Origin of the sequence: Gorillibacterium terrae (assembly GCF_051594785.1) — a bacterium.
In the GTDB taxonomy this organism is placed as follows: domain Bacteria; phylum Bacillota; class Bacilli; order Paenibacillales; family NBRC-103111; genus Gorillibacterium.
This window is the reverse complement of the sequence record NZ_JBPPGI010000002.1, coordinates 114,917-559,802: the sequence shown is the minus strand read 5'-3', so window position 1 is coordinate 559,802 and position 444,886 is coordinate 114,917. Positions and strand designations below refer to the sequence as shown.

At 60.6% G+C, this 444,886-nt stretch carries 381 protein-coding genes, 3 tRNA genes, 1 rRNA gene, 1 other RNA gene, 3 pseudogenes and 1 other annotated feature (1 of these 390 only partly in view); of the genes and pseudogenes, 72 read left to right on the top strand and 317 right to left on the bottom strand.

Going from position 1 to position 444,886, the window contains the following annotated elements:
- Positions 1-303, bottom strand: a 16S ribosomal RNA gene (locus ACSEXS_RS12630); the annotation flags it as partial.
- Positions 304-732: 429 nt separating this feature from the next.
- Entirely contained in the window at positions 733-1,689 is a 957-nt protein-coding gene (locus ACSEXS_RS12625) for a DUF4349 domain-containing protein (RefSeq protein WP_438433578.1), read from the bottom strand.
- Positions 1,690-2,002: 313 nt separating this feature from the next.
- Here ACSEXS_RS12625 and proB point away from each other — a divergent pair, with 313 nt between their 5' ends.
- From proB to proC, 3 genes are all read left to right on the top strand, one after another.
- A complete protein-coding gene (gene proB / locus ACSEXS_RS12620; RefSeq protein WP_438433577.1) occupies positions 2,003-3,100 on the top strand; it encodes a glutamate 5-kinase in 1,098 nt (365 codons plus the stop codon).
- Positions 3,101-3,143: 43 nt separating this feature from the next.
- On the top strand, positions 3,144-4,400 hold the full coding sequence (locus ACSEXS_RS12615; protein ID WP_438433576.1) for a glutamate-5-semialdehyde dehydrogenase: 1,257 nt from the start codon (positions 3,144-3,146) through the stop codon (positions 4,398-4,400).
- Positions 4,401-4,479: 79 nt separating this feature from the next.
- On the top strand, positions 4,480-5,361 hold the full coding sequence (gene proC, locus ACSEXS_RS12610; protein ID WP_438433575.1) for a pyrroline-5-carboxylate reductase: 882 nt from the start codon (positions 4,480-4,482) through the stop codon (positions 5,359-5,361).
- A gap of 127 nt (positions 5,362-5,488) precedes the next feature.
- Here proC and ACSEXS_RS12605 read toward each other — a convergent pair whose 3' ends face one another.
- From ACSEXS_RS12605 to ACSEXS_RS12590, 4 genes are all read right to left on the bottom strand, one after another.
- Positions 5,489-6,163: a DnaD domain protein gene (locus ACSEXS_RS12605; protein ID WP_438433574.1), complete on the bottom strand. Its 675-nt coding sequence runs from the start codon at positions 6,161-6,163 to the stop codon at positions 5,489-5,491.
- 19 nt (positions 6,164-6,182) lie between these two features.
- The gene (gene asnS / locus ACSEXS_RS12600; protein WP_438433573.1) at positions 6,183-7,478 is read right to left on the bottom strand and encodes an asparagine--tRNA ligase; all 1,296 of its coding nucleotides are present in this window, start codon (positions 7,476-7,478) and stop codon (positions 6,183-6,185) included.
- 216 nt (positions 7,479-7,694) lie between these two features.
- Positions 7,695-8,900, bottom strand: coding sequence for an acetate/propionate family kinase (locus ACSEXS_RS12595; protein WP_438433572.1), 1,206 nt, complete (start codon positions 8,898-8,900; stop codon positions 7,695-7,697).
- Complete coding sequence (locus ACSEXS_RS12590) at positions 8,897-9,769, bottom strand: 3-hydroxyacyl-CoA dehydrogenase family protein (protein WP_438433571.1); 873 nt, start codon at positions 9,767-9,769, stop codon at positions 8,897-8,899. The genes ACSEXS_RS12595 and ACSEXS_RS12590 overlap by 4 nt, the downstream gene beginning before the upstream one ends.
- A 393-nt stretch (positions 9,770-10,162) precedes the next feature.
- Between ACSEXS_RS12590 and ACSEXS_RS12585 the strand changes: the two genes are divergently transcribed.
- Both ACSEXS_RS12585 and ACSEXS_RS12580 read left to right on the top strand, forming a co-directional pair.
- Positions 10,163-10,579 (top strand): MarR family winged helix-turn-helix transcriptional regulator, encoded by a 417-nt coding sequence (locus tag ACSEXS_RS12585; RefSeq protein WP_438433570.1) that lies wholly within the window; start codon positions 10,163-10,165, stop codon positions 10,577-10,579.
- Complete coding sequence (locus ACSEXS_RS12580) at positions 10,576-11,400, top strand: NAD(P)H-binding protein (protein ID WP_438433569.1); 825 nt, start codon at positions 10,576-10,578, stop codon at positions 11,398-11,400. The genes ACSEXS_RS12585 and ACSEXS_RS12580 overlap by 4 nt, the downstream gene beginning before the upstream one ends.
- Positions 11,401-11,428: 28 nt before the next feature.
- On the opposite strand, the gene ACSEXS_RS12575 is transcribed toward ACSEXS_RS12580, so the two are convergent.
- From ACSEXS_RS12575 to ACSEXS_RS12560, 4 genes are all read right to left on the bottom strand, one after another.
- Complete coding sequence (locus tag ACSEXS_RS12575; protein ID WP_438433568.1) at positions 11,429-12,931, bottom strand: AAA family ATPase; 1,503 nt, start codon at positions 12,929-12,931, stop codon at positions 11,429-11,431.
- Complete coding sequence (locus tag ACSEXS_RS12570; RefSeq protein WP_438433567.1) at positions 12,924-13,457, bottom strand: hypothetical protein; 534 nt, start codon at positions 13,455-13,457, stop codon at positions 12,924-12,926. Before ACSEXS_RS12570 ends, ACSEXS_RS12575 begins: the two co-directional genes overlap by 8 nt.
- A 141-nt stretch (positions 13,458-13,598) precedes the next feature.
- A complete protein-coding gene (locus tag ACSEXS_RS12565; protein ID WP_438433566.1) occupies positions 13,599-14,135 on the bottom strand; it encodes a cell wall elongation regulator TseB-like domain-containing protein in 537 nt (178 codons plus the stop codon).
- Entirely contained in the window at positions 14,135-15,439 is a 1,305-nt protein-coding gene (locus ACSEXS_RS12560; RefSeq protein ID WP_438433565.1) for an amidohydrolase, read from the bottom strand. The genes ACSEXS_RS12565 and ACSEXS_RS12560 overlap by 1 nt, the downstream gene beginning before the upstream one ends.
- A gap of 212 nt (positions 15,440-15,651) precedes the next feature.
- Between ACSEXS_RS12560 and ACSEXS_RS12555 the strand changes: the two genes are divergently transcribed.
- Positions 15,652-16,269 carry a DUF47 domain-containing protein gene (locus ACSEXS_RS12555; RefSeq protein WP_438433564.1) on the top strand — a complete coding sequence of 206 codons (618 nt, stop codon included), beginning with the start codon at positions 15,652-15,654 and terminating at the stop codon, positions 16,267-16,269.
- A gap of 125 nt (positions 16,270-16,394) precedes the next feature.
- Here ACSEXS_RS12555 and ACSEXS_RS12550 read toward each other — a convergent pair whose 3' ends face one another.
- From ACSEXS_RS12550 to ACSEXS_RS12485, 14 genes are all read right to left on the bottom strand, one after another.
- The gene (locus ACSEXS_RS12550) at positions 16,395-17,021 is read right to left on the bottom strand and encodes a redox-sensing transcriptional repressor Rex (protein ID WP_438433563.1); all 627 of its coding nucleotides are present in this window, start codon (positions 17,019-17,021) and stop codon (positions 16,395-16,397) included.
- Positions 17,018-19,879, bottom strand: coding sequence for an ATP-dependent DNA helicase DinG (gene dinG / locus ACSEXS_RS12545; protein WP_438433562.1), 2,862 nt, complete (start codon positions 19,877-19,879; stop codon positions 17,018-17,020). The genes ACSEXS_RS12550 and dinG overlap by 4 nt, the downstream gene beginning before the upstream one ends.
- Positions 19,880-19,961: 82 nt before the next feature.
- Entirely contained in the window at positions 19,962-20,570 is a 609-nt protein-coding gene (locus tag ACSEXS_RS12540; protein WP_438433561.1) for a tetratricopeptide repeat protein, read from the bottom strand.
- Positions 20,571-20,677: 107 nt separating this feature from the next.
- Complete coding sequence (gene panD, locus ACSEXS_RS12535; protein ID WP_438433560.1) at positions 20,678-21,064, bottom strand: aspartate 1-decarboxylase; 387 nt, start codon at positions 21,062-21,064, stop codon at positions 20,678-20,680.
- A gap of 4 nt (positions 21,065-21,068) precedes the next feature.
- A complete protein-coding gene (gene panC, locus ACSEXS_RS12530) occupies positions 21,069-21,974 on the bottom strand; it encodes a pantoate--beta-alanine ligase (protein WP_438433559.1) in 906 nt (301 codons plus the stop codon).
- A gap of 35 nt (positions 21,975-22,009) precedes the next feature.
- Positions 22,010-22,936 carry a 3-methyl-2-oxobutanoate hydroxymethyltransferase gene (gene panB, locus ACSEXS_RS12525; protein WP_438433558.1) on the bottom strand — a complete coding sequence of 309 codons (927 nt, stop codon included), beginning with the start codon at positions 22,934-22,936 and terminating at the stop codon, positions 22,010-22,012.
- A gap of 272 nt (positions 22,937-23,208) precedes the next feature.
- Positions 23,209-24,612, bottom strand: coding sequence for a YheC/YheD family endospore coat-associated protein (locus ACSEXS_RS12520; protein ID WP_438433557.1), 1,404 nt, complete (start codon positions 24,610-24,612; stop codon positions 23,209-23,211).
- Between the two features lie 31 nt (positions 24,613-24,643).
- Positions 24,644-25,729 (bottom strand): YheC/YheD family endospore coat-associated protein, encoded by a 1,086-nt coding sequence (locus ACSEXS_RS12515; protein ID WP_438433556.1) that lies wholly within the window; start codon positions 25,727-25,729, stop codon positions 24,644-24,646.
- Entirely contained in the window at positions 25,726-26,520 is a 795-nt protein-coding gene (locus ACSEXS_RS12510) for a YheC/YheD family protein (RefSeq protein ID WP_438433555.1), read from the bottom strand. The genes ACSEXS_RS12515 and ACSEXS_RS12510 overlap by 4 nt, the downstream gene beginning before the upstream one ends.
- A 133-nt stretch (positions 26,521-26,653) precedes the next feature.
- Positions 26,654-26,941 carry a stage VI sporulation protein F gene (locus tag ACSEXS_RS12505; RefSeq protein WP_438433554.1) on the bottom strand — a complete coding sequence of 96 codons (288 nt, stop codon included), beginning with the start codon at positions 26,939-26,941 and terminating at the stop codon, positions 26,654-26,656.
- A gap of 121 nt (positions 26,942-27,062) precedes the next feature.
- A complete protein-coding gene (gene recG, locus ACSEXS_RS12500) occupies positions 27,063-29,117 on the bottom strand; it encodes an ATP-dependent DNA helicase RecG (protein WP_438433553.1) in 2,055 nt (684 codons plus the stop codon).
- The gene (locus tag ACSEXS_RS12495) at positions 29,114-29,971 is read right to left on the bottom strand and encodes a DegV family protein (protein ID WP_438433552.1); all 858 of its coding nucleotides are present in this window, start codon (positions 29,969-29,971) and stop codon (positions 29,114-29,116) included. Before ACSEXS_RS12495 ends, recG begins: the two co-directional genes overlap by 4 nt.
- An 11-nt stretch (positions 29,972-29,982) precedes the next feature.
- Positions 29,983-31,782 carry a DAK2 domain-containing protein gene (locus tag ACSEXS_RS12490; RefSeq protein WP_438433551.1) on the bottom strand — a complete coding sequence of 600 codons (1,800 nt, stop codon included), beginning with the start codon at positions 31,780-31,782 and terminating at the stop codon, positions 29,983-29,985.
- Between the two features lie 24 nt (positions 31,783-31,806).
- Positions 31,807-32,163: an Asp23/Gls24 family envelope stress response protein gene (locus tag ACSEXS_RS12485; protein ID WP_438433550.1), complete on the bottom strand. Its 357-nt coding sequence runs from the start codon at positions 32,161-32,163 to the stop codon at positions 31,807-31,809.
- 228 nt (positions 32,164-32,391) lie between these two features.
- On the opposite strand from ACSEXS_RS12485, the gene rpmB reads away from it, so the two are divergent.
- The gene (gene rpmB, locus ACSEXS_RS12480) at positions 32,392-32,580 is read left to right on the top strand and encodes a 50S ribosomal protein L28 (protein ID WP_058301644.1); all 189 of its coding nucleotides are present in this window, start codon (positions 32,392-32,394) and stop codon (positions 32,578-32,580) included.
- A 93-nt stretch (positions 32,581-32,673) separates the two neighbouring features.
- Here the strand turns inward: rpmB and spoVM are convergent, their stop codons facing one another.
- The 19 genes from spoVM to ACSEXS_RS12385 form a co-directional block, all read right to left on the bottom strand.
- Positions 32,674-32,757: a stage V sporulation protein SpoVM gene (spoVM, locus tag ACSEXS_RS12475; protein WP_438433594.1), complete on the bottom strand. Its 84-nt coding sequence runs from the start codon at positions 32,755-32,757 to the stop codon at positions 32,674-32,676.
- Positions 32,758-32,994: 237 nt separating this feature from the next.
- Positions 32,995-33,276 (bottom strand): hypothetical protein, encoded by a 282-nt coding sequence (locus tag ACSEXS_RS12470; protein WP_438433549.1) that lies wholly within the window; start codon positions 33,274-33,276, stop codon positions 32,995-32,997.
- Positions 33,269-33,940: a ribulose-phosphate 3-epimerase gene (gene rpe, locus ACSEXS_RS12465; RefSeq protein WP_438433548.1), complete on the bottom strand. Its 672-nt coding sequence runs from the start codon at positions 33,938-33,940 to the stop codon at positions 33,269-33,271. The genes ACSEXS_RS12470 and rpe overlap by 8 nt, the downstream gene beginning before the upstream one ends.
- A gap of 4 nt (positions 33,941-33,944) precedes the next feature.
- Positions 33,945-34,838: a ribosome small subunit-dependent GTPase A gene (gene rsgA, locus ACSEXS_RS12460; protein ID WP_438433547.1), complete on the bottom strand. Its 894-nt coding sequence runs from the start codon at positions 34,836-34,838 to the stop codon at positions 33,945-33,947.
- Between the two features lies 1 nt (position 34,839).
- Positions 34,840-36,957, bottom strand: a complete 2,118-nt coding sequence (pknB, locus tag ACSEXS_RS12455; RefSeq protein ID WP_438433546.1) for a Stk1 family PASTA domain-containing Ser/Thr kinase — start codon at positions 36,955-36,957, stop codon at positions 34,840-34,842.
- Between the two features lie 2 nt (positions 36,958-36,959).
- Positions 36,960-37,718, bottom strand: a complete 759-nt coding sequence (locus tag ACSEXS_RS12450; protein WP_438433545.1) for a Stp1/IreP family PP2C-type Ser/Thr phosphatase — start codon at positions 37,716-37,718, stop codon at positions 36,960-36,962.
- A gap of 5 nt (positions 37,719-37,723) precedes the next feature.
- Positions 37,724-38,779 carry a dual-specificity RNA methyltransferase RlmN gene (rlmN, locus tag ACSEXS_RS12445; RefSeq protein ID WP_438433544.1) on the bottom strand — a complete coding sequence of 352 codons (1,056 nt, stop codon included), beginning with the start codon at positions 38,777-38,779 and terminating at the stop codon, positions 37,724-37,726.
- Between the two features lie 105 nt (positions 38,780-38,884).
- Complete coding sequence (gene rsmB, locus ACSEXS_RS12440) at positions 38,885-40,495, bottom strand: 16S rRNA (cytosine(967)-C(5))-methyltransferase RsmB (protein ID WP_438433543.1); 1,611 nt, start codon at positions 40,493-40,495, stop codon at positions 38,885-38,887.
- A complete protein-coding gene (fmt, locus tag ACSEXS_RS12435) occupies positions 40,492-41,484 on the bottom strand; it encodes a methionyl-tRNA formyltransferase (protein ID WP_438433542.1) in 993 nt (330 codons plus the stop codon). The genes rsmB and fmt overlap by 4 nt, the downstream gene beginning before the upstream one ends.
- A complete protein-coding gene (def, locus tag ACSEXS_RS12430) occupies positions 41,481-41,972 on the bottom strand; it encodes a peptide deformylase (RefSeq protein WP_438433541.1) in 492 nt (163 codons plus the stop codon). The genes fmt and def overlap by 4 nt, the downstream gene beginning before the upstream one ends.
- A 95-nt stretch (positions 41,973-42,067) precedes the next feature.
- The gene (gene priA / locus ACSEXS_RS12425; protein WP_438433540.1) at positions 42,068-44,716 is read right to left on the bottom strand and encodes a primosomal protein N'; all 2,649 of its coding nucleotides are present in this window, start codon (positions 44,714-44,716) and stop codon (positions 42,068-42,070) included.
- On the bottom strand, positions 44,716-45,954 hold the full coding sequence (coaBC, locus tag ACSEXS_RS12420) for a bifunctional phosphopantothenoylcysteine decarboxylase/phosphopantothenate--cysteine ligase CoaBC (RefSeq protein WP_438433539.1): 1,239 nt from the start codon (positions 45,952-45,954) through the stop codon (positions 44,716-44,718). The genes priA and coaBC overlap by 1 nt, the downstream gene beginning before the upstream one ends.
- 90 nt (positions 45,955-46,044) lie before the next feature.
- Positions 46,045-46,260: a DNA-directed RNA polymerase subunit omega gene (rpoZ, locus tag ACSEXS_RS12415; RefSeq protein ID WP_438433538.1), complete on the bottom strand. Its 216-nt coding sequence runs from the start codon at positions 46,258-46,260 to the stop codon at positions 46,045-46,047.
- A 1-nt stretch (position 46,261) separates the two neighbouring features.
- Positions 46,262-46,903 (bottom strand): guanylate kinase, encoded by a 642-nt coding sequence (gene gmk, locus ACSEXS_RS12410; protein WP_438433537.1) that lies wholly within the window; start codon positions 46,901-46,903, stop codon positions 46,262-46,264.
- Complete coding sequence (remA, locus tag ACSEXS_RS12405; protein WP_040948586.1) at positions 46,893-47,153, bottom strand: extracellular matrix/biofilm regulator RemA; 261 nt, start codon at positions 47,151-47,153, stop codon at positions 46,893-46,895. Before remA ends, gmk begins: the two co-directional genes overlap by 11 nt.
- A gap of 82 nt (positions 47,154-47,235) precedes the next feature.
- Positions 47,236-48,126, bottom strand: coding sequence for a YicC/YloC family endoribonuclease (locus tag ACSEXS_RS12400; RefSeq protein WP_438433593.1), 891 nt, complete (start codon positions 48,124-48,126; stop codon positions 47,236-47,238).
- 91 nt (positions 48,127-48,217) lie between these two features.
- Positions 48,218-50,143 carry a bifunctional homocysteine S-methyltransferase/methylenetetrahydrofolate reductase gene (locus ACSEXS_RS12395; RefSeq protein ID WP_438433536.1) on the bottom strand — a complete coding sequence of 642 codons (1,926 nt, stop codon included), beginning with the start codon at positions 50,141-50,143 and terminating at the stop codon, positions 48,218-48,220.
- A gap of 36 nt (positions 50,144-50,179) precedes the next feature.
- Positions 50,180-51,019 carry a diaminopimelate epimerase gene (dapF, locus tag ACSEXS_RS12390; protein WP_438433535.1) on the bottom strand — a complete coding sequence of 280 codons (840 nt, stop codon included), beginning with the start codon at positions 51,017-51,019 and terminating at the stop codon, positions 50,180-50,182.
- A 147-nt stretch (positions 51,020-51,166) separates the two neighbouring features.
- Positions 51,167-53,941 (bottom strand): calcium-translocating P-type ATPase, SERCA-type, encoded by a 2,775-nt coding sequence (locus ACSEXS_RS12385; protein WP_438433534.1) that lies wholly within the window; start codon positions 53,939-53,941, stop codon positions 51,167-51,169.
- 241 nt (positions 53,942-54,182) lie between these two features.
- Between ACSEXS_RS12385 and ACSEXS_RS12380 the strand changes: the two genes are divergently transcribed.
- Positions 54,183-56,012, top strand: a complete 1,830-nt coding sequence (locus tag ACSEXS_RS12380) for an Rqc2 family fibronectin-binding protein (protein WP_438433592.1) — start codon at positions 54,183-54,185, stop codon at positions 56,010-56,012.
- 19 nt (positions 56,013-56,031) lie between these two features.
- Here ACSEXS_RS12380 and mtnK read toward each other — a convergent pair whose 3' ends face one another.
- The 21 genes from mtnK to ACSEXS_RS12275 all read right to left on the bottom strand — a co-directional run bounded on the left by mtnK (position 56,032) and on the right by ACSEXS_RS12275 (position 75,522).
- Positions 56,032-57,267: an S-methyl-5-thioribose kinase gene (gene mtnK, locus ACSEXS_RS12375; protein WP_438433533.1), complete on the bottom strand. Its 1,236-nt coding sequence runs from the start codon at positions 57,265-57,267 to the stop codon at positions 56,032-56,034.
- Entirely contained in the window at positions 57,264-58,520 is a 1,257-nt protein-coding gene (locus ACSEXS_RS12370) for a polysaccharide pyruvyl transferase family protein (protein WP_438433532.1), read from the bottom strand. Before ACSEXS_RS12370 ends, mtnK begins: the two co-directional genes overlap by 4 nt.
- A 38-nt stretch (positions 58,521-58,558) precedes the next feature.
- Entirely contained in the window at positions 58,559-60,253 is a 1,695-nt protein-coding gene (locus tag ACSEXS_RS12365) for a B12-binding domain-containing radical SAM protein (protein ID WP_438433531.1), read from the bottom strand.
- Between the two features lie 24 nt (positions 60,254-60,277).
- Positions 60,278-61,309, bottom strand: coding sequence for a nucleoside hydrolase (locus ACSEXS_RS12360; protein ID WP_438433530.1), 1,032 nt, complete (start codon positions 61,307-61,309; stop codon positions 60,278-60,280).
- Positions 61,306-62,559 carry a DUF6365 family protein gene (locus ACSEXS_RS12355; protein WP_438433529.1) on the bottom strand — a complete coding sequence of 418 codons (1,254 nt, stop codon included), beginning with the start codon at positions 62,557-62,559 and terminating at the stop codon, positions 61,306-61,308. The genes ACSEXS_RS12360 and ACSEXS_RS12355 overlap by 4 nt, the downstream gene beginning before the upstream one ends.
- Positions 62,556-63,464: a radical SAM protein gene (locus ACSEXS_RS12350; protein WP_438433528.1), complete on the bottom strand. Its 909-nt coding sequence runs from the start codon at positions 63,462-63,464 to the stop codon at positions 62,556-62,558. Before ACSEXS_RS12350 ends, ACSEXS_RS12355 begins: the two co-directional genes overlap by 4 nt.
- A gap of 61 nt (positions 63,465-63,525) precedes the next feature.
- Positions 63,526-64,362, bottom strand: coding sequence for a sugar phosphate nucleotidyltransferase (locus ACSEXS_RS12345; RefSeq protein ID WP_438433527.1), 837 nt, complete (start codon positions 64,360-64,362; stop codon positions 63,526-63,528).
- 20 nt (positions 64,363-64,382) lie between these two features.
- Entirely contained in the window at positions 64,383-65,261 is an 879-nt protein-coding gene (locus ACSEXS_RS12340; RefSeq protein WP_438433526.1) for a hypothetical protein, read from the bottom strand.
- Between the two features lie 6 nt (positions 65,262-65,267).
- Positions 65,268-66,497, bottom strand: coding sequence for a DUF6365 family protein (locus ACSEXS_RS12335; RefSeq protein WP_438433525.1), 1,230 nt, complete (start codon positions 66,495-66,497; stop codon positions 65,268-65,270).
- 76 nt (positions 66,498-66,573) lie between these two features.
- Complete coding sequence (locus tag ACSEXS_RS12330; protein ID WP_438433524.1) at positions 66,574-67,209, bottom strand: hypothetical protein; 636 nt, start codon at positions 67,207-67,209, stop codon at positions 66,574-66,576.
- Positions 67,210-67,211: 2 nt separating this feature from the next.
- Positions 67,212-67,493, bottom strand: coding sequence for a hypothetical protein (locus tag ACSEXS_RS12325; RefSeq protein ID WP_438433523.1), 282 nt, complete (start codon positions 67,491-67,493; stop codon positions 67,212-67,214).
- Positions 67,494-67,558: 65 nt separating this feature from the next.
- Positions 67,559-68,305 (bottom strand): ABC transporter permease, encoded by a 747-nt coding sequence (locus ACSEXS_RS12320; protein ID WP_438433522.1) that lies wholly within the window; start codon positions 68,303-68,305, stop codon positions 67,559-67,561.
- A complete protein-coding gene (locus tag ACSEXS_RS12315; RefSeq protein ID WP_438433521.1) occupies positions 68,302-69,210 on the bottom strand; it encodes an ABC transporter ATP-binding protein in 909 nt (302 codons plus the stop codon). The genes ACSEXS_RS12320 and ACSEXS_RS12315 overlap by 4 nt, the downstream gene beginning before the upstream one ends.
- On the bottom strand, positions 69,207-70,007 hold the full coding sequence (locus tag ACSEXS_RS12310; protein ID WP_438433520.1) for a MerR family transcriptional regulator: 801 nt from the start codon (positions 70,005-70,007) through the stop codon (positions 69,207-69,209). Before ACSEXS_RS12310 ends, ACSEXS_RS12315 begins: the two co-directional genes overlap by 4 nt.
- A gap of 210 nt (positions 70,008-70,217) precedes the next feature.
- A complete protein-coding gene (locus tag ACSEXS_RS12305; RefSeq protein WP_438433519.1) occupies positions 70,218-70,520 on the bottom strand; it encodes a hypothetical protein in 303 nt (100 codons plus the stop codon).
- A 304-nt stretch (positions 70,521-70,824) separates the two neighbouring features.
- Entirely contained in the window at positions 70,825-71,652 is an 828-nt protein-coding gene (locus ACSEXS_RS12300) for a DUF2935 domain-containing protein (RefSeq protein ID WP_438433518.1), read from the bottom strand.
- Positions 71,653-71,925: 273 nt separating this feature from the next.
- Entirely contained in the window at positions 71,926-72,783 is an 858-nt protein-coding gene (gene galU, locus ACSEXS_RS12295; RefSeq protein WP_438433517.1) for a UTP--glucose-1-phosphate uridylyltransferase GalU, read from the bottom strand.
- Positions 72,783-73,652, bottom strand: coding sequence for a PHP domain-containing protein (locus tag ACSEXS_RS12290; RefSeq protein ID WP_438433516.1), 870 nt, complete (start codon positions 73,650-73,652; stop codon positions 72,783-72,785). Before ACSEXS_RS12290 ends, galU begins: the two co-directional genes overlap by 1 nt.
- Positions 73,653-73,680: 28 nt before the next feature.
- Positions 73,681-74,595, bottom strand: coding sequence for a LysR substrate-binding domain-containing protein (locus tag ACSEXS_RS12285; RefSeq protein ID WP_438433515.1), 915 nt, complete (start codon positions 74,593-74,595; stop codon positions 73,681-73,683).
- A 124-nt stretch (positions 74,596-74,719) separates the two neighbouring features.
- The gene (locus ACSEXS_RS12280) at positions 74,720-75,157 is read right to left on the bottom strand and encodes a hypothetical protein (protein WP_438433514.1); all 438 of its coding nucleotides are present in this window, start codon (positions 75,155-75,157) and stop codon (positions 74,720-74,722) included.
- A 101-nt stretch (positions 75,158-75,258) separates the two neighbouring features.
- A complete protein-coding gene (locus ACSEXS_RS12275) occupies positions 75,259-75,522 on the bottom strand; it encodes a YlbG family protein (RefSeq protein ID WP_438433513.1) in 264 nt (87 codons plus the stop codon).
- An 86-nt stretch (positions 75,523-75,608) separates the two neighbouring features.
- Between ACSEXS_RS12275 and ACSEXS_RS12270 the strand changes: the two genes are divergently transcribed.
- Positions 75,609-76,619 (top strand): asparaginase, encoded by a 1,011-nt coding sequence (locus tag ACSEXS_RS12270; RefSeq protein WP_438433512.1) that lies wholly within the window; start codon positions 75,609-75,611, stop codon positions 76,617-76,619.
- Positions 76,620-76,701: 82 nt separating this feature from the next.
- Here ACSEXS_RS12270 and ACSEXS_RS12265 read toward each other — a convergent pair whose 3' ends face one another.
- Genes ACSEXS_RS12265 through ACSEXS_RS12255 form a run of 3 tightly spaced genes read right to left on the bottom strand, consistent with a single transcriptional unit; the run spans position 76,702 to position 80,553 of the window.
- On the bottom strand, positions 76,702-77,148 hold the full coding sequence (locus ACSEXS_RS12265) for a YlbF/YmcA family competence regulator (protein ID WP_438433511.1): 447 nt from the start codon (positions 77,146-77,148) through the stop codon (positions 76,702-76,704).
- Positions 77,149-77,192: 44 nt separating this feature from the next.
- On the bottom strand, positions 77,193-78,890 hold the full coding sequence (locus ACSEXS_RS12260) for a hypothetical protein (RefSeq protein WP_438433510.1): 1,698 nt from the start codon (positions 78,888-78,890) through the stop codon (positions 77,193-77,195).
- Entirely contained in the window at positions 78,868-80,553 is a 1,686-nt protein-coding gene (locus ACSEXS_RS12255) for a DNA repair helicase XPB (protein ID WP_438433509.1), read from the bottom strand. The genes ACSEXS_RS12260 and ACSEXS_RS12255 overlap by 23 nt, the downstream gene beginning before the upstream one ends.
- A gap of 175 nt (positions 80,554-80,728) precedes the next feature.
- Between ACSEXS_RS12255 and ACSEXS_RS12250 the strand changes: the two genes are divergently transcribed.
- A complete protein-coding gene (locus tag ACSEXS_RS12250) occupies positions 80,729-82,183 on the top strand; it encodes an amidase family protein (protein ID WP_438433508.1) in 1,455 nt (484 codons plus the stop codon).
- A gap of 102 nt (positions 82,184-82,285) precedes the next feature.
- Here the strand turns inward: ACSEXS_RS12250 and ACSEXS_RS12245 are convergent, their stop codons facing one another.
- From ACSEXS_RS12245 to ACSEXS_RS12235, 3 genes are all read right to left on the bottom strand, one after another.
- Positions 82,286-83,890, bottom strand: coding sequence for a stalk domain-containing protein (locus ACSEXS_RS12245; RefSeq protein WP_438433507.1), 1,605 nt, complete (start codon positions 83,888-83,890; stop codon positions 82,286-82,288).
- Positions 83,891-84,145: 255 nt separating this feature from the next.
- Positions 84,146-85,210, bottom strand: a complete 1,065-nt coding sequence (locus tag ACSEXS_RS12240; RefSeq protein ID WP_438433506.1) for a suppressor of fused domain protein — start codon at positions 85,208-85,210, stop codon at positions 84,146-84,148.
- A gap of 69 nt (positions 85,211-85,279) precedes the next feature.
- Entirely contained in the window at positions 85,280-86,458 is a 1,179-nt protein-coding gene (locus ACSEXS_RS12235) for a M20 metallopeptidase family protein (RefSeq protein WP_438433505.1), read from the bottom strand.
- 111 nt (positions 86,459-86,569) lie between these two features.
- Between ACSEXS_RS12235 and ftsW the strand changes: the two genes are divergently transcribed.
- Positions 86,570-87,751 (top strand): putative lipid II flippase FtsW, encoded by a 1,182-nt coding sequence (gene ftsW / locus ACSEXS_RS12230; protein ID WP_438433504.1) that lies wholly within the window; start codon positions 86,570-86,572, stop codon positions 87,749-87,751.
- Between the two features lie 165 nt (positions 87,752-87,916).
- Here the strand turns inward: ftsW and ACSEXS_RS12225 are convergent, their stop codons facing one another.
- Positions 87,917-88,306, bottom strand: coding sequence for an Asp23/Gls24 family envelope stress response protein (locus ACSEXS_RS12225; protein WP_438433503.1), 390 nt, complete (start codon positions 88,304-88,306; stop codon positions 87,917-87,919).
- Between the two features lie 187 nt (positions 88,307-88,493).
- On the opposite strand from ACSEXS_RS12225, the gene cax reads away from it, so the two are divergent.
- On the top strand, positions 88,494-89,555 hold the full coding sequence (gene cax / locus ACSEXS_RS12220) for a calcium/proton exchanger (protein ID WP_438433591.1): 1,062 nt from the start codon (positions 88,494-88,496) through the stop codon (positions 89,553-89,555).
- An 80-nt stretch (positions 89,556-89,635) separates the two neighbouring features.
- On the opposite strand, the gene ACSEXS_RS12215 is transcribed toward cax, so the two are convergent.
- The 3 genes from ACSEXS_RS12215 to ACSEXS_RS12205 all read right to left on the bottom strand — a co-directional run bounded on the left by ACSEXS_RS12215 (position 89,636) and on the right by ACSEXS_RS12205 (position 92,398).
- The gene (locus ACSEXS_RS12215; protein ID WP_438433502.1) at positions 89,636-89,920 is read right to left on the bottom strand and encodes an Fpa/YlaN family protein; all 285 of its coding nucleotides are present in this window, start codon (positions 89,918-89,920) and stop codon (positions 89,636-89,638) included.
- A gap of 167 nt (positions 89,921-90,087) precedes the next feature.
- Positions 90,088-90,330 (bottom strand): HPr family phosphocarrier protein, encoded by a 243-nt coding sequence (locus tag ACSEXS_RS12210; protein ID WP_438433501.1) that lies wholly within the window; start codon positions 90,328-90,330, stop codon positions 90,088-90,090.
- Between the two features lie 127 nt (positions 90,331-90,457).
- On the bottom strand, positions 90,458-92,398 hold the full coding sequence (locus ACSEXS_RS12205; RefSeq protein WP_438433500.1) for a diguanylate cyclase: 1,941 nt from the start codon (positions 92,396-92,398) through the stop codon (positions 90,458-90,460).
- A 397-nt stretch (positions 92,399-92,795) separates the two neighbouring features.
- Between ACSEXS_RS12205 and rpsD the strand changes: the two genes are divergently transcribed.
- Positions 92,796-93,398, top strand: a complete 603-nt coding sequence (rpsD, locus tag ACSEXS_RS12200; protein WP_438433499.1) for a 30S ribosomal protein S4 — start codon at positions 92,796-92,798, stop codon at positions 93,396-93,398.
- A gap of 166 nt (positions 93,399-93,564) precedes the next feature.
- Here rpsD and tyrS read toward each other — a convergent pair whose 3' ends face one another.
- Entirely contained in the window at positions 93,565-94,827 is a 1,263-nt protein-coding gene (gene tyrS, locus ACSEXS_RS12195) for a tyrosine--tRNA ligase (RefSeq protein WP_438433498.1), read from the bottom strand.
- 193 nt (positions 94,828-95,020) lie between these two features.
- Positions 95,021-95,300, bottom strand: a binding site (T-box leader).
- A 108-nt stretch (positions 95,301-95,408) separates the two neighbouring features.
- Here tyrS and ACSEXS_RS12190 point away from each other — a divergent pair.
- On the top strand, positions 95,409-98,504 hold the full coding sequence (locus ACSEXS_RS12190; protein WP_438433497.1) for a transglycosylase domain-containing protein: 3,096 nt from the start codon (positions 95,409-95,411) through the stop codon (positions 98,502-98,504).
- A gap of 88 nt (positions 98,505-98,592) precedes the next feature.
- Here the strand turns inward: ACSEXS_RS12190 and acsA are convergent, their stop codons facing one another.
- Positions 98,593-100,326, bottom strand: coding sequence for an acetate--CoA ligase (acsA, locus tag ACSEXS_RS12185; protein WP_438433496.1), 1,734 nt, complete (start codon positions 100,324-100,326; stop codon positions 98,593-98,595).
- 158 nt (positions 100,327-100,484) lie between these two features.
- On the opposite strand from acsA, the gene ACSEXS_RS12180 reads away from it, so the two are divergent.
- Positions 100,485-101,117, top strand: coding sequence for a GNAT family N-acetyltransferase (locus ACSEXS_RS12180; RefSeq protein WP_438433495.1), 633 nt, complete (start codon positions 100,485-100,487; stop codon positions 101,115-101,117).
- A 33-nt stretch (positions 101,118-101,150) separates the two neighbouring features.
- The gene (locus tag ACSEXS_RS12175) at positions 101,151-102,362 is read left to right on the top strand and encodes an acetoin utilization protein AcuC (protein WP_438433494.1); all 1,212 of its coding nucleotides are present in this window, start codon (positions 101,151-101,153) and stop codon (positions 102,360-102,362) included.
- 72 nt (positions 102,363-102,434) lie between these two features.
- On the opposite strand, the gene ACSEXS_RS12170 is transcribed toward ACSEXS_RS12175, so the two are convergent.
- From ACSEXS_RS12170 to ACSEXS_RS12125, 10 genes are all read right to left on the bottom strand, one after another.
- The gene (locus tag ACSEXS_RS12170; protein WP_438433493.1) at positions 102,435-103,157 is read right to left on the bottom strand and encodes a 5'-methylthioadenosine/adenosylhomocysteine nucleosidase; all 723 of its coding nucleotides are present in this window, start codon (positions 103,155-103,157) and stop codon (positions 102,435-102,437) included.
- Positions 103,158-103,186: 29 nt separating this feature from the next.
- A complete protein-coding gene (ccpA, locus tag ACSEXS_RS12165) occupies positions 103,187-104,194 on the bottom strand; it encodes a catabolite control protein A (protein WP_438433492.1) in 1,008 nt (335 codons plus the stop codon).
- Positions 104,195-104,383: 189 nt separating this feature from the next.
- Positions 104,384-104,806 (bottom strand): hypothetical protein, encoded by a 423-nt coding sequence (locus ACSEXS_RS12160; RefSeq protein WP_438433491.1) that lies wholly within the window; start codon positions 104,804-104,806, stop codon positions 104,384-104,386.
- A 39-nt stretch (positions 104,807-104,845) separates the two neighbouring features.
- Complete coding sequence (locus tag ACSEXS_RS12155) at positions 104,846-105,328, bottom strand: VanZ family protein (protein WP_438433490.1); 483 nt, start codon at positions 105,326-105,328, stop codon at positions 104,846-104,848.
- 12 nt (positions 105,329-105,340) lie between these two features.
- Complete coding sequence (gene ptsP, locus ACSEXS_RS12150) at positions 105,341-107,071, bottom strand: phosphoenolpyruvate--protein phosphotransferase (protein ID WP_438433489.1); 1,731 nt, start codon at positions 107,069-107,071, stop codon at positions 105,341-105,343.
- Entirely contained in the window at positions 107,068-108,954 is a 1,887-nt protein-coding gene (locus ACSEXS_RS12145; protein ID WP_438433488.1) for a glucose PTS transporter subunit IIA, read from the bottom strand. Before ACSEXS_RS12145 ends, ptsP begins: the two co-directional genes overlap by 4 nt.
- Positions 108,955-109,110: 156 nt before the next feature.
- Positions 109,111-109,812, bottom strand: coding sequence for a hypothetical protein (locus tag ACSEXS_RS12140; RefSeq protein WP_438433487.1), 702 nt, complete (start codon positions 109,810-109,812; stop codon positions 109,111-109,113).
- Positions 109,813-109,926: 114 nt separating this feature from the next.
- Positions 109,927-110,355 carry a CoA-binding protein gene (locus ACSEXS_RS12135; RefSeq protein ID WP_438433486.1) on the bottom strand — a complete coding sequence of 143 codons (429 nt, stop codon included), beginning with the start codon at positions 110,353-110,355 and terminating at the stop codon, positions 109,927-109,929.
- 2 nt (positions 110,356-110,357) lie between these two features.
- Positions 110,358-111,653 (bottom strand): 3-phosphoshikimate 1-carboxyvinyltransferase, encoded by a 1,296-nt coding sequence (gene aroA, locus ACSEXS_RS12130; protein ID WP_438433485.1) that lies wholly within the window; start codon positions 111,651-111,653, stop codon positions 110,358-110,360.
- Positions 111,654-111,672: 19 nt separating this feature from the next.
- On the bottom strand, positions 111,673-112,200 hold the full coding sequence (locus tag ACSEXS_RS12125; RefSeq protein WP_438433484.1) for a shikimate kinase: 528 nt from the start codon (positions 112,198-112,200) through the stop codon (positions 111,673-111,675).
- A 181-nt stretch (positions 112,201-112,381) separates the two neighbouring features.
- Here ACSEXS_RS12125 and ACSEXS_RS12120 point away from each other — a divergent pair, with 181 nt between their 5' ends.
- On the top strand, positions 112,382-112,675 hold the full coding sequence (locus ACSEXS_RS12120) for a hypothetical protein (RefSeq protein WP_438433483.1): 294 nt from the start codon (positions 112,382-112,384) through the stop codon (positions 112,673-112,675).
- A 6-nt stretch (positions 112,676-112,681) separates the two neighbouring features.
- Here the strand turns inward: ACSEXS_RS12120 and gnd are convergent, their stop codons facing one another.
- From gnd to ACSEXS_RS12105, 3 genes are all read right to left on the bottom strand, one after another.
- Complete coding sequence (gene gnd / locus ACSEXS_RS12115; protein ID WP_438433482.1) at positions 112,682-114,106, bottom strand: NADP-dependent phosphogluconate dehydrogenase; 1,425 nt, start codon at positions 114,104-114,106, stop codon at positions 112,682-112,684.
- Positions 114,107-114,126: 20 nt separating this feature from the next.
- Entirely contained in the window at positions 114,127-115,677 is a 1,551-nt protein-coding gene (locus ACSEXS_RS12110; RefSeq protein ID WP_438433481.1) for a gluconokinase, read from the bottom strand.
- A gap of 165 nt (positions 115,678-115,842) precedes the next feature.
- The gene (locus tag ACSEXS_RS12105) at positions 115,843-116,439 is read right to left on the bottom strand and encodes a YkzI domain-containing protein (protein ID WP_438433480.1); all 597 of its coding nucleotides are present in this window, start codon (positions 116,437-116,439) and stop codon (positions 115,843-115,845) included.
- A 329-nt stretch (positions 116,440-116,768) separates the two neighbouring features.
- Between ACSEXS_RS12105 and ACSEXS_RS12100 the strand changes: the two genes are divergently transcribed.
- From ACSEXS_RS12100 to ACSEXS_RS12080, 5 genes are all read left to right on the top strand, one after another.
- Entirely contained in the window at positions 116,769-117,536 is a 768-nt protein-coding gene (locus tag ACSEXS_RS12100) for an ABC transporter ATP-binding protein (protein WP_438433479.1), read from the top strand.
- Complete coding sequence (locus ACSEXS_RS12095) at positions 117,533-118,558, top strand: ABC transporter permease (RefSeq protein ID WP_438433478.1); 1,026 nt, start codon at positions 117,533-117,535, stop codon at positions 118,556-118,558. Before ACSEXS_RS12100 ends, ACSEXS_RS12095 begins: the two co-directional genes overlap by 4 nt.
- 13 nt (positions 118,559-118,571) lie before the next feature.
- Positions 118,572-119,246, top strand: coding sequence for a TetR/AcrR family transcriptional regulator (locus ACSEXS_RS12090; protein ID WP_438433477.1), 675 nt, complete (start codon positions 118,572-118,574; stop codon positions 119,244-119,246).
- Between the two features lie 219 nt (positions 119,247-119,465).
- Positions 119,466-120,935 (top strand): aminotransferase class I/II-fold pyridoxal phosphate-dependent enzyme, encoded by a 1,470-nt coding sequence (locus tag ACSEXS_RS12085; RefSeq protein WP_438433476.1) that lies wholly within the window; start codon positions 119,466-119,468, stop codon positions 120,933-120,935.
- A 141-nt stretch (positions 120,936-121,076) separates the two neighbouring features.
- The gene (locus ACSEXS_RS12080; RefSeq protein WP_438433475.1) at positions 121,077-121,490 is read left to right on the top strand and encodes a DUF1885 family protein; all 414 of its coding nucleotides are present in this window, start codon (positions 121,077-121,079) and stop codon (positions 121,488-121,490) included.
- 121 nt (positions 121,491-121,611) lie between these two features.
- Here ACSEXS_RS12080 and ACSEXS_RS12075 read toward each other — a convergent pair whose 3' ends face one another.
- The 7 genes from ACSEXS_RS12075 to ACSEXS_RS12045 form a co-directional block, all read right to left on the bottom strand.
- Positions 121,612-122,328: an ABC transporter permease gene (locus ACSEXS_RS12075; protein WP_438433474.1), complete on the bottom strand. Its 717-nt coding sequence runs from the start codon at positions 122,326-122,328 to the stop codon at positions 121,612-121,614.
- Positions 122,328-123,173, bottom strand: a complete 846-nt coding sequence (locus ACSEXS_RS12070; RefSeq protein ID WP_438433473.1) for an ABC transporter ATP-binding protein — start codon at positions 123,171-123,173, stop codon at positions 122,328-122,330. Before ACSEXS_RS12070 ends, ACSEXS_RS12075 begins: the two co-directional genes overlap by 1 nt.
- A gap of 192 nt (positions 123,174-123,365) precedes the next feature.
- Entirely contained in the window at positions 123,366-124,400 is a 1,035-nt protein-coding gene (locus ACSEXS_RS12065) for a LytTR family transcriptional regulator DNA-binding domain-containing protein (RefSeq protein ID WP_438433472.1), read from the bottom strand.
- A 172-nt stretch (positions 124,401-124,572) separates the two neighbouring features.
- On the bottom strand, positions 124,573-124,926 hold the full coding sequence (locus ACSEXS_RS12060) for a DUF1292 domain-containing protein (protein ID WP_438433471.1): 354 nt from the start codon (positions 124,924-124,926) through the stop codon (positions 124,573-124,575).
- Between the two features lie 110 nt (positions 124,927-125,036).
- Positions 125,037-125,654, bottom strand: coding sequence for a stalk domain-containing protein (locus tag ACSEXS_RS12055; protein ID WP_438433470.1), 618 nt, complete (start codon positions 125,652-125,654; stop codon positions 125,037-125,039).
- Between the two features lie 171 nt (positions 125,655-125,825).
- Positions 125,826-126,329: a CcdC family protein gene (locus ACSEXS_RS12050; protein ID WP_438433469.1), complete on the bottom strand. Its 504-nt coding sequence runs from the start codon at positions 126,327-126,329 to the stop codon at positions 125,826-125,828.
- Between the two features lie 111 nt (positions 126,330-126,440).
- Positions 126,441-126,647 carry a hypothetical protein gene (locus ACSEXS_RS12045; protein WP_438433468.1) on the bottom strand — a complete coding sequence of 69 codons (207 nt, stop codon included), beginning with the start codon at positions 126,645-126,647 and terminating at the stop codon, positions 126,441-126,443.
- 176 nt (positions 126,648-126,823) lie between these two features.
- Between ACSEXS_RS12045 and ACSEXS_RS12040 the strand changes: the two genes are divergently transcribed.
- Positions 126,824-127,570, top strand: coding sequence for an MBL fold metallo-hydrolase (locus ACSEXS_RS12040; protein ID WP_438433467.1), 747 nt, complete (start codon positions 126,824-126,826; stop codon positions 127,568-127,570).
- On the opposite strand, the gene ACSEXS_RS12035 is transcribed toward ACSEXS_RS12040, so the two are convergent.
- A complete protein-coding gene (locus tag ACSEXS_RS12035) occupies positions 127,552-128,025 on the bottom strand; it encodes a GNAT family N-acetyltransferase (protein ID WP_438433466.1) in 474 nt (157 codons plus the stop codon). The two genes, ACSEXS_RS12040 and ACSEXS_RS12035, sit on opposite strands and share 19 nt — an antisense overlap.
- 127 nt (positions 128,026-128,152) lie before the next feature.
- On the opposite strand from ACSEXS_RS12035, the gene ACSEXS_RS12030 reads away from it, so the two are divergent.
- Entirely contained in the window at positions 128,153-128,575 is a 423-nt protein-coding gene (locus ACSEXS_RS12030; protein WP_438433590.1) for a CBS domain-containing protein, read from the top strand.
- 103 nt (positions 128,576-128,678) lie between these two features.
- Here ACSEXS_RS12030 and ACSEXS_RS12025 read toward each other — a convergent pair whose 3' ends face one another.
- The 10 genes from ACSEXS_RS12025 to ACSEXS_RS11980 form a co-directional block, all read right to left on the bottom strand.
- Positions 128,679-129,026 (bottom strand): EamA family transporter, encoded by a 348-nt coding sequence (locus ACSEXS_RS12025; protein ID WP_438433465.1) that lies wholly within the window; start codon positions 129,024-129,026, stop codon positions 128,679-128,681.
- Positions 128,998-129,366: a DUF2304 domain-containing protein gene (locus ACSEXS_RS12020; RefSeq protein WP_438433464.1), complete on the bottom strand. Its 369-nt coding sequence runs from the start codon at positions 129,364-129,366 to the stop codon at positions 128,998-129,000. The genes ACSEXS_RS12025 and ACSEXS_RS12020 overlap by 29 nt, the downstream gene beginning before the upstream one ends.
- A gap of 4 nt (positions 129,367-129,370) precedes the next feature.
- Positions 129,371-130,069, bottom strand: coding sequence for a glycosyltransferase family 2 protein (locus ACSEXS_RS12015; protein ID WP_438433463.1), 699 nt, complete (start codon positions 130,067-130,069; stop codon positions 129,371-129,373).
- A gap of 166 nt (positions 130,070-130,235) precedes the next feature.
- Positions 130,236-131,474, bottom strand: a complete 1,239-nt coding sequence (locus tag ACSEXS_RS12010; RefSeq protein WP_438433462.1) for an RICIN domain-containing protein — start codon at positions 131,472-131,474, stop codon at positions 130,236-130,238.
- A gap of 361 nt (positions 131,475-131,835) precedes the next feature.
- Positions 131,836-133,350: a glycoside hydrolase family 43 protein gene (locus ACSEXS_RS12005; RefSeq protein ID WP_438433461.1), complete on the bottom strand. Its 1,515-nt coding sequence runs from the start codon at positions 133,348-133,350 to the stop codon at positions 131,836-131,838.
- A gap of 50 nt (positions 133,351-133,400) precedes the next feature.
- The gene (locus tag ACSEXS_RS12000; RefSeq protein WP_438433460.1) at positions 133,401-135,692 is read right to left on the bottom strand and encodes a glycoside hydrolase family 95 protein; all 2,292 of its coding nucleotides are present in this window, start codon (positions 135,690-135,692) and stop codon (positions 133,401-133,403) included.
- 25 nt (positions 135,693-135,717) lie between these two features.
- Positions 135,718-137,799 (bottom strand): right-handed parallel beta-helix repeat-containing protein, encoded by a 2,082-nt coding sequence (locus ACSEXS_RS11995; protein ID WP_438433459.1) that lies wholly within the window; start codon positions 137,797-137,799, stop codon positions 135,718-135,720.
- Between the two features lie 625 nt (positions 137,800-138,424).
- Positions 138,425-138,757, bottom strand: coding sequence for a hypothetical protein (locus ACSEXS_RS11990; RefSeq protein WP_438433458.1), 333 nt, complete (start codon positions 138,755-138,757; stop codon positions 138,425-138,427).
- Positions 138,758-139,339: 582 nt separating this feature from the next.
- Positions 139,340-139,412: transfer RNA gene (locus ACSEXS_RS11985), tRNA-Val, on the bottom strand.
- Positions 139,413-139,527: 115 nt separating this feature from the next.
- Positions 139,528-139,746, bottom strand: coding sequence for a hypothetical protein (locus ACSEXS_RS11980; protein WP_438433457.1), 219 nt, complete (start codon positions 139,744-139,746; stop codon positions 139,528-139,530).
- Positions 139,747-139,890: 144 nt separating this feature from the next.
- Between ACSEXS_RS11980 and ACSEXS_RS11975 the strand changes: the two genes are divergently transcribed.
- On the top strand, positions 139,891-140,379 hold the full coding sequence (locus ACSEXS_RS11975) for a NucA/NucB deoxyribonuclease domain-containing protein (protein ID WP_438433456.1): 489 nt from the start codon (positions 139,891-139,893) through the stop codon (positions 140,377-140,379).
- On the opposite strand, the gene ACSEXS_RS11970 is transcribed toward ACSEXS_RS11975, so the two are convergent.
- Positions 140,376-140,702 carry a holin gene (locus tag ACSEXS_RS11970; RefSeq protein WP_438433455.1) on the bottom strand — a complete coding sequence of 109 codons (327 nt, stop codon included), beginning with the start codon at positions 140,700-140,702 and terminating at the stop codon, positions 140,376-140,378. The two genes, ACSEXS_RS11975 and ACSEXS_RS11970, sit on opposite strands and share 4 nt — an antisense overlap.
- 136 nt (positions 140,703-140,838) lie before the next feature.
- Positions 140,839-141,678 carry an alpha/beta fold hydrolase gene (locus tag ACSEXS_RS11965; RefSeq protein WP_438433454.1) on the bottom strand — a complete coding sequence of 280 codons (840 nt, stop codon included), beginning with the start codon at positions 141,676-141,678 and terminating at the stop codon, positions 140,839-140,841.
- Positions 141,679-141,841: 163 nt separating this feature from the next.
- Between ACSEXS_RS11965 and ACSEXS_RS11960 the strand changes: the two genes are divergently transcribed.
- Complete coding sequence (locus tag ACSEXS_RS11960) at positions 141,842-142,822, top strand: S-layer homology domain-containing protein (RefSeq protein ID WP_438433453.1); 981 nt, start codon at positions 141,842-141,844, stop codon at positions 142,820-142,822.
- A 239-nt stretch (positions 142,823-143,061) separates the two neighbouring features.
- Complete coding sequence (locus tag ACSEXS_RS11955) at positions 143,062-143,910, top strand: nucleotidyltransferase domain-containing protein (RefSeq protein WP_438433452.1); 849 nt, start codon at positions 143,062-143,064, stop codon at positions 143,908-143,910.
- Positions 143,911-144,116: 206 nt separating this feature from the next.
- Here the strand turns inward: ACSEXS_RS11955 and ACSEXS_RS11950 are convergent.
- From ACSEXS_RS11950 to pyrR, 10 genes are all read right to left on the bottom strand, one after another.
- Positions 144,117-144,193, bottom strand: a tRNA-Ile gene (locus ACSEXS_RS11950).
- Between the two features lie 20 nt (positions 144,194-144,213).
- Positions 144,214-144,287, bottom strand: a tRNA-Met gene (locus ACSEXS_RS11945).
- Between the two features lie 106 nt (positions 144,288-144,393).
- Complete coding sequence (locus ACSEXS_RS11940; RefSeq protein ID WP_438433596.1) at positions 144,394-144,567, bottom strand: hypothetical protein; 174 nt, start codon at positions 144,565-144,567, stop codon at positions 144,394-144,396.
- 177 nt (positions 144,568-144,744) lie between these two features.
- Entirely contained in the window at positions 144,745-145,350 is a 606-nt protein-coding gene (locus tag ACSEXS_RS11935; protein WP_438433451.1) for a phosphatidylglycerophosphatase A family protein, read from the bottom strand.
- Positions 145,351-145,586: 236 nt separating this feature from the next.
- Positions 145,587-146,231 carry an orotate phosphoribosyltransferase gene (pyrE, locus tag ACSEXS_RS11930; protein ID WP_438433450.1) on the bottom strand — a complete coding sequence of 215 codons (645 nt, stop codon included), beginning with the start codon at positions 146,229-146,231 and terminating at the stop codon, positions 145,587-145,589.
- Entirely contained in the window at positions 146,218-147,015 is a 798-nt protein-coding gene (gene pyrF / locus ACSEXS_RS11925; protein WP_438433449.1) for an orotidine-5'-phosphate decarboxylase, read from the bottom strand. The genes pyrE and pyrF overlap by 14 nt, the downstream gene beginning before the upstream one ends.
- Positions 147,016-147,148: 133 nt before the next feature.
- Entirely contained in the window at positions 147,149-150,391 is a 3,243-nt protein-coding gene (gene carB, locus ACSEXS_RS11920; protein WP_438433448.1) for a carbamoyl-phosphate synthase large subunit, read from the bottom strand.
- Positions 150,375-151,607 carry a glutamine-hydrolyzing carbamoyl-phosphate synthase small subunit gene (carA, locus tag ACSEXS_RS11915; protein WP_438433447.1) on the bottom strand — a complete coding sequence of 411 codons (1,233 nt, stop codon included), beginning with the start codon at positions 151,605-151,607 and terminating at the stop codon, positions 150,375-150,377. The genes carB and carA overlap by 17 nt, the downstream gene beginning before the upstream one ends.
- 303 nt (positions 151,608-151,910) lie before the next feature.
- Entirely contained in the window at positions 151,911-153,191 is a 1,281-nt protein-coding gene (gene pyrC / locus ACSEXS_RS11910) for a dihydroorotase (protein ID WP_438433446.1), read from the bottom strand.
- 48 nt (positions 153,192-153,239) lie between these two features.
- Entirely contained in the window at positions 153,240-153,791 is a 552-nt protein-coding gene (gene pyrR / locus ACSEXS_RS11905) for a bifunctional pyr operon transcriptional regulator/uracil phosphoribosyltransferase PyrR (protein WP_438433445.1), read from the bottom strand.
- A 479-nt stretch (positions 153,792-154,270) separates the two neighbouring features.
- On the opposite strand from pyrR, the gene dapD reads away from it, so the two are divergent.
- Both dapD and ACSEXS_RS11895 read left to right on the top strand, forming a co-directional pair.
- A complete protein-coding gene (dapD, locus tag ACSEXS_RS11900) occupies positions 154,271-154,990 on the top strand; it encodes a 2,3,4,5-tetrahydropyridine-2,6-dicarboxylate N-acetyltransferase (RefSeq protein ID WP_438433444.1) in 720 nt (239 codons plus the stop codon).
- Positions 154,991-155,011: 21 nt separating this feature from the next.
- A complete protein-coding gene (locus ACSEXS_RS11895) occupies positions 155,012-156,151 on the top strand; it encodes an N-acetyldiaminopimelate deacetylase (protein ID WP_438433443.1) in 1,140 nt (379 codons plus the stop codon).
- Positions 156,152-156,235: 84 nt separating this feature from the next.
- On the opposite strand, the gene ACSEXS_RS11890 is transcribed toward ACSEXS_RS11895, so the two are convergent.
- The 4 genes from ACSEXS_RS11890 to lspA form a co-directional block, all read right to left on the bottom strand.
- Positions 156,236-157,510: a DNA recombination protein RmuC gene (locus ACSEXS_RS11890; RefSeq protein ID WP_438433442.1), complete on the bottom strand. Its 1,275-nt coding sequence runs from the start codon at positions 157,508-157,510 to the stop codon at positions 156,236-156,238.
- Between the two features lie 259 nt (positions 157,511-157,769).
- Complete coding sequence (locus ACSEXS_RS11885) at positions 157,770-158,927, bottom strand: aminotransferase A (protein ID WP_438433589.1); 1,158 nt, start codon at positions 158,925-158,927, stop codon at positions 157,770-157,772.
- 40 nt (positions 158,928-158,967) lie between these two features.
- A complete protein-coding gene (locus ACSEXS_RS11880) occupies positions 158,968-159,915 on the bottom strand; it encodes an RluA family pseudouridine synthase (RefSeq protein ID WP_438433441.1) in 948 nt (315 codons plus the stop codon).
- Positions 159,878-160,408 carry a signal peptidase II gene (gene lspA, locus ACSEXS_RS11875; RefSeq protein ID WP_438433440.1) on the bottom strand — a complete coding sequence of 177 codons (531 nt, stop codon included), beginning with the start codon at positions 160,406-160,408 and terminating at the stop codon, positions 159,878-159,880. Before lspA ends, ACSEXS_RS11880 begins: the two co-directional genes overlap by 38 nt.
- A gap of 191 nt (positions 160,409-160,599) precedes the next feature.
- On the opposite strand from lspA, the gene ACSEXS_RS11870 reads away from it, so the two are divergent.
- Complete coding sequence (locus ACSEXS_RS11870) at positions 160,600-161,334, top strand: TraR/DksA C4-type zinc finger protein (protein WP_438433439.1); 735 nt, start codon at positions 160,600-160,602, stop codon at positions 161,332-161,334.
- A 112-nt stretch (positions 161,335-161,446) separates the two neighbouring features.
- On the opposite strand, the gene ACSEXS_RS11865 is transcribed toward ACSEXS_RS11870, so the two are convergent.
- Both ACSEXS_RS11865 and ACSEXS_RS11860 read right to left on the bottom strand, forming a co-directional pair.
- Positions 161,447-161,770: a DUF5665 domain-containing protein gene (locus ACSEXS_RS11865; protein WP_438433438.1), complete on the bottom strand. Its 324-nt coding sequence runs from the start codon at positions 161,768-161,770 to the stop codon at positions 161,447-161,449.
- An 83-nt stretch (positions 161,771-161,853) separates the two neighbouring features.
- Entirely contained in the window at positions 161,854-162,699 is an 846-nt protein-coding gene (locus ACSEXS_RS11860) for an AraC family transcriptional regulator (RefSeq protein WP_438433437.1), read from the bottom strand.
- A gap of 231 nt (positions 162,700-162,930) precedes the next feature.
- Here ACSEXS_RS11860 and ACSEXS_RS11855 point away from each other — a divergent pair, with 231 nt between their 5' ends.
- Positions 162,931-164,763, top strand: coding sequence for a glycoside hydrolase family 36 protein (locus ACSEXS_RS11855; protein WP_438433436.1), 1,833 nt, complete (start codon positions 162,931-162,933; stop codon positions 164,761-164,763).
- Between the two features lie 48 nt (positions 164,764-164,811).
- Here the strand turns inward: ACSEXS_RS11855 and ACSEXS_RS11850 are convergent, their stop codons facing one another.
- Complete coding sequence (locus ACSEXS_RS11850; RefSeq protein ID WP_438433435.1) at positions 164,812-165,123, bottom strand: hypothetical protein; 312 nt, start codon at positions 165,121-165,123, stop codon at positions 164,812-164,814.
- Between the two features lie 79 nt (positions 165,124-165,202).
- On the opposite strand from ACSEXS_RS11850, the gene ACSEXS_RS11845 reads away from it, so the two are divergent.
- Complete coding sequence (locus tag ACSEXS_RS11845) at positions 165,203-166,204, top strand: WD40/YVTN/BNR-like repeat-containing protein (RefSeq protein ID WP_438433434.1); 1,002 nt, start codon at positions 165,203-165,205, stop codon at positions 166,202-166,204.
- 94 nt (positions 166,205-166,298) lie between these two features.
- Here ACSEXS_RS11845 and ACSEXS_RS11840 read toward each other — a convergent pair whose 3' ends face one another.
- The 42 genes from ACSEXS_RS11840 to ACSEXS_RS11635 all read right to left on the bottom strand — a co-directional run bounded on the left by ACSEXS_RS11840 (position 166,299) and on the right by ACSEXS_RS11635 (position 217,732).
- Positions 166,299-166,778, bottom strand: a complete 480-nt coding sequence (locus ACSEXS_RS11840) for a DivIVA domain-containing protein (protein ID WP_438433433.1) — start codon at positions 166,776-166,778, stop codon at positions 166,299-166,301.
- Positions 166,779-166,889: 111 nt separating this feature from the next.
- The gene (locus tag ACSEXS_RS11835) at positions 166,890-167,672 is read right to left on the bottom strand and encodes a YlmH family RNA-binding protein (protein WP_438433432.1); all 783 of its coding nucleotides are present in this window, start codon (positions 167,670-167,672) and stop codon (positions 166,890-166,892) included.
- Between the two features lies 1 nt (position 167,673).
- Entirely contained in the window at positions 167,674-167,967 is a 294-nt protein-coding gene (locus tag ACSEXS_RS11830; protein ID WP_438433431.1) for a YggT family protein, read from the bottom strand.
- A 14-nt stretch (positions 167,968-167,981) separates the two neighbouring features.
- The gene (locus ACSEXS_RS11825; RefSeq protein ID WP_438433430.1) at positions 167,982-168,413 is read right to left on the bottom strand and encodes a cell division protein SepF; all 432 of its coding nucleotides are present in this window, start codon (positions 168,411-168,413) and stop codon (positions 167,982-167,984) included.
- Positions 168,414-168,425: 12 nt separating this feature from the next.
- Complete coding sequence (locus ACSEXS_RS11820; RefSeq protein WP_438433429.1) at positions 168,426-169,109, bottom strand: YggS family pyridoxal phosphate-dependent enzyme; 684 nt, start codon at positions 169,107-169,109, stop codon at positions 168,426-168,428.
- 7 nt (positions 169,110-169,116) lie between these two features.
- Positions 169,117-169,980, bottom strand: a complete 864-nt coding sequence (gene pgeF, locus ACSEXS_RS11815; RefSeq protein WP_438433428.1) for a peptidoglycan editing factor PgeF — start codon at positions 169,978-169,980, stop codon at positions 169,117-169,119.
- Positions 169,981-170,174: 194 nt separating this feature from the next.
- Positions 170,175-170,501 (bottom strand): YlmC/YmxH family sporulation protein, encoded by a 327-nt coding sequence (locus tag ACSEXS_RS11810; protein ID WP_438433427.1) that lies wholly within the window; start codon positions 170,499-170,501, stop codon positions 170,175-170,177.
- Positions 170,502-170,780: 279 nt separating this feature from the next.
- Entirely contained in the window at positions 170,781-171,563 is a 783-nt protein-coding gene (gene sigG / locus ACSEXS_RS11805; RefSeq protein ID WP_438433426.1) for an RNA polymerase sporulation sigma factor SigG, read from the bottom strand.
- Positions 171,564-171,661: 98 nt separating this feature from the next.
- Positions 171,662-172,384, bottom strand: a complete 723-nt coding sequence (gene sigE, locus ACSEXS_RS11800; protein WP_438433425.1) for an RNA polymerase sporulation sigma factor SigE — start codon at positions 172,382-172,384, stop codon at positions 171,662-171,664.
- A gap of 30 nt (positions 172,385-172,414) precedes the next feature.
- The gene (spoIIGA, locus tag ACSEXS_RS11795; RefSeq protein WP_438433424.1) at positions 172,415-173,320 is read right to left on the bottom strand and encodes a sigma-E processing peptidase SpoIIGA; all 906 of its coding nucleotides are present in this window, start codon (positions 173,318-173,320) and stop codon (positions 172,415-172,417) included.
- Positions 173,321-173,818: 498 nt separating this feature from the next.
- Positions 173,819-177,646 carry a fibronectin type III domain-containing protein gene (locus ACSEXS_RS11790; protein WP_438433423.1) on the bottom strand — a complete coding sequence of 1,276 codons (3,828 nt, stop codon included), beginning with the start codon at positions 177,644-177,646 and terminating at the stop codon, positions 173,819-173,821.
- An 11-nt stretch (positions 177,647-177,657) separates the two neighbouring features.
- The gene (locus ACSEXS_RS11785; RefSeq protein ID WP_438433422.1) at positions 177,658-179,226 is read right to left on the bottom strand and encodes a response regulator transcription factor; all 1,569 of its coding nucleotides are present in this window, start codon (positions 179,224-179,226) and stop codon (positions 177,658-177,660) included.
- Complete coding sequence (locus tag ACSEXS_RS11780) at positions 179,204-181,021, bottom strand: sensor histidine kinase (RefSeq protein ID WP_438433421.1); 1,818 nt, start codon at positions 181,019-181,021, stop codon at positions 179,204-179,206. Before ACSEXS_RS11780 ends, ACSEXS_RS11785 begins: the two co-directional genes overlap by 23 nt.
- A 190-nt stretch (positions 181,022-181,211) precedes the next feature.
- Positions 181,212-182,777, bottom strand: a complete 1,566-nt coding sequence (locus ACSEXS_RS11775) for an ABC transporter substrate-binding protein (RefSeq protein WP_438433420.1) — start codon at positions 182,775-182,777, stop codon at positions 181,212-181,214.
- Between the two features lie 107 nt (positions 182,778-182,884).
- Positions 182,885-183,772: a carbohydrate ABC transporter permease gene (locus ACSEXS_RS11770; RefSeq protein ID WP_438433419.1), complete on the bottom strand. Its 888-nt coding sequence runs from the start codon at positions 183,770-183,772 to the stop codon at positions 182,885-182,887.
- A gap of 13 nt (positions 183,773-183,785) precedes the next feature.
- Positions 183,786-184,664, bottom strand: coding sequence for an ABC transporter permease (locus tag ACSEXS_RS11765; protein WP_438433588.1), 879 nt, complete (start codon positions 184,662-184,664; stop codon positions 183,786-183,788).
- A 284-nt stretch (positions 184,665-184,948) separates the two neighbouring features.
- Positions 184,949-186,085: a cell division protein FtsZ gene (ftsZ, locus tag ACSEXS_RS11760; RefSeq protein ID WP_438433418.1), complete on the bottom strand. Its 1,137-nt coding sequence runs from the start codon at positions 186,083-186,085 to the stop codon at positions 184,949-184,951.
- Positions 186,086-186,128: 43 nt separating this feature from the next.
- On the bottom strand, positions 186,129-187,373 hold the full coding sequence (ftsA, locus tag ACSEXS_RS11755; protein ID WP_438433417.1) for a cell division protein FtsA: 1,245 nt from the start codon (positions 187,371-187,373) through the stop codon (positions 186,129-186,131).
- A gap of 229 nt (positions 187,374-187,602) precedes the next feature.
- On the bottom strand, positions 187,603-188,364 hold the full coding sequence (locus ACSEXS_RS11750; RefSeq protein WP_438433416.1) for a cell division protein FtsQ/DivIB: 762 nt from the start codon (positions 188,362-188,364) through the stop codon (positions 187,603-187,605).
- 158 nt (positions 188,365-188,522) lie between these two features.
- The gene (gene murA / locus ACSEXS_RS11745; protein WP_438433415.1) at positions 188,523-189,794 is read right to left on the bottom strand and encodes a UDP-N-acetylglucosamine 1-carboxyvinyltransferase; all 1,272 of its coding nucleotides are present in this window, start codon (positions 189,792-189,794) and stop codon (positions 188,523-188,525) included.
- A gap of 48 nt (positions 189,795-189,842) precedes the next feature.
- Positions 189,843-190,751, bottom strand: a complete 909-nt coding sequence (murB, locus tag ACSEXS_RS11740) for a UDP-N-acetylmuramate dehydrogenase (RefSeq protein ID WP_438433414.1) — start codon at positions 190,749-190,751, stop codon at positions 189,843-189,845.
- A gap of 234 nt (positions 190,752-190,985) precedes the next feature.
- On the bottom strand, positions 190,986-192,095 hold the full coding sequence (gene murG / locus ACSEXS_RS11735) for an undecaprenyldiphospho-muramoylpentapeptide beta-N-acetylglucosaminyltransferase (protein WP_438433413.1): 1,110 nt from the start codon (positions 192,093-192,095) through the stop codon (positions 190,986-190,988).
- A gap of 4 nt (positions 192,096-192,099) precedes the next feature.
- Entirely contained in the window at positions 192,100-193,194 is a 1,095-nt protein-coding gene (gene spoVE / locus ACSEXS_RS11730) for a stage V sporulation protein E (RefSeq protein WP_438433412.1), read from the bottom strand.
- Between the two features lie 81 nt (positions 193,195-193,275).
- Entirely contained in the window at positions 193,276-194,673 is a 1,398-nt protein-coding gene (gene murD, locus ACSEXS_RS11725; RefSeq protein ID WP_438433411.1) for a UDP-N-acetylmuramoyl-L-alanine--D-glutamate ligase, read from the bottom strand.
- Positions 194,674-194,677: 4 nt separating this feature from the next.
- The gene (mraY, locus tag ACSEXS_RS11720; protein WP_438433410.1) at positions 194,678-195,640 is read right to left on the bottom strand and encodes a phospho-N-acetylmuramoyl-pentapeptide-transferase; all 963 of its coding nucleotides are present in this window, start codon (positions 195,638-195,640) and stop codon (positions 194,678-194,680) included.
- Positions 195,641-195,869: 229 nt separating this feature from the next.
- Positions 195,870-197,273, bottom strand: a complete 1,404-nt coding sequence (locus tag ACSEXS_RS11715; protein ID WP_438433409.1) for a UDP-N-acetylmuramoyl-tripeptide--D-alanyl-D-alanine ligase — start codon at positions 197,271-197,273, stop codon at positions 195,870-195,872.
- A complete protein-coding gene (locus ACSEXS_RS11710) occupies positions 197,270-198,751 on the bottom strand; it encodes a UDP-N-acetylmuramoyl-L-alanyl-D-glutamate--2,6-diaminopimelate ligase (RefSeq protein WP_438433408.1) in 1,482 nt (493 codons plus the stop codon). Before ACSEXS_RS11710 ends, ACSEXS_RS11715 begins: the two co-directional genes overlap by 4 nt.
- Before the next feature lie 274 nt (positions 198,752-199,025).
- Positions 199,026-200,960 carry a stage V sporulation protein D gene (locus tag ACSEXS_RS11705; RefSeq protein WP_438433407.1) on the bottom strand — a complete coding sequence of 645 codons (1,935 nt, stop codon included), beginning with the start codon at positions 200,958-200,960 and terminating at the stop codon, positions 199,026-199,028.
- A 164-nt stretch (positions 200,961-201,124) separates the two neighbouring features.
- Entirely contained in the window at positions 201,125-203,422 is a 2,298-nt protein-coding gene (locus tag ACSEXS_RS11700) for a penicillin-binding transpeptidase domain-containing protein (RefSeq protein WP_438433406.1), read from the bottom strand.
- Between the two features lie 24 nt (positions 203,423-203,446).
- The gene (locus ACSEXS_RS11695) at positions 203,447-203,854 is read right to left on the bottom strand and encodes a hypothetical protein (protein ID WP_438433405.1); all 408 of its coding nucleotides are present in this window, start codon (positions 203,852-203,854) and stop codon (positions 203,447-203,449) included.
- Between the two features lie 6 nt (positions 203,855-203,860).
- A complete protein-coding gene (gene rsmH, locus ACSEXS_RS11690) occupies positions 203,861-204,829 on the bottom strand; it encodes a 16S rRNA (cytosine(1402)-N(4))-methyltransferase RsmH (RefSeq protein ID WP_438433404.1) in 969 nt (322 codons plus the stop codon).
- A gap of 26 nt (positions 204,830-204,855) precedes the next feature.
- Entirely contained in the window at positions 204,856-205,293 is a 438-nt protein-coding gene (gene mraZ, locus ACSEXS_RS11685) for a division/cell wall cluster transcriptional repressor MraZ (RefSeq protein ID WP_438433403.1), read from the bottom strand.
- Positions 205,294-205,456: 163 nt separating this feature from the next.
- Entirely contained in the window at positions 205,457-206,719 is a 1,263-nt protein-coding gene (locus ACSEXS_RS11680; protein ID WP_438433402.1) for an adenosylhomocysteinase, read from the bottom strand.
- A 30-nt stretch (positions 206,720-206,749) separates the two neighbouring features.
- Positions 206,750-208,381: a bacillithiol biosynthesis cysteine-adding enzyme BshC gene (gene bshC / locus ACSEXS_RS11675; protein WP_438433401.1), complete on the bottom strand. Its 1,632-nt coding sequence runs from the start codon at positions 208,379-208,381 to the stop codon at positions 206,750-206,752.
- A 206-nt stretch (positions 208,382-208,587) separates the two neighbouring features.
- Entirely contained in the window at positions 208,588-209,547 is a 960-nt protein-coding gene (locus ACSEXS_RS11670) for an ABC transporter ATP-binding protein (protein WP_438433400.1), read from the bottom strand.
- Positions 209,547-210,584 carry an ABC transporter ATP-binding protein gene (locus ACSEXS_RS11665; protein WP_438433399.1) on the bottom strand — a complete coding sequence of 346 codons (1,038 nt, stop codon included), beginning with the start codon at positions 210,582-210,584 and terminating at the stop codon, positions 209,547-209,549. The genes ACSEXS_RS11670 and ACSEXS_RS11665 overlap by 1 nt, the downstream gene beginning before the upstream one ends.
- 15 nt (positions 210,585-210,599) lie before the next feature.
- On the bottom strand, positions 210,600-211,517 hold the full coding sequence (locus tag ACSEXS_RS11660; RefSeq protein ID WP_438433398.1) for an ABC transporter permease: 918 nt from the start codon (positions 211,515-211,517) through the stop codon (positions 210,600-210,602).
- A gap of 3 nt (positions 211,518-211,520) precedes the next feature.
- A complete protein-coding gene (locus tag ACSEXS_RS11655) occupies positions 211,521-212,453 on the bottom strand; it encodes an ABC transporter permease (protein WP_438433397.1) in 933 nt (310 codons plus the stop codon).
- A 197-nt stretch (positions 212,454-212,650) separates the two neighbouring features.
- A complete protein-coding gene (locus ACSEXS_RS11650; protein WP_438433396.1) occupies positions 212,651-214,354 on the bottom strand; it encodes a peptide ABC transporter substrate-binding protein in 1,704 nt (567 codons plus the stop codon).
- Positions 214,355-214,583: 229 nt separating this feature from the next.
- Entirely contained in the window at positions 214,584-215,567 is a 984-nt protein-coding gene (locus ACSEXS_RS11645) for a ketopantoate reductase family protein (RefSeq protein WP_438433395.1), read from the bottom strand.
- Positions 215,568-215,686: 119 nt separating this feature from the next.
- Positions 215,687-216,343, bottom strand: coding sequence for an RsfA family transcriptional regulator (locus ACSEXS_RS11640; RefSeq protein WP_438433394.1), 657 nt, complete (start codon positions 216,341-216,343; stop codon positions 215,687-215,689).
- 285 nt (positions 216,344-216,628) lie between these two features.
- Positions 216,629-217,732: a class I SAM-dependent methyltransferase gene (locus tag ACSEXS_RS11635; RefSeq protein ID WP_438433393.1), complete on the bottom strand. Its 1,104-nt coding sequence runs from the start codon at positions 217,730-217,732 to the stop codon at positions 216,629-216,631.
- Positions 217,733-217,863: 131 nt separating this feature from the next.
- Here ACSEXS_RS11635 and ACSEXS_RS11630 point away from each other — a divergent pair, with 131 nt between their 5' ends.
- Both ACSEXS_RS11630 and ACSEXS_RS11625 read left to right on the top strand, forming a co-directional pair.
- On the top strand, positions 217,864-218,811 hold the full coding sequence (locus ACSEXS_RS11630) for a hypothetical protein (RefSeq protein WP_438433392.1): 948 nt from the start codon (positions 217,864-217,866) through the stop codon (positions 218,809-218,811).
- A gap of 165 nt (positions 218,812-218,976) precedes the next feature.
- Entirely contained in the window at positions 218,977-220,050 is a 1,074-nt protein-coding gene (locus ACSEXS_RS11625; RefSeq protein ID WP_438433391.1) for a hypothetical protein, read from the top strand.
- A gap of 3 nt (positions 220,051-220,053) precedes the next feature.
- Here the strand turns inward: ACSEXS_RS11625 and ACSEXS_RS11620 are convergent, their stop codons facing one another.
- Both ACSEXS_RS11620 and ACSEXS_RS11615 read right to left on the bottom strand, forming a co-directional pair.
- Positions 220,054-221,364, bottom strand: coding sequence for an ABC transporter substrate-binding protein (locus ACSEXS_RS11620; RefSeq protein WP_438433390.1), 1,311 nt, complete (start codon positions 221,362-221,364; stop codon positions 220,054-220,056).
- A gap of 207 nt (positions 221,365-221,571) precedes the next feature.
- Positions 221,572-222,906, bottom strand: coding sequence for a PhoH family protein (locus ACSEXS_RS11615; protein WP_438433389.1), 1,335 nt, complete (start codon positions 222,904-222,906; stop codon positions 221,572-221,574).
- A gap of 132 nt (positions 222,907-223,038) precedes the next feature.
- On the opposite strand from ACSEXS_RS11615, the gene ACSEXS_RS11610 reads away from it, so the two are divergent.
- Entirely contained in the window at positions 223,039-223,665 is a 627-nt protein-coding gene (locus ACSEXS_RS11610; RefSeq protein WP_438433388.1) for a YhcN/YlaJ family sporulation lipoprotein, read from the top strand.
- Positions 223,666-223,738: 73 nt separating this feature from the next.
- Here ACSEXS_RS11610 and ACSEXS_RS11605 read toward each other — a convergent pair whose 3' ends face one another.
- The 5 genes from ACSEXS_RS11605 to ACSEXS_RS11585 all read right to left on the bottom strand — a co-directional run bounded on the left by ACSEXS_RS11605 (position 223,739) and on the right by ACSEXS_RS11585 (position 228,045).
- Complete coding sequence (locus ACSEXS_RS11605) at positions 223,739-224,191, bottom strand: pyridoxamine 5'-phosphate oxidase family protein (protein WP_438433387.1); 453 nt, start codon at positions 224,189-224,191, stop codon at positions 223,739-223,741.
- Positions 224,192-224,272: 81 nt separating this feature from the next.
- The gene (locus ACSEXS_RS11600) at positions 224,273-224,548 is read right to left on the bottom strand and encodes a hypothetical protein (RefSeq protein WP_438433386.1); all 276 of its coding nucleotides are present in this window, start codon (positions 224,546-224,548) and stop codon (positions 224,273-224,275) included.
- 142 nt (positions 224,549-224,690) lie between these two features.
- Positions 224,691-226,526 (bottom strand): translational GTPase TypA, encoded by a 1,836-nt coding sequence (gene typA, locus ACSEXS_RS11595; protein ID WP_438433385.1) that lies wholly within the window; start codon positions 226,524-226,526, stop codon positions 224,691-224,693.
- A gap of 120 nt (positions 226,527-226,646) precedes the next feature.
- Positions 226,647-227,129: a hypothetical protein gene (locus ACSEXS_RS11590; RefSeq protein ID WP_438433384.1), complete on the bottom strand. Its 483-nt coding sequence runs from the start codon at positions 227,127-227,129 to the stop codon at positions 226,647-226,649.
- A 250-nt stretch (positions 227,130-227,379) separates the two neighbouring features.
- On the bottom strand, positions 227,380-228,045 hold the full coding sequence (locus ACSEXS_RS11585; protein WP_438433383.1) for a TerC family protein: 666 nt from the start codon (positions 228,043-228,045) through the stop codon (positions 227,380-227,382).
- An 84-nt stretch (positions 228,046-228,129) separates the two neighbouring features.
- Here ACSEXS_RS11585 and ACSEXS_RS11580 point away from each other — a divergent pair, with 84 nt between their 5' ends.
- Positions 228,130-228,408, top strand: coding sequence for a 4a-hydroxytetrahydrobiopterin dehydratase (locus tag ACSEXS_RS11580; RefSeq protein ID WP_438433382.1), 279 nt, complete (start codon positions 228,130-228,132; stop codon positions 228,406-228,408).
- Between the two features lie 51 nt (positions 228,409-228,459).
- Here ACSEXS_RS11580 and thiI read toward each other — a convergent pair whose 3' ends face one another.
- From thiI to ACSEXS_RS11550, 6 genes are all read right to left on the bottom strand, one after another.
- Positions 228,460-229,671 carry a tRNA uracil 4-sulfurtransferase ThiI gene (gene thiI / locus ACSEXS_RS11575; protein ID WP_438433381.1) on the bottom strand — a complete coding sequence of 404 codons (1,212 nt, stop codon included), beginning with the start codon at positions 229,669-229,671 and terminating at the stop codon, positions 228,460-228,462.
- Positions 229,671-230,837 carry a cysteine desulfurase family protein gene (locus ACSEXS_RS11570; RefSeq protein WP_438433380.1) on the bottom strand — a complete coding sequence of 389 codons (1,167 nt, stop codon included), beginning with the start codon at positions 230,835-230,837 and terminating at the stop codon, positions 229,671-229,673. Before ACSEXS_RS11570 ends, thiI begins: the two co-directional genes overlap by 1 nt.
- Positions 230,838-230,946: 109 nt before the next feature.
- Complete coding sequence (locus ACSEXS_RS11565; RefSeq protein WP_438433379.1) at positions 230,947-231,717, bottom strand: lytic transglycosylase domain-containing protein; 771 nt, start codon at positions 231,715-231,717, stop codon at positions 230,947-230,949.
- Positions 231,718-231,841: 124 nt separating this feature from the next.
- Positions 231,842-232,336 carry a hypothetical protein gene (locus ACSEXS_RS11560; protein ID WP_438433378.1) on the bottom strand — a complete coding sequence of 165 codons (495 nt, stop codon included), beginning with the start codon at positions 232,334-232,336 and terminating at the stop codon, positions 231,842-231,844.
- Between the two features lie 63 nt (positions 232,337-232,399).
- On the bottom strand, positions 232,400-232,612 hold the full coding sequence (locus ACSEXS_RS11555) for a DUF1540 domain-containing protein (protein ID WP_438433377.1): 213 nt from the start codon (positions 232,610-232,612) through the stop codon (positions 232,400-232,402).
- A gap of 163 nt (positions 232,613-232,775) precedes the next feature.
- Entirely contained in the window at positions 232,776-233,285 is a 510-nt protein-coding gene (locus tag ACSEXS_RS11550; RefSeq protein ID WP_438433376.1) for a DUF3907 family protein, read from the bottom strand.
- A gap of 178 nt (positions 233,286-233,463) precedes the next feature.
- Here ACSEXS_RS11550 and ACSEXS_RS11545 point away from each other — a divergent pair, with 178 nt between their 5' ends.
- The 3 genes from ACSEXS_RS11545 (at position 233,464) to ACSEXS_RS11535 (ending at position 236,791) form a co-directional block, all read left to right on the top strand.
- Entirely contained in the window at positions 233,464-235,413 is a 1,950-nt protein-coding gene (locus ACSEXS_RS11545) for a S8 family peptidase (protein ID WP_438433375.1), read from the top strand.
- 75 nt (positions 235,414-235,488) lie between these two features.
- Positions 235,489-236,328 carry a protein-glutamine gamma-glutamyltransferase gene (locus ACSEXS_RS11540; protein ID WP_438433374.1) on the top strand — a complete coding sequence of 280 codons (840 nt, stop codon included), beginning with the start codon at positions 235,489-235,491 and terminating at the stop codon, positions 236,326-236,328.
- Between the two features lie 148 nt (positions 236,329-236,476).
- Positions 236,477-236,791: a hypothetical protein gene (locus ACSEXS_RS11535; RefSeq protein ID WP_438433373.1), complete on the top strand. Its 315-nt coding sequence runs from the start codon at positions 236,477-236,479 to the stop codon at positions 236,789-236,791.
- 172 nt (positions 236,792-236,963) lie between these two features.
- On the opposite strand, the gene rnpB is transcribed toward ACSEXS_RS11535, so the two are convergent.
- Positions 236,964-237,375: RNase P RNA component class A (rnpB, locus tag ACSEXS_RS11530), an RNA gene on the bottom strand.
- 146 nt (positions 237,376-237,521) lie between these two features.
- On the opposite strand from rnpB, the gene ACSEXS_RS11525 reads away from it, so the two are divergent.
- Positions 237,522-238,721 carry a MalY/PatB family protein gene (locus ACSEXS_RS11525; protein ID WP_438433372.1) on the top strand — a complete coding sequence of 400 codons (1,200 nt, stop codon included), beginning with the start codon at positions 237,522-237,524 and terminating at the stop codon, positions 238,719-238,721.
- 47 nt (positions 238,722-238,768) lie between these two features.
- Here ACSEXS_RS11525 and ACSEXS_RS11520 read toward each other — a convergent pair whose 3' ends face one another.
- The 18 genes from ACSEXS_RS11520 to yqfC form a co-directional block, all read right to left on the bottom strand.
- Complete coding sequence (locus ACSEXS_RS11520; RefSeq protein WP_438433371.1) at positions 238,769-239,884, bottom strand: Nif3-like dinuclear metal center hexameric protein; 1,116 nt, start codon at positions 239,882-239,884, stop codon at positions 238,769-238,771.
- A complete protein-coding gene (locus tag ACSEXS_RS11515) occupies positions 239,875-240,684 on the bottom strand; it encodes a tRNA (adenine(22)-N(1))-methyltransferase (protein ID WP_438433370.1) in 810 nt (269 codons plus the stop codon). Before ACSEXS_RS11515 ends, ACSEXS_RS11520 begins: the two co-directional genes overlap by 10 nt.
- A 4-nt stretch (positions 240,685-240,688) precedes the next feature.
- The gene (locus ACSEXS_RS11510; RefSeq protein ID WP_438433369.1) at positions 240,689-241,513 is read right to left on the bottom strand and encodes a hypothetical protein; all 825 of its coding nucleotides are present in this window, start codon (positions 241,511-241,513) and stop codon (positions 240,689-240,691) included.
- Positions 241,514-241,608: 95 nt separating this feature from the next.
- A complete protein-coding gene (gene rpoD, locus ACSEXS_RS11505; RefSeq protein WP_438433368.1) occupies positions 241,609-242,733 on the bottom strand; it encodes an RNA polymerase sigma factor RpoD in 1,125 nt (374 codons plus the stop codon).
- Between the two features lie 28 nt (positions 242,734-242,761).
- The gene (gene dnaG, locus ACSEXS_RS11500) at positions 242,762-244,606 is read right to left on the bottom strand and encodes a DNA primase (protein ID WP_438433367.1); all 1,845 of its coding nucleotides are present in this window, start codon (positions 244,604-244,606) and stop codon (positions 242,762-242,764) included.
- 42 nt (positions 244,607-244,648) lie between these two features.
- Positions 244,649-245,119 (bottom strand): YaiI/YqxD family protein, encoded by a 471-nt coding sequence (locus tag ACSEXS_RS11495; RefSeq protein WP_438433366.1) that lies wholly within the window; start codon positions 245,117-245,119, stop codon positions 244,649-244,651.
- Positions 245,120-245,254: 135 nt separating this feature from the next.
- The gene (locus ACSEXS_RS11490) at positions 245,255-246,088 is read right to left on the bottom strand and encodes a pyruvate, water dikinase regulatory protein (protein ID WP_438433365.1); all 834 of its coding nucleotides are present in this window, start codon (positions 246,086-246,088) and stop codon (positions 245,255-245,257) included.
- Positions 246,089-246,371: 283 nt separating this feature from the next.
- The gene (locus tag ACSEXS_RS11485; protein WP_438433364.1) at positions 246,372-246,899 is read right to left on the bottom strand and encodes a GNAT family N-acetyltransferase; all 528 of its coding nucleotides are present in this window, start codon (positions 246,897-246,899) and stop codon (positions 246,372-246,374) included.
- Positions 246,900-246,916: 17 nt separating this feature from the next.
- The gene (gene recO, locus ACSEXS_RS11480; protein ID WP_438433363.1) at positions 246,917-247,666 is read right to left on the bottom strand and encodes a DNA repair protein RecO; all 750 of its coding nucleotides are present in this window, start codon (positions 247,664-247,666) and stop codon (positions 246,917-246,919) included.
- Between the two features lie 42 nt (positions 247,667-247,708).
- On the bottom strand, positions 247,709-247,864 hold the full coding sequence (locus ACSEXS_RS11475; RefSeq protein ID WP_438433362.1) for a YqzL family protein: 156 nt from the start codon (positions 247,862-247,864) through the stop codon (positions 247,709-247,711).
- Between the two features lie 203 nt (positions 247,865-248,067).
- Positions 248,068-249,000 carry a GTPase Era gene (gene era, locus ACSEXS_RS11470; protein ID WP_438433361.1) on the bottom strand — a complete coding sequence of 311 codons (933 nt, stop codon included), beginning with the start codon at positions 248,998-249,000 and terminating at the stop codon, positions 248,068-248,070.
- Between the two features lie 15 nt (positions 249,001-249,015).
- A complete protein-coding gene (locus ACSEXS_RS11465; protein ID WP_438433360.1) occupies positions 249,016-249,465 on the bottom strand; it encodes a cytidine deaminase in 450 nt (149 codons plus the stop codon).
- A gap of 18 nt (positions 249,466-249,483) precedes the next feature.
- Positions 249,484-250,191: a diacylglycerol kinase family protein gene (locus ACSEXS_RS11460; RefSeq protein WP_438433359.1), complete on the bottom strand. Its 708-nt coding sequence runs from the start codon at positions 250,189-250,191 to the stop codon at positions 249,484-249,486.
- Positions 250,188-250,712 (bottom strand): rRNA maturation RNase YbeY, encoded by a 525-nt coding sequence (gene ybeY, locus ACSEXS_RS11455; protein ID WP_438433358.1) that lies wholly within the window; start codon positions 250,710-250,712, stop codon positions 250,188-250,190. Before ybeY ends, ACSEXS_RS11460 begins: the two co-directional genes overlap by 4 nt.
- A gap of 3 nt (positions 250,713-250,715) precedes the next feature.
- Positions 250,716-252,995: an HD family phosphohydrolase gene (locus tag ACSEXS_RS11450; protein WP_438433357.1), complete on the bottom strand. Its 2,280-nt coding sequence runs from the start codon at positions 252,993-252,995 to the stop codon at positions 250,716-250,718.
- Between the two features lie 26 nt (positions 252,996-253,021).
- On the bottom strand, positions 253,022-253,951 hold the full coding sequence (locus ACSEXS_RS11445; protein WP_438433587.1) for a PhoH family protein: 930 nt from the start codon (positions 253,949-253,951) through the stop codon (positions 253,022-253,024).
- A 158-nt stretch (positions 253,952-254,109) separates the two neighbouring features.
- On the bottom strand, positions 254,110-255,297 hold the full coding sequence (gene yqfD / locus ACSEXS_RS11440) for a sporulation protein YqfD (RefSeq protein WP_438433356.1): 1,188 nt from the start codon (positions 255,295-255,297) through the stop codon (positions 254,110-254,112).
- 12 nt (positions 255,298-255,309) lie between these two features.
- Entirely contained in the window at positions 255,310-255,591 is a 282-nt protein-coding gene (yqfC, locus tag ACSEXS_RS11435) for a sporulation protein YqfC (RefSeq protein WP_438433355.1), read from the bottom strand.
- A gap of 193 nt (positions 255,592-255,784) precedes the next feature.
- Between yqfC and ACSEXS_RS11430 the strand changes: the two genes are divergently transcribed.
- Together ACSEXS_RS11430 and ACSEXS_RS11425 are read left to right on the top strand one after the other, a co-directional pair.
- Positions 255,785-256,204, top strand: coding sequence for a bacteriohemerythrin (locus ACSEXS_RS11430; RefSeq protein WP_438433354.1), 420 nt, complete (start codon positions 255,785-255,787; stop codon positions 256,202-256,204).
- A complete protein-coding gene (locus ACSEXS_RS11425) occupies positions 256,201-256,662 on the top strand; it encodes a chemotaxis protein CheX (RefSeq protein ID WP_438433353.1) in 462 nt (153 codons plus the stop codon). The genes ACSEXS_RS11430 and ACSEXS_RS11425 overlap by 4 nt, the downstream gene beginning before the upstream one ends.
- Before the next feature lie 142 nt (positions 256,663-256,804).
- Here ACSEXS_RS11425 and ACSEXS_RS11420 read toward each other — a convergent pair whose 3' ends face one another.
- From ACSEXS_RS11420 to ACSEXS_RS11410, 3 genes are all read right to left on the bottom strand, one after another.
- Positions 256,805-257,248 carry a GatB/YqeY domain-containing protein gene (locus ACSEXS_RS11420; protein ID WP_438433352.1) on the bottom strand — a complete coding sequence of 148 codons (444 nt, stop codon included), beginning with the start codon at positions 257,246-257,248 and terminating at the stop codon, positions 256,805-256,807.
- Between the two features lie 16 nt (positions 257,249-257,264).
- Positions 257,265-257,438 carry a 30S ribosomal protein S21 gene (rpsU, locus tag ACSEXS_RS11415; RefSeq protein ID WP_005547957.1) on the bottom strand — a complete coding sequence of 58 codons (174 nt, stop codon included), beginning with the start codon at positions 257,436-257,438 and terminating at the stop codon, positions 257,265-257,267.
- A gap of 120 nt (positions 257,439-257,558) precedes the next feature.
- Positions 257,559-257,900, bottom strand: coding sequence for a histidine triad nucleotide-binding protein (locus tag ACSEXS_RS11410; protein WP_438433351.1), 342 nt, complete (start codon positions 257,898-257,900; stop codon positions 257,559-257,561).
- A gap of 175 nt (positions 257,901-258,075) precedes the next feature.
- Between ACSEXS_RS11410 and ACSEXS_RS11405 the strand changes: the two are divergent.
- From ACSEXS_RS11405 to ACSEXS_RS11395, 3 genes and pseudogenes are all read left to right on the top strand, one after another.
- Positions 258,076-259,389: pseudogene (locus ACSEXS_RS11405) on the top strand (FAD-dependent oxidoreductase); the annotation flags it as partial.
- Positions 259,390-259,543: 154 nt separating this feature from the next.
- Entirely contained in the window at positions 259,544-261,337 is a 1,794-nt protein-coding gene (locus ACSEXS_RS11400; protein ID WP_438433350.1) for a putative bifunctional diguanylate cyclase/phosphodiesterase, read from the top strand.
- A 138-nt stretch (positions 261,338-261,475) separates the two neighbouring features.
- Positions 261,476-262,111, top strand: a complete 636-nt coding sequence (locus tag ACSEXS_RS11395; RefSeq protein ID WP_438433349.1) for a Vat family streptogramin A O-acetyltransferase — start codon at positions 261,476-261,478, stop codon at positions 262,109-262,111.
- Here the strand turns inward: ACSEXS_RS11395 and nifW are convergent.
- Genes nifW through nifB form a run of 8 tightly spaced genes read right to left on the bottom strand, consistent with a single transcriptional unit; the run spans position 262,108 to position 270,970 of the window.
- On the bottom strand, positions 262,108-262,416 hold the full coding sequence (gene nifW / locus ACSEXS_RS11390; protein ID WP_438433348.1) for a nitrogenase-stabilizing/protective NifW family protein: 309 nt from the start codon (positions 262,414-262,416) through the stop codon (positions 262,108-262,110). The genes ACSEXS_RS11395 and nifW overlap by 4 nt on opposite strands.
- Before the next feature lie 46 nt (positions 262,417-262,462).
- A complete protein-coding gene (locus ACSEXS_RS11385; protein ID WP_438433347.1) occupies positions 262,463-262,852 on the bottom strand; it encodes a NifB/NifX family molybdenum-iron cluster-binding protein in 390 nt (129 codons plus the stop codon).
- Complete coding sequence (gene nifN, locus ACSEXS_RS11380; RefSeq protein WP_438433346.1) at positions 262,849-264,273, bottom strand: nitrogenase iron-molybdenum cofactor biosynthesis protein NifN; 1,425 nt, start codon at positions 264,271-264,273, stop codon at positions 262,849-262,851. Before nifN ends, ACSEXS_RS11385 begins: the two co-directional genes overlap by 4 nt.
- Positions 264,257-265,639, bottom strand: a complete 1,383-nt coding sequence (gene nifE, locus ACSEXS_RS11375; protein ID WP_438433345.1) for a nitrogenase iron-molybdenum cofactor biosynthesis protein NifE — start codon at positions 265,637-265,639, stop codon at positions 264,257-264,259. Before nifE ends, nifN begins: the two co-directional genes overlap by 17 nt.
- A 50-nt stretch (positions 265,640-265,689) precedes the next feature.
- A complete protein-coding gene (nifK, locus tag ACSEXS_RS11370; protein WP_438433344.1) occupies positions 265,690-267,225 on the bottom strand; it encodes a nitrogenase molybdenum-iron protein subunit beta in 1,536 nt (511 codons plus the stop codon).
- Positions 267,226-267,238: 13 nt separating this feature from the next.
- Positions 267,239-268,684 (bottom strand): nitrogenase molybdenum-iron protein alpha chain, encoded by a 1,446-nt coding sequence (gene nifD, locus ACSEXS_RS11365; RefSeq protein ID WP_438433343.1) that lies wholly within the window; start codon positions 268,682-268,684, stop codon positions 267,239-267,241.
- A complete protein-coding gene (gene nifH / locus ACSEXS_RS11360; protein ID WP_438433342.1) occupies positions 268,681-269,562 on the bottom strand; it encodes a nitrogenase iron protein in 882 nt (293 codons plus the stop codon). Before nifH ends, nifD begins: the two co-directional genes overlap by 4 nt.
- A gap of 28 nt (positions 269,563-269,590) precedes the next feature.
- Positions 269,591-270,970: a nitrogenase cofactor biosynthesis protein NifB gene (gene nifB, locus ACSEXS_RS11355; RefSeq protein WP_438433341.1), complete on the bottom strand. Its 1,380-nt coding sequence runs from the start codon at positions 270,968-270,970 to the stop codon at positions 269,591-269,593.
- Positions 270,971-271,305: 335 nt separating this feature from the next.
- Here nifB and ACSEXS_RS11350 point away from each other — a divergent pair, with 335 nt between their 5' ends.
- On the top strand, positions 271,306-271,554 hold the full coding sequence (locus tag ACSEXS_RS11350) for a MoaD/ThiS family protein (RefSeq protein WP_438433340.1): 249 nt from the start codon (positions 271,306-271,308) through the stop codon (positions 271,552-271,554).
- A gap of 190 nt (positions 271,555-271,744) precedes the next feature.
- Here ACSEXS_RS11350 and ACSEXS_RS11345 read toward each other — a convergent pair whose 3' ends face one another.
- Positions 271,745-273,466: a family 10 glycosylhydrolase gene (locus ACSEXS_RS11345; protein WP_438433339.1), complete on the bottom strand. Its 1,722-nt coding sequence runs from the start codon at positions 273,464-273,466 to the stop codon at positions 271,745-271,747.
- 202 nt (positions 273,467-273,668) lie between these two features.
- Entirely contained in the window at positions 273,669-274,421 is a 753-nt protein-coding gene (locus ACSEXS_RS11340) for a HesA/MoeB/ThiF family protein (protein WP_438433338.1), read from the bottom strand.
- An 81-nt stretch (positions 274,422-274,502) separates the two neighbouring features.
- On the opposite strand from ACSEXS_RS11340, the gene ACSEXS_RS11335 reads away from it, so the two are divergent.
- Positions 274,503-275,525 carry a ThiF family adenylyltransferase gene (locus ACSEXS_RS11335; RefSeq protein ID WP_438433337.1) on the top strand — a complete coding sequence of 341 codons (1,023 nt, stop codon included), beginning with the start codon at positions 274,503-274,505 and terminating at the stop codon, positions 275,523-275,525.
- A gap of 137 nt (positions 275,526-275,662) precedes the next feature.
- On the opposite strand, the gene ACSEXS_RS11330 is transcribed toward ACSEXS_RS11335, so the two are convergent.
- From ACSEXS_RS11330 to ACSEXS_RS11320, 3 genes and pseudogenes are all read right to left on the bottom strand, one after another.
- Positions 275,663-275,989 carry a P-II family nitrogen regulator gene (locus tag ACSEXS_RS11330; protein ID WP_438433336.1) on the bottom strand — a complete coding sequence of 109 codons (327 nt, stop codon included), beginning with the start codon at positions 275,987-275,989 and terminating at the stop codon, positions 275,663-275,665.
- Positions 275,990-276,175: 186 nt separating this feature from the next.
- A pseudogene (locus tag ACSEXS_RS11325) lies at positions 276,176-277,165 on the bottom strand (substrate-binding domain-containing protein).
- A gap of 164 nt (positions 277,166-277,329) precedes the next feature.
- On the bottom strand, positions 277,330-277,965 hold the full coding sequence (locus ACSEXS_RS11320; RefSeq protein ID WP_438433595.1) for a hypothetical protein: 636 nt from the start codon (positions 277,963-277,965) through the stop codon (positions 277,330-277,332).
- Between ACSEXS_RS11320 and modA the strand changes: the two genes are divergently transcribed.
- The 3 genes from modA to ACSEXS_RS11305 all read left to right on the top strand — a co-directional run bounded on the left by modA (position 277,847) and on the right by ACSEXS_RS11305 (position 279,890).
- A complete protein-coding gene (gene modA, locus ACSEXS_RS11315) occupies positions 277,847-278,677 on the top strand; it encodes a molybdate ABC transporter substrate-binding protein (RefSeq protein ID WP_438433586.1) in 831 nt (276 codons plus the stop codon). The two genes, ACSEXS_RS11320 and modA, sit on opposite strands and share 119 nt — an antisense overlap.
- A complete protein-coding gene (modB, locus tag ACSEXS_RS11310; RefSeq protein ID WP_438433335.1) occupies positions 278,674-279,351 on the top strand; it encodes a molybdate ABC transporter permease subunit in 678 nt (225 codons plus the stop codon). Before modA ends, modB begins: the two co-directional genes overlap by 4 nt.
- A 299-nt stretch (positions 279,352-279,650) precedes the next feature.
- Positions 279,651-279,890 carry a hypothetical protein gene (locus tag ACSEXS_RS11305; protein ID WP_438433334.1) on the top strand — a complete coding sequence of 80 codons (240 nt, stop codon included), beginning with the start codon at positions 279,651-279,653 and terminating at the stop codon, positions 279,888-279,890.
- Between the two features lie 86 nt (positions 279,891-279,976).
- Here ACSEXS_RS11305 and ACSEXS_RS11300 read toward each other — a convergent pair whose 3' ends face one another.
- The gene (locus ACSEXS_RS11300) at positions 279,977-280,645 is read right to left on the bottom strand and encodes a TetR/AcrR family transcriptional regulator (protein WP_438433333.1); all 669 of its coding nucleotides are present in this window, start codon (positions 280,643-280,645) and stop codon (positions 279,977-279,979) included.
- A 113-nt stretch (positions 280,646-280,758) separates the two neighbouring features.
- Here ACSEXS_RS11300 and ACSEXS_RS11295 point away from each other — a divergent pair, with 113 nt between their 5' ends.
- The gene (locus ACSEXS_RS11295) at positions 280,759-281,586 is read left to right on the top strand and encodes an SDR family NAD(P)-dependent oxidoreductase (protein ID WP_438433332.1); all 828 of its coding nucleotides are present in this window, start codon (positions 280,759-280,761) and stop codon (positions 281,584-281,586) included.
- 581 nt (positions 281,587-282,167) lie between these two features.
- Here the strand turns inward: ACSEXS_RS11295 and ACSEXS_RS11290 are convergent.
- On the bottom strand, positions 282,168-284,732 hold the full coding sequence (locus ACSEXS_RS11290) for a helix-turn-helix domain-containing protein (RefSeq protein ID WP_438433331.1): 2,565 nt from the start codon (positions 284,730-284,732) through the stop codon (positions 282,168-282,170).
- Between the two features lie 225 nt (positions 284,733-284,957).
- Here ACSEXS_RS11290 and nadB point away from each other — a divergent pair, with 225 nt between their 5' ends.
- A complete protein-coding gene (gene nadB, locus ACSEXS_RS11285; RefSeq protein ID WP_438433585.1) occupies positions 284,958-286,610 on the top strand; it encodes an L-aspartate oxidase in 1,653 nt (550 codons plus the stop codon).
- A 213-nt stretch (positions 286,611-286,823) separates the two neighbouring features.
- Entirely contained in the window at positions 286,824-287,141 is a 318-nt protein-coding gene (locus ACSEXS_RS11280) for an NIPSNAP family protein (RefSeq protein WP_438433330.1), read from the top strand.
- Between the two features lie 503 nt (positions 287,142-287,644).
- Here ACSEXS_RS11280 and ACSEXS_RS11275 read toward each other — a convergent pair.
- Positions 287,645-289,036, bottom strand: a complete 1,392-nt coding sequence (locus tag ACSEXS_RS11275; RefSeq protein ID WP_438433329.1) for an FtsW/RodA/SpoVE family cell cycle protein — start codon at positions 289,034-289,036, stop codon at positions 287,645-287,647.
- On the bottom strand, positions 289,033-289,365 hold the full coding sequence (locus ACSEXS_RS11270) for a PadR family transcriptional regulator (RefSeq protein WP_438433328.1): 333 nt from the start codon (positions 289,363-289,365) through the stop codon (positions 289,033-289,035). The genes ACSEXS_RS11275 and ACSEXS_RS11270 overlap by 4 nt, the downstream gene beginning before the upstream one ends.
- A 159-nt stretch (positions 289,366-289,524) precedes the next feature.
- Here ACSEXS_RS11270 and ACSEXS_RS11265 point away from each other — a divergent pair, with 159 nt between their 5' ends.
- Positions 289,525-290,148 carry a GyrI-like domain-containing protein gene (locus ACSEXS_RS11265; RefSeq protein WP_438433327.1) on the top strand — a complete coding sequence of 208 codons (624 nt, stop codon included), beginning with the start codon at positions 289,525-289,527 and terminating at the stop codon, positions 290,146-290,148.
- A gap of 17 nt (positions 290,149-290,165) precedes the next feature.
- On the opposite strand, the gene serS is transcribed toward ACSEXS_RS11265, so the two are convergent.
- The 7 genes from serS to ACSEXS_RS11230 all read right to left on the bottom strand — a co-directional run bounded on the left by serS (position 290,166) and on the right by ACSEXS_RS11230 (position 308,145).
- Positions 290,166-291,467: a serine--tRNA ligase gene (serS, locus tag ACSEXS_RS11260; protein WP_438433326.1), complete on the bottom strand. Its 1,302-nt coding sequence runs from the start codon at positions 291,465-291,467 to the stop codon at positions 290,166-290,168.
- A gap of 456 nt (positions 291,468-291,923) precedes the next feature.
- Positions 291,924-295,400 (bottom strand): AAA family ATPase, encoded by a 3,477-nt coding sequence (locus tag ACSEXS_RS11255; protein ID WP_438433325.1) that lies wholly within the window; start codon positions 295,398-295,400, stop codon positions 291,924-291,926.
- A complete protein-coding gene (locus ACSEXS_RS11250; RefSeq protein ID WP_438433324.1) occupies positions 295,397-296,608 on the bottom strand; it encodes an exonuclease SbcCD subunit D in 1,212 nt (403 codons plus the stop codon). The genes ACSEXS_RS11255 and ACSEXS_RS11250 overlap by 4 nt, the downstream gene beginning before the upstream one ends.
- 142 nt (positions 296,609-296,750) lie before the next feature.
- Positions 296,751-300,959 (bottom strand): UvrD-helicase domain-containing protein, encoded by a 4,209-nt coding sequence (locus ACSEXS_RS11245; RefSeq protein WP_438433323.1) that lies wholly within the window; start codon positions 300,957-300,959, stop codon positions 296,751-296,753.
- Between the two features lie 3 nt (positions 300,960-300,962).
- A complete protein-coding gene (locus ACSEXS_RS11240; RefSeq protein WP_438433322.1) occupies positions 300,963-304,856 on the bottom strand; it encodes a helicase-exonuclease subunit AddB family protein in 3,894 nt (1,297 codons plus the stop codon).
- A gap of 88 nt (positions 304,857-304,944) precedes the next feature.
- Positions 304,945-306,570, bottom strand: coding sequence for a sigma-70 family RNA polymerase sigma factor (locus ACSEXS_RS11235; protein ID WP_438433321.1), 1,626 nt, complete (start codon positions 306,568-306,570; stop codon positions 304,945-304,947).
- Between the two features lie 210 nt (positions 306,571-306,780).
- Complete coding sequence (locus tag ACSEXS_RS11230) at positions 306,781-308,145, bottom strand: class I SAM-dependent rRNA methyltransferase (protein WP_438433320.1); 1,365 nt, start codon at positions 308,143-308,145, stop codon at positions 306,781-306,783.
- A 127-nt stretch (positions 308,146-308,272) separates the two neighbouring features.
- Between ACSEXS_RS11230 and ACSEXS_RS11225 the strand changes: the two genes are divergently transcribed.
- A complete protein-coding gene (locus tag ACSEXS_RS11225; protein ID WP_438433319.1) occupies positions 308,273-309,232 on the top strand; it encodes a Na/Pi cotransporter family protein in 960 nt (319 codons plus the stop codon).
- A gap of 58 nt (positions 309,233-309,290) precedes the next feature.
- On the opposite strand, the gene ACSEXS_RS11220 is transcribed toward ACSEXS_RS11225, so the two are convergent.
- The 7 genes from ACSEXS_RS11220 to ACSEXS_RS11190 form a co-directional block, all read right to left on the bottom strand.
- Positions 309,291-310,988, bottom strand: a complete 1,698-nt coding sequence (locus ACSEXS_RS11220) for a methyl-accepting chemotaxis protein (protein ID WP_438433318.1) — start codon at positions 310,986-310,988, stop codon at positions 309,291-309,293.
- Positions 310,989-311,404: 416 nt separating this feature from the next.
- Positions 311,405-314,827 carry a glycoside hydrolase family 2 TIM barrel-domain containing protein gene (locus ACSEXS_RS11215; RefSeq protein WP_438433317.1) on the bottom strand — a complete coding sequence of 1,141 codons (3,423 nt, stop codon included), beginning with the start codon at positions 314,825-314,827 and terminating at the stop codon, positions 311,405-311,407.
- A 42-nt stretch (positions 314,828-314,869) separates the two neighbouring features.
- The gene (locus ACSEXS_RS11210) at positions 314,870-315,664 is read right to left on the bottom strand and encodes a Nif3-like dinuclear metal center hexameric protein (protein ID WP_438433316.1); all 795 of its coding nucleotides are present in this window, start codon (positions 315,662-315,664) and stop codon (positions 314,870-314,872) included.
- A 100-nt stretch (positions 315,665-315,764) separates the two neighbouring features.
- Positions 315,765-317,444 (bottom strand): ABC transporter substrate-binding protein, encoded by a 1,680-nt coding sequence (locus tag ACSEXS_RS11205; RefSeq protein ID WP_438433315.1) that lies wholly within the window; start codon positions 317,442-317,444, stop codon positions 315,765-315,767.
- A gap of 129 nt (positions 317,445-317,573) precedes the next feature.
- Positions 317,574-318,395, bottom strand: a complete 822-nt coding sequence (locus ACSEXS_RS11200; RefSeq protein WP_438433584.1) for a carbohydrate ABC transporter permease — start codon at positions 318,393-318,395, stop codon at positions 317,574-317,576.
- Between the two features lie 66 nt (positions 318,396-318,461).
- A complete protein-coding gene (locus tag ACSEXS_RS11195; protein WP_438433314.1) occupies positions 318,462-319,403 on the bottom strand; it encodes an ABC transporter permease in 942 nt (313 codons plus the stop codon).
- 60 nt (positions 319,404-319,463) lie between these two features.
- Entirely contained in the window at positions 319,464-321,626 is a 2,163-nt protein-coding gene (locus ACSEXS_RS11190) for a glycoside hydrolase family 3 C-terminal domain-containing protein (protein ID WP_438433313.1), read from the bottom strand.
- Between the two features lie 323 nt (positions 321,627-321,949).
- On the opposite strand from ACSEXS_RS11190, the gene ACSEXS_RS11185 reads away from it, so the two are divergent.
- Positions 321,950-322,822 carry an AraC family transcriptional regulator gene (locus ACSEXS_RS11185; RefSeq protein WP_438433312.1) on the top strand — a complete coding sequence of 291 codons (873 nt, stop codon included), beginning with the start codon at positions 321,950-321,952 and terminating at the stop codon, positions 322,820-322,822.
- A 123-nt stretch (positions 322,823-322,945) separates the two neighbouring features.
- On the opposite strand, the gene deoC is transcribed toward ACSEXS_RS11185, so the two are convergent.
- The 25 genes from deoC to uxuA all read right to left on the bottom strand — a co-directional run bounded on the left by deoC (position 322,946) and on the right by uxuA (position 356,905).
- Entirely contained in the window at positions 322,946-323,632 is a 687-nt protein-coding gene (deoC, locus tag ACSEXS_RS11180) for a deoxyribose-phosphate aldolase (protein WP_438433311.1), read from the bottom strand.
- The gene (locus ACSEXS_RS11175; protein WP_438433310.1) at positions 323,613-324,053 is read right to left on the bottom strand and encodes an NUDIX hydrolase; all 441 of its coding nucleotides are present in this window, start codon (positions 324,051-324,053) and stop codon (positions 323,613-323,615) included. Before ACSEXS_RS11175 ends, deoC begins: the two co-directional genes overlap by 20 nt.
- Before the next feature lie 47 nt (positions 324,054-324,100).
- Complete coding sequence (gene mtaB, locus ACSEXS_RS11170; RefSeq protein ID WP_438433309.1) at positions 324,101-325,438, bottom strand: tRNA (N(6)-L-threonylcarbamoyladenosine(37)-C(2))-methylthiotransferase MtaB; 1,338 nt, start codon at positions 325,436-325,438, stop codon at positions 324,101-324,103.
- A 4-nt stretch (positions 325,439-325,442) separates the two neighbouring features.
- Positions 325,443-326,282 carry an RsmE family RNA methyltransferase gene (locus ACSEXS_RS11165; RefSeq protein ID WP_438433308.1) on the bottom strand — a complete coding sequence of 280 codons (840 nt, stop codon included), beginning with the start codon at positions 326,280-326,282 and terminating at the stop codon, positions 325,443-325,445.
- Between the two features lie 128 nt (positions 326,283-326,410).
- Positions 326,411-327,118, bottom strand: a complete 708-nt coding sequence (locus ACSEXS_RS11160) for a site-2 protease family protein (protein ID WP_438433307.1) — start codon at positions 327,116-327,118, stop codon at positions 326,411-326,413.
- Positions 327,119-327,122: 4 nt separating this feature from the next.
- Positions 327,123-328,169: a 50S ribosomal protein L11 methyltransferase gene (prmA, locus tag ACSEXS_RS11155; protein WP_438433306.1), complete on the bottom strand. Its 1,047-nt coding sequence runs from the start codon at positions 328,167-328,169 to the stop codon at positions 327,123-327,125.
- 74 nt (positions 328,170-328,243) lie between these two features.
- Positions 328,244-328,552, bottom strand: coding sequence for a hypothetical protein (locus tag ACSEXS_RS11150; RefSeq protein ID WP_438433305.1), 309 nt, complete (start codon positions 328,550-328,552; stop codon positions 328,244-328,246).
- A 17-nt stretch (positions 328,553-328,569) separates the two neighbouring features.
- On the bottom strand, positions 328,570-328,944 hold the full coding sequence (locus ACSEXS_RS11145; RefSeq protein ID WP_438433304.1) for a hypothetical protein: 375 nt from the start codon (positions 328,942-328,944) through the stop codon (positions 328,570-328,572).
- Positions 328,937-329,173, bottom strand: a complete 237-nt coding sequence (locus tag ACSEXS_RS11140) for a hypothetical protein (protein WP_438433303.1) — start codon at positions 329,171-329,173, stop codon at positions 328,937-328,939. The genes ACSEXS_RS11145 and ACSEXS_RS11140 overlap by 8 nt, the downstream gene beginning before the upstream one ends.
- A 92-nt stretch (positions 329,174-329,265) precedes the next feature.
- Positions 329,266-330,780 carry a beta-N-acetylhexosaminidase gene (locus tag ACSEXS_RS11135; RefSeq protein WP_438433302.1) on the bottom strand — a complete coding sequence of 505 codons (1,515 nt, stop codon included), beginning with the start codon at positions 330,778-330,780 and terminating at the stop codon, positions 329,266-329,268.
- Positions 330,781-330,812: 32 nt separating this feature from the next.
- Complete coding sequence (locus tag ACSEXS_RS11130) at positions 330,813-332,324, bottom strand: ABC transporter substrate-binding protein (protein ID WP_438433301.1); 1,512 nt, start codon at positions 332,322-332,324, stop codon at positions 330,813-330,815.
- Positions 332,325-332,451: 127 nt separating this feature from the next.
- The gene (locus tag ACSEXS_RS11125; RefSeq protein ID WP_438433300.1) at positions 332,452-333,969 is read right to left on the bottom strand and encodes a response regulator; all 1,518 of its coding nucleotides are present in this window, start codon (positions 333,967-333,969) and stop codon (positions 332,452-332,454) included.
- Positions 333,970-333,971: 2 nt separating this feature from the next.
- On the bottom strand, positions 333,972-335,777 hold the full coding sequence (locus tag ACSEXS_RS11120) for a sensor histidine kinase (RefSeq protein WP_438433299.1): 1,806 nt from the start codon (positions 335,775-335,777) through the stop codon (positions 333,972-333,974).
- A 232-nt stretch (positions 335,778-336,009) separates the two neighbouring features.
- Positions 336,010-338,772 carry an alpha-mannosidase gene (locus ACSEXS_RS11115; RefSeq protein WP_438433298.1) on the bottom strand — a complete coding sequence of 921 codons (2,763 nt, stop codon included), beginning with the start codon at positions 338,770-338,772 and terminating at the stop codon, positions 336,010-336,012.
- Between the two features lie 6 nt (positions 338,773-338,778).
- Positions 338,779-339,777 (bottom strand): glycoside hydrolase family 130 protein, encoded by a 999-nt coding sequence (locus tag ACSEXS_RS11110; RefSeq protein WP_438433297.1) that lies wholly within the window; start codon positions 339,775-339,777, stop codon positions 338,779-338,781.
- A gap of 168 nt (positions 339,778-339,945) precedes the next feature.
- Positions 339,946-341,265 (bottom strand): glycoside hydrolase family 125 protein, encoded by a 1,320-nt coding sequence (locus ACSEXS_RS11105; protein WP_438433296.1) that lies wholly within the window; start codon positions 341,263-341,265, stop codon positions 339,946-339,948.
- Positions 341,266-341,271: 6 nt separating this feature from the next.
- Positions 341,272-344,409 carry an alpha-mannosidase gene (locus ACSEXS_RS11100; protein ID WP_438433583.1) on the bottom strand — a complete coding sequence of 1,046 codons (3,138 nt, stop codon included), beginning with the start codon at positions 344,407-344,409 and terminating at the stop codon, positions 341,272-341,274.
- 11 nt (positions 344,410-344,420) lie between these two features.
- A complete protein-coding gene (locus ACSEXS_RS11095) occupies positions 344,421-346,715 on the bottom strand; it encodes a glycoside hydrolase family 3 N-terminal domain-containing protein (RefSeq protein WP_438433295.1) in 2,295 nt (764 codons plus the stop codon).
- Between the two features lie 92 nt (positions 346,716-346,807).
- Positions 346,808-348,316: an ABC transporter substrate-binding protein gene (locus ACSEXS_RS11090; protein WP_438433294.1), complete on the bottom strand. Its 1,509-nt coding sequence runs from the start codon at positions 348,314-348,316 to the stop codon at positions 346,808-346,810.
- A 79-nt stretch (positions 348,317-348,395) separates the two neighbouring features.
- On the bottom strand, positions 348,396-349,325 hold the full coding sequence (locus tag ACSEXS_RS11085; RefSeq protein WP_438433293.1) for a carbohydrate ABC transporter permease: 930 nt from the start codon (positions 349,323-349,325) through the stop codon (positions 348,396-348,398).
- Positions 349,326-349,355: 30 nt separating this feature from the next.
- The gene (locus tag ACSEXS_RS11080) at positions 349,356-350,309 is read right to left on the bottom strand and encodes an ABC transporter permease (RefSeq protein ID WP_438433292.1); all 954 of its coding nucleotides are present in this window, start codon (positions 350,307-350,309) and stop codon (positions 349,356-349,358) included.
- 344 nt (positions 350,310-350,653) lie between these two features.
- Positions 350,654-352,738: an alpha-glucuronidase family glycosyl hydrolase gene (locus ACSEXS_RS11075; RefSeq protein ID WP_438433291.1), complete on the bottom strand. Its 2,085-nt coding sequence runs from the start codon at positions 352,736-352,738 to the stop codon at positions 350,654-350,656.
- 34 nt (positions 352,739-352,772) lie between these two features.
- Positions 352,773-354,188, bottom strand: coding sequence for a glucuronate isomerase (gene uxaC / locus ACSEXS_RS11070; protein ID WP_438433290.1), 1,416 nt, complete (start codon positions 354,186-354,188; stop codon positions 352,773-352,775).
- Positions 354,185-355,828, bottom strand: coding sequence for a mannitol dehydrogenase family protein (locus ACSEXS_RS11065; RefSeq protein WP_438433289.1), 1,644 nt, complete (start codon positions 355,826-355,828; stop codon positions 354,185-354,187). Before ACSEXS_RS11065 ends, uxaC begins: the two co-directional genes overlap by 4 nt.
- Positions 355,829-356,905, bottom strand: a complete 1,077-nt coding sequence (gene uxuA, locus ACSEXS_RS11060; protein WP_438433288.1) for a mannonate dehydratase — start codon at positions 356,903-356,905, stop codon at positions 355,829-355,831.
- 215 nt (positions 356,906-357,120) lie between these two features.
- Between uxuA and ACSEXS_RS11055 the strand changes: the two genes are divergently transcribed.
- Positions 357,121-357,774 carry a GntR family transcriptional regulator gene (locus ACSEXS_RS11055; RefSeq protein ID WP_438433287.1) on the top strand — a complete coding sequence of 218 codons (654 nt, stop codon included), beginning with the start codon at positions 357,121-357,123 and terminating at the stop codon, positions 357,772-357,774.
- A gap of 252 nt (positions 357,775-358,026) precedes the next feature.
- Here ACSEXS_RS11055 and dnaJ read toward each other — a convergent pair whose 3' ends face one another.
- The 13 genes and pseudogenes from dnaJ to gpr form a co-directional block, all read right to left on the bottom strand.
- The gene (dnaJ, locus tag ACSEXS_RS11050; protein WP_438433286.1) at positions 358,027-359,148 is read right to left on the bottom strand and encodes a molecular chaperone DnaJ; all 1,122 of its coding nucleotides are present in this window, start codon (positions 359,146-359,148) and stop codon (positions 358,027-358,029) included.
- Positions 359,149-359,295: 147 nt separating this feature from the next.
- The gene (dnaK, locus tag ACSEXS_RS11045) at positions 359,296-361,143 is read right to left on the bottom strand and encodes a molecular chaperone DnaK (RefSeq protein ID WP_438433285.1); all 1,848 of its coding nucleotides are present in this window, start codon (positions 361,141-361,143) and stop codon (positions 359,296-359,298) included.
- 116 nt (positions 361,144-361,259) lie between these two features.
- Positions 361,260-361,820, bottom strand: coding sequence for a nucleotide exchange factor GrpE (grpE, locus tag ACSEXS_RS11040; RefSeq protein WP_438433582.1), 561 nt, complete (start codon positions 361,818-361,820; stop codon positions 361,260-361,262).
- Between the two features lie 208 nt (positions 361,821-362,028).
- Positions 362,029-363,591, bottom strand: coding sequence for a TCP-1/cpn60 chaperonin family protein (locus ACSEXS_RS11035; RefSeq protein ID WP_438433284.1), 1,563 nt, complete (start codon positions 363,589-363,591; stop codon positions 362,029-362,031).
- Between the two features lie 39 nt (positions 363,592-363,630).
- Positions 363,631-364,659, bottom strand: a complete 1,029-nt coding sequence (gene hrcA / locus ACSEXS_RS11030; RefSeq protein WP_438433283.1) for a heat-inducible transcriptional repressor HrcA — start codon at positions 364,657-364,659, stop codon at positions 363,631-363,633.
- 165 nt (positions 364,660-364,824) lie between these two features.
- The gene (locus ACSEXS_RS11025) at positions 364,825-365,295 is read right to left on the bottom strand and encodes an N-acetyltransferase (protein ID WP_438433282.1); all 471 of its coding nucleotides are present in this window, start codon (positions 365,293-365,295) and stop codon (positions 364,825-364,827) included.
- A gap of 291 nt (positions 365,296-365,586) precedes the next feature.
- A pseudogene (mraY, locus tag ACSEXS_RS11020) lies at positions 365,587-366,537 on the bottom strand (phospho-N-acetylmuramoyl-pentapeptide-transferase).
- Between the two features lie 151 nt (positions 366,538-366,688).
- On the bottom strand, positions 366,689-367,843 hold the full coding sequence (hemW, locus tag ACSEXS_RS11015) for a radical SAM family heme chaperone HemW (protein ID WP_438433281.1): 1,155 nt from the start codon (positions 367,841-367,843) through the stop codon (positions 366,689-366,691).
- Positions 367,844-368,027: 184 nt separating this feature from the next.
- Positions 368,028-369,842, bottom strand: coding sequence for a translation elongation factor 4 (gene lepA / locus ACSEXS_RS11010; protein ID WP_438433280.1), 1,815 nt, complete (start codon positions 369,840-369,842; stop codon positions 368,028-368,030).
- Between the two features lie 83 nt (positions 369,843-369,925).
- On the bottom strand, positions 369,926-370,450 hold the full coding sequence (locus ACSEXS_RS11005) for a hypothetical protein (protein WP_438433279.1): 525 nt from the start codon (positions 370,448-370,450) through the stop codon (positions 369,926-369,928).
- Positions 370,451-370,454: 4 nt separating this feature from the next.
- Positions 370,455-371,753, bottom strand: a complete 1,299-nt coding sequence (gene spoIIP, locus ACSEXS_RS11000) for a stage II sporulation protein P (protein ID WP_438433278.1) — start codon at positions 371,751-371,753, stop codon at positions 370,455-370,457.
- Positions 371,754-372,148: 395 nt separating this feature from the next.
- Entirely contained in the window at positions 372,149-372,919 is a 771-nt protein-coding gene (locus ACSEXS_RS10995; RefSeq protein WP_438433277.1) for an HAD family hydrolase, read from the bottom strand.
- A 146-nt stretch (positions 372,920-373,065) separates the two neighbouring features.
- A complete protein-coding gene (gene gpr, locus ACSEXS_RS10990; RefSeq protein ID WP_438433276.1) occupies positions 373,066-374,064 on the bottom strand; it encodes a GPR endopeptidase in 999 nt (332 codons plus the stop codon).
- A 367-nt stretch (positions 374,065-374,431) separates the two neighbouring features.
- Here gpr and rpsT point away from each other — a divergent pair, with 367 nt between their 5' ends.
- Positions 374,432-374,704, top strand: a complete 273-nt coding sequence (gene rpsT / locus ACSEXS_RS10985) for a 30S ribosomal protein S20 (RefSeq protein WP_438433275.1) — start codon at positions 374,432-374,434, stop codon at positions 374,702-374,704.
- 73 nt (positions 374,705-374,777) lie between these two features.
- Here the strand turns inward: rpsT and holA are convergent, their stop codons facing one another.
- The 6 genes from holA to ACSEXS_RS10955 all read right to left on the bottom strand — a co-directional run bounded on the left by holA (position 374,778) and on the right by ACSEXS_RS10955 (position 381,842).
- Positions 374,778-375,764, bottom strand: a complete 987-nt coding sequence (holA, locus tag ACSEXS_RS10980) for a DNA polymerase III subunit delta (protein WP_438433274.1) — start codon at positions 375,762-375,764, stop codon at positions 374,778-374,780.
- 222 nt (positions 375,765-375,986) lie between these two features.
- On the bottom strand, positions 375,987-377,132 hold the full coding sequence (locus ACSEXS_RS10975; RefSeq protein ID WP_438433273.1) for an anti-sigma factor family protein: 1,146 nt from the start codon (positions 377,130-377,132) through the stop codon (positions 375,987-375,989).
- Positions 377,129-377,677: an RNA polymerase sigma factor gene (locus tag ACSEXS_RS10970; RefSeq protein ID WP_438433272.1), complete on the bottom strand. Its 549-nt coding sequence runs from the start codon at positions 377,675-377,677 to the stop codon at positions 377,129-377,131. The genes ACSEXS_RS10975 and ACSEXS_RS10970 overlap by 4 nt, the downstream gene beginning before the upstream one ends.
- Before the next feature lie 158 nt (positions 377,678-377,835).
- Positions 377,836-380,394 (bottom strand): ComEC/Rec2 family competence protein, encoded by a 2,559-nt coding sequence (locus ACSEXS_RS10965; RefSeq protein ID WP_438433271.1) that lies wholly within the window; start codon positions 380,392-380,394, stop codon positions 377,836-377,838.
- 209 nt (positions 380,395-380,603) lie between these two features.
- Positions 380,604-381,116, bottom strand: coding sequence for a deoxycytidylate deaminase (locus ACSEXS_RS10960; protein ID WP_438433270.1), 513 nt, complete (start codon positions 381,114-381,116; stop codon positions 380,604-380,606).
- A 75-nt stretch (positions 381,117-381,191) separates the two neighbouring features.
- The gene (locus ACSEXS_RS10955; protein ID WP_438433269.1) at positions 381,192-381,842 is read right to left on the bottom strand and encodes a ComEA family DNA-binding protein; all 651 of its coding nucleotides are present in this window, start codon (positions 381,840-381,842) and stop codon (positions 381,192-381,194) included.
- A 273-nt stretch (positions 381,843-382,115) separates the two neighbouring features.
- Here ACSEXS_RS10955 and comER point away from each other — a divergent pair, with 273 nt between their 5' ends.
- Entirely contained in the window at positions 382,116-382,940 is an 825-nt protein-coding gene (gene comER, locus ACSEXS_RS10950; RefSeq protein ID WP_438433268.1) for a late competence protein ComER, read from the top strand.
- 186 nt (positions 382,941-383,126) lie between these two features.
- On the opposite strand, the gene ACSEXS_RS10945 is transcribed toward comER, so the two are convergent.
- From ACSEXS_RS10945 to ACSEXS_RS10930, 4 genes are all read right to left on the bottom strand, one after another.
- Positions 383,127-384,128: a phosphotransferase enzyme family protein gene (locus tag ACSEXS_RS10945; protein WP_438433267.1), complete on the bottom strand. Its 1,002-nt coding sequence runs from the start codon at positions 384,126-384,128 to the stop codon at positions 383,127-383,129.
- Positions 384,129-384,273: 145 nt separating this feature from the next.
- Entirely contained in the window at positions 384,274-386,763 is a 2,490-nt protein-coding gene (gene leuS, locus ACSEXS_RS10940) for a leucine--tRNA ligase (RefSeq protein ID WP_438433266.1), read from the bottom strand.
- 388 nt (positions 386,764-387,151) lie between these two features.
- Entirely contained in the window at positions 387,152-387,601 is a 450-nt protein-coding gene (locus ACSEXS_RS10935) for an NUDIX hydrolase (protein ID WP_438433265.1), read from the bottom strand.
- A gap of 37 nt (positions 387,602-387,638) precedes the next feature.
- Positions 387,639-388,229 carry an AAA family ATPase gene (locus ACSEXS_RS10930; protein WP_438433264.1) on the bottom strand — a complete coding sequence of 197 codons (591 nt, stop codon included), beginning with the start codon at positions 388,227-388,229 and terminating at the stop codon, positions 387,639-387,641.
- Between the two features lie 208 nt (positions 388,230-388,437).
- On the opposite strand from ACSEXS_RS10930, the gene ACSEXS_RS10925 reads away from it, so the two are divergent.
- A complete protein-coding gene (locus ACSEXS_RS10925) occupies positions 388,438-390,261 on the top strand; it encodes an ABC transporter substrate-binding protein (protein WP_438433263.1) in 1,824 nt (607 codons plus the stop codon).
- Between the two features lie 79 nt (positions 390,262-390,340).
- Here the strand turns inward: ACSEXS_RS10925 and ACSEXS_RS10920 are convergent, their stop codons facing one another.
- The 15 genes from ACSEXS_RS10920 to ACSEXS_RS10850 form a co-directional block, all read right to left on the bottom strand.
- Positions 390,341-391,603, bottom strand: a complete 1,263-nt coding sequence (locus tag ACSEXS_RS10920) for an MFS transporter (RefSeq protein WP_438433262.1) — start codon at positions 391,601-391,603, stop codon at positions 390,341-390,343.
- Positions 391,587-392,231: a TetR/AcrR family transcriptional regulator gene (locus tag ACSEXS_RS10915; protein WP_438433261.1), complete on the bottom strand. Its 645-nt coding sequence runs from the start codon at positions 392,229-392,231 to the stop codon at positions 391,587-391,589. Before ACSEXS_RS10915 ends, ACSEXS_RS10920 begins: the two co-directional genes overlap by 17 nt.
- Before the next feature lie 154 nt (positions 392,232-392,385).
- Positions 392,386-392,844, bottom strand: a complete 459-nt coding sequence (locus ACSEXS_RS10910) for an NUDIX hydrolase (RefSeq protein WP_438433260.1) — start codon at positions 392,842-392,844, stop codon at positions 392,386-392,388.
- Positions 392,845-392,981: 137 nt separating this feature from the next.
- A complete protein-coding gene (locus ACSEXS_RS10905) occupies positions 392,982-393,731 on the bottom strand; it encodes a class I SAM-dependent DNA methyltransferase (protein WP_438433259.1) in 750 nt (249 codons plus the stop codon).
- Between the two features lie 17 nt (positions 393,732-393,748).
- Positions 393,749-394,657: a CvfB family protein gene (locus ACSEXS_RS10900; protein ID WP_438433258.1), complete on the bottom strand. Its 909-nt coding sequence runs from the start codon at positions 394,655-394,657 to the stop codon at positions 393,749-393,751.
- Entirely contained in the window at positions 394,654-394,995 is a 342-nt protein-coding gene (gene rsfS / locus ACSEXS_RS10895; RefSeq protein ID WP_438433257.1) for a ribosome silencing factor, read from the bottom strand. Before rsfS ends, ACSEXS_RS10900 begins: the two co-directional genes overlap by 4 nt.
- Complete coding sequence (gene yqeK / locus ACSEXS_RS10890) at positions 394,992-395,579, bottom strand: bis(5'-nucleosyl)-tetraphosphatase (symmetrical) YqeK (protein ID WP_438433256.1); 588 nt, start codon at positions 395,577-395,579, stop codon at positions 394,992-394,994. The genes rsfS and yqeK overlap by 4 nt, the downstream gene beginning before the upstream one ends.
- Positions 395,569-396,156, bottom strand: coding sequence for a nicotinate-nucleotide adenylyltransferase (locus tag ACSEXS_RS10885; protein WP_438433255.1), 588 nt, complete (start codon positions 396,154-396,156; stop codon positions 395,569-395,571). Before ACSEXS_RS10885 ends, yqeK begins: the two co-directional genes overlap by 11 nt.
- A 16-nt stretch (positions 396,157-396,172) precedes the next feature.
- Positions 396,173-396,463, bottom strand: a complete 291-nt coding sequence (gene yhbY / locus ACSEXS_RS10880) for a ribosome assembly RNA-binding protein YhbY (protein ID WP_438433254.1) — start codon at positions 396,461-396,463, stop codon at positions 396,173-396,175.
- An 11-nt stretch (positions 396,464-396,474) separates the two neighbouring features.
- Positions 396,475-397,368 (bottom strand): shikimate dehydrogenase, encoded by an 894-nt coding sequence (locus ACSEXS_RS10875; protein WP_438433253.1) that lies wholly within the window; start codon positions 397,366-397,368, stop codon positions 396,475-396,477.
- A 26-nt stretch (positions 397,369-397,394) separates the two neighbouring features.
- A complete protein-coding gene (yqeH, locus tag ACSEXS_RS10870; protein ID WP_438433252.1) occupies positions 397,395-398,552 on the bottom strand; it encodes a ribosome biogenesis GTPase YqeH in 1,158 nt (385 codons plus the stop codon).
- Between the two features lie 40 nt (positions 398,553-398,592).
- Positions 398,593-399,090 (bottom strand): YqeG family HAD IIIA-type phosphatase, encoded by a 498-nt coding sequence (locus tag ACSEXS_RS10865; protein WP_438433251.1) that lies wholly within the window; start codon positions 399,088-399,090, stop codon positions 398,593-398,595.
- Between the two features lie 216 nt (positions 399,091-399,306).
- Positions 399,307-401,598, bottom strand: coding sequence for a DUF4129 domain-containing transglutaminase family protein (locus ACSEXS_RS10860; protein ID WP_438433250.1), 2,292 nt, complete (start codon positions 401,596-401,598; stop codon positions 399,307-399,309).
- Entirely contained in the window at positions 401,598-402,839 is a 1,242-nt protein-coding gene (locus ACSEXS_RS10855; protein WP_438433249.1) for a DUF58 domain-containing protein, read from the bottom strand. The genes ACSEXS_RS10860 and ACSEXS_RS10855 overlap by 1 nt, the downstream gene beginning before the upstream one ends.
- Positions 402,840-402,845: 6 nt before the next feature.
- The gene (locus ACSEXS_RS10850; protein ID WP_438433248.1) at positions 402,846-403,805 is read right to left on the bottom strand and encodes an AAA family ATPase; all 960 of its coding nucleotides are present in this window, start codon (positions 403,803-403,805) and stop codon (positions 402,846-402,848) included.
- Between the two features lie 283 nt (positions 403,806-404,088).
- Between ACSEXS_RS10850 and ACSEXS_RS10845 the strand changes: the two genes are divergently transcribed.
- Entirely contained in the window at positions 404,089-404,652 is a 564-nt protein-coding gene (locus ACSEXS_RS10845) for a hypothetical protein (RefSeq protein ID WP_438433247.1), read from the top strand.
- 289 nt (positions 404,653-404,941) lie between these two features.
- Positions 404,942-405,322: a hypothetical protein gene (locus ACSEXS_RS10840; RefSeq protein ID WP_438433246.1), complete on the top strand. Its 381-nt coding sequence runs from the start codon at positions 404,942-404,944 to the stop codon at positions 405,320-405,322.
- 193 nt (positions 405,323-405,515) lie between these two features.
- Here ACSEXS_RS10840 and spoVAE read toward each other — a convergent pair whose 3' ends face one another.
- The 7 genes from spoVAE to ACSEXS_RS10805 all read right to left on the bottom strand — a co-directional run bounded on the left by spoVAE (position 405,516) and on the right by ACSEXS_RS10805 (position 411,593).
- Positions 405,516-405,866, bottom strand: a complete 351-nt coding sequence (spoVAE, locus tag ACSEXS_RS10835) for a stage V sporulation protein AE (protein WP_438433245.1) — start codon at positions 405,864-405,866, stop codon at positions 405,516-405,518.
- A complete protein-coding gene (gene spoVAD, locus ACSEXS_RS10830; protein WP_438433244.1) occupies positions 405,866-406,885 on the bottom strand; it encodes a stage V sporulation protein AD in 1,020 nt (339 codons plus the stop codon). Before spoVAD ends, spoVAE begins: the two co-directional genes overlap by 1 nt.
- A 14-nt stretch (positions 406,886-406,899) precedes the next feature.
- The gene (spoVAC, locus tag ACSEXS_RS10825; RefSeq protein ID WP_438433243.1) at positions 406,900-407,355 is read right to left on the bottom strand and encodes a stage V sporulation protein AC; all 456 of its coding nucleotides are present in this window, start codon (positions 407,353-407,355) and stop codon (positions 406,900-406,902) included.
- A 6-nt stretch (positions 407,356-407,361) separates the two neighbouring features.
- Positions 407,362-408,252, bottom strand: a complete 891-nt coding sequence (locus tag ACSEXS_RS10820) for a DUF421 domain-containing protein (RefSeq protein ID WP_438433242.1) — start codon at positions 408,250-408,252, stop codon at positions 407,362-407,364.
- Positions 408,253-408,393: 141 nt separating this feature from the next.
- A complete protein-coding gene (locus ACSEXS_RS10815; protein WP_438433241.1) occupies positions 408,394-409,392 on the bottom strand; it encodes an aldose 1-epimerase in 999 nt (332 codons plus the stop codon).
- 344 nt (positions 409,393-409,736) lie between these two features.
- Positions 409,737-410,540 (bottom strand): alpha/beta hydrolase, encoded by an 804-nt coding sequence (locus tag ACSEXS_RS10810; RefSeq protein ID WP_438433240.1) that lies wholly within the window; start codon positions 410,538-410,540, stop codon positions 409,737-409,739.
- 192 nt (positions 410,541-410,732) lie between these two features.
- The gene (locus tag ACSEXS_RS10805) at positions 410,733-411,593 is read right to left on the bottom strand and encodes an AraC family transcriptional regulator (RefSeq protein ID WP_438433239.1); all 861 of its coding nucleotides are present in this window, start codon (positions 411,591-411,593) and stop codon (positions 410,733-410,735) included.
- Between the two features lie 118 nt (positions 411,594-411,711).
- On the opposite strand from ACSEXS_RS10805, the gene ACSEXS_RS10800 reads away from it, so the two are divergent.
- Entirely contained in the window at positions 411,712-413,817 is a 2,106-nt protein-coding gene (locus ACSEXS_RS10800) for an alpha-galactosidase (RefSeq protein ID WP_438433238.1), read from the top strand.
- 256 nt (positions 413,818-414,073) lie between these two features.
- Here ACSEXS_RS10800 and ACSEXS_RS10795 read toward each other — a convergent pair whose 3' ends face one another.
- The 3 genes from ACSEXS_RS10795 to ACSEXS_RS10785 form a co-directional block, all read right to left on the bottom strand.
- The gene (locus ACSEXS_RS10795; protein ID WP_438433237.1) at positions 414,074-415,333 is read right to left on the bottom strand and encodes a DUF4129 domain-containing protein; all 1,260 of its coding nucleotides are present in this window, start codon (positions 415,331-415,333) and stop codon (positions 414,074-414,076) included.
- Positions 415,330-416,466, bottom strand: coding sequence for a DUF58 domain-containing protein (locus tag ACSEXS_RS10790; protein ID WP_438433236.1), 1,137 nt, complete (start codon positions 416,464-416,466; stop codon positions 415,330-415,332). Before ACSEXS_RS10790 ends, ACSEXS_RS10795 begins: the two co-directional genes overlap by 4 nt.
- A 79-nt stretch (positions 416,467-416,545) precedes the next feature.
- Positions 416,546-417,502 carry an AAA family ATPase gene (locus ACSEXS_RS10785; RefSeq protein WP_438433235.1) on the bottom strand — a complete coding sequence of 319 codons (957 nt, stop codon included), beginning with the start codon at positions 417,500-417,502 and terminating at the stop codon, positions 416,546-416,548.
- A 178-nt stretch (positions 417,503-417,680) separates the two neighbouring features.
- Between ACSEXS_RS10785 and ACSEXS_RS10780 the strand changes: the two genes are divergently transcribed.
- Both ACSEXS_RS10780 and ACSEXS_RS10775 read left to right on the top strand, forming a co-directional pair.
- Positions 417,681-418,952, top strand: coding sequence for a helix-turn-helix domain-containing protein (locus ACSEXS_RS10780; RefSeq protein ID WP_438433234.1), 1,272 nt, complete (start codon positions 417,681-417,683; stop codon positions 418,950-418,952).
- Between the two features lie 69 nt (positions 418,953-419,021).
- On the top strand, positions 419,022-420,203 hold the full coding sequence (locus ACSEXS_RS10775) for a GyrI-like domain-containing protein (RefSeq protein WP_438433233.1): 1,182 nt from the start codon (positions 419,022-419,024) through the stop codon (positions 420,201-420,203).
- A 470-nt stretch (positions 420,204-420,673) separates the two neighbouring features.
- On the opposite strand, the gene ACSEXS_RS10770 is transcribed toward ACSEXS_RS10775, so the two are convergent.
- Complete coding sequence (locus ACSEXS_RS10770) at positions 420,674-421,786, bottom strand: NADH:flavin oxidoreductase (RefSeq protein ID WP_438433232.1); 1,113 nt, start codon at positions 421,784-421,786, stop codon at positions 420,674-420,676.
- A gap of 271 nt (positions 421,787-422,057) precedes the next feature.
- On the opposite strand from ACSEXS_RS10770, the gene ACSEXS_RS10765 reads away from it, so the two are divergent.
- Positions 422,058-422,387, top strand: coding sequence for a hypothetical protein (locus ACSEXS_RS10765; RefSeq protein ID WP_438433231.1), 330 nt, complete (start codon positions 422,058-422,060; stop codon positions 422,385-422,387).
- Between the two features lie 159 nt (positions 422,388-422,546).
- On the opposite strand, the gene ACSEXS_RS10760 is transcribed toward ACSEXS_RS10765, so the two are convergent.
- Positions 422,547-424,085 (bottom strand): glycoside hydrolase family 43 protein, encoded by a 1,539-nt coding sequence (locus tag ACSEXS_RS10760; protein WP_438433230.1) that lies wholly within the window; start codon positions 424,083-424,085, stop codon positions 422,547-422,549.
- A 213-nt stretch (positions 424,086-424,298) separates the two neighbouring features.
- Between ACSEXS_RS10760 and ACSEXS_RS10755 the strand changes: the two genes are divergently transcribed.
- Positions 424,299-425,081 (top strand): helix-turn-helix transcriptional regulator, encoded by a 783-nt coding sequence (locus tag ACSEXS_RS10755; RefSeq protein WP_438433229.1) that lies wholly within the window; start codon positions 424,299-424,301, stop codon positions 425,079-425,081.
- Positions 425,082-425,131: 50 nt separating this feature from the next.
- On the opposite strand, the gene ACSEXS_RS10750 is transcribed toward ACSEXS_RS10755, so the two are convergent.
- The gene (locus tag ACSEXS_RS10750; RefSeq protein ID WP_438433228.1) at positions 425,132-426,541 is read right to left on the bottom strand and encodes a family 43 glycosylhydrolase; all 1,410 of its coding nucleotides are present in this window, start codon (positions 426,539-426,541) and stop codon (positions 425,132-425,134) included.
- A 154-nt stretch (positions 426,542-426,695) separates the two neighbouring features.
- Entirely contained in the window at positions 426,696-427,577 is an 882-nt protein-coding gene (locus ACSEXS_RS10745; protein ID WP_438433227.1) for a helix-turn-helix domain-containing protein, read from the bottom strand.
- A 121-nt stretch (positions 427,578-427,698) separates the two neighbouring features.
- Here ACSEXS_RS10745 and ACSEXS_RS10740 point away from each other — a divergent pair, with 121 nt between their 5' ends.
- On the top strand, positions 427,699-428,832 hold the full coding sequence (locus ACSEXS_RS10740) for a glycoside hydrolase family 88 protein (protein ID WP_438433226.1): 1,134 nt from the start codon (positions 427,699-427,701) through the stop codon (positions 428,830-428,832).
- Positions 428,833-429,089: 257 nt separating this feature from the next.
- On the opposite strand, the gene ACSEXS_RS10735 is transcribed toward ACSEXS_RS10740, so the two are convergent.
- Together ACSEXS_RS10735 and ACSEXS_RS10730 are read right to left on the bottom strand one after the other, a co-directional pair.
- Positions 429,090-430,226, bottom strand: coding sequence for a serine hydrolase domain-containing protein (locus ACSEXS_RS10735; protein ID WP_438433225.1), 1,137 nt, complete (start codon positions 430,224-430,226; stop codon positions 429,090-429,092).
- Between the two features lie 25 nt (positions 430,227-430,251).
- On the bottom strand, positions 430,252-432,228 hold the full coding sequence (locus ACSEXS_RS10730; protein ID WP_438433224.1) for an alpha-amylase family protein: 1,977 nt from the start codon (positions 432,226-432,228) through the stop codon (positions 430,252-430,254).
- Positions 432,229-432,384: 156 nt separating this feature from the next.
- Here ACSEXS_RS10730 and ACSEXS_RS10725 point away from each other — a divergent pair, with 156 nt between their 5' ends.
- Positions 432,385-433,305: a helix-turn-helix domain-containing protein gene (locus tag ACSEXS_RS10725; RefSeq protein ID WP_438433223.1), complete on the top strand. Its 921-nt coding sequence runs from the start codon at positions 432,385-432,387 to the stop codon at positions 433,303-433,305.
- A 191-nt stretch (positions 433,306-433,496) separates the two neighbouring features.
- Here ACSEXS_RS10725 and ACSEXS_RS10720 read toward each other — a convergent pair whose 3' ends face one another.
- Positions 433,497-434,387 carry a helix-turn-helix domain-containing protein gene (locus tag ACSEXS_RS10720; RefSeq protein ID WP_438433222.1) on the bottom strand — a complete coding sequence of 297 codons (891 nt, stop codon included), beginning with the start codon at positions 434,385-434,387 and terminating at the stop codon, positions 433,497-433,499.
- Between the two features lie 100 nt (positions 434,388-434,487).
- Here ACSEXS_RS10720 and ACSEXS_RS10715 point away from each other — a divergent pair, with 100 nt between their 5' ends.
- Genes ACSEXS_RS10715 through ACSEXS_RS10705 form a run of 3 tightly spaced genes read left to right on the top strand, consistent with a single transcriptional unit; the run spans position 434,488 to position 441,683 of the window.
- On the top strand, positions 434,488-435,126 hold the full coding sequence (locus tag ACSEXS_RS10715) for a hypothetical protein (protein WP_438433221.1): 639 nt from the start codon (positions 434,488-434,490) through the stop codon (positions 435,124-435,126).
- Positions 435,127-435,172: 46 nt separating this feature from the next.
- Positions 435,173-439,159 carry a glycoside hydrolase family 2 TIM barrel-domain containing protein gene (locus ACSEXS_RS10710; RefSeq protein WP_438433220.1) on the top strand — a complete coding sequence of 1,329 codons (3,987 nt, stop codon included), beginning with the start codon at positions 435,173-435,175 and terminating at the stop codon, positions 439,157-439,159.
- 58 nt (positions 439,160-439,217) lie between these two features.
- Positions 439,218-441,683, top strand: a complete 2,466-nt coding sequence (locus ACSEXS_RS10705) for a GH36-type glycosyl hydrolase domain-containing protein (protein ID WP_438433219.1) — start codon at positions 439,218-439,220, stop codon at positions 441,681-441,683.
- 257 nt (positions 441,684-441,940) lie between these two features.
- On the opposite strand, the gene ACSEXS_RS10700 is transcribed toward ACSEXS_RS10705, so the two are convergent.
- The 3 genes from ACSEXS_RS10700 to ACSEXS_RS10690 form a co-directional block, all read right to left on the bottom strand.
- Entirely contained in the window at positions 441,941-442,810 is an 870-nt protein-coding gene (locus tag ACSEXS_RS10700; protein ID WP_438433218.1) for a carbohydrate ABC transporter permease, read from the bottom strand.
- A gap of 19 nt (positions 442,811-442,829) precedes the next feature.
- Entirely contained in the window at positions 442,830-443,729 is a 900-nt protein-coding gene (locus ACSEXS_RS10695) for an ABC transporter permease (protein ID WP_438433217.1), read from the bottom strand.
- A 91-nt stretch (positions 443,730-443,820) separates the two neighbouring features.
- Positions 443,821-444,886 carry the 3' portion of an extracellular solute-binding protein gene (locus ACSEXS_RS10690; RefSeq protein ID WP_438433216.1) on the bottom strand. Its footprint extends 494 nt past the window's final position, so the window shows 1,066 of its 1,560 coding nt (coding positions 495-1,560); the start codon falls outside the window, past its right edge — the gene reads right to left on this strand; the stop codon is at positions 443,821-443,823.

The window sequence follows — 444,886 nt, the reverse complement described above, 5'->3', positions numbered from 1 at the left end:
TCTCAGGTCGGCTACGCATCGTCGCCTAGGTGAGCCGTTACCTCACCTACTAGCTAATGCGCCGCAGGCCCATCCTCAAGCAGCAGATTGCTCCGCTTTTCTTCTCTTCGCCATGCGACAAAGAGGACGTATCCGGTCTTAGCTTTCGTTTCCGAAGGTTATCCCGGTCTTGAGGGCAGGTTGCCTACGTGTTACTCACCCGTCCGCCGCTAAGCCGTCCCCGAAGGAACAACCCCGCTCGACTTGCATGTATTAGGCACGCCGCCAGCGTTCGTCCTGAGCCAGGATCAAACTCTCCATAAAAGTAGTTCTATAGATCGTTCTCTTAATCTCATTCGTTAACACTTGCGTGTTGTTTGTGCTTCCTCCGAGCCGAAGCCCGAATTCTGCGTCCTATCCACTCGTTGTTCAGTTTTCAAAGGACCATTTCGGTTGACGATAATAAGTTTTCCCAACCGGGTAATTATTATACCATGTTGTTCGAACGCTTGTCAACCTCAGTTTGCTTTTTGTTCGATAGTGCTTATTGCTTCGTTCGAAGCAACTCTTATATCTTATCATGCATCCAAGCCGCTGTCAACAACTTTTTTGTCGAATCTTTTCGAAAGCTGTCGAACAATTGGCTGGATTAATAATATATCACGGACGTCAGCAACAAGCAAGACTTTTATTCGCGCCAATATGAGGTAAAAAGGCAGCCTTCGCTTTTGCTTCACGCAGGCTGCCTCTCCTTTAGTTAGAATCTTGTCGGTCGGTGCGCTGCTTCGCTTGCTTTCTGCGCTTCGAGATGATTACCACGGGAACCGCGATCACCGCCAGGATGATCAAGAAGGGAGTCGCCCCTACCGCCAACAGCAGCAAGCCGCGGAAAATAACGCCCAGAGCCGAAACGGAATCCGCAAAGGTTCCGCTTATTCTTGCCCCGAGCGCTTGTCGGTCTTCCTTAATGGCCACCGCGGCTTTTTTCTCCGCCAAATCGATCTCGACCGTAGACAAGGCTACATTCTGATTAATGAAGGTCATTCTCCCCTTCATCTGTTCGATCTCGGCCTGCACTTGATCAAGCTGATTGACGAACTTGACCAAGTCGTCGGTTTTGGTCGCTTTTTGCAAAAACTCCATCAACCGCGCTTCCGTGGCTTCCTTGACTTTCAGCCGAGCGTTCAAATCGACGAATTCTTCCGTGAAATCCGTCCCTTCCACGCTCCGATTCTTGCTGACGGAGGGAATCTTGTCCAGGCTGCCGAGAAGATCGTTAAGTCCCTTCGAAGGAACTTTGGCGGTAAAGTGACCGGACCACACCTCGTCATGGTTTTCCTCTTTAAAGGAAAGGACGTATCCTCCCGCACCGGTGATCGCTGATCGTATTTGATTCTGGGCTTCGGCGTAATTCTTCACGACCAAATTCAAGTTGGCCTTGTACACCAGTTTGCGTTCGATTCCGGCCGATGGGTCGGCGGCTGTTGTTAATCCGGCTTGCTTCGGTTGTACGGAAGCGGAGGGCGAAGCCGGCTCGCCAGCCTGATCCACGGCTGTTAAAGCCAGAGTCGCCGATTTCTCTGCAGCGATCATATCGACCTTTTCAGTTAATGCTGAGCTTTCCGAGTCCTTGTTCGAGGCGCTGCAACCGGCCGCAATGATAACGAACAGGAAGGCAACCACGACTGCAAACGCTTTTGATCCTTTCATACAAAGCTCCCCCTTTTCATTTAGCCAAAACGCTTTCTACTCAACAAACGCCCCCGGCTTTCCAAATGTTTCAAGAATGGGCAGAAAAGCCGGATAATCTTTACAAAGCCTTTTGCCGCGTGCTATTCTTAATGAAACTTCAACCTTCTTTCAAACCGGTTGGAGGCGCTCGACCTCATGCGCGGCAAGGCCGGGAGTTACGCTCCCAAGCGGCGCTTAAGCTCCGGACTTTCGTCACCCAGGCGGAAGTTTTTTTCATATCGGGGTCGGCAAGGCCCCCTGCTCGTCACTCGATTGATTAGGAAGGGATATCATGCACCGCTATGTCGTCAAAATCGGCAGCAGCTCGCTAACCTCCGATGAAGGCGGACTAAACCGCGACAAAATCGCCTTCTTCGCCGGCGAGCTCGCCGCCTTGCATCAGACCGGCGTTCAGCCGCTGCTCGTCACCTCCGGGGCGGTCGCCGCGGGCTTTACCGAAATCGGATACCGCAAGCGTCCCAAGCACCTCCACGAGAAGCAAGCCGCCGCCGCCGTGGGCCAGGCCCTCCTGATGCAGGCCTATCAGGAAGCGTTCTCCCGCTATGGGATTGGCGTAGCCCAAATCTTGCTCACCCGCTCCGATTTCTCCAACCGCTTGAGAATTCACAATGCGCTGATGACCATCGACGAGCTGCTCCGGCACCGGATCATTCCCATCATCAACGAGAACGATACCGTTTCGGTCAACGAGCTGAAATTCGGCGACAACGACATGCTGTCCGCCCTCGTCGCCAATCTGGTCAAGGCGCAGCAGCTCGCCATCTTGACCGATACCGACGGCCTTTATACCGCCGATCCGCGCAAGGACCCCGACGCCAAGCGAATTGAGCGTGTGGAGCAGATCACAGCGGAGCTGCTGCAGATGGCCGGCGGTTCCGGCTCTTCGGTTGGAACCGGGGGAATGCGCTCCAAGGTCGATGCCGCGCAGATTGCCTCCCGCGGCGGGGTTCCCGTCTTCGTGGGCAAAGTGAAGGAACCAGGCGACCTGCTGCGGGCGACGGAAGGCGGCGGAAAAGGCACTTATTTCGAAACAACCGTCCATCCCCTTTCCACCAAGAAACAGTGGGTCGGGTTTCATTCTCTCCCCCAAGGTTATATCGTGGTAGACGAAGGCGCCGAATCGGCCCTCCTGACCGGCGGGAAAAGTCTGCTGCCTGCAGGGGTCACCGAGGTCTCCGGGCAATTCGAGCCGGGGGACGTCGTCGAGGTTCAGAACCTGAGCCGCCGCGTCATCGGACGAGGAATCGTTAACTATGCCGCCTGGCAGCTGCATGTGACGGCCGGGCTGTCCACCGAGGAAGTCATCAAACGGGTAGAGGTGCCGCGTATGGAGGTCATTCACCGGGACGAATGGATTCCGTTCGGCTAACTTCGCGGCAAGCGATAGGAATGAACTTGAGGAGGAAGATGCCATGAGTGAGGTTCAGGAAAAGGCTCTTGCGGCGAAACGGACGACGAACGTGCTGAATCAGCTTACCCCCGATCAGAAGAACCAGGCACTGGAGCTTATGGCCCAGGAGCTGCTCTCCCGCAAGGAGGAGTTGTTTCAGGCTAACCGCTCGGATATCGAAAAGGGAGCCGCCGCCGGTCTCTCCACGGCCTTCATCGACCGTCTGACGCTGAATGATCAACGCGTGGAAGCCATGGCGGAAGGGCTTCGGCAAATCATCAATCTGGATGACCCGATCGGCGACCTGCTCGAGGAAACCGAACGACCGAACGGTCTGCTCATCCGCAAGATTCGCGTGCCGCTCGGACTGGTCGGAATCATCTACGAATCCCGGCCGAACGTGACGGTGGATGCAGCGGGCTTATGCCTTAAATCGGGGAACGCCGTCCTCCTGCGCGGCGGTTCCGATGCGCTTGCCTCAAACGGCAAGCTCGTCCAGATCCTGCAGGACGCGCTGCAAAAATCGGCCGTCCCCCCGGAAGCGATCCAACTCGTCGAAAGCGCGGACCGTTCGTCGGTGAACGAGATGCTCAAGATGAAGGGCGTTCTGGACGTTCTGATCCCCCGCGGCGGTCACTCTCTGATCCGCAATGTCGTCGAAAATGCTACGGTGCCGGTCATCGAAACCGGCGCGGGCATTTGCCATACGTATCTGGACGACGGAGCGGACTTCAAGAAGGCGTTGGAGATCGCCATGAACGCCAAGGTCCAACGTCCCTCCGTCTGCAACTCCATGGAAACCCTGCTCGTTCACCGCGAGTTTGCGGCGTCGCATTTGCACTCTCTCGCCGAGAAGTTCCTGGGAGCAGCAGTCGAGCTGCGCGGCTGTCCGGAAACGCTTGACCTCATCGGCGAACTGGCCAATACGAAGCTGGCGACCGAACAGGATTACGCTACGGAATACAACGACTATATCCTCAACGTGAAGATCGTCGGCAGCCTGGAGGAAGCAGTGGCCCACATTAACCGGTACGGCACCCAGCATTCCGAGTGCATCGTCACGGAGAACGCCGACCGGGCCCGCCGCTTTATGCTGGAGGTGGATGCCGCGGCGGTTTACCAAAATGCGTCGACCCGTTTTACGGACGGCTTTGAATTCGGCTACGGAGCGGAAATCGGCATCAGCACGCAAAAGCTGCATGCCCGCGGGCCGATGGGCCTGCCCGCGCTGACCACGACCAAATATTGCGTTTATGGAAACGGACAAATCCGGGAATAACAGCGAGGCCGGATGAACAAAAGAACCGAATCGGGGGCCCTCTTCACCGGAGGGCCCCGTCTTTTAGGAGGAGTTGTCCATGGAAGAAACCCGAACCTTACGCGAAACATCCATCCTATTCCTGGGAGCCGGCTCCATTGCGGAAGCGATCCTGCGCGGCCTCGTCCAGCGTCAAGCCGCTTCGCCCGGACTGATCACGGTTACCAACCGGTCCAATCGGGAGAAGCTGGAGAAGCTTGCGAGAACCTACGAGGTTCAAACCGAGCAGGATCCGGACCGCGTGCGCAGGCTCGCTTCGCAGGCCGAGGTCATCGTATTGGCTATGAAACCGGCCGACGCGCCGGCTGCTCTGATGGCTTACCGCGGCTTGTTCTCGGACAAGCAGCTGATCGTCTCCGTGATTGCAGGCTTGTCGATCGGAACGATCCGCGAGCTGCTGGACAACGAGCAGCTCCCCGTCTCCCGGACGATTCCCAACACATCTTCCTCCATCGGGCTGGGGATGACGGGGATCGCCTTCAGCGAGGACATGCCAGAGGAGATGCGGCAGCTCACGCTTGAGATGTTCCATGCCGTTGGAGAGACGGAGCTGATCCGCGAAGAGGAGATGCATATCCTGACCGGCATTTCCGGCAGCGGACCGGCCTATCTGTATTATTTTGCCGAAGCGCTTATCTCCGGCGGGGTGCTTGGCGGATTCCAGCCGGACCAAGCCCGCGCTCTGGCCGTGAATACTTTGCTTGGCGCGGCCGCGATGATCCGGGATACCGGCGAAGACCCGGCCAACTTGCGCCGCAAAGTTACCTCGCCCAACGGAACCACTCAAGCGGCTATCGAGACCTTGGAACGCTACGCGTTCAAGGAAGCGGTGGAACAAGCCGTCCTGCGCTGCACCGCGCGTTCGCGGGAGATCGCCGATATGATTGATACCAACGCGCAGGCGGTACTCCGCGACCGGTAACCTGTTCAATCCACGAGCAAACCAAAGAGCCTTCCGCTTTCTCCAAGAGGAGAGGTAGCGGAAGGCTCTTGTTTTCCTATATGCCTATCTTTGAGGTATGTGCCCGCTAGGGCCGCCGGGTTCAAGTTTAGGAGCGGCCGCGAAACTTCTGGCGGTGCTCCTTCGCCTGCTCGACCGTCACGATGCGGTTGTGCTGCCACTCGAGCAGGATGCGGTCGATATACCGGAAATGCACCTTTCCGGCAAAAACCGCTTCCTTGAGGGCGGCCCGAATCAAGTCTTCGGAATACCCGTCCTGGTCCAGCCAGCCGGAGATCATCTCCAGCTCCATCGGCGTCAAAGGCCGGGCAAATTCCTTTTCGAAGACAGTGAACAGGTTCTTCCCGGTCTGCGGCTTCGCGGTTTCATTCGCTCTGTCCGCACGGGTTTGCTCCGCCCACCAAGATACGAGCTTGCTGTACATCGCGTCCAGGCCGTAGCGTTCAAAGCGCACGCCGCTAACCGGGTGCACGCCTTCCTCAATGCTCAGGAAGCCAGCCTTGATCAGCCGGGACAAGGCTGCCATCACTTCGTCCGGTCCGGCGGACATGCGCCCGGCGATCTCGTCGGGCGTCGGAAATTCATTGCGTTCCCGTTCCGCAAACAGGATGAGGTGAATCAGCAGCATCGCTTCCGTATCGGTTAATCCGAGCTCCCGGTAGCCGGTCAACAGCAGCGTCGGAACCTCGGCTTTCCCGGTTCGCAGACCGGCAAGCAGACCGTCCTCGTAGGCTTTCACGGAAGCGGACTTTGCGGATTTCATCACAACGCTCCTCCCGAACTTAAGGGTAAAGCCGGTACAGCAGGCGGGGGAACGGAATGGTCTCGCGGACATGGTCCAATCCGCAGATCCAGGCGACGGTGCGTTCCAGGCCAAGACCGAAGCCGGAATGGGGCACAGTTCCGTACTTGCGGAGGTCCATGTACCAGGCGTAGGCTTCATCGGACAATTCGTGCTCCTTGAAGCGCTGCTCCATCAGCTCGGGATCGTCGATGCGCTGGCTTCCGCCGATGATTTCCCCATAGCCCTCCGGCGCGATCATGTCGGCGCAAAGCACCACTTCCGGCCGATACGGGTCCGGCTTCATGTAGAAGGCCTTGATTCCCGTGGGATAGTGCGTGATAAATACGGGTTTCTCGTATCGTTCGGCAATGGCGGTCTCGTGCGGAGCCCCAAAGTCCTCGCCCCAAGGAACTTCGAATCCGTTGGCATTCAAATATTCGATGGCTTCGTCGTACGTGATGCGCGGGAACGGAGCCTGAATCTTCTCCAGCTTGCTGATGTCCCGTTCGAGGGTTTCCAGCTCCCGGCGGCAGTTGGCGACAACGGATTGGACCACGAACGACACGAACTGCTCCTGAACCTCCAGGCTCTCGAAGAGATCGGTGAAGGCCATTTCCGGCTCGATCATCCAGAATTCGATCAGGTGACGGCGCGTCTTCGACTTCTCGGCGCGGAAGGTCGGCCCGAAGGAATAAACTTTACCGAGCGCCATAGCGGCCGCTTCCATGTAGAGCTGGCCGCTCTGGGTCAGATAAGCGTCTTCTTCGAAATACTTGGTATGAAACAGCTCCGTCGTCCCTTCGCAGGAGGAAGGCGTGAGAATGGGCGGATCAACCTTCTTGAACCCGCGCTCGTTGAAGAATTGCTGGATCGCGCGAATGATCTCGGCACGGATGATCAAAACGGCCCTCTGCCGCGTGCTGCGCAGCCAGAGATGGCGATGGTCCATCAGAAAATCGACGCCGTGCTCCTTGGGCGTGATCGGGTATTCGCTCGTGATCTGGATGATCTCGACGCCGGTAACGCTCAGCTCGAAGCCGCTCTGGCTCCGCTCGTCCTCACGCACCGTTCCGGTGACATACAGAGAGCTTTCCTGGGTGAGCGACTTGGCTAGATCCCAAACTTCTTCGGGAACCTCGCTCTTTACGACGACGGCCTGGATGTAACCCGTACCGTCCCGAAGCTGCAGGAATTGAATTTTACCGCTGGACCGCTTGTTGTTCAGCCAGCAGCCGATGCGGACTTCTTGTCCCACATGCTGGTTTACTTCGCTGATCGTGCTTTTTGCTGCCATAATGTCCTCCTTTAACCTGGACCGTTCCACTGAAGTTGGCATAGATGCCTTCATTGTACCTGTTCCCCTGCGGTTTTGCACGGCGGGCCGCTATTCGGTTACAGCGTCAACGTGTGTACGCGAGCAAGGAACCTGGGCGGAAAGAAAGACCGATTCCCCTTAAGGAATCGGTCGGAGCCCGCAACGCGGCTTTGTAGGTACGGCCGCCGCGGAAAATTACTGCTGTTCGGTGACCAGGCGATACGTATCGCGGGCGATAACCAATTCCTCGTTGGTCGGAACGACCAGCACTTCCACCTTGGAGTTCTCGGTCGAAATGCGGCGGGGATCGTCGGAACGGACGGCATTGAGCGTTTTGTCCAGCTCGACGCCGAGGTAGGTCAAGTTCTCGCACACCGCTTCCCGAACATAGAGGGAATTCTCGCCGATCCCGGCCGTGAAGACGATGACGTCCACTCCGTTCATGGCAGCGGCATACGAGCCGATGTATTTGCGCAGGCGATACTCGTACATGTCGAACGCCAGCGTAGCGTTGGGGTCGCCGTTCGCCCGACCGTCGGTGATCTCGCGCATGTCGCTGCTGATTCCCGAGATGGCAAGCAGGCCGCTGTGCTTGTTCAGCATGGAATTGACTTCGTTGATCGTGAGGTCTTCCTTGTTCATCACGTACGGAACGATGGCCGGGTCGAGGTCGCCGCTGCGGGTTCCCATCATGAGCCCTTCCAGCGGAGTCATCCCCATGGAGGTATCGACGGAAACGCCGCCTTCAACCGCCGTCAGACTGGCCCCGTTGCCGATGTGGCAGGTGATGATCTTCAGCGATTCGATCGGCTTGCCGAGGAACTCCGCCGCCTTCTGGCTGACGTAGTAGTGCGAGGTGCCGTGCGCGCCATAGCGGCGGACCTTGTACTTGTTGTACAGCACGCGGGGAATCGGGTAGAGATACGCCTTCTCCGGCATGGTCTGATGGAAGGCGGTATCGAACACGACGACTTGGGGTACGCCGGGCATGTTCGCTTCGGCGGCGTTGATGCCCATCATCGCGGCCGGGTTATGCAGCGGCGCCAGGTCGATCAGCTTGCGGATTTCTTCCTTCGCCTGCGCATCGACGAGCGAGGAAGCCTTGAAGTATTCGCCGCCGTGTACGACGCGGTGGCCAACGGCTTGGATCTCATCGATCGACTCCAGCACGCCGCTGACTTTGTCGGTGAGCTTGTCCAGTACTTTGCGGATCGCCGTGTTGTGCTCCAGGATTTCGCTGACTTCCGTCACGGTTTCCTTGCCGGTCGGCTTGTGCGTCAGGATCGACGAGTCCATCCCGATCCGCTCCACGAGGCCCTTGGCGAGCACCGATTCGTCGGTCATGTCGTACAGCTGGTATTTCAGCGAGGAGCTTCCCGAGTTAATGACCAGTACCTTCATACCCGAACACCATCCTTGTTATAGCGGAAGAAGCCTTCTCCGGTCTTCACGCCGAGTTGTCCGGCCCGGACCATCTTCTTCAGCAGATAGTTGGGACGGTATTTCAATTCGCCGTATTCCTTGAACATCCGGGCGAGCGCCGCATTCACGGAATCCAGACCGAAGCGGTCGCACATTTCCAGCGGACCGTATTTGAAATCGTAACCGTCGCGCATCGACGCGTCGATATCCTCGGCCGTTGCGACCCCTTCGGACAGAGCGGCGATCGCTTCGTTGATCAGGATGCAGATCAGCCGGGTCGTCACGAGACCCGGAGATTCGTACACCTGAATGCCCTTCTTGCGCAGCGTTTCTTCCAGGAAGCTGCGGGCCGTCTGGATGGTCTCGTCCGAGGTGCGGATGCCGCGGACCACTTCTACGACGTCGATCTCGGTCATGGGAATCAGGAAGTGCATGCCGATCACGCGCTCGGGATGGGCGCAGGCGCCGGCGAGCTCGGTCAGGCTGAGCGTGGAGGTGGTGCTCGCAATGATGACTTCAGGCGGGCAAACCTCATCCAGCTTGCGGATCAGCTGCTTCTTGTTGTCGAGGTCCTCCGTGATGCTCTCGATGACGAGTTGACAGGAAGCGAGGTCTTCCAAGCTTTCCGCGCGGCGCAGGCGGCCGAGGATCAGCTTCTTCTCGGAGCTGGTAATGCCCCATTTCTCAATCTGCTTGTCCAGCCCGTTGCTGATGGTGGCTACCGCGGCGTCCAGCTTTTCGCTGCTGCTCTCCAGCATGTAGACGTCGAGGCCGCTCTTCGCCAGCATCTCGGCGATGCCCTGGCCGACGGTCCCGACGCCGACTAAACCGATTTTGGTAAATTTCATATGAACTCCACCCGCTTTTCATGGTCTATACGAATCCGATCGGTCTTGCACGAAAAGACTCGCGCAAAACACACCATGTTAAATGATACATGGTTTTCGAAAAATTTTCATCTTTTTCTGTCGGGCTTCACAAAAAAGCCACCTATTTCCCGGCTGCTCGACGACTGTCCCCAGCCTGCAGCAGACGCCCTACCGCCTTCAGTTTGCCCATTGGAGCCGTACGCGCATTCCCGGCAGACAAACCGACGGAGTTCGACCTGGCGAAAGGGATTGACGGAGAGCCGCGCTGGAAAGTATGATTTAGTTAATGACTTAACTAGTTTGGAGTGGTGCTTCATGCTTTCCCGGCAATCACTTCCGCAACAGCCGTTGCCGTCTCAGGTTTTTTTCGCCTTGGTCGACGCTACGGCGGAGCTCGTCGACATTTCGGAGAAGCATTGGCAATCCCTCGGGACGAGCGGTGCGCGAACGCGGATCTTGGTCGAGCTGATGAAGGAAGGCGGCTCTCTGCTTCCCTCAGCCCTTGCCCGCAAAATCGGCGTGACCAAAGCGAACATCAGCCTGCTCCTCGTGCCTCTGGAACGCGAAGGTTTGGTAAGCCGGGGTCCGCATCCCGAGGACGGACGGAAAACTGTCATCTCGCTGACGGCAGACGGAGAGCGGACCCTGCTCCGCAACCTTCCCGAGAACCGCAGACGAATCGAAGACCGCATGCAAGTTCTAAGCCCGGCCGAGCAACAAAGCCTCCTCGGGCTGCTGACCAAGCTGAAGAACAATCCCCCGGCGGAAGCCGAAAGGAGCTTACCATGACCCTTATCCTAACGGGAGCGAGCGGCAAGCTGGGCCGGTTGATCATTCGGAACCTGCTTGCCGCCGATCCGTCCGCCGACATCGTCGCATGCGTTCGCTGCCCCGAAGCGGCAGCCGATTTGGCGGAACAGGGCGTAACCGTCCGCCGCTGCGACTACGACCAGCCGGAGACCCTGGTTCCCGCCTTCAAGGAGGCGGACAAGCTGCTGGCGATCTCCAGTCCCCATCCGGACGATACCGTACGCATGCGCCAGCATGCCCATCTCGTGGAGGCCGCTAAGCGGGCGGAGGCGAAGCATCTCCTCTATACCGGCTTTGCCTTTGCCGAAAAAGGAACCGTCCCGCTCTGCCATCTCCATCTGGCCACCGAACAGGCCATCCGCGCCTCCGGCATCCCGTTCACCTTCCTGCGCAGCGCCTTATATACCGACGTAGCCGAAAGCTTCGGCCTTCGCCAAGCCCTAACGAGCGGCGCGGTGGTGACAGCTTCGGGAGCATGGAGGTTCAACACGGTCACCCGCAGCGACTTGGCCGCCGCCATAGCCGCCGTCCTGCTCGGGACTGGCTTCGAGAACCGCAGCTTCAACCTGACCGCAGCCCGGAGCTGGACGTTCCCCGACTTGGCTGCCGCCTTGGAAGCCGTGTACGGCCGGCCGGTTCAGCATCGGGTCGACCCTCAGACCCAGCACTGGATCTACGGATTCCTTAGCCGGATCGACAGCTCCTCGACCTCAGCCGACCTGCAGTGTCTCCTGGGGAGACCGCCGATAACGCTAACGGAAAGCATCCGCTCCCTGCTGGAGCAAGACCTCTCCGCCTAACCGAACGAAAAAAAGACGACGGGCTGTTTCAAGCCGTCGTCTTTTGTTTAATCATAGAAAGCAGGTTACGGAACTGTGCGCCCGACATGACCTCTTCCTTCACCAGGATGGCGAGGGATTGATGGAACACGTTGCGGTTGCGCTCCAGAATCTCGCGGGTATGCTCCGTGAGCTGGTTGATGATCCGGTTATTCTCCTTCATCAGTTCCTCTTGCGTGACCATCTCGCGGTCGACGATGCCGAGCGCGGTGAGTCCCGAATCCATCATCGTCTTCACCAGGTTAAGCACCTGTTCAAAATCGTTGCGCGAGCCGGTGCTGCGGTTGCCGTAAAACATTTCTTCCGCTACGGCGCCGCCGAGAGCGACCATGATCCGGTCCTCGAGCTCCTGCTTCGTATAGAGGTATTGATCCGCCTGCGGATTATGACGGACATAACCCAAAGCCTGGCCGCGCGGGCTGAGCGCAACCTGGGACACCGACCCCGGTTTGACCGCTTCGGCCATAATGGCATGCCCAAGTTCGTGCATGGCCACCCGCTCCCGCTCCTGCTTCGTGCTTTCGCGATCGGAGCGTTCCCCCATCAGCACTTTGTCCACCGCCGAGGAAAGATGGCGGTGCTCAATGACATCGCTGCCTTCTCTCATGGCGTAGACCGCCGCTTCATTCATCAAGCTTTCCAACTGGGCTCCGGAAAAATTATAAGATTCTTCCGCCACCTTGGCCAGATCGACATTCATGGCGATCGGCTTGTTTTTGGCATGGATATTCAGAATGTGCAGCCGTCCCTTCTTGTCGGGAAGGTCGACCTGAATCTGCCGGTCGAACCGTCCGGGACGCAGCAGCGCACTGTCCAGCATTTCCTTGCGGTTGGTAGCGGCCATGATGAGCACCCGCGGAGTTTCCGTGGTATGAATCCCGTCCATTTCGGTCAGGAGCTGGTTCAGCGTCTGATCGTATTCCCGATGCTGGCCGCCGTCCCGCTTGCCGCCGATCACGTCGATTTCGTCGATGAAGACGATCGCGCTGTCCTTGTTCTCTTTCTGCGCACGGGTACGGGCATCCTTGAACAGGTCGCGGACACGGCTCGCGCCGACGCCGACGTACATCTCCACAAATTCGCTGCCCGAGGCCGAGACGAACACGGAATTGGTATAGTGCGCCGCGGCCTTCGCCATCAGGGTCTTGCCGGTTCCCGGAGGCCCCTCGAGCAGAATGCCTTTCAGCGGGCGGATACCGAATTTCTTGATCTCATCGTGACGAATGAGAAAGTCCAGCGCTTCCTTCAATTCATTCTTCGCGCGGTCCTGGCCGCCGATATCTTCAAAGGTCAGATAAGACGGCGTCCGCGGCTTCGACTTGCGTTCCACCGCCGTGGCGATGGCTCCGCCCTTCGGGCGCGTGAACAGGAAGAAGGCCGCGACAAAAACGACGAGCGTCAGAAAAGGCACAATATTAACGCCGATGAAGGCCAGGAAGATTAACCCGGAGATCACGGCGCCGATGGCGATTTCTTTCCAGTATTTATTCATTCGGCCACACTCCCATGGATGCCGGAACCCGCGGCAGGATGATATATTTGCTGTTTTGACCGTCCGTCAACCGGATATAGACATTGACCTCGTCCATTTCCGTCATCGCTTGAAGCGAAGGAACCGATTTGGCTTGCTTATTCAACAACTCGGGGATATCCCCGTATTTTTTCGTATCCATCGCCTGGGCCACGCCGAACAGGGCATTCGACCACCAGTCGTCAATGGCGGCGGAGGACTGGCTCTGCACGTTGATTTGAATCTCGCGGCCCCCGACCAGCGAGGCTCCATCGGTCTTGATCGACTGATAGATCTGGCGGAGATTGGCGTCTTGGGACAGCTTTAAGGAAACAACGACTTGCTTATTGGAAAAAGTGGCGTCAACCTGCTCCACACCGGCATTTTTTTTGACGAGATCAGCCAGCGGATTCTCCATCGCATAACTGCGATACATAAACCATCCGCCAAAAAGAAGAGTTCCGGAGGTCAGCAGGGCGATAAGAATCGGCAATACTTTGAGCTTCATTAACGTCCGCCTTTCATTACTAGATTTTGATGCAACAAGCTGATAGACAATAGTATATCACATTTCGCTGCTTCGTGCGGGCAAAAATGAAAAAACACTGAAAAAATCCCCGGGAAATGACCCAGGGATTCTCAACCATGCTTATTGCAGACTGAGGAGCCACTTGTCGAGCAGCGCTCCGTCTTTAAACCGGTAAAAGTTGTAGTAGAGCTTTTTCTTGCCGTCTTCGCCCTTCATTCGGTAAAACGACTGCCAGGCGTAATCGCCGTTGAACATCGCCGGTACAATGCGCAGCAGCTCTACTCCCGGGCTATCCATGAGGGTCTGCTTGCGCACCCATTCCTTGGTGACCCCTGCATCGGCAAACTCGCTGTGCGTCTCATTGCCCGCCACCCACACCAGCATGCTCCGGCCCTCGCCGTCCGCGCCTTCCACGATCATCATCGGCGCATCGCCGACATACGAATCCACCCGGTCTACGGATTTCAAAGAGGTCTGGGCCATGGCCGTCTGCACGGCTGCATCCTCATCGCTCCAAATCTGCGATTGAATGGACAGATAAAACCGGTAGCCGACAAATGTCAAGACACCGAGAACGACCACCGCAATCAGCAGGATCTTCGTTCCGAGCCGCATTCCCGAACGCGATCCCCGCCGGCTCGACATCCGAATGGCCATCAGGCCCCCATCAGCTTCGCATAGCGTAGGCGAAACTCCGCTTTAATCTTCTCTTCGTCGAGCGTCACGCACTCGCCGTTCCGAACCAGCGCCCGCCCATCGACCCACACGTCCGTAACATCCTTGGCCGATGCGGAATAGACGACATGGGACAAGTAATTGGAGGCCGGCTCGAAATGCGGCTGATCGATATCGAGGGCGATGAAATCCGCCTTCTTGCCGGCTTGGAGCCGTCCTGTCTCGGGCAGCCATACGGACTCGGCCCCGGCCGCCGTCGCCATGCGGAAGGCTTCGAAGGCGGGAATGGCTGTGGGGTCGCCGCTCACTCCTTTATGAAGCAACGCGGCGAGACGCATCTCTTCGAACAGGTCGAGGTTGTTGTTGCTGGCGGAGCCGTCCGTGCCGAGCGATACCTTGACTCCGGCGTGCAGAAGCTCCGGTACGGGAGCGATGCCGCTCGCCAGCTTCAGGTTGCTGCCGGGATTATGCGACACCCGCACGTCATGGCGGGCCAGAATCGCGATCTCTTCCGCGTTCAGGTGAACGCCGTGGGCAACCAGGCAGGGGCGGTCGAATACGCCGAGCTTCTCCAGATGCTCGACCGGTCTTACCCCGTAGTCGCGGACATTCTGCTCCACTTCGCGCGCCGTCTCCGACATGTGGGTGTGGATCGGCAGATTCAGCTCGGCGGAGGCCTCGACGAAGCGGAGGATGTACTCCGGCGGACAGGTATACGGGGCATGCGGCGAGATCATCGTGGTGATCCGCCCGTTCGCCGCGCCGTTCCATTCCCGGGCAAAGCGGATCGCTTCCGCCAGCTTGGTCTCTTGGACGTCCGGCGGGCACAGCCCGATGACGCCGCGGGCGAGCACGCCGCGCATGCCGGACGCCTCCACCGCTTGAGCCACTTCATCCATATGATCGTACATGTCCACGAAGGCGGTGGTTCCGAATTTAAGCATTTCGACGATCGACAGAAGCGTGCCTGCCCGGACGTCCTCCGCCGTGAAGCGGGCTTCGTTCGGCCACATCTTCTCCTCCAGCCAGACCTGCAGCGCGAGATCGTCGCCGACTCCGCGAAGCAGCGACATCGCCGCGTGCCCGTGGGTATTGACGAGTCCGGGCATGAACAGCCGGCGGGTGCCGTCGACGATCTCGTCGAAGCCCTTCGCTTCTTCCTCCGGCGGGAGTGCAGCTCCCAGATAGACGATCCGGTCCCCCTCCACGACCATCGAACCCCGCAAGACAGGTTCTTGTTCATTTGCCGTCAAAAAAATTCCGTTCTTGATCCAAATGCGCTTCATCGCACCGATTCCTTTCACAGTTGAGGCTTCCTTCCCAATGTACAACGGGTTTCCGGCAAAAGCAAGGCGCCCGTCCGCTTCGAGGGTAAGCCAATGTGGCGCCGCTCATTGCTTTGTGCCGAATGTTTATGTTACTTTAACTGATAGATATCTCTTTACGGCTTGCCCGTACAGACCCGGTTAATCTCTATCCAAAAGGAGCAAAGGACACCATGTTTCAGAAGAAAAGCGACACGGACTTTTACGGACTCTTGCAAGAAGCGGCCGAGAACACGCTGGTGGCGGCCAACCTGTTCCGCGAGGCGATGAGCGGGGCCAAACCGCCCGTCACATATATCGATCAGTTGAAGGACCTGGAGCATAAGGGCGACAACATCACCCACATGATTTACCGCGGGCTCAACAAGGTATTCATCACGCCCCTCGACCGCGAGGACATCATGGACCTGGCCAACCGGATGGACGACGTCATCGACTATATCGAAGAGACCTCCGCCCGATTCGACTACCTGATCATCGAGAAGTCGGACGATTACATGCTGAAATTCGCCGAAGTCATCGTCGGCGCCTGCGAACACATCCTGGATGCGTTCAAGCTCCTGGCCAAGAAAAAATACAACCAGATCAGCGAGCATACGGTCATCATCAACAGCTACGAGAACGAAGGCGACCGGCTGCTGCGCGAAGGCATCCGCAAAATCTTCACTTCGCCGACCGACCCTTACAGCGATTTCAAGATCAAGGAGCTGTACGAGCGTCTGGAAAAAGCGACGGATGCCTGCGAAGGCGTCGCCAATATTCTCGACAGCATCATTCTCCGTTACGCTTAAGACAAGCGTTCCTCCACTTGAAAAGCATACGAATAAACGGGCTGTCCCTCCGGTTGTTCTCCGGATCGGGCAGCCCGTTTGGTTTGGGTTCGCGTAAGTCTGGCCGTTCGTCGGCCTTGGCGAGCCTACTCCAGATAATAAGCCAGGCTCTGCAGCTCGGTGGTAAAGTCGGCGTAATGCACGCGGACGCCTTCCTTCACCTTCAGAATCGCCGGAGCGAAGGACAGGATCGCTTCGACGCCGGCGTCGACGAGATCGTCGGCCACCTTCTGCGCCTCGGAGCCGGGCACGGTTACGATGCCGACCCGGATGTGCTGCGCCTTGACCGTGGCCACCATCTCCTCCATCGGCTGGACGGTGAGGTTGTTGATCGTCGTGCCCACAATCGAGGGCTGGGAATCGAACAGGGCGACGATGCGCATGTTGTCGTTCAAGTACGCGTTGTAGTTGCTGAGCGCCTTGCCCAAGTTGCCCGCGCCGACCAGAGCGACGGCGATGTCGCGGTCGAGCTTCAGGATGTGGCGGATTTTCTCGATCAGGTACTCGACATCGTAGCCGATGCCCTTCTTGCCGAAATCGCCGAAATAGGCGAGGTCCTTGCGAATCTGGGCCGGATTGAGATCAAGCCGCCGCCCCAAGTCTTGGGAGGAAACCGTCTGAACCCCGTTTCCCATCAGTTCGGTCAAGTAGCGCAGGTAAACGGGCAGGCGGCGTACCACCGCCTCCGATATTTTCTCCGTCGTCGTCTTCATGCCTCTTCTTCCCCTTCCATCCATTCGTGAATGCGCGGAACCACTTGGCCGACCGTCATATGCTCGATCTTCGGGCCCGGCAGCGAATACAAGAAATGCTTCCCATAATACGTCTCCAGAATTCTCGTGTCGTACACCATCACGATGCCCTTGTCGTTCGCCGTGCGCACCAGGCGGCCGAAGCCCTGCTTGAACCGGATAACCGCCTGCGGGACCGACAGCTTCATGAATGGATTCTGTCCCGCCTCCTTGAGCTTCTCGCTCTTCGCTTCAACCAAAGGATGGTTGGGCGGCTGGAAGGGCAGCCGAACGATCGCCAGGCAGCTCAGCGCTTCGCCGGGAATGTCGACCCCTTCCCAGAAGCTGCTCGTCCCGAGGAGAATGCTGGTTCCTCCTCCCTGGAACAGCTTCACCAGCTTGCTGCGGCTCGTGCTGTCGATGCCTTGGCCGAGTACCTGAATCCCCTCTCCGCCGAGCCGGTCCTTCAGCTCGCCGTGCACCTGCCGGAGCATCCGGTAAGAGGTGAACAGCACCAGCATCCGGCCGTTCATCGCCTTGGCAACCTCGGCGAGGGAATCGGTAAGGGCCGCGATGAATTCCGCCTCGCCCTTCACGCCCCGGAGAACGGGGAAATTCCGCGGGATGATCATCAGGGCTTGCTCCCGGTAACGGAACGGAGACGGCAGCAGAACAGTCCGCAGCCGATTCTCCGAGGCCGCCTTCTGCAAGCCAAGCTGCTCGGTTATATAATTGAACGTCTTGCCGACCGACAAGGTGGCCGAAGTGAGAATCACGCTGTCTTTGACCGAAAAGAGCGCATCCCGCAGCATGGCGCTGACGTCGATCGGTACGGCGAGCAGCTGCAGCGATTTGATCCGCTGCTGGGTCGTCCCTTCCATCCAGTAGACGAAACCGCTGTCGGACTGCTTCAGGAAGAAGCGCAGCGCATCCCGGTGCCGGTACAGCTCCTTGATGCCGCCCGCGATGTTGGTAACAAGCCCTTGCAGCTCCAACAGCTCCTCCTGATCCTTCATCTCGACGATCAGCTTATCCAGCGACTTGAGCACCGCCGTCATCCGGGCGTACAGCTCTTCCTCCCGGTCGAGCAGGGTTCCCCAGCCCGCCGGCTGGCGTCCCTCGGGGATGCGCAGCGTCAGCGGGCCTTCGCCGCCGTCTCCGCCCGAGAAGGCCAGCATCTCATAGAGGAGAGAAGCCAGCTCCTCCCAGCGTTCGCGGATATCGAGGAGCGCGGGCTGGGCCTCGTCGATCGCTTCGATCCACACGCCCGCTTTGTCCCGGGAGATGTCCTCGGCGTGCAGCAGCCGATTGCGAACGAAGGGGAGCTGGCCTCCTCGTCCGTCGCGGAACAGTTGCGTGACCGCGTTCACAAAGGAATACCAGGAAATTTCGGAGCCCAGGTGCTTGACCGCCACATCCTCGAAGTTGTGGGCTTCGTCGACGATCAGGTGCTTGTAGCCCGGCAGAATGCGATGCTCCGCTTTCATGTCGGTGAAGAGCAGCGAATGATTGGTGATGATCAGGTCCGCCTCGTTCGCTTCGTTGCGGGCCCGGTGGTAAAAGCACTTCTTAAACCAAGGGCAGTTCCGGTTCAGGCAGGAATCGGCGTCGCTCGAAACCGAACGCCAGAACTCCATGCTGCCGCGGCCGAAGTGAAGCTCCTCGTCCTCTCCCCGCTCCGATTCGGTCAGCCACGCTACCATCTGGGCTGCCATCAGCCGGTCCTCCCGGCCGTGCTCGTATTCGGCGTACGTAAGCTTCTGCTCGTATTTGCGAAGGCAGAGGTAATGGCTTCTGCCCTTGAGCAGGGCCGCCCGGAACTCGACCGGGAAGATCTGCTGCAAGAGCGGCAGGTCCCGCTGTCTGAGCTGCTCCTGAAGGTTGATCGTATGCGTGCTGACGATGACTTTTTTTTGCTCGCGGATGCCATAATAGAGGGCGGGCAGCAGATAGCCGAGCGATTTGCCCGTTCCCGTCCCGGCTTCGACCAGCAGATGACTGCTGTCCCCGAACGCGGAAGCGACCGCTTCGGTCATCTGGTCCTGCGCCGGCCGTTCCTCGAAGACGTCGAAGGATTCCCGGAGCGCGGCCTTAACGCCCTCGTAAAACTCGGGAAACGGCATTCCCAGATGCCGGGAAGTCTCCGCCTCGTCCCGTTCAGGCGAATCCGTGCCCCAATCTTCCGCCGCGAGGAAAAATTGCCGGAAATAGCGGTCGCTGTCCGGATCGACGTCCGCCGAGCGCTCCTTGCGCGCCGCTTCCTGGTCGATGAACCAGGCAAAGTCCGACGGATCGTCGCGAAACACGGACGCGATCCTTTGAACCGTCAGCAGCGGGAAATCCTGAAACCGGCTCAAGCATTTGAGCCACAGCAGGGCTGTCGCCTCCGCGTCGGAATCGGCCCGGTGGGGACGCTCGTGCGGAATTTCCAGACTTGTGCAAATGTTACCGAGAGCCAGGCTCGGCAGCGTCGGAAAGCAGATGCGCGCCAGATCCATCGTGTCGAGCACCATGCCGTTGAACTTAAAGTACCCCGAATCCTCGAGAGCCCGCTGCAAAAAAGCAAAATCGAAGCCGGCGTTGTGCGCGACCAGCACGCTGTCCTGCAAAAAGGGCTGCATCTCCGCCACGACCTGTTCGATCGGCGGGGCCTCTCGGACCAGTTCGTCGTCGATTCCGGTAAGGGAGACGATGAAGGGCGGGATGGAGACCTCGGGATGGACAAAGGAAGAATAGCGGGCCACGATCTGTTCGTCTTCTATAACAACAAGGCCAACCTGAATAATGGAATCGGCAGGCTGGCCTCCGGTGGTTTCAAAATCCAAAACGGCGAATTTCATTCCGGCCGATCAATTCCCTTCTTCCATGCTCCTTTTAGCATACCAAACAATTGTTCTTTGTTCAAAAGAAAAAGCAGGACGCTTAGGTCCTGCGGTAAGGCCAGAATTCCTTGCTCCATAAAGCGGGCTCCATGAAGGAGGAGTCCGTCAGATCGGCCATTTTAAAATACCCGTAGGCTTGATCCATGTTGTGGTTGTGCACCTGAATGCAGCCCATGGCATTGTAGGAGATCGCCTTCAGCTTGCTGTTCTTGGTCAGCGGAACCAGCAGTTGGAAGTGCCGGTAGGCTTCGGTCAGCTCCCCTAACCGCAGGTAGCCCATCGCCAAGTAGACCCGTCCCAATAAAAAATCGGGGTACTCCCGGACCAGCTGTTCGAATTCGCCGACGGCCCGGGCGAACATGTGCAGCTTGTAATACCCCTGACCCTTGGCAAAATGCTCCGAGGCGGGCCGGTCCTCCGCGGCGGATTCCGGCAGGCATGCGGTTTCCGGCTCCTCCATCAGCAGGGAACCGCAGTCGGCCAGCTTTTCCTCGAACCGCAGCCACTCCTCCAAACAGCTGTCGCTCATCGCCTTCAGCATGCGGAATTGATCGGCCAGCTCTGCCCTGCGCTCGGCATCCGCGTCCCGGCAGTCCTCCAGAATCCCGTCCAAGACCTCGTTCATTGTCACGAACAACTCCTTGAACATGCCCCCGAGCCTCCCCCTCACGCGTTTGGTACGTTCATTTTGTGCCCGGGGGGAGGGTTTCATACCGGAGGAAAGCAGGGCGAATTCGGCTGATCTGGTACGTTTCGTTACCGGAGAACCGTCGAATGTTCTTCTTTGTAGGACGCGCTGACCGGCTGGTTGGCCTCGTCGAGCACGACCACCTTCGGGTTCAGCTTGCGGGCTTCTTCTTCGGTCATCATCGCATAGGAGATGATAATGACCTTATCTCCCGGCTGGACGAGCCGGGCGGCCGCGCCGTTCAGGCAGATGACGCCGGAGCCCCGAGGACCCGGTATGGTATAGGTTTCCAAGCGGGCGCCGTTGTTGTTGTTGACGATCTGAACCTTTTCGTTCGGGTACAGATCGGCCAGCTCCATCAGGTCTTCGTCGATCGTTATGCTGCCGACGTAATTCAGGTTGGCTTCGGTCACCGTGGCCCGGTGCAGCTTGGATTTCATCATGGTTCGAAACATGCGGTTATTCCCCCTTCGCTGCTTGCAGCGGCGACGCCAGCGCCTCCGCGATTTCTTGACGGGTCAAAAGCCGATTGTCGATCAGGCGCGTCTTGCCGAAGCGTACGGCGAGCGCGACGATCCAAGCGGATTCCGCCGCTTCCGCTCCGAATGCGGGAGCCAGTCCCGGATACGTGAGCACTTCCACGTAATCGATGTCCGCGAGCGGCATTTCCCCAATGCGGGCGCGAATCCGCGCCTTCAGCCCTTCCGCGTCTCCGCCGGCTTCGGCAAGCCATTCGGGCGCCCGGCGCAGGGTCTCCGACAGCACGAGTGCCTGGGCGCGTTCGTCGGCGGACAGGTACACGTTCCGCGACGACAGCGCCAGCCCGTCCTCGGCCCGCACGATCGGGCAGGGGACGATCTCGACGGGAAGGTTGAGGTCCTCGACCATCCGGGAGATGACCGCGACCTGCTGGGCGTCCTTCATCCCGAAGTAAGCCCGGTCCGGTCCCACCAGATGGAACAGCTTGCTGACCACCAGCGCCACTCCGTCAAAATGCCCCGGCCGCGAAGCGCCGCAGAGCTTATCGGTTATCCCGCCGACGGAAATCCGGGTAGCCGACGGCCGGGGATACATCTCGCTCGCTTCCGGCAGGAAGACGATGTCAACTCCGTTCGCTTCGGCGAGCTGGAGGTCCCCCTCCTTATTCCGGGGATATCGGTCCAGGTCTTCGTTCGGGCCGAACTGCGTCGGATTGACGAATACGCTCAGCACGACGGCATCGCTCTCCTTGCGGGCCTGCGCAAGCAAGCTGGCATGTCCCGCATGCAGATAGCCCATGGTCGGGACGAGGCCGACGCTATGTCCCTGGACTCGATGGGCAGCCACCGCTTTTTTCAGTTCCGCAATCTCCGTTACGACTTGCATGGTTCTTCCTCTCCTCTATGATTCTCTGTCGACTGTCAGTTTGAGGACGGGCGGCCCGCCCCATACAGCACTCCGGGCTCCTCGGATTGGGCGGCCGAATCGTCCTTCGCGGGGACCGTTTCCGTCCGGTTCTGTTCCTGCGGCTTCACCGCATGAAAGGCATGCTCGGGAGCCGGAAATTGCCGACTGCGGACTTCGTCGGCATAGGCGGTCAGCGCCTCCCGGATATCCCGGCCGATATTGGCATAAGCCTTTACGAAGCGTTTGGCGGCCGGCGCCGCTTCGTATTGCAGCACATCGTGGAAGACGAGAACCTGGCCGTCGCAGCCGTTGCCCGATCCGATTCCGATGGTCGGAATCGACAAGCCGCGGCTGATCTCGGCGGCGATCTCGGCGGTGACCAGCTCCAGTACAATGGCCGTCGCGCCTGCTTGTTCCAAGGCTTGAACGTCTTCCTTCAGCTTGAGGATCTGAGCGTCGCTCTTGCCTTGAACGCGGTAGCCGCCGAGGGCGTGAACCGATTGCGGCGTTAGCCCTACATGTCCGATCACCGGAACTCCGGCCTGGACAATCGCCTGCACCGTCGCCGCGATTTCACGGCCGCCCTCCAGCTTGACCCCCTTGCTGCCGCCTTCCTGCATGATCCGCGCCACATGGCCCAAAGCGCGGTCCACGCTGCCGTGGTAGGTCATAAAAGGCAGGTCCGTCACGACAAACGGCCGCTTGACCGCACGGTTGACCGCCCGGCTGTGGTAGATCATGTCGTCGAGGGTTACCGGGATCGTCGAATCGTAACCGAGCACGACGTTACCAAGCGAATCGCCGACGAGAATCATGTCCACGCCCGCTTCGTCCGCCAGCGCCGCCGATGGATAATCGTACGCGGTCACCATGACAATCGGGGTGCCTTCCTCTTTCATCTTTCGCAATTTCAACGTCGTGACCGGTTTCGGGTCAGCCATGGGTACCCCTCCTCGCAGAAATAAAAAACAAAAAGACCTTTCAGCCGAAACTGAAAGGCCATCCATACACAAAGAAGCTGTGTCGGCATGAACCTTCTGTCTCGGTCCTTACGGCTCTGAGCAGAATCCTCCATCTCCAACGTCAAGCACTCAAAAATCATTCCAATAGGCAAAACAAGGAGTACAGTTCCCTTGGGGATACCGCCTCCCTGTTAGTATACCAAATCCGGTCAGAAAGTCACTTGTTTTTTTCTGCCCTTTTTGTTGTACGGTTAAAATTTGCCGAGGTACCGGACGTATTGCACCACCCGCTTGACCGAGGGACGCACCTTAACCGGCGTCTCCTTCGCAGTGGGAGGGTTCTTCTCCTCCGCACCCAGAGGGGTATTGTCTTCCTTGGAGGGCTTGGAATTGATTTCGAGCAGCAGCACCCGGCCGCGGGTATCCACCGCGAGATCGATGCCGAGTTCGGCAAAGTGGGCGTCGATCTGCTTTTCCAGCGCTTCGGCGATGTCCAGCGACGCTTTACGCAATCGGGCCATGGCGGCCTCCTGCAGAGAAGGGGGCAGATTGGAATGGCCGATCGTTTCCCTGACGGTGGCCAGCCTGCCTCCGCGTGCCAAATTGGAGACAAAGGTATGACCCGCCGAGACGCGTCCGACAATCGAGGTCACTTCCCAGGCTCCGGTCTCGCCGCGCTGGACGAGGGACCGAAAGTCGGCGGAATTGCCGTCGATCTTGATGAGGTCGATTCCCTCCTGAATGAGGTACCTTCTTCCTGCCATCCGGGCGGACAAATGCTTGATCAGTGCGGGCTGGCCGGCGAAGGTTGCCTGGTTCACGGCTCCGTTCGCGCCGGCGATGTGACAGACATAACCCGAGGGGCTTCTGCCGACTCGGATAATGCCTTTGCCCAGGCTGCTGAGAATCGGTTTAAGAAAAATGACCGAATGCTTGCCGAGCATCTTCTTGAGCATGAGCGGATTCCGGTACAGGTACGATTCGGGCAAGTAAACGCCGACGGAGGTTTCTTTTTTCAGAGCCTGGAACACTTCCGCCTTATCGAGATATCGTTCGTTAAACAGCATTCCCCCCGTTCTCGCTTTGAAGGTGCGGAAGAACTGCTGAACCGGCGGCGAATTCTCGATCACCCGCGAGGTAATTCGATTGTAAACGGCGTCGGGATAAGGGAAGGAAGCGGCGTGCCAGCCGCCTTTCGAATAGGTCCAGCCGCTGATCGTCGCCGATGGGCCGACGGGCAGCCGATCCGCCGCAAAAAAGAATACCGCTGTGCCGAGCTTCTTCCCCGCTTCCGTCAGTTCGCGGCAAAACCCTGTCACGCTGCCGAACGGCCGCTCGGGATTGGAGCCGATCTTGCGAAGGAGAACGCCGAGCAGCGGGCCCAGCACGAGGGTATGTTCGGCGGCTTGGTGCCGCACGCACAGCGGCGTTCCGCCGGGAAGCGCCATCGCCGCTCCCACCGCCGGATGAAGCCGGAAGGCATTGCTCTTCGGCTCCACCCGCAGCCTCATTCTCCGCTCTGCGGAGCCGAATCGGAGCGTCACGGCCGTTCCCGTCACGAGCCCCAGCTTTTTAGCGGGAATTCCGCCGAGAATTAGGACATCCTCTTCCGCCCCCGCCGGGGAATGGGTAACCGTGATCTTGATTTTCGCCATGGTGAACCCCCGTTCGAATGGGAATGAATGCTCAGGTTCGGGCGCTTTGCGCATTGGCGAGATGCATGGCGTATCGGATGGGACGCTCCACCGCGGTTCGATAGAGCGAGCCGTTGCCGATGCTCTTGAATAAATCCCGACCGGGCTTCGGATTCACCTCGATCAGCCATACGCGCCCTTCGGTATCGATGCCGATGTCGAGGCCGAATTCCATCATCGAGCCGAATTGCGATTCGATCACCTTCACGACGGCAAAGGCCAGGTCATGGCATTCCTGCCGGATAGACGCCGCCTTCTCCGCCCCGAACCGGCGGGCTACCACCGATTCGAACGAAGCCGCCTTTCCGCCTCCGTGCAAATTGGACGTCGAGCTTCCCGGAGCTCCGACCCGCATGCCCATCCCCGTTACATCCCATTCCCCGGAATCGGTCTTTTGGATCAGCAGGCGGGCATCCGTCACCCGGCCTTCGACGAGGCTGAGGTCCAGGCCTTGCTGGATCATGAAGATTCCGTCGTGAATGCGCTCCTTCACCGTCCACACATCCAGCCAGCGCTTTAACTGGACCGGCGTCGCCAACCGGGTCCGGCTCTTGGTCAGCCGGCGGCTGCGGCCAAGCACCTCGTACCCCGAGGACAACCGGTTCACCCGGACGATACTGCTGCCTCCCGTACCGTTGCCCGGCTTGATGTACAGGAGCGAATGCTTTTCCAGCATACTGTTCAGGTTGGTTCCCGAGTATTCGACCGTCTCCGGCATCCAACGGGCCAGGGTCGGCTCCTTCAGGAACAGCCGGGTGATGCGCCACTTGTTGGTGAACCGGTTGTTGGCATAACGAAATAGGGAGGACGTCCGGAGCTTCATATAGTGGTCGCCGGGTCGGCGATGGCGGTCGATGACAACCTGGGGCCATGCGTATAGCTTCGATTTCCAGCTCCCGTCCGGCCCCGCCGTAAAGCCGCGAATCTGGCGGCGCTTCAGATCGACGTCGGCCGGGGAGAACAGGAAGGCGTCCGCTCCAAGCCGCGCTCCCGCTCGGGTTAACTCGCGGAAATACCCCGGTTCGCTGAACTTGAGCCCGTTGCGGTAGACCATGATACCGATGAGGGGCTTGCTCACGGAGCCTTCACCCCTTCCGGCTCGGCAGCGTCCGCAGTCTTCGGCAGACGGTTGTATCCGATATAGCGGATGATTTTTTGAAACACGCGTTTGTCCTTGAGGTTTTTGAAAATGTACGGATCGGGCCTCGTGTTGACTTCGATGATCCAAGGTTTGTGATCCTGATCGAGGCCGATGTCCACTCCGACTGCCGTCACAAAGGGGTAGCCTGTGTATAGGTGCTCCGCGATCCGGGTGCCAAGTTCATTTAAGTTCTGGACATAAGCCGGTATCTCCTTGGCCGGCATAAAACAGGCCAATAACGTCTCCAGCTCGATCGGCGTTCCTCCGCTATGGTAATTGGTGACGACCCGTTTTGGATGGGCGATGCGGGCGATCGTTCCGGTATGCTCCCACTTGCCCTCCGGGCTTTTTTGAATCATCACCCGAACGTCGAACGGCCTGCCCTTGATCTTGAGAAGGGGAATTCCCTTTTGCACCAGATGCGTTCTCTTCGAGGTAATCTTGCCAAGCGAGCGATACAGGCCGTCAAAGGTACGGAAAGCATGGCGCTTCAACCCAAGGTGATATTCGTAAGCACCGTCCTTGGCGATCCTCACCCGGATCACACCGCGCCCCCCGGTTCCGTTATTCGGCTTGACATAGACCGTCCGGTATCGCGTCAGATAGGCCGACAGGTTGCTTTTGGACTCCGCGACGGTATCCGGAATATAGGCCTTGAGCTCGGAGTTTTCGCTCAAGTGCTGGGTTTTCATCAGCTTGTTGTTGGGCAGAACGGATCGCTTTTCCATTTTAGCCTCCGATTTGGGTTTTAGTACTTCTATATGATGACAAGGGAGGCTTTGCTACGACGGAACGGCCGGGCGGCTGGCCGCAGACAAAAAAAGGCCATTTCCCCAAAACGGGAAAATGGCGGCTCCTCCTTCAACGGAACATCCCCCAAAGCCGGAGCAAATGAAACGTGTTGTTCGGATCGATCCTCTGATCGAGCACGAAGCGAATGATGCCGCTGCGCTGGCGCTCATTCAGGTTTTCGCCGAGGATGGCGGACATCCGCTGTACAAGCCTCCCGACGAAAGCCGGGTCCTGTAGATGAAGCTTGGTCACTCCGCTGATTTCCGCTTTGACTCGCTCCTTGACGAGCGGATTCTTCATCTTGGCCTTGATCCGGTCCACCAGCGCCTGATCGACGCCGTAGTTCAAGTAACTCATGGTGACACCTCCCGTACATTCCACTCTATGAACGCGGAACGCAAAAAAGAAGGCCGGTACCCGAAAACGGGCACTGGCCTTCTCCAATCATAACGGACAGACGGACGCGCAGCCGCCGAAGCTAATCCAGCAGTTCGCCGCTCAGCACGCCTTCCCGTTCCAGGAAGCGCCGGAGCTCGGCATATTCGGCGGCGGTCCAGAACTCGGAACGGCTCACGAGCTCGGCCGCATCGTCCCGCGCTTCCTCCAGCACGGCGAAGTCGGCCATCAGATCGGCCACTTTGAACTCCGGCAGCCCGCTCTGTTTGGTGCCGAAATAATCCCCCGGGCCGCGCAGCTCCAGGTCCTTGCGGGCGATCTCGAAGCCGTCGCCCGTCTCCGTCATGGCGCGCAGCCGCTCTTTGCCCGTCTCGCTCTTCGGCTCGGCGATGAGGATGCAGTATGACTGATGCGGGCCGCGTCCGACGCGGCCGCGGAGCTGGTGGAGCTGAGACAAGCCGAAACGGTCGGCGTCGTAGATGACCATGACCGTGGCGTTCGGTACGTCGACCCCGACCTCAATGACGGTGGTCGAGACCAGCACCTGGACGGCGCCTTCCGCGAACGCAGCCATGACGGCGTCTTTCTCTGCGGCCGGCAGGCGGCCGTGGAGCAGGCCGACACGCAGCCGCGGGAAGAGGTGCGTCAGCTCGGCGTGAAGATCGAGGGCATTCTGCACGTCGAGCTTCTCCGACTCCTCGATAAGCGGGCAGATGATGTACGCCTGCCTCCCCTGATCGACCTCCTTGGCGATGAAGGCCATGATCCGCTCCAGCATCCGGTGTCCGACCGCATAGGTATGAATCGGCAAACGCCCTTTGGGAAGCTCGTTCAGGGTGGACACGTCGAGGTCGCCGAAGGCGGTGATGGCGAGCGTTCGCGGAATGGGCGTCGCCGTCATGCTGAGAATATCCGGATTCATTCCCTTGCGGCGCAGGATCGCCCGCTGGTTGACGCCGAAGCGGTGTTGCTCGTCGGTTACCACGAGCCCCAGCTTACGGAAGAACACATCCTCCTGAATCAGCGCGTGCGTGCCGACGACGACATCGGTCATGCCCATCTGCAGGGAGGCCAGTGCCTCCCGGCGCTCGCGCGCGGTCAAGCTGCCGGTCAGGAGGCCAACCTGGATGCCGTACGGTTCCAACAGCTTGGCGAGCGACTTGCGGTGCTGCTCGGCGAGAATTTCCGTCGGCACCATCAGCGCGCCCTGGTACCCGGCTTTCACCACGGCGAACAGGGCGACTGCAGCGACCACGGTCTTGCCGGAGCCGACATCTCCTTGCAGCAGCCGGTTCATGCAGGCCGGCTGCTGCAGATCGTCGAGGATCTCGGCAATCACCTTAAGCTGCGAGGATGTCAACCGGAACGGCAAAGCCTTGACGAACGCCCGGACGGCGGGAAGGTCGACCGGATGCGCCACTCCGTCGGCGCGCCTGCGCGTGAGCGCCCGGAATGCCTGCATCTTAAGCTGGAAGAAGAAGAATTCCTCGTAGACGATCCGCTTGCGCGCCTTCGCTCCCTCCTCCAGGCTTCCCGGCTGGTGGATGAGCGAGATCGCCTGCTTGCGGGCAAGAAAATCGTATTTCGCGCAGAGCTCGGCCGGAAGGTTCTCGCCAATCATGGCGCCAAACTGGCGCAGGGCCTGCTGAATGGCCCGGCGCAGCCAGGACTGGCTGATCGGCCCGCCCACCGAGTACACCGGCTGCAGGGTGCCGCTTCGGCCATCCGAGCGGCCGGGAAATTCCGATTCGGAGACGGTGATCTGCTGGCGGTGGGAATCCCATTTACCCGTGAGCAGGATGTCCGTCCCCGGTCGGAGCTTGTCTTTCAGGAAATGCCGATTAAACCATACCGCCGATACAAAGAACCGGTCCACGACCACCCGGCAGGTCAAACGGGACTTGCTGCGGCCCATCATGTGCAAGGACGGCTCGCCGTATACCTTGCCTTCGACCGTCACCTTCTCGCCATCCTTGACTTGGCTCAAGTCGCGCAGCCGGTAGTCTTCGTAGCGGAATGGAAAATAATCAAGAAGCCCGCCGACGGAGGAGATCCCCAGTGCGCCGAGGTCCTCCGCCTTTTGCGGGCCTATTCCGTGTACTTCACGGACAGGAAGGTCGTATAAGTTCGGATTCATGCCTTGATGACGAACAGCGCGACGGTTCCCGGTCCCGAATGGCTGCCGATGGCAGGTCCGACCCAAGTGAACGTCGTTCGCTTGACATGGAATTCTTGATTGATCAGCGCACTGAGCGTTTCCGCTTCTTCCCGCGCATCTCCGTGGGAGATGCCTACTTCAATCGGCTCATCCGGCTTCCAGGTTTCCCTCAGCAGCTCGAGAATGCGGTCCATCGCCTTGCGCTGGCCGCGCACCTTGTCCACCGAGGTAATCTCGCCGTCCTCGTCGATCGACAAAATCGGTTTGATCTGCAGCATGGAGCCGAGGATGGCCGCCGCTTTGCCGATCCGGCCGCCCTTGTGCAGGTATTGAAGGGTATTGACCAGGAAGAAGAGCGAAGACTTCTCATCCAACTCCTCCAGGAGCTTCAGGATTTCATCCCGGCTCTTCCCGGCTTGGGCCGCTTCCGCTGCCCGAATGACGCGAATTCCCGTCCCGAAGGAAGCGGTCCGGGAATCGATCACCGTGATGTCCCGCTCCTCATCCAGCATGGACCTGGCCAAAACGGCCGATTGGTAGGTTCCGCTGAGAGCGGAGGACAGATGGATGGAAATCACCGGCGTTTCCGGGTCCGGCCCGGTGAGCGCCTTGTATTTGGCCAGAAAATCGATCGGCGAAGGCTGAGAGGACTTCCAAGGCTGAGAGGACTCCGAGAATCGCCGGTAAAATTCCTGGGGTTCTATCGAAAGTGAATCGATATAGGTCTGGCTGCCGAAGTGCACCTTCAGCGGGACGACCTCGATCTCAAGCCGCTTGCGAATCTCCTCGGGTATATCCGCCGTACTGTCGGTAACCACGCGAACCCTGCTCATACCGTCACCCCTTATTCGACTGCAAACAGATAAGGATACAGCGGCTGTCCGCCCGCATGAACTTCCACTTCCGCATCGGGGTAGCGGCTGGCCACGTAATCGGCCAATCGGGAGGTGTCCTCCGCCCGCGCTTCTTCGCCGGTCAGGAAGGTTACGATCTCGCCGCCGTTCTCCAGCATGCTGTCCAAGAGCTTGCAGGAGGCTTCGACCAGATCGGGCTCGGATACGACAATCTTGCCGTCACGGATGCCGAGATAATCGCCTTCCTTGATCTCGATCCCGTCGATGGAGGTGTCGCGGATGGCATGGGTCACTTGGCCGGATACCACCTGGGCGATCGCCCGGTTCATCGCTTCCGTATTGACTTCGGTATCGGCGGTTTCCTGAAAAGCGACCAGAGCGGCCATACATTGAGGCACCGTCTTCGTGGGAATCACGACGATATCCTTATCCTCCAGCAGTTCCTTGGCCTGCTTGGCGGCCATGATGATATTGGAATTGTTCGGGAACACATAGACCGTGTCCGCCGGCACCTGCTCAATCGCCTTGACGATGTCCTCGGTGCTCGGGTTCATCGTCTGGCCGCCGGAAATCACTACATCGACGCCGAGGCTTTCGAAGATTTCCGAGATTCCCTGGCCCATGGCCACCGCTACAAAACCGAACGGAACCGGAGGCAGCTCCTCCGGGGCGGAAACCGTGATCGGTTCCGGGATCTCGTCGGCGATGGGCACTTCTGCACGAATTTCCTGGGTGATGGCATCGGTTCCCGTCGCCTGTCCGGGCGGAGCATAGCGGTTGTCGTATTCGTTGCTCAGCAAAATATGGGTATGCTGCTCCCGCATGTTCTCGATCTTAATGCGCGTCAAATCGCCGAACGACATGGCATGGTTCATGACCTCGCCCGGGTATTCCGCGTGGACGTGAACCTTCACCAGATCGTCGTCGGCGACGACGAGGAGCGAATCGCCCATCTGGCTCAGCTTGCCGCGGAAGACTTGCTCGTCGAACGGGTGACCCTGAATCTTGGCCGGATTCAGCTTAATGATAAATTCGGTGCAATAGCCGAATTGGATGCTTTCCGTAGACAGCTTCGACTGAGCGGTTTCTCCGTGCGGGTTCGCTTCGGGAACCGCGACCGGAGCGGCGGCTTCCGCGGCCGGAACCGTCTCGGCCGCGCGTACGGCCTGTCCGGTCAGAGCGGCGAGAAAACCCTCATAGACGCAAACCAGCCCTTGTCCGCCCGCGTCGACTACGCCGACCTGCTTCAGAACGGGCAAGAGATCGGGCGTTTTGGCCAGCGCCGCCTTCGCTGCGTCGACCACTTCCTTCATTAGATCGGCAACGTCCGTCGTCCGGCGGGAAACGTAAAGCGCATGCTTGGCCGTTTCCTTCGCAACCGTCAGGATCGTTCCTTCCACCGGCTTGACCACCGCTTTGTACGCAGTCTCGACGCCTTGCTGGAGCGCCGCCGCGAATTGGGCCGGAGAGATCTCCGTATAAGGTTGAACGGATTTGGCGAAGCCGCGGAAGAGCTGGGACAGGATAACCCCGGAGTTCCCCCGCGCGCCCATCAGCAGGCCCTTCGAGAGGGCATCGGCGGCTTTGCCGATCTCGGCTGCGGGCTTCCGCTTCATCTCCTCCATTCCGGAGGTCATGGTGAGATTCATATTCGTACCGGTGTCGCCGTCCGGGACGGGGAACACGTTGAGCGCGTTCACGTTGTTCACGTTGTTCCGCAGGTTCCCGGCGCCGGCGATGACCATCTCGGCAAAGTCGTTACCATTTAAGGCAGTAAAGCGCTTACTCAAGTAAATATCTCCTTCCGGTAGGGGTCAAGCACCGCGTACGCCCTGCACAATAATATTGACGAAATCGACTTTCAGACCGAACACTTCGTTCAGCACATATTTTACCCGGTTCTGCACATTGTGCGCGACTTCGGATATCTTCGTTCCATAACTCACAATGATATACAGGTCAATGTGCAGGCCATCCGGCTCATAGCGGATTTCGACGCCGCGGCTTAAGTTTTCGCGTCCGAGAAGCTCGGAGATTCCGTCCTTGAACTGCTTCCGGGAGGACATGCCCACAAGTCCGTAGCAATCCAGAGCGGCGGAGCCGGCGAGAACCGCGACCACCTGATCCGATACGTGCACCTTTCCTTTTTCATAAGCAAGCTCGATCGGCATGGTTTCCATCACCTTTGTTTCATCAAGATTCGGGATAACTCCCATTGTACTATAATCAAAGGAAGAAGGAAATGCAAATTCATTTTCAAAACCCTGCCGAAAATCGCCCGGAGGGCGGTTGACTACCCGTTTTTGGCTATGCTATTATGTTCTAGTATGTTTTTCACGCATGTATGACGGATAACGAACGGATGTTCTTCCGGATGAGTCTTTAAGGAGGTGTATCGAATGTCTCGCAAATGCTTTGTTACCGGCAAATCGCCGAAATCGGGCAACAACGTTTCCCACGCGAACAACAAAACCAAGCGCTCCTGGGGCGTCAATGTGCAGAAAGTGCGCATTCTCGTCGACGGAAAGCCGAAGCGCGTCTATGTTAGCACCCGCGCCCTGAAGGCCGGCAAAGTTACCCGCGTGTAACGGCCGCTTCCTTTTCTTGAATTCGAACGATTAAAAGCACCTGGCCTCCAGGTGCTTTTTGCCGTCCTCGCGGCCCTTTTCCTCCGCCTGCCGTCAACTGTTCTTGCTGAAGGTGTTCAGCAGCGCCTTGACAACCCCTCCCAGGAATTTGGGAAGCTTGATCGTATAGAACTTCATATGCCAACCGCCTCCGATCGCCAGAATCATGATATCCTATTCCCGCTCGAACCCCCGCGTACCGCCCGCGGGCGAAGAAAAAAGGCCGCATAAGCGGTCTACGCTCCTGCAACCCATTGTATGACCGGACGAAGCCGGATATGCCAAGTAGGCGGTTCACTCCGGAACGGCGGAAAAGGTTCGATTCTTCTGTCTATACCCTCGTCCCTATTGAAATATACATCAGCCTGCAGCAGGTTACTTCTGATCCGTCCCGGTCAGGTAAATCGGATTGATGTACCAGCCGTTGACATAAGCCAGCGCCACATAGACCGTCGTAAAAAGCAGCGTGAGGATGACCGCTGCCGCGATCAGGCCGATGCGCGCGCCCCAGCCTTCATGGCGCTTGAAGAACTGAAAGCCGACGAATAGCGCGCCGACGGAAAAGAGATAGCGAATGAAGCCGGGAACGAGTACAAACAGGCTCATGAGCAGCGAGATGGCGAGGGTGAAGCCGATGAACTCCAGCGCTTTACGCATGATCCACCGCCGCGTTACGAATCGTCCGAATGGCCTCGGCACGGTCGGGCTGGCCGAATACGGCATTTCCCGCCACCAGGACATCGGCGCCGGCGGCCGTAACAATCGCCGCCGTATCCGCTTGAATCCCGCCGTCCACCTCAATGCGGACCCCGGCGAGTCCCCGATTGTCCAACTCCGCACGGAGCTCGCGGATCTTCGGAACGACGGATGAAATGAACTTCTGGCCGCCGAAGCCGGGATTCACGGTCATCAGCAGGACAACATGTACTTCTTCGAGGACATGCTTAATCCACTCCAGCGGGGTAGCGGGGTTCAGCACCACGCCGGGCTTGGCCCCCTGGTCGCGGATGAGCTGCAGCGTCCGGTTGAGATGCTTGCACGCCTCCGCGTGAACCGTGATGATGTCGGCCCCCGCCTTTGCAAATTCGGGGATGTACGCATCCGGATTCTCGATCATCAAGTGAACGTCGAACGGCAGCTTCGTCACCGGCCGGATCGCCCGAACGATCGGCGGCCCGAAGGTCAGGTTCGGCACAAAGTGCCCGTCCATGATATCAATGTGAATCCAGTCTGCTCCGCCTCTCTCGGCGTCGCGGATTTCTTCTCCGAGCCGGGAGAAATCGGCGGAAAGGATGGATGGGGCGATCGATACAGGTTGCAAGCGGTCAGTACCTCCGTTTCCGTTCCTTGATCTCCGTCAGGAACTGAATGTAATGCTCATACCGCCAATCGGCCAGTTCGCCCGCGTCGACCGCAGCCCGGACGGCGCAGTCCGGCTCCTTGTGATGCAGGCAGCCGCGGAAGCGGCAGGCCGAGGCGTACGTGCGGAAATCGCGGAACGCTTCGGCCAGCTGCTCGGCTTCGAGCTCGGCAAAATCCAGCTGGCTGAAGCCGGGCGTATCGGCGATCCAGCCGCTGCCGAGCGGGATCAGCTCGACATGCCGGGTCGTATGGCGTCCCCGTCCGAGTCGGGTGCTGATCTCGGCGGTGAGAAGCTCCAGCCCGGGAAGCAGCGCGTTCACGAGCGACGATTTGCCGACGCCGGATTGGCCGGCGAACACGCTCACCGAGCCTTCGAGACGCTCGCGGACGGCCTCCACTCCCTCCTGCCGCTTGGAGCTGGTCAGGAAGATTTCATAGCCCATCCGTCGGTACGCCTCGATTTCCGTCCTCCACCCCGCATCGGCCGTGGAAAGGTCAGTTTTGCTCAGCACCAGGACGGTCTCCAGGCCCGCATGCTCGATGTGAACGAGGAACTTGTCCAGCAGTTGCGCGTTAAACGCCGGCTCGTGAACCGAGAAGACGAGAACGGCCAACTCGGCGTTGGCAATCGGAGGGCGGACGAGCTCGCTCCGCCGTTCTCCGATCGCATCCACTGTGCCTTCCCCGTTCTCCGTCAGGCCGAATTCCACCCGGTCTCCGACAAGCGGGGTGATTTTTTGCTTTTTGAAAATGCCCCTGGCCCGACACTGGATGAGCTCTCCGGAACCCGGAGGCCGTCCGTCGGGAAGCACGTAGTAGTACCCGCTCAGGGCCTTGACGATCATGCCTTGCGCCATATCAGTTTCCCTTCTCGGTGGCCGATGGATTGACACTGCCCGTTGCCGGCGTCGCTTCTTCTCCGGAAGGAGAAGGCGAGCCTTGCCCCGGACTGGCCGAGTTGTCGGTGCCCGAGTCGGTCGGCGTCGGAGTCGGGGAGGGAGGTACCGTCTTGGCGTCCAGGTAATTCTGATAGGTGAAGATTTGGTGCTGCAAAAGCTTGTTGTCCCGGAACACCTTGATGTCCGCAGGGGTATCCTTGGTGACGGTAAACGGCACATTCAATACCGTATCTTCCTTGATCTGCTTCGTGGAGACAATCCGGTTCTCGCTTCGGGCGTCGCTCACTTCGACCCGGACGGTCGAAGACTTGCCCGGCTTGGCCGGAGCGATCGGCAGATCGATCGACCAGTCGGCGGCGTCCGCCGGCTGTCCGGTCGAGACGTAGACGGTGATGTTGGTCGCATCGGCGTCCACCTCGTCCCCTTCATTATAAGGATGCTGCTCAAAGACGATCCCCGCCGGCTGATCGAAGCTCGCCCGCTTGACGATGTTAGCGTCGTTCAGCTTAAGGCCTCTTGCCGCCAGCATTTCCTTGGCCAAGCTCAGTTTCTTGCCGACCAGATTCGGCATCGTAGCCACCGCCCGGCCTTGGCTGGTCTTGAAGACGATGCTGTCCTTCGTCGGGTTAAAGGGGTCTCCGGCCTTGACCGACTGCTCCAGGATCGTGCCTTCCTCCTGATCGGAGAATTCCGGCTCCTCCGTGATCCGGGCCGGGTCCATCCCCAGGGCGCTGAGAGCGGCCACCGCTTCCGCCAGCTTGCGCCCGACGTAATTGTCGATCGCGACCGATTCCGGACCGGTGCTGACATAGAGCTGCACCACATAGTCCGGCTTCACCTTCATGGAATTCGGACCGCCTTCGGGGTTCTGCTTGATGACGCGGTCCTTCTCCACCTCGGGATCGCTCTGGTCGTTGCGCTCCGCCTTCAGCTGCGACTTCTGCAGGATATCCACAGCTTCGGCATAAGTTTTGCCCGTGACATCCGGGATGGTGATGTCGTCCGGGGCCGCCATTTTCTTAACCTGCTGGGCGGCGATCAACAGGGCGACGACGACGATCACGAAGATCGCGCTCCATACGACCGGCTTCACCCACTTCTTTTTGCTCTTCGGTGCCGGACCGGACGGGGCCGCCCGGAACTCTTCCTTACGAGGAGCCTCATATCCGCTGTCCGTGCGAATCGCCGGAATCACCCGAGTCCGCTCCTCGTCCTCCTCGTCGATGTCGGCGAAGACCCGCTTGGGCTCGTTTCGCCGCTCGGGACGCAGGCAGGTCTCCAAGTCGTTCAGCATTTCCTTCGCGGACCGGTAGCGGTCGTCCGGATTCTTCCGCATCGCTTTGAGAATGATGTTCTCCACACTCTGCGGAATGAGCGGATTCACCCGGCGCGGCTCCTCCACGTTCTCCTGAAGGTGCTTAAGCGCCACGCTGACCGGACTTTCTCCGGAGAAGGGCAGCTTACCCGTCAGCATCTGATAGAGGACGATGCCGAGCGAGTACAGATCCGATTTGGCGCCGGCCGCGGTTCCCTTCGCATGCTCCGGAGAGAAGTAATGCACCGAGCCTACCACCGAGCCCGTCTGGGTGATGCTGGAGGAGGCGCCGGCCCGGGCGATGCCGAAATCGGTTACCTTGACCCGGCCGTTGCGGCCGATCAGGATATTGTGCGGCTTGATGTCGCGGTGGATGATTTGGTTGCTGTGGGCATGATCGAGAGCGTCGCAAATCTGGGAAGCGATGTTCACCGCTTCCTCAACCTGGAGGGGAGCCCTCTCCTTGATCAATTCGTTCAGGGTATTCCCTTCGACATACTCCATGACGATATAATGGATATCTTCCCGCTGACCGACATCGTAGATGCTGACAATGTTCGGATGCGACAGGGCCGCCGCCGACTGGGCTTCGCGGCGAAAGCGCTGGATGAATTCCTCGTCGTGCACGAATTGGGGGCGCAGCACCTTGACGGCGACGACCCGGTTCAGGAGGATGTCCCGCGCTTTATAGACGAGCGCCATTCCGCCCCCGCCAACCCGGTCCAAGATTTCGTAGCGTCCCGCTAATGTTTGGCCGATCATCGTCATCCTCCCATCCCGGCAGGCTCGGCCGGAGCGTTCTCCAGCAGAACAACCGTCACGTTATCGTCTCCGCCCTCGGCGAGCGCCAATTCCACGAGCGCGTCCGCCTTGCTTTCCAGATCGCCGTCCGCTTGAAGCGTCTCGGCGATCAGCCGCTCGGAGACCATCCCGCTGAGCCCGTCGCTGCACAGCAGCAGCAGGTCTCCCGACTTCCAGGAGTGATAGCGGATGACGGCGTCCACGCGCTCATCGGTGCCGAGCGCTCGGATCAAGACGTTGCGGCGGGGGTGCTTCTCGGCTTCTTCCTTGGTGAGCTGGCCCGAACGCACCAACTCGTAGACCAGGGAATGATCCTCGGTCAATTGCACCAGCTTGCCGCCCTGGTACAGGTAAGCCCGGCTGTCGCCGATGTGGGCGATCAGCAGGCCCACTTCGTCCGCCAAGGCCAGTACGACCGTGGTTCCCATACCGCTGAACTGCTCCTGGCTCTTCGAGGTCTCGTAAATCCGGGTGTTGGCGATGGCGATCGCCCGAGCCAGCTTTTCCTCGTACTCCGCGTAAGGCTCCCCCTCCGGGAGGGTGTGCAGCTCATCGCGGATCAACTCGACGGCAAGCTGGCTTGCCGTATCGCCCGCCTGATGGCCCCCCATGCCATCGGCCACCATGGCGAGCGTAAATCCCTGAAGCTCGGGCACCACCAAAGCCCGATCCTCATTCACGACACGGACGTTGCCGATGTCGGTTCTGCTGGCTGACTTCATCCCCATCACCTCTTGGCACTCGACTCCATATGTTTGGCACGCAGCTGTCCGCATGCCGCCGCGATGTCGCTCCCCTGCTCCCGGCGGATCGTCGCGTTGATCTTGCAGCGCTCCAGCACCCGCTGGAATTCGAAAATATCGTTGCGGGAGGTTCGCGTGTACTTCCGTTCGTGAACGTAATTGACCGGGATCAGGTTGACATGGCTGAGCGGCACATGCTCCTTGATCAAGGCGGCGAGCTCCTCCGCGTGCTCCGGCTGATCGTTGACGCCGCCCATCAGCGCGTATTCGAAGGTGATCCGCCGGCCGGTCTTCTCCACGTAATACTTGCAGGCTTCGATGACCTCCGCCAGCGGAAAGCGGCGGTTGACCGGCATCAGCTTGGAGCGCAGCGCATCGTTCGGCGCATGAATCGAGAGCGCCAGATTGATCTGGGTATCCTCGTCGGCAAACCGGTAGATGTTCGGAGCGATCCCGCTCGTCGATACCGTGATGTGGCGTTGCCCGATGGCCAACCCCTTCTCGTGGATCATCACCCGCAGGAATTTCATCAGCGCATCGTAATTCTCGAAGGGCTCGCCGATGCCCATGACGACGATGCTGCTCACCCGCTCGCCGGTCGCATCCAGCAGCTGCTGAGCTTTGACGATCTGGGCGATGATCTCGCCGGGAGCGAGGTCCCGCTTCAACCCGCCGAGGGTGGAGGCGCAGAAGGTGCAGCCGACGCGGCAGCCGACCTGAGTCGTCACGCAGACGCTGTTGCCGTAGTCGTGCTTCATGATGACGGTCTCGATGGCATTCTTGTCCTGGAGCTCGAACAAGAATTTCACGGTGCCGTCCTGCGAGGACTGCCGGGCGATCTCCGTGAGCGTCACGAATTGGAACTGGTCGTTCAGCTTGTCGCGCAGCGCCTTCGGCAGATTGGTCATCTGCTCGAAGTCGGTGACGCGCTTGACGTACAGCCAATCGAAGATCTGGTTCGCCCGGAAAGCGGGCTCGCGGTTTTCCTTGGCCCAAGCCTGCCAATCGTCATATGTCAAATCGTAGATGAACGGTTTCATGGATTCCCACCTATTGGTCAAGATATGGAACTTCCGCTTCGGCATAGCGCGCGGCTCAGAGGGTTGACTCGGGAGACGCCTTGCCTGCGGCGGCGGTTCATCCCTTTATTTTATCATAGGTGCGGTCCGTTTGCCGAATCGGGCGATAAAAAAGCCGTCCGTGCCAAAATCGCTGGGCAAGAGCTGCAAGCTTCCCCGCTCCGCCGCTTCGGCCAGCTCCCGGCGCCGCTCTTCGGAAGGCAACCGGAGGCTGCGGTCGTCCGACGGTACGGGCTCGTCCGGCTCCGGCGGCGAGGCGAGCCCGCGTACCAGGCTATCCGGGAACGGCTCGGGCCGAAACTCCGGATGGCGCCGGAGGAAGGCTTCGGCCTGCTGGGCGTTCTCTTCCGGCTCGGTGGTGCAGGTGCTGTAGACCAGCACGCCGCCCGGCTTCAAGAGACCGTGCACCGCTTCCAAGAGCTCCTCCTGCAGATGGGCGAGCTCGGCAATCTCCTCCTCGCGCTTCGTCCATTTCAGCTCCGGCTTGCGGCGGATGACGCCAAGCCCGGAGCAGGGAGCGTCAAGCAGAATCCGGTCGAAGCTTTCCGGCGGATAGAGCGAGCCCAGCTCGCGGGCGTCGGCGACCACGGTCTTGACGACGGACAGGCCGAGCCGCTGCGCTTGGGCTGCGATGAGCGCCTCCTTGTGCGGATGAATGTCGCAGGAGACGACCTCGCCTCGGCCCGCCAGCTTCTCGGCGATATGGGCCGTTTTGCCGCCGGGGGCGGCGCAGCAGTCGAGCACGCGCATTCCCGGCTCCGGGGCAAGCGCTTCGGCAACGAGCATCGAGCTCTCGTCCTGGATGCTGATGACGCCGCTTCGGAACCGCTCCGTCTCGGCAAGGTTGCCGCCGCCGGCCACCACCAGTCCCGGAACCGGCAGCGCGGAGAAGCGGACGGGCACGCCTTCCGCCCTCAGCTCACGGGCCAGCTCCGCCGGCTCGGCCTTCATCCGGTTGACGCGGAGGCTGCTGTGCGGCGGCTCGTTGTTCGCAGCGAGGACCCGTTCAGCCTCGGCTTCGCCATAGCGGTCGACATACCGCTTCACGAGCCATTCCGGATGGGATTCGCCGAGGGCGATCCGCCGGACGGCCGGAAGGGAATCGTCGGGGACGAGCTCCGCCTTCCGGCGGAGGACATTGCGCAGCACGGCATTGACCATGCCCGAGATGCCCGAGTGGCCGCGCCGCTTGGCGATGTTGACCGCTTCGCTCACCGCCGCGTGGGCGGGAACACGGTCCAGATAGAGCAGCTGATACAGGCTCATCCGGAGCAGGCTCAACACCCAGGGCTCCAGCTTGCCGAGCCCCTTGGCGACGAAGCGGGAAAGATAGTCGTCCAGCGTGTTCCGGCGCTGGATCGTGCCATAGACCAGCTCGGTGGCAAGCCCCGCGTCCGCCCGAGACAGCGAAAGCCGCTCCAGCGAGCGGCCGAGCAGCAGGTTGCTGTACGAGCGGTCCCGTTCCACCCGGGTGAGAATGTCGAGCGCCGCCTCGCGGGCGGTCGTCGGCTTCGGCCCGGGCTTGGCCGGGGTATCCGGCCTCTTCGCTTGCGCCGATGGCTTGGCGGCTTGGGTTTCCGGCCTCTTCGCTTGCGCCGACGGCTTGGCGGCTTGGGCCTGCGGCTTGTTCGCTTTGGGCGCCGGTCCGGAAGGCTTCCGGGAGTTCGGGCCGCTCATCGGCCGTCCTCCCCGGAAGCGGAATTCGGATTCACCGCGCCCAGCACGTCCCCCACGCGGATGCCTCCGCCCCGTCCGAAGGCGGCCGCGTCCATCGCCTTGCGGCCGGCGGGCTGCACCTCCGTCAGCCAAAGCGTGCCATCGCCAGCCGACACCTCGATGCCGGCGCCGTTGACCGTCAGGACCGCGCCCGGTTTCGAGCCGGAAGAGGGCGCTTGTCCGCTCGCTTGCGGCGGCTTGGCCGCCCAGACCTTCAGGACTTCCCCGTTATGCTCGGTGTAAGCCACCGGCCACGGGTTGAGCCCGCGGATGCGGTTAAACAGCTCGCGCGCCGGCTTCGACCAATCGAGCCGCTCGTCTTCGCGCTTCAGCGTCGGCGAATAAGTCGCCTCCGCGTCATTCTGAGGCACCGCCTGGATGGTTCCCGCGATCAGCTCCGGCAAGGTTCGCCGCAGCAGCTCCGCTCCCTCCCGGCTGAGCTTGTCAAACAGCGTGCCCGCCGTGTCCTCGTCGGTGATGGGCACGGCGACCCGGCTGATCATATCGCCGGTATCGAGGCCCTCGGCCATGTACATGATCGTCACGCCGGTATCCGCGTCTCCGTTTAAGAGGGCATATTGAATAGGCGCGCCGCCCCGGTACCGGGGAAGCAGCGAGCCGTGAACGTTGATGCAGCCGTATTTCGGCAGCTCGAGCACCGCTTTCGGCAGGATCTGGCCGTAGGCGGCCGTTACAATCAGGTCCGGCTTGAGCGCCGCCACCTCGGCCACCGCCTCCGGACGGCGCAGCCGCTCGGGCTGGAGTACCGGAATCCCCCGTTCCAAGGCAACCGTCTTGACCGGAGGCGGAGTCAGCACCCGCTTCCGGCCCTTGGGACGGTCGGGCTGGGTGACGACGCCGATCACGTCATAGCCCTCATCCAGCAGAACGTGCAAGGAGGGGACGGCGAAGTCCGGCGTCCCCATGAACAATACTCGTATTTGGCTCATTTCGGGCCCTCGTCCTCCTCGTCCTCATCCGGCTCGGCGTACACCTTCACCGCGATGTCGGTGAACAACACTCCGTTCAGGTGATCGACCTCATGCTGGATGCAGCGGGCGAGCAGGTCGGTCCCCTCGATTTCCACTTCGTTGCCTTCCCGGTCGAGTCCGCGCACGCGAACCTTCTGGGCGCGCTTGACGTCCCCCATCAGCCCCGGGATGCTCAAGCAGCCTTCCGGCCCCAGCTGTTCGCCTTCCTTGTGGACGATCTCCGGGTTGACCAATTGGATCAGCCCGTGTTCATCCCCCACATCCATGACGATCGCGCGCTTCAAAATGCCGATCTGCGGAGCGGCAAGGCCGACTCCCGGCGCATCGTACATGGTGTCGGCCATGTCGTCGAGCAGCTTCTGGATGTTCGGGGTGATCTTCGGAACCGGCTTTGCGGTTTGCCGCAAGACGGGATCGGGTTCTTTGACAATGATGCGGATGGCCATAGCAGCCACTTCCTCTCGCGTTATTATGAAAAGTGTATTGCCGTCGGCCCTGCCGCATTCCAGCAAGGACGGACGGCCGCAAAAGCTTTCGTCCTTTACATGAGCATGAGCGGGTCGACATCGACGCTGATCTGCAGGTTCTCCTTGGCGCAGACCTCGTCGAAGGCGGCCGTAGCCTTGGCCGTCAGCTCGGAAACGGGAGCGTTCCCCCGATATTTTATCATGCAGCGAAACCGATATCTATCTTTGATCCGGGCGATGGGCGACGCCACGGGCCCCAGCACCTCCACCTCGCCTGCGGTCTGCAGACCGCCGCCGTCTTCGAGCGCAGCGAACAGGTCTCCGGCTTCCAGCTGCGAGGAATCCCGGTAAACGCCGGCCGCTTTGGCAAAACTGCGCAGCTTCTCGGCGAACGCCTCCGCCGAACGGACCAGGAACGGAATCTCCGGATGCGACAGGGTGACCAGGATCAACCCGCAGTATGGCGGATAGCCGCACTGCCGGCGCACCTCCAGCTCCTCCTCCACGAAGCCCGCATAATCATGCTTGGCCGAACGGACGATGCTGTAATGATCGGGGTTATAGGTCTGAACGAACACCTCGCCGGGAAGATGATGGCGCCCCGCCCGACCGGCCACTTGGGTCAGAAGCTGGAAGGTGCGCTCCGCCGCCCGGAAATCGGGCAGCCCCAGCACTGTATCGGCGGCGATGACCCCCACCAGCGTAACGTCGGGAAAATCGAGCCCCTTGGCCACCATCTGGGTGCCAAGCAGCACATCCGCCTGCTTGTTGCGGAACAAGGTCAGCCATTTTTCATGCGAGCCCTTCTCGCTCGTGGTGTCCACGTCCATGCGGATGACGCGGATGCCGGGGAACAGCTTGGCCAGCTCCTCCTCGACTTTCTGGGTGCCGGTGCCGAAGTAGCGGATGTGCGTGCTGCCGCATTCGGGGCAGACGTCCGGCTGCCGCTCGGTATAGCCGCAATAATGGCAGCGCACGAGGTGCGAGCTCTGATGATAAGTGAGCGAGATGTCGCAATGGGGGCATTGCAGCGTGAAGCCGCAGGTGCGGCACATCACGAAGGTCGAATACCCCCGGCGGTTCAACAGCAGCACCGATTGCTCCCGCCGTTCGAGCCGCTCGGCCAGCGCCCGGTACAAGGGGCGGCTGAACATCGAGCGGTTGCCCTCGGCGAGCTCGCTGCGCATGTCCACGATCTGGACCGGCGGCAGCGGCCGGTTTTCCACGCGCTCCGACATGGTGAGCAGCCGAAAAGGCGGGGCTCCCGCCGCCGGCCCCGAAGCAACCGGCACCGGTTTCCGGAAGCGCGCCGTATCCGCGTCTCCCGCCCGGTTAAGGCCCGCGGCCGTCTCCCGCTGCGCATCCGCGGCTTCGCCGGGCAGCGCGCGATAATAGCTCTCGAGCGAGGGGGTGGCGGAGCCGAGCACGACCACCGCCTGGTGCGCCCGAGCCCGCTCGACCGCTACCTCGCGGGCATGGTATTTAGGGCTCTCCTCCTGCTTGTAGGAGGATTCGTGTTCCTCGTCGATGATGATCAGGCCGAGCCGGGTAAACGGCGCAAACACCGCGGATCGGGCGCCGATTACGACGCGGACCAGCTTCATGCTGATCTTGCGCCATTCGTCGTAGCGCTCACCCGTGGACAGACGGCTGTGCAGGACGGCCACTTCGTCGCCGAACCGTCCCTTGAAGCGTTCAACCATCTGCGGGGTCAGCGAGATTTCCGGGACGAGCACGATCGCTTCCTTGTCCAGATCCAGACACTGCTGGATCGCTTGCAGGTAGACCTCCGTCTTGCCGCTGCCGGTGACGCCGTGCAGGAGGAATACCTCCTGGCGGGAGCGGACCACGGCCTGCCGGATCGGCTCGAACACCCGGCGCTGCTCCAGCGTGAGGGCCAGCGGCGTGGTGCGGGCGAACCGGCGGCCCGCATAGGGATCGCGCAGCACCTCGACCTCCCGCAGCTCCAGCCAGCCTTTGTCAGCCAAGCTCTTGACCGTGCCTGCACCGACGTTGAGCTGAACCATCAGCTCGGTCAGCTTCACCGGCTCGGGATGCTCCGCCAGATGCAGGAGGACTTCCTTCTGCCGGGTGGCGGTGCGGGGAAGCTGGTCGGCGTAGCCGGTGAGAAGCGCCGCGTTTTCGGGCGGAAACACCGTGAGCGCCTTCTTCTTGGCAAGCCGGTTGCGGATAGACTGGGTCTCCTCCAGCATGCCGGTTCGAATCTGCTCCCGAATCCACAGGCTGTCTTCGGGAAACCGGGCCAAGAGGGCGTCCAGCGAGACGCTGCCCTTTTCCCGGATGAACGCGAGAATCTTCTCTTGGCCGGTCACCGTGAGCTGCCAGGGATTGCTCTCGCTCGCCCGGTCGCTGACGGTAATCTGCCGTTCATATTTCGCCTTGAGCGCCGCTGGAATCATCGCTTGCAGCGCAGTCAGCTCATGGCACAAGTACGCACGGCTCATCCAGCGGGCCAGATCGACCAGCTCGGGCGTGAGCGGCGGGTACATGTCCAGGACATGGTCGATCGCCTTCAGCCGCTTGCGGTCCACATCCGTCGTATCGGATAGGCTCACGACGAAGCCGAGCACGGTGCGCGGCCCGAACGGAACGCCCACCCGGCTGCCGATTTCGATCCAGGGCGCGAGCGCCGCCGGAACGAGATAATCGAAGGGGCGGTTCGTCTGCTTGGCGGCGACATCGACGACGACTTGGGCAAACATCACACACGCCCTCCGCAAGCGTCGGCGGCCCGTTCGCCTGCGCTCATCCGCTCCTCCGCCAGACGGAGGATGCGTTCGGCCGTTTCCCGCTTGCTCAGAACCGGCAGCTCCAGAACCGGGCCCTCCTTATCGAATACCGTCACGATATTCGTATCGGTGCCGAAGCCCGCCGCCTCGCGGGAGACGTCGTTGCCGACGACGAGATCGCAGTTCTTGCGGTGCAGCTTGTCCATGGCATGCTTCTCCAGCCCGTCGGTCTCGGCGGCGAAGCCGATAAGGAACTGGCGATCCTTGCGCCGGCCCAGCTCCTCCAGGATGTCGGGATTCTTCACCAGCGTCACCTGCAGTGTATCGCCGGTCTTCTTGATCTTCTGCGGAGCGGTCTCGGCCGGACGGTAATCGGCGACCGCCGCCGCTTTGATGACCAGGTCGGCGTCCGCATAGCGGGACAAGACCGCCTCTTCCATATCCAGCGCGGATGTGACGCGAACCACCTGGACGCCCGCCGGCAGCGGTTCGCTCACCCGCGCCGCGATCAGGGTAACCTCCGCCCCGTGGTCCCGCGCCGCTTCCGCCAGGGCAAAGCCCATTTTCCCGGAGGAATCGTTGGTGAAATAGCGGACCGGATCGAGCCGTTCCACCGTTCCGCCCGCCGTGACGAGCACCTTTTTGCCGGACAGCGGCCTCGGAGTCTCCATCGCCGCGAAGCGCTCCTTCAAGAACTCGACGATCTTCTCCGGCTCTTCCATCCGCCCTTTGCCGACGTACCCGCAGGCCAGTTGACCGACGCCGGGCTCGATGAATTCGACTCCGCGTTCCCGAAGGACCGCCAGATTCGCTTGCGTGGCCGGATGGCCGTACATGTGCACGTTCATCGCCGGAGCGGCAAATACCGGGGCCGTGGTCGCCAGCAGGATGGTGCTCAGCATGTCGTCGGCGATGCCGGTCGCCATTTTGGCCAGCATGTTGGCCGTCGCCGGAGCCACGACCACCGCGTCTGCCCGGTCGGCCAAATCGATGTGCGAGATGACGCCGGGGTCCAGCTCGTCGAAGGTATCTACCCTCACCGCTTCGTGCGACAAGGCCTGGAACGTCACCGGACCGACCAGCTTCGTCGCCGATTCCGTCATCACCACGTGAACCTTCGCTCCCGCCTGAGTCAGCTTGCTGCACAGCGCCGCCGCTTTGTAAGCGGCGATTCCCCCGCATACGCCGAGAACGATCGTCTTTCCCTTCATCCGTATCCCTCCCGTAACTACTATCCGTTCTGCTTCCCTCTGAAAAAAATAACAACCTTGTCGGTTGTTATTGGAAAATGGCTTAGCCGTTTATTTAAGGACTTCCTTGGTTTGGACCTTCTCGTACCGAATCTGATCCCCGTACAGTTCTTCCAGAGCCACGCCGACCATCTTGTGCGCTTTCGGATTGACGATTTCTTGTTGGGCCCCTTCCCTCAGCATGCGCGCGCGCTTGGCGGCGGCTACGACCAGGGAGTATTTGCTGTCCACTTTGTCCAGCAGCTTGTCGATCGACGGATATAACACGTTAATGCACCTCTTCTAACCATTTTTGGATAGCGGGCATGAAGCGTTCCCGCTTGCAATGCTCGGCGGTCAATATGGATTGAATGCGGTCGCAGGCCAGGTCGACCCGGTCGTTGACGATCGCATAATCGTAATGCTTCACGAGCTCCAGCTCGTCCCGGGCCGCCATCATGCGGCCGGCGATGACATCCTCGGTCTCCGTACCGCGGCCGACGATCCGCGATTCCAGCTCGTCGAGCGATGGCGGCAGGAGGAACAGGAACACGCCCTCGGGAAACTTCTCCTTGACCTTCAGTGCACCCTGGACGTCGATTTCGAGAATGATATCCTTGCCTTCCTCGATCGTCTTCTCGACAAAATCCTTGGGAGTGCCGTAGTAATTGCCGACGTACTCGGCCCATTCCAGCAGCTCGCCTTTCTCAATCATGGAGAGGAACTCTTCCTTGGTGCGGTAAAAATAATTAACGCCTTCCCGTTCTCCTTCCCGCGGCTTGCGGGTGGTGGCGGATACGGAATAAATGAGGTCGCTCGCACGTCCCCGCAATGCTGTACAGACCGTCCCCTTGCCGACTCCCGAAGGGCCGGAGAGCACGATCAGGATGCCCCGTTCTTTGGTTTGCGCAAGCTGGCTGCTATTCGTCATTGTCGTCGTCCTTATTGGAGAGTCGGTGTGCGACGGTCTCGGGTTGAACCGCAGACAGGATAACATGGTCGCTGTCCGTGATGATCACGGCCCGGGTCCGCCGCCCGTAGGTTGCGTCGATTAACATGTGCCGGTCCCGTGCTTCCTGAATGATCCGTTTGATCGGCGCCGATTCGGGGCTGACGATGGAGATAATGCGGTTCGCCGAGACGATGTTGCCAAATCCGATATTGATCAATTTGATGGCCATTTGGTTCCTCCCATGAAGGTGCCCCGGCATACGCATGGCTTGACTGGCACGGGTCTTCTCTTGAAAGCACGATTGAAAAAAATCATTCGATATTCTGAATCTGCTCGCGGATCTTCTCGAGCTCCGCCTTCGTCTCCACCACGATTGCGGCCATCTCGGCGTCGCCGGCTTTGGAGCCGATCGTGTTGACCTCGCGGTTCATCTCCTGAACGAGAAAATCCAGCTTTCGGCCCGCAGGCTCTTCCGAGCGGAGCAGGCTCTCGAACTGCGCATAATGGCTGGCAAGCCGGGTCAACTCTTCGTCCACGTTGCCCCGTTCGGCAAAAATGGCGGCCTCCATGGCCACCCGCTGCTCATCGACCGGCACATCCTCCAGCAATCCGCGGAGCCGTGCCGTCAGCTTCTCCCGGTATGCTCCGACCACGAGAGGAGCCCGATCCGCAAGCCGGTTGCGGTTATCCCGCAAGAGCTGCAGTCGCTCTTCCAGGTCCCCGAGGAGGTAGCTCCCTTCCGCCTCCCGCATGGCGACGAGCCGGTCGGCTGCGGTTCGGAAGACTTCCGTTACCAGGAGAGGAAGAATGCCGCCTTCCGTACCTTCCGCTTCCGGGCTTGTCAGCAGGACATCCGGCAGGGATAACAAATGGTGGACGGATACGTCCGAATGAAGTCCGTAGCGCTTGGCAATCTCTTCGGCGGCCGCCATATAGCGGTCCAGCGCGGTCCAGTTCACCCGCGCCTGTGGCTCAAGCCGCTCCGTCCGGTCGACGAATACCGACGCTTCCGTCCGGCCTCGCTTGACGAGCCCTTTCAACTCCTGCTTGAGCGCTTCCTCGAGCGGAAGCAGCTCGCGCGGCAGCCGCAGGGAGATCTCGTTGTACCGGTGGTTGACCGTACGTAGCTCGACGCGAACGGTATATCCCTCCGCCGTCTTTTCGGCGGAGCCGAATCCGGTCATACTGCGTGTCACAAGCATCACATCCGATATCCTATTTTAGAATATCGGCAAGATTCCCGCAACCTCTATCTTTTTACCCGATATTCGCAGGTTTATCTCGCCTTCCCGCCTATTCGTTCGCGTTTGCGCCCGTCTTTGCCGTCTTCTCCCGGATATGCGAGGTGAGCTCCGCCGTCATCCCGGCGAACATCATCGGCGTCATCAGGTAGATGCCGCGGAAATACCGCATCGCCGTATCGGCCAGCTCCTTGGCGATCTCGACACCGACGCGGCGGCCGTCCTCTCCGCCGAGTCCCCTCATCCGGGCGCGGATTTCCTCCGGAATGCGGATGCCGGGCACCTCGTGATGGAGAAACTCGGCGTTGCGTTCGCTCATCAGCGGCATGATGCCGATGAATACAGGGGCTTCCAAATGCCGGGTAGCTTCATACAGCTTTTCTATTTTCAGCGGGTCGTATACCGGTTGGGTCATAAAAAAGTGAGCGCCCGCTTCGATTTTCTTCTCCATGCGGAGGATGGCCTTGTCCAGGTATTTGACGTTCGGGTCGAGCGCCGCTCCGATGACGAAGTCCGCCTTCTCCTTGAGCGGCTTGCCCGAATAGGCGACGCCTTCGTTCAGTTGGCGCATCATGCGGATCAGATCGAGCGAGTTCATATCGAACACCGAGCTCGCACCCGGCAGATCGCCGACACGGGCCGGATCGCCGGTCACGGCGAGCACATGGCGGATGCCCATGGCGTGCATGCCCATCAAGTGGGACTGCGTGCCGATGGCGTTGCGGTCGCGGCAAGCCACGTGCAGAAGCGGGCGCATGCCGAGCCGCTCTTTGACCAAGTGTCCGATGGACAGGTTGCTGATCCGCGTCATCGCAAGGGAGTTGTCGGCCATGGTGATGGCGTCCACGCCGGCCCGCTGCAATTCGGCCGAAGCCTCCATGTAGCGGCCGATGGACAGATCACGGGGCGAATCCAGCTCGACGATCACCGTGTGGCGCCGCTTCACCTGCTCGACCAGGCTGGGCTCGATCGCAGCGGCCGGTTGCCCGTCCGTCCGGGACGGCGCGAAACCTGCCGCAGGCTTCGAAGCGGCGGTCGGCCGAGCCGGCGGCGCGGGCACCGAAGCGTCCGGCCGGCCGGCTCCCGCAGCCGGCGTCCGCCCTTGGGCCTGAGCCGCCTGGCGGCTCAGCGCTTCGGCGATGGCCGCGACATGCTCCGGCGTGGTGCCGCAGCAGCCGCCGATCAGACGGACGCCGCGCGCAAGCAGCGGCGGCACCTTGTCGGCGAAATAGTCCGGCTCCGCCCGGTAGGTCACCTTGCCTTCCTCGATGGCGGGAAGGCCGGCGTTGGGGTAGACCGATACCGGCAGCGGGCTGCCCCCCAGCTTATCGAGGGCGCGTTCAATGCCGTCCGGGCCGCTGTGGCAGTTGAAGCCGACGACGTCGGCTCCTTCCTCGCGCAGGCGCTCGAAGGCTTCGGCAAACGGAATGCCATCGAAGGTATTGCCGCTGCCGTCGGTGGCGAACTGGCAGACGAGCGTCGCAGTGCCCAGGTTGCGGACGATCCGGACAGCGATCAACATCTCCGACAGCTCATAGAAGGTTTCCAATAGAATACCGTCAGCGCCGGCCTCCAGGAGTACCCCGATCTGCTCGATGAACGCCCGCCGGACCGTCTCCTCGCCGACTCGCCGCCGTCCGGCTCCCCGGATGGAGCCGACAGCTCCGAGCACATAGGCGTCCGGGCCGACGGCTTCGCGGGCGAGGGCGACCCCTGCCCGGTTGATCGCCGCCGTCTCCTCCTCCAGTCCGAACCGGGCCAGCTTCTCGCGGTTGGCGGAGAAGGTATTCGTCTCGATCACCCGGGCTCCCGCTTCATAATACCGGCGGTGGATATCCCGGATGACATCGGGACGGACTACATTGAATTCTTCATAGGGGATGCCGACCGGAAATCCCATCTGGTACAAATAGGTCCCCATCGCTCCGTCCCCGACCAGGACGCCGCTCTCAAGGGCGGTGCGCAAATCCGGTTTCATCCCAAGCTCTCCTTTAGGCCATATCGATTATTTCGTTTACCCGACCGATGCACCGGTGAAGACTTCCACCGCCGGTCCCGTCATGTAGACCCGTCCGTCGGCCTCGCTCCATTCGACAGCCAGGTCGCCTCCGGCGAGCGACACGGTGGCCCGCCGCGAGGAATGCCCGTTCAAGACCGCTGCGACGAGGCTCGCGCAGGCTCCGGTTCCGCAGGCGAGCGTCGGTCCGGCTCCCCGCTCCCATACCCTCATCACGAGATGCTCCGGCGTTTCCACGGAGACGAATTCGACGTTGGTCTTCCGGGGGAACAGCGGATGGTTCTCCAGCTTGGGCCCCCAGTCCGCCAGATCGACCTGTGTTGCATCGTCCACGAAGATAACGCAGTGCGGGTTTCCCATTGAGACGGCGGTGAACCGGAACCCGCGGCCGCCCGCTTCGATTGGCCGGTCGACGATCGATTCTCCCTCAAGCGTCGTCGGGATGAGCGAAGCTGCCAATACCGGCGCGCCCATGTCCACCCGAACCGCAGCCGCCTTCCCGTCCGGTCCCGGCGTAATCGTGACCGGCTGAACGCCCGCGCCGATCGTCTCAATGGTCAGCTCGGTGCGGGAGACGATACCGCGGTCGAACAGGTATTTGGCGGCGCAGCGGATCGCGTTGCCGCACTGCTCCGGCTCCGAGCCGTCCGAGTTGATGATCCGCATCATCCGGTCGGCCTTCGCCGACGGCAGCAGATAGACGAGACCGTCGGCGCCGATGCCGAAGTGTCGGTCGCACCACTCGACGGCGCGCTGCGAAGCGTCCTCCGGCAGCTCCTTTTCTCCGTAGAGGATGATAAAATCGTTGCCGAGCCCCTGCATTTTGGTAAATTTCATGAACGTTCTTCCCTTCGTCCGAACCGGTGCTTTTTACGATATTCTAACGGAAAACGGACAGAATGCAAGCGAATCTGCACCCTGTCCGTCCAATTTGATCGTTTTCGGGCAGCCGCACCCATGCGGTGGGCATCCCCCTTACGCGGGTCAGCTCCGTTTGCCGCCGGTTACCCCGAAGGCGAGCGGCCGCCGCTTCGGTTTGGAGAAGACGCTGCCGAAGCCCATCAGGAAGGTGGGAATGGCGGCGGCGATCAGCACGAGCAGCCACTCGCCGACGGACAGGCTGACCGTCTTGAAGATCGGCTGCATGGCCGGCAGGTAGAGCACGCCCAGCATCAGCAGGACGGACGACAGGACCGCGCCGACCAGGTACTTGTTCTGCAAAGGGTTGCGGTGGAAGATCGAGCGCGAGCTGCGGCAGTCGAACACGTGGATCAGCTGCGCCATGACCAGCGTGGCGAAGGCCACGGATTGCGCCCGGACGAGCTGCGCCGGGTCGCCCGGGTTCGGCAAGAGCGACAGCCAGAAGGCGGCCAGCGTGCAGAGGCCGATCAGCGCGCCGCGGCTGATGATCTTCCAGCCGAGCCGGCGGGCGAAGATGTTCTCCCTCGCGGGACGCGGCTTGTGCTGCATGAGGTCCTTCTCCGCCTGATCGACGCCGAGCGCCATCGCCGGCAGGCCGTCCGTGACGAGATTGACCCACAGGATCTGAATCGGCAGCAACGGCAGCGGCAGCCCGAGCATCATGGCGAAGAACATGGTCAGAATTTCGCCGACGTTGGAAGCCAGCAGATAGCGGATGAACTTGCGGATGTTCTCGTAAATGCCCCGCCCTTCCTCGATGGCCGCCACGATGGTGGCGAAGTTGTCGTCGGCAAGGACCAGGGCGGACGCCTCCTTGGCCACGTCCGTTCCGTTCATGCCCATCGAGATGCCGATGTCGGCGGCCTTGATCGCGGGAGCGTCGTTGACGCCGTCTCCGGTCATCGCCACCGTATGGCCCTTGCGCTGAAGCGACTTGACGATGCGGAGCTTGTGCTCCGGCGAGACGCGGGCATAGACGTAGATGTTGTCCACCTTGCCGTCGAGCTGCTCGTCGGTCAGCGATTCGAGCTGAATGCCGTTCAGCGTGATACCGCCGGCCGGAATCATCCCGAGCTGGCGGGCGATCGCTTCCGCCGTTGCCTGGTGGTCGCCGGTGATCATCACCGTCTTGATGCCGGCTTTGCGGCAGGCGGCGATGGCGTCCCGCACCTCCTTGCGGGGCGGGTCGATCATGCCCGACAGGCCGATGAAGACGAGTCCGCTTTCCGCGTCCTCCTCGGAATCGCAGCGCTCCGCGGTCTTCACCTCGCGGTAAGCGAGCGCCAGCACGCGCAGGGCGGAATGGGCCATCCCCTCGTTCGCCGCCGCGATCTTCTGCCGCAGGGTCCCGGTCAGGGGGAGGATTTTGTTGTCCCATAGAATGTAGGAGCACTGATCCATCAGCACGTCGGGAGCGCCCTTGGCAAGCACCAGGCGCCCTCCCTGATGCTCGACCACCACGGACATCCGTTTGCGGGTGGAGTCGAACGGGAACTCGCTTAAGCGTCGATACAGGCCGTCCTGCGACGCGGCCGTCACCCCGACCTTCGCCCCCAGCACGGCGAGGGCGCCTTCCGTCGGATCGCCCTGGATCGTCCAGACGGGCTTCGCCGCCTCCTTGTCCTTCTTGCCCTTCGTCTCCGGCTCCTCCTGGCGCAGGCTGGCGTTGTTGCACAGCACCGCCGCCTGGATAAACCGGCGGAGCGTTTGGTCCTTGCGGATGTCGACAGGCTGGCCGTCCGCCAGGATTTCCCCGTAGGGCGAGTATCCCTCGCCCGTCACCTCCATCAAGCGTCCTCCCGCCCACAGGTGGGTGACGGTCATCTTGTTCTGGGTGAGGGTGCCGGTCTTATCCGAGCAGATCACCGACGCGCAGCCGAGCGTCTCCACGGACGGCAGCTTGCGGACGATGGCGTTGCGCTTGATCATCCGCTGCACGCCGAGCGCGAGCGCAATCGTGACGATGGCGGGCAGGCCTTCCGGTATGGCGGCCACGGCGAGGCTGACTCCGGCCAGGAACATCGTATAAGCGGGCTGGCCGTGCAGTATGCCCGCAAGAACCACCGCTACCGTAAGCCCGATGGAGAGCAGGATCAGAATCTTACCGAGCTGCTCCAGCCGATGCTGCAGCGGTGTCTCCATCTCGTCGGTGCCTTGGATGAGGCTGGCGATCTTGCCCATCTCCGTCTCCATGCCGGTGCGGACGACGAGACCCTTGCCTGTCCCGCGTGTGATCATCGTTCCCATAAACCCCAGGTTGCGCTGGTCGCCGGGGGGAAGCTCCAGGGAATCGAGCGGCAGTGCATGCTTGGACACCGGAACCGATTCGCCGGTGAGCGCCGATTCCTCGGCGTAAATTCCGTTCGTCTCCAGAAAGCGGATATCGGCCGGAACCCGGTCACCGCTATCCAAGAGGACAATGTCGCCGGGAACGAGCTCCCTCGCCGGCACCGACAGCGTCGCCCCGTCCCGAAGCACCCGGGCATGGGGAGCGGACAGCTCCTTCAGCGCCTTCAGCGACCGCTCCGCCCGGAACTCCTGGAAGAAGCCGAGCACCCCGTTGATGACGATAATCGCAATGATCGTGATCGCATCCAGGTATTCGCCGAGCAGCCCCGAGATCAGGGTCGCTCCCATGAGCACCAGCACCATGAAATCCTTGAATTGGTTGAGAAAGATCACCCAGGGCGAAATGCCTTTGCCTTCGGCGAGCGCATTCGCCCCGAAAACCCCGGTCCGCCGCTCCGCTTCCCCTGCCGCAAGCCCGCCTGCCGGATCGGTTCCCTGCTCCCGGAGCGCCTCCTCCGCCGTCAGGTTGTACCACTTTTTCTCACTCACTCGCATTCCCTCCCTCGCGTTTGCTCCTGCCCGGTTGCCCTCCCATGGACAGACTCTCTCTATTTGTATTCAGACAAGCGTGCGCTTAGCACCGCCTCGGGCTAGTGGACCGGTCAAAAGGCACGGGCAAAAAGCGTTTAAACCGTTCGCGCACTTAAAATTTCCGGCCACTTATGGCATGATAGAGAAAGCAACCCGGGTCGGCTCCCAGCAGGAGCCGGCAGAAATGGAGAGAACCCCCATGGCACTAGACGGACTTGTCGTACGAGCGATCGTCCATGAATTGCAGCAACTGGTAGGCGGCCGGGTGAGCAAAATTCACCAGCCGACCCCTCACGATATCATCCTGCAGCTGCGGGCCGCTTCCGGCAACGCGCGGCTGCTATTGTCCGCAAACCTGACCTATCCCCGCGTCCAGTTGACGGACCGGCAGCTTCCGAACCCGACCGAGCCGCCGATGTTCTGCATGCTGCTGCGCAAGCACTGCGAAGGCGGCGTGATCGAGGCGGTCGAGCAGACCGGCGCCGAGCGGGTCATCCGCATCCGCATCCGCCAGCGCGACGAGCTGGGAGACATCAGCTCCAAGCTGATATTGATCGAGATCATGGGCCGCCACAGCAACATCATCCTGCTCGATCCGCGGACGAACACGATCATGGACGGGATTCACCACGTCACCCCGGCACTCAGCAGCTACCGGGTGGTCATGCCGGGCGTCGCCTATACGCCGCCCCCCGAGCAGGACAAGCGCAACCCTTGGGAGACGGACAAGGAGGCGTTCCTAAGAGCGATGCAACAGGAAGCCGCAGCGGCGCAGGCCGGCAGCGACGGAGCGGAAAGCGTCGAACCGGCTTCCCTGAAGGCCGCCGATTGGGAGAGGGCGCTGGTCGCCCGCTTCAGCGGCATGAGCCCGCTTGCGGCGCGGGAAATCGTCTACCGTGCGCTCCAATCCGCGACGGAGCAAGCGACATCGGGCGACGCCGGTGCAGCTCTCGCCGCCCTCCGTCCCGAGACGCTTTGGCCGGCTTTCGACGGGGTGATGGAGGAGCTGCGCGCGAACCGCTACCGGCCTGCCATCGTGCGGGTGGAGCCCTCGGGCAAGCTCGCCTTCTCGGTGATCGCCCTCACCCATCTGCAGGGCGAGACAGAGCCTTTCTCCTCCGTGAGCGCTTGCCTCGACCGCTTCTACAGCGAGAAGGCCGAGCGGGATACGGTCAAGCAACGGACCTCCGATCTGTCCCGCCTGCTCACCAACGAGAAGCACAAGAACGAGAAGAAGCTGGATAAGCTGGAGGAAACCCTGGAGGAGGCCAAGGAGGCGGATCAGCTCCGGGTGACCGGCGAGCTGCTGACGAGCGCCCTGCATCTGATTCGCAAGGGGGATTCCCGTGTCGAGGTCGTCAACTATTACGACCCCGAGCAAAAGCCGCTCGTCATCGCCCTCGACCCGCTGCTCACGCCGTCCGAGAACAGCCAGCGCTATTTCAAAAAATACGCCAAGGCGAAGAACAGCCTGGCCGTCGTCGAGGAACAGCTGCGGCTGACCCGCGAGGAGATCGTCTACCTCGACAACCTGTTGGCCCAGCTCTCGGTCGCCAGCCTGGCCGATATCGAAGAGATCCGCGAGGAGCTGATCGAGCAGGGCTACCTGCGCGACCGGCGCAAGGCGGTCAAGAAGAAAAAGAAAGACCGGCCCGCCCTCAGCTGCTACACGTCCAGCGAAGGGGTTCCGATCTATGTGGGCAAGAACAACCTGCAAAACGAATACTTGACCAACCGGCTGGCCAAACCGGGCGACACCTGGCTTCACACGAAAGACATCCCCGGCTCGCATGTGGTTATCCGCAGCGACTCGTTCGGCGAAGATACCCTCCTGGAAGCGGCCCAGCTCGCGGCTTACTTCAGCCAGGCGCGGGGCTCCAGCTCCGTGCCGGTGGATTACACGCTGATCCGCCACGTTCGCAAGCCGAACGGCTCGAAGCCCGGCTTCGTCATCTACGACCGGCAGAAGACGCTGTTCGCCACTCCGGACGAAGCGCTTGTCTCCGGCCTGAAGAGCGTGCAGGCCTGACGCTTAGGTTCTCTCTCGTTCAGGAAGCGGCCAGCTGCACGGCAGCGCTCGCTTCCTGAACGATTTTTATTAGGTCCTCGAAGCTTTCCAGCGTCCGGCATTCCCGAATCAGCCTACGGCCGACGGACAATGCGAGCAGCTCGATGCGAGCCCGCTCCTCCCCGTTCGCGGCGGCTTCGAATTCGGGCACATGCGCCAGGCCGATAACCCGGCGCAAGATCTCGCACCCGGCAAAGCCTGCCGTCTCTTGAACGACCTCGCGCAGATACTGCCCGATAAACAGACCCGGTTCCAGAATCCGGGTTCGAACTCCGCAAGCGAACAATTCCCCTATCCTTTGTTCAAAGCTGGACCACAATTCCCGCAGAAACTCGATGGGATAATTCCTCGGCCTGTCCGCGAAACTCTCTCCGTTCCGAGCTTCCGCCGGGTCTTTTTGCTCCCAATAGCAAGCATGGATAAGCAAGTTGGCGGCCAGCACTCCCAGATCGAAGCCGATCGGCCCGTAAAAGGCAAATTCGCTGTCGAACACCTTGCAGCCATCCGCCGCGGCAAAGATGGAGCCCGTATGCAAATCGCCGTGCAGAAGCGCTTCCGGCTTGTTCATGAACCGAAACCGAAGCCAGTCGATCTCCGCGAGCAGCCCGGCATCCTTCCATATAGACTCCACGCTGGGGCGAATCGGTGCGTGGATATCGTTGGAAGCGGCATCGTAATAGGGGTCGGTGAAGACCAGCCTTTCGGTGAGATCGCAGAGCTCCGGGTTGAGAAATTCGGCGACGCGCGCTTTCTTGGCCTTCGCGTCCATCCCGAAGTCGGAGGTAAAGTAGAGCGCATTGGCCAAGTAGCTCCCCAGCTGTCCGGGCAGCCGCGGATAGATTCTTCCCTGCATCAAGCCATGCCGCACCACCTCCATGCTTCCGCAGTCCTCCATGATAAACAGAGCGCGTTCGCCGTCCCGGTGGTACAAAGCCGGGATATACGAGCCGTTATGCTTCGCTTGCAGCGCCATGGCCTCGTATTCCAGCCGGTTCCGGTCAAGGGTAAGAGGCCAGCTTTCTCCGGAGATTTTGAGGTAGGGCAAGGCCTGTTTGACAATCACCGATCGGTCTCCCCGGAGATTGGATACGCGGTACACCAGATTCACATTGCCGTCGCCGATTTCGGCCGCCGTCAAATTCTCGTCCGGATGAAACAGCGTCGTATTCGCCTTCACCCAGGCGCACAGCTCGTCTACAGCCCCGTTCCGCTTCAAGCTCCCTCACCCCTTGTCTGCAAAATAGACGGCCCGTCCTCCGCCTCCTGTCCGGAATTCTCCGAGAGTCCCAGCGCCTCCCACATGTCGTCGAAATGCCGGTCCACTTCATTCCGCGCCCTCGCTCCGATTCGCGCCCATTCGGCTTTGCGATCGCAAGCGCCTTCGATCCTTCTCCTGATCTCGTTAGCCAGCCTGCGCTCTCCGGGGATATCCAGGAAGCTGCGCGTTTCCGGCGGCTCGCAAACGCCGATTATCGGAGACAGGTAGAAATCGTCCAGCCCGTAGTGGACGGCGAGATCCCTCAGCTTGCTGCTCATGGTCCGATTGGACAGATAGCAATCCAGAATAAGCGTGGGGACGCCTTGGGCGATTCCGGCAATCAGGCCATGGTAACGAACCGTCAAGTAGACCTCCGCCATTCCGATCAGGCACCACAAGTCCTCCGGCGACAACGGCTCGTCGATCCAGACCCGGTTGGCCACAAGCTTGGCCAACTGGGCGCATGCGGTCCGGTCGCCATAGATCTGGCCGAACGGAACGATGACGACCGGGCATCCGGGATTCGCTTCCGTCCACGCATGGATCGCTTCCGACAGGGCGTCCAGGAAGGCGTCCAGCGGTGGCTTCAGCAGCTCCGGTCCGACCGAGACGGCGATAAACCGCTTGTTTGCCGGGAGACCGTACCGTTCCCGCAGCGAGTCTTGAATCCGCCCGGAATCGGGTACGGCATAGCCCAGGACGGCATCGGGAACCAACCGGACGCTTTCCGCCGGACAGCCGGCCGAGAGCAGCAATCGCCGGGTGGTGTCGGAGCGAACGCTGACGTAGCTCAGCCGTTCGGCGGCCGTCCTCACCTTGGCGTACCACGCGGAGAGGCCCGGATCGTGGGTCGGCGTATACTGACTGCCCATGGCGCTCCAGGCCGCCTTCGGCAAGCGTCCGGCATCCCCGTTCCGGAAGATCAGCAGGAACGGCTCAAAATCCCGGATCGGAATCAGCAGGCCGCCGCCTCCGATAATGAGGGCGTCATAGCCCTGAAGCGTCTCGAAAATGGCTTTATCCCGATAGGAAAAATAGCGCATGTCCGCTTCGTCCTCCACAGGTTGAGAAGACAGCAAATATGGGCGGACGGAATACAGATCGACGGCGCAATCCGGATTTCGCTTAAGTAGCAGCTGCTTCGTCGCTAAGGCGATGAGCCGGTCGCCGGTGTTTTGATAACCGAAAGCCCCCAAGACGGCCACCTTCACCGCAATTCCCCCTCTCCTTCGCTAGGGTCAGGTTTTCGTCAACGGGCCAGCAGAGCGGTATAGAACTGCGCCGCCTGGGCGAATTCCTTGTTCTGCAAGCGGTTGAGCGTATCCAGCTTCTTTCGGTCGCTTTTCAGGATGTCTTCGAACGTCCGCCCGTCGAGCTCGTTGAACCCGTACAGCCGGGAGTTCGAGGTCATGATGTTGCTCGCCGAATTTTTAAAGTATTTGAGGTTCTGCTCCAGCAGTTGCTCGTAGGTCGTGCGCTTCTTCAGCAGCTCGATCCGGTACTTTTCCGGATGACGGCCAATCAGGCTGTTGGGCACCACGAAAAATTCGTTGATCCAGAAATAGTTGATGTACGCCTTGTTCTCTACGATGAATCGGCAGGTTTCGGCGAAATCCTCGTCGTACTCGTGCGGCAAGCCCACGATGACTTCAATATCGGCCCAGATGCCAATCTCGTGGCACCACTTCAGCACGCGCCGCGCGTGGTCGAGATCGATCCTCTTGTTGATGAGCCGGATGATTTTGTCGCTCCCGCTCTCAAAGCCGAACGTCAGCTTGACGCAGCCGGCTTCTTTCATTAAGGCCAGTCGCTCATACGTCAAATGGTTGAACCGGGCGCAATCCGACCAATGGATGCGGATGTTGTTCTTGATGATCTTCCGGCAGAATTCATCCACGAATTTGGCCGAGAAATTAAAGGCGTTGTTCAAAAAGTAAAAATACTCGGTATGGTACTTCTCCTTCAGCTCACAGATGTCCTGAATGACCCGATCCGGGTCCCCGCCGATCACGCTTCCCCGGTCGTAATCGCTCTGGGTGCAAAACGCGCAGCTGAACGGACAATTGTAATTGAAGATATACGGAAGAATCAGCTTCGGCTCGACCTCGCTGCCCCGCTCCCGGTTGTATTGATTGATCATTTGTCCGGGGCTGCCCTCATAGGTATCCGGCCATTTGTAGAAGTAGATCAGGTTCTCGTCCGTTTGGTCCTTCTTCATGTACCGCTCGTAATGGCGCATCGTAAGGCCGGTCCAATCGGGCTTGACGACTTGGGGCTTGTACTCGGGATTGGCGGCGATGGCCCCGTCCTGCAACGACATCAAGCCAGGCGTCTTCCGAATTTCCTCAAGCTCGGCTCCTTCGTTCCACTGCCGAATCACCTGATAGATGGTCTCTTCCCCGGCGCCCTTGATCACATAGTCGAATTCGCTCAGCACGGTGAGCCACAGCTTCTCGAACACATCCCGAAAAATGTACATGAACGAAATGTTGTTGCCGCCGATAAAGACGGGCCGCTTGTAGGTTTTTTTGAGGTATTTGGCCAAGAGAAAACCGAACTGAATCTGCAAAAAGGAGAAGTCCGCCCCGATGGACACGCCAAAAAACCGGTACTGGTCCAGGTGCTGGCCGGAGATCAGGTCCAGAATGACCTCTTCGATCTCCCTGTCCATCCCGAATTGCAGGTAATGCTCGAACCGGGATTGGCTGTAGATACATTCCAGCCTGCTGCGGTCGGAGCCGGCGAAGACCTCGGAGAGATTGACATTCAAGTCCGACATTCCTACGGAAACCCCTCTGTCTTGAAGGTATCCGCTGATGACGCCAAGTCCCAGGCTGAGCTGGAGCCGGTTCACCTTGTCGGGGTACGATAAGCTGCTTTCGGAAGGCGACATGAACAGGCAGATCGAATCGGTCATCGCTTCGGGATCACGCTCCTCTTGCATAGTGTGGGCTTCGTGTACTTTGCTTCACGGCAGGCTGGTCAGCAGCGTTTTTAGCGCCGTGGTCATCGCAGCCCGGTAAGCGCCCAGATCCCGGACGGCGAAGAGATAGCGCTCTTTGCCCGGTTCAGACTCCCCGTCTCCGGCTTCGCGCCATTCCACGCGGCCCCGGGCGTCGCATTCCGCCTCGATGCGGCGGAATTCAAACACGCCTCGACCGGACTCGCGGGAAAGCTCCGCCAGGGTTCCGTCCGGCAGCACCGTCTTGCCCGCCGCATGCAGAATGGCGGCGGTCGACCACATCGGACGCTCCATACCGAGGAGCTTGTCCTGCGTTTCCCGGCTGATCGGCTTCTTTAGATAGCCCAGCCAGTCGCCGTTCTCCGTTCTCGTCAGGGCGAATGCCAAATAGCGCTGCACCCGTTCGGAGAGGGCAGGCAGAAGCTCGCTCTGGTCAAAGCGGTAATAGGAACCATAGGCTTCGGTTTGGCCGCTGGGAGGCACGCTCTCGTGCGAGGGAGCCCAAAAGATCGGGCACTCCGCCCGGAACAGCTCCTGGAACGCCGCGGGATCGAGCGCGGCATTGTACTCGATTCCGCTCGCCCGGTTGCTTGTTCCGCCGTTCACGTAGATCGCCCGGCATTTCTCCCGGAACAAGTCGGGGAACAACCGGGCGGCCATGGCCACGTCCCGGCTCGATCCGACCACCTGGATCGTAAGCTTGTCCCCGGCCTGCTCCAGCAGCCTCCGGATGAACTGCACGCCGGAGAAGCGGGATGTGTGGTCCCGATAATAGGAGTCGGTCACCCGGCTGAACCTCAGCTCGCTGCCGACGGTGACGGGGACGGATAATCCGCTGATCTCGTTCATCTGCGCGACGGCGAAGAGCGACGGCGCTCCGTGACTCAAGCTGATTTTCGGAGGGTGATCGATCAGCACCCCCGCGAGCTGGACGCCGCCTGCATAGGCAAGCGCATATTGACAGGCCAAGTCCCAGTGATCGTCGGGGTCCAGCGGAGGCTGATAGAGATCGGTCTGATGCAGCACCTCTAGGGTCATCGGCTCGTCCCTCCCGAGGCCGCGCACAGCTGGTCGAGAATCTCGCCCGGAGCGGGAAGGGCGGCGAGCAGCCGGCGGTAGTCCTCCGCTTTTCCCCGGATGCCGTCCCGCACCGCCTCCTGCTCCAGAATAGAAGCGATTCGCCGCCGGACGCCCTCTTCGTCGAAGATTTCCTCCTCTGCGAGAAGCTCCAGATAGGGATTGCCCTCGAGGGTCGGCTCCAGATACGAATGCCAGCCGACGGGAAACATCCGATAGGGGTAGCAGCGATCCATCCCGGTCAGAATGTCTTTCATTCCGTCCGTCAGCGAAAACCCGGGGGTTAGCGGAGGATCGCCGACGAAGCTCAGCGAATTCTTCAGCAGGAGGCAAGGCACCCCGGAAATCGCCAGCTTGGCGAGCGAGGTGGAGGTCGCGTTGCGTGTAATCAGCAAATCGCTGGCGAGTGCGTACTGCTCAAACCGGTCGGGCATGACCCGATCCAGATACAGGACATGGGGCAGGTCTTGGGCAAAGTCCGGCTGCCCGCCGCCGACGCAGATCAACAGACCGTTTTGGGCGGCAAACTGCAGGATACGGTGAAACGCGCGGTTCGTCTGCCGCACGAAGGTCTCCACATGCGGATAAGCCTTGTAGGTCTCCTGCCACATGGCCGAGGTCACCAGGGTGATCGGCTTGTCCAGGGGCAGCCCGAGCCTAGCGCGAAGCTCGTTCTTGGTTCGGTCGCTCGAATCGAGCGGCTTGCCGATCAGCGGATACGGGTACTGGTTCTTGCCTCTCGGCCGAATGGGATTCACGATCGGACAGGGGAGCAGCTGAAACCCGTAAGGCTCGATGTCCACATCGGATATCCGGGCAGCCCGGAAGCCGTAGGTGTCCATGGCCCGCTTGCGGCAGGTCCAATCAAAATTGTCGAAGGTGCCGAGCCGTCCGGAGAAAATCGCCAAATCCCCGTACGACAGCCCGTAATGCTCTTCGCAAAAATGAAAGTTGAGAAAATCCGAAAGCAGGACAAAATCGGGTTTATAGCGGCTTTCATAGTCCTGCAGCAGGATTCGATTGATTCCGCCCGCTCCGCGCAGGAGAGCCGTGAAGGCGAAGCCTTGCTCCGACACGGTCTTCCCGTGGGTCGACGGAACAAAGAAATACGGTTGAAATCCCTCCTCCCGAATGGCCCGGGCAAACTCCAGCGCGATCAGCAGCTCTCCGTAGGACCAGTAGCTTGTCACGATAAACGCCACATTCCTCATGGGGCGACCTGCGCCGCCATCGCTTTAAATTCCCGGTCCCCGTACATTTGGAGGTATTCCTTGTAGACGCCGCCGCACTTCTGAACCTGATCGCACGCCTGACAGCAAGCGGCGGTGCTCCGTTCCTGCGTACGCATAAATTGATCGTAGTTGTCCAGGATGGTGGTTCGGAACAACAGCTTGAACTGGTTATCCTCCCAATCGATCATGTACCGGCGGTAATCGTCTAAGACGCAATACGGGAAGCCTTCCAGGGTGCAGACCACACCGCGCCGGGTTACGGCATCGACCGCCTCTTTGACCTTATCCATCATCTCTTCGTACCGAGGGGTCACCGCATGAAAATTCTGGTAGGCTTTGCCCGTGGGATGCAAGGCGGAAATATTGATATGCCGCACGCCGAGGTCCATGGCAAGGGTCACGATTTCGGTCAAATCGCCCAGATTCTGCTTCGTGACGACCGTATTGGTTCGAACGGCCTTCCCCAATTCCAGCACATGGCGGATCCCCTCGACCGCTTCGCGGAAGCTGCCTTCGACGGCGGTAAAATAATCCTGTTGAGCCGCGTCTTTGCCATGGAGCGAGACCACAAACAAGTCGACGCCCAGCTCCGCGATCGTTTGCGCGTATTCCTTGTCCGCCAACAGCCGGGCGTTGGTTTGCAAGGAGACAAACGGATAGTCAAACTCCCGGATGTGCTCCAAGATCCCGTTCAGCTCGGGAAGAACGGTCGGCTCGCCCCCATGCAGGTTGACCGATTCGTAGCCTTTGCCGGCATTGTCCTTCAGAAAGTTGTAGATGACGCGCTGATTGACCTTTTCCTTCGAGGTGCGGCTGGAGTTGACCACGCAGAAGATACAGGAATTGTTGCAGCGGTCGGTTAGATGAATGCTTAAGCTTTTCATTCGGCTTGCTCCTCTCCCTTGCCAGGTTCGCCGTTCCCGCGCAGACCGTCGCTCTGCGTGTTCACCGGTCGGATATCCGCACTTTTCGTTCCTCATGCTCCTGTTCGAATTTCCGCTTCAAAAAAACGAACTTCTCAATGTCGCCGAGATCGCAGCAGAAGCCGGTTCGAAAGTATCGGCCATAAACCCGGAGCCCCTTGTCGATCGCCAAATTGAAGACATCGCTGAGAATGGCTTCGCCCTGTCCGATCCGGTTCGTTCGGTAGGTCTCGACATAGTCGTGCAGCAGCTCGGTAAAAGCCGGTCCCCAGATCACGATATTCCACGTGTTGAATAGACAAGGATTCTTCGGCTTATCAAAAATCCGGTAGACTTCCCCCGTCTTCTCGTCCATATCGACCGGGGCCAAGCTGGACGGGGTATCGGTCGGGTAGACGCCGAGAGTCAGGTCCGCTCCCTTCTCCCGATGCGTCTTCAAGAGCAGGGCGAAGCTCTCTTCCGGCTGAACGATGGTATCGGGCATGCCCAGCAGAACGGTGGACTGGCGAATCCAGGAATACGCGAGGTTCAGGGCGATCGGCATTCCGTATAAGTCGGAATCGGATTGCTGGCAGACATAAGCCAGGCTTGCTCCGTACTCGCTACCGTCCCCGTAGAATTTCAACAATTCGCTCTTGTGCTCATTCGTGATCAGAATCAGCTTGCGGGCGCCTGCATTCAGCATGTTGCCCATGACGTATTCCCCGAGAACCTTGGGAACGGTGATCTCTCGGCCATGCTTCATGCACGTCCGGTAGCCGACGACGGTCAGCTCCTTTTCGCCCCGAAACGGCCTCATCCGCATGCCTGCACCCGCCGACGGGATCAATCCGATCAAGCTATGGTCGTCCGCTTCCATCTGCTCCGCCTCCATTCCGCTTATGAATGCTTCTGCCCCTCCAATGCAATGCTCCGCTTGATGCGAATATTCCGCTGATCCTGAACGGCCAGATAGTCCTCCTCCATGGTTCCCGCCAGGATGGACCAGCTGTCCAGCTCGATGATCAACTCGCCCGAGTAATAGGAGCTTCCGTCCCTTGCAGCCTGAATCATCTCATCCAGCATCCGAACCTTCGAACCGTCGCAACGGTAGTGAAATAAAGCGCAAAATAAGCCGTTATACAGCGTGTATCCCCGGAATGTGACGTCAAATGGGCCGTTCTTAAAGAGCGACTGCTCCGAGTAAAGCCCCATTCCGAGGTTAAATTCCGCTCCGGAGAGCTTCTCCAAAGCGGTCGGTTTATGGAGCAGCTCCCTATCCAGCCTCAAGCTGGTCAGGGCGGATGTGAAAATCTCGAATGAAATGATGTCATAGACTTGCATGAGAAATAAATACACGCTGGGCAGCTTGGGCAGCTCGGCGAACAGGCGCTGAAAACCGGCCATCTGGTGTTTTACCTTAAGCCAAAGCTCCCGGTTGGCCCGGATTTCCGCATCCTGGTCGTTATAGCCGATCAGGTAGAACGGCAGCAAGATGTTCTCCGCGAAGGTCCAATGGATCGGCTCCGGCTTCTGGCTGGAGGAGAACTGCACGGCTTGGAAAGCAAACTGATTGAGCGCATAGGCTCCGGTCATCGCTTCCATGGTTTCCCTCGTGTATTCCGCCTCCAACTTCTGCCATTTAAAAATGGCTCCTTTGCTGTTCAAAAAGTTATTTTTCATGGTGATGCGGTAGGCTTGGGTTTCGCCCGGTTGCAGGTTAAGAACCGGCCTGTGCTCCCGGTCGTACCATTCCTTGATCCCGATTTCCAGAGCCACGAGACTTCACCCCGATTTCTCCCGAATTTTCTCCATGATTATCTGAGGTGTATCCAACGCGGCGGTTTGCCGGACATAGTTACGTTGGCGGAGCTTCAGTTCTTGAATGTTCTCCTCTTCGAACAAATAGGAACGCATGAGACGAACCGCTTCATCCGGCTTAAACAGCGGCACCTCGACATAGGTATCCGTATAGCTGTTATCGCGGAGCACGCTCTTCAAGAGCTGAAACCAGCCGAAAAAGCCCGCCCGGAAAGGGTAAGCCTCCTTCACCTCGGAAGCCATGGCGGCGTACCAGTCCGGCATTTGCGCGAGCCGGCCCTCCAGCTTCGCGAAATCGATGTGCTTGAGGTTCTGGAACAGCAGACAAGGCACCGATCCGAAGATCGCCTTTGACAGGGTCACCGAAACGGCGTTGATGGTAAGGAAGAGATCGGAGGACAACAGCAAAGCGTCAAATTCGGAAGGAGCCAATTGGTCGAAATGGCGGTATCTCAGCTGCGGGTTGTCGATCAGCTCCCACGGCTTGGGGCCGACATGTACCAGCGTCAGCCGTTCGTTCACCTCCCGCATGTAATGCTGGAGCAGGAGCGGGACCCACTTCATCAGCATCAGCAAAAAGGGAGAATTGTGAAAGTTGATGCTTTCCCAAGAAGACGAAGCGAAGAAGACCACCTTTTCGTTCGGATGGAGCTCCAAGCGGCCGCGAACCGCTTCCTTATCCGCATCGCTTAAGCCCAAGCCGTCCCGGTACAAGCTGAAATAGAAGGTCCGGGGGGACGCTTCGCCGTTCTTGGGAAGATTGATCGGGCAATTGCGAACGACATACTGGCAATCCTCCAGCAAGGGAGGGAGCTTCTCGAATACCCCGCCGTAATAGTCCGGCGTATAATTCGTAGACAAATACTCGTATTCGTCGATGCCGATGAGGGGAATGCCGTATTCCCGAAGCGTCTTCATGCTGATCCCGGACCACGAGCGGGAATACTCCGTCGTAAAGACGTCGGACAGCAAAAAATAATCCGGCTGAAAAGCTTCCATCGCCTCCTTGAACCGGAGGCTGTTCGTCAGGGGACCGTCTTGAACATTCAGCAGATAATAACTTTCCCCGCGATCCTGGAGATACTGTTCGTATCTGCCCGGCACGAGGAATTTCACTTGATAGTCATCCTTGGGCAACCGGCTCCCGAATTCGTAGCCGATCGTGAGCTCGCCGGTCGAGATTTCACTCAGCACAATAATGAGAAGATGTACCAGCCGGACCGCCTCCTTTTCGGCAGAATGCGAGCTATGGAGAACTTCGGCCGCCCGCTCAAGAAGCTTTTACAAAAGACTCCTGGAGTTGTCTCACCCGGCTTGACGCTTCCGAATCGCGAAGGGCTTCGAACTTCTCCCGCAGGCTGCCAAACAGGGGGCCGATGAGACTCGCGAGCCCTGTGAGGGCTTTGGGCTCAAGCTGCTTCGCCTGTTCGACCGCCGCCCGGGCCGACTCCAGATCGCCCTGGGAGAGGTAGACTTCCGCCACCAGCAGATAGGGGGCGATGAAATAAGGCTCATAGACGCCGTTCCGCTGGGTTTCGATCATGTCCTCCAGCTCTTGAAGGATGGCGGTCAGGTCGCGGTAATGGCTCGGCAGCATGAGCAGAATTCGGATGCGGTACAAGCCCGCCAGCCAGTGATCGGGCTGCTCTTCCAGGATTTCTTCGAGCGCCACCAAAGCGGCTTCCACCTTCATCTTGCTCTCCAGAACATCGTTCGAGGTGTTGGCGGTCAGATTATAGAAGGCATAGGCCAGCTTGGTCTGGATATCCGAGTCGTTGTGCTCGTAAGCCTCCAACAAAGAGTCCCGGACCGCCTCGTTGTTCATCTTGGCAAACAGCGAGACCGTCCGGATCAGCTCGATATCCTCATTTCTGACCCGCGAATACGTTTCAACCTTACCGTTCATGGTCAGATATCGTCCTCTCCGGCTTCTTCCATCTCCAACACTTCGTCCAGGTCGGGCGTATACACCGCCGAGTCCGCCGAGAAATACTCCTCCAGGTTTTGCGGGTTCAGCTTATCCAGATCCTCTTTGCGCAAGGATTTGATCATCAGCTTCTGCACTTCCGTAAAGGAATAATCCGCGATGGCTCTGTCCGGGTCCTCGATCAATAAGCTCTTGAATTCCTCGTCCTCGATGGCTCTCGTGATAATGTCCTTGATGTCCGATGATGGCTTCTTCTCTTCCATAGCCGCAGCCTCCTCATTTGGTTTGATCTATGAAATCCCAGAATGGGTTCACGACCCGACGATCGTTACGATAATTGTTCCCGGTTCAGAGCCTTGGCCCGGATGACGAGCAGCACGAGAACGGCGGCGCCGATCGCGGCGAGGACAAGAAGAGCCGTCCGGTCGCTGTAATCCGTTGCTTCCCGATAAGCGAAGCCCAGGAAGGATTCGTTGGCTTGCGTGGCGGGCAGGATGCGCCCCAGCCAAATCAGTGCCTTCGGCAGCATCGAGGCCGGGAACATGATCCCGCTGATCAACAGAGAGGGGAGAAAGATAACCTGCGACAGCATCGTGGCGAACGCCTGATTGCGCGAAATGGTGCCGATGAGCAGCCCCAGGACGGTGCTGGTAAACAAGAACAGGGCGACGATGCCCAAGAACCACCCCTGGTTTACGGGAACGGAGGAATCAAACAGGTGAGGCGAAGTGAAGTAGATGATCAGCGAGACGAGGCTGACATGGAGAAAGGCGCTGACCGCATGGACGAACAGAACCGTTCCGTTGCCGATGCCGTTCACGACGAAGGCGCGCAGCATGCCGGATTCCCTCATCTTGACGATCGACCCCGGAATGCCCAGCACCGCTCCCATGGTCACGGCAAACACGATCATGGTAGCCGCCAGCGTCTCCTTGGAGGCTTCGTTGATCCGGCCGAACACCGCTCCCAGCATCAGATAGAAGATCAAGGGGATCACATAGTAATTGAGCAGCGTGCCCTTCTCCCGGATGTCCATCTTGAGTTGGATATAGAGATACCTCCCGAACAATTTCATGACGCTTGCCCCCTTTCCACCAGTTCCAGAAAGCTCTCTTCCAGCGACGGGCGCTCGACCCGCAGATCGAGCACCGAATCCCCGGTCTGCTTCAGGCGCTCCAGCAATTGACCCAGGATCTCGGTAGAATTCTCTCCGATCCAGATACCGTAATCGTCGACGGCATTGAACGCGGCCCCCTCCACTTCATAGCCCAACAGCTGGTTGCGCGAGGTGCGGATGGCAATCTTCGAGGCTTTGGCGCTCGCCGCCGTCACCTCCGCGGGAGTTCCGGTTACGGCCACCCTCCCCCGGATGATGATGCTGATCCGGTCGCACAACTTCTCCGCCTCCGCCATGTCGTGCGTGGCCAGCAGAATGGTCTTGTTCCGCTTCTTAAGATTCAGCATCTCTTCGTGCAGCTGGGCGCGCCCTTCGGCGTCGAGCCCGGCCGTCGGCTCATCCAGAATCACCACGCTCGGGTCGCTGACGAGGGCCAGCGCCAGATGCAACCGCCTCTTTTGGCCGGTGGACAGCTGGTGGTACCGTTTGGCGAGCAGCTTGGTCATGCCGAACTCCGCCAACAGGTCGAAGCGTTCCTTGACCCCGTGTCCGGCGCAGACCAGCTTCATCGCTTCGTCCACGCGGATATGATCCGGCAGGGAGGAAGACTGCAGTTGGACGCCCAGGAGCGACCGCAGCCGCTTGCGGTCTTTCTGCGGGTTGCAGCCGGCCACGGTGATACTGCCGCCGTCCGCCCGGCGCAGGCCCTCCAGGCATTCCAGCGTCGTGGTTTTGCCGGCGCCGTTCGGTCCCAAAAGTCCGTAGATTTCTCCCCGCTCGACCTCAAATTCGACTCCGCTCACGGCGGCGACGCTGCCATACGCCTTCACCAAGCCCCTAACCGAGATTTGCTTTTCGCTCATTGAGGGTTCTCCTGCCTTCTTGTGAGTTTTATGCCTTTCTTGCCCAGATACAGGTTCAGCGCGCTCATCAGAAAATTCGTGACCGCTTCCTTGAAATCTTCGACCTCGTCCGGCCAATTCTCCACGTCGAGTCCGGCCGACAGCAAGTGAGTAAGCATTTCGGGATCTCCCTCTGTAAATTCGGTGACCATCGACCACCACTGCTCCGCCAGACGCTGCCCTTCCTCGCTTTCCGGCAGCACGTTTTGGCGGTGGAGCTCCTTCAGCTTCTTGACGATCTCCTCGTTGGCCCGGGAGAATCGGGCTGTCGTATCCGGGTCCCGAAACTTCATCATGATCTCGGAAATCTGATCGTTGCCGAGGTAGTTCAAGATGAAGGTGCAGGAGTTGCCCTGGTTGATCAAGCTCATCATGGCGATCAGCCGGTTGATGTTGACTTCATAGCCGTTATCCATTTCCTCGATGGTCTTATCCATCATGCGGAGCGCGTTCTGCAAGCTGTTCATCTTCCCGAGCATGGCGATCTTCTGCTGCTCCAGAATCGTCTTCAGCTCGGTCCCGTAGTTCACCTTCAGCAGACGGTCCCGGATCTCTTCGAGCGGAAAACCAAAGGATTTGAAGAAAAGAATCTGCTGCAAGCGCAGCACGTCTTCGCTCGATAGGACCCGCCTTCCGCTTGGAGAGATCGCCGCATTGAGCAGCCCTTCCTTGTCGTAATACTGAATCGTTCGAATGGTAATCCCGAACTTGCGCGCCAATTCCCCGACGGAATACGTCCTCGGTTGAGATTCTTCCAAAACAACCACCTCTTATTTGCTGTGTGTCCAGTATATACCATTACGCTACGTCACGAGCAAGCAGAAATTATAATCTCTGGGAGCCTCATACATTTCCATTCTTCTCCTAGCCAATCCCCCTTTCTGCAGGATTCGAACCGCATGAAAAAGCCTCCACCTTCCCCTTGCGGAGAAGATGGAGGCTCGAACCGAGAACAAAACGGGTTCTCTTTAGTGCCGGGAATAGGCGGCTCCCGCGTAAGGAGCTTGCATCTGAGTCGACTGGACCATGCCGGGCATCTGCGGCGCAGCTCCCGTCGGCATTTGCATTTGCGGCATTTGCATCGAAGCCATTGGCATGGGCGCCATTTGCGACAGCGGAGCGTTGTCCGGAGCCCCCTGCTCCATGAACATCTTGTGGCAGTACATCGTATCGAGGCGCGGGATCTGCACCACCGTTCCGGCAGCCAGCGCATGCGGATTCTGCAGGTGCGGGTTCATCGCCTCAAGAATCGGCTGCGGGCAGTTGTACATCTGCGCCAAATTCCTCAGCGTTTCTCCTTCCTGGCAAGAATGCTGCGCGTAATACTGGCCGTCCCGGTCCTCCTCTCCCCGGAAGAACGGAAACCGGAACGGAGAGAGGAAGAAGAAGGGGAAAAATCGCCGCGGAAAAAAGAACGGATTGAAAAACGGCCCTCCAAATCCTGCCCCCGGAAAAAACCCGCCGCCCGGAAAAAAGCCGGGGCCAAAACCGGGACCAAAGCCGCCTCCCGGAAAAAATGCCCGATTTTCCCCCTGCTCCACAGTATACGTCATTTTCATCGTCCCCTTTCGTTAACTATCGAGTCATGGCCCCGCTGAGCGGAGCTGCTCCCTGCTTTCCGGTCAAGCTGTTCTCAAACCGGTCGATGATGGTCAAGAACCGGTCGGCTTCGCGAAACACATGGTCCGCCAGCAGCGGGTGAATGATGCTTTTGATGCGACAGGCCTCAATCAATTCTTTCGCCGTCTTCTTAAAGTCGCGCAAGGATTTGACGGACACCCGGTTCTGGTCGAGGAATTGGCCCAATAACGGGGCCGTTTGCGATTGCGGGCGCATGGAATCGAGATCCCTGGCCTGGAACAACAGTTGGTCAAAATCGCGGCTGAAATCGTTGGCTTGCTCGACCAGCTTCCGTTCCGAGGGATCGAGCAGATGACCGATGAATTTGGCGTGATCCGCCATAATCCTCAGGAAGAACACATTTTCGTCGATAATGGCGTCCGGCAGCGGCTCCAGCTGATTGGTATTCAACTCGGTCAGCCGGTTGCGGAAATAATTGGCTTCTCGGCTGATATGATCGACCAGCAGCGGAAAATTCGTGCCCCCCGGAAGCTGACAGCGGAGAATCAAGCCCAGCACCTTTCGCTTGAACATCCAGATATGCGATACCGCGATATGGACTTCTTCGTTAAAACGGCGAATCGTCTCCGGGTCCGTTCCGGCCGGGAAGGCATTCGCTTTGTGTTCAATCGCTTCGAACACGGCATAATGCCCATTCGCTTCCCGAATGAGTTCGGTATCCTCGCAGCGGAATCCGAGCCGGAGAAAAAAGGAATGCTCCTTCATAATCCGCGACCAGAACCGCACTTCGTCCAGCGAACGGGTCACAAATTCATCGGTCATACGGTACCTCCCTTGTTCATTGATCCTCTCCCATACGCTATGTGCGAATGCCCATATCGGTTAGTTGTCCTCCTGCGCGAATATGGAGGATTTCATCGACCCCTCGGTACAGCCGCATGTCGGGCAGCCTGTTTCGGGGCTGCACGATCCGGGAGAGCCGCTTGCGGTCTGCCCATGGGCAGCATCCGATTTCAAACCAAAAAAAGCTCCCGTTCCTGCCGAAGCAGAGAGCGGGAGCTTGCTATGTATCCATTTAGGATTCCGGGCGAGCGATTACAGGCTTGCCGCCAACCGGCGGATGTACTCGCGCACATCCGGTCCGAGGTCGGGACGCGCCAGCGCCATCTCGATCGTGGCTTCGATGTAACCGAGCTTGTCGCCGACGTCGAAACGGCGGCCTTCCTGTTTGTAGGTGGTCATGCGCTTCTGGCGGTTCAGAACCCGCAGGGCGTCGGTCAGCTGAATCTCGCCGCCGCGGCCGGGTTCCTGGTTTTCCAGGATATCGAAAATCTCGGGGTCGATGATATAGCGGCCGATGACGGCCAGGTTGGACGGAGCCGAACCGACTTCCGGTTTTTCCACCAGGTCCTCGATGAGTCCGTCCGCGCCGAGCGAAACGATGCCGTACTTGTCTACATCGTTCCAGGGAACCTCCTGAACCGCGATCACGGAGGTTTCCCGTTCCTCGTAAATATCCATCATACGTTTCAGGCAGGGAGGATCGGATTGAATGATATCGTCGCCAAGCAGGAGCGCGAAGGGCTCGTTGCCGATGAACTTCCGGGCGGTAAAGACGGCGTGGCCGAGGCCGAGCGGTTCCTTTTGCCGGACGTAATAGACGTCCACGAGGTTCGAGACCTCCTGCACCACCTTCAGCAGCTCGTGCGAGGGCTTCGCCTCCAGCACCCGTTCCAGCTCGGTCGATTTGTCGAAATGGTCTTCGATGGCGCGCTTGTTGCGCCCCGTTACGATGATGACGTCTTCGATGCCGGAAGCGACCGCTTCCTCTACGATGTACTGAATCGCCGGTTTGTCTACGATGGGCAGCATTTCCTTCGGCTGAGCCTTGGTCGCCGGCAAAAAGCGGGTACCGAGACCGGCGGCCGGAATGATCGCCTTGCGGATCTTCATTAGCGGGCTCCTCTCCCCTGGTTCTGTAGTCGATTCACAACGTCCAGGCCCACCCGGCGGTTGCCGATGGGGCCGTGGAATGTCTCTCCTTGCCGCTTGCCGTGAAAATCCGAACCCGCCGTCACGAGAAGCCCCGCTTCGGTCGCCATGCGGCGATAGCGCTCTTCCTGTTCCGCAGAGTGATCGGAGTGCAGCGCCTCGATGCCGTCGAGTCCGGCCGAGATCAGCTCGGCCACCAGCGGATCGTCGCCGTACAGGCCCGGATGGGCCAGCACCGCGCAGCCGCCGGCCTCGTGAATCCAGCGGATGGCCTCCGCCGGATGAATCCGCGGCGGATTCACATAGGCTTGTCCGCCCTTGCCCAGGTACTTGTCGAACGCTTCGCGCATGGAAGAGACAACCCCGTGGCGAACCAGCCAGTCGGCGATATGCGGCCGGCCGATGCTCTCGGCGGGCTTGTCCGCCTGTCCCTGCCGTTCGGCCTTGATTGCCTCGACTTCCTCCAGGCGAATCGGGATGCCGAGCTCCCGCAGCCGGGCCAGCATCAAGTCGTTCCTCCGCTCCCTCACGCTCCTCAGCTCGGCGAGCCGCTCCAGGAACAGCGGGTCCTCCAGGTTCATATAATACCCGAGCACATGGATATCCTGGCCGTTCGCCACGGTGCTGATTTCAACGCCGGGAACGACCGTAATGCCGAGCCGTTCGCCTTCGCGGAAGGCGGCGGGCAAGCCGGCCACCGTGTCGTGGTCGGTGACGGCGACGGCGGCCAGTCCCGCTTCGTGCGCCATGCGGACGTTTTCTTCGGGAGCATGCAAGCCGTCGGAGGCGGTGGTGTGGGTATGCAGGTCTGCGTAAGCCGGTTCGGCCATGGAATTCTCCCCTTTTGCAAATTGGGTCTTACAAAAGCCATTGGGACAGCTCATGACCGCGGATGAACGTCATGAACGTCACTGCGGGAAGCGGCAGCAGCGAGGTCCGATGATACAGCGAAGAAAAACTGCGGATAAACCGAACCCCTTCCACCTCGCGCAGTGCGAGGACACCGAGCGCGACTTCGTGCTTCACGGTGGAAACCGAAAGAATCGAGAGGCCGAGCCCCGCTTCCACCGCCGACTTAATCGCTCCTGTGCTGCCGAGGTCCATGGCGATGCGAAGGCTGCCCGGCGAATGGCCCGCGCGGACGAGCGCCTCTTCCACGATCTTCCGCGTGCCCGAGCCGGACTCCCGCATGATGAATGGGTAGCGGCACAGGTCCTCGAAGGCGATGCGCTCCTGCCGCATCAGCTCGTGGCCGGCCGGCAGCACCAGCTTAAGCTCATCGCGCAGAAGCGGCTCCGCGATGAGGTCCGGATGCGGCGTCTCCGCTTCCACCAGCCCGAACGTCAAGGTATGGGCGAGCAGCTCTTCCACAATCTGCGCCGTGTTCATCACCTTCATGCTGACGGTGATGTGGGGAAACTCCCGGTTGAAGGGACCGATCAGGCGTGGCAGGATGTATTCTCCGATGGTCAGGCTGGTTCCCAGCTCCAGCCGGCCCTTCAGTTCGCGGGTGAAGCGGGACATCTCCCGGTCGGTCTCGCCCATCAGCTCGACCATTTTCCGGGCGAACGGCAGCAGGGCGAGACCCGCATCGGTCAATTCCACGGCCTTCGGCAAGCGGCGGAACACCTTGGCGCCGAAATGCTCCTCCAACGCTTGAATCTGCATGGTGACACCGGGTTGAGTCATATGTAAGGATTGGGCGGCGGCAGAAAATGTTCCTTTTTCGGCAACCGTGTAAAAAATATGCAGCATATGGAAGCTAATCGCCAAACGGGTCACCTGCTCCCTGATTATACCATGTAGGTTCCGGCGCGAACAAGAAACGCGCCCGGGAAGAGCGCGCAGCCGTACGTATGGAACCGAGGACCTCCAGCGGGCGGACCGGAAGAAACGGCTATTTGCGCTTGCGGCTGTTGCGGATGAGGGTCATACGCCGCGAATGGCGCAGCCAGGAATAATACGATTTGAGGTCCCTCAGCTCGATCATCTCGGACATCCGGCCGAGAAACGTCACCACGATCATCTTATGCAATGGATTTCCGGCGATGTCGGTTTCCTTTTCCAAAACACCGAATTCGACCACCATCACGAGGTCCTCGTCCACCAAAAAGACCTCTTCTTCTTTTTTGTAATACGGCTTAATCTGGGACGCCTTCAAGCGCTCCCACAGGAAGGAACAGATATCGGAAAATCCCGTCTTCTCCTGCTCCACTCGGTCTGTCCATCGCATCCGGGCATGATGTGTAATTACAATGTCGGCAATCTTCTTGTCCCCCAGTTCGACGTAGAACGGCTCATAGGTGTTCCAGCGGTTCATGCCTGAATCTTTCATGGTACCTCCTGGCCAAAGGCAGGACTTATTGACTACGCCTTTCGTCTATTCTACTTCAAATCGAGAAATATTTCCATTTGCGTTTGTCAAATAGTTGGGAATCAAAGCGAATAAAATCGGGTTTTGTCCGGAATGGACTTATCGTACTCCGTCTTGATTTCTTTTCGCATCGATTTTTCCACTTTTTTGACATATGGCAGCCGCTGAAGGAGACGAATGGACTCGTCCAGCTTCTCCGTGTGCACATACATCGCTACATAATTCATTCTTTTTGAGATATAATGGACCGTGCCGTATTTTTCGAGGTTTTTCGCGGGCTTGATATCACTCACCCACACGATAAGACCGCTGCGGTCGGTAAACATGGAAATCCCCCTGTCCTACGTGATATTGAAAATCTTATATTGAACGACCTGCCCTGAGGCTTCTCGTTACTTGGAGGAATGCTCGTATGAATCAAAATCCCGTTATAACGGTATATCGGGGCGCCATGCCCGAAAGTGAACATCGGGTCCATCTGGCTGCCGTTACTCTTGACGGAGCGCTGATCGCTTCGTGCGGCGAGCCGTACCGTCAGACCTTCGCCCGTTCGTCCGCAAAACCGCTGCAGGCGATTCCGCTGGTCGAATCCGGGGGCGCGGACGACTACGGCCTGACCGATGCGGAGCTTGCGCTCGTCTGCGCCTCCCACAACGGAGAAGCGCTGCATGTGGGAATTGCGGCCGGCCTCCTCGCCAAGCTTGGGCTCGACGCTTCCGCCCTGCAATGCGGGGCGCACGACCCTTACCATAAACCGTCGGCCGATGCGCTGAGAGCCGCCGGAACCCTCCCCACCGCGCTGCACAACAACTGCTCCGGCAAGCATGCCGGGATGCTGGCGCTGGCCAAGACGATCGGAGCGCCGACGGAAGGCTATCTCGCCGTGGACCATCCCGTCCAGCAGCGGATGCTCGCCGCGGTGAGCGACATGAGCGGCGTTCCCGCCGGAGAGATCCAGCTCGGCGTCGACGGCTGCGGCGTCCCCGTATTCGGCCTGCCGCTCGCAGCGCTCGCGCTCGCCTTCGCCCGGCTGGGAACGCCGGAGGAGCTTGTCCCCGCCCGCGCGGCCGCCTGCCGCCGGATCGTCGAAGCGATCCGCGCCCATCCGGAATGCCTCGCGGGCGACGACCGCTTCGATACCCGGCTGATCCGCGCCACCCGGGGCCGGCTCGTCGGCAAGCTCGGCGCGGAGGGCGTGTTCGCCGTGACCGTGCCGGATGCCGGACTCGGACTCGCGGTCAAGGTCGGAGACGGCAGCGTCCGCGCCCTCTACCCCGCCGTGACGGAAGCCCTGCTTCAGCTCGGCTGGCTGGATCAAGCGGAAGCGCAGGAGCTGGCCGAATTCCACCGCCCCGTCCTGCGCAACTGGCAGGGAACCGCCGTGGGACGGATCGAGCCGGAATTCCGGCTCGAACGCCCGTAACGGACAGTGCCCGCTTAGCCGGCGGAACGGATCAGCCGGCGGTCAACCGACCGCCGGCTTTGGGTTCGCTGTCGGCCGCCGATCAGCCGCAATTGCCGCTGCAGGAGCCGCCGGTGCTGCAGCCGCCGGAGCAGCCGCCGGCGTCCTCGCCGTCCCGGGGAACCTTGACCGAAGCCGAGACGGAGTGGCCGATGAGCTCGGCCACGGCGTGCAGCAGGTCGTCCAGTTCGGTTTCGGCCCGGCGGAAGCCCCGGATGCTATCCACCGCATCCAGCTCCCGGCGGGCCGCTTCCGCTTCTTCCAGCGCTTGGTGATAGGTCGGGTGAAAATGCCCGAACCGCATCGCTTCCTCGAACCGGTCCTTCTTCCGCTGAAAGCTCCGGATCGCCGTCTCTGCGGCGGAGTCCTGCTTCATGCGTTCCTTCCAGTATAGGTAATCCGCCATTTCGGCGGAGAGATTGATCAGATCGCCAAGCTCGTACGCCTTTTCCAGCAGCTCGGCCGAATCCAGTCCCGCTGCCACATTCATGATGATGGTAACCCTCTCCCTCTCCTTGGAATGAATGGAATCCTTTATCGTTGCGAGGCATCGGTAAAGTTCTTTCTATCATACCACGAATCGCCCGTGTCCGGTAACAGAATCTGCAGGGGGCATCCCGAAAGAACCTCCCTTTCCTCCTCTCCGTTCCGGCCCGCCGAACGGAGGAACAGGCGGCCCTCCGCCTCGGAAACCGCCGCCGGTTGAAGCACCGACGGTTCTTTCCCGTCCCCCAGATGAAGAAAGGTTTTCCAGCGCATGGCGCAGACAGCCAGCTTCATAGCCGTGGAAGGATGATAGGAGCGGGATTCCCGGTACCAGGCCGCGGGTACTTCCCGCCAACCGGGCAACAGCTCGTCCGGTCCGGGAACCGGACCCATCGCGCCATCCGCCCCGCTGCCGAAAGGCACAGACGCCGCCGGATTGGGAAAGCCGGGTACGTTTGCTCCGGGCCGCGGCAGCCTCGGATGCCTCGTTTCGCTTGAACGCCCGGCGGAAGCCTCGATACGCGGCGGCCAAGCCGCCGCCCACTCGCGGAGCTGGCGGCTGACTTCCGCCGGGACGCCGTTTAGACTGGCGGCTGTCAAGACCGCCAGTCCTCCCTCGGCTCCGTCCGGCCGGCGGGCGGCTTCCCGCCAGCTTTTCTCCGTGAGCTTCCAGGCTCCCTGGACGCCGCTCTCGGGCGGCTCGGCGAACAAGGCGAGCGGCCACAGCTTGTCGAAACCGGGAGTCCCGACCGGTATGACCTCGAAGTCGGGGAGAACATACCAATGGAGCCCCTCTTCCTCCTCGGGCAAATAGCCTATCGGCCGAGGCAGCCGGAGCTCGCAGTCCCCTTTCGGGAGAGGGTCGGCCCAGCCCAAGCGGACAAGCAGCGCCAAGACTTGATCGGCGAACCGCTCTCGTTCCGCTGCCTCCCCTTCACCGGAAGCCGAATCCGAATCGGACGCCGACTCCGGCGCAAGGAGCCTGGCGTTCGGGTATCGGTCGAGAGCCAGGACGGCCCGGCGGCAGCGCGGTTCTTCGGGAACCCCGATGGCCCGCCAAAGCCGGTAGAGCCGCTCTTCCATGGCGGCAGGCGGCAGGTTCAGCCAGCGGGCGAGCCGTTCCGGCTGCGAGCGCCAGTCCCGCCCCGTCCAGGCCAGGATGGCGAACTCCGCCGCCGCCTTCCAGAAGAAAGACAGCACGGCGTTCCTCGCAGCCGGCCAGGCTGCCGCGCCGATGGCATTGGGCGGCTCCCCCGGGCGTTCTTCTCCGAACACCGCCATGCTGAGCCGCTTCGCGAGCCCCGGCGTCCATTCCTCCGCTTCCGCCCTGCGGCGGATCGGAACCAGCTCGGCCGTGCGAAGAAACCGGAAGAACAGCTCCGCCGCCTGAACGGGCTCCTGTTCAGCGCTGGCGGCGCGGCTCGCCTCCCGGTCCGGCATGAGCTTCCACCCGGTGACGCCAAGGCTCCGAGCGGGTTCCATCTCGTCCTGCTCCATATCCCGCTGAACCGCTTCCGGCGACAGCCAGTACCGAACCCCTGCCTGCGCGGTTCGGACGGCAGCCAACTCGCCTCCGAGCCGCAGCTGCGACGCTCCGCAGGCCAGCTCCGCGCCGGAGAAGCCCGCCCGAACTCCGGCGCGCTCCAGCTCCTGCCACGAGAACGGAAGATCGGCAAACGAACGCGCCGTCAGGCGGCGGACCCGAGCGGCCAGTCCCGTTAGCTTACCCGTTTCCCGCTGGTCCACGGCCGTCTCCTCCTTGGACAGAATCGGAGCGGGCGACGCGGAAGGCGTAGCCCTGTCCGGTCAAGAACAACTGCCTTCTCCGGGCAAAGGCTTGCTCCACCGTGTCTTCGCTGACGAGGGTATAGAAGAAAGCCCGGTTGTCTCCCCGCTTGGGCCGGATCACCCGGCCGATCCGCTGCGTCTCCTCCTGCCGGGAGCCGTAGCTGCCGGACAGCTCGATGGCGACCCGGGCTTCGGGCAGATCGATGGCGAAATTCGCCACCTTCGAGACGATCAGTCTCGTCCGGCGTCCCTCGCGAAAATCCCGGTAAAGCCGCTCCCGTTCTTCATGCGGGGTATCGCCGGTGATGAGCGGGCTGTCGATTTCGCGGGCGACGGTTTTCAACTGGCTCAGGTAGTGGCCGATCACCAGCGTGGGTTCGCCGCGGTGCCGGTCGAGCAAAGACCGCACGGTGCGGAGCTTCTCCGGATTCTCCGCGGCGATCCGGAACTTGGCCTTCGGGGCGGCGTCTTCGTAGCGAAGCCGGAGCTCTTCCCCGAGCGGAATGCGAACCTCGCAGGCATCGAGACCGGCGAGGAAGCCATCCTGCTCCAGCTCTTTCCAAGGCAGCTCATAACATTTGGGTCCGATGAGCGAGAAGACATCCTCCTCACAGCCGTCCTCCCGAAGCAGCGTGGCCGTCAGCCCGAGCCGCCTGGCCGCTTGGAGGTCGGCCGTGGCCCGGAATACCGGAGCGGGGAGCAGATGAACCTCATCGTAGACGATGAGGCCCCAATCGCGCTCCCGGAACAGCTGCATATGCACCGCCGGAGCCTGCTTGCCCGCGCGGTGCGACAGGATTTGGTAGGTGGCCAGCGTAACCGGTCTCACCTCCTTGCGCTCGCCGCTGTATTCGCCGATCCATTCCTCCTTCAGATCGGTCCGGGCCAGCAGTTCCCGCTTCCATTGGCGGATGGAAGCGACGTTCGGAGTCAGGATCAGCGTGGCGCAGCCGAGCTCCGCCAAGATCGCGATTCCGACCAGCGTCTTTCCCGCTCCGCAGGGCAGCACGACCACTCCGCTGCCGCCGAGGAGGCTCCCCTCCCGGCAAAAGGCGCGCACCGCATCCCGTTGATAGCCGCGCAGAACCGTTCCGCCTTCGCCTGCCCGGAGTTCAAGCGGTACCCGCTCGCCGCCGCGAAAGCCGGCTTCGTCGATCACCGGAAGGCCGGCCCGGGCCAGCGCCCGCTTCAATTCCCCGCGTTTCTCCGGCGAGACCACGGCCCGAAGGCCGTCGATCGGTCGCAGAAGGCTGCCCGCCTCCGGCGCCCGGTTCCATCCCTCTTCCCGCCGGGCGGTTAGGACCAGGCCCTCTTGCCCCAATACCAGCCGCAGCTCCCCGTAGCTGCCCATTTCCCGCTCGATGAAGCTCCTTACGGGGGAAGGAACGCCGAACCTTGCTTCACCGTCCAGGTATGCCAACACCGCTTCCGCCGTCATGCCTGCCGCCGCGGCGCTCCACAACGAGCAGGCCGTGAGCCGGTAGAGATAGAGCTCGCCCGGATTCTTCAGCAGCTCGGCAAAGGCGGAGAGCCGCTTGCGGTGACTCCTGCCGGAATCATAGCGGGTATCCAACAGAATCGTCCGATCGGCTTTGACGATAAGGGCTGCTTCTTCGGACATGCCCCTTCCTCCTTTTTCGCTGACTTCCCTGATCTTTTTTGCTTAGTATTTCCAAAGCCATGCGGAACCTACACCCTACCCCTTCCATCGTTCTTGCCAATCCGCCCGGCTTATGGAATGATGAAGGCAGACCGGGTCTGGAAGGCCCTGGAATAAATCGAAAAGAGGGACAAGCATGAGCTTCAATGTGGAGGAAGCGACCATCCATCAGATGCAAGCGGCAATGGAAGCGGGCGAAGCCTCTTCCCGAACGCTGGTCCTGCACTATCTCGCCAGGATCGCTGCGAGCGACAAAGCGGGTCTTACCTTGAATTCTGTGCTCGAGCTGAATCCGGACGCCTTGTTCCTCGCCGATTCTCTCGATGCCGAACGCGGCCGGACCGGTCCCCGCGGGCCGCTGCACGGAATTCCGATTCTCCTAAAAGACAACATCGATACCGGGGACCAGATGCATACGAGTGCCGGGTCCCTTGCCCTCGCCCATTCCTTCGCCCCCCGGGACGCTCATCTGGTGAAAGGGCTGCGGGCGGCGGGAGCGGTCCTGCTCGGTAAGGCGAATATGACCGAATTCGCAAACTTCATGACCGCCGGAATGCCGACCGGCTACAGCTCCCGGGGTGGGCAAGTGCTGAATCCGTACAACCTGTCCGCCCCCACCGGCGGTTCGAGCGCGGGCTCGGCCGTCGCCGTGGCCTGCAGCTTCTGTGCGGCGGCCATCGGCACCGAGACCTCGGGTTCGATCCTCAATCCCGCCGGCCGTAACGCCGTGGTCGGCTTGAAGCCGACGGTCGGCCTCGTCAGCCGCAGCGGGATCATTCCCATTTCCCGCTCCCAGGATACCGCCGGTCCGATGGCGCGCACGGTGCGGGATGCCGCCCTGCTTCTGAACGCCATGATTGAACCGGACGAGGAAGACCCGGCAACCGGGACGGCAAAGCCGCTTCCTGCCGATTACACCGCTTTCCTGGATTCAAACGGTTTGGAGGGAGCGCGGATCGGCATTCCCCGCGACTACTATTTTGAAGAGGTCGAGGAGGACCGCCGCAATCTGTTCAACCGGGCGGTGGAACGGATGAAGGAACTCGGCGCCGTCATTGTCGATCCGGCGGATATCCCCACCTCCCGGCAAATCGTCTATTCGACTGTGCTGCTGAACGAATTCAAGAACGGGTTGGAACACTACTTGTCCCGTTTGGGCGCGGGAGCGCAAGTCCGCACCCTCGGCGACATCATTGCCTTCAATAACGCCCACCCGATGGAAGCGCTGCGATACGGGCAATCCCTCTTGCTCGATGCCGAATACCGCACTTCGGGATCGCTGACGGAGCCGGCTTATCTGCGAGACCGGCTGACCGACCTTAAGCTTTGCCGGACGGAAGGTATCGATGCCGTCATGGACCGGCACCGGCTTGACGCGTTGCTCTTTCCGGCCGACTTCGGCTCCCGTATCGCGGCCCGCGCTGGGTATCCCTCACTGATCGTCCCGGCCGGAAAGACGGCGGAGAACGTTCCCTTCGGCATCACCTTTACCGCCCGGGCATTTGAAGAACCGATGCTGTTCCGGCTTGGGTACGCTTATGAGCAGCATACCCGGGCGAGAGCGATTCCTTCGTTGAAAAGCTACCTCTGATCGGAGCCGCAGCTTTGGCGACAGCGGCATGGCGATACGAAAAACGGGCAATCCGGTTAAGATCGGATGCCCGTTTTCTATCGAATCCCTCTTCTTAATGCCTTACGGCGTAACGGTAATGCTCTGATCCTGCTGCCGGTAGTCGACGGCCAGTCCGAGGAGGCTCGCGACGAGCCGGACGGGAACGAGCGTCCGGCCGCCGACCAACCGGGCCGGAGTCGTCACCGTAACCGCTTTGCCGTTAACGCGGCAGGTCGAGCTTCCGATGGGGATGCTCACCGTTTGTCCCTTCCGGGAATAGCTCGCCGTCTGCGTCATCTCGTTCCAGGCCACATCGGCGGCCAGCGCCCGGCCGAGATCGCGGAGCGGGAGATACGCCGAGCTGCCGATCAGTATCGGCTTCGCCGACATGGCATACGCCGTGCCGCCGACCGAATAGGAGCTTTCGCCCAGCCGGAACCGGATCGGCGAGGAGCCGCCCGAGGTGAACGTCTGCCCGCCCGAACCGGCGGCCGTGCCCGAAGCCGACGCCGTCCGGAAGGTCCACTCCTTCGTGAAGGTGCGGGTTGAGCCGTTCTTCAGCACCGCCTTCATCACCACGCGGGCCCGGTACTCCGTGTTCGGCTTCAGGGGCTTGGCCGGAAGGTACAGCACCTCGCGCGCGAGATGGTCATCCTGGTCGGCGCCGTTGACGAGGAGCGAAACCGTCTGACCGGCCGCCGTTTTCAGGCTGCCCTCGACCGGCAGCACTTGCATGACATCCTTGCCGTAGACGCCGGCCATCAGCGGATAGCCGAGCGGATAGGCTGCCCCGCCGTGCAAGCGGAGCGGGTCGGGCGTCTCATGTCCGTCCCATTCGGCTTTCACGGCGCTTCCGACGGGAGAGGCGACCACAGCGGGCTCGGCCGGTCCCTCCGCCGCTCCGAACAAGAGAACCTGATAGGCTCCGGAGCGGCCGTAGCCGATCTCCTTAAGGGCCGGGTCCAGGAAGGGAATCCGGTGATAAGGTGCGTCATACAGATCCATGACGGCTTGAGCCGGCGTGGAGCCGGACTGCATGCGGATATCCTCGGAAGCCTGATAAGCGGAATATCCGTAATACGAAAGGCGATCGGACAGAGAGGCTCCGGTAAAGCCCTTCAGTCCCTTGGTTTCTTGATGCGTGAGGAGCCCGTTCGCGGCTTGATAACCGGCATGCGCCGCCGCCGCTTGATTCAGCTTCGCGTTCAACGCGACAGCGGACAGCCCGGCTTGTTTACGCAGCGCGTTAACGGCTTGCAAAGCCTCCGCCTGGCCGGTGCTGTCGCCGAGGGCCTTCGCCGCATCCTTGGCGACCGTGAAGCTCCACTGATACGTTTTCATGGCATAACCCTTGAAGGCAACCTGGAGGCTGACTTTGTGCGAACCGACGGTCAAGTCGGCCGACGGCGTATAGTGAAAGGTCTCGGTCTTCCGGTCATAGGTCGCCGCCACCTTGCTGCCGTTCAAAGTCATGGTATAGGAGCTTAAGGTCAACCCGGAAAAGCTCATTCTCATCTCGATATCGGGGCGGGCGACGCCGATGGTCCCGCTGGGAATGGACGGCCAGGTGTAGAAAACGGCTTGATCCGCCTTAACCGGCTGCGAACCCAGAAATAAGGGAACGAGCAGAATGGCGATCAGGACACACAAAATTCTCCGGGATCGGGGGGACGGGGACAAAGTCAAAAGCGATTTCCTCCTTCAGAACGGATAGCGAACCGCGAATATTGTCGAATGAAACTCGGAATATCGCATTTCTTCTAGTTTTTACTATAGAAAATCCGCAGGTCGGCCGTCTATAGGAAGACAGGGCCTACCTCGCCATCCCCGCCTAGGAAGTTCGTCTTATCTTCAGGCGAGCGCTTACCTCCCAAAAACGCTTGCCTCCCGTCCGTCCACAAAAAAATAGCCCCGCCGGTTAACCGGCGGGGCCTGGCAGCATTACCCGATCGTTTCCACGACTTGTCCATCCTGGTCTTTAATCCTGGTTTTCACAATCCGAACCTGCACATCCTTGGAAGCGGACAAGCGGATCGTCCCCTCCCGGGGCCGCAGCTTCTCCGTAAGTTCCTTCACAGCGGCATCGTTCAACTGCAACCGGATTCCGCTCTCCGAGGACACATACCCGGTTGTTTGATCCGGTTCCAAGAGTATGTTCAAGCCTTGGCCGGTCAGCATCAGCACCTTGCCCTTCGACAATCGGCCGCGCAGCAGCTTCGCCAGCGTATCGGCTTGCTTGGCCCCCACGGTTAGGATGGCAGGCTGGCGACCAAGCAGCCGGTTCCGCCCCGGCTCCCACTCCAGCTGATCCACATATAAGATACCGGTATTGGAGCCCTCCCGCTCGGTACCGAGCTCAATGGCTTCTGCGACCGACGGAATGCTGAGCAACGAGTCCCGCGCCAAATCCGTGATATACCCCGGCAGTGCCGCCTTGCCGGCTTCGAGCACTCCAAGGGGGTTCCACAGCTTCATGGCCTCCAGCTCATCGCCTGTAATCCCGACCATTTGGAGGAACTCCACCCGCCCGTTCGGGGTATCGGCCGCCGGGAGCTCGGGGTCCTCCATGAAGGCCAAGGCGGTCAGCTTCGTATCCGCTCCGAGGCAGATCGGGCCGTTGGCGTCCAAAAAATGGCCGGAAGCGAACCCGTTGCCGCTGCGGAACACATAACGGGCCATGTTCTGCAGCAGATTGAGCGCCCAAGCCGGAGGCTCCTCCTCTTCCGGCGTACGGACCACCCGGAAGGTCAGCTCGAAGCCGAAGCCGCTTAAGTCCGGATCTTTCCAGGTCTTATCATACAGCTCGGAGAAGCCGAAGGTCACCAGATGCCAATGCGGGATCGGCTCCTCCGCCCGATAAGCGCTGATGCCGTCCAACGGGTCATTTCCTCCGAGCAGGAAAGGCAGCGCCGTTCCGTAATGCTTGGGGTTCTGTGCGCCGTATCGTCCCGTCAACCGGGCTTCGATCGCATCCCAACCCGGAGCCTCATCCTCGTAATCGCTCATTTCGATCCCCCCGCTTCAACATTCCCTCTGCATTACCCCAAAATAAGGAAAATGACACACGAGCGGGCATTAATCCGGGAAGCCGTTTAGGCGGCCGATCGCAGCCGCGCACAGGACGAGCATGGCCTGTCCGATGGCTTCCTCGCGAATATCGAACAGCGGATGATGATGCGGATACTCCGCTCCGGCACCGCCGGCGCCGACAAACAAGAAGCAGCCGGGCACCTTCTCCAGGTAGTAGGAAAAATCCTCGGCCGGCATGGTCGGCTCCGCTTCCTTCACGGCCTCGGCTCCGAGCATCAACCGCGCCGCCTGAACGACCCGCTCGGTCTCGGCCGGATGATTGACCACCGGCGGATAGCCGACCTTGTAGGTTAAGCGGTACTCCGCTCCGAACATGGCGCAGGTGTGGCTCAGAATGTCCTCGATCCGCCGCCGGGCGAGAGCGCGGCTGTCGGGATCGAAGGTTCGCACAGTCCCTTTGAGCAGCGCGGTGTCCGGGATCACGTTGTAGCTGTTGCCCGACTGAAGCGCGGCCACTGTGACGACGCCCGGCTTGACCGGGTTCAGGCTGCGGCTTACGACCGTTTGCAGGTTCACCGCCAGATGGGCTCCTACGAGCAGGGTGTCCACCGTCTCGTGCGGCATGCCGCCGTGCCCGCCCTTGCCGCGGATCTCGATATCGAAATCGTCCACGGAGGCCATCATCGCTCCCGCCCGGGTCGCCACCGTTCCCGCCGCGAGCGGCGTCCAGAGATGCACGCCGTAGATGGCGTCCACCCCATCCAGCGCTCCATCCCGGATCATGGCGCTCGCTCCGCCCGGCGCCACCTCCTCCGCCGGCTGGAAGATCAGCTTGACGTTTCCGTTCAATTCGCTGCGCATTCCGTTCAACAGCTTCGCCGCGCCGAGCAGCCCCGCCGTGTGGCCGTCATGGCCGCAGGCGTGCATGACGCCCGGTACGCGCGAGGCGTAGTCGACGGCTTTGCCGTCTTGAATCGGCAGCGCGTCCATGTCCGCACGCAGCGCGACCGTCGGTCCCGGCCGCCCGCTTGCGATGGTCGCCGTCACCCCATAGCCGCCGACGCCTGTCTGCGCATGGATTCCCATGCTCTCAAGCTGTCGGACGATGAAGCTGGAGGTCTCCTTTTCCTGGTATGATAGCTCCGGATTCTGATGCATATGCCTCCGCCAAGCTACCATCTCGGGGTACAGATCGTCGGTTTTGGCCAGCAGCTCCTCCCACATGCGAATCTACCTCCTGTATCGCTTTGCTATTCAGTGTAGCACAATGCCGCAGCTTATGGCTTGCGGTCTGCGGGCAAAGCGTCTATCATTACTTCTGAAAGGAGGCCGCGAATGGCAAAACGACCCTTGCGCAACCCGCCCGATTACCTGTTCCTGTTTCTCACCGTTGCCTTGACCGCTTTCGGGCTGTTGATGGTGTACAGCGCAAGCTCCGCTATCTCGGCCTTTTTTAATAAGGGAGATTCGCTCTATTACATGAGGAAACAAGCGGTGGCGGTCGCCATCGGCTTTGTGCTGATGATCTTCTTCATGAATTTCCACTATTCCAAGCTGCGGAAGCTGGTCGCCCTGCTCTGGCTCGGCACGCTTGGGCTGCTCGTCCTGGTGCTGATCATCGGTAGCAAGATGTTCGGGGCAAAAAGCTGGATCAACCTCGGCTTGTTCAACCTGCAGCCCTCGGAGCTGGCCAAGCTCGCGATCGTGCTGTATCTGGCGGTAGTCATTACCAACAAAGAGGACAAGCTCCAGCAGTTCAAGCAGGGCCTTATGCCCTGTCTGGTCATCATCGGCATCACGAGCGGCTTCATCCTGCTGCAGCCCGACTTCGGTTCCGCCGCCATCCTCATCCTCGGTTCCATCGCCGTACTGTGGGCGGGAGGAATGCGAACGCGGCATCTTCTGACGCTCGGCGGGATCGCCGGAGGCGTCCTGACCCTGTATATGCTGCTGCCTTCTCTGCTCCATCCTAATTCATACAACTACCGGCTCCAGCGCTTCCAAACTTTGCGCGATCCATGGTTGGACCCGACTGCTAGCGGATACCAGATCATCAACTCGCTTTATGCCTTCGGCCACGGCGGTTTGACCGGCACGGGCATCGGCGGCAGCATCCAGAAGCTGCATTTCCTGACCCAGTCCTACAGCGACTTCATCTTCGCCATCATCGGCGAGGAGCTTGGCTTCCTGAAGACCGCGCTGTTCCTGCTCGTCTACGTCGCCTTTATCTGGAGGGGCATCCTTATCTCCCTCCGCAACCCGGACCGGTTCGCCTCCCTTGCGGGAGTGGGGATCATGATGATGATGGCGATCCAAGCGCTGGTCAATCTGCTCGGGGTCACCAACACGATCCCGATGACCGGCGTCACCCTGCCGCTCATCAGCTACGGCGGCTCGTCGATCATGTTTACGCTCATGTCGCTCGGCATCGTGCTCGGCATCTCCCGCGAGCAGACCGTCAGCTCCAAGAGCCCGGCGAAGTCAACGGGCGTTCGCCAGAGCCGTAGGACCGGCTGACGGCAAGGGACGGTTTATCGTGGAGACAATTGCATAACACTCAAACAAACAAGCAAGCACGGCCCGGGCGATGGACGCCTCGGGCCGTGCTTTGTTTGATCGGCTTCGCTTTTTCGACGGCTGCCGTTCGCCCCATGGGCTTCGCAAGCTTGACCGCTCCTGGGTCTACTTGATTCGGACCGCTTCCTCCGGTACCGCCTCTTCCTCGCGTTCCTTCATGGAAACGCCTTCCACTTTGACGTTCACTTCCACGACGCGCAGCCCCGTCATGTTCTCGACCGCTTCCCGTACGTTGAGCTGCAGGTTACGACATACATCCTGGAACCGCCATCCGTATTGGACGATCACCCTCAAGTCGACTGCCGCTTCCAATTGTCCCACTTCCACGGAGACGCCCTTCTGCACATTTCGTCCGCTGAGTCGCTTGGCCAGCCCTTCCGAGATGCCGCCCGACATGGCGGAAATTCCCGGCGTATCGATCGCGGCCATGCCGGCAATCGTGGATACGACATCATCCGATATCCGGATAAATCCTGTTTGCTCCATATCTTCCATACAGCTCACTCCCTTCCCTTATCCACATTATAATGAGTCAGACGACGGACAGTCAATGAAACCGCCAAGCGAAACGGTTTCGGACCTTCCGGGATGCGGTAATTGCTACCAGGGGTAATTTATATTAGAATGATCCTACGCGTTTTCGCTTCACTACCCAACGGACAAGGGGACTCAGTCGGCTATGATCAAAAAGTACGGTTTTGTGACAGGGCTCATCATCAGCTTTCTGGCGAGCGCTATCGCTCACTATGCCGGATGGAACTCCACTCTGCAATTCATTCTGGCCTGCGTCGCCATCGTCTTTGTGGCCGGTTTTCTCGGCAAAGCGACGGAAAGCGTCGCTCATTATGCGGGAGACCGGGCGGGCGGCTTCCTGAACGCTACGTTCGGGAATGCGGCCGAGCTGATCATCGCAATCATCCTGATCAAGGACGCGGTGAACGGCAAACCGGAACTGTTCGAGGTGGTCAAGGCCAGCATCACCGGCTCCATCATCGGCAACCTGCTGCTCGTCCTCGGGGCCAGCGTCCTGATCGGCGGCTTGAAGTTCAAGGAACAGCGCTTCAACGAGAACCTGGCCGCGCACAATTCTTCGCTCATGCTGCTTGCGGTGATCGCCCTGTTCCTGCCGGCGATTTTTCACAAGGACATCACCGGCATTCACTTAAACCAGTTCAGCCTGGTCGTGGCGGGCATCTTGATCATCTGTTACTTCCTCTGGTTGTACTTCTCGATGATCACGCACAAGAACATCCTCTCCGAGGAGCAGAGCGAGCACGGAGAGGCCGCTTGGTCGAAGGGCTTGTCCATCTTCTTCCTCGTGCTCGCCACCCTGATGGTCGCTTTGGTCAGCGAATGGCTGGTCGGCAATGTGGAGGCCGTGACCGAGCGGTTCAACCTCTCCGAGCTGTTCGTCGGCGCCTTCCTGATCGCCATTATCGGCAATGCCGCCGAGCACTCCGCCGCCATCATGCTCGCGCTGAAGAACAAGATCGGCGCCTCAGTCGAAATCGCCGTCGGCAGCAGCCTGCAGATCGCCCTGTTCGTTGCGCCGGTTCTGGTATTCGTCAGTTTCTTCATGGGTCAGGAAATGGACCTCGTCTTCAGTCTCTATGAGCTCGCGGCAATCGGCGTGGCGGCTCTTATCGCCATCTCGATCTCCCGCGACGGCAAGACGCATTGGTATGAAGGCGTCCTGCTGATCGCCGTCTACCTCATTCTCGGCATGGCGTTCTTCTTCCTATAAAACCGGGGGCACTCAGCCCCGGTCCCGTCTTCCCAATAAAGAAGCCGCACCCGGATACTTCCGGTGCGGCTTTATTCTTCTCAGCGCGACAGGCTCTGAGCTTCATACAGATTCGCCAAATTGCGCTCCAGCTTGTTCAGGAGGCTGCGGCCGGCGGGCTCCGAGATCAACCCGGCCCGGATGGCAAAGTCCACTTCGCGGGACAATCCGTACATCTGCGTGTCCAGGACTTCCTCATACAGGGGACACTTGCGCGTGGTCAGATTCTCCATTTGAATCTCGATCAGCTTCTCTATCTTATTCGCATCTTCCTGAAGAAGCGTCAAGGCTCTCTCATTCAGATTCACCAGCAGATCCGATGACATAGGTTCCCCCCCGTCCGTAAAGGCGTGCATAAGTCTATATTAGACGAAACTCCGGGATTATACAAGCGAATCGTGACGGACTTCACAGGCACGTCCCTTCCCTTTTCCCGCTCCTCCCCTATAAAAAAGCCGGAACCCCGAGGGTTCCGGCTTCCGGCTTTTTGGAATTACTCTTCCACGGTATTTACGCTCAGGCCGTGCTTGGCGAACACTTCCGCCATCGCCTTCTTGGCTTCTTCGGCGTCTTGTCCGTGAACGTGGAGCTCGTACTGTCCGCCGCCGACGAGCGTCGTGAACAGACCGAGAATGCTCTTCACGTCGATGTACTTGTTGTCGTATTGAAGCACGATCGAGGAACGGAACTGATTGGCCGTCTGAGAAATTTCAACAATAGCCGCATTGTTGGTCATAAGAATCCCTCCATTTTGGACTCGTTATTTAGAATGGTATGTAGTTGCTACCCCCATGATACCTTGGATGGGCATGTAAGCGCAACCTTGGATTTTCCCTGGCCCGCCGCCCTTTGGCCGGGTCTTTTTAACCCGTCTTGATCTGGTTCTTTCCCGCCCGCTTCGCCTGGTAGAGCGCCATGTCGGAGCGGTAAAACAGCAGTTCCACGCTGATCCGTTCGTCGGCGACGGACCAGTCCGACACGCCGCAGGATACGGTCACGCCCGGGTCCGTCTCGCTGTGGACCCGGCTGCGGATGCGCTCGGCCACATGCACCGCCTGCTCGGCGGAAACGTGGGGCAGGTAGATGGCCAGCTCCTCGCCTCCCCAACGCGCGGCGATATCCGATTCGCGGATGCAGGAACGGGCGATGGAGCTCACCTGAATCAGCACCTTGTCCCCGATCTGATGGCCGAGCGTATCGTTGATTCGCTTGAAGTCGTCGATATCGACGACGATGAGCGAACCGCAGCTGTCCGCCTCCTGGTGCTTGCCGACATGGTCGTCGAGGAATTTGCGGGTATACAACCCGGTCAGGTTGTCGGTGATCACCATCCGCCGCACCTCCGCATGCAGCGATGCGTTGGCGACGGCGAGCCCGATCGGCCCGGCCAGCACCGAGAGCAGCTTGTAGTTGTCATACGTGAAGAACTGAGGAGCCCGGTGCGTGATCAGGATCACGCCGGCCACCTCGCCGTTGACGAAGATCGGGGACGCGATCAGCGAACGGCTGCCGGTAAGCTCCATCAGCTCGGAGCGGATCGACTTGGGGTCCCGGTAATCGGAGACGATCACCGGCTCCTTCGTGCGAAACACCATCCCCGAATACCCTTCATTCCGGGGAATCAGCTCTCCCGTCATCTCCGGCAGGTTGCATACCCGGACGAGCAGGGTGTCCTTCCCGTGGGATTCCTGGAGAATGCAGCAGTAGTCGGCGCCGAAGATGTGAAGCAGTTCCGCCATCGCGTAGTCGAAAATTTCGCCGAGCCGAAGACTTTGGTTCAGGCGCTTGGTCAGCTCGTTAATCAGGCGGAGCTCATTGACCAGCATGTTGGATTGCTCGTAGAGCTTGCCGTTCTCGAAGGCGGTTCCCGCCGCCGTGGCGATCGCCCCCACCGCCTCGCCATCCTCCGCCGTGAATCCGGCAGCCTTCGCGCGGAGATGCAGAACCCCATAGGCGCCTTGCTTACCGATGAGCGGAGCCGCAATCTCGCCGAAAGGTCCGTTCGTGGGGTCGGCCCCCTTCGAGACGATTCGGCCTTCCATGAAGGCATGCATGCACAGCTCGTTGTTCACATCGAAAATATTGAGCGGTTTGACCGGCAGGCCGATGCCCGGCTCATCCTGGCAAAGCAGCAGGTCGATCTCCGCTTCGGGAAAGAACTCCTGCATCTGGAAGATCGCTTCCGATAAAATGCGCTCCACGTCGATGAGGGAGAACAGCTTTTCTACGGAACGGTAGACCATCTCCTTGCGCTGGAAGTCCGATTCGGTTCTCCGGAGCTTCTCCTCCAGCCGGCGGCTGCGGCAGCGTTCCGTCTCGGTCTGCAGGAATAACGTCAGCCACGGAGCCCAGCGATGGATGAACCGCCCGCCCGAATCGGCGGCTGAATGGGCTCCGATCACGGCTTGAAGCCTTCTCTCGCCGTCGAGGACGGGAAGCGCCGTCACGCTCGCGCCGGTGCAGGGCCGCTTGCTGCGCGCCGCTGTCCGGCACAGCTCGGCTGCTTCCCTCGCCGCTTCCAGCATCCAGACCTCGGAAGGGGAATAGGCAACCGGCAGGCCGTCCACCACACAGAGCGACCGAACCTCGCCACTCGGCGCCGTCAGCATAAGCCAGCCTCTGTACTCGGGATCGCCGGCGGCCGAATGCTCGGCCCAGCGGTGAAATCCATCCATCCAGATCCTCTCGACTTCCGCCCCCGTCAGACCGTCCGCATCGAATGCGACAGCGGGTAGCGGACCGTCCATCCCGTCTCCGCCCGGACCGAGCTTGTCCTTCACCGTCATACCGAGATCCTCTTCCATAGAAAGCTTCTCCTCTTTCCACTTCGCTCCTTCCATCATACTATGATTGCCTGGCAAACGCACGACTTGAGCCTGCCCTTTTTTCCAATTGGGCGTGAATTTAGTTCACCCCGCCCGCCCGATGCAAGAAAAGCGAAAACTTGCGGGGAGTCTGCCGCTTGGCCTTGACAAGTGCCTATGGAATCTACTAAAATTAGTTGTTGTTTGAACGTTTTCGAACGTTCCGGTTGAGTACGGAGTGTACACCCTCACTGATTTTGTCGCCGATGGGGCAGCGGCTGAACTCCCCTGTCGGGAAGGCGACTTCGATGGCAAAGTCGGGCACTCGGAATCAACGCCTCTTCCTTGTTTCGAACCCGAAGATGACAAAATTATGAGTTGAAGGAGCAATTGATACATGTCCCGTTACACTGGACCCAAATTCAAATTGAGCCGCCGCCTCGGCATTTCCCTGAGCGGTACCGGCAAAGAACTCGCAAAGCGCGCATTTCCTCCCGGCCAGCACGGCAACAACCAACGCCGCAAGATCAGCGGTTACGGCCAACAGCTGCAGGAGAAGCAGAAGCTCCGTCACATGTACGGCCTGAACGAGAAGCAGTTCCGCAACTTGTTTGACAAGGCTTCCAAGATGAAGGGGATCTCCGGCGAGAACTTCATGATCCTGCTGGAAAGCCGTCTGGACAACCTCGTGTACCGTCTGGGCCTGTCCAACTCCCGCGCAGGCGCTCGTCAGCTCGTCGCTCACGGCCACGTTACGGTCAACGGCAAGAAGGTCAACATCGCTTCCTACACCGTCAGCGTCGGCGACATCATCGGCCTGCGTGAAAGAAGCCGCAACCTGTCCGCCATCAAGGACGCGCTTGCCGGCCGCCATCACATCCCGCAGTACCTGGATTTCAACGACCAGGCCATGGAAGGCAAGTTCGTCCGTCTTCCGGAACGCGCTGAGCTGTCCCAGGAAATCGACGAAAAGCAAATCGTCGAATTCTACAGCCGTTAATCCTTTGCCACTTGCCGGCATCCGCCGGTTCGACCGGTCCAAGCCCTTTGGACCGGTTTTTTCATGTCTGCCGAGGCGAATCCGCGCTTCGTCTGCAAAAGCGAAAGAGGCCGCCGTCCGGTTTGATCAAGTCCGGACGGCGGCCTCTTTATGATAGTGTGCTTGACTAGTCGGCGAACCGCACGAGGAAGTAGTTTTTCTTGCCTCGGCGCAGGATCAGGTAGTCGCCGCCGATACGGCCGAGTCCAGCGGCGGTCGCGTCCACCTGCGTCACCTTCTCGCCGTTGACCGAGACAGCCCCGCTCTCGATATCCTGGCGGGCCTGCCGTTTGGAAGGAGCCGCCTTGGTCTCGACGAGCAGATCGACGAGCGACAGTTCGGCGTTCGCGACCTCCGTGGACGGCACGTCCTTGAACGCCTCCTCCACTTCTTCCCGGCTCAGCTCGCGGACGTTGCCGCTGAACAACGCCTGGGTGATCCGCAGGGCGCTCGTCAGCGCCTCTTCCCCGTGTACAAGCCGGGTCATCTCTGCGGCCAGAACCTTCTGCGCTTCCCGCTTCTCGGGCTCGCTCGCCACCGCCCCTTCCAGGCGGCTGATCTCCTCCGCCGGCAGGAACGTAAAGTATTTCAGGAACTTGATGACATCGAGGTCATCCGTGTTGACCCAGAACTGGTAGAACTGGTACGGCGACGTCTTCTCCGGATCGAGCCAGACCGCGTTGCCGGCCGACTTGCCGAACTTGGTGCCGTCGCTCTTCGTGATGAGCGGCATGGTGATGCCGAAGGCCTGCTTACCGGATTGCTTGCCGATCAGATCGAGACCTGCGGTGATGTTGCCCCATTGGTCGCTGCCGCCGAGCTGCAACGAGCAGTCCATCCGCTCGTTCAACTGGTAGAAGTCATACGCCTGCAGGATCATGTAGCTGAATTCGGTAAAGGAAATGCCGGCGGCCATGCGCGAATCAACCGAATCCTTGGCCAGCATGTAGTTGACCGTAAAGTTCTTGCCCACATCCCGCAGGAAATCGATCAAGGAGATCGAGCCGAGCCAATCGTAGTTATTTACGAGCCGGGCCGGGTTCTGCCGCGCCTCGGAGAAGTCCAGGTAGCGGGAGAGCTGTCCCCGAATCGTCTCGCTGAAGCCCTTGACGACATCGGCCGAATTGAGCACCCGTTCGGTTGAACGGCCGCTTGGATCGCCGATCATGCCGGTTCCGCCGCCGACCAGCGCGATCGGCAGATGCCCCGCCTGCTGGAAGCGGCGCAGGGTCAGAATCGGCAGCAGGTGGCCGATGTGCAGGCTGTCCGCCGTCGGATCGAAGCCGATGTACAGCGTAACCGGCCCTTCCGCCAGCTTCTTCTCCAATTCCTCCCGGTTGGCCGTCTGGTAGATCAACCCCCGGTATTCCAAGTCCTCCAGGATATTCATAGCCGTACCCCTTTCGCCATTCGCATGGTAATGTTCTTCGCATTTGCATTCTTTGCATTTGCCTTCTTCGCACTTGCCGTTCGAGCGCCGCCCGCAACCTTTTTTCGGCCATCCGCGTCTTGTTGGTTAGAGCGTTTCTTCCCATTCAGGAAACGAACCTGCTCCGAAGCCAACAAAAAAAGCCCTCCATCCCCAAAGGGACGAGAAGACTCTGCTCGCGGTACCACCCTCATTAAAGCGCAAAAAAAGACGCTTTCACTCGATCAAGGAATAACGGGATTGCCCCGGACGGATGCTACTGGAACGGAAATGCCCACTGCGAGACATGACATGCGGCTCCCGTTCGTTCCCATCGTCCGCTCCGGATCGTACTTCGGCTTGTCCGCTCGCGCCGGCTCGCACCTGCCGCCGGCTCTCTGCAGCGTTCTCGAACAGCCTCGTCGGGCACAGCCCGAATCCATCAACGCTTTTTCGATATGCGAATTTCCGTTAGTTATACCATACAAGCCGCGACAAGTCAATCCACCTGTTCACCTGCGGCAACTGTGTTATAATGTACGGTGGAGTCAAGGAGGTTATGCATGAGCAAGAACAAAGAAACCGGCGCGTCCCGGTTCAAGCGGGGTCTTCGGTTAACCGGGAAAGTCATCTGGGTTACCTTCAAATGGACATTTGTCGTATTGCTGCTCGCCGGTTTTTTGGGCGCGGGGGCCGTATACGGCTATGTCTCTTCCGTGCTGAAAGACGAGCCTGTCCGCAGCCATGCGGAGATCGTCCAGAAGATGGGCGAAGACGCGATCACCGGTTATGTGTACTTTAACGACGATGCCGTCGTCGGACAGCTCCGTACCGAGGAAGACCGGCAGATTGCCAGCTTCAGCGACATTCCGCTGAAGATGCAGGAAGCGGTCATCGCCATCGAAGACAAGGACTTTATGACGCATCACGGGATCGACTTCAGCGGCTCTCTGCGGGCCGTCAAGCAGCAGGTGCTTCACGAAACGGTACAGACCGGAGGAAGCACGATTACCCAGCAGCTCGCCCGGCGGGTATTCCTGAACCTGGACCGGGACATCACCCGCAAGATCAAGGAAATGGTGCTCGCCCTGCGCCTGGAGCGCCACTTGTCCAAGGACGAGATCCTCACCGCTTATCTGAACAAGGTGCCGTACGGCAACGGATCGAGCGGGTACAACCTCTACGGGATCAAGACCGCCGCGAAGGGCATCTTCAACGTGGACGACCTCCACAAGCTCAACACCGCCCAATATGCCTATCTGGCGGGCATCCCTCAGCAGCCCACGAACTTTTCCAACTACAACAGCAAAGGCAAACCGAACGAATCCAACATCAAGGAAGCGATCAAGCGGCAGCACCTGGTGCTGGAGATGATGCTCCAGAATTCGTTCATCACCGAGAACGAATATAAGGAAGCGCTCGCTTTCGATATTCGCAAATCGCTGGCCCCGACCAAGGAGAAGGCCTACAACACGTATCCCTTCCTGATGATCGAAGCCGAGAAAAAAGCGGTTGACATTCTCGTGTCGCTCCACCACCCGGAGATCGACAAAACGAAAAATGCCGAGCTGTACAACGAGGCCTTGAAGGAAGAAGAAATCAACCTCCAACGGGGCGGCTACAAGGTGTACACGACCATTGACAAGAAAATCTACGACTCCATGCAAGCCATCGGCAAGAACGACGATAATTTTTCTCCCTACGACAAGGAAAAAGGCTACGAACAAGTCGGCGCCGTCCTGCTTGACAACAAGTCGGGTGCTATCCTCGGGATGATCGAGGGGCGCGGCTACAACCGCGAGCAGTACAACCACGCGATTCAGGCGGAGCGCCAGCCGGGTTCGACCATGAAACCGATCGCGGCCTACCTGCCCGCTCTGGAGAAGGGTGCCATTCAGCCGGCGAGCGTCATCGATGACATTCCGGTGATCCTGAAGGATTACCAGAAGGGCTTCCACATCCCCGAGAACTGGGATCACAAGTATCACGGCCTCGTCACCGCCCGCGTCGCCCTGAACCAGTCGTACAACATCCCGGCGATCAAATTGTTCCTGAACGACGTCGGCATCCAGAACGCCTGGAGCTTCGCCAAGGAGCTCGGCATCACCACCCTGACCGATTCCGATTACACAGCCCAGACCGGCGTTATCGGCGGCCTGGCGCACGGCGTAACGGTCGAGGAATTGACCAACGCTTACGCCTCCATTCCGAACGGCGGCGAATTTGTCGATGCCTACATGATCCGCAAGATCGTGGACGCGAACGGTAAGACCATTTTCGAGCAGACGCCCGAGCCCAAACGGGTCTTTTCCGAGCAGACCGCCTACCTGATGACGGATATGCTCCGGACGGTCATCACCGACGGAACGGCCAAGTCGATCAAGACCAAGTTCAAGCATTACGGCGAGATCGCCACCTCCGGCAAAACTGGCTCGACACAGGACGACGGAGACGCCTGGTACATGGGCTACACGCCGGATCTGACCCTGGGCGTATGGGCCGGCTACGACGATCAGAAGTACAAGCTCAGCAAGGCGACGGGCGGCACAGAACGGGCGAAGCTGATCTGGGCCTTGGTCATGGACAAAGTGATCGACCTGAAGCCCTCGCTCGTCCCGAACAAGACCTTCGAGCAGCCCAAGGGGCTGACGAAGATGACGGTCTCCACGTTGTCCGGCAAGATTCCGAACGAAGAGGTCGTCAAGGCGGGCAAGCTCACCACCGATCTGTTCAACGTGAAATACCTGCCGACCGAGGAAGACGATGTGCTGGTGCCGATTAAGACCATTGTGTACAACGGCGTGAATTACATCGCGAACGACGCCACGCCCGAAGAATTCGTCACCGAAAAGCTCGGCGTCAAGCGCAAGGAATCGATCGGCTCGCTCATCAAGCAGATTACCGAGCTGATGGCGAAGGCGTCCGCCAAGGACCGCAAGCCGATCGGACGGTACATTCCGCTCGATGCCGATATGGATGCGCCGCAGGAGCCCGATCCGCGCAAGGACGACGGGCAGGCTCCCGCACCGCCGACCGGTTTGAAGATGACCGGCGGAATCGCTTCCGCCAAGATCTCCTTCCAGCCAAGCGCAAGCTCCGACGTCGTCGGCTACCGGATTTACCGCGCCGCCGATTTCACCAGCTTCCAGCAAGTGGGCGGCAACGTCGTACTGGCGGGCGCTCCCTCCGTCTTCACGGTAACCGCCCCGGGCGTCTTGTCCGCCTACTACATCACGGCGGTGGACGTGGCAGGACACGAATCGGCGCCGAGCGCGATCGCCCTGCCGGGCGGAGGCACGACGCCCGATCCGGGCGACGGAACATCGCCCACGCCGGGCACCGAAGGGCCGGGCAAGGACCCGAACGGCTCGGCCACGCCGACGCCGTCGCTCACGCCCTCCGCCCCGAGCGGCGTCACGGCGACAACGGAATCAGCCGGCGTCCATCTCACCTGGAGCGCGAATCCCGGCGACCAGAACGTTACCGAATACCGGCTGTACTATGCGACATCGCCGGAAGGGCCGTTCGAATGGAAAGCCAACACCCGCCAGACCGAGATCCTCTATATTACCGGTCTCGGCGGCGGCAGCTTCTATGTGACAGCCATCAACGGGAACGGCGAATCCGAGCCGTCCGCCATTGTCACCGTCAACCCTTGAATGCTTCCACAGCGGCAAAAAGCCGCCGGATTTCGTCTTCCCGACGAGTCCGGCGGCTTTTGCTATTCTCAACTAGTTGCTATTCCAACTAGTCCTCGATCGTGGACAGATCGCCGGCGGGCAGGTTCAGCTCCCAGGCCTTCAGCACCCGGCGCATGATCTTGCCGCTTCGCGTCTTCGGCAGCTTGTCGCGGAATTCGATCTCCCGCGGGGCGGCGTGGGCCGACAGCCCTTCCTTGACGAACCGGGCGATCTCCCGCTTTAGCTCGTCGCTCGGCGCATAGCCGTTCCGAAGCGCCACGAACGCCTTGATGATCTCGCCGCGCACCGGGTCCGGCTTGCCGATGACCCCCGCCTCCGCCACGGCGGGATGCTCCACCAGGCGGCTCTCCACCTCGAACGGTCCGACCCGCTCTCCGGCGGTGTTGATGACATCATCGATTCGTCCCTGGAACCAGAAATACCCCTCTTCGTCCCGATACGCCGAATCCCCCGACAGGTACCAGCCGGGAAAACGGAAATACTCCCCGTACTTGGCCGGGTTGTTCCAGACCTGGCGCATCATCGAAGGCCATGGAGTACGAATAGCCAAATTCCCCATCCAATTGGGCGGAACGGGGCGCCCGGAATCATCGAGAATCGCCGCTTCGATGCCGGGAAGCGGCTTACCCATCGAGCCCGGCTTAATTGCAAGCGAAGGATAATTGCAGATCATCTGAGCCCCCGTCTCCGTCATCCACCAAGTGTCATGAATGCGCAGGCCGTAGACCTTCAAGCCCCAGCGCACCACCTCGGGGTTAAGCGGCTCCCCCACGCTCAGGATGTGGCGCAAGGAGGAAAGATCGGCCGCCCTTGCGGCCGCTTCCCCCGCCCCCATCAGCATGCGGAAGGCGGTGGGCGCGCTGTACCATACGGTCACGCCCAGCTTCTCCAGGGTCGCGTACCAGTCGGCGGGACTGAAACGGCCGCCCCGAATGACGTTGGTTGCCCCGTTCAGCCACGGGGCGAAGACGCCGTAGCTCGTGCCCGTTACCCAACCTGGGTCCGCGGTACACCAATAGATGTCGTCCTCCCGCAAGTCAAGCACCGCTCGCCCGGTATAGGCGTGCTGAATCATCGCGTTGTGAACGTGATAAATTCCCTTCGGCTTTCCCGTCGAGCCTGACGTATAATGGAGGAGGAGACCGTCTTCGCGGTCGACCCATTCGATATCAAGCTCCGGGGAGGCGTATTCCATCTCCCGCTCGTAAGAGATCAGTCCCTCTCCCGGCTCGGCATCGCCGCCCACGACGATCACCTGCCGCAGCTCCGGCAGACGGTCTCGGGGAATGCGCGGCAGCAGAGCCGGGGTGGTGACGATCGCGGAAGCGCCGCTGTCCCGGAGCCGGTCTTCCACCGCCTGCTCCATGAAGGCTTCGAACAAAGGCCCGGCGACCGCGCCGATCTTGATGATGCCGAGCAACGCCACATACAGCTCCGGAGATCTCGGCATGAACACGAAGATCCGTTCGCCTTTGCTGAGGCCCAACGACCGCAGCACGTTGCCGAACCGGTTGGACAACCGTCGCAGCTCTTCGAAGGTGTACGATTCCTCGCGTCCGCCGTCCACATAGATCAGGGCCCGCTTCCCGTCCCTGCCCTCCAGCGCATGGCGGTCAATGGCTTCATAGGCAGCGTTCACCCGGCCGCTGGCATGCCAGGAAAAGCGTTCTTCTTCGCGCGCCCAGTCGAACGTTTCGCAGGCTTCCCCGTAATCGCCCAGATTGCCGCCGTCCCCGCTTGGCGGCAGCACCTTCATCTCCCCTGCGTCAGCCTTGCCCATGCCTCTCCCTCCTCAAAATAGCGCTTTCATTTTGTTCTTGCCTTTTTGTTCACGATTTCGTAACATATTATAGCACATGGAAAAGAAAGGAACAGTGGGTTCGCGGCGATTCTCTCACTTTTTTTGAATCCGTCCTCCCGAACACCCCGGTAAAGCCTATGGACTTCACGAAAGCCTATCGTTCGCTTCAACTGGAACGCGAGGGTCGTTCCCTCCTCGTCGAGGGTCCGGTCGAACCCGCCGTGTTGCGATCCTTGACCATGCACCCTCAGCTCGATGCGTTCCGCAGGCCGGAGGAACAGCTGGCAGCGCTGGCGGAGATCGCCGGGCTTCCCGAAGGCCGGATTCTTCTTGCCCGGGACGAAGCCGTTCTGGTCGGCTACGTGACCTTTCACTACCCCGACGAGCTGGAGCGCTGGTCGGAAGCCGGCATGGCCGATCTGATCGAGCTGGGCGCCATTGAGGTCGCAAACGACTACCGCGGCTGCGGGCTGGCCGGAGCTCTGCTGGAGTTGGCTTTTGCCGGAGGAGAGCTGGAGGAGACCATCGTCTTCACGACCGAATATTACTGGCATTGGGACCTGCGCCAAACCGGGCTCAGCGTCTGGGACTACCGGGCGATGATGGAGAAACTCATGAAGCGGGTCGGAATGGTCGCGTACGCCACCGACGATCCCGAGATTTGCTCGCACCCGGCCAACTGCCTGATGGTTCGCATCGGGTCGGGCGTCCCGGCCGAATCCGCCGAGCAGTTTGACCGCATCCGGTTTCGCCGCCGGTTTATGTACTGAAGCTTGATCTGCCCGCATAGAAGGAGGCCCGCTATGGGAAAAAGCGAACTGATCTATCATCCTTCGCAGCTGGCTTACCGGTTTCCGGCCGGCCATCCGTTCAATCAGCGGCGGTTGGAGCTCACCGTCTCGCTGCTGGAGGCGGCCGGCGCCCTCCGTGCGGAGGACTTGATTGCGCCGCAGGCCGCGAGCCTGGAGGAGCTGGAGCTCGCCCATGCCAAGGCCTATGTGGCCGCCGTACAGACGCTCAGCCGCAGAGACGACCCTGCCTTGGCGGAGGCCTACGGCTTCTCCGCCGACGAGACGCCGCGGTTTGCCGGTATGCACGAAGCGGCGGCGCTGGCCGCGGGCGGCTCCATCCTCGCCTGCGAGCGGGTGATGGACGGCCGGGCGGAGCATGCGTTTCATCCCGGCGGCGGGCTCCATCACGCCTTGGCCGCCCAGGCGGCAGGCTTCTGCATCTACAACGACGCCGCCGTCGCCATCGCCTGGCTCCGCCGCCGGTACGGCGCGCGCGTCCTCTATGTGGATACGGATGTGCATCACGGCGACGGCGTTCAGTGGGCGTTTTACTCCGACCCCGATGTGTGCGTCTTCTCCATCCACGAGACGGGCAAATACCTCTTCCCCGGCACCGGCGAAGTGGCGGAGCGGGGCGAAGGCGAAGGCTTCGGCTGGACGGTCAACCTGCCGCTGGAGCCGTATACCGAAGATGCCTCGTGGCTGGAATGCTTCGCCGAAGGGCTGGAACGGGTCGCCGCCGCCTTCCGGCCCGACCTCATCGTCTCGCAGCACGGCTGCGACGCCCATGCGTTCGACCCCTTGGCGCATCTGCAGTGCACGATGGGCCTGTACCGGTCGATCCCCCGCCTGCTGCACCGAACCGCCCACAGCTGCTGCCAAGGCCGTTGGGTGGCCCTGGGCGGCGGCGGGTACGACATCTGGCGCGTCGTGCCGCGCGCCTGGGGGCTGGTCTGGCTGGAAATGAGCGGTTCCCCGCTGCTCGCCGACATCGACGCCGCCCCGGCTCTGCCGCTTCCCGAAGCTTGGCGTTCCCGTTGGCAGAAGGCGACGCCAACCCCTCTGCCGTCCGCTTGGCTGGACGACCAAGCCGGCTTCGCCGCCATGCCGCGGCGCAAAGAGATCGAAGCCCGCAACCGCGTGATGAAGGAGCTGGCCCTCCTTTACCTTCCGGAGGCGTCCGTGCCGGGCACCGGGACCGAGGGAGGCCCGCTTTCCGGCTAACTAGCCGCAACGTCAAAAACCGCCGCATCCGGTCCCCTGCGGGATGGATGCGGCGGTTTATCGGTTCAGGCGTCAAACTTCTTTGGGTTCAGCCGTCCAAGCGTTCAGCAGCCCGCGTACCAGCCGGAAGGAATTCTCCGCGGCGCGGCCGACAAAGTCGGAGAAGTTCTCCGGAGCCGAGCCATCGGCCTTGTCCGACATCGAGCGGATGACGACATACGGAATGCGATTGGCCGCGCAAACCTGCGCCACCGCCGCTCCTTCCATTTCCGCGCAGCTGCCGCCAAGCTCCCGGTGCAGCTCCTCCACCTTCCCGCGGCTCGCGATGAACTGATCGCCGGACAGCACCCGGCCGCAGCTCATCCGACCGGGAAAGAGCGCTTCCCCCGCGCGAAGGGCCAAGTCCCGCAGAGTCGGGTCGGAGGGAAACACCGACAGCTCCTGATAAGGAATCACTCCCCGCGCATAGCCGAGCGCCGATACGTCCATGTCGTGCTGCATACACTCGGAGGACACGACGACATCTCCGATCGCCAGCTTCGGATCGAGAGCGCCGGCCACGCCGGTGAACACGATCGCCTCGACGGCGAATCGGTCGATCAGGACTTGCGTACAGACGGCGGCATTGACCTTACCGACTCCGCATTTGCACACGACGGCCTCCCGGCCGAACAGGATTCCCTCCCTGTACTCGATCCCGGCATGGCGGGAAGTCCGCACCTCGCTCAGGTACTCGTGAAAAAACGCAATTTCTTCATCCATGGCTCCAATTAGGCCAAGCTTCCCTGTCTGCAACCGGGTATCCTCCTCGAAAAAAAAGCGGCTCAGTTAACCTGAGCCACCGATTTGCGGTTGATGATCTCATGCGGGAGCACGAATTTCGTCTGGTCGACGTTCTCCTTGTTCATCAGTTTGGTCAAGAGCCGCATGGAAACCGCTCCGATGTCATACATCGGTTGGGCTGCCGTGGAGAGAGTCGGGCGAACCATCGAGGCGATCCGGGAATTGTCGACGGAAATCACGGAGAAATCCTCGGGCACCTTGAAGCCCTCGTCCTGAATGCGGTGAATGGCTCCGATGGCCATTTCGTCCGTCGCCGCGAAGACGGCGGTCGGCCGGTCCTCCATTCCGAGGAAGTAGCCCATCGCTTCGATGCCGGATTCATACCGGTAGTTGCCGGCCCGGACGTAGCGCTCCTCTACGGGGATGCCGGCCTGTTCCAAAGCGCGCTTGTACCCCTGGTAACGCGCGAACCCGAGAGCCGGGTCCTGAAGCGTGCCGCTGATCATGGCAATCTTGCGGTGGCCGTTCGCAATCAGCACGTTCACGGCGTCGAAAGCGGCGGCTTCGTGGTCGATGTCCACCTCCGGCAGAATGCCCTTGTCGTCGGAGGTTGCACAGAGCACGATTGGTACGCTCGCCGTATTGAAAGCCTCCCGGTGCTCTTCCGTCACCGTGCCGCCCATGAAGAGGAGCCCGTCCACCTGCTTTTCCAGCAGGGTGTTGATGACGCGGACTTCCTTCTCCTTCTTCTTGTCGGCGTTGCAGAGAATGATGTTGTAATGGTACATGTTGGCGATATCTTCGATCCCGCGGGCCACATCGGCAAACAGCGTATTCGAGATGTCGGGAATGACGACTCCGACCGTTGTCGTTTTTTTGCTGGCCAATCCGCGTGCAACGGCGTTGGGCCGGTAGCCGAGCCGTTCGATTGCTTCAAATACTTTTTTTCGGGTTTGCGGCTTCACATTGGGGTTGTTGTTGACGACCCGGGAAACCGTTGCCATCGATACCCCCGCCTCGCGGGCTACGTCATAGATCGTTACGGTCACGTTTCTTCGCTCCAAACCTCTATTTAATAAGTTTCTATTCGACCCATATTAACGTAATGATACGACAAAAAAAGGGATTTCGCAACGATTCGGCTTTCGCCGTCCGAAATCCCGCTGCGAAGTCCTTTTTTTGTCCTTTCCTGCGCAAGCGGCGCTTAAGGCCGTGCGTTGACGGTTGCGGCCCCAACCTTACGAAGAGATGGCCACCGGCAGGGTTTTATCCGTCAGCTCCGTCAGCTTGTCCTGAATTTCCGCGGTCCAGACTTCGTCCCCGAGAGAACCGGCGAGCAGCAGCGTATCCAGAAGCTCGTTGACCCTCTCCTCGATCAATCGGCGAACGCCCTCCATGCTGATCCTCTGCTTCTGCTGCAGCCGAATGAGGCGGGCGATTTCGTTGCATTCATCGAACCGCACCAGTATCCTGTCCGCCGGTTCGGCTTTAAGCCTGGCCAGGAGGTTGACCAGGCATGCCTTCACCGGCGGAAATACCTCGCTGTGGGTGCAGGAATCGCAGATCAGCACCGGCACGTTCTCAATCTCGGCGTTCCGTTGAAAAACGACGGTGCGCAACCGAAGCTCCATCCGTTCTCCGCAGATGCATCTTTTATCCATATCCGTACTCACTCCCGGATCATCCTACTCGCCTTGCCCCTACTCTCTTCGACCCGGAGCCTGCGAATTCCTTCCCCTCCGAAAACGGGATCTGCTGGAAGATTTAAGATGAACCGCCAGGCGGTGGACCCGCGGCAGGCTAACAACGAGCATGGCAAGCAGCGCGCCGATGCCGTCGTTGCGAAGATCGTGCCAATCGGGGGAACGGCCCGGAACGAACTGTTGGTGAAACTCATCCGTAAGCCCGTACAGCACACAGAGCAGGACCGCGAGCAGTTTTTCTTTTACGGTGTATGCCCCGGTTGTGAGGGCCCACAGAAAAGCCAGTCCCAGGATGAAATAGGCGACGAAATGGCCCCAATCAAATCCCGCCATTCCCGGAATCAGCTTGCGGAACAATGGCAGCCAGCCGTTCAGATCGTCTCCGGTCCGGGAAGAAAAATAGAAGATGGCGATCATGACCAGAATGACGGGACCCCAGCGGGAGAGCCAAGCGGCGGCGGATGATGCGGGTTTTCTCATTGCGGTTTGCTCCTATCTGCTTGTATCCTCCCAGGCTTTGGCCAATGTCTCCTTGACCTCTTCCGCCCGTTGACAGCGGAAGGCCTCCTCCAGCACCTCGCGGCAGCGGTCGGCGCGGCTTTCCAGCAGGGCTTTCTTGACCGGAAGGCAGGATTGGACCGACATGCTGATCTCCCGGATGCCGAGCCCCAGCCAGAGCGGAAGCGCCAGCGGATCGCCCGCCAACTCGCCGCACACCCCGACGGGAATTCCGGCGTCTGCGGCCGCTTGCGCCGTATGCCGGATGAGGCGCAGCACGGCGGGGTGAAACGGCTCGTACAGGGACGCCACCGCTTCGTTCATCCGGTCGACGGCCAGCACGTACTGCACGAGGTCGTTCGTGCCGATGCTGAAGAAGTCGACCTCCCGGGCGAGCAAGTCGGCCAGAACGGCGGCAGACGGAACCTCGATCATGATGCCCACCGGTATGTTGTCCAGGAAGACCGCTCCTTCGGCCCGCAGCTCCTCCTTGACCTGCCGGATAACCTCCTTGGCCTCCCTCAGCTCGTCGAGCGAGCCGACCATCGGCAGCAGCAGCCGGATGGGGCCGTACGCCCCCGCCCGAAGAATCGCCCGCAATTGAACACGGAACAAGTCCTTGCGGGCGAGCAGAATGCGGACGGCTCTGAGCCCCAGCGAGGGATTGTCCTCCTCCGGCAAAGCGATGTAGCTGATCGCCTTGTCCCCGCCGATATCCAGCGCCCGGAAGACCAGCGGATTGCCGCGATGCTTCTCTACCGCTTCCTTGTAAATCCGGTATTGCTCCTCCTCGCCGGGAACCGACGAGCGGTCCATGAACAAGAATTCCGTCCGGAACAACCCCACGCCCGGAATGCCTTCCTGAATGGAGCGGTCCAGCTCGTTCAGCGAGCTGATGTTGGCCAGGATCTCCAGGCGGCGTCCGTCCTGCGTCACCGGCGGGCAAGAAGCGATTCGCTGCAGCGAGTTCCGCTCCTCCTGCTGCCGCTCCTTGCGCCGCTGGTATTCTTCCACCGTGCTGCCGGTCGGGTTGACCAGCAGCCGTCCCTCACCACCGTCGACGATCAGCAGATCGCCCGTCTGAATCGTGCGCTGCAGCTTGCCGTCGATACCGGATACCATGGGAATCCCCATCGCTCGGGCCATGATCGCCGTGTGCGACGTCTTCCCGCCCATGACGGTGGCAATCCCGAGCAGATTGCCCGGTCCCAGGTTGACGAAGCGCGAGGGGGTTACCTCCTTGGCAACGAGGATATAAGGCGCCTCCATCGGCGGACTCTCCTCGCTTCCGCCGCCTAGCAGATGCTTGAGCAGGCGATTGCCGACATCGCGGATGTCGTCCGCCCGCTCCTTCATGTAATCGTCGTCGAGCAGCTCGAACATGCTGGCGAACTTGTCCGTCGCTTCCTGTACGGCGTGCTCGGCACGGGAGGCTCTCAGCCTCATAATCTCGCGAACTTCGTTCAGGAAGATCGGATCCTCCAGAATAGCCAGATGGGCATTGAAGATGCCCGCCTCCTCCTCGCCGATCAGCTCGCGGATGTCCGAACGGATCGATTCCAGCTCCGTCTTGCTCTGGCGGACGCCGCTCAAGAGCTTGTCGATCTCTTCGGTGAGGTCGGCCTCTTCCAGATCCCGCTCGGGAATATCCCATTCGGAGGAAGGCAGCACGTAGGCGCGTCCGATGGCGATGCCGGGCGATACGCCGATTTCCGAATGAATCATGCTCCTCTTCCTCCCTCCGGGGTTTCTTCCTTAAGCAGAACGGACAGCACGGAGGCTTGTCCCTTTTTGACCGCTTTGAACGGCGCAAAGCTCCAGGTTTTGACCAGCTCGGTATTGGTGATGACCATCGGGGTGGCCAGCGATTTGCTCAGCTTGCGCACCTTGTCGTAGCGGAAATGGGCGAGCAATTGGCCCGGCTTCACCTCTTCGCCCTGCTCCACGTAGACCGTGAAGCAATCCTGAAGCTGGGAAGTGTCGATCCCGATGTGAAGCAGCACCTGCAGCCCTTCCTTCGTCTCGATGCCGATGGCATGCTTGGTCGGATGAACATGGACGATCTTTCCGGTCACCGGAGACACGAGCTCGCCGCGGTCGGGAATGAACGCTACGCCGTTGCCGACCAGCCCGCCGGCAAAGATCGGATCGGGCACTTCGTCGAGGGGAATCATCCGGCCCGACATCGGCGCGTGAAAGGCAACCTGCTTCACTTCCTTGCGGGTGAGCTTCACGATCTGCTCCTTGATCATATCCGAATATGTGCCGAAAACGACTTGGACATTGCCTCCACCCAAACGAATGACTCCGGCCGCACCGAGGTTCTTCAGGGAAGCGATATCGAGCAGCTTGTCGTTGTCCAGCGTGAGGCGCAGGCGGGTCACGCAAGCCTCGATGGTCTTGATGTTGTTCTTGCCGCCGAGCGCTTCAAGAATGAGCGGAGACCGATAAGGGATGTCTCCCGCCCACTCCTCGAGCTGCGAGCCCTCCTCGCGGCCCGGCGTCGGGATGCGGAAGCGGCGGATCGCCCAACTGAACAGCCGGTAATAGACGAATCCGTACAGGAGGCCGATCGGGATCAGCCAGAAGCCTCTCGTGGAGAGAGGATAGTTGATCAGGTAGTCGATGAAGCCCGCCGAGTAGGAGAAGCCGTGGCGGATGCCGAGCGCATACGTAAGCCACATCGCCAGGCCGGACAGCAGCGCATGCAGGCCGAACAGGTACGGAGCCACGAAGAGAAAGGCGAATTCGATCGGCTCGGTCACCCCGGTCAGGAAGCAGGCCAGCGCCGCCATGAGAAAGGTTTTGCGGATTTTCGGCTTCAGGTCCTCGCGCGCCTCGTGAATGATGGCGAAGGCGATGGCGGGCAGCGCGAACATGATGATCGGATAGAGGCCGGCCATGTAGCCCCCGGCCGACGGGTCGCCGGCGAAGAACCGCGGCAGGTCGCCGAATACATAGGTGCCGTCGGGCCGCTCGTAGGAACCGAGCTGAAACCAAAAGACGTTGTTGAGAATGTGATGAAGACCGGACGGAATGAGCAGCCGGTGAGCGACGCCGTACAGGAAAGCGCCGAAGCCGCCCAGCCCGAGCAGCCACCGGGCCAGCGCGTCGAAGCCGTCCAGCAGGTACGGGCCGATCTTCACCGTGGCCAGCGAGACCAGCAGGGTGGCGAAGCCCATGACCAGCGGGACCAGACGCACCCCGCCGAAGAATTGAATATATTCCGGAAGCTGAACGTTCTTCAGCTTATGGTAGGAGACGGCGGTCAAGATGGCAATGAGCACCCCGCCCGTGATGCCGAACTGGAAATCCGGCCCCAGGTAACGCAGGGCGATCTCGGAGAACAGATAATAGCTGGTCAGCGAGGTCATGCCCGCGAGCGTAGAGTTCTCCGCCAGGCCCAAGGCAACTCCGGCGGCAAAGATGAACGGGAGATACGTAAAGACCGACTGCCCGGCAAAGGACAAGATGTCTCCGACCTGGCCCAGGTTCCAGGCATCCCAGGGCAAATAGCCCAGCCGTATCAGAATCGCCGCCACCGGCAGCACCATGATCGGCAGCATCAGCGAGCGTCCCAGCTGCTGCAGGTTTCCCATCCAATTCATCCGCTTTGCTCCTTTCCCCATCCTGTATGGTAAGGGTTGTCCCGGCTTTTGTAAAGCGCGGCTCCCGGCGGATGGCGGTTCGGCCGAAAGGCAGCAAAGCTCCGCCGTCCGAAGACGGCGGAGCTTGGTGTCCAACAGTTTGCGATGGCTCTGAGCTTACTGGACCGAGGAGGACGATTGATCGTCTTCCCGTAGGTAGCTGTCATGACCCGGCTGGTCGCCCTTATACCCGGCCGTGTGGTAGGAGTTCGTGCTGACCGAGCTCGAGAAGCTGGCTCCGCCCATCGAACCGCCGAAGGACGATTGAGCCGGATTCTTGGAGTCCGAACGCAGGTAAGCGTCATGTCCCGGCTGGTCGCCTTTGTAACCGGCCGTATGATAGGAATTGGCGCCGGTCGAACTGGAGAAGCTGGCTCCGCCCATCGAACCGCCGAAGGACGACTGAGCCGGATTCTTGGAGTCCGAACGCAGGTAAGCGTCGTGTCCCGGCTGGTCGCCTTTGTAACCGGCCGTATGATAGGAATTGGCGCTGGTCGAGCTGGAGAAGCTGGCTCCGCCCATCGAACCGCCGAAGGACGATTGAGCCGGATTCTTCGAATCCGAACGCAGGTAAGCATCATGCCCCGGTTGGTCGCCCTTGTAGCCCGCCGTGTGGAAGGACTGAACCGAGCTGGAGTAAGATGCTGCATTCTTTTGCGGTTTGTTATAGAAGGATTGCACAGCGCCGGTCGGTTCAAACGACTTGGAAGAGGTGAAGGAAGACGGATTTTTGGAATCAGACCTCAGGTAGGAGTCATGACCCGGCTGGTTCCCGCGGTAATTGCTCTTGTGGAAATTTTGGCTGTTGCTGTTCTGCATAACCCAACCTCCCTTAAGGTTTCGGGTCCTCCTGCGAGCCGAAATCCATCTGCAGGCGGCCTGTACTATTGTTAGCCTTAAGGGATGCATTTACGTTAGGATTTCGATGGAAGGTCAGACATGGCGTTCCGGTCGGGTCACCGCATCCTCGACTTTAATGCAGCGGTCCATAATGACCGTGATTCCCCGCTCGGCACAGATCCGTGCGGCTTCTTCATTGACGATGCCCTGCTGCAGCCAAAATACCTTGGCCCCAATCTGTACGGCCTGTTCCGCGATGGGGACGACCTGATCGCTGCGGCGAAACACGTTGACGATGCTTACCGGCTCCGGTATTTCCAGCAAGCTTGGGTAACAGGTCTCGCCGAGTATGCGTTCGGCCGCCGGATTGACCGGGATGATGCGGTAACCCCTCGCTTGCATGGCGGAGGCTACCATATAAGAGGTGCGGTCCGGCTTATCGGACAGCCCGACGACGGCGATCGCTCCCGCTTCTTCCAGCAGCTGCTTGATGGTTTCGCGTGACGGATTCTCGAAAGGCATGCTTATTCCTCCAAAAAAGTAATGTCGGCTCCGAGGGCGAGCAGATCGCGGAAATACCCGGGGTAGGATTTGGCCACATGCTGGGCGTCGCGAATGATCAACCCCCGGCTTGAGCGCAGGCCCACAATGGTCAGCGCCATGATGACCCGATGGTCATAATGCGCGTCGATCTCCACTCCGCCTTCCACGCCCTCCGGGCGGCCGTGAATAAGAATTTCGCTTTGGCGCTCCTCGGCGTCCACTCCCGCTTTCCGCAGCTCGCGGACGAAATCGCTGATCCGGTCGCATTCCTTGTACCGAAGGTTCTCCACGTTGTAGAACCGGGAGGTTCCTTCGGCAAAGGCAGCCGCCGCCACCATAGCCAGCACGCCGTCGGTGAAGCCGTCCCCGTCGAACTCCCCGGCGGTCAACCGGCCGGTGCCGCGGACATGCACCGCGCCGTTCTCGTGCGTGAGGGGCACCTGCATCGCCTTCAGCACGTCCACCACCGCCCGTTCTCCCTGGCGGCTCGTCTCCGACAAGCGAAGTACCCGGACATCGGAGGGCACGACCGCAGCCGCCGCCAGAATGGCCGCGGAGCCCGGATAGTCTCCCTGAACGGCGTATTCCTGCGCTTTGTACCGCTGGCCGCCCGGAATCCGGTAATGCATGAGGTCCTCCGACGCTTCCACCCGGATTCCCGCCTGCTCCAGCACCTCCAAGGTTTGGCCGACGACGATTTTGGACTTCAGCTCGTCCAGCACCTCGATCTCGCTGTCCTCGGCGAGAAGCGGAGCGGCGAACAAAAGCGCGCTCAGGAACTGGGAGCTGACCGCTCCCGAGACGGTTATCCTCCCGCCTTGCGGACGGCCGCCGCGGATCGTGATCGGCAGCTTGCCGCCGTTGTCGTCCACTTCCACGCCCATCTGCCGCAGGGAGGCGAGGAGGTCGTCATGCGGGCGTTTCCCGAGCGATTCGGGATACGTGTTGACGAACGTCACCTCGGGGCAGAAGGCCGCTACCGCCATGAGGAAGCGGAGCACCGCCCCGGCATTGCCCACGTTCAGCTCGCGCACATTCCGCGGCGAGCGGCCGAAGCCGCGGATCACCATCTTCTCTTCGTCCTCTTCGACCTGTGCGCCAAGATCCCGGATGCAGCGGCGCATCGCGTCGCTGTCTTCGCTGTGGGCCGGGTACCAGATGGTGCTCGTTCCTTCGGACAAGGCTCCCACCAGCAAATAGCGGGTGGTGTAATTCTTCGAAGATAAGGCCTGTATCTCGCCTTCCAGCCGGACAGCCGGCTTCACCCATGCCTTCATGCTCGCTTCTTCTCTCCCCTCATTGTTCCCGGCCGGCCAAATACCAATCGCCGATCCGCTCGGCCGCCTCTTGCGGGCTCAGCCCGTCCGTCTCCAAACGATAATGGGCGAAGGCGTAGAGCCCCTCCCGTTCCTTCCGGACGGCGGCAACCCGCTCGCGCACGTTGCCGGCGAGCAGCGGGCGGTGGCCGGTATGCCGAACCCGCTCCACGATCGTCTCTTCCGCTGCGGCCAACTCCACGACGCGGCCCCGCGAGAGCATCAACCGGCGATTCTCGGCCGACAAGGCGGCCCCGCCGCCGGTTGCCACCACCTGATGGCGGCCTGCCAGAATCCGGGCAAGCGCCGCCGACTCCAACTCGCGGAAATGCGCTTCGCCCCGCTCGGCAAACAGCTCGGCCACGGCTGTGCCGGCGGCCCGTTCCACCTCCAGGTCGGAATCGACGAAGGCATAGCCCAGCTTGTCCGCCACCATCCGGCCCACCGTCGTTTTGCCGGTTCCCATAAAGCCCACCAGCACGATATTGTCCCCGCCGCTTTCTGTCATTTGCCCCTCACCCCACTGCCGTCTCGCGTTTAAGCATTATCATACCACAGCGGCCCGGGGAGCGGGCAACGGTTTTTCGGTGCGACCGGCAGGATTCCTCGCATGAAATCGGTCCGGCGGCCGTATGGTTGTACTAAAGCGCCGAATAGCCTTCGGTGCTACCGAAACGGAGGTTTCGCCGATGGTCAACCCGCTCCGCCGCTCCCGCTCGCTCGAACGACTCCTGGACGACGCATACCCGCTCTGCCGCGATGACTTAATCTGGGCCTGCGCCGCCTTACAGCAAAAAGCGGCTGAGGGGCATTCCGGTTTCCTGGAACTCCCTCAGCCGCGCTTATTGCAAAACTACCGGGCTCTCGCCGAGCTCGCATCGCTGCTCTTGGTGCCGGGCGCGGGAAGCGCCGTCTCCGAGAGCGAATGGCGGGCGCTGCTCCGCGAAGCGGGCCACGGCCTGTTGAACGAGGGCCGGAGCTGACCGGCTTTACGCTTCTTCCTCCAGCCAGTGGTGGTGGAAGATGCCTTCCTTGTCCACCCGCTCGAAGGTATGGGCGCCGAAATAATCGCGCTGCGCTTGCAGCAGGTTGGCCGGCAGCCGTTCGGTGCGGTAGCTGTCAAAGTACGACAGCGCCGAGGAGAACGCCGGAACCGGAACGCCGCGGGTCACCGCCGTCGCCACCACCTGACGCCAGGAATCCTGATACTCCTGCACGACTCCGTTAAAGTAAGAATCGAGCAGCAGGTTCTTGAGGCCGGGATCGCGGTCATAGGCATCCTTGATGTTCTGCAGGAAGCGGGCGCGGATGATGCAGCCGCCGCGGAAGATCATGGCGATATCGCCGTAGCGCAGATCCCAGCCGTATTCCTCGGAAGCCTCGCGCATCTGGGCGAAGCCCTGGGCGTACGAGCAGATTTTGCTCGCGTACAGCGCCTTGCGGACCGCTTCGATGAAGGCCGTCCGGTCGCCCGTGAAGGGGGCCTTCGCCGGTCCGGTCAGCACCTTGCTCGCGGCCACGCGCTCGGCCTTCATCGCCGAGATGAAGCGGGCGAAGACCGACTCGGTGATGATCGACAGCGGCACGCCCAGGTCGAGCGAGCTCTGGCTGGTCCATTTGCCCGTCCCCTTCTGGCCGGCGGTGTCGAGAATGACGTCGACCATCGGCTTGCCCGTCTCCGGGTCCTTGCGCGAGAAGATATCCGCGGTGATCTCGATCAGGTAGCTGTCGAGCTCGCCCTTGTTCCATTCGGCGAAAATCTCGTGCAGTTCCTCCGCGTTCAGGTCCAGCACGTCGCGCAGCAGATGATAGGCTTCGGAGATGAGCTGCATGTCGCCGTATTCGATTCCGTTGTGTACCATTTTGACGTAGTGGCCGGCTCCGTCCGGTCCGATGTAGGTGCAGCAGGGATCGCCGTTCACCTTGGCGCTGATGGCCGTCAGGATCGGTTCAACCAGCTCATAGGCGTCCTTTTGTCCGCCGGGCATGATCGACGGGCCTTTCAGTGCGCCTTCCTCGCCGCCGGATACGCCGGTTCCGATAAAGCGGATGCCCCTCGCTTCCAGCTCGCGGTTGCGCCGCTGCGTGTCGGGGAAGAACGAGTTGCCGCCGTCGATCAGGATGTCGCCTTCTTCCAGATGCGGGACGAGCTGATCGATCGTCGCGTCCGTCGCGGTTCCGGCTTTGACCATCAAGAGAATCTTGCGGGGCCGCTCCAGCGAGTCCACAAACTCTTCTATGCTGTAGGTGCCGACGAGATTCTTTCCCTTGGCGTCCTCCAGCAGCTCCACGGTCTTGTCCTTGGAGCGGTTGTACACGGATACGGTGAAGCCTCTGCTCTCGATATTCAGCGCCAGGTTACGGCCCATGACGGCCAGCCCGACGACTCCGATCTGTTGCTTGGTGTCTGCCATATTGCCTCATCCTTTCCGGTTTAAATGGATCGCTGCTTCGCCTGAAATTCGGCGATGGCGTCGAATTCCGGCAGAAGCCGCTGGTATAGCCTTGCGTACAAGCCCGTCAGCTCGCGGTAGACCTCCCGGTTATTCGGGTCGGGCTCATGGGCCCCGGCGGTTCGGGTCCACTCGCGGATGCCGGCCAAATCGGGAAATTCGCCCAGTGCCCAAAAGCCCAGATAAGCCGCCCCCACCCCGGAGCTCTCCACGCTGTCCAGGACGGTCACCGGCTTCTCCAGCACGTCCGCCAGCATCTGCCTCCAGAGGGGCGAGCGGGCGAACCCGCCGGAAGCCCGGATTTCGCCGCCGCTTCCGGTCAACTCCTCCAGGACGGCCGCCACCGAATGCAGCCGGTACACCACGCCCTCCATGACCGCACGGATCATGTGCTTCTTGCCGTGATTCATCGACAAGCCGAAGAACACGCCGCGGGCGTTGGAATTCCAATAGGGTGCCCGTTCCCCGAGGAGAAACGGCAGGAAGACGAGTCCCTCGCAGCCGGGCGGCACGTCGTGCGCCAGCCCGGTCAAGTAATCGTAAGGGTCCATCCCCTTCCGGCGGCCTTCCTCGGCCTCCAAGGTGGCGAGCACATCCCGCGTCCAGCGGAACATGATGCCGCCGTTGTTGATGGCCCCGCCCACCGTCCAGAGGCCGTCGGCCAGCGCGTAGCAGAAGAGCCGGCCCTTGGGATCGGCGAGCGGGGCCGTCACCGTCGTGCGCACGGCGCCGCTCGTTCCCACCGTGAGGGCCCAGGAGCCGGGCACGACCGCGCCCGCACCCAGGTTCGCCAGCGGACCGTCGGCCGCCCCCGCCACAAACGGGGTGTCGGCGTACAGGCCCGTCCGAAGAGCGGCCCATTCGGGCAGGCCGATCTCCTTGTGGTCGGCGGGCACCGGCTCGGACAACCGCTCGGGGCCGAGCCCTGCCGTTGACAAGGCCAGGCTGTCCCAACAGAGAGTATGCATATGAAGCAAGCCGGTGGCGCTCGCCGTGGAATGATCCACGACATAGCGGCCGAACAGGCGGAAGAAGACATACTCCTTGATGCCGATGAACTTGGCGGCGCGCTGGAAAATCTCCGGCTGCCGCTCTCTCAGCCAGAGCAGCTTGACGAGCGGCGACATCGGGTGAATCGGCGTGCCGGTCCGCTCGAACAGCTCCGGCCCGAGCTCGGATCGCTTAAGCTGCGCCGCGTGCTCCGCCGCCCGGTTGTCCGCCCAAGTCAGGAGCGGCGTGAGCGGACGGCCTTCTTCATCCACCGCCATCAGGCTGTGCATGGCGGCGCTGAAGGAGACGCAGAGAATCTCCTCCGGTTCGGCCGTGGCTTCCTGCATTAACTTCCCGATTCCGGTGAGGACGGCGTCCAGCATCCGGTCCGGGTCCTGCTCGGCGATCTCCGGAGACGGCGTATGCATCGGATAGAATTCGGAATGGGCGTGAAGAACGGTCCCCTGCCGGTCCACAAGAAGCGTCTTGACGCTGGTTGTTCCCATATCCGCCGCGATCACATATCGTTTCGGATTGTCCATGCTTCTCCCTTTCCCTATGTACCCCGTAATCTCCCCATCATGATATCACAGCTCCGCCCGCGATACCAACTGGACGGGGCTGTGGCGATCCCGCCTGCCTGCAACCCAAAAAAACCCGCCGGGCCGCTGATTCGCTCGCGGCCGTACGGGTTTCGCCTGGTTCCTTTACAATTCAACGGTGACCATTTCCTGCCGGAGCTCCTCCAAGCGCCGCTTGCCGGTTTCGATCCGTTTCGCGTCCCCGTCGGCCAGCGCTTCCGCCAGCGTGGCAAGCTCATAGTCGATCTCCAGCTGCAAAACGGGAATCCGCTCCTCGATCCGCCGAGACTTGATGGCGGAGGATACCTCTTCGCCGGTGATGGCCGACTCCTTCTCATACAGCACCTTGCGTTCGACCCCGTTGATCTCGACCATGCGGATGACCTCGCCGAACATAATATTCTCAATGACGATCTGCCGGTCCTTGAAGCGTTTGACTACCGCATGCCCCCGCGTGTCGTTAATCAGCTTCTCCATCAGGCCGGCGAGCCGCTCGTCGCGCAGGATGTAATTGCCGACGATCTTGAAGCGCTCGCCGATCCGTTGAAATTGCAGCTTCACCAGCTTGCGCCCCGAACGAATCGAGATGGTAAATTCACGGTCGCTTTCGTTCCAATAGAGGGAGTAGCCTTCCTGGATCAGATCCTTGATGAAATTGCGGATTAGCCGGCGGTCAAAGCGCACATCCAAGTTGCAGTATTCCACTTCATGACTTTTGTTCACGGCAATCCCTCCCATGGATTCGCGAGATGTGATGCTTTTCTCACTTTTAATCTGAATGTTCTGACAATTATTCGATTTCTTTCAGTTTATTATGAACCCGTCAATTTAGCAACTTGGATTTTCGACCATTTCGCGGAAGCTTGCCCGTTCGGCGTTGCCATTACTCTCAGCTTTGACGATTTTTCGGAATCTATTCCTGTGAAAATGAGAGACCAAGAAAAAAAGATTAAAAGTGAGTGATTACTCACTTCTGTTACCGCGCTTCCGGTGTTAAACTGAATTCAAAGGGTCCTGCACAGCATCCTCCCCCCAATAAGGAGATGAAACTGATGGACGCATCACCCGCTCTTTCCGATTCGTTATCCGATTCGTTAACCGATCCGGCCATCCGGGTTCAAGGCGTATCCAAAAGCTACGGCAAAAAGGAAGTCCTGCACGGTATCGACCTCGATGTCCGGCGCGGAGAAATCTTCGGCCTGCTCGGCCCTTCCGGCTCGGGCAAAACCACGCTGGTCCGCTTGATGACCGGCATCGACCGGGCAGCGACGGGAGAAGTCCGCCTGCTCGGCGAACGGTTGCCCAAGCTGTCCCTGTTCCGGCAAATCGGGTACATGGCCCAATCCGACGCCCTCTATCTGGAGCTGACCGGCAAGGAGAACCTGGAGTTCTTCGCTTCCCTGTTCGGCATGAGCGGCTCCGTCCGCCGCAAGCGGATCGAAGAAGTCATGGAGCTCGTGGATCTCACGCCGCATCTCGACAAGCCCGCAGTCGCCTACTCCGGTGGAATGCGCCGCCGGCTCTCGCTGGCGGTTGCCCTGATTCATCGTCCGGCTGTGCTCCTCTTGGATGAGCCGACGGTGGGCATCGACCCGGTTCTGCGCCAATCCATCTGGCAGGAGCTGTATGCGCTGCGGAGGACGGGAACGACGATCGTCATCACCACCCATGTCATGGACGAAGCGGACAAATGCGACCGGCTCGGCATGATCCGGGACGGCTCCCTGATCGCCGTCGGGTCCCCGGCGGAACTGCTGGAACGGGCGAATGCCGCGACGATCGAAGAAGCGTTTCTTCATTACGGAGGTGTCCGCCCATGAGAGTCCGCGCCCTTGTCCTGCGCATTTCCCGGCAGCTCCTGCACGACAAGCGCACCCTCGCGCTGATGTTCGTTGCCCCGCTGGTGCTGCTTACGCTGGTCTCGTTCATTTTCAACGGAGCCACCTATGAGCCCAAGCTGGGAGCGGTTGAGCTTCCGGCCGCTTTCACGGAAAAGCTGACGGCGGCCGGCGGCGACGTTCAAAGCTATGATGCCGCCGGGGCGGAGGAAGCACTGAAGAGCGGCAAGCTGGACGCGACGATCCGCTTGGAGGGAGCGTCGCCCGTCATTCGGCTGGAGGGCAGCGATCCGTCGCGGAACAAGGCCGTGCTGCTGCTCGTGCAGAAGGCTTCGCAATCCCTTCAGCCGCAGAGCACCGCGGCAGCGCCGAAAATCAGCTATTTGCACGGCTCCGAAGCTATGGTGCCTTTCGACAGCTTCGGCCCCGTGCTGGTCGGCGTGTTCTCCTTCTTCTTCGTCTTCCTGATCGCCGGCATCTCCTTCCTGCGCGAGCGCACCGGAGGCACGCTGGAGCGGCTCATGGCCTCTCCCCTGCGCAAGTGGGAAATTGTCGCGGGCTACATCCTCGGCTTTGGCTTGTTCACGGCGGTGCAGTCCGTGATTGTCGTGATCTATTGCGTGAATGCGCTCGGCCTGATGATGGTCGGGTCGTACGGCTATCTGCTGCTCATCACCCTGCTGCTCACGCTCACCGCTTTGTCGCTCGGCATTCTGCTGTCCTCCTATGCGTCCAACGAATTTCAGATGATCCAATTCATTCCCATCGTCATCGTGCCCCAAGTCTTCTTCTCGGGCTTGTTCGATCTCGACACGATGGCGCCCTGGCTGCGCTGGCTGAGCACGATCATGCCGCTCAAATACGGAGCCGATGCGCTGCGGAACATCATGATCCGCGGCAAGGGCTGGGGCTCGATCGCCGTGGATGTTTATATTCTCGCCGGCTTGTCCCTTCTCTTCATGCTGCTGAACGTGCTTGCCCTGCGCAAGCACCGCCAGGTCTAAGGAGGCCGCCGAAATGGACCGACCCCAATCCGATCCGTCGTCCGTCGAGGAGCTTATCCGGCAATGGACGGCGGACGGAGAACCGAAGAAAATGACCGAGAAACAGCGGCGGATTCTGGACAGCGCCATCGAGCTGTTCCTGGAAAAAAGCTTTGCCGCAGCTTCCACCAGCGAGATCGCCCAACGCGCGGGCGTCGCCGAAGGCACTATCTTCCGCCACTTTAAGACCAAGAAGGATCTGCTCTATTCCATCACGGTTCCGATGCTGCTCCGCCTGCTCCAGCCGGTGGCGATCGACGATTTGACCGAGCTCCTGGATACCTCATTCGCGAGCTTCGAGGACTTCCTCCGGTCCGTGCTCCGCAACCGGTATGCTTTCGCCCGCAAGCATCTGCCAATCCTGCGCATTCTGCTGCAGGAAATCCCCTTTCAGCCGGAGCTGAGGGACCGGTTCTTCTCCACGGCCGTCGAGCAGGTCGGGGAGCGATTGACCCGCATCATCGTCCACTTTCAAGAGAAGGGCGAAATTGCCCGCCATTTTTCTCCGCCGACGGTAATCCGATTGTGGCTGTCCGTATTCGCAGGCTTTGTCGCGACCCGTCTCCTGCTTCGCCCGGAGGCCGAGTGGGACGACGAAGCCGAGATCGAGGCCTGCGTCCGGTTCGCTGCGAACGGCCTGAAGCCTTGACCCCTGGAATCCCAAAGCCGTACCTCCCGGTTTTTTCCGCGGGCGGACGGCTTTTTTGGGCGCGCCCAATTTGACATTTGCCCAAAATATGTTCTTGATTCCTGGCGCGTTTCTGCTATACTCTTTTTGTTTGGCCGCTAAGGCCGTTCGCCACTAAAAACCGGGCAGCCGCACTTGCAGACGGAACACTCTGCCCAGGGAAAGGATGAGATGACTGATATGGATCAACGCACGACTCCGCTGTTGACCGCGCTGCGCAATCACGCGGACAGCAACCCCGTTCCCTTTCACATTCCCGGACACAAAAAAGGGGTTGGGATGGATCCTGAATTCAGCGAATTCATCGGCAGGAATGCCTTGTCCATAGATCTCATCAACATCGCCCCCTTGGATGATCTTCATCAGCCGACGGCGGTGATCGCCGAAGCCCAACGGCTGGCTGCGGAGACCTTCAAGGCCGATCAGACCTTTTTCTTCGTGCAGGGCACGAGCGGCGCCATCATGACCATGATCATGTCCACCTGCTCCGAAGGCGACAAGATCATCGTGCCGCGCAACATTCACAAGTCCGTCATGTCCGCGATCATTTTCGCCGGCATCAAGCCGATCTTCCTGTCTCCGGTACGGGACACGAACCTCGGCATCGATCACGGCATCACCACCCGTTCGGTGAAGAAGGCCCTCGAGGCCCATCCCGACGCCAAGGCCGTGCTCGTCATCAATCCGACCTACTATGGCGTATGCGCCGATCTGAAGGAGATCGTCGATCTGGTCCACAGCCACGACCGGACTGTACTGGTCGACGAAGCCCACGGTGCGCTGCTGCCCTTTCACGACGACCTCCCCATTTCCGCCATGGAGGCGGGAGCGGATATGGCCGCGACGAGCATCCACAAGCTGGGCGGCAGCCTGACCCAGAGCTCCGTGCTCAACATCCAGGGCTCGCGGATCAACCCGAAGCGCGTCCAGACCATCATGAGCATGCTGACGACCACGTCGACGTCTTACATCCTGCTCGCTTCGCTCGATGCCGCCCGGCGCAATCTGGCCATCAACGGTCAAGCGATGGCGGACCGCGCCATCCGGCTTGCCCAGCATGCCCGCCGTTCGATCAACGAGATCCCCGGCCTCTACAGCTTCGGCGAGGAAATCCTCGGCACGGAGGCGACCTTTGACTTTGACCCGATGAAGGTCAATATTCTGGTACGGCATTTGGGGATCACCGGCTACGACGCCGAGAACTGGCTGCGCGAGCATTACAACATCGAAGTCGAGCTCAGCGATATGTACAACATTCTCTGCTTCATCACGCCCGGCGACACGGAAGAGAGCGTGAACCTGCTGGTGGAGGCGCTCCGCCACATGTCGGAGCTGAATTACAACATCAAGACCGCCAACGAGCTGATCGTCACCGTTCCCGGCATTCCGCAGCTGTCGCTCACGCCCCGCGACGCCTTCTACGGCGACACGGAAGTCGTGCCGTTCAAGGAATCGGCCGGACGGATCATCGCCGAATTCATCTATGTCTATCCTCCCGGCATTCCGATTCTCCTCCCCGGCGAAGTCATTTCGCAGGAGAACATCGATTACATCACCGAGCATGTCGAGGTCGGCCTGCCGGTCAAAGGACCGGAGGACCGCACGGTGCAGCAGGTGAAGGTGATCGTGGAGACGAAGGCCATCTTTTGACCGTTCTTCATAGCTTCAGCCCAGGCAAGCGGCCTGGGCTGTTTTTTTACTTCCGGAACACCCGTTGGCATACCGAATGTGGCCATTTTGTGATAGGATGAAGCCAGAACCGACCATTCCTCCAAAGGCAGGTGTCCGACCATGGCACAAAATGCTTATGTCGAATTGGTAGAAGGCTCCTCCGCTCCCGGACTTACCTTAGAAGAGCTCCGCGGTATTCTGGAGCATTACCGCGCCCAGCTCGCCGAGACGGGCAAGCAGCTCGGTTGGGGCTATGAGCAAGCCGCCTTTCCCTACACCATCGAGCCCGGTCCGCTCGACGGCTGGCTTACACTGGCCGGTACCGCGCCGCAATACCGGACGATTCATATCGGGCTCGGCAGCCGAAGCGTTGAGGACCGGGTTCGCTCCTTCGTCCGGATCTCTCTGCCCGCCGGCTCAACCCACGGCGACAAAGGCAAAGCCAACGAGCTCAGCAAATACCTGGGCAAGAAGCTGAAGGCCGAGGTTCATCTGCTGAACGGACGGACCATGTACTTTAATCCCCGCAAATAGAGCCGCCGAATCCCGTTCCATCGTCGGCTCCGTATGCGGCAAACAGGCGCTCCCTCCGCCCGGTCTGCGGACGTGAAGCGCCTGTTTTTTATAGCTCAATTCCGATTGCCATTCCCCGCAATCAGCGGTCCAGCCCGTTGCGCCGGAAGACCAGCACAAAAGCTCCCAAGCCGATGAAGATCCAGAGCACGAGGCCTCCGATTCGCAGCAGCCCGTCGCCGCCGATTCCGCCGCTCTCGACGAGCCGCTCCATCAGCACGTTCAGATGATAGTTCGGCAGCAGCCAGGCGATCTTGCCCATCGTCGCATTCAAGTCCGCGAACATGGGAATCAGGAAGAAGATGAGCAGGATCGGCATACCGACGACCCCGGTCGCCATTTGGTTCGGGGCAATGAGCCCAATGATCGCTCCGACCGCCACCATGGACAGGCTGACCAGGACGGTCGCCAGCAGAAACCACCCATACACCCGCGGCTCAACCCCGACGATGAAGAAGATCAGGGTGTTCAGGATCGTTGAGGTTAACAGGGTGAAGAGGCCTTTTCCGAGAAAAAACTCCAGCGGCGAAACCGCGGACAGCATCAGCGTGCGCAGTGTCTGCTTCTCCTTCTCCTCCGCGATCAGCATCGCGATGACGAAGCAGGTGACGAGGGTGAGGCTCATCCCGACGCACATGGCGAGAAGATCCGCCTTGGGAAAAGAATCGTCATAAATCATGGAGTACAGCCAAGCGAAGAACAGCGGCAAGACGCACATGAACAGGACATTGAGATTTTTGCCGAAATCCTTGAGTTCTTTCTTTAATAAAGCACGAACATGCCTCGCAGTAAATTCCATCACAGTTCCCTCCCCGTCAGATTCAGGAAGATGGTTTCCAAGCTCGGTTCCATCGAGTGAACCGCCTTGACCTGGCCGGAAGCCATCCACGCCTGCAGCTTGCTTCCGCCCTCCGCATCGTTGCGGATGAACACCGGTTCCGGCGTGTCCTTCAGAAGCACCTTCACCGAACGGTCCGAATATTTCAGCTTCAGCTCGCCGGGAACACCCAGCTCGACGACCTCGCCCGCATTCAAGAACGCGACGCGGCGGCAAAGCTTGTCCGCCTCCTCCATGTTGTGCGTGGTCAGGAAGATGGTGGTGCCTTCCTTGTTCAAGGCTCGCAGCAGCTTGTGAATCTCCAACGTATTGGCCGGATCGAGCGATGAGGTCGGCTCGTCGAGGAACAACAGCGATGGTTTATGCAGGATGCTCCGCGCGATCATCAAGCGCTGCTTCATGCCGCGGGACAGCTTCTTGGCCTCTTTCTTTGCGTACTCCGCCAAGCCGACTCTCTCCAAGAGCGGGCCGATCTCCTTGCGGTCCACGCCATGAATATCCGCGAACAAGGCCAGGTTGTCATAGACGCTCAACCGCTCATACAAGCCGCTGGTATCGGACAGCAGCCCGATTCGGTTCGAGATCCGGCGGATGGCCCCCTCTTCGCTCTGACCCATCACCCGAACCTCTCCCGAGCTCGCACGAAGCTGACCGGTCAACAGCTTGATCGTCGTGGTTTTGCCCGCGCCGCTTGGACCGAGAAAACCGAAGATCTCGCCTTCCTCGACTTGAAAAGTAATGTTCTGCAAGGCGACATGCGCTTTGAATTCCTTGCGAACGGCTTGCATGGATAAGATCGTGCTCATCCGTATGCCCCCATTTCTTTCGGTACCTGGCCGTTATCCGGCTCGCTGAACCCAGTATGGCAGGAACCGAAGCGGAGCGCCATAAAATCGCCGCAAACGGAGTCGGTTGACGGTTGAATGGAGGTGATATGGCCTTGAAAGGAGCAGCCCAAGCCCCAAATGGAGCCGATTTTCCGCCGAATGGAGCTTGTGTCAGAGCCTCAGGATTTCTTTCAGCTCGTCGAGCCGGCCCTTCGAGAGTGGAATCGAGCTCTTGCACCGGTCGTCGAGGCTCAGGCTGTAGCTGTTGCGGGTGAAGGTGACCACTTCCTTCAGCCGCTGGAGATTCACGAGGTAAGACCGATGGCAGCGGAAGAAGCCAAAATGCCGCAGGCGTTCCTCCAGCTCCGTCATCGAGAGGGCGCAGGGAAAGCGGTCTCCCCGAACGCTCAGTGTGCTGGCCCCCGTCTCGCTCTCGACGAAGTCGATTTCCATCGGGTCGAAGAGCAGAATCCGATCCTCGAGACGCGCCGGGATTTTTTCGATCCGGTACACCGGGGCAACCGGTTCGGCCGCAGCCGAGAGGGATAGCGCTGCTTCTGCCGGCGGGGTCTCCTCCAAACCGGTCTGCAGCTCGACGAGGCCGTCGTCATCCAGCCGATAGGACTGGCCGCCCATAAGCAGCGTGTCCCGAAAAAACGCCGACATGTTCACCACGCAGGTCCCCTCTTGGGACAGCTGCTCCAGGTTATCCAGCAGGATTGCCATGTTCTCCCGGTCCATATTCAGATTGGGCTCCTGAAAGAGCAGGAGCATTGGTCGCTTTATCCGCTCCCGGGCCAGCGCCAGCCGCTTGCGCTGGCCGCGGTTCAACTCGTGGATTTTGACTTTCGCGCTGTCGAGCAGTGCCAGCCGGGCCAGTACATCCCGGACGTCCACCGAATGACCCGCCAGTTCGGCGAAGAACCTCACATAGGCTTCCACCGTCATCTTCGGATAGAAGCTCTCCTGCCGAAAGATGACGCCTACCGTTCCAGCCCGGGTTTGCAGAAATTCCCGGTTATCCATTCCGGCGAGCAAGATGCTCCCGCGATTTTGCCATTCGGTTCCCAGGATGAGGCCAATTAACAGGTCGCTTATTGCATCATCGCATTCGAGGCTCACCCGCTGTCCCTCGGCCGCGTTCAGGTTTAAATCTCGCAATTCCACCCCATTGGTCTTCTTGTACACATTTCGGAACTCCAGCATCGTTGCGAATTGCTCCTCCCATTTCCCGATCCGTGTTGGCCTCTCGCCTACTCCTGATTCTAGCGGGCTCCTCCCGACTCATGCAAGACTTTTTTCCCAAATGACGGCATAACAAGAACCCCCCCATGACAGGGGGGGTTCACGTCACCGCGGCCGCAGTGCCGAGGTTGATTTATTCAGCTTCTTGGGCGGCAAGCTCGTTGTACACGGCGACGACGCGTTGCCATTCGGCATCGTCCTCAATGCTCACCAGGAAGGCTTCGTCGTTCTCTTCCTCAATGCGGAAGATGATGCCGTCGGCTTCCGGATCATTGCGGTCCAACAGGACGGCGTAAGCCTGGTCTTCGGATTCGAACTGGAAGACCATGACCATCTCATGCTCTTTGCCTTCTTCGTCCGTTACCAGGAAAATGGCTTCATGTTCGTCATCGTGATCATGATCGTGGCCGCAGCTGCATTCGTGCTCATGATCGTGCTCATGGGCGTGGTCGTGGCCGCAATCATGGTTATGGTTATGTTCGCTCACGATATCTCCTCGTTTCTGTCGATTGGGATTTGGTACTCGTGTATCGTATCACAAGTCCACAACAAAAGAAAAGCCGTTCTTTCGCAGCGGCTTTTCTCTCGGAAGCTTGTTTAATTCGAGGTAATGGTCTTCTCCGAGACGACCGTAAGCTCTCCTTTGTACTGGAAAGCAAACTTAACGACATAATCGCCCTTTTGGGCAAAGTTCACGTTAACCTTCCACAGGTACCAGAACGATTCGTCCGAATTGGGCGGCACTTCGTTGACCGTCTTGGAAGCAACCGCTTCTCCGCTCGGCGAGTAAACCGTAATCTTAAAGCCCTCTACCGGCAGCGTAACCCCGGCCGCGTCGACAAATACATAAAAATCGCCCGCCCGGCCTTGAGCCACCTTGGAGAACGGCTTACGGATCGTGGTGAGATCGTCGGCCACATCCTGGGCAAACATCATGTGCACATCGGGACGGTTCAAGTCGACCGTCTGGGTCGCCGGGTCCCACTTCACAAGCGTGTGCAGCGATTGGGCTACATAGCGCAGCGGAAGCATGGTCCGCTCTTTCATTAGAACCGCAGGGGTATCGTTGTCCCCAACTTTCACCTCTGCGCCATCCAGACGCAGCTTCACTTTAGAAAATCCTTCGTAGTCGCCCCACTGGGATTCTGCATAGACGCTGGCGCCGAACAGCAGCGAGAAGGTGGTTAACAGGACCAGTAACCGCTTGGCCTTCATCTTGTCCTTCCCCTCCATCAAATCTGTTTCATTCTGATAGTTTATACTCCGATGGAGGACGGGAGTTGCGAGCGGCCGCCAAAAAATGTTGCAGAAAATCCGGAGGTTTTCATAAGCCGCCTAGGGCGTTTTGTCAAAAAAGGGAGCGTCTCCCAAGGGTGGCGACGGGAGTCATATTCCGTTCATAGCCGGCTCGGCCGGGAGGGTGCGTTGGAGCTTTCGGTAGCCGATCAGCATGGCGACTCTCCAGGGCACCAGCATGCCGAAGGCAAGCAGGAAGAACAAGGCGCCGGTCTGCGGCAGACTGACAAACTGTTCGACGTAATCGTGCAGAATCAGCCGGATGACGAGCAGAACAAGCAGGATGACGATGAACGCCTTGGAGCGCTTCAAGTAAATCTGCCCGTCCCGCGCCTCGAACCGGGAGGTGCGGATGAGCGGATAGGAGAAGAAAACCGCGCCGGCGAGGAATGCGACGAGCCCCCACACCAGCGGAATCCGCATGAAGGGAAACAGAAACATGGCGAAGCCGGTGCTCATTCCGAGCGGCGGGATGATAATCTTGCGTTCCGAGGTGGGGCGGTTGGCCGCCTTCAGCCGGATGCCGATGACGGATAAGGCGAACACCGCCGACGCGACCAGCGGAACGGCGTGCGAATTCACGGCGATGGACATGAACAGGACCTCCAACTCTTGAGTTGCTTCCATTATAACGCGATCGCCGCCGTGAAAGAAAGCTGTCTGTGATTTAGATCACAGAATTGTCATGAATGATCCGTTTTCAAGCTATTTGTACGCCTTTCCTTTGGTCAGGATACAGGGAATGCCATGCCCCTCCGCTCCCGGCTGGGCCATTTTCTCCAGGTAACGGAGCCCCCGAGCGCATTGCTGCTTGCAAGCCTGACAGGTATCCGACGTCACCATCTTCATATTGAACCGATTCTTGTCGCCCGCAGCCGGGATGTCCTTCTTCTTTGCTGCCGCCTTCGCCATGGGTTAGCCTCCTTCCCCCTCCGGCTTCAGCCGTTCGCGGGGTTTTGCTATACCGTATGCGCGCGTCTGGGCGAATGTCCCTGTCGGACAAGCCCCTGCGGGCATTTCTTTGGTTACGGACGCCGATCATGGTACGATAAAGCGGACATCCCGATTTGGAAAAAGGAGGATTTCCCATGACGTTAAACCTGCGGATGCTGGGTACGGGCGGCGCATTCTCCAAAACCTACGGCAACAATAACGCCCTGTTCGAGGAAAACGGCTTCACCCTGCTGGTGGACTGCGGGATCACCGCTCCCCAGGCGCTTCACGACATGGGAGTGGAGCTGAACGCCATCGATGCGATTCTGATCACCCACCTGCACGGCGACCATGTCGGCGGCCTCGAGGAGCTGACCTTCCGCATGAAGTACCAGCTCGGCCGCAAGCCGCGCTTGATTCTGCCGAAGGCGCTGGCTGCCCCTCTCTGGGAGAACACCCTGCGGGGAGGCTTGGAATACCCGGAGGACGGCTTGACGCAGCTGTCGGATTTCTACGAGCTTACGCTGCTGGAAAACCGAAAACCGGCCGCTCTCGCGCCCGGTTTTCTCGTGGAGGCCCTCCCTACCCGGCACATTCCGGGGAAGCCGAGCTTTTCGCTGGTTCTCCAGGAAAAGCTGTTTTACAGCGCCGATATGATCTTCGACCGTCCGCTGCTCGACGAGATGGTCCATGGACGCGGCTGCCGCTATCTGCTGCACGAGTGCCAGTTCACCTCTCCCGGCGTTGTCCATACGACCCTGGACGAGCTGCTCCGCCTCCCCCGCGACTATCAAGAGAAGATGTATCTCATGCATTACGGCGACGAAATGGAGGACTATGCAGGCAAGACGGGGGCCATGCGGTTCCTGCAACGCCGGGTTGCTTACGAATTCGAGCTTTGAAGCTTCTTCCGCATGCGAACGTGAGGGATGCCGGCGTCGAGGAAGGGCTCGGACGAGACCGTCTCATAGCCCAGCTTCACGTAGAACGGCTCCGCCTGGCATTGGGCGTCCAGCACCGACAAGGCGGCCCCGCGGCTCGCCGCATCCTGCTCCATCGCCAGCACCAGCGAACGGCCGACCCCCGTTCCCCGGTATTCGGAGGAAACGGCGATCCGCTGCAGCTTGACGGTCGGCGGCGATTCTTGATAGCTGCGGTACCGGCCGGTTGCGGCCGGCTGCCCGTCCACCAAGGCGAGAAAATGGCGGCAGGCCGTCCAGTCGGCATCGAATTCGTCCAATTCCTCTTCGGCCGGGACCTGCTGTTCGTCTACAAAGACGCGGAGGCGAATCGCGAAGCAGGCCTCCAAAGCCTCCCGGTTGTCAACGGGACTGACAGAGATTGAAGCGTGGGTCATGATCCTTCATCCTTTCCGTGTTCTTTCTTTGGGCATCGGCGGGCGTTGGAGCTGTAAACCGCGCGCGATTTTTGGTACAATAAGGGGGCACTGATCCGCTTTAGCTAAAGGAGTTTTACCGTTCATGATGAATATCGCGTTTTTTCTGCTTCCCAAGCAGGATGTCGTCTGCCTCACGCCCGACACCACGCTTCGCCAGACGCTTGAGAAGATGGAGCATCACCGTTTCACCGCCGTCCCCGTGCTCAACCAGGACGGCACGTACGCCGGCACCGTAACCGAGGGCGACCTGCTCTGGTTCTTCAAGAACAACCGGGAGATCACCTTCGAGAACGCGCACCGGCACTCGCTGTCCGAGGTGCCGCTTCGCCTACAGCATCAGGCGGTCCGCATCGATGCGACCATGGAAGACCTCATCAAGCTGGTGCGCACTCAGAACTTCGTGGCGGTGGTCGACGACACCGACCGGTTCATCGGCATCGTCCGGCGCAGCGAGGTCATCGACTATTGCGGCAAGACGATCCTGAAAGACCCCGCCGCCCACGTTTAAGCCGAATCCCTTCTCCGTACAAAACAGCTCCCCTTCCGCCGATGACCGGCCGGAGGGGAGCTTTGTTATGCGAGGAGCGGGAACGCCCGGCAAGCCGCTTTCCTCAGGTCCGGGCCACGAGGAACGCGCCGCCCAGAATCAGCACGATGCCGATCCACTGCGCGCTGCTCATCGACTCGCGGAATAGCAGCACGCCGGACAAAGCGCCGAGGACGTAAGCCATCGACTGCAGCGGATAGATCCGGCTGAGGTCGTAGCGGCTGAGCGCATAAAACCAGACGATCGTCGCGATGCCGAACAAGGCGATGCCGCCCAGCATAACCGGATCGGTGAGCAGCGGGACGATGTCCGAACCGGAGCGCAGCGGATGCCGGTTCAGGGCGTATTTCCACATCGTCTGTCCGGTGACAAGCAGCACGACATTACAGAGAACGATCAACAGGGCGATCATCGCGCGCCTCCTCTCCCTGTGATTTGAGCAAGGCCAGCTCCTGGGTCAGCCGGGTCATTTTGCGGTCCAGCTTGGTGATCACGGTCGTGAGGTGAAGGATGAAGACCAGCGAGAACAGGAAGCCGATGAAGAACAGGAGCGAAGTTCCGTAAATGATGCCCATGGCGGAAGCAATTCCGTTCAGGAGCTTCGGGAAGACGCTGAACAGGAGCATGATGAGGCCGAGAATCAGCCACAGGAGCGAATAGCGCTCGGAGATTTTGCGGCGGCGGATCATCTCGATGACGAAGCCGAGAAAGAGCAGGCAGAAGACGACCGACAAGACAAAGATATATTTCATGGCTTCAGTTCACATTCCTTATCCGTGTCATGATGACGGCAAGCGACACTTTTAACATGTAATACATGGATTTGAACGGCGTAATCGACGACTTCCCTGCCGCCCGGCTGTGCATCTGCACGGAGGCTTCCTTGACGGAGAAGCCCATCCGCTCCAGCAGGACGACCGCTTCGACCTCCGGATAATCGTCCGGGTAGTAATGGGCGAACACCCGAATAACGTCGCGGTTGACGGCCCGAAAGCCCGAGGTGGGATCGGTGATCCGCTTGCCGACGGTCCATCGGATCATCCAGGAAAAGAAGTTGATGCCGAGTCCCCGGAACAAGCTCGGCGTGTAATCGGTCTGTTCCACGAAGCGGGAGCCGACGCAGCATGCCGCCTCGCCGCTCGCCACCACTTGAATGATCTTCTCCAGGTCCGCCGGGTCGTGCTGGCCGTCGGCGTCGATCTGAATCGCGATGTCATAGCCGTTGCGGTACGCGAAGAGGTATCCCGTCTGAACGGCGCCGCCGATGCCCAGATTGACCGGCAGGTCGACGACGTGCGCGAGTCCGGTCGCCCGGGCTACACGGCTGGTATCGTCTCTGGAGCCGTCGTTGACGACCACGATGTCGATGTCGGGATGCCAGCGCTTCACGGATTGGAGCACGGCTTCAATGCTGTTCTCTTCATTATAGGCCGGAATGATAACAAGCGATCTCATGCAGCAGTTCTCCTCTATTCGAATCGGAGCGCAAAGGCACTCAACTTTATAGTATACCGTTCCATGCCGAGAAAACAAGCTTCCTTCTCCAACAAAAAGCCCCGGCAACCGGAGTCCGCTTACGCGCGATCCCGCTTCCGGGGCAAGTCTGTCTTTTCCTGCCGGGTCAGTTGACCTTCGTGAACAGCCATTTCTGGGCGTCGGTTCCGTTGTCGGTGTACTGCTGGACCACCGCACCGTCCGCCGTCGATGAGCCGGAGACGTCCATGGCAAGGCCGCTCACCTTCGAGAGCAACTTGTAGTAGCCGCCGCCAACGTCGACGATCTGCCAGCGCTGTGCGTTGGTGCCGTTATCCGTCCACTGCTGCAATTGGACGCCCGACGCCGTATTGGAGCCGGGAACGTCCAGCGCCTTGCCGCTGTGGATCGCGGTCAACCGGTAAGCCCCGCCGCCCATGTCGTCTACCCGGAATTGCTGATTGGCGGCGGTGTAGTTGGTCCACTGCTGCATCTTGGCGCCGTCGGCCGTGGACACATCCTTCACGTCCAGCACCTTGCCGCTTGCCTTATTGGTCAGCGTGTAGACACCGCCGCTGACCAGAGACGGACCACCCGCCTTGTATACCCGGACATAATCGACGTACATCTTCGCCGGGAAAGCGGTCGAGGCGTCGGGGCTGCCGGGCCAGTTGCCCCCCACCGCCAGGTTCAGCAGCAGGAAGAACGGCTTCTGAAATTCCTCGGTGTTGCCGGTGTTATTCTCAATGTAGAACTCATTGTACTGGGTTCCGTCCACAAACCAGCGGATATACTTGGAGTCCCACTCGATGCTATATACATGATACTGGCTGAAGTCCAGACTGCCCGACGTTTTCCCGTAATCGGCCTGTCCGTTCGCGTCCCAGTGGACCGAACCGTTGACGAAGGCGTTGTTGTTGACGCGCTCCATGATGTCCGTCTCGCCGCATTTCGGCCAGATGGCGGTGTCGATGTTCGTACCGAGCATCCAGAAGGCCGGCCACAGTCCCTGCCCCGAAGGAAGCTTGATGCTGGCTTCGATTTTGCCGTAGGTGAAGCTCTTCAGCCCCTGGGTCTTGATCCGGGCGGAGGTGTAGTTCATGCCGCCGTACGATTCCTTCTGCGCGGTGATGACCAAGTTGCCGCCGGTCACCTGCAGATTTTGCGGGCGTTCCGTGTAATATTGCAGCTCGTTGTTGCCCCAGCCCCCGCTGCCAGTGCCGATCTCCGCCTTCCAGTTGGCCGCATTCAAGCTGCTCCCGTCGAATTCGTCGCTCCAGGCCAAGCTCCAGCCGGACGCCGCTGTCGAAGGGGCGGACGGAAGGAACGCCGCCATCAGAGCCACGACCAACAGGAGCGCACCAAACCAGCTTTTGAACTTTTTCATGATATCTCCTCCTTTTTTTCAAGCACCAAGGATTTAAACGCACCGACGAACATCCTCTGCCGAATACCGGATGACGATCGAAGCATCACCTCTTTTCAATTGGGTTAAGCGCTTTCAATCCTTTGCCGACCGAGATGTAATCGATTTAGTGTGCGGTTCTATCTGTATCATGCTTCTTCCTTCGCCATCTGCCCAGTGACCTTCGGACGAGCTTCCCATAGGTCAAAAGTGGGAATTATTGGTATTTTCCTATTTCCTCTCCAATACCAAAAGCCGCTGACCGAAGTCAGCGGCGCCGTTATCATTGTGTGGTGACCCTGCCTGCGGCTTCGGCAGCGGCGGAAGCCCTGTTGGGGGCGGACTACCGGGAGAACTGCCAGGAGCCAACCAAGAGGTCTTCCTCTACCTCGTTGCGGAAGACGAGGTAGAGATCGTGCACATCCTCCGCGGCGGCGACGTTGACGCTTCTCTCCGACCAGCCGGAAGCCGTAGACGGAATCGTCAGCGTTCCGATCAGCTTGCCGTCCGGTTGATCGAGGCGAAGCTCGATCGCGCTTTGCCGCCCGTCGCTCCAGATGGACGCCGTGAACGCGGTTGCTCCCGGCTGCCCGAAATCGACCCGGGCCAGCGCCAACCAGCTTCCGTCCGTTCCGGCGACGGCCGCCATTAGGTCGGCCCCGCCTGCGGGGACTTCCGGAGCTTCCGCTGCGGCCTTCGTTCGCACCCCGGCGCTCCAGCCGATCGTTCCCGCTGCAATCCGCTCATACGGATTCATCGGCTTAAGCTGAGGAACCCCCGCGTAATCGGCCTGAATTTCGTTGATCAAGCCGTCTGGGCGGAACTCCAGCTTGTTAAGATGGGTGGAACGATAGCCGTTCGACAGCCCAAGCGCTTTGGCCAGCGTCTGAGCATGGTAAGCGATATACCACTCTCCCTGAAACCTGAAGATGGCGTGATGGTTATTGCCGCTTACGCCGAAGAAGTGGCCGGGGTTCTTCAGGATCGTTCCCCGGTACGTCCAAGGTCCCATCGGATGCTCGCTCGTCATGTACGCGATCTCTCCTGCCGGCGGGCTTCCCTGCGGACGATCTCCCTCGTAGAAGTTGGAACAGTACGAGTAATAATAAACGCCCTCGTGCTTGTTGATTCCCGCGTCTTCGAACATGAACGGAGCCGGGACGACAACGGCTTCGCCCTGCACACTGATCATATCGGAGCCGAGCTCCATGACGCGTGCGGTGTTCGGCCACTCGTGCTGTCCCTCGGGTATGCCTCCTCCGAAATACAAGTAGGCTCTTCCATCCTCATCGACGAGCACGGCCGGATCAAACAGCCAGGTCACATCCTCCACCCCCGGAGTGGACCTCGTCACCAAAGCCTCTCCGATTGGATCGGTCCACGGACCGATCGGACTGTCTGCGGTTAATACGCCAATTCCGCTCGCATTGTTGGCAAAATACAGGAAGAAGGCATCCTTGCCGTCCACCACCCGATGAGCGGCCGCCGGAGCCCATGACTGAGTAGCCCATTTGGCCGCACCCTGCGGTCCCGCAACGGCGATTTCCCCATGATCGGTCCAGTTGACCAAGTCATCGGAGGAAATGACGGTGATTCGGTTGATGCTGCTGTACGTATTGCCCTTGACCTGTCCCTCGCTATCGTATTCCAGAGCGTCGCTCGTCATGTACAGATAGACGCGGCCCCCGTATACCAGAGCATAGGGGTCGGCCCCGAACTTGTGCCCCATCAGAGGGTTTCCGTTTCCCGGCACCTTACCGACCGCTGTCGCCAGCGGCATTGCTTCCTGTTCCTGCGCGGTCTTTCCGCCGCCGGAGCCTACCGTTTGCCCGTTTGTGTTTGTCTGAAAGTGACTCATCGCTAATTCCTCCTATCGATTGTGCGGTCATTCCCGCCGTCCGTTGCTAGTTATTGCCAGCAGTCTACCTCATACGAGCCGCCTTCAGCCGCTTCAAACACCGCATTCCCTGCCGCATCGGAGCAGGCGATCGTATTCCCGTCGGCATCCCGCACCTGCACGGGACCCGGGGCCGCGAGCCGAACGGTTCCCGATCGGGCTGCGTAGATGACCGCCGTCATCAGCTTGCCTTTCTCCCATTTCATCCCCACCGTAAATCCGCCGCGCGCCCTCAGCCCCGCCACTTCTCCCTCCGGCCAGCCCGCCGGAAGCGCGGGAAGCAGATGGATCGCACCGTCGTGGCTTTGCAGCAGCATTTCGGCGATACCGGCCGTTCCCCCGAAGTTTCCGTCAATCTGGAAGGGCGGATGGTTATCAAATAGATTCGGCAAGGTCGACTTGCGCAGCAGCTCCATCACATGCGCCAGGGCCTCGTCGCCGTCTTCGAGCCTCGCCCACATGTTGATGATCCATGCCCGGCTCCAACCGGTATGGCCTCCGCCGTGGGCCAGCCTGCGCTCCAGCGTCAACCGGGCGGCTTGGGCCAGCTCCGGTGTTCCCTTGACGGTGATTTGGCTCCCGGGATGCAGGGCGAACAGATGGGAGATATGGCGATGCCCCGGCTCCTGTTCCTCGTAATCCTCCATCCACTCCTGAATCTGACCGTGCCGGCCGATCGCGGGCTTAACCAAACGGCCGCGGACGGCGGCCAGCTCCTTGCGGAAGGCTTCGTCGCAATCGAGAATCTCTGCCGCCTCTATACAGCGGCTGAACAGCTCGTGCAGGATCTGCGAATCCATGGAAGGTCCCATGCACAAGACGCCCGACTGCCCGTTCGGCAGAAGGTAACGGTTCTCGGGTGAAACGGAGGGGGAGGTGACGAGACAGCCGGTCCGCTCCTCTTCGACGAGAAAATCGACGAAAAACAGCGCGGCCTCCTTCATCGTCTCGTAAGCGGTCCGCAAGAAGGCCTCATCCCGGCCAAACGCGTAATGCTCCCACAGATGCAGGCAGAGCCAGGCCGCGCCCATCGGCCAATAGGTGGCCGGTAGGTAGGTGTCCTGCGGAGCCGTGTCGGCCCAGATATCCGTATTGTGGTGCGCCACGAACCCCCTCGCGCCGTACATCGCCCGAGCGGTCCGCCGTCCCGGTTCCCTCATCCGCTCGATCAGGTCGAACAGAGGAAGGTGGCATTCCGCCAGGTTGCCTATCTCCGCAGGCCAATAATTCATCTCGGTGTTGATGTTGATCGTATATTTGCTGTCCCAGGCGGGGAGAAAATCCTGGTTCCAAATCCCCTGCAGATTGGCGGGCAGAGAGCCGGGACGGCTGCTCGAGAACAGCAGGTAGCGCCCATACTGGAAGAGCAGGCTCACCAGCCCTGCATCCTCTTCGCCGGCCTTGACCCGCCCGAGCCGTTCATCGGTCGCAAGCGGAATCTCCGCCGCGCTTCCGATGCGCAGGCTCACCCGGTTGAACAGCGAGGCGACATCGTCCCTGTGCCGCTGCTTCAGCCGGTCATATCCTAAGGTCTCCGCTTCATCCAACAGCCGGGTGCACTCGGCTGCGGGATCGGCATGCCGGAAGGAGCTTCCGGCCGTCAGCAGCAGGACGGCACTGTCCGCTTCCTCCACCAGCAAGTACTCGCCGACGGTAGAGACGCGGCCTTGCGGCACAATGGCCCGCACCTGGAGACAGAACCCGAGATAGCCGGTCGTCCCGGTCAGCTGCAGGCCATTCGATCCCCGCTTGCCGACCTCGTCCACATAGCGGTGCCCCGCACGGGTCAGCCGGACCCGAAAGGACAGGCTGCCCGGCGAACTGGCCGCCAGACGGATCGCCGCTACCCCATCGGGAAAGCTGATGAACGCTTCCCGGCTATAGCTCGTTCGTCCGATTCGGTACGAGGTGCCCGCGATCCCCGTCTCCAGGTCCAGCCAGCGTCGGTACTCCGCCGGTTCCCCGTCATGCCGGGATTCCATGGACAGGTTCAGGTCCCCGAGCGGCAGGTAATGCCGCTGGCATTCTGGCGTGCCGGACAAAGCCAGACCGGCGAGCCGCTCCGCTTCGCCGATGCGGCCCGCTTGCAGCAGGCTGCGAATCTCCGGGAGGCGGGCCGCCGCATCCGGATTGTTCCGGTCGCGCGGCCCGCCATACCAGATCGTGTCCTCGTTCAGTTGAATCCGCTCATCCCGGACCCGGCCGAATACCATCGCGCCCAGTCGGCCATTGCCGAGCGGCAGCGCTTCGTTCCATTCGGCAGCCGGTTGTTTGTACCATAAGGCTTTGGAGTCTGGATTCATGCTGGCGTCCTCCTTGAAAGCGGCTTTATTTGCCCGGGGTTCCCGTTACGCTTGCAGCCGCCGACCGCCGAACGCCTTCTTGCGATACAACAAACTCAACCGGGCCCCCGCCGAGTAGTTCAAACGGTCCGGGGGTCGCCTTCCCGTCCGAACGCCGCACCTCGAAAAAGTCGCGGTCAAACCGATAAGGGGAGCCGTCCGGGGCTTCGTAGCGCATTTCGGCGTGAAAGGACGTCCCCAGCACCTCCGATGTGACCACCGGCGAGGCTGCGGCGCGCATCCTTTCCGGATCGGTGATGCGGACCCGTACCTCGCCTAGGGCAGGATCGATTTGCAGCTCGATGCCGCTGTCGGTCTCTACCCGCGCATCCGGCTCATGCACGCTGGGCACCGCGCCCTTTAGATACAGATTGCCTTGGATTGCGACGGGCTTGGCCATCTTATCCGGCTCGAACGGCTTTCCGGATTCCCGCATCGCCGTCCATTCTTCCTGCGTATAGTCCCACCACTGCTTTTCAAAGGCACTCGGGTAGCTGTCGTATCCGCTCAACCCGACCGGATAGAGGTAGCAACGGGAATTGTCCGGTACTCCGTCCATCGCCGGAACGGCACCCTCGTCCGGATGCTCCCTTGAAGAGAGCGGCAGGTGCTCGAAAAAGGTCATGGGCAGCGGCCCGCTTACGGGATCGCCGTCGTGCAGGAATAGGTTGTTGTAATACCGGTCGTCCCCGCCTGTGATGTTGCTGTACCCGGCCACGGCCGTCTCGTGAGGAACATGGTAGGGCGTATACCGGCTGAGCTCGGCACGGAGTACAAACCTGCCCGCAAACAGATTGTGAACAAATGCGCCGCCTTGGGACATGTTGCGGAAATTCATGGGAGACAGGAACAGGTTGTGATCCACCGTATAGGGGCCATGGCAGACCTCCACGAAGAAATCCTCGGACAGGTTGTCGAAGAAGACATTGCGGCTGATACGGGTGCCCTGCGCTTGCCAATCCAGCCACACCGCCCGGTAGCAGCTCGATATGACATTCTCGCTGATTTGAACGTCCAGCGAGGCGTGAAGTTTGATTCCACCCACCTCCGCACCGTGGAAAAGCCGCTTGTGGTGAATATGGTAGATGCGGTTCCGGTAAATTTGGCTGAAGGCGCAGCCTAAATGGCCTACGATCCCGGCCTGTTCGCAATCGTGAATCACGTTGTTGCGAACAATGTGGCTTCCGATCCGGTCTTTTTGCCAATTCATGCGCAAGGCCCGGAAAATGACTTCCTGCTCCCGCTGCGTTCCGCCCTTAATACGGTTATTCGACCATTCGTTCTGCCCCGTGGCGATCTCTTTGCCGAGGCTGATGCCAACGCATTTGGATTCGCTGATCACGTTGTCCTCAATAATCCAGCCCTTGCTCCAATGGGGACCGATCAGCCCTTCCTGCAAGGCGGTCGGCGGAGCCCATTGGGGGGAGGCTTGCCGAAGCGTAAATCCCCTGACGGTTATGTAATCCCGGCCGACGGTATCGGGCCAGAAGCAATAGGGGCGCGCATTGACCTCCACATTCGCTTCACGGGGGTCCAACCCGCCGAAATTCGCCCAGATTTTTGTGCGATCCGGACCGGCCTCCGCATACCACTGCAGCATGGAATCCTCCGGGCACTTCGCTTGCGGCCAAGCTTGCGGCTCGCGCAGCTTCTCGACGGAATCGGTTTCATACAGCGACTTGCCATTGAGGTATACCTCTCCGAGATGCGGCTCGAACGCCCCCTCAAACAGCCAGTCCCCGTACAGCTTTACCTCAAAGGGGTTGCGGACGGCGAAAAGGGTATTCGGCAGCTCCGTGCTCCAGACGCCGTCGCCTTCGTTATTCCAATCGGCAACCGGCTCCGCGCCGGTGATCACCACTTCTCCATCCCCGGCGGACTGATACACGATGCGGTGCTCCTCCGTTCCGCCGTTGGCCGGATTGACCCATTCCCTGTAGATGCCTGCATGAACGTTGATCGTATCTCCCGGCACCGCCAAAGCTGCGGCGCGGCCTATGGTGCAAAAAGGCTGTGCCGCTGTGCCCGGGGCCTGATCGCTTCCATGAGTTGCCACATGATAGTCCATTAAACTCTTCCCCCGATCCGCTGGTCATCCCAGGCGATTCGTCGTATTTGTCGAAGGCTTTCAAAGGCTATTTAATCACTTAACCGCTTGCAGTTCCATGATCATTCCCTTAACAAAATTGATAGATTCACCTATTTGTTCGCCGGATGTTGGCCGGATCGTGAATTTGCCACATTCATCATGATCTTCCCACGAGCGGCCCCAGTTGTAATCCTCTTAGCTAACGATTTTGGACTCCACTGTTTTTTTTCTTGGATGTACCGGCAATCAACAGTATCCAGAGCAAACGGTTCCCAATGCATGCACAGCAAATGACGCCCAAGTAGAGCCTGTAAAATGGGCAATCCAAGGCGCTAAAAGCATACTGAGCAACATATTTAAACACCGACCCCCCCATACCTTGGAGCGGACGCGCTGCTCGTGCTACCGACAGTCAGGTTATGGAATCTCCAGGCGTTCATACGGTTTGCCTCCTCACAAAAAATAACAGAGAGGCTCGGCCCTGTGGTTCCGCCCGCATTGTGCGGACCGCGGCTCGCCTCATTGCTATGGGCAAATAGAAAAGCCGCCCCGAGGGACGGCTGTATTAAAGCAAACCGAAGGATGCTTGAAGCATGCAGTACTTTTAAGATTGCTGAACCAGATACACAAATCCGGAATATACGCCTGCATACGTACCTCCGGGTCCCGCAACCGCCGAAACGTAGCTCAACGATCCAGACCAATACTGCCCATTGCTATCCACAAAGGTGTATCTATAGGTGCTCGGGATTTGAGTCGCATGAGCATAATAGGTTGTGACAAGGTAATTGCTGATGTACTTGGATTGTTCAGCAGGCACTACCTGCTGGACCACTTGATGGGAGGACGGTTGAGAGGTGGCGCCGGAGGCAAAACTCGATACAGGAGCAACCAAAAGCAAAAGTATCGCTACTAAAGTTACTGCAAAATTCTTCATGTTTTCTCCTCCTAAAATTTATTATTTTGATCCAGTCCATGGTAACACATTCCATATTATGGGTATGTGATCTTTTGTACAAGGGTTAATATATGAAATTGATCCGACTCCTGCTGATGCGGCCGGTTTGCGCTCCCGATCTCGCCTTTATACCCCCCGGGATCTGTCATCAGCACTTCACTCGGGACTCCCGTTTCTCCCCGAAATATTTCCCGTTCGTTCGATAGGCTGATGGAGAAAGCATGCGTGAAGAAGATACGCTTCCACGATCTTCGCCATACGCACGTTACCATCCTTCTCAAAAATCGAGAGACGCCATAAGCCATCGCTGAACGAATGGGCTGGTCAGACACTCGAATGATTGACAACTACGCCCACACCCTGCCTGACATGCAGGAGGAAACAGCCGACTCGTTCGGCAAGTCATTTTATGGAAAGCATAATTCGTAGCATTCGTACCGACAAACCGATTCGTACCAAATTCGTATCACGACGCTTATCGGCACAAATGTCAAACCCACTCAAATAACAAAGAAACGAAAAAACCCTTGATCCACAAGGGAATCAAGGGTTTCTCTCAAGTGATCTGTAGTGGGCTCGAACCACTGACCCCCACCCTGTCAAGATGGTGCTCTCCCGACTGAGCTAACAGATCATGCGACGGGTTATTCTTTTTCGTTTGCCGTCGCTCGTCAGCGGCGACAAAAAATATAATATCAGCTAGGCTCTTAGAAGTCAACCCTTTTGTTCCGATTTTTTTTGAGCGTGTCTTAGCGGATCAGAAAATGGCATAGCCGGCGCAGGTAATACGCCTCGCGGCAGCTTCCGTCACCGCAGCGGACGATGACCGAGTCGGCCGTGAACCGCTGGACCAGGCCGCTGGATTCGACGCATTCCCCGTTGCGGTACACGGACACGCGCTGGCGGAAGAAAATAGCGTTGTCAAACTCCGCATCATGCAGCAGCGGCAAAGATGGATTCGTTGTCAAGCGGGTCACCTCGTTCTGGAGTACGCCATTCTATTCGACAGAACCCCGCCGAATTCCTGCTTCATCCCCCTCTCTCCTCCTGTTATAATTCTCTGGAGCTCCGAACTTAAAGAATGCTAGATCGATACGAGCCAGGAGGCCTCCATGAGTCCCGCCCGCAAACGAAAACGCAAGCAACAGCGCCGGTCCCGGGAAAACCGGCTGCTTCCGCTGATCGCCGTCCTGGCGATCGCCATCCTGTTCCTCCTGTATCTTCGGCAAGAACAGCCGGACGGCCGGCGACTGCCTTGGGATACCCCGCAGCCGACGGCGGTCGTCCGGATCGAATTCCCGTCGGACCGTTATCCGAAAACCGCCCAGCATATCAAGAAGGCCATCGCCAAGGGCGAGTCGGCCGTCTGCACCATCGACCGCAAAGGGGCCGAGGAGAACCGCTCCCTCTCCCTGCGCGGCATCCCGACCAAAAAAGGCTACGACCGCGATGAATGGCCGATGGCCATGTGTGCCGAAGGCGGCAGCGGAGCCGATATCGCCTATGTCCCGCCCGCCGACAACCGCGGGGCCGGAAGCTGGATTCAAAACCGGCTGGATGACTACCCGGACGGGACGGCCGTCGAATTCGTAATTCCCTAACCGGCGGAAGGCGGCTCCTTGCCGCTGCCGGTTCCTTCCCCGCCGCCGTCTCCGGAGCCGGTTCGCGGCTTGTTGAAGGCGGCCTCGAACAGCCCCGTAGCCGACAGCCCGGACAGCGCTCCCGCCCAAAGGCGGAGAGCCAGATGAAGGTCGGTAAACGGGTACGCCACCGCTCCGACCGCCATCCCGACTACGACACTCATCAACGGGATGAGCTTCTTGGGCACCGTCACCGACACTTTCACGAGCTGAACCGCTGCCAGCACAAACACCGAGAGCATGGACGAGAAGGCGAGCATGCGGGTAAGCAGTTCCTGATCCATACCGCTCCCCCCTTTCCGCTGAGTTCCAACTCGGATGTCCCGCTGCCGCGAAGGGAGCCGCAGACTCCACGTGCGCTGATTCCCCGAGTTAGTTCATTGTATGCGGAAAACGAAGAGCTAAGCCCCATGTTTGTCCTTACCGGCGGCGGTTTTGGGTCTGGTTTTCCAGCCATTCCAAGGTAAGCCGAATCGCCTCCTCGAGCGGCGGGGTGGTTCCTTGGAATGGATGGACCGCCCCAAAGGTATGGTTGCCTCCCGGAACCTGCCGCCAGGGAATATCCGGACGCAGCTTCGTTAGCTCGGACGAGCCTCGGCGTAGATGGGCTCCGTCCTTCTCTCCTTGAATCAGCACAGCGGGAGGAACCAGACCGCGGATGCGGCCCAAGATGTCAAACCGTTCCGCATTCCGCTCCAAATCCTCCAGGATCTCCACATCCAGCGGCATCCGCTGCTTGGTGCGGCCATTTAGAATATGCGTTCGCCCCGTTTGCTTCATCTCCGCCTTTTCCTGATCCGAGAACAAATCCACGTTCGTGATTCCGTTCCAGCTTATGACCCCGGATGTGTCCGCCGGATGATCCAAAGCGTGAATCAGACACACGCCGGCTCCCCGGCTGTGGCCGACCAGGAATGCCGGTTGGCCGCCCGTCGGCCCAAGTGGAGTTTGTCCGTTCCGCACAGCTTCGAGCACCGCTGCCAGGTCCGTCAGCTCGCGGGAATACGTGTTGCGGGCAAAGCGCTCCAGCTCGGTAAACTCCAGCAGGTTTTCGCCGATTCCGTTATGGGTAAAATTGAAGGTAATCGCGTGAAACTTTTCGCTCAGCCGTTCGCCCAGGTAGGGGAAGAAGCCCCAATCCTTGAAGCCTTTGTACCCGTGGCAAACGATGACGACCCCGAGCGCTTCGCGCGGGCAGTGAAAGGCCGTTCCTCTCAAGATCCCGTTTGGAGTCTGCGTCAATTGAAACTCGATACCCATCTCGTTAACGTCCTCCTCGCTTTGGCGTTATCCCAAGTATACGGCCCGATCCATACCCGGTTCAAATTAGTGCTTTCCTATAAAAGAACCGATGATGATTGGCGGAACGGATGTGCAACCTTTTCCATCCGATGCCCGTCTGAGGGGTTGGAGGTGCTCAAACATGACAAACAAATGGAAATGGATAGCTTCCGCCGTGGTATTGCCCGTTATGCTGTCCGGATCGGTGGCCTTCGCCTTCAGCGACACCAAGGGCGATCCGGCCGAGGCCAAGATCGAGGCTTTGCAAAAGGAAGGCATCCTGAACGGGACGAACGGCGGTAAATTCGCTCCGCAAGCCGCCCTGACCTACGATCAAGGCATCCACCTGCTGGTCAAAGGGCTGGAGCTGAACATCGACAACATCCGGTTTATCAAAGAACCCAAAGCAAGCGATTATTTCAAGAAAGTCTCCGACAGCGCCTGGTACTCCCAAGATTTTATCATCGGCCAGTTCAATCTGGGCCTGCCGCAGGATATCGACCCCCGAGGCACAATCACCCGGGAGCAATTTGCCGTCCTGCTGAGCAATGCCATTAACCAGAAGGGTACGTTTCCCGTGATTGCGCTGTACAATTTCCTTGCGGATGAAGGATCGGTCAACCAGGAGGCGTCGGGCAGCATCCAGTTCCTGCTCAATACGAAAATCGCCAAGCTGAACGCCAAGAACGAGTTCCGGCCCAAAGCCGCCATCACGCGTTCGGAAGCGGCCGATCTGCTCTATGAAGCCCGCGCGTTTGTGACGAGCCATACCGGCAGCGAGCAGGCGCCGTCCGCCGAACCCGGCGCGGAGCCAACCTCTCAACCGGGGAGCGGTTCCAGCAGCGGCCATGAAGGAGTGGGCAATGTGATAACGGAGGCAGCCCTTCAAATCGATAAGGTGAACGAAGCGATCAACAAAGTCACGCTCACGGTGCAGGTCCCCCATCCGGGCTACGGCGTCGAGATTACGGGGATCGAGTTTCCCGGCGGCGGCAAAGCCGTAATTCGCTACCGGCTGACCGATCCGGACCCGACCAAGTTCTATCCGATGGTCGTCAGCAGCGCCAAGGTCAGCACCTATCTGTCCTCGGAGTACACGCCGACGGCAGAGCCCGCGAACTGACAGGGAGCAGGCTGAAGCTATCGAATAAGAATACCTAACAGGAGCAGGGCCCAAAAGCCACGCTCCTTTTTTTCTAGGACTTAAATTTTGATGAAGATCAGACTCAACACCTTTATCTCCGGCAGTGAAATCGGAGGTTTAGCACGCTGAGCATTTGGGTTATGACTATCTTTTCCCTTCCCCGCCCCCTCCCGGTTGCTTATAATGAAAGCGACCTTACCGAAAGGAGTGAACCCTTTGTGAACGTGAACTCTCTCCTATCCGCGATCGTCGACCGCCTACAGCAAGTCCGCGGAGTGAGTGCCATCGTGTTGGGCGGCTCGCGCGCCCGGGGAACGGAGAATCCTAAATCCGATATCGATATCGGCATTTATTACGACTCTGCCGAAGGGTTGGACCTGGACGGGCTTCGTCAGGCTGCCGCTCAGTTGGACGACGAGCACCGGGAGGACCTGGTAACCGACATCGGCGAATGGGGGCCTTGGATCAATGGCGGCGGTTGGCTGACCGTTTCCCGAATGCCGGTCGATTTCTTGCTTCGCGATCTTCGGCGGGTCGCTCAGGTCTTGGACGATTGCGTGAGCGGCCGGATCACCGTTGACTACCAGCCCGGTCATCCCCATGGCTTCGTCAACTCGATCTATCTGGCGGAAATTGCGCTCTGTAAGGTGCTATGGGACCCTTCCGGAGCGGTAGATGAGTTGAAGCGGCGGACCTTCCCTTTGCCGCCGGAGTATCAGAAGGCCGTGATCGGCCGTTTTTTATGGGAGGCCTCCTTTTCGCTCGATAACGGGGCCAAAGGCGTTGCCAAAGCCGATTTGCCTTATGTCGCGGGAAGCTGCTTCCGAACGGGAGCTTGTTTGAATCAAGTCTTGTTTGCTCTGAATGGGGCTTATCTGATGAACGAAAAAGGCGCAGCCGCCATCGCGGATGGGTTCCCGCGGGTTCCCGCGCGCTACTCCACCCGCTTAAATGAGCTTTTCGCACGGATCTCGGAGAATGAGGAGGCCTTATCGCAGACGATATCGGGAATGCGTGAGCTGGTCCGGGAAACGGAAGCGCTGCTGCGCGACGGGGGACTATTTTGAGGCTGCGATTTCTACGGTTGCATCAGGAGGGGGACGATGCTTTGCTTGGATTGAAGACTGTCGGGGCTGCGGTATGTATCGTGTTCATTGGCTTAATCCTCTGGCGTGTGTCGAAGTGGGCGGATCGAAAAGAGGAATAACGTCACCGGCAAATAAATAAGTCATAAAAACAAAAAAAGCCTTGAAGTATCAAGGATTTTAAGGGGTGGTGGGCCCTGCAGGACTCGAACCTGCGACCAATCGGTTATGAGCCGACCGCTCTAACCAACTGAGCTAAGGGCCCTCTTGCCACGTACTATAAAATTGCGGGGGCAGGATTTGAACCTGCGGCCTTCGGGTTATGAGCCCGACGAGCTACCGGACTGCTCCACCCCGCGTCGTTCGGACTGCGTTCGTGCAGTCACGAAGGTTAGTATACCTTGATCAATTTCCTTATGTCAAGACGTTTTCCAAATTCATAGGGTCCCGCTCCCCTCCCGATCCTTAGGTCGGAATGTACCGGACGCCAAAGCGGCCCTTGCGGGAACGGTAGACCTCCACGCTGCGCGGGCAGTCGTACCCGTAGATCCACCAATCCTCTTCCATCCGTTTGGCGAGGCAGCCCGCCTGGAATTTGCTATCGTACAGCTTGGCCCAGTAGATCCAGTCCATGTCCATGCTCAGTTCCCTCCGTACGGATTGTTTATGCGCTTAGCATGCCCAAGTCGATGCCAAAACTTATCCGGTTGAAGAGGAAATCCATGGAATGGGAAAAAACGCGCCAAAAGCCGCACCGCTGCGGGCTTCCGCCGACCGGTCCGGCTTGGTTTCGCTTTCGGCTTACTGCGCAGGGAGTCAGCTTGCCGCATCCTCTCCGGACTCCCGTCGAGCCGGTTCGGACGCAGCCGCATTCTCCCCTTCCTGGAGTGCAGGCCCTTCCAGAATGGCGGCCTCGTCCCGCGGCTTTTCCTCCAAATCCCGCTGCTTGTGGGCAATTCGGCTGGACGCCGACGAAGCGATCGCGGCAACCAGGTCGTCCAAGAATGTGTTTATTTTGCCGGAGGACTTGTTGTCGAGTTCGCGGATAATGCCGATCTTCTGTTTATCGAGAAACCCGAAGGTGGTAAGCGCAATGCTGCCATAGCCGTAAACCGAGCCGATCGCCAGGGTTTCGTCGCAGCCGAACAACCCCTCATCCTCGCGTAAAATGCTGAGCAGCGGTTCCGACAGCCCGTTTTGCTCCGCCAGGACATCCAATTCAACTCCCACAAGAATCGCATGCTGCAGCTCGCGTTTGGCCAGCACGGCCCTCACGCTGTCCAGACACACCGCAAGCTGCAAATTCGGATGGTACGGCAGCTGCATCTCAAGTACGATATCGGCGATGTCTTTCAGCTCGACACCGCGCTCCTCCAATTTACGGTATACGGCCTGCTCGACTTCCCGGCTGTGGACTCTCATCCGAAATTTCCCCTTCCCGCTGCCCATCTGCCGCTTTATGGCATTTCCTTCATAGTAAGCGTCCGGGGGAAAAAGGTTCTCCGCCGTTTCCCCTTGCCAAATGTAAAAGCTGCCATCGCCCGCCATAAAGATCGGAGAGCGATGACAGCTTTTCCTTTCGGATGATACGGCGAATACCGGGCCAACGGGTGGAGGGTGAATCGCATACTTGGCTTGAGGTAGCCGGCCAGAGAGGCTTACTCCGATTTCCCGTATTCCGCGGGGTTGGAGCGCCACGCCTGAAGCTTCGCCAAGTCTTCCTGGCGGATAAAGCCCTGATCCAAGGCCGTCTCAAGCAGGGTGGAATACGTGGTGAGCGTCTGCATCGGAATGCCGGCGTCGGCGAACAGCTTCGCCGCGGAGGGGAATTCGTAAGTAAATATGGCGAGCACCGCCTGCACGTCGCCGCCCGCGTCCACGGCCGCCTGCGCGGCTTTGAGTGAACTGCCCCCTGTCGAGATTAGGTCCTCGATGACAACTACCTTTTGCCCGGGCTGAAGCGCGCCTTCGATTTGGTTTTGCTTGCCGTGTCCCTTTGCCTTATCGCGAATGTAGATCATCGGCAGCCCCAGCTTATCCGCGACCCAAGCCGCATGGGGAATACCGGCGGTCGCCGTCCCCGCGATCACTTCGGCGTCGGGGTATTGCTCGCGGATCGTCTCGGCGAAGCCCTCGGCAATCATCGTCCGGATGAGGGGATAGGACATCGTCAGCCGATTGTCGCAGTAAATCGGCGATTTGAGCCCCGAGGTCCAGGTGAACGGTTCGTTCGGCCGCAGAGCGACGGCCTTGATTTCCAGCAGGGATGAAGCGATCGTGGCAGACAGGTTAAGCATGGCCATGGGTGAGCATCTCCTCAAGAATGGTTTCAAAAGCGAGCCTGGGGTCGCGCTGAGCGGTGATCGGCCGGCCGATCACCAGATAATCCGAGCCGGTAGCCAAGGCTTCCCCCGGCGTCATCGTGCGGGATTGGTCGCCCGCCTCGGAGCCGGACGGACGAATACCGGGCGTTACGGTGAGGAAGTCCTCCCCGGCGGCGGCTTTGACCGGCCGTGTCTCCCGGGCCGAGGCCACGACGCCGTCGAGTCCCGCCTGCCGGGTCAGCCGGGCATACCGGATGACGGCGTCTTCCACCGTGCCGGGAATGCCGATCTGCTCGTTCAGCGTGAGGGCGTCTGTACTGGTGAGCTGCGTGACCGCGATCACCAGCGGGCGGGAAGCGGAGCGGCTCTCGTATGAGAAGGATAACCCGGCCAGGGCCTTGTCCACCCCTTCCATGGCCGCCTCCATCATCCTCAGACCGCCGGAAGCATGCACGTTGAACATGTCCACGCCGAGGCGGGTGACGCTCTCCGCTCCGCCCTTGACCGTATTGGGGATATCGTGCATTTTCAAGTCGAGAAACACCCGGTACCCGCGTTTCTTGAGCGATTCAATGAAGGCCGGACCGGCGGCGTAATACAGCTGCATTCCGACTTTCAGGTAGCAGGGAATGCCTTCCAGGGCTTGAAGCAAGGCTTCGGCTTCGGTAGGCGATGGATAATCGAGCGCGACGATCACCCGCGCAGCCAAGGTTTCTTTGGTCCATGCGGCAGGCGATTTCCGTTGATCGGATGCGGCGTTCATGAAGTTCCTCCTTATGGGCGATTGGCGTTCGACATGCCGAAGCCCTTTCTCCGGCGCTTGCATCCGGGAAAGGGCCGTTTGCTATCGGATCGGACAGGCAGGCGGGCTTGCTAAGCAAGGACCGCCCTCCGAATCAGGCATGAACCCGGTCTCGCGGAGTGGCTTCCGCTTGGGTCGGCATCGACCGGGAAGTGAAGTTGATCGTCTGCAGTACATGCAGGAGCGCTTTGACCGTATCCAGCGACGTCATGCAGACGACGCCGTTCTCGACCGCCTCGCGGCGGATGCGGAAGCCGTCGCGTTCCGGCTCCCGGCCTCTCGTCAAAGTGTTGACGATGAAGTGCGCTTGGCCGCTGCGGATGAGATCGACAATATTGGGCGACCCCTCGCTCAGCTTCTTGACGGTGTCGACGCGCAGCCCCGCCGCTTCCAGCGCGGCCGCTGTGCCTCCGGTGGCGACAATGTGATAGCCCAACTCGTCGAATTCCTTCAGGATCGCAACCGCCTCTTCCTTGTCTTTGTCGGCGACGGTGGCGATGATCGAGCCGGTCGGCGGGATCTTCATGCCGGAGCCCACCAGGCCCTTGTACAGCGCCTTGGCATAATTGCGGTCCCGGCCCATCACCTCGCCGGTCGACTTCATTTCCGGTCCAAGCGTGGTGTCGACGCGGCGCAGCTTGGCGAAGGAGAAGACGGGAACCTTGACGGAGACGTGTTCGTCCTCGGGGTACAGCCCTTCCTCGTAGCCCAGCTCGGCGAGCGTCCGGCCGAGAATGACCTGGGTGGCAACTTTGGCCATCGGAATGGTAGTAACCTTGCTCAGGAACGGCACCGTGCGCGAGGAGCGCGGATTGACCTCGATGACGTACACTTCATCCTGGTAGATGACGTATTGGATATTGACCAGCCCGCAGACGCGAAGCGCCTTGGCGATCTTGATCGTCGTGTCGACGATCTTCTGCCGGATGGCCGGTGCGAGCGTCTGCGGCGGATAGACCGCGATGGAGTCGCCGGAGTGAACCCCCGCCCGCTCCACATGCTCCATGATGCCCGGAATGAGCACCGTCTCGCCGTCGCAGATGGCGTCGACCTCCACTTCCTTGCCCTCCATGTAGTGGTCGATCAGCACGGGATGCTCGGGGTTGATCTTGACGGCTCGTTCCATGTAGCTAAGCAGGTCGGCGTCGGAATAGACGATTTCCATCGCCCGGCCGCCGAGCACATAGGAGGGCCGCACCAGCACCGGATAGCCGAACTTGGCGGCGATTCCCACCGCCTCGTCCACGGACGTGACCGTGCCTCCGGGAGGCTGCGGCACCTTCAGCTCGCGTAGCAGGGCTTCGAACTTCTTGCGGTCCTCGGCCTGGTCGATGCTTTCCAGGTCGCTCCCCAGGATGCGCACGCCGGCAGCGGCCAGCGGCGCGGCGAGGTTGATCGCCGTCTGTCCGCCGAACTGGACGATGACGCCGATGGGCTGCTCGCGCTCGATCACGTTCATGACGTCCTCGAAGAACAACGGTTCGAAGTATAGGCGATCGGAGGTGTTGAAGTCGGTGGAGACCGTCTCCGGGTTATTGTTGATGATGACCGCCTCGTAGCCCGCTTCCTGAATGGCCCAGACGGCGTGGACGGTCGAGTAATCGAATTCGATTCCCTGGCCGATGCGGATTGGTCCGGAGCCGAGGACCACGACCTTCTCCTTCGCCGTCTCCTCTCCCTCATCCTCGGTCTCATAGGTCGAGTAATAGTAGGGAGTAACCGCCTCGAACTCGGCGGCGCAGGTGTCGACCATTTTGTAAACCGGCTTCAGGTTCAGCTGCTTGCGGAAATCGCGGATTTCTTGTTCCGTCGTATACGGCAGGCGCGAGTCCGCCCCGCGGCGGATTTCGGCGATGGAGCGGTCCGTGAAGCCTTTGCGCTTGGCCTGGTACAGCGTCTCGGCAGTCAAGTCGGCCTGCTTCAGCGTGGCCTCGAACTCGACCATGCCCTGCAGCTTGTGCAGGAACCACCAGTCGATCCGGGTCAGCTCCTGGAGCATTTCCAGGCTGTACCCGCGGCGGTACGCTTCGGCGATCAGGAACAGGCGCTCGTCGTCGGGCTTGCTCAGCCGCGCTTGCAGCGTCGCGTTGTCCAGCTCGGCGGCTTCGGGCAGATTGAGCCGATGCGCGCCGATCTCGAGCGACCGGACGGCCTTGTGCAGCGATTCCTCGAAGGTGCGGCCGATCGCCATAACTTCGCCGGTCGCCTTCATCTGCGTGCCCAGCTTGCGGTTGGCCGCCGTGAACTTGTCGAACGGCCAACGCGGAATTTTCGAGACGATGTAGTCGAGCGTCGGTTCGAAGCAAGCGTAGGTTTGGCCGGTAACGGGATTGACGATCTCGTCCAGCGTATACCCGATCGCGATCTTGGCCGCCATCTTGGCGATCGGATAGCCGGTTGCCTTGGAGGCCAGAGCGGACGACCGGCTGACGCGCGGGTTTACTTCGATGACATAGTATTGGAAGCTGTACGGATCGAGGGCGTACTGAACGTTGCAGCCGCCTTCGATGTTAAGCGCGCGGATGATCTTGAGCGACGCGGAGCGGAGCATCTGGTATTCGCGGTCGGACAGCGTCTGGCTGGGCGCGACGACGATGCTGTCGCCGGTATGCACGCCCACCGGGTCGAGGTTCTCCATGTTGCAGACGACGATGCAGTTGTCGCCCGCGTCGCGCATCACCTCGTACTCGATCTCTTTCATGCCGGCGATGCTCTTCTCGACCAGGCACTGGCCGATCGGGCTGTAGCGAATGCCGGAGGCGACGATCTCCTTCAGTTCCTCTTCGTCGGCCGCAATGCCGCCGCCCGTACCGCCGAGCGTGTAAGCCGGACGGACGATGATCGGGTAGCCGATGCGGTTCGCGAACTCGACGGCTTCCGGCACGCTCGTGACGATGACGCTGTCGGGCACCGGCTGCTCCAGCTCGCGCATCAGCTCACGGAACAGGTCACGGTCCTCCGCTTGCTCGATGGCGCTGAGCTGGGTGCCGAGCAGCTTGACATTTTCGCGCTCCAGCACGCCGGCCTTCGCCAGCTCCACCGCCATGTTTAGCCCAGTTTGGCCGCCGAGGGTAGGCAGCAGGCCGTCCGGCTTCTCCTGGCGGATGATCTGGGTGACGAAGTCAAGCGTAATCGGCTCGATGTACACCTTGTCGGCCATATTGGTATCGGTCATGATCGTGGCCGGGTTGCTGTTGATCAGGATGACCTCCATTCCCTCTTCCTTGAGGGCTTGGCAGGCTTGCGTTCCCGCATAGTCGAACTCCGCGGCCTGGCCGATGACAATCGGACCCGAGCCGATCACGAGGATTTTTTTCAGATCAGTATTTTTCGGCATACGTCGGTTCTCCTTTCACGGCAGGCTGAGCTTCTTGCGAAATCGCTTCGGCGGCTGGGCTCGACTCGGCGGCTCCCGCTGCGAGTTCGTACGCCCGGTCGCGTCCGAGGTGAATAACCGCTTGGCGCGAGGGCTTGACGGCCGTTGCCCGATGAGCGCGGATCATATCGAGGAACTGGTCGAACAGGTAGCCCGAATCCTGCGGTCCGGGCGATGCCTCGGGATGATATTGAACGGAGAAGGCGGGGACTTCCGTATGCCGCACGCCTTCCACGGTTTTGTCGTTATTGTTGATATGGGTGATGGCCAGCTTCGTTCCGGCAATGCTCTCCGGCTTGACGGTATAACCGTGGTTCTGCGAGGTGATGTAGCAGCGGCCGGTAGCCAGCTCCTTGACCGGGTGATTGCCGCCGCGGTGGCCGAACTTCATCTTCTCGGTATCCGCCCCACAGGCCAGCGACAGGAGCTGATGGCCGAGGCAGATGCCGAAAATCGGGATAACGCCGAGCAGCTCGCGGATCGTGTCCACCGCATGGGGTACGTCCTTGGGATCGCCGGGGCCGTTTGAGAGCATGATGCCGTCGGGATCGAGCTTCTTGATCGTGTCCGCCGTCGTATTCTGCGGCAGGACGACCACATCGCAGCCGCGTGCCACCAGATCGCGGACGATGCCGCTCTTCGAGCCGAAGTCGAGCACGGCGATCCGTTCCCGGCTTCCGGGAATGTGGAGCGAGCTTGCCGTCGAGACCCGGGAAACCTGATCCATCATCGCGGGAGAAGCCGCGAGGCGTTCCTGCAGCTCGGCGAGCGGGGCGCTCCCCGTGGTGAGGAGGCCGCGCATGGTGCCGTGATGGCGCAGGATCCGGGTCAGCATCCGGGTATCGATGCCGCTGATCCCTGGAATGCCGTATTCCTTCAATAAAGAATCGACCGTATCCTGGGCCCGCCAGTTGCTCGGCAGCGTCTCGTGCTCGCGGACCACGAAGCCGTGAACAAACGGCCGGATCGATTCGAAGTCGTCTCGGGTAATTCCGTAATTGCCGATCAGCGGATAGGTCATCGTGACAATCTGGCCGCAATAGGAGGGATCCGAGAGCACCTCCTGGTAGCCTGTTAATCCGGTATTGAACACCACTTCACCGGTCGTTTCTCCTTCGGCTCCAAACGCCGCGCCCGTGAAAAGCGTTCCATCCTCCAACAGCAGCCTGGCTTGCATGATCCCCACTCCTTCTACTGGTCATGCCGGTCGCGGCAGCGCCCGTCTGGGCAAAAGCCGCTCGGCAATGAATATTTATTCATGATCCTTGTATCAAATCCGCTGAACCGTTCGGTTAGGTTCGCTGAATTGCCGGTCTGGACAAACGAAACGGCTCTTTTCCTCATTTTTATTGCAGTTTCACCGTTTGATGCGAGTCCGGCCGTTTGCCTATCAGCGCCGGGGCGCAGAATACCCCTACTGTTCTTTATACACTTTCGTGTATAAATATACCACACCGCATCCAAGGCAACAAGTGGAATTTTACTCCCGCCAAACGATTTTGCCCGCCGCCACCGTAAGCTTCGGCCAGCCCGCCAGCCGCCAGCCGCCGAACGGCGTGTTGCGGCTCTTGGATGCGAAGTCCGCCGGATTCACTTCCCGATCCTCATTCAGGTCGACGACGGTCAAGTCCGCGGAGGCTCCAGCCTCCAGCTTGCCAAAAGGCAGAGCGAACACTTCCGCAGGCTTCGCGGTCATCTTGTCCAGCAGGAAGTCCAAGCTCCAGCGCCCCGTCGCCACGAAGCGGGTATACAGCAGCGGGAACGCCGTCTCCAGGCCGACGATGCCGAACGGCGCCAAGTCCAGGCCCTTCGCCTTTTCCTCCGCCGAATGGGGAGCATGGTCGGTGACGATGATATCGATTGTTCCGTCCTCCACCCCTTCGATGACGGCCTTGACGTCGTTCGGGGTGCGCAGGGGCGGGTTCATCTTATAATTTGCATCAAACCCTGGAATGTCTTCATCCGCCAGCAGCAGATGATGGGGACAGACCTCGGCGGTTACGCGGATGCCCGCCCGCTTCGCATCCCGGATGACCCGGACGGACTGCTCCGTGCTCACATGGCAGACATGGTAGCGGGCACCCGTGGCTTCGGCCAGCAGCACATCCCGGGCGATGGGAATCGCTTCGGATTCATTCGGTATGCCCTTCAATCCGTGCTTCCGGGCAAACTCCCCCTCCGTCACAGCCGCGCCGTCCAAGAGCGAGTCTTCCTCGCAGTGCGCGACTACGACCATGTCAAGCTCGCTCGCCCGCCGCATCGCTTCCTTCATCATGCGGGCATTCTGCACGCCCACGCCGTCATCCGTAAAAGCGACCGCTCCGGCTTCCCGCAGCGCCGCGAAATCCGTCAGCTCCCGGCCCAGCTCGCCCCGCGTAATACTCGCGTAGGGCAGCACCCGCACGGCTCCCTCCTCCTCGGCCTTGGCCCGGATCGACCGGATGACCTCCGGCGAATCGGCCACCGGCCGCGTATTGGGCATGCAGGCGACCGTCGTGAAGCCGCCGCGGGCCGCCGACCGGGTCCCGGTGGCGATCGTCTCCTTGTGCTCGAAGCCCGGGTCGCGCAGATGGACGTGCATATCGATGAAGCCCGGCGCGAGCAAGCGGCCTTGCGCATCGAACACCTCATGCCCCTCGAGGCTCAAGGCTTCGGCCGGTCCGGCGGCCAGTTCCGCGATCAAGCTTCCTTCTATCCGCACGTGCAGCCGTTCGTCCCGGCTTCCCGTTCCCGGCCAGCCGTTGATGATCCACATTCCCATTCGTTGTCCCTCCCGAGTCCGTATTTCTCATTCTTGGTTGCTGACCTCTTAGCGCTGAAGAATCACGACTGCGTCCGTTCCGTCCACTTCCTTCAGCCGAACCTCGATCTCCTCGGCCTTGGCCGTCGGGATGTTCTTGCCGACGTAATCCGGCCGGATCGGCAGCTCCCGGTGGCCCCGATCCACCAGCACCGCCAGTTGGATCATCTCGGGCCGACCGCTCGCCATCACCGCGTCCATCGCCGCCCGCACCGTACGGCCCGTGTAGAGCACGTCGTCGAACAGCACGACCTTGCGTTCCTGGATGATAAACCGATCGATTCGGTATTCCCGACCCGGTCCTTCTCCGTCCCGCTCCCGGTCGTCCCGGAACCAGGATATGTCCACCTCGGCGACCGGCACCCGGACGCCTTCAATCTCTTCGATCCGATCGGCGATGCGCTCCGCCAGGTAGATGCCCCGCGTGCGGATCCCGGCGAGCACGCAATTGTCCACGCCTTTATTCCGTTCCAGGATTTCGTGGGCGATCCGGGTAAGCGCCCGGCGCATCGCCATCTCGTCCATCAATTCATGCTCTTGCTCCTGCTGCATCGTCGTCATGCCGCAGCCTCCTTGGGATAATCGTATTCGCAGCGTGCCGTTCCCTTCATCATGCCCGACACGCAAAAAAACCTCTGCCCGGCGGGCAGAGGTTTTCGTCGAACAGGCGGAAGACGGCGCGCATGGGAACAAGCCCTTTCGGGCGCATGCGGGCAGACTCTGCCTGTTATTCACGGACGAATCGATCACCTTGCCAGCCTCACGGGACTGTTCATTAAAGGCGCTGTTTGGTTCTTGGCCATTATGCCATTTGGACGGGCCGATGTCAACCCGAACCGAAAGGAATCGCACCGCGGCATGCCGATGGATCATTATCCCTCGAGCCTGAAGCCCCTGGGCGGCAGGCTCTCCGGCCGGTTCCTTGGCCGGGTTCCGGCCTTTCCCCTTCTCGGACTGGCATTGATGAAGCAGGACGGTTGTGCTATAAAGGATGTAGCCCACGTGCTGCCCGGCACGGACACTGCAAAGGAGCGAATTTCATGAGCGACGTCAAGGAAATGAATACGTACGAGATCATCGATTACATTAAAAACAGTACCAAGAAGACCCCGGTCAAGGTCTATGTGAAGGGCGACCTCGCCGGCCTTGATTTCGGGCCCGAGATCAAGGCCTTCGTATCCGGCCCCACCGCCGTCCTGTTCGGCGAATGGAGCGCCGTCGGACCGGCTCTTGAGGAGCATAAAGACCGCATCGAGGATTATGTGCTGGAGAACGACCGCCGCAACTCGGCCATCCCGATGATGGATATGAAGAACATCCGCGCCCGCATCGAGCCGGGCGCTTATATCCGCGACAAAGCGACCATCGGCGACAATGCCGTCGTCATGATGGGCGCGGTCATCAACATCGGCGCGAAGATCGGCGAGGGCACGATGGTTGATATGAATGCCGTCATCGGCGGCCGGGTCGAAGTCGGCAGAATGTGCCACATCGGCGCCGGAGCCGTGCTGGCCGGCGTCATCGAGCCGCCTTCCGCGCAGCCGGTAGTGGTAGGCGACGACGCCCTGATCGGCGCGAACGCCGTCGTGCTTGAAGGCGTTCAGATCGGCGAAGGCGCCGTCGTCGCCGCAGGCTCGGTGGTGACCGAGAACGTTCCTCCCTTCAGCGTCGTCGCCGGCACTCCCGCGAAGGTCATCAAGAAGGTTGACGACAAAACCAAGTCCAAGACGGAAATCCTCCAGGAGCTCCGCAAGCTGTAAGGAAAGGAGGCAACCCGGCTTATGTGTTCCGCCATCGACGTATCCCGCTTCGTGGAAGCACGGCGGGAGCTCCACCGCATTCCCGAGCTCGGCTTTCAGGAGTTCAAGACCCAGGCCTATCTGCTCCGCTATCTGGAATCGCTGCCCTCCGACCGGCTGGAGATTCGGACCTGGAAAACCGGCATTCTCGTCAAGGTGAAGGGCCTCGCTCCGAAGCGGCGGCTCGGCTATCGGGCCGATATGGACGCCCTTCCGATCGAGGAGGATACCTCCTATCCGTTCCGCTCCGAGCACCCGGGCCGGATGCACGCCTGCGGGCATGACCTGCATATGGCTATCGGCCTCGGTGTCGTTTCCCATTTCGTCCATCATCCGATGGAGGACGACTTGATCGCGCTGTTCCAGCCGGCCGAGGAAGGCCCCGGCGGAGCGCTGCCCATGCTGGCGGCGCCGGAACTGGCGGACTGGATGCCGGATCAGATCGTGGCGCTGCATATCGCGCCCGAATACAAGGCCGGCGTCATTGCCACCCGGCCGGGCATCCTCTTCGCGAACACCTCCGAGCTGTTCATCGACCTGTACGGCCTCGGCGGACACGCCGCCCGGCCCCATCAGGCCAACGATATGGTCGTCGCCGCCGCCCAACTGGTCGGCATGCTGCAGACCATCGTGGCCCGCAATGTCGACCCGATCGACTCGGCGGTCATCACCGTCGGCCGGATCGAAGGCGGCACGAAGCAGAATATCATCGCCGAGCACGCCCGGCTGGAAGGTACGATCCGCACCCTGTCCGCCGAATCGATGATCCGCGTCAAAGCCCGGATCGAAGCGATGCTGGCGGGAATCGGCACCGCCTTCGACTGCCGTGCCGAGCTGAACTACGGCTCCACTTACAGGCAGGTCTACAACGATCCGGCGCTGACCGGCGAATTCATGGCCTGGGCAGCGGGGCAGCCGGACACCGAGCTCGTCGAATGCCGCGAGGCGATGACCGGCGAGGATTTCGGCTTCTTCCTGGAGAAGCTGCCCGGGTTCATGTTCTGGCTCGGCGTCGAAGCCCCGTACGGCCTTCACCACGCCAAGCTGGAGCCGGACGAACGGGCCATCGAGACGGCCATTCGCACGGTGACCGGCTATCTCGCTTGGAAGAGCGGCCAGTAATCTTTAATCGAATTCAACAACCGCAACGGCAAAAAGCCGTTTGCCATCCTCCTCAGGGATTGGCAAACGGCTTTTTTAAACGTTTCAAGCCTCCAGCTTCAGCAATTCCTCCGCTTCGGAAGCGGGCAGCTCCTGTACTTTGTTCAGCTTGCGTTCGATGTTGCGGCTCTTGCGCGCCGCCCCTTCAATAGTATTGCTCGCTTCCTGCAGCTTCTTGTGCGTCTTGTCCAGCAGATCGCCGAAGTTGCCGAACTCCGTCTTGACTGCGCCGAGGAGCTGCCAGACCTCGCTGGAGCGTTTCTCGATGGCCAGGGTGCGGAAGCCCATTTGCAGGCTGTTGAGAAAGGCGGCGAGCGTCGTCGGCCCGGTCAGCACGACCCGGCACTCCCGCTGCAGCCATTCGCTGAGACCGGGACGCCGCAGCGCTTCGGCGAACAACCCTTCCGTCGGCAGGAACAGGATGGCGAAATCGGTCGTGTGCGGCGGGTCGATGTACTTGCTGCGGATGTCCTTGCCCTCGGACTTGATCCGCGCTTCCAGCAGCTTGAGATGCGTCTCTGCCGCAGCGGGATCTCCCGCTTCTTGGGCGTCCACCAAGCGCTGGTAATCCTCGGTGGGAAACTTCGAGTCGATGGGCAGCCAGACGATCCCGCCCGCCCCGTCCTTGGCGGGAAGCTTGACGGCAAATTCGACGCGGTCTGCGCTGCCCTTGCGGGTGGCGACGTTGCGCTCGAACTGGTCGACCGTGAACACCTGCTCCAGCAGGTTGCCGAGCTGGACCTCGCCCCAGGTGCCGCGCGTCTTGACGTTGGTCAGTACCTTCTTGAGATCGCCGACGCCGGTCGCGAGCACCTGCATCTCGCCCAGTCCCTGATGTACCTGCTCCAGCCGCTCGCTGACCAGCTTGAACGATTCCCCAAGCCGCTGCTCCAGCGTCGCGTGCAGCTTCTCGTCGACCGTCGCCCGCATCTGTTCCAGCTTGCGGCTGTTATCCTCCTGCAGCTCCCGCAGCCTGGCTTCGACGGTCTCGCGCAGCTTGTCCAGCTTGCCCTCCGTCGTTCCGAGCTGATGCTTTTGCAGCTCCGAGGTGCGGTCCATGAACGCGAGCAGCGTGCCGTTGAAGCTCTCCAGCTTGGCGGCCAGCTCTTCCCGGTTGCGGCGTTCGGAAGCCTGGGCTTCCTTGCGGTTCAGCGAGAACTGCTCCAAGAGGCTCCGCTCCAAGCGGTCGACTTGCCTTTCCACAAGCGCCAAGCCTTCCTTCAAGCCCTCCTGGCGGGGTGGTTTTCGCAGGAACAGCACGGCCAGAACGGCCGCGTTTACGAGAAGCGAGAGCAGTGCGATGACGATTTCCGGTTTCATAAGTGAGTCCTCCTGTATCGTGCCGTCGATGCCTGATTTATCCTCCATTATAGCCCCTCCCCGGCCAAAAGGAAACGCTTGTTCGCCGGATGGCAGCGCGGGGTTCTAAATGGACGTTTCCGTATGGAGAGGAAGAAGGGGAAGGGCGCGATTGTTTCCATGGTGGAAGCTCCTCCCGACCGGTGACGTTCGCGTGTGTCGGAACGAGAAAAAGCCGTCTCCCGCGGGAAACGGCTCTTCGCAAACGGCCTGATCAGCCTTACAGCGTATGGACAAACCGCTCCATCCGGTCGAACGCTTCCTTCAATTGGGCCATCGAATAAGCATAGGATAAGCGAATATAGCCTTCCCCGTAGGAAGAAAAGGCGTCGCCCGGCACGATTCCCACCTGCTCGCATTCAAGCAGCCGTGTGGCGAATTCCTCCGAGCCCAGTCCGAACGGACGAATGGAAGGAAACAGGTAGAAGGCGCCCTCGGGAATGCCGTTCAGCTCCATGCCCATCGCCAGCACCCGCTCGACCGAGTAATCCCGCCGTTTGCGGTACTCCTCCCGCATCGGCAGGGCGTCGTCGGGGCCGCCGGTCAGGGCCTCGAGAGCCGCGTATTGGCTGATGGAGCTCGTGCAGGTCACGTGATATTGATGCACCTTGATCAGGTGCCGGGTGATCTCGGCGGGAGCGAAGGTAAACCCGATCCTCCACCCCGTCATGGAATGCGACTTGGACAAGCCGTTGATGACGATTGTCTTCTCGCGCATACCTGGCTCCAGGGCGATCGAGCGATGAGCGCCGTCGTAGACCAATTCGGAATAAATTTCGTCGGAGATGACGAAGATGTCCCGGTCCCGCAGCAGCGCGGCGATGGCCTTGAGCTTCAGCGCATCCAGGACCCGTCCCGTCGGGTTCGAGGGGTAGCCGAGCAGGACGACGCGGGTCTTCTCCGTCAGGTGCGGCCGGATGGCATCCGCCGTGATCTTGAACCCCGTCGCCGTCGTATCCACCAGAACCGGCACGCCGCCGCACAGCCGGACGAGCGGTTCGTAGCCAGGATAGACCGGCGCAGGCAGGATAACCTCCGACCCTTCCTCCAGAAGGGTCAAGAGCGTCATCTCCAGCGCCTCCGTCGCTCCAACGGTCACGAGCGCCTCCGTTGCCGGGTCATAGGTCTGGCCATATCGTGCGCCGACCCACTCCGCCGCGGCTTTGCGCAGCTCGAGAAGGCCGGCGTTCGCCGTATAGCCTGTCCGATTGTCGTCCACGGCCCGCTTCGCGGCTTCCAGGATATGCCCCGGCGTCGGAAAATCGGGCTGGCCGATGGTCAGCGTCACCGCGCCCGGGTAATCGGCGATTCGATTGGACATTTTGCGGATGCCGGAGATTTCAATATCCCGCACCCTTCGATTCACCAGAGCCTCCAGGTTCATCCGATCCTTCTCCCCTCTCCCTTGTCATTCGGGATTACCGGCTTCTTAGCCGCGTCAACAGCTGTTCCATGTCTCCCGGCAGCGGCGCCGCGAATTCCAGCCGCTCTCCGCTGCGCGGATGAACGAAGCCGAGCACCGCGGCATGAAGCGCCTGCCCCCGCATTTCATGGTCCTTCGGCTTGCCGTAGGCGGGGTCTCCCACCAGCGGATGGCCGATGTATTTCATGTGAACGCGGATTTGGTGCGTTCTTCCCGTCTCCAGCTTCAGCTCGATCAGCGTAAAATTCCCGAGCCGTTCCAAGACGGCAAAGTGCGTCACCGCATGCTTGCTGTTGCGGTGGGTGACCGTAAACAGCTTGCGGTCGCCGGAATCGCGGCCGATGGGAGCATCGATCGTGCCCTGATCGTGGGGGATGTTGCCGTGGACCACGGCGATGTATTTGCGTGTCACCGAGTGTTCCTTAAGCTGAGCCGCGAGGGAGGCATGAGCGAGATCGTTCTTGGCCGCCATGAGCAGCCCTGAGGTGTCCTTGTCGATCCGGTGGACGATCCCCGGCCGCAGGACACCGTTAATGCCGGACAAATCCCGGCAATGGTACAACAGCGCGTTGACCACTGTCCCGGAGGAATGGCCCGGGGCCGGATGAACCACCATGCCGCGCGGCTTGTTGATAACCACCACGTCGGAATCTTCGTAGACGATCTCAAGCGGTAAATTTTCCGGCTGGACGTCCAGCTCTTCCGGTTCGGGAATCGACACCTCGATCCGGTCGCCTTCCGCCAGCTTGTAGCTGCCTTTGACGGCGGCGTCGTTCACGCGCACCCGGCCGTCCTTGATCCATTGCTGCACCTGGGAACGGGAGACATCCGCCTCGATCGTCTCGACCAGATACTTGTCGATCCGCTCTCCGGCCGCTTCCGGCTCCGCCTGCCAATCCTCGATCTCAACGGGTTTCTTCGGTTGGGGTTGATTCGGTGTCATGTCTCTTCTCTTTCCTTTCTTTGAGCCCCGCGAGCAGCGTGTCCAGGATAATCAGAGCCACGCCGATGGTGATCGCCGTATCGGCGATGTTGAAGATGGGGAAGGTATAGTCTACCGGATGGCCAAACCAGGAGAAGCGGAAATTGAACATCAGAAAATCCACAACTTCTCCGGTCAGGGCCCGGTCGATGAAATTGCCGAGCGCCCCGCCCAGCAGGAACCCGAGGGCCGTTGGCAGAAGCACCTTGCGCTCGCGGAGCACCCGCTGCATGTAATAGACGATGCCCGAGACGACAACGACCGTTATGATGATAAAAAACAACCTCTGCTCCTGCAAAATGCTGAAGGCCGCTCCGCGGTTGCGGTGCAGGGTCAGGCCGAAGAAATCGCCGATCACCGGAACCTCTTCGTAGGGGTTCAGATTGTGCACGACCAGGTACTTGGACCCCTGGTCGATCGCGATCACGAGCAGAGCGAGCAGATAATAAATCACAGAAAAACCCTCCCATGGTAACATGCCTACGCTTCAGTATATCCGCTTTCCCTCCGTTTTGAAAACCCTTGTCTTGCCGCCCCTGCCCGCTCCGCCAGGAAAGGCTGCCAATCTTCACAGCCTTTCCCCCTGATGAACCCGGCCCAAATCGCCCAAACTAACCTCATCATGGCCAAGGAGGAACGGCGCTTATGGAGCATTTGACGGAGGAGCAGCGGAACAAGCTTCGCAGCCGCCTGCTGGAGGAGCGGCAGGACCTGGAGAACCGGTTCGCGGAAAACGCCCATTTCGGCTTGGGCGAATCGCTGGCGGAGGCCACCTCCGAGCTGTCCAGCTACGACAACCACCCCGGCGATGTCGGAACCGAATTGTTCGAGCGAGGCAAAGACCTGGCCTTGAACGAGGAAGCGGAAAAGCAGTTTCGCCGCGTAAACGAAGCGCTGGACCGCATGGAAGCCGGAACCTACGGCTACTGTGTCCGCTGCGGCAAACCCATCGCTTACGAGCGGCTGGAAGCCCTGCCGGCGACTTCCTTTTGCCTGGAGGACACGCCTGAGCGGGTGGTATCGGAGCAGAGGCCGATCGAGGAACGGCTGTTGGAGCCTCCCTTCGGACGGACCAGCCTCGACGAGCTGGACAAGGAGACGGAGTTCGACGGCGAAGACGCCTGGCAGATCGTCGAGAGCTGGGGAACCTCGACCTCGCCTGCGTATGCCGAGAGCCCGGAGGTGGAGGACTATTCCGGACTCGCCATCGAAGCCGACGAAAATGTCGGGTACGTGGAAGATCTGGAGAGTTTCCTCGCCACCGACTTGTACGGCACCAACCTGCAGATTATCCGCAACCGGGCTTACCGGCATTACATGGAGCAGGAAGAGGGCGAGGGGCTGCTGGAGGAAGAAGACGACCGCGTGAACGACTTCTGACAAAGAATCGATCAGAGGAGCGTCGTGAATGGGTGCTGGAACCGCCTTGTTGGGACCTGGAATTAATTCGGAACAAGCATCAAGCCCGGAGCCGACGCTTCCGGGCTTTTGGTCAAGGCTTTTCCAGCTGCGACTGCACCACTTGAATCAAGCGGGCGATATAGTCGCCGATTATCGGCAGATTGAGCGCTCCCAGGAGCTGCAGGATATACAAAATGGTCGAAGTGAATACGGTGACGCCGATGGCGATGCCGACGCCCCGCGCGATGCCGCCCAGCACATTGTTGAAGATCAACCGCCAGGGCTTGTTCATCAGGTTGATATAATCCGCAATCTGCACCCGCTCCAGATTCACGGCAATCTGGTCGACCTTGCGGCTGACTTCGGTCAGAACTTCCCTATCGTAATGGTCTAACTCTTCCTTCAGACGGATCACTCCCCCGCGTCCGCGATCCGTTTCATTATACCCCCATCCAGCGGTCCCGATACGATGCGGATCAACCGGCTCGCAGCAAGGCTTCAGCGATGGATGCGGCGAAAGACCGACGGAGCGGAGCCGAATCGCTCCGAGAAGCGTCTCGCGAAGTAGGACGGCTCGGAAAAGCCGACGGAATAGGCGATCGTCTCGACGGGTTGGTCCGTGTGAAGCAGCAGCCGCACTCCCTGCTCCAGCCGGTAGCGAGTGATGAATTCATAGGGAGGGACCCCGACGCTTGCCTGGAATTGCTTGGTGAAGTGAGAGCGCTCCAAGCCGACATGGGCTGCGAGCATAGGAATCGTCAGCTTCCGCTGATAGTTCGCCTGAATGAACGCCACCGCCGCGAGCGCCATCTCCTCCCGCCCGGCGCGGCGCTTGTCGAGCCGATGGGGCCAGCCCGCCAGCTCCTCCGCATGCCCCAGGTAGAGCGCGAACAGCTCGAGCAGCAGCCCCGCGCAGCCAAGCTCGTCGGCCAGCCGGTCACCGGCGCTGCGCTCGAGCAGCCGCTGAAACAGGCTGCGAACGGCATCCCGGTCTACGCCGGACACGACCGCATTTCGCTCCGAGAAGCCGGATCGCGTGAGACAATCCGCCGCTGTTTCTCCCTCGAAGCCGACCCAGTAATATTCCCAGGGGTCCTGTTCGTCCGCCCGGTAGGATACCGGAACGTTAGGGAAGACGCAGAAGCTGTCTCCCGGGCCAAGCGCCGAGGCAGCTCCCGGCAGCGTCACCGTCCCCTTTCCCCGTACTACGTAATGGAGCAGATAATGGCTGCGCATGCCCGGTCCCCAACCATGCTCCGGCGGGCACTGCTCATGGCCGCAATAGAACAGCTTAATCCCTTTATCCAGCCGATTGTTCAGAAAATGCTCCGTGAAGCTGCCCACTCGCCTACCTCCTTCTGCCTTCGCCCCGCCCGTTCCTTCCCCGGTTATGCCAATCGCTGCCCGACACACAAAGCTCCCGATTCTGCACGCCGCCGCCGACACACAAAGCTCCCGATTCTGCACACAAAGCTTGCTTCTGTCCAAGCCCCGCTTCGCCTATAGTAACCTTAAGCGGAACCGCTTTCCCATCCCGGCCGCTCACCCATTTCACACCCGAAGGGACGAATGATCATGCCCGTTCTACCGAACCCGCTCGAAACCGATGCCGGACCGTTCCGCATCCGGTTATCCGGAGCCGCACCCTCGCTCCATCCCGCTTTCACTTTGCTCGAAGCTAACTCCGGCGTCTATCGGATCCGCCTCACGCTGCATACGGAACAGGAGGAGGAATATCCGGCCCTTCGCCTGGAGTGGAGCGTACCGATCCTTGAGGTCCAAGGTCTCTGGCATCCCGCCGCCGGCCGCAGCCGGGGACTCCCACCGGACTGGTGGAGCGGCTTTTCCTCGATGGCCACCTACTCCGCTCCGGTCGTCTGCTTGTATGGCGGCGAGGGAACCAACCGCTTGACCTTCGCGTTCTCCGATGCCCTGAACCCGGTAACGCTGCAAGCCGGCGTCAACGAGGAGACCGCCTGCTTCCACTGCTCCGTCACCCTGTTCGCGGAGCCGGGTCCCGCTCGACGGGACTACACCGCCGAGCTGCGTCTCGATACCCGGCCGCATTCGTATGCAGCCGCTCTTCGTGAGGTTGCCGATTGGTGGAAGGGACAGACCGGCTGCGAATCCATGCCGGTCCCGGGTTCCGGCCGCGAACCGATGTATTCCACCTGGTACAGCTTTCATCAGGAGCTGGACCCCGCTGCCGTGGAGGAGCAGTGCCGGCTGGCTTGGCAGCTGGGCTGCAAAGCCGTGCTGCTGGACGACGGCTGGCAGACTTCCGACCTCGGCCGCGGCTATGCCCACTGCGGCGACTGGCAGGTGAGCCCGGCCAAGATCCCCGACATGAAGGCGCACATCGGCCGGATTCACGACCTTGGCTTGAAGGCGCTGCTCTGGTATTCGGTTCCTTTTGTCGGGACCCGCAGCGAAGCCTGGAGCCGGTTCCGGGACAAGCTGCTGTATTTTGACGATTCCATGGGAGCGGGCGTCCTGGACCCCCGCTATCCCGAGGTGCGGGAGTATTTGATCCGCCTGTACGAGCAGGCGCTGCTGGATTGGGACCTGGACGGCTTCAAGCTGGACTTCGTCGACGCTTTCCGGCTGCGCGGGGAGAAGCAAAATCCCGAACCAATGCCGACGGTGGACGCGCCTTCGAATGACGGCGGACGGGATACGCCTTCCGTGCCGGAGGCCGTCGATCGGCTGCTCACCGGCGTGATGCAGCAACTGCGCCGGATCAAGCCCGATATCCTGATCGAATTCCGCCAGAATTACATCGGGCCGCTCATGCGCAAGTACGGCAACCTGTTCCGGGCGGCGGATTGCCCGAACGACGCCGTCGAGAATCGGCTGCATACGCTCGATCTCCGGCTGCTCTCCGGCAGCACCGCCGTCCACGCCGATATGCTCATGTGGAACCCCGCCGAAACGGCGGAAAGCGCCGCGCTGCAAGTGATCGCCGTCCTGTTCGCCGTTCCGCAAATCTCCGTCAAGCTGGACGGCATCCCGGATACGCACCGGCGGATGCTCGCGTTCTGGCTGGGCTTCTGGCGCGAGCACCGCGATGTGCTGCTGGACGGCACGCTGGAGCCGCGTCACCCAGAGCTGTTATTTCCGCTCGTCGTCTCTCGGACGGCCGACAAGCTGGTCGCCGCCTTCTATCAAGATACCGTAGGCGCGATCGAAGGTCCGCTGCCGCGGCAGGTCATCGCGGTCAACGGAACGCAGCTCAGCCGACTGATCCTCGAGACGGAAGGGACGGAGGAAGAGGGGCGGCTGCAGGTATTCGCCTGCACCGGCGAGCTCGTGCGGGAAGAACGCTTGCGGCTGCCCTCCGGCCTGTACCGGCTCGCGATCCCCCCCGCCGGGTGCGCAATCTGGACGCGGCCGAAACCGATTCTGTAACTTTTCCTTTCGGAATCACGTCCATTGGGTACATAAATACTAGACTCCCTATGAGGTGATCTCCATGAAGATTCGGAATCGATTGACGGCCGCTTCTCCCTTGGCGGCTGCCGCTCTCCTGGCTGTCGCCGGCTGCACGAGCGGAGCCGCCGGCACAAGCCCATCGACTGCTGCGACCATCAGCCCCTCTTCCAGCTCCGTCCCTTCGACTGCGACGAATTCCAGCCCTTCGGCGAGTCCGGCCGCTTCCGCGAGTCCGCTGCCCGCGGACAGCACGTCCCCTCTCGCTTCTGCGGCAGGCAGCCCCTCTACCGGCGCTTCCCCGGCTTCCTCGAAGGCGGCAAGCACGGGAGCGAGCATTCAGGCGCGGCTTGACGACTTCCACGCAGTCGGCTCCTCCCTCCTGTTCGCCTGGGGCGAAAACGGGGATGCCATGCGCGTGTACCGCACCGCAGATGGGGGCAAGAGCTGGAGCGACGTTTCCCCGAATCAGGGGAAACTCAAGCTGGAGTCCAGCCCGGTCTACGGGCAGAGCGCCTTCTTCCTGGATGCCGACACCGGCTGGTTTCAGGTTCAGACTCCCGATCATAAAACCTATCTCACTCACACGGCGGACAGCGGAGCTTCCTGGAGGACCGATGAGCTGCCGAAGCTGACCTTTTCCCTCAGCCTGACCTTCTTCGACCGGCTGAAGGGCAGTTGGTTCACCTCCTCCGATGCGGCCATGGGCAGCTCGGAGAAGACGTTGTTCGTCACCGCCGACGGAGGCCGCACCTGGACCAAACGGACGGAAGCTCCGCTTGGAACGAACCAGGGAGTTAAGACGGGCAAGCTGCCGCTCGGAGGCCATGCCTCGTACGGCATCGGCTACCGGGATGCCCAGCACGGCTGGGCTCCGTACCAGGTTCCCGACGATAAGCTTCACCTGTATGCCACAGCGGACGGAGGAACCACCTGGAAGGAGCAGCCGCTGGCCGCCCCCGCCCATACGGACGGCTATCCTCCTCAACTCCTCGATGCCCCGGTATTCTTCGGCAAGGACCGGCAAACGGGCTACATGCCGGCGGTGTCCCGAACCGAAAGCACGCTTAAGTACGGAGGGTTTTTCACCGCCGACGGCGGCTCGCATTGGCAGTACCGGCCCTTCGAGCTTGGAGCTCTGTCCGTTCAAGAGGAACAAAAACCGCCTTTCTTCCTCGACGCCGACAAGGGATGGCTCTTGAACCGGAATACGCTCTATCGGACGGTAGACGGAGGCCGGACGTGGAAGACCTTGCCCAAGGACGAGTTGCTCGCCAAGCAGCTCGCGTCCAAGCCGCGGCTCATCCGTCTGCAATTCGCGACGGATTCCATCGGCTGGATGCTCCTCGGCGACACCGGCCAGAAGCGGTCGGTCCTGCTGAAGACCACCGACGGCGGCGCTCATTGGACCGCGGTCTAAGCGGCAGCATCGAAGCCCTCACGAAAACAAGCGGCCGGTTGCACCGGCCGCTTGTTCTACTTGTATTCGTTCCGGGGCAGACCGGAGACCGGCCTTACGCGCCTTCCTGATTGTTCTCCAAGGCATCCCAGCTGTTCCCGCTGACCAGCTCCAGCTGCGCTTCCAGCAGCGTGCGGAACCGGGTGCGGTAGATCGAAGCCTGCTTCTTGAGCTCTTCGATCTCCAGGGAGATCTTGCCCGACTTCACCAGCGCTTCGTTGATGATGCGGTCGGCGTTCTTCTCCGCTTCGCGAATGGTGAGCTGCGCTTCCTTCTTCGCGTTGGTCTTCACTTCATCGGCGGCTTCCTGGGCGACGATGATCGTCTTGCTCAGGCTCTCCTCGATATTCGTGAAGTGATCCAGCCGCTCCTGAAGATTGGCGATTTGCCCGTGCAGCTCCTTGTTCTCCCGGATAATGGCTTCGTAATCCTTAATGACAAGGTCCAAGAACTCGTTGACTTCATCCTGGTCATACCCGCGACCGATGCGAGTCTTGAACTCCTTGTTATGTATGTCCAATGGCGACAGCGGCATTGGCGCACCTCCACTTAGGTAATTTCATCTTGTCTGGTAAGTAGAAGTATTCGACGGTTCCAAAGCAATTCCTGCATAAACCGCGCCCTTTTTTGCCGCGGTCGGTATTTTTTAGACGAACCGGCCCACCCGAACCCGGTACCGTTCCTTCTTGGTCAGCTCGGCCGACAGAATCCGGAACCGCCCGAAGCCTTGCAGGGAAACGGTATCTCCCGCCTTGAGCGGCGTGCTCGGGTCCTCCTCCGGCTTCCAATTCACCCGGCAGCGGCCGGCCTGAATGGGCTGCTGGGCTTTGGCGCGGCTCAAGCGGCAGACGTCGCTGACAATGCCGTCGAGGCGCATCGAGGCCACCGACAGAGTCATTTCCTCCAGCACAGCGGGAACGGCGATGAGCCGGTCGAGGGGCAGAAGCTCGGTCAGCACATGCACGCGGCTCACCTGCCGAAGCTGAAGGTTGAGAAAATCGGCGATCTCGGAGGCGACGAGCACGTGGCAGCCGTCGGGACGGACCTGGAAATCGCCGACCTTCTCCCGCTTGACGCCGAGACCGAGCAGCGCTCCCATATAGTCGCCGTGGTCCAGCCCCGAGAGCCGGTCGTCTCCGGACGACACGGCAAGCACCGCGATCCCCGGGTCCTCGTTCTCGGGATCACGGTAATCCGGCGTGAGAATCGCCCGCTTGCGCTCGGCTTCCGGGTATCCGCCGTCAAAGCGAAGGGCGGCCTGTCCGCCATACCGGTTCGCCAGCGACTGCACGATCTCCGCTTGCCGCGGGTCGAGAAAATCGGTCACTTTGACGGTATGGGCGAGAGCCGCCCGTTCGATCCATTCCTCCGCCTTGTCGGCAAATCCCCGTTCATCGGGGTGAAAATGGCTTAACCACTCTCTCCCCATGTCAGGTCAGCGTCCATTTCGCAATGTAATAGATGATTTGAAACAGCCCCTGGTAGATGAGAAAAAGGGCGGCCAGCGCCACCATAGGCGAGACGTCCAGCATGCCGCCGATGGGCGGGATGAGCTTCCGGAACGGCCTCAGATAGGGCTCGACAACCTTACCCAGAATCTGTCCGACCTGGCTCTCGCGCACGTTCGGCAGCCAGGACATCAGAATGTAAGCGATGATCAGAAAGCTGTAGATCTGGTAGGCGTAGCCTAAAATTCCTATGAGGTTGTTATAAAACGACAGCAATCCAGTCACCTCGTTCAGTCGTAGTGGGATTCCACGGGAATTTCTTTTATGGTGCCCTGAATTTCCACGGAATCCGGGGTGAACAAATAAATCTGGGGACCGATCTTCGAGACCGTCCCGTTCAAGGCGTAGATCGTGCCGTTGAGAAAATCGACGATGCGCGTGGCGATTTCCGGACGGACCCGCTGCAGGTTAACGATGACCGCGCGGCGGTTGCGGAGATGGTCGGCGACCTCTTGGGTGTCATCGTAATTGTGCGGCTCGTTCAGGACCACCTTCACGTTCTTCTGGGAGTGAATGCTCACCACGTTACTTTTGATCTTACGTTGCTCGAACGGATTGGTTTCAACTTCTTCCGGTTCATCCTGCTCGTAGTCCCTGTCCGCCAGAGTGTCGTCTTCTTCCTTCAGGCCGAGAAAATTCAGAACCCGATTCATGACGCCCATACCGGTACCTCCTTAAGGTTGGCTCGGAAGGAGGACGGAACCCAGCCGAACCAGAGTCGCTCCCTCTTCTATGGCCACTTCGAAATCATTGGACATTCCCATCGATAAGCCTTTCACCGGATAGGATAAAATTCCCGCCTCATTAATACTATCCTTCAGCTCACGCAGACGGCGGAACACCGGCCGGGTCTCCTCCGGCTCCGCTTCGTAGGGAGCCATCGTCATCAGGCCCTCCACGATAAGGCCCGGCAGACCGCGAATCGCCTGGACAAGAGGCAGCAGCTCGTCCGGTTCCATCCCGTACTTCGACTCCTCGCCGGAGACGTTGACCTGCAGGAAAATGCGAACCTCCACATCCCTCTCCGCAGCGCGGCGGCTGATCTCCTCCGCCAGCGCAAGCCTGTCCACGGAATGAATGTACGGAAAGCGGCCGACGACATCCTTGACCTTGTTGGTCTGCAGGTGGCCGATAAAATGCCACACCGCCCGGTCTTGAATGGCCTCCCACTTCTCCCTGGCGTTCTGCCAGCGGTTCTCCGCCAGATGGTGAAGCCCGGCGGCGAGAGCCGCTTCGGCCGCCGCTAGATCCACGTATTTGGTCACCGCGACAATCCGCACGTCCTCTGCGTTCCGGCCGCCCCGGCGGCATGCCGCGTTTACCCGTTCCTGCACTTGTGCAACCCGCTCTTCCAGCATGACCCGCTTACCCTCCGATAGCTGCCCGATCGGACTTCAGTCCGATCCACGCCTGCATCCGGCCGGTCCGTCCGTTCTCCTTCCGGTGCGAGAACAAGAGATCGGTCCGGCAGCTCGTGCATAATCCAGTGACTTCGATAGAAGCAGGCAAAATTCCTGCTTTTATCATAATTTGTCGGTTGACTTGTTGCAAGTCCAGCCGGGATTTACCGCCTTCGGCCGGCTCGAAATAGCGCTCCGGCTCCTTCTCTGCGGCTTCGCCGAGCGCTTCCCGCATCCGGGCGACGACGCCTTCGTCGACCTCGTAACAGCACTGGCCGATCGACGGGCCGATCGCCGCTTGGATGTCCGACGCCGATGCGCCGAATTCGCGTTCCATGGCCCGGATCGTCTCCGCCGCAATGCGCGCGGCGGTTCCCTTCCAGCCGGCATGGGCAAGCCCGACGGAGCGGGTGACGGGATCGAAGAAATACAGCGGCACGCAATCGGCATAGAGCAGGGCGAGCATAACGCCCGGCTCGTTCGTGACGAACGCGTCCGTCGCGGGAAATTCCGAATCCCGCTCGCGCGTACCGCGCCCTTTGTCCGCCGCGGTCACGCGGGCTACCCGGCTGCCGTGGACCTGCTCGGCGTACGCCCAATCCTCCAGCCGAGTCGCGAGCGCCGCGGCCGTCCGCTCCCGGTTGGCGACGACCTCCTCCGGAGAGTCGCCTACATGCAGGCCGCAATTCAGCGACGCGTAAGGGTCGGCGCTCTCCCCGCCGGTGCGGGAGGTGAAGCCCGCCGCTAAGAGCGGGAAGCGCTCCGTCCAAGCGTCCAGACCGAAAAGACCGGGCCCCTCGGACGCGGCTCGGTATTGAAATGGCTCCACGGGGAGCACCTCCTTCGTTTCTCCCAGTGTACCACACGAGCGGCCGGAATGCCCGGGCCCGCCGCCGCATTCGGCGCCTCGGCCGGAAGCGGGGCGATTTCCCCGGTCGCTCCCGGCCGGACCGGACGCGTCTTAGCCGCCCGCTGCCAGCCGGGTTGGCCGGCCAGTGCGGCTTTGCGCCGCCCGCGTCCGGGTCAATCCCGCTCCCGCTCGCGGCTCTCTCTTTCCCGCTCGCGCGAAGGCCGGACGTATTCGGATGGAGCTTCCTCGTCCGCCGGGCGATAGACGCGCTCATCCAGCCGAACGAGGATGACGTCCATGCCGATCTTGACGATGTTGCGCCAGGGGATGATCACGTCCGCATTCCCGCCGAAGAAGCCAAAGAACCGCGAATGGCTGGGAACCACCACGGCCTCGATCCGCCCCTGTCTAAGATCCAGCTCCAGGTCGCTGACCTGGCCCAGCTTCTTGCCGTCGACAATGTTGACGACGTCCTTGGATTGAAAATCCGAGATTTTCACACCCGACCCTCCCCCTCCGCTTGCCTGGGCTCTTATCACTACTATATGTCCCCGCCCGCCCGCTCGTGCCTCTCCCCCGGGAAATTGTCAGGGAATCCTTGGCCCCATGGGAAGAACAGGAATCAGGGAAGGCGCTGCGTCATACCTTCTTACCAGAGGAGCCGGAACCCGCCGCCGGTGCAGCCTCCCGCCCGTTCGTCAACCGTGAAAAAAAAGCAAGCGGCCGGACCCTTCCGGTCCGAACCGCTTGCCCGCCCCCTTCGGCCGTCGCCCGGCCTGCTAGGACTTCACATGCTTCTGCATCTGGGAAATGGCCGATTTCTCCAGGCGAGACACCTGAGCCTGGGAAATGCCGATTTCCTCCGCCACCTCCATCTGCGTTTTGCCGTCGTAGAAGCGCATGGACAGGATCATCTTTTCCCGTTCGTTCAGCTTGTGCATGCCCTCCCTTAAAGCGATCTCCTCAATCCACGTCACGTCGCGGTTGCGCTCGTCGCTGATCTGGTCCATCACGAAGATCGGGTCGCCGCCGTCATGGTAGATGGGCTCGAACAGCGAGACCGGGTCCTGGATGGCGTCGAGAGCGAACACCACATCCTCCTTCGGCAGATTCAGCGCTTCGGAAATCTCGTAAACGCTGGGTTCACGGGAATTTTTGTTCGTCAGGTTGTCCCTCACTTGCAGGGCTTTGTAGGCGATGTCCCGGAGCGACCGGGAGACGCGGATCGGGTTGTTGTCGCGCAGGTAGCGGCGGATCTCCCCGATGATCATCGGCACCGCGTAGGTGGAAAACTTGACGTTCTGCCCGAGATCAAAATTGTCGATGGCTTTCATAAGTCCGATGCAGCCGACCTGGAACAAATCATCCACAAACTCGCCGCGGTTGTTGAAACGCTGGATCACACTGAGCACCAACCGGAGATTGCCGTTCACCAGCTTTTCCCGGGCAGACCGGTCATTGCGGGTCTGAAGATCCGTGAACAGCTCGCGCATTTCCGTGTTGGTGAGAACCGGCAGCTTGGAAGTGTCAACGCCACAGATTTCGACTTTGTTGCGGGTCATAAGCGAATCCCTCCCAAGAGAACATTACTGTTCAGTATCTCCCGGGAAGGGCATTTTATGCGGTTTAGCCAGGTTCTGGAAAGCGAACGAAACGTCCGCTACACCATCTTGTTGAACTCCTTGCGCAGCCGTTTGATGATCCGTTTTTCCAGGCGGGAAATGTACGATTGGGAGATGCCGAGCAGATCGGCGACGTCCTTCTGCGTCTTCTCCTCGCCGCCCGAGAGTCCAAAGCGCAGCTCCATGATCGTGCGCTCCCGTTCGGACAGCTTGTCGAGCGCCTTGTGCAGCAGCTTGCGGTCCACCTGCTCTTCGATATTGCGGTAGATCGTATCGTTCTCGGTTCCGAGCACATCCGACAAGAGGAGCTCGTTGCCGTCCCAGTCAATGTTGAGGGGTTCGTCAAACGAAACTTCGGTGCGGATTTTGCTGTTGCGGCGCAGGTACATGAGAATCTCGTTCTCGATGCACCGCGAAGCGTAGGTCGCCAGCTTGATCTTCTTTTCCGGATCGAAGGTGTTGACCGCTTTAATGAGGCCGATCGCCCCGATGGACACGAGATCCTCGATGTTGATGCCGGTATTCTCGAATTTGCGGGCAATGTAGACGACGAGGCGCAGATTGCGCTCAATCAGCATCGCCCGGATGGCCGCGTCTCCGCTCGGAAGCCGCTGCAGCAGATACTCTTCTTCTTCCCTCGACAGAGGAGGCGGAAGCGCCTCGCTCCCCCCTATGTAATAAATCTCGTTGGATTTGAGTCCGAGCAGCAGAAGCAGCCGGTAGTAGTTCAGCAGGAGCTGCATTTTCCATTTCAACAGCATGGCGGTTCCTCCCAAGTTGGATAGTGATGGTTATGCTTCAAGCAGCTTCGGATGAAGGATCGCCCGGTAGGAGCCGTCCCGGCTGAGGCGCCCGCCGTCCAGACCGACCAGCACGCGCGAGGTTTCCCATTCCTGTTCCTCGTAGCGAACGGTGACGAGATCGGGCTTCAAAGCAAGCAGGAACTGGGTTCCGCGGTTTACGCCCCGGTAAGGCACGAGGCGAAGCCGATCCTGAAACGGATAGTCCCCTTCCCCGATCGCCGTGATGATCCGGTCCGCTTCGGAGGAGCGAATCTGCTTGATCCACGTCTCGGGTATCACATCCTTCCACTCCGCTGCCTCGATGATCATGACAGGCGTGCGCGTCAGCGGATCGTACAATTGGTTGCCCGTATCCACCAGGCCTGCGCAGGAATAGGCATGCCCGCCGAGCTCGATTCGCACTTCGGCCAGCCGGGCACTAAGCTGCTGCCTTGTGCGCGAGCTCTGAAACAGCCGATAGAACAGCCAGAGAAAACAACAAAGCAAGACCCCGAGCAGCCCGGAAGAAAACGGCATGCCGCCGAGCCGGGAGAACAGGATGCCGGCCATGAGGCCGTCGGAGGACATCAGCAGATACGACAAGGCGAAGATTCCTCCGGCTACGGCAAAGTTGACCAGGTAAAACGCGCCGAGGTGCCGAAGGTAACGCCCGAGTCCCCCGTAGCCGAACGCGATGGCCAGCATCGCAAGCGAAACCAACGCCTTTGCGCCGAAGCTGAACAGAAACGACGGATTCGGAAAAAACAGCAAAACCACATACAGAGCCCCGAGCGCCGCGGCGGCTGCAATCCGCCACAACCGGTAAACCGTCTTGAGGGTCCAGGCCGTCACCAGAAGCAGCGCTCCGTCGATCAGCAGGTTGATCAGGAAGAGCAAATCGACATAAACGACCACAGGTCCATCCGTCCCCGCTGTGCAGGATGAACCCAGTATAAGCCACGCCCCCTTCAAAGTCTGTCTGAATGCGCCGCGCGAACCGTTGTTTTTTTGTCGAGAAAGCAGGACCGGACGGACGTAAACGTTGACCGTTCCTTAACATGGCGATCATGCGCAGCGAACCGGCATCCGGTACACTGGCGTAAGGTCCGGCGAAAGATGTGGCGAAAGGAGGCGATGAGGGTGTACTACGAGGAAGACCGCGAACCCTATACCGAACCGGATTCCCCCTCCGAACCGAGTCCGGAGGAAGCGGAGTGAACGGGAACCCTGCGGCGGCTTGCATCGCAACGCCGCGTACCCGGGGAGAACGTACCCGTCCATCCCAAAAAAGGGCTGCCCCCGCAAAGCCGTTGGCAACGGCGCGGTGACAGCCCTTTGTTCTTGGTTATTCGACGAAATTCCAGTCAAGCGGGGGATGGAAAGACCCGGTCGATCCGTTGCGCTCTTCTCGCTTTACGGGAGCGTAACCGCCGCCGCTTCGCTCGGAGAGGATGCATTGCCGGTCGCATCCTGCGCGACGACCGTAAAGGAATGCTCTCCCGAGGCGAGTCCCTTGGCCAGGAAGGAAGCGGTCTTGACCGTGCCGATCTCCACCCCGTTGTCGTACACGACATAGCGGGTTACCCCGTAGGCGTCGGTGGACCCGGTCCAGGTCAGCTGTACCGACCCCGGAGCGGCGGTCGTAGCCGTCGGCGTTCCCGGAGCGGTCGGCGCGGCCGTATCCTGCACGATCAGGCGAATGTCGTCCAGATAGCCTTCCGCCGTACCGCCTCCGCCGATCTTGATGCCGATCCAGGAGACGGCCGATGCGGTCGTGAAGGAAACCGACTTGTATTCATAGCTGCCGCCGGTAAAGGCGAGCTGCGGAACCGACAAGCCCTGCACGTAGACGAACGGGCTGCCGCCCGGTGAGGCTTTGCCCCAGGCGCTGAGGGTATACGTGGTTCCGGCGGGAAGGTTGCTCAGCCCCTGCTGGCCGCTTGCTCCCGGCATTACTTTCAAGGAATAGGCGCCGGAGCGGGCGGTGTCGCTGACGACGGTTGCGTTCGACAGGCTCCAGCTGCCGGTGCCCGCTTCAAAGCCGGAGTTCTTCAATTGATTGGGTCCGCCGGCCTCGGTGACCGCTTGGAGCGGAGCGCTCGGCTCGGACAGGTTCCAGGACGTATCCTTGGCCCGTACCGTGAAGACATAGGGCGTGTTGGCGGACAGGTTGGGCACGGCGAACTGGGTCGTCGCCGTCGAACCGATGCGGACGTTGTCCTGATAGACCTCGTAGCCTTCGATCCCGACATTGTCGGTAGCCGGGTCCCAGGCGAGGCTCACTACAGAATCGGTGATCTGCGTCGTGTGCAGGTTCTCCGGAACGGTGGGCAGCACCGATTCGGAAGCCGTGAGCTGCAGCGAGACGTCATCGATATAGAAGGCGGCGCTGCTGCCGTTGTTGACCTTGATCTGCAGCCAGCTCATGTCCGGAGGCGTCAGGAACTTGACCTCCTTGTACTCCCACTCGGTGGAGTTGAACGAAATCGAGCTGTTGACGCTCGAGCCCCAGGCTTGAATGCTGGTCGTCTGGCCGGAAGCGGATGCCTTGCCCCAGGCCGACAGCGTATAGGCTTTGTTCGCCTGGAAGCCGGAAGCGGTCTGTTGGCCGCCCTTGCCCGCTTCGATCTTCAGCGCCTTCGCGCCGCTGTGGACCGGATCGGTCACGACGGAAGCGGTCCCTGCCGAAAAGCTCCAACTGGTGAGATCGGACTCGAAGCCGGGGTTCTTCATCAGCTCCTTCGGATAGGCGTTGGTCGTCACCGCCAGCCGATTGCTCGAAACCGAGAAGTTCCCCTCCGTGTCCCGGGCTTTGACCGTGAAGGTATACGCGGTGTTTGCCGTCAGACCGGCGACCTTCAAGGTCGTGGTACCCGCCGGAACGGTGGCGACTTTCTCCGAATTATTCCTATAGACCGTATACGACTGCACGCCGACGTTGTCGGTCGAGGGGCTCCAGGTCAGCGTCAGCTCCTTATCGTCGATGACGCTTGCCGCAAGGCCGGTCGGGGCGGACGGCGCGATGCGGTCCGCTCCGGCAGAGGTGCCCGCCGGTTCTCCGTAAAGAATGCCGGAGCCGTTGGTGCCGACGTAGACGCGGCCGAAGACCTGACGGTCCGCGCCCATGATGTTCGGGTCGTTGCCGGGGAAGAAATCGTCGGAGCTGATCTTCTCCCAGTTCGCGCCCATGTCGATGGAACGGAAAATGCCGTTCACTCCGTTCACCGTGCCGTACACGTACACAGCCGGGTTGGTTTTGCCCGGCGCGTTTTTGCCGAAGGCGAACAGCAGGGCGCGGCTGACCGAGCTCAGCTTGGTGAAGGTGGTGCCGGAATCGCTCGAGCGGTACAGCCCCTGCGTATCGAAGCTGGCCCATACCTCCCCGTTCATGCCCGGGGCGGAGTACACATTCTGGCCGTCGGCATTGTTGGGCAGGGACGCATTGACCTGCGTCCAATTCAAGCCGCTGTCGACGGAGCGATAGAATTTGCCGCCGTTGTAGAGATAGAACTTCGTGCCGTCCACCCGGTCGGAGGCGAGCGGCTGGTTGTACTTGAAGATGCTGGAGCCGCCGCCCATCGCGCCGCTCGGCGCTCCGACCGCGCTCGTCCAGCTGACTCCGCGGTTCGTGGACACCTGGGGTACGGCGTCGTAGCCGCGCGGCAGCCAGACGATGGTCTCGCTGGTGGCGGAAATGGCGACCCGGCCGCCCGAGACGGTGGACCAGGGCTTGCCGGTAAATTTGGTGTAGGTCTTGCCCTGGTCCGTGGAGTACCCGCCGTCGCCGCTGCCCTGCCAGCCGTTAGTGCCGACCCGCACGACGAAATTCGGGTTCGTCTCCTGGAAGTCCACACCGGTCGTCAGCATATAGGCCAGGCTGCCGTCCGTGTAGTAGGTCTTCTCCGGCGGAGCGACCATCGAGGTATGCTCGAAGCCGCCGACATCGGCGACGCCGCTGAACAGCTTCACGCTGCCGCTGGGCGGACTCGCCAGGTTGCTGACGGTGACAATCTCCTCGTGCCCCTTCGGATAACTGACCCAGGTAGACGGGCTCGCGGTGATGTCATCCGTTCTCCAGGCGTTGTACCAGTCGGTATACCACACCTTCTTCGAGTCGAACGGATCGATCACGAGCGAAGAGGTGGCGGAGGACCAATGCCAGCCCGGCGCCCACGGAACGGACTGATCCTTGTAATAGGACACCACATTCCAAGTGGCCCCGCCGTCCAGGGAGCGGTAAATCGGGTTGTTGTGGCCGTTGTTGGTTGCCGTCATCAGGATGGCCGGATTCGCCCGGTCCATGGCGATGGCAGTGTAACGGACGTTGACGGATGCCGGGGGCGTGATATCCGACCAAGCGGACGTCGACGCCGCGAACTTGGCGACACCGGTGGTATGGGTGACATACAGGCTTCCGTCCGGCGCGATAACCATACGGAGCGGTTTGACCGGGCTGCCGCTCATCAGCGACCAGTTTGCCCCGCCGTCCGCACTCTTGTAGATCCCGGTTCCCCAGGCGGCCGCATAGACCACCGATGAGCCGGTTCCCGCCGTGCCGGATGCCGGGTCGAAGGCGACGAAGGTGACGCCGGTCCCCGTTGCTCCCGCCGACGGAAGCGACGCGACCTGGGTCCAGGTATTCGGATCGCCGGCTGCTGTGCTCTTCCACAGCCCGTCATACCGCGAGCCGAAGTAGACGATGCTGCCGTTGTTCGGGTCGACGGCCAGGCGCTCGCCGGCGTCCCGATTGTCGCCGTTGCCGACCATCTTGACGTCCGCCGTGCCGTTCTTGAGGTTGGCGCGGACCCAGGTTTCGCCTCGGTTCGTCGACTTCAGAATGTCGCTCGGCGTCCAGTAATCCTGTTTGCCGGCGGCGGCGAACACGACATCGGGGTTGGACGGATCGATCGCGATGCTCTCGACGCCGTACAGGTTCTTGTCCGCCAGCTTGATGTCGTTGAGCAGCGGTACCCACGAGCTGTCCGCCGGGTTCCAGCGGTACATGCCGCCGACGTCCGTGCGGATGTAGTAGAGTCCCTGCTCGGCGGGGTGTGCGATCATGCCGGTGACATACCCGCCGCCGCCCATGGGCACGGTTCCCCAATCATAGGCTGTATCCGCTTGCAAAGTTTGCGAAGCGGAAGCCTCCGCCGAAGCAGAACGGCCGAAAGCGGGCACAAAGCCCCAGGCGAGGCAGAGGACCAAGAAGCCGATGAAGCTTTTTTGCATCCAGTTGCGCATAGAATTTCCTCCTAAGATAGAGTATGAAGCCGGTCGCGGAATTCACTGAAGGCGATGCCTTCATAGCGCTTGAATTGCCGGTAAAAGTATTCGGTGTTGGCAAAGCCGGCCCGGTGGATCGTCTCCATGCCGGCGTACCGGTTGTGCATAAGCTCCTTCTTCACGGCCGAAATGCGAGCCTTGTTCAGGTAATCGTTAAAGCTCTCTCCCGTCTTCTGTTTAAACAGTTGTCCCAGATAAGCCGGATTCATATAAAACAGCCCGGAGAGCTGCTTGATGCTGAGGTTCTCGGCGTAATGCCCGTCGATGAATTCCAGAAGGGATGCGATCAGAGACGGTTCCTTCTTGCGGGCCAGTTGACAGACCAATTGGCCGGCCTCGGTCATGGCCTGCACCAGCCACTCGGCAAAGGGCGGCTCTCCGCTCTGGCTCTGCTCCGCGTACTCCCGTTCCAGCCGGGCCATCAGCGGCGCCGGGTCCTCGCCGAAGCGGGCGATCAGCCGGCCAAGCTTGGAGAGTAAGCTGTACAGCGCTCCTTCCACCGCGGGTTTGGGGAGCCGCCGAGCCTCCGTCTCGCGGACCACGCGGCGGACCTCCTCGGCCAGCTTGTCCAGATCGCCCTCTTCGAGCAGTCGGATGAGCTCGTCGCTGTTCAACTCCATATCCCAAAACCGCTCATCCGGACCGCTCGTCGGCCGATAGAACCGGACCGGCTCCTTCGTCCGATTGCGCTCCAGTGCATAAAGCGCCTGCTTGCGGCTCAGAGGGACTCCGGATGCGGATGCGGGATCGCCCACGCCGATGACCACCTCCTGGCGGAACCATTCGCGGGCGGCCGCGAGTACGCCGGTCAGGAGCCCGCAAATGGCATCCTCCGCCAAGCCGGGCTGGAATACGATGCCGATCAGCCCTTCCGCTTCCTCATAGACAAACCCGTGGCCGGGCTGCTCGATCGTTTCCTCGAGCATGTTGCGCAGGCCGTACCGGTACAGCATGGCGTCGTACAGGTTGTCCCGCACAAGCCGCGGAAAGAGGGTCAGTTCAACCAGACCGATGCGGATTCTTTCTTCCCGGACGGCGAGGCCCAGCCGGCTGCCCCGCTTGCCGAGATCCGCATACGAGAGGACGCCGCAGGCGAAATCGGACAGGAGCTTGTCGCGGGCCAGATTCCGCGTTTCCCGCCGTTCGGCCCGGTCGCGCAGCTCCCCGTCCAGCTCGGCCTTCAGCTTGGCCAGCGTCCGGTCGAGCTCCTCCGGTTCCACCGGCTTCAGCAGGTAATCGGCCACTCCGAAGGAAATCGCCTTCTTGGCATACTGGAAATCGCCGTATCCGCTCAGGATCACCACCTTGGCGGCGCTCCCCGATTCCCGCAGCGCGGCGATGAGCTCCAGCCCGTCCAACTCGGGCATGCGGACATCCGTCACGACGAGGTCGACGGGATGCCGCTGCGCAAGCTCGAGCGCGGTCAGCCCGTCGGAAGCCGTGCCGATGATCCGGAAGCCGCTGGCCTGCCAATCGATCAGCAGCTTCATCCCATCCGTAATCAGCTCTTCGTCGTCAACGATCAGCACATTGTACATCGGTCATTCCTCCGCTGTTGTAGGGGATGCGCAGCCGTACCCGGGTTTCCTCGCGATAGACGCTTTCCAGCTCGATTCCATAGCGTTCGCCGTAGTTGGTTTTGATCCGCTCCACGACGTTGACAAGCCCGACGCCGCGTCCATCCGGGCCGGTCTCCCGTCGTTCCAGCCGCAGCCGCAGCCCCTCGGCCTCTTCCTCGGTCATGCCGATTCCGTTGTCGATTACCGTCAGCACCGCATCTCCGCCTTCGACGGCGCCGACGATGCGGATGAAGCCCGCCGTCTTGACGCGTTCGATGCCGTGCTGAATGGCGTTCTCCACCAAGGGCTGAAGGCTGAACTTGGGCACCTTCAGGTCATAGAGCCGTTCGTCCACCTCGATGCGGTACTCCAAGGGACGGCGGAAGCGGATGATCTGCAGGTACGTCTCGGCAAAGCCCAGCTCCTGACGCAGGGGGATGTGGCTCGCCGACCAGTCGAGGCTGTCCCGGAACAGACGGGCAAAATGGCCGACGATCCCCGCCGTCTCGCGGTCTCCCTTCTTGATCAGATGCATGCGGATGGCATCCATCGTGTTGAACAGAAAATGCGGGTTGATCTGACTCTGAAGGGCGTGCAGCTCGGCGTCGCGTTTTTGCAGCATCAGCGTCTTGATTCCGATCTCCTTCTCGTAGCCTTCGCGGATCAGTGTGTTGATCCGGTCCACCATCCTGCGAAAGCTGCGGTTCAGTTCGCCGATCTCGTCGCGGTTGAGATCGGTGACGGTCACCTCCAGGCTCCCCTCCCGTACGCCGACCATTTGCCGGACCAAGCCCTTCAAGCGATGGGATAGGGTGCGGGAGAAAAACAGCATGAGCGCAAAGGCGAGCAGAAAGGATAGGATCAACACCGTCAGGCTTCGCCCGACCACGCGGCCCATCTGGCTCAGGATGCTCTCATTGGAAATGAGCACGACCAGTCTCCAGCCCCGCAGCTCCCGGTTGTCGTCAAAGCTTCCTTCCAAATAAGTCTGCCGTTGCCTCTGGCCGGTGCGCATCCTCTCCTCGAAATGCGGAATGTCCGCTATTGTTTTACCGATGAACTCGCGGTTGGTCGATGCCGAGATCAAGCGTCCTTGCGCGTTGAACAAATACACCTGCTCGTTTCCCTGATCTTGGCGCATGAACTCCGCCAAGCTGCTTTCCGGAATGTCGATTCGCAGGACATTGGTGATGCCTTCGCCCATGTCGGAGACCAGAACCCGGCCGAGCGTGAATTCCATCCGGTTGAGATCGGAATTAAACGATACCGGTCCGACCACATTGTACCCTTTTGCTTCGACAATCTGCCGGTACCACTCGGAATTGCGGTCTTCGTCCGTCGTGGAAAAAAACAACGGAGAAACGGTTCGCCGGGGGTTGTCGGTATAGATCCGGTACCGGGCCTCGGGGCTTGAGACGATCAGCTTGGCGGAATATTGATCCGTCAAGGCGTTCATCTGATACTGCTCGGCGAACGTCAGGGCGCCGTTCTCGTAATCCCGGTTGAGAAACTCCAGCAGGGTCTTGTCGAGCAGAATTTCATCGGAAATCAGATCGTATTTCTCGATGACATTGGCAATGCTCGTCTTCATTTGAACGAGATTGCTCCGATGAATCTGCATGGTATAATCCAGCGCAACATCGATCATGCTGCGCACCAGATAAAAGCCGATGAGGGTGACCGGCAGCAAAAAGACCAACAGGTAGGTCAGCATCAGCTTTTGCCGCATTTTCAGCGAACCGAGCCATGAAGCCAGCTTAGGGGGGAAGCGCATGAACATGTTCCTCCAGACGTGAAGCAAGTATGGAAAGTATTCGAGACATGCTGCGGTTCCACCTCCTTTTTCGTCCGGCCGATTCGGGTCCATTCGAGGCCATTCGCCGCCGTTCGGGAAAGCCCGCTAAGCAGGCCGGAGACGGCGATGCCGTCCCAGCCTGCTTTTGACGCGGGTCAAGATGGAGAGCTTACTTGGCCTTCTTGGCCGAGTAATCATCCCACTGCTTCTGCGCTTCCGTGATGATCTTATCGAGTCCGGCCGCTTTCAGCTTGGCGCGGAATTCGGGAAGCTTTTCCTTTGGATCGATCGCGCCCCAGTAAAAGCCTTCATAGTTCTTCCAAACGTTGATGACCGAAGCGATCTCGCGTTTTACCGGAGAGGTGTTGAACTGGAAGCCCAGCGTTTTGTCCGGTTTGGCGCCCTCGTTGAACTCGTCGAACAGCTTCCACTTGTCCGGGTTTTCGCCTTCCATCAGGTAGTTCAAATATTGGTTGCCGTATTCCCACGACACATCGGCCTGGGAATAACCGGAGTTGGGAGTCAGCTTGATGAATTTGTCATCCACTTTCGTATAATCGACGTTTTCTTCGCCGAAGACGAACAGGTTGTTCAGGTACTTGTCATTGTACAGCAGCTCCAGGAACATGAGCACCCGTTCCGGATCCTCCGAGGTGCTGGAGATCGCCAGCGAGGAGCCGAGTACATCGTCATTGCCGACATAGGAATCGGTCAAATAGATTTGGTCGTACTTGGCGTCCGCAGCGACCTGGCCCGATTGCTGCATCGCTTGCGTCAGCTCGTCGGCCTTGCCCGGCTTCAATTGGAACTCGGTGGAGAACACCGTCCCCATATTGATTTGGTCGTCCTGGGACGTAAGCGCGTCCTTGCGGCTGTCGCCCGCCTGATAGAAGCCGCGCATCATCGTCGTGTATTCGTCAAAGTAGGGCTCGTTGAACAGCGAAACGATCTTGTTGTCGTTCGGATCCTTGGACATGGCCAGCATAACGCCGGAATTCAGAATTTCATAGGGCTCCTTGTCCTTGCTGAAGGTTCCCGAGTACATGGGGGGCTGCTTGCCTATGCCGTCGACGAGTCCGGAGGCTTTGACTTTGTCATAAACAGGCGCCATGTCCTGCCAGCTCTTCACGGTGCTCATGTCGATGCCGAGCTTGTCGGCGATATCCTTGCGGTAGACGATGCCGCGGGCATGAGCGCGGTCTTTGTTTCCGGGAATAGCGAAGATTTTTCCGTCTACCTTGGAGGCTTCCCAGAAGTCGGGCTTGAACAGCCCTTGCGTTTTGGAAGCGTACTTAGCCAGATCCTCCTCGGAGATCGGCCAATAGAGACCCTTCCGGGCTTTGCCCGCATGATCCCACCAAGACGGCGAGAAGATCAGATCGAATTTTTCGCGGGTGGAAAACATGGCGTTGGTCTTGGAGTCCCAACTTCCCCAGTCCAGTACCATCAGGTTAACGGTGGCATTGATCTTGTCCTTGAGGTAAGCGTTTGCAAGCTTCTCAATGCGATCCGTATCGCGCGGCTGACCGGAGCCGACCATCACCCATTTGATTTCGTACGGCTTCAGCTTGGAAACGTCGATACCTTCGGCTCCGGTTGCGGCCGTAGCGGCCCCGGTCGAGGCGCTTGGACTTGCCGTGTCGCTGGCGTTCTTGCCTCCGCAGCCCGCGGCGAGAGACAGGACGAGCGCCAGCGGCAGCAGCTTGGAAGCGGATTTGAAGCGGTTGTGGTTCACTTCGAATTCCCCCTAACATGTAGTAGAAACGTGTATGTGTCCGGCTTGGGCCGGGAAAAACCTGATTCTTGGCATAGGCCTCGCTTGGAGCGGACCCGGTCAAAGGATCACCCTTTGACCGCTCCGACGGTAAGCCCCTTAATGAAGTATTTCTGCAGCCACGGGTAGACGGCGACAATCGGGCCGATGGTGATGACCGCGAGCGCCATTCGCGCACTTTCCTTCGGAGCCTGATAGGAGATTTGCGCCATTGTCAGCTTATCGGAATTTTCCGAGAGAAATTGAATATTGGTCATGACCCGATAGATCAAATATTGCAGGTTGTACAGATGCGGCTCGTTGATCAGCATGAGCGGCAGGAAGTAATCGTTCCAGTACCCGACCGCGGCGAAGATGGCAATGGTGGCAAGTCCGGGCAGCGACAGCGGGAGGACGATCCGGAAGAAGGTCTTGAGCTCGCCCGCCCCGTCGATCTTGGCCGATTCGATCAGCTCGGCGGGAATGCTCTGGGAGAAGAAGGTCCGCAGCACGATGACGTAGAACCCGTTCATCAGATACGGCAGAATCAGCGCCCAGACCGTATTGGTCAGGTGAAGAAACTGGGTACAGATCAAGTACCAGGACACGAGACCGCCGTGGAACAGCGTGGTGAAGAACAGGAAGAACATGAACTTGTTGCGGTACCGCAGGTCCCGCCGCGACAGCGGATAAGCGAACATGGCGATGGCCAGCAGGCTGAGCACCGTGCCCAGAACCGTGACCAGAATGGTCACGCCATAAGCCTGTACGATTCCTTCTCCCACTTGAAAGATAAACCGGTAGGAGGATAGGCTAAACTGCCGGACGAAAAATTGATAGCCGTACTGCTTCAGTGCGGATTCGTCCGTGAAGGAGACGCAGACGACCAGAATGACGGGCAGGATGCAGACCAGTACGATGGCAAGCAGGATCAGGTGAAACAGCCAGTTGATTTTCTTGGATATGGTGAGCCCCACGGTTCAACTCTCCCTAGAACAGTTTGTAGTCTTCGTCGATCTTGCGGGCGAAGAGGTTCGCCGCGAGCACCAGGACAAATCCGACCACCGATTGATACAGTCCGGCGGCGGAGCTTAAGCCGATGTCGCCGCTCGACATGAGCGAATGGTAGACATAGGTGTCGATGACCTCGGTCGTCTCACGCAAGCTGCCCTGGTTGAGAGGAACGTTGAAGAACAGCCCGAAGTCCGCCGAGAAGATCCGGCCCACCGCCATGATCGTCAGAATCGAGATCATCGGTGTTAACAATGGCAGCGTGATACTGCGGATCTGCTGCCACTTGCTCGCCCCGTCGATCATCGCCGCTTCGTAATAGGATTCGTCGATCCCCGACAGGGCCGCCAGGTAGATGACCACGGAATAGCCGGCGTGCTTCCAAATGTTCATGAACACGAGGATGAACGGCCAGTACTTCGGCTCCTGGTAGAAGGAAATGGCATCCGCCCCCGTGAGCTCGATCACCTTGTTGAGAAAGCCATTGGTCGGGTGCAGGAAGGCGTACACGACATAGCTGACGACGACCCAGGATAAAAAGTTGGGCAGGAAGATGATGCTCTGGTACAGCTTGGCCGCCTTCTTGTGCAGCAGCTCGAACAGCAAGAGCGAGATGCTGATCGGTACGACGAGCCCGAGGACGATGAACACGAGGTTGTATCCCAGCGTATTGCGGGTGATCCGCCAGGCATCGGGCGTACTGGTGAAGAACGAGAAATTGTCCAATCCGATCCACGGACTGTCCATCAGGCTTCGGAAGAACGTCGCGCCGTAGCGCATATCCTTGAAAGCGATCACGACCCCGAACATGGGCAGGTAGCTGAACATCAAGAGCAGCAGGATGCCCGGGATCAGCATGGCGTACAGCACTTTGTTCTTGCGGAATTCGAAGAAGACCCCGGGGCTGCGGCGGAGCGCCCCCCTCTTCCCTTGCGATTCATTCAGCCCTTGTCGGTGTATGGCTTTCTGCATAACCTCAACTCCTTGCCTTCAGTATAAAAAAAGGCGGGTGCGGAGTCGTGGGAGAAATTATAGGCTCACCCGACGAAATTATGGGTCTTTGCGAAGTCGGGCACGCCGGAACAAAAAAGACGCCTGCGCAGTTGGAGCGCAAGCGTCTGTATAGCGGAGTATCGGTTGAATCAGTCCTTGTTCTTGCGGCGCAGGAACGTCGGAATATCCAGCTGATCGCCGGACGGCTGGCTGCCGAAGGGGCGCAGCGGAGGCATCCGGTTGTCGTTCGGCTGGGCTTGCGCGGCGGCAGCGGCATGGGCGGCCGGTTCCGCTCCGGCGACCGGGCGCTTCTGGGGCGGCATGCTCGGTACCTTATGCTCGAAGCCGGTGGCGATGACCGTCACCTTGATCTCTTCCTTCAGGTTCTCGTCGATGATCGCACCGAAAATGACGTTCACTTCCGGATCGGAGGCGGCGATGACGATCTCGGCGGCTTCGTTCACTTCGTACAAGCTGAGGTTCGCTCCGCCGGTGATGTTCATGATGACCCCGCGGGCGCCTTCGATCGACGTTTCCAAGAGCGGGCTCATGATGGCCTTCTTGGCGGCTTCGGCGGCGCGGTTCTCGCCGGTTCCGATGCCGATGCCCATGAGGGCCGAGCCGCGCTCGGTCATGATCGTCTTCACGTCGGCGAAGTCGAGGTTGATGAGTCCGGGGACCATGATCAGGTCGGAAATACCCTGAACGCCCTGGCGGAGCACGTTGTCCGCTTCGCGGAAGGCTTCCACCATCGGCGTTTTCTTGTCGACGATCTCAAGCAGGCGGTCATTCGGAATGACGATCAGCGTATCGACCTTTTCCTTCAAGGCGGCGATGCCCTGTTCGGCCTGCATCGCGCGCTTGCGGCCCTCGAAGGTGAACGGACGGGTGACCACCCCGACCGTCAGCGCGCCGCATTCCCGGGCGATCTCGGCGATAACCGGCGCAGCGCCCGTTCCCGTGCCGCCGCCCATACCGGCGGTGACGAAGACGAGGTCGGAGCCCTTCAAGGCTTGGACGATCGCCTCCCGGGATTCCTCGGCGGCCTTCTTGCCGACATCGGGATTCGCTCCGGCTCCGAGGCCGCGGGTCAGCTTCTCGCCAATCTTCAGCTTCAGCTCGGACTTGGCCAGGTTCAGGGCCTGAGCGTCCGTGTTGACCGTGATGAACTCCACCCCTTGAATGCCGTTCTCGATCATTCGATTGACGGCGTTGCTTCCTCCGCCGCCTACACCGATTACTTTAATGGTTGCAAGTTGGTCTACATCGAGATCAAATTCAAACATATACGTTATTATCCTCCTCGCTGATCCTGTTCAAATGCACCGATCAGATGTATTCGCTTAACCAGTTTTTAAACCGTTCGAACCATCCGGGCTGATCGCTTCGCTGCTGTTTCTTGGCGCCCCCTCCGGTCTTGCCCCCTCCGGCAGTGGTGACGCGTCCTTTGTGGGTCTTGATCATTTGCGTGATGATTCCGACACCGCTGGTATAAGATGGGTCGCGGACTCCGATGAACTCCGGAGTGGCGACGCGGACGGACGTGGCAAGCTCTTTTTGAGCGACGCCGAGGAGTCCCGGCATGGCTACGGTACCGCCGGTGAGGACGTAACCGCCCTGGGCATTGCCGTACCCCATGTGGTAGACTTCGCTGCGGATCAGCTGGAAAATCTCTTGAACGCGAGGCTCGATGATACCGGTGAGATCAACCTGGGTGAATTCCGTCTCGGAATTGCTGCCGATGCGGGGAACCTTGAACACTTGATCGGCCGCCGCCAGCTCCGACTCGGCGCAGCCGAACTTCAGCTTGACCCGTTCGGCGTGTTCCAATTGCGTGTGCAGGCCGATGGAAATATCGCTTGAGATCAAATCGCCGCCGATCGGAAGCGTCGAGGTCGCGGCGATCGTGCCGTTCTCGAAGACCGCGATGGTCGTCGAGCCCGCTCCGATATCGACGAGCACGGTGCCGATGGTCTTCTCATCCTTCGACAGCGTAAGGTTGCCCGCCGCAAGCGGCATGAGGATGAGGCCGATCACCCGCAGATCCGCCTTCTCCACGACACGGCGAAGATTATGTATGGAAGATTTCGCTCCGGTGATGATGGTCGCTTCCACTTCCAGACGGACGCCGATCATGCCGCGGGGGTCTTGAATGCCCTCCAGCCCGTCCACGACGAACTGCTTCGGCACCACGCCGATGATTTCCCGTTCCGGCGGCAGCGCGATGACCTTCGCCGCCTGCAGTACCCGGTCGATGTCGTCTTCGCCGATCTCACGATCGTCGTTCGCCACGGCCACGACCCCATGGCTGGTCAGAAGCGTAATATGATTGCCGGCGATGCCGACATAAACCTCGTGAATCTGAATGCTCACCATCCGCTCCGCATGTTCGACTGCGCTGCGGATGGAATCGACGGTCTGGTCGATATCGACGATGGCGCCCTTGCGGATGCCTTCCGATTCTGCCGTGCCGACGCCGACTATATGAATGGAACCGTTATTCACTTCGCCGATGATGGCGCGGACCTTCGAGGTTCCGATATCCAAGCTGACGATTGTGTCATTGCCGCCCAATCTGGGGCACCTCCCTAAAGCGAATAGCGATGCAGAGCCCGTTAACTCATTACATATTCCACATGTTTCGCGGTATCCCTTTTTTATTTAGTACATTTTTTGAAATTTCCTGTCGATTCATGAATATGGAAACTTTTGGAGGAAAGTGAGACTTGTCCGACAGGCCATGCCAACAATTTTAACATTTCTTGGGCCTTATGAGTAGCCCAATTTCCAGAAAAATTGCAGCTTACGGGCTGGGCGCGACCGACTGCTGGGGGAACGGAATTCCCCGGTCCTGCTCGAGCAGGGTTAGGATGCCGGTGGTGCCGTTCTTGCGTTTGAATTCACTGGTGTAATAAGCCAATTGAGGCAGTTTTTCCTTCAAGAGGCTGATGCGGGTAACGACCTCGAAGCGCGATCGGGTATAGAGCTTGATCCGGTCGGGAAAGACATTCGGAAAAGGCTTGATCTCGGAAACGTCGGACAGTTGCTCCTCGGGAATGGCGGCCAGCGTTCGGGCCAGCTCCTTCCATTCGGCGGAACCGGTTTTCCAGCCGGTCAGAATCGGACGATCCGACGGGAACCCCTGGTTCTTGAGCGGATGGGCCGTCCCGTCCGACAGCACCACCTGAGGCTTGCCGTCGTCCCCAAGCCAATAAGCCGCTCTCGGGTATTCCTGAACCTGAATGGACAGAATCCCGGGAAAGGTCTTCGTGACCTTTGCGGCTTGCACCGCGGAGACTTTGGCGATGCCCGCTTTGACGTCGGCCGTCTTCACCAAAAAGAAGGAATCTCCCACCTTGACGCCGCTGGCTTGTCCGAGCTGCCCGGCATCCGCAAGCTCGTTGCCGGTGATGCGAATCTCGGAAATTTTGCCGAGCGGGGATTGAAAGAAGAGATACGCGAATAGAATTAGAAAAAAGACGACGATGATGAAGAGCAGGCGGCGGCTGCCCCGCTTCTTCGGTTTTCCCGCCTTAAGCGCGGGGACGGCTTGTTCCCTGGGCAATCGATAAACACCTACTTTGCTATACGGACGGGTCATGCCGCTGCCCGAGCCCGGCGACCGGCTGCAAGCATGCGCGGGATCGGGGCAGCAGAACCGTCGTCTATAAAAATCGTCCAACATTCACTCTCGCCGTTGGTTCAGCCGGGAAGCTCCGCCGCTTAAATGCTTCCGCCGCCGGAGGCTTTGCGCACAATCTTGGCGCCGAGCTTGGCGAGCATCTCCTCGATCCGCTCGTAGCCGCGGTCGATGTGGTGAATCTGCTCCACCACCGTCGTACCATGGGCGGCGAGCCCGGCGATGACGAGCGCGGCTCCCGCTCTCAGGTCGGTCGCTTCCACCGTCGCTCCGTACAGGCGGGGCACTCCTTTGATCAGCGCCGCATTCAGATCCACCCGGATATCCGCCCCCATGCGGCTGAGCTCCTCGACGTGCTTGAAGCGGCCTTCAAACACGGTCTCCTTGATGATGCTGAGGCCGTCGGTCAGGGACAGGAACACCATGAGGAGCGATTGCATATCCGTCGGAAAAGAAGGATACGGCGAGGTGACGATCCGCTCCACCCGCTTCGGCCGACTGTGGCACTGCACGTTCATTATATCACCGGACGAGACAATTTGAACACCGGCGCGCCGGAGAACGTGGACGAGCGAGGTCAAGTGCTGGGGATTGACATTCTCCAGCGTCACATTCCCGCGGGTAGCCGCCGCCGCGACGATGACGGTGCCCGCCGCGATCCGGTCGGGGATAATCCGATAGCGGCAGGGATGAAATTCCCGGACGCCGTCTACGGTGATGGTATTGGTACCCGCGCCGTAGATACGGGCTCCCATGGCATTCAGAAAATGCTGCAAATCCTGAATCTCCGGCTCGCGGGCGGCGTTGTGAATCGTCGTTCGCCCCTCTGCGGCCGCGGCGGCCATCATGATATTCTCGGTCGCGCCGACGCTCGGGAAATCGAGGACGATATCGGTTCCCACCAGCTTGTCGGCTCGGCAGACGATGGTGCTGCCCTTCTCCTCGATTCGTGCGCCGAGGGCTTCCAGCCCCGTCAGATGCAGATTGATCTTGCGCTCGCCGATTGCGCAGCCGCCCGGCTGATAGACGGTCACCGAGCCGAATCTCGCGAGCAGCGGTCCCATCAGGAAGATTGAGGAGCGCATCTGCTTCATCAGCTCTTCCGGAATGTGGGAGGAGTTCAGTCCGCTCATATCCAGCCGCACCTGATGGCCGGAAAGCTCCGTCTTGCTTCCAAGCGCGGTCAGAATATCCAGCATGACCCGGATATCCAAGAGATCGGGAACATTCTCGACGGTCACGCTGCCGCCGGTCAAGACGCTCGCCGCCAGTATCGGCAGCGCGGCGTTCTTGGCTCCTTGGATCCGAATGGTTCCCGAGAGAGGTTTCCCGCCTTCGATCACCAGTTTTTCCAAAGACTCACCTCCTGTTGGCTTCCCAGCAAACCGGCAGGCGTAAGACCTTCAGTCCCTCTCTCCCATGACGAGGACCTCTGGTACGAGTTCAATGGCGAATTGGGTGCGTACGCGGTCGCGAATCAGGTCGATCAAGTCGAGTACATCCTGAGCGGTCGCCTCTCCGGTGTTGATGATAAAATTCGCATGCAGCGTCGAGACCTCCGCCCCTCCGACCCGCTGCCCCTTGAGACCGGCTTGCTCGATCAGCTTGGCGGCATGATGGCCTTCGGGGTTGCGGAAGGTGCTTCCCGCGCAGGGGAGCTGCAGCGGCTGCGTTCTCAGCCGCCTGTCTTTGTAAGCGGCCATCGCCCCGGCAATCTCCTTGCGGTCGCCCTGCCCGAGCTCGAACACCGCCTCGGTCACGATGCCGGGCTTCTCCTGCAGAACCGAATGCCGGTAGCGGAAGAGCAGGTCCTCCCGGTTCCAGGTTTCCACGCTTCCGTCCTCCAGCACCACTTCCGCTTCCTTCAGAATCCGCGACACATCCGAACCGTGGGCTCCGGCGTTCATGTAGACGGCGCCGCCGACCGATCCCGGAATTCCGCCGGCGAATTCCAGGCCGGTCAACCCCTCCTTGCCGGCCAGCACCGACAGCTTGATGAAGGAGTAGCCGCCGCCCGCCCGGATCAGCCCGTTCTCGAACCGGGCTTCCGCCAGCTCTCCGGCCAGCTTGATGACCGCACCGCGCACCCCCTTGTCGAAGACGAGTACGTTGGAGCCCCTGCCGAGTACATGCCAAGGTGTTCCATGGGCATGCAGAAGGCGCATCAGCCGGACAAGCTGGCCGCGGTTTTGCACCGTGGCCAGAATATCGGCCGGGCCTCCGATTTTCCAGGTCGTATGGTTCTTGAGCGGTTCGTTGAGCAGAATTGCCCCGGCATCCGCCGACTGCAATTCGGAGATGAGAGCTTGCATCAGGAAAACCTCCTTGAGGCAAACACCCGCCCGGCGGCTGCCCGGCCGGTACGGTTCGGAAGATGGGTGTTTGTCACGGTTATAGTGTATGGTATGTGAAACGGGATAGAGTGTGACTGCCGCCTGAGGGCGGACCCGAACGAAGGGCTTGTCCGCTTGCGCGATGCCGGGAGGAGGGCCGCTGGAGCCCCCTCCACCCGGGCGTCCGATACCGAAACGACGGCCGCCTGGGCTTTAGCGCACCAGCCTCGCCATCTCGCGGTAGACGAGGGAAGCCGATTCGCTTTCCCCCATACGGCGCGAGTTCTCCGCCATCCGCCGGCGCCGGGCGGGATTTCCCATGATCTCCTCGATCTCGCGGAAGAGCCGTTCGCCGCTCAGCTCCTTTTCGGGCAGCAGCACGGCCGCCTCTTCCTTCTCCAGGCGACGGGCGTTCGCTTCCTGGTGGTTGTTGGTTACATTCGGCGAAGGAATGAGAATGGACGGAATGCCGAGCGCCGTGATCTCCGCCAAAAAGGACGCCCCCGCCCGGTTGACGATGAGCGAGGTGGCGGCGAGAACTTCCGGCATATTGTGCAAATACGGCTTGATCTTGAGCTTCTCCGGCAGCGGACCGACCGCCTCCCTCACCGCCGCCAACGTCTCTTCGTAGTAGGGCTCTCCGGTCACAAAGAGAACATGGACGCCGGGAAGGCGGGAAAGCCGGGGAGCGAGGCCGATCATCGCTTGGTTGATCGCCTTCGCTCCCCGGCTGCCGCCGACCACGAGCACGAGCTTGTCGCCCTTCTTCAAGTTCAGCGAGCGCAGCCCGCTGCCGGAATCGGCGTAAGCGACGGTGGTTGCTCTGGGGTTCCCGGTATAAACGGCATGCCGCGCGGCCGGGAAGTGGGCTTCCGAGCCGCGGAAGCTCACGGCCACCGTGTCGGCGTAGCGGCTCAGGAACTTGTTGGTCAAGCCGGGAACGGCGTTCTGCTCGTGGATGAGCGTGGGAATGCCCTGCTTGGCCGCGGCGTATACGACCGGGCCGCAGACGTAGCCGCCCGTCCCGACGACGATATCCGGCCGAAAGTCCTTCAGCAGCCCGCCGGACCGGCTCACCGCCTTGAGGAAGCGCATCACGGTCCTGACATTGTCCAGGCTGACCTTGCGCTTGAAGCCGGAGATGTCCACCGCTTCAAAGCGGAGGTCCGGGTGAGCCTTGGCGACGATGCCGCGCTCGAGCCCCGACGCCGTTCCGATATACAGGAACCGGGAATCCGGCTCTTCCCTGGACACCTCTTCCAAAACGGAGAGGGCCGGGTACACATGGCCTCCGGTGCCGCCTCCGCTTAAAACGACTCGCATGAGTTCACCTCGCCTGTCGGGATATATTAAGCAAAATTCCGATTGCCGTCAACATCAAGGTCAGGGAAGAACCGCCATAGCTGATCATGGGAAGGGTGATGCCGGTGACCGGGAACATGCCGATGACGACGCCGATGTTAATCATCACCTGGACGGCGATCATGCCGGTGATGCCTACCGCCAGCAGGCAGCCGAAGGGGTCGGGTGCCGCCATCGCCGTGCGGATGCCCCGCCAGACCAGAATGGCGAACAGCGCGAGCACGAAGGCGCCGCCGATGAAGCCGAGCTCCTCGCCGATGATCGAGAAGATGAAGTCCGTCTGCGGCTCGGGCAGGTAGCTGTGCTTTTGCAGGCTATGGTTAAAGCCGAGTCCCGCGAGGCCGCCCGGGCCGATCGCATAGAGGGACTGGATGATCTGGTAGCCGGTGCCGAGCGGGTCCGACCAGGGATCGAGGAACCCGGCGATGCGCTTCAGCCGGTAAGGCGCCGCGAGAATCAGGCCGGCGAAGCCGGCGACCCCGCCGAGCCCGAGAAGCCCGAGGTGCAGCATTCTCGCCCCGGCCGTGTAGATGACCATGAGCGCCGCTCCGAAGAGCACCACTCCGGTGCCGAGATCCGGCTGCAGCATGATGAGGCCGAAGGCGAAGCCGACGAGCAAGAGCGGCGGCACCAGTCCCTTCCAGAACAGCTTCAGCGGAAACCGGCCGTCCGCCAGCATCTTCGATAGAAAGATAAGAAGTCCGAGCTTCATGAATTCGGACGGTTGAATGCCGAAGGACCCGATGCCGAGCCAGCTGCGCGCGCCGCCGCGAACGACGCCGACGCCGGGAATGAGCACGAGCGCGAGCAGGCCGAAGCAGCCGAAGAGCAGATACTTGGACCACTTGCCCCAGACCGCGTAATCGACCCGGGAGGTCACGTACATGCCGCCCACGCCGAGAAGGGCGAAGAGCAGCTGGCGCTTGGTGTAATAGAGCCGGTCGCCGAAATCGTGAAACGACAGGACGGCGCTAGCGCTGTAGACCATCAGCACGCCGATGGTCAAGATCATGAGCGCGGCCGTAAGCAGGATGAGATCCGGCGATTTGCGTCTTTGCATGGTCCGTCCCCCTCTATGAGTACCGGGGCGGATCGGTTAAGCCGCATACGCAAAAAAACGCCGGTTGTCCAAGCCCCTTAGTTACAAGGTATGCACGGACTCCTTAAACATGCTTCCCCTCTCCTCATAGGAACGGTACATATCCCAGCTGGCGCAGGCGGGAGACAAGAGCACCACCTGCCCGGGAGCGGCGATGGCCGCGGCGAGCCGGACGGCTTCGGCCATCGCTTCGCGGGGGTCGGACGTCTCCACGGAGCGCACCTGCGGCACGCCCGCCTGCCGGGCGGCTTCGAGCAGCTTGCCTCGGGTTTCCCCGAGCGCAACCAGCCCTTTCACCTTCTCCCGCATGAGCGGAACAAGCTCGCCGTATTCCATGCCGCGGTCGAGCCCGCCCGCGATCAGGACCATTTCGGCATCGAAGGCCTCCAAATCCTTGATCGTCGCGGCCGGATTCGTCGCCTTCGAGCCGTTGACATAAGATATTCCCGACAGCTCGCGCACATGCTCGAGGCGATGCTCGACGCCGCGAAAATCCCGCAGGGCGGCGGCGACCGCTTCCACGGAAGCCCCGGCGCACAGCGCGGCGGCCGATGCCGCGAGCGCATTCTGCAGGTTGTGGCGGCCGGGCACGCCGACCTCGGAGGAGCGGACGAGATCGACCGTCCGCCCTTCGGGCGTCCGCCAGGTCAGCCATTCCTCTTCCCCGCGGCGGGCGAGGAACAAGCCGGAAGGCAGCTCTTCGACCATCGAGAAGGGAACGAGCTGCGCCTGAATCCATGGAATCAACGAGCGGCAGTAAGCGTCGTCCCAGTTCAGGACGGCGTAATCCTCCGGCCCTTGATTGGCGAACAGCTTGGCCTTGGAGCCGGCATAGTCTTCCATGGTTCCATGGTAATCGAGATGAGTCTCGTACACGTTCAGCAGAAGGCCGATGCGGGGCTTGAAGGAGCTCGTCCCCTTCAACTGAAAGCTGCTCAGCTCCACCACCATGATGTTGTCGGAGGACGCCTCCATGCAGGCGTCGCACAGCGAGCGGCCGATGTTGCCCGCCACGATCGGCGCGAGCCCGGCTTTTTCCAGCATGCGGTGCGTCCAGGTCGTCGTGGTCGTCTTGCCGTTGGAGCCGGTGATGCCGATGATCGGCGCGGGCGAAATCTGGTACGCTACCTCGACTTCCGTCACCACTTCGATCCCGAGGTCGAGGGCCTCCCGAATCGGCTTGGCTTTATAGGGAATCCCGGGATTTTTCACAACCAGCTCGACGCCTTCGTGAATGATGCCGTCCGGATGACCCCCGCAATGCACAGAAACACCCAGAGACGAAAGTTCCTCCGCCTCCGGGCATTCCTCGCGCGTCTTCTGATCGTTGACTGTCACCTTGGCGCCAAACCCGTGAAGGAGCTTGGCCACTGCCACGCCGCTTCGGGCCAGCCCGATCACGACGACGTCCTTGTCCTTGTAGTCTCTTGGATGCCGCATCCCGTTAAAACACCCCGATCACGTAGAGTCCGAGTCCCGCGAGCACGAAGCCCACCGCCCAGAAGGTGATGACGACCCGCCATTCCGACCAGCCGGACAGCTCGAAGTGATGGTGGATGGGACTCATTTTAAATACCCGCTTGCCGCGGGTTTTGAACGAAATGACCTGAATCACCACCGACAGAATCTCCATGATGAAGATGCCGCCGACCACGAACAGCGCAATTTCCGACTTGGTCAGCATGGCCACGGCCGCGAGCCCTCCGCCGATGCCGAGCGAGCCGGTGTCGCCCATGAACACCTTCGCCGGGTGGGCGTTGTAGACCAGGAAGCCGAGCACCGCCCCCACCATGGCGGCGGAGAAGATTGCCGTCTCCGGATGGTGGAACTTCATGGCGACGACGATGAAGGCGCCGAACGCAATGGCGCTTGTTCCCGACAGCAAGCCGTCGAGGCCGTCGGTGAAGTTGACGGCGTTGGACATGCCCAGCATGAACAACACCATGATCGGATAATACAGCCAGCCGAGCGGCAGGCTGTAGTCCGCGAGCGGAATCGGCAAATCCGTGGAGTGGCCGCTGCGGATCAGCAGGGCGCACACCGCCGCCGCGACAATGAGCTGGCCGAGCAGCTTCTGCTTGGCCGTCAAGCCGAGCGAGCGTTTGAAGACGATCTTGATATAATCATCGAGGAATCCGATAAGTCCAAACCCGAGCGCTGCCGTGAGCAGCACCGTGAGCTCGTTGTTCTTTTCACCAAACCGCAGAGCGGACAGCGACAGAGCCAGCAGGATAATGATGCCGCCCATGGTGGGGGTGCCTTTTTTCTTCTGGTGGGCGGCAGGCCCTTCCGTACGGATTTGCTGGCCGAATTTCAGCTTGCGGAGAACGGGGATCGCGAGCGGTCCGACGAGCAGCGCCAGCACGAAGGCCACGCCCAGGGGAAAAAGAACTTCTTTCAGCTCCATCAAAGTAGACAACTCCTATTCGGGTAACTCAACTCTCAGCTTTTATTTCCTTTACCGGAAGCTCGCTTGCGCGCGGGGCACGCCCCTGACAAAAGCATTCGCAGACGCTTCCCGGTTTGGCGCCGGGGCAAGGGCGGAATGCGCTAAGAATGATTTCTAGTACAAGGGATATGCCCCGCCCGGCTCTTCCATTCCTATTCGGACCAACGTTTTTGCGATAGCCGTTTTGCTAGGCTCGCAGAAGCGCCTCGGCCGCTTCCTCCAAATGCATGCTGTGCGATGCCTTGACCAGCACCACATCGCCCGCCTTCACCTCTGCGAGCAGATCGGCAATGAGCGCCGCTTTGTCGGTGTAATGGCGAACGGTTCCCGCTGGCATCCGCTCCTCCGCAGCCGCCGCCAGACGGGCGGACCTGGGCCCGAAGGCGAATATTCGGTCGGCGCCGGCCTCTGCGGCGGCGCGGCCGACTTCGGCATGAAACTCCGCCTCGCGGTCGCCCAGCTCCAGCATGTCGCCGAGCACCGCGATACGCCGTCCGGCGTCCGGCTGGCTGCCGTCCCGGAACAGGGCGAGCCCCGCCTTCATGGAAGTCGGGCTGGCGTTGTAGGCGTCGTTCAGGATGACGGCCCCGTTTGGCGCCACCTTGCGCTCGATCCGCATGCCGGTGATCGCCGCGCGGGCCAGCCCCTCGCGGATGCGGTCGTCCGGAACGCCGAGCGCCCGGGCGGCCGCGATCGCGGCGAGCGCGTTGGTCACGTTGTGCCGCCCGGCGAGCGGAATGCGGAATTCCGGCGAATCCGGTTCTTGAAGGCGGAACACGCTGCCGGAGATATCGGAGACCACGTCCGCTGCCGAGAGGTCGTTCATGCGATCCTCGCCGAACCGGAGACGGCGCATGCCCTCCGGCTGCGGCATTTCCGGCAGCACCTGCTCGATCAGCGGCTCGTCGCCGTTATAAATGAACAGGCCGTTCGGCGCCAGCCCCGCCAGAATCTCCGTCTTGGCGCGGGCGATCTCTTCGCGGCTGCCCAGCTGCAGCAGATGGGATTCGCCGATATTGGTGATGATGGCGATATCGGGTTCGGCGATGGAGGTGAGGAGGGCGATCTCGCCGCGTGCGCTCATGCCCATCTCAATCACGGCCGCCTGTGTCCCCTCGGGAATCTGCAGGAGCGTCAGCGGCAGGCCGATGTGATTGTTGAAGTTGCCCGGTGTCTTGTGGACCGAAAGAGCCGTCCCGATCGCGGACGCGGTGAGGTCCTTGGTCGTCGTCTTGCCGTTGCTGCCGGTAATGCCGACGACGCGGACGCCGAGCTCGCGCCGGTAAGCCCGGGCGAGGCTCTGCAGCGCAGCGAGCGGATCGGGCACGACGAGCAGCGGCGGCGCGGCGGCGGGCAGCTCTCGGCCCTCCCGCCAGAAGGCGGCGGCGGCCCCGCTTCGGACCGCCTGCGCCAGATAATCGTGTCCGTCGAACGACTCGCCGGTGAGCGGCACGAACAGGCTGCCCGGCGTCAGAGTGCGCGTATCCGAGGATACCTTCGTGATGACGGGGTCTTCTTCCCCTGCCCGCCCGTTTCCGGCTACGAGCCGAGCTCCGGTTATCGCGGCGATCTGCCGCAGTGTTTTCTTCATGATGTCTGTGCTCCTCTGATCGCGTTCCGCAATTCCTCGCGGTCATCGAAATGATGGCGGACGCGGTCCACTTCCTGATAGGTTTCATGGCCCTTGCCCGCAATCAATAGTACATCGCCGGGCCTTGCCAGTTCAACCGCCTTTTGGATCGCGGCGCGGCGGTCCGCCAGAATCTCGTAGTGTCCGGCTCCGGTGCGCGCGAGCCCCGCTTCGATCTCCCCGAGAATGGCGTTCGGGTCCTCGGTGCGCGGATTGTCCGAGGTGGCCAGCACGTAATCGCTGTACTTGCCTGCAATCTCGCCCATGATCGGCCGCTTCGTCCGGTCACGGTCGCCGCCGCAGCCGAAGACGGTGATCACCCCGTTTTCGGCGAACTGGCGAATCGCGGCCAGCGCATTCTCCAAGCCGTCCGGCGAATGGGCGTAATCCACGAGCGCGAGGAAATCCTGGCCCTCGTCGACCATCTCCATGCGCCCCTCTACCGACGGCAGCCCTTCCAGATGGAGAGCGATCCGTTCGAGCGGCACGCCCTCCAGCAGCAGAACCGCCACAGCGGCCAGTGTGTTGTAGACATTGAACCGGCCGACCAGCTTGGTGCGGATGTCCGCAAATTCATCGCCGTACGTTAACCGGAATTCCGTTCCCCGGTTGGTCAGCCGCATGTTCTCGGCCCGTACGTCGCACGCGCTGTCGATGCCGTACGTCAGCGTATGGGCGCTGGTTAAGGCGGCAAACTCGGCGGATGCCGGATCATCGGCATTCAGAACCGCATACTGACGGCGGTCGGGGTCGGGCGAGAATTCATTGCCGAGACGGGAAAAAAGCAGCCCCTTCGCCGCCCGGTAACGCTCCATCGTCTTGTGGTAATCGAGGTGATCCTGGGTGAGGTTGGTGAAGACGGCGGTCCGGAACCGGATGCCTTTCACCCGGCCGAGGTCGAGGGCGTGGCTGGACACTTCCATGACGCCGTAATCGGCTCCCTTATCCAGCATGCGGCGGAAGTTCTTTTGCAGCACGGCCGCTTCCTGAGTCGTATTGGCGGTACTGAAGGCTTCGCCGGCAATGACGGTCCGAATCGTGCCCATGAGGCCGGTGGTGTGACCCTCCGCCCGCAACAGCGCGTCGATCAGGGTCGTGGTGGTGGTCTTGCCGTTCGTACCGGTGACGCCGATTACTTTCAGGCGCTCGGTTGGGTAGCCGTAGAGATGATTGCTGATGACCGCGGCGGCAAAATGACAATCCTTCACTTGAAGCTGGGGTACGCTTAAAGGCAGCGGCCGTTCCACCACCAAAGCGGCGGCTCCCTGCCGGACGGCCAGCTCGGCATAATCGTGGCCATCCACGGTGAAGCCCGGAAGGCAGAGGAACAAGTCTCCTGCGGATACCTGGCGCGAATCCGTCACGATGCCGCGGACCTCCGCGTCGTCGCCGGTCCGGACGGCGTTCGGGAACAAGCCGGCAAGCTCGCTAAGCCTCATGCCGCTCGCCCCCTCTTGCCGCGCAGCTGTATGTAAACGGTGTTTGCTTGTTCATTTCGTTCGGTTCCTTCCTGGGTATCCCTTCATTTATATCCATTCTACACTTGCTTTAATCAGCAAGAAACCCCCAAGTTTACCCTCTCGATTCGCATTGAGAGCCAACGGCAAAGAGGGAGAGGATGCTCTCCCTCTTGCAAGGGGGTCTTCGTCTGTGCCCCCCTGGTTCCGGGCACACGCCCTCGATCCGCATCCGTGCGATGAACCCGCGCTGCCGCTATTCCTTGGCCTTTCCCGCCTCGTCGGCCAAATAGATTCGGATCGTAGACCCTTCGTCCACCCGCGTTCCGGCTTTGGGCACTTGGTTGACGACCACGTTTCCCTGCCCGGATTTGACCAGACGGAAATCGGTTCGCATGTCCTCGAAGATATCCGCCACGGTCATTCCGACCAGATTCGGCACCTCGACCGTCTTGACATCTCCATAGGTATATTCGCGCGACAGCTGATCCTTGCTGGGCTGAACGCCCATATACCGCAAGGCGTCTCCGAGCATGCTCTTGACGATAGGCGCGGCCACGACCCCGCCGAACTGAATGCCCTGCGGGTTATCGACCGCCGCGTAGACCACGACCTTCGGGTTATCCGCCGGAGCGAAGCCGATGAACGAGACGATATGCTCGTTCGGGGAATAGCGGCCGTTCACGACCTTCTGCGCCGTACCGGTCTTGCCGCCTACCCGGTAGCCGTCGATGAAGGCGGGCTTGCCGGTTCCCTTGGCGACGACGCTTTCTAGCGCGTAGCGGACCTGCTTGGAGATCTCCGGGGAGATGACCTGCCGCTTCAGCTCGGGCTCGACGCTCTTCACCTTCTCCCCCGTCTCCGGGTTGTACCAGGCCTTCACCACGTGGGGCGTCAACAGCTTGCCGCCGTTGATCGCCGCCGACACCGCCGCGACCTGCTGAATGGGCGTGACGGACACGCCCTGGCCAAAGGCCGTGGTGGCGAGCTCGACCGGGCCGACGCGGCTCGGCTTGAAGAGAATGCCGTTCTCTTCCCCGTTCAGGTCGATGCCGGTCTTCTTGCCGAAGCCGAACCGGCTGATGTAATCGAACAGCGTCTCCTTGCCGAGCCGCTGCCCCATGAGCACGAATCCCGGGTTGCAGGAATTCTCGACGACCTCCAGCATCGTCTCGCTGCCGTGGCCTCCCCGTTTCCAGCAGTGCAACGTGGCTCCCGCCACCTTGACGCTGCCCGAATCGAAGAAGGGCTCGTTGAAGGTGATCTTCTTTTCCTGCAGTGCCGCAGCAAGGGTGATGATCTTGAACGTCGAACCGGGCTCGTAGGTCATCCAGATCGGAAGGTTGCGGTTGTACACCTCCGCCGGGTATTGATTGAACTTCTCCGGCTCGTAGCCGGGGCGGTTGCCCATGGCCAGTATCTCGCCGGTGTTCGGGTCCATCATAATCGCCCAGGCCTGATCCGCCTGCGTCTTGGCCATCGTGTTGTCCAGCTCGCGCTCCAGCACCGACTGTAAATAATAATCGATGGTCAATTGCAGATTGAGTCCGTCCTTCGGCTCCTGGAACTGCTCGGAAGAATTTGGCATCCGCTTGCCCGAGGCATCCGACAGAAAAGAAACGCTGCCCTTGACGCCGGTCAGCTCATCGTCGTACTTGGCTTCCACGCCGGTGAGTCCCTGGTTGTAGCCGCCGGTGAAGCCCAGGATGTGCCCGGCCAGTTGGCCGAACGGATAATACCGTTTGTTGTCTTCGGCCACGACGATGCCGGACAAGCCCAGCGCGCGGATTTCCTTGGCCTTGGCTTCGCTCAGCTTCCGCCCCGCCGGCTTGATGTCGACCAGCATCTTGTTGACGGTAATCTGCTTGTAGACGGCTTCCTGGGACATTCCGAGAATGCCCGCAAGCTTCTGGGCCGTGGTCTGCTTGTCTTTGATTTGAGCGGGCACCGCGACGACCGAGGGCGAGCTCACGTTATACGTCAGCCGGACGCCGTTGCGGTCCCAAATCTCGCCGCGCTTATCCGCGTGCGGGATCTCCCGGCGCCAGGAATCCTCCGCTTTGGCCGCCAGATCGGGACCGAGCCAAAGCTGAACATAACCGAGCCGCAGGATCAGCGCGGCGAAAATCACGATGCCGCCCAGGAGGGCGAACCACAGCCGACGGCGCATGGTGACGGGTGACAGCTTCATGACAGTTCCCTCCGAAATCGTCAAGTATGGATCAATCCATGACTATTCGGAAGGTCGTCCGGGTAGAACAAGCTGCTCTGCATGCGGATCATTCCTTCCATCGCTTTTCCGGAATGATTCCGCATACTTCGCTCGTTGTCGGCCGTCTCGTCCGCCGCTTGCGGTCAGCCGGCGCTGCCGGTCCCCGCTTCGCTCCCCCCTCCGGGAGTGGGCGAAGCCCCGGCATCGGACGGAGACGGCGAAGCGGAACCGCCCGCCTCCGTGCCGACGGATTCGCTGAACGGCTTCAGCGTGAGCTCCAACGTCCGCTTGCTGCCGGTTCCCGTCAGCTTCTGCGAGACGACGAAGCCTTCGCCGTCGACTTTGTAGGAGACTTGGAGCAGCGTGGCAATCTCGACCGCGTCGCGGAGCGACATGCCCGTCAAGTCGGGAACGGCGGCGCTTCCGACCGTTCCCGCGACGAGCACGACGCTGCGGCCGAGAAGCACCTCGGTGCCGGCGGCGGGAAGCTGTTTGGTCACGGCCGAACCCGAGCCAAGCACATCCGCATGGAGACCGGCAGCGTTCAGCTTCTCCTTCGCCTCATTGACCGAGAGGCCGGTCAGGGACGGTACGGAGGCGGAGGCCTGCGACTGCTGGGTTTTGGTCTGGCTCTCCGAGGACGGAATGCCCAGGTAGGCCAGCGTCTCCGACATGACGTTCTTGAACACCGGCAGGGTGACTTGGCTGCCGTCATGGTACGTCTTGATTTGCGGCCGGTCGGCGATGATAATCAGGAGAATCTGCGGGTTCTCCAGCGGCGCGTACCCCATGAAGGAGATGACCCATTTGTCCGAAGCATAGGTCTTCTCTCCCTCGGGCACGATGTTCGCCGTACCCGTCTTGCCGGCGATCCGGTACCCCTGGATCGCCGCGCCCAGCCCCGTGGCATGCTCATCCATGAGCACGTGCTCCAAGGCCAAGCCGGTCTGCCGGGCCACTTCGGGACTCACGACCTGGCGGACCACTTCCGGCTTGCCGGTCTGGACCGCTTTGCCGGTCTTGGGATCGGTGATTTGCTTAATGATATACGGCTTCATCAGCTTGCCGTCGTTGGCGATCGCGGCGAAGGCGGCCGCCTGCTGCAGCGCCGTCACCGATACCGATTGGCCGAAGGTCGCGCGGGCATAGTCCGAATCGTAGCGGAAATTGGTATTGCCGGCGGCTTCGCCCGGCAGATCGATTCCCGTCCGCTCGCCGAAGCCGAACTTATGCACATAGGAGGTGAATTTCTCCTTGCCCAGGTCTTCGTATCCCAGCTTGGCAAACAAAACGTTGCTGGAACGCACCAAGCCTTCCATAAAGGAGATTCTTCCCCAGCCGACCCAGTTGTGGTCGCGAATCTCTTTCATGCCCTGAAATTTAACAACCCCGGAATCGAATTGCGCATGCGGCTTCCACAGGCCCTGCTCGATGGCGGCCGCGAGCGTAACGATCTTGAAGGTCGAGCCCGGCTCAACCTGATTGGCAATCGCCCGGTTGCGGTAGGCGCTCGGATCGGTCAGCCAGTATTCATTCGGGTTGAAATCGGGCGTGCTGGCCATGCCGAGAATCTCCATCGTCTTCGGATTGACGGCGATGCCGGTCATGCTCTTGGGCTTGAATTCTTCCTGGGCCCGGCGAAGCTCCTTTTCCAGATAATATTGAATGTTCTGGTCCAGGGTCAGTTGAACGTTCTTGCCGTCGATCGGCGAGGTCAGGCTCGCCTTGGAGCCGGGAATGTCCACGCCCTTCAGGTCCTTCTCCTTGACCAGCTTCCCGGGCGTACCGGTGAGCTGGCTGTTGAGGCTCTTTTCCAGTCCGGTGACGGCTTCGCCTTCCTTGCTCATGTATCCGAGCACCTGCGAGGCGAGCCGGTCGAAGGGATAGTAGCGCTTCTGCGTTTCTTTTAAAAGGATGCCGACCGAATAGTAGGGTTTGCCGGATGCCTTCAACTGCTGTTGAAGCTTATCCATGACCGCTTCCACGTCCTGCTTCTTCTCGGCGCTCAGCTTCCAGCCTTCCGGCTTGACTTCGACCTCCAGCATGTACTTGTCGTCCTTGGGCGCCGGGCGCTTCTTGGTGGCGAACTTGAACAAGCGCTCCTCCAGGTCGGCAACATAGGCGGGATCGTCTTTCGTCTTCAGCACCTGAGCCAGCTCATGCGCCACATCGCGCGCATTGTCCCGATCGTGGATGATCTCCGGGTTCAACGCCACCGTGTAAGCCGGGGTCTCTTCCGCCAGCGTCCGGCCGCTGCGGTCGGTAATCGAGCCCCGCACGGGCTGGAGAACTTCCTCCGAGGTCCACAATCCTTCGGCCTTCTCGCGGAGACTGGAGGCTTCTACGACCTGAATCCAATAGATTCGGCCGACGACGGTGAAAAACAGCAGGAAAAAAAAGACTCCGATCAACAAGGACCGGATTTTTGAGGTTTTATCCATTTGGTTGGTTCACTCCCCGCCGGTTTATCGGGATGCCGTCTGATGCGACGCCTCGGAGTCGCCCGAGCTCGGCTTTTGATTTTCCTGTACGGGCTTGTAGCCTTCCGCCACCGCTTCGGCCGAAAGCTTTTCCGGATTTTTCACCGTCCACAGCTTGGCCTTGAGCTCGGCGTTCCGCTCGTCTTCCTGCTTCATCTCCTGCTTCGTCTGATAGATTTCATGGTTGGTGGCATAAAGCTGCGAAGTGAGCAGAACCAAGCTGCCAAGCACGGCCGTCAGGGCGAAGCACGCCCCGAGGTATGCCAGCTTTTCCAGAGCAGACAGCTTGAACGTCCTGCGGCCGGGAGACGGCTTCGGGCGATGGCCCGGTTTTGGATTCTGCTTCTGCCGCTCCGCTTCCCTTACCGCCAGGTTGCCATACGTATACGCCAAGTTCATCTACTCCTTTTTCCCAAATTCAAGTTTTTCGGCGACTCTCAGCTTGGCCGATCGCGCGCGCGGGTTCTCATCCAATTCTTCCGTCGACGGCTCCTGGGGCTTGCGTCCGATAAGGCGCAGCTTCGCAACCTTCCCGCAGACGCACACCGGAAAATCGGGCGGGCATGTGCAGGTGCCGACGAATCGGGCGAAGGTCTGCTTGCAGATGCGATCCTCCAGGGAGTGGAAGGTGATGACGGACAGCCTTCCGCCCGGAGCCAGACAATCCACGGCTTGCTCCAGGGAATCCTCGAACGCCCGCAGCTCGTCGTTGACGGCGATGCGCAGCGCTTGAAAGCTTCGCTTGGCGGGATGCGGTCCTGAACGCCTGGCGGCGGCCGGGATCGCTTCCTTGATAATCTCGGCGAGCCTTAGCGTCGTCCGGATCGGCTCGGCGCTGCGTTCGCGGATAATGGCCGCGGCGATCCTCCGGGAGAATTTCTCCTCGCCGTATTCGAACAGCACCTTGGCGATGTCCAGCTCCGACCACCCGTTTACCACATCCGCGGCGGTGAGCGGCGAGCTGCGGTCCATCCGCATGTCGAGCTCCGCATCCTGGTTGTAGCTGAAGCCCCGCTCGGCTTCGTCGAGCTGCGGCGAGGAGACGCCCAGGTCGTACAGGATGCCGTCCACCTGGGGCACGCCGTCCCGCTTGGGCACGGGCAGTTCGCTCAATTGCTCGCGTATGTATCGAAAATTGCTTTTGACCAGCACGACACGGTCCAGATAAGGAGCCAGCCGCTCCCTCGCATGAGTGAGCGCCGTTTCATCCTGATCGAAAGCGATCAGTCTCCCGTCCGGACCGAGCTCGGCGGCGATACGTTCGCTGTGCCCGGCTCCGCCGAGCGTGCAGTCGACATAGATTCCTTCGGGGCGCACCTTCAACCCCGCCACCGCTTCTTCCTTCATGACGGTTACATGATGAAACATCCGCTTGCCTTCCTCCTGCCTGTTCCTCATAGATCGAAGTTGAAATCCACCAGCTTCTCGGCGATTTCGTTGAAGGACTCCTCGGACTTCTGCGAGTATTCCTCCCAAACCGCTCGGCTCCAGATTTCAACCCGGTTGGAGACGCCGATGACGACGCAATCCTTGTCCAGCTTGGCATGCTCCGTCAGATTCTTCGGCAAATTTACCCTTCCCTGTTTGTCCAGCTCGCATTCGACCGCTCCGGAAAAGAAGAACCGGGTGAAAGCGCGGGCGTCGGATTTCATCAGGGACAACGACTTCAGCTTCTGTTCGAGCACGCTCCATTCGGAGCTCGGGTAGACGAACAGACATTGATCCAACCCGCGGGTGATGACGAAAGAGGCTCCCAGCTCTTCGCGGAACCGGGAGGGGATGGTCAGGCGGCCTTTCTCATCGATGCTATGTTGGTGTTCCCCCATAAACACGGATGTCAGCGCCCCTTTCCTCCACTTTCCCCCACTTCACCCCACGCGATATACTTTATATTCGAAATCAAAATAAAAAATCCTGCCTCGGAGGCAGGATTTCTAAAATTTTTTTAACCGCCTAAATGGTTAATGCCGCTCGCGTTCCCGATTCGGCCGCCGGTTAATGCTGCTGCCAGCTCTGGAGATACGCCTTTTGCTCGTCGCTGAGCGCATCGATTCCGGTTCCCAGGGATTCGAGCTTAAAGCGGGCCACTTGCTCGTCCAGCTCGTAAGGCAGGTTCAACACCCGGTTGCCGATCGTCTTGTACTGCTCGTTGACGTATTTCAGCGACATGGCCTGCAAGGCAAAGGTCATGTCCATGATCTCGGCCGGATGTCCATCGCCGGCGGCCAGGTTGACGAGGCGACCTTCCGCCAGGAGATAGATGCGGCGGCCGTCCTTCATCTGGAATTCCTCGATGTTGCGGCGCACGGTCCGCTTCGAGACGGAAAGGGCGTTCAGGTCCGGCTTGTTGATCTCGACGTCGAAGTGACCGGCGTTGGCGAGCAACGCTCCGTCTTTCATCACCTCGTAATGCTCGCTGCGGATGACATCCTTGTTGCCGGTCACGGTGACGAACAGGTCGCCGCGCTTGGCGGCCTCCGCCATCGGCATGACGGCGAAGCCGTCCATGTAGGCTTCGACGCCCTTGATCGCGTCGATTTCGGTGACGATCACGTTCGCTCCGAGGCCCTTGGCCCGCATGGCGACCCCCTTGCCGCACCAGCCGTAGCCGACGACGACCACGGTCTTGCCGGCGACCACCAGGTTCGTGGTGCGGTTAATGCCGTCAAACACCGACTGTCCGGTGCCGTACCGGTTGTCGAACAGGTACTTGCAGTAGGCGTCGTTCACGGCAACCATCGGGAACTTGAGCGCACCTTCCTTTTCCAGAGCCTTGAGCCGCAGGATACCGGTCGTGGTTTCCTCCGCTCCGCCCCGGACCGTCTTCAGAAGATCGGTGCGCTCGGTATGCAGCAGGGTCACCAGATCGCCGCCGTCGTCGATGATGAGGTCAGGCTCCGTTTCCAGCGTCTTGATGAGCAGCTCCTTGTACTCCGCCGGTTCCGGGTTGTATTTGGCATAGACCGTGATGCCGTCCTCCACCAGCGCCGCGCACACATCGTCCTGCGTCGACAGCGGGTTGCTGCCGGTGATCGCCACCTCGGCGCCTCCGGCTTGCACCACTTTGGCGAGGTAAGCGGTCTTCGCCTCCAGATGGAGAGAGATCGCCACCTTCAGCCCTTTGAACGGCTGCTCCTTGACGAATTGCTCCTTGATTCGGTTTAGCACCGGCATATGGGCGTCCACCCAGTCGATCTTGAGATGTCCCTCCGCCGCCAGCGCCGGATTGGCAATGATGCTCCGTTCCTTCGTATTCATCCCTTGGCCTCCTCCACTTTTTCTTCTTATTTAGAAATAGACCGCCCGATGCTCTCCCCACTCTTCGGTGAGGGCGTCCATTACTTCCCAGAGCCAGCTGTTCCCGTACTTGACGAGATAAGGCAGCACGTTGTAAACCCGCTCTTGCGGCTTGCCGCCCGGATACAGCGACAAGGCGATCCGGTCCCATTGCCGGATGGAGGCGTCAAATTGCGACTGGTACGCCTCGGTGGAGCGGGCTTCCAGGAATTCCGCCTGCTCCAAGATCTTCATCAGGTTAACTCCGGCGAGCTTGGCCATGCCCGGATTGATCGACGAGACGAGGTCGACGATCGGCTGATAATCCTCGCGCAGCTTGTCTTTGGCCCAGGCAAAGCGTTCCGCAAGCCCCAAGCTGTCCTGCTCCTTCAGCCACTCCTGCTTCCGTTCCTCCAGCCGGTCGAAGACATCCTCCAGCGTCAAGCCGTACTTGCGCATATGCTTGGCCACGGTGCCTTCGATGAGCGTAAAGCTCTTGCGCGGCACGAGCAGCGGCATGTCCATCCCGAAGGCTTCGAACGCCCGCCGCGTCAAGCCCCAGTAGCTGAGTTCGCCGGGACCCAGCACCGCTCCGAGCACCGGCAGCAGGTATTCCTGCATCAGCGGCCGGGTGAGGACGTTGTTGCTGAAGTCCTGGGGCGAACGGTTCAGCCGGTCCACTAATTCTTCCCGGGTGAAGAAGCGGGTTCCCTTGCGGTCGGTAAAACCGCCTTCGCGGCGGTAAAGCAGGATGCGGTCGCCGGTCTTCTCATCGAACAGGAATAAGTTAGCTCCGTCCGGGACCACTTCCGCCTGCGGCTCAAACCCGTGCCGCAGCACCGCCTGTTCGCCTTCCTGCAGCGAAGCAGACAACTCTTCCTGGCGTGTGATCAGCTCCAGGAAGAAATCCTTCTCGCAGGCTCGCAGAGCGGGGTCATCGGAATCCAGCAGCACAAGCCCCTGCTCTCCGAACTGCCAAGCCATGAAACGGGCAAACCATTCGGTCAGGGTGCGCGAGTCGCGGGCAAAACGGCGAAGATGTTCCATGAGGCCGGTCTTGAACTCCGTATCCATGAGCGAGGCTTCCAGCTCTTCGAGCACAGGCCCCCAATCCTCGATAACCGTTCGGCTTACCGAGGAACGGCCCATACCCGGATGGGGGAGGACGATCTTCTTCGTCGCGAGCCGGCTGTCCAGAATGGCAACGTGATTGACTTCGTTGAAATCATGATCCTCGCCGGCGATCCAGAAGAGCGGAATCACCGGTCGGCCAAGCCGCGCTTCCGCGATCCTCGCCGCATGAAGAATGGTTACGGCCTTGTAGATCACCAGAAGCTCGCCGGTAAAGAGGCCCGCCTGCTGGCCGCCGGTCAGCACCAAGGCGTTCGGGTCGCGCAGCCGCTCGATCTGCTCCAAGGCTTCCTTCGAGTTGCCCATGGCCGTGTTGTAGGATCGTAACGCATCGGCTACCCGTTCCCGGTCCGCCGACGGAGCCGGGCTAGCATCGCGGGCGGCTGCCCGGCGCGCCCACTCCTCCGGTTCCCACGGATTATACGCATACAGCTCCTTCAGCCGGGTGAAATTCCGGCGGTATTCCTCCGCCAGCGTTTGCCCCGCCCCGAGCGTGATGGGTTCCAGTATCAAGATGTGCCAAGCCTCCAATTCGCGCCGGTATTCCCAAACCTACCGGCGGCAGTTCATTTAGATTGTACATGCGGATGTGCAAAATTACAACCGAATCGCACACGCCCCGGAGCTTGCGCCTCAAGCGGGAAAGCGAAAAAAAACCGCCCCTCGCAGGGCGGTTCAGTAATGGGTGGGCAAAGCATCCGGCTTGCGCCGGTTGAAGATCAATACAGGTAGCAGGCCGCGTAGTGGCCTTCTTCGATTTCCTTCATGGGCGGCATTTCCTTGGAGCAGATCTCCATGGCATGCGGGCAGCGCGTACGGAACGGGCAGCCGCTTGGCGGGTTGAGCGGGCTCGGAACCTCGCCCTGCAGGATAATGCGTTCCCGCGTACGCTCCACTTCCGGGTCGGGAATCGGAATCGCCGACAGGAGCGACTGCGTATACGGATGGAGCGGCTTCGCGTACAACTTGGTGGAGGAGGTAATCTCCATCATCTTGCCGAGGTACATGACGCCGATCCGGTCGGAGATGTGTTTGACCATCGCCAGGTCATGGGCGATGAACAGATAAGTCAGACCGCGTTCTTTTTGCAGCTGCTGGAACAGGTTGATGACCTGGGCCTGGACCGAAACGTCGAGCGCCGAAATCGGTTCGTCGGCGATGATGAACTGCGGCTCGATGGCGAGCGCCCGGGCGATCCCGATCCGCTGGCGCTGGCCGCCGGAGAATTCATGCGGGAACCGGCCCGCATGCTCCGAGTTCAGGCCGACGGCGTCAAGCAGCTGGTGCACCCGCTTCGTCCGCTCCGCCCGGCTTTTGGCCAGGCCGTGAATGTCGATCCCTTCGGCGATGACGTCGCCGACGGTCAACCGCGGGTTGAGGGATGCATACGGATCCTGAAACACCATCTGCATGCTCCGGGTATAGCTGCGGCGATCCTTCGCGCTCATGTTCTTGATGCTCTTGCCGTTGTAGAGCACGTCTCCGCCGGTGATATCGTACAAGCCGATGATCGTCTTGCCGGCGGTGGATTTACCGCAACCGGATTCCCCGACGATACCGAGGGTTTCGCCCTTGCGGACGTTAAAGGTGACGCCGTCGACGGCCTTCAGCATCTTGCCGCCGATATTGAAATGCTTCTTCATGTCCTTGACTTCAAGCAGATAGTTCTGTTCCGCCATTATACCGCACCTCCCGCTTCAACCGGACGCTCAACCTTCGGCGCATCCGGGTGACAGAGCCAACAGGCGGCGCGATGGTCGCCCTTCACTTCAAATTTCTCCGGATCATGGTCCAGACACACCTTCATGGCGTACGGACAGCGGTCCGCAAAGGCGCAGCCCTTCGGCGGTGCGAACAGATCGGGAGGCGTTCCCGGAATCGGCACGAGGTCGCTCTTGTTCTCCGCATCAAGGCGGGGAACGGAGCGCAGCAGACCCCAGGTGTACGGATGGCGGGATTCGTAGAAAATCTCGTCCACCGTGCCTTCTTCAACGATCTTGCCGGCGTACATGACGATGACGCGGTCGGCCATTTCGGCGACGACGCCGAGGTCGTGGGTGATCATAATGATAGAGGCATCGGTCTTTTCCTTCAGAGCCTGCATCAGCTCGATAATCTGAGCCTGGATCGTCACGTCGAGCGCTGTCGTCGGTTCATCCGCAATCAGCAGCTTCGGGTTGCAGGCCAGCGCGATTGCGATCATCACGCGTTGACGCATCCCGCCGGACAGCTCGTGGGGGTACTGCTTCAAGCGGCCTTCCGGGTTGGACATCCCGACCAGCTTGAGCATTTCCAGCGAACGGGCCATGGCCTGTGCTTTGTTCATGCCTTGGTGCTTGATCAGGCTCTCGCTGATCTGCTTGCCCACCGTCATCGTCGGATTGAGCGAGGTCATCGGGTCCTGGAAAATCATGCCCATTTCCGAGCCGCGAACCCGCTGCATCTGACGATCCGACAGCTTGACGATGTCCTTGTCTTCGTTAAATACGATCGAGCCTTCTTTGATGAAGCTGGGGGGAGAAGGCACGAGGCGCATGATCGTTTGGGCGGTGACGGATTTGCCGCAGCCCGACTCGCCGACGATCGCCAGCACTTCCCCTTTATCCAAATGGAACGTGACTCCCCGTACCGCCTGCACTTCACCGGCATAGGTCCGGAAGGAAACCTTCAGGTCCGTCACGTCCAGAATCCGCTTGGTATCTTTCGATGTGGTCATTCCACGTTTCACCCCTTATTTGCGCAGCTTCGGATCGAGCGCATCGCGCAGTCCGTCGCCGAGCAGGTTACAGCTCAACAGAATCAAGCTGAAGACAATGGTAGGAATGATCAGCCGGTAGGAGTGGAAGCGAAGAACTCCGATCCCGTCGCTGATCAAGGCGCCCAGGGAGGCCAAAGGCGCTTTAATGCCGAGGCCGAGGAAGCTGAGGAATGCTTCGGTAAAGATGGCGCCCGGCACAACAAACGTAATTTGAACGATGATGATCCCGAGTGCGTTCGGAATCAGATGGCGCAGGATGATCCGCCACGGGCTTGCCCCGAGTGTACGGGCCGCGAGTACGAACTCCTGCTCTTTGATCTGCAGGATCTGGCCGCGGACCAGGCGAGCCATACCGACCCAACCGGTAATCGAGTAAGCAATGATGATGGTCGTGATACCGGGCTGAAGGAACATGATCAGCAGGATCGTGATCAGCAGATACGGAATCGCATAGATGACTTCCATGAAGCGCATCATGATGTCGTCGACGCGTCCGCCGAAATAGGCGGCAATTCCGCCGTACAGAACGCCGATGATCAAGTCGACCAGCGCGGCAACGACACCGATGAACAGGGAAATGCGGGTGCCCCACCAAACGCGGGTCCACATGTCTCGTCCGAACTCATCCGTCCCGAACCAAAAGCTCTTGTTCGGAAACTTGTCTAGGTTGTTGTAATCTTGGAAATCATACGTGTGATTCGTCATGAGCGGTCCGAAGATCGCCATAATCAGCAGCACCACGAGGGTAATCAATCCGCCCATGGCCAGCTTGTTCATCCGCAGGCGTCTCCAGGCGTCCGCCCAGAAATTAACCGAAGGCCGGACAATTTTCTCGGTGCCGAGCTGCTCGCGGTTAATCGGTGTGAATTGGTCTTGGGTAATTTCTTGCATGGGTTAAGCCCTCCCTTTCGAGACACGAATTCGAGGGTCGATAAACCCGTAAGCCACGTCGACAATGAACAAGGCTATCATCAGGATTACGGAATAGAAGATGGTGAGTCCCGCAATCATCGTATAGTCATTGGAAGTGACGGCTTGCACAAAGTGCTTGCCGAGTCCCGGCACAGCGAAGACTTGCTCGACAATCAGGGTGCCGGTGATCAGGTTGACGGCGATGGTGCCGAGCGCTGTAATAACCGGAATGATGGCGTTGCGAATCGTATGCTTCCAGACGGTAACGTTGGGCGAAAGTCCCTTCGCTTTGGCAGTCTTGATATAGTCCTGATTGAGAACGTCCAGCATCGAGGTTCTCATCAAACGCGCCAGTACGGCGATGGTACCGAAAGAAAGAGCGATAGCGGGCAAAATGCGATATTGCGGGCCATTCCACAAGCCGGGAGGCAGCCAGCCAAGCTTAACGCCTACATAATAGGAAAGCAGCGGACCAAGCACCATGGAAGGAACAGAGACGCCTACGACTGCGGTGAACATGGCAGCGTAGTCGAGTCCTTTGTTATGGTGAAGCGAAGCGACGATACCGAGTGCGACACCGACGATAACCGCGATGAGCAGCGCCCAAAGGCCCAGTTCGGCCGAAGCCGGGAAGGCTTGTCCGATCTTCTCCGTAACCGTGGTCGTCGGAAATTGGTAGGAGCGGCCGAGATCGCCGTGAAGAACGTTCCACATGTATTTCAGATACTGCTCCCAGACGGGCCTGTCCAAACCATACTGCTGCAAGAGAATTTTCTTCGCATCCGCCGATAGCTTCATGGATGCTTCGCCGAAGGGATTCCCGGGGAGGTTCTTCATCAGGAAGAACACCACGGTGATGATCACCCATAGGGTGACAATCATGTAAAGGAGTCGGCGAATAATAAACTTTACCATAAGGCACCACCTAAGCCAAAATTATGATTACTGCCTTGGACACGCATAAACGGCACCTACCCGCTTGGGAAGCGGGCTTGGGGCCGTTAGGCGGGTCGCAGCGAAGAACAATCGCCTTTCTTCGCGCTGTTCAGAGAAAATGGGCCGCTCTTAAGGTGCGAGAACGGCCCCTTTCCCGATATTCAGGCAGTCATTGCTTATTTCTGTACGTCAACCCACTTGAGTTCCCATTCCGATCCGAAGGAAGGGAAGATGACTCCGGTTACCTTCGGGTTCAGGGCGTAAACCGTGGTGCGGAAGTACAGCGGTCCGACGGCCATGTCGTCCATAAGCAGCTTTTCCGCTTCGACGAGCGTCTGACTGCGTTTTGCCGGATCGGCTTCGTTCTGAGCGTCGGCAATCAGCTTGTCGTAGTTGGCATTGCTGTAGTCCATCGTGTTGAAGCTGCTGGTCGTGGTCCACATATCCAGGAAGGTCATCGGGTCGTTATAGTCAGCGCCCCACAGAGCGATGATCACGTCGAAGTCCTTGTTGTCCTGACGTTCTACACGCAGTTCGTGCGGAACCGTGTCAGCCGAAGCGGTGGTGATGCCCAGGTTCTGTTTCCATTGACCGAGGATGAATTCGACGGTCTTCTTCGCGCCTTCCGTGTCGTCGGCCGTAATCTTGAATGCCGGCAGTTCCTTCAGACCGAGCTCTTGCAGGCCCTTCTGGAACAGTTCCTTCGCTTTCGCTGCGTCAAACGCTGCCAGCGTGTCGCCGGCGGTCTTGCGGAAGTCGCCGTTGTTGCCGTCCGAGGTGCCGATCGGAACCAGACCCGTGGCAGGAGCGGAACCGTTGCGAAGAACGATATTGACGAGCGCCGCCCGGTCGATGCCCAGCGTCAGAGCCTGACGGATGTTCTTGTTGGCCAGGAACGGAGCTTTCTTCTGTTCGTACATCATATAAGCGTTGGTGAGCTCGCGCTTGATCTGCTCTTCCGGTTTGCCCTGGTACTTGGTGACGTATTCGCCGCCGAGCGTCGTCAAGTCGCCTTGACCCGTTTCAAACAGGTTGACCGAAGTCGCGCGGTCTTTTACGATCGTGACCGTGAAACCGTCGAGCTTCACATTGGCAGCATCCCAGTATTTCGGGTTCTTGACGAAGGTCAAGGATTGCTCATGCTTCCATTCCTTCAGGACGAATGGGCCGGCTCCGCTGACTTTGTCCGGGTCTTTGCCGTAAGTGTCGCCTGCGGCATCGACAACCGACTGCTGCTGCGGGAAGAACAGCGGGAAAGCAAGCTGTTGCGTGAAGAAAGCGACCGGCTTTTCCAGCGTAATTTCCAGCGTCTGGTCGTCCTTGGCTTTTACGCCGAGAGCGTCCTTGGCTGCCTTGATTTCGTCGGCGGTCTTCGCCTTGTTAACGGCCGAGCCGCCCTTGATCCATTCCAGCATGAAGGCGTAGAGAGCCTTCGTGTTCGGATCGAGCGTACGCTTGTAAGCTTCGACGAAGTTGCTGGCCTTGACGGGAGTGCCGTCGGCGAACGTTACGCCGTCGCGCAGCTTGATCGTGTAGGTCAAGCCGTCTGCCGAGATCTGCGGCATATCGGCGGCGAGAGCCGGCGTCGCCTTGCCGTCTTTGTCGAGGCGGTACAGGCCTTCGTTCAGAGCATTGATCATCGTGAAAGAAGCGTTGGTCGTTGCTTTCGAGCTGTCCAGATCGGGCGGCTCAGCGCTGTAGATAATATTCATCGTTTTGTTGCCCGTAGAGGGCGCCGTGCTCGAATTGTCGGAAGGTGCGGTGGATCCAGCAGGGCTTGTGGAAGGAGAAGCTCCTTCATCCTTCTTGCTGCAACCGGCGAAGGCGCCGCCGATCAAGGTGACGGCAACTGCGGTTGTTAGAACCTTGTTGATCTTCATAAAATGCCTCCCCATTACAATATGATTTCTCTGTACAAAATGACTTCCAGACGAACCCCCGACCTAAGGCTAACCCCATGACCGTTTCTATGAAACAAAATTCGTCTGTTTTCATCTGCAACTTGTTACCCATTATACAACCAGTGGTTAATAAAATCTACTGGCTGGTTCGAATGATAATTCTAATAGCCCCTTTAAAAAACATTTATGCTAACTCCGCGTGTCAGCTTTACACCGATGACGCATCACCGTATTCGCAATCCCCGGGGCTTGGCTCAATTCCGCTCACAATCCGGCATATTAGCTCAGTTGCGGGGAGTTTTAGCGACTTTTCCTTAGCTTTCTCCAGGATAGCTCCGCTTATCCAGGCCATTTCGGTTTCTCTTCCGCTCTCCACATCCTGCAGCATCGACGAACGGTTCGCCGCGGTCGCTTTACACACTTGAACGACATCGTCCCACAGAGTGTCCGCGAGCGGTACACCATGAGCCAGGGCAGCCGAACGCGCCTCTTCGAACAATTCCTTCATAAGTCCCAGACGGGCCTTATTCTGGAGAAGCTCTCCGTTGGTTATCCGCATGACGGCCGTGAGCGGATTGATCACGGCGTTCACGATCAGCTTCTCCCAGACCGCCGGCCGAATGTCCCGCCGTCTCTCGTGGCGAAGACCCGCCCGGTCCAACACCGGAGACAGTCGGGCAAATGCGTCGTCGTCATCCGCCGTCCATGCCGTCGAGGCTTTGCCGATGCGGCTGATTCCCGCCCCGGTATGGCGGACGGCATCCGGCGCTTCCCGCTTGGCTCCTTCGGTGGTCACCGCCAGCCAGATCCGCTCCGCTGGAATGACTTCCGCCAGCTTCTCCGCATGGCCGAGGCCGTTTTGGAAGCAGAGCAGCCGCGTGTCCGGCGCCATCCGTCCGGCGAGCTCGCGGACGAAGCGGGGAGTGATGTCCTTTTGCTTCAGCGTGAGCAGCATCCAATCCGGCTCGAAGGGCAGAGCGGCATCCCGCTCCTCGTTCCCGGCGGTCGCGAAGACCGGAAGCCGGGTTCGCTTTTCCGGACCGTCCGTTCCCGCATTCAGAGCGACGCCCTGCCGGTTGATGCCGGCCGCTTGTGCCTTCGTGCGGACGCGGAGCTGCAACCGGCAATGCGGCGCCAGACGCGCCGCGAGCAGCAGCCCGAGCGAGCCGCCTCCTACCACTTCGATTCTCAACCGAACCTCCCCCTCTTTCTTCTATTATAATGAGACGAGAAGAAAGGAACAAAGGAAAAAGCACCCCATTGCGGCAATGTTCTCCGCCTTGGCGTGCTTATCGCTCAAGCGATAGGTCTTTATTCGATCCGTTCCAGGTTGCCGTTGGCATCCATCTTGAAGCGGGCTTTGCTTTCCTCGTCCTCTTCCGTCAGGAAAGCGAGCTTGCGGGCCCGGTCCATGATCTGGAGCAGCGCCTTGTAATCGTCGTTGACGACCCGGTAGTCCGTCTCGACGTGATTGACCTGTTTGCCGAGCCGCTCATTTTCTTCCCTCAGCCGGTTCAGCTCGTCGCGGTTGTCGATAATCTCCCGCTCCATCAGCTTGGTTTGGCGGGTGAGCTCCTGAAAGGCACCCTTCAAATGACGCAAATAGCGGATCACCGAGTCGATCGAGATGCCTTCTTCTCCGCTTCCGAAGCCCTCCGTCTTGGATAAGAGCGAATCTGCCGGCTCCGCCACGGCAACCGAGCTCAGCACCGGCACGGAAGCGGTCCCTTTTTTCAAATGACTGCGCTTCTGCCGCTGCGCTTTGGCGATCTGGATAGCGGCTTCGTATTTTTTGCGGACGTAGCTGTTCCAGCGGAAGCCGCAGGCGGCCGCGGTCCTGCCGATCCGCTCTCCCACTTCCTCGAATGCCATGAGTTGGGTGCTGCCTTCCCGAATATGACGAAGGGTAACCTCGGCGAGGATCAGGTCATCTTCCTCTGTCCATGCGTCCTGTCTGATTGCTGACATTGAAACTCCTCCTACGCGATTATAATAGCCTTCCGCAACCGATGGACGGGAGTGGTTCCGTTCGCGGGAAATCCCTTCGTCTGGCGGATGAGGCGCAACTCTGCCGTTTGTTCATCTTTATGCCCATGGTAGAGTTCATAGAATCTATTTGTTACTATTCGGTATTCCCCATTTCCCGCTCTCTCATACCTGACACTCAGCGCGGACGGCTCTTGAATAGAAGAGTTAACGCAAAAAAGACTTCCCCGCCGCGGAAAGCGACAGAGAAGTCTTGTCGAAACGCCCTTATTTTCGCTGGACGAGAACCTTGAATACCTCGCCCATTCGGTCGGCCAGCAGCAGTTGGCGGATTGCCCGGTTCTGCCTGGCTTGGGGGTGAAAGGGATCGGGGCTCGCCGGGTCGCCGAGCAGCTCGAATACTCCGTGCTCCACCAAAAAATTCCGCTGGGTCCACAGCTTCCAGTCGCGCACGCCGCAGGCGAGTCCCGCCTCGATCAACGCGCTGAAATTGAGATGCGCCGTCAGATCCTGACCGCCGGGGAAACGGTACGGGTCGTCCACCGTTCGGTGGTTGCGATAGCTCATCAGCGTCCCCAGACGCCGCTCCGGCGCATAGAGCGCGCCGCTTTCCTCGCCGTAGTCGATCGTCATGACCCAGCCATCCGCAAGCGCAAGCAGCCGCTCCGTCAGCCACCGCTCCGCCTGCAGATTGATCTCCGCCCGGTAGCCCGCGGGCAGCTTGATCCCGTGTCGCTGCAGGTAATCGGACAAGCGCGGATCGCTGCAGGGACGAAGCGTTTCCCCGAACGAGTCGGTCGTTTCCCGCCATTCGACGAACACCTCATGCAGCCCGTGCCCGTCCTCCTTTTGCACCACGCGATGAACGGCAAACGCATCGAGCAGCTCCTGCGAAAAATGAAACACGCCCGAACGCGCGCCCCGAGCTTGCCATTCGACTTCCGACGAGACGCGAAGCCGGTCTCCGTGAGCGGTGAGCCGCTCCTCCTGCCGAGCTTGGTGATAGGGGCTTCTGTCGATGAGCACATACGTCATCTCGCGGTACAGCTCCGGCTCCGATTCCTTCCATTCGTCCAGAATGGCGGCCGCCGTTCTTCCCGTTCCTCCGCCCCACTCCACGAAGGTGCGCAGCGCCGGATCGGCTTTGGCCGCTGCAGCCGCATACCGCGCGATCAGCTTGGCGACAATTCCGCCGACATCGCTGGCCGTATAATAGTCTCCGCCGGGTCCCAGCTTGATCCGGTCGTTCATGTAATAGCCGAACTCGGGATGGTACAGACACAGCTCCATGTAATCGCGGAACGAAATCGCTCCCCCGCAGGCGTTCATGCTTTCCCGAATCGCCCGAATCAACCCGTCACGATCTTCCAACCGGGATATCTCCTTTCCGGATGCAACTATGATATAATGAAATTCGTCTGTTTACGTAGGGCCTCCTTCTGTGTAAAGAGTCCATATGCCATCCTATCACTTTATTCTCGCCAAAGGGGAATCCTTCCAATATGAAAAAGACAACGCGCACCCGCACCCTGGCCATCGCCCTCGTCGCCCTGTCCCTTACCGCGGCCGGCTGCAACAAGCCGCCCAAATGGAAGGACGACGTGACGAACGCTCTCCAGCAGCAAGCGGGCGTAAAGCAATACGTGTTCCACGGCTCCGCCGACCTGAACGTGGGCCTGCCCGCTCCGGCGGCCGGCAGCAACGAAGCCACCGCCTCGCTCGTTTCGATGTTCTCCAAAAGCCGGATTCAGTGGAGCGGCATGTCTTCGTCCGATCCGCTGCGATTGGAAGCCGATTATACACTGACTCCCGGAGGCTCCTCCGCCTCCTTCACCCTGCCGGTGCTCTTCAAGGATAACCTCATTTACATGAGCATCCCGCTGCTCAACAAATCCGGCGAATATTTCTCGTTCGACCCGTCGAAAAACGGAGGAACGGCAGCCGGGGCCGCCAGCCTGAAAAACGTCAACTCCGCTTTATCCGATTCGGTGAAGCAGCTGATCGCCGAATTCGATCCCAAGTGGTTCAAGAAGGACAAAAAGCTTTCGGACGAAAGCGGAGTCGAAGTGATTCGGCTGCCGATTACCGACAAGACGAAGGACGCCATCACCGAGAAGGTAAAAGCCGCTCTGCCAGCCGTCATCGACGGCTGGAAGACGAACGGGATTCTAACCGCAGCCCAGGCGGAGCAATTTAAGAAGGGAGCCGCCGGCTCCTGGAGCGCCACGGGCGGCGAACTGGTCTTCCACCTTACATCCGACGGCTACATCAATCAGGAGCATGTCAGCCTCACCTACCGCGACGGAAGCGGCGCAGACCGACAGATCCAATACTCCCAAGCCTTTGAAGGCATCAACCAGCCGCCCGCTTTCAAGAAGGACACGCCAAAGTCCGTGCGCCCCTTCGAGGACGTGTTGAAGCTGCTCCAAAGCGGCAAGAACGACAAGTAACTTTTCTAGGACTCATTCCACCGCCTCCGGTTCTTTCCGGAGGCTTTTTTGTTAGCTTCCCGCGACTGGGCCTCTCCCGGCCCAGCCGCTTTGCGGGAGGTCTGTTCTCCGACCGCCGTTCGTATTATAGTGAGAGAAGACGAGCTGGCCCAAGGAGGAGAAGGAATGAAGAGACTGGCCCGGCTGCTGTGCGCGGCCTATCTGACCGTGTTCCTGACCTTCAGCGGAATGTCGGCCGCCCAGGCCGAGTTGAACGTGGATGAAACCCGCGACCTTCTGCAAAAAAGCTTAACCGTGGCCGAGATCGACGCCGAAATTGCCAGGATCGGGACGGAAGAAAGTCAGGTGGCCGCCTCTCTCGCCGAGGACGAAGCAGCGATGCGTCGGCAGGAGGTTCAGGTGGAGAAGACGCGGGAACGCCTTGGCTATGTGCTGCGGGCGTACTACAAGGGCGAGCGCCAATCGCTTTGGTTGGCCGTGTTACACGCCAAGTCCTTCTCCCAGCTGCTCACCTTTTACGACTATCTGAGTTACATCTACCGAAGCGACCGGACCGCTCTCATTGGGTACCGGGAGGAATACGTCAAGCTCGAGGAAGCCCATCGCCAGCTGACGCTTAAGCAGATGGAGCTGGCCAACCTGAAGGCCGAATTCGTCCGCCAGCGGGAACGGATGACGGCGCTGCAGGAAGAGATCGACCGGCAGTTGCAGGAGCATCCGGACGCCGCCGCCGCTCTGGCGAAGCAGATGACCGCCGTGCAGACCAGCTGGAAGGAAAACGGGCTGCCGCTCTTCCGGAACTATTTCACTTCCATGTCCGAAGCCATGCAGAAGCTGCCCGAGCTGATTCTGAACGATAAGGAGAAGCGGTATATCAAGGGAACCCTCCTCGCCATCAGCGACGCAGACCTGACGGCGATGCTCCATGAAGAGAAGAGCGATCTGCAAAACCTCTCGCTGACCTTCCGGGACGGTCACTTCACCGCGAGCGGCAAAGAAGGCGATCTGGCCGCCTCGATCGTCGGCCATTACACCGTCGAGGAAAACCCGAATCGCCTTCAGTTTCACGTCGATCGGCTGGAATACAACGGCTTCGCGCTCGACGAGACCACCCGCCGCTCGCTGGAAGAAGCCTATGACATGAGCTTCGCCCCGGGAGCGATCCTGCCGATGCTGCGGGCGAAGGAGGTCTCGACGGATGGCGGCATGCTGTCCATCCGTTTCCAGATCAAGTTCTAACCTTTACGGATAGAGCTTGGCCAGCTCTTTGCCGAACTGCTCGAGGTCGAGCTTACCGCCGAGCAGCTCGGAGAGCTTGCCCACCGCCGCCTCCGACCGGGAAGCGGCATCGATGGAAAACGGCTGCGCCCGCCCTTCCTGAACGAGCCAGGCATACGATTTGAATCTCTCCTCTGCCGTGAGCGGAGCCGTCGCGTAGCTGGTGAGCAGCACCGGCAGCATGCCGGTATCGGTCCATTCCCTCGATTCGGCGTCGGCGCCGGTCACCGCTTTGATCCATTCCAGGGCCGCCGCCGTATTCTCCGTATGGGAGGAGAGGCAATAGCTCCGGCCCTTGAGCCAGGAACCGGTGCCCGTGTCGCCTCCTCCCGGCATCGGCAGGCTGGAGAACTCCACTCCGGCGAGCGGATGCAGCCGGTAGTCCGAGACCGTCGTTACGAAGCCCGCCATTTTCCCCTCGCCCAGCAGCTTCCAGGGGTCCCAGGTCGCTGACGCGATCGGATAATTGGCGCGGAACAGAGCGGAATCCCAGGCTTCCTGTTGAGGCACCAGGAAAGCCTGCAGCGACTTGCGAACGGACGGCTCGGCCGCCAGCCGCAAGGGATTCGCCTCATCGGGCAGCACCGATATAAAAGCCGTGTAGACGGACAGCAGGGACATATAGTCCTGCGGATCGAAATAAATGCCGTACGTCCCCTTGGCGGGGTTCATCAGCTTGCGGTTCCATTCCATCAGCTCCGGGCCGGTGGCCGGAGCCTTCGACCAGCCGTTCGCTTCGGCCGTCTGGCGATTCCAAGCCAGGATATACGGATCGATATCTTTTGGAACGCCCCAGAGATAGCCGTTCCATTTCACTTGATCGAGTACGGCGGGCAAGTATTGCGACTGCTTGTCCGCGGTGAAATATTCACTTGCAGGGTATAAGAAGCCGAGCGCGGCGAATTCCTGAACCCAGCCGTTGTCGAGCAGCATCAGGTCGGGACCGGCGCCGAACTGGCCGGCCTTCTTCCAGGCGGCGTACCGTTCCGCGGCGGGCAGATTCTCCAGCTTGACCTGAGTTCCGCTGTGCGTCTCCATAAATTCGTCGGTCAAGGCGTTCAGCGTATCCCATTCCTTCGCTCCGAGCGAGACGGACACGCGGAGCACCGTATCGTTCTCCCTCTTATCCCTCTGCCCCTGCGGAGCCGCTCCTTCCTCCTCCGTCCCCGCCGGCTTGGCCGTCCCCTTGTCCTTCGTCCCCGCAAACTGAACGAATACCAGGATTGACAGCCCGAGCACCATCATGAGCACGAGCAGGCCTTTGCGCTTGTTCAAACGAAAGCTCTCCTTTGCTGCTACGATTCCGCCCTTTTTTCCGTTCTCTCTCGTTTCTTTTATCATAGCAGAAGAGAGCGGGAATCGGCTACGAAAACCTTTTCATTCCTCCGCATTCGACAACCCCAAAAAATCTCCCTGCCCTGGCTGAAGCCGGGACAGGGAGGAACGTCACGCATTTTCAATCGCTGACTTATAGGAGCCGCCCTACAGCAAATCGGCGGCGAGCTGGGCGAGGCCGGAGCGTTCGCCTTTTTCCAGGGTAATGTGGCCGCTGATGGCCTGGTCCTTGAAGCGCTCGACCACATGCGTAAGCCCATTGCTGCTGGCGTCCAGGTAAGGATGGTCGATTTGCGCCGGATCGCCGAGGAGAACGATTTTGCTGCCTTCGCCCACCCGCGAGACGATGGTCTTCACCTCATGGCGGGACAGGTTCTGGGCTTCGTCGATGATGATGAATTGACCGGGGATCGAGCGCCCGCGAATATAGGTCAGGGCCTCGACCTGAATGCTGCCCATCCCGGCCAGGATCTTGTCGATGTCCCCGGCCTTCTTGGTATCGAACAGGAACTCCAGGTTGTCGTAAATCGGCTGCATCCAGGGCCGGAGCTTCTCGTCCTTCTCGCCGGGCAGATAGCCGATGTCCTTGCCCATCGGCACCACCGGGCGGGCGATCAGCAGCTTCTTGTAGCGGTGCTCGTCTTCCGTCTTGAGCAGGCCCGCGGCCAGGGTCAGCAGGGTCTTGCCGGTACCCGCTTTGCCGGTCAGCGTCACCAGCGGAATGTCGTCGTTCAAGAGCAGCTCCAGCGCCATCCGCTGCTGGGCGTTGCGGGCGCCGATGCCCCAGACCGACTCGTTGCTGAGGTACAGCGGCTCGAGCTTCTTCCCTTCCCGGTCCACCTTCAGCAGCGCCGATTTGGTGGTCCCGAGCTCATCCTTCAGGATGACGAACTCGTGCGGGTGAAGCGGTGTCCGAAGGTTTAAGGCCGAGACGGACAGCTTGCGGAAGGAATAGAATTCGTCGATCACGGCGGGATGAACCATCAGCGTGGCGCAGCCGCTGTAGAACTCCGAAGCGGTCGAGACCAGATGATCCGACAGATAATCCTCAGAGCGGATGCCGAGAACGTCCGCCTTCACCCGCACGAGCGTGTCCTTGCTGACCAGCACAACCGGCTTGGGCTGGGCTTTTTCCTTCTCCTCCAGGTGGTAGTTGAGGGCGACCGCCAAGATCAGGTTGTCGTTGTTCAGCTCGCCGAAGGTATCCTGCAGCTTTTGAAAGCTCTTGTGGTTCAGCTCCACCTTGAGCATGCCACCGCCGGGAAGCGCAACCCCGTCGTGAAGCTTTCCGTCGGAGCGAAAACCGTCGAGGAAACGGGAGACCCGCCGGGCGTTGCGGCCAATCTCGTCGGCGAGCCGCTTTTTGGAGTCGATTTCCTGAAGCACGACAGCGGGGATGATCACCTCGTTTTCTTGAAAAGAGAACAATGCGTTCGGATCGTGCAGAAGAACGTTCGTATCCAAAATAAAGATCTTCTTCATCCGTGACCCCTCCCGTCTGAATCGCTGCCGGACGGCAGCCTGTATCCCTGCCCCTCTTCGGTTACATAGGATGCCGCGCCTCTGGGGAATCTAGGAGTAGCCACATCCACCATTTGAAGGGGAGATCGTATAATGAAAGCCATGCATGTCTATTGGGTTCCCATTTTGGCCTTGGCGCTGGCAGCCGCTTCCGGCTGCACCAAGCAAGGAAAGCAGGAAGGCCTAAACGCGGTGAACGAAGCGGGCCAAGCCGGACATGAAGCCGGTCGGGCGGCGGAATACCGCCTGCTCGATACCACCCGGACGAATCCGCTGAACAACGAGAAGGCTACCCACCTGGGCGATCTGGCGAGGAGCGTGCCGGGCGTGCAGAACGCCTATTGCCTAACCCTCGGCAATATGGCGATCGTGGGCATCGACGTTCCGGCGAATCTGGAGCGCTCGCGGGTCGACACGATCAAGTATACGGTGGCCGAAGCCTTGAAAAAGGACCCGGATGGGGCAAACGCCCTCGTCACCGCCGACCTCGACCTGGCCCAGAACATCCGCGACATCAACGTAAAAGTCCAGAACGGCTATCCGGTCGCAGCATTTGCCGACGAGCTGGGCAACATCCTCGGCCGGCTTATCCCGCAATTGCCGCAGGATACGCATTCGCAGGATCAGGCAAGCAGCGAGCTGCCGAATCCGTCCGGCGAAGCGAACGGCAAGGGCACCGTAGTGCCGCAGGGAACCTCCCGCGGTCCCGGGAGCCGCTGACCGGCCCAGCCTGTTCCCCCTTTACCATTCCTTAAAAAATCGGCAAGAGCAAAAAAAGCCCGGCTCAACAGAGCTAGGCTTTTTTCATGGCGGCAAAGACCTGGTCGTCCAGCTTGCTTGCCGCGCGTTCGTCATAGGTTTTCTCCAAAACCGGTTCAGCGGCGATTCGGGCGCCGTGGAACAGGCCGTCGCGAACCTCCTCGATGCCGATGTCGAGACAAGCGAGCTCAAGCGGTACCTCCGCAAGCTCCTCCCGCACGATCCGCGCCGAACCGGATACGACGTGAATCCGGCCCGCTCCGAAGAAGGCCGCCGTCACCTTCGGTTGAGCTTTCACATGGCTGAGGATGCTGGATTTCCGGTCCACCGCAAAACGCAGGCGTCCCGGTTCCGGCGCATAGACCCAAGAGATGGCACGGGTCTGCGGCGCACCGGTCGCCGGGTCTACCGTCGACAACAGGACCAGTCTTTCTTGCTGCAGAAGCGGGAACAGCTGCTCGGATAACGCGGTCGTGATTTCCGCCATAGGCATGGCCTCCTCGTCTCGCAAGAGTCGGTTCCTTTCCCCACCAGTATAACACAAGACCCGATGGACGGACCAATGGGGTTATGCCCCGAATCGGGCATCGTCTTCGATGGAACTCAAGAGTTCCCCCGCCCTTTCGCGCTGAAACAGCTGCCGCTTCCCGCTGCCGTTCTGGCGGTACCGGACATGGACCATGGTCGCATCGGTTTCGGCGATGGCAAGCTCCTCCACCGCATGCTCGTTCTTCAGCATCTCCTCGAAAAAAGCAACGGTTTCCTGCGCCGCTCCGTCCTCCGGCCGGGCATTCGCCACCAGCCGAATCTGGAGCCAGTTGAACAGAGCCTCCGACAGCTTCATCCGTTTCCCTCCAAGCCTCCGTTCGGCTGCGGGCAGGCATGCTTATACCTATGCCGGCGTCCGAACTCTAATGAAAAAGAGGAGCGGCAGCCTTGCGGCCTCTCGCTCCCCTTCATTCTATCACGCGGACGATCCGTTTGTCTTACGCCTCCGCCATCTTGCGGTGCTTGTCGGCGCGGGCCCGGTCGTTCTTGTCGAGAATCTTCTTGCGCATGCGGATCGACTTCGGTGTGATCTCGCAGTATTCGTCGTCGTTCAGGTACTCCAGCGCCTGCTCCAGTGAGTACAGGCGGGGCGTTTTCAACGTGACGGTGCCTTCCTTGGTAGCAGAACGGACGTTGGTCAGCTGCTTTTCCTTGCAGATGTTGACGATGATGTCGTTGTCGCGGGAATGCTCGCCGACGATCATGCCTTCGTACACCTCGGTGCCGGGCTGGACGAACAGGATGCCGCGGTCTTCCACCGACAGCATGCCGTAGGTCGTCGACACGCCCGATTCGCTCGCCACCAGTACGCCTTGATGGCGGCCGCCGACGTTGCCGCCGAGGAACGGGCCGTAGCTGTCAAAGGCGTGGTTCATGATGCCGTAGCCGCGGGTGAGCGTCAGGAAATGGGTGCGGTAGCCGATGAGCCCGCGGGCCGGAATCAGGAATTCCAGGCGGACCTGGCCGTTGCCGTTCGAAGCCATGTTGACCATCTCGGCCTTGCGCGTGCCCAGGCTCTCCATGACGTTGCCCATGCTTTCTTCGGGAACGTCGATGATGAGCCGTTCGATCGGCTCCATCTTCTGTCCGTCGATCATCTTGACGATAACCTCCGGCTTGGATACCTGCATCTCGTAGCCTTCGCGGCGCATGTTCTCGATCAGGATGCCAAGGTGAAGCTCGCCGCGTCCGGACACGGTGAAGACGTCCGGGCTGTCGGTCTCTTCGACGCGCAGGCTAACGTCGGTCTCCAGCTCGCTCATCAAGCGCTCGCGCAGCTTCCGCGAGGTGATCCACTTGCCCTCGCGGCCGGCGAACGGGCTGTTGTTGACGAGGAAGGTCATCTGCATCGTCGGCTCGTCGATCTTCAGGACCGGCAAGGCCTCGGGGTTCGCCGGATCGGCGATCGTCTCGCCGATGTTGATGTCCTTGATGCCGGAGATCGCTACGATGTCGCCGGCGACGGCGGCGTCGATTTCTACGCGCTTCAAGCCCTGGAAGCCAAGCAGCTTATCGATCCGGGCCTGCTTGATGCCGCCTTCGCGGGTCATGACCGCTACGGTCTGACCTTGCTTGACCGTGCCGCGGTTGATCCGGCCAATGGCGATCCGGCCCTGGTATTCGTTGTAGTCCATCAGGGTGACGAGGAATTGCAGCGGCTCTTCCGGGTTCTCCATCGGATGCGGGATGTGGTCGAGGATCGTCTCATACAAGGCTTCCATGTTGACGCCCTGCTCTTCGGGGCTCAGGCTGGACGTACCCTGGAGAGCCGAAGCGTAGACGACCGGGAATTCAAGCTGCTCGTCGTCCGCTTCCAGCTCGATGAACAGATCGAGCACTTCATCGACCACCTCGGCCGGCCGGGCATTCGGGCGGTCGATCTTGTTGACGACGACGATCGGCTTCAGCTTCTGCTCAAGCGCCTTGCGGAGCACGAACTTCGTCTGCGGCATGCAGCCCTCGAAAGCGTCTACGACGAGAAGAACGCCGTCGACCATCTTCATGATGCGCTCCACTTCGCCGCCGAAGTCGGCGTGTCCCGGAGTATCGACAATGTTGATCAGATTGCCTTTATAGTGAATGGCGGTGTTTTTGGCGAGAATCGTGATGCCTCTCTCCCGTTCCAGATCGTTCGAATCGAGAGCCCTCTCCTGCACCTGCTCGTGTTCGCGGAACGTCCCCGATTGCTGCAGCAGCTTGTCGACGAGAGTCGTCTTTCCGTGGTCAACGTGTGCGATGATGGCGATATTGCGGATGGTATCTCTTGCTTGCATAAAGGTTGATCCTTTCTGGTTGAGAATGGCCACAAAAGAAGCGCCGGATCATCCCGACGCCTGAACATTCCTATATTCTACTCCATTTAACATGAAAATGCAATGAAAACAAGTGTACTCCTATCCCCGGCGGATCCGGAGCGCCGCAAATCCGACGGCGGTGGCGAGCAGGAGGAAGCAGAGCAGCACAAGATGGGTGCTGGCGATGGCCAAGATCAGGCAAAGGGCGGATACGCCCGCCAGCACGAGCGCGATCGGCTGCGCTTTATCCCACCCGAGGCCGCGGCCCCAAGCCGCCCATTCGTACAGCCCCGCAGCGATTCCGAAGAGGAAGAAGGGCCAGAGCACGCGCAGAATCCCCCAGCCAAACAAGAGGCAGAGGATGAAGAGCACGGAATACGTCACGATCATTCCGGCGGGCAAGAGCACGGCGGCGATCCACCGGCCCCGGAAATAGCCGAAGTGAAGCCATATCCCGAAGCCGAGCAGCAGGAACGGCCAGAGAATATGGAACAGAAAGCCGATGACCCCGAGCTTCCCCAGCAGCAGAATCAAAAAAACGCCAACAATTACGATGAGGGCAGGCAGTTTGGCATTTCGCATGAAGCGTCCTCCAACGAAAAGATTCGCGGACAGGCCTCGGAACGGCCCGCCGTCGGTACTGTTCCAGTTTACCCGAAACGGGAGGGAATATCTAGGAGCAGGCCTCTCCCCGTGCGGAAGAGAGATCCTGAGCCCTCCGGCCGATTGCGGCACGACAAAGCAGCGCCGATTCGCCCCATGCGGTCAAATCGGCGCTTACCGCCTCGTTGATGAACCAAAAGGTGCAGCGCCCTACGGGACCCTGCACCTTTTAGAAGACACGGTGCCGATGGGAAGGTTTGAGGGCCCAGCCAGCGGCGATCACCAGGAACGCGAGCGCGTACGGAAGCGCGTGCGCCCAGTCCCCGAGCTGAAGGCGGCCGGTTACCGCCTTGTCCGACAGGAACATGTCGCCGGCCGTATAGCCGAGTATGCCCGCTCCGAGGAAGACCAGGATGGGGAACCGCTCCAGCAGCCGCATGACCACCGAGCTGCCCCAGACGATGAGCGGGATGCTGACCCCGATGCCGAGGATGATAATCTTGAAATCGCCGTCCGCCGCCGCCGCGACCGCCAGCACGTTATCCAGACTCATGACGAAATCGGCGGCAATGATCGTCATGACGGCCTTGCCCAAGGTGCCCGCTTCCCTCACCTGCCCGTGCTCGCCCTCGTCGGACAGCAGCTTGACGGCGATCACGAGCAGCAGCGCCGCTCCGGCCGTCTTGATGAAGGGATACTGCAGCACCGTAACCGCCACCGCCGTCAGAATCAGCCGCAGCCCGACGGCGCCGGCGGCCCCCCACCAGACCGCCCGCTTTTGCTGCTCGGCAGGCAGCTTGCGGCTGGCCATGGCGATGACGATCGCATTGTCGCCGCTCAGCACGACATTGATCAGCAGGATCTGTACGAACAGCACGATCCATTCTGCGTACAAACCGTCCACCTCCTGTGTTCCCTTTCTCTTCTGCGGGTAAATAAAAGCGTAAACCATTTCTGAAGAAGAGAGGTGTGCCCGGAAATGACTGCGCTGACGGAAGAGCAGATCGCCGTAACCCTGGGAAAAGTGGCGGGCTGGACGTATGAGGAACGCCGGCTGCAAAAGAGCTTCGTTCAGCCCAACCTCCGCAAGGCCGCCGAATTTGCGGCCGAAGTCTCGAAGCTTGCCGAAAAGCACCGCCACCACCCCGAGCTGCATCTCACCCACACCGGAGTGACCGTGCTGCTCTCCACCGAGTCGGAGGGCGGGGTGACGGGGAAGGATTTTCTCCTGGCGGAGGAAATCGAGAAGCTTCGTTAGACCTGCGGAGGACGAACTCCCTTCGTTCTCTTTTGTTTTATTCGGTTTGTCCTAAAAGTATTCATCGAACTTGTCTTCTTCCCGTTCGCGGATGTACAGCCGTTCGGTGCGCTCTACGGCTTCCCGCTCCAGCTCCGGGAGAAAGTCGAGGCTCCGCTCCAGCCGCTCGACCGCCTTCAGGCTGGGGCTGGTGGCCGGCGATTTGGGCACGAACAGCGTACAGCAGTCCTCGTAGGGGAGGATGGAGATGTCGTACGTCTCAATGGCCTCCGACAGCTTGATGATCTCGGTTTTGTCCGTCATGACCAGCGGGCGCAGAATCGGCAGGCGAATGCCGTCCTGGATCACCTGCATGCTCGGCAGCGTCTGGCTGGCGACTTGGCCCAGGCTTTCGCCCGTAACGATGGCTCCGGCCCGGCGATCGGCCGCAAGCTTCTCGGTGATGCGAAACATGGAGCGGCGCATTAGCGTGATGAGCAGCGAGTCGGTGCGGCTCTGGTTCAGCCGCGTCTGGATTTCCGTGAACGGAACCATGTGCAGGACGATTCGGTCCGGCGTGTAACCCGCCAGCTTGCGGGTCAGGTCGACCACCTTTTGCTTGGCGCGTTCGCTCGTATAGGGGTAGCTGTGAAAATGCACGCCCTCGATCTCCAGCCCGCGGCGCATGGAGAGCCAGCCCGCAACCGGGCTGTCGATGCCGCCGGAGATCATCAGCATCGCCCGGCCGTTCGAGCCGACGGGGTATCCCCCCGTTCCGGGAATGCTCTCGGAAAAGATAAACGCTTCGCTTTGGCGGATATCGACCCGAAGCTCCAGCTCCGGTTGATGGACATCGACCTTCAGCTTGCCGTCGGCATGCCGCAAAATATAACCGCCCACCAGATGACCCAGCTCCTGGGAGGTGTGCGGGAAGGCCTTGTTTGCCCGGTTCGCGGTTACCTTAAAGGTCCGCGGAGCGGGCTCTTGGGCCTGCATCCATTCGAGCGCCCTTCGGCGAATCTCCTCCAGCTCGGGCGTCACCATCAGCGCCGGGCTGTACGAGTACAGCCCGAAGATGCGGTTCAAGCCGGCGGCAACCGGCCCGTACGGCTCTCCGTTCAGCACGAGGTACACGCGGCCGTACTCTTCATGCACGGTCGCCTGCGGGTGAGCCTTCATCAGGTTGGCGATTTGCTCCCGCATCCGCTTCTCGAACCGGCCGCGGTTGCGGCCCTTTAACGTCATTTCCCCCAGCCTGACGATAATCGCTTCCGGCTGCTGCATCAGTCATCTCCCTTTCTTCTTCCGTTCGGTTGAAGCCGGGCCAGCGCCTGCCCGAGCTCATCGGCGAACCGGTCTATCTCGCTTTCGGTCAGGGCCGGCGTATAGCTGACGCGCAGGCCCGCCGCCGCTTCTTCCCGCGGAAGGCCCATCGCCAGCAACACGCGGCTCGGATCGGTCGCATCGGACGAACAGGCCGAGCGGGTGGAGATGTAGATCTCCCTCTCCTCCAGCGCGTGCACCACCACTTCCGGCCGGAGGCCCGGCACCGTGAAATGAACGAGCTGCGGCGCGTAATCCTCCAGCCGGTCCGGCCGGGTCGTCAGCTTCACGCCGGGAAGGGCAGCCAGCCGGTCCAGCAAACGCCGCTGCAGCGCGCGAAGCCTCAGCGTTCCGGCCTCCCGCTCTTCGGCCGCGAGCCGGCAAGCCTTCGCCATGCCGACCAGGAGCGGCACGTTTTCCGTGCCCGAGCGCAGGCCCTGCTCCTGGCCGCCTCCCGACACCAGCGGCAGGAGCTCCACCCCTTCGCGGCGGTAGAGCAGGCCGGTCCCCTTGGGCCCGCCGAACTTGTGCGCCGACACGCTGAGCAGATCGGCTCCCAAGCGGCTGACGTCGCAGTCCAGCTTGCCGTACGCCTGAATGGCATCGATGTGAAACAACGTCCGGGGGCGATCCGCCAGAAGCCGGCCGACGTCCGCCACCGGCTGAATCCGCCCCATTTCATTATTGACATACATTAGGCTTACGAGAATGGTATCGTCCCGTAAAGCCGCCTCCACATCCGTCAAGCGGACCTGCCCCGTCTCGTCGACGGGAAGGATCGTGGTTTCAAAGCCCAGGTCGGCGAGCTGCATCACGCTCTCGTAGACCGAGGCGTGCTCCACGGCGCTGGTAATCACATGCCGGCCGCGGTTCCGAAACCTCAGCGCCGTTCCTTTGATGGCCAGGTTGTTGCTCTCGGAGCCGCTGCCCGTGAAGATCAGTTCCTGCGGCTTGCAGCCGAGCGTCCCGGCCGCGAGCGCGCGCGCCTTGGCGACCAGCTTCTCCGCTTCCAGCCCCAGGCGGTGCAAGGACGACGGATTCCCGAAGTGGGCGGTCATCACCTCCGTCACCGACCGGATCACCTCCGGGCGCGTCGGCGTCGTGGCGCAGTAATCCAAGTAAAGCATGTTCGATTCCTCCTTGGTCTGCCGGTTTGCCCTCAAAAAAAAGAAAAAGATCGACGAGGATCTTTTCTTTCCGGGGTAACCCATGGAATTAGAGAGAATGGCAGCCGATTTATGCTTCGTACAGGGCCTTCTTGCCGAGTACGCTCGTGACGTAGTTCTGGGTTTCCTTCGGCAGGGACGTAAAGTGCTCGGTGAGCTCCGCCCGGTTGGAGATGCCAAGCCGCTGGAGCCGCCCGGGTCCCGCATTATAGGCTGCAAGCGCCACCGCTTCGTCTCCGCCGTATTGAGCCAGAAGCTCGGACAGGAAGCGTGTGCCGCCCTTGATGTTCTGCTCCGGATCGAAGGAGTCGGTCACGCCGAGTCCCGATGCGGTCGAGTCCATGAGCTGCATGAGCCCCTTCGCTCCGGCGCCCGAAACAGCGTAGGGCTGAAACGAAGACTCCTGGTCGATGACCGCTTTGATGAGCGGCTCCGATACGCGATACGTCCGGGCGGCCTCCGCGATGATCGGATCATAGGCGGAAGATCCGCTCAACGCCGCCAGCGTTCCGTAGCTGTTCAAGCGAGCGAGAGCTTCGGAAGCGTTCGTCCGCGAAGAGCTTCCCGTCAGATTGGACGACATCGAGGAACCTGCACCGGTTCCGAACAGGGCCTGGAGTGCGGCATCCGGGTAGGTGGCATATTCCGCCGGAATCACTCCGGTGAGCGACGTTCCCCCGAGCGAATCCGTACCCAAGCCGTTGGCGGCCAAAAGCGATTGCAGCAGGCTGCCGAACGAATCGTCGCCGCCGGAATCGGTGTCGCCCGAATTCCACCAGCTGGAGGTGCCGAGAAGCTGCGTCTGCAGCAATTGGCTGAGGAGCCGCGGATCAATGCTCATGGTGCATGCCATCCTTCCGTACAAGCAAGACTTATCGTCATTGTACACCGGATTCGAGGCGTTTTTCCACATAAAAATGAAAATCCTGCCGATTCCGGGTTACGGTCGTCGGCAGGATTCTCCTTTAGCTGAGGAACGGAAGCACGATCAGGTTGGTTATGGTCGTAACCACGCCGATCAGCACCGCCCACGCTCCGAGCGCCCGGTTGCCCTGGTAGACGGAGACGACACCGAGCACGATGGCAGCGACCCCCAGGATGGCCGGGAACACAAACAAGGACAAAAGTGCCAGCACAAAAGCGCTCCAGCCGAGGATATCCCCTGTGCGGATGCGCGTCTGCGGAGCGGCATCGGCGGCGGTGCCGGCTTCAATCCGGTCCGAGCCGTACGTTTCCGGCGCCGGAGCCGAAAGGCTGTCGCTTCGTCCCAGGTCCCTTCGCATGCCGAGCGGACTGCCGATCGCCGGAGAGCCCGCCGCCAGCTCCGCGGAAAACTCGGCGTCTTCCCTCGTCGCCCGGCCGGATTCCATCTTTTGCTGCAGCCGTTGATAGTCTTCCAGCTTTCCGGGTTCCTTGCGGTCCTGCGGACTATCGGTTCGATCGGGATTCGTTTCGTTCATCGTCCATTCCCCCTTTCAGCACCCGCGCTCAAACGCCGAGACGATCCGGCCTCTGTGCGAAGGTCAGCCCTTGGGCTTGAAGGTATGGCAGCAGGTGGCGGCGCTGGTGGACGCCTGGTCCTTGTGCTCGCTGTCGAACGATTCTCCGGCAAATTCCGCATCATACTGCATGTCGGCGTGCTTGTCGATTTCAATCATGATGGCATCGGCTTGGCAATTGTTGCCCTGCCCCCAAAACTGGCAATTGGCTACGCTGCATTTAACGAGCGGCTTCATGTGGGTCATCACCTCCCACCAGAAGTTTTCCCCCGGCCCGGGCTCCTATACGGGCATAAGCCGCTTCCGCATTCAAACCAAAAAGACCGAACCGCGGCAATCGCCGCAAATCCGGCCCTTCGGCGCCAGGGATTCCCCTGCTTTTCCCTCCGGCGGTAAAGCTCTAGACCTTCTCCCCTTGCATTCGCTTCTGGTTGATATAATCCGTCTCGTAATAGGCGAGATCCTCGCGGAGCTCCTCGAAGATCCGGGACAGCTCGACCGTCAGGTTGCGAACTTCGCGGTTCGGCTTCTTGCGAAAGCGGATCGCATCCTGGCCGGTATAGGCGTAGCGGCCGTCCTCCGAATAGCATTCGTTCTTCGGGTAGAAGAACCGGTTGACGCTTTGATGATACGTATCGTACAGGTTGCGCTCCGCAGCTTCCTCCTGGAACTGGGCGCGGCGCAGGATAACCCCGAGCTTCTCAAAAAGCACTTCGCTGAATACCAGGAGATGCCGGGTATCCTGCAGGTAATCGCGATAAAAATCTTCCATAGCCGGGTCTGCTTCGCCGCTGCCGTGAACCAGCTCCTCCAGGGAATGGCGGTTCAAGAACAGCTCCATCTTCGATATGGCTTCCTTGAGCTTTACGCGCGTGGATTCGCACAAGTCTTTGACATCCGAGCCAGCCATCATCCGTTCCTCCTCGGCGCTTATCGCCTCTCTTGTCCTTCCCATCCTACCATATTTTAAGCGGAAACGGTACCGCCGAAACGCGAGTTCCCATCGGCCGAATGCTCTGCATAAAACCCTCTCCCGGGCCAAACCCTAACGGAAGACACCCAGTCAAGGAAACGGAGGAGAGCAGCCCGTGAAAAGATGGACCTGGGCAGCGATGATCGTGGTGGTGCTCGGCGTTCTGCTGGTCGCGCGCCATGACCGGTTGGACCGCGATAACCGCGCCGCCGAACCGAAACCGAACACCGCCAGCATGGAAAAAACGGCGAAGATGACGACCGTCAAGCAGGATGTACAGTTAACCGAAGAGCTGTGCCGCGTGCAGTGTTTTTCCGATCTGCGGAGTACGGCCGTTCAACTGGGAACGGAGAACCGCGGCGAGGAAAGCGTCTTACTGAAAGCCCGCTTGGCCGGCAACCCCCACCTGGAGTCGCTTGCTTGGTATGCCGGAGGACCGTCGCCTCTCGCCTCGGCGGGAACCCGAATGAGCGACTATCCCGAAGCCTTACGAGCGGAGATCGCAAAGGCGGCCGCCGCCGTCCGAGCCGGACAAGAGTACCGCTCCTCCGCGCTCTCGGCGGGCAATGGGCTGAAAGCCGTGATGGGCGTGCCCGGCGGAAGGGGGGATGGCCTCGTATCGGTGATTCGGCAGGACATTCTGACCAAAATAGAATCCGAATCGCAGCGCAACCTGCGCCTCGAGCTGTATCCGAACCCAAACCGCAAGCCGGGCATGAAAGCGGCCGAAGCCAACAATTTGGCGGAAACGCACGTGCGCGGTCCGGAGGACAACCAGGGCAAGAGCCATTATTACAAAAATCAGATCGTGGTGAAGTTCAAAAAGACCCCCACCGAAAGACAGCTGAAGAAAATTCAACAAGAGCTCGAAGCGTTATCGTACGAAAAGATCATGGACAAAGCCTACGTGTTTACATCCCAGAGGATGGAAACCAAGCAAATGATCCGGTATTTCCGCAAGCACTCTGTCGAGTATGTCGAACCGCACTATCTCTACAATACAAACGAAGCGGCTCCGTCCGGTCCGGCGGGCCAATCCGTCCCATCCCGGTCTCCGGCAAACAAGCCGCTGTCTACGGTCCGTTCTTATGACAGCAGTACCGCAGGAGAGGAGCCGAACGATACCCTATTCGCCCGGTACCAGTGGAACCTGCCGCTGATTCACGCGGAATCCGGCTGGACGATCAACAAGGGCAGCGGCGACTGCATCGTCGCCGTGGTGGACACCGGGGTGGACCTGACTCACCCCGATCTCAAGGACCGGTTGATTTCCGGCTACAACGCCGTGGACAGCTCGAAGCAGCCGACGGACGATGTCGGCCACGGCAGCCATGTCGCCGGCATCATTGCCGCCACCGTCAACAACAGCTTGGGCATCGCCGGCTTGACCTGGAACAACCCGATAATGCCGGTCAAGGTGCTGGACAGCTCAGGCGCAGGCAACGCTTATAATGTGGCGGAAGGCGTGATCTGGGCCACCGACCACGGAGCCAAGGTCATCAACATGAGCCTCGGCAACTATGCCGAGTCCAGCTTCCTGCACGACGCAATCAAGTACGCGTACAACCACGACGTGGTGCTCGTCGCCGCGACCGGCAACGACAATTCCGGCGAACCGGGCTACCCGGCGGCATACCCCGAGGTGCTGGCTGTGGCAGCCACCGACAACGCGAGCAGCAAGGCTTCGTTCTCCAATTACGGTTCCTATGTCGATGTTGCCGCTCCCGGCGTCAACATTGCCAGCACCTATATGAACAACCAATACGCTTCCCTCTCCGGCACATCGATGGCCAGTCCGCATGCCGCTGCACTCGCTGCGCTGATTCGCTCGGCCAATCCGAAGCTGACCAATAAAGAAGTCATGGATCTCATGCGCAGCACGGCGGCGGACCTCGGAGCGTCCGGGCGCGACGACGATTACGGCTATGGCCAGATCGATGTATACCGGGCGCTGGAAGCGGCAGCCGGGGGCACATCCGCTGCGGGAGAAGGAACGGAACAAACGCTTCCCCGGACGGACGGCAACCCGCTTTCCCGGCTGTTGCAGCGGCTGTTTGGCCGCTAAAGCTCCGAATCCTGGGCACATTCCTCTGCAATCGCATATCATGGGGTATCACAGCCAGATAGGATGGGATACCCCATGATTGTTTTTGCCGATGGAAGCCCCCCGATGACCCCCGCCGGACTCCTTCCGGCCGAACAGATGATTCTGGAGAAGATGTCGGCGAACCCGGCCGTCTTTCGCTTCGCTTCCCCCTCTTCCCTGCGCTTTGAACTTCGCATGCGAGCCAACATCCTCGAGAGCGCAGCCGCTCTCGCGCAGAGCGGAGCCCAATTCTCCACCTTCGCCAATTCCACCTGCAACCCGGCGTATTGGACCCGTTCGCCCAAGGGAGCGTTCGAGCTCAGGCCCGATGTCACTCCGGCCGATGCCATTCGCGATATTTTTCGGAACGGATCGCTCTACAGCTTCGAATGCGCCACGGCGATGGTCATCGTGCTGTACCGGGCGGTGATCGAAACGCTGGGCGATGCCGTGTTCAACGATCGCTTTGCGAACCTGGTCCTCTACGACTGGCATTACGACCGCGACCTGAACCTGCGGCGCATTGATCCGGCCTCGGTCCTGCCCGGGGATGTCGTCTATTTCAGCAACCCGGACGTCAATCCGCTTACGCCCTGGTGGATCGGCGAGAACGCGGTGGATATGGGGAACGGCCTGTACTTCGGCCACGGCGTAGGCGTGGTGCCGGGCGATGAAATCATCCGCGCCCTCAACCGCAACCGGGTGCCGTTCAGCACCGTATCGGCCAGCCTCAGCGACAACGTGATCGCACCCGATTTCCGCGTGATGGAGAGCTGGGTGAACGGGTATGGCATGCCGCAAGCCGCGAGCCTCGGATTGCCGCTAAGCCGGACCCTCATGACCGTCCGGATCGGAGAAGCGACGGAGCTCCGCTTCCTGCCGGTCGCCTTTTGATCAGGTGCGGACGTGAATGGACGATCGCGGCTGCAAGAAAAGCGGCTTTTGCCGGGCTACCCGGGCATACGTACAGACCCGGCGGGTACGAATGTCATACAGTATAGGGAAATGCCCGAACCAATGGGCCCGAAAGGAGATCAAGTCCATGTCCAAACCCGAAATGGCCGCTCAGGGCTGCATGAGCTTTCCGCCGATCGTCTGCGAACCGCAGGTCGTCTGCCGCGACTTTTATCACCCGCGGCCGCAGCCGGTTATCCATCCGATCGAGATCATCAATCGCCATCACTTCGTTCCGGTCCCGCAGCATTACTTCACGGTGACCGAGCGCAATGTGGCGGTGCCGCCGCTGCCCACCGTGCCGGTATCGACGCTTCCCGCCGGCGCAACGCCCTATTCCGCCGGAGCGGTCCCCGGCGCTCTGCCGCAAGCGATGGGCACCCAGCCGTTCTTCCGCAAATGACCGCCCGCCGGCGTTCCGGCGCGGGAACGGCAACGTTTCCGCGCCGGGCGCGATCCGGATCGCGGCTAGCCGACGGACGGCGGCCGACCGGACGAAGCATCGGCTCCCCTTCAAGAACGACCAAAGCCCGCAGCATCAAGGAGAAATCCTTGAGCTGCGGGCTTTGGTCAGTCCGGAAAGCTTGCCGTAAGCCGGGTTCTGTACTTCCGGCGGTGATAACGGGTTTCCCCTCCCGCCATTGAAGCGACAATCATCTATCTACGCCGTCCATTGCTGAACGGCTCCAGCGACCAACCCGGACGCGCCTCGGGCAAAGGCTTGGGTGCAGTTGACTGCTCCCCGCGTCCCATTAGGTCTTGCTCCAGATGGGGTTTACCAGGCGCTATGTCACCATAGCCCCTCGTGGTCTCTTACACCACGGTTCCACCCTTGCCTGATCCCGTCCTTACGGACGGGCCATCGGCGGTCCATTTCTGTGGCACTATCCTTCAACTCGCGCTGACTGGACGTTATCCAGCATCCTGCCCTATGGAGCCCGGACTTTCCTCCCGCGGTGACCCGCCGGCGATTGTCTGTCAAACTTTCCGAACACGAATCTATAGTATACACGTCCTTCCCCTTTCGCGCAACTGTCGACTGCTGGAAGGCGCTTGTCCCGGTTTTTCTTCAATGCTATACTTTTGGAAAAACCGCGGCGGCTGACGTCACGCCGGGGGAGGAGCCAGAACAATTGGACAATCATCCATACGATTTTGACCGGGTAATCAGCCGGGACGGAACGCATTCCCTCAAATGGAATTACGCCAAGGAGATGACCGGAGCCGAGGATGTCCTGCCCATGTGGGTGGCGGACATGGACTTTGAGACCGTCCCGGCCGTATCCGAAGCCATTCGGGAGCGGACCCGGCATGGCATTTACGGCTATACGCGGAACTCGCCGACGTATTACGAAGCGATCTTGGACTGGAACCGGCGCAGGCACGGCTGGGAAGCGGAGCGCGACTGGATCGTCCAGACGAACGGCGTGGTCAACGCCCTGTATACCGCCGTGCGGGCGTTCACCGAGCCGGGAGACGGCGTGCTGGTGCAGCCGCCCGTGTATCCGCCTTTCTACAAGGCGATTCAGCGAAAGGGCCGGGCCGTCATCTCGAATCCGCTGAAGCCCGTCGGCGGCCGGTACGAGCTCGATTTGGAGGATTTCGAGGAGAAGCTGAAATCCGGCAAGGTCAAGCTGTTCCTGCTCTGCAACCCGCATAATCCGGTGGGCCGGGTGTTTACCCGCGAGGAGCTGACGGCGATGGGCGAATTGTGTCTCCGGCATGGAGTGACGGTCGTGTCCGACGAAATTCACGGCGATCTCGTCTACCGGCCGAACCGCCACATTCCGTTCGCCGCCCTGTCGCCGGAGCTTTCCGCCATCTCGGTCGTCTGCACGGCGCCCAGCAAGACCTTCAATCTGGCGGGACTCGCCAATTCCAACATCTTCATCCCGGACAAGGCGCTGCGCCGCCGCTTCGAGGAGGCGGCGGACGATACCGCCCAAAGGAGCTTCAATCTCTTCGGCGCAATCGCCAGCGAGGCCGCTTACCGGCAGGGCGAGGCCTGGTTGGAGCAGTTGCTTCCGTATCTCTTGGGCAACCTGCGGTTTGCGGCGGATTTTCTCCGCGAACGGCTGCCCGGTCTCCGCGTCTATGAGCCGGAAGGAACCTACTTCCTCTGGGTGGACTGCCGGAGCTTGCAGCTGGACAATCGCCGGTTGGAGCGCTTCCTGCTGCACACGGCCGGGCTGTGGTTCAATCAGGGCTATACCTTCGGCTCTGAAGGAGACGGCTTCATCCGCATCAACCTGGCCTGCCGCCGGGCGATCGTCGAGGAGGCGATGAGCCGGCTCGAACGTGCCGTCCTCTCCCTGGAGGCCGACCGGCGGTAAAGCATAAAAAACGGGTCCCCCGAATGGGGAAACCCGTTTTTTTTGCTTTACCGCAACCGGAACACTTCCGTATCGACGGCGGAAGCGATCGCCTGCGTGGCGGTCTTCCGCTCCGCAAAGCGGGCGTTCAGGTAATCGGCCACGCCCTTCTTCATGATCTTCTCGGCGTTGTGGCCGGGATCGATCAAGCACATGCCCGCTGCGAGCGCATCATGCGCCGTATGGTAATCGATATCGCCGGTCACCAGCACATCCGCTCCGGCGAATTGAGCCTTCGTCACATAGTGTGAGCCCATGCCGCCCAGCACCGCCGCCTTGCGGATAACGGTGTCGCCGCGGCCGACGATCCGCACGAACGGCACCTCGAAGCCCTGCTTCACCCGATCCGCCAGCTCGTCCAGCGTGCAGGGCTCCGGCAAGCGGCCGACCCGCCCCAAGCCGTAGACGGGACCGGGCAGCTCGAGCGCATAGACATCGTAAGCCGGCTCCTCGTAGGGATGGGCGGCCAGCATCGCCTTGACCGCACGGCGCTCCAGGGTTTCCGGAACGATGGTTTCCAGCCGAATCTCCGCCGCCCGCTCCAGCTTCCCCGGCTCGCCGAGGTAGGGATTCGTTCCCGCCTCCGGCCGAAACGTGCCGGTTCCTTCCTGGCGGAAGCTGCAATGGCTGTAGCGGCCGATCTGTCCCGCGCCCGCCCGGAAGAGCGCATCGGCGACGGCGTCGGCGTGATCCGCGGGTACGTACACGACGACTTTGCGCAGCGGCTCCGTGTAAGTCGGGTCCAGCGGGACCGTGTCGGAGAGGCCGAGCGCCTCGGCCATCCGGTCGTTGATGCCGCCGATCGCGGCATCCAGGTTGGTATGCGCCACATAGACGGCGATGTCGTGCTTGATCAGCTTCTCGAACACCCGCCCGGCCGGAGTGTCCGTGCGCAGGTTCTTGAGCGGTCGATAGATCGGCGCATGATGGGCGATGATCAGCTCCGCCCCCTCGCGCACGGCTTCGTCCGCCACCTCCTCGGTCACATCGAGGGCGACGAGAACCTTGTCGACGTCCTTGCCGAGCGAACCTACCTGCAGCCCGATCCGGTCGTCCTCGACAGCGAGCCGTTTCGGCGCCATCTCCTCCATCAGGGACACGACGACTTGTCCATTCACGAACATGCCAGCACCTCCTCGATCTTTGCGATGTCCCGACGCACCGCTTCGCGCCGCTCGGCGGAGGCGGGCAGCGCCGATTCGGCGAGCTGCCGCTCCACATGCCGCCATTTGTCCAGCTCTCGCCGCCATTTGCGGCGGAACACTTCTCCACCGGCCGCGATCAGATATGGACCAAAGCGCAGGAGCGCTTCCCGATCCAGAACGCCGCCAGCGCCCGGGTCGGCCGGATCGCCGGTTATGCTCGGACTTCCCGCCTCCATGCGGACCCCGGTACCTCCGACCGCCCGTTCCCGGTATAGCGCTTCATTGCGTTCTGCGGCATCCTCCCGCCGCTCCGCAACCAGAATCTCGTAGATCTTGCCGTCTTCCTCCAGAATCTCCTCAGCGGCGAGCCACCAGCCGTTCGCCAGCAGATAGCGGCGGACCTGATCCTCGCCGACATTGGGTTGAAGCACCAGGCGCTGCACTCCGGCGAGCCGGTCTTCTCCCGCTTCCAGAATGCTGACGATCAGCGCGCCGCCCATGCCGGCGACGGTGACGACATCCGCTTCCCCGGGCGCAAGCACCGCCAGCCCGTCGCCCTTGCGGACGGAGATGAGCGAATCCAAGCCCGATTCGCGCACCTGGCGGCAGGCCGCTTCATAAGGCCCGCCATTGACTTCCCCGGCGATCCCGGCGGCAATCTTGCCTCGCTCCGCCAAATAGACCGGCAGCAAAGCATGGTCGGAGCCGATGTCGGCGAGCCGGCTTCCCGCGGGAACCCGGTCTGCGATCGCCGTAAGCCGTATCGAAAGAGTTACCATAGCATCAACCGATCCATTCTATCCATTTTTTGCGTGAAGCATAGAGGGCAAGCCCGGCTACCGCGATCTTGGCAGCCAGCAAGCCCTGCAGTCCGGTGGGCGCAAGCTCCGTGGCCAGCAGCCCGTAGATCTCGGGAGCGAGCCACAGCGAAGCGCCGGTTGCGAGCAGGACCTGCCCGTTCTGCCGGCTTCGGTTCAAGAGCATGAGACCCGTCCAGCCGATGACCAGGCCAAGCGGCAGCCAACTGAGCTGAAGGCGGGCCATTCCTGCGGCCGAACCCGAGTGGTGGAGCAGCCAGCCGTACAAGAGCGCCAGCACGCCCCAGCCGCTGAAGTGAAAGGCGGAGAAGCGGGAAGCGATCCCTGTCGCCATCCAGAACAGCGCGACCATCAGGAAGAACAGGCCGTAGACGAACTGCCTGGGTTCGGTGCCGCTCAGAAAATAGAAGGCCGCCCCCGGCGCCGTGAGAGCTCCCGCTGCGAGCAGCGCAAAGGAAAGCTGCGGCTTGCGGTGCCGAAACCGGGTCCCCGCCAAGTAAAATGCCAGCACCAGAACCGCGGAAACGGCGATTTGCAAGGGCTCCGGAAAAGAGGTAAAATAAAAACCAATGTAACAGATGATTCCAACTATGGCGATGATTAGGAGCCATGTGCGCGGACGCGCATTTACGATCCGGTCCGAGGGGATGCCGAGTATCGGCTTTGCGCCTTCCGCCTCCGGGGTCCGATACAGATTTTGCAGAAAATCGCAGTACTGCTCGGGCAGCAGCCGGTTGCGCCGCCAATGCTCGATCTCTTGAACGATGATACGGCGTTTCTCCGTATCCATCTTCATCGCCTCCCCTGTCCCATCGAAAAAAAAGACCTTTCCCCTGATAGCAAAAGGTCAGGTGCAGCCCATCTGCGGCAAGCCGCCGGGACTGCTTATTCGAGAAAGTCCTTCAGCCGCTTGCTGCGGCTCGGATGACGCAGCTTGCGAAGCGCCTTGGCTTCGATTTGGCGGATGCGTTCGCGGGTAACGCCGAACACCTTGCCGACCTCCTCCAGCGTCCGGGTCCGGCCGTCGTCCAGCCCGAAGCGCAAGCGCAGCACGTTCTCCTCGCGCTCGGTCAAGGTATCGAGCACGTCCTCCAGCTGTTCCTTCAGCAGCTCGTAGGCGGCGGCATCGGCCGGAGCCAGAGCCTCCTGGTCCTCGATGAAGTCGCCCAGGTGGGAATCGTCCTCTTCGCCGATCGGGGTCTCCAGTGAAACCGGTTCTTGCGCGATCTTCATGATCTCGCGAACCTTCTCCGTGGAAAGCTCCATTTCCTTGGCGATTTCCTCCGGCATCGGCTCGCGGCCGAGCTCCTGAAGCAATTGCCGGGAGACGCGAATCAGCTTGTTGATCGTCTCGACCATATGGACCGGAATGCGGATGGTCCTCGCTTGGTCGGCGATGGCGCGGGTGATGGCCTGGCGAATCCACCAGGTCGCATAGGTACTGAATTTAAAGCCTTTCTCATGGTCGAATTTCTCGACGGCCTTGATCAGCCCCATATTGCCCTCCTGGATCAGATCCAGGAACAGCATGCCCCGTCCGACATACCGCTTGGCGATGCTGACGACGAGCCGCAGGTTGGCTTCCGCCAGACGGCGCTTGGCTTCCTCGTCTCCGTTGCCGATCCGCTTGGCCAACTCGATCTCTTCCTCGGCGGACAGCAGCGGAACCCGGCCGATCTCCTTCAGATACATGCGAACCGGGTCGTTGATCTTGATCCCCGGCGGAAGCGACAGGTCGTCGTCGAAGTTGAACTCGTCTCCCTCGTGATCCTCCCCGCGCCCCATCGGCATGTCCTCGTCGTCGTTTTCGTTGCCGACCTCAATGCCCAGTTCCCCGAGCTGTTCGAAGAATTCATCGATCTGGTCCGGATCCTGATCAAAGGGAGCGAGCCGTTCCATGATGTCCTTATACGTCAGAGACGAGCGCTTCTTGCCGAGCTCGATCAACTGCTCCTTTACCTGATCCAGGGTAAGTTCCGTTTCCACTCGGGTGTGTTGGTCGTTTGCCATGAATCTTCTCCCTCCTCCCCGGAACGTCTCAAGCGTTGTCATGTCCGAATGATTTCAACTGCTTTTCCAGGGTTATAATCTCACTTGCAATTTTGGCGGCCAACATCACGTCGCCGGCTTTGCTGGCGCTGGCCATCTCTTCTTTTTTTTGTCGGATGGCCTGCCCGCGGAATTCTTTGCGAATCTGGCTGATGTAATCGTCGATGACCTGCTGGTTGGTCTCCGGCAGCGTCTTCATCAGGATCGCACCGGCCGCCGTCTCCAGCCGTTCGTCCTGCAAAGTCGCCAGATAGCGGCTGGCATTCGGAGGATTTCCCTGGGCGTAATAAGCGTACAAATAAGCAGCAAGCGCCGCGTGGGTATCCGATATAAATTCATCCCCGATTTGGTCCCGGACGTATTCGGCTACGTCCCGGTCGTGCATCATCACCCCGAGCAGCAAAACCTCGGCGTTGTGCGAAGCGCGACCCGGGGAGGGATGTCTTCCCGCACCGTTCCCGTTATTTCTACCATTATTCCACGAAATTTCTTTATTATCCCTGTTCTCTCTCTTTTTGAGGAATTCCTGCCTGGCAAAAGCGACCTCCTGCTTGAACCCGTCCGGGCCCGCGCCGAATTCGGAGGTGAGCTCCATGGCGTAATGCTCGCGCTCCAAGGGTGAAGCGAGCTCGGCCACCAGCTTGGCGGCCGTCTCCAGGTACCTCAGCCGCCCATCCTCGCTCGACAGGTTGAAATTTCTCCGCACGTACTGCAGCCGGTAACGAACGGAGCTGACGGCCCCTTCGATAATCTCTTTGCGAAAACGCCCCGGCCCGTAAGCGGCAATGAATTCATCGGGGTCCTTGGCTTCCGGCAGCATCGCGACGCGCACCAGAAGCCCCGTCTTTTCCAGCATGGCGAGGGCTTTGTAGGCGGCGTTCTGTCCCGCGCTGTCGCCGTCGTAACAGATCAACACTTCGTCCGCGTTGCGGCGGAGGATGGCGCAATGTTCCTCGGTGAGCGCCGTGCCCATCGTCGCAACTCCGTTCTCGACTCCCGCTTCCCACGCTTTGATCACGTCCAGATAGCCTTCAAACAGCACGATCTGGCCGGTCTTGCGGATTTGCGGCCGGGCGCGGTGAAAATTGTACAGATTGTGGCTTTTGCTGAACAAGGGCGATTCCGGACTGTTGAGGTACTTCGGCTGAATGTCTCCCAGAGCTCTGCCGGCGAAGGCAATGACTTTCCCCTTGAAGTCGTGAATCGGAAAAATCAACCGGTCCCGAAACTTGTCCAGATACCCGTTCCCGTCCGATTTGGCGGAAACCAGCCCTCCTTTCTCGCACAGGGGCAGCGAGAAGCCCCTCTTGTCCAGTTGCTGTGCCAGCAGGTCCCAGCTGTCGGCCGCGCAGCCAATGCCGAAGGTCTCGATCAGCTTCTGGGACACACCCCGGTTTCTCACGTAATTCAGGGCTTTTTGCCCTTGCTTGGTGCTCACCAATATATATTGGTAAAGACGGGATGCCAATTCATGCGCCGCGAACAAATTCTCGCGTTCCTTGCGCTCCGGCGCGGATTCCCGCGGCTCTCCGCCCCAATCGGTGGGGAGGCCCGCTTCCTCGGCCAGCTGCCGAACCGCTTCCGGATACGTATATCCTTCCATCTCCATGACGAAGCGAATGAGATTGCCCGTTGCCCGGCATCCGAAGCAGTAGTAAATCTGCCGCTCGGGGTTGACGCTGAAGGACGGCGTCTTTTCCGAGTGAAAGGGACAAAGCCCCTTGAGATACTTCCCCTGCTTCTTCAGATGAACATACTTGCCGACCACGTCGGCGATGTCATGCCGTTTCAGGACCGACTCAATCACTTCATCCGGTATGCGTCCATAGCTCATTCTTATCACCTGCATCTCATGGACACGTCATTATCTATTCGCTTAACAGTCAAATAACTCCTGCTTGTTCGCCAAAACTTTTGTCAGAGTTTGTAGAAAGTGCTCCCGATCCTCTTCCGTAAAGGGACGCGGCCCCTTCGTCCGGCCGCCGCCGCGCCGCTTGCGGGCCTGCTCGTTGCGCCGCTCCAGCAAGAAGTCGATCGTCCGGTCCGAGTAGATTTGGCCGCGGTTCGAAAGCGCCACCGCCCGCTTGCCGATGCCGATGGCCGCGAGGCCGAAATCCTGCGTAACGAGAACATCGCCCGGCCGAAGGCGGTTCGCAATGTAGAGGTCGACCGACTGATCGGAGCGATCCACCTGAAACAGGACGACTCCGTCCTGGGGAGCCAACCGGTGGTCGTAGGAGGCGACCATCCAGACGGGAACCCCGAAGGCCCGTCCCGCCGAAGCGATCTCGGCCTTTACCGGGCAAGCATCCGCATCGACGATAATGATTCTTCCCTCTCTATCCATCGCTTACCCACCTGTCCTGACATTCAAGCGAACCCCATTTTTATATATACGACCAAATGGTGAAAACTCCTGCAAAAAGCGAACGGCCTATCGCCTTCCACCGGAAAACGACAGGCTGAATACGATCAGCGGGGGCTAAAAACGGTTTTGAAAATGCTGGTGGTTCGCCCGGTACATATCCTGAATCATGCTGGCGGTTTCCTCCACGGCGCGGTTGCTCACGTCGATGGTCACGCAGCCCAGCCGTTCCATAATGGTGGCGGAGTAGGCCAGCTCCTGCTCGATCCGTTCCAGCTTGGCATAACTGGCCTCGCCGTGCAGACCGAGCGCCTTCAACCGTTCCTTGCGGATGGCGTTCAGCTTGTCCATGCCGATGCGCAGGCCGATGACCTTGCTCTTCGGAATCGTAAACAGCTCCTTCGGCGGCTTCAGCTCGGGAACCAGCGGAACATTGGCGACCTTGAATTTCTTGTTTGCGAGGTACATCGCAAGCGGAGTTTTGGAGGTGCGCGAGACGCCGACGAGCACGATATCGGCCTTCAGCACGCCGGAGGAATCGCGGCCGTCGTCGTACTTCACGGCGAATTCGATCGCTTCCACCCGTTTGAAGTAGTCCTCGTCCAGCTCGTGGATAATGCCCGGCTCGTGGCGGGATTGCTGATGCAAGAGTCCCTCCAGGTTACCGATGATCGGCCCGAGCAGGTCGATGCAGACAATCTTGTGCACGAGCGCCTGCTCCAGCAAATAGTCGCGGAGCTCGGGAACGACCAAGGTGAAGACGATCATGCTTCGGCCGACCTTGGCGCTTTCGACAACCCGGTCGATGCCGCGGCGGTCTTGAATGAAGGTAACGCGGACAATCTGGACGGCGATCGGGGAAAACTGGACGGCGGCCGCGCGAACGGCGGCTTCTCCGGTATCTCCCGCCGAATCGGAGAGGACATAGACGGTTGGCGTCTCAACGGTCATGGCGGTGCTCCTTTCTGGTCTTTCAACTAAACCGGCATGACGGCGGGGTTGGACCAGGCGAGTTTCCGACCGGACACGACAGAACAACCCGTATAAAGGAATACGGATTTCTGGCGCAAACGTTTCATCCGGAATCGTAAAGCCGCCTGCTTTTTTTATACAAAAAAAGCCCTTTCGCCGCCTATGCCGGTACTTCTCCGAGCATAGAGACGGGAGCTTCCTGCGCCCACGGTTCTGCCCGTCTTGGGGTACGGGCTATCATACCAAATTGCTTGGACGTCTGTCAACGGATCTCCCTTGACGGAACGGGAAGTTCCTGAATGTACCAAACGTCGCAGGCGTAGTGCTCCGAACCGGGCAGCGGTGCCGGCAGCGAACGGAATCCGTGTTTTTCATAAAAGCGGTGCGCGCCGGCCATCGACCCCAGCGTCTCCAGGTAACACGCTTTATAGTGCCGCTCGGCGAAATCGAGCGCCGCCTGCAGCAGGAGCGAGCCCGCTCCCGTTCTCCGCGCCTCGGGCAGCAGGTACATCTTCTGCAGCTCGCAAACCTCGCCGGAATCGGCGAACGGTGCAATGCCGCAGCCGCCGAGCACCCGGCCGTCTTCCTCTGCGACCCAGTAGGCTTTGGCTTTCCCGGCCGAAGCGGCGTCGGTCTCTGAACCGGTCGGCTGATAGAAGCGATAGAGGTCGCTCAAGCTGGCATCCGCCCAGGCGAGTCCCTCCCGGTTGCCGCCGAATTCGGTCAGACACTGCCGGATGATCTTCTCGATCGCCTCGTTGTCCTGCGGTTCCAAGCTCCGAATCCGCATCTCTCTCTTCCCCCCTGTCATATTCCGTACTTCTCCATCTGATCCAGGAAATCGCGCGATTTCCATTTGGTCCCCATGTGATAATCCATGAAGGTGCGCATGGCCTCGCGAATCTCCGCTTTGGTATCGGCGGAGACCTCCGTCGAACCCAAGCGGCGCAGGTCCATCCGCTGAAACATCCGCATGAGCCGCAGGGCTTTCCCCGACGGCTTGAGCGCCGCCGGGTCCTTGGAGTGGCATCGGGGGCAGAGAATCCCGCCCTGCAGCACGCTCAGCGCCATCTCGCCTTGGTCGCTTCCGCACGACACGCATTCGTCCAGCTGCGGAAGATAACCGGACAGAGCCAGCATCTTCATCTCCATGACCGCCAGAATAATCGCCGGGTCCTTGTCCTCCTCGATAGCGGACAGCGCAGCCTTTACCTGCTCGAATAAGCCGCCGTTCGGCTCGCGCTCGGGCGTGAGCCGTTCGACCAGCTCCGCCAGATACGCCGAATAAGCCGCCTTGTGCAGGTCCTCGCGGAGCGCACGATGCGGCTCAATCGTTTCCCCTTGATTAAGCGTCCCCATCTGCCCCGAACCGAAGAAAATGACATATTCTCCATAGGTAAAGGGCTGGGTTACGGCGGCCAGCCGGCTCTTCACCTTCTTGGCGCCGCGGGCCATGACGCTGATCTTGCCCATGCGGTCCGTCAACAGCGAAAGAATCCGGTGGCCTTCCCCGTAATCCATCGAGCGGACGACGATTCCTTCTACATGCTCCAGCACTGCTTCCACTCCCGTACGGTTGGCCCTTGCGGGCTCGCTTGATTAATAAGAAGGCTCGGGGTCGGATACCGAGAAGGAAACCTCCTCCCGGATTTCCTCCGCCCGGTCATCATCGCTTTCATTGTCGTTTTTATATAGCAAATAGGCATCAACATTTCCTGTATTGTGGAAGTATTGCCAGTAAAACTCTTTCATCATTCCCATCCTCCCCATTTGAATTCATGATGATAAGCGCCTCTCCCGTTCCAGCCAAACACCGGACGCTGGAGAGGTACTGGATAGTATTCGAATGATCGAGAGCCATTAACCGGGAAACGACCCCAGGAAATGCTGGCAGCGGACCCATCCGGTTCCGGCGGCAGCCCTGCCGCCCCCATTCTTGCTAAGGGGCAAGCAACGAGCTACTCCTCCCGGAAACCGAGGTCGCGAAGCAGCCGGTCCTGGTTGCGCCAGTCCTTCTTCACCTTCACCCAGAGCTCCAGGAAGGTCTTCGACCCGAGCAGCGTCTCGATATCCGCCCGCGCCAACTGGCCGATCTGCTTGAGCAGGGCGCCCTGCTTGCCGATCACAATCCCTTTCTGGGAATCGCGTTCGACGAAGATGACGGCTCCGATCCGGACCAGTCCATTCTTCTCCACCGACATCGACTCGATGGTGACGGCGATGGAATGCGGCACTTCCTCCCGGGTCAATTGAAGGATCTTCTCGCGGATCAGCTCCGCCACAACGAACTGCTCGGGGTGGTCGGTGACCTGATCCGCCGGGTAATATTGCGGTCCCTCCGGCAAGTATTTGCCTACCTGCTCCAAGAGCGTATTCACGTTGTTTCCGAGCAGGGCCGATACGGGAACAATTTCCGCAAAGGCATACAGATCCTTATAGGAAGCAATGATCGGCAGCAGCGCATCCGGCTGGACCTGGTCGATCTTGTTCACCACCAGGATGACCGGCGTGTTCACGCTTTTCAGCCGTTCGATGATGAAGCGGTCTCCCCCGCCCAGTTCTTCCGTCGCATTGACGAGGAAGAGGATGGCATCCACCTCCTGAAGGGTTCCTTCCGCCACCTTGACCATGTAATCGCCCAGCTTGTGCTGCGGTTTATGTATGCCGGGCGTATCCAGGAATACGATCTGCAGGGAGTCCGTCGTATAGACCCCGTGGATTTTGTTGCGTGTCGTCTGCGGCTTGTCCGACATGATCGCCACCTTCTGGCCAATCACTTGGTTCATCAGCGTCGACTTGCCTACATTCGGGCGGCCGACGATGGCGACGAAGCCGGAGCGGTAAGGAGTTCGGGTCTCGGCGCGGTCGCGCCGGTTGGTCTCGTTGGTCATGGAATCCTCCTAGGTTTACTTAACCCGATCGAACGGGTCTGCATCATCCTCCGGCAAAAGAAACGCGCCGGGGAGAAGCGCACCGACCGTTGTCTCGGTGCGGTCGCCCTTCAGGTTGGTCAGGATGACGGGCATCTCCGGCCCGCAAAGCTCGATCAGCACCTGGCGGCAGACGCCGCACGGGGTAATTGGCAGTTCCGTGTCGCCGGTGACGGCGATCGCCCGAAAGCTGCGCGGCGATTGGCCGTCGGCGATGGCGCGGAACAAGGCGGTCCGCTCGGCGCAATTCGTCGGGCCGAGGGCGCCGTTCTCGACGTTGCAGCCGAGGTGGACGCTGCCGTCGGCGGCGAGCAGAGCGCTGCCCACCTTGAAATGCGAATAAGGGACATACGCCCGCTCGCGCACGAGCTTCGCCTCGGCGATCAGGCGGTCTTTTTCCTCGTTGGACAAGGGGTTGCGATTCATGGCGTGATTCCTCCCGGGTTAAAGCGTTAACGTCAATCGACTGAGTTCGAACAGCAGCAGGGTGATGGCGATGCCGACGGCCGCTCCGAAGAGGAGTCCCGGAAGCGTGCGCGTCTTTCGCCGGTATAACAGCAAGAGAAACAGAAACGCCATGAACGCCGCGAGAAAGGCCGGAAGCGTCTGGGTGGAGCTGATGGCAATCAGCGTCGCGAGCGAGGCGGCGACGCCGGAGAGCAGGCTCGGCCGCAGGAACAGGGTCCGGCCGAAGCGACTCTCGGCGACGATCACCGTGAGCAGGACGAGCAGCAGGTAGATCCACACCGATTCGATCGACAGCGTGCGGCTCGGGCCTTGCACGGCGTGGAGCCAGCGCTCCACCGGCCGGTAGAAGACGGCGATGCCGACGGCGATGGCAAAGACCGCGGCAACCAGAACGGCGGCCGCGGCGGTATCCTTGGCAATCTTGGCGAGCGGGTGCCGTTCCGGCATGGCCAGATCCACCGTCTTCTCGATCGCCGTGTTGATGAGCTCCGTGACGATCACCAGCGTGATGGCCAGGAGAAGGAACAGGAGATGCGTCGGGTTAATGCGGAAGAACACCGCCGAAATGACGACCACAAAGGACGCGAAAAAGTGGATCTTCATGTTCGGCTGGCTGGCCAGGGCATACTTTACCCCTTCGTAGGCATAGTGCAGGCTGCGAAGAAACCGCGGCCCGGACCTCACCGGACGAGCCCTGCCTTCGCCAGAATTTCCTCCTGCTTCGCGAACATTTCCTTCTCTTCGTCCGGTCCCTGTTCATGATCATACCCGATCAAATGCAGGAAACCGTGCACGAACAGGAAGCCGAGCTCCCGCTCCGGCGAATGGCCGTACTCCTCGGCCTGCGCGAGCGCCCTCTCCACGGAGATGACGATGTCGCCCAACGGCTCCTCCTCGTCGAAGTCCTCGGGAGCGCCGCCGTCCTCGTCCGACAGCTCCTCCAGATCGGAGTAGTCGATCTCCGGCTCTTCGATGCTGTCGTCCAGCATCGGGAAGGAAAGCACGTCGGTGGCTTTATCCTTTCCCCGGTACTCTTCGTTCAGCCGCCGGATTTCCTCGTCGTCGACGAAGGTCAGCGCCACCTCGCCGTGCTCGATGTCCTCCTGCCGGCCGGCGATGGCGAGCAGCTCCGTGAGCTGCCCGATGAGTTCCTCGCGGATCGGATAGCGATCCTGCTCGTCGTTCCATACCAATTGCAATGCCATGGCTTATGCTCCTCCTTTGGGTTCCGCGGCCGATGGGACAGGCGGCTCTGCCCCGGCCGTTCCCGGCGGACTGTCGCTCCCCCGTTTCGGGAGATCGGCCGGGTATTCGATGCGCGAATGAAAGATGCCGAGCAGCGCTTCTTTAAGCGCCCGGGAGATCGTATCCAGCTCGCGGATCGTCAGGTCGCATTCGTCGAACTGGCCGTCGTCCATCCGGTCCTTGACGATCTTGCGCACCATGTTGTCGATCTGTTCGATCGTCGGCGACTTCAGCGAGCGCACGGCCGCTTCGACGCAGTCGGCGATGCCGACAATGGCGGCTTCCCGGCTCTGCGCCTTCGGTCCCGGATAGCGGTAATCCGCCTCCGTCACCGGACGCTCGGGATTTTCCCCCTGCTGCTTGAGCGCCTTGTAATAGAAGAATTTCAGCAGGGTGGTGCCGTGATGCTGCTCGGCGATATCGCGGATCGCCTTCGGGATGTTGTAGTCCAGCAGCATCTCCACGCCGTCGCGGGGATGAGCGGTGATGATCGACATGCTGAGCCCCGGGTCGATCTCGTCGTGCGGGTTCTCCATGTTCATCTGATTCTCGATGAAATAGCTCGGGCGCTTCGTCTTGCCCATGTCGTGATAATACGAGCCGACCCGGCACAGCAGCCCGTCGGCGCCGATCGCCTCGGCCGCCGCTTCCGACAGATTGCCCACCATGATGCTGTGGTGGTACGTGCCCGGGGTTTCCGTCAGCAGCTTGCGCAGCAGCGGGTGGTTCGGGTTGGACAGCTCCACCAGCTTCAGCGGCGAGAGAATGCCGAAGGCGGTTTCGAAGAACGGAATCAGCCCGAAGACGAGAATCGCCGTGATGATTCCGCTGCTGAACGCGTAGACCACCGAATACGCCAACCGGTCGTAGTTGCCTTCCATGAGGGCCAGCGAAGCTACGGCGATGCAGGCGAAGGCCGAGATGACGAGCCCCGATTTCAGGATCGCCGCCCGGTTGCCGACGCGGGCGAACGAATAGACGGCCGTCAGGCAACTGACCAGCGCGACGAAGCCGAAGCGGAAATCGAAGAGCTGATCGGGTTCGGTGCTGAATACAATCGCCGACAAGAAACCGAACACGATGGACAGGGCGAGGGCAATCCGCGAATCGATCAGAATGACGGTGAGCAGCACGCCCATCGCCACCGGCGCCAGGTACCCCACCATCGGGTACTCCAGGTTCTGGCCGAGCGCAACGAGGCGCAGGCCGGCCGCGGTCAGCACGAACAGGATCGTCAGCATCAGCAGTTGGACGTTCGGCGCCGCGCTGCCTTTCGTGCTCCGCTTGACCTGCACCAGGAGCAGCAGGGTGGAGAGCAGGACGAAGATGGCGAGACCGAAGGCGGGCCGGTAGTTCTTTTGCTTGTGCAAAAGCCCGGCCTTCTCCAGTCGCTCATACAGCGCCTGGTTGATCGGTTCGCCCTTGCGGATCAGCACGTCGCCCCGTTCGATATACACCGGTTCGGTGCTTTCGCGCGCGGCGATGCGCGCCTTCTCCGTCGCCGCCGCATCGTAAAAGCGGTTGGGCAGAAGGCTGAACTTGGCCAGCTCCTGCACCAGCTCCCGCTGAGTGTTCTTGGTCAGCGGAGAAGAATTGACCATGCCGGTGACCTTCATCCGGACAGCCGAGATATCGGTGTTGCCCTCCACCATCAGCCGGGAGACGATATCCCGGGTGACCGGCTCCATGGCCGCGAGGTCGTCCGCGGTCAGCCGGGGGAGCTTATACAGCCCTTCCTCCGAGAAGGTATACTGCTGCTCCGAGAGCTGCTTCCTCATCTCTTCGGTCAGCTTGTCGTTATCTTCCCCCGGTTCGACGGCGGTCACCAGGGAATCCGCATGCTCCTCGTAGACCCGGGGAATCACGGACCGGTAGTAGCTGACCTTCTCTTCGAATTTCATCTCGCTGTCGGTTACGGCGAACTCCAGCTTGTCGAACAAGTCCTGGACCAGCTCGTCGGCATGCACCGAGACGGCCCGGTTAACCGGAGCTACCTTCTGCGCCGCTTCCTCGCGGGCCTTCTCCGTGCCGATCTCGTCCTTGATCTGCTTAGGGGCGACGATAGTGACGGCGCTGACCGTGTTCGGTTGAATATCGTAGGTTTTGGGAACGACGTGATCCACGAGCGACATGTAGCTGACAAGCGCGATTAAGGCGTACAAAAAAAAGCGGATGAAGGGGCTTTGCTTCCAGCCGTTCATCCATTGCGGATTTGTGCGTTTGACGCCAGCGTTATGGTTCATGGAGCGGGCCTTCTTTCCGTTACAAGCTATCCTTGCTTCTCCGAGTCTTCGTTGTAGGCCGTGATGATCTTCTGGACAAGGGTATGGCGGACGACATCCTGTTCCGAAAAATAGGTGAAACCGATCTCTTCGATGCCGCGGAGAATCCGTTCCGCCTCGACCAGACCGGAGCGTTTGCCCCGCGGCAGGTCGATCTGGGTGATGTCCCCGGTGATCACCATCTTCGAGCCGAAGCCGAGCCGGGTGAGGAACATCTTCATCTGTTCGGGCGTCGTGTTCTGCGCTTCATCCAAAATAATGAACGAATCCTCCAGCGTCCGTCCCCGCATGTAGGCGAGGGGAGCGATCTCAATGAGGCCCCGTTCCAGGGATTTGACGAACTGCTCGGGACCCAGGACGTCGTTAAGTGCATCATACAACGGCCTCAAATAGGGGTCAACCTTTTCCTGGAGGTCGCCCGGCAGGAAGCCGAGGCTCTCGCCGGCCTCGACGGCCGGCCGGGTCAGCACGATGCGCTTGACCTGTCCTTCCTTTAAGGCGGAGACGGCAAGCACCACCGCCAGGTAGGTTTTGCCCGTTCCCGCCGGCCCGATGCCGAAGACGATGTCCGTCTTCTTGATCTGGCCGACATACTGCTTTTGACCGATGGTCTTTATGCGAATCGGCTTGCCCCGGTACGTGACGGCGATGTCGCCCTTGAAGAGCTCGAGCAGTTGGTCGGCTTGGCCGTCCTTCGCCAGCTCCATCGCGTAGACAATGTCCCGTTCGGACAGCGCGTAGTGATTGCGGATGAGTTCGAGCAGCACGCGGAACAGCTGCTCCAAGGCTTCCACCTCGCGGGGAGCGCCCTCAAGGGTCAATTCTTCCTCGCGGGAGTAAATCCGGACGGCGGTTTCCCGTTCGATCAAGTGAAGAAACCGGTCCTGCGGGCCGAATAGCGCCAGCCCTTCGGCCATGTTGCCGAGTGTGATCTTGGCTGTGACGGTTGGTTGGTTCAAAAGGCTCCTTCTCCTCGCTTTCGATGACTGTCGGTTCTTCCCAAGTGTAATGGATTTAAGGGGCACTATGCAAGATTAGCCCGGCGGCCGCCGGGCTAAGGAAGGAATGCGGGGGATCAGGGAGCCTCCACCAGGGCCAATTGGGACGTGATTTCCTCTTCCACCTCGAAATGCACCTTCAGGTGCAGCTTGCCGTCCTTCGCCTCGCGGGCCAACACCTTCTCGCCGGCGACCCGCGCTCCCTCCCCCGTCCGCAGCAGGAGATCGTCGCGGGCCCGCTTGAGGCCGGCCGCCTCCGCCTCGGCGGCGCTCAGGGCATAGACCTGTTCTTCGCTCTCGCGGACGGTCTCCTTGAGCCAGCCGAAGGGCAGCCGGAAGCGTCCGATGCTGAGCATCTTCGGGGTGCCCGTGGCGACGGAATGGGCATACTGCCCCTTCCGGTAACCGGTGATCTGGAGCGCCCGTTTGCCGACGATAAGGTATGACTTCTCAATCGAGTCGCCGGTATAGGTCCGATGCACCTGTTCCATCGGCACCGTGATCGTCGATTCGTACCAGACCAGCCCAAACACCTTCCCCGTCGCCGGCACCCACTTGCGGTTCTCTCCTTCCCCGAGCTCGCCGGATACGAGGAGCTGCCCTTTGCGCACGTAGGTGTTGGGCAGCACCATCGGCCTTCCTTTTTCCGCATAGATCTTCGTCACCAGCGCGTTCTTCTTCGCGACCAAGTGGCGGGGACTGACGAGCGGCTTGTCCTCCGGACGCGTTGTCTCGACCACACGGATGCGGATCGTCGTTCCCTTGCGCTCCACCCCGACCCAGGTGGCGTCCGGCAGCCGGGCGAGCAGCCCGCGGGCCAGCTCGTCCAATCCCTTCAGCCGGAACGTCCATTGATGAAGGTAGATCCCTTCCTGCCGGGCGGCCGCCAGCACGGTCTCGTTGGCCAGCTTTTCGGTGCCGGTGACCTCGACCCTCCAGACCAGCGAAGTGAGCAGAAACAGGCCGATGAGAAAGCCTGCGGCTCCGAGCAGGAAGACCTTGCGCCGCAGAACGCGCTTGAGCACGAAGGGAAAGCCGCAGCGCTTCTCCACATGAACGCGGCAGCCTGTCCGTTTCAAAATCGGCCGCAAGCGAAAAAAATCGTCCAAATCCAGCTTCAGCTTCCCTTGTCCCGGCGCCGTCAGCCGGACATCCCAGAGGCGGAGCCCTTCCCGGGCCGCTTCGTTGAGAAATTCCTCTACCCTTCCACCCCGCAGCGACAAGACCACATAACCGCGCAGATCGGCAAGCATTGGCGCACGCACAGGCATTCGCTCCTATCTGGGCACATAATGGATATCCCGAATCGTTCCTTCGATGAACACCTCTTCCGGCAGAATGGCCCGGATGACCAACTCGCTTCCCTCGATGCGGATTTCCCCGGCGGTTAAGGCCAGCTGCAGCTCGTTCGGCGCGAAGTGAAGGACGCCCCGGTGATTTTCGATATAGAGCTGGCGGTTCCCGATCATGGTGATGCGGGGCAGATCATGGATCACGTCTTCCGGGACATCGAGCACGGATGCGGCGAACGTATGGATTCTGCGTTTTAGTCGTCCCATGGAACGCTCCTCCCCTTCCGCCGCCAGGCGGCATTCCCTAATTTCTATGAAGCGCCAAGCAAAACTATGACCGGATGCGCCAGTTGGCCAAAATGTTGAAATAGGAGGCTATCGGAACTGTCGCAGGCTGTCGTATAATGAGACTATTATCCTATTTTTGGTATAGGGAAGAGAGTGGAGAGTGATCTAGCCCATGATGTGGAAGGAAAAATACACGCTCGGAGTCGACCTTATCGACGCCCAGCACATGGAGCTGTTCGAGCGGGTGGAGAGCTTTATGCTGGTTCTGCGTTCGAAGGAGCCGTGGGAGTCCAAGGTGGAGAAGGTGAAGGAGACGCTTGACTTTATGAAGGAGTACGTGGTCAAGCATTTTCACGACGAGGAGGCCTATCAGAAAAAGGTTTGCTATCCCGATTGCGAGCATCACTGCCAGGTTCACGCCCAGTTCACCGCGGAGGTCGGCGAGTTCGTCCGGCTGTTCGAGGAGCAGGGGTACCAGGAACCGCTGGTGCAAAAGTTCGCCGGCAAGCTCCTGGCTTGGCTGATCAACCATGTGGCGGCGACCGACCAGAAAATCGCCGATTACGTCCACCGATTGGAGGAGCAGGCATGACCGACTTCGTTCATCCTTTCTTTAAAGCGACCCAGGAAGTATTCCGGCTGATGCTCGATTTGGAAATTGAGAAGAGCGCGGTTCCTTCGGAAGAGGAAGGGCTCCGCAACAAGGCCGTTTACGTCAGCATCGGCATCGTCGGCGACCTGGAGGGCAGCATCAATTACTGCTTTCCGGAAAGCATGACGCTGGAGATGGTCCGCATCCTCTCCGGCATGGAGATGGCGGAGCTGGACGATTTCGTGGCTTCCGCACTGAGCGAAATGGTCAACATCATCAGCGGCAACGCCGTCACCGACCTGTTTGTGAGCCAGTACACCTGCGACATCCTGCCTCCGGCCGTCGAAGTGTCCGACCGCCGCGCCGATTGGGGCGAATCCGGCAAACTGCTGCGGCTGGAAACCGCCATCGGCCCGATGGAAGTCGACATCCGGCTCTCCCGGACGAAGAGCGCCTGAGTGTTTGCGCATTCGATAGAATAGTTTGCAGGAGGCCGGGAAACCGGCCTTTTTACATGCTAACCGACGAGCGGACAGTTAGAAAATACAAAAAGCACCCGGTTAAGGGTGCTTTTTTGGGGCGTCCGATCAAAAGACCTAATTACTGAAGTTGTTGTTGAACGATTTGGTTCACAAGCTTACCGTCGGCGCGGCCTTTTACCTTCGGCATCAACGCGCTCATCACCTTGCCCATATCCGCTTTGGAAGAAGCGCCTGTTTCTTGGATGGTCTGCCGCACAATGGCTTGAACTTCCTCTTCCGTCAACTGCTGCGGAAGGTACGCGGCGATGATGGCGATCTCCGCTTGCGCGGATTCCGCCAGATCGTCCCGGCCAGCTTTCTGAAACTCCTGGAGGGCGTCTCTGCGTTGTTTGATTTCTCGATTCAGGATATCCAAAACTTCATTGTCATCCAACGTTTTACGCTGATCGATTTCTATATTCTTAATCGCCGAACGAACCATACGGATTACGGAGAGTTTGAATTTGTCCTGGCTCTTCATCGCTTGCTTCATGTCTTCGTTCAATTGCTCGTTTAAGGTCATTGTAGGCTAAGTCCTCCTAGAACTTGCGCTTACGGGCAGCCTCAGACTTCTTTTTGCGTTTGACGCTAGGCTTCTCATAGTGCTTGCGCTTTTTGACTTCGGCCAAGACGCCATCCTTCGCAATAGAGCGCTTGAAGCGCCGAAGAGCAGCATCAATGGTTTCGTTTTTGCGTACTTTTGTTTCCGACACCAGATTTCCCTCCCTCCGAACAGACCGTCCAAGACGAATAACACACGGTTATCAAATTACATTATAGAGGAAAGGAAAACCCAGTGTCAACCAAGACTGCGAGAAAATCGAACCGGCCACTCAATGCGTCATTCCGAGCTTCTTGCCTCCCAGCAAATGGAAGTGCAAATGAGGAATCACCTGGCCTGCGTCCGGCCCACAATTGTTGACGAGCCGATAGCCGGTTTCGGCGATGCCGAGCTCCCGGGCCGCCGTCCGGGCCGCCCGGTGAATGGCGACGATGGCCTCGGCGTGTTCGTCCCCCACCTCGTTCATGGAGGCGATGTGCCGCTTCGGAATAATGAGGGCATGGACCGGCGCGGCGGGCTGGTTGTCATGGAAGACCAGCACCTCGTCGTCCTCGAATATTTTTTGGCAGGGGGAGTCCCCCGCGATAATCTGACAAAACACGCAATCCTTCACGGCCCTTTCCTCCTTCATGCCGCTCCCGACGGGAGCTGTTTCTATTCTAGCAGTATGAAGCCATCCGACCCTTTTGCGCAAACGGCGGCTGGTGCAAACTGGCATTGACGCGTAGACGGATATTGTCTCCCCCGGTATAATATTCATGTAAGCAACAAGAAGGAGGCCACCCAGCATGAAGACAGCCGTCATTGGAGGGGGACTCGCCGGGCTCACCGCGGCAGCCTATCTTTCGGAATCGGACCGGGCTCACGGAGTGTTGTACGAGCGCAGCCCCCATTTGGGAGGACGCGCATTCACCTATGAAAAGAACGGATTTATTCTGAATTACGGCGCTCATGCCATCTACGGCGTCGACCGCCACGATCTGACGGAAATCGGCAACGAGCTCAAGCTGTCCTTCGACAGCAAGGAAGTTGACAAGCGCCGGGTCATGTACACGAAGAGCGGACAGACGACCGAAGCGCCGCTCGACTTCGTCAATCTGGTGAAGACCGACCTGCTGACGCCTATCCAAAAGGTGCGGTTCGTCGGAGAGATCACGTCGATGATAGCCCAGATTCACAAGCTGAAGCATTACCCTACGCTCGGAGACTATCTTCGCGAATCCAAAGCCGACGAGGAGATCAAGGAGCTGTGGGAGCATCTGGTCTGCTCCAACTTCTTCATCTCGCCGGAGGATGCCAGGAAGGTGTCCGGCTCGGTCATCAGCGACTATTACCACAATCTGTTCCTGTCGCGGCGTCCGGTGAATTACGTCCTCGGAAGCTGGGCGGTGATCACCGAGGAACTGCGGCGGAAGATCGAGGAATCCGGCCGATTCTCCATTCGGCTCAAGGACCCCGTCGAAGAAATTATCCCCGAGAACGGCCGATTCCGGCTGCGCAGCAAAACAGATGAAACCGTTTTCGACCAGGTCGTGCTGGCCATGCCGATTCAGCAAATCGCCAAGCTGCTCGCCGGAACCCCCTGGGCTCCGCACCTCGCGAAATACGAGAATAACACGCCAACGGAAGTGATGGTGTACGACATCGGACTAAGCGAAGTCGTCGCCCGCCCTTTTACCTACATCAGCGACATGGACAACAAGATGTTCATCAGCGACGTGTCCGCCACCGATCCCGGCTTGGTGCCGACGGGCGGCCAACTGCTGCAAGGCATCGCTTACCTGGCCGACCATTTCGACCGGGACGAAGACCGCAACGCCTACCTGGACGGCAAGCAGAGCCAGATGGAAAGCCTGTTCGACCGCTATTATCCCGGCTGGCGCGATTTTGTCCAAGTGAAGCGAGTCTCCAAGAAAGCGATGGTCGCAAGCGTCAAGAACACGGCGGACAACGAGCTGCTGCCGGTCCAGGTGCCGCAGGTTCCTTTCTATTTCTGCGGCGACGGATGCGTCGGCAAAGGCGAGCTGGCGGAACGCTCCTTCTCGAGCGCCCGAACCGCCGCACGCCTGCTTCTGGGCGAAGCCGCTACGGCAAAGCCTTGATATCGGACCCGCCCTTCAAAAGCCGCGCGATCCCCGCATCCGCCGGAGGTCGTGCGGCTTTTTTACAGGCGGTGTGCAACGGACGGATGGTCCGGGGAGACAAAATAAGCTATACTTAACCAAACGATGTAAATTCTTCCCTTGAGGTGCGTCTATGGGGTTCAAGAGCGGCAAAACCTTTTCCATCAGCCATTTTTTGATTCCCCTTCTCCTGGTCGGTCTGTCTGCCCTCTCTTCCGTTGCTCCCGGCCTCCTGCTTGTCACCGTCACCTTCATCTCGTTGGGCTGGGCTTTCGTCCTCGTCTGGCTGTCGTTCAAGCATCCGCGAACGCATGCCTTCATCCGCTGGAACGATTACGCGCTGTTTCTGTTCGTCGACTTCGCGGTCTTGACTTTGATTTTCCTCCTGCCCGATTGGGACGCATTGACGAGCCCGATCTGGATGATTTTGCCTTATATCCTGCTGTACGCCTCCGAGCTCGGCTCCCGGTACGCCTTGTACATGAGCGGCTGTTCCCTGGCCGCGCTTCTGATCGCCAACGGCTCGCAAAAAGACCTTTTTCCGCACCGGGAGCTCCTCATCGCTGCGCTGCTCGGCGCGGCCATGGTCTACTTCGTCGGACGGCGGACGGACAGCCTGCAGAAACTTGCGTATCGCGATCCTTTGACCGGTCTGTATAACCGTTCCATGTTCGTGGACCAGTTGGCCGTATCCGCCGAAGCGGTCAACGGCAAAGGCATGCAGCTCGGGCTGCTGTTCCTGGATCTGGATCAGTTCAAGTACGTCAACGATACCATGGGCCACAGCCTGGGGGACAGCCTGCTCACGATGGTGGCGGGCCGGATCAAGCAGGTTCTGCCGGACGACGCGCTGTTCGCCCGCATGGGCGGCGACGAATTCACCATCCTGCTGCCCGAGATCAAGCACACGGATCGGGCGGCCGAGATCGCGGAAGCGATTCTCCATGTGATGCGGCAGTCGTTTCCGCTGAACCATCAGGAAATCTTCGTGACCATGAGCATCGGCATCTCGGTCTATCCGGAAGACGGAGCAGACCCCGAGGCGCTGATGAAGAACGCCGACACGGCGATGTACCGGGCCAAGGAACAGGGGCGGAACAACTACCAATTCTATTCCCCCGTCATCGACTCCCACGGGCATCGCCGGCTTAAGATGGAGACGATGCTCCGCCACGCCCTGGAACGGGAGGAATTCCTGCTGCTCTATCAGCCCCGGCTGGACCCGCGCACAGGCGAACTGGTCTGTGTGGAAGCCTTGGTCCGGTGGATTCATCCCGAGTTCGGGCTCTTGCCCCCCTCGGAATTCATTCCGCTCGCCGAGGACACCGGCCTGATCGTTCCCCTCGGGGAGCAGGTGCTGCGTCTCGCCTGCAAGCAACGGAGCCGGTGGGTGGCGCAGGGCTTTCCCGAATTCAACGTCAGCGTCAATCTCTCGGCGCGCCAATTCCGCCAGACCGACCTGCCCGAGACGATCGCCAAGGTCTTGAAGGAATTTGGACTCGGCCCCGAATGGCTGGAGCTGGAGATTACCGAGACGGCCGCCATGCAGGATGTGCATTTCGCCGCCCTCATGATGCGCGTGCTGAAGGAAATGGACCTGCGGATCGCCATCGACGATTTCGGGACCGGCTATTCGTCCCTGAATTACCTCAAACGGTTTCCGATCGACGTAATCAAGATCGACCGGTCGTTCATTAAAGGGATCGAACAGGAGCCCGACGACGCCGCCATCGTCCATGCGATCATCGCGATGGCGCAGACGATGAAGCTGCAGGTCACCGCGGAAGGCGTCGAGACGCCGGAGCAGTATGAATACTTAAAAATGCTCGGCTGCGACGAAATTCAAGGCTTTTACGTAGGCCAGCCGATGAATGCCCAACAGCTCGGGGAGTGGCTCTCCCGCATGTCCGAGCTCGGCATCGCTTGAAGCGGCAGCGATGAATGCGAAAACGCGCCATGCAAACCATTCCGATATAACGCCAACAGGGCCTTCCCGGGAACATGCCCCGGAAGCGGCCCTGTTGCGCAGACTAAACGAATAACTCCAAAGGAGGAACCGGCATCCATGAACCTTGGTCCGAATCCCGCGTCGGTTCATCCAAATGAAGCGATTCCCAGCCTGTGCTTCATTCGGAATGTCATTACCCGCCCTACGATAATCGTCGGCGATTATACCTATTACGACGACCCAGACGGGTCCGAACGATTTGAAGAACATGTCACCCACCACTATGACTTTCTTGGCGACAAGCTGATCATCGGTAAATTTTGCGCGATCGCGAAAGGCATCGAGTTCGTCATGAACGGAGCCAACCATCGCATGGGAAGCGCCACGACCTACCCGTTCAACATCATGGGACACGGGTGGGAAAAGGCGACCCCAAAGCTCGAAGACCTCCCGTTTAAAGGAGATACGGTCATCGGCAACGACGTGTGGATCGGACAAGACGTCACCGTCCTGCCCGGCGTGCACATCGGGGACGGAGCGATCATCGCCGCCCGCTCCGTCGTATCCCGGGACATTCCGGCTTACCACATCGCCGGAGGCAACCCGATCCGAATCCTGCGCAAGCGGTTTGACGACGAACTCATCGAGCATCTGCTCGCGCTGCGCTGGTGGGATTGGCCCCCTCAAAAGATTTTCGACCACCTTGACATCCTCTGCAGCGGAGATTTGACCCGCATTCGGGCGATCTCCTAACCGCAGCTTTCGCCGCAACCGCTGCAGGCCGACGGGGGACATTCGCCGGTTTCCTGAAACAACGGCGGCAGGGTCGCGTCATACACCGCCAGCCGCAGACACAGCCGGATGGCATTCCATTCCGGCGTCTGCGGCGCAAGCCCGAATCGAAGCTCCACCCGGCGGCGCGAGAGGTGGAACCGAAACTTCCGCAGGATGCGCAACCGTTTCTGCTCGAGCACGTCCGGCTCCACTGCCACGTTCCACTCCTCCAGAAAATCCTCCAGCCGCTCCGGCTCCCGCTTCATTCCCTCTGCTACGGCCATGGACCGCTCCCTCCCTTAAACTTATCCTGCTCGGCCAGCCGCCTCGTCAGCCGCTCATCTGGCCGGCCTGCTCCGCCTGCCGCATGGCCTTGACCAGCCACAGCGGCGGCTGATTCTTCAGCTTGTCGAGCAGCTGCTCCAACTGCTCGGCCACCCGCGTGCCGGAAGCGACCTTCACCGGCATCACCCCTTTGCGGGTGACCCGCGCGGCCGCAGCCGGTCCGATCTGGCAGATGAACAGCAGCGTGCAATCGGCCACGGCCGCAACCCGGCTCTCGATCTTGTCGACCTCACCCTCGCCCTCCGCATGGGCCACCTCCCGGCTCTCCAGGTAGCGGTACCCGGACTCGTCGATCTGCAGGATCGAGAAGCGTTCGCACTGACCGAAGTGGGCCTCCACCGTCTTGCCGTCTTCTGAAGCGAAAGCAATCTTCATATGGGGTGTCTCCTTTCCCCCGCCAACAGACGATTGGCGGTGCGGTTAACGAATTCCGTCGTGCCGCGGTATCCGACCGAGAGCGACAGTCCGGCTCCGAACCGGTCGAATACCGGGAAGCCGCAGGGGAGGAACGGGATGCCGAGCCGGCGGGCGCTCTGCTCCCCATGGGAATTGCTGAGCCACAGGTCCGCTCCCTGAGCGGCGGCCATCTCTTCCAGATCGCCCAAATCGCCGACGGTCGTTCCCGCCGGAAGCGGGCCGCCGGGGTACGGCCGCGCCGCTGCAACGCTCAGCTCCGGGCTCGCCCCCATTTCCCGGAACCAGCTGTTCAGGACATGCAGGTGGTCCGCCTCCAGGGCGAGGGCAATCGTCTTGCCGCCGAAGACGAAATGGGCGTCGAGCATGGCGTCCAGCAGGAATTCCCGCTGCCAGCGGTATTTCACGGATACCGGCTCGGAGCCGATCGTCTGCAGGAAGCCGAAAAATTCATCCGTTGCGGCAAGTCCCGTCACTCCCGGGAAGAGCCGGTAGGGAATATCGGCGCGGTCTTCGAGCAGCCGGGCAGCTCCCTCCATGCTCGCGCCGACGGCGATGGTCCATTCCGAGGCGCTCGCCTGCTTGAGCAGATCGAGCGGCACGCCTCCTCTCGACAGCGGCGTGTGCCCGGTGAGAAGATGGCCCGCGAGCGACGTGGAGATGTCCGGTATCGCGATCACCTCCAGCCCGAACGAAGCGATGATCTCCTTCAGCTCCATGACGTCTCCTGGTGTCAGATGAGCGCCCGGCAGCAGATTGACCCGGCCCCGAAGCTTCTTCTTGGGCCGGTTGCTCTCGGTCAGCACCTCGTCGAGCAGGGCTTCGACCGTACGCGCGTACCCGCTCTCCAGCGAGCCCTGGAAATCGGGCAGCATCGCGCAGGCGAGCAGCTTGCCGCCGAGCTCGTGCTTCTTGCGGTAGGCTGCCAATTCGCCGCGGATGTCCTCGCCGGAGACGTCCGTCAGAGCGGTGCTGAGCACGGCGGAGACATCGGGGTTGTGCTTCGCACGAATGGTATCCAGCGCTTCGAACAAGCTGGCTTCGCCGCCAAAAATGACGTTGAATTCCTGAAGCGCGCTGGTCTGCAAGGCGATCGGTTCGCGGAAATGGCGCGTCATCAGCGCCTTGGCGAAGGCGGCACAGCCCTGCGCGCCGTGCAGAATCGGCATGGCCTGATAAACGCCTTGCAGAGCCAGGGCCCCGCCGATCGTCTGGCTGATCTTGAGCGGATTCACGGACAGGCGCTTGGCGCCGCCCGCGGCGGCCGAAGCCGAAGCCGCCGAGCCGGAGTCAGAGTCCGCCTTCCGCGGCTCCCGGGCATCCGAACGGCTGCGGGCTGCTTCGGCGCGGCGCTTCGCCTCAGCATTAACGCTGGGTTTCACTCGCTCTCACTCCTTCCCAGGGGGCGGGACGCCGCACCAGCTCCCAGACGGGATGCTCCAGCGCCGCCACGAGATCGGCCGCCAGCCGCCGCATGCCCACATATCCGGCGTACGCCTTATGGCGCTCCTGGTTAATATCGAGGAACGGAATCTGTTCTTTCATCGATACATAGAGGTTGCGGCCGCCGGCGATCATCAGATCGGCCTTGCGTTCCCGCACCGTCTTCAGGATGCGCGCCGCGCCTCCTTCGGGAATCAAGTCGGCTTCCAAACCGACGCGCTCCTTGATGCGCGAAATGTCTTCGTCGGTGCTTTTGTTCGTACCGACGCCCACCACCTGGATGCCCAGCTCTTGCAGGGCCGAGATCATCGACCAGCTCTTTACTCCGCCGGTATAGAGAACCGCGCGTTTGCCGCGCAGCTTTTTTCGGAGCGGCAGAAGGTCGTGCGTCAAGGCTTCCTCCTCGGAGCGGATCAAGCGGCCGATTCGGCGGTCCAGCTCGTCGCCGCCGAGCAGAAAGGCCAATTGACGCAGGGAAAACCCGGTTTCCCTTGCGCCATAGAAGGACCCTTCAAAGTACGGGATCCGGTAGCTCTCTTCCATTCTTCGGGCCAGGGTAACCAGCGTTCGGCTGCAAACCACCACGTTGACCTTCGCGAACCGGGCTTTGCCGAGGTCGCCGAACCGGCCGTCTCCGGTGATCCGCGAGAGGATGCGGATGCCCGCTTGATTCAGCAGCGCCTCGATGTCCCACTGCTCGCCGGCGATGTTGTATTCGCCGATCAGGTTTACCGTGGGTCCGGCCTGTTCCTCCGGAGCCGGCGCCGTTCCGCTTCCCCGGGAGATAACATGCTCGAACAACGCTTCGCCGGCCAGCCGGTTCCCCCAGTTTTTGCTTCCGGCAAAGCCGGGGCTGTGAATGGGGATGATCGGTATCCCGTGCGCTTCCTCCGCTTCGCGGCAAACCCGGTCCAGATCCTCGCCGGTCAGCGCCGTCACGCAGGTGGAGTACACGAAGACCGCCGGCGGATGATGGCGGGCTGCGATATCGGCGATCGCGCCGCGCAGCTTCGCTTCGCCGCCCATGACGATATCCTGCTCGCCGAGGTCGGTGGTGAAGCCGTACCGGGACAGCTCGGGGCCGGAGGAGAGACTCCCCCGGCTTTCCCAGCTGTTCCCGAGGCATCCGATGGGGCCGTGGATCAGATGGGCCGCATCGGCGATGGGCAATAGGGTGATTTGGGCGCCGTCAAACGCGCAGCCGCCTGCGGCTTCGCCCGGTTTGGGCCGGGCACATCCTTTTTTCTCCGGCTTGCTGTGCTCGCAATCCGGCTCTCCACTCCACTCGTACCGGCTCCCCTTCATCCTATCCCCCCCTTTTGGCCTCCCCGCTTGTCCGCCCTTGCCTTCGACGGTTAACGGACCAGATCGAAGTTGTAGCCCGGCGACTCCTCGTCCAGCTTCTCCAGCACGGCGTTGACCGTCTGGGCCAGCAGATGGAGTGCACCTTGATAGCCGATGATCGGGAACCGATGCAGGTGATGCCGGTCGAAGATCGGGAAACCGACGCGGATGAGCGGCGTAGCCGAGTCCTTGGCAGCGTATTTCATGTGCGTGCTGCCGTATACGAAATCGACCGGATCGGTGATGAGGAGAGACCGCATGTGCCACAGGTCTTTGCCGATGTAGACCTTGCCGTCGATGCCATAAGGCGAGGAGTTCAGCAGCTCGTTCGCCTCTTCTTCGAAATCTTTGTCCCCGTTGGTGCAGACAATGTGAACCGGCTCCAGGCCGACCTCGAGGCAGAAGGAGAGGAGTCCGAGCAGGAAGTCGGGATCGCCGGCCATCGCCACGCGCCGCCCGTGCAGATACGGATGCGAATCGGTGTAGGCGTCCACGACGCGTCCGCGTTCCTGAACGAGCGCCTCCGGAATCGGAATTCCGGTCAGCCGGCTCGCTTCGCTTAACAGCCGGTCGGTCGCTCTCACGCCGATCGGCGAATAGAGGCTGACCGTCTCTTGCTTCCATTTCTCCCCGATCATCGCCGACGTCTTCTTGGTGGCGTACTTCTGGAGAAGGATCGTGCCCGCAGCGCCCGGAGCCGCCGCCACCTCTTCGGGCGTGGTTCCTCCATAATAATAGTGATACTCTCCGTCGGCCGGAGAATCCAGGTTGTCGCTGTAATCGCCGAGGACGGTCAGCTCCGCGCCGAGCAGAGAGAACAGCCGCTTCACCTCGGCAAAATTGCCGGTGTAGGTGTCGAAGCCCATCACGACATTCACCGCGCTCGGGCGCTTCGGCGCTTCGGCCGGATCGGCGCCGCCGCGCTCGGACAAGTGCGTGAGCAGCGAGCGCATCATCGCATCGTATCCGGTGATGTGGGAGCCGACGAAGCTCGGCGTGTTGGCGTAGGCGACCGGAAAATCCTCCGGAATCGCGCCTTGGCTGCGGGCATTGCCGATAAAAGAGCCCAGATCGTCGCCGATGACCTCGGCCATGCAGGTCGTGCTCATGGCGATCATATCGGGCTTGTAGAGGGCGGTAGCGTTGCGCAGCCCTTCGATTAAATTGCTCATCCCGCCGAAGACGGCCGCATCCTCGGTCATCGAGGAGGAGACGGCCGGCACCGGCTCCTTGAAATGGCGGGCCAAGTGGCTGAGGAAGTAGGCGACGCAGCCCTGCGAACCCTGAACGAACGGCAGCGTCTTGGCGAAGCCCAATGAAGCAAGCACGGCGCCGAGCGGCTGGCAGGCTTTGGCCGGGTTGATGACCAGCGCCTCGCGGGCGAAGTTCTTCTCCGCGTATTCCTTCGTCTTGGTGTAGGCCAGCGTGCTCTCCACTTCCTGGAATGAGCAGGGATTCTCGAACCGGCGCTTGCGCTCGGCCTGCTCCGTGTACTCGCCGGAGGAGAACAAGGTATTGTGGTCGCGCGTTACGAATGCATCGGACATCGGTTGTTCCCTCCTATACCGTTTTTTGAATCAGGCTCCAGACCGGACTGTTGACGGCCATATCCATGTCGCGGGCAAACACCTTGAAGCCGTCGAAGCCGTGGTACGGGCCGCTGTAGTCCCAGGAATGCATCTGCCGGAAGGGAATTCCTTTCTTGTGATAAACGTATTTCTCCTTGACGCCGGAGCCCATGAGATCGATGTTCAGCTTATCGGCCAGAAACTCCAGGTCGTACGCGGACGGGTCGTCGTAGAGAATCGTGCCGCTTTCCAGGTCCTTGATCGTCCTCGCATACTCTTCTTTATGGGCGAATTCGAAGCCGGTCGCCACCACCTCCATGCCGAGGTCCTCGTACGCGCCGATGGTGTGGCCGGAGCGCAGGCCGCCGATCAGCAGCATGACCCGTTTGCCTTCCAGGCGGGGGCGGTACTTGGCGATCACGGCGTCCATCTCCCGCTTGTATTCGGCGATGACGCGCTCGGCGTTCTCCTGGATCGTCGAATCGAACCGGGCGGCGATCTTGCGCAGGCTCTCGTAGGTCTTGGTCGGGCCGAAGAAATTGTACTCCATCCACGGGATGCCGTACTGCTCCTCCATCGTGGTGCAGATGTAGTTCATCGAGCGGTAACAGTGGATCAGGTTCAGCTTGGAATGATGGGCGATGCTGACCTCGTTCAGCGTGCCGTCGCCGGTCCATTGGGCGATGACGCGCAGCCCGATCTTCTCCAGCAGAATCCGCGAGGCCCAGGCGTCGCCGCCGATGTTGTAATCACCGATGATCGCGACGTCGTACGGGGTGGAATCGGCGATCGAGCCCTTGCCCATGACATGGTCGCGGATGGCGTCGTTGGCGATATGATGGCCGAGCGACTGGCTGACGCCGCGGAAGCCTTCGCAGCGGACCGGCACGACCGGCATCTCAAGCTCGCGGGTCATCTTCTTGCCGACCGCCTCGATGTCGTCGCCGATCAGGCCGACCGGGCATTCGGACTGAACCGAAATGCCCTTGGCCAGCGGGAACATCTCGGCGATTTCCCGGCAGAGCTGCTCCAGCTTCTTGTCGCCGCCGAAGACGATGTCCTTCTCCTGGTAATCGCTCGTGATCTGCATGGCGCCGAAGGCATCGATGCCGAGCGTGCCGTTCTGGTAGTTGCGGCGGGTGCCCCAGCTGTACTGGCCGCAGCCGATCGGGCCGTGGCTGACGTGGACCATGTCCTTGATCGGGCCCCAGACGACGCCTTTGGAGCCGGCGTAGGCACAGCCGCGGATGGTCATGACGCCGGGCCGTGATTTGATATTGGATTTGACCGAGCACTTGCCGCTCTCGATCGTCTCCGGATTGGCGACTTCAAAATGCTTGGCGCGAAGCTTCCGCGTTTTCTCGGGATAGGCCTCCAGCAGCTCTTGAACGAGCGCTTCGCCCGTTTCCACGGTCAGGCGTTTTTCCGTTGTGCTCATGCGCGGGCCTCCTTTGCCTCCAGCCGTTTGATGACCGTCTCGTCGTCTTCAATGATTCCGAATTCCATCAGGAGCTCCTCCAGTTCTTCCATTTCGATCGGAGTCGGAATCGTCAGCATGTCGTTGTGCAAAATCTTGTCGGCCAGCGTCTCGTATTCCTTCGCCTGAGGATGATCGGGAAAGTATTGGGCCACGGTCATTCGCCGCAGTTCGGCGTGCTGGACGACATTGTTGCGGGGAACGAAGTGAATCATCTGGGTGTTCAAACGGCGGGCCAGCTCCATGATCAGTTCGTCCTCGCGGTCGGTGTTGCGGCTGTTGCAGATCAGGCCGCCGAGCCGGACGCCGCCGCTGTTGGCGTACTTCAGAATTCCGCGGGCGATGTTGTTCGCCGCATACATCGCCATCATCTCGCCGGAGCAGACGATGTAGATTTCCTGGGCCTTGTTCTCCCGGATCGGCATCGCAAACCCGCCGCAGACGACGTCGCCGAGCACGTCGTAGGAGACGAAGTCGAGCCCTTCATACGCCCCCTGCTCCTCCAGGAAGTTAATCGAGGTGATAATGCCGCGGCCGGCACAGCCGACGCCGGGCTCCGGACCGCCCGATTCGACGCACTGGATGCCGCCGAACCCTTCGCTGACCACATCCTCCAGCTCGAGGTCCTCGACCGTGCCGCGTTCGGCGGCCAAGTGAAGCACCGTTTGTTGAGCCTTGGTGTTCAGAATCAAGCGGGTGGAATCCGCCTTCGGGTCGCAGCCGACAATCATGATCTTCTGGCCGAACTTGGAAGCGAGTTGAGCCAGCGTGTTCTGCGAGGTGGTCGATTTGCCGATGCCGCCCTTGCCGTAAAATGCGATTTGACGAAGCTTTCCCATGATTTTCAGCCTCCCGGTTTTCAGATAGTTATTCGGATTTGGCGGTAACCGCCGATTTCCCCAAGTAACGGTAAAACTTGGCCGCTTCCGTCAACTCCGGCCCGATCTCGCCTTTCGTCACGATCGGCGTAATTCCGGCCTCCCGGACCCGTCGGGCGGGCCCCTCGCCGATTCCCGAGGTCAGCAGAATCGCGCAATCGGAGAGCATCGCCACGGTTTCCTCCAACACCTTGCGTTTGTTTGCGGGTTCCTCGCACTCGGCCGTGCCGTTGCAGTAGGCCTGAACCTTGCGGACGCCGAGGAGCTCGGGTCCCGACTCCCCCACCCGGTAGACCAAGAACTCCTTGGCATGGCCGAAGTGGAGATTGATCTTGCCGTTCCCCCGGGTAGCTACGGCGACGATGACCGCGCCGGAGCCGGAACCGGGAAGGCGTCCCGCGGAGCCATCTCCGCAAGCACCGATCCGGTCCGAGCGCCGTTGCTGCCTTCGAAGCAGTTCCGCCTCCAATTTGAGCTGAATCGCCTCCCGTTCTTCCGGGGTATAGGTGCTGCGGACGGCCTGCGTGGCGAGCTCGGCAGCGGATGCGGTGTCTCCCCCCAGAAACCCGACCGCGTCGGCTCGGCACTGCCGGCAGTGCCGCATAACCGGCATGATGGCGGAGCAGGCTGCCTGCACCGCGAGCGTCTCCGCTCCCTTCGGAGCGGTTCGGCCTTCCTTCTCATAGGGACTTCCGGGACTGACGATGAGCGGCATGATGTTGTGGCTGAAGGCCCCCCAGGCTTTCGCCGCTTCGGCTACCCGGATCAGGTGAGCGTCGTTCACGCCCGGAATAAGCACGGAATTGATCTTGCAGAGGATGCCGCGCTCCCGGAGCCCTTCGATTCCCGCCGCCTGCCGCTCCAGCAGAAGCCGGGCCGCCTCGCGTCCGCGGTAGGTCCTGCCCCGCCAGTAAACCCGGTCGTAAATCAGCTCCGCAATAGCGGGGTCGACGGCGTTCACCGTGACCGTGACGTGGCGGACGCCAAGGCGCTCGAGATCGTCCAAGTGATCCGCCAGCTTCAGCCCGTTGGTGCTCAGGCACAATTCCAGGTCCGGCCAGGCTTCGCGTATCCGGGCAAGCGTCTCGAAGGTCTGCTTGGGATTGGCGAGCGGATCGCCGGGCCCAGCGATGCCGATCACGGAGAGCTGCGGCAGAGTGCCGATCACATCCCGCGCCTGAAGGAAGGCTTCATCGGGGGACAGCACCCGGCTGACCACGCCCGGCCGGCTTTCGCTGACGCAGTCGAATTTGCGGTTGCAATACTTGCAGTGCAGGTTGCATGCGGGAGCGACGGGCAAGTGCATCCTGGCGAAGTAATAATGGGCGTCTTCGCTGTAACAGGGGTGGCGGAGGGTGCTGGCTGCCATGAAATCACCGTCTCTTTCTCGCGCATGTTAGATATGCTAACTTTCGTTCATTCCGAAGTTTCTGGAATTTCTTACATAGTACCGAGTTATTAGGAAAACCGTCAATGAAATGGAACGCTTACAAATACGCTTTAACAATTCTGACGTAATTTGTGTTAGATATTCTAACACATATTTAACATGTTTTCGCTTTCACGGCGATTTAAAGCGCATTCAATTCGATTGGTTCATTGACCATTATTCTCAATTTGGGATGGGTTGTTGAATTTTGCTTGCCAAACGGCAAAATCGATCTATAATGTGGATCATAAAACACATGAGAAGGAGGACCCCCTATGCCGATTCGCATCCAGTTGTTTGCCGGTTTGGCCGACGAGGTTGGCGCCGGCTCCCTATCCTTCGACCTCCCGGCCAAAGATTACCGCTTGAGGGATTTGAAAGCGGAACTGGCGCGCCTGTATCCGGGAGCGGAACGCTTCCTACGCCAAGCGCTTACGTCCGTCAACCGCGCCTACGCCCCGGAGGATCGAGCGCTGCGGGACGGCGACGAAGTCTCCTTGATTCCTCCGCTGTCGGGCGGCTGATCCGAACCGCCAGAATGCAAGCGATTCGGACAACCAGCCATCCCCCAGCCGCCTATGCCATTAAACAAGAACGCTCGCTTCTCCGCGCGGAGAGGCGAGCGTTCTGTGTGGAATGCCTATCAGACTTAATAGCACAACGAGAGGCGCCAGCAGCAGGAGCTTGAAGAACCGGACCGTGGATGGCGCTCATTCAATAGGCAATCGGCGGATTATTTTCTCCGTAAAAGACTTGAAGAAGAGGAATCAGTCCGAGCGGATTCCGCCGCAAATCCTTCGCGCTGAAGAAGAGACTGCCGCGTATTTCCGGAATACCGCGGTTATAGGCCAGCTGATTCATCAGCTCTTGCGCGTTGGACCATCCCGTCTCCGAGGTCCCCAGCTTGTAAGGGGCTTGCCCGATATAGAGCTTGACCCCCGTTCCCCGAACCTCATTTGCCCACCAGTCGGCAAGGAGATCGTAGCGGACGATCGTCCGGGACATGCTCCAGTAAAGCTGCGGAGCTACGTAGTCGACCCATCCCTCTTGAATCCAGGTCCGGACATCGGCATAGGTGCTGTCGTACGCCGTCATGCTCGCTTTTGTATCGGAGCCGGTCGGATCGTCTGCCTTGTTTCTCCACACCCCGTAGGGGCTGATCCCGAAGGAGAGGCCCGGTTTCACCGCTTTGATCCCTTCCGAGAGGTCACGAACAAACTGATTGATGTTGTCTCTCCGCCAATCGCCTTTATCGGCAAAGCCGGCATTGTTGTATTTCCGGAAAGTGGAATTGTCGCCAAACGGAGCGCTCGCCGTCTCCCCGGACGGGTAGAAATAATCATCCAGGTGCACTCCGTCAATGTCATATCCCCGGACCACTTCGAGAATCGCCTCGATCACATGCGCGCGGGCCTCCGGGATGCCCGGGTTGATATACAGCTTGCCGCCGTAATTCACGATCCAATCGGGATGCCGGTTCACCACGTGACTCACCGGAAGCGAAGGAGCGGCTCCGACGGTTGCCCGAAAAGGATTGAACCAGGCATGGAACTCCATCTTCCGCCGATGGGTCTCGTCCAGCATGAAGCGGAGCGGATCGTACCCCGGGCCCTTGCCGGCCACGCCGGTCAGGTAAGAGGTCCAAGGGACGAGCTCGGACGGATAGATAGCATCCGCGGACGGGCGAACCTGAACGAACACCGCGTTCATCCCCATCGCCTGTATGTCGTCCAGAAGCCGGATATAGTCGGCCTTTTGTTTTTCGATATCTCCATATGATTTTGAGCTCGGCCAATCCAGATTGAACACCGTCGAAACCCAGACCCCGCGCATCTCTTCCGAAGCACTGACAACCGGCGGCTTCGCGGGAAGAGTCGGCAACGGAGTTGTGGGAGTTGTCGGAGTGGGTGCCGGAGCCGTCGGACCCGCAGGAGATGCCGGATTGCCGCCCGTTCCGGCTCCCTCCCCGGGAGATTCTCCGCCGTTCCCCTTTTCGCCGGAAGTAAGAATGACAGCGTTCTGCCGTGCATCCCAGACGACCCGGATGCCAAGCAGCTTCTCGCTCACAAAACGAATCGGCACCATCGTTCGCCCTCGAACCACCTCTACCGACGCGTCAAGCGGGATGGAAACGCCGTTCACCAAAGCTGTCTTTTGCCCCTCAGCAAGCACCATCGTATTCGCATCCATCCGGATGGTTGCCGCTTTCTTCGCGGGAGACCAGTCAACCCTCGCCCCAAAGCTCTCGCTGATCGCCCGAAGCGGAACCATGGTCACGGACACCTTCGGCTTGAGATAAGGCGGCACATCGGTCGTCAACACCTTCCCGTCCAAGATCAACCGAATGTCGGCAGCCGCCTGCGTCTCGGAACCGCCTATGAATGGCCAGACAAGCACCAGCGCCAGCAAAAGAAAAAACCTTGCTTGAATTTTCATCTTTTCCCTCCAAAGCTAAACTAAAGTGGACGAAGTCCTTCTTCTCTCTTAATAACGGACTTAGAGGCCGGGAAAGTTGCAAATTCTGGTGAAATAAACCTCTTCGACACAGAAAAAAACGCCCGCTTCTCCGTGTGGAGAGACGAGCGTTTGAGACCGAGCCTCCGCCAAATCGCGATTCCCTGCCTTTTCTTCTCCCCCTTCAAGCGCCGCAGCGGTCGCAGCGGGGTGCGGTCGAGATGTCAAATTCGACCGACTGGAATTGGAGCGCATCGAAGCGGAGCAGCTTGCCGGCCTGGCCGGGCTTGCCCGTCAGCCATTTGATCGCCTCCAGGGCCGCCATGCATCCCGCCATGCCGGAAACGGCGCCCAACACAGGAAACCCCAGCGGCTCCCACTCCTGCGGCGGTATCGGGTATAGACATTCCAAGCAAGGCGTATCTCCCGGTATGACCGTCGTCAGAGAAATCTCGTACCCGCACATGGCCGCCTCCACCATAGGCTTGCCCTCCTCCAGGCACAGCCGGTTCAGCTCATACCGCTCCGGAAAATCATAGCGCGCGTCGATCACCAGATCCGCTTTGCGGACGAGCGGACGCACCGCCTCCTCGACGCGGCCGTTCCAGGTCTCGACGGCCACCTCGGGATTAAGCCGTCTCAGACCCTCCGCCGCCTGCTCCACCCGCGAGCGTCCGATCCCTTCGGTCGACATGAGAATCTGGCGGTTCAGATCGGGAAGCACCGTGATTCCCTCGTGCAGCAAGATCAGTTTGCCGACCCCGGCCGCCGCCAGATACAGCGCCGCCGCACCTCCCAGACCTCCAACTCCGGCGATAAGCACCGTCGCTTCCTTTAGCCTGGACTGTCCTTCCACGCCGACCAGGTCCATCTGACGAAAATACCGCTCCGCTCCCGCTTGGGGATCTTCCTCAAAGCGTACCCGTTCCTCGGCCATCCTTCTTCCTCCCATCGTGACAGTTTCTCGAATTGCCGTTACAATAGACGCTAATATCCAGACATCCGAGGAGGAATCTCCATGGACAACGACCGCTATTCCCGGCAGATCCGCTTCCACCCGATCGGAGCGGAAGGGCAATCGGCCCTGGCGCGCAAGCATGTGCTCATCATGGGCGCGGGCGCCCTTGGTTCGTCCGCGGCCGAGATCCTGACTCGGGCCGGAATCGGTACCCTCACCGTCATCGACCGCGATTACGTGGAGCCGAGCAACCTGCAGCGGCAATCGCTGTACCGAAATGCAGACGCCGAGGCGCACATGCCGAAGGCCATCGCCGCCCGGCAGCGGCTGATCGAGATCAACCCCGACGTCGACATCCGCGCTTACGTCGCGGACCCTTCCGCGCGCGAGCTGGAGGAATTGGCCGCGGAAGCGGATCTCCTGCTCGACGGGACGGATAATTTCGAAACCCGTTTTCTCCTGAACGACCTGTCTCACAAACGCGGCATCCCTTGGATTTACGGCGCGTGCGCAGGAGGCGCGGGCGCGGTCTTTACCATCCGTCCGGGCATCACGCCATGCCTAAGCTGTCTCCTGCAGAGCGGGCTGGTAAATGGCGAAAGCTGCGACATCGGCGGCATCCTCGCACCGGCGGTCCAGACGGTCGCCGCCCACCAGGCGGTCGAAGCGCTCAAGCTGCTGACTGGCAACCATTCCGCCCTGCGAACCGCTTTTCTCAGCTTTGATCTGTGGCGAAACCAGCATATCGAGGTCGATATCTCCGGGATGCGCCATGCCGCCTGCCCCACTTGCGGCGAACGTCCGACTTACCCTCATCTCTCCTCCGGCCGCCGGATGAAGGCAGCTGTCCTATGCGGGCGCGATACGGTGCAGCTCCGCCTTCCGCACGGCCTTCCCTTGACCCTCGATCAACTGGAGGACACCCTTACCCGCCTCGAAGGAACGGTCGAGCGGAATCCCTATCTGCTCGCTTATTCGTTCCAGGGAAAACGCCTGGTCTTCTTCCCCGACGGCCGCGTTCTTGTGCATGGAACGAGCCGGATCACGGAAGCGAAGCGGCTGTACCACGCCCTGCTCGGCTGAGATTCCAAGACTGGTGCCAAGGCAAGGAAAGGGGCCCGACCGCGCCCCCGCACCCCCGTGCCCCCGCGCCCCCGCCTCCCCGCAGCAAGACAGCCTGAACCCTCGTGTTCATCCACAAGGGGACAGACCGTCTTTGCTTAGAGCGTATTCGTCCCGGTGCTGATGGTATACGCTTCGTCCACCCGGCTCACAAAAATCTTCCCGTCCCCGTAGTGTCCCTTCGGCTGCGTCCGGGCATGGCGCAGGATGATGTCGATCAGGTCGTCCTTGTCCTTGTCTTCGACGACGATCATCAGCATCGTCTTGTTGATCTCATCGTAGCGAATGCCGCCCGCTTCGATTCCCCGCTGCTTCCCGCGTCCGGATACCTCCATCTTGGTCACGGACGGGAATCCCGCCTCCAAGAGCGCGGAGATGACCTCGTTCACCTTTTGCGGCCGAATGATTGCCCTCACCATTAACATGTTTGTCACCCTTTCTCTTTCGTATGAGCGAGTTCCCCCAAAGCGAAAAACCCACCCTCAGCATAAGGGTGAGCTTTTCATCGGTCAATCGTTTTGTGTAAGGTTATTTAACAAATATTCGGATTTCGAAGACTTTTTCACAAAAAATTCAAGCATAAGCAATCAAAATGTCAAGTTAATTAACAATTAAAAATTTCCATTTCTCCAGATTAACTTGCCGGTTTCGGTGCAATCGTACCCTTCCATCCGCCGCAGCTCTTCTTGAAAATTCGCTGAGGCAAGCAAGGCCATCGCCTCAGCCGCCCGCTCCCGGCGATCCGCCCCTCCGGCGAGCACCAGATCGATTCGCTCCCGCCGGAGCGGCACGAATTCCACCCCGATCGAGAGCGCGCCCCGTTCCGACCCCACTCCTGCATCCGCATAACCGGCCGCCACCTGTCCGGCTACGCTCATGTGGCTGCGAAACTCCCGGTCGTAGCCCGCAAGGGTCTAAGGCTCCAGTCCGCGGATGCGCAGCTCTTCCTCCAGCAAAACGCGGGCGCCGGCTCCCTTCTCCCGATTGGCGAGCCGCAGCCCGGGCCGGGCGAGGTCCTCCCAGCGCCGGATGTTCAACGGGTTGCCGGGCGCGACGTACAGGCCGGCGGTCCGTTCCGCCAAATGGACGACCGTGTACGGAAAGCCGACGAGGATCCGGCGGATGTAGGGCAGGTTGTATTCCCCGGAATCTCCGTCGAACAGATGGACGCTGACCATATCGGACTCCCCGCGGGACAAGGAAATCAGCCCGTCCAGGCTGCCCATCATCGACCGGAGCGGCCGGATGGCCGGGCTTCGCTCCTCCAGATGCCGGGCAAGGACATCGAGCAGGAAATCCTGCCCGGTGATGACGAACGGCCGCGGCGAGCCGGGAGCCAATGCTCCTTCGCCTGTTCGGACAGCGGCCCCATCCGCCTCTGCGGACCGCGGCTGAACCGGCGCGGCGGCCGAGTCTGCCGCGGCCGTCCCCGTTTTCATCCGACGCTTGTACGCTTCCAGATCGGAGCGGTCCACGCGCATTTGCTTGCCGACGCGATAAGCCGGCAGCTCGCCTTTCTTGATCAAATCGTAGACCGTCAGCTTGGATACGCGCAGCAGCTTGGCCAGTTCATCGGGGGTATACGAGTCGGTGGATTCCACTTGTTCACTCTCCTCCGAAGCGCCGCGCAACCGGCGGCCGCCCATTCTTTCTCTCTATCATAGCGGGCGGAGCGCAGGGCTGCAATGAAACCGTTCTCTCGTTTTCTTTTCACATAATTGCCATTTATGACAACCCAATGAGAGAAAATCTATTTACAATCCTGTTATAACTCGTTATATTTTGATATAACTTGTGATGTCAGGAGGTCTAACATGAAAAAGCTACTGGCTTGTCTGACCGTACTGCTGCTTCTCATGGGGCTTGCTTCCGGGCTGACGGGGTGCGGCAAACCCGATTCCGCCGCTTTGGTTGTCTCGCCCAGCTCACCGGCCGTCGAAACTCCCGCGGCAACCGCTCCGGATTTCCCGAGCGTCTCGCCGTCGCTCCCGCCAACCTCTTTGTCGCTTGCTCCAGCCGCTTCGACCTCATCCGGTTCTGCATCCCCCACCGCTTCCGCTACCCCATCCGGTTCCGCCTCCACCACCGCTTCCGCTACCTCATCCGGTTCCGCCTCCACCACCGCTTCCGCTACCTCATCCGGTTCCGCCTCCACCACCGCTTCCGCTACCTCATCCGGTTCCGCCTCCACCACCGCTTCCGTCGTTCCTTTCCCTTCCGCCGTTCCTTCCCCCTCCGTCGTTCCCTCCGTCTCCGAAGTCCTTTCTTCCTCGCTCCCGACCATCGCTGCCCTTGTTTCCCCTTCAACCGGCAGATCGGTCTCCGGGCTATCCCCGACTCCGACCAAACCTGCCGCTTCCGCATCCTCTCCCACGGCGACCAAGACACCGGCTCCTGCCAAGACGCCTCCTATCCAAAAAGTCCAACTGATCGTATCCGCCGCCGCCAGCCTGACGGAAAGCTTGAACGAACTCCAGCCGCTGTTTGAAGCCAAGCATCCCGGCATCACCCTGGTCTTCAACTACGGAGCGTCCGGCACCCTGCAAAAGCAGATCCAGCAAGGAGCCCCGACCGATGTGTTCCTATCTGCCGCCGCCAAACCCATGAACGCGCTCGCCGAAGAGAAGATCATCGACGCCGCCACCGTAAAGAACCTGCTCGTGAACGACCTCGTCGTCGTGGTTCCCGCCGACGGCGGGTTAATGATCTCCAGCCTGGCCGACCTGAAGCGGGACGATTGCCGCAAGATCGCGATCGGCACGCCCGAAACGGTTCCGGCGGGCAGCTATGCCCAGGAATCCCTCACCGGCTCCGGTCTCTGGGAGGTGCTGCAGCCGAAGTTTGTGTTCGCCAAAGACGTCAAGCAGGTGCTCAGCTATGTCGAGTCCGGCAATACGGAGGCCGGCTTTGTTTACCGGACGGATGCGCTCGCATCCACGAAAGCCAAAATCGCCTTCTCCGTGGACGGTAAGCTGCACAAACCCATCACCTACCCCATCGGCATAATTCGGAGAACGGAGCATCGCGCGGAGGCCGAGCTTTTGTACGACTACTTGATCTCGCCGGAAGCCGCGGCCGTCTTTGACAAATACGGATTTGGTACCTCTCCGTGATTCCCGATAAGGCAAACTGGGGGGAGCTTTGGGCGCCGATCGGCCTGTCGCTCAAAATCTCCCTCGCGGCCAGCGTCGCCGTCTTTCTCCTCGGCCTCTGGCTGGCTTGGCGGATGCGCCATGCCCGCTTTCCCGGCAAAAGCGTCGTGGAAACGGTGTTCATGCTGCCGCTGGCTCTGCCGCCGACGGTCATCGGCTTCCTGTTGCTTGTCGCGATGGGCCGGCGGGGACCGGCGGGAAAGCTGGCGGAGCATCTGTTTCACCATACGCTGCTGTTCACTCCGTTCTCCGCCGTCGTCGCCTCCGTCGTCGTCGCCTTTCCGCTCGTCTACCAATCCGCCAAGACCGGCTTCGAGCAGATTGACCGCCATTTGGAGGCGGCAGCCCGGGTCAACGGAGCGAACGAGCGGCAGGTCTTCCTCTATGTGAGCCTGCCCTTGGCTTGGCGGTCCCTGCTCTCCGGGTATATCCTCGGCTTCGCCCGGAGCCTGGGCGAGTTCGGTGCCACGATGATGGTTGCGGGGAACATTCCCAAAGTAACCCAAACCCTGCCCATGGCCATTTACTTGGCCGTCGACCAGAGCAAGACCGCGCTGGCTTGGTACTGGACCATCGCCACTCTCTTCATCGCCTTCGCGATGATGTTCCTCACCAACCGGCTGAGGGGAAAATAAAGGTCAAAAAACCTATCATAATCTGCACGACAGGCTGACGATTCGGTGCCGAACACTCGAAAAGTCAGCCTTTTTATTGATTAACCCTGTTGAATTAACCGGCACGGTATAATACTTCCCAAGTTGCATCTCGTCAAGAGAAAATGTGCGAACGAGCGACATAGCGAGGGCCCCCCTCTTTTGCTTTCTAAATAGGAATGAATGAATGAATATGGAGGGCGATATCGCTTTTTCCAATTCTTCCGGTGACACGTAAACTATTCTTCAGATCGATGAGGAATAAAGAAAGGGGGATCTGCATGAACAGCGTGGACAAAATCAGATTTATGCTCTTATACGGAGAAGCGCCCGAGGCAACTTGTTACGGGTATATGGAGCTGAATCAGGATGGCACTATGATCGCACTCTACAACAGTTGCGGCGAGGAAATCGACCTGTTTGGCGGACATGAATTTGTCAGGATACGGGCGCTTGGCCAATTCGATGATGAAGACCGCGATAATTTTTACTCCTTGTTGGAAAGTGACGGTGTAGGATAACCGAATAACAGGGAACAAACGGGTTCAAGAAGCAAGAGGAATGAAGAATACGGGCACAGATATAACCAAGCAAGCGGTCGCCTTCCTTATTCCATTTCCTTTGGAGCCGTTACCGGATTTTTGAGGGCAGGGAGTAGGACAACGTCGATTAGCGAAGTGTAGAACTGCTTGTCGAATGTTTTGCGCTGTACGAGTCCGCGATAAGAAGCCATTGAAGTAATAACCTGGCAAGCCATCTCAATGTCCGCGTCGGCGGAGATTTCACCGCGGCCGACGGCCCGGTGCATGAGCTCACGATTCACTGCAGCCCACGGTTCGAAAATCCCTCCGTTAACCGATTCCGGATTCTGAGAAAAAAAGGAACCTAGGCCGGCGAGTACTCGAAGTTTGCGTTCACCTTCTTCGATCGATTGCGGCTTCAATAGCGCGAGCAGATCATTGCGCAAGGTTCCCGTATCCGGCAAGAGGTCAAGCTCAAGATGATTTCGATTCATCCAGGTCAAGGCATCACGGACTAACTCTGCCTTGGAGGACCAGCGGCGATACATGGTCGCCTTCCCGGCCTTCGCTCTAGCTGCGACCATGTCCATTGTCATTCCATCAAAACCGGCTTCGGCGAGGATGTCGATTGTCGCTTCCAGGATTTTAGCATCCCGCGTGTGATCTCGTTTACGGCCTACTGTTTTCGCTGGTTTTTCCGCTGCTTTGTCAGCTAATTTCGATCCGACTGACTCTTCAATTTTAATCTTTTTCATACATTCAACCCCGTTTTCGATACTTTATAGTTTCGGAACTTGACGGTTCCGTATTTGGATGTTTTAATTTAAGTATCCCACACCGAACAGGGAATTTAAAGGAGGAGTACGCCATGGACAAAAAAGTCTGGTTCATCACGGGAGCCTCTCGCGGTTTAGGCCGCATATGGGCAGAGGCCGCGCTCGCGCGTGGAGATGAGGTAGCGGCTACCGCCCGCAAATTGGAAGACGTTTCCGATTTGAAGGAACGTTTCGGAGATCTCGTCCTTCCCATGGCGCTCGACGTAACGGATGCTGAACAGGTTCGCCAAGTTGTTCAGCAGGCTCATTCCCATTTCGGCAAGCTGGACGTTGTCCTCAACAATGCCGGTTATACCTTGGTCGGAATGGTCGAGGAGGCAAGCGAAGCCGATGTCCGCGCTCTGTTTGATGCGAACTACTTTGGTTATCTTCGAGTCATCCAAGCCGCCTTGCCATTGTTGCGTAAGCAGGGCAGCGGGCATTTGCTCAGCGTTTCAAGCGCCCTTGGGATCGAGGCAAGGCCGCTCATCGGCTTCTATTGCTCCTCCAAATGGGCGATCGAAGGACTTCACGAAAGTCTGGCGCAAGAGGTCAAGGACTTTGGGATTAAGGTGACATTGCTCGAACCCGGTGCCTATGCGACCGAGTTTGGCGCTTCAGGTAAGCGGGTACCGGAAATGGACGTCTATGCCGATGTACGGAAGCAGGTGTTCACGCGTCTTTCAAACGAAAAACGCGGCAATCCTCAAGCGACTGCAGAAGCCGTTCTCAAGATCGTGGACGCAGCGGAACCTCCCCTACGATTTGCGCTCGGCTCGGAAGTCTTGCCTTTGGCACGCGGCATCTATGCCGACCGTCTGGCTACCTGGGAAGCCTGGGAGACGGTCTCGAATGCAGCGCAAGGCAACCCTATGCATTAAGCCGTTGCCATTGGACTGGAGCGGACATCAATATCACTCAGCAGAATATATCCGATAACCAACCAGCTTTCTATTTTCGCAAGGAACCTCTCCGACTTTTTCGAAGAGGTTCCTTGTTATACCCTTAAATTTTGCCCTGCTTGTGATATGGTTCAGCTTAACGGGGCTATCGGCGAAAACAAATGGCGGCCCTATGGCCGCCAAGCTTCACCTTCGCTAATGATCGCCGTGACTTTATCGGCTGCCGCTTTCCCCCACGTTTTAAGCTTCTGCTCAATCACACCCACGCCAATAAACCACTTTAAAATTCTCTACTTTAGAGGGCTTGGTCATGTCAGGCTTTTTACAGGGGGAGGCGAAACAGATGGTGGCCCTGTGTGGCAGACATTTTGGGACGGATAAGATAGGGGTTTTTGACCGTTTCAAAAAGCATGCTTTTCGAAAGTTGAGAAGAACAACTATATAAAAACCAGCGGTGTTGGAAGTTCGGAGTGGCTGAATTAAAATCGGACAGCGACTCGCTGCCGCCGAAGAAGAAAATACCAAGCGTTGCTCGACAAACGGCGCAACAAGGAATGCCCCTACACCTCTAACGCAAAAGAAACGGCCTGCTCTCTCGTCATTCCTCTTCCAATCGCAATGGCCTCGTTAAACGGCGCATCGCCGCATTCTAGCCTGCAGGTTCGTTTCGCCTGCTCGTAAATCCATTGAAACTGGGGCTGGGCCGCGGAGCCAAGATTGGCTCGTAATTTCTCGGAGACTCCGATCAGCGTAGCGGCCGCCCGGTATTCTCCCAGCCCGCACAACGCGCTTGCAAGTCCCTCGACTCCTCGCGCGAGGAACCACGTTCCCGGATACGTTTGGCAGATGGCGATGCCTCTCTTGAAAAGTGCCAACGCTTCTCTGGGTTTCTGCCGGTTTAACGCAATATATCCCAAGGCCCGAAAAGGTCCCGACAACTCCAAGTCGTCTTTTGCTTTCTCGAATAGCGCGGCACTTTCGACGAGCAAGGGTTCCGCCCGTTCCCACTGCTGCGCCACCAGGATGTAACCCAGAGAACCTAAGGATGACGCAAGGCTCCAATCGTCGCCTGAATTCCTGGCATGCAGCACGCTCTCTTCTGCTAGCCGAATCGCTTCGTCCGTCAAGCCCGAATGCGATGCCAGCTGAGTAAGCATACGAAGCTGAGATGCCAGGAGCGCCGGATGACCGAGCTTGCGAGCTTCATCCGCGCTTTGTCTGGTCAGGTCTTCGGCTTCCTGGACTTCTCCCATGACCCACAGCAACACGCTAAGACCATGCTTCGCTTTTACCGCGTGTTCTTGAACGGAAGTTTGACTGTGCGTCGCCAGAGCCGCACGCAGCTGCGCGGATCCTTCCTGCAAGGTCCCTTCATGCAGCCAGTAATAATAGAAGCAGGACGCCATTCGTATTGCAGCTTCCGCCCGCGGATGATCGCAGGCTAATTTCAGCGCGGAGCGAATGTTGGCGTATTCCCGCCGAATCGCCACGAATGCGGCATCCCGGTCTCGACTGCGGAACCCCCGTTCCGCTCTTTCTACGAATCGACAGTAGTGCTCGACGAAGCGGCGGATCATCCGTTCGCGTTCCTCGCCGGTGCAGTGCCTCTCCCATTGTTCGCTTCCAAATTGTTTAATCGTCTCGAGCATCGCATATCTGCGCCTAGGTCCGCTACTCGCCAAATCAACAGATAGGAACGATTTATTGAATAGGCTAGCAACCAAGCTTAAGGCCTCCTGGCGATCGAACCGTCCGAGCGAGGGGTTCGATTCCTCATCCACGCAGATCTGTTCGACCGCTTCCAGCTCGAATCCCCCGGTAAAAGCACTCAGCTGCCGCAGCAGCTGCCGCTCTTGCTCCGTGAGCAGGGCGAAGCTCCATTCCAGGGTGGCTCGAAGCGATTGATGACGGGGTGCGGCCGTTCGCTTCCCGGCTGTAAGGACGGCGAACATATCGGACAGCCGTTCGTCGAGTTGCTCGATGCTGAGCACGTTCGTCCGGGCGGCTGCCAGCTCGATGGACAGCGGGATGCCCTCCAGACGTTTGCAGATTCGCCCGACGATCTTCACATCCGCTTCCGATATGCGGAAGGAGGGAGATACGGCGGTCGCGCGCTCGATAAACAGCTGAACGGACTCGCAGGACAGAATGGCGTCATCTGACGCACGATCCCGCAGCTCATTCTCCGTGGGGAACGTGAGCGGCGGAATCCTCCATACGCGCTCCATGCCGATGTTCAACGGCTCCTGGCTGGTGGCCAAAATGGCGACCCTAGGGGAGGCCGACAACAACCGCTCGATGAGAGAAGAGCAGAAATCGATCAAGTGCTCGCAGTTGTCGAACACGAGAAGCATGCATTTGTTCCGGATATGGTTGAGCAAGGACTCGATAAGCGGCCTTCCCTTCTGTTCCTTGACGCCCAATACCGAAGTGATGATTCTCAGCGCCGAGAGCGTATCCATCGCCGAAGCGAGCTCGAACAGCCACACGCCGTCGGGATAAGAATGGCAGGCGTCCGATGCGACCTTATACGCCAGGCGCGTCTTGCCACTTCCCCCGGCACCCGCGAGCGTGACGAGGGGGGAATCGGCAAGATGTTGCCGAATCTCCCAGACCTGTTCGAGGCGGCCGATAAATGAGGACATTCTGCTTGGTAGATTCGTTGCTCCATATGGTGCGGTAGCACTTCGCGGCGATTCATCGGTCCTGTGTGCCGGCGAACCTGCCGATCGGATTCCGGAGTGAACGTCAGCCTCTCTACCCGCAGAAGCAGCTGCGAGAATCGCCTCGAACCATTGTTCGTCAAAAAGGGGATATCTCCGGTTGTTTCCTGACCTGTCGTCATGGAATCGACGGACCGTCTCCCAAAGCAACTGAGCCTCCTCGCGCTCGGATCCACGAAGAAACTTTTGATCAACGACAAAAAGTTGAATCAGCAATTGCAGATTATGAGCGCTCGGCAGCCGTTCGCCATTTTCCCACTGCTGAATCGTCCTTATCTCCACCCCGATCCGCTTGGACAGATCGATCTGCCGCAGCTTCGCCCTTCCGGCCGGGCCCGGTCTCTGCCGCAGTTTGCGAATCATCTCTTCCGGCCATATCCGTTCCGTTTGATTACCTGCCATTTATTCTCCCCCCGGTAACACGAACTTACACGAACTTACACGAACTCTTCGTACGAACTCGCCTGTATTCTTAGCATAGACGTCATCGTGCTAAGATTCAATCATACCGAACACGCCGAGTAAGCGTGAGGAAAAGACTAAGGGAAAACGAGAAGGAGGAATGCGGCATGCCATTCGTACGCATCGCATTCATGAAGGGCAAATCCGCGGAGTATCAAAAGAATGATGTTCCCACGCTATTTGGTTGATTTCGATGTGCAGAAGCTCCCTCGCGTCCGGACGGATGTGATCGTCATTGGGGCGGGGATTGCCGGCTTGTTTACGGCGATTAAAGCGAGCGAGACGAAGTCGGTGGTAATGATTACGAAAAAATCGCTGCTCGATAGCAATACCCGATACTCCCAAGGCGGCATCGCGGCGGTCATCTCCGATGAAGACTCGCCGGAGTTTCATAGGCAAGACACCTTGGTTGCCGGAGCGGGTTTGTGTGACGAAGCAGCGGTAAGCGTGCTTGTGCACGAAGGGCCGGACGGCGTCCGTGACCTGATTCGGATGGGGACCGTATTTGACGAGGAGAACGGCGAATTGGCCTTGACGAAAGAAGGGGCACACAGCCATCGACGTATCCTGCATGCCCATGGGGATGCGACGGGGGCGGAAATCGTGCGCTCGCTGTCGGAACGGACGAAGCAGGACCCGAACATCGAGCTGTGGGATGACCATTATGTGATCGATCTGTTGACCGAGAACGGCGAATGCCGCGGCGCGCTTGTGCAGAAGCCGGATGGGACACGAGTCGTGGTGGAGGCGGACGCCACGATTCTCTGCTCCGGAGGGGCAGGACAACTGTTCCGCTATACGACGAATCCGGACATTGCTACGGGCGACGGCATTGCGATCGCGCTCAGAGCCGGTGCGGAAATTCGCGACGTCGAATTTGTCCAGTTCCACCCGACCGCCTTGTGCTATCCGGGTGCGCCGCGGTTTCTGATATCCGAGGCGGTGCGCGGCGAGGGTGCGATCCTGCGCAACACGAAGGGCGAGCGCTTCATGGCCCGATATCACGAGCAGCTTGAACTGGCTCCGCGCGATGTTGTAGCAAGAGCTATTCTCGATGAGATGGAAGCAACGAAGTCGACGTTTGTCCACATTGATATTACGTATGAATCGGAAGAATTCGTCAAGCGCCGCTTTCCAACCATCTACGACTTCTGTCTGAAATATGGGCTCGATCTGTCCACGGACTGGATCCCGGTTGCACCAGCGGCGCACTACATGATGGGCGGCGTCAAGACGGATCTGCATGGGGAGACAGCGGTGAAACGGTTGTTCGCCTGCGGCGAAGTGTCGTCGACTGGCGTGCACGGGGGGAATCGGCTGGGCAGCAATTCGCTGTCGGAGGCGATTGTGTTCGGCCGCCGCATTATCGGGCAGATCGCAGCGCTGCCGCTGCTGGGCCACGGGGTGCAGCAGCTCTGCGCGGCGACGCACCGGCAAGAGCCGCCGCGGCAGTCGATTGTGGAAAAGCGGCTGAAGCTGCAGAAAATCATGCTGCGCGAAGCCGGTATAAGGCGCGATGCGAAGGGGCTTCGACGCGGATTGGACGAGCTGAAGCGGCAAGTCGCGTTCTTTGACGGGGTATTAACGAAGCAGGAAGAATATGAATTTGCCAATTTGCTTACTTGCGCGTTGCTAACTACGAAAGCCGCTCTGCGACGCGAAGAGAGCCGCGGCGGACATTATCGGATCGATTACCCGAAGCGTGACGACGACCGCTGGATACGCCACATCGTCTTTCGGTTAACGCACGAGGGACAGTTGGAGGAGAGCATTCAAGCGGCTGGAGCTGAACCGCGAACGGATACGCCGCAGGTTTGAGCCGCGGCGGGGTGGAGTCGATGGAGCAGCTAGGGCCGCCTCACGAAACGGAAATAATCGTACGGCAAGAGTCGCTGACCGGGCGTAACGGCCTGAACTTACCGGGTGCCACCTGGTTGCTCTGTTGCCATGTGTAGTCGCCAATCATGTGAACTGGCAGGAAACAGCCCAACGATCAAACCATACGTTTATTACGGAAGCGAGGGAATGTACATGTTATACGAGCTGCGCATTTATACGATTCATGAAGGGAGAATGGATGCGATTCAGCAGCGATTCGAGCGGCACACGCTCGGTATTTTCGAGCGGCTGGATATAAAAGTGGCCGATTTCTGGATCGATCAGACTGGGCAACCGAAGCTGTATTACGTGGTGGAATACAAGAATATGGAAGATCGGCAGCTGAAGTGGGGCACGTTTGTGCAAGATCCGGAATGGGTCGAGGTGCAGCGCAAGTCCGAGGAAAGCGGTCCGATCATAGCGAAGATAGAGGAAATATTTATGAAACGGGCCGAATTTTTTAGGCGTTAACGTCGCTTGCCCTAGCAGTGGATATATTTGAACGAAGCCCAGCGGCAAAGGCTAGCCGCCGGGCTTCGTTTCATTTAAGCTCCCTTCGACAGCAATTGTTAGATTAATCACCGTCTTGCGCGGCTTGCTCCGCTTCATAAAGTTCCGCTCGCTCCGACCGGGCGATGAAGACCAGGGTTCCCCGCACTCCGCATACCTGTTCACAAATCGCCGCGCATGTGTTTACGATTGACACGAGATGCTTGGAGTGGTTTAAGTTTCGCCGTTACTTGTGGTATGGTTCACCGCGATATATCTGTATACGTCAAATCCAGCATACCTAGCATGATTACGAAGTCGATGTGATACTTAGACATTTAAATCGAGGGTCGCTTGCGCGAGAAATCGAGCAGGAAACACCAAATACCCGCTGCTCAATTAATATTTCATTTGCCGTATATTTAGGTGATTGACAGAGCACCAAACGGCGATGCCTGGTTTCATCACGCGAGCCCGAAACCAGATCAGGCCTCCGCTTCGGCGGGAAGAGAGGGGATTTGGTCGCGTCGGCGGAACACGCTGAGCAGGACGCCGAAGGAGATGAATTGCTGCAGGAGCAGCATCGGGCCGTAAGACAAGAAGGGCACGCCGACGCCGATAATGGGCAGCAGACCGAAGCACATGGCGATGTTCCATACGGCTTGAATTCCAAAGTTGGCAACGATCCCCGCTGCCAGACAGCGGCCGAACGGGTCGCGCAGAGCAAGGACGGTCCGGACCATACGAAGGCCCACATACAGAAGGACGGCGATAAACAACAAGGCCGCCCCCCAGCCCAAGCTGTACACCAGATACGGAAACGCCATATCGCTGTACAGGACGGGAAGGGTCTTCAAGGTCGCCCCGAAGCCGTGTCCGGTCCAACCGCCTTCCTGCATGGCCATGCCTGCCTGAATGAGCTGGTAGTTGCTCTCTCCTCCCCAAAATCGCTCTTGGAGGGGGCGAAACGGAGCATACCGGAAGAACGCGACAAACGGGGTCAGCGACAGGCACACGATCCCCGCCATCGCTGCCGTCCGGACAGCCGCCCAGCTCCTCCGTTTCCTCCCATCGGCATTTTGCAGAGATCCCCGCCCATCCCTTCGCAGGCCGCGATTGCGTTTGCCCAAAGCCGCAGCCAAAATGACGGCTGCCGTCAGCCCGTACAAGAGGAGCTCGCTAAAATCGTTGGCTCGTGCATACACGATCCCGGGTACCAGCCAGAACAACAGCACGAAGAGGAAGACGGCGAGAATTCCGCGCCAGCCCGGCTTGCGCCATGGCCTCGAGAAGACGCAAGCGGCGAATGCAGTCAAGAACAAGCTGCCGATCAGGTGAGAAACATCGAACAAATTGGAGCCCAGCTCGATCAGCAGCCTCCCATTGGGCCAGGATAGTTGAGTATAGAAAAATATGCCGATTGCTGCTGCGTACAGCGGCACCGAAGCGCGGGCCAGAATCCGGTACGGAAGCCGACTGAGCGGCAGCAGGAGCAGGAACCCCGCTAACGCAAACAGGGTTTGACGGGGGCCAAAAACAGTGCCATAACGCTTGTCCACCGCAGTAAAATAAGCGAACGACATCAGCGAACCGAATGCCGCAAGCATCGCAAGCGCCGCCCATATACCGTAATCCGGGCGCGAACGGTGCGCCTGGTTGAACTCGCGGCCGATCCGATCCGCGTCGCCCAGTTGGAACAAAGCTTGCCGAACGGCCTCCTCCGCGTTCCAGCCCTCCGCTTCCAGCTCGCGGACAGTTTCGCTCAGGTGGTCGGACAGCTCCGTGCGGAGCTCGCGATGGAGCGGCTTGGCCCTAACCTGTGAACAGACCCGGTCCAGGTAGGCCGTTACCTGAGGCAGTTGCTCCAATCCGTTCATGGCGTCTCCTCCCCGAGAACCCGATCGACCGTGCTGCGGAACAGCCGCCATTCGGCCGTCTTCTCCGTGAGGAGACGCTTACCCGCGGCGGTGACCCGGTAGTATTTTCGCTTACGGCCGTCCTCTTCGCTCCACTCGGCCTCCACGCTGCCATCCGCCTCCAACTGGTGCAGAATCGGGTACAGCGTTCCCTCCTTCAAAGCAAACAGGCCACCGGAATCCTGTTCCAGCTCCTTGGACAGCTCGTAGCCGTACATGGGCCGCCTCGCGAGCAAAGTCAGGATCAGGGTGGCGGTGCTGCCCTTCATCAGTTCCTTGCCGATCCGCATCCGAATCCTCCTTCCATAGCATAGATATACTATGCATAGTAAATCTATGTATAGTAATTGTCAAGCCGCATCCGCCAACCGGACAAGCGGCTGTCCGGTTTCTTCGGTTAGGCTTGTTAGGTAAGTATCAACGAAACCGGAAAGGGATGAATTCGCGACATGAAGAACGAATGGCGAAAGCTAGAGAAGAGCTTTTATTTGCCGGGCGAGCAGCCCGAGTTGCTGGAGATTCCCGCATGGCGGTTTTGGGCGATCGACGGGACGGGCAACCCGAATGCGCCGGATTTCGCCGAGCGGATCGGGGTGCTGTATTCGCTCTCCTACGCAGTTCGGATGATGCCCAAATCCGGCTACAGGCCGGAAGGTTACGGGGATTATACGGTTTATCCGTTGGAAGGGCTGTACAGTCTGCCGACCGACACGCCCCCAGGCGCGAAGCTGGACAAGGACCGGCTGATCTATACGCTGATGATCCGGCAGCCGGATTTTATCACAGAGGAGGTCGCGGAACGGGCTCTCTCGCTGGTTCGACAAAAAAAGCCCCACCCCCTCTTGCCGGAGGTGAGGCTGGAGACCGTGGAAGACGGGCTCAGCGTCCAGTTGCTGCATATCGGCCCGTTCGACGATGAACCGCGGAGCTTTGAGCGGATGCACCGGTTCATCGATGAGCGCGGTCTCTCTTTACGCAGCCTCGAACATCGGGAAATCTACCTGAACGATTTTCGCAAAACGGAGCCGAGCCGGTTGAAAACCGTGCTCCGTTACCGGGTCAATCCGGCTTAATTCAGGCTAATTCCGTCCTAATTCCGTCCTCGCCCTGCGTCCTTCGGATGGATGGCCGTGAGTCCGTTCATGTAAGGCTGGAGCGCCCGGGGAAGGTTGACCGAACCGTCTTCGTTCTGATGATTCTCAAGCAGGGGAATCAGGATGCGCGGCGTCGCCACCGCCGTATTGTTCAAGGTATGGCAGTAGCGCAGCTTCCCCTTCTTGTCCCGATAGCGGATATTGGCCCGCCGCGCTTGGAACTCGCCCAGGTTCGACGACGAATGCGTCTCGCCGTAAGCCTCCCGGCTGGGCATCCACGTCTCGATGTCGTATTGCTTGTAGGTCTTCTGCGACATGTCGCCGATGCAGACCGATACGACCCGGTAAGGCAGCTCCAGCCGCCGCAGCAGCTCCTCCGCGTTGGCGGTAATCTCGGCGTGGCACTGCTCCGACAGGGCATCGTCCGCCTCGCAGAGCACGACCTGCTCGACTTTGGCGAACTGGTGGACCCGGTAGAGCCCCCGCACATCGCGTCCGGCCGAGCCGATCTCGCTGCGGAAGCAGGTGCTGGCGGCCGCGAGCCGGATCGGCCGAGCCACGTCGATCACCTCGCCGCTGTAGAAGGCGACAAGCGGGGCCTCCGACGTGCCGACGAGGCATTTATCCTCATCGGGAATCCGGTACACCTGATCGGCTCCCAAGGGAAAAAAGCCCGTTCCCGTCATCGCTTCCGGCCGAGCGAGCAGCGGCACCTCCATCAGCGTGAAGCCCCGTGCGAGCAGCAGATCGATCGCGAGCTGCTGCACGGCCCGATGGAGCAGCGCCCCGATGCCGGTCAGGTAATAGCTGCGGGTTCCGGCGGCTTTCACGCCGCGCGGGATGTCGATCAACCCGAGCGACTCGCCCAGCTCGACGTGGTCTCGGAGGGGGTAGGCAAACACCGGCGGCTTTCCTGCCTGCCGGATCACCACATTATCCGCGTCCGACTGCCCCGTCGGCGTGTCCGACGAGACGAGATTGGGAACGAGCAAGAGCAGCGCGTTGAGCTCCCGGACGACCTCCCCCAGCTCAGCCTCCGCCTCTGCAAGCTGGGCATTGAGTCGCTTGACCGCGTTCCGCTCCGCGAGCAGCTCCGATTTGGTCGCGCTCAGAATCCGCTGCCGGATCTGCTCGCTCCGCTCGTTGCGCTCCCGCCGATAGCTTTCCGTCTCCTTTTGCAGCTCTCTCTTCCGTCCATCTAGCCTGAGAATTCGTTCCACCGACAGGGCGATTCCCTTGCGGTCCGCCGTCTCCTGCACCTTTTTCGGCTGCTGCCGAATGAGCACCATGTCCAACATCGCCTACACTCCTTCGTTCTATGGGGATGGCAAAACAAAAAGCGCCCTCATCCGTTTGGGACGAGGAGCGCTTCGCTCGCGGTGCCACCCAACTTGAACGAACCGGCGAATGCGGGTTCGAACCTCTTGGTTCCGCGGTAACGGGCGGTCCGGTTCACTTGGAGAATCGCGGCGGGCCCCTAGCCTTCGGGCCGGAAACGGCGGGAACTGCGCTCGCCGCTCCCAGGTACGCCTGCGATTACCTGGCGAGAACGCCTCCGAGTTGGAATCTCATCATCGGCGAATGGGGATATGTTATCGGCAACTATACCATAGGTGAACCCGGGGCGCAAGAGGCGCAGGACCGCAGCTCTTGCGGTTCTTGCGGTTCTTGCGGTTCTTGCGGTTCTTGCGGTTAATACCCAGGTTCCTGATTTCCTATCTCTTACGGTACGGCTCAGCCTTCCGTTCATTCTTCTACAAGGTTTCCAAGGTGATGCGGCTGCCGCCGCCGGCCGGTTCCGCCGGCTCGACGATCAACCGCTTGGGCAGGCGGGCCCGAAGCTCGGGAACGTGGCTAATCACGCCGACTGTCAGATTATCCAGCTGAAGCTGCTCCAGCGCTCCGACGACCGTGTCCAGCAGATCGGGGTCGAGCGTGCCGAAGCCCTCGTCGAGGAAAAAGAATTCCAGCGGCGATTCGCCGGTCAGTTGGATTTGCGCCGAGAGGGCGAGCGCCAGGGAAAGCGAGGTCAGGAAGGTCTCGCCGCCGGACAGCGTCCCGACCGGCCGGCGGATGCCGCCGTTGGCGTCGTCCCGGATGACAAAGCCCCCTTCCGAATCGACTTCGATGGCGTATCGCCTCCGGGTCAACTCGCTGAGGCGGTCCGAAGCGGCCCGCGTCACCTGCAAAAGCTGCTCCTTCGCGACGAAGTCGATGAACGCATTTCCTCTCAGCGCAGCCTGAAGCTTGGCCATCCGATCCAAGTCGATCTGCAGCTCTCCGTTTCGCTCCGCCAGCCGCTGCCACTGGAGATGCTTGGCTTCCACATCCTCCCGGTCGCGCTCGGCCCGGGCCCGCCGTTCCAGCGCCGCCTCGTCCTCGGCCCGGGCGGAGGCGAGCCGTTCCTCCGCCTGCCGCCACTCTTCGTCGGACACGGTCCGACCCTGCCGCTTCCGGGACAGCTCGGCCTGCCGTTCGCGAAGCAGAGCGCTCCGCTCCCGGTAGGTTTGCAGACCAAGCTTCCACTGCGCTTCGGTCTCCGCGTCCAGCCGGGCCAGACGAACCTGCTCCGCCGAAGCAAACGGCGTTCCCGTCCGGGCGGCTTCCCAGCGTTCGCGGCTGTCGGCGAGGGCCGCCGCTGCCGAATCGAACGCCTGCCGGGCCGCCGCCGCCCGCTGTCCGGCCGCTTCAAGAGAAGCGGCTTCCCGTTCCAGCGTCTGCCGCGCGGTTTCCTCTCGCCGGCGCAAGGTGTCCAGCCGGTTCTGCGCCCGGGCCATTCGCTCCTCCAAGGGCTCGTCGGACTCGCCGACCCGCTCTTTCCGTCGGCTCCGCATCTCCTCCAACTGGCGGCGCAGGGCTTCCCCTTCCGTTTCCAGGCGGACCGTCTGCCGCCCCTGCTCCTCCAGCTCCTGCTGCAGCCGGGCTATGCCCGAGGCCAGGGTCTCCATGACCGGCTCGCTGTTGCGCAGCCGGTCCCGCAGCGTGCCGGCCGTGCGGTCCTTCTCCGCGAGCGCCGCCCATTCCGCCGCCAGCTCCTCGGGACTGCGGCCGCCGAACGCTTCCGCCCAAGCGGCGCTCAAGGCCGCCGCCTGAGCCCGGGCCGCTTCGTGCCGGAGAGCCTCGGCGGCCGCGGCTTCTTCGCCGGCCGCCAGCCGGGCGGCGAGTTCCGCCTGCCGGCGGGCCAGCTCGCCCGCCTCGGCCAGCAGCGGCTCGGCTTCGGCCGCGAGGCCGCGGAGCTCGCGCTCGCAGGCGACGAGCCCGGTGCAGGCGGCATCCGCTTGAGCGGCGATTGTGGCGGCCGCGGCAGTCGAATCGCCGGCGCTTGCCGCCTCCGCCGCGGCGAACGGTTCCGCCGCCGTTGCGAAGGCAGCCGGCGCAGAGCGCGGGGCAGCCGCCGCAGCGGTGCGCGAGCCTCCAGCGGCGGCTTCGGCCGCTACCGCCGCCGCGTCCGCGAGCCGCCGCAGCAGCGCGTCCAGCTCCAGGCGCGCCTGCCGGGCGGCGTATTCCCGCTCGCGACAGTCCGCAGCGAGCCGGTCGAGTTCGGCGGCGCCGTCTTCCGGCGCCTCCTCCTCCGCGCCGGCCGGAGCCGGATGCTCAAGCGAGCCGCAGACCGGGCAGGGCTCGCCCGGCGTCAGCGCGTGCGCCAGCTCGGCGGCCAGCCGCTGCCGCTCGCGGGCGGCGTTCGCGCGGCGGTCCGCTTCCGCCGCCGCCGTTGCCTCCGCGCCGAGCCCGGCCAGCCGCGAGCCGGCGGCTTCCAGCGCCGCCGCGAGCTCCCGGCCGCGGGCCGATGCCGCGGCAAGTCCCGCCGCCGCGTCGGCCCGGCGTGCGGCATCGTCTGCGGCGGCGGCGCGCAGCCGGGCCGAGGCTGCCGCGGCGGCCTCGGCCTGCGCGGCGAGCTCGGCGGCCCGGGCGTTCGCCGCCGTCAGCTCCTGCGCGGCGCGCTCCGCCCGGCGCAGCCTCTCCCGCTCGTCCGGCGGCGTCTCCGCCGCGGCAAGCTGCCCGCGCAGCTCCGTCTGCAGGGCCGCCGCGCGAACCTGCTTGCCGCGCTCGGCTTCCAGCCGGGCCTGATCCTCCGCGCAGCGGCGCTCCAGCTCTGTCAGCCGGGCGCGCAGCTCCCGTTCCCGTTCGGCGAGCGCCTTCATCTCGCGCTCCTGGGCGAGCGCCTGGCCGAGCTGCTCCAGCAGCACCTGCAAGGGCGCGTCCTCGGCCGCCCATTCCCGGCGGGCTTCTTCATAGCCGAGCCGCGCGGCTTCATGCCCGGCGGCGGCGCGGACCCGCTCCTCCTCAAGCCGCGTCCGGCCGGCGGCGCATTCCGCCTCCCGGCGCTCGGCCGTCTCCAGAGCGTCCAACAGCGGAACGAGCAGCGCGGCCTGCGCCGAGCGCTCCAGCCGGTCGGCCCGCTCCTGCCAGGCCTCTCGCTGTCCGTCGAGCTCGGCCGCCTCCCGCTCGTACCGCTCCGCCTCCTGCTGCCACTCGCGCAGTTGGCGGAGCTCTTCGAATAGCTTCTCGGCCTCCTGCCTCGCCCGGCGACAGTCCTTCTCTGCCGCCTCCGCATCGGCAAGCCGCAGCCTCGCCGCTTCGACGGCTTCCGCCGAGGCTTCGCCGAGCCCCTGCTGTTCGGCGAGAATCCGCTCCCGCTCCTGCCTCGCTTGGCTGAGCCGCGAAGCGAGGCGGCGGCCAAGCTGCTCGCCGTAGGCCTCCAGGTGGAACAGCCGCTGCAGCATCTCCCGCCGCTCCTTGCCCTTCAGCGCCAGGAATTCGGCGAATTTGCCCTGCGGCAGCACCACCGCGCGGGTGAAATCGGCCATCGACAGGCCGAGCACCTCCTGCACCTTGGCATTCACGTCCTTGTGCTTGTCGGCGATCACCACCTGCTCGTCGTCCCGGTAGCGAATGAGCCGGCAGACCGACGACGACAGCGACACCTCGTCCCCGCGCTTAAACTGGCGCTCGACCCGGTAGCGCTCCGCCCCCTGCTTCTTGGTCAGCTCGAACGTAAAGGAAACGGCCAGCACCGTTTCGGCGTGATTCATGATCCCCTGGGTTCCCTTGACCGCGCGTTCCACCTCGCCGAACAAGGCCAAGGTAATCGCATCGAGGATCGTCGATTTGCCGCTGCCGGTCGGTCCGAATATCCCGAACACCCCCGAGCCGTTAAGCTCGCGGAAATCAACCTCTTGCTTCTGCCGGTAGCTCTGCAGGCCCGACAGCGAAAGATGGATCGGCTTCATGCGTTCGCCTCCTCCTTGCCCGCGGCGGTCTCCCGCTCCGTTTCCTCGTCGTCCTCTTCCTGCAGCAACTCCAGGAACAGCTGCACCAGCTCCGGCTCGGGCTCGGCTCCGCGGGTCTGACGGGCGTAGAAACGGCGAAACAGCTCGTCGATCGGCAGCTTCTCGCCGGTTTCCGCGCGCAGCTCGGATGCTTCGCGGGAATAGACCGGCCGAATGTGGACAATTCCCTCCCGCGCTCTGCGCAGGGATTGAATCTGCTCCATCGACATCGCATCGTCCAGTTGGAGCTCCAGATCGATCCAGGCCTGCGGATCGCGATCCTCCTCCAACCAGCGGTGGACCTCGGCCAGCCCTCCGGCCGCTCTCCAACGCACCAGCGGCCGCCCGCTCGACAGCGGAATTTCGCGGATGACCGCTTCTTTTCCCGGCGCAAGCTCCGCCACCGTGACCGTCTTCGCTTGACCGGCCTCCGAGAAGCTGTAGGCGAGCGGCGAGCCGGAGTAACGGATGGGGTCCGCCGCCGTCAGCCGCTGCGGCCGGTGCAGATGCCCGAGCGCCACATACTGCGCCCCCGCGCAGAGCGCATCCGTATCCACCGCATAGGCGGTCCCGAGCTGGTGGATCGGCCGCTCGGAATCGCTCGTGTCACCGCCGAACACGAACAGATGGCTCATCAGCAGATTGACGCTGTCCTGCCGGAAGCCGGCGCATTGGCGCGCGACGAGCGCCTTGACCCGGTCGGCATAGGCCGCTTGCAGCAGCGCCTCGTCCGCCTCCTCCGACAAGACGGTCTTAAGCCGCGACTCCGACGGATACGGCAAGGCCATCAGCCGCACCCGCTCGCCGGTGCGGGGAATGCCGAACTCCAGCAATTCGGAAATCGGCATCCCGACAAGGGCGATGCTGTGGCTCGCGGCCAGCGGAGCCGCAGCGGCGAGCCGCTCCGGATTGTCGTGGTTGCCGGCAATGACCGCGATGTGCCGCCTGCCGTTCTCGGACAGCCTGGACAAAGCGTCGAAAAACAGCTTTTCCGCCGCCGAGGGAGGGTTTACCGTGTCGTAGACATCTCCCGCCAGGAGCACCAGGTCGATCTCCTCCTCGCGGACGATGCCGATCAGCTCGTCGATAAACCGCTCCTGCTCCTCCAACCGGCTTCGCCCCTCCAGCGTCCGCCCGAGGTGCCAATCCGCCGTATGTAAAATTCGCATGAATAGCCTCCTAACCGCACTGCTTGCAGCTTGATCTTCCGTTTCGCCTCCGGCCTTCCGAACGCTGCCGGGGCTTCGCCGCTTCCCCCGGGAAAGCGGCGGATATAAACCGGCTCGGGGCCGCACGCAGGCGGCCCCGGCATCAACCGAGTCGGCCGAGGCTGACCGCCTCTGCCCGATCGAAGAAATAAACGACGATTTCGTCCGGATCGCGGCCGAGAATATCCCGAACCGCCCGGGCGTACAAGGACAATTGCAGCCGATACCGCTCCGCCCGCTCGCTTGCGCCCTCTCTCCACAAGGCGTCCGTCTTGTAATCGAGCAGCACCAGTCCGCGCGCATCCTCGAACAAGCAGTCCAGGATGCCCTGCATGAGCACCGGCTCCCCGGCGTCTTCTCCCGCCGCTCCCGGCGCGAGCTCCTCGGCCCGCAGCTTCAAGCTGAAGGGAAGCTCCCGGCGCACCCGGTCGGAGAACAAGAGCCGCCGCCCGACCTCGGTCTCGAAGAAGCGGAACAGCTCGGCGGGAACCACCGACGCCGCCTGCTCCTGCGTGAGTAGCCGCCGGGCCGCCATCTCCTGGACGGTGCGCATGATATCCTCCTCCGCGAGACCGGGGTGCAGCGTAAGCCGCTGCATGACGGCGTGGTACACGGTTCCCCGCTCCGCCGCGTTCAAGGCGCGCTTCTCAACGAACCGGGGTCGGCGGAATGCAGCCGACCCGATGGCGTTTGGGCCGGTTGCGCCGCGTAAGTCCGGCCGCTCCGAACGGGCGTCTCCGTCCGTCGATGCCGGAAAGCCCGGAGCCCCGGGAATCGACCGGCGGCCGTCGGTGTCCGTCTCGCCGGTCTCGTCGGCTGCCGGCAGCCGCTCCGACAGGCGCTTCAGCTCGCTGACCGTCGTCTTGGAGACGAGCTGCGTCACCGCCGCGTGCGGGTACGTCCAGGACAATCGCCGATTCACCTCCGCCGCGAGGCGGGGATCGGCCGGCGGTTGGTCGGGACCGAGGCCCAGCCGTTCCAGCCAAGCCGTGCCGCTTTCGGCGGCGGATTCCGCCGTGCTTCCGTCCTCCGCATAGAGGTCGGCCGGCAGGACCGCTATCCGCCAGCGGGAGGGATCGGCCGCCGCCGGCAGAGCCAGAGCGGTTCCCGTTGCCGCGAGCAGCGCCTCCGCATCGGGATGGCGGATGAGGGCCGGACCGATCCAATCGAGGTAGCAGGACGCCGCCGCCAGCTCGTAGTCGGGAAGGATTTCCCCTCCCCCGGAAGCCGCGCGAAGCCAGCCGCCGGCCGCCTTCGTCGCGTCCTTGACGGTCCCGACGAGGATCAGCTTCTCCCGGGCCCGGGTCAAGGCAACGTAGAGCACCCGCATTTCCTCCGCCAGGGCTTCCAGCCTGAGGCGCCGTCGAATGGCCAGAGAAGCGAGGCTCGGATAGGACAACCGCAAATCCAAGTCGATGAATTTCGGTCCGAACCCGAGGTCCTTGTGCAGCAGGAAAGCTCCGTTCAAGTCCTGCCGGTTGAAGACCTTGGACAGCCCGGCGACGAAGACGACGGGGAATTCCAAGCCCTTGCTCTTGTGGATGGTCATGATCTTGACGACATCCTCCTGCTCGCCGAGCGAGCGGGCCGCCCCCAGATCGCCGCCGCTCTCCCGCATCCGGCCGATGAACCGCAGGAAGCGGAAGAGGCCGCGGTACGAGGTTTCCTCATACTGCTTGGCCCGGTCATGCAGAGCGCGCAGATTCGCCTGCCGCTGCACGCCGCCCGGCAGCCCGCCGACGAAATCGTAAAACCGCGTTTCCCGGTACAGCCTCCAGACCAGCTCGGCCACCGGTGTCTGCCGGGCGGCCCGGCGCCAGCTTTCCAGCCGCTGAAGGAAGCCGGCCACCTTCTCCGCCAGCCCGGGATCGAGCGTACCCGCTTCGGGTTCTCCGGCCATGGATCTCCCATGCTTGCCGCCCAAGCCGCCTTCCTTGCGCCCATCCGCCGCATTCCTGCCGCCTTGCCCGGACAGGCTGCCTTTCCCCGCATAGGCCAGCACCGCATCGAAAAACGCGCCCTTACGCTGCCTAACCCGGAGCTGCGCCAGCTCGTCCGAGGTCAGCCCGAACAGGGGAGAATGCAGGACTCCGGCCAGCGGAATGTCCTGGTAAGGGTTGTCGATGATCTTAAGCAGCGACAGCATCACCTCGACCTCCATGGCCGAGAAGAATCCCGTCCCCAGCTCGGCATAAACCGGAATGTCCGCCTTGGCAAGCTCCTCGGCGAAGATCGGCGCCCAGCCCGCGGTCGACCGAAGCAGGATAACGATATCCCGATAGGCGGGCGGACGCGTCTGACCGGTTCCCTTCGCAGAGACGGGAAAGGCGGGACAGCCCTTGCCCATCAGCCGATGAATCCGCTCCGCGATCAGGCGCGCTTCCAGCCGGGCCGTCTCCTGCTCCTGCCGGGTAAGCGCGCCCATCTCCTCGGCAAAGGTGCTGTCCGGGGAGGAATCCGGATCGGAGTCGCCGGACGTCTCCGGTTCCAGGCCCGGTCGGCCGCCGTCCGCCTCCGTTCCGCTGTCCGCTGCCGCTACATCCCCGGAGCCTTGGCCGCCGGCTTCTTCGCCGTGGGCTTTATCCGGGGAGTCAGGCGGCGCCGCATGTCCCGCTTTATCCAGCAGAAGAGCCTCCACGGCCAGATCGGCGTCCGTCTCGGGGTAAGCCGCACCGGCCACCAGCTCGGCGCTGCGGTCGTAGCGAATCTCGCCGACCCGCTCCTCCATGATCTGCCGGAACAGGTAATTGACGCCGTCCACCACCGGAGTGCGGCTGCGGAAGTTGCGCGCCAGGTCGATGCGAAGCCCCGCCGCCTCCCGCCGGGCCGCCCGTTCCGCTGCCTGCGCAGCATCCCGTCCGTCTTCGCGCAGATTTTCTCGCGCGGAGGCGGGGTTCACGCTTTTTCCGGGAGAAGTCCGGTAGGCCTTGTACTTGGCAAGAAACAAACCGGGCTCGGCGAGCCGGAACCGGTAGATGCTCTGCTTGACATCGCCCACCAGGAAGCGATTGCCCGATCCGGGCTGCGCAACCAGCGCCACGATCGTTTCCTGGACGCGGTTGGTGTCCTGGTATTCGTCCAGCAGCACCTCTTCGAATTGACGCCGATAATCCAGCGCCGCCTCCGAGGGCAGAGGCGTTCCGTCCTCGGCCGTCCCTGCGCTGAGAATTTGCAAGGCATAATGCTCAAGGTCGGAGAAGTCCACCAGCCCCCGGTCCCGTTTCGCTTCCCCGAACCGGTCCGCGAAATCGAGCACCAGCTGGGCCAGCGCCTCCATCGCCGGAGCCATCGCGACGAGTTCCTCCTCGTAGTCGGCCCGGCTGCGGTCGAACAGCTCGGCTTTCATCTGGTTCCAGCGCTTCTTCGCCGCGTCCCGCAATTCCTGGGCGGCTTTCACCAGCCCCTTGTCGTAAGCATCGCCGCGGCAGGGCTTCAGCCTGCCGAAGACCGGTTGCTGTGCAGCCTGCTGCAGGCGGTCCCATTCCCCATCCGCGAGCCCGATCAGCTCGCGGATCACCGCCGCTTCCTCCGCCAGACCGCTTCGGTACGGAGCGGGTCCGGCCGGCTGTGCGGCGATCCGGTCCGCCTGCTCCAGCAGTCCGGCGATCGCCGACAGCTCCAGCCGCACGTCGCCGGCCAGGCTGGCAAACCAAGCGTCCGCCCCCTCTCCGCCCCGGAAGCGGGCCGCCATCCCGGTCAGCCATGCCGCAGGCGCGGGATGACTGCGGGAAGCTTCGTACAGCGTTCCGATCAAGCGGAACAGCTGGCCGTCGCCCTTCTCGCCGCCGAAGCCGTCGGCGAGCAGCCAGAAGCCGTCGTTCTCCGCCGCGGCGGCAAAACGGCTGTCCACCAGTTCCTCCATCAGCTCCTGCTTGATGAGCTCGGCCTCCGTCTCGTTGGCAATCCGGAACCCGGGATCGAGGCCGATCGAACGGGTATGCCGGCGGATCACCTCCAGGCAGAAGGAGTGCAGCGTGGTGATCGCTGCCCTCGGCAATAGCGCAAGCTGCGAACGCAGATGGCGCGAAGAGGGGTTTCGCGTCAGCTCGACCTCCAGAGCGGCGCGAATCCGCTCGCGCATCTCCGAAGCCGCCGCATTCGTGAAGGTGGCGACGAGCAGCCGGTCCACGTCGAGCGGATGCTCCTCGTCGCTGATGCGGCGGATGATCCGCTCGACCAGCACCGCCGTCTTGCCCGAGCCCGCCGCAGCCGCAACGAGCGTGTCGCAGCCGCGGCAGGCGATGGCCTGCCACTGCTCGTCCGTCCAGGTCGTGCCGGTTGGCTTCGCCGGTATCGGTATTCGAATGTCCATCGCTTATTCCCCCTCTCCCTTCGGCTCGGCTGCGGGCTTATCGGACTTATCCGGCTTGTCCAGCCTTCCCCGCTCCGCTCCTTCGCCTTCCCGGCGGTCTTCCCGCCGCGCATTCGTGTCGCCCTTATCCTCGCCGCCCGCTTGCGGGACGGTCGATTGCCCGCCTGCGGAACGCTCGATCGCCGTCCAAACCGCGTCGCCGCCGTAGGCGGGCAGCGTCCGGAAGTCGCCTCCCGGCAGCGCCGTATCCATGTGGCATACGGCCAGATACGGACAGAAATCGCAGGCGCTCTTCTTCCCCAGCCGGTACGGCTCCACGCGGGCGACCCCCGAGGTGATCCGGGAGCCGATGGCCTGCACGGTGCCGCGCACGTGCTTTTGCAGGAGCGTCCACTGGTTCTCGTCGGCGACGGACGCTCCCTTGCGGAAGGTGCCGTCCTTCTTGATCGCAACGGGGACGATGTCCGAGGTCCCCGTTTCCGCTTGGAGCGCCGCGTCCATCAAGCCGAGCGATTCTTTGTCCGCCAGCAGCAGGCCCTTCATCTTGAACCGCCGCCGCAGCTCGGCGTCCGCTTCCTCGGGGCTCAACTTGCCCGCCACCGACAGCAGCGGGTTATGCACGTGGAAATAGAGCACGCCTGCGGGAATCGCCTTGCGCCCGAGCCAGCGCTCGGAATGGCTCACCACCACGTCGAGATAGGTGAGCATCTGCAGCGACAGTCCGCTGTACAGTTCCGTCAAGTCGAGCGTGCGGGCGCTCGATTTGTAATCGATGACCCGCAGGTACATGCCTTTCTCGCCGTCGGCCCGGTCGACCCGGTCGATCCGGCCGGCAATCTCCATCCGGCCTCCGTTCGGCAGCGGGAAGACGAGCGGGGGCAGCGTTTCTCCCGGCCCGAAGCCCAGCTCCAGCGCCACCGGGTAGAACCCGCCGCCCCGGGCATGCGCCGCCACGACCGCCGATGCCCGAGCGACGATCTCCTTCAGCTTGCGGGCGATGTAGCGGTAGCGGTTGTTGCTGAGCAGAATTTCGCCCTGCAAGCGGGGAATGATCCGGTCCACGGTCTCGTGCGCCTTCTGCTTTACCCGCTCGTCCGGCAGCTCAGGCCAGTCGGCGCTTTCCGCCGAGAGCTCGCGCACCACCTGGCTGAGGGCCGCATGGAACAATTGGCCGATATCGGGAGCCTCCAGGCGGAACTGCTTGCGTTCCGCCAGCTTCAGCCCGTGCGCGGCAAAATGCGAAAAGGGACAGGCCACGAACCGCTCCATCCGCGACACGCTGGCCCGCAGGACTTCGCCGTACAGCGCCTCCGCCGTGGCCGGAGCGAGACGCTCCCGCCCGATGGCAAAGGACAGGGACTGCTCCACGAGGGCGAGCTGTTCCCGGCTGCCGGAGGCCGCCAGATACCGATACACTTCCTGCCACATCGGCGGCACCGGGCGGCCTTCGACTCCTTCGTGGAGGAACAAGCCGAGGTCCGTGAGCGCGCGGTCGGGATGGGCCAGGTAAGGCAGCAGCTCTTCGGAGGGAGCCTCCGGCGGCGGCGAAACCTGCAGCAGCCGCTCCCGCGCGCGGGCAAGCGGGAACACCGCGCCGAGCTGCCGCACGATCTCCGAGGGCAGCAGCGCCTTGCCCTCATCGTCGGCCAGCGGGTAGCTGATCCACAGCCGCTCGGAGGGAGCGGCCAGCACGGCGTACAGCAGCAGCTGTTCATCGAGCAGCCGTCGCCGCGCTCCGCCGGGAAGCTCCAGCCCCGCCGCGGCGAGGCGCAGCCGTTCCGCGTCGCTCCAGACGCCGTCCTCCTCCGGCTTGGCCGGCAGAACGCCCTCGTTCGCTCCGAGGACGAAGACGAAGCTCTTCTGGTTGGTCCGGGTCCGGTCCATCGACCCGACCAGGACCTGGTCGAGAGCGGGAGGCACCAGACCGAGGCACAGGCCGGAGAGACCGGTATCCATCAGCCGGGCAAACAGCTCCGCGTCGATCTCTTCGTCGCCCATCAGCTCTACCATCTCGTCGAGCAGCTCCATGACCTTGTCCCAGAGCTGAACCTGCTCCTGGGCCTGCTCCGGCCGTCCTTCGAGAAGATCGGCGTCGGCGGTTTCCTGCAGCTTTCGGGGAATGCCGCATTCCGCCAGCAGCCCGTAAAGGGCGGCTGCGCGGTCGCGCACCGTCGCCGCGTTGCCCATCCGTCGCTCAAAATCGGCAAACAGGCCGACCACCCGGTCGCGGCTGGCGCGAATGCGGGCATGCCGCGCCTTCTCCTCCTCCGTCGCTTCCCGCGGAGCGATATTCTCCTCTTCGTCCAGGGCAACCGGCGCATAGAACTCCCAGTAGCGGTCGTCCTTCCAGCGGCTGCCGGTGATTCCCCGGGCCAGCACGTAGTTCTCCAAGAGGTCCATGCCCTCCCGGTCCAACGAAACGGCGGTCCGCCCCTCGGCGGCCGCTGCGGCTTCGTCCTCCGCGAAGAATGCCAGTTGGCCTTCCCCTTCAAGCGGAGCCGGCGTCGCGGCGGCCGGCGTCTCCTCCGTCGAATCCAGCAGGAAATCGGTTTTGATGCAGCGGAAGACCGCCTCGTAAGGCCAGTCCCGGGTGACGATCTCCTGGGCGGAGCGGATGAACTCCATCAGCGGATGCTGGAGCACGGGGCGCCGCTCATCGAGGAAGAAGGGAATCCCGTAGGCGGGAAAAACCTGCGCGACCAGATCGGAGTAATCGCCCAAGCGCCTCACCCGCACCGCCATTTCCCGGTAGCGCCGCCCCTCGTCGCGGGCAAGCCGAAGCATCTCCCGCGCACAGCCCTCCACCTCCGCCCGCCGGTTGACTGCGGCCGCGAATTCGATGGACGAATCGCTCCCGTTCTCCGGATAGACGATCCGCCTAGCAGCGGCGCGGTTCTCGAAGGATTCCTCCAGATAGGCGAGCAGCGGGCTCTTGCGGAAGCGCGGCAGCGGGCCGCCGCCAAGCGGCAGGAGAACCGGCTCCCGCACCTCGACCCCGGCTTCGTCCGCCTGCTGCAGGAGCTGCGCCATCGCCTTCGCGGGCGAATGGAATAATCCGAGCTCGTCCGGCTCCTCGCCGGCCCGGTAAGGCCGGTCGAGGGGCAGCGTCACGGTGACCTGCCGGGCATGGAGGGCAAGCCGCGTCAGCACCCTCCGCTCCTGCGGAGTGAAGCCGAAGAAGCCGTCCACCCAAATCTCCGCCTCCTTCAGCCAGGAAAGGCGTCCTACTCCCTCGGACAACCGGTCCAGGAAGGCCTCGCTGTCGAGGAAGCCGCCGGACAAAGCCTGCCGGTATTCTCCATACAACAGCGACAGCTCCCGCAGCTTATCGGTCAGGCGGTCGCTTCCCTCCCGCGGCTCCTCGAAGTCTCCGGCCGCCGCGGAGGGCGCTAATTCGGCTGCTCCCGGCCCGGTCTCGGAGTCCTGCTCCGGAAGGAGGTCGATGCCCTCGGCAAAGAGACGCCGGGCCGCCTCCGAGAGCGTGTCGGCCCCGATCAGATTATGCTGCAGCTCCTTGAACAGCGCATTCAGTTCCTGGGCGACGCCCAGCTTGCCCGGCGGCTGGCGAAAGACGCGAAGCTGGCCTTCGTGGCGATGCAGAAGGCGCTCCAGCAGCATCGCCTTGCCGAGGTCGCTGACCGGCACGCCGGCCGTTCCGCCCAGCTCCTGCATCGCCCGCCAGGCGAGGCGGCGGAAGCTGAATACCTGCGCCCGCATGTAGCCCCGGATGCCCGGCAGCGCAAGAAGAGACTGCTCCGCCTGAAAGGTCGCCTGCTCGGGAACCAAGTACAAGAGCGGCTTTCCATCGGGTTCGCCCGCAAGCCGTTCCCCCATCTCGCTCAGGCAAAATGCCGTTTTGCCGCTGCCCGCCCGTCCGATCACCATCCGCAATGCCATTCGTTTCATCTCCCGGTCACCGTTGTTCGATGGTTTCTATTCTATCATAAAAAGTACAAAGAGGCTCGCAGAAAGCGATCAAGCGTTCTCATTGCGTTCGGACGGGCCGCTCTGCCGTTCGGTCGTAACGCCAAACCGCCTCCCGTCCCTTAAGATGCAAACCGCCGTACCAGCGGTCGATCCCCTGCTCCCGCACCCGGTCCGCCGTGCCTTCCAGCACCCGCCGACCGAGGCCGGTCAGCGAAAAGCGCCGCTGTTTGCCGGAAGGTGTATCGGAACCGGAGGCGGACGGGCCGGAACCGGGGCCGGGCAGGACAGAACCGGAACCGGCCGCGTGTTCTATCTCTTCGCAAGTGACGAGCGGAGAAGGCCCTTCCGCCAGTTCCCGGAGATAATAGAAGAATTCGAGATCGCCCATGCCGAGAAGCGGCAGCTCGTCCGTCACCCTGCGGAACAGCCCGATCGGACTCGAGACGCCATCGCGAATGCAGCGCAGCATCGCTTCCTCCATCGAACCGAGCCCATTGTGCAGGGAGGGCAGGCGGGACAGATGGGCCTGGAAGGCAGCCGGAGCGAAGGGCAGCGCGGACGCTTCCAGCGCCTCCCGCCGCACCTCCAGCAAATCGGCCAGCACGCGCGGGTCCGGGGACGCATAGGCCCGCCACAGCTCGCTGCCGAGGCGCATCTCCCCGCTGCCGATGGTTCTCCAGGTGCCGGACAGCGTCCCGAGCTGCTCGGAGGTGAGCTGACCCAGGCCGTGGAACGGTTCAATGCCGGGAAACGAGCCGATACTGAGCAGACTCAGCTTGGTCTGCCCCCGCTTGCGTCCATTCAGCAGGAAGAGCAGATACGCCAGCATGCTCTGGTCGAACAGGTCATGCTCGAACCACAGCACCGCTTCATCGTACCGCCCGAGATCCGCAAGCAGCCCTTCCTGCTCCCGGCATCGGGCCCGGTAAGCTTCCGGCTCTACGCCGAGCGCGCGGGCAAGCTCCTTCCCCCGCAGTGCCAAATCTTCTTCCCCGAACGGCCCCTCAAAGACCGGGCCCACCGAATAGATTTCCCGCCATACCAACACATCCCCCTCGACGATTCCCTGTTTCAGGAGATCGCCGAGCGAATCTCCGTTTACCACATGCAGCATCGAAGCTCCTCCTCCATACAAGTTTCGGAATGTGGAAGCGAGGTCGGCCACCGGCAGCGTTCCCTTGAGCTTCCTGCGGGCATCGTGCAGCCGCTTCTTGAGCGCGGGCAAGGATACGTCCAGAGCGCTTGCAATTTCCTGAAGCGAATAGCCCTGGTAATAGAACAACTCCACCGGCAGCCTCAGCCGGGAAGAGAGCTGTTCCACCGAGCGGCGGATGGCTCGCTCGTTTTCCTTGCGCAGAAAAGCTTCCTCCGGTCCGGGCGCGAGGTCTTGAACCCGCTCCGCGTCCGTAAACGGCGATCCGGCTTGGGGCTTGCCCCGCAGGGTGCGCTGGCACTGCCGGATGACAATGGTGCGAAACCAGCCGGGGAATGCGGCCGCCTGTTTCAGCTGGGGCAGATTCGGCAGAACGGCCGCAAAGGCCTCCTGAACCGCATCCTCGGCCAATTGGGCATCCTTCAGGCGTTCCCGGGCAATGGCCAACCCCATCCCGCGGTAATGAAGCACAAGCTGCTCAAAGGCGGCCTCGTCTCCCCGCCGCGCCGCTTCCACCCACTCTTCCGTCAATCGGACCGACCTCCTCTCTCCTTTTCTCCACTCCTAAGTGCACGTTTTCCGGCAAAAGGTTACCCGGCGAAGCGAAGAAGCACACCCTAACGAAAAACGGCTCCCAACCTGCGCATGGGGACAGGAAGAAGCCGCTTCTGGTAAGACCTTGAGTTCTCCCCGCTTACCCGCAAGGACCAGAGCCCAAAAAGGATAGGGGGAATCGCCCCGTTACCGGGACGTCACCTCGAACACCGCAAACTTCAAATAATCCCCTTCGTCGACGCCCAGAATTCGCGGATGGTCCTTGCCGGCCGCCCGGAATTCCACCAACCGGAGAATCTTGCCGGCGTCGACCGCCGCTTCGTGCACCGTCTGAAGAAACCGCTCGGCGGAGACGTGGTAGGAACAGCTCGCCGTTACGAGATAGCCGCCCTCGTTCACCAGCTTCATCCCGTGCAGGTTGATGTCCTTGTACCCCCGGCAGGCGCCCTCGACCGACTTCCGGTTCTTGGCGAAGGCCGGCGGATCGAGGATAACCACATCCCAGGTACGGCCGCCGGACGCCAGCTTCTTCGAGGTGTCTACCTTCTTGTCGGCGGCAAGCGACCGTTCCTTGCGCTCGGCAAGCCCCTGCACCTGCGAGCGGAGGTAGTCGAACGCATCGGCCGTTACAAATTCCACCCGATCCTCGAAGCCGTTCAGCTCCACGTTCCGCCGCGCGCTGGCGATGGCGTGCTCGGACACGTCGAGGCAGGTGACCTTCTTTGCCCCGTACCGGCAGGCATGGAGCGTAAAGCTGCCGGTGTGGGCAAAGCACTCCAGCACCGTCGCCCCATCCCAATAAGGGAAAGCCACTTCCTTGCCGCTTGCGTTCACCGGCACCCGTACGGGTTCGCCCTCCGACTCCCGCTCTTCGAGCCGGATGCCGCTCCTTGCGCCCCAGCCCTGCATGAGCGGCCGGATCGAAGCGCGGTTCTCGCGCTGGTCGAAGAAATAACCGGTCTTCTGGCCCTGCTTGATATCCACTTCGATCTTCAACCCGTTCTCGACGATGTCGACGGTATCCGGGCATTCGCCGTAGAGCAGTCCCGTCCGCTCCGCCAGCCCCTCCAGCTCGCGGACCGGCACGTCGCTGCGCTCGTAGATGCCGGCCGGCCGGAACACCTCGGCGAGCGCTTCAGTGAGCTCCCGGCGGCGGACGTCCATGCCGAGCGTCAGGATCTGAACGACCAGCACGTCGGCGAACTTATCGACGATCAGGCCGGGCAGAAAGTCCGCCTCTCCGTAGACCATCCGGCAGGAGTCCGCATCCGGTGCGAACCGCTCCCGGTGGGCGAGACAGCGGCGGAAGCGCTCCGCGAAGAACGCCGCGTCCATGACCGCCGGCCGGCTGAAATCGACGATCCGCACGACGATCTGCGATTGCGGGTTGTAGTAGCCGCTTCCCAGGAAGCGGCCCTGGTGGTTCGTCACGGTGACGATGTCGCCGGGCTCGGCGTCTCCCTCGATCCGCTCCACTTCGTTGCGGAATACCCACGGATGCCCCTCTTCGATTCGTTTTTTCCGCGCTTTTTGCAAGATTACGGTTGCCATTCTCAAGTCTCCTATCCTAACTCGTTTGAGTTCATCATATGGTACTAGTATCCCTCGGGACAAGTCTGCCCCCGAATGGGCGCTCCATTCCTCCGGACTGTCCCGATTCGCCCCGAGGAGGCATCCCATGATCCGCTCGATCCTCATCCCGCTCGCCGCCGGACTCGTCCTGCTGCTCTACGGCATGAAGCTGATGGAATTCTCGCTGGAACGGGCAGCCGGTCCCCGCCTGCCGCAGCTGCTCGCCCGGTTTACCGGCACCCCGCTGCGCGGGATGGCGGCCTCCTCCCTGCTGACGGCGATCATGCAGAGCAGCACCGCCGTCACGGTGGTGACCATCGGTCTCGTCAACGCCGGGCTCATGCGCTTCAGCCAGACGCTCGGCATCATCCTCGGCACCAACATCGGAACCTGCCTGACCACCGAGCTGATCGGCCTCAGCCTGGGACAGGCGGCGCTGCCCCTGCTCCTCGGGTCCGCACTCATCTGGCTCGCCGCCATGGCGGTGGCGGACAAGCGGCCCCGGGCGCGCAGGCTCGGCTTCACCGCGCTCGCGGCGGCGGGCTTCGCCTGTATCCTCCTCGGCGTCGGCTTGATGCAGAGCCTGACCCCGGAGCTGGAAGCCCGAGGTCTGTTCACTTGGCTGGTCCACCGTTCCCAGGACAGCCAGATCTGGGGCGTGCTGGCGGGGGCGGCGGTCACCGCCGTCATCCACAGCAGCGCCGCCGCCACCGCCATGACGATGACGCTCGTCGGCGCGGGCGTGTTCCCGCCGGAGCTCGGCATCGCCGTCGTCTTCGGCGCCAATGTCGGCACCTGCGCTACGGCGCTCATCGCCTCCATCGGCGGCAGCCGATACGGGGCGTACGTGGCATGGACCCACACCCTGCTCAATGTCGGCGGCGCCGCGCTGTTCTATCCGTTCATTCCCGCTCTGGCCCAGCTCGTCGCGCATATGAGCGCGGACGCGGCCGTCCAGATGGCCCGGGCACAGACGCTGTTCAATGTGCTCAGTTCCCTGCTCGCCCTGCCGCTCTGCTACGCGCTGCCCCGCTTAAGCAAAAAGAAACGGAGCGCCCGTCCTTGAGACGGCGTCCGTTTCCTTCGAACGGAGCTTCCGCGCCGGAAGCGCGAAGCCCCGGCTTCTACAGTTTAAACTGCGAGATGGCCTGCTTCAAGTCCGTGGCCAGGTCGCTTAAGAGCGAGGAAGCGTACGCGACCTCCTCCATCGTGGCGGACTGTTCCTCGGTCATCGCCGCCGCCCCGTGGACGCCGATCGCCGCCTGCCGGGCGGAGCCGGAAATCTCCTCGACGGAAGCGGCCACCTGCTCCGTGCTCGCCGACATCCGCTCGGAGAACGCCGAGATTTCTTCCATCCGGCCGGTGATGCTGCCGGCGCTTTCGGCGATGAGCCGGAAGAAGGAGCTGGCGCGTTCGACCCGGTCGAAGCCCTCGGCGAATTCCTTCTTGCCTCGCTGCATGTTCACATCGGCGTCGGCAGCGGCGGTGAGCACTTCGGTGACGAGTCCGGCGATCTGCTTCGCCGACTGCTCCGTCTGGTAAGACAGCTTGCGGATTTCGTCGGCGACGACGGCGAAGCCCCGCCCGTATTCGCCCGCCCGTGCCGCCTCGATCGCCGCATTCAGGGCGAGCAGGTTGGTCTGCGAGGCGATGCCCTCGATCACGCCGGCGATCTGTTCGATCTGCACGGACATATGGTTGAGCCGTTCGATCGAGCTGGAGGTTTTGTGCACGGTCTCGTTCAGGATGGTCATTTGGCTGACGGCCGACTCGATCGAAGCGATGCCCTCGCCCGCCTTTTCCGCCATCTGCCGGGATTCCGCGTAGACGGAAGCCGACGAGGCGGCGGCGTTCTGGATATCCTCCGCCATGGCGGCGACGGCCGAAGAACTCTCCTCCGAGGTTCTCACTTGGCTGTCCGAAGACGCGGCCAGCATGGACATCGTCTCGGCGATCTCGTTCGTAACCGCCTTGGCCTGCTCGGCGCTCTCCGCCAGACTGCCGGAGGAGCCGCTGACCTGTCCCACCGCGGAATCCACCTTGCCGACGATGGTCCGCAGGTTGCCGATCATCTTGTTGATCGAATCGGCCACCAGGCCCACCTCGTCGTTGGACCGCACGGGCACGGCCTCGACCTGAAGATCTCCCGACGCGATGCGGCCGGCCATCTGAACGACCCTTTTCAGAATGCGGATCAGCCGGTCGGTGAAGAAATACGCCAGAATCATGCTGGCGGCGAAGATGCAGAGGGCGATCACGATCAGCATGGTGATAAAATGCGAGATCCGGTCGTCCGTGTCCTTGGTCGGTACGAGGAAGCTGAGCACCCCGATGCTATCCCCGGCTTCCGTGCGAATCGGTTCATAAACGGCGTAATACCGGATGCCGGAGACGGTGGTATACCCCATAAACCGTTCGCCCTTCTCCAGGGTGGTCTTGCGGACGTTCGTTGCGATTTCTTCTCCGACCGCGTACTTGTCCCCCACCTTGATATTGGTGGCAGCCAGCTTTTCGCCTTGGCTGACGGACATGCGGATGTCCTTGTTCCCCAGACGGGGAACGAGATTATCGATGAAGGTGTGATTGTCGTTGATCGGCTGCATGCCCTTGTAGAGTTTTCCTTGCTCGATCAGCCAAAACCCGGGGTTCTTCTCCTCCATCAGCGCCATACCGGCGGTGAACGTGGTCTCGACGAACTTCTTCAGCTGCGTTTCCGTGGAGTTCTTCATGCTGATCCCGGCAAAAGCGGTGACAACGGAGCTGCCGACGATAATAACCAGACCGAGCATGATCATGAGTTTTTCTTTGAGTCCCAACTTCATAAGCAATTTCCCTCCAGTAGTGGTCTAAGACTCCTATGTACTCTCTGTCTCCTGCATTTTCATCCCTTTCAATCCGGGCACTCACCTAAATAAAATTATTTTATAATAAGTAGGGCAAATAGACTAGACCTATTTCGACATCATGTTAGGTAAAATCACACGGGAAGTCGACTTTCTCCGCAAAATTGTCAAAATTACGGTCCGGGACGTCTCATCTTCAAGAAAGAAGCCTCGAAGCTGCGTAAAAACCCGTCCGCCGGTTCCGCCTCGACTTGCCGTCGACGGTCCCGAACGAACGGGCTTTTTGCCTTATCCCCGATGTCCCTAGCCCCGGAATCCGATTTTGTCTTCGGACCCGCGGCCCCTTGTTGGCCCAGACCTCACCGTTTCGAATGCACGGTTATGGCCATACGGTCCTACCGCTCGAAGCGGAACCAGCCAAAGTCGAAGTTGGACCCCGGAAGGAAAATAAAGGTGACTTGGTTGACTCCCGCCACCGGTTCCAAGGAAAAGCTGCGCTCCTCGTAACCGTCCGTGCGGGTGAATTCAATCAACTGCTGGTTGTTGCCCGACTCGCTCTCGAATCGGATATGGATCGTATTCTTGTCGATCGGCGACCGGCCGTACACCATCAGCTTCGTCGGTCCGTCGCCGCCGAAATCCATCTGCTCGAACACCAGAGAGACATTGTTTCCGATCCCCTCGACGGCTTCTTCCGACCGGGAGAAGGTATCTCCGTAAATCCGGTCGCAGTCCGATGCGGCGTTGCGGTCGAAGGCCCGGTTTGCCGCCTGGAAGAAAAAGCCCTTGATGTGCATCTTCTGCCGGGTCACGAAACAGAGCGAGGAAATGCCCCTCAGCCGCTTGGAGAGGCGATAGGTCTCCTCCTGATAGACGTTCCACCGCGACGGCTTCTGATAGACGACGTCGGCGAGCAGCTCGGCGCCGTCCTCGCCCGGCATCCCTTGCCAAATCTGCAGGATGTATTCCTCGTCCGACAGGGTAAAGATCGGCAGGGTAATCGAATCCGAGCCGTACGGGCCAAAGTCGATCTGGCGGAAACCGACCCGGGTTTCCCCGTCGCGGCTCGTCGCGACTCCCCGCTCGTTGCCGTTCCCCACTTCGCCCTTGCTGTAGTCGTACAAGCCCGCCGAGATAAATCCATACGGATTCAAGTAGGCGATGCCGAGGCCCGTCGCCTCAAATTCCAGCTGGGAGATAAGCTTAATCTTCTCGGTGCCGTTCTTGCTCGTGCAGCGGAGCCGGAACTTGCCGTCCCCGAGCGCGGCAACCTTCACCCGGAGACCGTCCGCCTCCACCTTGGCGATGTTCGATTCGATTCCCGCGTCGTCGACCGCCGACCACTCGACTTCCGTATAGGAGGTATCCGCAGGATGCAGCTTGGCGACGACGGTCATTTCCCGAGTCGAGGGGTCAAACATTTGGCCCGACTCGCTTACGATCTCGATCTTCCGCAGCGGAATTTCGTCCGACTTACCCGTGACGCAGGGCATTTCCCGGTTCTCCGTCAAGGCGGACACGCCGTCGGACGCATGCTCGTCACCGGGCACGGCCTGCAAGCCGAGGACAGCCTCCTCCATGCCGGCGGACGCGACGCGAAGCTCGATGGCGCCCGGCTCCAAGCCCGCAGCGATGATGGCCATCAGCTTGCCGCTGAACAGCCGGCGGCTGAGCCCTTTATACGAGTCATAATCGGTGCTGTCGCCGTTATCCAAGCCCACCAGCCGGCCCGCGCCGGTTACCTGAACCCGCACGCGGTTATTGGCGTTCTCGACCGGACGGCCCGCCTCGTCCTCCATCGAGATTTCGACGAAGATCAAATCCGTTCCGTCGGCGGTCAATTGCTCCTTGTCGGCGCGCAGCCGGATGCGCTTCGCGTCGCCGAAGGATTCGCGCTCTTCGGTGGCGATCACACGGTCTTCCGCGTCGTAGGCGATGGCCGTGAGCTTGCCCGGCCGGTAGGGAATTTTCCACCAGCCGACCAGCTGCGTGCCGTGCTCGTGGTCGATCTCCTGCGTCCCAATCGTTTCGCCGTTCCACTTCAGCTCGAGCTTCGAGCCGTTGGAAGCCACGCGCACGTCGATCAGCTGACCTTCGTTGAAATCCCAGTAGGGGAACAGATGAATCATCGGCCGGGTTTCGGCGTCCGTCCATTCCGCCCGGTAGATCCAATAGGAATCCTTCGGGAAAGTCGCGGTGTCAATCTGGCCGAAATAGGAATTCTTCGTATGATACGGTGTTGGTTCCCCGATATAATCGAAGCCCGTCCAGATGAACTGGCCGAGCGAGAACGGCGTGTCGCGTTCCGCCAGGATACAAGCCTCCGCCGATTTCGCGCCCCAGCTCGTGGAGCTGTTGCCGAGCGCGGAGCACTGCTCGTCGTCGTCCGCCAGAATGGACCGTTCGAAGGGAAAATGATAAATGCCGCGGCTCTGCACGACGGAAGCCGTCTCGCTGCCGTAGATGATCCAGTCGGGATGCTCCTCGTGATGCGGATAATAGTATTTGTCCGCATAGTTGTACCCCGCCACCTTCACGAGATCGGCGCATTTCTGCGCGTTCTCCCAGGGCATGTAGTTGGAGCCGATGGTGACCCGCGCATTTCCCTTCGGATCATGCGCCTGCACGAGCTCCATCAGCATGCGGGTTACGGCCTGTCCCCGCTCGTCGGCGTGGGTGTCATAGATTTCATTGCCGATGCTCCACAGGAGCAGGCTCGGGTGGTTGCGGTCCCGCCGAACCCAGCTTCGAACGTCGGAAGCGACCCATTCCGGGAAGAAGCGGGCATAGTCGAACTCCGTCTTCGGCCGCTCCCACATATCGAACGCCTCCGATACGATCAGGAAGCCCGTCTCGTCGGCGAGGTCCATCAGCTCCTTCGCGGGCATGTTATGCGAGGTGCGGATCGCGTTCACGCCCATGTCCTTGAGCAGCCGGAACCGCCGCTCCAGAGCCTTCCTGTTGAACGCCGCCCCGAGCGCTCCCAGGTCGTGATGCTCGCACACGCCGTTCAGCTTGCGCTTGACGCCGTTCAGGCGCAGGCCGCCCGCCGGGTCGAGCTCAATGCGGCGAAAGCCGACCGGGTTCGTGACCGTCTCGATCTCCCGGCCGTCCGGGAAGGACAGGACGGTGACCATCCGGTACAGAGCGGGCTCCTCCTGGCTCCACAGCCGGGGGGCCTTCACCCGCAGCGTCTGCCGGTCGACATGCTCCGCCCCCCCGTCCGCCGCCGACGCAGCCGCAGCGGAAACCTCGGCCACCGGCTCCCCGCGATACCGGAGCGTGTGCGTAAGCCGAACCTCCGACTGCAGCTTCAGCTCGGTGTCGATCTCGATCCGCCAGCCTTCCGCGTCCTCCCGGACGGCGAGGTAGACCCCGTCCGTCTCGATCCAGTTATCGCCTCGCGTCTTCAGCCAAACATTGCGGTAGATGCCCGCCCCCGAATACCAGCGGCTGTTCGGGCTTTGGTGGACAACCTTAAGCACCAGTTCGTTGTCCCCTTCGGCCAATGCCGAGGTGATGTCATGCTCGAACGAGGAGTAGCCGTACTTCCACTCGCCCGCCCACTCGCCGTTCACATACAGAGTGGAATCCATATAGACTCCGTCAAAGCGCAGCAGCGTCCGGCCTTCCGCTGCGGTGCTTTGGAACCGTTTGCGGTACCAGCCGATGCTGTTCTCGTACAGATCCAGCGAATTCTCGATCAGCCAGTCGTGCGGAATGTCCACGGGGGCAAAGTCCAGCCCGGACCAATCGGCCGCATCCAGACCGCTTTTGGCAAATTCCCAGCCCTCATTAAAACGGATCGTTCGGTTCACTCGCAAAATCCTCCTTCTGCCATTACCTCTTGATAGTCGCCTTCAAATCGTCCGGAAGAGAGGACGCTCGCGGAGATGGAAGACCGGAAGAGACGGAAACCTTTCCCCTAACCGCTTCGCCAGCGCTTTCATGCCGGGCTCTTCGCTTTCCGCATGCCCGATCACGAGCAGCGCTTTCTTCTTCCCCTGATCGATCGCTTCGCGCACGTATTCGGGAGTCTCCCATTCCTGGCCCTCTCCGTAGAGAACCAGCTCCGCTCCCTCCTGTTCGAACAGCGGAACCGCGAGGGAAGCGCCGCCCCGGTAGCCGACAAGCACGCCCAGGCGGGAAAAGACTCCTTCGGCAGCTCCGATCGCTCGCACCGACGGGAGGCCGAGCCGCTCCTTGACGTGCTCCGCAATCTCCGCGAGCGTCGCCGGGGGAATTTCCAGAACCGAGGCAACCGGCTGTTGCTCGCGTACATAGACCGTCCAGCCCAGCTCCTCGATCAGCCCGGCCGTGATCCCGTCCGGCTTGACACGGTGCCAATAATCATGGCAGCGGAACACCGCCACGCCCGCTTCGTTCAGGAACCGCCGCTTCTCCTCAAGAACCTCGCCTTCCCGGCCCGGCACCGTCTCGTCCCGATGGGCAAAAAAGAGCCCCTCATGGGCGATTACCAGGTTGGCGCCTCGCTCGGCCGCCTGCTCGATCACCCGCCGAGTCGGCATGAACGCAGTGGCGATGCCGGTCACCTCCGTCTCCGGGTTGCCGCACACAAGCGTATCCACCGTGTCCTCCAGCCTTCCGACCGGCTCGATGATGGTATCGATAACTTCCTGAACCGTTATCTTCATTCGACTCTCCTCCTGCGAAGAACAACAACCCTAGCATACCAGAAAAAAGGGCCTGAACACATCCGTGTCCAGGCTCCTTTCTATAGGCTCTGACGGTCGTTTAATAACCCAGCATACTCTTCGTCTTTTCGAAAATTTCGTTGGACATGTCGACGTATTTGTCGGCTCCGTTGGCCTTCACCTGTGCCACATAGTTATCCCAGCCGGCGTTGATGTCTTCCTGACCGGTGATGAACTTCAGCGTCATGGTCTTGATAAAGTCCACGAGCGGCTTGGAGATCAGGTTCATTTCTTCGGATTCGTCGGTGTTGCCCATGATCGGAGGCGAGATTTTCCGCGGTTCGCGGTACTTCTGAATCCGTTCCATAAAGTCCTTCTCACCCGCCGTCATCTTGGAGAAGCGGAGTTCCTTGGAGCCGCCGTAGGCGATGTTGCCGTTGGCGAAACCGAAGTCGACGTTCAGCTTTTTCGTACCGGTATCGGCGTTCATGCCGTTGTAGGTGATATCCTTGTTGAGAACGATGGTTCCGTTCGCGTCCTTGGTGTAGGTTTCGCCTTCGACGCCCCACAGGGCGAAGGTTTGGCCTTCATCGGAATACCAGAGCCAGTCAACGAAGCGCAGCATCTTGATGAATTCGTCCTTGCCGAGGTCATCCAGCGCGTTTTGGCTGATCATGATGCCGTTTTCCAGGCGGGAGTTTTCCACCTGCAGCTTGCCCTTGGGACCGCCGGGCTGAACGATCATGTACAGATCGGCGTCTTTGACCTGCATTTTCGACGGGGCTTCGGCCAGGAATTGATAGTTGCCGTTGATCACGTACGTATCGCCCTTAAAGAACTTGGCGCGGGCGGTTTCGTCGTCCTGCGTGAAGGACTCCGGATCGAGCAGGCCATCCTTAACCAGCTTGTTGAAGTAGGTTACATAGTCCTTGAAATCGTTCGAGCTATCGGCAAAGTAGAACTGCTTCTTGCTCTCGTCGAACAGGACGCCGCTGCCGATGCCCCAGCCGCCGGTCGTTCCGAACATGGGGCCGGCGATACCCAGCGTGGACTCGCCTTTGTACTGATCCGACCAGACATATTTGGCTCCGGTATACGCTTTCACTTTTTTCAGCGCTTCGTAGAAATCTTCATAAGTCCAGTTGCCTTCGTTCGCTTCCACATCGACGCCGGCGGCTTTGAAGATGTCCTTACGGATGACGTACGAGTAGCCGCCGCCTGCCGTTTCCCACATGCCCGGCAGCGAGTAATACTTGCCGTCCGAATGCATCTTGATCTTCAGGTCGTCTTCCATGTTCCATTTCTTCACGACGTTCATGTAGTTCGGCATGTACTGCACCCAATCGCTGATCGGCACGATCTGCCCGCCGGCGACGAAAGCGCTGTCGTCATAGGTCTTAGGAATGATGTAAGGAGCGTCGCCGGAGTTTACCACGAGCGCTTTTTGGTTTTCATATTCGGTGCGGGCCGTGACCGACAGCTTGAACTTGACGTTGGTCTTCTCTTCCAGCGCGCTCCAGAGCCGCCAATTGGCTTGATACGGGTACGCTTCGTTGTCGTTGTACATCATGGTGTACGTAACCGGCTTGTCGGATTTGAACGTCTTGTCCAGTCCGTAGGTGTAGCCGAGGTTTTCCTCCGAACCCGATGCCGCGGTCGTGCCGGCCGGCGTGCTCGGCGAACTGCTGCTCTTGGCGTCGTCGGATTTCGAGCAAGCGGTCATCCCTGCTGCCAGAACGACAGCCATCAATCCATTTCCCACTTTGGTGATTGTTTTCATACAGACCTCCCAATGGTTTGGATAAAGATATTTTTCTTCCTTGCATATAGAACGGATGTCTTCCGCGGCGTCCGAGGTCCTTGTCAGGGACGGGTACGGCCGCGGAAGCTTCCGGCTATACCGTTTGCATCAGCCCTTGACGGAGCCGATCATCATGCCTTGCACAAAGTACTTTTGCATGAACGGATAGATGCAGATGATGGGCAGCGTAGTCAGAACCATGGCCGTCGATTTGACGGTGGCCGCGATCTGAGCCGAAGTATCGGAGGTGGCCCCGATCTCTGCCGGACTTACGGCATTGTCGATGATCTGCTTCAAGTAGAGAGCCACCGGCCATTTTTCCTTCGAGGACAGGTAGAGCGACGGCCCGAACCAGTTGTTCCACATGCCCACGATGGAGAACAGCACCATGGTAGCCATAATCGGTTTGGATAAGGGGAGAACAATGCGGGCGAAGATCCCGTAAACCCCGAGTCCGTCGACCTTGGCCGCCTCCTCGATCTCGCCCGGCAAGGAGGAGAAGAAGGTCTTGACCAGGATGACGTTGAACGCGCTGATCGCTCCGGGGATAAGGATGGCCCAGATGGTATCCCGCATTTGCAGCGTTTTGGAGATGAGAATGTAGTTGGGAATCAGGCCGCCGCCGAAATACATGGTGAACAGCACGAACGGAACAAAGAACTTGTTGAGCCGGAGCCGTTCCTTGGACAACGGATACGACATGACGGCGGTCGCGAGCACGGAGATGAAGGTCCCGAGCACCGAATACAGCAGGGTATTGCCGTAATACCGGAAGAAGTCGGGCTTGCTGAGAATGACCCTGTACGTCTGGGTGGTGAAGTCCACCGGGATGATCGAAACCTTCCCCGCGTAAATCGCCGCTTCCGAGCTGAACGATTGGGCAACCAGATAGAGGAATGGATACAGGGTGGCCAGAACCACGAGCAGCATAATAAAACCGTTGAACACCCGGAAGACTTTATAAGAAGTAGAATCTATCACGACGGTTGCTCCTTTCTACCACAGGCTGGTTTTGGTGGTTTTGCGGGAAACATAGTTGGCGGCGGTCACCAGGATTAGCCCGATGATGCCCTCGAACAATCCCACGGCAGTCGCGTAGCTGAAGCTGCCTCCACCGATCCCGATCCGGTACACATAGGTAGAAATGACGTCCGCGGTCTTGTAGGTAAGCGGATTGTACAGAAGCAGGATCTTCTCGAAGTTGGAGCCGAGAATGCCGCCGATATCGAGCACGAGCAGGGTCATGATGGTCGGCAGAATGCCGGGAATCGTCACATTCCAGGCCAGCCGGAACCGGTTGGCCCCGTCGATGCGGGCCGCTTCATACAGCTCCGTATTGATGCTGGTCATGGCGGCGAGGTACAGGATCGTACCCCAGCCCAGCGCTTGCCAGATCCCCGATGAAATGTAAATGGTCGGGAACCATTCCGGCAGGGTGATGAATGCATGCTTGGCAAATCCCAGCTTACTCAGCAGGCTGTTGATAGGACCGTTCATCGACAGCAGCTCCTTCACCATCCCGGCGACGATAACCGTGGAGATGAAGTGGGGCAGATAGGAAACCGTCTGTACGAATTTCTTGATCCCCACGTTGCGCAGCTCATTGAGCAGGAGGGCAAAGATCAGCGTGAGCGGGAAGCGGAGCAGCAGATAGAAGATGCTCAAGCTGAGGTTGTTGCGAAAGGCTCTCCAGAAGGTCTTATCCTTCATGAACATCTCGAAATACTTGAATCCGACCCATTCCGTTCCGAAGAGATTGGGCCCGCCGCGATATTTGCGGAACGCCATGATATTCCCCAGCATGGGAACGTATTTGAAGATGACGAAATAGATAACGGGCAGTATCAGGAAAGAGTACAGCACCCATTCTTTGCGTACGTGTTTCAATAGGGGTTCTTTGTCTTTCACCTTGGTTTGCTTGCGGACCATGGTTGCCATGATCCTTCACCTCCTTGTCGGATGAATGCAGCCGCAGGCTGCGAAATCGTTCGCTTCGCCTTAGCCTCTGTCCCCGGCGGGGATCAAGCTTTCGGCGGTCAGCTTGAAGGCTTCCGGCCGTTTGCCGGTCAGGGCCTCGCTGCGGCCATCCGGCTGGGAGGTGCCGACATAGACGGTGTACTCTCCCGGCTCCACGCGTGCCACTCCATGCTCGTCGCAGAGGGCGAAGGCGGAGAGCGGCAGGTTGAATTCCAAATCCGCAGCCTCCTGAGCGTCCAAGTGCACCTTGCGGAACGCCTTCAGCTGTGCGTTCGGCGCATCGTCGCGGTTCGCCTGGACGTAGATCTGCACCGTCTCGCCGCCCGCCCGTTCGCCGACATTGCGGATCGACGCCGTCACGCGTACGCCCGCTTCGGTGATCTTCTCCGCACTGAGCTGAACGGACTCGAGCGCGAACTCCGTGTACGAAAGGCCGAAGCCGAACGGATAGAGAGCTTCGTTCTTCATGTACCGGTAGGTGCGGTTCTTCATCGAATAGTCGGTGAAGTCCGGAAGCTCTTCGGTGGTTCGGTAGAAGGTCACGGGAAGCTTGCCTTCCGGCGAGATGGCTCCGAAGATCGCTTCGGCGATCGCACGGCCGCCCTGCGCTCCGGGGTACCAGCCCTGAAGGATCGCCGGAATCTTCTCGTTGGCGATTTCCCCGGCCAGCGCGCTGCCGGCGAGCAGAACCAGTACGGCGGGCTTGCCGCTGTCGAGAACGGCGCGGAGCACTTCCTCCTGGAGGCCGGGCAGCTTCAGGTCCGTTTTGTCGCCGCTGGCGTAAGAGTTTCCGGTATCGCCTTCCTCGCCTTCCAGGCCGGCGTCGAGCCCCAGGACGACGATCACCGCGTCGCTTTCGGCGCAGACCCCCTTCACTTCAGACAAGCGGTCATTGGCCTGGGACAACGCCTCGACCTTATCCTTGAACAGGTGGCAGCCTTCCGAATAGAGCACGCGCATTTCATCGCCGACGTAATCCTGAATGCCTTCCAACACCGTTACATAGCGGGAAGCCGTACCTTCATAGTTGCCGACCAGCGAGCGCCGGTTATTGGCGTTCGGGCCGATGATTCCGATGGTCTTGACCGCCTTCTTGTCGAGCGGCAGCAGACCGTCGTTCTTCAGCAGCACCAGGCTTTCGCGGGCCGCCTTCAGATTCAGATCCCGGTGCTTGGGGGAATCCGTCTCGGCGTAGCGGATGACGTTGTACGGCACCTTCTCCGGCTCGTCGAACAGCCCCAGCTTCATCCTCGTGGTGAACAGCCGAATCACGGCCCGGTCGATCTGCTCCTCGGTCACCAGCCCCTGCTGGACCGCCTCGACCAGGAAGACGAACAGGCTGCCGCAGTTGAGATCGCAGCCGCGATTTACGGCCAGGGCGACCGATTCGACTTCGTTCGCGGTCACCTTGTGGTGCTCATGGAAATCGCGGATCGCCCAGCAGTCGGAGACGACGTGGCCGTCGAAGCCCCAATCGCCGCGGAGAATCTTCTCCAGCAAAAGCTCGCTGCCGCAGCAGGGCTCGCCGTTGGTCCGGTTGTACGCTCCCATGACGGATTCGACCTTGGCCTCCTGCACGCAGGCCTTGAAGGCCGGCAGGTACGTCTCATACAGGTCCTGGTCGCTCGCGACCGCATTGAACCGGTGGCGCTGTTCCTCGGGTCCGGAATGGACGGCGAAGTGTTTGGCGCAGGCGGCCACCTTCATGTAATTCTCGTCGTCGCCTTGAAGGCCGTTGATGAAGCGGACCGCCAGGCGGGAGGTGAGATACGGGTCCTCGCCGTAGGTTTCATGCCCGCGGCCCCAGCGGGGATCGCGGAAGATATTTACATTGGGCGCCCACATGGTCAAGCCCTTGTAGATGTCGGTATCGTCATACTGCTGCTGCATATTGAACTTGGCGCGCGCTTCCGTGGAAATCACATCGGCGACTTCCTCCAAGAGGTCCTCGTCGAACGTGGCTGCGAGTCCGATGGCTTGGGGAAACACGGTCGCGGTACCCGCCCGGGCGACGCCGTGCAGCGATTCGTTCCACCAGTTGTACGCTTTCACGTTCAGCCGCTCGATGGCCGGAGCAGTATGTACCATCTGGTACACCTTTTCCTTCAAGGTCATCTGCTCGACGAGCTGGCGGGCTCGCTGCTTGTACTCGTCGATCTTCTTTGAGTTTTCTGCAAGAAGCATGAGTTCATCTCTCCATTCGATGAATGATAGCGGTCTCTTAACGAAACGAAGCGCTTGAAGCCGAATTTCTCATTTTTTCTCTATTCAGAATCTTCAGAAAGCGCAAAATATGCTATAATATAGGTAACGCTTCCATTTTGGCTTCATCCGAATTCCCGAGAAAAACCTTAACTGAATACGGTTACATGCTGAGTTTTGGAGAGGATCGCTTTTATTGTCTCCCTTTATTATAATGGTATTGAGAAATGAAACCTCTTGAATGATGCGTTCCACTTATCATTTATTGCGATTTATATATTTTAGAAAGAAGGCGAATTCACCGAATGATCGAGATTTTGGAGGGAACCCGGGAGACCGTTTCGTACAGCGAGCATTTTCGCATCCGGCTGTATCTGAACCAGGAGACGGAAAATTACCCGATCCACTGGCACACGGCGGCGGAAATCATCATGCCTCTGGAGAACAAATACACCGTGGTCGTCAACGGAGAAAAGCATGTCCTGAACCCCGGCGACATCATCGTGATTCCCCCGGGCGAGCTGCATGAGCTGTTCGCTCCCGAGTCGGGCCGAAGGATGATCCTGCAATTCGACAGCGCCATGCTCCACCAGTTGGACGGCTTCTCCTCCAGCTTCTCGCTGCTCGGCTCCTGTACGGCGGTTCGCGCCAGCTCCCACGAAGAGCTGCACGGCATTCTCCGTCCGCTTCTGCTGCATATCATGGACGAATACTTCAGCGATTCGCCGTTCAAGGAAGCGGCCGCCTTCTCCTGGCTGATCCAGTTCTTCGTCCAGCTCGGCCGCAGCTGCATCCTCGGCGAGAATCGGTTCCCCAATACCAAAAGCCGGAAGCAGCACGAGTACATCGACAAGTTCCTCGAGGTATGCACCTATATCAATGAACACTGCACCGAGGACATCCGCATCGAGGAGATGGCCGATCTGGCCGGCTTCAGCAAATTCCACTTCATTCGGCTGTTCAAGCAGTTCACCGGCACGTCCTATTCCTACTATCTGAACAAGCGCCGGATCATGAACGCGGAGAAGCTGCTGATCGACCCCAATCTGTCGATCACGGAGACGGCGATGAGGTCTGGCTTCGTCAGCCTTGCCACCTTCAACCGGGTGTTCAAATCCTACAAGAAGTGTACGCCGAGCGAGTACAAGAACCTGCAGGGCGTGCATCGCACCCCTTAAGCGGCAAGCCCAAAAAGGCCGGAACGCGGTCGGAGAGCATTCCTGCTCCCTGCCGGTTCCGGCCTTTATTCGTTCCAAGCGGAGCTCCGAGCCGTTAAACGGGTCGGGCTGCCGCCGGGCAAATCAATAAGCGGCGTTCGGGTCAGCGAGCCCCTTGATGATCGCGACGCCCGAGCTGGTGCCGAGGCGAGTCGCGCCCGCTTCGATCATCCGCACGGCCGTTTCCAGGTCGCGGATGCCGCCCGACGCCTTAACCTGCATCGCGGAGGACACATTGCTGCGCATGAGCCGGATGTCCTCGACCGTCGCTCCGCCCGGACCGAAGCCGGTCGAGGTCTTGACGAAGTGCGCGCCGGCCGCTTCCGACAGCTTGCAGGCGGTAATCTTCTGCTCTTCGTTCAGGAAGCCGGTCTCGAAGATGACCTTGACGATCGCTTGTCCGGATACCGCCTGGACGACATCGCGGATGTCTTCCTCTACCGCCTTGTAATTGCCTTCCAGAAGTTGGCCGATCTGCAGAACCATGTCGATTTCGGTGGCTCCGGCCGCCGCTGCAACCGCCGCCTCGAAGCTCTTCACCGGCGTATGGTTCGCGCCGAGCGGGAAGCCCGCCACTACGGCGATCTTCACGCCGGATTCGCCGAGGATCTCCTTGCAGAGCGAAGTCCAGCGTCCGTTGACGCAGACGCTGTGGAATTTGTGCGTGAGCGCTTCGAAGCAGAGCTGCTCGATCGCTTGCTCGGTCGCATCCGGCTTCAGCAGCGTGTGGTCGATCCAGGATGCGATGGTTTTACTGTCCAGATTGGTCATCGGTTGGTCCCTCCAAGTGTAATAATGCGAATGCCTTCTTCAATACCTCGCCGTTGTTGCCGTATCCGGATGAGACTTGTTGCGCCCAGGCTTCCTCCGGGGTATACCAGCCGAGGCCGTCGATCTCCTCCACCTGCACCCGGTCGGTTCCGCCATCGGCTTCCACCAGAAAGTAATGGACTTCCTTGTCGGTGCCGTGCACCTTGTCCTCGTAACGGATTACCGTCAGTTTGTCCTTAATCTGCCCGACCGTTCCGGTTTCTTCTTCGATTTCCCTCAGGGCCGCCTGCTCCACGGTTTCTCCCGCTTCCAGCTTCCCCTTGGCCAGCGTCATCTTGCCGAACCGATCGCGGATGAGCTGAATCTCCAGCCGTCCGCCGTTCTCGCGATACACGACGCCTCCTGCCGATATGACCTGCATCGCCCTTTCCTCCTTCGCTTGCGTCCTGCTCTCGTTGTTATCCGCGGTCAGCGGATGAGCGCCGCCTGCCCCGCGGTCTGCACAGGCCGGCCGATGCTCTCGCTCACCCCGGCCTCCGTGACGAGCACCGGCGTGAGCCGGCGCGTCTGTCCCGGAGCGCCGGGGAAGACAACCTGCATGTAATTGTCCGCGTGGCCGGCGAACCAGCCCGCCCGCGGGCCTTCCTTGATCTGCCGGTCGGGAATCACTTCGACCGTGCGGCCGACGAATTGGCGCGCGTAGGCGAGCTGCATCTCCTCGGAGAGCGCGATCAGGCGGCGTACCCGCTCCGCCTTGACGGCCTCGTCGACCTGCTCCTCCATCCGCGCCGCCGGCGTGCCGGTCCGCTTGGAATAGGGGAAGATGTGCATCTCGGAGAAGGCCATCTCCTGCATAAACCGGTAGCCGGCCTCGAAATTCTCCTCCGTCTCGCCGGGAAAGCCGACGATCACGTCGGTGGTGATGCCGACGTCGGGAAAGAGCCGGCGGATGCGGGCCACCCGCTCGCCGTATTCGGCGACGGTATACTTGCGGCGCATCCGCTTCAGAACCGAATCCTCGCCGGCCTGCAGCGGAATGTGGAAGTGGCGGCACAGCTTCGACGACGCGCCCAGCACCTCCAGCACGCTGTCGGTGATTTGGCTCGCCTCGATCGAGCTGATGCGAATGCGCTCCAGCCCGTCGATCCGGTCCAGCTCGCGCAGCAGATCGGCGAGCGAATAACCGTCCAGGTCTTCTCCGTAACCGCCCGTGTGGATACCGGTCAGCACGATTTCCTGATAGCCGCCTTCGACCAGCTGCCGGGCTTGCTGCAGCACATTCTCCGGCTTGCGGCTGCGCAGAAGGCCGCGCGACCAGGGAATGATGCAGAACGTGCAGAAGTTGTTGCAGCCCTCCTGAATCTTCAGGAAGCCGCGCGTCCGGTCTTCGAATTCGGGAACGTCAAGCTCCTCGAATTCCCGCGTCTTCATGATGTTGCGGACGATATTGATCGGCTCGCGCTCCTGCCGGTATTGGCGGATAAGCGGAAGGATCCGTTCGCGGTCTTGGGTACCGATGACGATGTCCACCCCGGGGATCGCGGCGATCTCCGCCGGAGCCGTCTGGGCGTAGCAGCCGGTGACGCAGACGATGGCGTCCGGATTGCGGCGGACGGCGCGGCGGATAATCTGGCGGCTCTTCTTGTCGCCGGAATTGGTCACCGTGCAGGTGTTGATGACATACACATCCGCTTCGGATTCGAAGTCCGTCTGCTCATACCCCTCATTCTTGAACAGCTGCCAGATGCCTTCGGTTTCGTAGTAGTTGACTTTGCAGCCCAAGGTATGAAACGCTACGCTCGGCATGCCTTCACCCTCCCATCTCCCCGTATTCGTACAAAATGCAGGCGGTTGCGGCCAGCCCCGCCGTCTCGGTGCGCAGGATGCGGGAGCCGAGACCGGTCGGACGCGCCCCCGCGCGTTCGGCTTCCTCCGCTTCGCGTTCGCTGAAGCCGCCTTCGGGGCCGATGATCACGAGGATGCGCGGCCGATCCGCCTGCGGGCCGCCGCCATCGCCCAGCGAAACGAATCGGAGGTTCTCCCCCGCGTTCAGCCTGCTGCGAACCCGTTGCACCCGATCCGCCACTGTCTCTCCCGCTTCACCGAGAAGGGTTCTCAGCTGCAGAGAGGACTCCTTCTCGTAACAGAACACGGCCAAATCGGCCTTCGGCACAAGGCCCAGCAGCTCGCTCCAGGCGAGCGGCGACCGGACTTCCGGCACGGCGCTGCGATGCGATTGCTCCGCCGCTTCCTTGACGATCTTGCGCCAGCGGTCGAGCCGCTTTTCTTCCTTCTTGGCGTCGTAATGGACCACCGTGCGTTCGGACAGGAAGGGCAGGAAGCCGGCCGCTCCCAGCTCGGTGCATTTCTGCAGGACCGTCTCCAGCTTGTCTCCCTTCGGCAGACTCTGGGCGACCCAGACCTCGACGGCGGCTTCGTTCGGGGGAAGCTCCTCGACGACGAGGCCCGCCGCCTCGCTCTTGCCGATGTCCGTCAACCGGACGCGGACCGAACGGCCCTGCCCGTCGCAACAGATAACTTCGTCGCCCGGCTCGGCGCGCATGACGCGAATGAGGTGATGGGCATCATCGCCCGTTATATGAACCCGGTCCGGCGACATGGCCGCCGGAGGCAAAAAATAACGCTGCATGAACAAACCTGCCTTTGCTTGCAAAGTGAAAACGGCGCAAACGCCAAGCTTCAATATACCCCGAACGACGGCAAAAAGCCAGCGCCAATGAGCGGCACCGGCATTCCGGCGAGACGGCGCGGCGGCCGTCAGACCGAGTAAATCAGCTGGCTCCAGTCGAACGAAAAGCCGAACAGCGCCGACAAGCCGCGCTCCATTCCCGTCAGTATCGGCCCCCGCAGGGCGAACAGTCGCCCCAGCGTGGCCGACGACAGACTCGGCACGAAGACGAGCAGCAGGAAGAGGAAGACGAACCATTGCCCCACTCCCGCAAGCTTGAGGCGCAGCCGAAGGGGCAGGAACGATTCCAGGATGCGGTATCCGTCCAGCGGCGGCAAGGGCAGCAGGTTGAACAGGAACAGAACCAGATTGAGCTGAATCAGGATGAGGAAGAACAGCGAGACCGCGACAAGCATCCCATGCGACATGCCTTCGAAGGCATTCGCCGCCTGCAGCAGATACAGCCCGAGCACGCCGAGCGCAGCCAGTAGAAGGTTGGCGAGCGGCCCTGCGAGCGAGACGATCAGATTCATCAGCCGCGGCCTGCGGAAATGGTTCGGGTTGATGAGCACCGGCTTCGCCCAGCCGAAGCCGACGAGGAAGATCAGGATCGTTCCGAAGAGATCGAGATGCACCCGGGGATTCAGCGTCACCCTTCCCATGGACCGCGGAGTCGGATCTCCGAAGCGGTCCGCCGTGTACGCATGGGCGAACTCATGGCAGGCGAAAGCCAGCATTAGAACCAGCAGATAGAAGGGCAGCCGCTCGGGATGTGCGGAGATCTCGGAGAGTCCCATCCGGTCAGGCTCCCTTCTCCGCTACGATCGCCACCCAATCCTCTTCCCGGTTCGTCTCGCGGATCACGAAGCCCGAACGGCGAAGCGCTTCCTTCACCGCCTCTTCCTTCGCTTCGATGATGCCGGAAGCGATATAGAAACCGCCCGGCCGGAGAGCCGCGTAGACATCGTCGGTGAAGGTCATGATGATCTCCGCGAGGATATTGGCCACGACCACGCGGACCGGCAGCCGGACGCCGAGCTCCTCCGCATGAAGGGCCGAGGCGGTCTGGCGGTTCGCCGCTTCTTCGCCGCTGAGTCCGCTCTCGCGGATCTCTTCGACCGTGGTTCCGCCGAGCACGCCGAGCAGGTCGCTCAGCCGAATCGTGACGCGGTCGGACAGGCCGTTCAGCTCCGTGTTTTCCTCGGCGCTTGAGATGGCGACCGGATCGAGGTCCAAGGCCAGCACATGCCTCGCCCCGAGCTTCGCGGCGGCCACCGCGAGGATGCCCGAGCCCGTTCCGACGTCGATGACGTCGTCGCCCGGCCGGATGACGCTTTCCAGCGTCCGCAGGCACAGGGCGGTCGTGGCGTGGGTGCCGGTGCCGAAGGCCATGCCCGGGTCCATCTCCAGGATGATCTCGTCGGAAGAAGCCGGCTCGTATTCCTCCCACGTCGGCTTGATCGTCAGCCGCTCGGACACCCGCAGCGGCTTGAAGTAGGCCTTCCAGGCGTGCGCCCAATCCTCCTCGTCGACGATTCGGGTCTCCATCGTCGGGCTTCCGGTGTCGATCTGGTAGCTTTCCAGCTCCTCATAGAACCGGTTCAGGTCGGCGAGCAGCGCTTCCACATCGGCCTCTCCCTCGGTAAAATACCCCTTGATCTCCGCCCGGCCCTCGGGAATGTCATTCAGCGGCTTCTCGTACCACTGCCCGAAGGACGTATCCCGCACCTTGTTCAGCGTGCCCGACTCTTCGATGGATACCCCGCCCGCTCCGAGCTCATGCAGGTGATTGCTTATCATTTCAATGGCTTCTTCGGTCGTATGTATGGTGATTTCATGCCAGCGCATTGCGCGTCCTCCTTCGTTCCCGTGCAAATCGGGTCTGCCGGCTCGGGTTTAAACCCGCAGCCTCCCTCATTGTACTATAGAGCGATAGGATGGGCAAAAGGACGTACCGGCGCCTGCGAACGGGCAAAAGAAAACCCGCCGATCGCGGCGGGCCGATGACAAATAGCAGCCGACGCAGACAATGCCGCTGAAAACAATCGTCGTTTCGTATACCGATCATTCTTCCGATCGCTGTTGCCCCCGGATTTCTTCAATTTAAGCTTTCTGCTTTCGAAATCCGCGGGCAAGGCGACCGTTGCCGCTTTTCCAGTACCGCCTGTCGGAAACTCCGCTCGGTGTTCAGCAGCCTCATCGCGGCGATTTCCTTCGCCGGTCTTGTCCATATTACGATGCCGAGCGGTCAGAGATAGCCTCCGGACTCTTCTACGGCGCGCAGAGCTTGGTGATGGGCTTCCTCCGGCACGACCGCCGACAGCACGAAATTGTGTCCGGTTACCGTCGGAGCTCCGGCCGCCAGCCCGCTTGCGCCCGGATCGGCCGCCAGGAGAATGCCTGCGTCCCGGCTGTCCACGTTCGCGTTCAGCGTAAGGCTGGCCAGGCTGGAGATATCGCCGCTGATGGCTGCGATCGGGCCGACTTCCGCATCGCCGGGGTAGCGGCCGAACGTGTCCACGCTTGTGTCGAGCGCCCGCAGCGCCTGCAGCTTGTGCTCCGCCGCTTCCGCTTCCTCCCGGGTCTTGAAGTAAGCGATCACCGTCTTCGTCCCATCAGTCATGGTCTTCTCCCGACAGAGCCCGGGCATCCGCCGCCGCGGCCCGCTCTTCCGCTTCGCGGTCGTCCGCGTCTGCGGCCGCCTCGTCGAAGACGACGTCCTCCGCCCGGCCGTTGTCGACTCCCAGCGTGTCCAAGGCATTGGTTTCCGCGTCCAGCGCCAATTCGACATCCTCCTTGTGCCAGGAGGATTGCTTGATGTTCCGCTCGTCCTGCAGTTCGTGATCCTTCATGGGGTTCCCTCCTCTTGAGTGAGATCCCTTGTATCTTACCCATTATTCTGCCAAATTACGCCTCTCGTCAGACCAGCGGACCGATACGGCCCTTAGAGGAGGGGAGGGAAGGCGGAGTCCGCTTGCAAATCGCGGAACCGCTCCTGCCGCTTCTCGCCGGTCCAGGCCAGCTCCGCCATGGCAAGCAGCGGTTCCCGGATGCCCGCGGCGACTTCCTCTTCCGTCTGGGCGGAGGGAGTGTCGCACCAAATCGCGAAGGAGCAGCCAACCAATTGCCCGGGGTACGGCCGATTGTATTCCTGCGCCTGCGCGTCGCTGACTTTGGGGAACAACCCGGGATGCCACGCCTCATAGATCCGTTCGGCCTCCGGATACTTGTAGCCCGCATTTTCGCCCAATACATAATAGAAAAACGAATCGTTGACGTTGATCACTTCATGCCCTTGATCCAGGAACGTCTGGACGGGAGCCATCTGCGCATGCCACTTGGTCCAATAGGTAATCTGGATGGAAGCCTTCGGATTCACCTTCTGATCCTGATTCAAGCGGTAGAGCCCGTCATTCCAGGCCCGCACGGCAAACCCCTTCCGTTCCAGGAGGTTTGCAATCTCGTTGAGGTAATCCACATAGGCGTCGATGCCTCCCCCGTCTTCGATTCCCAGCACATTCCGGGCGTAGCCGGCAAGCTGCGGGTAGGCGTCAAAGTTCTCAAAATCAATGAATTCGTCGCCGCCGATATGGAAGGAGGGGCTGTCCTTAAACACGTCGGCGTACTCCTCAATCAACTCTCTTGCAAAGGCGCGGGCTTCCGGATTGGCGATGTCCAGAGCGCCCTTCGCTTCTTTACCGTCCCGGTCTCTCAGAATCCATTCCGGGTGTGCCCGAAGCGCACAGGCCAAATGTCCCGGTGAATCCAGGGAAGGAATGACCGTGACGTGATACTTCCTCGCTTCCTCCAGCACGTCAAGCAGCTCCACCTTTGACCAATGGATCTCCGACATGACTTCCGGGTGGCGTTCGCTGGCCAGCCGAAAGCCTTCATTCTCGGAAAAATGCAGCTGCAGGGTATTGATTCTCAGCCGGGACAGCTCCCGGATGCGCTGCTTCATCCAGGCGGGGCTGTAATATTTCCGTCCCATGTCGATGTGAAGCGCCCGCTCCTTCATCACCGGATAATCGCGGATGATCCCGTAAGGCAGCGGCTTCTTCCCGAGCATACGCGCCATCAAGGTGCGCATGCCGTACAGCAGGCCCCGCTCGCTGCCGACCTGGACCTTGATGCATTCGCCCACGGCAATGGTGTAGGCTTCCGGCTCCGTTTCCTCGGCTGCTGTCCTCCGTTCGATGAGGATGTCTCCGGCCTCGGCGGCCGCCTCGCTCCCTCGGAGAATCGGCAGCTCTCCCAGCTCCGGCAGCTTCATCTGCCGAAGCTCTTCCCGAAGCAGCTCGAGGGTCTGCACCAAGAGCTCGTCGGGAGGCGATGTCTTATCGTCCAAGATCAGCAGTCGGGACTGCGGCTTCCCTACCCAGCCCGACTCCGTATGGGTTTCACAGGTTTGCACGCTCGATAGGACGTAATGGCTCTGCATTGGTTGATTGGGGTTCATCGGTTGTCCCTCTTCCGTATGGGATTGGTTTGTCATTGGTTTACCGCTCTCCACGCATCCACCTGGGATTGGGCTTCCCGGATAAGGGTGTCGATTCCGGCGGCCTTGAATTTTTCCATCGCCTTGGGCAGATAGACATCCGGATCGACGGAGCCTGTCATCAGCGGAACCCAGAACTCCTCCTTCACCGTTTGCACCGCGGCGAGTTCGTTTGTAACCTTCGAGGTGTCGAAGTTGAAGCCGAGCAGGGGAGCCGGAACGCCCGCATCGTTGAATCTCTTGAATTCCTCCCATTTGTTCGCGGGGTCGCCTTCATTCAGGTAGTTGATCATGATATTTCCCAGCGAGAAGGTCGGCATATCGTAGTTTTTCGCCCCGGGCAGATTCTTGATCATGTTGTCGCCGATCTTCTCGTAATGCACCCCTTCGATGCCCGAATCGAGCAGGTTGCGCAGGTACGGGTCTGTATTGAGCAGATTGAGGAATTCCATCGCCTTTTCCGGGTGTGCGGAATTGGCGGAGATGGCCTGCATCGACCCCATCACGGACCAGTTGAAGATATAAGGGTCCCCCGCCGGCGTCGAGACGACCGGATACCCGTAGCTGGCAGACCACAGGTTGTCGGCAAGCGGCTGAGTGGCGGCACGGTCCGTAAACCATTTTCCCGATTTGTACAGGTCGTCGACCGAAGTGGTGGTGGAGACTTCCGAGGACACATAGCCCGCCTCATAAAATCTCCGGACCGTATTTAAAGCCCGCTTCAATTCCGGCGTCTCCAGAATATTGACGACTTTATAGTCGTCGGTGCTTAAGTACACCGCCATCGGCATCTTTTCCATGATGTAGTCGAACGGCATCAGCGGCATGAAATCCTTGACCATGGCGTACGGAGTGATCGACGGCTCCTCCTCTTTGATTACCTTCAGAAGCGGCTCCAGGCTCTCCATGGAGGTTACCTTTGTTATGTCCAGATGGTATTTGTCCAGAAGCTGCTTGTTAAAGCGAAAGGCCTCCTGGGCCGGCAGCTCTTTATTGGCCGGAATCGCATAATGATGACCGTCTACCTTTGACCCTTCCAGGAAGGCCGGATCGATCGTTTCCTTGATCCCCTTGCCGTATCGATCGAGCAGATCATCCAGCTGCATGAATGCGCCCTTGCGCGCATACTGAACATAATCGAATGCCCAGGAGCTGGTGAAAAGAATGTCCATCGGTTCACCGGAAGCCACCATCACTTGCATTTTCTCCGCGTAATCGCCGAAGTCGATCATCTTCATCTCCAGAGTCGCGTTGAGCTTCTTCCGGGTATAGTTGTTCACTTCCTTCAATACGAGATCGAGATCCTTTTGCGGCGCGCCGATGGTGTACCAGATCAAGTGAACCGGGTTATCGGACGAGCCGCCCGCTGCGCCGGCGCTTCCCTCGGCGGCTCCCCCTGCGGAATGGGCTGCCGGGTCTGCGCTGCCCCCGCATGCACCCAATCCGAGTGAAAGCGCAAACAAAACGACCATCAGCCATGAATATCGCTTGTTTCTTCTGATCATCGGCTTTCCTGTCCTCCAGTCCGAGTGAACAAATCCTAGCTCTTCTTATACTGTATAAGACGAAAGCGTCACCAAATAGTAGACAAACAAAAGATTCCCTTGGATAAATTAAAGAAAATCCGGGACTTTAGGACAGGGTTTTGAACTGAGACGGTGTGAGACCGACAAATTTCTTGAACTGCTTGTAAAAGTAACCAATGTCCCAATACCCGACCTCGTTGGCGATATCCTGAACCTTCCGGTTCGTCGTCTGCAGGAGGTGCTTTGCCATTTCCACCCGGTAGCGGTTCAGGTAATCGGCAAAGGGTTCCCCCTGAGACTTGTGAAAGAGCTGTCCCAGATAGACCGGATGAATGTTGAATTCGGCGGCCAGCTTCTTCAGGGAAAGATTATCCCTATAATGCTTCTCAATATAAGCCAGCGCCTGATTGACGATCGGGCTTCTCACTTCCCGGTCGTACAGGTCAATGAGCCGGTTGGCCGACGCATGAAGAGTCTCGAACAGCTCCGGCAGCGACTGGGTCCTGCCGATGGCGAGCAGCTCCTGCTGGATCGACTCGCGTTCCTTCGCATCCCGAAGCTCCTTGATCAACACCCGAAAATACAGCATCCATTCCATGGCCACCGCCCTCAGCTGCTCGGGCGTCAGATTCTCCATCGGCTCCGCCTGAAGGTAAGCCTCCAGCTTCTCTCTTACGGCGTCGCGGTTTTTGGAGGCGATCAAGCTGGTATACTCCTGCCAATCGTCCGGCAAATACTCTTTGAGATCGCGGATGCGGTTGTTTAATTCTTCATAGAAGACCACCCGGCGCTCCGGGTGGATGGCCAGAAATTCCTGTCCCTGAAGGGCTTGTTCATAGCTCAAATGACAGGCGCAGGCTGTTTCTTCCACTCCTCCGACGGAGGCGCGAAGCCGGATGCCGGCCGGCCCCCCTGTCGTCAGCTCCTCGAGTACCGTTTTGAGTTCCTCCGGCCCCTGTGTGCTGTCTTCCCCATTGTGCAGAAGCACCAAATCATTGTTCATGTCCCAGAACGGGATTAGCGCAGGATGCTTTTCAAGAAAGTCGGCGGCGAGCGTTTGGAACGCCTCGGTAATCGGCTCCGCTTTTACTAGGGCTGCCTGAATGAACGGTTTCTCAATAGCCAGATCCAGCAGAGCCAAACGTTCCGCCAGCGCGTTGGGATCAATCTGATTGCGCATCCAGCGCAGCAGCACATTGTCCTTCAGCACCCCGGTGGTATAGCGCGTCCACTCCGCATGAACACGGGAGGCGTTCAGCTTTTCGACAATCGTCTCCAACGAACGTTGAAATTCCTCCAGGTTGATCGGCTTCAGCAGATAATTCTCAATTCCCAGGGACAAGCCTTCCTTAACAAACCGAAACTCGTCGTAGCCGCTTAACACAAGCACTTTCATCCCGGGGTGCAGGGGTTTGGCGGACCGAATCAGCTCGAGTCCATCCATCACCGGCATCGAGATGTCCGTAATTAACAGGTCAACCGGCGTATCGGCAAGCCGGTCCAGCGCTTCCTTCCCGTTCTCCGCCTGACCGACAATGTTCAGCCCGAGCTGTTCCCAATCCAGGATGTCGCGCAGCCCGTTGAGAATAAAGGGTTCATCATCGACGATAAACACGTGGTACATCGCTACTCCTCCTCCCCGATGCATGGAAAGGTAACCGAGACCGTCGTTCCGGTCCCTTCCGAGCTGTCGATTTCGATGCCGTAGGGCCTTCCGTACAAAAGCTTCAGCCGTTCGTCGATGCTGCGCAGTCCGAACGACTCCGAGCCGGATGAGCCGTTCCCGTCCGCCAGACTCTCCCGAAGCTGCCCGAGCTTCGCTTCCGGGATTCCTTTGCCGTTGTCGTGGACGACCGCGTGGATAAACGTCTCTTTCCGGCCGACGCGGATATGAATCTCGTTGTCCTTTTGGCCGGCTCGCATCCCGTGGACAATATAGTTTTCAACGATCGGCTGGAGCGACATTTTCAATACCGGCTTATCCTCCAATTCCGGTTCGCATTCCATGGTATACGTAAATCGGTCTTCATAGCGGATGCGGAACAATTCCAGGTACATCCGGCAGGCCTCCAGCTCATCCCGGAAGGTATACCGCACCTTGGGCCGGACAAAGGATTTGAAGAGCACCGACAGGCTGTAAATCATGCTGCCGACATCCTTCGCTCCGGTCGAGACGGCCCGCATCCGGATGACCTCCAGGGTGTTGTACAGGAAGTGGGGATTGACGCGGGCTTCCAGCGTCGCCAGCTCCATATGCTTTTGCTTGATCTCCGCTTTATAGACCTGATCGATATACTGGTTCAAGTCATCCAGCATGGCATTGAAGCTCTTGGCAATCTGCCCCAGCTCGTCCTCGCGGCTGTCGGAGATGCGCGCGCTGAGATCGCCGTTCTTCACCTTGTGCGTGAAGCGGATGATGCGGTGTACCCGCTTGGCGAAGCCCGAAATGAACATCGCCGGCACCAGCACCGCAATCAAAATGCATACGGCGGCAATGACGACAATGGTGCTGCGGGCGCTTTGGGAGGTCTCGGCCAGTTCCTTTTTCGAAATGAGGCTGACGACGGCATAGCCGGCCTGGCTTTGCGTCAACCGGGTGACCACCGTGCCGTTGATCGTCTTGTCGTCGGAGTCCATCCCCTCAAGCTCCAGATATTTCTGTCCGTACCGGGTGCCCGATGAGTCGAAGATCACTTCGTTCTGGCTCGAAAGCACGAGCAGCGTTCCTTTGAACTCTTTTTCATAGCGGTTGAGGCTTTGCCAGATCGAGCCGGAATCGAAATAAACCAGCAATTGGCCGATGTTGCGCAGGGTGGACTTGTTGCTGATGGGTACGCGCACCGAGAACATCGGCGACCGCTGCAGCTCGATGCTCTTCAGAATCCAGATATTCGGGACCGAGACCCGGCTGTTCTCCTCCAGATTCATCGTATCGGGAATGAACGAGCGGGAAGCGTTGGTAGGGACCGCATTGAGTCTGCGATTGCTGTAATAGTAGAGTATCTGCTGATTCGCGCTGTACAGCATCAGGCTGCGGATATCGGGATCATCGTCGATCTTGTTCTGATAATATTGCACAATGTCAGGGGACGGCTGATTCTCGCTCAGATAGTGGTCGAGCCGGTATTCCACGTAATCGCTGAAGCGGTTCTCCAGCAAAAAGGTTGCGTTGGCAGCCAGCCCTTCGTCCCGGTACACGTCGCGGATCGTATCCTGGACGGATTGGAACTTGTGGAACAGGTAATTGTTCACTCCATCCATCGCCTTGCGCTGGGTATCCATCTGCCGCTGTTCCGCCGACTGGGTGATCAGCGTCATGACCAGCGAAGAGAACACCAAGATCGTCACGATAAAGATACAAGAGACAATGATCGTGAATTTAAGAAATAAATTATTCTTAAAATAGTTCGCATACAGCGTCTCTCTGCGCATCAACGCCCCTCCTTGAAGCTCTACATCCAAGTATACCACGGATTTGGAGTTCCGGAATGAATCCGGTTGCAAATCGCTTCAATTCCATTATTTCCCTCGTTAGTAAGTATGCGTATCCGGCGAACCCTTCTGGCCGGCGTCCCGCAAAAACGCCAATTGCCATCGGGGAAGACCGACGGCAATTGGCGGCTTTATTCGGTTTATCCCCCAGGCCGTGCGAGGGGGATCCCACTCATTCGTGCCCGTTGCGGCGAATGCCGACCGTGGCGATCTCGAACCCGCCGAGCGTCAGCTCCAGCGAGCCTCCGGCCGTCAGCAGCGGAGCGGGTTCTTCCAACACCGTGGTCTTGTAGCAGCCGGAAGCGGAGAACTCCGTATCCACCTGCAGAACGCACGGTGCTCCGTCCAGATTGAACCAGCGAAGCATGAGGTCGCCGCTGCTCTCGTTCACGCTCAGCGAGGACCAGGCGGCGGTAGCGCCTTCCCATCGCAGTGGAGCATAAACGGGCGGGATGCTGCCGGTGTGCAGCTCCGCCTGAGCGCAGGTCCAGAGAACCTGGAACTGGTACGCTTCGGCTGCAGCTCCGGAGGCTACCGCATCTCCGTCATGCGGAAGGAGCAGCAGTTCGGCCGTATGGCTGCCCAGGCATTGGGCTTCCGGCGTCGGGAACCAGCCCCAATCGCCCAATTCGCCGACGCAGCGCAGCAGGGTGACGGCGATGGTGTTGCGGCCGTCCCGCAGGATTTCGTATTCGTTCAGCCCCAGGTTGGCGACCGTAAGGCCCGCGCCCTCCTGCGAGACATCCACGAACGCCTGCTGGTGTTGTGTGTTGCTCGGGTTGCGCCATTCGGGCGACGGCTCGTTCGGGCGCACCGCCAGCTCGAACATGGAGTCGGCGCGATGATCGGTTGCGGCCAGGTCCGTCGGGAACAGCATCCGCAGCCGGTGGTCCTTCGCGGTGTTGGCGATGAAGCTCTGCACCTTCAGGCCCCTGCCGCTCCGCTCCAGGCTCAGCACCGTGCGCAGTTCAAGCCGGACCGTCCCGGTAGAGCGCTGTGCCTGCCGTTCGGGATAATAGACCAGCGCGCGCTGCTCCCCCTCCAGAAGGCCGTCGGCAGATGCCGGAATGTCCCAGGCGTGGCGGATTTCCATAGAAGCGCGGTACGGCGCATCCTCCAGCACGCGGATGTCCGCCGCCAGCCCCTTGGTGGTCAGCGGCGTTTCCCCTTGCGGCTGGCGGTACATGTATTCGTTGCCGATATCGCCGGTATTCTCGTAGACGCCGAGGTCCCGGTACACCCGGCCGCTCGGTTTGTGCGCCAGCGTGAACGAACCGTCTTCGGCAAGCTCGATGCGCAGCGTATCGTTCTCCAGCACACGTTCCCCGCGCAGCAGAGAAGCCTCCGGCTTCGGCGCGGAGTCCGCCGCGTCTTGGCCGGCACAGCCGTTCGGCCGCACCCAGGCGTAGGTGCGCAGGCCGAGCGCCGGCACGCCGACCGCCTCGAAGGTCAGCCGGACCCGGCGGCACATGTAGGCCTGGCGGAAGCGGTCCTCCGGCAGGTCATACCCGAACGACAAGCCGAGGTCCTCCGCCGTGCAGGGGATTGCTCTGCCGCGCTCATCGACCAGCGTCCGCCCTTCCAGGCGGACCGCCTTCATCCGGCGGGCCGTCTCCTCCAGCGGCAAGCCCTCGCGCAGGTAGAGCCGGGCAGCGTCAAGCTCCACGCTGACCGTTCCCGTGCGGCTCCAGCCGCTGGTGTTGGCCGCGACCAGCGGCAGCGGGTCCTCGCCGTAAGCGGCAAAGACGGATGTGTCCACCGCGCCGGCTAGGGTCCGCATGCTCTCCTCCACGATGCCTTCGGCAACGTGGCGGCTCTTCTCGAAGCGGGTCACCATCTCGCGGTGAACCTCATCTACGCTGCAGCCGCAGATGGAATCATGCGGATGGTTCTGGAGCAGCGTCTTCCAGGCATAGGTGAACAGGTGGTGCGGATATTCGCCGCCGTTCAGCCGGGCCAGCGAAGCGAGCGGCTCCGCCACCTTCTCCAGCAGCGCCTGGCCGCGCTGGTTCATCTGCTTCAGGTACACGCGGGCGGAGGCGGTGTTGACCAGTGTTCCCCAGCCGTCGGTGCGCTGGCTGCGCAGCTCGCCCTTGACGGTGGAAAGACCGCGGGCAAGAGCCGCAGCCTCCACGGCCTTGACGTACGCCGGGAAGGTGGAATGGATAAACCGGACATCCGGGTACAGCTCCTGCGCCGTGCGGAGGGCGTCCGGCAAGTCCAGCTGCAGCGGCTGATGGTCGCAGCCGTTCATGAACAGCAGCTCGTCCGTGGCCGCAAACCGCTCGGCGTCGGCCAGCTTGCGGTCCCAGAACGCTTTCGCTTCGTCCGGATTCGCCGGAATCTCATTCCCGTTCGAATACCAGTTGGCGAACAGGATGCCGAGCACCTTGGAGCCGTCCGGTCCTTCCCAGATCAGCTCGGAGAAGGAGGATTCGTAGCCGTCGTCGGAGACGGTGTTGTTGAACCCGGTCGGCTTGACGCCGCGGCCGAAGAAGACGTTGCCGATTCCGGCCTGGGCCATCAGCTGCGGAATCTGCCCGGCCAACCCGAAGGTATCGGGGAAGTAGCCGATCTTCGAGACCTCTCCCCAGCGGCCGGCGTCCTTATGCCCGAGCTGAAGGTTGCGCACATTGGCTTCCGGGCTCGTCAGGAAGGCATCCTGGAGAATATACCAGGGGCCGATGCCGATCCGGCCTTCGCGGATTTGCCGCGCAAGCCTCTCCCGGTTCTCCGGGCGGATCTGCAGGTAATCTTCGATGATGATCGTCTGCCCGTCGAAGAAAAAGGCCTTGAAGTCCGGGTCCTGCTCCAGCTTGTCCAGCAGGCTGTCTACCAGTCGGACGAGCCGGATATGATGCTGCTCATAGGGCAGGTACCACTCCCGGTCCCAATGGGAATGGGAGAGAATATGGGCCGTTCGCTGTTTGTCCATCGGTGGTTACACCTCGGTTTCCAAAGGATACTCCTTCATGTAAGCCAGCAGCTCGTCCACGGTGGTAAAGGCCATTCCCGTGACGGTATCGGCGCAGCCGTAGTAAATCGTGATCCGGCCGGTGGCGGAATCGGTGAGCGCCGCGCAAGGGAACGTGACGTTCGGCACATCTCCTACGCACTCATACAGCGTCTCCGGGCCGAGGATGTAGTTGCGCGAGCGCGCCTTGACCTTCCACGGCTGATCCAGGTCCAGAAGGGCGACGCCCATGCGGTAGACAAACCCGTTGCAGGTGTTGATAACGCCGTGGTAGATTAGCAGCCAGCCCTCGTCGGTTTCGATCGGGATCGGGCCCGGGCCGATTTTCTTGGACTGCCAGGCGGAGGCATCGCCGCTGATCGTTCCCATCACATAGCGGTGCTTGCCCCAGAAGGTGAGATCGGGGCTCTCGCTGAAGAAAATATCGCCGAACGGCGTATGCCCGGTATCGCTGGGACGGCTGAGCATGGCGAAGTTGCCGTTGATCTTGCGCGGGAACAGCACGCCGTTGCGGTTATAGGGCAGGAAAGCATTCTCCAGCTGATGGAACGTCTTGAAGTCGTACGTGTAGGCCAGTCCGATGGTCGGGCCGTGATAACCGTTGCACCAGGAGATGTAGTACCGGTCATCGATCTTGCATACCCGCGGATCGTAGCGGTATTCGCGCTTGGTGATCTCTTCGTCTCCCTCGAACTGGATCGGGTCGGGGTTAATCGTCCACTTGACGCCATCGGCGCTGAAGCCGGCGAAGATATCCATACTGACCGACCGGGAGTCGCAGCGGAAGACTCCGGCGAACCCGTCCTCAAAGGCAATGACGGCGGAATTGAACACGCTGTTGGAATTGGGAATGGCGTTGCGGGGGATGATCGGGTTGGCGCTGTAGCGCCATACCGGTGCGTTCGTTCCTTCCGGCTTGTTCTCCCACGGAAGGTTGGGCAGCTCGGCTCCGATAATTCGGCTCATAGGACAGTCTCCTTTGTCTGGTTCATAGTTGGGATGAAATAGTCGGAATGGAATAGTCGGAATACAATAGTTGGGATTAATTACGGAACAGGTCTCCAGGCGGCAGCGCCTGGACGGACCTGCGCCGAATGAGTCTGCATAAAGGGTCTTGGACGAGTCAGACAGGGCTTACAGAATCCCCAGCTTCAAGGCCTGCCAGACTAGCTGCGAGAACAGGCTGTTGGACCAGGCAAACCAGCTGCGGGTAAACACCTGCGGATCGTCCGCCAGGAAGCCTTCGTGCATGTAGCCGGTATCGGCGTCGGTCGCTTCCAGCATGGCGATCATCCGCAGCTTCTCTTCCGCCGTGTCGGCCGTCAGGCCCTGCATGGACAGCGCCATGTGCCAGATGTACCCCGGCGGTGTATGCGGGCTGCCGATGCCTTTGGCGGCTGCGCCTTCGTAGTAATACGGATTCTCCTTGCTGAGCGCGAAGCGCCGGGTGTTCTGATACACCGGGTCGTCGTTCGTCACATAACCGAGGTAAGGGATCGACATGAGCCCCGGCGTTCCCGCATCGTCCATCAGACAGTAGTTGCCGAAGCCGTCGGTCTCGTAGGCGTAGATCGGCCCGAACTCCGGATGGCGGTAGATGCCGTACAGCTTGATGCCGTGATCGACCTCCTGCTCCAGCCTCTTCAGCTCCGCCAGGAAATTCAGATCGCGGAACACCCACTCGGCAAAATCCTGCATCTGGCGCAGGGCCACGACGGCGAACATGTTGCCGGGAATGTTGTAATGGAAATCGCAGGCATCGTCGCTCGAACGGAAGCCGGACCAGATCATGCCCGTGTAGTTGACCGGCATGCCCAAGCCGTCGTTCTGCAGCGTGTCCTCCCTAATTCCGTTATTGCGCATAAACCGGTACGGGGACTGCTCGGCATGATGCTGCTCCCGCTTGAACAGGTCGAAGATCAGCCGCAGCGCTTTCTTGAAATCGGCGGTGAAAATATCCGTCCGCTTCGTCTCCTCCCAGTAGGCATGCGCCAGCCGGATGACGAAGCAGAGCGAATCGATCTCGAACTTGCGCTCCCAGACCCACGGCGACAGCTCCGTAACATCGGCCGCGTTCCAGTGCCAGTCGTTGGCGGATTCATTGAACGCATTCGCATACGGATCGATCAGAATGTACTGGATATGGCGTTTGATCAGCCCGCCGATGATGCGTGCCAGCTCTTCATCTTCTTTGGCGAACGGCACGTAATGGATCATCTGCTCGACCGAGTCGCGCAGCCAGCACGCCGGGATGTCTCCCGTGATGACGAAGGTTGTTCCGTCCTCGAGCAGCTTGGTTGTCGTCTCCAGCGTGTTGGGGAAGCAGTTGCGGAACAGCCGGGCGAGCTTCGGCCGATGCGCCAGTTTCTCCTCGGCTTCCGCGAGCACCGCGGCGATCGACCGCGGCAGCGGCAGCTCTGGCATGGAGATAGCGGGAAGTCTGAATTGTTCCAAGTGGGTTCACTCCTCCGGCCGTCCGTCGGCCTGTTGCGTAATGGCAAGAATTTTGATTGTCTTGATTTCAAACGGGGCAAACTCCAGGTCCAGCCAGCCTTCCTCAACAGAGAGAGGCGCGAGCTCTTCTTCGAGCGCATTGGACTGGAATACCCCGGCATGGGGCAGCGGCCAGCGCAGGCGCACCGTCTCGCGGCCGCCGGCAGACTCATACAGCCGCAGAACGCTGCCGGTTCCATCCTCGGAGACCTTGACCGTATCCAGCACCGTGTGGTCGCCGATGAATTCGAGCAGCGATGCGGAGGCCGGTCGCGATCCCTCTCCGCCGGAGCAGGGAACCATGACGGCAGCGGTGTTGAGCTCAGCCGCTTTGCGCAGCGTATGCGCCTCGCGCCAGTCTCCCCGGTGCGGGTACAGCGAATACGTGAATTCGTGGGACCCGAGGTCCGCCCCGCGATCCGGCCACTTCGGCGCCCGCAGCAGCGACAGTCGAATCGTGCTGCCCTGCGTGTCATACCCGTACTTGCAGTCATTCAGCAGGCTGACGCCGTAGCCATGCTCGGACACGTCGGCGAACCGATGGCCGCACACTTCATACTGGGCTTGCTCCCAGCTGGTATTGCGGTGCGTCGGCCGCCCGATCGCCCCAAAGGGAATCTCGTAGGTAGCCTTGTCGGTGAGCACGTCGATCGGGAAGCCGACCTTCAGCAGCTTGTGCGCTTCGTTCCATTCGACGCGGGTCTTGAAGTCGATCCGCCGGTCGTGATGGTACAGAACCAGCTCCTGCTCCAGCACCGATTCCCCGATGCGCCATTTGAAACCCAGCACGTCGCAGATGCCGCCCGCGGAGATCAGCTTCTTCTCCAGCAGCTCCGCCTCGCCGGCCGACTGTTGCTCGTAGCGGCTGTCGATATCCCAGGCGTCCCAAAGAACGGGGCGGTCATGGAAGAAATGGAAGCGGTTCGCCCGTTCGCCCGGCTTGACTACCTCGCGCCGGGCTTCCTTGTCGAACAGGCTGACGATCTCGCCGCGCTCGTTGAACCGAAGCCGGTAATACGCCGTTTCCCACGTATCCCCCAGCTCATCCGGGCGGCTTTGCGGTGTCTCGGCCGCTTCGCCCTCCGCTTCCCTCAGCCATACCACGCGGTAGCCGAACGCAGGCACTTCCGGGACGCGGACGCGCAGCCTGGCGCTGTCCGGAAGCACTTCCGAGTCCAGCCGCTCTCCGTTCTCTCCGTAGACAGCCTGGAGATCGCCTTCCTGTCCGTCCAGCGGAAGCTCCACGGTCATGTCGCGGGTCCAGCCGAGGCTGTTCAGCACCGCGAACTTACGGCCTTCGCCTTCTCCGCCGATTCCTGACACCGTTGCTTCCGCTGCCGCTCGCAGGCTGCGTTCCCCGAGCTCAAAGATCTGCCGGTACTCCTTCTCCGAGGTCTCATAGACCTCGGAAATGGACGACCCGGGGATTATGTCGTGGAACTGGTTGAGCAGGATCAGCTTCCAGCCCTCCTGCAGATCGTTCCCGACCCGGGCGGACGCATGGGACGGGAGAATGCTTCTGGCCAGCGCCAGCCACAGCTCGGCTTCCCGGTACAGCATCTCCGCCTTGCGGTTGCTGCGCTTGTTCCGGGCGTGGGTGGTGAAGGTGCCGCGGTGCAGCTCCAGATACAGATCCCCCCGCCACACCGGAAGGTTAGGACTCGCCTGCCTGATGCCCTCGAAGAAATCCGCCGCCGAGCTGTAAGCGGCTGCCGGCTGGCCGATCATGAGATCGGAGCGGTTGATGTATTCCAGCATCTCCCGCGTCACGCCGCCGCCGCCGTCGCCGTGTCCGTACAGCAGCATCTGTTCGCTGTGGATGGCCTTCTCGCGGAAAGAGCCCCAATGCGCGTCAATATCCTTCGGCAGAGTATTCTCGTTGTTGCCATGGTTCATGAAGGAGAGAATCGGCGTTCCGTCGATCCCGACCCAGTGGAACAGGTCGTAGGGGAACACGTTCGTATCATTCCAGCCCAGCTTGGTGGTCATGAAGTACTGCATGCCGCCGTGCTTCAGAATCTGCGGCAGCGAAGCGCAGTAGCCGAACGTGTCCGGCAGCCATTCGATCTGCGAGCGCAAGCCGAATTCCTGCTCGTAGAACCGCTGGCCGTACAGCATCTGCCGCATCAGCGATTCACCGCTCGGGATGTTGAGGTCCGGCTCGACCCACATGCCGCCGACCAGCTCCCAGCGCCCTTCCATGACGCGCGCCTTAACCCGGGCGAATAGTTCCGGATCGTTGTCTTTCAGATACTGAAACAGCTGCGGCTGGCTCTGCGCATACCGGTAGTCCGGATATTCGTCCATGAGCGCATCGACCGTCGAGAACGTGCGACTGGCCTTGCGCACGGTTTCCCGGGCCGGCCACAGCCAGGCGATGTCGATATGCGACTGGCCCACCATATGGATCCGGCCCTCGGCGTTGCCGCCGATGCTCCGCACGCTGGCGGACAGGGCCTCCTCGATCCGGTGCAGGGCGCTCCCTTCGCGGATGTCTTCGGGCCGGAGGGCGTCAAACGCATCCATCGCGCGCAGCAGCGCTTCCTCCATTCGTACCCGGCGGAAATCGCCGACCGGCAGCAGCAGAGCCGAGTCGCGGACGATCGTCGCGGTGTACATCAGCGACTGGGCAGGCCGGTTGGCCCTGACCAGCATCGCGGCAACGGCACGGATCGGCGGCTGAATCACCGCCTGCTTGTTCAGCGGATCATCCGGCTCGGGAATCGGATCATACAGCTCGATCTCAAGCTCCGGACGGCGGCCCGTCTTCTCCGGATTCAGTGCGGCATACGTGTGGTTGCGGTCAACCCCCTGCCGGGAAACGCCGTTGACGCGCAGAAGACCTTCTCCGCCGGACCGGAACGTGAGCCCCACTTCGCTTGCCGGCCATTCGGCCGGAATGTCCACGGACGTGCGGAAGAAATACGTCGTTCCCTGCACGCTGGGGAATAAGGCGAATGCCTCGCTGCCCGCGAACGGCTCCGAAGGGCCGTAATCGCCGGGCAGACGGTATTCCGAGGTGTGCACCCGCCAATCGGCAATCGTCCGCTGTTCGAGCCACTGCCGCTCCTCCAGCTCGCGGATGAGTCGGTTGATTCGTTCCATATGTTCCATGGTTATCCCTCCTCCACGGTAAGCTCAGTCGTAAGCGTATCCTCGACATGGCGGCCGACGCCGATGCGGAACACGCCCGGTTCCACAACCGGCGTGTAATCCGGCCCGATATAACACAGCTCAGCTGCACCGACCGTAAAGGAGACGCTCTTCTTCTCGCCCGGCTCCAGCCAGATTTTGCGGAAGCCTTTCAGCTCCTTGGCCGGACGGGTCACGCGGCTCACCACATCCGAGATATATAGCTGAACCACCTCGGCACCAGCCCGTGTACCGGTGTTCTCCACGTTGACCGTGACCTGGCAGGTGCCTTCGGGACCGATGACCGCCGGCTCCGCCCTCAGGCTGTCATACGTGAAGTCGGTATAACTCAACCCGTACCCGAACGGGTACCGGGGCTGTGTATTGCCCTCCAGATACCGCTTGCCCCGCGAGCGCTTGCCCCGGTAATGAACGGGCAGCTGGCCCGCGTCGACGGGGACGGAAATCGTCAGACGGCCTGACGGATTGACATCGCCGAACAGGATGTCGGCAACGGCGTGTCCGCCTTCCTGGCCGGGGTACCAGGCTTCCAGAACCGCGTCCGCCTGTTCGTCGATCCACGGTTCGGCGACGGGACGACCGCTCAGGTAGACGACCGCAAGCGGCTTGCCCAGCTCCTTCAGCCGCTTGGCCAGCTCCAGCTGGACGCCGGAAAGGTGCAGCGACATCCGGTCGATGCCTTCGCCGCAGTCCATATCGCTCAGTTCATTCTCCGTGACCTTCGAGGCTCCGGTCCGCAGATCAATGCTGCCTTCCCCGAAGTCCCGAGCGCTGGAGCCGCCCAGAACCAGCACGATGACATCTGCCCCGGCCGCCGTCTCCAGCGCGTAGTCGAACCCTTCGTCCGACAGATCCTTGATCCGGCAGCCGGGCGCGTACCGGACTCGGTCCGGCTCGGCGGCTAGCTTGCCGCGGATGCCGGCGAGCACCGTCGCCACCTTGTCCGGCGGCTGCGGCGAGGTGTAATCGCCGAGCTGATTGTAGCCGTTGTCAGCATTGGGGCCGATGACGGCGACAACCCCGGCGCTTTTGGACAGCGGAAGCAGGCCGTCGTTCTTCAGCAGTACGATGCCTTCCGCAGCAACCCGGCGTGCCAGCTCCGCATGGGCGGCGCTGCCGATGACCGCTTCCGCGCGGTCGGGATCGGCGAATGGCCGTTCAAACAGGCCCAGCCGGAACTTGAGTGCCAGCACACGGCCCGCTGCCTCATCGACCAGAGACTCGGCCAGCCTGCCGCTGCGGACGGCATTCAGCAGATGGCGGCCAAACATCTCGCCCGACATCTCCATGTCGATGCCGGCCCGCACGGCCTGCGCGGCGGCATCCTCGCCGCTCGCCGCCGTATCGTGTCCGGCTGCGAGCATGTCGATGGCGCCGCAGTCGGTAATCACCATGCCGTCAAAGCCCCATTCGTCCCGCAATATCCCTCGCAGCAGCTCTTCATTGGCCGTGCAGGGCACGCCGTCAATTTCATTGTAGGCGGGCATGACGGAAACGGCGCCGGCCTCGACCGCTTTGCGGAACGGGTAGAGGTCCGTCTCCAGCAATTCCCGCTTCCCCATCGACACGGGTCCGGCGTTGCGACCGCCTTCGGAGCTGCCGTAAGCAACAAAATGCTTCAGGGTTGCGCCGACCGCGTTCTCATCCGCCAGCGAATCCCCCTGCAGCCCTTCGACAGACGCCACCGCAAACTCGCCGGTCAGGTAAGGGTCTTCGCCGAAGCACTCCTCGGTGCGTCCCCATCTGGGGTCGCGCACCACGTCCAGCACCGGCGAATAGGTAACCGCGCCGCCCTGGGCCCGCGTCTCCCGCGCGACCACCCGGCACATCTCGCGGTACAGCTCCGTGTTCCAGGTGCTGCCAAGCAGCAGCGGAACCGGAAATACGGTCGCGCCGATCGCCATATGCCCGTGCGAGCACTCTTCGCCGATTAGCAGCGGAATGCCGAGCCGAGAATGCTCCAGCGCATAGCGCTGGATGGCATTCACCGCCTCGGCTCCAGCGCGCGGGCTCAGGCCTGTCTCCAGCGTGACGCCGGTCCAAGGGTCCGCCCGCAGCGTGCCGTACAGCGCACCGACGCCGCCCTCGCGGATGCGGCGCTTGAAGCTCTCTTCCAGCTTCACTTCGCCGTCTCTATGGTCATAGGTTTGCCAGCCGAACAGCTGGATCAGTTGGCCCACCTTTTCTTCCAACGTCATCAGACCGAGCAGGTGCGCGGTCCGCTCCTGTACGGATCTGGCAGGGTCTCGATACAACATGCTTCTTCCCACTTCCTTTCGATCAGACGGGCAAGAGAGAAAAATCCGAACGATGGGTTTTGCTCCATCGTTCGGATTCCCATTCGAACCGCTTATTTGAAGTACTCGTTGATTTGCTTCTGGGCTTCTTCCATGATGGTGTCCATTCCGGCCGCCTTAAGTTCCTTGACCAGCTTCGGAACGACTACCTCCGGATCGGATGCGCCGGTAAACAGCTCATACTGGTATTTGTCCATGACGGCTTTGCAGTTCGCCACTTCGGTGCTCAGGCTGTTGATGTCGAGGGCGAAGCCGAGCAGCGTCGAAGCTGCAGCCTGTTCGTTCAATTTCTTCACGGCATCCCATTGGTCGCCTTTGTTCGGGGCTACCGCTGCCATGTTGAAGAAGGTACCCTGCGAGTAACCCGGCAGGCTCCACGTGTCGTTCAACCGTTCGACTACGTTGTCGCCAACCGACTTCCAGTTCACGCCTTCGATCCCGTAGGCCAGCATGTTTCTCAGCTGCGGGTCGGTGTTCACCAGCTCCAGGAACTTCAGAGCTTCCACCTTGTGCTTGGAGTTCTGCGAGATCGCGTTCAGCGAGCCCTGAATGGTGCTGGTGGTATACATCGGGCCGAACGTCTGCGCCATCACATACTTTTCAACACCGTTGTTGACCTGCCAGCCCGCTTCCGCTCCGGGGAAGCCCTGGGCGCTGAAGAACGGGAGCTTCTTGGGGCTTTCGCCAAGCGTCGGCGCATCGGGGTTGATGATGCCGTCCTTGTACCAGCTGTGCAGCAGCTTCAGGTTGTCCATGACTTCGGGTTGTTCCAGCACCGACACGACCTTGCGGGAAGCATCGTCAACCTTGACGCCGAGCGCCTTGAGGCCGAGGGTCATATCGTCATAGTCGTTGAACATGCCGGCGAAGCCGTCGGCTTTGATCAGCTGCAGGGGATAATAGGATTTGCCTTCGCCCGCTTTGATGTCGCGGAAAGGTTTGTCCAGATCCGACATCTTCTTCAGGTTGGCATAGTCGATGTTGTATTTCTGCACCATGTTGTTATCCCAGACAAAATACTGGGTCATGGACGAATCCTTATACGTCGGAACGGAGTAAATTTTGCCGTTCATCTTCGTTCCGTCCCATACCTTTTCCGGAATGAAGCCGTACAGGTCGGGCGTATCCTTCTGCACCAGGTCCGTGATGTCGGCCAGTGCGCCCAGATTGATAAACCGGTTGTAGTTGTTGTTATTCAGGAACATGATGTCGAAGTCTTCGCCGGTGTTGACGATGGTGTTCATCTTCGTCTCGTAGTCGCCCCAACCGGCAACCTTGATGTCCACCTTGACCCCAATCTTCTCGGCCGTATACTCATTGATCTTGGCCAGGCCTTCCGCCAGGTTCGAAGGCTGAGTTCCGATCTGCCACCAGGTGATGGTCGGAGCCTTGTCCGGCGAAGCTTGCTTGTATCCGGAGTCTCCGGCAGGCTGGACCGAAGCGTCCGCACCGGCGCTGGGCGAAGGAGATGCGGCTTTATCATTCGAAGAACAGCCGGCGACCAAGCCCATGGACATGGCCAGACAACACGTTAACGAAGCGAATTTAAACCTCTTGTTCATTGGCACTTTTCCCCCTAAGGTGTAAGTTATATCATGCTGTAGCTCGTGATGCCTTCATAGTAGGCGGCGCTTGCCCCGCTTATTCCTTCACGGCTCCAATGGTCAGGCCGGAGGTGTAATACTTCTGGAAGAACGGATAAGCGCAGGCGATGGGTAGAACGATGATGACGGCAATGGCCATGCGGGCGGATTCCTTCGGCATTTTGGCCGCCAGGTCGGCGACGCTGACACCGAGCGATGCAGCATTCTGCGCCAGATAATCGGCTTGCCCCATAATCTTGTTCAGCAAGGCTTGCAGGGAGTACATGTTCTGGTTGTCGATATACAGCATCGATTGGAACCAGTCATTCCAATAGGAGAAGCAGAGGAACAGGCCAATCGTCGCAATGACCGGCAGGGAGATCGGCAGGACGATCCGGAAAAAGATCCGGAGCTGAGACGCACCGTCAATCTTCGCCGATTCCACCAGCGCGTCCGGGATGGTCGAGCGGAAGAACGTCTTGCAGATGATGACATTGAAGGAGCTGACCGCAAGCGGCAGAATGAGCGCCCAGATGGAATCCTTCAAATGCAGCAGATTGGCGGTGATGAAATAGGAGGAGACCAGCCCGCCGTTAAAGATCATCGGAATGAACACGAGCCAGGTCATAAACTTTTTCAGGCGGAATTGCGGCCTGGACAAGACGTAGCCCATGCTGGTGGTGAGCGCAATCCCGAGCAGGGTTCCGACTACGGTAACGAACACCGAAACCCCCAGGGCCCGAAGAATCATGTCGCTCTGCTGATAGAGAAACCGGTAGCCGTCCAAAGAGAACGCGGAAGGAATCAATCGGTAGCCGTGTTCTTGAATGGAGGATTCGGCGGTCAGGGAAATGATCACGACGAACAAGACAGGAAACAGAGACACGATGCCGAGAAGAATAAAAAGTACATGGAACACCAGGTTGGTAATCGGCTTGATCCGGTTAAATTTGTCCAAGCCGCTTTGCACATCCGCAGTATCTTTCAATGAGTCCACCTCTCTTCGGTTGCAGAACCTTTAGATCATCGCACTGTCCGGATCGATCTTCTTCACGACCGCATTGGCGGCAAGAATGGTGAGGCAGCCTACCGTGGACTGAATGAAGGCAGCCGCGGAAGCCATGCCGGTTGTGCCGGATTTCATCATGGAATAAACATAGACATCGATGGTATACGTCACGTCGAACAAGGAGTTGGACGCCTGCGGAACCTGATAGAATAAGCCAAAGTCGGAATAGAAGATTCGTCCTACACTGAGGATGAACATGATGATGATGACGGGCTTCATCAGCGGCAGGGTGATGTACTTCATCTGATGCCACTTGCTCGCCCCGTCGATGACGGCCGCTTCGTAATAGGTGCTGTCAATTCCGACAATGGCAGCCAGATAGACGACCATTCCATAGCCGAGGGATTTCCAAACATTCATAAAGGTCAGCAAATACGGCCAGTAACGGGGTTGCATGTACCATTGAATCCGCTCTCCGCCCGCCTGCTCGACTACCTGGTTCAGAAGGCCCTTGTCATAGCTGAGGAAGCCGAAGACAATCGCCGCAACGACCACCCAGGACAGGAAATAGGGCATGAACAGCGCGGTCTGATACACCTTTGTGGCCCGCCGACTATGAAGCTGGTAAATCGCCAGCGCCAAGACGACCGGAATGACAATCCCCAGGATGATGAACACGATGTTGTACAAAAGCGTGTTTCGAATGATGGTGCCGATATCCCCGAAATGAAACAGGGATTCGAAGTTTTTAAGACCGTTGCCTCCGGCCCAAGAGCTGTTCACAATGCTCGATAGAAAACCGCCCTTGATCCGGAAGTCTTTGAAAGCGATGATGATGCCAAACATCGGCAGGAAGCTGAACAGGATGTACCAGACCGTGGTGGGCAGCGCGAGCAGCGCAAGCTCGGTGTCATCCTTTGTCCAACGGGTTCTTGCTTTTTTTTGCGTCGATTTCTTGCTCATTCTGACTGTCCTTTCCGTTGGTATTCTTGTCGTTTCCGCAACTGACCGGAAGCAGCACAGAGTCTTTGAAGCGGTTTCAAATGCGAGGGCCCTCGCCGCTGGTTCTCTTGACTTCTTATATATAAATTGTAACATGGGAGATTTCCCTTAAATAGTTTTCAAACTAAAGAAACCTTGGTACAGAATAAAGATATATTGCCGCCGTATCCGGAATAATGGAAGAATCGGGGAGTCCAGGAGTGGTTTACACGCATCCCGGATGAAAGAAAGTTGACCGATCTTAATCAGGTTATGTTTCCAGATAAAAGAAGACCCGCCCTTCATCAGGAAGGGCGGGTCGTGACTTACGAGTAGATCGGGCGTCCCTTTTCGTCAGGAATGCCGGACTTGCGATAGAAGTAGGTATTGATGACGTCCCGCCACTGCCGGGCATTGTCCGCCTGCCAGCCGAGCCGCTCCAGCATCTCGGCAAACCGAGCGGAGTCGATGTCATCCTCCAGCTGCCGAATGGCCCGGATAGCAGCTTCCACCCGCTCCACTCCTTCGAAATGGCTGTCGTAGATATGCTGGATGACCGTCTTGCCCGACTTCAGCACGTGGGTATACGGAACGTGATGGAAGAACAACAGCAGGTTATCGGGACAGGTATCCAGCGAATCGTAGCGGTCGGCAACGGCCGGAGCGTACTGGCCCGCATAGCCGGTTCCCGTCGAGCGCGTCCGGTCGACGCCGATGCCGCGGCAATCGGCAAAGTGGTACGTGCCCCACTTCGAATATTCGTAGCCGTCCACATCGACGGCGTAATGGTAATGCGGCTGGACCATCCAGCCCACTCCGAGGGGAGCGGTGTAGCTCTCATAGATGGACCACGAGTCCAGGAGGAACCGGGTGATGACGGATGCCGCTTTTCCCTCGCAGCCGAACGTCAGCTTGCTCCATTCCCCGGCGATCTCCTCGGAGGTGAGCTCCGGGTTCCAGGCCAGTCGGCCGAAGCCGAACAGATTGGCCTGCGCCAGGTGATGTCCCGTCCAGTTGCCGTCGTTGCCGATATTTGAGACGGCGGCGAGTCCGCTGTGCTTGTACGGGTGCACCTCGCCCGCGGCGATCCGTTTGACCGTGCTGCCCTCGCCCGAGAGGTGCGTATCGAAGTTCAGCACTTCCTTCCACTGCGGCACGAGGAAGCAGACGTCCCGCTGCTGCCCGGTGTATTCCTGGGCAATCTGGAATTCCATCATCTGGTTGGTCCGTTCCATCGCGCCGAACAGCGGGGACACCGGTTCCCGGACCTGGAAATCCATCGGTCCGTTCTTGATCTGCAGCACCACGTTGTCCAGGAATCGGCCATCCAGCGGCCGGAAATGGTCATAGGCCGCTCTCGCCCGGTCCGTCGACCGGTCACGCCAATCCTGATGGCAGTTATAGACGAAGCACCGCCACAGCACGAGCCCGCCGTAAGGCGCCAGCGCTTCGGCCAGCATGTTTGCCCCGTCGGCGTGATCGCGGCCGTAGGTGAACGGCCCCGGCCGGTTCTCCGAATCGGCCTTGACCAGGAAACCGCCGAAATCGGGAATGGTCCGGTAGACCTCTGCCGCCCGCTGCCGCCACCATTCGCGAACTCCCTCGTCGAGCGGGTCGGCGGTGGCGAAGCCGTCCAGCTCCATCGGCGCGGCATAGTTGACGCTGAGGAACAGGCGGATGCCGTAGCGGCGGAAGACGGTAGCCAGGCGGGCTACATCCGGCAGATACTCGGGGGTGATGAGCCGGGTCTCCGCCCGATGGACGTTGACGTTGTTGACTGCGATCGCGTTGATGCCGACCGAAGCGAGCAGCCGGGCGTAATCGCGAATCCGCTCCGATTCCAGCAGCAGCCGGTTGTCGTGGTAGAAGATCGACCGGCCGGAATAGCCGCGCTCCACGCTGCCGTCCATGTTGTCCCACTGATCGATCATCCGCAGCGGGTTGCGCGGAAGCTCCCGAAGGCTCAATGCCGCAAGCTCCGCTCCCGTGCCCATGAGCCGCAAGAAATGATAGACGGCATAGAGGAGGCCCCGGCCGCTGCCGCCCTTCAGTACGATATACCGGCCGCTGCCCTCGCCGCCGCTTTGAATCAAATACCCTTCCTCGCCCAGCTCATCGGCGGCCGCCGCCGCAAGCGCCGCCGAAGCCGCCCCCGCGTCTCCCAGCACGATCGCCGATGCGCCGCCCTTTACCGTCAGCTCGGGGCGGATGCCGGTCTGGGCGGCAATGCCGCCGGCCAGCTCCTCGATCGCCGATGCTCCCGGCCCCTCCTCTTCCTCGATCGCCGCCGTAATGCGGCCGAAGAGCGGCCGAACCGCTTCGATCCGTGCTCCGTTCTCCCAACGTTGTTCTGTCAACCAGGCTTGATACCCCCGTGACTTCACCAATCCCACTCCTTTTATGCGCATCATGTCCGCTTCGTCTCAGGCCTCTGATCGTTCGGTCTCAGCCCTCATTCGGCCAGAAGCCGAAGTAGTTCATTGCGTTGTTGTAGCAAATGTCCTGAACCAGAGCCCCGAGCTGCTCTTCCCCATCCGGGAACTCGCCGTTGTCGACCCAGCGGCCGATCAGGCTGCAGAGGATGCGGCGGAAATATTCGTGGCGGGTATACGACAGGAAGCTGCGGGAATCCGTGAGCATACCCACAAACCGCCCGAAGATGCCGGATTCCGCCAGCGTCTTCATCTGCCGGAGCATCCCTTCCTTCGTGTCGTTGAACCACCAGGCCGCGCCGAGCTGCATCCGGCCGGGGATGCCGCCGCCCTGGAAGGCGCCGATCAGCGTAGCGAGAGCCGGCGTATCGTTCGGGTTGAGCGAATACACGATCGTCCGCGACAATCCGCCCTGCCGCTCCAGGGCGTCGAGCAGGCGGGACAGCGGCTTGACGACCGGGCTGTCGCCCATGGCATCGTAGCCGGTATCCGGTCCGATCCGCTCGAACATGACGCCGTTGTTGTTGCGGGAGGCGTTCATGTGATACTGGACCGCCCAATCGGCGGCCTTGTACATTTTGCCGAGCTCGATCAGGAGATGCGTCTTGTACTGCCGCTCCTCCTCGGCGCTGACCCGGCTTCCCTGCAGGGCCTTCGCGAAGATCGCCGACACTTCCTCGACGCTCGCCTCGGCGTAGACCACCTCATCCAGCCCATGGTCGCAGACCCGGCAGCCGGCCTGGCTGAAGAACTGGACCCGCTCTTCAAGAGCTGCGAGCAGCGTGCGGTAATCGCGGATATCCCGGCCGCAGCTCTGCCCAAGCCGGGCGATGTAGCCCGCGAAGCTATCGCGGTTCGGCGCCAGCGCCTGATCCGGACGGAACGACGGCAGCACCTGCACCGGGAAGCTCGAGTCCTGCTTCAGCAGGAGATGATACTCGAGCGAATCCGCCGGATCGTCGGTCGTGCAAACCACCGTCACGCGCGACTTGACGATCAGGTCGCGCGCGCCGAAGCCGCCTTGCCGCAGAATGGCGTTCGCCTTTTCCCAGATGACCGGAGCGTTCTGCTTATTCAGAACCTCGGTTATGCCGAAGTAACGGCGCAGCTCCATATGCGACCAATGATAGAGCGGATTGCCGATGGCGGCGGACAGGGTCTCGGCAAAGGCCAGAAACTTGCCGTAGGCGTCCCCGTCGCCGGTAATGAATGCTTCCTCGATGCCATAGGCGCGCATTGCCCGCCACTTGTAATGATCGCCGCCCAGCCAAACTTCGCTCAGGTTGTTCCACGTTTGGTTCTCGTAAATCTCCTTCGGACTCAGATGGCAGTGATAATCGGCAATGGGCATGGCCTTGGCATACGCATGATAGAGATGGCGGGCGGTGTCGCCCTCCAGCAGAAAATTCTCGTCCATAAACTCTTTCATGACCACGCTTCTCTCCCCTCCGACGCTTCGATCCGGCCGAGCTCACGTTCCAGGGTAGCGCGAACCGCCCCCGGTCCGGCCAGCATCTCGTAAAACCACTTCTCGATCTTGCCGCCGAGCCCCGCTTCGTAGAGATCGACCCCGAACAGACTGCGGTCGGACAGGATCACCTTGATCCCGGACTGCGTGTCCCCAAGCGTGACCCCGGCCAGATGCTCCCGCAGCGGCTCAAGAAGCGGATCGGGGCTGAGCGGGAAGGAACGGCCTTGGTCGTCCACCCCGATCAGATAGCGGCACCAAGCGGCGATGGCGAGAGGAATTCCCGTCAACTGGGCGGGATCGAGATCGGGACGGTTCCGGTACGCTTTGATCGTCTCGCCGAAGCGGATGCCCACCTTCTGCGAGGTATCGGTGGCGATCCGCTGGGGCGTATCGGGAATGAACGGGTTGGCGAATCGCTCCCCCAGCACCTCGTCGAGGAACCGGCTCGGGCTCAGAATGCCCGGATCGACCACCACCGGCAGGCCTTCTCGACGGCCGATGACCTCGACCAGCTTGCGCAGCGTCGGGTCTTTCATCTCGTCGGCGATCAGGGTGTAGCCGAGCAGGCAGCCGGTGACCGCGAGCGCCGTGTGCAGCGGGTTGAGGCAGGTGGTGACCTTCATCGTCTCCACCTGGTTGACCGTTTCCCGGTCGGTAAAGATGATGCCGGCCGCTTCCAGAGACGGCCGCCCGTTCGGGAAGCGGTCCTCGATCACCAGGTATTCGCTCGTCTCTGCGTTGACGAACGGAGCGGTATAGGTGTTGCGCGAGGTCACGACGAGGTCCATGCCTTCGATGCCGAGCCGTTCCAGCTCTTCGCGGACGCTCTCCGACGGGCGCGGCGTAATCTTGTCGATCATCGTGAGCGGGAACGAGACCAACGCTTCATCGGCCAGATAATCGAGGAAGCCCGCTTCCGCGAAACCGCGCTCGACCCATTCGCGGGCGATTGTGACTACTCCGTGCTTCAGCTTGTCGCCGTTATGCGAGCAGTTGTCCATGCTGACGAGCGCGAGCGGGTACCGCCCTGCGAGATAGCGGCGATAGACCAGGCCGGCGGCGATGCTCATCGCGTGAGTCGGCTGCTCGGGACCGCCCTGGATGTCCTGCTCCACGGATTTCAGGTAGCGGCCGTCCGGACCGGTCAGGGCGTACCCCTTTTCGGTGATGGTGAAGCTGACCAGTTTGAGGCTCGGGCTCGCAAAAGCCTGAGAAAGCCGCTTGGCATCCTCAGAATGTCCGGGGTCCGCCGCGAGCGACTCGACAATGCTGGCGATGACTTTTTTGCGGAACTCGCCGCGGGCATTCATGAGCACAAGCAGGGTCAGGTTGTCGTAGGGCTTGTAAACCCGGTCGATCATCTCGCGGTCGAACGTGTCCGCGGCGATGATGCCCGTATCGGCCTTCCCTGCGTCCAGGAGCGCCTGATGCGCGTTCGCCACGAAGCCGCGGAAGATGTTGCCCGCTCCGAAATGCACCCACTCGGGTCGCTCGGCGGTGTTGCGGGCTACCCGCTCCCGGTCGAAGCGGGGCAGCTCGATGCCCGCCGCTTGCCAGCCCTCGCGGTCGGCGAGGCCGCGCTGGTTGAGACGCAGCATTCAGATCGCCTCCTTGGCATGCTCCAGGCTGTCCCACAGGCCGAGCAGGTACATGGCGCCGAGAGCCCGGTCGTACAGGCCGTAGCCGGGGCGGCAGTTCTTTTCTTCTCCCCACAGGTGTCGGCCGTGGTCCGGTCGGACATAGCCGGCAAAGCCGCTCTCATGCAGCGCCTTGACGACCTCCGGCAGGTCGACGCTTCCGTCGCCGCCCCGGTGCGAGACCTCAATGAAATCGCCGTTCTCGAACACCTTTACGTTGCGCAGGTGAGCGAACGGAATCCGGTCATGGAATTCGCGGACCATCGCCGGCAGGTCGTTCGCCGGGTTGGTGCCGAGCGAGCCGGTGCAGAACGTCAGTCCGTTGTACGGGCTGTCGACTGCATCCAGCAGGCGGCGGATCGAGTCGCGGCTGCGGACGATGCGCGGCAGTCCGAAGATCGGCCAAGCCGGATCGTCGGGGTGGATCGCCATCTTGATGTCCACTTCCTCGCAGACCGGAATGATCCGGTTCAGGAAGTACACCAGGTTCTCGAACAGCTTCTCCTCCGTCACGTCTGCGTACGAAGCGAACAGCTCGTCAAGCCGGGCGAGCCGCTCCGGCTCCCAGCCCGGCATCGTGAATTCACCGGCGCCGCGCAGGATGCGGTCGACCATTTCCCGCGGGCTGTCGGTAATGGCAGCCTTTTCATAAAACAAGGCGTTCGAGCCGTCCGGCAGCTCCTTGTACAGATCCGTCCGCGTCCAGTCAAAGACGGGCATAAAGTTATAGCAGATCACCTTGACTCCGACCTGGGCCAGCTTGCGGATCGTATCGATATAGATGTCGATATACCGGTCGCGGGTCGGCAGTCCGATCTTGATATCGTCGTGCACGTTGACGCTCTCCACCACGGCCGTGCTGAAGCCTTTTGCCGTGATCTTGTCCGCCTCCGCCTGAATGCGTTCCAGCTCCCAAACTTCGCCCGCCACCTTGTCGTGCAGGGACCATACAATGCCGTGCACGCCCGGAATCTGCCGGATATGATCGAGGGTAATGTTGTCGTTGCCCTCGCCGTACCAACGCCATGTCATCTTCATAGGTTCGTCGCCTCCCGATCAATGTCCAAACGATCAATCTTGTATACAAGTTCGATTCGATCATAAGCGAGCGTCGCTTATCTGTCAATCTCCCATTTTGGCGGAAAAGGAAGCGGATTCGGAGATGGCGGGCGGCAGGCTTTGCGGGAAGGTGATTCCCTTGCTTTTTCTTCTGTTGTATACTAGAAGCAACTATATCAGGAAGCAGGAACCCCATGGCAACCAAATCGGAAATCATGCGCGAGCTGAAGCAGGAGATTCTCACCCTCGCCCTCAAGCCGGGAGCCATTCTCAGCGAAACCGCTTTGTCCGAGCGTTTTCATATCTCGCGGACGCCTCTGCGCGATGTGCTGAAGCAGCTCTCCCTCGAGAACTATATCGACATCTACCCGAAGAAGGGCAACGTCGTGTCGCACATCGACCTGGATTCGGTCGAGCAGATCATCTTCCTCCGAAGCACGCTGGAAAAGGAAATCATCAAGAGCCTGGCCGCCGCGCTGCCGCTCCGAGGCGTGCTGGAGCTGAACGGCATCCTCGCCAAGCAGGAAGCGGCCTTCGGCCTTGAGGACGCCCACGAGGAATTTCTGGTCTGGGACGATGCGTTCCACAAAGCGCTGTTCACTCTGGCGGGACGGGAGTTCCTCTGGAACCTGATCCAACAGACCAACGTCCACTACATGCGATACCGGCGGCTGCACATGCTCAAGAAGGAAAAGCTGATCGCCATCTGGAAGGAGCATCGGCTCCTCCTCGACTGCATGCGGAACCGGCAGCCGGAGCGGATCGACGAGCTCGTGGAGCATCACCTGCACGAGGACATCAACACGAAGTACCTGCAGGAGAACTTTGCCGATTATATCAAGCGCTGAAGCGTTTGGCGCGGCCGCCGGATCGAGGATAGGCTCGGTACTGAGTCAGATAACTCGGCAATCAGGGCTGCAGGAGGCCGCTGAAGGACGAATATGCGCATATACAAAAGGACCTTTCCCGTCAATTGACGGGAAAGGTCCTTCTGTTGTCCCTTGCTTGGGAGCGGTTTTATTCGCATGGCCGGAGCGGAGGAAACCGCTGCCTCTCCATGCCCCGACGCCCCAACATCGGGCTGCCGAGCCTATTCCCGCTTAATCGCCGAGGAACGCCTTGCGCATCCGCTCAAAGATGTTCTTCGACTGCTCGTGGGTCTGCTCGCCGTTCATCGCAGAGAACTCGCGCAGGAGCTCCTTCTGCTGGTCGCTCATGTTGGTCGGCGTGACCACGACCACCTTGACGTGCTGATCGCCCTGGCCGTAGCCGCGCATGCGCGGAACGCCCTTGCCCTTCAGCCGGAAATAGGTATCCGTCTGGGTGCCGGCGGGAATCTTCAGCTTGACCTTCTCGGTCAGCGTCGGAATTTCGATCTCGTCGCCGAGCGCCGCCTGGGCGAAGGTGAGCGGAACCTCGCAGTAAATGTCATCGCCCTCGCGCTCGAAGAATTCGTGCGACTTCACGCGGATGATGAGGAACAGGTCTCCGGGAGGGCCTCCCTTCGATCCCGCTTCCCCTTCGCCGGTTACGCGGAGCTGCGCTCCGTCGTCCACGCCCGCGGGAATCTTGATCTGGATTTTCCGCTGCGTCCGCACCTTGCCGGAGCCGTGGCAATCGCCGCACTTCTCCTTGATGATCTGGCCCTGGCCGTTGCAGTTCTGGCAGACGCGGCGGTTGACGATCCGTCCGAACGCCGTGTTCTGAATGACCTCCTGCTGGCCGGTGCCCTTGCAGACGGTACAGGTCTCCGGCTTGGTGCCGGGCTTCGCGCCCGAGCCGTGGCAGCGGGAGCAGGTCTCGGTGCGGGGAATGGTAATTTCCGTCTCCTTGCCGAAGACCGCTTCCTTGAATTCGATCGTCATCGTATATTGAAGATCATTGCCGCGCTGAGGCGCGTTCGGATTCCGCCGCTGGCCTCCGCCGCCGAAGAACATATCGAAAATGTCTCCGAAGCCGCCGAAGTCCATGCCGCCGGCGCCGCCTCCGCCCATGCCGCCCATCGGGCCTTCATGCCCGAAGCGGTCATAGGATTCCCGCTTCTGGTCGTCGCTCAGCACCTCGTAGGCATTGTTGATTTCCTTGAACTTCTCCTCGGCGTCCGCTTCCTTGTTGACGTCCGGGTGATACTGGCGCGCCAGCTTTCGATACGCCTTCTTGATCTCGTCGGCCGAAGCGTCCTTCGCGACGCCCAGCACCTCGTAATAATCTCGCTTGCTCAAAGCTTCACCACCGCCTAATTCTCCCGAATCTCAAGCGACCCGCGGGTCAACCCGTTAAAACCCAAGCAAAGTCAAAGCCGCACGCGGCTTTGACTTGTGCCCGATCTGCTTATTCATGCTTCGTCGGGGCGCTCTGGCCCCGGCCGCTTATTTGTCGTCGTCGACGACCGTGTAATCGGCATCGACTACGTTGTCCTTGCCTTTGGCTCCGCCTGCTTCCGGGCCGGCCGCTCCTGCGCCGCCCGCTGCTTGCTGCGCGGCTGCCGCCTGCTCATACAGCTTGACGGACAACTGCTGAACGATCTCGGTCAGCTCGTCGGACGCCTTCTTGATCGCGTCGGTATCGGTGCCTTCCAGCGCCTTCTTGAGCGTTTCCTTGGCCGCTTCGGCCTTGGCGATTTCGCCTTGGTCCACCTTGTCGCCCAGGTCCTTGATCGTCTTGTCGACGGTATAGACCAGTTGGTCGGCGGAGTTGCGGATTTCCACTTCTTCCTTGCGCTTGCGGTCTTCCTCGGCGTGCGCTTCGGCATCCTTCATCATCTGGTCGATCTCGGCGTCGGTCAAGCCGCCGGACGAGGTGATCGTGATGTTCTGGCTCTTGCCGGTGCCTTTATCCTGGGCGGATACATTGACGATGCCGTTGGAGTCGATGTTGAAGGTGACTTCAATCTGCGGCACGCCGCGCGGAGCCGGAGGAATGTCGCCCAGCATGAACTTGCCGAGCGTCTTGTTGCCGGACGCCATCGAGCGTTCCCCTTGCAGCACGTGGATTTCCACGCTCGTCTGGTTGTCGGCGAAGGTGCTGAACACCTGAGACTTGCTCGTCGGAATCGTCGTGTTGCGCTCGATCATCTTCGTGAACACGCCGCCGGCCGTTTCGATGCCGAGGGACAGCGGGGTAACGTCGAGCAGCAGGATATCCTTCACGTCGCCGGTCAGGACGCCTGCCTGGATGGCGGCGCCGAGGGCGACGACTTCGTCGGGGTTAACGCCCTTGTGCGGCTCCTTGCCGATCAGGCGCTTGACGGCTTCCTGGACGGCCGGAATACGCGTCGAGCCGCCGACGAGGACGACCTTGTCGATCTGGCCGGCGGACAGGCCTGCGTCGGACAGCGCCTGGCGCGTCGGTCCCATCGTGCGTTCCACGAGGTCGGCGGTCAGTTCTTCGAACTTGGCGCGGGTCAGCGTCGTTTCCAAGTGCTGCGGAACGCCGTCGACCATCGTGATGAACGGCAGAGAGATCGTCGAGGTGAGCACCCCGGACAGTTCCTTCTTGGCCTTTTCCGCCGCATCCTTCAGCCGCTGAACGGCCGCTTTGTCCTTGCTCAGGTCGATGCCCTGGTCCTTCTTGAATTCGGCCACAAGGTAGTCGATGACCTTCTGGTCGAAGTCGTCGCCGCCCAAGTGGTTGTCGCCGCTCGTGGCGCGGACTTCGAAGGTGCCGCTGTCCAGCTCCAGGATCGAGACGTCGAACGTGCCGCCGCCGAGGTCGAAGACGAGGATGGTTTCTTCCTTATCCTTGTCGAGGCCGTAGGCCAGCGCCGCCGCCGTCGGTTCGTTGACGATGCGCAGCACGTCGAGGCCGGCGATCTTGCCGGCGTCCTTGGTGGCCTGGCGCTGGCTGTCGTTGAAGTAGGCCGGAACGGTGATGACCGCTTGAGTAACCGACGTGCCGAGATAAGCTTCGGCGTCGGACTTCAGCTTTTGCAGGATCATGGCCGAGATTTCGGGCGGCGTGTAGGACTTGTCGCCGATCGTTTCCTTGTGGTTCGTGCCCATGTGCCGCTTGATCGAGCTGACCGTGCGGTCGGGGTTGGTGATGGCTTGGCGCTTGGCGCTCTCGCCGACGATCCGCTCGCCGTCCTTCTTGAAGCCGACCACCGAAGGGGTCGTGCGGTTGCCTTCCGGGTTGGGGATGACGACGGCTTCGCCGCCTTCCATCACCGCCACGCAAGAGTTGGTGGTACCAAGGTCAATGCCGATGACTTTGCCCATGATTTGAGTTCCTCCTTATCAAATTCACGTTTGAACGTTTTGGAATGAAGCGTAAGCCGCAGACGGAGTAAGTCCGCCGAGAAAATGGCGTGAGAACGTTGTCCGGCAGGGATCGGTCAGGAGCTGACCTTGACCATGGCCGGGCGGAGCACCTTCTCGCCCATCGTATAGCCCTTCATTACTTCCTCGACGACCGTTCCTTCCTCGTGCTCGTCGGACTCCACCTGCATGACGGCTTGATGAAGCTCCGGATTGAACGGCTGTCCCACCGTCTCCATCTTCTTCACGCCTTCCTGCTCCAGCACTTGGCCGAGCTGGCGGTAGGTCATGTCGAGGCCCTTCAACAGCGCGTCCAAGTCGCGGGTTTCCCGGCTCGACTCCAGCGCGCGCTCAAAATTATCGATAACGGGCAGCAGGCTGCCGATCACCTTGGAAGAGGCGTACTTGGCGAACTCTTCCTTCTCCTGCCGAGTGCGGCGGCGGAAGTTGTCGAAGTCCGCCTGGGCGCGAAGGCTGCGTTCCAGCGATTCCTGGAGCTCGCGCTCCAGCCTGGCGATCGTTGCGGCTGCCTCGTCCTGAACCGCTTCGCCCGCTTCGGTACCAACCGCCTCCGGCGTTTCCCCGGCCTGAACCTCTTCGGCCTGCTCCGGAATGTTCGGTTCTTTCGGGTCCTGCATGTCTTGCTGACTCAATGTGGTTCACCTCCTTGACCAAATCGGACCGGGTCGACGTTCCTTGTGTTCTTTACCCGTTTTCCGGTCCGCTTGTTTCCCTGGTTCGAATAATCATGACGTTTGGGTGGATACGGCGGCCTTATCCCAGCTAGCTTTCCCGAATCCTGCGGAAAAAAAGCCGCGGCAATTCGGCCGCCTCGGGGCTCCCCGGTTAGCCGGTTCCGCTCCCGTCTTCGGCGTCCTCCGCCTCCGCGGACCGCATCTTGATGACCGTGCGGATGCGCAGGACGGCGGCCGCCACTTCGCCCGCAGCGCGGATGGCGTGCAGCTTGACCGGCGCGGGGTCGACGATCTCGAGCGCGATCATGTCGGCGACTTCGCCGGTGTCGCAATCGATGCCGAGCGCGGCGGAATTCGCCAGCGCTTGGGCCGCTCTCGCCTCCTCGACCTTCTCGAGGGGGCTGAGCCCCGCGTTGACGGCGATCTGCGCGAGCGGCCGCCGAAGCGCCTCCGCGACCGCGGCGAGGCCGAAGCCCTCGAGCCCGCGCAGCGTCTCGCGCCGCCGCTCCAGCTCGCGGGAGGCGGCCAGCTCGGCCGCGCCGCCGCCGGCGACGTACCCGCCGCGCACGGCGGCCTGTACCGCGGCGGCGGCATCGGCCGCGATGCGCGCCCGCTCGCCGGCCAGCTCGCGGGTGCTCGCGCCGACGGCCACGGCGACCGCAGGCCGCCCGGCGCCGCCGGTCACGCGCACGCGGCCGTGCGCCGGGTCGTACGCGGCGCGGGCCCGGCCGAGCGCGCGGGCGAGCTCGGCGGCCGGCTTCTCCAGCGCGGCGCGGCGCACCGGCACGGCGCCGGCGTAGTCGCGCAGGCGCGCGAGGTCGGCGCGCGGCAGCCGCGGCAGCACCATGATGCCGCGGTCGGCGCAGAACTGCTCCGCCTCGGCGTCGACGCCGCGGTCGAGCGCGATCAGGCCGACGCCGAGCTCCGCCAGGCGGACGAGCTCGGCCCGGAAGCGCTCGCGGCTCTGGGCGTACTCGCGGTAGCCCGCTTCCGTGGCGAGCGCCTCCTCGGCGGGCTTCGCCGGCTCCAGCGCGTCCATCAGCACGAGGACGCGCTCGCCCTCCGCCTCTTCCCGCTCGTAGAAGCCCGCGGGCTTCTTGGCGAGCAGCAGGCCGGGCACGACCTCGCTCTTGCCGCCGGAGAGCGGCGTCACGGCGGATGCGAGCCGGTAGCGCTCGTCGCGAAGCCGCTCCCTTCCGACCTGCCGGGCGGCATCCAGCACGAGTCCCGCTAAATCGGCGTGCTCCCGGCCGGCTATGTAAGCGATCCGGAACAGCATCGGATCGTCCAGGTCCTCGATCGGCACGGCGGTCTCTTCCAGGAAGGCGGCGGCCAGCTGCGCGCCTTCCTCGATGCCCGCCACCACCTTGGCCACGGGCACTCCCTTCAGCACCTGCGCGGAGCCCTCGGCGACCATCGCCCCCGCCAGCACCGTGGCGGTGGTCGTTCCGTCGCCGATCTCCGCCTGCTGTGAACGGGCGACCTGCACCAAGAGCCGGGCGGCGGGATGCGAGACATCCATCCGCTCGAGGATGGTCACCCCGTCGTTCGTGATCAGCACATCGCCTCCCGGTCCCACCAGCATCGTGTCGAGCCCTTTGGGACCGAGGGTGCCCTCGACGGCCGAGCAGACCGCGCGGATCGCCGAGGCGTTATTCATTAGGGCGGCGAAGCGTTCTTCTCCGTCGCGTCCGCCCGTTTTCGTCGCATCCATAGAAAGGTCTCTTCCTTTCCGGCCGCTTTGGCTCTGCCGTCAGGCATACCAGCGGCCGAGAATCACCGGCAGCTCCTTGGAGAGATGATCGAGAATGCCCATCACCTTGGCGTATTCCATTCGGGTGGGACCGAGAATCCCGATCGTGCCGATGTTGCGTCCTTCCAGCGAATAGGTGGCGGTAATCAAGCTGCAATCCTGAATGGCCGCTACGTTGTTCTCCGCTCCGATCCGCACCTGGATGCCTTCCGACTGCGAAGACACCATCTTCATCAGAATCGGCGTCTCGGCCAGCAGGTCGAGAATGTGCTTGACCTTGTCGACATCCTTGAACTCCGGCTGGTTCAGCATATTGGTCGCGCCGCTCAGGAAGACGCGGTCCTGCTCCTCCTTCGACTCGAACACCTCTTGAAGGATGCCGACCAGCTCCTCGCAGCCGTTCATGTAACGGCCGAGCTCGGCGCCGATCTCGCTGTACAGCCGTGAACGCAAGTGCAGCAGAGGAACGTCCCGCAGCTTCTCGTTCAGGAGGTTGACCACCTTCTCGATCTCGGAGATCGGAATGCCCTCGGGAATGTCCACGGTGCGGTTTTCCACCTGGCCGGTGTTGGTGACGATGATCGCCACCGCCTTCCGCTCGTTCAGCGGAACCACCTGCAGATGCTTCAGCGTTGTGCTGAACACCTCAGGCCCGAGGACGATCGACGTGTAATTGGTCAGGCCGGACAGAATGCTCGCGACCTGCTGAATAACCTGCTCCATCTGGGACATGCGCTCGGCGAAGAACGATTTCATCACCGTGAGCTCGTGGCTCGACAGCGCTCCGTATTTGATCAGATGATCGACATAATAGCGGTAGCCTTTGTTGGAAGGGACACGGCCCGCCGAGGTGTGCGGCTGCTCCAGGAAGCCAAGCTCCTCCAGGTCGGCCATCTCGTTGCGGATGGTCGCCGGGCTGAACTTGATGTCGCCCCGCTTGGACAGGCTGCGGGACCCGACCGGTTCCGCCGTACCGATGTAATCGTCGATAATCGCATGAAGAATTAACCGCTGGCGTTCCGTTAACAATCGGGTTCCCTCCTTCAATGGTTAGCCGAAGAGGGGTTTCCTCCCGGCTCGTTAGCACTCTCGTTTAATGAGTGCTAATCCTCCATACAAAAATACCACCCGTGAAGGGCGGTTGTCAAGTGAATGGAGCTCCGGGGAGACGCGTTTTCCGCCCGATTTCCGGCTCTAGGCGAGCTCTTTCAAGACGGCGATCTCGTCGCAGCATTGCTGCTTGCTGCAGTTCACGCAATCCTTCCATACCTTCTCCGGAAAAATCTCCTTGGACACGACCGAGAAGCCCACTCTCTGAAAAAAGGCGACCTCGTAGGTCAGCGCCATGACCCGCGGAATCCCCGCCGCCTTCGCCTGGGCGACGAGCGTATCGACCAGCTTGCGGCCGATGCCCTGGCCCTTGAACCCGTCCGAGATGCCGAGGGAGCGGATTTCAACCAGCTCCGGACCGAGCTTGCAGAGGGAGCCGCACCCGATCAGCTTGCCTCCCACTTCCGCCACGACGAACGAATCGATCGAGTAACGCAGCAGCTCTTTCGGACGCGGCAGCATGATCCCCTGGCGGGCGTACCCCTCAATAATCTCTGCCAATTGATCGATATCTTGCTCCGACGCCTGTCTGCACGCGACCGTACTTGTCGTCATGGCCATCACCACCGCTTCTGAAGGATATGAATAAATATACAACAGAGCGAATGGATGTGCAATGCCCTTTCGGTACCGTCCGGAACTTTTTTATGCAGACAAACCGGGATGAAAATTGGCTTTATTGCTGACACGGCCGAACTTCGACAACGGGGTTCCACTTTGGAGGAGCATTTCTTCAACCCTTTTATACAACGTTAATACAAAGTCTCATTCATTTTATTAATGCCCTTCCGCCGTTTCTCCTATCAGCTTTACCTTACGTTAAGGTATATTTAGTCCTGGCTTGGTCTAAAGCACAAATTTCCAAATAAGCCAGCAGAGTAGAACGGATCCCCATGAAATAAAACCGAATACCATGACGATCTTATTCTCGCTCCATCCGTATTTTAGGCTGAAATGATAATGGATCGGGGCCATCTTGAAGAGGCGCAATTTGGTGCGTTTGTAGTACCACACCTGCAAAATGACCGAGACCTGTTCAACCAGATAGACTGAAAAAAGCAACGGAATTAAAATCTCAACCTTTTCAATAACGGCTAAAAAAGAAAGAGACCCTCCAATCGCAAGCGATCCCGTATCCCCCATGAAGGCTCGGGCAGGATAAATATTGTAGAGAAATAAACCGAGCAGGCAGCCAATCATGATGAGAGAAAATGTTTGCACTTCCGATTTGTCCGAGATCAGAAAGAAGAAAAAATAAGTTGGGATCGCAACATTGATTAATAGCCCGTCCAGACCATCTGTAAAGTTAATCGCATTTGCTGAACCCACTACAAACAGCAGCATGATTGCGATGTATACGTAAACGGGAAGGTGTAATTGAAACCCGTGGAACAACGCAATGTTACTCGTCAATGAGAACGAGCGGAACAGGGTGAACAGCAGCATACCCGTAAAAGCGAATTGAAACACAAGCTTCGCCTTTCCGGAAATGCCGGATGGATCTTACCAGGCCGCCTTTTTGAAATCATCCATAAACCCCACCGAACTAAACAAGAGAAACGTCACTCCTAAAAAGATCATCAATGGGACGGGATGATACTGGAGGGACATGACCACACCGACAAGCAAGATCAGGCCAGCCATCAGCGGTGTTCCCCGTTTGGCTTGATGGTCAGGCGGCAACTCAGATCGAATAGGCTGCGTTAGTTTGAGAACCCGAAGCCCTCGGATGAGCAGTGGTGTAAAAATGGCAACAAGCAAAAACGAAAGACCCGACACGCCAAAGATCCCCAGCATACCGATTGCACCGCTTTCATTAGAAGTTGTCTCTGTACTCTTTAATTCTATCTAGTGGATAATTAATCCTTTGCATGAATAGAAAAGAAAAAAAGGCCACTCCTCTGGAGATGGCCTTAACCTTGCCGTTACGATTGCTTGAGGGATCTCTTCAACCCCCCACAAATTCCGCAAAAACCTCGTTGCCGAGGAAGATCCCCTGCTCCGACAGCTTGAAGCCGTCTCCGACCCGGGAGATCATCCCCAGCTTCTCCTCCTTGGCGATCTCCTCGCCGAAGACCTGCCACATCGATTCGCCGAACTGGGCCTGAAAATCGGCATCCTGCACGCCGCTCAGCTTGCGCAGTCCGACCATCATGAAGTCCTCCATCGCCTCGCGGCGCGGCACCGGGCTCGTTTCCAGGCGCGGAAGCCGCTCCTTGGTCGCTTCGATGTACGGATTCACGCCCTTGATGTTCATATGCCGTTCTCCCCGCGCGTAGCCGTGCGCTCCGGCTCCGATGCCGTAATAGGCCCGGTTCTCCCAATAGGCGCAGTTGTGGCGGCTTGCATAGCCGGGCTTGGCGAAGTTGCTGATCTCGTACTGCTCGTAGCCCGCCGCGGCAAGCCGCTCCATGATGCGGGCGAACATGGCCGCTTCTTCCTCCTCGGCGGGCAGAGGCAGCTTGTCGCGCATGTACAGCGTATGGAATAGGGTGTTCTCCTCCACCTTCAGCCCGTAGATCGAATAATGCTTCAGATCGAGGGTCAGCGCCGTGTTGAGCGAGCGGTCGAGGACCGCCAGCGTCTGGCCGGGAAGACCGAACATGAGATCGATCGACAGGTTGTCGAAGCCCGCCGCCCGCGCGTGTTCGATGCTGCGGAACACATCCTCCGCCGCGTGGATGCGGCCGATCCGCTCCAGCAGCCCGTCGTCGAACGACTGGGCGCCGAAGCTGACCCGGTTCACTCCGCCGGCCTTCATGGCGGCGAGCTTGTCCGGCTCGACCGTGCCGGGGTTGGCCTCCATGGTGAACTCGCAATCGTCCGTCCGGTCGGGGAAGTAGGCGTTCACCCGTGCGAGGAAGCTCTCCATCTGCTCCGGCGTCAAGACGGTCGGCGTCCCGCCGCCGACGAAGAAGGTCCGGATCGGGCCGGGCGGAATCGCCCGCACCGTCCGTTCCATCTCCCGCTCCATGGCATCCAGGTAATCCATCACCGGCTGGCCCTTCAGCACATAAGAGTTGAAATCGCAGTAGTGGCATTTGTTCGTGCAAAAGGGAATGTGCAGGTATACCGATTCCGGCGTCATCTCCGGCCAAGTCATGCTTGCTTCCTCCTCGTCTTTCTCTTCCGGGCGCTCCGCAGTCTTGAGAATCATTCTCTCTTTAATCCGGCAAAAAAGGAGCCGGTCCCGCCCCAGCTTATCCGCTGGCCGTCTCGGCGACGGGCCGCGGAAAGCGCGGGGACGGGCGCATGCTCCCGGAAATTCAATGCATCTATCGAACGGCCTATTCGTCGATCTTCAGGACCGCCATGAACGCTTCCTGCGGTACCTCCACGCTGCCGACCTGCTTCATGCGTTTCTTGCCTTCCTTCTGCTTCTCCAGCAGCTTGCGCTTACGGGAGATGTCGCCCCCATAGCACTTCGCGAGCACGTTCTTGCGCATCGCCTTGACCGTCTCGCGGGCGATGATCTTCTGCCCGATGGCCGCCTGGATCGGCACCTCGAACATCTGGCGCGGAATGAGCGTCCGCAGCTTCTCGCAGATGATCCGGCCGCGGTTGTAGGCGCGGTCGCGGTGCACGATGAAGGACAGCGCGTCCACCTGCTCGCCGTTCAGCAGAATGTCCATCTTGACCAGGTTCGAGGTCTTGTAGTCCGAGACCTCGTAATCGAAGGAAGCGTAGCCCTTCGTGCTCGACTTGAGCTGGTCGAAGAAGTCGAATACGATCTCCGACAGCGGCATGTGGTACGTCAGGGTCACACGGTTCGTATCCAGGTACTCCATGTTGACGAATTCGCCGCGCTTGTTCTGACACAGCTCCATGATCGCTCCGACAAAATCGTTCGGGACGATAATCGAGGCTTTGACGTACGGCTCTTCTACATATTCGATCCGTCCCACATCCGGATAGTTGGAGGGATTGTCGATCTCCATGACTTCTCCGTTCGTCAGCGTCACCTTGTAGATGACGCTCGGAGCCGTCGTAATCAGCGGGATATTGAACTCCCGTTCGATCCGCTCCTGAATGATCTCCATATGCAGGAGGCCGAGGAAGCCGCAGCGGAAGCCGAACCCGAGCGCGGTCGAGGTTTCCGGCTCGTAGCGCAGCGACGCGTCGTTCAGCTCCAGCTTCTCGAGCGCATCGCGCAGGTCGTTGTAGTCGGTCGATTCGATCGGATACAGTCCGCAGAACACCATCGGATTGATCCGGCGATAACCGGGAAGAGCCTCGGTGGCCGGATGGCTCGCGTCGGTCACCGTGTCGCCGACCCGGGTGTCCTTGACGTTGCGGATCGAGGCGACGATGAAGCCGACATCGCCCACCGCCAGCTCGTCGACGACGGTCATCCGCGGCTTGAAGGCGCCGACCTCGATAACCTCGTAGGTCTTGTCGGTCGCCATGAACTTGATCTTGGTGCCGGAACGGATTGAGCCGTCGATGACGCGCACATAGACGATGACGCCTTTATACGGGTCGTAGTGGGAATCGAAGATCAGCGCCTTGAGCGGCTTATCCGGATCGCCGGTAGGCGCCGGAACCTTGGTGACCACCTGCTCCAGGATTTCCTTGATGCCGATGCCGGCTTTGGCCGAGGCGAGCACCGCTTCGCCGGCGTCGAGGCCGATGACCTCCTCGATCTCGGTCTTCACCCGCTCCGGCTCCGCGCTCGGTAGGTCGATCTTGTTGATGACCGGCAGGATTTCCAGGTTGTTGTCGAGCGCCAGGTAGACGTTCGCCAAGGTTTGCGCTTCGATGCCCTGGGCGGCGTCCACGACGAGCAGGGCGCCTTCGCAAGCGGCCAGACTGCGCGACACCTCATAGGTAAAATCGACATGCCCCGGCGTGTCGATGAGGTTGAGGATGTATTCCTCGCCGTCATCGGCTTTATAGGACAGGCGGACGGCCTGCAGCTTGATCGTGATGCCCCGCTCCCGCTCCAGGTCCATCTGATCGAGAACCTGCTCCTGCATTTCCCGCGAGGTCAGCGCCCCGGTGTACTCCAGGATGCGGTCGGCCAGCGTGGACTTGCCGTGGTCGATATGGGCGATGATCGAGAAATTTCTGATTTTTGTCTGTCGTTGCCGAATGTCTGCCATTCTCAAGCCTCCGAAAAGATCACAAGTAGAATAAGTATACCAGTTCGGAGGGGGGACAGCAATGGAGGAACGCGCTTCGCCTTTTACCGGAGCAATTGATTGAACAAGCCGACGATCCAGCCGATCACCGCAGAGAAGAATCCGCGCACCGCTTCGCCCAGCTTGTTGCCGAGGCGGTTCAGGAACGAATCGGAAGCGCGGGCCGTCTTGCTGGTCGGTTCGCCCCAGGCGGAGGGCTTCGTCCCAAGCCCGGATGCGGCCGCCCGCCGAGCGGCCGCGGACGCGTTTCCGCCAAGCGCTGTAGCTTGGGCTCCGTTGGCTCCGCTCCCGGCGGCGGGCACCGGCCGCGTGGCTCCGGAAGCCGACGTGGACGCTTCGGGATTGGCTTCGGCGGGCACTCTGCCTGCCGCGGCCTGTTCCTTCGGCCCGGCCTGGGCGGCCGAGCGCGTTCCGTCTGCCGCTTCCCGGTCCGAGCCGGCAGGCGACCAATACGAAGGATGTACTTCCCAGGGGGACTGCCCCTCGTGCTTGGCCGCCTGGTCGATGCCGAAGAAGATCCCGAAGCCGATCAAGAGAAGAATCCAGCCCGCTTTGCCGATTCGCCGCATCGCTTCATCCCTCCTTGCCCGAAGCGTTCTGCGAGGCATCGGCCTTCACGGCTTGGTGCGCCAGCTCGGCGATGGCTTCCGCGAGAAGATCCGCTGTGCGGTAGCATTCCTCCAGCGAGTTGTACGGGCCGCCGATCTCGATCAGCACGCTGTTGTCGGCCAGCGTCTGGTTGTATTCCGCGTTCCCCTCGCGCGGCGTCTTCCCCCAGATCCCCCGGGACAGCCCCGGCTTCTTCTTTTCCAGCAGCTCGTGGATTCGGGAGGCAAAGTCCTCGTTCTTCTGCCAGTGGGGATTGCGCTGCCCGATGATGAAGTAGATCTGCGCGTACGACTTGCCGTCGATCTCGATCGTCGTCTTGCTCCGCTTCAGCGAATCCCGGTGAATGTCGAAGACGAATTGGATTTCCGGGTGGGTGGCGAACGCTTCTTTGACCGTCTTATTCGAATATTTGTAGGAATAGAGGTAATTGAAATTCTTGACCACGCTCGTATAGTCGGTATTGGAGCTGATCGCCCCGACCCCTCGCTTCTCCAGCTGCTGGGCCAGCCGGGCGCCGACCCGCGTTACGTTCGTCTTGGAGCTGTATGCCTTGTCCGGGTCGGTGACACCGGGGAGCTCGGGCAGGTAGGATTCGCGGTTGTGCGAGGAATAGATCAGCACCAGCTTCTCGTCGGCCGCTTGCTCCGGCGAACCGCTCGGTTGCGGCGTCGATTCGGCTCCGCCCGGACTGGAATCCGGGCTATCCCCGGGGTGCGGGCTGTCGGCGGGATTCGGCGGAGAGGAGGCGGCCGGTCCGGCCCCGTTCGGCGAGGACGATCCGCCGTCTCCGGATTGGCCTTTGCCCGTGTTTTGCGACGGCGTGTAATCCTCCGGTCCGATCAAGTCATCGCCGCTTCCGGACGGCTTGCGCAGCAGGATCGCCTTATCGGCGCCAAGCCCCGGCACCTCGCGCGCCAGGAACGTGCGCGGATCCTTCAGGTTGACGTCGGTAAGCAGGCGGAAGGCGAAGTGGAACATGCTGGGTCCGCTGAAGGAGGAGGTCGCCGGGTCCTTTTGCAGATGCGGAATTTCCAGCCCCATGGCATCGATAAAAAAGGCATTGGAAATCGCCGCGGCCCAGCCCTTCACCGGCGAGACCGGCGCCCGGTCGAGCTTGCTGTTGGCGAAGGTAGCGAGTCCAATCAGGAGAAAGAACAGGAAGGTGCACAGGACCAGGGTCCCCATCGTTTTCAGCATGGCGGCGGAATGCTGCACCAGCTTGCGGAGTTTGCTGAGATCCAGGGTGAAAGAATGCCATTTCATTTGGGTCGTCCTCCGATCGCGAGTTTCAGGGAGAGTCCAGATTCCCATTTACTAGACTCTATGAATCTCTTCTATCGAATAGAACTTCCCGCTATATAGACTGAACTTAACCTTTACGCCTGCGCAGTTGGAATGTCATTCCGAATCGCTGTTGATCCCCGATTTCCTGAATGAACTTTTTAGGGGAAACCCGGGATCAAAGGCGAACGCTCCGCTTCTTCACGACCTTCCACTTCTTCGGCTTTCTTTTGTTCAGTCTATATAGCCGTCTCTTTCGCTTGCCTATCAAAAACGCCTCCGGACCCGACCCTTCCCGACGACCGTGTCATCGGAAAAAGACCGGCCCGAAGGCGCGGATGGCGGATTGAAATCGGCTCCGTCCAAGCCGGGTCTGTCTATTGAACCTTCCGTTCCTCGGCGCGAAGCTCTCCGTCGGCTGCCAAATAACCGTGGATCGTGTCCGGCACATCTTTTAGCGCCGGAACCGTAAAGTATGCCCCTTCGGGCTTAATCGTCAGCTCGACGATATTATAATCCCATTCGGTAATCGCCGGCACGTAGATTGCCTTGATCCCCCGCTCCAGCGCCGGAAGGATATCGGTTCTGAGCGAATTGCCGATCATCCAGGTCCGCGACCGGTCGAATTGGTGCTCGGTCAGAATCGCCTCCAGGGCGTCGGAATTCTTATGGCGGCGGATGAAGATGCGGTCAGCGAAAAAATCGCCCAGCTTCAGCGATTCCACCTTGCGCTTCTGAATCGCTTCCACGCCGCCGGTGTACAGGAACAGCGTGTGTCCCGCCTCCGACAGCCGCGTCAGCGTCTCGGCCATGTCCGGATAAGGCTCCACGTTGCGGTCGTAGACCGAGCGTCCGAGCTGCAGCAGGCTCTCGATCTCGGCTTCGTCCTCGGGACGGCCGGTCATCTGGGAGAAATACCGGTACGTCTCGACGAGCGATGCCGGAAAATGGTCCTCCGTAAAGCCGAGCAAGGTGACGCCCTGCGTGTCGATCTCGTACTGCTTGTCCTTTACGGCATCGGCCGTCAGCCGATGGGCGGCAAACCAGGTGGTGAGTTGGTCGCTGAATTGCTCCAGCACCAGATCGAAGTATTTGTTGCAGTGGCTGAGGGTGTCGTCCATGTCAAACAGGATCAGCTGCGGGTTCATGCTCCGCGCCTCCTCTCTATCTTATGCGTTATGATAAGGGCGGTATTTCCCTGACTATAGCACAGAACCTGTCGAAAAAAAAAGAGCGGGGGAAGTCCGCCGGGAAGGGCGAACGCCCCGCTCGCCCGGGCTCCCCTCGCTTCGATTCAATGGGTGTAAGCCGCCACGTTCGTGGAATCGACGGCGGCATGCAGCGCGGCGTTCAATCCGCTTGCGATGATATTGGCGATATCTTCGATGAATTGATCGATCTCCTTCGGCGTCACCAGAAGGTCCTGTCCGATGGGATCAAGAACTTCTTTAACCAGCTGCAGCCGCTCCGAATCCGTCAGCTTATCCAGCAGGCCGAGGATCTTGTCCGCGCTCTGCGTCTGTTTCCGGAAATGCGCCGCCATGAAGTCGATGCTGTTGTCGACGATGGTGGAAGCGTAAACCACCGTCGGCACGCCGATGGCAATGACCGGCACGCCGAGAATCTCCTTGGTCAGCCCTTTGCGCTTGTTGCCGATGCCCGAACCGGGATGAACCCCCGTATCGGCAATTTGGATCGTCGTGTTCACGCGGTCGAGCGAACGCGAGGCCAGTGCGTCGATGGCAATGATCAGGTCGGGCTTCGTCTTCTCGACGATGCCGGCGACGATCTCGCTGCTCTCGATGCCGGTCGTGCCGAGCACCCCCGGAGCGATCGCGCTCACCTGGCGGTAGCCGTATTCCACCTGGCCCGGCATCAGTTCGAAATAATGGCGCGTCACCAGCACATTCTCCACGACGATGGGACCGAGCGCATCCGCCGTCACGTTCCAGTTGCCTAGCCCGATGATCAGCACCTTGTCGTCGGGATCGATCCCGATCCGTGTCAGGAAGTCGGCGAACTCACCGGCGAAGCGGGTCGCCACCTGATCCTGCAGATCGGTATCTTTTCGCCGGAGGCCGGGAACCTCCATGGTGACATAATGGCCCGGCAGCTTCCCGATCGAGCGGCCCGCTTCCGGCGTCTTGATATCGAGAACCGTAATCTTGATGCCGTCCTCTTCCCGCACATCCTTCTCTACGCCGGGAACGGCGTCTCCGCGCCTGCGCGAAGCGAGCTCGTTGGCTTCCAGGGCAAGGTCCGTGCTGCCCGAGTAAATGGGTTCGTTGTCCATCAGGCGTCCTCCCTTCACTGCTTGCCGTTAGTGTGCGAAACGGGCCGGAACTTCATACCCCGAAGCGGTGACGGCGACAGGACAGCGGCAGGAGGACGGCGGTAAGGGCGGGCTTACCTGCGAGTTAACCGGGGTGGGTGGAACGAGGATAGACGGCGAGTTGGCTGGTGGGCGGAAAGGAGATAGGCTGCGGGTTGGCTGCAAAGGGCGGGCTTCAGGTGTACTGCAGGTTAGAGCGAGACCCAAGGAGGTTTATCGAATGCAAACGTTCTACTCCGGGTCTTGCTTTTTAAAATAGGCCATGATAGAATATGTAAAGTTGTCAGCCATATGGAATGGTATGGTTTTTGAGTAGGAGGTGAACGTGATGCCGAACATTAAATCCGCTATCAAACGCGTAAAGACGAACGATTCCCGCCGTCTGCGCAACGCTTCCCAAAAGTCCGCCCTGCGTACGGCCATCAAGACTTTTGAGAACACCGCCAGCACCGGTAATGTGGAAACCGCCAAGGAAGCTTTGGTACAGGCGACGAAGAAGATCGATAAAGCCGCTACGAAGGGCTTGATCCATAAGAACACCGCCAACCGCAAAAAATCCCGTCTGGCCAAGAAACTGAACGCTCTGAACACGCAGGCGTAAGCTTTCTTCCCCACCGGTCCGGACCGCCCTTTCGAGGGCGGTCCGTTTGCGTTTATATGGAAAAAGCCGGCCGCTAAGCGGCCAGCTTCAGCAGGACCAGCTCCAGCCCCAGCACCTTGTCGGTCTGGCCGCTTTTGATGGCATAATCCAGGTTCGCCAAGTCGGTCAGAACCCGCTTCAACTGCTCCGCGCTGTACGCCCTCCCCTGATCGGCGGCCAGCTTTACCGGATACGGATGCGAGCCGATCAGCGCCGCCGTCTGCTGCTGGGAATACCCCTGGGCATACAAATCCTTCACCTGCAGAATCATCCGGAATTGGCGGGCCATCAGCATCAGCAGCTTGATCGGCTCTTCCTTTTGCTTGAGCAGCTCATGCAATTGGTCCATCGCCTTGTCGAAGCGCCGGGCGACGATGTCCTCCATCAGCAGGAAGACGTTCTGCTCCGCGCTTCGCGCGACCAGGCCTTCCACCGTTTCCAGCCGGATTTCGGCATCCTGGCCGGCGAACACGGCGAGCTTGGTCAGCTCGGCCTCCATCGCCTGAAGCTGTCCACCCGTGTACAGGAGAAAACGGTCCAGCGCGGCCCGCTCCAGGCGAATGCCGTGCCTCGCCGCCCGCCGCTCCGTCCATCCCGGCAGCTCCTCCGCCGAAAGCGGCGTAAACGCCTTCAGCGCCTTCTTCTCCTTCAGCGCCTTGACCAGCTTCTTGCGCTCGTCCAGCTTGTCGGCGTCCACCGTCAGGATCAGCTGCGTATGCGGCGCCGGCGACGCCAGATACGACAACAGCCGTTCGGGCCGGTGCTCCGCCTTCGAGGGGTCTTTGGCCCCCGTCAGGAAGACGGCGTTCGCGGCGATCACCAGCTTGCGTTCGGCCATGAAGGGAATCGTCTCCGCCTCCTCCAGCACGGCGTCGAGCGGCGTCTCCGCCAGGTCGTAGCGGATCAGCGCGAAATCGCGCAGCTCGGGATCGACCCACTTGTCGATCAGCCCTCCAATGAATTCATCCCGCAAGAACCGCTCCGCCCCATAGCAGACGAGCACGGCGTTGTCCGTTGCCATTTGCGCACCTCCGTTGTCTTCTGCCATTATACCACAGCGCCCAGCCGATTCGCTTCTCCTCCCGGGCCGCCAACCCGAGGACAAAGAAACGGCGCCCGCCGTTGGCGGAGCGCCGTCCCTTTATATAAACACCGGAACGGAGGCTCTAGAAACCTCCGCGCCGGCGGTTATACGTGGTTATAGGATATGCCGCATGCTTTTCCTCTATGCGGGCGGATTTCGTTATTTCTTCAACTCCTGTTGGAGCGCGAGATCGATCATGTACTCATACAGATCGCCGTCGCTGCGCTTCACCACGTAGAGGAGCTGATAGCCGCTCGCCCATTCCGTCAGTTGAACTGTATCGCCGTCTTCCCATTGAACCGGCGACTGGAACACCAAAGCACCGGCGCCGTTCCGGATGACGACGCGTTGGTTCTCCACAGCCGCCAAATACTTGTTGCCCGGCGAGGCGAGACGGGACAAGTCGACATTGCTGCCGAGCAAGAGCCCCTGGTCGGGAAGCGAAGAGTCCGGCGACTTGCCCAGGGAGTCGCTGCCCGACATCTCGCCGGGCTGGAAGAAGGTTCCCGACCCGGATGGCACTTCGTCCGGCTGCTTCGCGATCGGCGTAGGCGCCGCCAGGGAGTCCGGAACCGTGAACGAACCGGAGCCGCCGGGGGCCGGCGTGGCCGCAATCGACGAAGTCAGGCTGGAGTCGTCCTCCTTCTGCGGAGGACGGGGAGAAACGGAATCGGCGGCGGCTTGCTTCTGCACAGCGTCCGCGCTGCCCGCCTCTCCCATCTGATCCGTAACGGAGTATTTCTCCGCCGTGCCCGGCGTCACGAGCCGGGATTGGGCATCGGCCGCTCCGAGAGCCGCACCCGCATCGGACGGACTGGCTGCAACCATCGGGGCGGAAGTGGCCTCCTTAAGCCTGAGCCCGTTCTTCTCCGCCTTGATTCCGGCTGTGGCTTGAAGCGCGGAAGCATCATGCGAGGCGCTGTCCGTTCTGCCGCGATCGAGCGACTGGAACAGGAACACGCCCAGAATCAAGGCGGCGGCAGCCGTTCCTCCATATACGAGACGCGGCACATAACGCCTGCGTTCCTTGTGGGGCCGAGATTTTTCTCCTGAGGGAGCGGCGGCGAAGGCCGGACGTTCCGGGACGAGCGCATCCAGCTGCGGAAGGATGGAATCCACGATGCTGAACGGCGGCCGGATATCGGGCAAAGCTTCGAGGCTCTCGGACACCTGCTGCAGGCGTTCGAACCTGGCGGCGCATTCGGGGCAGCGACTGAAATGCGAAACCATGGTCTGCTGCTCCATTTCGCTTAGGTCATGATCCAGATATCTCTGCATGAGTTCCATCACTTCCGAACAACTCATCCCCGAACACCCCCCTTCTGATAATCTTGGAGTAGAACCTGCAGCTGCTGCCGCGCCCGGAACAGATAGGATTTGACCGTATTGATCGGCAAATTGAGGGATTCGGCGATTTCGGCGTAGCTGAAATCCTGCAGATAGCGAAGCACGACCACCGTGCGATGCTGCATCGGCAGCTTGTCGATGGCGGTTACAATATCCTTGGAGGCAAACGTCGCCAGCACTTCGTCTTCGACGAATTGGCCGGACGCAAAGACCATCTCATGCTCCTCGATGGACACCGACGGCTTATTCCGCCGGAAGGTATCGATGCAGATATTGGTAACGATCCGCTGTACCCAGGTCTTGAACTGGGCCCGTTCCTCGTAGGTTCCGATCTTTTGGTAAATGCGAAGGAGGGCCTCCTGCGAGGCATCCATGGCATCCTGTTCGTTGTTCAGGGTATAAAAGGCAGTCTTATAGACATGCGGTTCGATTTCCCGCAAAAGAGTGATGAGTGCATCGCGGTCTCCCGCTTGTGCCGCCTTGATGAGTTCAGGCGATACCACGGAGGTCCCCCTCTCTTGCAACCTCTCTGACGGAGGGTAGGGTCAAAAGGTTGCAGGTTCGTAAAAAAATGTCGATTGGCCGGGAAGCCCTTGTTTTAATTCTCCGTCGGAAGCCAATTCCCTGCCGGAAGCCGTTTTGCGGGCGGGATGCTTTCGTTTTACTCGTTTGCTCCGGCGAGCTTCCGTTCGATCGACAGGGCTTTGCGGCTCACCTTCATCCGGATTTCCCCGTCCTCATCCGTCCGGAAGACGCGGGCTTCCGCTGCGGCAAGCCGAGTCAGCGTATCCGGGGACGGGTGCCCGTAGCTGTTGTTTTTGCCTGCCGAGATGACGGCATACTCCGGCTGCCAGTAAGCCAACCACGCAGCCGTGGTCGAGGTGCGGCTGCCGTGATGTCCCACCTTCAGCACATCGACCGGGCGGCCTCCGGCAAGCTCGGCATAGGCGTTCAGGATGGCGCGCTCCGTCTCTTCTCCGGCGTCGCCGGGAAACAGAAACCGGCGGCCCAGCATGTCCAACGTGAAGACGAGAGACTGTCCGTTCTGATCCGGAGCACGGACCAAATCTCCGGAAGGAGCGGTCGGGTTCAGGAACATGAGCTCGGTCTCCCCGTCCGGCCGGTAGCGGCTGCCGGAAAGCGCCTCCTCGACTGGAATCTGTTTGCCGAGAGCCGTCCGGAACAGCTTCTCTACGCTCTCGCTTTTCTTTAGGGTACCATTAAATAGAATACGATGCACGGTGATTTCCTCGACGACGGCTTGGAGGCCGCCGATATGATCTTCGTCCAGGTGACTGACGATAAGCGTGTCTATCTTTCCGATACCGCGCTTCTTCAGCAGCGGCACCAGCAGCTTCTTCCCCACCTCATAGGGATCGCTCCGCTCCTTCCACTCCTCGCCCGGCTTGCGGAAGCGGACGGTTCCTCCGCCGTCGACCAGCAGGATTCGGTTCCCGGGAGTCCGAATGAGGATGGAATCCCCTTGTCCGACATCGAGGAACGAGACGGTTCCGATGCCGGTCTGCCTGGCATCCGGCGGCGTGCAGCCGGATACGAGCAGGACCGCGAGCAGGCAAGCCGCCGCATTGCGCTGGCGGACGGCCCCGAAACGGGAACCGAGGGGCAGCGGTCCCGGCGGATCGGGCAGCCGGATGCCGGTTCTTCGCAGCTGCCGCGACTCCTTCGCCCGGAGCGCGGCCGAGAGCAGCAAGCCGCCGCATGCGTAATAGAGCGGAATCCACCAGACGGGCGGAGTCGGATAGACGAGCTTCATGCCAGGGACGGCATTCAGCCCTTCCACGAGTCCGAACGTAACCCGGTTCAGGACGACGACAGGCCAAGCCAGCAGCTTCGCCGTTCCGGGATGAACGAGAGCCGCCAGCATGGCCAGGGTGCCTCCGGGAGTGACTACGAAACTGACGACGGAGACGAGTAAAAGGTTTGCGGCGAGCGACAAAAAAGAGATTTGGTTAAAGTAATAGACCGTCAGCGGGAAGGACACCAGTTGGGCCATCAAGGCGACCGAGAGCGCGGCGTTCAGCTTCTTCCGCCGGATGGGCAGCAAGCGCGACAATGGCGTAACGCCGAGCACGAGTCCGGCGGTGACGAGAAAAGACAGCTGAAAGCCGACGTCGAGCACGTAATAGGGATTCCAGACGAGCATCGCGAGCGCAGCGAGGCCGATGAGCCGCAGCGCCTCCTTCGTCCGGCCGCGCAAGGTCGCGAATAACCCCAGCGCAGCCATAAGACCGGCGCGGACAATCGACGGCGCCGCCCCGGTGAGCAGAACGTAGAGGGGCAGGAGCAGCAGAATTAGGATGATCGCGGTCTCTCTGGGCATGCGCAACCGACGGAAGATCCAGAGCAGCGCCCCGATGAACACGGCGACATGCATTCCGGAAATGGCGAGCAGGTGGGTCAAGCCCAGTCCGGAGAACCGGTCGTACTGCTCCGGATCAATGCCATCCGTGATGCCCAGCACGAGACCGTTCATATACCCGCTTTGGTCGTCGGGAAAAGAGCCGGCAAGCTTGGCGGATAGGGTGGAACGCACCCGGTCCAGGGTGCGTTCCAGGGTGACGAGCGAGATCGACGGGGAGGCGGGAAGCCGCTCCACACCGGCAGCTCCCTTCGCGCTTAGCTGGTAATGGATATGCTGCCGCCGAAGATAAGCTCGGTAATCGAAGCCGCCGAAATTCCGCGCCGGCTCCGGCCGCAGCAGCTCGCCGGTCAGGCGCAGGGTGTCTCCTCTTCGCCACCCTGCCGCCGTCCTTTGTTCCTCCAGGCTCTGCAGGCGAACCGTCACCCGCAGCTTCTCGCGGACCTTAAGCGGCGCATCGCCTTCAAGGGTAACCTCCGTGGTCCGCAGGAGCAGGATCGCACGGTCGCCGTCCACTTCGACGGGGTTCAGCACGGCGCCGGTTGCTTCAATCGTGACTCCGTTCAGCTCCTCGGCGTTCGCCGCCGGAAGCTTCGTCCGATTGCGCTCATCGTTTCCGCTGTAGAACAGGCAGGCCGCCGCCCCCACGAGAAGCAAGAGCGCCAACGTCCGCTTCCCCGACAATGGCCGCGCCTGTCTTATCGCAGGCAGCGCCGCCGCCAGGACGGCGAATCCGACCGGGATCATCCACCGGGCCGCCTGAGGCACCGGTCCGAACCCGATGGCGGCGGCGTAGCCCAATACCCAAGCCGCCGTCGCTTGAACGAGCAGGCTCTTCATCTGTTTCCCTCCTCCTGGCGCTTCGTCCGAACGAAAAAAAGAACCCCGCTTAAAATGGTCAGCGGGGTTCTTCCTCCGGTTTGCGCTTTCCCTTGCTGGTATTGCGGATGGTGCTGTATGCGCCTATTCCGTGCTGTACGCGCCTATTCTAGGCTATACGCGCCTAATCCGTGCTGTTTCGTGCTGCTTGGGACTGTCCCTTTTCGGATCTAGTTCACCGTCTCGGAAAGCGTGTTCTCCGGAGGCTCGTAGGCGTCGAGCCGGCGAAACAGGATGCCCCGGGTTTTCATCAATTGCGTCACCTTGTCCGTATCCTTGGGATAAGGGCGGTGGAACACGATCTCCCGTATGCCGCTGTTCGCCAGCATATTGGCGCAAGTCCAGCAGGGCTGGTCGGTCACATAGACGGTCGAGCCTTCCCGGTCGACCCGGTCGGTAAAGAGCAGCAGGTTTTGCTCCGCGTGGATCGTGCGGATGCAGCGCTGTTTTTTGACGACCGTCTCGACGCCGTCCACCGTTTGGACCTCGAACTCCTCGGTCAGCATACAGCCCGCCTCGTTGCAGTCCGGCACTCCCATCGGTGCGCCGTTATAAGCCGAGCCGAGCAGCTTTCGGCCCTGGACCAGCACCGCCCCGACATGTCGCCGGGGGCACTGCGATCGGGTGGAGGCCATGAACGCAATGTCCATAAAATAGGTATCCCAATCTTTCTTTATCGCCATAGGCTCCCCTCCCGGACGAGCTAAGTTGTGCCTATTTTCTCACACCTGCCGATAAAAGGGAAGCCGCGCATTGCTTCATTTCCCGACGGTGATCCGGTCCTTAAACGCTTCGTAGGTTTTCTGGCCGATGCCCTTGACCTCGGTAATCTCGTAGGCGGCGCGGAAGCCGCCGTGCTGCTCGCGGTAAGCGATGATCGCCTTCGCCTTCGCCTCGCCGATGCGCGGCAGCTCCATCAACTCCTCCAGGCCCGCGGTGTTCAGGTCGATGACACCTGTCCGCGCGGCGGCTGAGGCGGGCTCGTCCTTCGCGGCCGCGTTCGGCTTGGCGGCGGAAGCCGCTCTTGCTGGGGCGTCGGAAGCCTTCGGCGCCGTGGAAGCCCCTGAGGCGGCCGCTGCCGAGGCGTCGTCGGCGCGTGTCGGCTCAGCCGAAGCCGACGGCTGTCCGGCCGGGACGACCCGCTCCGGAGCTGCCGCCTGTCCGACCGGCTCTTGTGCACTCGGCACCGCTCCGGCCGCCGCCGTTCCCGAGGAAGCGCCACCCGCCGCCGGAGCCGCCGATTGGGCAGGCAGTGCCGCCGCCAGCGGACCGTTCATCGGGTACAGGCCGCTCGCAAGCTCCGGTTCCGGCGCGGTGGCGCGCCCGGCCCAAAACCCGCCACCGGCAAGGATCAGCGCCGCCAGTCCAACCAGGATTCGCTGCCGGTATTGCAAGATCATCATCCACATGGTCGAAGTTCCTCCTTTTGACCGGGCCGCATAATAAACGAAAAAGCACCGCCCCTTTCCACCCGGAGGATGGAGAAGAGGCGGTGCTTCCGCCCGGAAATCGCTTATGAGTCTCACTATACCGAAAGGAGTTCATTCTGGCAAGTCCTACCATCATCCGGTTCATCGCAAGGGTTCCCTTGCCCCGACGAATACGGCCGATCGCCTGCGCATATAGTGAAGGGAATCGGTATGCATCCTTCCGGGCTCTCGTTCGGAAAAGGAGGGATCCACGTGTTGACAGGCTTTATCGGTACCGGCAGCATGGGAAGCATCCTGATCGAAGCCTTCATTCGGTCGGGTGGCCTGCGTCCGGAAGAGATGGTGGCCGCCAACCGCACTCCCGCCAAGGCCGAGCGGCTCGCCCGGCAGTTTCCGGGATTGCAGGCGGCGGGAAGCGCCGCGGAGGCCGCGGAGGCGAGCGATCTCCTCTTCCTGTGCGTCAAGCCGGGCGACTTTCCGGAGCTGCTGCGGACGATCGCCCCCCATTGCCGGCCGGACCAACTCATCGTCTCCATCACCAGTCCGGTGATGCTGAACCAACTCGAGGATCGCCTGCCCGGCAAAATCGCCAAGGTGATTCCGAGCGTCACGAACTTAGTCCTGAGCGGCGCCGCGCTCTGCATCTACGGCAGCCGCATTGAACCGGAGGACAAGAAGCGGCTGGAATGGCTGCTCGCCTCCATCAGCCGCCCGCTCGAAGTCGCCGAGGATTTCACCCGGATCAGTTCGGATATCTCCAGCTGCGGCCCGGCATTCATGGCCTACCTCCTCGGCCGGCTCGTCGATGCGGCGGTGGAGGTAGCCGGCATCCGCCGGGAGGAAGCGGAGCGCATGGCGGGCGAGATGCTGCTCGGCACCGGCATGCTGCTGACGGCCGGCGGCCTGTGCCCGCAGGATATCATCGCCCGCGTGGCCGTGCCGGGCGGGATCACCGAAGAAGCCCTCAAGCTGCTTGACCGGGAGCTCGGCGGCACCTTCACCCGGCTTATCGGCAGCACCCACGCCAAATTCCGCGAGGATGCCGAGAAGGTCGCGGAGCTTCTGCGCGAAGGGTGAGGCTTGCCTTCGCGAACGCAAACAGGAGGGGACAACAGCCCCCTCCTGTCGGTTCGTGGACATTTACAAGGGACCTGCTAAAACGGTCCCTTTTCCTTTATCCGCGTCGATGTCAAGCGGCTTCGGACAAGCGGACAAGCCCCCATACCTCCACCCCCTGCACCGCTTCCCGGACAATCGCACCACTCACGCCTGCAAGAACGAAGCGGCTCGCTCCTGCCACAGCTTGAAGTAGCGGAGCCGGTTGTCCAAATACCCGTCATTGTACCACGAGCAGCCCGCATTGCGTTCGAGGACATCCGCATGGAGGCCCGCAAGCCACAGGTCGCGGAGCGCCGCGAAGGCCGGAATGGCCTGGATCTCCCGCTCGCTCAGCGGTCGCACCGACTGATAGCCTTCGAGAAAGGCCTTCCAGGGTTCGCTCTCGACATAGCCCTCTTCCCCGAAGGTTTCGTTCCACGCAAAGACGCAGATGTCATAGGCCCGCCAGCCGTATCCCATGCAATCAAAGTCGAAGAGGGTCGGCTCCTCGCCGGAAAAATGCACGTTGCCGCCATGAATATCTCCATGGCAGAAGCCGTAGACGGGTTTTTCGTATCCCAGCTTCCGTTCGATGGCCTGTCCCAATTGTTCGGCCGCCTCCCGGAGAGCCTGATACTCTTCGCTCCGATGCTCGAAATGGGGCTTCATTTTGCGCAAAGGTTCTTCGATGAGTTGATGAAGATCGATGGCCGGGCGGCTGACGGCAGGATTCTGTTCGTCCGCAATCGCATGAAGGCGAGCCAGGTCACTTCCCAGCCTGCAGGCTTGCTTGCCCTTATCCGCCGAAGGAGCCGAAGGCGCCTCTTCGAACAGGACGACCGCCCGCGGTCCCTCCGGAGCCTGAACCTCCCAGACGAACGCGGAATCTTGGCAGGCGATGGGCTTGGCCACCCGAATCCCCTTGTCCGCCAGCAGACGGAGGACGGCCACCTCCTCTTCGACATCCTTTCGCGTAACCCGACCCGTCAGAGATACCCGGCAAAAGAACCGCGCCCCCTCGGCGTTCACCACATAAATATCGTTGATCCCGCTGTCGAACAGGCGGCATTGCATCGGCGCCCCCAGCGCATAGCGATCGGCCAGCTCCTTCTTCAGGGCGTCGGGATGCAGTTGGGAATGGCGGACTTGAATGATGGTATCGTTCATGAGGACCTCCGGAAAAAGATTGATACCGTTCATTGTAAGCCCTTGCGGAGAAGGATGCATGCTACAAAATGACTTAACGAAAGCTTGCTCCAACAAAAAAACAGGGAAGAGTCCCTCGGGTCTCTTCCCTGCTTCCTCATGCGGTTTACTTGACGACAATGTTGACCAGCTTGCCCTTGACTGCAATCACTTTGACGATTGCTTTGCCGGCCGTCAGCTCCTGCACGCGGGGCAGCGCCATGGCCGCCGCCTGCATGTCTTCCTGCGGCAGATCGGCGGCGATCTTGACGCGGTCGGCGATCTTGCCGTTCACCTGAACGACGATCTCGACCTCGTCGTCGACGGTGAGGGCTTCCTGGTACTCCGGCCACGGGACATAGGTGATCGAGCCCGTGTGGCCGAGCCGCTCCCACAGCTCTTCCGCGATGTGCGGAGCGAGCGGGGACAGCAGCTGAACGAAGTTCTCCATCGCGGCGAGCGGCAGCGCCTCCGCTTTGTACGCTTCGTTGACGAAGATCATCAGCTGGCTGATCGCCGTATTGAACCGCAGCGCCTCGTAATCTTCCGTGATCTTCTTGATCGTGCGGTGCCAGACCCGCTTGAAGTCGGCCGAGACGGCTGCATCGTCGGCGGTAAATTTCGGATTCAGGCCGCCGACGTCCGTCACGTACAGCCGCCAGATGCGGGCGAGGAAGCGGTGCGCGCCTTCGACGCCGGTCTCGCTCCACGGCTTGGTCGCTTCCAGCGGACCCATGAACATTTCGTAGATACGAAGCGTATCCGCCCCGTACTTGTTCACGATGTCGTCGGGATTGATGACGTTGCCGCGCGACTTGCTCATCTTCTCGTTGTTGCCGCCCAGGATCATGCCCTGATTGACCAGCTTCTGGAACGGCTCCTTGGTCGTCACATAGCCGAGGTCGTAGAGCACCTTATGCCAAAAGCGGGCGTACAGCAGGTGAAGCACGGCGTGCTCGACGCCGCCGATATAGAGGTCGACGGGCAGCCACTTCTTCTGCAGCTCCGGCGAGCAGAACTCCTTGTCGTTGTGCGGGTCGATGAACCGCAGGTAGTACCAGCAGCTGCCCGCCCATTGCGGCATCGTGTTCGTCTCCCGCCGGGCCTTCAGACCGGTCTCGGGGTCGACGGTGTTGACCCAGTCGGCCACATTCGCGAGCGGCGATTCTCCTGTGCCGGAAGGCTTGACGGAATCGACGTTCGGCAGCATGAGCGGCAGCTCCTCGACCGGAACGGTCTTCATCGTTCCGTCCTCCAGATGCAGGATCGGGATCGGCTCGCCCCAGTACCGCTGGCGGCTGAACAGCCAGTCGCGCAGCCGATAGGTCGTCTTGCCCCGGCCTTTGCCGTTCTCTTCGAGCCAGGCGATCATCTTGGCGATCGCATCCTCGTTGTGCAGACCGTCGAGGAAGCCGGAATTGACATGCTCCCCGTCGCCGGAATAAGCATCCTTGGCCGTGTCGCCGCCCTTCACGACTTCCTTCACCGGGAGGTTGAAGTTCACGGCGAATTCATGGTCGCGCTCGTCGTGTCCGGGCACCGCCATGATCGCGCCGGTGCCGTAGCCGGCCAGCACGTAGTCGGCGATCCAGATCGGCGTGCGTTCGCCGCTCGCCGGGTTGATCGCATAGGCGCCGGTGAAGACGCCGGTCTTCTCCTTGGCGAGGTCGGTGCGCTCCAGGTCGCTCTTGCGGGCCGCGTTCTCGCGGTACAGCTCCACGGATGCCTGCTGCTCGGGCGTGGTAATCGCATCGACGTATTCATGCTCGGGAGCGAGCACGCAGTAGGTGGCGCCGAACAGCGTATCCGGACGCGTGGTGAAGACGGTCAACGTCATTTCGGGATGGCCTTCGACCGCGAACTTCACTTCTGCGCCCTTGGACTTGCCGATCCAGTTGCGCTGCATGTCCTTAATGCTCTCCGACCAGTCCAGTTCTTCGAGGTCCTCCAACAGACGCTCGGCGAACTCGGTGATCCTCAGCACCCACTGACGCATCGGCTTGCGGATGACCGGATGGCCGCCGCGCTCGCTTTTGCCGTCGATGACTTCTTCGTTCGCGAGCACCGTGCCGAGCGCCGGGCACCAGTTCACCGGCACTTCATCGACGTAGGCGAGTCCCTTGTTATAGAGCTGGATGAAGATCCATTGGGTCCATTTGTAGTAATCGGGATCGGTCGTGCTGATCTCGCGGTCCCAGTCGTAGGAAAAGCCGAGCGACTTGATCTGGCGGCGGAAGTTGTCGATGTTCTTCTTCGTGAAATCGCGCGGGTCGTTGCCCGTGTCGATGGCGTACTGCTCGGCAGGCAGGCCGAAGGCGTCCCAGCCCATCGGGTGCAGCACGTTGTAGCCCCTCATCCGCTTATAGCGGGAGACGATATCCGTGGCGGTATAGCCCTCCGGATGGCCGACATGCAGGCCCGCCCCCGACGGATACGGAAACATGTCCAGCGCGTAAAATTTCGGCTTGTCGCCGGTTTCTTCGACCTGGAAGGTCTTGTGCTCCTCCCAGTACTTCTGCCACTTCGGCTCCAGCGTCTGGGCGTGGTAGGCGACGCCCTTCGCGTCCTCGCGAATTCCGCTTTCCTGCGCCTCCGTCTGTCTGTTCTCCTGCGTCATCTGAAATCCTCCTCTGACTCGTTCGAAGCGTAGCAAAAAACCTCCCGCCCCAGCATCAAGCTAGGGACGAGAGGTTGATTTCCCGCGGTACCACCCTAGTTAACCGGATCGTATCCTGCACCCGGCTCACTTTAAGCGCCCTTAACGCGGGCGAAACGGTCGGGCTACGCCGGGATTCGAGCGCCGGTCAGCAGGCCGCGCGGCCCGCCTCGGTGCTTCTCCGGTTCACCTTCCGGCTCTTAGGGGAGTTCATCCGCTGCGCCTGCCGGGTCCCACCCTTCCGGCTCTCTGGGAAAACGCTGCTCGGATTACTGTTCCTAATCACAGCCTTATTGCTGATAGTATAGGAATTCTTGGCGGCCGTGTCAAGATTCCTCCGTTTGCGCGGCTAGTTCTCCCCCGAAGCGTGTCGAAGAATCAGGTTCCGGATCAACGGACTCAGTCCGTCCGGCAGGCGGTGCGCCGGAAAGAAGCCGGCTTCGATCGTCTCCGTTCCGTCCGCCCTCAAGACGCCGCCGGCCTCAAGCGCCGTGTAGGCGATGGTGACGGGACAGAACTCGTCTCCGTTCGGCAGCCGAACCGGGTACTCCCGCCCGGAGAACACCCCGGCAAGCTGATAGTCCGCCGTGAGGATTCCCGTTTCCTCCAGCACTTCCCGGCAGCCCGCCTCCTCGGCCGATTCGCCCGGCTCGATGAAGCCGCCGGGTACGCCCCAGCGGCCGTCCCGCCACTTTTGCAGCAGGTATTCGCCCGCCGTGTTGCGGACCGCTACGGCCGTTCCGGCCAACATCAACAGCTCCGGTCCCACGGCCCGGCGAAGCTTTTGGATGTCATCCATGATCCGTCTCCTCCTTCGCATTCAACCGATTGGGATATCAAAACCGGATATGCTTCAACTGGGTTATCCATCGGCCCATCCGCTTGCGGAGCGGGCCGCGGCTGTCTTCCTCCAGCGCCAGTCCCAGCGCCGATGCGATCTTCTCCGCCGTCTCCGCCACACCGAGCCCGTCCGTCTCGATATGCCGGGCAAACAGCTCGCCGGCGAGCGCCTCCACACACCGGTCGATCTGGCGGTACGGCCAGGATGACGGTCCGTCGCCGCGCTTTTTCAGCCGCTTTTGCAGTGTCTCTTTCGAGGCCAGCAGGGTGAAAGGGTGCACCTCGACGCCCGCTTTGCGCAATCGTCCCACCGTTTCCCAATAGTAGAGCGGTTCGGTGACAGTCATCGGCACGAGAATGGGCCCGGCGTGAGCTTTATCCAGATAGGCCAGGGTGGAGTACGTCAGCTCCCGCCACATCGGATAATCTTGAAAATCCTCCAGCGCCGCCGACGCCGGAATCACCTTTCGCAAATGATAGCCCGCCTTCTCCGGATCGTAGACGATGGAGCCGGGCAGCCTCCGCCGAAGCTCGAAGGCCGTCTGCGTCTTGCCCGAGCCGAAGGCTCCGTTCAGCCAGATCACCATGCCGTTCCCCTCCTTGTGAAAGCCCGATTGCAGGTCGGACGAATGCAGCGGTGCAGCAGCCGCCGGTCGACGATCCCTCTTGTATGCTTCCTCTCTTTATTGTAGCCTGTAAAATAAGAAAAAAAAGTGCAAGTTCCTGAAACGAAATTTCATATTTTAGTCGATCGAGGAAATTATTATCGATGGAGGAAAGCGAGGATTCCCGACCATGAAGCTGCGCAAGCATTACCTGACTCTGCGGAGCCGGTTTCCGGAGGTGAAGGAAAACATTCCGCTGGAGACCGTCACGGCCGAGCTGGCGGACCTGCTCGAATGCACGCCGCGAACGATGATCACGCTGCTCGGCCGGATGCAGCAGGAAGGCTGGATTCGCTGGACGGCGAGACGCGGACGGGCCAACCGCTCGGAGCTCGTCTTCCTGGCGCCGGTAGAGCGCGTGGCCCTGGAGGAAGCCGAGGAGCTTGCCGGCCGCAAGGAGCTTCCCGCCGCGATCGATCTGCTCCGTTCCGTGGCAGGCCTTTCCGAGGCGAACGCCCGGGAGTGGATCATGGGCCACTTCGGCGTGCGCACGGTCCGGGTCGGACAGCGCCGGTCCGATGTGCTGAGGTTTCCCCTGCCGCAGCCGATCGGCACGCTGGACCCGGCCCGGACGCTCTATGCCGGCGAGTCGCATCTCGTCCGACAGCTGTTTGACGGCCTGCTCCGCACCGATGGGCAAGGCCGCGTGTTCCCCCATGCCGCCCATGCCTGGGAAGCCGATGCGGGCCGAACCGGCTGGACCTTCCACCTGCGCAAGGGAATTCGCTTCCATCACGGGCGCGAGCTGACCTCGGACGACGTCCGCTATACGCTGGAGAGGCTGCGGGCCTTGGCCCCGCACGGCTTGTTCAACTGGGTGTATCAAGGGATCGAGGCCGTTGAAGCCCCGGACGAATATACCGTCCTGGTGCGGCTCGCGGAACCGAACGAGCTGTTTCCCGCCTTCCTCGCGAGCAGCCGGGCTTCGCTGGTTCCCCGCGATCTGGGCGAACAACTCGGGGAGGCTTTCGGGCAGAGGCCCGTCGGCTCCGGGCCCTACCGGTTCTCCCAGCGAACCGGCGAGGTCTGGATATTGGAGGCATTCGCCGACTATTTCCAGGGCCGGGGCTTCCTCGACCGGATCGAGGTCTGGACGGCATCCGAGCCGCAGGCTCCCACCGGGACCGCCCCGCTTCCGTTCCAGCTCATGCACAATGTCCGGCTCCCCGAGCGCCAGGCACAGAGCTGGCAGGAGGTCCGCCAGTCCGGCATGACCTGCAAATTCCTCACCGTTCCCCACAAACCGGGCGGGGCTTTGGCGGAACGGTCCGCCCGGGAAGCCTTCGACCGGTGTCTGAACCGCAGGCTGCTCCTGGAGCGGCTGTCCGGCGATGTAGCCGACGGCATCGACAGCTTCTGGCCGGTTCGCACGCGGGGAGGAGACGGGGAGGCTCTCGCAAGGTGGGAACGGGCTGAACCGGAGCGTGCGACCGATGTCCTTTCCCCGCCTGATCCGGTAGTCCGCTGTGCGGGGCTTCCCCCGCTGCGGCTCATCACCATCCCCGAATACGCCGGGGACGCGGAGCTGGTCCGCGAGGTCTGCGCCGCCGCAGGCATTACGATTGAAATCGGGCTGCTCGCTGCAGAGGAGTTCAACAGCGAGAAGCGGCTGGCGGCGGATCTGCTGCTCTTCGCCGTCACCCTCGACGAGCAGCGGGAGCTTAGGCTGATCGATCTGTTTGCAAGCATCTGCCAGCATGCTGATGCCGAGCTTGCCCGCGAGCTCGCTTCGCTCATGGCCGATATCCGCAGGGAGGCCGATCCCGATACGCGCATCGACCTCTTCCTGGAGGCCGAAGAGCTGCTCGATCGCAGCCGCAGCCTGCTGTTCCTCTACCGAAAAAGCCTCAAAACCGCCTTCCACCCGTCCGTGCGCGGCGTTTCCCTGGAATCCCTTGGATGGGTCCGGTTCCGCGACATCTGGTTTACGGAAAACAGCGGTTTTGAGGCCTAAGGCAACAGGTTGCCAATTCGTGAAACGCAAAGGTGCTATGGTTCTAATCCGGTCAAATGCAAGACGCTCGGTCCGTCTTTTACTCGGCCGGGACCGCTTGGGCAGCCGGTTTGGCGCCGGCGGCAAGCCGGGGCAGGGTCAGCAGGAAGAGGATGAACGCAACCAGAATAAAGCCGGCCAGAGCGAGGTAGATGGCCTGCAGCGAGATGACCTTCGGGTACAGCAGGCATATGAGTCCGAGCGTGATCGACTGGCCCAGCATAAGCACCGGATCGTTCCAGGCGCTGACCCGCCCCATCATCGCCGGCTCCACGATCTTCGGAATCCAACCGCCGATGGCCACATTGAGCGGCGCGATGATCAAGCCGAGCGTCAGGACGAGGCTGAGATAGACCCAGGGGTTGCCGACAAAAGCCAGCACGACCACAAACCCGGCGGTCAGAAACAGCGCGGCGATAATGACCGTATGCGGCTTCAGCTTGTTGACGAGCATGGGCGCAAGCGAGCTGCCGAGCAGGATGCCGATCCCGAGGAAGATGGCGAACAGCGAGGAAAAGGTTTTGTAATCGGCTGCGGCCAGCTTATAGCGCATCGTGAACATCGGCAGCACGGCAAAGCCGCCGTTCAGGAAGCCGAACAGGAAGAATCCGCCGATCAGCGCGAGCAAGAGCCGATTGCGGAACACGTACGCCAGCCCTTCGCGGAAGTCTCCAATTACGCTGGCCAGGTTAAGGCCGCGCAAGGAAGACGCCCCGCCGGGCTGCCGAATCTCGGCCGGGAAGGGACAGCGCCGCAGCAGCAAGGCCGAGGCGAGAAAGCCGACCGCATCGACGCCGGCCGCTCCGTAAATGCCGACGGTCGAATAGGCGACCGCCCCCATGCCCAGCCCGAACATCGTGAACACCCCGAACAGCATCTGGTTCAGGCCGGAGGCCGCCACGTAGTGATCCTCGTCCAGGATGCCCTGGAGCAAAGCCGTCTCCGCAGGAGCGTAGAATTTGGCCACGGCGCTGCGCAGGAACAGGACGGCGAACACCAGCGGCAGGTAATCCAGGAGGAGGCAGCCGATCAGCAGGCCGGTCAGCCCGAGCCGAATCCAGCTGCTGTTCACCGCGATCCGCCGGCGGTCGAACCGGTCGGCGAACACGCCGACGAGGAAGAACACGAACAGCGTGGGCAGCGAGTACATCAATTCGGCGGCGGACGCATAGGCGGGTTGGCTGGCAAACCGGTCCAGCAAATAAAAGGCGAACGCCATGTTGCCAATGGTCGTTCCGAGCTGGGAAGCGAACGATGCGGCGAACAAGCGAACGAACAGGCGGTTCTTAAACAGTTCCTTCATGGGCAGGTCCCCCTTCTTCGTCCCGGACTTGCAACAGCCGCCGCAGCACAAGCGCAAAGCCCGCCGCCTGCTCCTCGACTTTAAGCGTCTGCGCTCCGACGATCAAGCTGTCGAGGTGGACGCCTTCGTTGATGCTGACGAACATGCGGGCGATGGTCTCGGTGGGCAACAGCGGAGCGAATTCCCCGCGCTCCGTTCCTTTTTGCAGGAACGCCTGGACGAAGGCGACAACCCGCTCATAGCGCTCCGCTTGAACCCTTCTCTTCTCTTCGTTCCGGGAGTTCTCCAGGTAATATTCCAGAAGCGCCACCGTAAACGAATCTTCATCCTGGGCAACCCCCATGTGGGCCAAAAACTGCTCGATCGCTTGCCAAGCCGGCCCCCCTGCCGCTATGGCCCCGGCAAAATAGGCTTCATCCCGGGCGTCGATCTCATCGAGGATGGCGAGCAGCATCTCCTCTGTGCTGCCAAAATACAGGTAGACTCCGCCGCGGCTGAGGCCGCTCTCCTCGACGACATCCTTCATGGTTGCCGCTTTATACCCCAGCCGTTCGAACACCCGCCGGGCCGCCGCGAGAATCTGCCGTCGTTTTTCATCCCGCTGCTCCGGCGATCGTTTAGGCGACATTCGTTAACCCTCCCAAAAAAATAATGACACGCGTGTCATTATAATAAACGACACGCGTGTCATTGTAAAGCAGAATTTTCCAAAGCTTGGTCTTTTCCCGGCGGCGACCGCCCGTCCAACCGCACCTTTTCTCCAAGTCGATCCCGGCCGATGGCTACCCGTCCCAGCCAAAGCTGGAGAACCGCACGCCTCGGCTGTGATTCGTCAGCGCCTGCCGGATGTAAGGAATGACATTCTCCGGCAGAGCGTCCCGGCGGACCCAGCGCAGCTCGTCGCATTTTTCCGGCTCGCGGTTGCGGATTTCGCCTTGCCAGCGGGAGCAGCTTAGGAAGTAGTCGATCCGCTCCTCCTCCGACAGGCGGTGCATGACCTGGATGATCTCCAGGTCCCCTTCGTCGATCTCAATCCCGGCTTCCTCGCGGGCTTCGCGGATCATCGCCGCCTTCACCTGTTCCCCGCCGTCCAGATGCCCGGCGACGACGCTGTAGTTGCCGTCTTCGTATCCGGTCCGGTACCTCCTGAGGAGCAGCACCTCGTCTCCCCGTTCCAAAAACAAATGGACCGCGCAGGGCATCCGATACCGCTCGCGCCGTCCCATTCCCGTTTGCTCCATGGGGTTCCTCCCCTTTTGTGCATCGCTTGCCCTTGGGTCTTCCATCCTGCCGAACTTTACGTGACTGGCTTGCCGAACTCTTCATGCCAATCGCGGTCTCGTCTTCTCTTCGCCGACCGTTTGTCCCCGCGCTTCGGCTACTCCTTAACCGCGACGAAAAACGCCCGCTCCGTCTCGGGTCCCGGCGGGTTCCAGGTGAAGTCGCCGTAGGCATCCGCCTTGGCAAAGCCGGCCGCGAAGAGCTCCTGCCGCAGCCAATCGAGGGAATACCCGCGCTGCTCATGGCGCTCCTCGATGCGGAGATACCGGTCCGTCGCTTCCTCCCGGGCGAAGATCGTCAGGTCGTGGGCGATGACCTTCGTCTCCTCCTCCAGCTCGCAGTACCAGATGTACGCGACATCCTCCTCATTCAACACGAAGGGCTGCTCCTCCGCATAAGTGCGGTAGCGGTGGATCGTGTTGACGTCGAAGACGAACAGGCCGCCGGGCCGCAGACCCCGCCAAGCCGCCCGGAAAGCGGCGGCCACATCCGCCGCTTCGGTCAGGTAATTGAAACAGTCGCACAGCGAGATCACCGCATCTGCGGGATCGGACAGCACCCAATCCCGCATGTCCCCGTTCAGCCAGGCGATATCCTTAAGCCGCAGCTCCTCGCCTTTGCGGCGGGCTACCGCCAACATATCGGCCGACCGGTCGATCCCGGTCACACGGTAGCCGCGTCCGGCAAGCGGCAAGGCGATTGCCCCCGTCCCGCAGCCGAGATCGACCACGCGGGAGGGGCGAACCCGGTACAGCCGCCAGCATTCCTCGACGAAGGCCAGCCACTCCTCGTAAGGCATGTCTTCCATCAGCCGGTCGTAGACCGACGCAAACCGTCCGTATGCCACGTCCGTTCCCCCGTCCCTTACTCTCCCGCTTGCTCGCCGAGGTTTTTGCCGGCCTCGGTGAGCTGCGTCCAATTCTCCCGCTGCTCGATGAGCCCGTCCTTCATCAGCTTGCCGAGCGCCCGCTTAAAGGCTCCCTTGCTGATGCCGAACTTGGCAAGGATGATATCCGCCGGCGTATCGTCCGAATAGGGCATCGCCCCGCCTGGGCGCGTCTTCAGGAAGTCCAGCACGCGCGCGGAGTCTTCCTCGCGGCCCTTCTCTTTCGATTCGCGCATGGTCACGTTCGCCCGTCCGTCCTCGCGGATAAACACCGGGCGCACCTTGACCGCCTCGCCGACGCGGAGCATCCGGCTCCGCTCGCTGGCGTGAATCATCCCGATTGCGCCGAAGCCGGCCACGCCGCCGTCGATCACGACGAAGGTTCCCAGCTGCAGCGGCTTGTAGACGCGGGCGTCGAACCACTTGTTCAGCCAAGCGGTCGGGGCGGGGATGGCGAGCGGCACGAGCTCCTTCTCCCCGGCCAGCTTCGCCACCAGCCTGCCCTGCCGGTCATGCTCCAGCGTTACCCATACCCGGTCGCCTTTGATCGGCCGCAGCTCCTTCAGCTCCGGCTGCTCCGAGAACGGCAGCAGCAGATTCCGTCCGAGCCCCATGTCGAGAAAGGTGCCGATGCGCGGATGAATGTCCACGACGGTAAGCAGCGCCACCTCGTTCAGATGAATGAGCGGCTCCTTCATCGTGGCCGCCAGCCGGTCCTCCGTATCGTAATACAAAAAGACCCGCACCGACTCTCCCGGCTTGACGTCGCGGGTCTTCTCCGTATAATGCAAAAGAACCTCGCGGGTTCCGTCGGTGACGAAATACCCGAAAGGCGGCACTTCCTTGGCAATTCGCAGCGTGAGCGTCTGTCCCGCTTCCATGGTCATACGCGTTCGACCGCTCTGGCGTCGGACCAGAGCTTCTCCAGCCGGTAATACTCGCGCTCGTCGCGGTGAAACACATGCGCCACCACGTCGCCGAGATCGACCAGCACCCAGCGGGCCTTGTCCATACCCTCGATGCCGCGCACCCGGGTTCCGGCTTCTTCGGCCTTTTTGCGGATTTCGGTGGCGATGGCCTGCACCTGTGTCTCCGAATTCCCGTGGCAGATGACAAAATAATCGGCGATGATGGATACTCCCCGAAGATCCAAGGCGATCAGATCATTGGCTTTCTTGCTGTCGGCCGCCTCCCAGACGAGGTCAAGCAAACGTTGTTCGTTCATCGGTTGTTCCTCCTGTCCCTCTCTCGAATCTCGTCGATCAGGGCATTTCTCGATAACAGGGTGAGCGGATAAATCTTCTCCCCTTTGGTCAACAGATAGCGCATGGTGGAATCGTAACCGGCGACAAGGGCTTTCTCCACGCTGGTCTCCGCCAGCTTGCGGATGGCGGCTACCTCGGGATAGTCGCGGCCGGGTTCCATGTAATCGGCCAGGCAGACCACCTTTTCCAGCATGGTCATGCCGACGCGGCCCGAGGTATGGTACCGGATGGCATCCAGTACTTCCTCGTCGTCGATGCCAAACTCCTTGCTGACGACATAAGCCCCCACGGGAGCGTGCCAGAGCGGCTTATCGTACTGAAGCAGCTCATTGGGCAGATCGCTCTCCAGAATGACCAGCCGCTGGCGCTCCGTCGGCCAATACTTGCAATAATCGTGGAGGAGGCCGGCGAGCTCCGCTTTGTCCGGATCGGCGCCGAATTTCCGCGCCAGCTCCCGCGCGGACTGCATGACGCCGAGCGTATGCTGCCAGCGCTTGGCCGGCAGTTCGCGGCGCACCGCTTCCATCAATTCCTCACGTTTCATACAGTCGGTTCACCTCCATATAATCGAGCACCGAAGCGCTGACCAAATAACGGACGGACAATCCCGCCCGCCGCCGCTCGCGGATTTCCGTGGAGGAAATCTCCATCAGCGGCATCGGCACGATGGTGACCCGCTCGCGCAGCGACGGCTCCAGTTCCTCCAGGCGAAGGATGAAGCCTGGACGCGCCACGCCGACGAAGCGCACGAGAGCTGCGAGCTCGCGGATTCGGTACCATTTCGGCAGATACATGACCATGTCGGCGCCGACGATGTACGAGAACTCGGCCTCGGGGAACTCGCGGACGAGTCCGGCAACCGTGTCGTACGTATACGAGGTGCCGCCCCGTTCCAGCTCATACTCGGATACCCGAAAATTCGGATTGTCCGCCGTCGCCCGCCTCACCATCTCAAGACGCTCGTGCGCCGAAGCACGGGGCGCATGCGGCTTGTGCGGCGGCACGCTCGCCGGCATGAACCAGACCTCGTCGAGGCCTGCGGCTTCCGCAGCGCGCTCGGCCGCAAGCAGATGACCGAGATGAACCGGGTCGAAGGTGCCTCCCATGAGTCCGACCTTCATGCGCATCCCTCCCGCTTTACGGCAGTTCGATCGTCTTATGCTCGCGGGATTCCTTATAGAGCACGATGGTCTTGCCGATCACCTGGACCAGCTCCGCTTCCGCGCCGCCGGCCAGCTCTTCGGCTACCTCGCGGGCATCGTCGGAGTTGTTGTTCAGAATCGAAACCTTGATCAGCTCCCGCACCTCCAAAGCTTCCTGGATGTGGCGGATCAGATGCTCGTTCACGCCGCCCTTGCCGACCTGAAAAATCGGGGTCAGGTGATGGGCCATCGAACGCAAATGGCGTTTTTGTTTACCGGTTAACATAATTTTACCCTCTATTCTTGTGGTTTAACAGAAACGCTCTCGTCCAGCGCCGTCTCGGCTTCCTGCCGCATCGCTTCGACCGGAGCCTCAAGCCCCGTCCACAGCTCGAAGGCGTACGCGCCCTGATGGACGAACATGCCCAGGCCGCCGTGGACGGCGCAGCCCCGCTCTTCCGCCTGCTCGAGCAGCAAGGTTCGCCGCGGGTTATAGACGATATCGCTGACGATGGCGTCATTCGGCAGCAGCTCGGCCGAAAGCGGAGTCTCGCCCACGTAAGGATGCATGCCCGCCTTCGTCGTATTGACGATCAGACTCGCGCCTTCCAGAACGCGGGGCGCATCCTCCATACCGAAGCCGCGCACCCGCGCGCCGGACACGCCGGATAATGATGCGGCGAGCTCGACCGCCCTTGCGGCGGTGCGATTGAGGATGATGATCTCCGCCGCGCCCCCCTGGGCAAGCGCCCAGACGATCCCGCGGGCAGCGCCGCCTGCGCCGAGAACGGCGATCCGGCGGCCGGCCGCCTCAAAGCCCGTCTCCTCCCGAAGCGAGCGGACATAGCCGATTCCATCCGTATTATAACCGGTGAGCCGCCCTCCGTCATTGACGATCGTATTCACCGCGCCGATGGAACGGGCGCTCTCGTCGATCGCGTCGAGATGCGCCATCACGTCCACCTTGTGCGGGATCGTCACGTTGACGCCGCGCAAGCCCAGCGCGCGGATGCCCTGCACCGCTTCCGCCAGCGCCGACGGCTTGACGTGAAAGGCGGTATAGACCGCCGGCAAGCCCGTCTCGGCGAAAGCCCGGTTGAGCATTCTCGGCGATTGCGAATGCGCCACCGGGTCGCCGAACACCCCGTACAGCACCGTGCGCGAGTCGACCCGGCGCAACCCCTTGCCCATCTGGCGATTCCTCCGTTTCGCTTAAGCTACAGCAGCGCCGGACGCACCGCGACCTTGACGCCCTTCGGCGCCCAGACGACCAGCTCCGCGCCCGACTCTCCGCCGACCGCGATCCAGCCGAGGCCGGAGATCAGCACGTCCGTCTTCCCGCCGCGCGGTATGCGGATCGGATGCTTGACGAGCGGAGGCAGCTCCTCCAGATGCTCCAGCGCCGGAGGCGCGAGCAATTCGCCTTTATGCTCCGCATACAGCTCATCCGCCCGCTCCAGCTTGGTCCGGTGGAGCTTCAGCGCCTCGGAGACGTAACAGGTAAACGACTGGCGTGCGCCGCGGACGAAGTCCATCCGGGCGAGCGCCCCGAAGAACAGCGTCTGTTCCTCGTTCAATTGATAGATCATCGGCTTCAGCACGGAATTCGGCAGAATCGTCGGCAGCTCCCGCTTGTTCACCAGCTCGGTCAGCCGGTGACGGTAGACGATTCCCGGCGTATCGATGATCGCCTTGCCGTCGTCCAGCGGAATCCGGACGAGATCGAGCGTCGTTCCGGGGTAAGGCGAGGTGGTCAGCTCGGCCTCCAGGTCGCTGTAATCGCGAATGAGCCGGTTGATCAGCGTCGATTTGCCCACATTGGTGGCGCCGACGACATAGACGTCGCGGCCCTTGCGGTATTGATCCATTCGGGTGAGGAGCTGGTCGAAGCCGATGTTCTTCTTGGCGCTGACCAGCGCGATGTCCACCGTCTTCAGCCCGAATTCCTTGGCTTGCTTTTGCACCCAGTTGAGAATGCGGTTGGAATTGACCGCTTTGGGCAGCAGGTCGGTCTTGTTGACGACGAGCAGCACCGGGTTGTTGCCGATAAACCGCTGCAGCCCGGCGATCAGGCTCCCCTCAAAATCGAACAGGTCGACGATATGCACGACGAGGCTGTTCGTTCCCGCAATGCCGCCGAGAATCTTCAGGAAGTCATCCTGGTTGAGCGTCGCCCCGGACAGATCATTGTAATGCTTGATGCGAAAACAGCGCTGACAGATGACCGGGTCCTTGTCCAGCGATTTTGCCGGGACATAACCGAGCCGGGACGCGTCTTCCGTCTGCAGCTTAATGCCGCAGCCCGCGCACCTCGTACGGTCCGACGTTTCCGCTACGCGACCTTGCTCCCGCTCCTGCGGTTCTTTCGAAGTCATGGTTCGTTCCTCCCGGAGAATGCCTGCTAACAGGTTCTCCTCAAGCGTTTTTGTGAATGCGTCGGACCAGCTTCTCGATCTGCCGGTTCACGCGGGTAAAGAAGCCCTCTTCGGCCAGGGCGATCGGCTGCACGAGTACGGTATACAGTCCAAGCCGGTTGCCGCCCAGCACATCGGTCAGCAGCTGGTCGCCGAGCACAACGACTTGCTCCGGCTCCAGATTAAGTATCGCCAACGCCCGATGAAAAGCGGCATTGCGCGGCTTGCGCGCGGCGTATACAAAGGGAATGCCGAGCGGAGCGGCGAATTTGCTCACCCGGGCCTCCCCGTTATTGGAGAGAACGACGACTTTAAAGCCGAGCCGGGTCAGCTCATCCAGCCATTTGATGAGCTCCGGCGTGGCAAGCGGCGTCTTCGCGCTCACCAGCGTATTGTCCAAATCGGTAATGATCCCCCGTATCCCTCGCTCCCAAAGCTCGGTCAAGACCAGCTCATAGACGGTCGCAATCTGCTGCCGGGGCACCAGTTTGTTCAGCAATCCGTTCACCTCTGCCGTTTCATAGTACACCAAACTATACCATACAAGTCCATTTTAGCGCAAAATCAACTTCTATCCCTTCAAACCGGCAAATACGGCAAAACCGCCCGCAAAAATGCGGGCGGCTCGAAAGTCGAACTTCAATGCCGCTAAACTTGACGTCAGAGAGGGCTAACCGGTTCTTCCCAAGCGTTGCCGCCGCCAAAGTCCCGGTCCTTAAATCTCCTTGCGCAGCTTGTGGACGATGCCGGCGGCCCGCGCCGCTTCCAGCTCCGTCACGGGGACCGGGCTGTATTTGGCCTTCTCGAAGAGGGCGATCAGCTTGTCGAGATCCTGCGTCAGCCAAGCGTCCTTTTCCCGCCAGCGTCCAAGGGTCTCCCGCGCGGTTTCGTGCTCCAGCACGGGGAAGCCGCGACGGCGGAAATAGCGCAGGAGCTTCTCGAACTCCTTGACGATCTGCCGGTTGTAGTTGGTCTCCGCGCGCCTGGCGGCCCGGCGGGAAGCGATACCCGGCGGAACCCAGCGGCCGCGGCGGTAGCCGGCCAGATACCAGAAGGCCGCTGCAGCGACGAGCACCACGGCCGCGGCAAGCGCAATCCAGAGCGGCGCTTGGCTGGAACCGTCACCCTTTGCGGCATCCGGCTTGGCGGAATCGTCCGGCGTCTGGTCGACGACGGGAGCTTCGGCCGGTTTCGTAGGATCGGCCGCATAGGGAACCGAGAATCCGGCGGTCGGGTCGAACGGAATCCAGCCGTATCCGCTGAAGTAGACCTCCACCCAGGAGTGGGCGTTGGAATTATGCACCGTGTAGGTGCCCGCTCCGTTCGGATCGCGCTCGCGGTAGCGGCTGGCTACATCGGGACCCTGCATTTCGTCTTCGGGATTCGAGCCGGAAGAATACCCCTTCACCCAACGGGTAGGAAGGCCGACGGCCCGGCCCATCACGGCCATGGCGGTGGAGTAATAATCGCAATAGCCTTCCTTCGTCTCGAACAGGAAGCGGTCGACGAAGTCCTTGCTGGTATTACCATCCGCCGGCGTATTGGTGTACGGGTAGGTGCTCTTCAGGTACTGCTCCAGCGCCTTCGCCTTGTCATAGGGATTGGCCGCATCCCGGGTGATCTCCCGGGCCAGATCAAGCACGCGCTCCGGAACGTCCGGCAGGCTCAGGTAGGGCTCAAGCTCGGCTTTTTCCGGATAATCGGCAGGAGCCTTGCGGAATGCCGCTTCGTCCAGAATCGGCATCTCCGAAGTGAGGGTATAGCTCTTGGGGTAACTCTCCCCCCATTGAAGCACCGAAGAGGCCGGATTCCACAGCGCCTTCGCAAGCTCCGGCTTGCCGTTCACTTCCTCGATCGAATGGACCTCGAAAGCGCCGAACAGCACCGGATACTTGGGCGATTTCTCCAGAAGGGTCACCGTCTGCTTGATGGATACGGTCTTGCGCTTGGAAGCGTCCAGTCCGTTGATGGGTCTCGGCATCCCGCGGCCGACGCCGGAAACCTCGACGAGTCCGCTGTCCGCGCCCTTCGGGTTCGTCCAGCCCTTCCCCGTATACACCGACTTGGTCTCTCCGCGCCAATAGCTGCGGCGGGTGGTCTCCACCTTGAAGACCGACGCATAGTCGTAGTCGAAGCCGCCGCCCAGCGAGGAATCGTCGCGGCTGTAGCCGGACACGGTCTTTCCCGTTCCCGACAGAATCGGGCCGGTAATCTCCTTAATCTTGCCGGAGAGTGCGACCGGCTCGCCCTCCCATCGTTTGTAGAGGGTGTACGGATCGGTCAGCACGTTGGCCACATCCGGCGCCAGCGTCCCCGCTCCGACCGTCAAGGTCAAGAGCAGCACGATCGGCGCGACGAACGAGACGGGATAATCGGCGATGTACCCCCAGCCCTCGGGACTCTTGTCCCGCAGGTTGCCGAATTGCCGGACCACGAGCAGGAACAGGCCGCACAGGATCAGCCAAGCGGCTTCGTCCCACAGATAGACCAGGCTGAAGGAATCGCGCAGCGCCATGGCGAGAACGCCGACGAGCAATGCGGCGACGATACGCTTCTTGTTGTTCATCCACCAGACGGTTGCGAGGTAGATCATCCACCCGCCGAGGCTGAACCAGAAGTAAGGGAAGAGCTGCTCTGCGTTCACCAGCAGCAATCGCCAGAGCTGCCGGGCGTTCTCGGGGTGCGCCCACACCGGCGTGTAGTCGAGGGCGATGGCATGAAAGCCGAGCAGAATCAGAAACTGCAACAGCCGAACGAGCAGCTTGTTCTTGAAGGCGGCCGCTTCCGTGACGAACACGATGGCCAAGGTGCAGTACAGGAGGAGCGTTGTCTTCGGAAGAAAGCCTCCGTCCTCCTCGCTGAACCAGTGGATGAATGCGATGAGGAACAGCCCGCTGAACAACAGGGTCAACAGCCGCGGCCACTCGGCGGCGATTCCGGACGCCAGCGCCGTGCGCAGTCTCCGGCGGCGGCGCGGCGGCGCGGATTTCCATTCCAACTGCCGCATCAGGTCCTCCCTCCCAACTGAAGCGGGAGCTCCGGCAGATTGGCTATCGGATAAGCCAGGAAGCCGCGCGCCTGCATGAACTTCACCCAAGGCCCGTGATCCTGGCCGGGCTCTGCTCCGACAAGAAGCTGGCAGCCGTTCAACTGCTTCTGGTGAATCCAGTTCATCGCCTTCCACGCCCCTCCGTTCTTCTCGGGTGTGACCAGAACGGCGAGCATGCCGGGAGCGAGGCTGCGGCCATGCTCTTCGAGGACGCGGGCGAGAGGATACATCCCGTCCGCCTCCACGCCGATCAGGTGGTCCATCATGTCGCGGTAATGCAGAGGACCCGGCTTCGGATCAAAGAGAACCGCGTCCTTGCCGACGGAGAGCAGGCCGAAGGAAAGCCTCCGCTTGCGGCCGAATTCGAGCAGCGAGGCCACCGTCGATACGGCCAGCTCGAAGCTTTCCTGGTCGGCATAGCGGTCGCTCTGCCGCTCGAGAACGATGAGCGTGCTGAGCTCGGATTCACGCTCAAATTCCTTCGACTTCCAGGTTCCGGTTCGGGCCGTCGCATTCCAATGGATGCGCGACAGGCGGTCACCGTAATTGTATTCGCGGACCCCGTTGATCTGGGTCGTTTCCCGCTGGGCCCGGGTGGTGATGGCATGGTGCTGCACGCCCCGCATCATCTGCTTCAGCCCCTTCCACTCCGGAATCGTCGCCGATTCCGGCATGACGCTGAAGGAGAACGGCAGCTCCACCCGGCCGCGGTGCTCGAAGACGCCGAACACGTCGCCCGTCGAGCATTCCGTCCGGTCGAACCGGTAATGCCCGCGGCGCAGCGGATGGGTACGGTAGACGATCTGGCCGGACCGCTTCCAGTCCGGAATCACCGTCGTCTCGAAGGTGGTGCTGCCTCTTCCCGAGTGCTGGAGGTTATCCTTTACCTTGACGTACGAGATCGGCCAGAAGCCGGGGACGCGGATATCCACCTGCACGGCGAGCGAGGTGCCCGCGCTCAGCATGTCTTTGCCCGTCCCGGCGACGCTGCGCTTTCCTTCCGTCTTGGCAATTCCGCTCCACCGGCCCAGAATCAGATACAGGCACAGGATGGTGACAATGACAAAGACCATATACGCCAGCTTACCGCCTTGAAACAGCAGGAACAGCAGGCTGATCAGAAAGAACCCGACAATGCAGGCGTACCGCCAGGGAAACGGAATTTTTTTCGGCTCCTCGCGCCGGTAGCTCAGATTCAAAAGTCATCACCTCGTTAACCGGACAGGGACCTTCACCTGCTCCAGTACGGAGTTCATGACGCTTTCGAGGGTGAGCCCTTCCAAACGGGCTTCGGAATGCAGGAGCAGCCGGTGCCCGAGCACATGAGGCGCGAGGAATTTGATGTCGTCCGGCAGGACGTAGTCGCGGCCGCGAAGGAAAGCGAGCGACCTCGCGGCATGGGTCAGCGCCAGCGTCGCGCGCGGACTCGCGCCGAGGAAGATGGCCGGATGCTCGCGGGTGCGGCGGACGACGGCGATCGCGTATTTGGCCAGCTCTTCTTCCAGGTAGACCTCGTGAATCCGCTCCTGGATGGCAAGCACATCGGCGATGCCGAGCGCCGGTTCCAGCGAGTCTACCGGATGGGCTTTGCTCTGGGAAGCGAGCATGCGATACTCGGTGGCCTCGTCGGGATAGCCGAGGCTGAACTTCAGCATGAAGCGGTCGAGCTGCGCTTCCGGCAGAATATAGGTGCCTTCGAAGTCGACCGGATTCTGGGTCGCGAGCAGCAGGAACGGCTTGGGCAGCTCATAAGGCACGCCGTCCACGGTGACGGAGCCCTCCTCCATCGCTTCCAGGAGCGCCGCCTGCGTCTTGGTCGTGGCCCGGTTGATTTCGTCGGTGAGCAGGATGTGCGTCATCACGGGGCCCGGACGGAAGATAAATTCCTCCTGCTTGGGATGGTAGATGGATACGCCGGTGATATCGGTCGGCAGCAGGTCGGGATTGCACTGAATGCGGCGGTACTGGCCGTCGATGGAGCGGGCCAGCGCTTTAATGAGAACCGTCTTGCCGGTCCCGGGCACATCCTCCAGGAGGACGTGGCCGCCGGCGAAGAAGGCGGTGAGCAGGAGCTCGATCTCTTTGCTCTTGCCGAGGATGCAGGCTTCCAGATTGCGTTTCAGGCGCTCGATTGCGGTCGTTTCTTCCTTAAGAATTCCCTCCATGAGCTGTCCTCCAATTGGGATAAGGTCGGTGTCTATATAACTCTCTTTTATGAATTTCGGATCGGACGGAAGCAAAAAACTTGTCGTATTTCCTAGTTTACAGGATTTGAAAGACTTCGTACACCGTTTCCACCCATAAAATTGTTTGGAGATTGACGCGGTATTGCAAAGCTAGAATACAAAAAATGTTATTTTGAATAACAATTTACTAACTACGGAATTCACGGTATTGTGTATCCATATTATAGTACATATGGGGAGCTGATATTGTTTTGAAAAATTAATGGGTTGTGTTCTTTCTACTGCCTTAGCATTGGTGCCACTTCAAACTGTTTTTGCCGATGATGCATCTGAATCTCTTTCGATTGAATCGACCCCAAATTCAATGGTCACTCCTTATGCAACACAATGTGTAGAGGGATGGGCATATAGAAACGTTACACCAAATTATATTAATAGCTTTGTTTTAGGCTCTTCGGGAACAAGGTATTGGAATTCAAGGAGAAGTGGCGGCGTTGTAACAATGACTTCAACGATTACGGACAGCAAAACTTTAAGCGGTTCTATTGAAGCTAGTGGTAAATTTAATATTATGGTAGTTGAAACAACTGTAAAATTATCTTCCACACTTTCCAAGACATGGACATCATCAGATTCAACTACAGTACCCGTTAATCCTGGATACGAGGGATGGAATGATTATGGTACTAATTTTAGTTCCTATTCCGGGTATTCGGTGTATGTAAATGCAGATTGCACCGAACAATATGGAACTACGGTTACGATAAAAGGAAAAACTTATGACGAAATAATTGCGAGGGAAGCATGGAGAGGTTATTTAAATTAGTTGGGCTTAGTGTTCTAATTCTTGTTGCCGGTTGTTCAAATCCGCCTCCGTCAAAATCCTTGGTATTAAGCATGGTCCAAGTTAAGGACCCCGTGTCGACAGAAACCGCTGAAGATGTGGTACAAACCGGCCTTTCATGGGAGTGGACAACGGGCGCAACCGGGACCCCCAAGCCATCCAATGTTCTCTGGTCTGAAAGCTGGGGCTCTTCGCATGTGGAGATTTTGAAATTGCCCGAGAGCAAACAGCCTCTTTATCTTGTTTCCTTATTGAGCAAGGAAAAAACGGGTTGGACCATAACGTTAATAAAGATAGTTTGTTTCACAATAAGGGTGGTATCGCATTGCCCTTACAAGATTTCATCGTCGCCAAGGGCAGAACCAATAATGCACAAGCCGATAATGTCTGGGCTTTTGCTGATGATAAGCGCGTCATCCTTATTGGCATGGAGATTCTCTCCTCTCCCTTTGCTCCACCGAACGGATTTACATCGAAGCAGGTCGGAGAACGCAAGGTCGATGTGAAAAGCAAAAACGGCAAGGGACTCCTCTTTTATAAAGATGGAACAACGCTTATTTGGGTGGGCGGGATAGCAACTGAGAAGGAATTACTCGATTTAGCCGATTCCTTGCCGGACCCCAAGACTCCTTCCTTTCCGGGCTTAAACTAAAGTTCGACTCAAACTTAATACCCTGCTTTTTGGAGACAGCACGGACCGTTGGTAGCGTGCTGTCTTCTGTAGTCTTTAACGCCGTTTTCAAGTGCCTCGCAAAGTGCCATCCGAACAGAGAAAAGAGCGGATCAAGCGGAGCCTTTCGCTCCCGGCTTGATTCGCTCCTCTTCCGAACTCATTTGAGGCTGCTTCATCCCTTGGGCTTCGCCACGAGAGCGGTCAGGAACGAGAAAATGATCGCCGCCGAAATGCCGCCGCTCGTGATCTTGAAGATCCCGGTCAGCACTCCGATCCAGCCGTTCTGGTCGAACTCGGTAATCGCGCCGTGGACCAGCGAATTGCCGAAGCTTGTGATCGGCACCGTCGCACCCGCGCCGGCGAAGGAGATGAGCGGGTCGTACCAGCCTAGCCCGTCCACCACGGCGCCGACCACCACGAGGGTCGCCATCGTGTGCGCCGGTGTCAGCTTGAAGCCGTCGATCATAAGCTGGCCGACCAGGCAGATGGCGCCGCCGACCAAAAACGCCCATAGATAATCCATCACTGTCCCCCTCCTTGTGCTTCAAAGGCTACCGCATGGGCCACGCAGGGAATGCTCTCGCCTTGTTGGTAAGACAAGGGCGACAGCAGCGCGCCGGTGGCGATGACGAGAATCCGCTTGAGCTCGCCCCGGCTCATCCGGTTGAGCAGGTGGCCGAAGGTCACCGTGGCGCAGCAGCCGCAGCCGCTCCCTCCCGCCTGCACCTGCTGCTTCTCGCGGTCGAAGATGAGCAGGCCGCAATCGGTGAAGATCGTCTGGTCGATGGCGACCTGCCGCTCGGCGAACAGATCTCGGGCGATCGAATGGCCGATCTGCGCCAGATCCCCGGTAACGATCATGTCGTAATAAGCCGGCTCCAGCGCGAAGTCCTCCAGGTGCTGCGAGATCGTATCGACCGCGGCCGGAGCCATCGCCGCGCCCATGTTGAACGGGTCCTTGATGCCCATATCGACGATCTTGCCGATGGTGGCCCGCACTACACGCGGCCCGGACCCGGATTTGCCGATCACCGCGGCACCGCCGCCGGTGACGGTGAACTGCGCCGTCGGCGGCTTCTGAGAGCCGTATTCGGTCGGGTAGCGGAACTGCTTCTCGGCGGTGCTGTTATGGCTGCAGGTGGCGGCGATCGCTTGATTAGCCGCGCCCGAGCTCACGAGCTGCGAGGCGACGGCGACGCTCTCCATGGCCGTCGAGCAAGCGCCGAACACGCCCAGGTACGGAAGGCCGATGGTCCGGGCGGCGAAGCTCGTGCTCGTGATCTGGTTCATCAAATCGCCGCCGACGTAGAAGGTGATCTGATTCTTGTCGGCCCCGGCTTTCTCGACGGCCTTGTTCACGGCCTGCTCGAGAAATTGGCGCTCGGCCAGCTCCCAGCTCTTCTGCCCGAGCCGCATGTCCTCGTGAACCTGGTCGAAGTCGGCTGCGAGCGGCCCCTTGCCCTCCTCCGGCCCCACGACGGAGGCATAGCCCTGAACGACCGGAGGTGTTTCAAAGAACCAGCTTTGTTTGCCTTGGAGCATGCTTCTCCCTCCTCTTAGTGGAATAGCCCGTGCAGAATCCCGATGAAGAACGCGGCTACGGTGCCGAACACGATGACGGCGCCGGCGACCTTGAACATATTGCCGCCGATTCCGTAGACGAGCCCTTCCGAGCGGTGCTCCATGGCCGCCGAGCAGATCGAATTGGCGAAGCCGGTTACTGGCACCGCCGTACCCGCACCCGCCCACTGGGCGAACTTGTCATAGACCCCGCAGCCCGTCAGGATGCAGGAGAGGAGGATGAGAACGGCGACCGTCGGATCGCCGGCGGTCTTTTCCGTAAAGCCCCAGGCCTTAAAGAGATGGCGAAGCAGTTCGCCGAACGTGCAGATGAGCCCGCCGACGACGAAGGCCATGATCGAATTGCGGACAATGCTGCGGGGCGGTTCCTTGGATTTGGCCAGCTCCTGGTACTTTTTCTGACTGGGCGTGGGTTGACTCTTGGTTGCCACTTCTCATCATCCTTTCTGTTGGGGTTCCCGGTTGTTGGCGAGGAGCGGGGTGAGCTGCTGAATGAGCTGCTTCAAGTCATGCGAACCCTTTTGATAGCTCTGCCGCTCTTTATCCGTCTGGGCCGTAAGGGTGTACAGATCGAGATCGGCCTGGCATTTGTGCAGCAGGGCGGTCAACAGGTTCTTGTCCGCTCCGCCGGGAAGCTCGCGGCTGTCGTCATAGAGATCCACATACAGCTTCCCGTCCGAATCCACCTGAGCCAGGTAGACCTCCTCGACGGTCGTCTTTTTCTTGTCCAGCTCCTTCTTCAGCCAGCGTTCGGACTTCTCGGCGCGTTGGAGCGCATCGGGCACCACTTTTCCTTCCATAACGACGACCCGCGCCTCCGGCTTGTCGTTTGGCGGAAGCTGGATGCCGAGCAGCTTGGCGGACAACGGCCGGTTTTCCTTCTTCAGTAAGACGTTCATGTCTCCGCTCGCTTCCAGGACCGCGTATTCCACCTCGTCCACGTCGAAGACATCCTTTTTCCGCAGCTCCTCCATCAGCTCGTCCGGCGAAAAGCGCTCCTTGCGCAGGTTTTTCTCCAGAATTTTGCCGTCCTTGATGACCTCGGTCATCGTTCCCTCGATGAGGCTTCTCAGCTTGCGGTTGCGCACGGAGATCTTCTCCAGAATGAAGGGGACCGTAAACCAGACCAGGAGGGCAAGAAAGCCGTGGAGAAAGTGCGCCTCCATGTCCGTCGAGATGAAACCGGCCAGTTCGCCGAGCGTGATGCCGAGCACATATTCGAAAAGAGTCAGCTGAGAAATCTGCTTCTTTCCCAAGATGCGCGTCAGCACAAACAGGGTCAGGATAGCGGCAAGAGAACGCCAGATAATGCCCAGCCAGCTCTCCATCAGTTTTCCCTCCTCCTACCAGACCATGGACACTCGTGTTAGTATGGGCCAAAACCCCCGGATTATGAAAAAAACGGACCCTCCGCCGAGCGGAAGATCCGTTGCTATTGGGAATGGTTGAAAATGGAGGATTCGCGCGTCTTACTCTCCCCGGAGATAAATCCGGCTCGTTTCCTCGAACAGCTCGCCCGGGGCAAGCCCGAACAGCCCGATTTCATCGGCGGGAAGCGCAACGTTCGGCGCGTTGACCAGATTCATCTGCGGTTCCGGGCAGAAGAAGCTGCCACATGCGCCGTTGTTCCAGATCATCCACTGCTTATAGGCGGTGCCGGCGTCGTACACCAGCGTGAGCCCGGTCCGGGTGTCGGTCAGCTCCATCCGGTTGCGCCCGCCTTGCGGCTTCGCCGTATAATGGTTGTCCATGGCGGCGAAGTACGGACTGACGCCCTCGTCCTGCAGCTTCCGTTCGTTGGCGTCCAGCTCCTGAAACCGTCCCGTCGGCAGCATCCGATCATTCAGCTCCCAGCGCTCGCCGATGGTCACTTTTACCCGGCAATCTTCGGCGGTGCTGCCCGGCGCAAAAGGAGCGTTGACCGCCGTATGGAAGGCGAGCAGGCAGGGCATGGTCTCGCTGCCCAGGTTGCGGATCAGCACATGCTGGGATAGGCCCAGCTCCGGGTGCAGGGTGTAGCGAAGCTGGAAGACAAACGTAAACGGCAGGTATTGGAAGGCCGGGTGATGCTCGTCTACCTTGACCGAAACGACCACGAAGCTCTCTTCGCCGTTCACGCCCATCTGGTCCACGTTCCAGGCAGCGGTATGCAGGAAGCCGTGCAGATGGTTGCCGGTCTTTTCTTCATTCACCGGAAAATTCAAAATGCGGCCGTTCCAAGGGAACTTGCCGTCCTCGTAGCGGTTTGGAGGAAACAGCACGGGGATGCCGTGCACGCCGGGATTGGCCCTGAAGACTTCCATGTCGTCCGGCTCCCGCAGGAAACGGAAGTTCTGCTCGGTATCGCGGAACGCGATCAGGTTGCCGCCGATCTGCGGCAGGAGGGCCGCCTCGTAGCGTCCCGCTTTCAGCCAGACGGCAGTCTCGCCTTGGTAATCGCCCAGAAAGGCGTCGGTGCGGTTATTCATCGGTCAAAAAAGCTCCTTTCGCCGGCTGCGGCTGCGCCGTAGGCTTGTCCGCCGGCTCTTATATCGTATATGCGCAATACCGGAGGCCCCGGTTAAACGCTTTCGGGGCTCCGGCCGGTGCGTCGGTCAGTCCAGCACCAACAGCACCATCACGAGAAGCACGAACAGAAGAAGGATGAGGAGGAGGAAGGCCTCGTCACGGTTCATTCGGAAACGCCCCAATCGAAAAAAACGTCTGTGCGATAACGTATTCCCCTGAGCCCGCATCCGGCAGGGCAGTTGCCTAAAGCCTTTTTCCCCGATTCACCTATTCCGTTCTTCCCCATAACAGACGGCCGAAGCCGCTACTCACAAAAGCCGTTCGCCTTCAGCCAGGTTCCGCAAACGGCCGTCCAGGAGCGCACATGCTCGTCCTCGGAGGCCAGGCCCAAACCATGGTGGCCCTTCTCGAACACATGCAGATCGAACGGCACTCCGTGCCGATGCAGCGCCGAAGCAAACCGCAGGCTGTTCTGGACGCTTACAGCGCCGTCGTCGGAGGTGTGCCACAGGAAAGTCGGCGGCGTATCCTCCGTGACGTTGTCTTCGCCGCACATCGCGGACAACAGCTCCTCGGACGGATTCGGCCCGAGCAGGTTCTCGCGGGAGCCTTCGTGCGTGACGCCGTCCCTCATGCTGATGACCGGATAGCACAGCACGGCGAGATCGGGCCGGCTGGACTCGCGCTCGATCGGATCGGCGGCTTCGGCGTTGCCGCCGTCATAATGCGTCGCCGCCGTCGAAGCCAAATGGCCGCCGGCGGAAAATCCGAGGACGCCGACACGGCCGGTATCGATCTGCCACTCCTCCGCCTTGCTGCGAACGTAACGGATCGCCCGCTGAACGTCCCACAGCGGCGCCGGATGCCGGTAAGGGGCAACCCGGTAGCGAAGGACGAACGCGGAGATGCCGAGGGCATTGAGCCAAAGGGCGATCGGTTCGCCCTCATGGTCGGCCCGCATGGCATAGCCGCCTCCCGGGCAGACCACGACGGCGGCCCGCTTGCCGCCTTCCGGTCCGCCGACAAGATAAGGCGTGAGAGCCGGCTTGTCCTCGCCGCCGGTGCCGGTCGCATTCGGCGCTCCGAGCGGCCAAAGCAACTCTTCCATATTTCTTTCCTCCTGACTGACTTTCTGAACACGCTTACTTGGGTCTTGCTCATTTCACCTTATCGCAAATCCTCGGCTCTGACAAGGCGCGATTGCCATAGAAAAAACCGCCGGAGGGTCCGGCGGCTGGAGCGAAGATTGGACGGTCGAATCGAAGGACTTGCTCGGCAAAGCGGCAGAAGGAAAAGCAGCTTACTCCTCGCCGCTTCTCCCTTCCGCCAGCCGGCGGCCGCGCCATTTGACGGGGGCCTCGCCCATCGCCTTGCGAAACATCTTCGAGAACAGGAACGGGTCCTCGTATCCCACCGACCGGGCGATGTCGCCGATCTGCAGCTCAGGCACCAACAGCATGTCGCAAGCGATCTCCATCCGGCAGCGGATCAGAAATTGCTGCGGCGAGGTGTGCATCCGCTTCTTGAATACGGCGTGAAGGTGCTTGCGGTCCACACCGGCATAGCGGGCGATGTCCGCCACGCTGATCTTGCGGGAATAATTCTTATGGATGAACTCGATCGCCCGGCGGGTGTATTCGTCCGCCGGGCTCTGCTCCGGCGGCGCGGCTCGGCTAGAAGATGCAGCTTCGATCATCTGCCAGATCAGGTCGTACAGGATACCGGTCCATTTCAAATCGTCGTTGGCCTTGGGCGAGTTGGCCTCGCGGAAATGCTCCCGCCTCTCCTTGGATAGCATTCCATCCGGGCAACGAAAGACCGGGTGCCGGGCATCGAGCCCCGCCCTGCGCAGGAATTCCTCGGCCTTGAGGCCGCTGAAGCCAACCCAGACATAATGCCATGGGTCAACGGAATCGGCCCGATAATCGACCAGCGTTTCCGGAAAGATGGCAAAGCCTTGTCCCTCTTCCAGCTCGTGGGTGCTGTCGCCGAGCGTAAAGCTGCCTTTTCCGGACAGGATAAAATGAATGACGAAATGATCGCGCAGCCCCGGCCCCCAGCGGTGCCCCGGCGTGCAGGCGTGATCGCCGCTATAATAATAAATCAGCTCGCTGTTCGCTCCGAGTCGGCTGGCGAGCGGAATGTCGAAACGCTGAACCACAGGATCGGCCCCTTTTTTGGAATACCGACATTATACCATTGCAAGCGGAACTCAGACCATGTCCCGTTTGTCCCAAACGCGTTATAATGGTTGCATTTGAAATGAGGAGGCCGCTGTCGTGTCCATTCAATATGAAGAAAAAAACCGGCTGTTCGTGCTGGAAACCCGGCGGACGTCTTACGCCATGGCCGTTAACGGCGACAACCGGCTGCAGCATCTCTACTGGGGAGAAAAGCTGCCCTACGCATCCGATTATACGCTCACGGCGGTTCCCGAGCTCGCTTCCCAGGAATCGACGCTCGATGTCGCGAGCTTGGAATATCCCGGCTGGGCGGGCATTTATTATGCCGAGCCCTGCTTAAAAACGACTTTCGCCGACGGCGTGCGCGACGTGGTTCTCGAGGTTGCGGGGCATCGAGTCGCCGAAGGAGCCGCTCCGGAGCTGTGCATTGAGCTGCGGGACGCCCGCTACGGGCTCGCCGTGGAGCTGCATTACCGGATTTACGAGGAGCTGGATCTGATCGAGCGCTGGGTCGTCCTGACAAACGGCGGGGATCGGGCCGTCGCCGTCGAGAGCGCGCAATCGGCGCAATGGAGCGTGCCGGGCAATCACTCCTACCGGTTCACCCACCTCGCGGGCAAGTATTTCCACGAAATGCAGCTTCGGCGGGTTCCGCTTACGGAAGGCAAGAAGGTAATCGAAAGCCGCCGCTCCAACACGGGCCACCACCAGAATCCGTGGTTTGCGCTCGACCGCGGCAACGCGACCGAAACCGCCGGCCCTGTCTGGTTCGGAGCGCTGGCTTGGAGCGGAAGCTGGAAGATCACGGCGGAAGTCACGCCGTTCTATGAGGTGCGCGTCACCGGCGGCATGAACGATTTCGACTTCGGCTACCGGCTGGAGCCGGGCGCGAAGCTGGAAACGCCCGCGTTTATCGGCGGCTTCAGCGCCGAGGGCTTCGGCGAAGCCAGCCGGCTGCTGCACCGGCACCAGCTGACAAACGTGCTGCCCAAGGAGCATGCAGGGAACCTGCGCAAGGTACTGTACAACTCCTGGGAAGCCACCTATTTCGATGTGAGCGAGAAGGATCAAGGTGCCATCGCCGAAAAAGCGGCCGCCATGGGCGTGGAACTCTTCGTCGTCGACGACGGATGGTTCGGCCAGCGCCATCACGACCGCGCCGGGCTGGGCGATTGGTACGTCAATCCGGATAAGTTTCCGAACGGTCTGAAGCCGCTGATCGACCGGGTTCACGGCCTCGGCATGGATTTCGGCATCTGGGTCGAGCCCGAGATGGTCAATCCGGACAGCGACCTGTACCGCGCCCATCCGGACTGGGTAATTCATTTCCCCGGGCGCGCCCGCACCGAAGCCCGCAATCAGCTCATGCTGAACCTGGCCCGGCGGGATGTCCGCGAATACATCTTCGATTTCATGAATCGCCTGCTCTCCGACCACGATATCCAGTTCGTCAAATGGGACATGAACCGGCCGATCAGCGAACCCGGCTGGCCCGAGCTGCCGGCGGACCGGCAGAAGGAAATTTGGGTCGAATACGTCCGCGGCCTCTACGAGATCGTCGACCGGCTCAAGGCGGCGCATCCGGCGGTCGTCTTCGAAAGCTGCTCCAGCGGCGGCGGCCGCGTCGATCTGGGCATCCTGCGCCGCATGGACCAGACCTGGCCGAGCGACAATACCAATGCGCTGGAACGGCTGAAGATCCAAGAGGGCTACTCCTACGGCTACGCCGCCAAAACCATGATGGCTTGGGTCACCGACAACTCGGCCGACTGGCTGCCGCTCTCCTACCGCTTCCACTGTGCGATGATGGGCTCGCTCGGCATCGGCGGCAACCTGCATCACTGGAGCGACGAGAAGCTGGCCGAAGCCACTCGCCTGATCGGCGATTACAAGGCCATTCGCCATCTGGTTCAGGAGGGCTTGCTGTACCGGCTGCTCTCTCCCGGCGAAGGCAAACAGACGACCGCCGTTCAGTACGTCGCTCCGGACCAAACCGAAGCGGTGCTGTTCGTGCTCGCCGTGCATCAATCGAACGCCGATCCCCTGCCGCCGGTCTACCTGCAGGGCTTGGAGCCCGACCGCCTGTACCGGGTCGACGGCCAGGACCGTCCGGTCAGCGGCCGCAGCCTGATGAGCCAGGGGCTGCCGGTCCGGTTGGAAGGTGCCTTCCAGAGCCGCCTGATCCGTATTGCCTCGGTGTAAGCGAGAGATAGCCGCGCTTAACGCCTCGAATAAAGAAACGCCAAACCGCCTCGCCCCTGCTTCCGGCATGGGGTCGAGGCGGTTTGTTAGGTTTAGGCCCCGGGAGGCGGGACGGGCTCTCCGAGGTCTCTGGCTCCCCGGACTGCTGGACGTGCTGCACGAGCCCTCCAGAGTCTCGGCTATCCAGAGTCTCGGCTTTCCGGGCCGCGGTTTTCCGGGCGGCCCCGCGACTGGGCCGGAAGCGGCAGGCCACGTCTCAGCCCTTGCGCCTGATCCCTCGTCCGCCCTTGGCGGATGAACCCGCCAGGAGCCGATCCACGAGCCGCGCGAATCTTCCGGCTCGCCCGGCGTCTGCGTCCGGCGCGGCGGACGATCCGGCTTCCGCGCCGTAGCGCTCCCGTTCGTAGCGCCGGACAAATTCGCGGAGCTCGTCCTCCTCCGCCTGCGCTTCGGGAAGCTCGGCGATCAGGCGACGGGCGTATTCCCGGGGGGTCTCCTCCGGCCGGACTTCCTTCCCTTTCGCCGCCATTCCCCGCAGCAGCGATTGATAGATTCGCCGGAGGCCCGCTACTCCCGGCGCGAATGCCAGTCGCTTCCCCGGCTCGGCTGCCCGGCTGCGGCGGATGCTCACTTGGAGGGAAGGCGGCTGAGCCTCCCTGCGGGGCCGGTGGCGCTTCACGACGACAAGGATGCCGACGACGACGAGCAGGACGAGGCCGATCGTGACGAAGCCCGGCAGATGGGAGAAAGATTGGACCTCTTCCGGATGGTTCCATTCGGGGGGAAGAACCGTCCCCTCCTCCGCCGGGGAGGGGGTCGGTTCGAGAGGCCTCTGATGTATCTGCCGCGTTACCCGTTCAAGCAGAGCGAGGGCGTAGGCGCCGATTGAGCTGAGTCCGTAGCCCAGCACCGGAAACACAAGGGCGAGCAGCAGGAGCAGCACCGCTGCCGCTGCCACCAGCAGCAGGCCGCGCATTCGGAAGCTCCAGGCCCCGCTGGCCAGCTTCTGGGCATAGACCAGGCTGAAGCCGCGGAGGAGCAGGTATAGGACCACGGCAAAGATCAACAAGGAAGGATCGCCGCTTTGCCGGAAGGCGATCAGGGTAAGAACGGGGATCACCGCGCATTCCCAGAGAAAATACCGCCGGGTCTGCTCCTCCGAGGGTTCCGGATCGGCCAAGGAGAATCCGACGCGGACGGTGAACAGATAGCCGAGCGCGGCCTCCCAGACCAGGAAGCCGGTATCGGCGACCCCGGCGAGCATCAACCACGCTCCTAGCGAGGTGACCGATATGCCGGCGATCCAGCCGCTTTGGCCGGTGAAGCGGCGGCCCACTTCCGTCATGAGCAGGCCCACGAAGAGCAGGAACGGCACAAACGCCAAGAGCATGTGCCGCTCCAAGCCTCCCGCGCGGCCGGCGAACAGCAGCAGGCCGCAGAGCAGGACCAGGCTCTCCAGGAACAGCTGCGGCAGCAGCCGCAGTCTGCCGCCTTCGTTGCGTACAGCGGAGCTCATGCGTTTGCCGCCTCCCGTTCGTTTAACGTCTCGGCCTTGCCGGACTCACCCGTTCCCTCAGTCGATCCGGCAGCCTTCCGAGCGGGGACGGCTTCGGCGATATGCACGGAGCACCCGTGCCGTCTCAGCTCCGTAAGCGCTGCGTCCGCTTCCGGCGTTCGAAAGTCCGTAACGAGCACCAGGGTATCGCCCGGGCGGATCAGCCGCTGGGCCGACCGAACCAATTCCGCTAAGGAATGAGCGGGATGGCGGGAGATCGAACCGAGCCGGTTGGCTATGCGCTCCCTCTGAACCAGTCCCGGAGCGGGAGGCAGATAGAGGCCGCCTCCCAGGCTGTCCGTGAGGTTGGTCAGGAAGCCCGCCTCGGCCCGCTCCGCAAGCAGCGCGTCGGCCACCTGCAGGACGCGCTCGCACAGCCTGTCCAATCGCTCGCGCGAGGCGACCATCCAGAAGTCGCCGTTCATCTGGCCGTTCAACAGAAGAAGAACCCGCGATTCGGTGGTATGTCCGAACTGCTTGACCATCAGTCCGCCGGTGCGCGCCGTCGCGTACCAGCTGACGCTGCGCAGCGGGTCTCCGCTGCGATAGGCGCGCACGCCGGTGAACAGGCTGGGGTCTTCCTGATCGTAGCGGCGCACGCGGATGTCGCCGACCAGCCCATTCATCAGCCTTCCGACGGGTTCGGCGGCGAGCCGCCTTGGCCGGACGACAACCAGTGCTTGCGGATAGACCGTCCGATCGTCGTGGCGCAGACCGAACATATCGGTGAAATGCAGCTCGGCCTGATTCCAGCGCGCCACTCCCCGGCGAGCGGCATAGACGGTCAGCGCAAGCTCCGCCGTCTGCCGAGGAAGCAGGTAAGTGGTGAGCCGGACCCGTCCGTCTCCCCCTCCCTCTTCCCGGATCGCCAGCTCATCGGGCAGTTGGAAATCCAGCCGCACGCGGGGACAAGGCAGAGCGGTCGGATTGGTCAACCGGATTCGGAGCTCGACCGCTTCTCCCGGATCGGCGGTCTCCTTTACCGGACCGGCCTCCAGCCGCACGCGGGGATAGACTCTCCGCTGCCAATAGTCAGGAGCAACCCAAAAACCCGCCAGCAGCATAACAAGGGCAAGCCACAGCAGAAACCACATGGCGAATGCTACCCCCTTCCCCGGCGGTCGGGAGCCATCGCTTTGCCACATGTTCGGCCGCCATCGTTCGGAAGCGGCCTCATACCGGCCGACTCTCCAACTCCGAGGGTACCGGGATGCGGCTGAGGAGCTCGGTCAGCGCCCGCTCCTCGGTCATTCCCCGCGCCCGGCGCTCCGGCGTCACTTGCATGCGGTGCGACAGCACAGGAATGACGCCCTGCTTCACGTCGTCCGGGACCACATAGTCGCGGCCGTCCAGCCAAGCGAACGCCTGGGCGATGGCGACGAGCGCAAGTCCGGCGCGTGGACTCGCGCCGATCAGGAAGTTTTCTTCCTCGCGAGTCGCGCGCAGAAGATCGAGCAGATACCCTTCCACATCGCCCGACAGCCGAACCGCGCGGCAGGCAAGCCGACTTTCCCCAAGCTGCTCGGGCGTGAGGACCGCAAGCGGCGTTTCCGGCTCCGTGTCCGACCGGAACCGGCGCAAAATCTGTGCCTCCTGCCCGCGCGTCGGATAGCCCAGCCGCACCTTGACGAGGAAGCGGTCGAGCTGAGCCTCCGGCAGCGGAAAGACCCCTTGCGATTCGATCGGATTCTGCGTGGCGATGACGAAGAACGGCTCCTCCAGCTTTTCCGTTAAGCCGTCCAGGCTGATCTGCCCCTCGGCCATCGCCTCCAAGAGAGCCGAGGCCGTGCGCGGCGTCGCCCGATTGATCTCATCGAACAGCAAAAACTGCGTGAAGATCGGTCCCTTGCGCAGGATAAACTCGCCGGAATGCGGCTGATACACCAGCCCTCCGAGCAGATCTTGCGGCAGCAGGTCCGGCGTCGCCTGCACCCGGGTAAACCGGGTGTCGAAGGCGTGCGCGAGCGCCTTGGCGAGCGTGGTCTTGCCGGTTCCCGGCACATCCTCCAGCAGGACATGCCCCTCCGCGAGCAGCGCCGCCGCGATCAACCGGATCGCTTCCTCCTGGCCGACCACCTGCTTGCCTACTTCCGCGCATAGGCGCGTATAAAACTCGTTGGTTCTCCCCATCGCTACCCTTCTCCGCTCTTTTTTTATTTAATTCTGCTTTCCTTATCCTCCCAGTATAGCAGAGACGCCGGTTTGTTTCGATTTTCTTAAAAAGTTGCCGGAGCGCCTCCGGAATCGGCATGGTACAATGGGGTCGATTGGTTCAGAATGGAAAATCGGTCCCCAGGCGGTGACACCGGTGAAACAGACCCTGCACATCCAGGCAGCGATTCGAGCGATTGAGCTCAATCTGGCGGAGGATTTTCCCATTGATGCCGTAGCTCGGCTAAGCCATGTATCGCCGATGCAGCTCTACCGCGATTTCTATCAGCTCACCGGGCATTCGGTGAAGGATTACATCCGCAAACGGCGCTTGTCCGAGGCTCTGGCGCGGGTAAAGCATTCGGACCGGAGCCTGGCCGAGATTGCTTATGCAAGCGGATACAGCTCTCAGCAAGCCTTCTGCCGCCAGGTGAAGGCGTCGACCGGACTCACGCCGCTGGAATACAAAGCAAGCGAAAGCCACTACTATTTCCCCATGTTCAACAACGAGCGGAAACGGCAAATCTCCCTGGCCACCGAGACCATCCCGCCGACTCTGCGTCTCGTCTACACCCACGATCAGCTTCAGGGAATCGAGAACTGCGCCGTCGCTTCTCTCTTCTCCCTGCTGCCCGGCTACAGCGGCCGCTTGTTCGGCCGAAACGGAAATCCGCCGGACAGCCGCATCGGCTACGAACTGTACATCCAAGCCGACGATGAACCCGAAGAAATCCGCCAAAAGCTGGCGGGCAGCGCGTTCACGGAAATCGCCTCCATGCCGGCCATGACCGCCGCCTTCGCTAAGACCGGATCGAAAAACCGCGAGGACGAAATCAACGCCGCCTGGAACGACTTGTACACGGACTGGCTGACGACCAGCATGTTCGTGCAGGCCGACTTGCCTTATTTTGAGGAATATCTGCACAAGAACGGAGAAGTCCGCAAGGTCGTCTTGTATTTGCCGGTAAGAAAGCGGAACGATTACCCCCGTATCCGTGTGACCTCGTGCGGGGAGAGGAGCTTCCTGGTCTCGCGCAAAACCGGCAAGGATGCCGAAAACGAGGCGTCGCAAGCCGTCATGGGCTTTCTTATGGCGCAGTATCCCAAGCTCGCCGGGAGCGCGAACCGGTTCTACGTGGCGAAGGACGGGACGGCCTGCGTCTGCGGCATTCAACTGGACGGCGAGCTCGCTCTTCCTCCGGACAGCGGGCTTGAACGGATGCGCATCGGCCCCGGGGCTTTCGCGGTGCTGGACGGTGACTGCTGCGGAGACAGCGGGTTGTATGAAGCGATTTTGCAGAACTGGACAGCGGACAACCGCATGCGCCGCGACGACCGCACGCCGATCTTCGCCGTCTACGAAACCGGCGGAAGCTTCGCCCCGGAGAACATTCGAACGAAGGTTTACCTCCGCTTGCAAATAGGATAAGAATTGATAATACGCCGAGGCGTCGATCAGGTAGCCTAAAGCTATCAATCGATAAGGAGAGTGTGGGAAATGAGCACAGCCCCCAAACCCAAACGCAGCCCGTACCGGAATCCGGACGGCTACAGCCCGAAGGACAAGCCCTTGATCGTCTCCATGGCGGAAAAGGCGGCAAGCGCACTGCCGAAGGAAAGCTTCGTGCAACAGGTAAATCAATGGACCTCCATCGTCGACCGGGCCGAGACGAGGATCGTCGGCATTGCCGTGCCGGCCAGCTTTGAAAGCCGCGGGTACGGCTATATCGGAGAGCACAGCCATTCCGTCAGCACCTTCAACGACGCCTTTTTTGCCCGAAAGCTCATCGAGGAAGGCGAGATTGCCCTGCTCGCGCGAGCGATCGGCATAGAACTGGCCGATGCGGACATTGTCAGCGCCCGTTACGACGTGGAAGGCGACGGCAATTACAGGATGATTGTGGGCCTCGCGCTGGACCGCCCGATTCAACTGCCGGAAGCGCTGCCGGAAAACACGGCCACCCTGACGGTTCCCGCCAGCCGGTATGCGAAGCTGCTGATCAACGAGCAGCGCCGCGAGGACCGGGCCGGGTACGACGAGCGGATGAAGGCCGACGAATATTTTATCGCCGGATTCCGGCAGGAAACCCCCTACGTCTACGACAACCGGAGCTTTCCCCTGAACATGTACGACGCGGCCGGCGACATGCTGACCAAATACGAGCCGGTCAAGATTCCGGCGAGCGAAGCCGAGCGCCATGATTCGATCCGCTTCCGGGTCGTCGTCCTTCCCGAGATGAAGATCGCCTGCAGCATGACTCCGCCCGATTCCGAGGAATTCGTCATCGCCAAGTATTTCGAGATCGAGCCGCAGGTGCTGGCCTGCGAAGCCGCCCGGTACTACATAAACGACTATTACGGCTTTCCGACCGATGCGGGGGAAGGCAAAATCAACAGCTTCTTCGGCACGCGCGTCAGCACCTTCGACGAGCTGCCCGACGGTGTGGAGAAGGTCACCCTTCCGGGCGGCTTGTATGTCCACGTGACCCAATTGGAGGTCAACGGCGATAATCCCGCCATGCCCTACGACGTGGCATTCAACCACCTGGATGCGCTGTTCCTCCAGGAGCATCCGAATTACGAGCGGGATTGGAGCCGCCATGTGATCGCACGCTTCCGCCAAGCGAACTGCGCCTCGGTGTTCGTTCCGCTCTCGCGGAAAAACAGTCCGACGCTCTGATTACGAGGCGCAACTGCATCCGCTGAAGCAGAATGGAATGAAGGTCGTCGAGGTCTTCGAAAATGCCGTTTTTCCCGGGAGTGCGGAGGAGGCTCCCGCCACGTTCACCGGCTGTAAAATGATGATAACCCGGCCGGAATGAGGCACGCTCGCCGAAAACGAGTCGACTTCGCCCAAGGAGAGGCGTTCCCCTATCGCAATCGTAAAAAACCGGACGAAGCGGCTGCAAGCGCTCTTGAACGAACTTCTTGGAGCTGACCGTGATCGAATCGCCGGATTTGTAAACCGAGCGGCTGGACATAACCGTCATAGAAACCGACATTCTGTTCGGTTTCTATACGGTAGAACAGCTCACCATGGTCTGCCGTTGGAAGCGGTGAATCTGGCTCGCCACGGCCGAACGACGGTCTATGATAAACAAGACGAGCGAGCCCTGAGGGGTCTCGCTCGTCTTGTTCGTTCAACGGGGTTCAGCTCAGCGTGCCGAGCGCTTCCCGCCCGAAGGGCTGCAGCTCCTCCAGCCGGCCGTCGCGGACCTTGGCCGCCCAAGCCGGATCGCTCAGCAGGGCGCGGCCGACGGCAACCAGATCGAATTCGCCGCGCTCCAGCCGCTCGACCAGTTGGCCCATGCCGGCAGGCTGGCCGCCTTTGCCTTCGGCAAACAGCGCGGTGAAGTCGGAGTCGAGGCCAACGGAGCCGACCGTGATGGCCGGCTTGCCGGTCAGCTTGCGCGTCCAGCCGGCCAGGTTCAGCTCCGAGCCGACGAACTCCGGCTCCCAGAAGCGGCGCGTCGAGGCGTGGAAGATGTCGACGCCGGCGGCGGACAGCGGCGCAAGGAAGCGCTCCAGCTCTTCCGGCGTCGAGGCAAGTTTGGCGCCGTAATCGACCGGCTTCCACTGCGAGAAGCGGAAGAGGATCGGGAAATCGGGGCCGACCGCGGCCCGCACCGCCTCGATCACTTCGACGGCAAACCGGGAGCGGCCGACCAGATCGCCGCCGTATTCGTCCGTGCGCTTGTTGGTCGCCTCCCAGAAGAACTGGTCGATCAGGTAGCCGTGGGCGCCGTGAATTTCCACCGCATCGAAGCCGACGCGTTTGGCGTTCGCCGCCGCTTCGGCATACGCCTCCACCAGCTCGCGGATTTCCGCGACGGTGAGGGGTTCGGATACCGGCTCGCCCGTCAGGCCGAGTCCGGACGGACCGACCGGGGCGGCATCCGACTCGGGGAATTTGCTCCGTTCGCGGGCGGTGCCGGTATGCCAGATTTGCGGAGCGATCTTGCCGCCCGCCTCATGCACCTCGCGGACAACGCGGGCCCAGCCCTCTACGGCTTCGTCGCCGTAGATATGCGGCACATTGCGGTCGGCTTCCGACGCGGGATGCCGGATCACGGTTCCCTCGGTGATGATGAGGCCGACTCCGTTCTCCGCCCTTCGGCGGTAATAGGCGGCCACATCCGGCCCGGGCACTCCTTGGGGCGAGAACCCCCGGGTCATGGGCGCCATGACGATCCGGTTCTCAAGCTTCAGCCCGCCGCCTTCAAACGGTTTGAACAAGGCGGCGGTGGACGGAGACAACGACATCGGAATCGCTCCTTTTTAATGAGGATGGGATAGCTCGCGGTTGCACCTGGTGATTGGTTCCAGTATACCAAAAGCCCCGCTCCCGGGAAAACGGTCCGCAGGCTCACCGGCTCGGCTGGCGTTTTTCCGCCGCCAACCTTCGTCATTCTCTTCTCCACTGTCGGCGGGCCTTGGCGGCCGTGCACCGTTTCCGTTCCGCTTTCCCGATTCTTCCAGACATGCTACACTTCGGGAGACGGGAATTCCTACACTCGAAAGGAAGTCGGTCCCTTTGCTAACCGTTTTCTTTGTCGTTCTCCTCGTGTTCATTTTGCTGGGCGTATTCAAAAAAGATGCGCGAAGCGGTACCCGGCCGCCCCGGCGCGACGATCCGAGAAGCGATTATTCCTCCGGGTTCATCGACCCCCTTCTTCCCGGTCAGGCAATGGATGGCCATTCCCGCCACCCCCTGCCGCCGGATGACGGCTGCCGGAACGACAGTTCCGATTACGGGAGCAGCGACTATGACACAAGCGACTCCAGCGGCAGCGATTTTGGCAGCGACTGCGGCGGAGGCGGAGATTCAGGCGGTGGAGACTCGGGAGGCGGCGGCGGAGACTGACCACGGTTCCGCTTGAACCGAACGTCTTGCGGAAAACCCCAGCGGACGCCTTGCGATAGCCCGAAGCCTTTTCCCATCCGGCAGCCGATTCCATCACGACCAAAAAGCGAACCGAACCCTTCCGGGCCGTCGGTTCGCTTTTTGGGTTCCGGAGCGGGTCTACTCCACTACGCTATAGCGAAAGCATGAAAAATCCGCCACACCGCCCGTCTGGCGGGTGGAATAAAGAAACAGTCCGAACCGGGCGCCGGTGAAATGGTCCATTTTCCACACCAGGCGGTGAGTGATTCCGAGCTTCTTCCAGTCGTCTCCGTCCCGATAGAAGAACTCGCATTCGTCGGTGTTGTCGACGAAATTGCCGGAGGCCTTCAGCGTAACGGTCTCGCCGTCCAGCGGAATTCTCGCAAATTCCGTCCCGGGATCGGCGTCCACCAGATTGCCGAAGATCGAAAGGTCCTCCGTCGGCCGGGCCCGCATCGTCAGGTACAAGCGCCCTTCTTCCCGGGTAACGGCGATCATGCCATAGGTGCTGAGCAGCAGGCACAGCCCGGCGTAATCCCCGTCGTTCAATCCGCTTCCGTCCAGCGTCACCGCTGCCTCGCTGGCAGGTCCCATGGTCCGCTGGGTGAGCGTATTCCCCGCATAGAGCAGATTCGGGCTGAGCTTCCCGGACCGGATGCGGTACGTCCCCGGCTTCTCGGTGACCGACCACAGCGCCGAGTCCGGTGTGTGGTTCCACTGCCAGAAATCCTTCAACCGGATTTGCCCCCGCTCATCGGGCCCATAAAGAAAATCGTCGTCTCCGACCAAGGGACGGTAGGCATAGCCCGGCCGCGTGCTCGGAATCTCGATCTCCTTCGGTGCTTCGGAGGCGAAGACGGGGAAGCCGTTCTCCCAAGTGAGCGGCACCACCACCGGGATGCGCCCGACCGCTCCGTGATCCTGGAACAGAATGGCGTACCAGTCTCCATCCGGCGTATCGACGATCCCGCCCTGCGCAACGCCGGCGCGGAAATACCCCATATCGTCGCGGAAGACTTCTCCGCCTTTGAATTCCCCTTCCAGAGATTCCGACGCAAAGCAGGCCTGGGTGCGGATGCCGTTCGAAGCTTCTCCGATATGGATGAAGAAGGCGTAATAGACGCCGCCGATTTTGTACAGGTGAGCCCCTTCGTAGCCCAGGGCAAAACGGCCGGTTTCCCGGACGATGACCCGTTCGAGCCCGCCCGGCTTCGGCCCGGACAAATCGTCCGCAAGCTCAATCAACCGGATTTCCGTATTGCCGTACATCAGGTAGATGCGGCCGTCATCGTCGAACAGCAGCGAGGGGTCGTGATAGAAGCCCTCGATCGTCCGTTTGGTCCACGGTCCTTCGATCTCCTGAGCCGTATACAGGTAGGTTTTATGGGTATCGTTGGCGACGAAGACGACATAGAACGTCCCCTCATGGTACCGGAGCGAGGCGGCCCACATGCCTTTTCCATAGATCTGCCGCCCGTCCTCAAGACACTGAGCCGGCGTATCGTCCAGGGTGTCGTACACATGGGTCGCCACCTCCCAATGAATCAGGTCGTACGACCGCAAAATCACGCAGCCCGGCATGAAATGCATGGTGGTGCTGACCATGTAATACGTGTCCTCCACCCGGATCGCGTCCACATCCGGATAGTCCGCCCAAAGAATCGGATTTCGAGCCATTTTCCCTGTCCTCCCTTTCTGCTATCATGAGACTGTCTGCCGTTCCCGATTTGATGATTTCGACGAGAACCGATGGACCGGTCGCACGCCCTTCGCCAATGGGGAGCCGGTTTTTCTTCCCGATTTTCCTATAAAAGGATAAAGTCTTGGCTTGTTTCTTGACCGCAACGCCTATACACGAGAATTTGACCGATTGTTTTCTGGAGGATACCGATGACGAAAATCTACTATGTAGGCTACGATACCGCGCATAAGGGCGATTTTGTATACGATATCCCGGAAGGGCAGGACTTCTGGCTGCTGCTGCTCATTCGGACCCCGGCTGAGTTCTGGGTCGACGGCGAGATGCGGGAATACCCGGCCGACTGCGCCGTTCTGTATCCGCCCCGCCGCAAGATTCTGTACCGCGCCTGCGCGGACACATACGTAAACGACTGGGTGCGGTTCGACCCGGACGACGCGTTCGTGACCGCCGCCCCCGTGCCGTTCGGGGAGCCTTTTGCTCTGCCCGATCCCGGCTACGTTCACCGGTTGTTTCAACTGCTGGCGGCGGAAAATTTTTTTGGCGGCGATTACCGGGAGCTGTCCATCGAGTACCTGTTCAAACTTCTGTTCAACAAGCTGCTGGAAGCGACCCACCATCCCCAGAACCAGCCCCACCGCCAGCGGCTTCTGAGCTTGCGTCAGGCGATCCACAACAACCCCGGCCATCCCTGGACCGTCTCGGCCATGGCCGACTCGCTCCACCTGAGCTCCGGTTATCTGCAAGCGCTGTACAAATCCTCCTTCGGCGTCTCCTGCATGGAGGACGTGATCGAATGCCGGATTCGGCTCGCCAAGGAGAAGCTGATCCACAGCCCGCACCGGATTGCCGAGATCGCCGAGCTGTGCGGCTATGCGAGCTTCGAGCATTTCAGCCGGCAGTTTCGCCAGGTCACCGGATTCACGCCGCGCGATTTCCGGCAATCGGTCTCCGCCAGACCGGCGGAAGAATAACCGAGCTAGAGCAAAACCCTCCCACGGGGAAGGGTTTGCACGATCCTTTCCTATTCCAGGCCAAACGACAGCAGACTCGCGCGGCTGGGTCCAGAATAGCGGAAATACAGCGCCTGAACGCCGTCGGGAATCGCGATATCCGCCGAAAACGTCTTCCATTCGTTGGTGGCCTGCACCGGGATGCGGCCGAGCGGCTCTCCGTCCCAGGCGGTCAAGACCTCAACCGTTCCGCCGCCTCCGCGCGTCTCGATCGACACCCGTTTGACGCCCCGGCAGTCGAAGTATTTATAGCCCGCGGTCGCTCCGTCCCTTAGGTTGGCGACATAGCCCGGCTCCTTGTCGCCGTCTTTGCCGTCCTGCGTGATCTTGGGAAACCGGCAGTCCATCCAGTCCCCCGGGCCCGCCGTATAGGCTTCCTCGGTCTTGGCGAACAGGTTGCAGGCGATATGCGCCGGATAGTTCCCCGATCCGGCCAGAGGTCCGCCGTTCGGCCCGCAGGAAGTCATCTCCGCTTGCGGGATCGACCCGTCTTCCTTCAACTCGACCGGCTCCAGGCAGCCCTGCCGGCTGTAATTGGTTCCGTTCGTGTGCCGGTGATAGAACACATACCACTGACCCGCAATCTCCACCAGGCTGCCGTGGTTGTTCCCGCCATAGAACATGGGCCGCTCCGCCGGTTTGTAGGAGGCGATGTGGGAATCGTTGTTGCTGACCAGCGTCCCCCGGAAAACAAACCCCTTCGTCGGATGCTCGCTGGTCGCGTAGCAGAGCTCGTGGTAGAGAATGGACGAATATATCAGATAGTAGGTAGTCCCGCTCTTGCGAATGGAGGCCGCTTCGAAGAATTCATGGCCCTCGAAGCTGGTCCCTTTGCCGTGGAGCTTGCTCGGCGCTACCGTGACGGGGGCCTCCTTGACCGTCAGCATGTCCGGCTCCAGTACGGTGGCCATCGGCCCCGTCCGCGTCGCATCCTCCGGCATGCAGAAGCCGGTATACAGGTACACGCGGTCCCCTTCGGTCAGCACGCCGGGATCGAACTGCGGCTGATCGCCGTCCCGGTCGCCGAGCAGCGTGCCGTCGGGGTAATGCACCTTCCCAAGGAAGCGGAATTTTCCCGCCGGCGAATCGCAGACGGCGACGGACACGACATGCTGCCGGTTCAGCACATAGTACAGATAATAGCGTCCGTCCGGACCCTGGGTGACGTCCGGCGCATACAGACACATTTCCCCGTCCGCGTTGTCGGGATCGTCGGTCTTCTCATAGAGAATGCCTTCGTAGCGCCAATCGGTTAAGTCATCGACCGAAGCCGACCAGCCTACATAATCGTTCAAGCAGTAAGCGTGGCCGTTGAACCGGTCGTGCGAGCCGTAGACATACACCCGATCGCCAAATACATGCGGTTCGCCGTCTGGGATATACTCCCAGGAAGGCAGATATGGATTGAATCCTTGCTTCATCGTATCGATCTCCGTTTCTGTTGAATAAGGGTCAGCCGGCTCTTGCGTCCGCCGGCCCAAGTCTCCCGAGGATGATCATACCCCGGACCAGACGGCGGGACAATGATGGATACGGACCGGAATTTGATCGATTCTCTCCTGCTCCTTGCCCCCCTCATCCGCCGATCGGGGAGTAGCGCACCGCCGACCGGTAAGCGAGCGGGGTCATTCCCTTATGCCGCTTGAACAGCTTGCCGAAATAAGGGGCGCTCAAGCCGCCGACCTCCTGCGCGATCCGCTCCACCGGCTTGTCCGTGCTTCCGAGCAGCACGCAAGCCTCGCGGATTCGCCTCGCCGCGATGTGATCGGACAAGGCCACGCCGGTATACTGTTTGAACAGGTGGGACACGTAGTACGAAGAGAGGTGAAGGTCTCCGGCCAGCTCCTCCAGACGAAACGGATTCCGGAAATGGCCCTCGATCCAATCCAGAATCGCTTCGATGTGCGCGGCCGGCTTGACGGCCCCGCCCTCCGCCGGAAGCTTCTCCAAGGCGGGAACCGTGAGCTGGAGCAGCCGGAAGAGCGCGAGCAGGAACAGAATCCGGGCTTCCTCCGGCTCCTCTTCCGCCGAAGCGACCGACTCCGCATGGCTTTCGATCAGTCCGGCGAACAGCTCCTGCCGGAATGGAAATTTGGGTGTCGGCAGCGTTCCCTTCACCAGATACCGGAGGAACGCCCGAAGCTGCGGATACGGCTCCAGGTAAGGCTCGAGGATGCGCGGATCGAAGGTCAGGTTGGTTCGGACGTAGCGGGCGTCGCTTCGGTACGGGACTTCTACCTTGTGCAGTTGGTAGGGCTGGAAGCAGAACAGCGCTCCTGCTTCCAGCGGATAGGACCGGCCCTCGACCTCGACCGTTCCCACTCCCTCATGGATGAACAGCAATTCAAGACCTTGATGGGCATGAAACTTCAGCCAGCTTCGCTCGCTCCACTCCTGCCGATAAGCGAGAAAAAACCGGCCGTTCTCCGGCGTGATATGCTCGATAAAGGATGGCAAGCCCTCCACTCTCCATTCGCAAGAACCGCAAATTAGTTACAGTTTAACACATCCCAGGGCGGCCGGGTCCGGCTATAATGAGGGCAGTCAACCCCATCCCGATCAAATGGAGGATTCTCTCATGTGGGCTCAAGCCATTGAAGACGCGCTCCGCGTAATGTCCGGCAACATCGACCGCTTCGGCGGCCAATTTCCCCTGACCAGCACCCAAGGCGACCGGGTCTACCAACTGACCGACAACACCGATAACTGGACCCAAGGCTTCTGGACGGGCATGCTCTGGTTATCTTATGAATACTCAGGCGACCCCCGGTTCCGGGAGGCCGCCCTCGCGGCCCTCGACAGCTTCCGCCGGCGGCTGGACCGACGGGAGGGCCTGGAGCATCACGATATCGGCTTCCTGTATTCCCTCTCCACGAAGGCTCATTGGCTCATCGACCGGGACGAGAATTCCCGTCTCCGGACGCTTGAAGCGGCGGATGTGCTGATGGAGCGGTGGCGGGAGCTTCCCGGCTTCCTCCAGGCTTGGGGCCCGAAGGACGATCCCGAGAACGGCGGCCGGATCATCATCGACTGCCTGATGAACCTGCCACTTCTCCACTGGGCCGCCGGGCAGACCGGCCACGAGCTCTACCGACAGGCTGCACGGCGGCATACCGAGCTGAGCCGCCGGTTCCTGGTCCGCGGAGACGCTTCCTCGTACCACACCTTCTATTTCGACCGGACGACGGGCGAGGCCGTCCGGGGCGGAACCCATCAAGGCAGCCAGGACGGCTCGACCTGGACCCGGGGCCAAGCCTGGGGTATCTATGGCTTCGCCTTGGCGTACCGCTATCTGGGCGATCCGGAGTGGCTGGACACCTCCAAACGGCTGGCTCGGTATTTTGCCGACCGGCTGCCCGAGGATCAAGTCGTTTACTGGGACTTCGACGTGCCCCAGGTGCCGGAGACGAAGCGCGACAGCTCCGCCGCCGCCATTGCCGCATCCGGCATGCTGGAGCTCGCCAGCCTGCTCCCGGAGGAGGACGCCGACCGGGAATGGCTCGCGGGCACGGCCGAACGGATCGTGCAGGGACTCGTCGAGCATTATTCGACCCGGGGCGAACCCGATGCCCAGGGCCTGCTGAACCGCGGTTCGTACGCGGTCCGGCTCGGTATCTCGCCCGACGATTACGTCATCTGGGGCGATTACTTCTACCTGGAAGCGCTGATGCGGCTGGAGCGGGGAGTCCCCGGGTACTGGTACGAACGGTAACGGCTCGACACCCGGTGTCTGCCATCGGGCGACTGATATCCACAATGGGCGTTCCGGCGTCCGACGTCCGGTGATTGGCAGAGCTCTTCGAAGCCAGCCGACGCCTCTGCGCGTTCCCGAATAAGAGAAAACGCCGCTGCATCCGCAACTTTTCGGGCGGATGCAGCGGCGTTTTTCGATTTCGCTCCGCTGCCCTTTCTTGCGAGCTTGCGGAAGCTTGCCGGCGGCTATCCCCATACGGGACACCACCGCATTTCTCAACCCAAGCAGGAATAGACAAGGTTCCGCAGACGCGGATGCACGTAAGGCTCCTGGTTGTTCAACAGATGCTGGGCGTACATGACGGTCAGCTCGGAATCCGGGTCCACAATCGCCAGGCAGCCGGCGGCGCCGCTCCAGCCGAATTCGCCGAGCGGGCTCAGCGATCCGCTTACCGCCGGGGCGACGTGGGTGCGGACGCCGAGGCCGTACCCGTAGCCGGCTAGCTGCGACCAGGCGTAATCGCCGCGCATGCCGTCGGTCAGGTGGTCCGTCCGCATCAGGTCCACCGTCGCGGGGGCGAGAATCCGCACACCGTCCGGACTCGTTCCCCGGTTCGTCAGCGCGTTCAGGAACCGGCTGTAGTCGCTCACGGTCGACAGGAGTCCGGCTCCGCCGCTCTCATAGGCCGTACCGAGCCGGAAGCCGTTCCCGTCCTTGCGGACCGGCTTGCCCAGCTCGTCGTTGAACTCGTACTGCGGAGCCAAGCGGCAGAGCTGCTCGTCCGTCAGGTCGAAGCCGGTATCCCGCATTCCGAGCGGTCCGGTAATCTCCTCGCGGACGTACGTGCCGAAGCTCCGGCCGTCCACCGTTTCGACCAGTGCCGCCAGAATATCGTGGCACAGGCTGTACGCCCAATGGGTGCCGGGCTCGAACAGCAGCGGCTCCTTGGCGAACACGGCGGCGAATTCCCGGGTCGGCACCCGGCCGCCGGTCCGTTCGGCGAGCTCGCGGATGGCGGGTGTGCCGAAATCGTAGGAGAAGCCGGCCGACATCGTGAACAGATCGCGCACCCGAATGGGGCGCTGCGCCCTCTCGAGGACGACCTCCCCGTCCGGCAGGGTCTTCCGCACGTTCATCTCCGCATAGTCCGGCAGGTAGTCCGCCAGCGGGTCGTTCAGCAGCATCGCCCCTTTTTCCACGAGCTGGAGCGCTGCCGTGCAGGTCATCATCTTCGTCAGCGAATAAAGGTGAATGATCGGGTCGCCTTCGATCGGCGTCTTCTTCTCCACATCGGCGTAGCCGTTGCGGTAACGGAACACCGTCTCGTTGCGGTGCAGGACCTGCACCTCCGCCCACGGAATCCGCCAAGCGGTAATGTGATCGATAAACCGAGCCAGCGGTTTGAAATCCATGAATCTCCGTCCTTCGTTGTGTGAGTCAGTCGTACTCCACGACCGCCATTTGGTGACATTCCAGCTTGGGTATGGTATACGAGACGGTTCCGTCTTCGAACCGGTAGGGCAGCGGGGTCATCTGGGGAGCCAGGTACACCCGCTTCACGGGCCGGTTCGTGCGAAGCGCCACCTCGATCCCGTACAGCGGCACGATATCCTCGATCACCTCGACGCCCGTTCCCCGCCGAACCGGGGAGGCGTACAGCAAGTGATTGACCAGCCGCTTCTCGTCCTTCTGCTCCTGCAGCGTGGCTACGCCCTGCGCCGGAAGATTGGTTCTCAGCGTCTTGTCCGGAAGCAGGCGGTTCAGCGCGAAATGGACCGCTTCCTTCAGGATCAGGCTGCCCTTGGTCGCGTAATCCTCGAACACATTCCAAGCGATGTAGATCCCGTTCTCGCTCTCCACCATGCCCGGACCTCCGTCCGCATACGAGCAGGGCGTATGCTGATGCGAGCAAAAGGCGAGCGCGTCGCGGTTGAAGTACGGGTCTTCGCGGCGTCCCAGCTCGGTTCCTCCGGCCAGCTCGATCTTTTGTCCCTGCGAGTAGAAGACGAAAGCCGCTTCTCCAAGGTTCTCCGGCTTGAACAGCGGCCGGAAGTAATCGGGCCGGTACGGATTCACGCCCGCATAGGCGACTCCCAAGTCCAGCGCGAACCCGCTGCCTTCCGGATCGAGTCCCGACCAGCCGGTGGCGAGCAGCTTGCCGCCCTGCCGGAGGAAGCCGTCCAGCTTCGCCTTCAGCCGGGTGTCGACCGCCACGTAGTCCGGCAGCACAATCACCCGATAGGCGGTGAAATCATGCTCCTTGTCGATGACATCGAACAGAAACTTGCCTTCGAGCAGCATCCGGCCCGCTCCGGCATCCGACTCCGCCGCGCGTCCCGGCTCCGCTTGGGCCTGGGGGTGCAGGCCGGTCGCTTCCACGGACAGCAGCGCCACGTCCGCGACATTCGACGCCTTCATGCACCAGGCTTCCTTGCTCTCGACCTCGCGGTAAGCCTCGCCGATCAGCCGGTACGTCGCCTCGTCCATATGGCCGTCGGGGTGGAGCTGATCGCCGATCGAGCAGCGGGCGCCGTTCGCGAGGCTGAGCGCCGTTTCATAGCGGAGCGCGTTCGGGTGCTTGAAACCGCCGAATTCCCCCCAGGCGGTATGGAACTTGCCGGTCATGCCGAGAAAATCGAGCCCGAGCGTCTGAACGTACCGCGCCGACAGCGGAAAATGGTCGTAGCCCCAGCCGCCGGTCGGCAGCGATTCCAGCTCTAAGTGGGTGTTCATGAACGCCAGATCGCGGCGTCCCCGCCGGATGTGCCCGCCGTTATGGAAGATCGGCAGTCCCGGCTTGACGGCTTCCACCGTCTCCTTCACCCGGGCCGTATAGGTGGCGTAAGTCTTCTCCCAGAGCTTACGCATTACTTCTTCATCGCGCGGGTCGTTTCCTTCCCGGCGGATGCTCTCCAGACAAGTATGGCAGTAGCATTTTCGCACGCCGACGATATCCAGGAACAGACCGTCCGCGTCGTAGCGGGATAAGGCCTCCCGGATTTGGGCCAGCAGGAGGTCCAGATAGGGGGAGTTCATGCAGAATTGGTGGTAGCCGGGCTCCAGGAAGCTTTTGACCCAGTTTGTCTGGTCGTGGATATCGCGAATCAGCCATTCCGGATGCTCGCGGGCTGTCCGCTCATCCAGACCGGCCGACAGGTAGACCGGCGTGTTCACCCCAATCTCATGGGCTGCCTCGATCATGGCCCCGAGCAGATCGAAGCCGAGCCCCGGGTGAATCTTATTGGCTTCCGTGGGGTGATAAGCCCAGCCGTGATGGCATTTGGAGAAAAGCGTAATGGAATCCACATGGCCCAGCTTCAGCATCTCCTGAAACTGCCGCTTGTCGAACCGGGTCCCGATCGGCGCAATCGCCTCGGAGGTATGATAATCCAGATGAACCTGACGGAATCGCATGCTGTCGCATCCCTTCTACTATCGGATACCTCCACTATAGGCCGAACAGTCTGCACCGGCTAGGTTCAACGTCGACTTTTTATCGCACAATTTCTACCTTCCGGCTCCTGAGCCATGATACAATGGAAGCGATTACCCAAGAAAAGAGGCGACCCCGTGAACTGCCTGGAGCTCACCATACCACCTCTGCCGCAGCTGGTGACCATCGGCCATTCCTTCTGGAAGCCGGGGCAGCAGCATTTTCGCCGCTCGTTCAATGTCTACGACCTCGTCTTCGTCTTAAGCGGCGCTTTGTATATGACGGAGGACGGCATCCCCTACGCCATCAAAGAGGGCTCGATGCTGGTGCTGGAGCCGAACCGGACCCATTACGGCCACCGGCCCTGCGAGGAAACGACCGAAATCTACTGGATTCATCTCGTCCATCCGGCCCCCGTCCGCACGATGGACAGCGAGGACATTCCCTGGTCCGTCCCGTTCGCCAAGGGAACGAATCTCGACGAAGCTCCGCACGCGCAGGCGATGTACCTGCCCAAATGCGCCGGCCTGCCGATCGCCGACATTCGGCCGTACCTGGAGCGGATGTTGGAGCTGCACGAAACCCTGTCCCCCGCCGCCTCCCTGCCGCTTCAAGCGCAGCTTGCCGGCCTGCTAACGGAGCTGCAGGCGTCGGTACGGACGCGGCATGCTTCCCGCTCCCGGCTGCTCTGCGACCAGGTGATCGCTTACCTCCAGCAGAACCTGACCCGCCCCTTCGATGCGAAGGGGATGGAGCAGGCGCTGCATTTCCACTTCGATTACCTGGCCCGCTGCCTGAAGCGGCATACGGGCATGAGCCCTCTGCAATACCTGCACGACCTGCAAATCAAGAAAGCCAAGTCCCTGCTGGAAAACACGAGCTTGTCCGTCTCCGAGATCGGCGGGCAGGTCGGGATCGAGAACGCCAATTACTTCATCCGCCTGTTCCGAACGCAGGTCGGCCTCACGCCCAGGCAGTACCGGACTGCGCGGATGGGCGGCAGCGAGGAACCCGCGAACGTTGGCCAACCTTCGCACCAAAGTCCGAACCGGACGTAATCGCATCGAGCGCAAGCACTGTGTATGAACGCGGTTTGTCCGTTTCCCGATTCAGGATAGCATCGAGCCCCTCGTCCGGCGCGGTCCCATTCCGCAAGCGGCAGACTGAACCGCTCCACGATAAAAACCGGCAGGGACGCCCCTGCCGGTTTTTCCTCGGGTAACGGAACTTCGAATAAGAGAAAGCCTGCTCAGAAATCCCCGCCTTCTCCCGAGTCTCCCCGCTTATGCCGCTCCCGGTATTCCGTCGGCGAGCAGCCGTACCGCATTCGGAACTGCCGCGCATAGTAGTTCTGGTCGCGGAATCCGCTCTCTTGGGCCACCTGCAGCACCGACAACTGTTCGTTCCGCAGCAAGGCGCAGGAATGCTCCAGCCGCCGCCGGATGACGTAGTCCATGGGAGTCGTCTGGAAGTTGCGGGCGAATTCGCGGAGGAACTGCCTTTTGGACAAATACGCCCGGTCCGCCAGCTCCTGCAGCGTCAGCGGCTGCGTGAAATGCTCCTCCAGGTACGAGATCGATTCGGCGATCCGCAGCGCCCGGTTCTCCGAGAAGCCGGAATTCTGGACATAACAGCGGGACAGCAGGCCGACGAGCGCAGTGAAATAGGACCGGATCATCAGCCGATAGCCGTCCGATTTGCGCACATACTCCTCCAAAAGGGTGTCCAGCAGAGCGGTGACGCTTGCGAGCTGCTCTCCGTCGAGGGAGAGCATGCCCTTGAAGTTCATTTCCTTCCGATAAAAAGGCTCGAAATAGAACAACGCCTGGAAACCGGGCAGCAGCTTCAATTCCGGCAGTTGCACGATCTGGTCCGGGTGGAACATGACGTTAACGTACTGAATCCGGTCGACGTTCTTGTAACCGTGGGAGACGTTGCCGTGGATGAAAAACACCTGTCCCGCTGAGATCGGGTACTCCCTTCCTTCGATGATATGCACGGCACTGCCGTCCAGAATGACAACGAGCTCGGAATAGTCGTGGCTGTGAACGCTGAACGCTTCGGTGAGCGGGCATTTTTCGATATTGAAGATAAAATCCGGCTCCAACCCCAGGTCGCGGTAAGTGCTTATACGATTCATGACTCTATTATGCTAACGAAGGTCGCTATCGTCAAGGCGGCCCTTCCCGGGATGCAGTAACATGGGGGTGTGAAGTTCGAACCCCACCAGGAGGTGACGTATGCACCGCTATCACTATCGCGCTCAGTCCCGCCCGGACGCCGATCCGGAAGCCTTCTTCCGCGCCGGTCTGCCCGCTCTCGAAGCACGGATGGAGCGGCAGGGCGCCCGGCAGCTCAGCTTGTTCCGATCTGGCGCTATGCTGTTCCTCTATTATGAAAGCGGACCCGATCCCGTGGAGCCTCAAGCCCTGTTCCCCGATGCGGCAGAGGTGTTGGAGGATTGGCCGGGGGAGGACAGCCTCCGCTGCTGGGCGCCGATGACGGATATCTTTCACTACCAACAGCCGGTCGACGAATCGCATTGGCGACGCACGAACCCGGAGGCCCGGCCTTACGCCCGGCTTGCCCGGCTCGATCCGGAGCTGATCTCGAGCTATATTTTCTACCATTATCAGTACCAGGAGGAGCGACCCGGCGACGGCGACAAATACGGCGTGATCGCCCTTCACGAGAACCTGATGTTCTTTTATTCAGAGAGTCCCGCCACCGTCGAACCGGCTCCGTACGCCGGCAAGCTCTCCACGGCCAACACGCCGTCCGATTGGATGGGAACGCTGAATTCCCACTTCCTCCTGTGGGAGGGACAGACGGGCTCCGCCCGATTCTGGCTGGAGATTCCCCTGCTTATCCGGGCTTGACGGCTCCGACTGCGAGCCACCATGTAGAAAAAAAGGAGCGAGCCAAATGGTCAGCGCGCATTGCTTAAACGGCGAATGGCAGTTCATGCCCTTGTACGAGGGCGCAGCAGATTTCGGGCTTCCCGCCGAGCTTGTCTATGAAGAGCAGCCCGTCCGGGTCCCTTCCAGCTGGAGAGGCGCCTATGAACGGCCGAACGGCCGAATGTTCGGCGTCATCCCCGAGCATGACTATGCCCCTTATGAGGTGTTCGGTTACCCGAAGGAATGGGCGAAGGCGGACGCGGGCGTTCTCCATCGCACCTTCACGCTGCCCGAATCCATGACGGAGCCGGGCCTGCGGATCTTCTTGCGGCTGGACGGCATCATGCAAAAGGCGGCCGTCTACCTCGACGGCCGCCGGATCGCCCTGTGGGAGGACGGCTACCTGCCGCTTCGGGTCGAGGTGACGGACTTCGTCAAGCCGGGGTCCGAGCACGACCTGCATGTCGTCTGCGGGAGCTTCGAGAAGGTAACGATCCCGTCCGGGCAGACGAAAATCACCGCCCTCGCCGGTTCCTGGTTCGGCGCCTTGGCGAGAGGCCTCTGGCAGGATGTCTATCTGGAGAGCCTTCCCGCCGTCTCGCTCGCGGATATCGCCATCCGCACCTCCGTCCGGGAGGGCCTCTTGGAAGTCGGCGCTTGCGCGGATCATCCCCGCGCCGCCTCTCTGGGACCGTCGTATCGGGCCGTCTTGGCGGTGCGGGAAGCCGACCGGCCGGACTCCTCTCCCCTGCTTCGGGCGGAGGCCCCGGTCGAAGGCTCCGCGGACGGCGGACGGATGAGCCGTCTGTCCTTCCGGCTCGCATGGAAGAATGCGACGCACTGGAATCCGGATCGGCCGTTCCTGTACGAACTGGACCTGACCCTGCTGGAAGGCGACCGGGTCGTAGACCGCCGCCGGGAGCGGTTCGGCTTCCGCGAGGTGTGGACCGAAGGCCCGCGCTTCGTGCTGAACGGCACGCCCCTCAACCTGCGCGGCGATTCCTGGCACTTCCAGGGCGCGCTTCAACAGAACCCGGACTACGTCCGCACTTGGTACCGAATGTGCAAGGAAGCGGGCGTCAACTGCATCCGGCTGCACGCCGAACCGCATCCCACCTACTACCTGGACATCGCCGACGAGGAAGGGATGCTGATCGTCGACGAGACGGCCATCTACGGCTCCGGCAAGTCCATGCAGGCGGATCACCCCGCCTATCTCGAGAACTGCCGCGCCCACTGCCGCAGGCTGGTGGAGCGCGACCGGAATCACCCGTCGGTCATCCTGTGGAGCGTGCAGAACGAAATGCGCTGGGTGGACGGCCGCGACGGGTTCAAGCTTCATATTCCCGCCCTGATGGACATCATGGGAGAGCTGGACCCCACCCGCCCCCTGATTGCGGAAGGCGATAACCGGCTGCTGGCCAAGGAGCACACCGAGGTGGAAAGCCGCCACTACAACATCGACGGCACCATCGCGCAGTGGGACCGCCAGGTGCCGCTTGTCTTCGGCGAGCACGGCGGTTGGTGGTACATCTGCCCCCAGAACAGCAGCATGTACGTCGGGCTCGATGCCTACCGGAACACGGACGAGTGCGGCAAGGGCCTTGCCGAGAAAGAGCGGCTGTTCGTCGAATATGCCCGCCGCCAAGGCGTCTCCGGCATCTCCACCTTTAACTTCGCCCACTACTTTCTCCGAGCCATGCCGGACCGGGATATTCCGTTGCCGCCGGTCGCCCTGGATACGCCGGGACCGAAACCGAAGCTCGTTCCGCGCTATTCGCTCACGCTGAACAACGGCCTGCTGCCGGAAGGCTACCCGGCTTACCGGAAGAATCCGGCGTTCGATATCCTGGCGGCCGCCTTCAAGCCCGCTACGCTGATCCCGGCGGAGTATAACCGCTCGTTCTTCGACGACGCGCCGATCTCGCGGAGCCTCGACGTTTACAACGACACGCTGCACGCCCGCCGCGTCCGCGTGGAATGCGTCATCCGGCAGGAGGGCCGGACGGTGCATCGGGAGACGTTCCATTTCCCGCAGGAGCCGGCCGACCGTCAAACGGTGACGACGGTTTGGACGCCCGAGCCGGTGGCGGAGACGGCGGCGCTTCACCTGCAGGCCGTCCTCTACCACGACGACGAGCCAGTGCATGAGCTGAACCGGACGTATAAGCTGTATCCTTCCCGCTTGAAGATCGAGCCCGTCGCGATGGGACGGCCGGCCGCCTATGTCGGCGGCGACCGCGATTATGCCCCTATCGCCGCACTGGTTCCCGGCTGCAAGCGGATTGCCGTCGGGGACATCGGATCGCTCGCGCCGGATCATCTGCTGGTAGCCGGCAGCAAGCTGGAGGATGCCGACGGGCAGCTGGAGCGGGAGCTCCAGGCCTTCGTCGCCCGGGGCGGCCGCCTGCTGCTCCTGGAGCAGCTCCATGTCTCGCTCGGCCGGCTGGCGATTTCCCGGCAGGACTTCCTTCGGGCGCATGGCGGAAGCTATGAGCATCCCGTCCTCCGCGGCCTCGGCAGCGAGGACCTGATGTTCTGGCACGAGGAGCTGCGGGAGGAAGGCCCGCTGCCGATCACCCATGCGGCGTTCGAGAAGCCGGTGAAGGGCGACTTCACCCTGATCCTGGAATGCAGCGCAGGCGACTTCGGCGACGGCGGCGATCTGTGGTCGCCGCTGCTGGAATACCGCAGCGGCAAGGGAGGCTTCCTCGCCAACCAGCTCGAGCTGATGGACAACATCCATCGCGTGCCGCAGGCCCTCCTGCTGCTCCGGAACCTGTTGGCCTACGCCGGAGAGGCCCGGACGGATCACGTCCGCACGGCAGCCCTCGTGCAGCCCGGCAGCCGCGCCGAGGCCTTCTTGAACGCATTGGACTTGTCCTTCGATCTCCTGCCGGACGCCGTGACCGTAACCCGGCCGCTGGACGGCTGGGGGGTAATCGTCGCCGAGCCCCGGCTGCTGCTCGACCCCGCCGCGGCCGAGGCGCTCAAGGACTACGCCCGCCGCGGCGGAACCGTCGTTCTGCTCCCGGCCGAGCCCGGGCAGGAGGCCGCGCTGTCTGCGCTGCTCGCGCGGCCCGTCGCCATCCGGGAACACGAGACTTATCACCTCGAAGCCGCCGGCTCGCCATCCGCAGTCCGGGGCTTCAGCCCGGTGGACCTGTTCGGCTTCGACAAGGTGTTCCTGTCGCCGCGCGAGGTGGTCAACCGGCCGCTGGCGCTGCACAGCCTGACGGCGGAGGACACGCAAGCCCTGTGCGTCAGCGTGGAAGGCACCGCCTGGAAGGATTATTTCATCGGTCCATACACGGACGAATACAGCCGGGTGGCGCTGGTGGAGATGAACCGGGACAAGGCCGGTCCGGCAGAGCCCTTCGTTCTTCAGGCCGATGCGGGCTCGGGGCGGATTCTCCTCTCCCAGCTCCTGCCCGAGCCGGAGAGCGACAAGGCCGTCCGCCTGTATACCCGGTTGCTGGCGAATCTGGGCGCTTCCTTCGCCGACGGGCTGTTGGCCTCCGCCAAGGGAGACGCCGAATGGGCCGTGGAGACGGTGATGGCCCTCCCCTGCCGTCCCCATCTCGATTACAACGAGATGAAGGCTTATTACACCGATCCCGAATTCTCGCTCAACAACCTCGGCGAAGGGCTCTACGGGTGGATGCAGAAGAAGGAGCGCAGCCGGACCGACGGCAGCTTCCGCGTCCGGGACGCAAAGGGCGATCCCTGGTTCCTGAGCTGCTTCGTTCACCAGCTCGACCCGTCCGGGCGCACCCGCGAAGGACGGCTGCAGGTGAACACCGCCTGCGATTGCGACATTTACCTCAACGGCAGCCGGGTCGCCGATCCCGAGCGGCACATCGTCCTGCAACCCGGAATGAACCGGCTAATCGCCATCGTGCAGAGCCCGCAGGACGAATTCCGCATCGGGCTGATCTTTAAGAACCCGGACGGCTCGTACATGCGCCATCTTCAATACCGATTGACCCTGGACGAAGTCGAGCCCAAGTGATCCGCAGTCCCATTTCCCCGAATACTAAAATCGATACAGAACGGAGCGTGGAGGCAACATGAATCAGAATCCCGACAATTCGAACGCAGAGCAAGCTTCGATTCCCCAACCGAACGCGACCGGGTCCACCCTGCCAACGGACGGCGACCGCGCCCGGGAGCTTGAGCAGTATTTCATGTTCCGCGACGAGGTCAAGGAAATCGAGTTCAAGCGGCACGATACCCCAACACCTTGGATGAACTACTTGTCCAACGGCACCTTCCACACCATGCTGTCCCAGGCGGGCGGCGGGCTCGCTTTCTACAAATCGCCGCAGATCTGGCGGATCACCCGCTATCGCTTCTTCCACCTGCCGACGGACCGGTCCGGCCCTTATCTCTATCTGCAAGAGGAAGGGGCAACGGACAGCTGGTGTCCCACCTACGAGCCGGCCTTCGCCAAGCCGGAGGAATGGAAGAGCGCCCACGGCCTGGGGTACACCCGGTTCGAGGCCAAGAAGAACGGCATCGGCGCGAAGACCGTCTACTTCGTCGGTCCCTATGAAAATTCGCTGATCTGGAACCTGACGCTGACCAATCACGGCACAGAGGCCAAAACCCTGAACGTCTATGCCTATGTGGAATTCAGCATGATGGAGTTCATGCGCGAGCTGCAGTGGCAGTGCTACAACAAGCATCAGGTGTCGGTGAGCTATCACGAGTCGGGCGCCCTCGTGTACAAGTACGGCGTGGAAAACCAGCCCAAGCCGGACGAAACCCCGCTGGTCTATTTCGCCTCGGATGCGCCGCTCCATTCCTACGACGGCGACCGGGATGAATTCATCGGCAGCTACCGCAGCGAATCCAACCCCGCCGCCATCGAGCGCGGAGGCTGCACCGGCTCCACCCTGCTCGGCGGCGACCCCTGCGGCGCGCTCCAGTTCAAGGTCACCCTCCAGCCCGGCGAGACCCGCACGCTGAACGTATTCCTGGGAACGGCCATGACCGAAGCCGAGGTCGAACAGGCGATCCTCCGCTCCCGGGAGCCGGACTTCGTCCCCCGCTCCTTCCGGGCGCTGCGGGAGAACTGGACGAATTACCTGGGCGGCTTCGAGTGCGACGTTCCCGACGAGGATACCCGGCGGATGGTGAACATCTGGAATCCGTACCAGGCGGAGCGCAATTTCCTGTTCTCCCGCAACATCTCCTTCTACGCCACGGGAACCTTCCGCGGCGTCGGCTACCGGGACACGTCCCAGGATATCCTCGCCGTGGTTCCCTTCGATCCGGAGGCGGCCAAGGACAAGGTTCGTCTGCTCCTCGGCCAGCAGTACCGGGACGGGCACGTCAACCATTATTTCTTCCCGACGGAAGGCTGGGACCCGGTTACCAGCATCCATTCCGACGATCACCTCTGGACGGCGCTGGCCGTCTGGGATATCGTGGCGGAGACCGGTGACGCCTCCTTCCTGCAGGAGACGGTTCCCTTCTATGACGGCGGCGAAGGGTCCCTCTATGAGCATCTGAGCCGGGCTATCGACTTTACGGTCTCCAAGCTGGGGCCGAACGGCTTTCCGCTCATGCTCCGCTCCGACTGGAACGACCAGCTGTTCCGCGTCTGCCGCCAGGGCAAGGGCGAAAGCATCTGGACGGCCATGCAGTTCGGCACCGTCCTGCTGAAGATGAAGGACCTGGCCTCGCTCGCCGGGCGCCCCGAGCAGATCGAATTCTTCGACCGGCTCTACCGGGAGCAGCGGGAGCTGGTCAACGGCAAGGGCTGGGACGGCGAATGGTTCCGCCGCGCCGTCATGGACGACGGCCGCTTCCTCGGGACGAAGGAGCAAGACGAGGCGCAGATTTGGCTGAACGCCCAGACGTGGGCCACCCTGTCGGGCATGGCCGATCCCGACAAAGCCGTCCAGGCGATGGACAGCGTGCAGAGGCTCCTGGACACGGAGCTCGGCATCAAGAAACTGCATCCGTCGATCGTGTCCTTCCCCGACCCGGCCGACCCGCTCACCAACTACAACAAAGGCACCGGAGAGAACGGGGCCGTCTTCTGCCACGCCAACACATGGGCCATCATCGCCGAGTGCCTGCTCGGCCGGGGCGACCGGGCCTACAAATACTACCGGCAGCTGATCCCCCGCGTGGCGATGGAAAAGGCCGGCATCTGGCGCTACAAAGCGGAGCCGTTCGTCTACGCCTCCAACTTGTTCGGGCCGGAGTCCGACAAATTCGGCCTGGCCAACGTCTCCTGGCTGTCGGGGACGGCGGCCTGGATGTATGTCGCCGCCACCCAGTACATCATGGGGATCAAGCCGGTGCTCACCGGGCTGTCCATCGACCCGTGCATTCCCGCGGAATGGGAAGGCTTCTCCGCCAAACGTCGCTTCCGCGGCTGCCTCTACGATATTCATGTAAAGAATGCCGGCGGCGTCTGCAAGGGCGTCAAGGAAATCCGCGTCGACGGCGAGCGGATCGAGGGAACCGTGGTTCCCGCTTACCCGGACCGGGCCGAAGTGCGCGTGGACGTCATCCTGTAAGTGTTTCCGTATGAAACGATAAGGCTGCCTTCTGACTGGTCCCTAAGGATCGGGCGGAGGCAGCCTTTTATTATTACCTATTCCTCTATGAGTCGTTAAAATTGGAATCAACTAAAGCCTTGTGGTCCCTTTATGGGATGCTTCTGCCGACCAAAAGCAAAACGACCGCGACAGTTGCCTGGTCAGGCCGTCTGCTGCGGTCGTTAGTTTCATGCTCTTCTATACCCGACGGGTTGCTCGAGAACCGTGTACTGCGCCTATTCCTTGACCGAGCCGATCATGGTGCCCTTCTCGAAATATTGCAGCAGGAAAGGGTAAACCACGAGCACCGGCAGGGAGCAGACGATAACCGCGGCCATCTTCAAGCTTTCCGGCGCCGGCGGAATGACATTCGTCGCCGTTGTGAACGGGTCGAGCTTGTTCTCGATGAGGATCTGGCGGACAATTTGCTGCAGCACATACTTGGATTGGTCGGTGATGTAGAGCAGGTTGTCCATGAAGGCGTTGATGTGGAACACCATCGACCAGAGACCGACCGTGACCAGAGACGGGATCGACAGCGGCAGCATGATCCGGAACAGGATGCGCAGATCGCGGGCTCCGTCGATCTTGGCCGCTTCGACCAAGGCGCTCGGGATGGACCGGAAGAAGGAGATCATGACCAGCACCTGGAAGGCGTTGGCGGCCGACGGGAGAATATACACCAGCCGGGAGTTCAGCAGATGCAGCTCCTTCATCAGCAGGTAATGCGGCACGATGCCTCCGTCGAAGATCATGGTGAACAGCAGCAGCATGATCAGGACGCGTTTCATGGGCAGTTCGGGCCGCGACAGCGGATAGGCGGCGCAGACGGTAACGAGCAGCGTCAGGGCCGTTCCTGCCACCATACGAAACAGCGTGTTGGCATACCCCGACCAGATGAACGGGTAATCGATCAGTTCCTTGTAGGCCTGCCACTCAAAATCCCGCGGGAAGAAGTGAAAGCCGCTCCGCAGAGCCTCGCCTCGTCCGCTAAAGGAAACGGCGAGCACATGAACAAACGGGTATACGACGATGAGCGCCAAGACCGACAGCACGACATAGATGAGGCCGGGGGCGATTTGATCCTGCCATCTTTTTGATTTCATAGCTGATTCCCTCCTGCCTTTACCATAGCCCGCTCTCCCCATGGCTCACCTTGCGCACCGTCAGATTGGCACCGAGTATGAGCAAGAGCCCCACGAGCGATTTGAACAAGCCGATCGCTGCGGTGTAGCTGTACTGGAATTGCTGCAAGCCGACCCGATAGACGTACGTGTCGATGACATCGCCGGTCTCGTAGTTGACGGGGTTGAGCAGGTTGATGATTTGTTCGAAATTGGCGCTGAGGAAGCCGCCCAGACTCAGAATGAACATGATGGACACGGTCGGCAGAATCGAGGGGATGTTGATCCGGATGATCCGCTGCCAGCGGTTCGCCCCGTCGATGATGGCCGATTCCTGCAGCTCCGGGTTGATGCCGGTCAGAGCGGCGAAGTAGATGATCGAGCCCCAGCCCAGGTCCTTCAGGATGGAGGAGCCGACGACAATCGCCCGGAAATATTCCTTCTTGCCCATGTAGAACACGGGCTCTTTGCCGAACCAACTGGAGATTTCGCCCATGATGCCCGAGGTCGGCGACAGGAAGTAGATGACGAGCCCGGACATGATGACCCAGGATACGAAGTGGGGCAGATACATGGTGGTCTGTACGAACCGCTGAAAGCCCCGCGACTTCACCTCGTTCAGCAGCAGCGCCAGGACAATCGGCGCCGGAAAGGCGAAGAGCATCTGGTACAGGTTCAGGAGCAGCGTGTTCTTGAGCAATCGGTAAAAGTCATGGTTGCGGAAAATTTCCTGAAAATGCTCAAAGCCGACCCAGGGGCTTCCCCAAACGCCGTCCACGACGCGAAAATCCTTGAACGCGATGATGACGCCGTACAAGGGGCCGTACTTGAAGACAAAAAAGAATGCGAAAGCGAAAAAGAACAGAATGAGCAGCTCTCCGTGCTTCTTTAAAGTTTTCATACCGCACTTCCTCTGGACTACCCGAATCGCCTAACCGGTTCGATCGCAAGGGCCGCAAGCGGCCCCTGCGTGCGGCGAACCGGGTTCGGGGTTATTTTTTGAACTGCTTCTGGTACATCTCGTTGGCTTCCTTGGTCAGCTCTTCGCCGCCCTTGGCGTTCCATTCGCTCACATACTTGTCGAAGTCGCTGAGCGGAAGCTCACCGCTGATGATCTGGGCGAAGTATTTCTGCGTGAGGGAGGTCAGGTCTTGCTTATACTTGCCGTCGGAGGGCAGCGCCGAGGACAGAAGCGCGTCGCTCCACCGCGGAGCCGAAGAAATCGCTTTGATCGCCTCGTTCAGCTTCGGGTTGGAATATTTCTCCCGATACGCCTGGGTCGTGATGTTGCCGAGCGAGAAGAGGCGAACGCCGAGCTGATCGCGCTGCTCCTGCTTCTCGAAGCCGGTGAGGAACTTCGTGGCGCCGGAGGTCGCGCCGCTCTCGGCAAAATCCCACTGCTGCCCCTTCACCCCGAGGCTGGTCATGTTGATCGTCTCTTCATCGTTGCTCTCCGCACGGAGAATTTCGAAGATCTTGGCAAGCTTCTCGGGCTGGTCCTTCACCTTGGCGCCGATGACGATGAAGTTGCTCTTGACGCCCCAGTCCCAGGAGCCCTCGCCGCCCGGTCCCTTCGGATTCTTGGCAAGCACGAGCTCGGCATTCGGGCTCAGCGACTTCATCTCGGTCACGGTCGAGGAATCCGGGAGCGCTCCCTTGCTGATCTGCTCCTCGATCACGCCGATCCGATTGTTATAGAGCTTCTTGCGGTACGAGTCTTGGGTATCGGTGATGAATTCGGGGTCGATGACACCGTCGGCGTACCACTGGCGCAGCTTGGCGACGGCTTCCTTGGTCTCCGGCATGACCGAACCGTTGACGATCTGGCCGTCTTTTTCCATCCACATCGTCGGCTCAACGCCGAACGCGCCGAAGATCGAATAGAAACCGGTGGACCAGGTCGAGGTCGCCGTCCCGGTGAGGCCGTACGTGTCCTTCTTGCCGTTGCCGTCCGGATCGTTTTTGGCGAACGCGTAGACCGCTTTTTCGAACTCGTCGAGCGTCTCCGGAACCTTGGCGATGCCGACCTTATCCAGCCAATCCTTGCGCCAGAGCATG

Coding starts and splice junctions, on each gene's coding strand:
- ACSEXS_RS11625 (WP_438433391.1), top strand. CDS start 218,977: ATGAAGAGACTGGCCCGGCTGCTGTGCGCGGCCTATCTGACCGTGTTC.
- ACSEXS_RS10845 (WP_438433247.1), top strand. CDS start 404,089: ATGGGTTGTGTTCTTTCTACTGCCTTAGCATTGGTGCCACTTCAAACT.
- leuS (WP_438433266.1), bottom strand. CDS start 386,763: ATGACGCAGGAGAACAGACAGACGGAGGCGCAGGAAAGCGGAATTCGC.
- ACSEXS_RS12320 (WP_438433522.1), bottom strand. CDS start 68,305: ATGAAATTGTTCGGGAGGTATCTCTATATCCAACTCAAGATGGACATC.
- ACSEXS_RS12210 (WP_438433501.1), bottom strand. CDS start 90,330: ATGACCAACAATGCGGCTATTGTTGAAATTTCTCAGACGGCCAATCAG.
- ACSEXS_RS11400 (WP_438433350.1), top strand. CDS start 259,544: ATGGGGTTCAAGAGCGGCAAAACCTTTTCCATCAGCCATTTTTTGATT.
- ACSEXS_RS12250 (WP_438433508.1), top strand. CDS start 80,729: ATGAGCTTCAATGTGGAGGAAGCGACCATCCATCAGATGCAAGCGGCA.
- ACSEXS_RS11090 (WP_438433294.1), bottom strand. CDS start 348,316: ATGAACAAGAGGTTTAAATTCGCTTCGTTAACGTGTTGTCTGGCCATG.
- ACSEXS_RS11095 (WP_438433295.1), bottom strand. CDS start 346,715: ATGTTGTATCGAGACCCTGCCAGATCCGTACAGGAGCGGACCGCGCAC.
- ACSEXS_RS12360 (WP_438433530.1), bottom strand. CDS start 61,309: ATGACCCTAGAGGTGCTGCATCAGACCGATCTCTATCAGCCTCCGCTG.
- ybeY (WP_438433358.1), bottom strand. CDS start 250,712: ATGGCATTGCAATTGGTATGGAACGACGAGCAGGATCGCTATCCGATC.
- ACSEXS_RS12325 (WP_438433523.1), bottom strand. CDS start 67,493: ATGGAAGAGAAGAAGCCATCATCGGACATCAAGGACATTATCACGAGA.
- ACSEXS_RS11350 (WP_438433340.1), top strand. CDS start 271,306: ATGCCGATTCGCATCCAGTTGTTTGCCGGTTTGGCCGACGAGGTTGGC.
- tyrS (WP_438433498.1), bottom strand. CDS start 94,827: ATGAATATCCTGGAGGACTTGGAATACCGGGGGTTGATCTACCAGACG.
- lepA (WP_438433280.1), bottom strand. CDS start 369,842: ATGGCAGACATTCGGCAACGACAGACAAAAATCAGAAATTTCTCGATC.
- ACSEXS_RS12505 (WP_438433554.1), bottom strand. CDS start 26,941: ATGAGTTACTTGAACTACGGCGTCGATCAGGCGCTGGTGGACCGGATC.
- ACSEXS_RS11965 (WP_438433454.1), bottom strand. CDS start 141,678: ATGGGTATCGAGTTTCAATTGACGCAGACTCCAAACGGGATCTTGAGA.
- ACSEXS_RS10735 (WP_438433225.1), bottom strand. CDS start 430,226: ATGGATTTCAAACCGCTGGCTCGGTTTATCGATCACATTACCGCTTGG.
- ACSEXS_RS12580 (WP_438433569.1), top strand. CDS start 10,576: ATGACCCTTATCCTAACGGGAGCGAGCGGCAAGCTGGGCCGGTTGATC.
- holA (WP_438433274.1), bottom strand. CDS start 375,764: ATGGCAACGGACAACGCCGTGCTCGTCTGCTATGGGGCGGAGCGGTTC.
- ACSEXS_RS12510 (WP_438433555.1), bottom strand. CDS start 26,520: ATGGAAAAGCGATCCGTTCTGCCCAACAACAAGCTGATGAAAACCCAG.
- ACSEXS_RS11510 (WP_438433369.1), bottom strand. CDS start 241,513: ATGGATACGGAGAAACGCCGTATCATCGTTCAAGAGATCGAGCATTGG.
- ACSEXS_RS11420 (WP_438433352.1), bottom strand. CDS start 257,248: ATGACCTTAAACGAGCAATTGAACGAAGACATGAAGCAAGCGATGAAG.
- ACSEXS_RS12255 (WP_438433509.1), bottom strand. CDS start 80,553: ATGTCCGAAGAAGCAGCCCTTATCGTCAAAGCCGATCGGACGATTCTG.
- proB (WP_438433577.1), top strand. CDS start 2,003: ATGCACCGCTATGTCGTCAAAATCGGCAGCAGCTCGCTAACCTCCGAT.
- ACSEXS_RS12570 (WP_438433567.1), bottom strand. CDS start 13,457: ATGAAGCTCAAAGTATTGCCGATTCTTATCGCCCTGCTGACCTCCGGA.
- ACSEXS_RS12270 (WP_438433512.1), top strand. CDS start 75,609: ATGAATCAAAATCCCGTTATAACGGTATATCGGGGCGCCATGCCCGAA.
- ACSEXS_RS12330 (WP_438433524.1), bottom strand. CDS start 67,209: ATGAACGGTAAGGTTGAAACGTATTCGCGGGTCAGAAATGAGGATATC.
- ACSEXS_RS11660 (WP_438433398.1), bottom strand. CDS start 211,517: ATGCAAGAAATTACCCAAGACCAATTCACACCGATTAACCGCGAGCAG.
- ACSEXS_RS12235 (WP_438433505.1), bottom strand. CDS start 86,458: ATGTGGGAGGAGCTGCTGGCCAAAACCGACGATCTGTACCCCGAGATG.
- yqeH (WP_438433252.1), bottom strand. CDS start 398,552: ATGACTTCGAAAGAACCGCAGGAGCGGGAGCAAGGTCGCGTAGCGGAA.
- ACSEXS_RS10740 (WP_438433226.1), top strand. CDS start 427,699: ATGTGGGCTCAAGCCATTGAAGACGCGCTCCGCGTAATGTCCGGCAAC.
- ACSEXS_RS10930 (WP_438433264.1), bottom strand. CDS start 388,229: ATGGTGATCTGGCTGAACGGAGCCTTCGGCTCGGGCAAGACGCAGACG.
- ACSEXS_RS11110 (WP_438433297.1), bottom strand. CDS start 339,777: ATGAGCCGAATTATCGGAGCCGAGCTGCCCAACCTTCCGTGGGAGAAC.
- ACSEXS_RS12050 (WP_438433469.1), bottom strand. CDS start 126,329: ATGTCCATCGCCGTGAATTCGCACGCCGTTCCGCTGGTCGCGTCGGCG.
- ACSEXS_RS11610 (WP_438433388.1), top strand. CDS start 223,039: ATGAAAGCCATGCATGTCTATTGGGTTCCCATTTTGGCCTTGGCGCTG.
- ACSEXS_RS11540 (WP_438433374.1), top strand. CDS start 235,489: ATGATTGTTTTTGCCGATGGAAGCCCCCCGATGACCCCCGCCGGACTC.
- ACSEXS_RS11705 (WP_438433407.1), bottom strand. CDS start 200,960: ATGAAGCTGTCACCCGTCACCATGCGCCGTCGGCTGTGGTTCGCCCTC.
- ACSEXS_RS10965 (WP_438433271.1), bottom strand. CDS start 380,394: ATGAAGAGCCTGCTCGTTCAAGCGACGGCGGCTTGGGTATTGGGCTAC.
- yhbY (WP_438433254.1), bottom strand. CDS start 396,463: ATGTTAACCGGTAAACAAAAACGCCATTTGCGTTCGATGGCCCATCAC.
- ACSEXS_RS11895 (WP_438433443.1), top strand. CDS start 155,012: ATGTGTTCCGCCATCGACGTATCCCGCTTCGTGGAAGCACGGCGGGAG.
- asnS (WP_438433573.1), bottom strand. CDS start 7,478: ATGGCAGCAAAAAGCACGATCAGCGAAGTAAACCAGCATGTGGGACAA.
- rsgA (WP_438433547.1), bottom strand. CDS start 34,838: ATGGCGCAAGGCATGATCGTCAAGGCCCTGAGCGGGTACTACTACGTG.
- ACSEXS_RS12575 (WP_438433568.1), bottom strand. CDS start 12,931: ATGAATAAATACTGGAAAGAAATCGCCATCGGCGCCGTGATCTCCGGG.
- rsmB (WP_438433543.1), bottom strand. CDS start 40,495: ATGAGCGGCCCGAACTCCCGGAAGCCTTCCGGACCGGCGCCCAAAGCG.
- ACSEXS_RS11080 (WP_438433292.1), bottom strand. CDS start 350,309: ATGAGCAAGAAATCGACGCAAAAAAAAGCAAGAACCCGTTGGACAAAG.
- dinG (WP_438433562.1), bottom strand. CDS start 19,879: ATGAAATTCGCCGTTTTGGATTTTGAAACCACCGGAGGCCAGCCTGCC.
- ACSEXS_RS10755 (WP_438433229.1), top strand. CDS start 424,299: ATGACGAAAATCTACTATGTAGGCTACGATACCGCGCATAAGGGCGAT.
- ACSEXS_RS11130 (WP_438433301.1), bottom strand. CDS start 332,324: ATGATCAGAAGAAACAAGCGATATTCATGGCTGATGGTCGTTTTGTTT.
- ACSEXS_RS12020 (WP_438433464.1), bottom strand. CDS start 129,366: ATGAAATATATCTTTGTCTTGTCGGTCGTCTTCTGCCTGCTCTTTCTC.
- ACSEXS_RS12010 (WP_438433462.1), bottom strand. CDS start 131,474: ATGAAAAAGTTCAAAAGCTGGTTTGGTGCGCTCCTGTTGGTCGTGGCT.
- ACSEXS_RS12485 (WP_438433550.1), bottom strand. CDS start 32,163: ATGCCGATCGAGCTTGCTTATGAAAAAGGAAAGGTGCACGTATCGGAT.
- ACSEXS_RS11340 (WP_438433338.1), bottom strand. CDS start 274,421: ATGGCCGAGGAACGGGTACGCTTTGAGGAAGATCCCCAAGCGGGAGCG.
- ACSEXS_RS11880 (WP_438433441.1), bottom strand. CDS start 159,915: ATGACACCGAATCAACCCCAACCGAAGAAACCCGTTGAGATCGAGGAT.
- ACSEXS_RS11345 (WP_438433339.1), bottom strand. CDS start 273,466: ATGAAAATTCAAGCAAGGTTTTTTCTTTTGCTGGCGCTGGTGCTTGTC.
- ACSEXS_RS11655 (WP_438433397.1), bottom strand. CDS start 212,453: ATGGTAAAGTTTATTATTCGCCGACTCCTTTACATGATTGTCACCCTA.
- panB (WP_438433558.1), bottom strand. CDS start 22,936: ATGGCTGACCCGAAACCGGTCACGACGTTGAAATTGCGAAAGATGAAA.
- ACSEXS_RS11640 (WP_438433394.1), bottom strand. CDS start 216,343: ATGTCAGCAATCAGACAGGACGCATGGACAGAGGAAGATGACCTGATC.
- nadB (WP_438433585.1), top strand. CDS start 284,958: ATGTTCCCACGCTATTTGGTTGATTTCGATGTGCAGAAGCTCCCTCGC.
- rsfS (WP_438433257.1), bottom strand. CDS start 394,995: ATGAACGAACAACGTTTGCTTGACCTCGTCTGGGAGGCGGCCGACAGC.
- ACSEXS_RS11195 (WP_438433314.1), bottom strand. CDS start 319,403: ATGGCAACCATGGTCCGCAAGCAAACCAAGGTGAAAGACAAAGAACCC.
- spoVAE (WP_438433245.1), bottom strand. CDS start 405,866: ATGGATTATCTATGGGCGTTTTTGGTCGGCGGCGCCATCTGCCTGGTC.
- ACSEXS_RS11475 (WP_438433362.1), bottom strand. CDS start 247,864: ATGATGAAAGAGTTTTACTGGCAATACTTCCACAATACAGGAAATGTT.
- ACSEXS_RS11680 (WP_438433402.1), bottom strand. CDS start 206,719: ATGAATACGAAGGAACGGAGCATCATTGCCAATCCGGCGCTGGCGGCG.
- gmk (WP_438433537.1), bottom strand. CDS start 46,903: ATGACGAATAGCAGCCAGCTTGCGCAAACCAAAGAACGGGGCATCCTG.
- ACSEXS_RS10775 (WP_438433233.1), top strand. CDS start 419,022: ATGAGCACAGCCCCCAAACCCAAACGCAGCCCGTACCGGAATCCGGAC.
- remA (WP_040948586.1), bottom strand. CDS start 47,153: ATGGCCATCAAATTGATCAATATCGGATTTGGCAACATCGTCTCGGCG.
- typA (WP_438433385.1), bottom strand. CDS start 226,526: ATGCAAGCAAGAGATACCATCCGCAATATCGCCATCATCGCACACGTT.
- ACSEXS_RS10730 (WP_438433224.1), bottom strand. CDS start 432,228: ATGCGATTCCGTCAGGTTCATCTGGATTATCATACCTCCGAGGCGATT.
- ACSEXS_RS10790 (WP_438433236.1), bottom strand. CDS start 416,466: ATGTGGTTTCTGCTGTGGCTTGCCCTTGTTATGCTGCTGGCGGGTTTT.
- ACSEXS_RS11100 (WP_438433583.1), bottom strand. CDS start 344,409: ATGGAACGAATCAACCGACTCATCCGCGAGCTGGAGGAGCGGCAGTGG.
- ACSEXS_RS11940 (WP_438433596.1), bottom strand. CDS start 144,567: ATGGACATGGACTGGATCTACTGGGCCAAGCTGTACGATAGCAAATTC.
- ACSEXS_RS11205 (WP_438433315.1), bottom strand. CDS start 317,444: ATGAAAACAATCACCAAAGTGGGAAATGGATTGATGGCTGTCGTTCTG.
- ACSEXS_RS12380 (WP_438433592.1), top strand. CDS start 54,183: ATGGCACTAGACGGACTTGTCGTACGAGCGATCGTCCATGAATTGCAG.
- ACSEXS_RS10955 (WP_438433269.1), bottom strand. CDS start 381,842: ATGTGGATGATGATCTTGCAATACCGGCAGCGAATCCTGGTTGGACTG.
- ACSEXS_RS10925 (WP_438433263.1), top strand. CDS start 388,438: ATGAAGCTGCGCAAGCATTACCTGACTCTGCGGAGCCGGTTTCCGGAG.
- ACSEXS_RS12005 (WP_438433461.1), bottom strand. CDS start 133,350: ATGAGTCACTTTCAGACAAACACAAACGGGCAAACGGTAGGCTCCGGC.
- pyrR (WP_438433445.1), bottom strand. CDS start 153,791: ATGACGACGATGCAGCAGGAGCAAGAGCATGAATTGATGGACGAGATG.
- spoVAD (WP_438433244.1), bottom strand. CDS start 406,885: ATGCTCCAAGGCAAACAAAGCTGGTTCTTTGAAACACCTCCGGTCGTT.
- ACSEXS_RS11495 (WP_438433366.1), bottom strand. CDS start 245,119: ATGGATAGAGAGGGAAGAATCATTATCGTCGATGCGGATGCTTGCCCG.
- ACSEXS_RS11975 (WP_438433456.1), top strand. CDS start 139,891: ATGAGTCCCGCCCGCAAACGAAAACGCAAGCAACAGCGCCGGTCCCGG.
- mtaB (WP_438433309.1), bottom strand. CDS start 325,438: ATGCCGAGCGTAGCGTTTCATACCTTGGGCTGCAAAGTCAACTACTAC.
- ACSEXS_RS10750 (WP_438433228.1), bottom strand. CDS start 426,541: ATGAAGCAAGGATTCAATCCATATCTGCCTTCCTGGGAGTATATCCCA.
- ACSEXS_RS11115 (WP_438433298.1), bottom strand. CDS start 338,772: ATGGACAAACAGCGAACGGCCCATATTCTCTCCCATTCCCATTGGGAC.
- ACSEXS_RS11145 (WP_438433304.1), bottom strand. CDS start 328,944: ATGACTGATGGGACGAAGACGGTGATCGCTTACTTCAAGACCCGGGAG.
- nifD (WP_438433343.1), bottom strand. CDS start 268,684: ATGAGCACAACGGAAAAACGCCTGACCGTGGAAACGGGCGAAGCGCTC.
- ACSEXS_RS12085 (WP_438433476.1), top strand. CDS start 119,466: ATGGATCAACGCACGACTCCGCTGTTGACCGCGCTGCGCAATCACGCG.
- ACSEXS_RS11780 (WP_438433421.1), bottom strand. CDS start 181,021: ATGCGCTTCCCCCCTAAGCTGGCTTCATGGCTCGGTTCGCTGAAAATG.
- ACSEXS_RS11605 (WP_438433387.1), bottom strand. CDS start 224,191: ATGGCGGAAATCACGACCGCGTTATCCGAGCAGCTGTTCCCGCTTCTG.
- ACSEXS_RS12065 (WP_438433472.1), bottom strand. CDS start 124,400: ATGCTGGAGTTCCGAAATGTGTACAAGAAGACCAATGGGGTGGAATTG.
- ACSEXS_RS12315 (WP_438433521.1), bottom strand. CDS start 69,210: ATGAGCGAAAAGCAAATCTCGGTTAGGGGCTTGGTGAAGGCGTATGGC.
- recG (WP_438433553.1), bottom strand. CDS start 29,117: ATGAATCCGAACTTATACGACCTTCCTGTCCGTGAAGTACACGGAATA.
- ACSEXS_RS11250 (WP_438433324.1), bottom strand. CDS start 296,608: ATGCGAATTTTACATACGGCGGATTGGCACCTCGGGCGGACGCTGGAG.
- ACSEXS_RS12590 (WP_438433571.1), bottom strand. CDS start 9,769: ATGAAATTTACCAAAATCGGTTTAGTCGGCGTCGGGACCGTCGGCCAG.
- ACSEXS_RS12450 (WP_438433545.1), bottom strand. CDS start 37,718: ATGAAGTCAGCCAGCAGAACCGACATCGGCAACGTCCGTGTCGTGAAT.
- ACSEXS_RS11990 (WP_438433458.1), bottom strand. CDS start 138,757: ATGAAGAATTTTGCAGTAACTTTAGTAGCGATACTTTTGCTTTTGGTT.
- ACSEXS_RS11820 (WP_438433429.1), bottom strand. CDS start 169,109: ATGCTGGAAGAGCGGGTTGCACAAGTGCAGGAACGGGTAAACGCGGCA.
- grpE (WP_438433582.1), bottom strand. CDS start 361,820: ATGCAGGACCCGAAAGAACCGAACATTCCGGAGCAGGCCGAAGAGGTT.
- yqeK (WP_438433256.1), bottom strand. CDS start 395,579: ATGAAACGTGAGGAATTGATGGAAGCGGTGCGCCGCGAACTGCCGGCC.
- ACSEXS_RS10810 (WP_438433240.1), bottom strand. CDS start 410,540: ATGGAAGAGTTGCTTTGGCCGCTCGGAGCGCCGAATGCGACCGGCACC.
- ACSEXS_RS11305 (WP_438433334.1), top strand. CDS start 279,651: ATGAACAGCGTGGACAAAATCAGATTTATGCTCTTATACGGAGAAGCG.
- ACSEXS_RS11565 (WP_438433379.1), bottom strand. CDS start 231,717: ATGAGCATTGATCCGCGGCTCCTCAGCCAATTGCTGCAGACGCAGCTT.
- coaBC (WP_438433539.1), bottom strand. CDS start 45,954: ATGAAGGGAAAGACGATCGTTCTCGGCGTATGCGGGGGAATCGCCGCT.
- ACSEXS_RS11670 (WP_438433400.1), bottom strand. CDS start 209,547: ATGGCGGAACAGAACTATCTGCTTGAAGTCAAGGACATGAAGAAGCAT.
- ACSEXS_RS11225 (WP_438433319.1), top strand. CDS start 308,273: ATGATCCGCTCGATCCTCATCCCGCTCGCCGCCGGACTCGTCCTGCTG.
- nifK (WP_438433344.1), bottom strand. CDS start 267,225: ATGTCCGATGCATTCGTAACGCGCGACCACAATACCTTGTTCTCCTCC.
- ACSEXS_RS11035 (WP_438433284.1), bottom strand. CDS start 363,591: ATGGATGCGACGAAAACGGGCGGACGCGACGGAGAAGAACGCTTCGCC.
- ACSEXS_RS11185 (WP_438433312.1), top strand. CDS start 321,950: ATGATCGAGATTTTGGAGGGAACCCGGGAGACCGTTTCGTACAGCGAG.
- ACSEXS_RS12565 (WP_438433566.1), bottom strand. CDS start 14,135: ATGGCCATTCGGATGTCGAGCCGGCGGGGATCGCGTTCGGGAATGCGG.
- ACSEXS_RS11535 (WP_438433373.1), top strand. CDS start 236,477: ATGTCCAAACCCGAAATGGCCGCTCAGGGCTGCATGAGCTTTCCGCCG.
- ACSEXS_RS12595 (WP_438433572.1), bottom strand. CDS start 8,900: ATGAAGGTACTGGTCATTAACTCGGGAAGCTCCTCGCTGAAATACCAG.
- ACSEXS_RS11220 (WP_438433318.1), bottom strand. CDS start 310,988: ATGAAGTTGGGACTCAAAGAAAAACTCATGATCATGCTCGGTCTGGTT.
- spoIIP (WP_438433278.1), bottom strand. CDS start 371,753: ATGAAATGGCATTCTTTCACCCTGGATCTCAGCAAACTCCGCAAGCTG.
- ACSEXS_RS12280 (WP_438433514.1), bottom strand. CDS start 75,157: ATGAAAGATTCAGGCATGAACCGCTGGAACACCTATGAGCCGTTCTAC.
- acsA (WP_438433496.1), bottom strand. CDS start 100,326: ATGGGCAAGGCTGACGCAGGGGAGATGAAGGTGCTGCCGCCAAGCGGG.
- ACSEXS_RS12225 (WP_438433503.1), bottom strand. CDS start 88,306: ATGGAAGATATGGAGCAAACAGGATTTATCCGGATATCGGATGATGTC.
- galU (WP_438433517.1), bottom strand. CDS start 72,783: ATGAAGATCCGCAAGGCGATCATTCCGGCCGCCGGTCTCGGTACCCGC.
- ACSEXS_RS12180 (WP_438433495.1), top strand. CDS start 100,485: ATGGACTTCACGAAAGCCTATCGTTCGCTTCAACTGGAACGCGAGGGT.
- ACSEXS_RS11970 (WP_438433455.1), bottom strand. CDS start 140,702: ATGGATCAGGAACTGCTTACCCGCATGCTCGCCTTCTCGTCCATGCTC.
- murD (WP_438433411.1), bottom strand. CDS start 194,673: ATGCGGCATCCAAGAGACTACAAGGACAAGGACGTCGTCGTGATCGGG.
- ACSEXS_RS11430 (WP_438433354.1), top strand. CDS start 255,785: ATGATGTGGAAGGAAAAATACACGCTCGGAGTCGACCTTATCGACGCC.
- gnd (WP_438433482.1), bottom strand. CDS start 114,106: ATGGCAGACACCAAGCAACAGATCGGAGTCGTCGGGCTGGCCGTCATG.
- deoC (WP_438433311.1), bottom strand. CDS start 323,632: ATGACCAATCTGGACAGTAAAACCATCGCATCCTGGATCGACCACACG.
- ACSEXS_RS11650 (WP_438433396.1), bottom strand. CDS start 214,354: ATGAAGATCAACAAGGTTCTAACAACCGCAGTTGCCGTCACCTTGATC.
- ACSEXS_RS12240 (WP_438433506.1), bottom strand. CDS start 85,210: ATGAGCGATTACGAGGATGAGGCTCCGGGTTGGGATGCGATCGAAGCC.
- proC (WP_438433575.1), top strand. CDS start 4,480: ATGGAAGAAACCCGAACCTTACGCGAAACATCCATCCTATTCCTGGGA.
- sigE (WP_438433425.1), bottom strand. CDS start 172,384: ATGCTGTTGAAATGGAAAATGCAGCTCCTGCTGAACTACTACCGGCTG.
- ACSEXS_RS12520 (WP_438433557.1), bottom strand. CDS start 24,612: ATGGCGAAAATCAAGATCACGGTTACCCATTCCCCGGCGGGGGCGGAA.
- ACSEXS_RS10945 (WP_438433267.1), bottom strand. CDS start 384,128: ATGAACGATACCATCATTCAAGTCCGCCATTCCCAACTGCATCCCGAC.
- rpsD (WP_438433499.1), top strand. CDS start 92,796: ATGTCCCGTTACACTGGACCCAAATTCAAATTGAGCCGCCGCCTCGGC.
- dnaG (WP_438433367.1), bottom strand. CDS start 244,606: ATGAGCTATGGACGCATACCGGATGAAGTGATTGAGTCGGTCCTGAAA.
- def (WP_438433541.1), bottom strand. CDS start 41,972: ATGGCCATCCGCATCATTGTCAAAGAACCCGATCCCGTCTTGCGGCAA.
- ACSEXS_RS10995 (WP_438433277.1), bottom strand. CDS start 372,919: ATGAACCCGCAGCTGATCCTGTTTGACATGGACGACACCCTCAGCCAC.
- hemW (WP_438433281.1), bottom strand. CDS start 367,843: ATGACTTGGCCGGAGATGACGCCGGAATCGGTATACCTGCACATTCCC.
- ACSEXS_RS11065 (WP_438433289.1), bottom strand. CDS start 355,828: ATGCTGCGTCTCAACCAGCGCGGCCTCGCCGACCGCGAGGGCTGGCAA.
- ACSEXS_RS11075 (WP_438433291.1), bottom strand. CDS start 352,738: ATGATGCGCATAAAAGGAGTGGGATTGGTGAAGTCACGGGGGTATCAA.
- ACSEXS_RS11445 (WP_438433587.1), bottom strand. CDS start 253,951: ATGGCCGAAGGGCTGGCGCTATTCGGCCCGCAGGACCGGTTTCTTCAC.
- pyrE (WP_438433450.1), bottom strand. CDS start 146,231: ATGGCCATGCTTAACCTGTCTGCCACGATCGCTTCATCCCTGCTGGAA.
- ACSEXS_RS10915 (WP_438433261.1), bottom strand. CDS start 392,231: ATGTCGCCTAAACGATCGCCGGAGCAGCGGGATGAAAAACGACGGCAG.
- ACSEXS_RS11960 (WP_438433453.1), top strand. CDS start 141,842: ATGACAAACAAATGGAAATGGATAGCTTCCGCCGTGGTATTGCCCGTT.
- ACSEXS_RS10975 (WP_438433273.1), bottom strand. CDS start 377,132: ATGAGTTGTTCGGAAGTGATGGAACTCATGCAGAGATATCTGGATCAT.
- ACSEXS_RS12110 (WP_438433481.1), bottom strand. CDS start 115,677: ATGGACAATCCGAAACGATATGTGATCGCGGCGGATATGGGAACAACC.
- ACSEXS_RS11175 (WP_438433310.1), bottom strand. CDS start 324,053: ATGCAGGTCATATCGGCAGGAGGCGTCGTGTATCGCGAGAACGGCGGA.
- ACSEXS_RS11385 (WP_438433347.1), bottom strand. CDS start 262,852: ATGAAGATTGCTTTCGCTTCAGAAGACGGCAAGACGGTGGAGGCCCAC.
- ACSEXS_RS12290 (WP_438433516.1), bottom strand. CDS start 73,652: ATGGCCGAACCGGCTTACGCAGACCTGCATACCCACACCACCGCCTCC.
- ACSEXS_RS12025 (WP_438433465.1), bottom strand. CDS start 129,026: ATGATCGCCCTGTTGATCGTTCTCTGTAATGTCGTGCTGCTTGTCACC.
- ACSEXS_RS11630 (WP_438433392.1), top strand. CDS start 217,864: ATGAAAAAGACAACGCGCACCCGCACCCTGGCCATCGCCCTCGTCGCC.
- ACSEXS_RS12205 (WP_438433500.1), bottom strand. CDS start 92,398: ATGGAAGAGGATCTCGGTATGACGGTGAAGGACAAGCTCGGTCCGGGC.
- ACSEXS_RS10795 (WP_438433237.1), bottom strand. CDS start 415,333: ATGAGCTCCGCTGTACGCAACGAAGGCGGCAGACTGCGGCTGCTGCCG.
- ACSEXS_RS10710 (WP_438433220.1), top strand. CDS start 435,173: ATGGTCAGCGCGCATTGCTTAAACGGCGAATGGCAGTTCATGCCCTTG.
- ACSEXS_RS11890 (WP_438433442.1), bottom strand. CDS start 157,510: ATGAAACCGGAAATCGTCATCGCACTGCTCTCGCTTCTCGTAAACGCG.
- ACSEXS_RS12045 (WP_438433468.1), bottom strand. CDS start 126,647: ATGGCGAAGGCGGCAGCAAAGAAGAAGGACATCCCGGCTGCGGGCGAC.
- ACSEXS_RS12275 (WP_438433513.1), bottom strand. CDS start 75,522: ATGTTTACCGACCGCAGCGGTCTTATCGTGTGGGTGAGTGATATCAAG.
- era (WP_438433361.1), bottom strand. CDS start 249,000: ATGACCAACGAGACCAACCGGCGCGACCGCGCCGAGACCCGAACTCCT.
- ACSEXS_RS12355 (WP_438433529.1), bottom strand. CDS start 62,559: ATGAGGAATGTGGCGTTTATCGTGACAAGCTACTGGTCCTACGGAGAG.
- ACSEXS_RS11700 (WP_438433406.1), bottom strand. CDS start 203,422: ATGGATAAAACCTCAAAAATCCGGTCCTTGTTGATCGGAGTCTTTTTT.
- ACSEXS_RS11580 (WP_438433382.1), top strand. CDS start 228,130: ATGACTGCGCTGACGGAAGAGCAGATCGCCGTAACCCTGGGAAAAGTG.
- ACSEXS_RS11785 (WP_438433422.1), bottom strand. CDS start 179,226: ATGTACAATGTGCTGATCGTTGACGACGAAGAGCTGATTACGGATGGG.
- ACSEXS_RS10820 (WP_438433242.1), bottom strand. CDS start 408,252: ATGGAGAGCTGGCTGGGCATTATCTGGCGTTCTCTTGCCGCTATCCTG.
- ACSEXS_RS11150 (WP_438433305.1), bottom strand. CDS start 328,552: ATGGACAAGACCGGCGAAGGAAATCGCCGCGATGAGGCTGCTGAACAC.
- nifB (WP_438433341.1), bottom strand. CDS start 270,970: ATGGCAGCCAGCACCCTCCGCCACCCCTGTTACAGCGAAGACGCCCAT.
- ACSEXS_RS11450 (WP_438433357.1), bottom strand. CDS start 252,995: ATGAACCATAACGCTGGCGTCAAACGCACAAATCCGCAATGGATGAAC.
- ACSEXS_RS12395 (WP_438433536.1), bottom strand. CDS start 50,143: ATGAAACCGGATTTGCGCACCGCCCTTGAGAGCGGCGTCCTGGTCGGG.
- ACSEXS_RS12145 (WP_438433488.1), bottom strand. CDS start 108,954: ATGAATTGGATGGGAAACCTGCAGCAGCTGGGACGCTCGCTGATGCTG.
- ACSEXS_RS11190 (WP_438433313.1), bottom strand. CDS start 321,626: ATGCTTCTTGCAGAAAACTCAAAGAAGATCGACGAGTACAAGCAGCGA.
- ACSEXS_RS12540 (WP_438433561.1), bottom strand. CDS start 20,570: ATGTTCAAGGAGTTGTTCGTGACAATGAACGAGGTCTTGGACGGGATT.
- ftsZ (WP_438433418.1), bottom strand. CDS start 186,085: ATGTTTGAATTTGATCTCGATGTAGACCAACTTGCAACCATTAAAGTA.
- ACSEXS_RS12055 (WP_438433470.1), bottom strand. CDS start 125,654: ATGAAGGCCAAGCGGTTACTGGTCCTGTTAACCACCTTCTCGCTGCTG.
- ACSEXS_RS12550 (WP_438433563.1), bottom strand. CDS start 17,021: ATGAAGACGACGACGGAGAAAATATCGGAGGCGGTGGTACGCCGCCTG.
- ACSEXS_RS11165 (WP_438433308.1), bottom strand. CDS start 326,282: ATGCAGCGTTATTTTTTGCCTCCGGCGGCCATGTCGCCGGACCGGGTT.
- ACSEXS_RS10860 (WP_438433250.1), bottom strand. CDS start 401,598: ATGCGGCAGTTGGAATGGAAATCCGCGCCGCCGCGCCGCCGCCGGAGA.
- murG (WP_438433413.1), bottom strand. CDS start 192,095: ATGCGAGTCGTTTTAAGCGGAGGCGGCACCGGAGGCCATGTGTACCCG.
- ACSEXS_RS12090 (WP_438433477.1), top strand. CDS start 118,572: ATGGACCGACCCCAATCCGATCCGTCGTCCGTCGAGGAGCTTATCCGG.
- ACSEXS_RS12175 (WP_438433494.1), top strand. CDS start 101,151: ATGGGAAAAAGCGAACTGATCTATCATCCTTCGCAGCTGGCTTACCGG.
- rpoD (WP_438433368.1), bottom strand. CDS start 242,733: ATGGCAAACGACCAACACACCCGAGTGGAAACGGAACTTACCCTGGAT.
- ACSEXS_RS11230 (WP_438433320.1), bottom strand. CDS start 308,145: ATGGCAACCGTAATCTTGCAAAAAGCGCGGAAAAAACGAATCGAAGAG.
- ACSEXS_RS11270 (WP_438433328.1), bottom strand. CDS start 289,365: ATGCGGATCGGCAAGGAACTGATGAAGGGCAGCACCGCCACCCTGATC.
- ACSEXS_RS11715 (WP_438433409.1), bottom strand. CDS start 197,273: ATGAAGAAAACACTGCGGCAGATCGCCGCGATAACCGGAGCTCGGCTC.
- ACSEXS_RS12035 (WP_438433466.1), bottom strand. CDS start 128,025: ATGACCCACGCTTCAATCTCTGTCAGTCCCGTTGACAACCGGGAGGCT.
- ACSEXS_RS11255 (WP_438433325.1), bottom strand. CDS start 295,400: ATGAAGCCGATCCATCTTTCGCTGTCGGGCCTGCAGAGCTACCGGCAG.
- ACSEXS_RS11935 (WP_438433451.1), bottom strand. CDS start 145,350: ATGAGAGTCCACAGCCGGGAAGTCGAGCAGGCCGTATACCGTAAATTG.
- ACSEXS_RS12365 (WP_438433531.1), bottom strand. CDS start 60,253: ATGCAAGAGGAGCGTGATCCCGAAGCGATGACCGATTCGATCTGCCTG.
- ACSEXS_RS11765 (WP_438433588.1), bottom strand. CDS start 184,664: ATGCTGATCCCGGGCATCCTGCTGCTCTTGATGTTCAGCTACCTGCCC.
- rpsT (WP_438433275.1), top strand. CDS start 374,432: ATGCCGAACATTAAATCCGCTATCAAACGCGTAAAGACGAACGATTCC.
- ACSEXS_RS12300 (WP_438433518.1), bottom strand. CDS start 71,652: ATGACCGATGAATTTGTGACCCGTTCGCTGGACGAAGTGCGGTTCTGG.
- ACSEXS_RS11245 (WP_438433323.1), bottom strand. CDS start 300,959: ATGGACATTCGAATACCGATACCGGCGAAGCCAACCGGCACGACCTGG.
- ACSEXS_RS10920 (WP_438433262.1), bottom strand. CDS start 391,603: ATGAAGGAACTGTTTAAGAACCGCCTGTTCGTTCGCTTGTTCGCCGCA.
- priA (WP_438433540.1), bottom strand. CDS start 44,716: ATGTTTGCCCAAGTCGTCGTCGATGTCGCCGCCAAGCAGACGAACCGC.
- ACSEXS_RS12070 (WP_438433473.1), bottom strand. CDS start 123,173: ATGAGCACGATCTTATCCATGCAAGCCGTTCGCAAGGAATTCAAAGCG.
- ACSEXS_RS11835 (WP_438433432.1), bottom strand. CDS start 167,672: ATGGGGAGAGAGTGGTTAAGCCATTTTCACCCCGATGAACGGGGATTT.
- murB (WP_438433414.1), bottom strand. CDS start 190,751: ATGCAAGCTCTCATCTCCGAATTGCAGTCGGCGGATGCCGGGGCAATT.
- ACSEXS_RS12345 (WP_438433527.1), bottom strand. CDS start 64,362: ATGGAAGCGGACGACCATAGCTTGATCGGATTGATCCCGTCGGCGGGT.
- nifH (WP_438433342.1), bottom strand. CDS start 269,562: ATGGGAAAGCTTCGTCAAATCGCATTTTACGGCAAGGGCGGCATCGGC.
- spoVE (WP_438433412.1), bottom strand. CDS start 193,194: ATGCAAAGACGCAAATCGCCGGATCTCATCCTGCTTACGGCCGCGCTC.
- ACSEXS_RS11465 (WP_438433360.1), bottom strand. CDS start 249,465: ATGAATCGCAACCCCTTGTCCAACGAGGAAAAAGACCGCCTGATCGCC.
- ACSEXS_RS11290 (WP_438433331.1), bottom strand. CDS start 284,732: ATGGCAGGTAATCAAACGGAACGGATATGGCCGGAAGAGATGATTCGC.
- ACSEXS_RS12470 (WP_438433549.1), bottom strand. CDS start 33,276: ATGCGTAAAGCGCTGGAGTTCATCGGCTTCACCCTCGCCATCTCGCTG.
- ACSEXS_RS11555 (WP_438433377.1), bottom strand. CDS start 232,612: ATGAAGCCGCTCGTTAAATGCAGCGTAGCCAATTGCCAGTTTTGGGGG.
- ACSEXS_RS10815 (WP_438433241.1), bottom strand. CDS start 409,392: ATGAATAACCGCACCGACGCCTTTCTGGGCGATTACCAAGGCGAGACT.
- ACSEXS_RS11490 (WP_438433365.1), bottom strand. CDS start 246,088: ATGACCGTTGAGACGCCAACCGTCTATGTCCTCTCCGATTCGGCGGGA.
- ACSEXS_RS11790 (WP_438433423.1), bottom strand. CDS start 177,646: ATGCGCAACTGGATGCAAAAAAGCTTCATCGGCTTCTTGGTCCTCTGC.
- uxuA (WP_438433288.1), bottom strand. CDS start 356,905: ATGAAGATGACATGGCGTTGGTACGGCGAGGGCAACGACAACATTACC.
- panD (WP_438433560.1), bottom strand. CDS start 21,064: ATGTTTCGAACCATGATGAAATCCAAGCTGCACCGGGCCACGGTGACC.
- ACSEXS_RS11515 (WP_438433370.1), bottom strand. CDS start 240,684: ATGGTAACTCTTTCGATACGGCTTACGGCGATCGCAGACCGGGTTCCC.
- ACSEXS_RS11335 (WP_438433337.1), top strand. CDS start 274,503: ATGGACAACGACCGCTATTCCCGGCAGATCCGCTTCCACCCGATCGGA.
- ACSEXS_RS11005 (WP_438433279.1), bottom strand. CDS start 370,450: ATGCGGCGAATCGGCAAAGCGGGCTGGATTCTTCTCTTGATCGGCTTC.
- rsmH (WP_438433404.1), bottom strand. CDS start 204,829: ATGTTTCATCATGTAACCGTCATGAAGGAAGAAGCGGTGGCGGGGTTG.
- ACSEXS_RS11395 (WP_438433349.1), top strand. CDS start 261,476: ATGAACCTTGGTCCGAATCCCGCGTCGGTTCATCCAAATGAAGCGATT.
- ACSEXS_RS11600 (WP_438433386.1), bottom strand. CDS start 224,548: ATGAAGCTGTCGGAGGCTCTGTTCAACTGGCTCCAGATTCGGCTGGTG.
- ACSEXS_RS10760 (WP_438433230.1), bottom strand. CDS start 424,085: ATGGCTCGAAATCCGATTCTTTGGGCGGACTATCCGGATGTGGACGCG.
- ACSEXS_RS10695 (WP_438433217.1), bottom strand. CDS start 443,729: ATGAAAACTTTAAAGAAGCACGGAGAGCTGCTCATTCTGTTCTTTTTC.
- ACSEXS_RS12040 (WP_438433467.1), top strand. CDS start 126,824: ATGACGTTAAACCTGCGGATGCTGGGTACGGGCGGCGCATTCTCCAAA.
- pyrF (WP_438433449.1), bottom strand. CDS start 147,015: ATGAACGCCGCATCCGATCAACGGAAATCGCCTGCCGCATGGACCAAA.
- ACSEXS_RS11855 (WP_438433436.1), top strand. CDS start 162,931: ATGCCCGTTCTACCGAACCCGCTCGAAACCGATGCCGGACCGTTCCGC.
- ACSEXS_RS10960 (WP_438433270.1), bottom strand. CDS start 381,116: ATGGCGATAAAGAAAGATTGGGATACCTATTTTATGGACATTGCGTTC.
- ACSEXS_RS10910 (WP_438433260.1), bottom strand. CDS start 392,844: ATGGAGCAAACGGGAATGGGACGGCGCGAGCGGTATCGGATGCCCTGC.
- rpmB (WP_058301644.1), top strand. CDS start 32,392: ATGTCTCGCAAATGCTTTGTTACCGGCAAATCGCCGAAATCGGGCAAC.
- pknB (WP_438433546.1), bottom strand. CDS start 36,957: ATGATCGGCCAAACATTAGCGGGACGCTACGAAATCTTGGACCGGGTT.
- ACSEXS_RS12305 (WP_438433519.1), bottom strand. CDS start 70,520: ATGTACAACTGCCCGCAGCCGATTCTTGAGGCGATGAACCCGCACCTG.
- ACSEXS_RS11590 (WP_438433384.1), bottom strand. CDS start 227,129: ATGCGAAATGCCAAACTGCCTGCCCTCATCGTAATTGTTGGCGTTTTT.
- ACSEXS_RS10850 (WP_438433248.1), bottom strand. CDS start 403,805: ATGGAGGGAATTCTTAAGGAAGAAACGACCGCAATCGAGCGCCTGAAA.
- ACSEXS_RS10875 (WP_438433253.1), bottom strand. CDS start 397,368: ATGGGCAAGGGGTTGCGCCGGGTCGACTCGCGCACGGTGCTGTACGGG.
- ACSEXS_RS11710 (WP_438433408.1), bottom strand. CDS start 198,751: ATGAGGCTTAGCGAGCTTGCCGGCTTGTTCCCGAACGCCGTCCGGACC.
- ACSEXS_RS10705 (WP_438433219.1), top strand. CDS start 439,218: ATGAATCAGAATCCCGACAATTCGAACGCAGAGCAAGCTTCGATTCCC.
- ACSEXS_RS12095 (WP_438433478.1), top strand. CDS start 117,533: ATGAGAGTCCGCGCCCTTGTCCTGCGCATTTCCCGGCAGCTCCTGCAC.
- ACSEXS_RS10700 (WP_438433218.1), bottom strand. CDS start 442,810: ATGAAATCAAAAAGATGGCAGGATCAAATCGCCCCCGGCCTCATCTAT.
- ACSEXS_RS11550 (WP_438433376.1), bottom strand. CDS start 233,285: ATGGCTGGCTCGGATGTCAAAGACTTGTGCGAATCCACGCGCGTAAAG.
- yqfC (WP_438433355.1), bottom strand. CDS start 255,591: ATGGGACGACTAAAACGCAGAATCCATACGTTCGCCGCATCCGTGCTC.
- ACSEXS_RS11840 (WP_438433433.1), bottom strand. CDS start 166,778: ATGCCGCTGTCGCCATTGGACATACATAACAAGGAGTTCAAGACTCGC.
- ACSEXS_RS11160 (WP_438433307.1), bottom strand. CDS start 327,118: ATGGGACTCTCCGAGATCTCCGCACATCCCGAGCGGCTGCCCTTCTAT.
- panC (WP_438433559.1), bottom strand. CDS start 21,974: ATGCAAGTCGTAACGGAGATTGCGGAACTGAAAAAAGCGGTGGCTGCC.
- ACSEXS_RS11280 (WP_438433330.1), top strand. CDS start 286,824: ATGTTATACGAGCTGCGCATTTATACGATTCATGAAGGGAGAATGGAT.
- ACSEXS_RS12080 (WP_438433475.1), top strand. CDS start 121,077: ATGGCACAAAATGCTTATGTCGAATTGGTAGAAGGCTCCTCCGCTCCC.
- dnaK (WP_438433285.1), bottom strand. CDS start 361,143: ATGGGCAAAGTCATCGGCATTGACCTTGGTACCACCAACTCTTGCGTG.
- uxaC (WP_438433290.1), bottom strand. CDS start 354,188: ATGAAAGAGTTTATGGACGAGAATTTTCTGCTGGAGGGCGACACCGCC.
- ACSEXS_RS10900 (WP_438433258.1), bottom strand. CDS start 394,657: ATGACCATGGAAGCGGGACAGACGCTCACGCTGCGAATTGCCAAGGAA.
- ACSEXS_RS12625 (WP_438433578.1), bottom strand. CDS start 1,689: ATGAAAGGATCAAAAGCGTTTGCAGTCGTGGTTGCCTTCCTGTTCGTT.
- ACSEXS_RS11275 (WP_438433329.1), bottom strand. CDS start 289,036: ATGAACGGATTGGAGCAACTGCCTCAGGTAACGGCCTACCTGGACCGG.
- ACSEXS_RS12030 (WP_438433590.1), top strand. CDS start 128,153: ATGAATATCGCGTTTTTTCTGCTTCCCAAGCAGGATGTCGTCTGCCTC.
- ACSEXS_RS10785 (WP_438433235.1), bottom strand. CDS start 417,502: ATGGGGAGAACCAACGAGTTTTATACGCGCCTATGCGCGGAAGTAGGC.
- ACSEXS_RS12000 (WP_438433460.1), bottom strand. CDS start 135,692: ATGAATCCAGACTCCAAAGCCTTATGGTACAAACAACCGGCTGCCGAA.
- ACSEXS_RS10935 (WP_438433265.1), bottom strand. CDS start 387,601: ATGGATGACATCCAAAAGCTTCGCCGGGCCGTGGGACCGGAGCTGTTG.
- ACSEXS_RS11295 (WP_438433332.1), top strand. CDS start 280,759: ATGGACAAAAAAGTCTGGTTCATCACGGGAGCCTCTCGCGGTTTAGGC.
- ACSEXS_RS12155 (WP_438433490.1), bottom strand. CDS start 105,328: ATGAGAAAACCCGCATCATCCGCCGCCGCTTGGCTCTCCCGCTGGGGT.
- ACSEXS_RS10715 (WP_438433221.1), top strand. CDS start 434,488: ATGCACCGCTATCACTATCGCGCTCAGTCCCGCCCGGACGCCGATCCG.
- carB (WP_438433448.1), bottom strand. CDS start 150,391: ATGCCGAAAAATACTGATCTGAAAAAAATCCTCGTGATCGGCTCGGGT.
- ACSEXS_RS12160 (WP_438433491.1), bottom strand. CDS start 104,806: ATGGATAAAAGATGCATCTGCGGAGAACGGATGGAGCTTCGGTTGCGC.
- ACSEXS_RS12100 (WP_438433479.1), top strand. CDS start 116,769: ATGGACGCATCACCCGCTCTTTCCGATTCGTTATCCGATTCGTTAACC.
- fmt (WP_438433542.1), bottom strand. CDS start 41,484: ATGAGCCAAATACGAGTATTGTTCATGGGGACGCCGGACTTCGCCGTC.
- ACSEXS_RS11870 (WP_438433439.1), top strand. CDS start 160,600: ATGGAGCATTTGACGGAGGAGCAGCGGAACAAGCTTCGCAGCCGCCTG.
- ACSEXS_RS11850 (WP_438433435.1), bottom strand. CDS start 165,123: ATGCTCGCTCCCGTGCTTGCCGCCTTCGAGGAAGCCGGGGAAGCGCCG.
- ACSEXS_RS11570 (WP_438433380.1), bottom strand. CDS start 230,837: ATGCTTTACTTGGATTACTGCGCCACGACGCCGACGCGCCCGGAGGTG.
- ACSEXS_RS12215 (WP_438433502.1), bottom strand. CDS start 89,920: ATGTCATCGGATCTGCTGGTGAATCTGAATGAGAGAGCCTTGACGCTT.
- rlmN (WP_438433544.1), bottom strand. CDS start 38,779: ATGAAACCGTTCATCTACGATTTGACATATGACGATTGGCAGGCTTGG.
- ACSEXS_RS11665 (WP_438433399.1), bottom strand. CDS start 210,584: ATGACCACATCGAAAGATACCAAGCGGATTCTGGACGTGACGGACCTG.
- nifE (WP_438433345.1), bottom strand. CDS start 265,639: ATGAAGGGGAGCCGGTACGAGTGGAGTGGAGAGCCGGATTGCGAGCAC.
- ACSEXS_RS12075 (WP_438433474.1), bottom strand. CDS start 122,328: ATGGAATTTACTGCGAGGCATGTTCGTGCTTTATTAAAGAAAGAACTC.
- ACSEXS_RS11300 (WP_438433333.1), bottom strand. CDS start 280,645: ATGAAAAAGATTAAAATTGAAGAGTCAGTCGGATCGAAATTAGCTGAC.
- ftsW (WP_438433504.1), top strand. CDS start 86,570: ATGGCAAAACGACCCTTGCGCAACCCGCCCGATTACCTGTTCCTGTTT.
- ACSEXS_RS12615 (WP_438433576.1), top strand. CDS start 3,144: ATGAGTGAGGTTCAGGAAAAGGCTCTTGCGGCGAAACGGACGACGAAC.
- carA (WP_438433447.1), bottom strand. CDS start 151,607: ATGCAAGCCAGGCTGCTGTTGGAGGATGGAACGCTTTTCACGGGCGCG.
- ACSEXS_RS11140 (WP_438433303.1), bottom strand. CDS start 329,173: ATGAAGGATCACGAACTGCAGGACGAGCGGAACATCAAGCAATCCTCC.
- ACSEXS_RS11210 (WP_438433316.1), bottom strand. CDS start 315,664: ATGAAGATAACGGTTCAGGAAGTTATCGATACCATCATCGAGCCGGTC.
- spoVM (WP_438433594.1), bottom strand. CDS start 32,757: ATGAAGTTCTATACGATCAAGCTTCCCAAATTCCTGGGAGGGGTTGTC.
- nifW (WP_438433348.1), bottom strand. CDS start 262,416: ATGGCCGTAGCAGAGGGAATGAAGCGGGAGCCGGAGCGGCTGGAGGAT.
- ACSEXS_RS12400 (WP_438433593.1), bottom strand. CDS start 48,126: ATGCTTGTGACACGCAGTATGACCGGATTCGGCTCCGCCGAAAAGACG.
- ACSEXS_RS11120 (WP_438433299.1), bottom strand. CDS start 335,777: ATGCGCAGAGAGACGCTGTATGCGAACTATTTTAAGAATAATTTATTT.
- sigG (WP_438433426.1), bottom strand. CDS start 171,563: ATGACCCGCAACAAAGTCGAAATCTGTGGCGTTGACACTTCCAAGCTG.
- thiI (WP_438433381.1), bottom strand. CDS start 229,671: ATGCAGCAGCCGGAAGCGATTATCGTCAGGCTGGGGGAAATGACGTTA.
- gpr (WP_438433276.1), bottom strand. CDS start 374,064: ATGGACAACGAACCCATTTACTCGGGCAGCACGGACCTTGCCCTGGAA.
- serS (WP_438433326.1), bottom strand. CDS start 291,467: ATGTTGGACATGGTGCTCATTCGGCAGCAGCCGAAAAAGGTGCAGGAG.
- pyrC (WP_438433446.1), bottom strand. CDS start 153,191: ATGGGAATGTGGATCATCAACGGCTGGCCGGGAACGGGAAGCCGGGAC.
- ACSEXS_RS11025 (WP_438433282.1), bottom strand. CDS start 365,295: ATGACGACAAGTACGGTCGCGTGCAGACAGGCGTCGGAGCAAGATATC.
- ACSEXS_RS10770 (WP_438433232.1), bottom strand. CDS start 421,786: ATGTCGTTGTCTCCGTCCACCGCCGCCTTGTTCAAACCGTTTGAAGGC.
- ACSEXS_RS12015 (WP_438433463.1), bottom strand. CDS start 130,069: ATGAGATCGCTTGTTATCATTCCGGCCTATAATGAAGAGAACAGCATT.
- ACSEXS_RS11265 (WP_438433327.1), top strand. CDS start 289,525: ATGAAGAACGAATGGCGAAAGCTAGAGAAGAGCTTTTATTTGCCGGGC.
- ACSEXS_RS11995 (WP_438433459.1), bottom strand. CDS start 137,799: ATGGACTATCATGTGGCAACTCATGGAAGCGATCAGGCCCCGGGCACA.
- ACSEXS_RS10885 (WP_438433255.1), bottom strand. CDS start 396,156: ATGAAGGTCGGACTCATGGGAGGCACCTTCGACCCGGTTCATCTCGGT.
- ACSEXS_RS12495 (WP_438433552.1), bottom strand. CDS start 29,971: ATGAGCAGGGTTCGCGTGGTTACCGACAGTACGGCGGATATACCCGAG.
- ACSEXS_RS12140 (WP_438433487.1), bottom strand. CDS start 109,812: ATGCAGAACAGCAACAGCCAAAATTTCCACAAGAGCAATTACCGCGGG.
- ACSEXS_RS11615 (WP_438433389.1), bottom strand. CDS start 222,906: ATGAAGAAGATCTTTATTTTGGATACGAACGTTCTTCTGCACGATCCG.
- ACSEXS_RS11135 (WP_438433302.1), bottom strand. CDS start 330,780: ATGAACCCCAATCAACCAATGCAGAGCCATTACGTCCTATCGAGCGTG.
- ACSEXS_RS11520 (WP_438433371.1), bottom strand. CDS start 239,884: ATGTTCGTGAATGGACAAGTCGTCGTGTCCCTGATGGAGGAGATGGCG.
- dapF (WP_438433535.1), bottom strand. CDS start 51,019: ATGAAATTTACCAAAATGCAGGGGCTCGGCAACGATTTTATCATCCTC.
- ACSEXS_RS12190 (WP_438433497.1), top strand. CDS start 95,409: ATGAGCAAGAACAAAGAAACCGGCGCGTCCCGGTTCAAGCGGGGTCTT.
- ACSEXS_RS12265 (WP_438433511.1), bottom strand. CDS start 77,148: ATGAATGTGGCAGCGGGACTGGATTCGGCCGAGCTGCTGGAAAAGGCG.
- ptsP (WP_438433489.1), bottom strand. CDS start 107,071: ATGATTCATTCGGAAATCGGCGTATCGCCCGGCATCGCCATCGGACGC.
- ACSEXS_RS12560 (WP_438433565.1), bottom strand. CDS start 15,439: ATGAAGCGCATTTGGATCAAGAACGGAATTTTTTTGACGGCAAATGAA.
- ACSEXS_RS12135 (WP_438433486.1), bottom strand. CDS start 110,355: ATGCCTTTCGAGAATCCGTCACGCGAAACCATCAAGCAGCTGCTGGAA.
- ACSEXS_RS11560 (WP_438433378.1), bottom strand. CDS start 232,336: ATGAACGAAACGAATCCCGATCGAACCGATAGTCCGCAGGACCGCAAG.
- ACSEXS_RS11425 (WP_438433353.1), top strand. CDS start 256,201: ATGACCGACTTCGTTCATCCTTTCTTTAAAGCGACCCAGGAAGTATTC.
- ACSEXS_RS11330 (WP_438433336.1), bottom strand. CDS start 275,989: ATGTTAATGGTGAGGGCAATCATTCGGCCGCAAAAGGTGAACGAGGTC.
- ACSEXS_RS11200 (WP_438433584.1), bottom strand. CDS start 318,395: ATGCTGCTCGTGGTTCTGGCCACCCTGTATCCATTCCTCTATCTGGTT.
- prmA (WP_438433306.1), bottom strand. CDS start 328,169: ATGCGCTGGCATGAAATCACCATACATACGACCGAAGAAGCCATTGAA.
- ACSEXS_RS12605 (WP_438433574.1), bottom strand. CDS start 6,163: ATGAAATCCGCAAAGTCCGCTTCCGTGAAAGCCTACGAGGACGGTCTG.
- ACSEXS_RS12350 (WP_438433528.1), bottom strand. CDS start 63,464: ATGAAAAGCTTAAGCATTCATCTAACCGACCGCTGCAACAATTCCTGT.
- dapD (WP_438433444.1), top strand. CDS start 154,271: ATGAGCGACGTCAAGGAAATGAATACGTACGAGATCATCGATTACATT.
- ACSEXS_RS11125 (WP_438433300.1), bottom strand. CDS start 333,969: ATGTACCACGTGTTTATCGTCGATGATGAACCCTTTATTCTCAACGGG.
- ACSEXS_RS12120 (WP_438433483.1), top strand. CDS start 112,382: ATGGTCAACCCGCTCCGCCGCTCCCGCTCGCTCGAACGACTCCTGGAC.
- ACSEXS_RS12555 (WP_438433564.1), top strand. CDS start 15,652: ATGTTTCAGAAGAAAAGCGACACGGACTTTTACGGACTCTTGCAAGAA.
- ACSEXS_RS11055 (WP_438433287.1), top strand. CDS start 357,121: ATGGCAACCAAATCGGAAATCATGCGCGAGCTGAAGCAGGAGATTCTC.
- aroA (WP_438433485.1), bottom strand. CDS start 111,653: ATGAAGGCATGGGTGAAGCCGGCTGTCCGGCTGGAAGGCGAGATACAG.
- ACSEXS_RS11825 (WP_438433430.1), bottom strand. CDS start 168,413: ATGGGCGTCATGAATCGGGTTCTGAATTTTCTCGGCCTGAAGGAAGAA.
- ACSEXS_RS11485 (WP_438433364.1), bottom strand. CDS start 246,899: ATGCGGATTCGGAGCTTGGAACCGCAGGACAACGAGGCGATCGAGAAG.
- mraY (WP_438433410.1), bottom strand. CDS start 195,640: ATGGAGCTGAAAGAAGTTCTTTTTCCCCTGGGCGTGGCCTTCGTGCTG.
- ACSEXS_RS12125 (WP_438433484.1), bottom strand. CDS start 112,200: ATGACAGAAAGCGGCGGGGACAATATCGTGCTGGTGGGCTTTATGGGA.
- ACSEXS_RS10720 (WP_438433222.1), bottom strand. CDS start 434,387: ATGAATCGTATAAGCACTTACCGCGACCTGGGGTTGGAGCCGGATTTT.
- ACSEXS_RS11240 (WP_438433322.1), bottom strand. CDS start 304,856: ATGGCATTGCGGATGGTGATCGGACGGGCGGGCAGCGGCAAAACGGCA.